Origin of the sequence: Bacteroides bouchesdurhonensis, from assembly GCF_900155865.1 — a bacterium.
GTDB classification, from domain to species: Bacteria; Bacteroidota; Bacteroidia; order Bacteroidales; family Bacteroidaceae; genus Bacteroides; species Bacteroides bouchesdurhonensis.
On record NZ_LT707006.1, the window covers coordinates 3,535,743 to 3,997,115 of the forward strand.

Here is a 461,373-nt window from a genome sequence, read left to right on the forward strand (position 1 = left end):
CCACTTTCTTCTTACAATACCCTCTTCTACAAGTGGATTTCTAATCTGTATACCAATTCTACTATTGTCCAAATCTCGTTACGATAATAGTGAAACTGATAGATTATAAATTATCTAGATTCGACGTGATTCTCTTCGTAAATTAGCACAAACCATCAGCATAAATTGTATTGTCAAAAACATGAAAAGTTCCCCAACAACGTTTTCCATATTTTGGACGAATTGAGAGTGGTGCAATATATTTCTTAATATTCTCCGATTGCTCTTTTAAATAAACAAAAACGTCATTTGGGCATCCAGCTACTACAACATCTATCATGCCGTCAATAAAGTTTTTATGCTGACTTTTGTTGATGATCTGAACATTTTCGCAATTTGGTCCAAGAAAATCGTTTTCGATAAAGTGCTGGTGAGGTTTATCGATGAATATATTTCGTGCACCGTAATCTTTCCTTTCCCTACGAAAAGAATGATTACAAAACCTTCCACATCTCCGTTATGTTATTATCGAAGTTGATTTTCGGAAATTCTATATATCCTACCTTGTACCCTCGAAGATGTCAGATTGCATATACTGTGAACAACAGTTATCATGTAGACAAAGGCAGAAAGCCAATACTCCACCATCTCGGAATTCTCCTTTTTTGAGTAGTTCTTCTACTACAAGAGCAGTAAGTTTCTTAGTGAAACGAGCTACTGGTTTATAGTTGAGAGTTGGGAGCTTAGAGTTGAAAGTTCCTTTCATTGGAACAACATAACCGTATTGATTCAAAGTAATTTCTATAAGTACAAAATCTATCGCATTATCTTTTTTTTGAGGGTAAGTGAACAAGTTGATATTATATCAATACTTTCTCCAAACCATCTTATTAACAACTCCACAGTACGACTGAATCAAACGTACTACCTTATCGCTGACATTTTCATCAACGTAGTCAGGGACAGGGATTCCGTAGCGACCTTCTTTGATGAGTTCGACTGCTGTATCAACAGCCTGAAGCAGAGACCTTTCATCAATACCTGCAAGAACAAAGCAACCCTTATCTAGAGCTTCAGGACGTTCGGTTGAAGTACGGATACAGACTGCTGGGAAAGGATAACCAACACTGATGAAGAAACTGCTTTCCTCAGGAAGTGTACCACTGTCTGATACTACGGTGAAAGCATTCATCTGTAGGCAATTGTAGTCGTAAAAGCCAAGAGGTTCGTGCTGAATAACTCTTTTATCAAGCTGGAAATTACTTACTGCAAGACGTTTACGGCTACGAGGATGGCAACTGTATAGAATTGGCATATCGTACTTCTCTGCCATCTTGTTGATAGCTGTGAAAAGTGAATTAAAGTTCTTTTCAGAGTCGATATTCTCTTCGCGATGAGCAGAAAGAAGAATGTACTTTCCTTTCTCCAAACCAAGGCGAGAATGGATATCACTTTCCTTAATCTCAGCAAGATTCCGGTGAAGGACTTCTGCCATCGGCGAACCTGTCACATAAATACGCTCTTTCGGTAGACCACACTCATGAAGATACTTCCGAGCATGCTCCGAGTATGCAAGGTTCACATCTGAAATAATATCTACAATTCGACGATTGGTTTCCTCGGGCAAGTTCTCATCTTTGCAACGGTTGCCTGCTTCCATGTGGAAGATAGGAATGTGCAGACGTTTTGCCCCAATAACAGAGAGACATGAATTGGTGTCACCAAGTACAAGAACAGCATCTGGTTTAATCTGAGCCATCAGTTTGTAAGAAGTATTAATGATGTTTCCGATAGTTTCACCGAGGTCCTCCCCCACCGAATCCATGTAAACATCTGGTTCAGATAGCTTTAAATCCCTAAAAAATACACCATTCAGATTGTAATCATAATTTTGCCCTGTGTGAGCAAGAATTGTGTCAAAATACTTGCGACAACGATTAATAACCGCAGCAAGACGGATAATTTCTGGTCTTGTGCCAACTATGATTAACAACTTAAGTTTGCCATTGTCAGCGAACTTAACTGTAGAGTAATCTGTTCTAATATTTGCCATGTTATGAGTTATTTTACAGGTTCGAAATATGTATCCGGGTGACTTGAGTCAAAACTTTCATTAGCCCACACCACTGTTACAAGGTCGTTTACATCACTAAGATTGATGATATTATGAGTATAACCAGGCAACATGTGAACTACCTCAATTTTTTCACCCCCTACCTTAAATTCAATCACTTCATCAGTTCCCACTTTACGTTCCTGAATAAGAGCACTGCCGCTGACCACGATGAAGAATTCCCACTTGGAGTGATGCCAATGCTGCCCTTTGATAACACCTGGCTTAGAGATATTCACACTGAACTGACCACCGCTGATAGTGTGGATAAGTTCTATGAAACTGCCACGATCGTCAGTATTCATCTTGACAGGGAATACAACCTTCTCCTTTGGAAGATAAGATAAATAAGTGGAGTACAGTTTTTTTGCAAAACTACCAGTTGGTATCTCTGGAATCATCAAGGTCTTTGGCTGCTCGTGGAATTGATTAAGAAGGTCAACTATTGCACCAAGAGTCACTTTGTGAGTCGTTGGTACAGCGCAATAACGACCACCTTCTGTAAGAACTGTATTCAAACCATCAAACTCACAACGATGTTCTTTACCATTAAGAGCAAGTATCATCTCTTGTATAAGATCATCAATATAAAGAAGTTCAAGTTCAACATTTGGGTCATTGACCTGAATCGGCAAATCGTTGGCCATATTGTTACAGAAGGTTGCAACTACACTGTTATAATTCGGTCTGCACCACTTACCGAAAAGATTTGGAAAGCGATAGACAAGGACTTTTGCTCCTGTCTCACGACTATAGTCAAAGAACAGCTCTTCACCTGCCAACTTAGACTTGCCATAATCACTCTGACCATATCGACCAATGAGCGTTGCTTGAATGCTAGAAGAGAACATTACAGGACAAGTATTACCATATTTCTTCAATGTATTGAGCAACGTAGATGCAAACCCGAAGTTGCCAGTCACAAACTCGCTCTGCTCCTTTGGACGGTTCACACCAGCGAAGTTGAAGACGAAGTCAGCCTTGGCACAATATTCATCAAGTAGTTCAGCAGAAGTGCCAATATCAAATTCCATCACTTCACTGACTTCCAAGTCACCATAACAGTGTGTCTTTCCGTAGCATATATTATTTAGCTCTGCACACAGATTCTTTCCTACAAATCCTTTAGAGCCTGTAATCAATATTTTCATTATTCTGAACGAATTTCTTTAGCTTTTGCACGGTCTTGTAATCCGAGGTCTTCACGAATAAAGTTAAGCTTCTGCAGCACCTGTTTCATGCCTTCAACATCAAGACGTACTGTATTATGGCTGTGGTAATCCTCTATCTTGCTGACTCTCTCGCTTCCCTCGATGAAAAATTTATCATAGTTCAGATCGCGGTTATCACAAGGAATACGATAATAACCACCCATGTCAATAGCCTTAGCCATTTCCTCACGAGTAACAAGAGTTTCGTAAAGCTTCTCTCCATGACGGGTTCCGATAACCTTTACCTCTGTTTCGCCATATTTCGGATTAATCTGCGCATAGATTTCTTTGAGAGCCTGCGCAAGTGTATCGAGTGTAGCAGCAGGGGCTTTTTGGACGAAGAGATCGCCGTTCTTACCATGAGTAAATGCGTAAATCACTAAATCCACAGCATCGTCAAGAGTCATCATGAACCGAGTCATGTTTGGATCTGTAACAGTAATGGGTTTGCCGTCCATCATTTGCTCCACCCAAAGAGGAATCACAGAACCGCGACTTGCCATAACGTTACCGTAACGCGTACAACAGATGGTTGTTCCAGCATTTGCACCAAGAGCACGTCCTTGGGCAATTGCGACTTTCTCCATCATTGCTTTTGAGATACCCATTGCATTAATAGGATAAGCTGCTTTATCTGTTGAAAGAACTACCACATTCTTTACTCCATGAGCAATTGCAGAAAGAAGTACATTATTTGTTCCTTCAACATTAGTTCTAACGGCTTCCATTGGAAAGAATTCACAACTCGGGACCTGCTTCAAAGCAGCTGCTGAAAAAACATAATCCACACCATTCATTGCGAAGTCCACAGCTTCCCGCTGACGAATATTACCGATGTAAAACTTCACTTTATTAGCCACCTCTGGACTCTGAGCCTGCAGGTGATGACGCATGTCATCCTGTTTCTTCTCATCACGAGATAAAATACGAATTTCTTTAATATCACAGTTCAAGAAACGACGCAAAACAGCGTTTCCGAAACTACCTGTACCACCTGTAATCAAGAGGACTTTATCTTTGAATACACTCATATTATTTGTCTTTTATTAATTTAAATAGAACTCTCTATACCATTCTGCGAATTTTCTCAATCCTTCCCTGAGTGATGTGCTTGGTTTGAAACCAAAGTCTCTTTCTAACATTGTGGTATCAGCAAATGTCACAGGAACATCGCCTGGTTGCATTGATACCAGTTCTTTGTGAGCTTTAAAATCATAATTAGACGGGAGAACTTTTGCACGGATAAGTTCCTCTTGAAGAATCTGAACGAAGTCTAGAAGATTCTCGGGTTGATTGTTTCCAATGTTATATACTTTATATGGTGGAATAGGCAATCCGTCTCCTCCGTCCTGACGTTCCGGAGCTTTTGCCATGACACGCATTACACCTTCTACGATATCGTCCACATAAGTAAAATCTCGCTTACAGTTACCATAATTAAATATCCTTATAGTCTCACCCTTCAACAGTTTATTGGTAAATCCGAAGTAAGCCATATCAGGACGACCGGCAGGACCATAAACAGTAAAGAAACGAAGTCCAGTTGAAGGAATGTTGTAGAGTTTAGAATAGGCATGCGCCATTAATTCGTTACTCTTCTTTGTCGCAGCGTAAAGACTTACAGGGTTATCGACCTTATCATCAGTGGAATATGGTACTTTTTTATTGGATCCATATACGCTTGATGAACTAGCATATATCAAATGCTTCACTCCTTTTTTGCCATTATCATATGTATGACGACATGCCTCAAGAATATTGTAGAAACCGACAAGGTTACTTTCAATGTAGGCATCAGGATTACTGATACTATAACGCACACCAGCCTGAGCCGCAAAATTGACTACAATTTCTGGCTTATATTCATCAAACACCTTATCAATAAGCGACTTGTCAGCAATGTTCCCTTTGACAAAAACAAATCGACTTCCATATTTTGTCAGCTGGTCAAGACGCCACTGTTTGATGTTAACATCATAGTAGTCATTCATATTATCAATACCTATAATTATATTTTCGGACTGCTCAGCTAATATGCGTAAACAAAGGTTACTACCGATAAAACCAGCAGCTCCTGTTACTAATATATTCATATTTAGTCTCTTTTAAAGATATCACGTGTATACACCTTCTCTCGTACATCATCAAGACACGAATCATAGCGATTTGCTACGATAGCCTGACTCTGTGATTTAAAATCTTTCAAGTCATTAACCACCCTCGATCCAAAGAAAGTACTGCCATCCTCGAGGGTGGGCTCATAAATAATGACTGATGCGCCTTTGGCTTTAATGCGCTTCATGACACCTTGAATTGACGATTGGCGGAAATTGTCACTATTTGATTTCATTGTCAAACGATAAACGCCAACAACAACGTCCCTCTCTTTTGTTACATCGTAGGCATCTTCGGCATAACTGTAAGCCCCAGCAATCTGCAACACACGATCGGCAATAAAATCCTTACGGGTTCGGTTACTCTCAACAATGGCGGTCATCATGTTCTGTGGCACATCGGCATAGTTTGCCAGAAGCTGCTTTGTATCCTTGGGCAAGCAATAACCGCCATAACCGAATGAAGGATTATTGTAGTGACTGCCAATTCGTGGGTCAAGACCTACTCCCTCAATAATAGCCTGTGAATCAAGTCCCTTCATCTCAGCATATGTATCTAACTCATTGAAGTATGATACACGAAGAGCGAGATAAGTATTTGCAAAAAGCTTTACTGCTTCAGCTTCTTTCAACCCCATGAAGAGGGTGGCAATATTCTGTTTGACCGCTCCTTTCTGAAGAAGTGCTGCGAATGTGCGTGCGTATTCTTCAGCCTCAGGGTTACCAATGGCATTGATTGCGGCATTCTCTTCCGTAAACTCCGATCCATCAATAATCTTAGGATAGCCTACAATGATGCGACTTGGATAGAGGTTGTCATACAGTGCTTGACTCTCACGCAAAAATTCCGGGGAGAAAAGAAGGTTAAACTTCTTGCCTTGGAGTTCCGGTTGGTTAAGAAATTGAGGTGCATATTTCACATAAAGTGAACGCGTATATCCTACCGGAATCGTAGACTTAATCACCATCACCGCATCAGGATTTACACTGAGTACAAGGTCAATCACGTCTTCAATGTGATGTGTATCAAAGAAATTCTTCTGCGGGTCGTAGTTGGTAGGTGCCGCAATGACGATAAAATCAGCGTTACGATAAGCGGCCTTACCATCAAGAGTAGCACGCAGATCCAAATCTTTCTCCGCAAGGTACTTCTCGATATATTCATCCTGAATAGGTGACTTTTTTTGGTTGATAAGATCCACCTTCTCAGGAATGACATCTACGGCAACAACCTCATTGTGTTGAGCCAAAAGTGTGGCTATTGACAACCCCACATAACCGGTGCCTGCTACTGCTATTTTCATAATATTTTCTGTTTACATTGTTCTGTTTCTCGTATAATTCTTTCACACGAATGGCTTGTTCCTTGGTTACACCCTTACGGGCTAATTCTGCGGCCATCTGTTTCTGTTCCTTGCCTTGTTTGATACCTTCTTTGACGTACTCGAGGACTTGCTGGTCGCTCATGCTTTGAGCCATCAGAGAAGAACTACTACAGAGCAACAAAGAAAATAGAAATAAGCGAAATAGTTTTTGTATTTTCATTTATTATTTAGAAATTTTCAATTGGTTCAAAAGATTCGGTCAATTCATGGTAGACGGTCAATAGCTGTTCTTTTAAAGAAGAAGCGGAAAGCGTTTGGAGGATATGCCGGGAACGGACAAGAGTATTATATTTTTTCGACTCTTCTTCCGGATTGGCATACATGGAAACACTGTATCCCAACAATAAAGCTAAACATAGAGAAGCATCCTGCTCCATTGTCGCACCCCGCAAGGAATACAATTCATCAAGCTGATTATGAATGCTTTGGTGCAGTTGAGAAAAATCATCGGAATATAAGTAACACACGTCACTCCCAGCAGGAAGCAACCGACGCACAGAACGTAACAGGTGATCTATTTTCTCCTGTAAAACGACAGCATCCATCTTTTTAAACGGCACGGGCTTTGGCTGATTCCACATAACCGATAGGCATATCGACACAGGCACAGCCGAGCATATCCAAACGAACGGCAATTTTACTTTTGCCATCCATGGTGACTAGTTCACCGACAAGGCCCGCCAAAGGACCTTTGATCACACGGACTTCTTCACCGCGGGCCAAAGGAGTGCTGTTCATATGAACGGCTTCCTCTGAATAGTCGAGCATGAAACGGAAACGGGTCATCTGGTCGTCGGGAATGACCGTAGGAGTGCTTTCACCGCGCATCACCATATAGCGGCTGACCGTAGAAAGAGTCAGAACTTCCATGCGTTCTTTGGGTGTGACATGGACAAAGACCATCATGGGAAGAAGAACCGCTTCCACTTTTTTACGACGGTCACTCCATTGATGGATTTCCTGTTGAACAGGTATAAAACTGTCAATCCCCATTTTGCCCAAACGCTCGGCTACTTTCTTCTCGTGGTGCATACGGACCAACGCTACGTACCAACGTTTAGGGTGTGCTACGCCTTCCCCTGTCCCATAAATAGGCCCAGCAATTACTGATTTTTTTTCTAATGAAATCATATTTTTTACCCCATATTCATCCGTTACTTCTTAGGTAACGGATGAATATGGGGTAGCTATAAAAGAGTATTAATCTTTAGTGATCGAGGGTATTCTTTTGAAAACAAGGCATATAACTGCTGAACATGAAGACTAGACTATTTCATGTTCAGATATTTATTTGCCGTATATTGAGAAGAAAAAGATATTTTTATTTGCTGTCTATATATAATTTTGTCTATCTTTGCAACGAATTCACATCCGTTACCTAAGAAGTAACAGACACATATCTTCACTATTAATCAACAACTTACATAAATTTACTTAGTCACAAAATAATTTTTCACGTAAAACAAATTCTTTCTATTAACTTCTGTACGATCTCTTAATTCAAAGCCTTTCAAATAAATCTGTGTTGTTTTAATGGACGTATGCCCCAAAGACTCACTTATCATTTCAATCGGGACTCCCCTATATTTCGCTGTAGTAGCCCAAGAATGGCGGAGTGTATAGGAAGTAACGGGAGAACGCAGCTGTAATGTATGAGCTAAACTTTTCAAGCAATTATTAAAATTCCGAAGAGCCGACTGATACTCACGATATCCTCTTCGATCTTTCCGTTTTTTGTCACCGCGAAGTATTTCAAAAAGATAATCCGGACACCCTGGGCAAGGAGGCATACGATTACGAAGCCAGCCAATCATATCCTTGGCTGTATCCAACACTTCCACACACATAGGAGTTTTGGTCTTAATACGATTGTAATGGAGAATATTCTGTTCCAATGCCGTTTTCTCAAGATGAGCAAAATCGGCAAAAGACATTCCACAAAACTGAAACATCAAACCAGCAATAGTCTGAGTACGACGTAAACGTTCTGAACCCGGATCTTTATAAAGCAATCGATGTAACTCAGAGACAGGCAAAGCCTTTTTCTGCCGGACATCAACCCCTGTATAAACATCATGAAACAAGCGGGGAACATAGGGAGCACTCCCCGACTCTACTCCCCGGTTATAAATACTACGGAGCATCCTCATGTAGGTAGAAATCGTATTAGGCTTCAACCCGCATTCATAAAGATATTGCCCGTAACAACGCAATTGTTCCCGGGTTATCTGACTAAAAGACACCCAAGATGTATCACAAAACTTACTGAAAGAATATAGAGCATGCTTATAAACATGCGCAGTCGAAAAACGACCTTCTTCCTGTAAGCGATCGATGTACTGCTGGGCACATCGGCTAAATCCATTTCTGTTCTTCATTTGCATCACTAGTTATTTTATATATATATACAATATTTGGCGAAAACAAAGAAGAATACTTTTTTACGTTCGACAAGCACTCGCTAAATAGAATTATTTTTAAATTTAATTAACTATATTAAAAATTAGTGAATTATGGCAAGTAAAAAATCGTCTTCAAAAGGGACAAAAAGACAAACAAAAAAGAATGAAAAAATGGCTAAAAAACGCGTTCAGGAACAGTGTAAGAACGAAATCATCAGTAGAGAAGAACTGGAAAACAGAGGAGGATTGGTAGGAAGCAAAACTGAATATTTGAACCTGCATTTGAAAAAGTTTCTCGAAAAACATCTCTACTATCATCATCTCAAAACTTTGAGTGATTTAGCTCAATACATCTACAACGAAAAAAAACTGTATTATCCAAAACACAACGGATTTAAACTAATGGAATACAGCAGTATACTAACAGAACTTTCTACCTTAAGTAAATCCGAACAAAAGTTATTGAAAGAACAAAAAGAAGAGAGCAAAATGAACGCCCAAAAGTACCCGAAAAGGAAACGTTAAAAAATAATTGCGTAGATGAATTGGGAATCATACTTTTGTCGCCGTTTTCAACCGGCTGAAGATCAGAAATGATATCCCTAAAAATAGTGACACTATCGCATCTTGATAGTGTCACTATAATAAAGAGATAGCTACACTATACCAATAAAATAGCGTCACTATCTTACAAGGATATTTTATCCAACAATTAACTCTAGTAAAGATTAACAAACAAGAAATTATGAACAAGAAATTAGACAAAAGTACAATTAGTTTTTTTAAGTCAGTATGGAAAAGACGTATTATGGCTGAAAAAGGAATTTCAGAAAAGGAAGCAGAAAAAATTGTCAAAAAGAACATAGAAGCAGCAGAACGAATGCTTTACGGACATGCAATGATAGCATTCAATAAACAAGACGGAACATTCTGCATGGAGCAAGGCACCCTTATCGGATATGAAAAATTCTTTCATCGAGAGTTTATTCTTACGGCAAAACAGGAATCAATTATTTATTGGAGTGAAGAACAACAGGCATGGAGAAGATTTATGATCGGCAACCTGCTGGATTGGAAACCTATTGTTTAACTTTTAATAAAATAAATGAACTATGAGCATGGATCATAAAGGAATCCCTTATTTCCCAATATACGCAACTTTCTTTGAAGAGGAAGTCATTGAATTGTTGGAAGCCCAATATGGAATCCGAGCTTCTTACATCGTCATGAGGTTGCTATGCAAAATTTATAAAGAAGGGTATTATATCTCTTGGGGACAGGAACAAAGCCTTATTTTTATCCGTAAAATTGGAGGAGAAATACAGGAAAAGACAATGGATAAGATTATCGAAATATTATTGGAAAAGGAATTTTTCGATAAAGAAAGCTACGAGAAGTATGGAATCCTAACTTCAGAACAAATACAACGGGTTTGGCTGGAAGCTACTGTTCGGCGAAAACGTGATTTCTCTAAATTGCCTTATTTATTGCCAAATGGTAATTCTAAAAGTTGTAAACAAAAAGAGGATATGAACAACGAAAATGCAAACAATTCTTCTGTTCAAGTTGAGTTGACTTCGGAAAATGCAGACAATTCCGGACAAACTAAACTAAACAAAACTAAAACACCTATAGAGGAAGAAGAATTAAAAAACATTCCGTTGGAAATTCCGGGATATGCATACAATCAAGCCACACACAATTTATCGGGACTGCTGGAAAGTATGGAACGGTATAAGATAACTGTCCGAAAAGAGAAAGAAACGATCTTAATGTTATCAGACTACGGGAAGAAGGGAACACAAGTTTGGAAAATATTCGCTAATACCAACTGGAGCAAGATAGGAGCACCTGGAAAGTATATCATTTCCATATTGGGAGGCAAACATTAACGGTCCGAATGATCTAACACTGAACAAAGAAAGAGGTATTCCCTTTAGTGGTGGAATACCTCTTCTTACTGTTATATAAAAATGTATACTATTTACTTACACGTATGTTTCCAACAGTTTCACGTTTCCCCCCTCGGGAGTTATTGTCACATCCTGAGTTGTAGCAGGAAGCAGAATAGATTCTCCGGCATTTACAGAAAGTTCATTGCCGTCATTATCCTTAATCCTACAAGCTCCTTCCATACAGATAAAGATTACAAAAGAATCAAGTTCCGAATAATCACAATTGATTTCTTCTGTCATATCATATACAGACGTGGTAAAATAAGGACAGGCAACCAATTCCACCGGTTCGTCTTTCACTGCATCGTATTTTGTACGGTAGTCATCCAACACATCGTAATCGATAGCTTCGCGTGCCAATTCGGTATGAAGCTCACGAGTCTTTCCGTTAGCATCCTTACGATTGAAGTCATAAATACGATATGTGATATCAGAAGTCTGCTGAATTTCAGCTATAAAAGAACCGGCACCAATACTGTGAACACGTCCTGCCGGAAGGAAAAACACATCCCCCGGATGAATTTCATATTCCTGCAACACATCAGTGATCGTATTGTTGAACACACGTTCTTTATATTCTTTAGGAGTGATCTGCTCAGAAAAACCTGAACGTAATTTAGCCCCCTTATCCGCATCTACCACATACCACATTTCTGTTTTACCCATTGAATTATGGCGTTTCTTTGCCAAATCGTCTGACGGGTGTACCTGAATAGACAGATCCTGCTTGGCATCAATAAACTTGATCAACAAAGGAAACTTGTTACCGAAACGGGCATAGTTCGCTTCTCCTACCAGCTCTTCGCGATACCTTTTCACCATATCGGCTAATGTTAAACCTTTGTCCGGACCATTGGCCACAACAGATTCATTATCTTCTACGCCGGAAATCTCCCAGCTTTCCCCTACTCCTTTCAAGTCTGAATTCAAATGCTTGAATGGAATAATCTTGTCGCCCCCCCAAAGCGTCTGCTTCAGAATAGGTTCGAATTTTAATGGATACATTTTAGTTTTTCTTGTTATAAACTTAGATTAAATTCGTTTAGATTGTAACAATCCGGGGGCAAACATACGAAAAATAGTTCAAATTTAAATAAAAGATGAAATTTAAATTCAATCAAAATCCAGATTATCAACAAGGGCCGAATGAAAATTTTCTTGTCTATTAAAGAAGAGAGGGATAATTACGCTAAACTTTCCTAAAAGCTTCTTTAGATTTAGACCGAATAATTTGTGAGTAACAAAGAATTTCCCTTTATTTGCAAGAAATTTTAATTAATACCAAACATGAATAACACATTCCCAACAGAGGGAAATCTATCTGGGCTCAGCCGCGAAGATTTCCAAAAGGATATAAACGAGAAGAAAACAGACTTATTTATCCTTAAAAATAAAAAGGGAATGGAAGTAGCCGTAACGAATTACGGATGCGCCATTCTTTCAATTATGGTACCGGATAAAAACGGAAAATATGCCAATGTAATCCTAGGACACGACAGTATCGACCACGTCATCAACAGCCCGGAACCATTCTTAAGCACTACTATCGGACGATACGGTAATCGTATAGCTAAAGGAAAATTCACCTTATTTGGCGAAGAACATGAACTGACTATCAACAACGGACCTAACTCTTTGCACGGCGGACCTACAGGTTTTCATGCACGTGTATGGGATGCCACTCAAATCAATGAGCGTACCGTACAATTCAATTATCTTTCTGCGGACGGTGAAGAAGGGTTCCCCGGTAATCTGGAAGTAGAAATGACCTATCGGTTGGAGGAAGAAGTAAATGCATTGACTATTGAATATCGTGCAACTACCGATAAAGCAACAATAGTAAACTTAACCAGTCACGGATTCTTCAACCTTGCCGGCATTTCCAATCCAACTCCTACTATTAATGACCACCTTGTCACTATTAATGCTGATTTCTATACGCCTATCGATGAAGTATCCATCCCGACAGGAGAAATTCTTAAAGTAGAAGGTACACCGATGGACTTCCGTACACCACACACTGTAGGCGAACGCATTGACGATAAATTCCAACAGCTTATTTTCGGTGCAGGATATGACCATTGTTATGTGTTGAACAAGAATGAAAACGGTTCGCTCGATCTGGCTGCTGTCTGCAAAGACCCCAAAAGCGGACGAATCATGGAAGTATACACAACGGAAAGTGGAGTACAACTTTATACGGGTAACTGGTTAAATGGATTCGAAGGTGCACATGGTGCAACATTCCCTGCCAGAAGTGCAATATGCTTTGAAGCACAATGTTTCCCGGATACTCCAAACATTGCCCATTTCCCGTCAGCGACATTACTACCGGGTGATGAATATCAACAAATAACTGTCTACAAGTTTGACGTAGAAGAATAATTTATAGAAGAATAACTAATCAAATTTATAAACTAATATTTATTTAAAACCATGACACAAGAAAAAAAGAGCTATCTATTGCCAATAGCAATGATGTTCGCCCTCTTCGCAATGATTTCATTCGTCACAGGATTTACTAATCCTCTCGGACTTATTGTAAAAGAACAGTTCAACGCTCCCAACTGGATGACCCAGTTAGGAAATGCAGCCAATTTCATAGCTTATGCATTTATGGGACTTCCGGCTGGTATTATGCTGAAAAGAATTGGTTATAAAAAGACAGCATTAATTGCAGTTGCAGTAGGTTTCATTGGTGTAGGTATCCAGTTCCTTTCAGGACAAATGCCATTCCAACCAGGTGAATTCGGACCATTCTGGGTATACCTGACAGGAGCTTTCGTTTCCGGTTTCTCTATGTGTATGTTAAACGCTGTAGTAAACCCGATGTTAAATACATTAGGTGGTGGCGGTAAGAAAGGTAACCAATTAATTCAGTTCGGTGGTTCTTTAAATTCTATTTCTGCAACAATCGTTCCAGTACTAGGAGGTTATTTGATCGGTACCATCAGCCAAGATACAAGAATTAGTGACGCTAATCCGGCTTTATTTATCGCTATGGGTATTTTCGCTGTAGTATTCGTTGTTTTAGCTTCAATGAGCATTCCTGAACCTCACATGGAACATACTGCCGACCACAAAGTGAAAGATGCTTACAGCCCGATGTCTTTCCGCCACTTCGTGCTCGGAACAGTAGCTATCTTTGTATATGTGGGAGTAGAAGTAGGTATTCCTAATTTTGTAAACTTGTTCCTGACTACTTCACCAAGTGCGGAAGGTGCTCAAGGATTAGGTATCGATACTGCAATCGCAGGATCTATCGTTGGTACATATTGGTTCCTGATGATGATCGGTCGTCTTTGCGGTGGTGCCCTTGGTGCTAAATTCTCCAGTAAAGCCCAAATCACAACTGTTTGTCTGTTCGCATTAGCTTTCTTACTCATCGGTATGTTTGCTCCTACTGAAGCAACAGTAAATATGCCTGTATTCAAATCAGACATTAGTTTTGGAATGGCTGTTGTACCCGTAGGTGTTATGTTCTTCATTCTTTGCGGACTTTGTACTTCTATCATGTGGGGTGGTATCTTCAATCTTGCAGTAGAAGGTCTTGGCAAGTATACTGCAATGGCATCCGGTATCTTTATGGTAATGGTTTGCGGTGGTGGTATCCTTCCATTGATCCAAGGGGGTGTAGCAGATGCTACAAGTAGTTATATGGCAAGTTTCTGGGTAATCTTCGCAGGTGTAGCCTATATACTGTATTATGCATTGATTGGTTGCAAGAATGTGAACAAAAATATTCCTGTTGAATAATAAATCGATTATTAACGAACTTATAAAATGATTTTATCATGGATATAGAACACGTAAGAAGTCGTTTCATCAAGCATTTTGACGGAACTACAGGGTTTGTATATGCCTCTCCAGGCCGCATTAACTTAATTGGCGAACACACTGATTACAATGGTGGGTTTGTATTCCCTGGAGCTATAGACAAAGGTATGATCGCTGAAATCAAACCAAATGGCACTGACAAAGTAAGAGCTTACTCTATTGACCTTAAAGATTACGTTGAATTTGGTCTGAATGAAGAAGATGCTCCTCGTGCCAGCTGGGCAAGATACATTTTCGGTGTATGCCGTGAAATGATCAAAAGAGGTGTAAACGTAAAAGGATTCAATACGGCTTTTGCCGGTGATGTACCTCTGGGTGCCGGTATGTCTTCATCTGCTGCTTTAGAAAGCACTTATGCCTTTGCATTGAACGAATTGTTTGGTGAAAACAAAATTGATAAATTTGAATTGGCAAAAGTAGGACAAGCTACAGAACATAACTACTGTGGTGTAAACTGCGGGATCATGGACCAATTTGCTTCCGTATTCGGTAAAGCCGGTAGCTTGATTCGTTTGGATTGCCGTTCTTTGGAATATCAATATTTCCCATTCCATCCGACTGGTTATCGTCTCGTTTTGCTGGATTCGGTTGTTAAACATGAATTGGCATCTTCTGCATACAACAAGCGTCGCCAGAGTTGTGAAGCTGCAGTTGCTGCTATCCAGAAAAAACATCCTCATGTAGAATTCTTACGCGACTGCACAATGGAAATGTTGCAGGAAGCAAAAGCTGAAATCAGTGAAGAAGACTATATGCGTGCAGAATATGTGATCGAAGAAATCCAACGTGTACTTGATGTATGTGATGCTTTGGAAAAAGATGATTACGAGACTGTAGGTCAGAAGATGTATGAAACTCACCACGGTATGAGTAAGTTATACGAAGTAAGCTGTGAAGAACTCGATTTCTTAAACGACTGTGCTAAAGAATATGGCGTAACAGGTTCTCGTGTTATGGGTGGTGGCTTCGGAGGTTGCACCATCAACTTGGTGAAAGAAGAATTATACGATAACTTCATCGAAAAAACCAAAGAAGCTTTCAAAGCTAAATTCGGCAGAAGCCCGAAAGTTTATGATGTAGTAATCGGTGACGGTTCTCGCAGACTGGATTAATAAATATCAATCTAGATATTGTAAGGGGCGGTTTTTTAATTAAAGCCGCCCCAACTATTTATATAATCAAACTTCTTCATCTTCTGGATTTTTTTCTTCAAGATCTTTTTCTTTAGAATCATTTTCCGAATATTCCTGTAAATCATCAGCGGCTATAGTAGGTGCATCCTTCTTCTTTATAGTTTGATACGTTTCAGTGGACATTCCATTCTCAACATCTTTCTGTGAGTCATAAAAAAGTAGCTGCTCGGAACAAATTGTATAAGTAACCTCTTTCAGGAGCTCCACTCTTTGTAGCATATATGTCAGTTCTTCTTTTGTAACTACATAATCTTTATTATATCGTGACTCAATATAAGCACGGCATAATAAGTCATAACAGTGTTTCTCAAAATCTGTATGATGAAGAAATACACTAGCTATAGCATGAGAATATTTCTTACACTTACTTTCGAGGTCCTTCAGTTTATGACTTTTAGGACGATAATTCACAAAAACAAGTTCTATCGAATAATAAAACCTCTCGCAAGCCTGATGAAGCTGGAAAGCTCCTAATTCATTCATCCCATCTTCTAAAGCAATATAAGCATACTTCATGAATCCAATAGCAAACGGATAACATTTATTGAATTCCTCAGTAGCAATCTCTTTGATCTCTTTATAAGAAAGTTCATGAGGTTTTGTTAGTTTAAACTTCTTATTGTCATAAAGTTTAATACCTTCCTTCACTATATCTGTATAAAAGTAACGCTTCTGATCAAGAGCCTTATTGAAACTATTGATATCTTCCACAATAAATTGAGGAGCGGCATGACGCCTGAAAGCAAATACTTTGTGATAACTTTCCACCACCTTTTCTTCCAATTGCCACTCAGTGACACGAGCATTAGCCCCAAAGGTTACGACCAGAATATCCAGATCACTTTGATAGGAAGTATGAACGCCAAATTCTATCTTCTCGTCCCACAACACATACTCCCCTCGGGCATAACTTCCATACAAAATGATCATGACGCACCTTGGGATATGGCGAGTGATAGATTCGACTAAGAAGTTAAGTTCTTCTTGTGTAGTTTCAGGCAAATACTTGATACTTCGTTTCATTCCATCTATTGGTATTTATTCTTTTCTATGCAATATTACTCCTTTTATATGAAACACACAACTATGCCATCTATTTTCATCATTAATTCCATTATTTTGATATTCAACTATTTTTTTTGACTTTATGCTGTACAACATACATAAGTGCATATAATAGACTAAACAAAAGTGTTACTTTCACACCCAAAACAAGATAAGTAACTTCAAATTGATGAAACCGGTTCTAAACATGGTGCTGCTTTGCATAGGTTCAATAGCAGAGCCTTCCATAAAGATCCTAAATTTAAACTTTAAGAAAATTATTATGAGAACAAAATTATTAGTCAGCACAGCTTTTCTAGCTGTATCTATATCTCTTTCCGCACAAAAGGAAGCAACCATCACTGTACATATTGATCAAGGTAAAGAAATTATCCCGAAAGAAATATATGGGCAGTTTGCCGAACATCTAGGTTCATGTATCTATGGTGGACTTTGGGTAGGCGAAAATTCAGAGATTCCCCATATCAAAGGATATCGTACAGACGTATTCAATGCGTTAAAAGATTTGGCTGTTCCTGTTCTCCGCTGGCCGGGCGGTTGCTTTGCCGATGAATATCATTGGATGGACGGCATCGGCCCAAAAGAAAATCGTCCCAAAATGGTAAATAACAATTGGGGAGGAACTATTGAAGACAATAGCTTCGGAACACATGAATTTCTAAATCTTTGTGAGATGTTGGGCTGTGAACCATATATCAGTGGGAATGTAGGTAGCGGAACAGTTGAAGAACTTGCCAAATGGATAGAATACATGACTTCAGAAGGAGATTCCCCAATGGCTAATCTTCGCCGTAAAAACGGTCGTGATAAAGCATGGAAAGTCAAATATCTCGGTATAGGAAATGAGAGCTGGGGATGCGGTGGTAATATGCGTCCGGAATATTATTCAGATCTATATCGTCGTTATTCTACTTATTGCCGTAATTATGACGGTAACTACTTATTTAAGATCGCCAGTGGTGCAAGCGATTATGATTACAACTGGACAGAAGTTCTAATGAATCGTATAGGCCACCGAATGCAAGGTCTTTCCCTACATTATTACACCGTAAGCGGGTGGAGTGGCAGTAAAGGAGCTGCAACGAAATTTAATAAAGACGACTATTACTGGACCATGGGTAAATGTCTTGAAATAGAAGACGTAATCAAAAAACACTGCGCTATCATGGATAAATATGATAAGGACAAGAGAATTGCACTTATGCTTGATGAATGGGGAACATGGTGGGATGAAGAACCGGGTACTATAAGAGGACATCTATACCAACAAAATACATTGCGTGATGCTTTTGTCGCTTCCTTGAGTCTTGATGTATTCCATAAATATACCGACCGTTTGAAGATGGCAAATATAGCGCAAATAGTGAATGTACTTCAATCTATGATATTGACTAAAGATAAAGAGATCGTATTAACTCCTACTTACTATGTTTTCAAAATGTACAAGGTTCATCAAGACGCCACTTATCTCCCACTTGAGCTGAATTGTGAAATAATGAATGTACGTGGAAATCGTGTAGTACCTTCCATTAGTGCCACTTCCTCAAAAGACAAAAACGGCATCATTCATCTTTCACTTTCCAATGTAGACGCTGACAATGCTCAAGAAGTAACCATTAACTTACCGGATGTAAAGGCTTCAAAGGCAACCGGAGAGATTTTAACTTCTACAAACCTAACTGATTATAATTCTTTTGAAAATCCTAATAATGTCAAATTAGCTACATTCAAAGAGGTAAAAATCAATAAAGGAGTATTGAAAGTAAAACTACCTGCCAAATCAATTGTTACATTGGAGTTGCACTAGTGTACTAGTAGTACCACGAGGGACTGCGACCATAATCGAAAGAAAAGTTATCAAAAACAGAAAGAAAAAGAAAGAAAAAGAAAGCATTTTCTCATTGTCAATTACAGAGAAAGAGTTATCTTTGCAAAAAATATAAACGGAATTTATTAAATATAAAGATATGAACGATAACAAACTTATGAATCGTGCAGCGGATAACATCCGTATTCTTGCTGCTTCAATGGTTGAAAAAGCCAATTCCGGTCACCCGGGTGGTGCCATGGGTGGTGCTGATTTTGTGAACGTACTCTTCTCTGAATTTTTAGTATACGATCCTGAAAATCCCCGTTGGGAAGGACGTGACCGCTTTTTCCTTGACCCCGGTCATATGTCTCCGATGCTCTATTCCACCCTTGCTTTGACCGGTAAATACACGCTGGACGAATTGAAAGAGTTTCGTCAGTGGGGAAGCCCTACTCCGGGACATCCTGAAGTAGATATCATGCGCGGTGTGGAAAACACTTCAGGTCCGCTAGGACAAGGACATACTTTTGCAGTAGGAGCTGCTATTGCTGCCAAATTCCTGAAAGCTCGTTTTAATGAGGTGATGGATCAAACAATCTACGCTTATATTTCTGATGGTGGCATACAGGAAGAAATATCGCAAGGTGCCGGACGTATCGCCGGTGCATTGGGATTGGATAATCTGATCATGTTCTATGATGCTAACGATATTCAGCTTTCTACCGAAACGAAGGATGTGACTGTTGAAGATACTGCTATGAAATACGAAGCATGGGGATGGAAAGTGATTAGCATCAATGGTAATGATGTAGATGAAATCCGCATGGCTCTAAAAGAAGCAAAAGCTGAAAAAGAACGCCCGACTCTGATTATTGGTAAAACAGTAATGGGTAAAGGTGCACGTAAAGCCGATGGTAGCAGTTACGAGGCTAATTGCGCTACTCATGGTGCTCCACTTGGCGGGGATGCTTACGTAAATACAATTAAGAACCTGGAGGGTGATCCTGCTAATCCATTTGTTATATTCCCGGAAGTTGCCGAGTTATACACAAAACGTGCTGCAGAATTAAAGAAAATCATAGCTGAAAAATATGCAATAAAAGCAGCTTGGGCAAAAGCAAATCCGGAACTGGCGGCTAAATTGGAAACTTTCTTTGCAGGAAAGGCTCCGAAAATAGACTGGACTGTTATAGAACAAAAAGCAGGTGGTGCTACACGTGTCGGTTCGGCAACTGTATTAGGAGCACTTGCCACACAAGTTGAAAATATGATTGTTGCCTCTGCCGACCTTTCCAATTCGGATAAAACAGATGGCTTCTTAAAGAAAACTCATGCCTTCAAAAAAGGTGATTTCAGCGGAGCATTCTTCCAGGCAGGTGTATCCGAATTGACAATGGCTTGTGTTTGTATCGGTATGTCATTACATGGTGGTGTCATTACTGCATGTGGAACATTCTTTGTGTTCTCTGATTATATGAAGCCGGCTATACGCATGGCAGCTTTGATGGAACAACCTGTAAAATTCATCTGGTCACATGACGCTTTCCGTGTAGGTGAAGATGGACCTACTCACGAACCGGTTGAACAAGAAGCTCAAATACGTTTGATGGAGAAACTAAAAAATCATAAAGGCCGTAACTCTATGTTGGTACTACGTCCGGCAGATGTAGAAGAAACAACTATTGCATGGAAACTTGCAATGGAGAATGTCTATACTCCGACAGGTTTGATTTTATCCCGTCAAAATATAGCAAACTTACCGGCTGGAACTGATTATGCAGAAGCTGAGAAAGGTGCTTATATTGTTGCAGGTTCAGACGAAAATCCGGATGTTATTCTGGTAGCTTCCGGCTCTGAAGTTTCGACCTTGGTAGCTGGTGCTGAACTTCTACGCAAAGACGGAGTAAAAGTTCGTATTGTTTCGGCTCCATCCGAAGGATTATTCCGTAGTCAGTCTAAAGAATATCAGGAATCAATCCTGCCAACAGGAGCTAAGATTTTTGGTCTGACAGCAGGGCTTCCTGTGACTCTCCAAGGTTTGGTAGGTTGCGACGGTAAGATTTGGGGATTAGATTCATTCGGTTTCTCAGCTCCTTACAAAGTATTGGATGAGAAGCTTGGATTTACTGCCGAGAATGTATATAATCAGGTAAAAACAATGCTCTAATGAAAACAATCGGATTAGCATGTGACCACGCCGGTTACGAATTAAAAGAATATGTTCGCGGATGGCTGGAAGCAAAAGGCTGGGCATATAAAGACTTTGGTACTAATTCAACTGCCAGTGTAGATTATCCGGATTATGCACATCCTTTGGCACTCGCCATAGAGGCAGGAGAATGTTATCCGGGAATTGCTATTTGTGGAAGTGGAAACGGAATCAATATGACTTTAAACAAGCATCAAGGTATCCGTGCCGCTCTCTGCTGGAATGCAGAAATCGCGCATTTAGCCCGTCTGCATAATGACGCCAATATACTTGTAATGCCAGGGCGTTTTATCAGTACAGAGGAAGCAGATATGATTTTGACCGAGTTCTTCTCTACAGATTTTGAAGGAGACCGTCATCAGAAACGTATCGATAAAATTCCGGTAAAATAAAGCCTACAATTTAAATAAAAAAGGTTGCAAGTGAATGGAAATAATCCATAACTTGCAACCTTTTCTATAGATATAGATACCTTATTAAACTACCTCTGATATACTAGAATTGTATACGAATTAGCAGGAAATTCGTATTTCAAGTATTTTGTATAATAAAGGACTTTCTCTTGCGGTACAATTCTTTCCGGTTGTTCCGGTGTATTTTTATCTTTGAGATCACCAGACAATGTGATCACTTTAATTTTTGAAGGCGAATCAAATCCTTTCAAACAAATATCAGCGGTAATAACATAGTCATGAATATTTGAGACATGAGCCACTACTTCTTCCTTCTTTTCATCAGTAGCAGCCGTTACATCCAGTTCTCCTTGTGTTGCGCTAAACACTCTGAAAGGTTTATGATGATTTGAAGCCATCTGCTTAGCATAAAAAGGAGGCATTCCCCAGACTTGTGAAGGGGTAAAGAAGATTTGTCCCTGATTCCAGCCATTATCATTTTGCAGATAAGGTTCCAACGCATTAGCAGCACAAGTCGTTAATAAAAAGTCTCCCATCCTACGGGCTGCATTCTGAATTGTCACATGCCCTAATGCACGCCGCATATCATGCGTTACTCCGTTTTCTTCAAATAGAGCACATTTCATCTTTGTATTCGGGTCCCATTTCTGAAAATAATCTTTCATCTGCTTCAACTCTCCTTCTACTTGGGATCCCAGAATGTTATCATCAGCCCATGGATGATAATCCCAATAAGCAGCCTTCCCATTAAGAGCATCGAATACCATTTTCATATTTTCCTGTGAATCCGGACGCCACCAGGCTGCAGATACAAATTCTACATTCGGATCTTTTGATTTAATAGCATCATAGATACGATTAAAATCCTGAATATATTTCTCATAATCTTTACGAATATCTCCCCATATCACTTCTTCATTGCCAATCTCTATATACTTCACATTGTAGGGTTCAGGATGTCCGGCATCTGCCCGCTTCTTTCCCCATTCGGAAGTTACCGGCCCGTTCAGGTATTCAATCATATCCGCCATATCTTGTGCCGATTCTCCTACATTCACTGCAAAACAAGGTTCAAAACCTGCCGCTTCACAAAGCTGGAGAAATTCTTCAATACCGAATCCGTTGGTGGAATAAGGATACCAATGGCCTCTGTATTGCGGACGCTTATCCCTGTCACCAATCATATTTTTGAACTTGTAATCAGGGGCATTGACCATAGTACCTCCATAACGTAAGAATGTCAAACCTTGATTAACCATTGTCTTAGCAATATCATTGCGTAATGGCAAATTATGAAATAGGTCATCCCCAGTACCCATCAGGACCACTTGGTCTATCCAGACTTTACCATTATTCTCTATATATACAGCCAGACGTGCATTGGTATCCGTAACATTTGAAATGAATTCGAAGGGGAACTTTTGCCATTTATCTGTCACTCCTTTCAACTCTTGAACCGCATATTCTTTATTTCCATCTGCGCTCTGTAGTGCAACTTTCACCGCTCCTTTATAAGAACCCTTCAAATAAAGACGTCCCTCAAACTTCTGTCCTTCTTTTACAGTAATTCCCCATCCATTAAGCCCCATATTAGCTACTCCTACTTTACCTGAGCCACCATTTTTACCGATCATCTGTGACCAAGTTGTGTTATAGGCATTTTTATGATCATGCATAAAAACAGCTTTAGCATTTCCGGTCTGAATGGGTGTCCAATGAAGGCTAACCTCCGGTTGAGGAGTGGTATTGAATTTCAATACCTGATCCATATTTTCAGTCTTCATTCTAAGATTACGAAATTTCACATCAGAATTCCATGAACGCAATCCAATCTTGCCAGTAGCAAGAATGGGATTATTTTCATTATGCACAAAAAGGCTTTTATCATTTAGAAAGATTTCCATTCTTCCATCATTCATAACAACCTTCAACCGATTCCATTCAGCAGGATTACAATCTACTTCTATATCACAGATATGACTAAAATTATTTTCATGTTTTCCAATCACCACTTTCTTCCCGTTGGCTGCAAGACTTATTTCATATCCATTGAAAGCATCAGCACCTTTCGCTTCTTTTGAAACTCGCGTAATTAATCCTGCATTATCCCCTAATGTGTCATCGAATTTAATTTCGGCTTCTACCACACCATTTTTTAATTCAGTAGGATTGTAGATAAATTTAGAACCTGCCGCTTTTGTTGCATGAAGTTCTCCATGAGAGGTAGTCCAATTACCATCATATATTGAAAAATCATCAAAAGTAATTCCGGGAGCAGGTTCTTCAAAACTTTCACCGAATATACGTTGGTTATAAATTCCCCCGTATATCTCATGGTTCACATCTTCTATACAAGCTCCATAAAGATAAGCAGGGATAGTATTCTCTATTTTTGACGCATCTATTTCAATGAGCTCATCTTTATTAATAGGAATCCAAACTTCATAAGCTCCTTGTTTACGATTTCCCATCGCATAATAAGGAATTGCAGTAAAATTAATCTGCTGTTTCTTATCATCAACGGCCACTCCTTTTATCACATTAACTCCTTCCAGAAGATCTTTTTCAGGCACTAATTCCATCGAACAATTAGTATCAATTTTCAAATGATCCAACCCCGCGTTATCTATTTCCTCCAGACAATATACCACAGGACCTGAAGCCAGAGCTATCTTTCCTTTAAGATCCTTAACCTGCTCGCAGGCAGTAATGATGCGGGGCTGCATAGGTAAATTCAATTCGATTCGGTCCGCTTTCCCCCAATTACGGTTGATCTCGACATAACCATCGACTACTTTCACCTTTTCCAATTTTCCATTGATAGCCAAAGTTATCTGCGAAATCAGATTTGATTGATAAAGTCCATAAGGATTCTCAACTCCCTGTGCCCATCCCGGAACTCTTATTTTCACAGAAAACTTGCCTTTCTTTTCCGGCTGAAGAGTTACGTTAATTTTTCCTGTCCAAGGATATCCGGTCTCTTGCTGAACATGGACTGTATTATGATCCAGTTCTATCGTAGTTTGGCTGCTAACAAACAGATTAACCATCAATTGATCAGCTTGTTTTGCATAGATGAATCCGGGCATTGCCGATACCATTTTCAAGAACATCGGAGGACAACATGGACAAGAATGCCATTCCCAACGAGCATGATTATGCGAATTCAACGGATTCTGATAAGTATATTTATCACCGGAAAGAGAAATCCCTGTTAATACATTATTATATAATACCCGTTCAAACTCATCCATATATTTACCTTCACCTGTCAGCTCATTCATCCGTTGGCTGAAGAAGCCTGCTCCTACCGCAGCACAAGTTTCCAAATAAGCATCCGTAGGAAGGAAATAATCTGCTCCGAATTTCTCATCAAAATGAATAGCCCCCACACCACCGGTTATAAACATACGCCGGCCTACCATATTGTCCCACCAATCAGTTGCTGTCTGAATATATTTCGGGGAATGATTTTCCAAAGCAGCAGCAACAACACCCGTAGCTAACAAAGTAGCACGCACCGCATGTCCTTCAATCGTTTTCTGTTCAAAAATAGTAATAGAATCTTGAGCATAATCTCCCCATGAAGGACGAGCATTGTCCCCAAACTGAGGATCTTTATATTTTTGTTCCCGAATCCATTGCTCCGATTTCTCATTTCCCCACTTAGCCCACAATGGATAGCCGCAATGTTTTCCTCTGTTCTCCATCCAAAAAGTAACCAATTTCCAGTAAGCAGCCTCATCCACCGGAAGGTTAATTTGCTTCTTAATATCAGGATTTCGTTTGAATAACCAATATAATTTAATGACGGCCTCTTCCGGTCCGGAATGTGAAGGAATGATGTTCTTTTTGGGAGCAGGTCCCATCAAATCACACATATAATTTGCCAGCCGTACTGCTACTTCCAGTAATTTCACTTTTCCTGTAGCCTCATAGTAATGAACACCTGCTTCGATCAGCATACCGGCATTATATACATTATGCTGCCAGCGCAAGAAACCTCCATTTTCCCCCCATCGATATTCCGGTTGCACGAGATCTGTATAAGTATCTATAAAACCATTGGAATCAACTTTTTGAGCTGCTTCTATCCGGGTTATATATTTATCAATCCTTTCCTCCAGCTTTTTATCAGGATGTTGTTTCAGCAAATCAGATACACCGCGAATCGTTTCATAAACCAGCCCGTTGAACCAAGGAAGACCGGCACTATGACCTGTGCCCTTTTTCCCGGCAGCAACTTCATCAAAATCCATAAAAATATTGTTATTATTTTGCTCTTCGGCAGTCTTTAAATGTTTTCCTTCAAACTTATCGAAAACATCAGGGACCGTAACACTATTCCATCGGTCAAATTTCGGAGTCCAAAACGCATCATTAATCTGCACATCCTCAACCGGAATAAACTGAATAGGAGTTTTACCATCATCTTTTGCATAAGATGTTGTAACACTTCCTACAGCAATTAATGCCATTGAAACAAAACACCATAGCTTATTTTCCATCCTATATTTTATTTAGTAGTTATATTATTGACCTAATGAATGATTGCTGCAAAGATATGGATAAAAAAACAAATACTGGTACGAACTGGTACGATTATATTTATGCTATAAAACATAGACCTGTCCATACCAGTCAATTAGTAAAAAAGCTACCTTTGTACCGGAAACCAATTATAGAATCAATGAAACTCAATGAATCTAAATATAAACAAGTAGTAAACTTTGTGATTGAAGGAATAAATGAAGGACATTTCCGAAAAGGAGATTGGATTCCTTCCATCAACGAGTTTAGAAAGAAATATAATTTATCACGAGATACCGTTTTTGCCGGAATCAGTGAATTAAAATCCAGAGGGATCATCGATTCTACTCCCGGAGTAGGATATTATATCGCAAGTACAAAACTTACTTTAAAACATCGAATTCTACTTTTATTCAATGAGTTCAATGAGTTTAAAGAAGAACTTTATAATTCCTTTATTACAAACATCGACAAAACAGCTACCGTAGAAATTTATTTCCATAATTATAATCGGAAAGTATTCGAAACCCTCGTTAATGATGCAAATGGCAAATATACTTCTTATATATTAATGCCAGGGAAATTCCAAGGATTAGATCCATTATTGCAATCTTTATCCGGAAAAGTATTTCTATTGGATCATTGCCATAACGAACTCAAAGGGAAATATTCGTCTGTAACACAAAATTTCGAGAAAGACACTTACGAAGCATTGAAGTTTGAATTAAAGCATATAGAGAAATACAAGCGGATCTTTATGGTGCAAAGTGAAGCTAAAGAACCTTATGAGCGGTATAACGGTTTACAAAGATTCAGCAAGGAGTATGGTTTCGAGCATAAATATCTGAATAATGTGACAGGCAAAAAAATTAAAAACGGAGATCTTTTCATACTTGTGAATGACAGAGATCTAGTAGACGTGCTGAAGCAGGCTAAAAAGCAGGATTTAACTCCCGGTCAGGAATTTGGCATTATATCTTATAATGATACTCCCTTAAAAGAAATTCTTGCAGGGGGAATAACAACCCTATCTACTGATTTCAAGCTAATGGGTAAAACAATGGCCTCACTTATCGGAAAAAAGAATATTGAGACATACGAAAATCCTTGGATACTTAACATTAGAAAATCCTTGTAAAGTCCAAGAAAAAACCTACATATGGAATACCCCAACAATAAACTGATAACAAAAATATCCGCATACAATTAGTTTCAAAACTGTTCCAAACAGGAAACCGATTAACGAGCCTATACCCGATCTTATTGCCTGGTGAAATTCTCGATCTCCTAACAGTTCCCCGATCACAGCTCCCAGAAACGGTCCAATAATGATTCCCCACGGAAGAAAAAGCAATCCAACAAGAGTTCCGATAATACAGCCCCAACTTCCCCACTTGCTACCTCCTCCATATTTACTACCCAGCATCGGAGTGAAATAATCCAAGACCGACAGAACGCCAACAATCAATAACCATACCAACAATTGGGTAGTAGTATATTGAACCTTGTCTGTTGCATGAAGCAACAACAAACCGACATAAGCGACCGGAAGTCCGGGAAGCATCGGAATGATGCAACCTATCAAGCCAGTAATCATACATACAGCACCTAATATAATAAGAATCACATCTACCATCTTTATTACCTATTTATTATATAAACAAAATAACATCAATAACGCCTTATCGGAGTATAATTAATCTGATAAATACGATCAAAAAAAGGAATCCACTCATTTTCAGCAACGCCAATCTGCAAACCATAAAAATGTGTATTAGCCTTCCGGTATTCTTGAATTTGCCGGGTCAGTTCGGGCGAAGAAAGGGGAATTTTAAAATCACTGATCCACAATACATCCGCATTCATATATACTTTATTTGATTGAAGCAATTGAAACATAGCTTTCAACATTCGTGTTGCATCTGTGTCTCCACAAGCTGTAGTAGAAAAGAATTCAAGCAGCTTCGCCCGTTCTTTTCGAATATCAATTGGGGTGATAGACACAGAAAAAGCAATTAGAAAACAATCACGTTTCTGCCTATCAGCTATCTCCAATAGTTTCACCATCAATGAGTATGCGATCTTTTCCGGTTTTCCGACCATACTTCCGGAAGTATCCAGACAAACGATCATCGGTCCTTTCAATACTGCCGGCTTGACTTCCAATCTTCTGGCAGGTTGCATAATCTCAGATTTATAACGGAAGTTTTGCAGTTTATGGGTAAGGTATTTATAAACAAATAAATCTTCCAGCTCAGCATCGGCGCAATGAACCAATTCTGTGGGCAACAATGAGTTTAAATCATTTCCGATTGTAATACCGAGTATGTCGCATTTAGAAGCATGTTCCATTTTATAAATATCCCCTTCTGCCACAGATAAGTGATCTTGACCGTCATCATCAGCAATACGCCCCATTTTATTTGCTACTTTCAGTATCTCCGGAAATTCTCTCTGAATACGTACAATCTTTCGTATCCGTTCAAAATCAATCGTATTCCAAATACCATTCATCAATCCCCATGATTGAAAAAATTCATCCTTCTCTACTTTATTCTTATCCAGATATTCCGGAATATTTTTAAAGTTAGAACGCATCCTCTGTTCCAGATTATCCTTACGCAGTTCGATTTCTTCCTCCTTTTGTTTCTGATTTTTCTGACGAAAAGCTTCTTTCCAATCATCCACCATTTTCTCCCATATCTTGTCGTCAGCATACTTTCCTTCCTGCCCGAACTGCCCTCTGTAGAAACGATGATCAAAGCCAAATTCCTGATACACATCACCTAACTGTTTAAGCAGTGCCTGCCAACCATGCCTGCGTCGCTCTATCGACCACTCCAACGCCAATTCCATCCCCTCCTGTTCCGACTGACTCTTCTGCAAATTATATCTCTCCTTCTCTAAATTCAACTTAATAAATTGAACCATAGTATCATAAAAAATACGAGCACAAATATCATTGTTCAAAACCTGTATTTTTATAATCGGATCATTCATAACAGACAATAAATAAGCATACAACGGTTCCGAGTCTGTTTCTGCACACTCTCCGGTTTTCATGTACTTATCCAATGCTTGGATATAAAAAGCTGAAGTATATCTACTCATCTCCGTACCGCAATTTACGTACATCCACACGCGCCCATGCAATTTCTTTACGTATAGTGGATACGTATCGATCGATTTCTTTTTTATCTTCTTCTGTCACAAACATATTCTCCCGCAAACCTTTCACTTGCTTATCTATTTTCTTATTAACGATCTCCAGTTCTGTCTCATAATCTCTATCTGTTACAGACAGATTTCCCAGCCACAACTGTTGTTGCTCCCCTCTATTAAGTCTTCTCATGGGAAAACGTACACCATTAATATACAGATGTCTACTATCTCTGAACAACGAAACCCGCTCAGCATTTTGTTCGTCAGGAACACTCGAAAAAGCACGAATAATTGTTCGTTTCGGATGTAAAGGATCGGTGTACATCACTCCTACCGTTGGCGTATCTTTTGTACTATACTCTTTCATATTTTTATAATCCACAATAAAAATATAGGTATTACCTGTACCATGATTTTCCACCTGATAATAGAAATGATCTATTATCAACAAATCGTCATCCCGACGATCTCCTTTTTGTCTGGCCTTCTCTAATGCTTCACGTACACGGCTTACCTTCAAATCTGATTTAAGAGATAAAGTAATAGACGAAAGTTCCTTCATATAAGAGACAAACAATGCACGAATCACAATTTGACGGATATTTGCATATTCGTCCGGCTCATTCCACAAACAATGATAAATAGGTAAAATGTCAGTCGTGCGAACTTCGGAACATCCATGTACAAAAGCGGAGGTCTTTAACAAACGAACAATATTTTTCCAGCGACGATCACTTATATACACATTGCGGTGAATTTCGGAAGCTTCTATTTCAACTTTACCTAAACATTTACGAATCTCAGTAATACATGACAAAACCTCAGCAGGAACAGTTATCCGGCGTATTTCTTGTTGCCACTCCGCATATTCTTCGTCTGAAATCTGCCATTGACATTTCCAATCTTCTAATTCGGCATTATCATCCAATAACATCTTATAAAATGTATCTTCCTGCTTTATACAGGTACAAATCACACGAAGCAAAAAACGATCCCACAAAGCCTCCAAACCTTCGCCCTTCGAAGGCAACTCATTGCTGGCGGCAACCAATAATTTTAAAGGCAACTTTAATTCTGAATCTCCATTCCTAAACAACTTTTCATTGATTACTGTCAATAAAGTATTTTGAATAGCCGGACCCGCTTTCCATATTTCGTCCAAGAATACCACATCAGCCACAGGCAAATATCCTTCGACAATCCGTTCATACTTATCCGACTCTTTCAACCGGCTAATACTTACCGGACCAAAGATTTCATCAGGAGTAGAAAAGCGAGACATCAAATACTCAAAAGCTTTCGCATTGACAAAAGCTCTTTTCAACCGTCGTGCTACCATTGATTTAGCGACTCCCGGAGGGCCTAACAGCAAAATACTTTCACCGGCTAAAGCAGCCAACAAGGACAAGTTTATTTCTGTTTCCTTTTCGTAGACTCCCCGGTTCATTTCAGCCAATAATAACTGTATACGTTCTCTTATTTCCATTTCCTCACGTACTAAAATCTAAATTTGCATCAAAGATAATAAAAAGCATATTTATAGCGAGCATTACATAAAATCTATTAGGTCAAAATAAAAATGTCTTCAAAAAAATCGATATTCCATTCACTTTTTCATTTATTTTATCTCAAACATTACACACTATTAGAAAAAAAAGAATATCTTTGCAAACTAGAAAAATAACCATATCTACCAGAAACGAAAGCACTAATACAATGGAAAAGAAAGGACCTTAAATTTTTAGCAGTTATTAGAAGGATATAGTGAACACTTTATTTTACTCCTTCACCGGTATTATGGATAACACATATTATCCTAATCTTATAATCATACCTATGTTAGCCAATATTAATATTAATACGATGAATAAACGATTTAACTTATTATTGTTAGCCATCTTAATTCCCCTTTGCGGAATAAAAGCAGAGAATAAAATCACTATAGGTGTTATTCAATATGATTGGAGTGATATTGATAAAAGTTTCAAAGAACTACATGATTCCGGATTTGGATCCTGCCAACTCCAATACAGCCAGAAAATGGATAAAAACTTCGCTGAGAAACTGAAAGCTGCCTCTAAAAAACATCAGATTAAAGTAACAACAGTAGTTTCGGTTCCCGGACATTGTGTATGGAATTTCAAGGAAGGTCCCTCAACAATCGGTTTAGTTCCTGAAAATGGGCGTGAAGAGAAACTAGCAGTTTATCGCAAAATGATTGATTTTTGCGTAATGGCAGACATACCGGCCATGCACTCTCATTTTGGATTTATCCCGGAAGATTTGGCTTCTGAGCAATACAAAAGTTTTATTGAAGTAATGAAAGGATTGGCAAATTACGCAAAAGAACGTAATGTCATGATCTATTTTGAAACAGGACAGGAAACCCCCATCACATTGATTCGTGCGATTAAAGACATAGGTACAGGAAATCTCTTTATCAATTGCGACCTGGCTAATTTATTAATGTACGGAAAAGCAAATTCACTTGACGCTGTAAAATTATTCGGTAGTTTGATTAAAGAATTTCATGCAAAGGACGGAAAATATCCTGATCCGAATAATCCTTATGTATTAGGCAAAGAAGTAAATATACCCGAAGGAGATGTCAATTTTCCAGCCGTCATTGAAGAATTGAAAAGACAAAACTTTCAAGGATCTTTAACCATTGAGTGTGAGTTAGGAGATAGCAATCGAGATTATGTAATCAAGACTCGTAAATATTTGCAGGAATTATTAGATAAATAATCATATAAATTTTATTACTATGGGAATGGACAGAAGAAACTTTTTAAAAACTGTCGGAGGACTAGCTCTTTTTACAATTGTGCCACGTCACGTATTGGGACATGGTTATATTGCTCCAAGTGATCAATTGACCAAAGGTATTATTGGCGTTGGAGGCATGGGTAGAGGCCATGTAAACTATGAAGGTACACGCTTGGTTGCCGTATGTGATGTTGACAAAAAGCATCTTGAACTAGGTAAAAAATTAGTAAAAGATCAGATTGCTGCTTATCATGATTTTCGTGATTTGATCTTAGACCCCAATGTGGATATTGTTCACATTGCAACTCCTCCTCATTGGCATGGTATCATGTCAGTAGAAGCTGCAAAAGCCGGAAAAGATATTTGGTGTGAGAAACCAATGACACGTACGATCGGTGAGGGTAAACGTGTAATGGAAGCAGTACAACAATATGGACGTATGTTCCGTCTGAACACTTGGTTCCGTTTCAAAGATCCTTTCTACGGATTGGGAACACCGGTGAAACCTTTAAAGAAATTAGTGCAGAGCGGCATGTTAGGATGGCCGTTGAAAGTGACAATCAGCAAGCATACAGGTTTTGACTGGAAATTCTACTGGGTAGGTAAAGAATATCTAGAACCCCAACAGATACCAGCTGAACTGGATTATGATATGTGGCTGGGCCCGGCTCCTTATAAGCCTTACAATGCTCACCGCGTTCATCAGAATTTCCGCGGATATTGGGATTACGATAGTGGTGGTTTGGGTGATATGGGACAACACTATATCGACCCTGTACAATATATATTAGGTAAAGATGACACCAGCCCGGTGAAAGTAGAAGTAGATGCTCCTCAACAACATCCGGATGCAGTCGGAGTTTGGCGTTCTATTACTTACACTTATGCCGATGGTTGTCAGATTGTACTATGGGGTGGAGACTATGGTGATCCGAATACTCCTTATATTGCAGGTCCTAAAGGTAATGTATATAAGAATTTCGTATGTGACATACCTGATTGGGAAAAGAAATTGGCTGATTATCCGGAACCCGAGCCACAGATTTCAACTTTCATCGAGAGTGTTAAATCCCGTCAGCCATTTGCATTGAACGAACAAAACGGATTCCGTTCGGCAACCATAGTCAATATGGGAGCTGCTGCTCTTCGCCTAAACAGAACGTTAAACTTTGATCCTGTAAAACTTGAGTTTGTGGATGACGAAGCAGCTAACCGTTTGTTGGATCAGCCGTCGAGAGCACCGTGGAATATTTAGTTCATTCAAAAAATCGAAAACACATGAAGAAAGTATATATATCAATAGCAACTTTGTTATTATGCGGAAGCATGCTAATGGCACAATCGCCCGCCAATCGTACGGCAAAAACAACCGTAGCTGATGTGTTGGTCCAAATGCCGGCAGCTAAACAAGCAGAGTACAATAAATTAATTAAAGAGCTGAGTTCTACAGGTGAAGAGGGCGTTTTGATGTTAATAGACAGAATCAATCCGCCGGGCAAAGGTAGCAACTCAAATGTAGATTATGCCTTAAGTGGTTTGAGCCATTATGTGATGGCGAAAGGGAACGAAAATGCACGTCTGACCATCGCTAATGCTTATCTGAAAGCTTTGGATAAAGTAAGTGAACGTGAGACAAAAGCTTTCATCATTCGCCAACTTCAAATTTTAGGAAAAGACGAATGTGTGGATGTTCTTGCCACTTATCTCAATGATGAATCTTTAAGTAGCCCTGCCGCTTGTGCACTGGCTTCTATCTGCACCCCTAAAGCAGGAGAAATTCTGACTGCTGCTTTAAAAAGCCGCAGCGGTTCACCAAAAACGCAAAAGAATATTATTCAGGCAATTGGAGATGTGCAGGTAACAGAGGCAGAAGATCTTCTACTTACATTGTTAGAAACTTCCAACCCGGAAATACAAACTGAATTATTGTATGCATTAAGCCAGATAGGAAGTCTGAAATCATTGGATGCATTGGCAAATGCCGCAGCAAAAGATGGATATACAATGACTAAAGAAGGAGCTAACGAGGCTTATATTATATTATTGAACCGTCTGATCGAGCAAGGACATCTGAAAGAGGTAACGAAAGCTGCCCAAAAGCTACAAAAAAATGCAGCTAAAGCAGGAAAGGAACAAACAAGCGAAGCAGCACTACAGGCTCTCCTACACGCCGAATTAGCCAAAGGACAGGGCGACAATGCAAGTGCTACCAAGTTAATTCTGACTGCAATGAAGAGTCCAAGCAGGAATTATAGGAATGCTGCTTTAAATTACGCTTCCCATTATGCAGATAAGGATTTATATATAGCCCTGGCAAAACTAATGGAAAAAGCGAAACCTGAATTGAAAGTAGATATTCTGAGCTGGATAGGACGTGAAGCAAAAAAAACATCCAAGCATGATATCATCCAGAATCTAGAAGTACGTTCCGGGCTTCCTCTCCAACAAGCATTATTGAAACAAGTAGATAATGCAGACTTTGATGTGAAACAAGCTGCTGTATGGACATTAGTTAAAATGGGTGATCCTTCAAGTATTCCGTCTATTGCAGCATTATTGAAGGATAACGACAAGCAAATCGTACTATTGGGACAAGATGCTTTAGTTGCTTTCCCTGGAAATATTAATGACGCAGTAGCAGAAGCTATCCCCTCTTCCACCGATGCCGGTAAAATTGCCGGAATTGAATTATTGTCTATGCGTAAAGCTGCCAATAACTTAAACACAGTATTAGAACAAATACAATCCGGCTCTCCCGAAGTTAAGAAAGTAGCTTATGCGACACTGAAAGATGTGGTAAGCAACAAAGACATTGACACCATGTGTAAAATGTTGGAAAGTGCCGATGCACAAACAGTTCCTGCTATGCAGCGTGCTGTGATTTCTGCAATTTCCTCATTGCCGGCAAAGGAACAAGTTAAAATTGTGAATAGCCGTATGTCACAAGCCGGCGATAAACAATATCTTTACTATCTGGTACTATCTTCTACCGGTCAGTCGGAAGTGTTGGCAACCATTGTGAAAGGTTTCCACTCTAATACCGGAGTTAAAAAAGATGCTGCTTTTGAAGCTCTTTTAAATTGGAAAGACAACCAAGTAGCTGATGAGTTATATAACATCTGTAAGCAGAGTCCATCTTCCAAATTCTTCGAACCGGGACTTAAAACTTACATAAAATTAGTATCTAATCCTGCATTCACAGGTGAAAGACGCTTGTTAAGCCTACGCAAGGCAATGGAAATTGCTCAGACAGATGCTCAGAAAAAATCAATCCTGCAACAGATTGAAAAGACTGATACATTCCTTGGAATGCTATATGCCGGCGAATTCCTTGATCAGAAACCTGTACAGCAAGCAGCAGCCAATGCTGTCATGAATATTGCGTTAGGTAATAAACAATATATAGGAACCAATGTCCGCGATTTACTAAATAAAGTATTGGAAGTATTGGACAATCCGGACGCACGTTATCAAAAAGAGGCTATCAAGAAGCATTTAGCTGAAATGCCTCAAGGCGAAGGTTTCGTATCCATCTTCAATGGCAAAGATCTGACCGGTTGGAAAGGGTTGGTAGAAAATCCAATTGTCCGGGCTAAAATGAAACCTGCACAGTTGGCACAAGCCCAGAAAAAAGCCGATGAAGCGATGCGCAGAGACTGGAAAGTAGAAAATGGGCTATTAGCATACGTAGGCAAAGGCTTTGATAATCTGTGTACAGAAAAACAATACGGTGACTTTGAAATGTACGTAGACTGGATGCTTGATCCGGCAGGTCCCGAAGCAGATGCCGGCATTTATTTGCGTGGTACTCCTCAAGTACAAATCTGGGATACTGCCCGTACGAATGTAGGTGCACAAGTAGGTTCCGGTGGCTTGTATAACAATCAGGTGAACATGAGCAAACCATCAAAAGTTGCAGATAATAAGCTGGGTGAATGGAACAGTTTCTATATTAAGATGGTGGGTGACCGTGTAACAGTAGTTCTAAATGGAGAAAAAGTAGTGGACGATGTAATCCTCGAAAACTACTGGGATCGTAAATCACCAATTTTCCCAATAGAGCAAATTGAATTACAAGCACATGGCAGCAAGGTATATTACCGCAACATATATGTAAAAGAGTTGGAACGTAAAGAACCATTCAAACTTTCTGCAGAGGAAGTAAAAGAAGGTTTCAAGATATTATTTGACGGTACCAATATGCATGAATGGACCGGTAATACGGTAGACTATACATTGGAGGATAATTGTATTTCTCTGAACCCAAGCAAAAGCTTCGGTGGTAACCTGTATACAAAGGATGAATATGACAACTTTGTCTTCCGCTTCGAATTCCAATTGACTCCAGGTGCAAACAATGGCGTCGGTATACGTACCCCAATGAAAGGAGACGCAGCTTATGTGGGAATGGAAATTCAGATACTGGATTGCGAACATCCTATCTATAAGGACATCACTCCTTTACAACATCATGGCTCTGTATATGGTATTATTCCGGCAAAGCCTGACCATCGTGATATATTCAAACCCGTCGGCGAATGGAATGTGGAAGAAATTGTAGCGAACGGCGACAATATCCGCGTAACAGTGAATGGTGTTGTTATCACAGAAGGTAATATTCGCGAAGCTACTAAGAACGGTACGGCCGATCATAAGAAACATCCGGGACTATTCAACAAAAAAGGACATATCGGTTTCTTAGGGCATGGTTCTCCGGTCAAATTCCGGAACATCCGTATTAAAGAGTTGAAATAAACATTCTTTTTATTCCAGTTCAGTTGTGCAGCATAAGCATCCGTTTGCTTATGCTGCATTTTATTTCCATAAAAAACAAAAGGGTGCAAATTTCCAAGTTTATTTGCCATCTTTATTCAAATAAAAGCTATCTTTGCAAGTCAGAATCCCGAAATAAGAAAAAATGGAGCAAATAGATATTTTAAAAGAGCTTATTAATCGGGGAGATGTGGATAAAGCAATCGAGCAATTGAATCAACTCCTCCAAGATATTCCTGTGGAACTCAAGAAAGACGCTCTTTACTATTTACTGGGAAATGCCTATCGAAAAAAGGGAGATTGGAAACAGGCTTTGGATAACTACCAACACGCCATCGATCTTAACCCCGACAGTCCTGCCGTACAAGCTCGAAAGATGGCAATAGATATCCTGAACTTCTATCACAAAGATATGTACAATCAATAATCGAAATAAAGGTAACGTAATAAAGTTAAAGAATATGGCAAAAATCAAAGGAGCAATCGTAGTCGATACAGAGCGTTGCAAAGGGTGCAACCTATGTGTAGTAGCGTGTCCGCTCGATGTAATCTCCCTCAATAAAGAGGTGAATATGAAAGGCTATAACTATGCCTTCCAAGTGAAAGAAGATACCTGTAACGGCTGTAGTTCTTGTGCGACAGTTTGTCCGGACGGATGTATCTCAGTGTATAAAGTTAAATGTGAATAAAAGAAACGAATATGGCAGAAGAAGTAGTATTAATGAAAGGTAACGAAGCCATTGCCCACGCAGCTATCCGTTGCGGTGCGGACGGGTACTTCGGTTATCCTATTACTCCCCAATCGGAAGTGTTGGAAACACTTGCCGAACTGAAACCTTGGGAAACAACTGGCATGGTAGTGCTCCAGGCAGAAAGTGAAGTAGCAGCTATCAATATGGTATATGGAGGTGCAGGAAGCGGAAAAATGGTTATGACCTCTTCATCCAGCCCGGGTGTAAGTTTGAAACAAGAAGGTATTTCTTATCTTGCGGGTGCGGAACTCCCCTGTTTGATTGTAAACGTAATGCGTGGAGGTCCCGGTTTGGGAACGATCCAACCGAGTCAGGCTGACTATTTCCAGACTGTAAAAGGCGGTGGCCATGGTGACTATAAATTAATCGCTTTTGCTCCGGCATCTGTACAAGAGATGGCAGATTTCGTTAGCTTGGGGTTTGAACTGGCATTCAAATACCGTAACCCGGCTATCATTCTTGCCGACGGAGTGATCGGACAAATGATGGAAAAAGTAGTTCTTCCTGCTCAAAAGCCACGCCGTACCGAAGCTGAGGTTATCGAACAATGTCCGTGGGCTTCTACCGGAAAGACAAAAGATCGGAAACCGAACATCATTACTTCTCTCGAACTGAAACCGGAAGCAATGGAGATCAACAATCTCCGTTTCCAGGCTAAATATCGCGAAATTGAAGAGAACGAAGTGCGTTTTGAAGAAATCAACTGCGAAGATGCAGAATATCTGATTATTGCTTTTGGCTCAATGGCACGTATTGGTCAGAAAGCAATGGAAATTGCACGTGAAAAAGGAATTAAAGTAGGTATTTTACGTCCTATTACTTTATGGCCTTTCCCAACTAAGGCAATTGCAGCTTATGCCGATAAAGTAAAAGGTATGCTCGTAACGGAACTGAATGCAGGACAGATGATTGAAGATGTCCGCTTGGCAGTAAACGGTAAGATCAACGTTGAACATTTCGGACGTCTCGGCGGTATTGTTCCCGATCCGGACGAAATAGTAGAAGCACTGGTAGATAAACTAATCAAATAACGAAACGATGAATCCCGATAAAATAAGAAACGTACTAAACATCGTCTTTATTATTCTGGCTATAGCATCTGTAATCATCTACTTTGTAGCGAGAGACGACTTTAAATTATTTATCTACGTATGCGGTACTGCTGTGTTCGTTAAGATAATGGAGTTTTTTATACGGTTCACCAACAGATAAGAAGAAGAAGTTATGACTAAAGAAGAAATAATCAAGCCCGAGAATCTGGTTTATAAGAAACCGACTCTGATGAACAATAATTCCATGCACTACTGCCCGGGTTGCAGTCATGGTGTGGTACATAAACTCATTGCCGAGGTAATTGAGGAAATGGGTATGGAAGATAAGACCATCGGTATCTCACCGGTAGGATGTGCAGTCTTCATCTATAACTATCTGGATATCGACTGGCAAGAAGCAGCTCATGGACGTGCTCCCGCAGTAGCCACAGCTATCAAACGGTTATGGCCCGATCGTCTCGTATTCACTTACCAGGGTGACGGTGACTTGGCTTGTATCGGTACTGCCGAAACAATTCATGCACTGAACAGAGGGGAAAATATTACTATTATCTTTATCAATAATGCCATCTACGGTATGACCGGTGGCCAGATGGCACCTACGACATTAGTTGGCATGAAAAGTTCAACTTGTCCTTACGGACGTGATGTAGCGTTACATGGATACCCACTAAAAATTACAGAAATTGCAGCGCAACTGGAAGGTACAGCCTACGTTACCCGTCAGTCCGTACACACAGTTCCTGCCATCCGTAAAGCGAAAAAAGCGATTCGTAAGGCTTTTGAAAATTCAATGAGTGGTAAAGGATCTAACCTTGTAGAAATTGTGTCTACTTGTAACTCCGGTTGGAAGATGACTCCGGAAAAGGCGAATAAATGGATGGAAGAAAACATGTTCCCATTCTATCCTCTAGGTGATTTAAAAGATAAAGAATAACGCTAAAAGTCAGCAGAACAATGAAAGAAGAAATTATTATAGCAGGATTCGGTGGACAAGGCGTATTGTCTATGGGTAAGATTTTGGCTTATTCCGGACTGATGGAAGGTAAGGAAGTAAGCTGGATGCCGGCATACGGTCCTGAGCAACGTGGTGGAACAGCCAACGTAACTGTAATTGTAAGTGATGATAAGATCTCATCACCTATTTTAAGTAAATACGATGCAGCTATCATCCTGAACCAACCTTCCCTCGAGAAATTTGAGAATAAAGTAAAACCGGGTGGTATCCTTATATACGATGGTTACGGAATCATTAACCCTCCTACACGCAAAGATATTAAGGTATACCGCATTGACGCGATGGATGCAGCCAACGAAATGAATAATGCCAAAGCATTTAACATGATCGTACTTGGCGGTTTGCTGAAGCTTCTTCCTATGGTCACATTAGACAATGTCATCAAAGGTCTGAGGAAAACACTTCCGGAGCGCCATCACCACTTGATTCCAATGAATGAAGAAGCTATCAAGAAAGGCATGGAACTCATCAAGGAAGCATGATTAAAGAATAACAGATTATGGATAATTGATAATTATTAGCTACGTAAACTGCGGATGCAACATAATTTTCAATTATCCATTATCATTAAATCAATTAAAGTAAGTATCTTTGCCTCCAATTATGAGACGAATTTTACTTATATATATATTACTTTTCGTTATAGGCTTGACTACTGTTCATGCACAGTTCAATCAAGGTAACCGACAATATGACGAAAATGGTCGTGACCAATATGGTAATCAGATTGACCCCGCCATGCTTCCCGATAAGCTGGACAGTACAAACGTAGAGGTACAAGGATTGCCACCTACGCTCTACATGTGGCGTATCAAAAATGAATTGGGTGACCGGATCATGATTCCGGCAGATACTGCTTTCCATCATTTCCAAAACTCCAATCTCACAGAAGGACTTACAGGTCATTATAATTATTTAGCCAATATGGGTTCCCCCCGTTTATCCCGTATCTTCTTTGACCGCCGTTATCCGGAGCCAACGATTTTCATGGAACCCTTCTCAAGCTTTTTTATTCGTCCCACAGAATTTAATTTCACGAACAGCAATGTACCCTATACTAATCTGACGTATCATAAAGCAGGTAATAAAGTTAATGGGGAAGAACGCTTTAACTCTTATTTCTCTGTAAATGTGAATAAGAAGCTAGCTTTCGGATTTAATATTGATTATTTGTATGGACGAGGATATTATAATAACCAGGGGACTTCATACTTCAACGCTGCTTTCTTTGGCAGTTATATCAGCGACCGTTATCAGATACAAGCTATATACAGCAATAACTACTTGAAAACGAATGAGAATGGAGGTATCACAGACGACCGTTATATTACTGCACCCGAAGATATAGCGAATGGAGTCAGGAAATATGAATCAATAAACATACCAACCGTACTGGATGCGAGTGCAAACCGTAATCATAATTTTTATGTCTTCATGACTCAGCGTTACAACTTGGGATTCCGACGCGATATCCCTAAGGCTGAAAACGATACGACACCTACCAAACAAGAGTTTGTACCGGTTACAAGCTTTATACATACCTTTCAGGTGGAGCGGTCAAGACATAATTTCCGTTCGAAAGACAACGTTAAAGACTATTATCAGAATACATATTTAGATCCTGAAGATCCAATCGTTAGAGATAGTACGATTTATGTAGGAGTAAAAAATACAATAGGTATTGCATTACTGGAAGGCTTTAATAAATATGCCAAGGCCGGACTGACTGCATTTGCTTCACATAAGTTAAGTAAATACTCATTGATGAACCTGGAAGGCTTAAAAGCCGACCATTACAACGAAAACGAGATCTTTGTCGGTGGTGAGCTATCCAAGCGAGAAGGCAACATTCTCCATTATCATGCAATTGGTGAAGTGGGACTTGCAGGAACAGCAATCGGTCAATTCAATGTAAAAGGAGATATCGATCTGAATTTTCCATTGTGGAAAGATACGGTAGGTCTGGTAGTTCGTGGAGAAGTCAGCAACCGAATGGCACCATTTTATATGCGTCATTATCATTCTAAGCATTTCTGGTGGGATGACGATATGGCAAAAGAGTTCCATACCCGGGTGGAAGGCGAATTAAACATTGCCCGTTGGAGAACTCGATTAAATGCCGGTGTTGAGAATATTAAAAACTTTACCTATTTCAACCAACAAGCATTGCCTGCCCAAAAGAGCGGAAGCCTGCAAGTAGTCTCAGCACGTTTCAATCAAGACTTTAAATTAGGTATCTTCCACTTGGACAATGAGGTTGTCTGGCAGAAATCCAGTGACCAGGATGTACTTCCTTTACCTGATTTCTCACTCTACCATAACTTCTATATGCAGTTCAAATTGGCAAAAAAGGTACTTAGTGTAGAATTGGGTGCTGATGTACGTTACTTTTCCAAATACTTTGCACCGGCATATATGCCCGCTACTGAACAGTTCTATCTGCAACCGGATAATGACCGTGTGAAGATTGGCGGTTATCCGATCGTGAATGTATATGCCAACTTACACTTGAAACGTACCCGTTTCTATGTAATGATGTACCATGTAAACCAAGGAATAAGTAAACCGAATTACTTCTTAGCCCCACACTATCCAATTAATCCACGTGTACTGAAATTCGGCCTTTCATGGAATTTCTATGATTAATACTTGCATAGCTTATGGAATCAAAAGTGAAATCGAAAGTTTATAAATATATATTGCCGGTTTTTACTATATCGGCAATCATTTTCGCATTCCGCTACTGTAGCAAACAAGAAATAGCTATCGAGCATCCCCGTGATTATGATGCCATTGTAAAAGAGGGAGTTTTGCGCGTAGCAACCGAATACAATTCCATCAGTTTTTATGTAGACGGAGATACCGTTTCCGGTTTCAATTACGAACTTATACAAGCCTTTGCACACGACAAAGGACTGAAAACAGAAATTACCCCCGAAATGAGTTTTGATGAACGCCTGAAAGGACTCAGTAAGGGACGTTATGATGTGATAGCTTACGGAATATTGGCTACCAGTGAGTTTAAAGATTCTCTGCTGCTCACTTCTCCTATCATTCTCAATAAACAAGTACTTGTACAACGGAAAGAAGTTGGAGAAAATGATTCACTCTACATCAAAAATCAACTGGACCTGGCAGGCCGCACCCTACATGTAGTAAAAGGTTCTCCTTCCATCCTCCGTATCCGTAACCTTGGAAATGAAATCGGAGATACCATTTATATTAAAGAAATAGAGAAATACGGACCGGAACAACTCATTTTTATGGTTGCCCATGGAGATATAGATTACGTGGTCTGTGACGAAAGTATTGCCGAAGCAGTGGTCGATTCATTACCGCAGATAGATATTAATACGGATATCAGTTTTACTCAGTTTTACTCATGGGCCGTTAGTAAACAATCTCCTGTGCTGTTGGATAGTCTGAACACTTGGCTGGATAAATTCCAGAAGGGAAAAGAGTATCAAGAAATCTATCGTAAATACTACAAACAATAATTCTATACAGATTAAAAGCAATCAATAAAGTTGTTCTTAATAAAAATTAGCCTTATCTTTGTCTTTTCTGATGTAAAAATAGAATAGGTATTTATGAGCGAAAAGATTATCAAATGGGGCTTTATTGGCTGCGGAGAGGTAACGAAGACTAAAAGTGGTCCGGCTTTTCAGAAAGTAGCCCATTCAGAGGTTGTAGCCGTAATGAGCCGTGACAATGCTAAAGCCAAAGCTTATGCAAAAGAAAGAGGTATCAAAAAATGGTATGACGATGCACAGGAACTGATTGATGATCCCGAAGTCAATGCGATATATATCGCAACTCCTCCTTCTTCACACGCTACTTACGCCATCATGGCCATGAAAGCCGGTAAACCGGCCTATATTGAAAAGCCGATGGCACAAACATACGAAGAATGTACCCGTATTAACCGCATTTCACAAGAGACAGGTGTACCTTGTTTTGTTGCTTATTATCGCCGATATCTCCCGTACTTCCAGAAAGTTAAAGAGCTGGTAGAAAACGGTTCTATCGGTAATGTCATCAATATACAAATTCGTTTTGCACAACCTCCACGTGATTTGGATTACAACCGTGATAATCTTCCTTGGCGTGTACAGGCGGATATTGCCGGAGGCGGATATTTTTACGATCTTGCTCCCCACCAGATAGATTTATTACAAGACATGTTCGGTTGTATTCTTGAAGCAAGCGGATACAAGAGCAACCGGGGAGGACTTTATCCGGCGGAAGATACCCTAAGTGCTTGCTTCCAGTTTGATAACGGATTGGTGGGTAGTGGCTCCTGGTGTTTCGTAGCACACGATTCAGCCCGTGAAGACCGCATCGAAATTATAGGAGACAAAGGAATGATTTGTTTCTCCGTATTTACATATGACCCAATAGCTCTGCATACCGAACGCGGACGTGAAGAATTCTGTATCGGTAATCCGGAACATGTGCAACAGCCGCTTATTCAGGCTGTAGTCGATCATCTGATTGGCAAGTCCACCTGCTCCTGCGACGGAAATAGTGCAACATTAACCAACTGGGTGATGGACAAAATTCTCGGGAAACTTTAAAAGTAGATTGGGAAAGTATCCTTCCTATAAAACTAACTGAAAATAGTATATCTTGTATGATGACTAAAGAAGAACTTATGCGGAAAGCTATTGAGCTTTCCAAAGAGAATGTTGCTAACGGAGGAGGTCCTTTCGGTGCCGTCATAGCAACAAAAGAAGGTGAAATTATCGCTACCGGTGTCAATCGTGTAACGGCATCCTGCGATCCTACTGCGCATGCAGAAGTTAGTGCTATCCGTGCAGCAGCTGCCGAACTCGGAACCTTTAACCTTAGCGGTTATGAAATATATACTTCCTGCGAACCTTGTCCGATGTGCCTGGGTGCTATTTACTGGGCACGGCTGGATAAAATGTATTATGCTAACAATAAAACGGATGCTAAAAATATCGGCTTTGATGATTCCTTTATATATGATGAACTAGAGCTGAAACCCGCAGACAGGAAACTTCCTTCAGAAGTGTTGCTACACAACGAGGCTATCAAGGCTTTTGAAGAATGGAGTGCAAAGGAAGATAAGGTGGAATATTGAAGATTTCCTCGTTTTTCGGTTATATTTGCACTTAATTTAGATTAGATAATAATTATGAAATACTTTGAGTTTACATTTACCACTCTCCCTTGCACTGATACAGTGAATGATATATTGGCTGCCTTCCTAGGGGAAGCAGGTTTTGAAAGTTTTGTAGAATGTGAAGGAGGATTAACTGCTTATATCCAACAAGCTTTATATGACGAATCAACTGTGAAGAGTGCAATTGCTGATTTTCCATTGCCGGATACAAAAATTACCTATACATATACAGAAGCAGAAGATAAAGATTGGAACGAAGAATGGGAAAAGAATTTTTTCCAGCCAATTGTTATTGGTGACCGTTGTGTGATTCATAGTACATTCCATCAGGATGTTCCCCAAGCAGAGTATGACATTGTCATCAATCCCCAAATGGCTTTCGGTACGGGACATCATGAAACAACAAGTCTTATCATCAGCGAATTATTGGAAAGTGACCTGAAAGGAAAATCATTACTTGATATGGGATGTGGAACATCGATTCTGGCAATACTCGCACGTATGCGGGGTGCACAGCCTTGCACTGCTATCGACATCGATGAATGGTGTGTTCGCAACTCTATCGAAAATATAGAACTGAACCAGGTAGATGATATTGCCGTTTCACAAGGAGATGCTTCTTCCTTGAACGGGCTAGGTCCTTTCGACGTTATTATCGCTAACATCAACAGAAATATTCTGTTGAACGATATGAAGCAATACGTTGCTCGTATGCAACCGGGATCGGAATTGTTAATGAGCGGATTTTACGTTGATGACATTCCGGTTATCCGAGCAGAAGCAGAAAAGAACGGATTGAAGTTCGTTAGCCAGAAAGAAAAGAATCGCTGGGCAGCAGTTAAGTTTATTTATCCTATCGGATAAATTCAGATACTGACTCTAGTGGCTCTTCAAAAAATAAAATTCCCTACCATTAATCGACCATTCTATATATGAATAGGATAATTAATAGTAGGGATAATTTATATAAAACGATACGTGATTTTACTTAAACTCTTCTTTGATTTGCACACACCACTCTTTTATCTTTTTTTCCGCTTGTTCAGATTGATTATCCAAGTCAATCACCAAGCCGCACCATTTACTATCGCGCAACGCACGAGAACGTTCGAAAGTATATCCTTCGGGAGAAGTGCAACCCACAAGAATAGCTCCGTCACCTTCAAAAACTTCAGCCAACAGACCGATACCATCAGCAAAGTTCTCCGGATAACGCACTTGGTCACCTAAGCCAAAAATAGCAACCTTCTTTCCTTTCAGGTCCATCGTGCGCAACTCCGGTATCAATTCATCCCAATAAGTCGGGAGTTCTCCGTCATACCAAGTAGATGCACCTACTATAAAATGATCGTAAGCAGCAAAGTCATTCTGCCAAGCTTGCTCAATGGGTACTACATCTATCTTGTCTTTCCCAAACTCTTTCTCAATCTTCTCCGCTACCCAAGATGTCTTTTCCGTTTTGGTAGCATAAAATAAACCTATCTTTTTCATAATTCACAGAGTTAATATTCTAATAACTTTTTAGCAGCTTCATATATTTTAGCCTCATCCGGCAAAATGGCTTTCTCCAGAAGTGGATTGAATCCTACAGGAGTAAAGGTAGAACCGACACGTTGAACCGGTCCATCTAAGTATTGAAACATCTCGGAGCTAATCATTGCAGCCAGCTCAGCACCAAAACCGGCAAAGACTTTGTCTTCATGAACAACCAATGCCTTACTTGTCTTTTTCACTGATTCGAAAATAGCTTCTTTATCCAATGGCATTAACGAACGGATGTCTATGACTTCTACTTTCCATCCACGTTCCTTTTCCAACTGTTCCGCAGCGTGTAAACAGAAATGTGTCGTATTACCATAAGTAATAATACTCAGATCAGTTCCTTCGCGGCGAATACGAGCTTTACCAAAAGGTACTTCAAAGTCTTCGGGAACAACAGTTGCAGCCTCTACCGAATTATATAAGGCTTTGGGTTCCAGGAACAAAGTAAATCCTTTGGAACGTATACTGGTTCGAAGTAACCCTGCAGCATCATCCGCATAACAGGGACAAACTATGCGTGCGCCCGGAAGGGTGGTTAACGCTCCTTCTATGTTCTGAGAATGGTATAATCCTCCACCAATATAACCTCCGGAAGCCAACCGCAAGGTAATATTCGGAGCAAACTTTCCATTACTGCGCCAATACTCGTGTGTACATTCCACGTATTGTTCCACAGCCGGCCAGAAATAGTCGGCAAACTCCGCTCCTTCTATAACGACATGAATCTTTGGATCAAACCGGCACATTCCGTTGGCTGTACCGACAATGTAATCTTCAGCAATCGGCGCACTGAATACACGTGCATCTCCAAATTCCTGTTGCATTCCCTTGGTTACATTAAATACACCGCCCTTATCCTTGTTAGCTACATCCTGCCCCCAGATAAATGTATTCGGATTCCTTCGGAATTCCGTTTTCAACGTTTCGTTAATGGCATTCACCATAAAGGTTTTCTCCCCTTCTTCGTTGTGAGTACCGTCTTTGTATTTTTCAGGCTGATAAGGTTCCGGGGTTACAAAGTCATAAATGCTTTTGGGGTCCGGATCGGGTGCAGCCAGTGCTTTCCGGTTAGCGGCAGAAAGTTCTTTCTTTGCTGCTGCCTCTATTTGTTGCAATTCCTCTTCTGTCAGACGTTTATAACGAAGTAACATTCTACGGAATTTTGCCAAAGGATCGGCGTCTTTGACATACTCCAACTCGTTCTCATCCCGGTAGAGAGTATGTTTATCCGAATTGGAGTGGGAACCGATACGAACACAGTTTGCTTGTACAATAACCGGATTACGGGTATTGATAGCGTGTTCACGTGCTTCGGTCATTGCATTCATAGAGTCGAAAACGTCTTTACCATTACAGTAGATGATTTTCAAGTTTTTAAAACCGGAAAAGTTTTCAGCGACTTTACGATTAGCTGTTTGCTCCGATTTCGGTACGGAAATACCATATCCGTTATCCTGAATAACAAAAATGACAGGAAGCTGTTCGAGACTGGCACCATTGATAGCTTCATAAACAAAACCTTCGGAAGTGGCAGATTCACCATGGGAAGTGATAGCAACTCCTTTATGTCCGTAATAGACCATGGCTCTAGCTACACCTGCTGCATGAAGATCATGTGTTCCGGTAGCCGATGAAATATTTTCGATATGCCATTCCGGTTTGGCAAAATGGTTCGACATATGTCGTCCCCCACTACCCGGATCGGTTGCTTTGGAGATTCCGTTCAGAATAATTTCTTCTGCAGTCATTCCAGCAGAAAGAACAGTCAGCATATCCCTGTAATAAGGGAACAGGAAATCTTCGCCGAGTGTGAACACCTGTCCGATAGCTAGCTGAATACCATCGTGGCCTGCATAAGGTGCATGGTAAGACCAGCCCAGAGATTGTAGCAAATAGGATGGAGCCTTTTCATCCAAGGCACGTCCTAATGTCATCAGATGATACCACTTTTTCAGGGTTTCCACATCTGTAGTCTTTATATCATACTTTTTCATAGTTAATGAATTCTTTATGAATGAAACAATCAGTTATCAGCCTTTCCAATTCTCCAGATAGTCTGCTATAAAATGCAGGAAGTTACCTCCCAACATACCGTCTACTACCCGATGATCATAAGACAACGACAAATACATCTTATGGCGAATAGCAATCGTGTCCCCTTCCGGTGTTTCAACAACAGCCGGTTTCTTTTCGATGTATCCTACTCCTAATATAGCAACCTGTGGTTGATTGATAATCGGAGTACCAAACAAGCTTCTGAACGTACCGAAGTTGGTAATGGTAAATGTACCTCCATCAATATCTTCCGGCATTAGTTTATTATCGCGTGCCTTGATGGCCAAGGAATCAATGGCAACAGCTAATCCATTTAAATTCAAATGATCTGCATCATGTACTACAGGAACAATCAGATTTCCATCATTTAAGGAAACAGCAATGCCAATATTGATATGTTTCTTGAAAAGGATATTATATCCATCAACTGATACGTTTACTTGAGGATAGGCTGCTAAAGCTTTAGCTACGGCTTCGGTAATTGCAGGCATATAAGTTAATTTCACTCCTTCACGACGGAAAAATGCATCTTTGTTCTTATCACGCCAACGTACCAATTTGGTAACATCTACTTCGACTACATTGGTTACATGAGGAGAAACTTTTTTAGACATAACCATATGATCGGCAATGATCCGGCGGACACGATCCATTTCTTTCACTTCTACCCCCGGTATATTAGATGTGGTTGATGTAGTTTGTTTCGGTGCAGCAACCGAAGTAGTTGTAGCTGAAGACACTGAAGCGGAAGAGGCTGACTTAACATTTGATACACCTCGTTTCTTCTTGTCTATATAATCTTTTATATCTTTTTTACTCAACCGACCTTCATAGCCTGTTCCTTGTATCGTATCTAATTCTTCTTTGGAAATATTAGCTTCTCTGGCTAATTGAATCACGACAGGAGAATACCAACGTTCTTCTGTCACCACAACAGGATTTAACTCCTGAGGCTGATCTTTTGGTTCAGTAGGTTGGCTTTCTGATTCTATTGACGTTTTTGTTCCATTCACAGCAGATATAGTGTTCATTGAAGGATTAGCTTCTTCTTTTCCAGTGTTTTCGCTCGCAGTAGTTTCTTCCGAGGATTCTTCTCCATCCGGATCGACAACAGCAACCACAGTTCCCACTGCTACCGTATCTCCCTCTTTGTATAAGATTTCCACAACTTTTCCAGCAACCGGAGAAGGAATCTCCGCACTTACTTTAGCGGTATTTACTTCAAACAAGATATCATCCTCCTGAATGGTATCCCCTACTTTTACAGACCAGGAAACAATCGTTCCTTCTGTTATACTCTCGCCTAACTTAGGCATTTTTATTTCGAATCTTGACATAAACAGTAATTTTATTATTCAACTATGATACTGTAGAACAAGCCGCTGAAAAAGAAAGTTTTAAGTTAAAGTATTTTTAACCGGATGTCAGCGACTGAATATCCATTCTTCTTGCATATATTTACTTTCGCAAAGCTGCCCAATCGCTTCTAATTCCTCTTTGCTGAAAATACTTTCCGCTTCTCCCCGACTGAAATATTGGAAAGCAGTCTCCTTGAAACTATCAACAGTTTCCGTAAAGTTACTATTACGTATATTGGTAACTTCACTTCTGACCGAAGGCACAGCATATTTAATTTGAGAAGTATTAGTTATATTTTCCTCCTGTGGATGCAGGACTCTATTTAAAATATCGAGGTCAGTGTCATAAAGTAACGTACAATGATACAGTACCCTATTTTTATAGACACATTGTGCACTTCCCGATATTTTTAGTTTATTCAAATAAATTCCCAGACGTTCATCTCCTTGAGCATTTAAACCCAATGAAGCTAGAAATTCTAAAGTCTGTTGCAGATATACGGTAAAATCAGGAATACGGGAAACGGTTTCTATAAAAGTCAGATTAACATTTCCCAAATCATGATATACTGTTCCTCCACCTGAAAAACGTCTTGCTATTTGAATCTGTTGTTGTTTTGCCCAATTACAATCAATCTCTGCACAGACTCGCTGATGTCTCCCCAATACCACAGAAGAAGTATCCTGCCAAAGCATAAACACGTCATCGGTACTTTGCTTCAACAGATATTCTTCCGCAGCCAAATGAAAGTAAATGTCTGCAAATGGACTATAAATATAACGGGACATACATACGATTATTATATTTGTATTATTGAAAGCAGAGACTAAACTTTATGAGAACAATACCTCATGATAAATCTCTCCTACTGTAGGATGTGGAAATACACTCTTCTGAAATTCCTCTACTGTATATCCTTTTTGGATAGCAATACCTGCAATTACAATTAATTCTGATGCCGGATTTCCCAACATATGACATCCGATAATGCGCCCAAACTCATCCTGAACCAGCTTACAGATTCCTGTTCCATGCTCATTCTCTGCTACAAAACGACCGGAATATACCATTGGAAGTTTCATTACACGATAAGGAATACCTTGTTTTATAAGTTCTTCTTCTGTTTTACCCACTCCTGCAACTTCAGGATTGGTATAGACAACTCCCGGAATGCAGTCATAATTCATCCGGTCATCTATTCCCAAAATATGATTAATAGCTACTTCAGCTTCACGAATGGCTGTATGTGCTAAAAGAGAATATCCTGTAATATCCCCACAAGCATATACGCTAGGATGAGAAGTTTGTAGATGTTCATCAACTTGTACTCCATTTCTGTGAAGTTCAACAGAAAGTTTATCTAATCCAACATTAGCTATGTTTGCCTTACGTCCCACACTAAGGAGAATCTTCTCAGCTTCTATGGTAGAGGTCTTCCCTCCTTTCTCAATAACAACGCCAGTAGGTTTTACCTCCACGACTTTAGTATTCAGATAAAAAGTAACTCCACGCTTTGCATATTCCGAGCGAAGCATAGCACTTGTCTCCTTATCCATAGCACCTAAGATCTCAGGCATCATTTCTACTACAGAGACCTTCACTCCCATACTATTAAAGAAAGAAGCGAATTCCATCCCTATAACTCCACCACCAATAATCACCAAACTCTCTGGAAGTTCTTTAATTTCTAACGCTTCTCTGGAAGTCCAATATTTAATATCAGATAATCCCGGAATTGGAGGTATGATTGTATCAGATCCGGTACATACCAGAAGATATTTCACCTGATAAATTTCTTCGTCACAAGAAATGCGAATCAACCCGTCTTTTTCTCCTTCTATATAAGCTTCTTTTTCCACTATCGTCACTCCATAAGAATTAACCGTCATCTTCACCCCACCCGTCAGCATTTTCACTGTCTTATCTTTACGGTTCATTATCTTAGTTAAATCAAAAGAAGGGGACTCGGAAGAAATTCCATATTTAGGAGCACTCTTAATACTATCCAGTATCTTTGCAGAATAGAGCAAAGTCTTAGTCGGAATACATCCTTCATTGAGACAGACTCCACCTATCGCTTTTTTCTCGAAAAGAACAGCCTTCAACCCATTTGCACCAGCCCGCTCAGCAGCCGTATAGCCAGCAGGACCACCACCAATAATAGCTATATCAAAATTCATAATCGTACTTATTTATTAATAATACGATTATAACAAATAAAAGAAGAAGTTAGTTTTGGAGAAAAGAAGTATAACTATTTAATCGTCATCTTTTTAAGTTCTTCCAACGTTCCGTTGAATACATTTAGATCTACATTCACCGGAATACCGGAGACACTTCCTACATCGGTATGTTGCCAGAAGTCCCATTTACCTTGATATTTCACAGAATCAACGTAATAATGGGCAATCCAATAAGGATAAGTATTAAAAATAGAATCGTCCAAGTATTTGGTTTTAAATTTATAAGAGGTATATAAAATAGGTTTCACTCCATAATGAGATTCCACACGGTCCAGCCAACGCTTAATACCTTTTTGCAATTCCTTTTTTTCCTTGCTTCCGCTTACTTCGACATCAAGTACCGGAGGAAGGTCACCTGACTCTAATTTTACCGTACGGATAAAAAAGTCAGCTTGTTTCAGTGCATCTGTATTGGGAATATAAAAATGATAAGCTCCACGTATAAATCCATGATCACGTGCATCAGCAAAATTGGCTTCAAAGGTATCATCACCATGATCTCCTCCTTCTGTCGCCTTCATGAAAACAAAATGCAAAGGAAAATCCGTATCTTTATTCTGCAACAACTTGCTCCAATCTATTTTTCCTTGATAATGGGAAATGTCAATACCATGAACATCATATCCGCAGGGAATACATACTCCATATTCTTTACGACCATGACAAGTCTGCCAACGATAAGCATAGGGACGGACAAAGAAATAATAGAAAATAGTAGAAAAACAAACAATAATAATTACTGCCAACACATTTCGAAGCCAATTTGACATTGGACGGTTATGCTTACTTTCTACCTTCCGGGAAGTACGAGAAGTTTTAGAAGAAACACTCTTTTTTTTAGTGGAAGAAACAGGCTTCTTCTTTTGAACAACAGAAATAGGATTATTATTACGTGAAGGCATTCTTTTTTTAACGGCAAATAATTTTAGAAATTAGATTAAAAGCCTTATGATATATTACTTAGACGCGGATTTACGCGGATAATACGGATTCTAAAAAATCTACATTTATCTGCGTTATCCGCGTCTAAGTAGTTCTTCATGGGAACTGTTTTTCACCACAGTCCCCCTGAAACAAATTTATTTTCCTTGTTCCAACTGTAAAGTCTTAGTTGGCTCGTCACAAACTTCTGTCGGACCAAAATACTGAATCGGTCCTGGATATACATAATCAGTTTCAGTAGCCCAACGATCACGTTGTGAAGCGAATGCTTTGAAAGGAGCACCATCCAGTTTCACTAAAGCTTTCTGAATAACCGGTTTCATTTCGCCATGACGACGTTCCATGTTCATCATCATTGTAATAGGCACACCACCTGCAATCCATTCAGCAGCAGGAGCAGTTGTGTTACGTACAGATGACATGTAACCGGTTTTACCATTAGCAATCAACATGGAAGCTGTGTAACCTAAAGAGTAGCAATAGTCAGCATCGAAGTTTGACGGAGCAGCGCAACGTCCTTCATAACCGAAGAAGTGATGTTGAGCAGCAAACTTACCAACATATTTACCTTCTTCTTTCCAAGTAGCTAATTTAGTAGCTACCATTTCAGACAACAGTTTTTCTGTTTCAATCAACGATACCTGAACGTTTCCATGTGGGTCACGATCTAAAGACAACTGGCGAGCTACACCTTCTGGCAGACTTGCATAAATTGCAGAGTTTTCCGGAGTCAGCTTACTGATAATATAATCACGTTGGTGAGATTTCTTAATGTGAGAGAATTCTTCAGCATTAGTTGCCAAGAAGTCATTCAGCTCAGAAATCAGACGTTTCATTGCCGGAATGAATTCAACCAATCCTTCAGGAATCAAAACAGTACCGAAGTTATGTCCCTGCGCAGCACGATCAGCTACAACTTTAGCAATGTATGTTACTACATCATCCAAAGACATATCTTTAGTTTCTACTTCTTCAGAAATGATACATACATTAGGTTGTACTTGCAAAGCACATTCCAATGCGATATGAGAAGCCGAACGACCCATCAATTTGATGAAATGCCAGTATTTACGTGCAGAGTTACAGTCACGTTGAATGTTACCAATTACTTCTGCATAAGTTTTACAAGCTGTATCAAAGCCGAAAGATGTTTCAATCATATCATTCTTCAAGTCACCGTCAATAGTCTTAGGACAGCCGATTACCTGTACGCCATATTTCTTAGCAGCATAATATTCAGCCAGCACACAAGCATTTGTGTTAGAGTCATCACCACCGATAATAACCAGTGCTTTGATACCCAACTTCTTGATGATTTCAAAACCTTTTTCAAACTGACTTTCTGACTCCAATTTAGTACGGCCGGAACCAATTATATCGAAACCACCTGTATTACGATATTCATCAATGATATCTGCAGTCAGTTCCATGTAATTATGATCAACCAAACCACCAGGGCCTAAAATGAAACCATACAATTTATTTTCCGGATTCAACTTCTTGATACCGTCAAACAAACCTGAAATTACATTGTGTCCACCAGGAGCCTGTCCACCTGAAAGGATAACACCTACATTCATTGCAGGAAGTTTCACAGCTTCTCCTGCTTCAAATGTAATCAACGGCATTCCATAAGTGTTAGGGAATAAAGCTTTAATAGCTTCCTGATCTGCTACAGACTGAGTAGCTGCGCCTTCTACAGCTTTTACAGCTCCAGATGCCAAGGCTTTCGGAAGTTTGGGCTGGTAAGCAGCCCTTGCGATTTGCAATGCACTTTTAGTCATTTTCTTTATTTTTATTAAAGGTGTTAGTAAGTTTCTTGCTAAACTTGAAAAGCGTTGCAAATTTCGCATTTTTTTCTGGAATACAAAAGAAGCAAAGAAACTTTTATATCTGTAAATTCGCGATTGACAAAACTCTGTTCTATAATTCGGGATATCCAACGAATGTTATTACACAACCTTTCATCAATTATTTACTCTCCATCCTCCACCAAGAGCCTTATAAAGTTGAACAATAGCAATCAATTCATCACGGATGGCATTGCTCAAACCAATTTGAGCGTCAAAATATCCACGTTGAGCATCTAGTACATCCAGATAATTAGTAAATCCATTGATATACTGTAACTGTGCCAAATCCATGTAACTCTTTGCCGAATGTTCCAGATTAGCCCGAAGAGCATATACCTCCTTTATCTTATTAAAGTTTACGATCGCATTACGGGTTTCTTTAAAAGCTGTCAGTACAGCCTTCTCATAATTATGTACCTCTGCTTCATAAGCAGCTTTCTTTGCTTTCAAAGCTGCACGATTCTTTCCCCATCCGAATATAGGCGTGAGTAAAGCTCCTTCCATGACTGTATAAGGAGATTTTAAAAGATCCGAAAGAGAAGTACTTTCCGTTCCAAAACCTCCAGTCAGTGCTAAACGTGGAAACATATTTGTATAAGCTACCCCGACTTTAGCATTCGCCGCAATCAGTTTTTGCTCTGCCTGACGAATATCCGGACGACGTTCCAATAAAGCAGAAGGTAATCCCACCGGAAGTGTTTCCGGAATATTAAATCCCTGAAGCAAATGTGAACGGACAATTCTGTTAGGATATTCACCGGCAAGAAAAGCAATATCGTTTTCTTTCAAAGAGATTTTACGTTCCAAATCCGGCACTAGAGTAGCAGTACGTGCCAACTCAACTTGTGCCTGACGATATGGAATTTCAGAAGTCAATCCACCATTATAACGGATACGAGCAAGACGTATTCCTTCTTCACGCGCTTTCAACGTTTGTTTTACGATGTCAAGTTCTGTATCTAAAGCAACCAATTCATAATACGCTTGAGCCACTTCAGCAACAATTGTCATTCGAAGAGCCTGTTGCGCCTCCACTGATTGTAAATATTCAGCTACACTCGCTGATCGTGCCCAACGTAAATTCCCCCAAAGATCAATTTCCCATGAAACCAGAAACTGAGCTTCAAATGTATCAGCTTTCTTGAAAGCATCTCCGCCATGATTTTCCAATTCACGTTCTGCAGTCACTTTTCCTTTTATATCAGGAAGCAATGCTGCCGTAGATATTCGCTTCTGAGCTGCCATCTCCTTCACACGAGCAGCAGCAATCAACATATCTTTATTATGTTCTAATGCACGATCTATCAGATTACAGAGAGTTGTATCCGTATAAATTTCTCTCCAATCCCGTTCACCAAAACTAACGGTGTCCTGATTCTGTTCCAGACTATCGGGTAAACAAAGATCTGGACGAACATAGTTTTTCCCAACTTTACAGGAAGTCATGATTACAGCAAATAATAGAAGGGCAATATATAGATCTTTTCGTTTCATTATTTCTTATGTTTTAAAAGTTTCGACTTTGTTTTATATACCATTACAAAGAAGAAAGGTACAAGAATAATACCAAATACAATGGCAAATATCATTCCGAAAAACACACCTGTACCAATCGCCTGTCGACTGGCAGCACCGGGTCCGCTTGCCAATACCATCGGAAGCATTCCAAGTACGAAAGCTAATGAAGTCATCAGAATCGGACGGAAACGTAAGCGAGCTGCATAGATGGCCGACTGTATCAAATCTTCTCCTTTATCTACCTGTACTTTGGCAAACTCCACAATTAAGATCGCATTTTTAGCCGCAAGTCCAATCAACATCACTAATCCTATCTGAAAATAGACATCGTTTTCCAAACCACAGACCCAAACTCCGAGATAAGCTCCTAACGCAGCTACCGGCAAAGATAGCAGTACTGCAATAGGTACCGTCCAACTTTCGTACTGTGCAGCGAGAAACAAGAAGACAAACAGAAAGACCAATGCCATAACCATACCAGTCTGACCTCCGGCTTTTTTTTCCTGATAAGACAATCCACTCCATTCCAAACCGACATTATCAGGAAGATGATCACGAACAATCTGCTCCATTATTTCCATCGCTTGTCCCGAACTATATCCTTGTGCAGCAGCACCTCTAATAACAGCTGTAGTAAACATATTGAAACGCTTAATACTACCAGGCCCTGTGGTATACGATGCATTTCCTAAAGAAGTCAGTGGTACCATTGCTCCATTAGATGCTTTCACAAAAAATAGATTGATATTATCTTTATGTTCACGATAAGGGGCTTCTGCCTGAATGTAGACTTTATATATACGGTTGAACATATTAAAGTCATTCACATATACCGAACCGGTATAAGCCTTCATCGTAGAAAATACATCAGCTAAAGGTACTCCCAACATTTTTACTTTATCCCGATCGACATCAAAGTAAAGTTGAGGAATTTCCGATTGTAAAGAAGAAGACAATCCCGTCAGTTCTTTACGTTTAGAGGCATAATACATCAGAGTATCGGCCGCATCCACCAAATTATCGAAAGTAGCTTCACCACGAGCCTCCAATTGCATTTCGAACCCTCCGGAACTACCTAATCCCGGAATAACAGGAGGCGTAGACAAATATACCTTGCATTCCGGATATTCTTTAAGATGTTTCTCTACCGTATCCATAATCTTTTCAATAGTAGTACTTTTTCTATCCTCCCAAGGTTTTAGAATCACAGTTAATTCGGCACGCCCCTGATTACTTCCCACACGTGGACTACTACCTGTTACATTCTGAATATATTCGATATATGGATTCTTTTCCAGATAGGCTATTGCACGATCAGTTACAGCACGAGTACGTTCCAATGTAGCTCCTTCGGGCAATTCTAATTCTATCTTAAAATAACCCTGATCTTCTACTGGCAAAAAACTAGTAGGAATAATCCTGTGAATAAGTAGAATAGCAATCAACACCATTCCAAAAGCACTTAATATCCGACGTGGATGTTTGATTGTACGTGTCACAGCAGACACATATTTATTACTGCCAATTCCCAACCATTCATTGATTTTTCTGAAAATGATATTTTTTTTCTTTCCATGATCCGGCTTCAAAATCAAAGAACACATAACGGGACTCAGAGTTAAAGCTACAACAGTAGAAATAAGTACGGATACCACAATCGTCACTGTAAATTGACGATATAATTGTCCGGTAATTCCACTCAGGAAACTAACTGGAACAAATACCGCTGCCAACACCAGTGAAGTAGCAATCAATGCACTTGATAATCCGGTCATCGCTTTTTTGGTTGCTTCATAGGGACTCAATTTTTCCGTTTCCATGATATGTTCCACCCCTTCTACCACAACAATCGCATCATCCACCACAATACCGATAGCAAGGATCAATCCTAGCAATGTCAAAATATTCAATGAAAAACCAAATATCAGCATAAAACCAAAGGTACCGATTAATGAAATAGGTACTGCTACAACCGGAATCAGAGTTGCACGCCAACTCTGTAAAGACAGATATACGACCAATACTACCAATACTAATGCTTCAAAAAGGGTCTTGTATACTTCATGAATTGATTCTGATATATATGTCGTCATATCAAACGGAATCTCGTAACTTAATCCTTCGGGGAAATTCTTACTGATTTCATCCATCGCTTCTTTCACATTCCGCGCAACTTCCATAGCATTCGCACCCGGTAACATATAAATTCCAAGTACTGCAGCATTCTCACCATTAATACCACTTTCCGTACTATACGAAGAAGCTTCTAATGAGACATGTGCTACGTCTTTTAATCGGATAATAGAACCATTAGCATTGGCACGTACCACAATATCTTCAAACTGTCCTACAGTAGAAAGACGTCCCTGAGTAGTAATAGGAATAGTTATATCCAAACCTTCTACAGGTTGTTGCCCCAATACACCGGCAGCAGATTCACGATTCTGGTCCTTCAAGGCGTTTTGTAAATCTTGTACAGTTAATCCAAAGTTTGCCAACTTATCAGGTTGAGCCCAGATTTGCATCGCATAATAACGACTACCAATATTTGAAACACGCCCTACTCCAGGAACTCGACGAATTACATCAAGCACATTAATAGTCGCAAAGTTACTCAAATAAATTTCGTCAAACTTAGGATCGGTAGAAGTCAAACACAAAGTCATTAACTGGCTAGGTGCCTGTTTCTCCACAGAAATACCATTTTGGATAACTTCTGCCGGAAGACGGGATTCTGCCAGTTTCACACGATTCTGTATTTCCACTGCAGCTAAATCCGGATCAGCGGAAACATCAAAAGTGACTGTTGCCGAAAACCCTCCGGAATTGGAACTGCTAGATTCCATATAAAGCATACCAGGAGTACCATTGATTTCCTGCTCAATCGGAGTTGCCACAGCCTGCGAAACAGTCAACGCACTAGCACCTGGGTAAGAAGCACTAATCTTTACCACCGGCGGCGTAATCTGTGGATACTGATCCACCGGAAGCATGGTCAAACCAATGATTCCGACAATCACAATAACGATGGAAATTACTGCTGAAAATACGGGTCTATCTATAAAAAATGTAACTTTCATAAATCATTCTTCTTTGGCATTAATCATTATTTCCTCTTCCGACTCACCGAATCTTACTTTCATTCCAGGAGTTAACTTATGGAAACCTTCTACTACAACTAATTCGCCTACGGCCAGTCCTCTTTCTACTACCACTCTATTTCCTACTTCAGGACCTAATTCTATAAAACGCTTCTCCACCGTATCATCTTTACGCACCGTATAAATATATGCTCCGCCTTTCTCAATCGTAATAGCTTTCATCGGTACTACAATTGCACCTTCACGTACATCTAACAAAAGTTTTACTTTGGTAAATTGTCCAGGTAATAATACTTGTTTAGGATTGGGCATTTCCGCACGTACAGAGAAGGTACCAGTCTGAGGATCTACCTGCGGTTCAGCAAAGTCTACAAATCCTTTATATGGATATACGGTATTATCAGCCAGAGTAATAGTAATATTTGGCTGCCAGGAACGAGTTGAATCCTTTTGTCCTAAATTAATATTACGTTCCTTACTTTTCAAATAGTCTAATGCTGTCATACTAAAGTCTACTAATACCGTGTCACTCTTAACAATGGTAGCGAGCAAAGATTTACCTCCCGGTCCTACTAATGTTCCCAAATCCACATTTCTTTCACTAATATGACCGGATAACGGAGAACGAACTACTGTATACCCTAATTCAAGTTCGGCCTGAGCCAAATCAGCCTCACTCATGGCTACCGTTGCAACAGCACTTTCATAGGCTGCTTCTGCATTGTCCAAGTCAAGCTGACTGGCTGCATTCTGTTCAACCAATGGACGAATACGTTTCAAATCACGTTCTGCTTTCAATGCCTGCGCTTCGTCTTTCTTCAACTGGGCCCTCGCTTTATCAGCTTTTGCACGATATTGATCTTGATTGATAACAAACAATACTTGGTTCTTATTCACGTAAGTACCTTCTGCAAAAAGCATATTCTCCAAATACCCCTCCACACGAGCACGTACTTCTACAAATTGTTGGGCACGAATACGTCCTACATACTCTCCAAAGATTTCTACATCATCTTTTACAGCTGGCTCCAATATAACGGTTGGAATCTCCGGTTCTACTTTCTGAGGGCGGGTCAGTATCCAATATGTTGCTAATACGCAAACCATACAAATAATAGCAGCAATGGTTCTACTTCTACTCAGTTTCAACTCTCGTTTCGAAAAAAACAATCTCATATCGAATCAATTATTTAAATTAACTTATGTTTGTCTACTCTGCATTTTACAAATATCATTCCATTTTCTTCGCAAAACATTTATTCTTTGATAATCAACACATTGCAAAAACGACATACTATACACTAAAATGTGGAATCGCTTTAAAAATGTAGAATTAATCCACAATTACGACTTTTGGAACATTTTTTCTGATTTACATTTCAACAACTAAACAAATTATCTCCTACATTTGTAATGTATATGATGGTCATTAATTTTAAACCGTGTTATAATGAAAAAACAACTATTTTCCATATTGGTTTTATCAATCGGTTTATTAATTCCTTTTTCTGTTCATGCTCAGCAACAACGAAAAAAGGTGGGTGTAGTGCTAAGTGGCGGCGGGGCTAAGGGAGTAGCCCACATAAAAGCACTAAAAGTCATCGAAGAAGCAGGAATTCCTATTGATTATATAGTAGGTACTAGTATGGGATCTATAGTAGGCGGACTTTATGCAATCGGTTATACTCCGGAACAGTTGGACAGTATGGTAAGAAAGCAGAATTGGACCTTTCTTTTAAGTGACCGTATCAAACGTAGTTCCATGTCGCTTACAGATCGCGAACGTTCTGAGAAATATATTGTCTCTATTCCATTTACAAAGAATCCAAAAGAAATTGCCGGTGGGCTTATAAAAGGCCAAAACCTTGCCAATCTATTCTCCGATTTAACGGTGGGTTATCATGATTCCATCAATTTCAATAAATTGCCTATTCCTTTTGCCTGTGTGTCGGCAAATGTTGTCAATGGAGACCAAGTCGTGTTCCATGAAGGAGTGCTTTCAACCGCTATGCGTGCAAGTATGGCTATTCCTGGAGTGTTTACTCCGGTACGAGTAGACAGTATGGTACTTGTAGATGGTGGCATCGTCAATAACTATCCCGCAGATGTTGCTAAGGCTATGGGTGCCGATATAATTATCGGAGTAGATGTGCAAAACGTTCTGAAAAGTGCTAACAAGCTCAATAGCGTTCCTGAAATTCTTGGACAAATTGTTGATCTGACATGTCAAACCAATCATGAAAAGAATGTAGACCTGACAGATACTTATATTCGTGTGAATGTAGACGGATATTCTTCAGCCAGTTTCACACCGGCAGCTATCGATTCTCTGATGCAACGCGGAGAAGAAGCAGCACGAGCACAATGGGATTCTCTGATTGCCCTAAAAAAGAAAATCGGGATTTCAGACGATTATGTACCTAAACAACACGGTCCCTATTCCTCTCTCTCCAACTCCCGCACAATCTTCGTGACAAAAATCTCTTTCACCGGTGTAGAAGCAAAGGATAAGAAATGGCTGATGAAAAAATGTAATCTAAAAGAAGACAGTGATATCACCACCCAACAAATAGAACAAGCCCTATTCCAATTACGGGGCAGCCAATCCTATTCCAGTGCCAGCTACAAACTAATGCATACCTCTGAAGGATATCACCTGACTTTCATGCTGGAAGAAAAATATGAAAAAAGAATCAACCTTGGAATCCGCTTCGATTCGGAAGAGATAGCTTCTCTGTTAGTCAATGGCATCGCAGATATCAAGACTCATATACCTTCCCGGATCTCCCTTACCGGACGATTGGGTAAACGGTATGCCGCTCGGATCGATTATACCCTCGAACCTATGCAACAACGTAACTTCAATTTTTCATATATGTTTCAGTATAATGATATCAACATATATGACAATGGCGACCGCGCCTATAACCTAACTTACAAATACCATCTGGCAGAATTTGGTTTTTCAGACGTTTGGTATAAGAATTTCCGGTTCGGACTCGGCTTCCGCTTCGAATATTATAAATACAAAGACTTTTTGTTTAAAAAGCCTGAGTTGACCGATCTAGATATTGAATCTGAACATCTCTTGAGCTACTTTGCTCAAGTCCATTACAATACATATGACAAGGGATATTTCCCTTCTAAAGGAAGTGATTTCAGTGCCTCCTATTCACTCTATACAGATAATATGGCACAGTATAATGAACATGCTCCATTCTCTGCATTAAAAGGCTCTTGGACTAGCGTTATCCCCGTTACGCACCGGTTTTCCATCATACCTTCCATCTATGGACGTATATTGATAGGGAAAGATTTTCCTTATCCGATACAAAATGCAATCGGCGGCGAAGTATATGGCCTGTATATTCCCCAGCAATTGCCTTTTGCAGGAATTACGAATATAGAGTTAATGGATAACTCTATTATGATTGCCTCAATAAAGTTCCGCCAACGGATGGGAAGTATTCATTATCTCACCCTGACTGGCAATTATGGATTGACTGAAAGTAATTTCTTCGATATACTAAGAGGCAAGCAACTATATGGAATCAGTGCGGGATATGGTATGGACAGCATCTTCGGTCCGTTGGAAATCACATTTGGATATTCCAATCGGACCGACAAAGGAAGCTGTTATGTAAACCTGGGATATTATTTTTAACTTAGGTTTTGGAAATACGTTGCATCGAAAAAACAATAGTATATCCTCATAAGTATCTAAGGATATTCCTAAAATAATAAAATTTAAGGCAACTAATTCATTGCGAGTTAGTTGCCTTTTTTGTATCTTTAAGCATTCCCCCCCAAAAACGGTTTGACGACCAAAATGGGGGTAATCTAAACTAAAAACACATGGTAAAGATACAAAAAATCTCCGAAATCGAACCTTGTTTAGGTTTTACTGAGTTCGATATGCTAAAAAAATATCGTCAAAGTTTTGCAACGAGTGAATTAGGTCGCCTCCATGCTCTGTTTCCTTTCTCGGACCTGGTCCGACAAATGCATTTGAAGTCCTCTGCTTTGGGTCGTGAATGGCTCTCTATATCTATCTCGTCATTCAATGCTGATAAAGGCAAAACACTAAAATAAATATCACCTGGAATCTTGTAAGAATATTGAACGTCTCCGAAACTGGTCAGAAAGAACTGTCCTCCAAGTACATTCGCAAACAAATGCATATCCCGAAAAATCCCTTTATAATATATAATCTCCATATTTTTATCAGACATCGGCAAGTAAGGCATAGAGTGCATCATTTTCATACAATATTCCCGCTTCATCTCGTCCGTCCATACCAACTCTCCCTGATAGTTGAAGAAACTTACTTTAAACTGACGTATTTCCCAATTATGTATATAATTGAACTTTTTATCTCTGAATCCCTTGTCTCTAACTACAAAATAGTTTCGGTGCACCACTTCCTCGTCTATATCGTTCGTTGCCAGCTTCACACGACGCACATCGCCTGTTCCATCCTTACTCAGGATAATAAGTTCATGCGTCTAATCGTGCACAAGATAAAAGCTATCCCCACGCAAGCGGAACAGGGCACACTTGGTATGTGTGTCAGATACTTTGCGACGCCATTGCAGAGTAGTTCCTTTAAAGCAAGAGACGCTGAGCGGGTTGCCTCCGGCAAAATAGAATGTACCTTTGCCGTTAGTATCAAAACCGGAAAGATACAATTTATTATTCCTAGGATTATAACGGCAATCTACTGAGTCAGGCACATTTCTAAACTTGAAGTCCCAGTAACTCAAGAAGGGGTAATTCTCGTTTACACGCTGCGCTGATAACGGTGCAAACGTAAGAAACGATAAAGACAATAGTAAAAAAGATTTCTTTTTCATAATGGCAGTTTTTGTTACTCTATCGGCAAGAAAGATTCAAACTCTTTGTTGTAAATATCGTTAATATAATATTCATCTTCCTGTTTCACAACATTAATAAGAATCGTATCACCTGTTACACCAACTTGAAATGCATCCGGTTTATCGGTAGGATGTACCCAAACATTATTACGATACGGAAATTCAAAATCGTGCCGTCCTATTAATGCATCATATTCAGGATAACCATCATTTCTGCTTAATTCCTCCATTTTGTTAAAACGAAACAAAGCATTGGGAGTTAAATACTCCGCACGGATAACAGCTAATTCCTGCAACAGATTCTCGGATAGCGTGCTATGTTTCAATGTATAAAAATCATAGAAGCTCTTCACAAAATCGAGCGGTTCATTACGGTCCACTTTAGGAAATGTATCGCCACTGTACCACAAGCTATCGCCAAACTGTTGCCCGAGCGACTCCGGTGTGATGTATCCCACACGATATTCCCCGTCCTCCTTTACCACTCTCACAGGGATTTCTTTTGTTCCCTCGTAAGGTGTTCCTCTACTATATGCATAATGCACCATATACCAACTATTCCCCAAAGGCTCAATTTTTAACGTTTCACACGAGTCTTCCGGAACATCCTGTGCGCGAATTACCATGCTTGCACCCGCATCCCAAGTCATTCTCCATATCTTACTTCTCATTGCCTTCGTAAAATACTTGGCATAATCTTTTTTAAGTTCTTTCTCCTTTCTTATAATAGGTTTAAGTTCAGTTGCATAAAATTCTTTCAACATATTCACGGCTTCTGAATCTATATTCTCAACCGTATCTTTCAATGATTGCTGAAACAAATCCTCTTGGTTTTCAACAACCACAGAAATATTTTTCTTTACACCTATATCAGCCTTATCTACTTTATTATGCTTACCACAAGATACACATATCAATAAAAGCTGAATACATATAAAAACTTCAAACTTATACATATTAATTTAAGAAACTGTTTTGATTTTCTACATTGTTTTTACTCTAGAACTGCTAGGATTTTCATTCCTATTTTGAGCGACTTTCCGGTGCTGTTTCCCGATTTTCTTCGTCAGATAGACCGTTATCTTCCTCATCAAACAAACCGCCTGTTGCTCACGGTTGGCATTGATAAAATGGGAATAAGAGGAAAGGCGGTGCTCCCAATCATACAGCGTTTCGTTAGGCAATTCCTTCCACTCAGCTATGCGGTCGCACAGATAATCCTGATACAACGCAATACATTGCTGGACAGTCATGTCCGGAAGTTCCTGCTTGATACCTCCCAGACGCTTGTTGTTCTGCGGAAAGAGTTCCACAATCCGACGGTAGTAATCAGGATAACGGTCGAGCAATGTCTTGCCAAGCAGTTCGCAGGCGCGCTGGTTGCGTTTGTGTCCGCCCAGCAGATGCAGGAACTTGACATCCTCGAAACGGTAGAAATCGCAAAAACGGTGATAATCGTAACCATTGTCCGGCACTACATATCCCAGCACACTTGCCACCTCTTTTCCACGCTCTTCGGCAAGGGCTGCAAACAGTGTCTGTTCGAAAAGCAGGTTGTTGTTCACACCCAGATTCCGACTATGATAATCGAGTAAACCGTTATCCTCGATAAACCGAAAAGCAATCCGGCAATACTCCTGTATAAATTCAAGGTCGTTTCCACCCAAGAAACCGGCATTGTACGAAGGAATGAGATCACGCTCCAACACCTTGTGCAGAAATTCCGGCATCCGGTAATTTCTTCGCAACAGGTCGTTCATCATGTTTTTGTAATATTGAGTTCCCATTTCCACATTTTGGGCTATCAATCCACCGGACTCGATAGAAGCATCCAAACGATGGGGAAGATACACGTCTCCGTCCACATGGATAAACGGTTCCGCCTGCAACGAATAAGTAAGCATTTTGGGATAAGCCCAATGGATGTCCGGACACCGCAAGTCGTCATATTGCACCACCACTTCCGTATAAGGAAGTTTCAGCAACTCGATAAAGACCTTATACCCATTGCTATCCGTATAAAGCACTACATTGTCATAGCTTTTACGAAGACTCAAGCAACTTAATGCCCATGACATCAGATGATACTGCAGATGAGGCCATCCGAATCCATTCTCCAACAGCGATTTGTTCGCTGTCCAGAACGTTTGTGTTATTTTCAGATTTGCTCTCATGAGTGTTTTTGTCTTTAGATTCGCTTACTACACAAATTTTTCCCTTTTCTGTAAATTCAGCAACCCAATCATCGCCCAGATTACACTAGCAGAAAAAAGGAATATACGATTTTTGATGAGGACACTTTCCCATATCATCGGATGAAAACCTTCAGGCATACTAAAAGGATTCAACATGACATTCCAGAAAGAACGATCCATGTCATTCATTCTACTAACAAAAATTAAAACAATACCTATGATAATCATTAGTACGGCTGTCCCATTTCCACTGCGTGTAATAGTAGAAAGCATAAAAGCCATATTTCCGAAGAAAAGCACCGGAAACATCAACTGTAAAGACATCTCAAGCGGATTGACCGGATACAATAAAATAATAGCCACATATGAAAAGACAATTAAAATGACAAAAATAGCTACATATATCATAAGTAACCGCACCCCCCATACTTTATATTTATAATCCGGAATACCAAAAAGGATTTCCAATATCCGACTATCTTCGTCATTTTGAATACCGAACACAGCCGGATAGAAAATAAGCAATATACATGGAAATAGAAGGATACCATAGATAAGTCCTTCATTAATTTCCTCTCGTTTCCATGCATTCTGGAACATAAAAAAGGCAAAAAAGCTAAATGCCGCCAAAAGAAACCAGATAAACTTCCCGGCAAATATAATCTTCAGGTTATATTTGACAACTTTGGGCAACAACTGTATAATTTGATTCAATGTCATATCCTTCTCTTCTTTTAATTCATATTCTTCAATAGACAAAGATAAGCGTCTTCCAAATTAGCTTCTACTTCCACAGCTCCCTCATAAGGTTGATCTATAGAAAGATAACGTACCAAAATAGAGTCATCTTGTTGAATATGATGTATTACCAATGATTTATCCAGCACCTTTTCAAATTCTGTCTTATCAATACTAAACTGCCATACTTTGCCATTAGCCATTTCCACCATGTCCGAAGGATTACCAAAGTACTTCAGTTCACCTTTATTGATCACCACCACCTGATTACAAGAACTGGATATATCTTCAATGATATGAGTAGAGAAAATAACCACACGGTCTTTACTCAACTCGACCAATAGATTACGGAAACGTATACGCTCACGCGGGTCCAACCCTGCCGTAGGCTCATCTACAACCAGAATACGTGGTAAATGGAGTAAGATAAGCGCAATACCGATACGTTGCTTCATACCGCCTGAGAATGAACCGATTTTTTCATCTTTCCGTTCATACATATGCACTGCTTTCAGAACATAATCCAAACGTTCCTTACGTAACTTTCCATCAACAATGCCTTTCAATATAGCCTGATAATCAAGAAATTCCCACGATGTCATATTTTCGTAAGTACCAAATTCCTGGGGCAGAAATCCTATCAAGCTCTGCAATTCTTCCCTATAGATACGAGTATCAAGACCATTGATCCATATGCTTCCATAACTTTGTTCAAATATTCCACAGATCACGCGCATCAGAGTTGACTTTCCGGCTCCATTAGGTCCCAACAAGCCGAACATACCTGTTTGAATCTCAAACGACACGCCACGCAATGCTTTGAAAGGTTTGCGCCGCTTTCCAATCAATGGAACACTTTTTACCATACGGAAATAGGAACGGCGAAGTCCTGCATAACGTCCGGACACGCGCTCAATATTTATATTATGATCATATAAATACTGAGAAGTAACATAAATGGCAATACCTACAAACCACAACAATCCGATCATGATCACCAGACCGTTATTTTCCATCTTCCTGAATAACTCAAACAATATTATAGGAGGAAGACTCCAGAATATCGCACGATTGAACATCTTCACCCATTTACTATTCTCGTAACGATAATACAAATAAGAACGCACTTTCCTCCACAAATACAGAACAGATGCATAAATTGCAAAGGAGAATAAGAATATCCAGAGTCTGTTTTGAATAAAGAAATAAGTGAAATAAATGCCGAATACCAGAATGCCAAATTGCCACAATACATTCACAAAATCTTTCAATGAATGATATTCATTACTCAATCCCAAATGCTTACGTATTTGCAATCCACTATGCCATTGACGGCTAAAACGCCCCGGCCAATCATATATTTTAACCAAATTCCTGACAGAGATATGTATCTCCTCACTCGGATCTATTACCTTCGATTTTGCTCGTCTAAGACTAGTCTGTGCAAAATAGGTCATGCCCGGTATACCTGCAATTAATGCTACCAGATAGATTGTTTGCCAGAGCATTCCATCGGCATACAACCAAATACTAATTATACCGACTACAAAAAGAATAAGATGAGTGATCCATATCTTAAGGGATAATGAACGATACCACTGAAGCACATTCTCCAACCCCATACAGACAGTAGGAATTAAAATCAACGTCAATAAAGCAGAGAAAAGAAGTCCGCCGATTACTGTAATCGCAAATGGAGCACCAATAGCTCCTGCATACTCTGTATCTCCCATAGCCAACGGAAGCATAGCAGCAATCGTTGTGATGGAGGTAATCAAAATCGGACGAATACGGGACATACCGGCAGTCATCAACGCTCTGTTACGGCGATATCCCCTTGAGCGCAAAATATTAGCGTAATCGATCAATATAATTCCGTTATTAACAACCACTCCCAACAATATCAAAAACCCTGTCAATGTATTCGCATTCATTAAGCTATTACCAGTAAGGAGCAGTGCCAATAAAGAACCGATAGCAGCCAATGGTATAGTAAAAAGCAATACAAAAGGCGTCACGACAGACTCAAAAACAGAAGCAAGAATCATAAAGATCAGGATAAATGCTGCCAATATGAGAAACTTGAAATCCCCGAACTCATCCTCTTCATGAAATACTTGCACAGCCACTCCGGCGGGAAGGTTATAGTTAGCAATCAACTGATCAATATCAGAACGGTATCCTTCCAGCAAATCCTTTGAAGACTGAACATCTCTTGGGAAATTATAATATACCTCAATCTGCTTATCCTGATTGACACGTATAATCCGAGAACGTCCACGACCATAGTTAATGGTTGATATATCTTCCAAGTTATGTATACCGCCATTGGCATTCTCTATTTGAACAGCCCGTAAATCATCTACTGTTTTTTCCTTTTGAGCTTTTTCTTTTGCCTCCTCTTCAGTTTCTTCTTCCGGTATTTCGTCACGAATGATAATATCATACGTATCATCTCCTACCTTAAAAGTAGCTTCTGAAGAAAACTCACGATTGAGCGATGTCAATCCCGAAGTTATATTGTTGCGGTTAATATCATAAGTAGTCAGTAAAATCGGATCAAAATTCAGATTTATTTCCGGTTGCCGGGGAGTAAAAGATACGTGAGTACCTTGCACAAAATCCTGTCCATCCAATAAATAACGTATCTCCTCAGCTACCATTTGCATCATCTCAAAATCAGCCCCTCGGATAACAACCCGTTCTCGATTATTTCCTATACCCAATAAACGCATAAAACCACCGAGACTACTCAGAGCAGAATTATCTCCCCCCCCTCCCATGGGATCAGAAACATATATCTCAGCTCCGTTTATGTTTGAGACTTTACCCTGTACATCCGATTTGATATCCGCTATTTTCCGTTTAGCTATTTTCTGATAATCTTCTTGCAAAACAAGGGTGAGAGTTGCCTCTTTTTCCCGAACACGACAAATCAAATCTTTCTTTTCGGGTACATCAGCCAAACGTTCTTCCAATAATCGAACGATCTTATCTGTATTTTCAAGAGTACTTCCGGTATTCATCATTACACTAATATCGAACCGGTCAGATTCTACTTCTTTCATCTGCTGCACATTCAATGTCAGCGATAGTATGAGAGTTGTAAAAAGCAAAACTACAGATCCGAAAATAGTGACCCCGGGATTGCGCATGCAAGTCTTTAATAAAACCAGATAAATCTGTATCGGACGTTGCACGATCGATACCTTTTCATAAATGATACTATTACCGTTTTTCTTTTTCAAGATCAGATAAGTAACCATGGGAATGAAAAGCAAAGCAACAAATAAAGAAACAGTCAAGGTAGAGATAATAGAAACTCCGATATGATGGCCGATTAGCTTGATCAAGAAATTATCGGAAAAGACAAACGGCAAAAATACAGTAATTGTGGTCAGCGTAGCTGCCACAATAGAACGCCATACCTCTTTGGTTCCTTGAGTAACCGAACGTTCGGGTGTACAACCACTCCCTGACAAACGATAAATATTTTCAAGCACCACAACACTGTTATCCAACAACATTCCGATCGCCAGTGCCATTCCTACCAATGTAAGACTATTGATAGTAATTCCTGAAGCATAAAAGAAGTTGAAAGCCGTATAAACAGAGATAGGAATAGAAAGTGCAATAAAAAATACCAACCGTATATTTTTCAAGAAAAGCCAAAGGATAAACACAGCTAACAAACCACCCACTAACGCCAAGTTAATGATTTGATTGATATTATCCTCCATAGTTTCCGCTTTATTCTCCTGCACTACTATTTCCAGATCAAGTGGAGTCAACTTCTCATTCAGCGTATCCACCACATCGGAAACACGATGTGAAAGTTCAATCAGGTTAGCTTGCGAATCATTAATCAAGGCAACCGAAACAGCTTCCTTCCCATTAACACGACTATAAGTAGTTTCTTCCTTCAAATCAAAAAATACCGTAGCCACATCTTTCAGTAAAATAGGTCCCGGTGCCACAACAATATTCTCCAAATCAGCCACTTCCGTATACATAGCATTGACATGGACGAAATTCTTACTATCCGGTTCATTAGCAAAACCTACAAATGTTTTTTCCTGTGTGTTTTGCGAAAGAAGACCGCTTATTTTGGATGGCGTGAGGTTCAAGGCCTTACATGTTTCCGGATTGAGACGCACCTCAATAGCCTTTTGCCGTCCTCCATATACATTGACAGAAGCTACCCCATCTATATTCTCCAGGTCAGGACGAATATGATCATCCACTAAATTTCTGACGCGGTCGGTTCCACCGGAACCGCGCACCTGAAGTACCATAAAGTTATTACTCATTTGAGCAATATCAACTTTCTGTACCTGCACGGTAAAGCCACTAGGAAACGAAGCGGCAATCTCGTTCACCTTCTCCTGTAGTTTAAGAGAAGTCATCTTAAAGTTGATATTCTTCTTAAAATCAATTTGTATGCTCGACTGTCTCCTGTCAATCCTAGATTGCAGCTTGTCTACTCCCCCTATCGCACTGACGGCCCCTTCGAGTGGAATGACGATTTCCGACTCTACATACGAAGGATCCATATCTTGCTGTGACGAAACTTGAATAAACAATACCGGAAGTTCCGCATTAGGCAGCAACTCCACCGGAAGCTGTTTATACGACACATAACCTAAAAGGCTAAGTGCAATAAACAGCATACAAATCGTAATTCTCCTATTTAGTAAAAAGTTCATCTTTAGCTGTTTTTAGTTCGGTGATTTATACGCCTTTTGAGTTTTTCCAAGACATAATATACACAAGGGATAACCATCAAGCTCATCAAAGTAGAAGTAACCAAACCTCCAATTACAGCAATAGCCATCGGCGAACGCAGAGAAGCACCTTCACCAAAATCAAATGTCATCGGAAGCATCGCCAAAACAGTAGTCAGCGTAGTCATAATAATAGGTCTGATACGTTGTTGTCCCGCTTCCACAATCGCATCGGTCAATTCCATTCCCGCCTGGCTAAGCTGATTGATACGGTCTACTAAAATGATAGAGTTATTGACAGCAATACCTCCCAACATCACAATACCGATGACCCCCATCATGTTAATGGTTGTTCCTGTAATGAAGAAAAGTAAAATAGCACCTACTACAGCTAATGGAATAGTCAACAGAATCGTGAAAGGATGCAATAATGATTCGAACTGAGAAGCCATCACCATATAGACAAGCACTACAGAGAGTATCAGAGCAAACAATAGGCTATTCATAGACTCCTGTCTCTTCTCCTCTTCTCCGGTTACCGTAATAGTATAATTTGCAGGCAGGTCAATTTCCTTAACCGTTTGACGTACCTCCTCTGCTACTTTATCCAGTGACTTACTGGCATCCATATTCGCCATTACTTTACCAATGCGGCTCTGATTGCGGCGCAATATCTCTTTAGGAGCCTGCCCATGAGTAATTGTGGCAACTTCCTGTAATAAAAACTCTTGTGTACCACTTTTGATTACGAGCGACCCAAGCGAACTCAAAGGTATGTCCGGAACTTTAATTACGATATCACGCATCTCCCCGCGATATTCCATTTTTCCAACCTCCTTGCCACTTAATTGCTGCTTTAACTGTTCAATAACTGTAGCCACACTTAAGTTGTTAATGCCAGCTATGGTACGGTTAATGGAAATGACAACTTCTGGTGCGCCATCTTCTATAGAAGTACTTACATCATATAGCCCGTTTACTCCCAACATTTTATCTTTTACCTCTTCAGTGATTTCTGCGATCTCATCCAGTTCCTCACCTTTAACCTCCACAATGATAGGAGCTCCTTCACTACCTAAAAGCGAGCTCAAAGAGTTCTCATCCTGCCGGATCGTTACTTCCAACCCATCAGGATTCTTCGCAGACTCAACGAATTGAGCAATTACCTTTTCTGATGAAAGAGCACATTCCGGCGAAAGAATCACTTTCATCATTGCCGTATTTTCTCCCTCAAAGATCGCATTTTCAGACCCGCTTCCTTCTCCGACGTGACTATATACCGTACACAATGAATCACCTCCGACAATAGTATATAACAAATCTTCTAAATTGCCTACCGCCGCAGAAGTACGTTCCATCTGTGTACCTTCCGGCATTTTAACGACAGCTGTAAAAGCTTTGCTCTCAGTTCGAGGCATAAATTCAGTTCCAATATACGGAGTCAGCAAACCTGTTACGATAAGTAATAATATTGCAGTGCCAATCACCCACCAACGATGATGAACCAAATTACGAAGTATTTTGCTATATCCCGTCATCCGGATTGATTTCACCTCCTCCATCTTCACTTTCTTACCGGAAAGCTGGATATAGAGCATCGGTATCACCAAAATAGCTACGAATAAAGAAGACAAAAGTGAAAAAGTAACCGTCCACGCTTGATCCTTGAACAATTCACCTGAAGCTCCGTGAAGATAAACGATCGGAAGAAATACGACAATAGTCGTCAAAGTAGAAGCTATTACCGCATTGGCAACCTCAGCAGTTCCCGTAATAGCAGCCTCCTTGGCACTCAGCCCTTTCTCCTGATTTCGGAAAATACTTTCTATCACTACAATGGCATTATCCACCAACATACCTGCACCAAGAGCAAGTCCTCCCAACGTCATAATATTCAATGTAAGTCCATTGAAGAACATCAGATTGAAAGTAGCCACAATCGAAATTGGAATAGCAAGACTGACAATTAATGTCGTCCCCATTCGACGAAGGAATATGAACAATACAACAATAGCAAGAACTACCCCCAATAAAGCACTACTTTTTACCTCCCCAATCGCACTTTTTATAAACGTACCTTGATTAGAGATCACTTGAAAATGATAACCGGGGAGTGCACTCTCTATTACAGCCAACTTACGGGTTACCTCATCCACCACTTTCACCGTATTAAAACGCATCTCTTTATAAATAGACAAACCGATGCTACGCTGACCATTGATACGAACGATATTCTCCGGACGAGCATTCATAAACTGCACAGTTGCTATTTCTTTCAAAAAGATAGGTGCTTTATTTGCATCAGCAGCTTCGGAAGAGTTGTTTCCAGAAGTGCTTTGTTGCTGCACCGGCTTGTAACCCACAATCAGATTCTCAAAATCAGCCTCCGTTGTGAACAAACTTGAACTCTTTACTAAATATTGCAGCCCTAGTTCACTAACCTGCCCCCCGGATATACTCTGGTTGTTTGATTCGATACGGGAAGCGACATCCTCTATCTTTAGCTGGAATGCGTTTAGTTTATAAGGATCTGTTTGAATAGTCAACGTACTCACTTCCTCTCCCGAAAGAGTAACTTCGGCAACCCCCTCCAAGCGGATCAATTCATTCCGGATATAACTTTCGGCTATTTTCCGCAGTTCCGCCATATCTGTAATACTCTGATGCGACATACCTACCAGCACTACGGGTGACAGATTGGCATCATGCTGAGTAATTTTCAACTCAGTGATATCCTTGTTTTGAGCGAATGGATTCATCGCTTTCTGTAAATCGAGGAAAGCTTCATCCATATCTTTTGTCCAAGTATACTCAACAGTGATTCGAGCAGTTCCCGCCTTGATCACGGAAGAAACCTGCGTAACATCACTCTGCCGGATAGCCATAGACTCCATATTCTTCACAAATTGTTTTTCGATTTCCTCAGGAGGACGTTCGCCAGCCTTCAGCTCGATAAACAAGCGTGGATTGTTCAGATCGGGCAATAAGTCTACACTCAATTGATCGTATGATACTTTTCCCAACAACAAAAGGGCAAATACAATCATACAAATCGTAACCGGATTGCCTACTGCAAATTTGATTATATTCTTCATACGTGTTTCCTATTTTTGAGAGGTGTGTTTGTTCATCAGACTAACAAATTACTTTTGGATTTTCACTTTTGCGTCTTCTTTCAATGTCTCAAAACCTCTCACTACCAGATTATCGTTCACATTAAGACCGGACAAAACTTCAATGTTATATTCATCCTCCAAACCGGTTTCCAGATTACGTATCTTTGCAGTATTCTTTTCAACTACATATACATATTTACGACGACGATTAGACAAAATGACGTCTTTGGAAATAATAATAGAACTATCAGCTCTATCCACCACAATGTCTGCTTTGGCAAACATCCCCGGTCGCAGTTTCAGCTGATCATTATCAATCAGGACTTTTCCCTTAAAAGTACGCGTCTCTGTACTGATTGCCGGGGATAATTCGCTGATTTTCCCTCTCAATGTGTCACCAGGTATAGTGTAATGAGTGATATACACCGGTTGTGATTCCTTGACATAACGAATACTGCTTTCCGGCAAATTAATATCCATGTACATCTTGTCATAAGCCATCAGACTTACCATTGGTTTACCTTGCTCGACTTTACTGTCGGATGTATAATGAGGTAAATCAACAATAACTCCATCAAATGGAGCTATTACTTTCATCTTTTCCAGATTAAGCTGAGCATTATCATAATCATAGCGAGCACTGGTCACTTTTACTTCTGAATTCCGCATTTCCCCCACAGTTACTCCCCCCTTTTCATAAAGAGCCTTCTGCTTGGTTTGCTCTTGCTCTGCAATCTCAAGACTTAACTTTTTAGCATCAATAGCAATTCCATTTTCATACTCTCTATCTTCCAATTTAATAATCAGTTGTCCTTTACTTACCCGGTCTCCCATTTTAAAGGGTTTTCCAGTTCTCGGATTGTTCTGAAGTTTATAACTCCCACTCATTTCTGAGTTCAAAGACACCCCATAAGTAGGCTGTACAGTCCCAGTTGTATTTATTAATTTACTGATCGATCCTTTTTTAAGTTCGATTACAGATACAGGAGTAGCAATGTCATTAGGTGCATTTTGCGGTCTTTGGCCACAGCTCATTAATGATATAGTTACTAATAAAGTAGATGCAATTAAAATGTGATACTGTTTCATGGCATGCTTATTTTTTATCGATCATATCTTTCATTGGAACAATAGGACTATTTGTATCAAAGTCATATAATGAAAGAATTTTGAGGTTAAGTAATTCTATTCTGTAATTAATCAATGATTGCGTATAAGCGATTTTTTGATTTGAAAGCTGAGTTTGGAATTGACTCATTTCCATACCGGTAATATCGCCCTCCCGATAACGAGTTTGATTCAAATCATATGTCAATTGAGCGTTCTTCACATTCTGCTCAGCAATCTTAATCTGTGTCCTTAGATTCTCAAGACTACGCCATACTTGACGGATATTCAGTTCAATATCCACTTTCTCTTCATGAAATTCAAGCTCATTTATCTGCTGTGCTATTTGTTGCGCTTTGATTCTAGCTCTTTTTTCCCCCCAATCAAAGATAGGAACAGAAAAACTGACTGAGATACGTGGATTTTGTGTCGGATTATCAAACATCTTATTCAAATTCTTATTATCACCGGTCAATCCGAAAGATAAAGACACATCTCCTTTAAATTCATTCATGGCCTTTGTCTTAATCATATCAAATTCCAGTTCCTTAGTTTTAATTTCACGCTGACGAAGTTCAAGACGTGACCCAAGTCCATGCGTAATAGCTTGCTCTAAATCCACTTGGATCGGTTTAATATCGACTTCAGCAAACACAAGGATATCTTCATCCAGATTCATTCCCAGTGTCTGTTTGAGCCTGTCTTTTGCATTCTCCAGATTAACCATTCTTTCGTCTACAGACGAACGTGCTGTGGCGAGATTCAATTCAGCTTGATAGAGTTCATCTTTGGCAGCTAAGTCAGCTTCTACTTTATTTTTCTTTATTTCATAACTCTGCTGGACATTGACCAATTCTTCACGACTAATTTCCAGATTACTTTGCGCCATATAAACAGCATAAAACTGATCAGTAATACTTTTCTCCGTATTCAGACGTTGCAAAGCATAACTGATATTGGCATTTTCATAATCATACTCTATTTGCTTCAATTCCATTTTTCGTTTGTTGTAAGTGAAAATAGGTTGGGTTAATTGAAGACGAAGATTATTATTGAATACTTGGCTGTTTCTCTCATCATCACCCGAGATTGAGTTATTTTTCTGCCACCCAAAGGTATTAATTAAAGAAACGGTACCGTCGGTCCATAAAATAGGTTGCTCCACCCGGAAGGTTCCACTTGTATTAAATGTTTCTCCGGTATACCAACTAGAATTAAAAGAGTCAAAGGATCTGTCCTTACTATAATCCATCGGATTCAAATCCAATGAAAACCGTGATTTTAAAGAAGCCTTCTGTGCCAACAAATTCTGTTTATATCTCTCCAAATTCATGTAAGAACTACGTAGAGAAGGACTATTCTCTTGCGCAATATCCATTGCCTTATCAATCGTTAATGGTATTTGTCCTTGCGAAGACAAGGTAAGTCCCATAAAGGCTACGACTGTCAATAGCATCCTTTTTAATAGTTGTAAGTCACTTTGCATATAGTTTGCTGTTTTTTAATGATTATCGTTTCACTATTTTAACCGCATCGGCTGTAACAGATCTCAATTTACATTCATCTGTCAGCACGACACGAATCGTATCGGAATTAAAGAAGTAAGTCCCGACTTGCTCCCATCCTTCATTAGCTTTTCTCATGTTAATATAAGCATCTTCCACATCATCGTCGTACATCACTTTAAAGTGATATTCCCCTCGTGCACGATTGTTCCATCGCAATTCATTATCTTTATATACATGGTAAAACAAATCATACTGGCCAGATTCCGGTACAGGAACTTTCCATGTAGCAGTCTGACTACCATCCCCACTCTTAATCACATATGCTGATCGAATATATTTTCCATAATATCCTGCATTGGTAGTAGCCGTCCATTGCAAAGGCGGACGCCACGGAGGCACACCGGCATATTTAAAGGAAGTATCCTCCACTTCATCTAACCATTTTGGTAAAAGTCCTACAACCGCAGGAGTGGAAAGAACGAAAAGTGTAGAATCCTCATTATCCACAATGACTTCTCCCGGCAAATCAAATGAAGATTCCGGTAATACATAGATACTATCTTTAACTAATTTATTTTTTTCCTGTTTGAAATTACCAATAGACTGTTCAATTACATTTGGAAGATTTCCAGAGACCATCGTATTGATTTCAACATTACGGATTTGTTCTTCCCAAACCGACACAAACTCTTTGCTCGTATGAGCAGGCATCCTTACTTTCGTACTAGCTCTGGGATCGTCTAAAGCCTGGTTCCACCAATTATTTTGACGAATCTCGATATGAATAATTCCGTCATAATCAGAGTTATTACTAATCATCATTCTTAATACAAATTTATCCTCTCCACCCCTATCCACAACTTTAGTCAATTCCGGAGTTCCAATAGAGTAAAAAGGAAGAGGGGTAGTTTCTTCCCATTCTTTCAAAGATGAACGAATATCCGTTTTGCTTATACTTCCCAATGTATCAAGCATATTTTCAAATTTTATATTCAGAAAAGTATTACGTTTCAACAACGAATACAGTGAATCTCTGAAAGCCTCTACACCTATATTTATTTCAGGCACGGCAAAAAGACGACTTGCCTCAAGACCAACAATATTATTTTGCAAATCGCGTAGCTCCACATCAGCTAACAGCTCTTTGAATGTATGCTTCTCCAACAATAAAATGGCCTTTTCATTATTACTAATGCCATTAATCTCGCGTTCCCATCCTCTATTCTCCGATTTTTTTTGCAAATATAATTCGATCACGCGATTAGCCACCGGCCACTCCGATGAGAATATATTATAACGAAAATTGTAAATCTGCGGAAAAAGGAAATAAGGATTTGCCTCAGCTGAAAAATTGGTTCGTCCTCTACTACCTAATGAAAAGTTGTAATTGCCTTCTGTTCGCATAAAAGTCCAGGCAAAATTATTAAATGTACGCATCTGTGCCTCTACCACAGTAATTTCACGGTCTCCATGTTTTGACCAACGAATTTGATCTTTTACTTCCCTCTTAACATCCAAATTTAATAAGGATCCTTTTTCAGGAAATAATATCATTTCCGGTTGCACAGTTTCCTGCGCTTGCGACCACGCACGTTCATAACTGTCAAATTGTACTGGTACTTCTATAATAGAGAATCGTTTGAAAGGATATTCCAATTTATAATCTCGTTCTAACTGTTCTTTTACATTACGTATAAGCCAAGGAATAGTATCTTGGATGGAATCAAAAACTGCTGTGAAATAATCATGATCTTCTAAATGCCAAATGCTACATAAGATACTATCCGAATAGACACTTTTCTGCTGGTAGTTTCCTATAATCAATGAAATCGTTTGAGAAGGAAAGTCTCCCTTAAATGTATAAACTCCCTGTTCATCACTCTTTCCTTCACCCTGAGATAGAGGGACCAATCCTGGAAGTGGTTTAACTTTTAAATTATAATTGCTAAAATAAGTTTGTTGCCAATCGGGAGTTTTATCACTATAACTCGTTCCTGCACGAGGATACCAATATGTTTCAGGTGTCAGTAACAAATAATTATTTGTCTGAAAACAGTATTGCTTATCTATATTAAACAAAAACCTCTTTCTAGGGGCCTGCAACATTTCTGGTGGAATATCCAAATAGCAAAACGATTTGTCTATTTGTCCGTCATATTCGAATGTCACAGAAACTGTATCTCCTTTTGCTACATTGGTTCCGAAATCCACTAATACAATTTGCTTGTCACGTTTGAATTTAAGCGGGTGTTCTCCGGAATGAACCGAATGAATGTTTAAACCGGGATTCAAACAAAACGTAAATACGTTTGAAGATTCCAAGGCAGTTCCTATCATTGTAACCTCCGAAGAGAAGTTATCTGGGTGTTGTTCTACCGAAAGATCGTATTGATATATAGCCATTTTTGGAGTAGCCACATACTGATTATTGATATTGGTATACACCGCCCGTATATCACTTTGATATAAAATGGAATGTATATGCCAATAACCCGATGTAAAACTTAACAAAATTACACCGAAAGCAAGAAACATCCATGAAATATTACTCCGGGAAGAGTTTGGCAAACGGCGGAATAGACATATTGTAAAAAAGACAAATGCCAATCCGGCAAATAAATAGATAGCCCGATGATTCAAAATTACTCCCAAATTGGAAAATCCTACAATAGTAGATTTCACCAAAGGAAGACTATAAGCCATATAATCAAAAAGGTAATAGAACTTATCTTCAATATAGAAAACAGTCAATCCGATATACCCTAATAATATTACGAACGTTAGTGCCTGGTTTTTCAAAACCAACATTAGAAAAATAGACAATCCAATAATAAAAATAAGAGTAGGAACACTGATTAGCAGAAAATAAATGATGTAAGACATCCAATCCACCTCTCCTGATGTCAGATTAAATGCTGCCGTAATACCAATAACAATCAAGTTCAGGATCAGAAACACACGTAGGTTTCCCCAAATCTTACCAATAACATACTCAGCATTACTTAACGGACGGACATAAAAAACTTCCGATGTATCCAACTTTTTGTCCCTTTTCAAAAAATCAGAAGCCAAAAAGATAGCTATGACAGCCTGTCCTGTATTTAATAACAATAAGATTAAATATGGAATATTTGACGGAATAGACGTAGCAATCCATACCCTTCCCATATCTTCCGACACGAATAACCCGAAATTTAAAAAAGCAACGATACTTACAGCAAGCACTGTAAACACCCTAAAGAACCAACTTCTTATTAATAATTTGCTTTCATATTTTGCTACTGATTGTATATTAGAGATAAAAGTCATAACAGCATATCATGTTTAGTCGTTTGTCCAAAGGTTTAATTTATTCTCCATATAATACACATAAGCATGTTCCAAATTTGGAGGAAACGGCTCCACTTCATATCCTTCTACTTTATCAGCAACTACCTGTACCTCCCATCCCGTGCCCGATGGAATAGTAGAAATTACCGGATATTTTTTATCAATCTCATGCAACTGGTCCCCCTTAGCTTTAATCCTCCATACCTTACCCTCTGCTATCTTCAGCATTTCTTGCGGAGAACCATTAAAAGAAACTTGTCCACGATTCATCAACGCCATATTATTACAAGTACTTGAAATATCCCCTACAATATGGGTTGATAAGATAATAGTCACATCATTCTCACTGACTTCAGAAAGAAGGTTACGGAAACGGATACGTTCTTCCGGGTCAAGTCCGGTCGTAGGCTCATCAACGATGATAACTTTAGGATGATGTATCAATGCTTGTGCAATTCCCAGGCGTCGTTTCATACCTCCCGATAGTTTATTGGCATATCGTTCGCGGACATCGAACAATCCTACATTCTCAAGCATTTCATCCACAGCCTGTTTTCTCTGTCTGCTATGGGTCATTCCGGACAGGCGTGCCGCATAATCCAGAAATTCATACGTCTTATATTTAGCAAAAAAACGAAAATCCTGAGGAAGATACCCTAAAATACCACGGATCTCTTTCCTGTCTTTCATTAAATCATATCCACAAATTTCAACTTGTCCGGAAGTAGGTTCCATGAGAGCTACAAGGATACGCATTAAAGTCGATTTGCCGGCACCGTTAGGTCCTAATAATCCGAACATCCCTGAAGGGATTTCCAAATTCACATCTTTCAATGCATGGTTTCCGTTAGGATATATTTTATTGAGGTTTTTAATAGTAATACTCATGACGTGTTTTTTGTCCTATGTTGTAATGACCGCTAAAGATAGACTTTATTTACATAATACAGGCAACAAACACGATGATTAACATACATTAATAATACAATAACCTTTCAAGTTCTTTGGTTTTGCACTCAATTTCATATTCACAAACACTAATGTCCGAAATAGAATTCCGAAACGTTTTTGATTTTTTTTAATCTTTGTGCAAAGATTCGGTTTACCAATCACCCGTTCGTAATTAGAAGGCGACGGACACAACCACTGATAGAATGGCGAACAAATTGCCCACCAGCGAGATTTCCGAAAGATACAGCGACTGCCGGGCATTCCGGGCAAACTGCACGACCCGCATCCAGTCTGCAACAGTTTCAGTTGTCGACGAATATATTAATTGCTTATGCAGCCATTCGTCTCCGGACGCGCTCCCATTCAGATAGAACACCATGTTGTGTAAGTTCTGTATCACACTCCCATCAGCACCTTGCCGGTGTAACCATTCGTAAAACAACTGCATAATAGCCGTTGTCGCGTGTGGACTTGCCGTTGGAAATGACGATCAATGCCCGCTTGCCCGGCATGGGTTGCACATGAAGGTTGTTCAACTGTCCTGTCCCGAAAAGAATGCGGGTAGGAATCGTGCCGCAACCGGCCTACCACCGGATGACGCTGGGATTTTATGCGCTGTTTCTCAAGAAGATGAAGCAATACTCGTTTTTCTCCTACGCATCCAACGAGGCATTGCATCTTTCGACGGAGGAACGAATCATCCTCCAAGATTACATGGAGAAGATTGTCCGTGAGTTACAGCATCCCATCGACAAATTTTCCAAGTCGCTGATTGTTTCCAACATCGAGGTGCTGCTCAACTATTGCATGCGTTTCTACGAGAGGCAGTTCATCACGCGTGAGGACATGAATCACGATGCGTTGGCACGTTTCGAGCGGCTGTTGGATGATTATCTCTATTCAGGGACGGCAACAAGGGAAGGAATCCCGACCGTAAAGTATTTTGCTGACAAGATTTGTCTTTCGCCCAATTATTTCGGAGATTTGGTGAAGCAGGAAACGGGGAAGACAGCACAAGAATATATACAACTTAAAATGATAGAGATAGCCAAAGATGCTATTCTTGACCCGAACCTGAATACAAAACAAATTTCTGATATGTTAGGCTTTCAATATCCGCAGCATTTTCTGCGTTTCTTCAAGAAGCAAGTAGGATACACCTAAAGAGTATCGGGCACAAAATATTGGAATTTCGTAATAAAAGTATCTCTAAAAACACAAAGGAGGCAGGGTAAACGCATTATATTTATGTATATTATAGTATAATATTATAAACTAATTACATATATTAGTTATTTCATTATTAGTCATATATTATTTTTATCATTCATTATTTATTTGTATATTTACATATAAATAAACCCTAAAATGAATTTCATTAGCCTTTGTAAACAAATGGAAGATCCCCGTATTGACCGAAATAAAGAACACTCATTGGAGGTAATCGTTTATATAGCTTTATGCGCTGTTATTTGTGGCAGTGAAGGCTGGAATGAAACACACATCTGTTCCGCATAAAATTCATAGAAATTCTTACTCTCCACAGAAAACTATCGTATAACGTCAGATTATTTCTCGGAATAGATTTAATCATATGGATATTCCTACGGATGAAGAAGGTATGAATCCAATCGTTAAAGCACCCACCCACAGCATAGATTATCTACTTTTGTAACGAAAGCCGATTCGTTCCACCTAGGTAGAACGAAAGGAATACCCAGGTAGAACGAAACGGACACCCAGGTGGAACGAAACGATAACCTAGGTAGAACGAACCAATATTAACAATCAAATCCCTTAATATTAGAATATGAGTGCTTTATATGATTTATTCGAGAATCCCCCTATTGAAAATGGAGAAAAACAATCGCTACACGCCCGCATTGTCTCCAAAGGAACCGTAGACAAAGAAGAGTTTCTGGACCGTGTACACAAATTCACCGGTATCAGCCGCAGTCTATTAACAGGTGCTATGGAAGCCTTTTCCAACGAAGCACGCGACTTACTAGCCGAAGGCTGGACAGTAGAGATGGGTAACTTCGGTTTTCTAACCACCTCATTGCAATGTCCTCCCGTCAATGACAAGAAAGAAGTCCGGTCCACTTCCGTCAAGATGAAAAACATTCATCTTCGTGCAAGTCACTCATTCAAGAAAGAAGTGAGCGATAAAATGAGACTGCAACGCGGAGAATCCCCTATCCGACCGAAAAAAAACAGCATCCCATGCAGACAATTCATCTAAATATAGTTTAGGATGACACAAATTACGGCATACCGGCATATCAAAAGACTGATTGCAGAAAAGAAGCTCCAAAATTTAGGTACTACCCCCCCATTTACACACCGGTACCAAGTAATTACAGAGTGTCCGCAGCCATAAAATACAGATGAAGGGATAACCCTTCACCCGCTCTCTACCTATATATAAAGGATACAGGAAGAAGGTGAAGAGTTGAATGGCATTTTGAACATTTTGCTTTATTTATTCGTCAGAATCAAAGAAAGTCTCTATCTTTACACAAATTATTTTCTATTATTCACTACTAAATGTAAATATTATGGCAAGTAGAAGAGAGCTCAAGAAAAACGTAAATTATATCGCTGGAGAATTATTCACTGAGTGTCTGGTCAACAGTATGTTTATCCCTGGTACTGATAAAGCTAAGGCCGACGAGGTGATGGCAGATATTCTGAAAATGCAGGATGAATTTATCAGCCGCATCAGTCATACCGAACCGGGAAATGTGAAAGGTTTTTACAAGAAATTCAGAGCAGACTTTAATGCAAAAATAGACGAGATTATTGACGCTATCGGAAAATTGAACTAAAAGACAGAATGAAGAAAGCCATTTATAGCTTTATCTATTACCGCCTTTTAGGCTGGAAGACAAACGTTACGGTACCTAATTATGATAAATGTGTAATCTGCGCCGCCCCACACACAACGAACTTGGATTTATTTATTGGAAAACTGTTTTATGGAGCTCTTGGCCGTAAAACTAGTTTTATGATGAAAAAAGAATGGTTCTTTTTCCCGTTAGGGCTTCTTTTTAAGGCAGTAGGCGGGATTCCTGTAGACCGGGGACGAAAGACTTCATTGGTAGACCAAATGGCAAAACGTTTTGCCGAAAGCAAAAAGTTTCATTTGGCTATTACCCCCGAAGGGACTCGTAAGGCAAATCCGAATTGGAAAAAAGGATTTTATTATATCGCTCTCAAAGCACAAGTTCCTATCGTACTGATTGGCATTGATTATGAGACGAAGACGATTTCAGCAACAAAAGCAATTATGCCTTCAGGTGATATTAATAAAGATATGCGGGAAATTAAACTCTATTTCAAAGATTTCAAAGGGAAACATCCTGAGAATTTTGCACTTGGAGAGATATAATTTCGCCATGGAAGATTTTGAAGGGAAATTACTAATAAACCAATGGCATGGATTCCATTCGAATTTCTATCATACAAACCACTATCGTTTGGGAAAATAAAGAGGAAAATCTCCGTTTGCTCCACGAGAAACTGCAAAGTCTCTGTGGAACAACGGAGATTGTTGTTTTACCGGAGATGTTTTCCACAGGATTCAGCATGCAAAGCGAGCTTCTGGCTGAGCCTATTACCGGTACTACTATAATTAGCCTCAAACAATGGGCCTCTCTATATCAGGTAGCTATCTGCGGCAGTTATATAGCAGAAGACAAAGGACACTTTTACAACCGGGCTTTTTTTCTTACTCCCGAAGGAGAAGAATATTATTATGATAAGCACCATTTATTCCGTATGGGACAAGAGAGTGAGCATTTTTCCGCCGGAAATAAACGACTTATAATTCCTTATTTAGGATGGAATATCTGTCTGCTTGTATGTTATGACTTACGTTTCCCGGTATGGAGCCGGAATGTGAACAACGAATACGATTTACTGATATATGTAGCAAACTGGCCGATCCCCCGTCGTCTGGCTTGGGATGTATTGCTGCGTGCGCGGGCATTGGAAAATCAATGTTATGTATGCGGTGTCAATAGAATAGGTACAGACGGATATCATCTTCATTATAATGGAGGCAGTGTCGTTTATTCAGCTCTTGGTGAAGAAATTACTTCGCTTCCTGACGGACAGGACGACAGCACTACCGTTACCATCAATCTAACAACTCTTCAGAGATTCAGAGAAAAATTTCCAGTCTGGAAAGATGCAGACTTGTTCCAACTATGAATCTTAATAAAACAAATGTTAAAAACGAATTATTACAGCAACAATACCTAAAAGTTGGTAGTTAATTATATAGACTTCTTTTGTATCTTTGTCGTTAGAAAAATACACTCGTAAGGACTTTAATCTTACATAACTTAATTAACAACTTTATGAAAACAAATCTTAGTTCTCAAATCACTCTCCATCGGGTCTCCCCCAGATACTACAGACCGGAGAATGCATTTGAAAAATCAGTATTGACAAGACTCGAGAAAATCCCCACAGATATTTATGAATCTGTAGAGGAAGGTGCCAACTACATTGCTTGTGAAATTGCACAAACTATCCGCGAAAAACAAAAAGCCGGACGCTTCTGCGTTTTGGCACTCCCCGGAGGTAATTCCCCCAGCCACGTTTATTCGGAACTTATCCGTATGCACAAAGAAGAAGGTCTTAGCTTCCGCAATGTTATTGTGTTTAATATGTACGAATATTATCCATTAACTACTGATGCGATCAATAGCAACCTTAACGCTTTGAAGGAAATGCTGCTGGATCATGTGGATATCGATAAACAGAATATATTCTCCCCAGACGGCACTATTGCCAAAGACACTATCTTTGAATATTGCCGCTTGTACGAACAACGAATCGAAAGTTTCGGAGGCATTGATATTGCATTATTAGGTATCGGTCGTGTTGGTAACATCGCATTCAACGAACCGGGTTCACGTCTGAACTCCAATACTCGTTTGATCTTGTTGGATAATGCGTCACGCAACGAAGCATCCAAAATTTTCGGAACGATGGAAAATACCCCAATCAGTTCCATCACGATGGGTGTATCAACCATTCTCGGTGCAAAGAAAATATTCCTGTTGGCATGGGGTGAAGATAAAGCCGCAATGATAAAAGAATGCGTGGAAGGCACTATCACCGATACCATTCCGGCATCTTATCTTCAGACTCACAACAATGCACATGTAGCTATCGACCTTTCGGCCGCCATGAACCTGACACGTATCCAACGTCCATGGTTAGTGACTTCTTGCGAATGGAATGATAAACTTATTCGTAGTGCGATTGTATGGTTATGCCAACTGACAGGAAAGCCGATTCTAAAACTGACTAACAAAGATTACAATGAAAACGGTCTGAGTGAACTTCTGGCTCTCTTCGGTTCTGCCTACAATGTAAATATCAAGATATTCAACGATCTGCAACATACTATCACTGGGTGGCCGGGTGGTAAGCCGAATGCTGACGACACCTATCGTCCGGAACGTGCAAAACCATTTCCAAAGCGCGTTGTTGTTTTCTCTCCGCACCCTGATGACGACGTTATCTCCATGGGAGGAACCATACGCCGTTTGGTTGAACAAAAACATGAGGTACATATTGCTTATGAAACTTCGGGTAACATTGCAGTAGGCGACGAAGAAGTTGTTCGTTTCCTTCACTTCATCAATGGATTCAACCAGATTTTCAATAATAGCGAAGATCAGGTTATTAATGAAAAATATATAGAAATCCGCAAATTCTTGAAAGAGAAAAAAGACGGGGATATAGACAGCCGGGATATCTTGACTATCAAAGGGCTGATTCGTCGTGGCGAAGCACGTACCGCTTGTTCTTACAATAATATCCCGTTGGATCGTTGCCACTTCCTGGATTTGCCATTTTACGAAACCGGTAAGATTCAAAAGAATCCGATTAGTGAGGCAGACGTAGAAATTGTACGCAATCTGTTGCGTGAGGTAAAGCCTCATCAGATCTTCGTAGCAGGCGACTTAGCCGATCCGCATGGAACTCATCGTGTGTGTACGGACGCTGTACTTGCAGCTATCGATCTTGAAAAAGAAGAGAATGCCAAATGGTTGAAAGACTGTCGTATCTGGATGTATCGTGGTGCTTGGGCTGAATGGGAAATTGAAAACATTGAAATGGCTGTGCCTATCAGTCCGGAAGAACTTCGCGCAAAACGTAATTCTATCCTGAAACACCAGTCGCAAATGGAAAGTGCTCCATTCCTTGGTAATGACGAACGTCTGTTCTGGCAACGTAGTGAAGACCGTAACCGTGGTACAGCTACTTTGTATGACCGTTTAGGATTGGCTTCCTACGAAGCTATGGAAGCATTTGTTGAATACATTCCACTATAATAAGATGTATTAAAAAAATAGAAGAGTGAGGAGTTCCATACTTCTCACTCTTTTTTTGTTTATTTTTGCAGAGAAGTTCACTATGGATTAGCACTGATTAAACTATTCAGTGTAAATCCAAGAAATGGATTCAGAGTCTAATGAAGATAGCTATAGTGAGAACCTAAAAATTGAATGATGAAAAAAATAATAGTACTTGTCTTATGCCTGACAATGGGTGTAAATTTCCTTTTTGCGCAGGACATTGAAAGAAATGTAAAAGAGCGGCTTACAAATTATTTCAATACATACACCACTACAACGAAAATCAGTACTCCCCAACTGAATAGTTTTGATATCGACTACGATCACAAGACAATGAATATCTATGTTTCAGAAAGTTTTGCCTATCAACCATTTACACCTGAAGCCGTAGAATTAATATATAATCAGGTGATAGCACTTCTGCCCGGTCCCGTACATTATTATAAAATCACAATTTATGCCGATGGTAAGCCGATTGAAGAGTTAGTTCCTAATCTTTACCGTAAGAAGAAAGATAAAGGGCGGATGTCTCTGGACATTGAATACAAAGGCGCTCCCTGGGTGAAAAACGACTCACGTCCTTACGAGATCTCCCGCGGACTGCAAGACCGGCATATTGGATTATGGCAAAGTCATGGAAGTTATTTCAAAAACGACAAAGGTGAATGGGGGTGGCAACGCCCCCGATTGTTCTGCACGACGGAGGACCAATTCACACAGTCTTTCATTCTTCCTTATGTCATCCCGATGTTAGAAAATGCCGGAGCCATTGTTTATACTCCCCGCGAACGGGATACACAAAAGAATGAGATCATTGTAGATAATGATACCCCCAACGCTTCTCTCTATCTGGAAGTTGGAAGTAAAAAAGCTCGCTGGACACCTGCACCTGTTAATGGCTTTGCACAAAAGAAAGCTATTTATCAAGATGGGGAGAACCCTTTTGTCACAGGGACATGCCGAATGATCGAAACAGAAAAGAAGAAAAAGAAAAATAAAGACCAAGCATTTGCCGAATGGGTTCCTACCCTACCGGAAACAGGGAAATATGCAGTGTATGTCTCATACCAGACATTACCCAACAGTGTGAGTGATGCCAAATATCTTGTATTTCATAATGGAGGAGTCACAGAATTTAAAGTGAATCAAAAGATAGGTGGTGGTACTTGGGTATATCTTGGTACTTTCGATTTTGATAAAGGCAACAACGACTATGGTATGGTCATACTCAGCAATGAGAGTAACGAACATGGCGTAGTTTGTGCCGATGCAGTCCGTTTCGGAGGGGGAATGGGGAATATCTCTCGTGGAGGAAGTATTAGCGGTCTTCCCCGTTATCTGGAAGGAGCACGATATTCAGCGCAGTGGGCAGGAATGCCTTATGATGTTTATGCCGGATACAAAGGAAAGAATGATTATTCGGATGACATCAACGTACGTTCTAATACAATCAACTATCTTTCAGGAGGTTCTGTCTACAATCCAAGTCAGCAGGGGCTGGGTGTTCCTTTGGAAATGACAATGGCACTACATAGCGATGCCGGATGCAGTAAAACAGATGAAATTATTGGCTCTCTCGGTATTTATACAACTGATTTTAATAATGGGAAGCTAAATAATGGTGTGGATAGATATGCTTCACGTGACTTAGCAGATATCTTGCTGACTCAGATTCAAAAAGATATTCATGCCAATTACAATCTTCCATGGACACGCCGTAGTATGTGGAACCGTAACTACAGTGAAACACGACTTCCTGCCAATCCGTCTACTATTATCGAACTGCTCTCCCATCAAAACTTTGCAGATCTACAATTAGGACATGATCCGAATTTCAAGTTCACAGTGGGACGTGCCATTTATAAAGGTGTACTACAATTCCTGAGCAGCCAACATGGCAACGAATACGTAGTGCAACCCCTACCTGTAAGTAACTTTGCAGTCCGTTTTGGAAAAAAGAAAAACACATTGGAACTCTCTTGGAAAGGAGAATACGATCCTCAGGAACCAACAGCTCGTCCTAAAGATTATATCGTTTACACACGTATCGGATACGGAGGTTTTGACAACGGAACGTTAGTCAGCAAGCCGTCCTACACAATGAAAATAGAACCGGGACTCGTATATTCGTTCAAGGTAACAGCTGTAAATAAAGGCGGCGAGAGTTTTCCTTCTGAGATCTTATCAGCTTACAAAGCTAAACGTGAACGTGAAAGAATATTGATTGTCAATGGATTCGACAGAATCAGCGGTCCGGCTATTGTCAATACTCCCGATGAAGCGGGCTTTGATTTAAACCAAGATCCGGGTGTTCCTTACCTCTATAATATCTCTTTCTGTGGAGCACAGATCGGATTCGATCGCAAACAAGCAGGCAAAGAAGGTCCCGGTAGTCTGGGGCACAGCGGCAATGAGTTGGAAGGGATGAAAATAGCTGGAAATACGTTTGATTATCCTTTTATTCATGGAAAGGCTATTCAAGCAGCAGGAAAGTATAGCTTTGTTTCCTGCAGTGATGAAGCAGTTGAGAATGGTATCATATCTTTAGAAGATTATCCGATTGTAGATTATATTCTGGGACTTGAAAAAGAGTCTCCGACAGATAAAGCCTATTATAAAACATTCTCTTCTCCGATGCAACGAGCTATTACAAGCTACTGTCAATCAGGAGGTAATCTGTTTGTCAGTGGTGCTTATGTAGGAAGTGATATGAGCGGAACACAGGGGAATCGGGAATTTACAGAGAAAATACTAAAATATGGCTTTCAAGGGAGTCTGACAGACCAAACATCCGGGCAAATTAATGGGCTGAGCCGCACCATCACCATTCCCCGACAACCTAATGAGAAGAGTTATGCCGTATCTTCGCCCGATTGTATAGTACCGTTGTCTCCTGCATTTCCGGTTTTTGTATATGCTCCCGGAAATCAGAGCGCAGGTATTGCTTACAAAGGAGATTACCGGACTTTCGTGTTAGGTTTTCCATTTGAAAGTATCCAATCGGAGACTGACCGTGCGAGTATTATGATGGGAATATTAAACTTTTTCACTCAGAAATAAAAGCATACATCGAGACCACTTTTACAAATCACTTCTTTATTTCTATTTCATACAATGCCACTCCATGTATAGGAATAGAGAAAGTGAGTAATCCCTTTCCGTTCTCTACAGGAAGGATAAAGGAAGGAGATTGTTTCAGTGTAGCACATTGAGTATAGAAAGTCTCTCGACTTTTGAAATAATCTATATATTTTCGGCTTTTTAGCGTTGGAATAGTAGTTACATAACTACTTTTTGACCATCCAAAATCATTATCCGTCATCCCCTGTTCTTTTTGATCACGTTCCCATTCGTCGAAAAAGTTAGAGTCATCATTGATCAGCGTACAAGTTACTTCTACTTGGCGAATATTTTGAGGAAGGTCGTTTATCCGGCAACTGATAGTACGGTCACCTTGTTCAAACACGGAATTGGAGTAAGCATAGAAGAGCAGAAAGAGTTTACATCCCCGTTTGTCAATGGCAGCAACACATCCGGTATTAGAAGCCTCTGTCTGTTGCGGCATTAGCTGAGAAGTTATATTTTCTGTACGAAGACGCTTGTTCCCACTGATAGTGTAGAATAAATTGGCCGTATGAAGCGACACGGAAGGTACACCACCCCATATACCTTCGGAGGTGAACTTCCATTGACTGAAATAATCTATGTCGTAATCGATCATGGTTTCAAACATCCGGGCGTCATAAGCTGCCTGCCACGTGTTGCCAATAGCACGGGGGTCTAGATCTTTCCTATCCGTACCTTGCAAGATACGTCCTTCATCTATTCCATAAATCAGGTTTTTCAGTCCTTCTTTTTCGGCGTGCTTCCTCAAATGATCGATACATTCGGGCAGTGTTTTCTCTGCCGTTTTACCAGGAATGGGATCATAATAAGAAGAGGCGAGATAACAAAGACGTGTTCCCTTCTTTCCGGTACAGTAGTTTTTTCCCCGAGCACAATGCGTGATAAAGTCACGTTCATCCCACAAACCATCCGATACAGTCATGCTATGTCCACCTACACATATATTTTTGCCAACGGACTTTTGCAACGCATCCACTGTATAGTCATACAGTTTAAAATATGCCGTCCGAGTGGCTAGCGGATCATCTCCTACAGAAAACCAGTCTTTGTTTTCGTATTCAGTGAGAACGCCGAAACGCCAGTTCTGTACCTTACTCTTCCCGAATTCACGGACTAAAGCATTTCCTAATTCATACACATATCTATGCCACGTTGCATAGGAATCCGGGGGAAGGAGATTTACACCGAATGATTGACTGATTTTGGGTTCAGTGCAATATTTAAGCGGAACATTTCCTATTTTCAGATGAGGAATCAATCCCTGGGCAACTACATTTCTACACGCTTCGATTAACGGAGTGAAATCGTAATCGTCTGTCACACTTCTGTCTAGTGGTTTCTTAAACAGATCCCGTTCCTCATTCCCTCCTGCTGCCATCATGAACTGGACATACTTTACGAAAGGCAGTTTTTCCCGAAAATAACCTGCATATTCTTTGTCTCTCGGTCCCATCCATTCTTGACGATAGTTCCAGACATTGATGTTATCAGCCATATTGGGAATCATTTTCCCTTTATCAGCCGCATAAACAGTAAACTCCACAGTTTGTGCACCCAGACGAGATGGCTGTGCCTTTAGAGAAATAGTTACGATTAACAGAAATAAAATGAGTTGAATCAATGATTTGATTTTCGGCAACATAGCAATGTGTTTTTAAATCGTTTATACAAAGATAATGAATTCAAAAGGTCCGGATCAAAAAAATACATGCTTTTTTAATCCCTTTTTCATTTTAAATTCTATCTTTGCTCCTAGTAATAACCTTTAAAACTAGAAAACAATGTATACTATACAAGCAAACCCCAGTGGAACACGCAGCATAGAAGTATCTAATGAAAATCTGAGAACTATCGAAAAGTATGCTTTGTTCCGCCATCTTATCGACAGTAATGGCATTGTAGATGAAGACGTATTGGATAAACTAAAACTTAATATCCGTTCCCTGATAGCCAGTCAAGAAGAAGACAGTAGAGATCTGCTAGACCTTTGTATCGATGTGATTTATCATAATAACATGAAAGCATTCGGCCTGCAACAGTTGATTAAGCTCTACCTCACTTGGCTTACTTCTCAGGATACGGAAGAAGAGGAGGAATAATGATTACAGTAGACACTTGCGGAACAACGGCGTATAGTCCATTGATTCCGGCAATCAAAGCGATTTGTGACGCTTCTCCCGGAGATAGCTTAGAAGTTGTTATGAATAATGCCGAAGCTTTCGGAGACTTAAAGGAGTATTTATCCGAACTAGGCATCGGTTTTCGTGAAATCTATGATGGAGAATATATGACTATTCAGTTTGTCATCACATAATTTCCTTCATAAACACGTTTCAGCAAGAACTAATGACTAATTAAAAATAGCCGGATATATTATCACCAATATTTTCGGTTATTTTTCTTCTTTCTTAATCCATTGACAGCATTAATTAATCCTACAATTCGAAGTTCAATCTAGTTTATACCTGTAATTTTTATAATTAACAAATATCAAATCGAGTTAATCTTATAATTATGATGAACAGAAAACACTTATATCTATATGTACTGCTACTCTTTTATACATTTTCATTAATGGCACAAGAGCAACACCAATGGCACCCAATCCAGATAGAAAAATTAGGTCTAAAGGCATCCTTTTATAAAGCTCCTACAGCTACCACTGAACAAAAAGGAAAAGAAACTAATTATCGGTTCGAAAGCATTATCAAAGAAGAAAAACATCCGAATAAATCATATCTAATCAGTATATGGGAAACCTCGGATTCTACTGATATAGATTATGCAAAAAATAAAGAAGAGGAATTAACAACTCAAAAACTCCATAATAGTTCATTACAATTATTTTCCAAAAGCACCATCATAAGAGGAGGACATATCTTAAATTACTACCAACTAAAAAACAACAAAGGAGAGTTTGTACATTACTGCATAGGTCATGTTAGAGGGAAGGTATACTCAGCCAAAGTAGAATGTAAAAAAGATGAATCATTCAATACTGTATTATTAGAGTTCATGCAAAACTTCACCATATATAATCCTAGTCCAATTAACAAACCTTATGCAATAAATATAAAGGAACTGAGTTATACCATTCACTTTCCTTACACTCCTAATATATATCGAATCAATACACCGGAACCACATATTTCATATCAAACGGTAGCTATAGTTAAAGCCCCGGAAAAAGAAATAGAGACAACCTTATGGATTGACAATAAAGAAGAAAAAGTAAAAATGGTTCAATGTGTGGATTCAATAAGGCATTACCAAATATCAGAAACTGTTTTTACTGATGAAATTCCATTAGAAAAGTTACAAGAAAACTCTGACGCTCTTTTTCAGGAAACGATTCATTTACTCATCACACTATCAAACGGTAAACTCATTGAAAGTCATAAGATCAAAAAAGAAAGCTTAAATGGAATAGCTGTAACGATTGAAACAATTGAAGATCGTGTACAACATTATCAAATATTTCTTATCAATCGAACTTTATACACAATAGAAATAGAATTAACATATAGAGTCGGGAATCTTTGTGAATCCGCCATCCAATTCTTTGATTCCTTCCAGCATAAATAAAGGTTCGTCACAAATTAAAGTCCGCTTTTTTATTTCAGCCTGCAAAGGTAGTCCCGTGCCCGCCTGGATTGAGCAAGGCCAAGCCCTTACGGGTTTCCGCAAAAATCTTCCGCGCTCCGCTTGCGGTATTTTTCCGGAAAGCCTTGCACAATCCGGCACGGGACAGTGATGCAGGCAAGAAATAAAATATCGGCTCACGAGCCGGTGAATGTTTAACTGAATAAAAGAAATATGGCTATGGGCAGAACAAGAGTGGTCAATATCCGCAAGGAAACCTGTGACGTGTACATTGGCAGGGCTGGATATGGCAAGGACGGTTATTTCGGGAATCCGTTCAGACTGGAAGCAACGATGGCAAAAGGCAGTACGCTTGGCCGATACAGGAAATACTTTTATCATCGCCTGAGTACGGATAAAGAGTTCCGCAAGCGGATCGGGAATTTGCAGGGCAAGACATTGGGATGTTTCTGCAAACCGGATCCTTGTCATGGGGACATCATTAAAGAATACCTGGACTGGATGGCTGAAAATGCGAATGAAGCAATCGTCATCGGGCAAATCCATTGGAAAGGATGTGTCTATCCCGTCAGGGAAATAGATGCCGGCAACCATATATTCAGGGTGTCAGTGGAGAGCCTGCGGAATGAACTGGCAAACGATATGCGTAACGGTATATATGAGGCAATGGAAGCCAGCGAAGAGATTGACGGTTACTGTACGGATGAAGAGTTGTGTACGCTGTCAGATACCGATTTGTATAAAATGTATTGTTGAACGAATTATAATGACAAATGAATTATGGGGAAAAGAAGCAATTTCACACCGATGAATAGATTCCATGAGATTATCGACCATTACGGTCTGAAACTGATGGAAGTAGGTGTCAATCACCTGAGAATATTCTCCGAAGGACGGAAACTTTTTGATTATTATCCGCTCCGGATGAAACTCTTCGACTACCGGCAATGGCAACAATTGACTTACCCGTCTCTCCTTGACGGTACGGACAAATGGGAAACGGAACTTGACGGCATCATCCAAAGACTGCTGGTATCACCGCAATAAACTTGAAAGTATGAAGGAAAACAATAATACGCCGCTCGTTTGGAACAACATTCCCGAATGGGCGATTTTTGCATTGGAGTACGGCATTGAAGAAGAATTGTTCCTTACCGATGAAGACAAGGATCTGATAACCCGATTCATCGGTGAAAATTTTCCGAACGGATATACCATGTCGGTGGATTGGGAAGCATACAGAGAGTTTGATGCTTACCCGGCCTTTGGGAAACCATGTAAAACGTATGAAGTGACTTTTATAACAGCATAAACCGATTTGAAATGAAAAAGATAATATTGAGTGAATACAATGCCATCCCGGAAAATTACCGTGGAATCTGGATTGTAGAACGTTGGGACTTGCCGGATTGGGCGGAAATACGAGAAAAACATATCGGCAAGCGCACCATGATGGTCAATGACAATGGCACGTGCCTGTTGGTTGAAGGAATAGGCTTTGAAATCGTGGATGACAGTACATGGAAAAAGCCCGATGAAGTCAGACTGGAAATAGGAGGTCTTTATCTGAAGTTCTACAGTGAGCAAGGATGTGAACCTCATTATGCGGACTGTGTCATCAGATGGTGTGACACACTGGAAACAGTAGAAGTAAGGATCGCTTTGGCTATGGATTCCGACACGGAAAAGGATGATGAGATATTCTTCTACTGCAATAGTCTGGAAGACTTGAAATCATTGACGGACAAAGGTGGGGAGGATTTTACTGTTGCCGGATGCCTCGATTTCGGAATATACGAAGAATTGCTACAAACAACTTAAAATTACCGGATATGAAAATCAAATGTCAGGAACACTACGACAAGGTGGCGGAATACGCCAAAAGTATTGGTGACACAACCTTTCAGAATTGCATTGAACGCCTCAAACAATGGGAGAAGAACTCTGGCGGCAGGTATGAAATTGAACTGTATTACGATTTCGCTCCGTATTCATTCGGATTTGCGGAAAGGACACCGGATGGAAGAAACGGCATTGTGGGTGGATTGCTCTATCACGGCAGACCGGATGAGTCTTTTGCCGTAATGATGGAACCATTTCACGGCTGGAGCATACATACATAAAATTTTTATACCACAAGTTAATCTGCAATTGCGTGAAAAACGGTGCAGGTAAAGTCAAAACTCCCTTTCTGATAAAACCACCCCTGTTACAGCTATTTGTAGCAGGGGTGGATTTATATTTTGGGTGCATTATGCACATTGCCCTTACTATTTTTACACACTATTATGCTACATATTATGGTGGATTCATAATAGATTTCCTTCTGTATCTTTAAGGAAATCTATTATATTAATGATTGATATGCCATCTGTATTCACATGAGAAGGGGTCAAACCTCCCACAATGACTATTTTAGGGAATCCATCTTTGATATGACGAAGGGAATTGGTTTCCTGGTCAATTTTTTCTTGAGTGGGCATATCAAGTGCTGATTGTATGTACACACGTTTATCCCCACTATTGCAAATGAAATCAACTTCCAGTAGTTTTCGCATTTTCTTTCCATCATCATTTGTTATTCTCACTTCCACTTGCCCTACATCAATCGAATACCCTCTGATACGCAGTTCGTTATATATGATATTTTCCATAAGATGACCCCCATCAATTTGACGGTAATTCAGACGGGCATTACGTAGTCCGACATCTTCAAAATAATATTTTGAAGGCGTGTTGATGTAATGCTTTCCTTTGATGTCATATCGAATGGCTTTTTCCAACATAAAGGCATCTTGTAACATTCCAAGATAACTCTGTATGGTTGTATCTGAAATACTATGACCTTTTACGGACTTGAATGTATTTTCAAGGTTTGTCGGATTGGTCAGGCAGCCTATGTTGGAAGCAATAATATCTATAAGTTCACTCAAATCATCATCGTTTCTAATATTGTAACGCTCTTTTATATCGCGTATATAAGTTCCTTGAAACAAGGATTTTAGATAATTTTCTTTTTCTGTTTTCTTTGAAAAAGATACGACTTGTGGCATTCCTCCATAAATCATATAATCCTGTAGGGCAGAAAGTTCATTTGTGTACTGTCCTGCCTTGAGAAATTCCGAAAAACTCAGTGGATGGACTCTGATTTCATACCCTCGACCACGAAATTCTGTTTTTACATCACTGGACAACATTCGGCTATTGCTTCCTGTCACATATACGTCTGTATTTTTAATTTTCAGATAGCTGTTGAGTACATCTTCAAACTCAGGAACAAGTTGTATTTCATCCAATAGTATGTAATACATATCGTTATCTGTGATATGTCCATCGATGTGATCCAATAATCTGTCCGGCTCTCTGAGGTGTTTATTACGTCGGTCTTCCAAATCAACTTGAATAATGTGCTCTTCATTCACACCGTTTTCAAGTAATGATTGTTTGAATAATTCAAATAGAAGATAAGATTTTCCACAACGGCGTACACCGGTAATAATCTTAATCATTCCGTTGTGCATTACACTTCTTAGCTCTTGCAAATATTTATCCCTTGGTATAATCATGTTGCAAAAGTAGTGAAAATTATCAGTATTACGGTTATTCTATTGGAGAAAAATGGGTAAAAGACCAATTTTCTCCAATAGAAGGCGGATATAAGCGAATCCATGTTCATTATTTGCTCGCATTCATTAAAAATGAACATCCATAGATGAGTGAACAAAAACATTTTTTCATGTATTATCGTTCTGCAAGAGTAATCATTTTCTGATTACTTCTGCGAAATGATTGCAATTTTCTTGGGCTAAAGGTACATTTTTCCATATTCCTCTATAAAAATCCATCATAAGCCACGCTTCACTTGTCAAGTCCCTTTAAGAAGATAACTCGGAGGGACGATACCTTCTACGTTCAGGCCTGCGGTTTTCGGGCAAAAAATTCCCTTCGGTAATTTTTCACCCGAAAAAACGTTCCGGTATCGCCGTCCGAGTTGGAGAAACGTTCCGGGACTTAGCAAGCGAAGCGACCTACGACGCATAGGACAAAACCAAGATACAATCCGGCGGCGGTATTTTGCCGACCCCTGATGTCCTAATGGATTATGCTGTCAACATCAACCGCACGTAAATTCTCATCCAGTCCTATGGAGTAACAGAAGGAAGCGGGGACTAAAGACAGCTCGCTCTCCACTCTGCATAATACAGTTTCTCTTTATCGGCTTCGTGTCGTTTGCGGCTTTTCCACCCTTTCCCATTTTCCCGTTCCGCCTTTTTTGTTTTTGGCTTTCCCTTCGCGTATTTCTCTCTCTTCTTTTATCGGACCCGGTACGTTTCTCACACTTTTATCCTTGATTCTTCCGTTTTTCCGCCTTGCGTTTTCTCCCTCTGCGGTGAAACGTGATGACATCCGATGAAACAGATAGTACAACGCATTGAGACATAGTGATTTATCAAATTTGTGACTATATATTTGCGGTGACAACAACAGTTATAAACCCTAAAAATTACAGTTATGGCAAAGAAAAATGTAAGGGACGAACCCCCAAAAACGCAAGTCACCGAGAACGCCCAGCTGAGCGACATCGTGTTTATCCTCGACAAGATGGAACTGCTTCTACAGGCAATATCCGACATCGACAAGAACGGCAGGTACAAGACGGTTCCGGCAGACAAAAAACACCGGAACTCTTTCCTGAAAATTGACCGATATGCCAGCATGTTCGAGAATTTTCTGAAGAACTTTTGGAGCCAGTTGAAAGACCCGACTCGTTTCGGCATCCTTTCCGTCAAGGAGAATGCGCTGGACAACCCGGAAGTCAGACAGGCAATTGAGGATCTTGCCGCAGGCAGAAAATCAGACGCGGTGGAGGAATTTCTAAAGAAATACGAGATTGTTCCCCGCTCCAAAGAAAACCAAAGTATAAACCATCAAAATCAAGAAGAAATGGCAAAAAAAACTGAGACACAGCAACAGGCCGCTCCGGAAACCGCGCAGCAGCCGAAATACCGCTACAATGAATCCATGATCAACTGGGAGGAACTGAAGAAATACGGGCTGTCCCGCGAGTATCTTCAGGAACGCGGACTCCTTGACCAGATGCTCAGGGGCTACAAGACCAACCAGGTCGTGCCCATCAGTATGAATTTCGGTTCTGCCGTATTGCGTACCGACGCACGGCTGTCACTCCAGCAGTCCGTGGGAGGTCCCATCGTGCTGGGCATCCACGGTATCCGGCAGAAACCCGAACTCGACCGCCCGTACTTCGGGCATATCTTCTCCGAGGAGGACAAGAAGAACCTGCTTGAAACAGGCAATATGGGACGTGTCGTGGAACTGAAAGGACGGGGCGGTGAATACATCCCCTCTTTTGTCAGCATTGACAAGCTCACCAATGAGGTGGTCGCCATGCGTGCGGAAAATGTCTTCATCCCGAAGGAGATTAAAGGCGTAAAGCTTACCGAGCAGGAGCAGAACGACCTGCGCGAAGGCAAGAAGGTGTTCATCGAGGGTATGATTTCCAACAACGGAAAGGAGTTCGACGCCCACATCCAGATCAACGCCGAGCGCAGGGGCATCGAATATATCTTCGATAACGACAAGCTCTTCAACCGCCAGTCATTGGGTGGCGTGGAACTGACCAAACAGCAGGTTGAAGACCTGAATGCCGGAAAGGCCATTTTCGTGGAGGGAATGGAGCGTAAGGACGGGGAGAGATTCTCCTCCTATGTCAAGCTGGACGAGGTGACGGGCAGGCCCGCCTATACCCGCTACAATCCCGACTCCCCGGAGGGCGCACGGGAAATCTATATCCCTAACGAGATCAATGGCGTGAAAATCACCGCCGAGGAGCAGCAACAACTACGGGAGGGCAGGACCATCTTCCTCAATGACATGGTGAACCGCAAGGGCGAGGAGTTCTCCTCGTTCATCAAGGCGGACCTGGAAACCGGACGGCTCAGTTATTCACGCACTCCGGACGGTTTCGAGCAGCGTGCGGAATTCAAGATTCCGGATAAGGTGTGGGATGTGGAGCTTACCCGCAAGCAGCGTTCCGACCTGCAGAGTGGCAAGGCTGTTTTGGTGGAGGGTATCAAGGGATATGACGGCAAGACCATCTCCCAGTATGTCAAGGCGAACTTCAACCAGGGCAGGCTGGACTTCTACAACGAGAACCCCGACCGCAAGCGTGACGCCTCGCAACGAAATGTCGTGGCTGAAACACAGAGGCAGGAACAGGGCAGCCGGAAATCCAAAGGCGCAAGTATAGCATGATGCATGAATCAAATGAATGTGGAATCCTAAAAGAAAAGAAATATGGAAATGAACAAGGAAAACAACACGCCTTTCAAGGTAGAGGACGTAAACTGGGAGGAACTGGCAGGTATCGGCATATTGAAAGACGAGCTGGAAATGTCGGGAGAACTCGACACGTTGCTCAAGGGGGAGAAAACGAATGTGATACGGCTCAGCCTGGTGCTGCTTGGTGTGGACGTGGTGATGGACGCCACGCTACAGCTGGTGCGCAAGGACGGCGGACCGCTGCTCGAAATCCTCGGCATCAAACCCATCGGACAACAGTAGCCCCTCCTTATATATAATATGTAAACTGAATGTATAACCGCCGTTTTCCGTTCCACCACACACCGGCAAGCGGGAAACGGCTTGACTTTATCCGAATCATGATAGCAATCATAGCAGAAAAACCGAGTGTCGGTCAGGACATAGCCCGTGTGGTCGGGGCTACAGAAAAAAAGGACGGCTACATAGTGGGAAACGGTTACATGGTGACATGGGCACTGGGACATCTGGTGTCACTGGCCTTACCGGATGCATACGGCTACACGAGAACCGCCGCCGAAGACCTTCCGATGATTCCCGATCCGTTCCGTCTTGTCGTGCGGCAGGTACGCACTGACAGGGGGATGGTGACGGACATCGCAGCCGGCAGGCAGCTCAAGGTCATCAGCGAAGTGCTCACCGGATGCGAGAGCATCATCGTGGCGACCGATGCCGGACGTGAGGGGGAACTCATCTTCCGGTGGATATATTCTTATTTGGGCTGTACCAAGCCGTTCAAACGGTTGTGGATCTCCTCGCTTACCGACGAGGCCATCCGTGAGGGAATGGCAAGCCTCAAGGAAGGAACCGGATATGACAGCCTGTATGCAGCCGCGGACAGCAGGGCGAAGGCGGATTGGCTGGTGGGCGTGAATGCCAGCCGCGCATTGGCGGCAGCCTCCGGTTCGGTGAACAACTCCATCGGACGGGTACAGACACCGACCCTTGCCATGATATGCGCACGCTTCAAGGAGAACCGTAACTTCGTCTCCACACCATACTGGCAGTTGCATATAGTGCTGAAAAGGGACAACGGGCACCGGCAGTTCATCCACACGAAGGAGTTCAAGGACAAGAATATGGCGGAAGCGGCATACAAGAGTATTACCCCCGGATCGGTGGTAACAATCACTAAAGTGAAGCGAGGGAAGGCATTCCAGCAGGCTCCGCTCCTGTACGATTTGACAGCCCTCCAGAAGGACTGTAATATTCATTACGATCTTCCGGTGGACAAGACCCTTGCCATCACACAGTCCCTGTACGAGAAAAAACTGGTTTCATATCCGAGGACAGGCAGCAGGTATATTCCGCAGGATGTCATGGCGCACATTCCGGTATTGTTGGAAAAGATAACAGCCATGCCGGAGTTCCGTGAGTACAGAAGGAGCTTAGACCTTTCCGCCCTGAATACACGAAGCGTGGATGCCGCAAAAGTGACCGACCACCATGCGCTGATTATCACCGGTATCGTCCCTGAGGGATTGTCCGAGGCGGAATCCACGGTTTATACTCTGATAGCCGGCAGAATGCTGGAAGCCTTCTCTCCCCCTTGCGAGAAAGAACTGCTGCTCATGGAGTGCGTATGCGGGGGACTGGACTTCCGCTCCCGTTCCACTGTCATCGCCAATCCGGGCTGGCGGGCGGTGTTCTCCCGAAAGGAGGACCGGGAAAAAGACGAGCCGGAAAGAGACGAAGGCACAGCATCTTTTACAGAGGGTGAGGAAATACCGGTCATGGGACATGGACTGTCACAGAAAAAAACATTGCCCAAACCTCTCTATACGGAAGCCACCCTGCTCACGGCCATGGAGAACTGCGGCAAGGAAATCACTAACGGACAGGCACGCGAAGCGGTGAAGGATACGGGTATCGGTACGCCTGCCACCCGTGCCGCCATCATCACGACCCTGCTCAAACGTGACTACATCGAGCGTTCCGGCAAGAACATCCGTCCGACGGAAAAGGGGCTTTACCTCTATGAATCGGTAAAGGACATGATGGTGGCTGACGCGGAGCTGACCGGCATATGGGAAAAGGCGCTGGAACAGATAGAGTGGCGTACCCTCGATCCGGAAAGCTTCATGCTCTCCATCAGGGAATACACGGGAAAAGTTACCGGCGAGATACTGCGTCTCAAATTTCCGGAGCCGTCATCATGCGTCCTTGCCTGCCCCAAGTGCAAGACCGGCAACGTGGTGGTGAAGTCCAAAGTCGCAAAATGCGACCGTGAAGGATGCGGACTGCTGGTGTTCCGCCGTTTTCTGAACAAGGAACTGACGGACCTGCATCTCGAACAGCTTTTCTCTTCCGGCTCCACCCGGCTGATCAAGGGCTTCAAGGGCAAGAAAGGGGTACCTTTCGACGCGACGGTCATCTTTGACGAAAGTTTTAACCTGAAACTTTCTTTCCCAAAATCCAAGGGCGGGAAAGGTAAATGATACCGTCATCCCAATTCCGGGGCAAAGGTAGCGGAACCGCCCGTTGCCACCTGCAAGGTCGGGCCTTGCAGGTTTCGGGGAAAATCATCCTCGCCCTACTCCGGTATTTTCCCCGAAAACCTTGCCTGTGGAGGCGGTCCGCATACTGGCCCCTGAAATTGGAAATGGCATGTTTCACCTTTTAATAGCAAATGATCATGAAAGCAAAGGAATGTATCGAAAAACCGAGAACCGGCAAATGGATAAAAAGAATGGCACTGGCCGCCGCAGCCTTCATAGTGTTCAGTTATCTCTATTCAAGAGGAATTTCGCCGGTATGGACGGCAGTCGCCATCGTCTGTTTCAGGGGATTCTTCAGGTTCCTCTATAAAATCGCCTGCCTTCTGGTAGCGGCGGCGATACTTTTCTGCATCCTCAGCTGCCTGGTATTCTGATTCCACCGGCATACAATATCGGGAAATGAAACAAATGCTGCATATAAACCACTGTAATACCTTGCAGAACAGGGCTGTCCCCACGAACGGCCCTGTTTTGTATTCCACACTTTATGAGGACAAGGGTAACGGGAACAGGGACGGAAAGAAAAGAGGGCATATACAGCTATTGGCAGACCGGGAACTACAGGGCAAAGTTGGCAAACGCTTCTTTTCGGACGGCAAGGCCGGGACCCTTCGGGTTTCGCGGAAAAATCATCCTCGCCCGGAGGGCTTGCGGTATTTTTCCGGAAAGCCTTGCCTTTCCGGAAGCGTCTGCCGTAAAGCCCTTGTAGTTCAACGGGCTGCCAAAGCCCGAGTATCCACAATTAAAATGATAAAGCCATGAATCAAGCAATCATCTCAAGACCGCCGACGGCACCGGTACAGATACCAATGCCGATACCGGCAAGAAGAAAGTACCATACCCCGGAACCGACCGTCAAATTCCCTCCACGGGAAAAGGGCGGACCCGTACACATCTCCACACTGCTGGACCCGATACTGGAGATAAGCAGTCATCCCGACCGGAACAGGCTGCTGGTGGAGTTCTTCAACAGATAGAAAGAATACGGTTATTCACACTTTAATCCATATAATTATGTTTTTTACAGCAATCAACCAGATGATGACAGAAGGAGTCGACCTGACACTCGTCATCCGTAAAGCGAACGGACAAATGGCGGTATCCGTACTGCCGAAGTCAAACGGGCTGAAAGACGAAGCCCAGAACCACATTATCCCGTTGACCCTCAAGGGAGTTCCGCAGGAACTGGATACCGGATTCCTGCAAGCCGTCGCCCGGCCGGTGCAGAAAGCCACGGGACTGATCACCAACATGGCGCAGTTCGAGGCACAGACGGAAAAGGCCGCTTCCGAGAGCAAGGTGGCGAAGGATGCAAAGGCCAAGGAGACGAAAGAGGAGAAAGAGAAACGGGAGAAGTACGAGAAGCATCTCAAGAAAGCTGAGGAACTGATTGCCGCGGGAAACCATAAGGATGCAGTGACGGCTCTCGGACAGGCCCGACTTTATGCCAAGCCGCAGGACCAGAAGAAGATTGACGAGATGCTGGAGCAGCAGAAAAAGGCCATGAACCGGGGAAGCCTGTTCGAGCTGATGGAAGAACCGCCTGCACCGCAACAGCTCCGGTCACAACCACCGGCAGCAACGGCACAACAGCCGCAGCCTGCACCGCACTGTCCGCCGCAATCCCAGGCATCAGGACCAGCGGGCGGACAAATTCCTGACAAGCAGCAGATAATGTGGCCGCCACAGCAGCCTGCGCAAAGGCCTGCACCGCATCAGGCTCCCCCACAGCCGCAATATGCCGGGCAACGGCCGATGAGCCACCAGCTCCCTCCACAGCATGCATACGCGGAACAACAGATTTCATACCGGCAGGAACGGGAGCAAAATCCCGAAGACCTCTATCCGTACTATCAGAGGGGACAGGAAGTCCCTACCTACCGCCCGGAGGATTATGAGGAATATCCCGATTTTCCGCAATCTATGTTAGAACCCAATGTCTCACATTATCAAAGCATTTAATATTATGGCATTAGAAATCAAGGGAATGACACGTTCATTCACATTCAAGAAAGGCAACGGGATGGTCACACTCGATGACCCAAACACGTCGGACAGCCCCGAAATGGTCATGAACTACTACTCGAACTTCTATCCGGAACTGACCACGGCGACGGTGCACGGGCCGGTCATCAAGGAAGACAAGGCGGTGTATGAATTCAAAACTACCATCGGGACAAAAGGATAAAAGCAATGGGAAAGGACAATAAAAAACAGAAGAAATCATGTGTACCATTGGACGAACAGCAGGTGGAACGGCTTGCAAGGCTCATCATCGGACAGACCGTACGCAATATCCGTTACGGTACGGACAGGAAAGAAAGGATTACGGCACCGAGGGGTGCCGTTCCTCTTTTCTGAACGCCACGTTTCAGCCAAAACCTTTGCCGAGTCTTGTCGTGGAAGATTCCGACGGGAAAAGGCACAATCTCATCACGCGGGACAACTACGGGTTCCTGCGTGACTCCTTCTTCAGATATGCCTATCTGATGGAGAAGGAGGCGGTACATACCCCGGGCCGGACGTTCGGGGAAGGGATCGCAAGGCTGCACGAGGAGATGGATGCCCTTGTCGGTGAGGGGCTGAACGTCAATATCGAAGAGCAAGACGGACGGTTGCTGTTCAAGCTCTGGAAAGCCCATCATTGGGGAAAACTGACACTGTATTATTTCCCGATGAAGTTCGTGGAGGCTCTCGGATCGGAATTGAGACGTATCTCCATCACGTTCATCCATGAATTGATGAAGGCAAACGGAATACAGACCGTTCTGGATGAGGACGACACGGAATATGTCCTGACCTGGATTTCAGAGGAAGTACCGGAAGAGACTCCGGAGGAAAGGAAAAAACGGCTGAGACTCCTGCGCTCCTACGAGAACGGCAGAATAAAGAGGCTGCTCCAAAGGGTGGAATGCAAGTGTTACTACAAGAACCTGCCGAAGGCACTTGACAGGTATAAAGCCCGGAACGACTACGAACGGTCACTGGTCTCCGCCATGAAGGAGGGGCTGCAATTCCTGTCACCGGAACGTGGCATCATGGAATACAGCTACGATCCCTTTTATGAGAAAGAACCGGAGTTCCACCCCATGTACCTCTACCAACAGATACGTGTGATCTATGACAGTTACGATATGGTGACGGATTACCTCGTGGATTGTTACAATTCCCACAGTAGGGAGACCTACGACATCATACCGGTTACGACACTCGACCTGTCTCCCGAAACGGAAAAGCTGTTCCGCATGGATGACTATCCGGAACGCTTCTTCAAATGGGCGGACAAATTCATCAACATAATAATTTGAACACTATGATGGAAACAAACGAACTTACAAGGACTTTGAAGAACCTGCTTATCCCCAAGGCGGCACTGATTGCCTACGCCTCGGAGGATAACAAGAACTTTTTTTTGGAGATACGGGACATAGATGATCGGGGGAATATGGCGGAAGGCAGGCCTGTGACCCTGGAATTCATGAACGGGCTTGTAAAGGGATATTCGGAAAGGCATAGCAGCACGCCTTACGGAAAAGTACCGTCCAGCCTGATCTATTGCGATTCACGCAAGGGCCGCGAGCGGTATGTATGGTACAATCCCCCGCATAAGCGGATGATGTTCTTCAGCTCCGACCTCAAAATAGAAAATGCGGAATACAACCTGCCGGGAGTGATTTACGAGGCGGGGGAACATGGGATGAGGATATATGCTTACAAGGATGACATGCCCGGCAAGGATACGATGCTATATGTCGCGCCGTTCTTCAACGTGACCGGCTCCAGCGTATGCCTGGGCTCTGCCAATATAGACTTGCCAAAGGACCTGACATACGAAAGCCTGCTGCAATACTGGGAAAAGAAATTCTGGCTGACGGAGTTTTCGCACTTGGGAGGCAACGGAAATCCGACCCGGTCGAACCTTGTGCTAGTAACGAAAGCGGCCAGGAACAAACCATTCGACCTCAAAGAGTTGAAACCGTTGAACAATATGAAACTTAAAGACATACTGACATGAAAAGAGTACATTATACCGACAGTTACCTGATGAGTCCGCAGCATCCGGTAACGGTAAACCTGATCGGAGCGGGAGGAACCGGGTCGCAGGTACTCACCTGCCTGGCACGTCTTGACACAGCCCTGAGGGGACTCGGACACCCGGGACTGTTCGTTACACTGTATGACCCCGACACCGTGACGGAAGCCAACATCGGTCGCCAGCTTTTCGGACCGTCCGACCTGGGACAGAACAAGGCACAATGCCTCGTCACCCGGATAAACAACTTTTTCGGGAATGACTGGAAGGCGCAAGCGGACATCTATCCGGCAGTATTGAAGGATACCAGACGGGACAACCTGGCCAATATCACGATTACCTGTACCGATAACATCAAGTCACGGATCGACTTGTGGAATCTGTTGAGGGCTTTGCCGCAACCGACATACTGCACTTACGAGACCCCCTTGTACTGGATGGATTTCGGAAACACGCAGACCACGGGGCAAGTCGTGCTGGGTACCGTACCGAAGAAAATCAAACAGCCGGCGTCCAAACTTTATGAAACCGTCAATTCGCTAAAAGTCATCACCCGCATGGTGAAATACGCGAGAGTGAAGGAAACCGATTCCGGCCCGAGTTGTTCGCTGGCTGAAGCGTTGGAAAGACAGGACCTGTTTATTAACTCCACACTGGCACAACTCGGATGCGGCATCCTATGGAAGATGTTCCGAAACGGAGTGATCGAGCATAACGGATTGTACCTGAACCTGGACACGATGAAAGTGAACCCGATAATCATATAGACAGGTCAGCAGTTATAAATTCTTTCGCTTGAATGGAAAGAGTTCAGGAAACAGCCTCTCCATTTTGAGTTTTCCATTTTCTATATGGCAAGATATTCTTTGCATTGGCTCTGACACTCCGTTTCAAGTCTTCACGCAATATACAGAACGCGGTCTTTTACTTTATCATATTATGTCATATTACTCAATACAATGCTTTAGATAAAAATAATTAAAGCGTCTTTTATCAATCAAGAATAGTTTAGCTGGAGATATACATAACAGCTTGAAGTTTTTTGAATTACTTCCTGTTTTTATTCCATATGTTAAACTAATAATTGATTGTTTATGACTAGTGTAAAAGTAAAATTCAGTCCTTCATCCGTTATCCTTAAAGAGGGAACGGTTCATTATCAAATAATTCATCATTGTAAAGTACGGCATATCCGCACCGGTTACAAACTGTTTCCAAGTGAGTGGATTTCTGCTTCCGGTGAAATCAATGTCTCGGCAGGAAGTGGAGAAGGCCGAAAAAGCTATCTTGCTGCATTAAAAAATCAAATTGATAAAGACCTTTTCCGAATAAAGAAATGCATCAACCGATTGAATCAGGAAGACACCCCTTTCACTGTGGACCGTATAATAGAACTTTACACTGCTCCTGAAGGGAATTGCACTTTCCTTTTATATGGAAAAGAACTGCTGGTAGAATTGAGGCAGATAGGTAAGGTACGCACAGCCGGCACCTATCAGAATGCCTTGAACAGTTTTGAGCGGTTTCGGGGACACCGGGGCGATATCCCATTGGATGAACTGGATTCCAATCAGATGATAACCTATGAAAGCTGGCTCAAAGGAACCGGTGTCTGTCCGAATACCAGTTCGTATTATATGCGTAACCTCAGGGCCATTTATAACCGGGCCGTGAGTGAAGGGCTTGTTGTTCAACGAAATCCCTTCAAGCATGTCTATACCGGCATAGACAAAACGAAGAAACGGGCGGTTTCCCTCAGCGTGATTCGAAGAATACGGGATTTGGATCTTAATAAAAAGTCTCTCATTTTTGCCAGGGACATCTTTATGTTCAGTTTTTATACACGTGGAATGTCCTTTGTGGATATGGCATTCCTGAAAAAGAAAGACCTCCAGAATGGAATCTTGACCTATCGGAGAAAAAAAACCGGTCAGCAATTGTTTATCAAATGGGAAAAGCCCATGCAGGAACTTATTGATAAATACAATACCTCTGAAACTTCCTACCTGCTACCAATTATTCAGAACAATGGTGTGGACGAATGGCATCAATACCAAAATGAAGCGCACCGTATCAACAGAAATCTGAAACACATTGGCAAACAAATAGGTTTAGGTATTCCACTTACCACCTATGTTGCGCGCCATGCTTGGGCCAGCATCGCTCAAAGTAAAAATGTTTCTTTGCCTGTCATCAGTGAGGCACTGGGACATGATTCGGAGCAAACCACCCGAATTTATCTTGCCTCTTTAGATGCATCTATTGTAGACACGGCAAATAGTCTCATTTTGATGTCTATATAAATAAATACCGAAAAAGGTACATATCTTCTTAAGAGAAGTACATCTATATAATGAACTTGAAAGAGTAGCGATAGTCACTTTATCTTCTTAAGAGAAGTATATTTCGTTTGCAAAAGTACGAAAAAATCTAAAAATCAAGGCATAAAGCGAACTTTTTTTACTACTTATTTTTAAGAATCTTCAACATAATGCGTAAAATGAAAAACAATCATCCCCATATATCCTCTAACATGACTTTGTTTATCAAGTTATTATCGCTTTATAACTAAAAGATGTACTTCTCTTAAGAAGAGTAGTATGTTTTAGTATAAGTGAACACTTGCCTTTTAGAATAGCGATGCAAGGGATGATTAAAGGAATAAAAGATTCCTACTTTTGGAAAGTGTTTTGTAACTGCTTGATTATTAATAAATAGAATAATCGTGCAGGATTGGTGATATTTGCCTGAACTAAAGTATATCAATGGGAAATACTGAATACGCACAATGGTATGTCATGCGTGATTTAAAACGGTGTAATGCTAAAAAGCCGGCATACAAACAACTGCAAGAAGCAGGAGTAAAGGTATTTGTCCCCTTGAAGTGGCAAATCATTTTGCAAAAGGGTAAAAAGGTGCGTGAGAAAGTTCCGGTCATTCAAGATTTGCTCTTTGTTTATGATTCCCGTCAGCATTTGGACTCCATTGTGGAAAGAACCAAAACGCTTCAATACCGTTGGTTGCGGAATACGTTTCGGGAACCTATGACTGTGTCTGATTTGGAAATGGACAGATTCATGCAAGCCGTCAGCAGTTCCGATTCACCCAAATATTATTTGCCGGAAGAGATAACCCCTCAGATGTGCGGACGTAAAATTCGGATTATAGGAGGCTCTCTCAACGGATATGAGGGCTGTTTGCTTAAAATACGAGGCAGCAAGATAAAACGCTTGCTTGTCGAATTAAAGGGTTATCTCGCTGTTGGTGTGGAGGTTCTTCCTGAATATATTCAATTTGCCTGATACGATATTTATGACTGTTATTTCAAATGTAATGGACAATCCTAGAGCCTTTTGGGTTGTCAACTCCTTGTTTGTATTCGCCTTGAGCGTATTTTGTGCCGGCGTCTTGATTCCACAAATCTTGTTGATATCATTTCGTAAGCGTCTGTTTGATGTGCCTGATGAACGGAAGATCCATCAGGGAGTAGTACCCCGTTTAGGAGGGATAGCCTTCAAACCGGTTGTCTTTTTCTCGGTGGCACTTGCTTTGGGACTCAGTATGTTGTTGGGATACGGTCAGCTTCTTGGTAATATCGGCAGTGAAAGCCGCCCGTTGGCATTCGGCTTCTGTACCATTATGATGCTTTATTTGGTTGGTATGGCTGATGACCTGATTGGTATCCGTTACCGTGCCAAGTTCGCCATACAGATTATTTGCGGATTACTGGTCATTGCAGGCGGGCTGTGGATCAATAACCTGCACGGTTTGCTGTTTATTCACGCTCTTCCTGAATGGATTGGATACCCCATTACCTTATTCGCCGTGGTATTTATTATCAATGCCATCAATCTGATAGATGGGATAGACGGATTGGCTTCCGGGTTGTGTGGAGTGGCTATGCTTTTTTATGGATTGGTATTTTTTATAATAGGCGAATACATTTATGCCCTGCTCGCTTTTGCGACACTTGGAGTGCTCGTTCCCTTTTTCTATTATAACGTATTTGGAGATCCTGCCAAAAAGAACAAAATATTCATGGGGGATACCGGCAGCTTGACGATTGGCATGATGACTTGCATTTTAAGTCTGAAACTGCTTGACGGGTTTCCGGTAAATCCCTCTATGCAACAGCCTAATGCTTTCTTTTTAGCCTATTCACCGTTTATCATTCCCTGTTTTGATGTGGTACGGGTTTATTTGCATCGTGTGCGAAACGGAAAGAATCCCTTTTTGCCAGATAAGAACCATATCCATCACAAAATGCTTGCTGTTGGCATGAGACAGCGTACAGTTATGATTGCCATTGTACTGGTATCTGTCTGTTTTACACTGTGCAATATTCTGCTTTCACGTTATATAAATGTAACCTTGCTTTTAATACTGGACATCTTTATATGGACCTTGGGTAATCTATGGTTAACCCGGAGAATCCATATAGTTCATTCGAAACTATAGTTTTATATCAATATGAATTTTTGCAAAAATTTAATTGGGGCAATATTACTCCTGTTTTTAGGAGCTTGCTCAACTTCAAAAGAAGTCACTTATTTTCAAGATTTACGTCCGGGCGAAAGCGAATTGGCGCTTACTGCTCTGGTAGAGATTAAGATTCAACCGAAAGACAAATTGTCTATTTTAGTCAACAGCCAGGATTTGCGCCTGACCAACCTGTTTAACTTGCCGATTGTTTCTCAACAGATTGGCATGGAGGGTTCTTCCGGTTCTAATCGTGGTGTGTCCGGTTATACGGTAGATTCCAAAGGGAACATTGACTTTCCCGTGTTGGGAGAAATTCACATAGCCGGTATGACCCGTGAAGAGGTGGCTGCCTATATTAAGAAAGAGCTACAGTCGCATGATTTGATTAAAGACCCTGTCGTTACGGTGGAATATATGAATCTCAGCGTAGCCGTAATGGGTGAAGTGAACAATCCCGGCCGTTTTAGTATCGACAAGGATAACCTTACAATCCTGGATGCCTTAAGCCAGGCGGGAGACCTCACTATCTACGGAAAGCGGGAAAAGGTATTGGTGTTGCGTCAAGAAGAAGGAAAACAACGGGTTTATGGAGTCAATCTTTGCTCTGCCGAGCATCTTTACACTTCGCCTGCTTATTATCTGCAACAGAATGATGTGGTATATGTGGAGCCTAATGCTACCAAAGCCCGTCAGTCTACCGTAAACGGGAACAATGTGCGCAGCACCTCTTTCTGGATTTCCCTGGCTTCTTTATTGACCTCCATCGCTGTACTTATCGCTAAATAAAAAAGAGAAATGGCTACTATTCAGAATAAATCAACAGTACAAAATACGCAGGATTTCATTACCATACAGGATTTATTTTACCTCTGTCTCAACAAATGGCACTGGTTTGCCATTTCATTGGCCTTATGTTTGGGGGTTGCGACCTTTTATCTGTTGAGAACCCCATCGGTATATGTCAGGACTGCCTCTATTTTGATTAAAGACGATTCCAAAGGGAAATCTTCTTCTACGGATATGGAGTCTTTTTCCGATTTGGGACTGTTTACGACCAACACCAATGTCTATAACGAGATGGGAACTTTGAAGTCTCCCGACATCATGCGTGAAGTGGTGTCTCGATTGCATTTGGAAATGAATTATCAGACAGACGGACGTTTTCATAAACAGACTGTGTATGGAAACCAACTTCCTGTCCAGGTGGTGATTCCTAATCTTTCCGAGAATGAATCCGCAACTTTCGAACTGCATCTGGCAAAGGATGGTGCAGTGGAATTATCCTCTTTTACACGGAATGGAACAGAAATAGAAAATGATGGTTTTGTGAAAGGCAATTTGAATGACAGTATTCAAAGCCCCCTAGGCCCTATTGTCGTTATTCCATCGGCTGCCTATTCAGATAAAACGGTAAGCACAATTTATGTAACCCGCCAGTCTTTGTCTGCGGCATCAGCTGGCTGTTCTGCTCGCTTGAATATATCCCAGAACGATGAGAAGTCCAATATCATCACGTTGTCTTTCCAGGATGTGTCCACCCAACGGGCGGAAGATGTGCTCAATACCCTTATATCCGTTTACAATGAGAACTGGGTAAGGGACAAGAATCAGATAGCGGTTAGTACATCCATGTTCATCAATGAGCGTTTGGGTGTGATTGAGGGTGAGCTTGGCAATGTGGATGATGATATATCTTCTTTCAAAAGTGAGCATTTGCTGCCGGATGTACAGGCGGCGGCAAATATGTATATGACTCAAGCCAATGAAGCCAATGCTGCAATTCGTGAATTGAACAACCAGGCATATATGGCCCGATACATAAAGAACTATTTGACCAATGAAAACAATAAACATCAGTTACTCCCTGCCAATTCCGGCATTGAAAATGCAAGCCTTGCCACACAACTGAATGAATATAATACCAAGTTATTGGAGCGCAATAGCTTGGTGTCTCACAGTAGTGTCAAGAACCCCTTAGTCAGGGAAATGGACAAGTCGTTGGATGATATGCGAAGCGCTTTGATCACTTCCATTGACAACCAAATGGTAGCTTTGCGTGCACAAATCAGAAGTTTGGAGGCCATTGGGGGACAGGCAACCTCGCAGATTGCCTCCAACCCGAAGCAGTCCAAATACCTGCTTAGCGTGGAACGCCAACAAAAGGTGAAGGAGTCACTTTACCTATATCTGTTACAAAAACGTGAGGAGAACGAGCTTTCTCAGGCATTTACGGCCTACAATACCCGTATTATAACAAAGCCTGGAGGAAGCATGATTCCTACCGCTCCCGTAAAGAAGAACATTTTCCTGGTGGCTTTTGCCTTGGGTATATTGATACCGGTAGTCATTGTGTTCATGCGTGAAAACATGAATACCCGTGTTCGTGGAAGAAAAGACCTAGAAGGCTTGAGCGTTCCTTTTATCGGAGAGATTCCTTTGTCTATACGTGGTAAGAAAAGAGTAAAATCACATGAGGCACATACCATTGTGGTTAAAGAAGGAAACCGTGACATCATGAATGAGGCTTTTCGTGTCTTGCGTACCAATCTGGAGTTCATGATTGGCAAAGACCAATCCTCTAATGTGATTGTAGTCACCTCGTTCAATCAGGGAAGTGGAAAATCGTTTTTGACCATGAACATAGCCATGAGTCTTGCCATCAAAAATAAAAAAGTATTGGTTATCGACGGCGACCTTCGCCACGCCTCTGCCTCAGCCTATATCCATTCGCCGGAGGTTGGTCTGAGCAATTATTTAGGAGGACAGGTCGACAAACTTTCGGATATAATTGTTACGGACAAGCAACACCCTTCATTCAGTTTTATCCCCGTCGGCACCATTCCCCCCAACCCGACCGAACTGTTGTTCGACGACCGTCTACAGGACGCAATCCATACTTTAAAGCAGCAATATGATGTTGTATTGATAGACTGCCCACCGGTTGAATTGGTGGCCGATACTCAAATCATAGAGAAACTGGCCGACCGTACCGTTTTTGTGGTACGTGCAGGCTTGCTGGAGCGTAGCATGCTTCCGGAGTTGGAAAACATCTATCGAGAGAAGAAATACAAGAATATGTCTGTAATCCTCAATGGGACAGAAGGAGCCGGCGGAAGATACGGTTATCGGTATGGCTACCGATACGGTTATGGAAGCGGTTCTTATTATGGAAACAATGACAGGTCCAAGTAATCATGTGGTTGTTTCATAAAACAACAGTCCTTTCTCGAAGTGGCTTACTCAAAGGTATGGTGGATTGCCATAGTCACCTGCTTCCCGGAGTAGACGACGGTGTACAATCTATGGAAGAGTCTCTGCAAATTTTGCGGGAAATGGAGCAACAAGGGATTCGTAGAGTATGGCTCACACCCCACATCATGGAAGACATCCCCAACGAGACCCTTGCGCTGCAGCGTAAGTTCTGGGAACTGTTGCAGCAGTACCGTGGTGCGGTGGAGCTGAAGCTTGCTGCGGAATATATGCTCGATAATCTTTTTGAAGAGCGATTGGAGAAAGAGGATTTGCTTCTTTTGGAAGAAGGAAAACGTTTTTTGTTGGTGGAGACCTCCTACTTCAACCCTCCGATGGATCTTTTGTCCGTTCTGCAACGCATTCAAAAGAAAGGTTATTATCCTTTGCTGGCACATCCGGAACGGTATGAATATATGCAGAAGGAAGACTATAATACTTTGAAAGAGGAACATATTTCGTTTCAGTTGAATCTGCCGTCACTGGCAGGTATGTATGGAAAGCATGTACAGAAAAAGGCGGAAGATTTGTTGAAAGCCGGAATGTATGATAGGATGGGGGGAGATACACATTCTTGTCATCGTTATCAGCAAATGCTTTTCTCTTCAATAAAACATAACCAGACAAAGCTCTTGGACGGGGTGAATGCTAATACATTATAATTCATGAAAAGAATTCCTAATTATATCGATTCCCATGATTTACCCAGTTTCAAGAAGATTCTCGGCGATGGTTCGGACTATGGCACTGTGGGAAGATAATTTTTTATGTAGAAGATTATGATAAATCAAGAAACTAAAACACGCATACAAAAATACTTTGACGAAGCGTGTAAGGAACTTCATATTGACAGTTCTTTGTACACCTTACGTTTTTGCATAGATGACGGCAGATTCCCTTCTGCATTTAACTCTGCAGAATGGGGTGGAAACACCTTGTATATTAATGAAGAATGGGTAGAACTATGCTTGCGAAGTGATTGCGAGTTTGATTTGAGATACATCCTCAGCCATGAAGCTCGTCATCTTTACCAACATCAAGTGATAGCAGATTTCAAGCAAAGAGGAAAATCAAGCGAACTTCCTGCTGTCATCAATCAATGGGAATATGAATTTCTGCACTATATCAGAAACGAGGGCGATGAAGATAGTATGGACAAGAATACAAACCAACAGGTTGAAATAGACGCTAATGCCTTTGCCAATTGTATGCTTATCAAAAATGGTTTGGGGGCAAGAATCAAATCTGGTCAAGAAAAAATCATGGAAAAGGCTATCAAGGCATTGGCGAAAAAGATGTGGAATATTAAAATTGCTTGATGCATACGTATGCTTCAAAATTAGTAGATAATATCACTAGTGTCTCTTAAAAAAATGCAAAACATCTCAATATGGCTCATTATGATGTAAAATCCAATTCCAACTGACCGTCATTTTTATAAAGAATGTCGTATTCAGCATAGCTAAATAAATCCTTGATATTGTCTTTCACAAGTATAGAACTACCAAGGTCCTCATTACTTCATAAATGTCCCTATTGAGTTTTAATACACTCTCAATAATGGCTACCAAACAATAAATAATGATAGCCACATATATTTGTATTCTGACTGTATTCTCAGAGTTTCCCCAAAAGGATTTTACTCGAAGATGCTGCTATCCAACTGGGTATGGACTTTGATACCAGACTTTGTGCTCCTGAATCGGGTTCAATCATACAATGACAGGCACAAGTCTATTGCTGTTGAATCAAAAGCATAAAAAGTTCCGTTCAAATCGAACTCCTTGTCAATTCGCTTTTGTTGAGCCATGTTTACCATGTGATAGGCAAAAGCTTCAAAAAGAAGATAATCTCTTAGCATATCGCTCAAAATAGCGTTTTAGAAGGAATGAAGTCATTTGATTGAAAACATATTTCTTAATATTCATAGCTATTGCAATTTGGCTCAGTCCCTAAGATAGCTGATTCAAATGTGCGACAAGCATTTTTTGAAAATAAATATTGTAATTCAAATAATTAACGTATCTCTTTACAATTATTAAGAGACACTAGTGATTCTCATGAATATTTTTGAAATAGAAAGAAGTAAAAGAGACGCCGACTTTATAAAGCAGAATGGGGAACTGGAGTTGGAAGTTGCAGCCGACATTATCGAGACATACAAAGATGTCCCGTATGTTGGTTCTCTCCTTAAATTTGGGAAGGTTTTTATCAACGTCAAAGACTGGTGTTTTACGAAGAAACTGGCCAAATTTCTCATAGTGTCAGAAGACATTGACGATAAAATCAAGAATCAGTTCTATTCTAGCCTGAGTCAAGAAAATTATAAACACATCTCTGCATATTTGATTCACCTGCTTAGCACAGAAGAAAACAAGGCGATGATTATGGGCAGCATCTACAAGGCAAGATTAATGAATAGAATCAATAATAACGAGATGCTCAGGCTCTGTTCTGTCGTAGCCAGAGCATTCTTGCCTGACCTCAAAAGTCTTCCTGACTACTTGGAGGAGAATACAAACATTTCTATAGAAGCCCAATCAATCATTAATCTTGGGCTTATAGATAATTTTCTCGGCGGTGAATGGACTAATCATAAAAGTTGCTGCTTGAATGGTACTGGAAAACTTTTCCATGACATATTGAGCGAGTCTGGTTGGCTGTAAAATAACTAATGTAAAAAAATAAGTAGATTAATTTTAACTTCCATATTGGTTATGATTGAAAAAATTCTGTCAATTCTTTTAGATGAAGACAAGGCTAAAGGAATCCATTATCTTTTTAGATACAGAAAGCATGTTGATTTCCTGAAAACAATATATACTAATTTTAAGTATTTCCCTATTTCTGATGCTTTAAAATTTCCTATTGTGATTGGCAAGAACACGGATATTAAACTGGGGTCAATAAAGTTTAACTGCCCTATAAAACCTTCTCTTGTCCGATTGGGAACACAGCCTATCCCTGTAATTGAGGATGGATTTTCAAGATTAGTTGTCAAAAATAGCGGAACAATCGAAATAGGTGGTCTTTTTATATGCCAAACGGGGGTAAAAATATTAATTAGAGAAGGTGCTGTTTTTTCGGTAGCTGATAAAGTGAAATTTGGCCATCTAAGTAAAGTCGTATGTCACAAGAAAATATCCATAGGAAATGATTTTAGAATGTCTTGGGAGTGCCAGATATTTGACACCGATTTTCATTTTGTCTATAATACAGAAAAAAACAAGTATTATCCCCGGTTAAAACCTGTTATTATCGGAAACGATGTATTTGTGGGTAATCGTTCTACAATCGGTAAAGGAACGATCTTACCAAATGGTTCGATTGTGTCATGTAACTCAAATGTTTCAGGTGACTTTTCTATAAATGGTGATAACATTCTCATTAAAGGGAATCCTGCTGTGTTCGTGAAAAACAATTTAATAATGGGTAGTAATAGCTTTTATCCGGAAAAGGAAGAAATAGTCGCTCAAATGTTAAACGAATAATGATTCAAATAATCCATTCACAATGAGCAGCATCAAGAAAGATCTAGCCAAAAATACTATTTGGAATAGTGTAGAGCGCTTCTCTAATATGGGTATTCAACTATTGTGTACCTTTATTTTGGCAAGATATCTCACACCTTCTGACTATGGTATAATTGGTATGCTTGCAGTATTTAATGCCGTTGCAAATAGCTTTATAGATTCAGGCTTTGGTCTTTCTCTAATCAGAGAAAAAATGGTATCTCGAGAGGATTATTCTACAATACTTTATTTTAATGTTGTATTGTCTATGTTTTTTTACATAGCACTATACTTATGTTCGGGGTTAATCGCGGATTTTTATAATCAACCAATCCTTGTTGATCTGAGTAAGGTAGTGTTCCTAATGTTACCGTTTCAGGCTGTAGGACTTGTTCAGAATACTATATTGCAAAAAGAGCTAAAATTCAAAAAACTATGTATTATCTCTATATCATCATCTATAATTTCTGCAATTGTTGCTATTATTTTTGCATATATTTATGAGAATGTGTGGGCTTTAGCAATCCAAATGGTATTGAGTCAGTTCCTGCGATCGTTGTTTCTGTGGATATCAACAGATTTTGTACCTATATTAAAATTCTCAAAGGTCAGTTTTGCTAAATATTTTGCTTTTTCTAAGGATATTCTTATCTCTGGACTTATAGGAAATATTATTGGTAATATACAGTCCATTTTAATAGGGAAATATTATTCTGCTTCAGATTTAGGGTTTTACTCTCAAGCTGACAGAATAAAAACCATAGCCTCTACATCAACTACAGGGGTTATACAAAATGTAACATATCCAACATTAGCAAAAGTCTACAATGATGGAGGAGATTTAAAAGGAGCATATAAAAAAGTAATAATGATAACAATCCTTTTTGTCGGTTCTGTAATGTCGCTATTAATGGGTATATCCTCAGATTTGTTTGGAATATTGATGGGTTCTCAATGGCGTGAGGCCGGCGTGTATTTTTTGTTGTTAGGTATAAGTGGATTGCTCTTTCCACTGCATAGTGTTAATCAAAATATTTTACTTGTAAAAGGAGAGTCAAAAAAAATACTTTATCTGGAAATCAGCAGGAGATGCATTATGTTGATTATCGTATTCATTACAATACATTTCAACGTCTATCTATTTGCCGCAGGTTTATCTATATATTCTTTTCTACTTCTTTTCCTCAACCTTTCGGTATGTGGAAAGCCCATCGGTTATGGTATATGGAGTCAGTTAAGGGATGTTTCTCCTACTTTATTGAAACAGATTTTTGTAACTCTGCTTTGCCTTGTCGTTTCAAATTTTATGGAGGATATAAATATCTATTTTAGAGTAGTCGTTACATTGCTTTTGGGCTGTTCACTTCTATTATTACTTTTTGTGAGAGACCCTTATTTTAAAATGGGTATAAAGCTGCTTCCAATAAAACGTAAGTAATTATGCTGGGATTGGTTGTATTATTAATTGCGCTCCTTCTGCATTTTACCGGTTATAGAAGATATAGCCTATTGCTGTTTGTATTCATGGCTTTGCGTTACATGAAAATTGTACCAATGGCAGTTATGGCCGTAAATGGTATTGATTTAGCTATTGTCTATATGATAATAGTAACTGTAAGTCAACGTATCCAAACGCTTGCTTTTACAGAAGATTCTAAATTGTTATTCTGTATCAGCCGACTCTCCCTTTTCCTAATTATATCTTTTGCAGTGGGAATGATATATTATGGTCTTACTCCTTTTCAATCCTTTATGGGATGCCGCCAATTGTGGCTGTTTCCGGCATATTTTTTTCTAAGAGACGTACCAAAAGATGATATCATTTGGCTTTTTAAGGCATTATATTATATTACTCTTATTCATGCATTGTTATACATAATACAGTGTTCAACAGGTTTGCCTGTATTAGGAGTGGCAACACCGGAGTATGATCGAATCACTCATACGCTTAGATATAACAATCATCCTGTTTACATGACCTTGTTTTTCTATCTGTCTTTATTATTTCCCAACTACATAGGAAAACAAATCTCCAAGTTTTCAGCAATAGTATTTGCTGCCGCAGTCTTTATTACAATGACAAGAACCATTATGGTGTTTGTTGTCTTATTTACATTTCTTGGAATATTTTTAAGTGGTAAAAAATCTACAATACTAAAGTTTTCAATAATTGGTGCTATTCTTTTTATCCCATTGTCAGATGCATTGCTATCAAGATTTGGTGAAAAAGCTGGTACAAAAGGTGATATTTTTGCATTTATTCATGGGCGGTTTATAGATTATGCACACACGGGTAAAGCGCATGATGATGTTGGGACATTAACATATCGTTTTGCTTGGGTTTATGAGAGGGCAGAATATATGTTGACAAACGGTATTGTTGAATCGGTTTTTGGATTGGGTTTCCTGCCTCCATCAGAACCGGAAGTCGCAAAACGGCTATATAATTTCAAAATAGGTCTTGTTGACCAGAACAAGATTATTAGTCCAACATTTACACCGGACATAGGATATGGTAATATCATTGCGCAATATGGTTTTCTGGGTGCATTCTTTTTTATCTCTCTTTGGGTTAGGCTCGTAAAAATTCATTTTGAAAATAGAGAATATCACCCAATCACATTTTGCATGTATTTATATCTATTGACTCTATTCGCATTGAGTATCTCTGGACCAGGAATATCATATCAAGATATGCTTATACTACCATTTTTATCCTCTAATTTGGCACTAATGCCATCGACAAATGAAAAATCTATCAAAAATTATTAGTAGCAGCTATGATAATAATCCACATAGAATCTGGTCTGGGCAACCAGATGCTTTCCTATTGTGAATATCTTTCACTGAAATATGCCAATCCGAATCAGGAGTTTTTTGCAGAAACGATAGTTTTTGAAATTCCTGAGTGTAACGAGGTCATTTGCCAATGGAACGGTTATGAACTTGAGAAGATTTTTGGTATCAAAGAACCAAAGAACATCAAGTCTCTCTTTTCGGACGACGAGTGGACTCAGATAATATCAGAAATTCGTGCAACAAAATTCTGGATTCACAACTGGAATTATCCCGTTGTATTCACGGAGGTTCTGAATCGTCATGGTCTTCAACTTGAAAATGTTCGTGGCGACTTTGATCCTAACCATAATATTATTACAGGTACGGAAGACCAGCATAAAACGTGGAAGGACAGACTCAGAGAGTCATATATTGGAAATACAGTAAAGCGCGTACTTCAGTCTCTCAACGAAGAGAAATACGCTTATGCAAACGATTCTCGTGACAAACTGTTCTGTCATACAGATAGCGATATTTTCACTGGCCAGTGGTTAAAATTTAGCAATCGTGGAAATGATATCCATTTGATTGAGGCTCAGATACGAGAGTCATTCAGGTTTCCCGAGATAGTAGATGAACAGAACCTACAGATGGTTGAATACCTCAAAACCGTCAATTCTGTAGCTATTCATGCTCGTAGAGGTGATGCACTTGGCGGGCTTGCATGGTGTTATAAGTATGGTTATTTCAAGCGTGCTGTAAAATACATCCGAAAGCATGTAGATAATCCGGAATTTGTATTCTTCACCAATCCAGGTAGCGTGGAATGGTGCAGAGATAACGCTAAGTTATTCGGCCTTGACATACGTAAGGACACCATCAAGTTTGTTGACTGGAATAAGGGCGAAGACAGTTTCCGTGATATGCAGCTTATGGCCATGTGCAAGCATAATATTATAGTTCCAAGTTCTTTTGGGTGGTGGGGTACTTTCTTCAACACCAATCCAAATAAGATCACTATTTCTCCTTCTATTACAATTAACACCACAAATCATTGTTAAGATATGGCTGATTCTCGCTTCGTGAAATTGTTATCCATCCCTAAATCAATTTACGTTTCTGTCAAACTATTGGGCTGGGGGGGGGTAAAATATGCTCTCAAACTTCCTATATTCGTAAGATATAACTGTGTACTTAATTGTCTTGATGGAAAGGTGATAGTTAAGAAAACTCCAATCACACCCAAAATGTTGAGCATAGGCTTTTCATCAACTGGTATATTTGACAAGAAGTATTCTCGAACAATATTAGAGATAGCTGGTTTAATAGAACTCGAAGGACCTGTATGTTTTGGACAAGGCACAAGACTTAGTGTAGGCAAAACAGGAACATTATCGCTTGGAGCAGGTTTTTCAAGTACTGCGGAAAGCACATTTGTATGTGTCAACAAAATGCACATGGGTGTTGGTACGGCTATTGGCTGGAGTGCAATGGTAATGGATACAGACTGGCATTCCGTTATGAATACAGAAACAGGAGAATTATATCAAGCCGCTGGCGAGGTCTATATTGGTGACTATTGTTGGATAGGAACTCGTAGTTTAGTTCTCAAGAATACATTGATACCAAATGGTTGTATTCTTGCTGCTAATTCAACTGCAAATAAAAAGTATAACACCCCCAATACGTTGTTAGCAGGTACTCCTGCTATTGAAAAGAAACATAATGTAATAAAGTCAACTAATGGAGACATCCAATTTATTGAAAAATGAAACGTTACGAGCATATTGACATTTCTAAGGGTATAGGTATCCTACTAGTCGTATTCTTTCACCTACCAGGTGTTAACAGATTAATATATTTTAACAATTGGGGGGGGGGGGGATTACAACCTTTTATATGCCACTATTCTTTACCCTGAGTGGATTGTTCTTTAAAGCCGATAAACCACTGAAGCGTATAAAGAGGTTAATGGTTCCATACATCTCATTCTACATAATCGGGTATGCTTTTGAGGCAGCCAAGACCATTACCAAACACGGACAGCTTGATTTAATGGATTTCTTTGACCCCCTTTTAGGAGCAACACATGGGTATGCAAATACACCTGTATGGTTCTTGCTTTCATTAGCAGAAATCTCATTAATAGGCTATGTGCTGTTGCGGTATCTTCCTAACCTATTTGCATTTGTCGTAAGTATGGTATTAGGAATAGTAGGATACTATTGTGGAAAGTATAATGTGTTACAGCCATATTACGTGAATGTATCATTAATGTGTATACCCTTTTTCCTTGGAGGATCCTTTTTTAAGGACTTTCTCTTGAAAAAGCAAAAATATCCTTTTGTGGGTATTGGGTTACTGCTGATATCGTGGTTTCTTTATTTACCCAATACACCGTCATGTAATGTCAGTCAATGCTATATTTCATGCTCAATGTTTCAGTTTGCTTTGGTTTCCTCTTTAGCCACTATCGGTATTGTGCTTCTTTCCGGTGACATTGCCAAATATACGAAGTTTACATCTAATGCATTCTGCCATTATGGAGCAAACTCATTAATCGTTCTCTGTACTCACATGTTGTTTGTTAATATACCTGTGTTTGTTAATAAGGTCTTGCATATAAATTCATTATCCATCATCATTGGATTTTTCATTTTACTTTTTGTTGAGATACCTGTAATCAAAGTTATCAATCAAAGATTCAAAATACTCATTTCAAAATAATGTCTGAAAAAGTAAGATACGATAACATTGACGTTGCTCGTGGATTAGCAATGCTTGTCATCATTCAGTGGCATGTTGTGGGCATGCATACAACATGGACAGATGGTTGGGTAATGCCCATCTTCTTTATCATTATGGGCGTATTCTACAAGCAGGAGTCTTCTTTCAAGGTGATGGCTATAAAGAAACTCAACACCATTGTGATCCCAATGGCTTTTTTCTCAGTTCCGATGTTTATCATAAGCATATTTGAGAAAGGCTTTATGACCACATTGTTGAAAGTTGCAAATCCATATAGTATGATTCATGGCGTTTCGTGGTTCTTTATATGCACATTGTGGTGTTATGTCATCAACTATATTCTACATAAATACATACATAATAGCAAACTGTTGTTCCTTGCAATGATAGTTTTGTCCGCTGTGAGCTATTATATCACCAGTACGTATTCTTTTCATGGCCACAAACTTGTACTTCCTCTATTTTGTAGTACAGCATTAACAGCCATGGGTTATCTAGCAATAGGTGAGTTTGTTAGGAAGTATTTCCTATATAGGGGGGGGGGGGATTCTATCTTGCTGATAATTACCGGTTTATGTATTGTCGTAATAATTCCGTCTGGTATTCAAGATAACTACTGGAATCATTATGAAGATAATTGGTTGAAACTGTTATTAGTTGGTGCAATAGAAAGTTTGGCTTTGATCCAGTTTTGTTCTTATCTTCCTAAACAGTTGGCAATCATCGGAAAATTTTCGCTTTTGATATTACTAATACACCCTTATATTGTTTTGGCAATTTCGCCATTGCATTTAAATATATGGTTATCATACGGAATCGTCACACTAACAACCATCCTTGTTTCGTTTCTTTTATTTAAATATTTGCCACAGATATGTGGCTTCAAACCATTGATAAAACTATCATAGTATGATTCATATTATTATTTTCTCGTTCAATCGCGCTTTGCAGCTTGAGGCATTACTATCAAGTATCCAATGCCATTGGCAGAAGACGAACTATAAGCTCTCCGTGCTTTACAATACCAGTGGTGATGATTTCCAGAAGGGTTATGATATCCTTCAAAAGGAATATCCAGCATATGAGTTTATTAAGGAAACACGTAAGACTTCTGGCTATCACGTCTCGGATTACATGACCCCATACAATCTGAAAAAACTATTGAAGTATCACCACATACGTAAGCAAAAATCCAACTTTCGCGATTTGCTTAATAACATGTTGGCTACTTCCAGTTGTGAATACACCATGTACCTGACCGATGATTCTGCATTCATCCGTGACGTTGAACTGTCAAAGAATGACCTTGCATTCATTGAACAGAATCCGGATATAAATCAGATTTCACTTCGTTTAGGCAAGAACATTACAGAACGTCCAGCAAGTATCCCTGTTAATAACGGTAAGCTTGAATGGGATTTTCATAATCACCGCGATGCTCGCAGTTGGGGTTATAACTTCTCTGTTGACGCACATATCTATAGCACCAAGCTGTGCTTGAAGTTGCAGTCAAAAATCATCTATGCCAACCCCACTACACTTGAAGCAAATATAGTTCATTATGTCATGCCTCGAAACCTGATGGATCATGGCTTGACATACGAGTATCCTTTCATTCTAAGTTTCCCAATCAATATGGTACAGGAGATTGCCGACAATGAATCCATGGGCATATCTATAGAGGACTTAAACAATTATTATCTCGAAGGCAAACGATTGGAATATATCGTGCCTGATGAGATCCTCGAATTCCAACAATATCCCGAGACTGTTTATCTATGCAAGAATGGTCAGAAGGAACTGCTAAAATTGAAATAGTATGAAATATTCAATAATAACCCCTGTCTATAATCGAGCTGATTGTGTCGCGAGATGCTTAGATAGCGTGATTCGCAACCTCCAATGGGGTGTGGAACTGGAGCATATTGTTGTGGATGATGGTTCTCATGATGAGACTCCGAAGATTGTGCAAAACTATGCTGATAAACACCCACATATTAAGTTCATCCCATTTTCACAGAATCGAGGTACCAATGCGGCCCGTAATGCAGCTATTGCAGCGGCTACTGGTGAGTATTGTATCATCTTGGATAGTGATGACTATTTTGTGGATGAGGCAATCAATTTTATAAATTCTATTGCTAGCAATCAAAAGTATATGCACTATTGCTTTGCCGCAGATGATATGGTTGAATACTACCAGAGTTGTTCGTTGCTGATGGGTAAGCAAAAGGCTGAGCTAACTTTCGAGAACTTTCTATTTGAGGAGGTTACTGGAGACTTTGTTCATTGCATCAAGACGGAAACTTTACAGAAATACCCTTTTGATGAAGATTTGAGAATATACGAAGGAGTGTTCTTCAAGCGTTTCTATCGTGAGGCTCAGAAGATTCTTTATACAAATAGAATTGTTACAATTCGCGAAAGAAATCGTACTGATAGCGTAACCAGAAACGTTCTTCGAAATGATAGAAAACAGATTGCAAAGGGGCTTCTTTCTAAACAACTGCTTGTTGAGTGGTATGGTGAGGAACTCTCGCAAAAGCCCAAAGGAGTATCGATTCTTAGAAATGCTTATAAAGTTATGCTGGATTGCAATCTTCTGATTGGTAATTATAAAGATGCAATGGTATGTAAACAAAAACTAGTATCTATTGGAGGTAAGGTTCCTACACATTTGAGATTCGTATATACATTCAATTTGGGTGGTTTGTATTTTTATGCCGGTTGTATTTATGTGTATGTCAGATATTATTTATTAAGATCAAATATAAAATAATGAAAATCGTACATGTTACTTGGATGTTTACATTCGGAGGTATTGAGACCATGTTGGTAAACATCTGTAATGAACAGATAAAGTTGGGGCATGATGTGCATCTGATTGTTATGGAGGACTCTACGGTTGAGAGCACGCTCTATGACAGTCTTGACAAGCGAATAAAGCTCCATTATGGCCATCGCAAGAATGGTGCTAACCTTTTATTGCCGATGTTGCGACTGAATTATCTCCTGTACGAGTTGCATCCCAATGTAATTCATATTCATAGTTCGTCTATGTATAAGTTAATACTTGCACCCTGGCATAAGAAGATTACTAATGCTACATTACATGCACTCCCCAAACCGAAGAATACCCAAAGTATAGATCTTGTACCTCGTGTGTTTGCTATCTCTGATTCCGTTCGACGAGCCCTTCTTGCATATAATGGAACGGAGAGTATCTGTAATCCCAATGGTATTCGTCCGGAACTTATCAAACAACGGCAATCGGGTGATTGGAAAGATATGTTGCAGATAGTACAGGTTGGACGTCTTGACCATGATGACAAAGGACAACATATCTTGATACAGGCTGGTGCAGAACTTTTGAAACGTGGTTACCATAACTTTATGATCAATTTTATAGGCGATGGATCTTCACGCCCATATCTTGAAGGTATGGTGCAAAAGTCTGGCTTAGGACAGAATGTAACCTTCCATGGCATGAAATCCCAATCGTATATCTTTGAGCATGTATGTGATTATGATGTATTCGTTCAGCCAAGCATACGTGAGGGGTTCGGAAATACTGTAGCCGAAGCAATGGCTGCAAAAGTGGCTGTGGTGGTATCTTCCGGCCAAGGCCCTGAAGAGGTTATTGATTATGGTAAGTACGGCTATGTGTTCAAGAATGGCAATCCTATTGATTGTGCAGATAAACTGGAGGTATTTCTGAAACATGAAAACGATCAGCAGCAGGTAGAAGCTGCTTACAAGCGAGTGCTGGACCTGTATGATATCAAAGTTACCGTAAAAACTTATCTTGATAAATACAAGAGAAGATAAGCCATGGAGTATATGACTTTTGAGCATGCCATTCAAACAGGCATTCCTTCCCCTGTTTTGGTTACCCCCCATCACAGTCAAGCTAAGGGTAAAGACTTGTCACTTGAACTGTTAAAGTTCGTGGCTATGATATTGATTATAAATGTGCATAGTTACATGATGTATCCACCCAAATACGAAATGTTTGCTACTGGCGGTACGATTGGTGATGCACTATTCATGTTTTGTTCTGGATACACATTGTTTCTTGGCAGAATAGACCGATTCGACAATTGGTATAAGAGGCGTATTAATAGAATATACCCCAGTGTATTTGCTTGGGCGATATTCTCGTTCTATTGTTTTGCAGATGACATGAACATTGGACAAATTGTTGGAGGTGCCAGTAGATGGTTTATCCCTTGCATTATGATGTATTATGTACTGCTGTACTTTGTTCGTAAATATCTGATGCGTTTTAAGTGGTGGGTATTTGTTGTGGCTTGCATAATACCGATAGTGAGGTTTGTAATGTATGAAGACATAGGCAGTTATCACATGTATAGAAACCATACCTTTAGATTCTTTTATTGGTTTCCATTTATGCTGATGGGAGCATACATAGGTTCGAAGAATGTAATTCTGAAACAGAAGGTTTGGCGCGATGCTATTATGACTTTAGTGTGTACCGGGTTACACTTGGGCCTTGTTGGCGTGTACTAAAAAAGAAAATCTCTGCCCTTACCAGATGTTATCGTTAGTGCCCTTAATGGGCACATGTATCTATTTGTACAATCTGTTTCAGGCGGATATATTTAAACTACTGATGAAGTCTAATGTTGGGTATGGTATTCAGGCTATTGCTGCATTGTGTTTGGAATCATACATTGTTCAGTATGTATTGTTTACAGATAAAATAAATTACCTGTTCCCGTTGAATATTATCATCTTGGTTGTTGAGGTTATTCTATTGGCATACGCCGTGAGGACATTAGGTAGAACATTTAAGCAACTATTTGAAAAAGAAGATTTCAGATGGAAGGAAATCTTTAGACTGGTTTAATGAAATAATTCAAGATATGCGTAGTTATTCAATTAATTGGGGCAAATTTCTGTTTTTCAGATGGTTCCCCGTTAGCTGGACATTGCAGGCGGTACATGTCCTGGACAGGAAAGAAAGAGCTTTTCGTATAGGATTGGAGCTGATACCCGTTGCAGTAATAGTGACATTGGCTTCAGTTTGTATTTATTCGTGGTGGGTGGCCTTGGCTCTATTTGTAGTGCTACATACGTTATTCTGGCTGTTTGATTCTACATGGCTGGTAGGGTTCCGTGAAGTCTATACCGGTTTCAAAGGTAAGGGCATACAGTCAGTAATAGATTATGTAGATTGGGCTGTTGAGGAACTGAAAGATTGTGATAACATCGGTGCTGTTACTATATACGGAAGTATCTGCCGACACATGTACCATGACCGTAGTGATTTTGACCTGCGCATTGTACAGGATTATTCAAGCTTGAAAACGTATTTAATAGGTATCAAATTGAGGGCTGTCGGTATCTGGAAGTACAAAATTCCAATGGATTTGAAGATTGTTGACAGCCAGGATTATCTGCGTAAGGAGATGCGCGAGGATGAGCATCCAATAATAGCATATAATAAGTATGACAGTTTTTATGATATGAAAGGTGATTCATACGAAGCCTTGAAAGCAAATCCTTTAACATATAGAAAAGATTATAAAGGATGAAAGTTTTAAACGTCATTTGGGCATTTGGTACGGGTGGTATAGGCAAGTTGTTTCTGACCTATGCTGCACTGGGAGAATATGACCTCGAATTGCAGATTTCTTCTGTGTGCATTGACCTACAGAATTGTGAGTATGACCGAAAACCTCTGACTGAGGCCGGAATACGGGTAATCGCCATAAAAAACAGAAAAGATATGAGTTGGGTGAAACGTTTGGGCGGCATTGCCCGCGAAGTAAAGCCTGATGTTGTGTTCTGTCATGGTTTTAACGGGCCTGTGATCATCAAGCTGGTAGCATGTTTGGAGCGGTCTCTTCGGGTGCCGATGGTATGTACTTACCATGGTCTGTACAATCCTCCGACTGAGGGCAGGCGGTATATTGCAGACGCCATTAATAAATTGCAAGCCTGGATGTATAAAAAATTTGCACGAACGGTGGTTCTGGTGGCGGAATATAGCGGACTGTACCTGTTGGAGCGCAAAGTGCCCAAAAGCAAACTGGAAGTGGTGTATAATGGTATTGTGGAAAACGAGCCTGCCCTAGAACCTGTTGTGCTAAAATCCGATGGGGTCAGCATCGGAATGGCCGGACGACTGGACGCTATCAAGGGATTGAATTTCTTAATAAAAGCTATTCCGGAAGTCAGGAAGCGTGTGGATGAAAAATTCCACATCTATATCATTGGTGACGGTCCAGAGGAGGAGGCTTTGCGCAATTTGGCAAGAGAACTTGGAGTTGAGGAGTTAATCTGTTTCGAGGGGTATCAGGATAATGTACCTGCTTGGTTAAAAGCATGGGACATATTCTGTCTGCCTTCTCTTCAAGAAAATCATTCCATTGCATTACTGGAAGCAATGCGGGCAGGAAAGGCTATTGTATGTACCTCTGTAGGTGGCAACCCTGAAACGGTCGAGGATGGGAAGGAAGCTCTTGTTGTGCCGGCGAGGAATTCGGAAGCTATTGCTGATGCTCTTGTGAAACTTATCGAATCGGAATCCCTACGAAAGAAGATGGGACATGATGCACGTGAAAGATTCCTCAGAAACTTTACGGAGGATATAATGAAAAAGAAGTTGTGTGAGGTATTAAAGAATGCAACAATAAATCAAAACAAAATATGATGAGAAAGTTTTGGCTGGTCTTGTTTTATGGTTTCGCAAACCATTTGCCAGATTCGTACACTCCTGTATTGGGGGGGTAAGTAATCGAATCCGTATTTTCCTGTGCAAGCGCATATTTAAGGAGTGCGGGAAAGTATCAACAATAAACAGAAATATTTATTTTGGGAACGGAAAGGATATCGTGATAGGTGATTATAGTGGTATTGGTGCCAATTGTAGCATTCCCAATGACATCCATATAGGTAAATATGTAATGATGGGGCCGTTCCTGTATTGCATTACTTTTGGACATGAGGTGTCTGATACATCAACCCCGATGTGCTTCCAAGGTCACGTGGAAAAAACCAAGGACTCGAACATCGTCATAGGAGACGATGTGTGGATTGGAGCAAATGTCATCATTTCGAAACGTAGGCACATTGGTACTGGATCTATTTTGGCTGCCGGTGCCGTTGTAACGCATGATGTTCCCGATTACGCCATTGTAGGAGGTAATCCTGCAAATGTAATCAGAATGAGAAAATGAAAATTATATTCTTTACGATTGACTGTTTTAAGGGAAGGGAACATCTCATGCCTTGGCGAACAATATTGGAGGTTGCCAAGGTGATGGTGGAATACGGCTATGAGGCAAGCATTTTGAATGCTTGCAGCAACAGTGAGGATGTCATTGATTATGATTGGGCAGGAAGCGATTCGTCGAAACCTGTCCATGTGTGTTCCGTGATAAAGAATAATGAGGCAATCTTTGTCCAATGCACGGAACTAAAACCGGAGATACTTTTCATCCCTTTTACTTTTCGTGATGGGCTGACACCAGCCAAGTGGATTGCTCAAATCAACTGCAAGAAGATTGGTTACATGACAGGAGGGGTGTATGACCTGAAGAGTGGAATGCTGCTGAAGAAGAACGGTGGTTTAGCCGCTGCAAAGCCTTACCTGATGGAGGCTATAACGTCCAAGTGCATTTTTGCTCATACATTGAAAAATATTGGTGTGAGCCATGTGATTGGTTTGACCGATGTGAGTGCCAAAGCAGTGAAGAGAGGCGGCTTTAAAAATGTGACAACCATATACCCTGGCAAGGATTCGTTTGATGAAATTGTACCAGACAACAGTGTCTTGGATAAATATGATTTGAAGGGAAGAAAATGGCTACTATTTAGTGGCGCTCCTGCACCTACTCGTGGGGCAGAGGTGTTGCTGGAGGCTTTAGACAGCGTGAAGGATGATGGTGTCCGGCTTGTCATGTTGATGCGTACGGATGTGGGTTCCCAATATAAGCGGTTTGAAAAGACATTGTCCGGACTGAAACATCCGGAACGAGTAAAGATTATCAAGGATAGACTGACGAGAGAACAGCTTAGGGCTTTTTTTGGCTCTGCTTGGTATGCAATTCTGCCTTTCATCGTGATTCCAAGTGAGGTGCCTTTGACATATTTTGAGTTGCTGAGTTGCGGTACACCTGTAATCACCTTTGTCAATGGAGGTACTACGGAATATCTTAAGTATGGACTGCTGACTGCTGATAAGTCAATCAAAGGATTGGCCATTACAATCGAAAAGGCTTGGAGCGATGTTGCTTTGAGAAATTCAAGGTCTGATAAGGGTAAAATAATAATGAATGCGCATCCTACATGGAGTCAAGTGGGGATGGAATGGATTAACTTATTGAAACAAAATGACTAAATACATCATCATATCAGGCGTGGATGGCAGTGGAAAAACTACAGTCATCGAAGGTGTGCGTGCCCAATTGGAAGCAGAAGGTAAGACTGTTGGATATATTTGGATGCGTTATCATCATAAATTGATAAAAATAATGCATGCCATAGCTAAACTTACAGGATTAAGTAAAAAGGAGAATACCGCAATGGGAGAAATGTGGTTGCACTATTTCTATAAAAGCCCTTTGTTTTGCTGGTTCTACTTATATAGTTCTTATATAGATAGTTGGTTAGCTCGCAAAAAACCAACTAAGTTAAGAACTGATTATGTAATCTGTGACAGATGGGTAAATGACATAATCATTGATATGGGAAGTGAAACTCATAACCTCGACATACTTGACGGCAAATGGTATAAATTATACCAACGGCTTTTGCCTAATGATAGCTTTCAGTTTGTGATAAGCCGTAATCGAGAAGATGTTTTGAATTGCAGAATTGAAAACACCTTTAATGAGGCTTTTGATTATCGGTTTAGGTTATATCAAAAGATAGCTCAAAAGCCAGAAGTCATAAAAATAGATAATACAGGAAGTATCGAAAAAAGCGTTTCCCTGGTTATAGAATCCATAAGAACAAAAGAAAAATTGTAACATGTAAATGTAGTTATGTTGAATAAGACATTGGATATTACGGTAATTATCCTCACCTATAATGAGGAAATACATATCCGTAGGTGCTTGGAGAATGTAACACCTTTTGCCAAGAAGGTATTTGTGGTTGACTCGCCTTCAACTGACAGGACAGTAGAGATTTGCCGGGAGTTTGAGAATGTGGAGGTAGTGGTACATAAGTATCCGGGTAATCAAGCCGAACAGTTCAACTGGGCGTTGGATACATTGCAGATAGAGACCGAATGGATTCTTCGTCTGGATGCGGATGAGTATTTGTTACCCGAATTGGTTGAAGAATTAAAAGAGAGATTACCTGTAATGCCGGAGGGCGTTTCAGCCCTCTCTCTCTCTCTCGCGCGCGCTTATTGTGGTAAGATCTTACATCATGGCATTGTAAATAATGTCAAGATCGTGCGTGTTTTCCGGAAAGGAATGGCTCGTTATGAGCAGCGGTTGATGGATGAGCATTTGGAGATATTGGACGGCGAGACGGCAGAATTGAAACATCAATTTGTGGATGACAACCGAATGACTTTCGGGCAGTTTACAGATAAGCATAATAATTATGCTTCGCGGGAAGCGGCTTTGTTGCTGGATGCAGAGTTTCATTTGACGGGTTCTCAAATCGTATCACAAGATCATGGGAAAGAGGTTGAACGAAAGCGGGCACAGAAAAACCGATATGCGAAGATGCCTTTATTTTGGAGGGCTTTCGGCTACTTTGTTTATCGTTATATCATAAAGTTGGGGTTCTTAGATGGCAAGGAAGGATTCCTCTGGGACTTCTTGCAAGGTTGGTGGTACCGTACTTTGGTGGATGCTAAGATCTTTGAAATAAAAAGAGCTTGTGGAAATGACAAGAAAAAGATATGCCAATATTTGAAAGATCATTATGGCATATCTTTGGAGTAATATAGATTTATAACTCCTGCCGTTGCAGGAAATCGAGCAAATGAATGTGGTGGATTCCTTCGTAATTGCTGCCTATCGTCCATTCATCAAGGCTGACGACATATTTGGGGCAGTTTCATGTATTCTATTATTAAGTATGATTTATAAATTATGGCAAATATACCGACATTGTTAGTTATACTTAACAATATAGAAGAGAGAACGCATAGAAGCCCAAAACATAACATTACATTATAACTTACATGAAAGTATCAGTTATTACCGCTACATGGAACAGCGGTAAAACACTTTGCACGACCTTGGATAGTGTACTCAGCCAAAGTTATCCCGACATAGAGCATATCATTGTGGACGGGGGAAGTACAGACAATACGATGGAAATAGTCCGGGAGTATGAACCTCGTTATAATGGACGATTGCGGTTTATAAGTGAACCGGACAAAGGTCTTTATGATGCTATGAACAAGGGGATTCGGATGTCCACGGGGGAGGTGGTTGGTATCTTGAATTCGGATGATTTTTATACTTCTTCGGATGTAGTGGAAAAATTAGAGAAAGAGCTTGCTACCAACCGAGTGGATGCAGTATATGGAGATATTCATTTCGTGGATGGCAATGACTTGGGTAAATGTGTCCGTTATTATTCGTCAAGACTTTTCCACCGTAGCTGGATGCGACTTGGCTTTATGCCTGCACACCCAAGTTTCTACTGCCGCAAAATTATATATGATAAGTATGGTGGCTTTGATTTGTCTTATAAGATTGCTTCCGACTTTGAATGTCTTTTACGGTTTATTTTCGTACATAAAATACAGACAACATATATCCCAATGGATTTTGTAACCATGCGCACAGGAGGGACTTCCACCAGTGGCTTTGCCAGCCATAAACAAATTATATCCGATCATCAAAAAGCATTCAAACGTAATGGCATATACAGTAATGCCTTTTTGGAATCATTGAGGTATATTTATAAAATTCATGAAGTATTACTAACAAAAATAACAAGATGAAAACAGCTTTAATCACCGGCATTACCGGGCAAGACGGTTCGTTTCTTGCAGAATTTCTATTGGACAAAGGATATGATGTTCATGGTATCATCCGTCGTTCATCAGTTGATTATCGGGAGCGTATTGCTCATTTAGAGGGGAAACCTCATTTTCACTTGCACTATGCGGATATGGGGGACTCTATGTCTTTAGTGAAATTAGTAGGTAAAGTACAGCCTACTGAGATTTACAATTTGGCTGCTCAAAGCCATGTACAGGTGTCGTTTGATGCACCTGAATTTACAGCTGATGTGGACGCTGTAGGAGTACTCCGCATATTGGAGGCGGTTCGTACCAATCATCTGGAGAAAACCTGTAAGATTTATCAGGCTTCAACTTCCGAACTTTATGGCAAGGTAGAAGAAGTTCCTCAAAATGAAAATACACCGTTTCATCCTTACAGCCCTTATGCCGTAGCCAAACTCTACGGCTATTGGATTGTGAAAGAGTACCGCGAGGCTTATAATATGTTCTGTTGTTCGGGTATCCTGTTCAACCACGAATCGGAACGCAGAGGCGAAACCTTTGTAACGCGCAAGATTACATTGGCTGCTGCCCGTATTGCTCAAGGGAAGCAGGATTGTCTGTATCTGGGTAATTTGGATTCCTTACGTGATTGGGGATATGCTAAAGATTATGTGGAATGTATGTGGTTGATTCTTCAACAGGACAAACCGCAGGATTTCGTCATTGCAACAGGTGTACAGCACACTGTTCGCGAATTTGCTACATTGGCATTCCACTATGCCGGCATTGAACTGCGTTGGGAAGGTGAAGGTATAGATGAGAAAGGTATTGATGCAAAGACCGGAAAGGTACTGGTAGCTGTCAGTGAGGATTTCTATCGTCCTACGGATGTTGTCAACCTATGGGGTGATCCTACGAAAGCTAAGAATGAATTGGGATGGAATCCGCAATCCACCTCCTTTGAAGAGTTGGTGAAAATTATGGTGTCTCATGATATGCAAAAAGTGGCTGCGGAACATGTGGCCAACGTAATGCGTACCAACTTGGCCGAATATCTGGAGAAAGGAATTGTAAAATGATGGATAAGAACGCAAAAATATATGTAGCAGGACACCGTGGGATGGTGGGTTCTGCCATTGTCCGTGAGTTACATCGGCAAGGGTATATGAATATTACCACTCGTACTCATGCAGAATTGGATTTGACACGGCAAGAAGCTGTGGAAAAGTTTTTTGCGGAAGAAAAACCGGAATATGTCTTTTTGGCTGCTGCCAAAGTAGGTGGTATCATTGCCAACCAATCTGCATTGGCTGATTTCATGTATGACAACATGATACTGGAGATGAACGTGATTCACGCAGCTTGGAAGAACGGCTGTAAAAAATTGGAGTTCTTAGGTTCTTCATGTATTTACCCACGTTTGGCCCCTCAGCCTATGCCTGAATCTTGTTTGCTAACATCAGAATTGGAGAAAACGAATGAAGCGTATGCCTTGGCCAAAATATCGGGTTTGAAATATTGTGAATTTTTGAATCGGCAGTATGGTACGGATTTCATTAGTGTGATGCCAACAAATCTGTATGGACCCAATGATAATTATCATCTTGAACATAGTCATGTACTTCCTGCTTTGATCCGCCGTTTCCATGAGGCGAAAGAGGCGGGTCTGGATGAAGTGACTTGCTGGGGTGACGGCAGCCCGCTCCGGGAGTTTCTATATGTAGATGATTTGGCTAATCTGTGCGTGTTCTTGATGAACAACTATTCGGGGAATGAAACTGTGAATGCAGGAACCGGTAAAGAATTGACCATTAAAGATCTTACAGAATTGGTGGCTAAGGTTGTAGGATTTACAGGCGAAATCAAATGGGATACCTCACGTCCGAATGGCACACCCCGAAAGCTTTTGGATGTATCGAAAGCAACGGCTTTGGGGTGGTCTTACCAAACTGAATTGGAAGATGGTATCCGATTGGCTTATGATGATTTCCTGCATAATCCCATGCGTGCAGAAAGGTAACGATTTAAAACATTATTTATGCAAATTCTTTTATTATCCGGAGGCTCTGGGAAACGTCTTTGGCCTCTGTCAAATAACAGTCGTTCCAAACAGTTTATAAAATTACTCAATTCTCCCGATGGTCAAAAAGAGTCGATGGTACAACGGGTTATTCGTCAATTGGGAGAATCCGATTTAAAAGGTCATGTAACCGTGGCTACCAGCTTGTCTCAGGCTGATGTTATTTACAATCAGCTGGGTGAATACATCGATGTAGTGGTGGAGCCAGAAAGACGTGATACATTTCCAGCCATTGCTTTGGCAGCTTCATATCTGAAATATGAGAAATCATGTGCCGATGAAGAAGTAGTTGTTGTTATGCCTTGTGACCCTTTTACGGAAGCAGGATATTTCAAAGTTATTGAGCAGATGGTGCATGCGGTGGATGACAATGTAGCTGAGCTGGTTCTTATGGGGATTACTCCAACCTATCCATCTGTTAAATATGGATATGTAGTGCCTGATGAATCGAAACTGAAAGGTGGAATCTTTTCGGTCAAACGGTTTACGGAAAAACCAAATGTAGCTACAGCGGAATATCTTATAAAAGAAAATGCATTTTGGAACGGTGGCGTATTTGCTTTTAAGTTGGGATATATGATGAATATTGTGGAGCAATATATCCGGACTGTTTCTTTTTCGGAAATCCGTAACAGATATAGTGAATTCCCCAAAATCAGTTTCGATTATGAGGTGGCAGAAAAGGCCAAATTGGTAGCAGTAGTTCCTTTCTCTGGCAAATGGAAAGATTTAGGGACTTGGAATACACTTACAGATGAGTTGGAAGACCATGTAATAGGTAATGTTATCACAGATGGAGAGGCGGAAAATACACATATCATTAATGAATTGGATCTTCCGATTATGTGTATAGGAACCAAAGATTTGGTGATTGCAGCATCGAATGACGGTATTTTAATTTCCGAAAAGAACAAGAGCGAGAACATAAAAAAATATGCAGACCGGCTACAGTGTTGTCCAATGTATGAGGAAAGACATTGGGGAGAATACAAGATTATTCATAATGTTCAATATTCAGATGGCTTTCAGTCGTTGACGAAGCAATTGATTATAAAGGCAGGAAAAAGTCTCACATATCAAGCTCATCATCTACGGAAAGAGGTATGGACGGTTGTTGATGGAGAGGGACTGTTGGCTATAGAAGGAAAAATTACCCCAGTTAAACGGGGAGATACTGTTTGTATCCTTGAAGATATGCGCCACGGTCTAAAAGCCATAAATGACTTGACCCTGATAGAAACGCAAACCGGAAGCGATCTTCTTGAAGATGATGTGGAATTGTTTGATTGGAATTGGCAAAAGTAGATACAAAGTTTGGCGAGAACTTCCAGATAATCAAATCCGATTAAATATCTTACACAAAATTCAGAATTATAAAAGGTAAGGGCTTTTGTGATTCTTCCATTGATTATGAAAATCGAGTTTATGGGAGAATCAAAATTTATATTGCATTCCAAAAATGCAAATGTTCAGTGGATAGTATCAAAATATTCCGGTGTTAATCCATTAAGAATTTATCTTATGCTATTTCGTATGGGAATGAAGAAAGAACAAGAAGTGTTGGAACAAACTGCGTCTTGTACATCACTTTTTGTTCTTTTGATATCTTGAAAACATTGATTGTATAACATGGTTTCTTCGTTATCGGTTTATTATCGAAAACTTGCTTATCACGTAATAGAATCGGACGGCTTCCTATGGGTCGGATTCAAGCCGGGAATGGTACATTTTATTGCTAAAGAGGTTTGGAATATTCGCCCCTTGACCCGAACGGACGTTGAGAGATATTATGAGGAGTTTACAGTATTAACCCAAGGTAAAGGGAGTCTTTATTTTCGGATTGTAGCTCATGGTGGATTTCTGAAAGAGGCGTTGGCTTATGAGTTGCATGGTTTGACTGTTTCTGACGACAACTACCTCAGAAGCCTTAATTCCGGCAGACATGTAGAACTTTACCCACATAACGAGAAAGCTTATCGTGCTATTATAAAAGGCTTTGAACAGCATCGTATCGGTACCGTTGTGCAAGCGACCGGGACGGGAAAGTCATATCTGCTGGCTCGTTATATATCAGACCATGCCACAGAACGAATTTGCGTATTTGCTCCAAATGTCACAATCCTGGAGGAGATCAAAAAAGCGGTAGGCTTTACCTCTCCTTATATCTGCTATCGAACGTTTCAGTCATTGATATATTATCGAAAAAATGATAAACAACTCAAAGCAGATCATATTTTGATTGATGAGTTTCATCATTTCGGTGCAGAAATATGGGGGGCTGCTTTGCAGGAGGTAATTGAATCCAATCCGCAGGCCTATATATTAGGAACATCGGCGACTCCTATTCGCCCGGAGGGAATGATTGATACGGTGGATCTTTATTTCGAGGGAAATCTGTTTTATGAACTTACCTTACCTCAGGCTTGGTATTACCGTATTTTACCAGTCCCAATCCTGGTACAAAGTGCCTATGGATTAGACGGTGAACTGAATCGTTTACAAAAGCGATTGGATCGAAGCGGATGTTCAATTCGACGAAAAGAACAAGTCCAAAAGAAACTGGATGTGGCTCGCGTTGATTTTAAAGGGGCGTTAGGAGCTCCTGAGGTAATCCGAAAGTTCTTGCCCAAAGATGTATGTAAACTGCTGGTTTTTTGCCGTGATCTTACCGACCTGAAACAGATGGTTCCTGAGGTGTGTGGCTGGCTGACACAAGCCGGACGGGTAATCATACCATTTGAGATCCATCACACTCAAAGCGAACGGACTAATAATCAAATACTAAAGGCTTTCCAAAAAGAATCTGGGAAATTGCATGTATTGTTCTCTGTCAATATGCTGATAGAAGGACTGCATGTGGAGGGCATAGATGCCGTCTTGTTTCTACGGCGGACAGAATCCTATATTGTTACCCTGCAACAGCTGGGCCGTTGCTTGGATGCCGGAAGCGGGAAACAGCCTGTCGTATTGGATTTTGTGAACAACCTATCGGGCAAATCTGTATATGACATGATGGCCTTGCACATGGAACGCCTTGCCTGTCAGCCTTCACCCAAGGGATTTGAAGGGGTGACCTCTTTTCTGACCACAGGTTTCCTATCAGACATACGGCTTCGTATTGAGGAGATATTGACAGAGTTGGAACCTTGGCAGATCATGTATGAGAGGCTTATTGAGTTCCGTAAGAAAGAAAATGACTGGCCTTCGGTTACAGAGGGGAAGCTGGGCTTGTGGTGCAATACGCAGCGCATGGCTTACAAACGGGGAAGACTCTCGGAGGAGCGTTACAAACTGCTGGAGTCTGTCGGCTTTGAATGGAACTTGCTGGATTCAAACTGGATGAAGGAATTCCAATCATTGAAAGTCTTCTTTGCGACTCAAGGCCGCTGGCCCAAACGGGAGGATGGAGCTTTGGCTACCTGGTGTTATACTCAACGGGAAAGACGCAAGAAAGGACGTTTGAGCAAAGAACGTATTCGTGTGTTGGATGAGATCGGATTTGTGTGGAGTCAGGACTTGAACGGTGAATGGATGAAAAATTATGAAGCGTTGAAAATCTTTCTTGACAAACAGCAGCGCTTTCCCAAATCAGCCGAAGGTTATTTGGGCGAGTGGTGCAGTAGACAGCGGAAAATGCGCAAGCAAGGGAAACTTTCCCCTAATCGTCAAACACTATTAGATCGAATAGGATTTGTCTGGTCGGTGGAGCAGGTCTGGCGAAGCTACTTGGAACAGTTGCACCAGTTTCATGTCCAAAATGGACGGTGGCCTGGATGTCGTGAAGGGGCGTTGGGGCGTTGGTGTACGGTTCAAAGACGGAATTATCGAAGAGGAAGCTTGTCGGATCAAAAAATCGCCCAATTGGAACAAATAGGATTTATACCCTTGAAAGGAGACAAGTAATACAGAAGAAATGGAAATACTCTCATTTCATACGAAACAATAGAGTTTCCGCAGCCTTATTATCGCAGTTCAAAGTACACTATGATTTTAGAATACAATATACCCAATCGCTTTTCGTACTAATAGGCATATTACCGTTTATACAAGCCACCCTTAAATTTCGGATAGAAGGACTGGTTGCTTTCCACATACATATAGTGTCTAAATAAACAGCAAATATTGATAAATGAGTATTCAATATAAAATCATCTTTGGATATATGGTGTTGATTGTGGCTATAATCGGTATGATTATAATCATGGTACGTGAGCGGAATAGGGTTTTGGTGATTGAAACTGAGGCACAAACAATTCATCGGGTTCAACACAATGGAAATATAGTCCAGCATCACATCACGATTCTCTCAACTTATGGTGAAACAGCCCTTTCTTGGGAAGAGGAGGATTTTGCGAACTATCATTCTCTTCGTCTGCATATCGATTCCATGTTGCAGGCCATGCACAAGGGGTATGAGGAATTTGTCAGCCAAAGTCAAATAGACTCGCTGCGCTATCTATTATCCAGTAAAGAAGAGCATTTATACCAAATTATGCAACTTTTCCATAGTCAGAACAGTCAGGAAGGTATGCAATTCTCTCATTTACCAGCGGAAGCTCAACCGCGTACTGTTATTCGTAAAAAGAAAGGTTTTACAGGATTTTTAGGGGCAAAAGAAACTCTGGAGATAGTTCCTTCCGCATCTACAATTCTCAAGACATTGAACAAGGAATTGCTATCCATGCAGGAAGAACGGCAGAAAAGTATCAATGCTTATACCGATAGCCTCCGCAACCACAACAAGGAACTCAACCGAAAGCTTCGCCATCTGATAACCACGATGAACAACCAGACAGAACGTGTACTTGAAGCGAAGGAATGTCATCTTAGAGAATCTTACAACCGTTCCATATGTGTCATCTCCTGGCTGATTATCTCCGCCATTATTCTGCTTGTCATATCCTATCTGATTATTCAAAAAGATTTACGGGAAAAGGCAAGAACAAGGAAGCGTTTGGAAGATACGATACAACAAAACACTGCGCTGTTGGAAATGCGCAAGAATATTATCCTGACCATATCGCATGACATACGTGCCCCTTTGAATGTCATTGACGGCAGTGCCGATCTGGCAATGGATACACGTGAAAAGAAACGGAGGAATATCCATCTGAATAACATAAGGAGGGTGTGCAAGCATGTGGTACATCTGCTTAACAACCTGTTGGATGTGTACCGGTTAAACGAGGCGAAAGAAATACGGAACGATGTCCCATTCGACCTGCATGAATTATTGGAACGTACCGCTGCCGGTTTTTCTCATATAATCAATAATAAGGGTATCCTGTTCAATTGTGATTTTAAGGATACGGAAGTCAAGTTATATGGTGATGCAGACCGCATAGAACAGATTATAGACAATCTGCTTACCAATGCAGTTAAGTTCACGGAGACCGGCACAATCAATTTCAATGTGCACTATCTCAATGGACTGCTGGTCATGGAAATAGTGGATACCGGTGTTGGTATGAGTGAGGAGACACTTTCCCGTATCTTTCGTCCTTTTGAACGCCATACCTCTGCAACCAATGCGGACGGATTCGGATTGGGGCTTCCGATCACGCAAGGACTTGTCAATCTTCTTGATGGGACAATAGAAGTAACAAGTTTGATTAATTGTGGAAGCACATTTCGTGTGACCCTTCCCATGCCGGAAACGGATGAACCGTTGGAAAGCGAAAAACATGTCCCGACGCATTCCACACACCTGCATCACAATGTACTTGTTATTGATGACGACAGTATGTTGCAAGCTGTCATTAAAGAAATGTTAGAGCGTAATGGCATGGCCTGTACAACTTGTACCACAGTCAAAGAGGTAGTAAAAGCCATGCGGGAAAAAGATTATAACCTGTTGCTTACAGATATCCTGATGCCTTACACCAACGGGTTTGAATTGTTGACTTTGTTACGTAACTCAAGTATTGGCAATTCAAAGACTATACCCATTGTCGCTATGACTGCACGTGGAGAGAAGGAGAAAGATGCTTTTTTGAATGCCGGATTTACAGCCTGTATTTATAAGCCGTTCTCATCTACAGAGTTGATCGGTCTGTTGTCAACTATAGAAAGGGGTTGCCCTGACAAAAAGCATGATGTAGATTTCAGCATGATGTTGTGTGAGGTGAGCGATAAGATAAAATTATTATGTTCCTTTATTGACCAGTCGAAAAAAGATGTTGAAGAACTCAATTCGGCCATAGAAAATTGTAATAGGAAGAAATTGCGTGAAACGGTTCACCGTATGCTGCCGATGTGGGAATTATTACATAATGAAGAAATGTTGTTCGCTTATCGTTCCCTTTTAAAAGATGAAAGGGCCAGTGACACTGCTTTAAAAGAATATACTCAACGGATAATAAATCATACCGATATGTTGATGGCAGCAGCAAAAAATGAAATAAAAAGACAGACAAATGAAACGGAAAATACTGATAGTTGAAGACAATATCAGCCTGTCTCAGATGCAGAAGGACTGGTTTGCACAAGCTGGTTATGATGTCGTGACAGCTATGAACGAACCGATAGCCCGTTCACTGATACGCAAAATACAATTTGATCTGATTCTATCGGACGTACGTCTACCCGAAGGGGACGGAATATCTCTACTGGAATGGCTGCGCAAGGAAAGAAAGGATATTCCTTTCATCATCACGACCGAGTATGTGTCGGTTCCCGATGTGGTGCGCACTATTAAGTTGGGAGCGATAGACTACCTTCCCAAGCCGGTACGCAAGGAACATCTGCTGGAACTGGCAGAAGATGTGTTCCGCCCCATGGTTACGGTACGGAAACAGGAAAAGGTACTGTTTCACCGTACAAGTCCGAAGATCCTACAAGTGGAGAAACTTGCCAGACTGGTAGCTCCATCGGAAATGTCGGTGATGGTACTTGGTGCCAACGGTACAGGGAAGGAGTCGGTGGCACAGAGCATCCATCTGGGCAGCGAACGCCGGGAGATGCCTTTCGTGGCGGTGAACTGCGGGGCACTGCCACGTGAACTGGCCGCCTCGTTGTTCTTCGGTCACGAGAAAGGGGCATTTACCGGTGCCGACACCGCCAAGACCGGATATTTCGACATGGCGAAAGGCGGAACTCTGTTTCTGGACGAGATAGGTACAATGTCCTATGAGATTCAGTCCATGCTGCTGCGCGTGTTACAGGAGAATACCTATACTCCGATAGGCAGTGACAAGGAACGGGTAGCGGACGTGCGTATCGTTACCGCCACAAATGAGAATTTGCAACTGGCCATCAAGGAAGGGCGGTTCAGGGAAGACCTTTACCACCGCCTTTGCGAATTCGAGATACGTCAGCCTTCATTGGCGGAATGTCCGGAAGACATCATCCCTTTGGCTGAGTTTTTCCGTGAACGCCATTCGAAAGAACTGAAAAGGGAAACACAAGGCTTTACGGAAGATGCCAAGCGCAGGATGCTTACCTATTCATGGCCGGGCAATGTCCGGGACTTACAGAACCGGATCAAACGTGCTGTATTGATTGCGGAGACTCCGATGCTGGATATGGAAGGATTGGATATTGAGATCCGCCAAAGTGGAGATACGCACTCCCCGGCAATTCAGCCGTTGAAGGATGAGTCATTGGAGAAAATAAATATTATCAATGCTCTTAAAACTTGCAACGGACACCGGGAACAGGCTGCCGCACTGCTGAACATCAACCCAGCAACACTGTACCGGAAGATGAAGAAATACGGGGTGAAATAAAAATGAGCCTGCCGTTAGTGCAAATCTCACTGAATATGTGTACATTTGCAAACAAATAGAGAAAAATCGACATATTGTCTCTAAGACAATTGCTGACTGTATATGACATAAGACCGCAAGGTGTTTCTAATGGGAATCTGGAAAATTAACATTGAAAGGAACTATTGCGTGATTGCTTATGCTATGCCTACGCATAGCGTGCATTCACCTATTCCTTTCAAAGGCATTCCAGAGCCTCCATTAGAAGTAGCGTGTTTGCACGCTTCTTTTTTTGACGGCTTACGGTCCGGTATCAAAACAGAATTTATGCCAAAAGTCCAAGCTGTAACGGCGATGACACTGGACGGCTTCCTGCCGGAAACCGACAACGTGCTGATGCGATGGGTAATGAACCACAGGAAAGGTTTTGCCCGTTGGCGGGAGCGTTGTGATGCCCGGATTTTACCCCATTACATACTAGACCTTCTTTGTGAAAAAGACACTAAAGGCGATTCCTTTATCTACCTGGCAGAAGTTTCTGATGCAGAAACATTGGATCTCCTGCGTGGCCTCTTCCATTACAATCTTGTGGAAGAACTTATTATCTACCTTTTTCCTTATTCCGCCGGCAAAGGGAATTCCATACAGGCCATCTTTCCCGTCCGGCAATGGCAGTTACACAAGGCCGTTGTCCTGCCTGGTGGCATCTGCCGTCTGATTTATCGTAATCCTTGCAGGATGTAACTTGCAGATTGCGAGAATCCTTGCATCCTGCAAGGTTAATTTCCCATCAAATATTTCTCCTTTATTTTTTATTATACTGTATTTCAACGGAATAGCTATGTCATTTCGTGAAATACAGAGCCATTGGCACGCCGTTAGCCCTATATCATAATATAACCTGTTGCGCGACAAGGTGTAACCAGTCAATTATTTACACTTTAAAGACAGACCGTATTATGATACAGACAGACCGTGAGACCTTCCAGATGATGCTTCATCAGATTATGGAAAGGTTCGACAGGATTGAAGACAGGCTGAGCCGTATGAACCGCCAGACCTCCGCGCTTGACGGAGACAAGCTGCTGGACAACCAGGACATGTGCGAGCTGCTCGGCATTACCAAACGCACTCTCGCGCGGTACCGCCAGAAGAAACTCGTGACCTATTACATGATAGACGGGCGTACCTATTACAAGTCCTCCGAGGTCGAGGCGTTCCTCAACCAAAAGGGCAGGCGTTTGCCGGCGAGACTGAAAAAACAGATGGAAAATTAATATAAATGAAAGAATATGGAACTTGTATGTATTGACAAACAGACTTTTGAAGAACTGCGTGTCCGTTTTTGCGAATTTGAGGACCGGGTGACACGCCTGTGCCGTCCGGTCGAGGATCTCGGCCTGAAAAACTGGCTGGACAACCAGGAGGTGTGCGACGTACTCCGCATCAACAAAAAGACCCTTCAGGCGTATCGTGCCAAAGGTCTCCTTCCTTTCAGTCGCATCAAGAACAAGCTTTTCTACAAACCGGAAGATATACGGAGATTATTGGAATTGAGTTACCACCCTTTAATAAAGAGCAAATTATGAGCTATCATTTTATAGACAAGAAAGACCCACGCATTGACGTGATGTTCCAGGGACTGGAGAAAATGGAGAGGATGCTTTCAGTAATGGAGGATGTACCGAGATCACTCTTCAACGGTGAACGTTTCCTTACGGACGAGGAACTTTCCAAAGTCCTGCGGGTAAGCAGGCGTACATTGCAGGAATACCGTACATTCGGTGTAATCCCTTACTATCTGGTGCAAGGGAAGGCACTCTATAAAGAGTCCGATATCATGAAAATACTGGACGATGCCTACAAACGGTGCCGGGAGGAACAGCGCTGGGTATAGTACTGCTTCTTTAATCAAGCACGGAGAAACTGCCTGCTGTCAGCCGGGCAGTTTCTCCGTTTTCCATTTCATACAGCCGGTGATTTTATTTTCCGCTTTTTCCTGACGGTGAAATCCTCCTCGCAAAGGTCTATCCTGTTTCCGAAACCTGTGGACCTCAACCGTTTCATGTCCTCGTCCACTTTCGTGTCCGTAACCTGCGCGTAAATCTGCGTGGTGGAAATAGAGGTATGTCCCATCATCCGGCTTACCGTCTCTATCGGAACGCCGAGCGAAAGGGTGATGTGGGTACCGAAATTATGCCGGGCCTGGTGAAAGGTCAAATCAAAACCATATACCTGCCCCAATTCCCTAGTCAACAGGATAAAATACCCGCGGGCATAAATATTGAACACCTTGTCTCCGCTTCTTTGGCCGCGGTATTTCTCTATGATTTGAAGAGGAATATCCAGCAGACGGACAGAAGAGAGCGTATCGCTCTTTTTCCGGTGGATATGAATCCACCATGTGCCGTCGCCGGCCTGCGTGATGTCCTTGTCCGAAAGCCGTTTCAGATCCGCATACGCCAGTCCGGTAAAGGTTGAAAAGATGAACATATCCCGCACGAATTGCAGTTGCGGTTTCTCCACCGGAGTGGTCATGAGTGTTTTAAGGTCTTCCAGTTTCATGTGGCGGCTCTTCCTTTTGGGCAGTTCGGGATGCAGGCGGCAATAAGGGTCGCGTCGCAACGTGCCCTGGCTCACAGCCCGCATCGTGAGCTTTTTCAAACGGTACAGGTGTTCATGCACGCTTTTGGGTTTCAGGTTGCGGTCAGTCCGCAGGAATACCTCGAAATCGTCATAAAACGTCCGGTCAAGGCTTCGCAGCGTCACATCTTCCACGCCTTTCTTTTCCCGGACAAAAGCGGAAAGATGCTTGTAGGAACGCTGATAGGAGTCGTATGTTTCCTGTATGCGGTCTATCCCGACCCGTTTCCTGAACTCCTCGTTATGCTCCCTGAAAAGAGCCAGCAGGGTAAGCGGTTTCTGTCCGATACCCTTGACTGCGTTTTTGACCAGTTCAGCCGTGATGAACCCCAGGCTGTTTCTTATCCGCTCATAATGTCCGGCAATCTCACGTGTCAGGTCATCTATGGCACGGTTCACGGTAACGGCATTCTCGCTCCTTCCGTTGGCACGGCCTTTCTCCGGATTCCAGATGCCCGGATTGACAGAGACTTTGGTCCCTATCTGTGCCCATTCGGCATCAATGCTCACCTTGCACAATAGCTGGCACATTCCGTCCTTTCGCACTTTCGTGCGGTTAATATAAAACAGCACGGCAAAAGTGCTGCGTCGTTTGACATTCTGTTTTTCAGTATTCTTTTCCATATTCTTTCCATTTAAAAGGTTATTAAATGACGACAGAAAAACGCTCCGAGATTTTTCGGTTCAATGCCTTGGTGTCGGCGTCTATCTTCTCATCGGTCACTTTCGCGTAGATTTGTGTGGTCTCTATCTGACTATGGCCGAGCATCCTGCTGACCGTTTCAAGGGGGACCCCATGAGAGAGTGTGATTTCCGTTGCGTATGTATGCCGTCCTGCATGGAAGACCAACGGACGGTCAATGTGGCAGATTCGGGCAATCTCTTTCAAGTAGAGGTTCAGCGTGGAATTGCAATACATCGGCAGCAGCTTGTCACCGGGAGCTGTACCGCTATATTTCTTCAGAATCTGCAACGGTAAATCCAAAAGAGGAATCTCAAATTCTATCTTGGTTTTCTGCCTGGCACTCTTGATCCACCATATTCCATCTTCCGCAAGGCATAGGTTGTCCTTTGTCAGCAGGCGCATATCTCCGTATGGAATGCCGGTAAAACAGGAAAAAAGGAACATGTCACGGACATGATAGAGGGTCTGCCTGTGAAGCGGGGTGGTCATAATCCTGTGCAACTCTTCTGCCGTGAGATATTTCTGCACGTGCTTCGGGCGCACCGGCTCGTAGCCCATGAACGGGCTGGCGGTAATAATACCGTCAGCAATGGCCTCTCCGACAATGGTTTTCAGTTGGACGGTCAGGTTGATGATTGTTCCGGGAGCGAGGTTACGTTCCGTCCGGAGATACAAATCATACTTGTCAATGAAAGAACGGTCCAACGCAGAAAACGGAATATCGGAGAGCTTGTATTGCGCCTGCAAGAATCTTTCGATATGGCTATAGGCATTGCTATAGGCTCTCAGGCTTCCTACCGTACGGTTTATCCCCACACGCTTTTCAAAGTTGCGGATGAACCGCCTGAAATATCCCAGAAGCGTTTCCTGCCCGCTTGCCATTCCAAGCAGTATGCCTTTCACCTCTTCGGCCGTCACACCGTCACGGACAGCCGACTGTTCCATATAGATATTCAATGCCATCGCACGTATCTCATCCAGCCGGTTGTTGATTTCCTTTGCCGCCACGCTTTTTCCGGAAGCGCGTCCCGAAGACCAGCGGGATTGCGGGACTTTTATCTTCACACTGAATGCCGCTTCGGAATATTTTCCGACATTCAACTTTGCCATTACGGGGCAATTCCCGTCGGCATCCGCCTCGCTCTTTTTCAGGTAGAACGACACCTTTACATTTGCCTGGTTCATAACCAATTCCTTTGTTTGCAAAATTATTATATGCAGAGTAAATGAACGGCATGAAAAATGTAGCGGAACGTAGAATAAGACCCCTCGGCCTGCAAACAAAGCCTGTATTTTTTTCTGATACGGAAAAATATGACTAAGTTTGCGTCAGCAGACATGGAAAAAACAGCGTTCTTTGCGGTGGTAAACGGGGTTATCAATGAAAGACGAAAGCTTGTTTTTCAAGCCTCTTTTTTTATCCCGAAAAGGCAACGGATAAGTAGTGATTTGTCCTCCTAACTCCACCTAAAACTTGCTAAAAGCCTCCTGCGGAAGAATGTGGTACAAAACGACATATCCCTTTTGCTATCAAACACTTTACATTATTTTCTCCAAAGTTATCCATATGTGAGCGAGTTTTTCTATCTTTGCAGCATGAAAGAATATCGATTGACTGATTGGTTACCGACTACCAAAAAAGAAGTGGAACTTCGCGGATGGAATGAGTTAGATGTCATTCTTTTCAGCGGTGATGCATATGTGGATCATCCTTCTTTCGGAGCTGCCGTTATCGGACGTATCCTTGAAGCAGAAGGTTTGAAAGTTGCTATCATCCCCCAACCTAACTGGCGGGATGACCTACGTGACTTCAAGAAACTGGGACGTCCGCGTTTATTTTTCGGTATCTCCGGTGGTTGCATGGATTCCATGGTCAATAAATATACTGCTAACAAGCGACTGCGCAGTGAAGACGCTTACACTCCCGACGGACGACCAGACATGCGTCCGGAGTATCCTTCCATTGTTTATAGTCAGATTTTAAAAAGACTTTATCCGGATGCCCCTGTCATTTTAGGAGGCATTGAAGCCAGTATGAGACGACTGAGTCATTATGACTATTGGCAGGACAAAATACAAAAAAGTATTTTGTGTGATAGTAATGCTGACTTACTGGTATATGGAATGGGAGAAAAGCCTTTGGTAGATTTAGTAAGACAGATGAAATGTCTACTTTCCGAAGATGAAACTCTTTTGACTAGTAAGGACCTTAAAAAGATAGTAGAAAACATTCCTCAGGTAGCCTATCTCTGTCGCGCTACGGAATGGACACCTGCATCAGATGATATTCAACTCTATTCACATGAAGAATGTCTGGCTGATAAAAAGAAGCAAGCCGGCAATTTCCGACATATCGAAGAGGAGTCTAACAAATATGCAGCTTCCCGTATCACACAGGCTGTAGACAATAAAATCGTAGTTGTCAATCCACCCTATCCTCCGATGAGCCAGGAAGAACTTGACCATTCGTTTGATCTTCCTTATACCCGTTTGCCTCATCCTAAATATAAAGGAAAGCGGATTCCAGCTTACGATATGATCAAGTTTTCAATAAACATTCACCGGGGGTGTTTTGGTGGCTGTGCTTTCTGCACTATTTCCGCACATCAAGGAAAGTTTATAGTCAGTCGTAGTAAAGAGTCCATTCTGAAAGAAGTAAAAGAGGTAATGCAATTACCGGATTTTAAAGGATATCTGAGTGATTTGGGTGGTCCGTCTGCTAATATGTATCAGATGAAAGGTAAAGATGAAGCAGTCTGCAAGAAGTGTAAACGTCCTTCATGTATTCATCCCAAAGTATGTCCGAATCTAAATTCAGATCATCGACCTTTATTAGATATATACAAAGCAGTAGACACTTTGCCCGGTATCAAGAAGTCATTTATCGGTAGCGGAGTACGTTATGACCTACTTCTCCATCAGAGTAAAGACGCTGAGACTAATAAGAGTACTGCCGAATATACTCGTGAGCTGATCATTAACCACGTTAGCGGGCGATTAAAGGTTGCCCCCGAACATACCAGTGACCGGGTATTGTCGATTATGCGGAAACCGTCTTTCAATCAATTTGAAACATTCAAAAAGATATTCGACCGTATCAACAGAGAAGAAAATTTGCGCCAACAGCTCATTCCTTATTTCATATCCTCCCATCCGGGGTGCAAAGAAGAAGATATGGCGGAACTCGCTGTAATCACCAAGCAACTGGATTTTCATTTGGAGCAGGTACAGGACTTTACTCCGACTCCAATGACAGTCGCTACCGAAGCATGGTATACAGGATTTCACCCATACACTTTAGAACCAGTATTCAGTGCCAAAACTCAACGGGAGAAGTTAGCGCAACGTCAATTCTTCTTCTGGTATAAACCGGAAGAACGGAAAAATATAATCAATGAGCTCCGGCGTATCGGACGACAAGATTTGATAGATAAATTATACGGAAAGAAGCCTGGAAATAAACGCTGAAATTACTTTCAGACATATTCCATTTCCAGGCTATGGTATTATATCTTATGACGGATTGGATGTAGAAGAACTTGGCAACGCCACAATCTCCTTCAACACACTAACCGCAGTTTCCACATTACACACATCTTTAATCAACATACTCCGTCTTCCATTTTGTTCTCTCAAATCACAACGGCGAGTATATTTCATCATATAATCAATAGCCTTGCCGAAAGCCTGACTTTGATAGAACGGACTGTCAGGGTTGGACACAAAGAAAAGCGTCATACGCCCACCCTTCAAGAATATTTTCTCTGCTCCCAATCGTGCCGCCAACCGACGAAGAGGAACAATTCGAAGCAACTCTTCTGTTTCCGGAGGAACAGGACCGAAACGGTCTTCCAAACGGGAGCGGAAAGCTTCCACTTCTGTATCCAGCGTTAATCCGTCCAGTTCACGATAGAGCAACATACGCTCGCTGCTTCCCGTAACATAATTTGCCGGCAACAACAATTCAAGATCACTTTCTATCTGACATTCATCCACAAACTGCTCACCACTGATTTGTCCTTCTCCCTTGATTTCATCTGCATACAGATCGGCAAACTCATCGTTCTTTAGTTCATGAACCGCTTCGGACAGGATTTTTTGGTAAGTCTCATATCCCAAGTCAGCGATAAAGCCACTTTGTTCGGCCCCAAGCAGATTTCCGGCTCCACGTATATCCAAGTCTTGCATAGCAATATGAATTCCACTACCCAAGTCACTGAAGTTTTCAATTGCCTGCAAACGCCGTTTGCCCTCCGTTGTCAAGCTGCCTAACGGCGGAGCCAACAGATAACAGAAAGCTTTCTTATTGCTTCGTCCTACACGCCCTCGCATCTGGTGAAGATCACTCAATCCAAAATTCTGGGCCTGATTGATGATAATAGTATTGGCATTCGGAATATCAATTCCACTTTCGATAATAGTCGTCGCTAACAATACATCATAATCGTAATTGACAAAATCAAATATAATCTGTTCCAACTGAGCAGGTTCCATCTGCCCGTGACCGATAGCTACACGACAATCAGGGATATGGCGTTCGATCATTGCTTTTAATTCCGGCAAATTCGCAATTCGATTATTGACGAAGAATACTTGTCCGTTACGGCTCATTTCAAAATTAATTGCGTCCGTAATGACCTCTTCATTAAACGTATGTACTTCCGTTTGAATCGGATAACGGTTGGGCGGCGGAGTAGAAATCACACTCAAGTCACGCGCTCCCATCAAAGAAAATTGGAGTGTACGGGGAATAGGAGTAGCCGTCATGGTCAGTGTATCCACATTCACTTTCAGTTGGCGCAGTTTTTCTTTCACGGAAACTCCAAACTTCTGTTCCTCGTCGATAATCAGCAATCCCAGATCTTTAAAATGGACATCTTTTCCTAAAATGCGATGAGTTCCGATCAGGATATTCACTTCTCCTTCCTTCAAGCCCTTCAGCACAGCTTTTACTTGAGTTGCCGTACGGGCACGACTCAAATAATCCACGCGGCAAGGCAAATCTTTCAAACGCTCACGAAATGTTTGAAAATGCTGATAAGCAAGAACAGTAGTCGGGACCAAAACAGCCACTTGTTTATTGTCGGTTACAGCTTTAAAAGCAGCACGAATTGCCACCTCTGTCTTTCCAAAACCTACGTCTCCACAAATCAAACGATCCATTGGGCGGTCTCCTTCCATATCCGCTTTCACATCGGCAGTCGCTTTACTCTGATCAGGGGTATCTTCATAAATAAACGAAGCTTCCAGTTCCCGTTGCAAAAAACTGTCAGGACTATAAGAGAACCCCTTTTCTTGACGACGTTGGGAATAGAGCTTGATCAGGTCACGGGCAATATCTTTAATTTTACTCTTGGTACGCTCCTTTAGCTTTTCCCATGCACCGGTTCCCAACTTATTCAGTCGGGGAGCTTCTCCATCTTTTCCTTTATATTTGGAGACTTTATGCAAGGAATGAATAGAAACAAAGACCACATCTTCATTTTGGAAAACCAACTTCAAGACCTCCTGTGTGGTATCTCCATTCGGAATACGCACCAACCCGGAAAAGCGTCCGATACCATGATCGGTATGTACAACATAATCACCCGGAGTAAATTGATTCAATTCTTTCAGCGAAAGAGCCACTTTTCCGGAACGGGCTTTATCGCTTTTCAGGTTATATTTATGGAAACGGTCGAACAACTGGTGATCAGTGAAAATACAAAGACGCAATGTACGATCAACAAATCCTTCGTGGAGCGTACGTACTACCGGTGTAAATTGTATTTTATCTCCCCTATCCTCAAATATCGCTTTGATGCGGTCAGTTTGCTTCACACTGTCACTACAGATATAGAGTGAATATCCCTTCTCCAAATAATCTTTGAAAGAAGAAGCTACCAGATCAAAATTCTTATGGAAGATTGGTTGTGCTGAAGTCTCAAACATCACACTGGCATTCGGTGTTCCTGTCGGCTTATTACCAAACTCCATCCGGCGGAAATCAAGAGCACGCAATGTAAATTCACTACCGTCTATCAATTTACCTTCTAAAGTGATTCCTCCATTTTCTTCCGCTTCCTGTACAGCAATTGCTTGTGGAGTAAGTGCTTCGTCATGTACTGCCTGAATACGTTCACGCAACCAAAGGAAGTCACGCATAGCCAGAACAGTATCTTTCGTAAGAAAGTCAAGGAAGGAAGTAGTTACATCACCTGTCACTGCCAAATCCGGTACAATTACTATCCCTTCTTTTTTTTCGCGTGAAAGTTGTGATTCGACTTCAAACGTACGGATACTCTCGACCTCATCTCCGAAAAAGTCGATACGATAGGGATATTCGGAAGCAAAAGAAAATACGTCGATAATGCTACCACGGACAGCATACTGTCCGGGTTCATAAACGTAGTCTACATATTCAAAACCATAACTATGCAGAATGTCAGTTACAAAGGTCAGATCTACTTTCTCTCCGACATTTAGTTTAAGGGTTTTGTCACTTAATTCCTTTCGCGATACTACTTTCTCAGCCAACGCATCGGGGTAAGTAACAATACACAAGCCCTTTTCTCCTTTTTGCAAACGACTCAGGACTTCGGTGCGCAAAATCTCGTTAGCAGCATCTTTTTGTCCGTACTTGATAGAACGTCGAAATGAAGAAGGGAAAAACAATACACTTTCTGCTCCCAATACCTGTGTCAGGTCATGATAGAAATATCCAGCTTCTTCCAGATCACTCAGAATAAAGACAAAAGGACAAATATCTTGCTTGACCAAAACAGATGAGAACAAGGATGCAGCGGAAGCATGCAATCCACCACAATATAGGGTCTGAATCGAAGTATCCTTTAATAATCGCCTAAGAACGGCCGTATTAGGATGAACGGCATATTGATGTTGTAACTCGGTTATTGTCATATCTAAAAAATTACTCTGCAAAAGTACGAATTTTACATGAATCTATCTCACACAGAATGTGCAGATTATGCACGCCATATCAAACCAAGACGGTGAAAACTGAACAAATAAAGTCTGTTTTCACCGTCATTTATCCTTTTCAGAATTATATTTATAAACAGTCTCTAAGAAGATAATGTTTATCTATTGCATTTATGTTTGAGTGTTATTCCTTTCACACTATTGTTTCGAATAATGTGTTTATTTAAATAAGATAGACTACCTTTGTAGTTTAAAAGAAAATATATATCATTTTATTATAATGATTTGTTTCTTATTTGTGTTTCATTTGATTAACCTTAAAATCTGAAATTATTATGAAATTAATAACGATTGTTAGTTTAAGTAATTTATTAGTTAAAAGAGAAAAGCTATCCATACTTTTAATTGTATTGTTTGTTGGGGGGATATTCTTCTTCTTTCTTGGGCAGATGTATTATGATACAAGGAAGGATATGTTTAATCATAAGGCAGAGGACGCTTTCAGAAACGCTTTGCAGGATAAATTACAGAATGAGTCTTTTGAAGGCTATCTTTTTGCCAGTAAACGTACATCACAACCGAATGAGTTGCCAGATACAATTTATGTATATAATGATGAGGGTATGCATGCATACCCTTTAGATAAAGAAAAAAATAGCAAAAATGTAACGTCTGATCCCAATGCACGCATTATACATTCGGAATTTTTATCTGCCCATCCTATCGATGTAGATTCTTTATATAAAGGATGGCAGAAGTATCTGAAGAAAGAGAATATAGCTGGCACTTTTGTGTTAAAGCTCCTTGTTTCGGATGAAAAAGACAGTATTGCTACTTCTGTTTTTCCGAATGTTTCTTTAGGCGAAAATTTAGCACAATGTTTCAGACTGACAATTGGTTATCGATGTGAAGTTGATATATTGGGGTTTTGTTCTCCTTCTTTTGGGCAGTTAGTAGGGATAAAAGGAATTGCTTATAGTTTACTTTATTGGCTATCTATTATTGGCATTTATGGGATTATAATCTATCTAAAAAGAAAAGAGAAAAGTATATCAATTTTGGATCAAAAGGGAGAAGATAATTGGATGGAACAAAAAATTAAATATGTGAGAAGTGAAACTGCTCAAATTTACCAACTATCTGAAAGTGTAATTTTTGATGCAGACCGGAGAAAACTAATAGTAGATGATAAAGAGATCTCTGTGTACCCACAATGTGCCATTTTATTACAGCATTTTTTAGATACTCCAGATCATATTTTGAAAGATGAAGAAATTGTTTCATTATTTTGGACGGAAAAGACTGATAATACAAACAACATTTATATTCTTATAGGACGTTTGCGTAAGCTTTTAGCAAAAGTGGCACCTATTGTGATTGATCGATATGAAATGTCAGGTTATCAATTAAAAATTCTTATATAGGAAAATATTCGATGAAATCGGCACTTTTGACTTGAATTGCATTTTATTAATGGGTTTGGGTAATTGTCAGATCCTGATTGTTAGAAATTGTTAGGAATTATATTTTGATATTATCTATCTATTGCATACTTTTGTAACATGTATCAACCGATAATTGATAAACCTTATACATGTGCAGGTTCTAGTAAATCAGGTGCAACTTATTATGATTGTGGTTCTTGTACAAAGCAGTTCAATTCAAAAGGAACAGGTACAGCCTCTACTTGTAAGACATCGGAATAACTTTAAAGAAAACTGTTTATTGATAGTCTTTTTAAATTATAAGGCTAGCAATAAACAGTTTTCAAGTAAATTAAACGAGACCCAAATGTAATATAAGTTGATTATGAGACGATATTTTATTTTTTTATTATTATCAGTTATAGTTGTTTCTTGCAGAAATAATGAAAGTCTGTTTTGTGGCAAATTAGTCCCTGTAGAAACTTTCGAGAAAGAATATCATTTGGTTGGTAGTATGGAACAGATAGATACTATTGGTGCCTTCCAAATAGATTTTTCGGCTCCATATTTGATTATTACACAATACAAATTACCTTATTTTATTAAAGTATATGATAGTAAAACGAGAAATATTCGAGCAAATTTAGCTCATAGAGGCGAGGGACCAAATGAATTTCTTAGCTTTAGTATTTTAAACCAACAACATGACTCTATACTTTGGGCTCAAGACTACCATAAAAAGAAATTATTAGGTATTGATTTGCAAAAAAGTATAGAACAAAAAACTAATGTTGTTCGAAAAAGCTTAGATTATAAAAAAATAAATGATCCTCTGCAAGTGTTTTATTGTAACGACTCATTGCTGCTAATTAAAAATATAGAGCATGGATTAGGAGTGCAATATGTAAAATTTAACCCTTTTCGTCCAGATGAAAATATGACTAGGTTTTTTATGTACAATCCTATATTGTTGCAGCAAGATTTGAATTTAATGATGAGTCTAGCTGATTGTTTGAAGCCAAATGGTAAGATGATAGCCAGTCTAACAGGAGTACTCAATCAGATAGATATCTTGAACCTTGAAGATAGTACCCAAAATTTTTCTGTAAAAATGGGGGATGGACCTACTTCTATAGAAGATATTAGGCAAAATAGAGAAACATTATATGATTATTACATTTCCATACCCCGGTGCAATGATTCTCTGATATTTGCATTGTATTGTAATAAAGAAGAGAATGGAAAAAAGGAATTTCACGTGATTAATTGGGAAGGTAAGGCACTCTTTAAACTTTTTATTAATGAAGACTTGCGCGACTTTAATATAGATTGGCAAAATGGAAAACTTTATGGAATAACAAATAATGATATTGTATATGTTTATGATGTGAATAACATAGTAAAAACATAGTTATTATTGTAATTTCTGGTATCGCCGGACGTTAGATCCAGTTGTTGCTGTTCTCAATTTTAAATTGAACACCAATAAAACTCAAAAAACTATTTTTAATAAAAACTTAATAAAACGCAGAAATGAAAGAAATAAGAATTGTATTAATATTTTCGTTAGTTGTTCTCTTAAGTAATTGCGTGAATAATAAGAATATGCTAAATGATAAGGATTCTTTAGTCATTGAACTGAATTTTAATAATTCAGTTGATATTCATGATACTGGTCTTATTGATAGCATAGATATCTTGAGATTAAGTAATGATGCAATATTGGGGCAGGTTGATAAAATTGTAAAACATAATAATTATGTATTCTTGTTGGATGCATTTATTACTAAGTCTGTCTTTGTGTATGATTTATCAGGGAATTTTATAAAACAATTAGTGACTATTGGGAAAGGACCAAAGGAATGCTTACAGCCTATGGATATCTTTATTGATAAGAAAGAAAATATATTAGCGGTTGTTAGTAGAACAGACAAAAAGTTACTAAAATATAACTTGGATAATCTGAATTTAATGTCTGTTGAAAAATTACCAAAGCCATTTTTCTTCTTAAGCAATATAGAAAACGGATATATAGGATGTATGAATAATCTTATTGATGATAACAAACCATTCAATTTGTGGACTATGTCTAATAGCTTAGAATTAAAAAATAGTTTTTTTGAAATTCCATCTTCTTGGAATAGCATAGCGTCCGGTAACATTCAACCATTTTCTAGATACAATGATGAAGTATATTATATTCAACCTTATGATTTTAATATTTACTGTGTTGATGAAAAAGAGAATAAAGTTTCTTATCAATATGATTTAGGGAGTAATACTTGGCCTTCAGATATAAAAGAATATGAAGACATAAAAAGAATTAATGAAAATTCTCCAAATAGATACATCGGCGGCTTCTATACATTTCAGGAAACACAGAATTATTTGATTACAAGGACAGTTTTTAAAAATGAAGAGTTGTTGGGGGTCTATAATAAAAAAACTAGAGAAACTTATGTGGTAAAACCGAGTTCTTATTCTGATAAATATCTTATCTCATTTGGAAAAATAATAGGTATGGATGAGAATGCTATTTACTCTTTGGTAGCCGCTGAATCTGTAAATAAAATTATTGTAGGTAAAGATAAATATAATGATTTTGAAAGTATGTATCCAGTTCAGGTTAAAAACTTAAGAGAGAAATTTAAAGGTGTATCTATCAGTGAAGAAGATAATCCTTTTTTACTAATACATTATTTTAATGTGGAGTAGTATTATTGTAGTTCTTGGTACATATCTTGATCATTCCAAAATTGTTAAAGAAATAAATGTTTTATCCTGTTTTAGCAAAACAAATGAGAACAAGGATGTAGCGGAATCACAATATATGGTCTGAATCGAAGTATCCTTTAATAATCGCTTAAGAACTGCCGTTATTGGGATGAACGGCATATTGTTGTTGTAACTCGGTTATTGTCATATCTAAAAAATTACTTTGCAAAAGTACGAATTTTACGTGAATCTATCTCATACGGAACGTACAGATTATACATTGCTTATAAAACTAAGATGGTGAAAACAGAACAAATAAAGTCTGTTTTCACCATCATTTATCCTTTTCAAAGAGTTATATTCTCAACAATAACTCAGGATTCTTATGAATCAAAGTATTCTTATTCTATTCAGAGTAAGTTCTCCTTATTCCGGAAGCAGAGATTATCGGACGCTCCACCGCTTTACGACAAATTACACGAATATTTTCATCAACAGCACGCGTATTGTTGGAGATGTAAGGCATATCAATGGAAGGAATACCACTAAAAACATAGTCCATAGATGTCATGGGGTAAACTACATATTCAGCTTTACCCGCTTCTATAAAGGGACGATCCCGTTCATACTCCTCTGCACTCCAACATAACTTCAAAGTCTTCACGACTCATTCGTTCCCTCTAAAGAATAGAGTTAATGTAAATTAGAATTGTATATATCGCGTATGCGTGTATCTACAATAGTTCGTTAAATATTTAATTAACATTTACGCAGCAATTGCTGCAAATTTCACTCCCTCTTCCCATAGTCTTCGATTTATTTCCTCGTTAGGATTAATCCCTAACACGGAAATAAATCGTTGCATAAGAAAAAGATTGTGGCACAGCACCTTTACAGATGCCATTGATAGAACAGTTCCCTTCTCCAAGGCTTTCACTTTTGCCAGATTTACACTGGTCAATGAAGCGTTAAAGTGGAAATGCAGTTTGTCCAAGTCGCGACTTTGGCAGTCGGTCAGCCCTGTGAATTGCTTGCTATCCCGGTAGCAAAATTCAATTTGAAAACGAGTCCTGTAATAATCCAGTATATCCATCGCTTTCATCTGCGTGTCCGTAGAGAAATATAACTTACGCACCTTCTTGTCATCACTTTCCCAAATACACAATCGAATATTTCTCCCTAAGGAACGGGAGTGGACGATTGCTGAAAGTATTCGTCCCTCTCCCTTTTCCAACTGAATAATTTCAAAACGTTCCTCTTCCAAGTGTTTCATATCAATTTTACCATCATACAATTTAGGTCGGCCCTTTTTACCCGTAGGTTGTTCCATCGTCAGATACCGGAAATAAGCGTCATCCCGAAAACGACTGATGACATGGAATCCTATATCCAGGGCACCATCCACAAAAGTGGATTTAGAGAAATAAGCATCGGCAACTACATACTTGGTCAGCTGCTGAAGAGTTCCCTTACGGGTACGAAGTACATGCAAATACCAATCTATCAATGTCCATTTAGCTTGTTCCAAGGTTTTCACAGGCGGCGTTTGAACGGCCTCCAAATGGAAGCAGGTATGAAGATCCATATCAATAATACCTATACCGGAGATTTCAAGACCATGCTTAGCCATTTTTGCACAACCGGACCAAAAACGGCCCAGATAGGGAGTGCATTTCCCTGACTTGCTGATATAACTCGGATCGAAAGCGATAGCAACACGGCTACTTATCTGAGATTCAGCCAAAGTCGCATTGAAGCAGAGCCAGTCAAACTTGCGACCAAACTGCTGACGATAGCGTTGTTCGCAAAAGCGACCATAACGACCCAGTTGAAGGAAATTAATCCTACCGGGGATAATCAGATATAAAAGTAGTACTTCAAGCATAAATTTCTCACGCCATTTGTTTATCTTTGCAGCTGACTGACTCAGCAAATTATTTATTATCTCAAGATATTGGTCAAGTTCGTTCAGATTCATTTTTTTCAGGATGTAGGAACCCTTAATATAATGAATTGGTAGGACTTGACCTACTTTTTAGTTGTTAATTCAAAACTTAACGAACTATTGTATCTAAGGAAACTTCTATAAAGCCGGTACAATAGAGGAACTAAAGAAAATTGTGGCTGAGATTGAAGAAAAAGCCGAATAAAGTTGTATTACTGTATAACTTTCCATATCTTTGTATTAATAAAAAACGAAGCAATATGCCAGAAATATGTAGATTCTTTGGAATTATAATAAGTCTTTATTGGAAAGACCATAATCCACCTCATATTCATTTTGAATATGGAGACTATCAATGCTCAATCAGTGTGTTGGACAGAATCGTAAACGGTCAAGCTCCAGCTAAAGTGATTGCCAAGGTAAACGAATGGATTGATTTGCATGAAGCTGAAATTCTTACCCTATGGGAGAAAGCCCAAAGAGGTGAGAAGATTGATAAAATAGAACCTCTAAAATAAACGCTTATGTTACGAGTTGTAGATGTGGATTATATTAAAGATTACGAGCTTCTTATAACATTTAGTGATGGAAGCAAAAAAAGAGTAGACCTAAAACCCTATCTAACGGGAGAGGTCTTTGGAGAACTGTTGGATAAAGACAAGTTTATCCAATACGGACTGACACGCACCACTATCGAATGGGCAAACGGTGCAGATTTAGCCCCTGAATTTTTACACGAAATTGGAACGGCTGCATAATTATTGTGTATAGGCATGGAACTAAAAGAAATCAGTAAAGACATCTATGATGTAGATGCATGGCTGGACGAAGATCTTGGCAAAGAAGGAACTCCCGAACGTGAAAAGAACCGTGAAAAGGCATGGGAAGAGTATAACGCTCAAATCTTATTGGATGCCCGTAAAAACGCAAGACTTACGCAGGCAGAACTTGCCAAGCGCATAGGAGCCGACAAGGGTTATATCTCAAGAATAGAGCGAGGTCTTACTGTTCCAACAGTTTCTACTTTGTATCGCATTGCAGCAGCTATGGGGCTAACTGTAGAATTAAGACCTATGTAAATAAGCCGGAGCACTAAACTCCGGCTTTCAATTGATTAGCCCTTACAGAAACACGACACCTCGCAATTATCAGAAATTGTACTCTCAGACTGAATCCCAAGCACCCTTGACATTTCCTCACCTAATCCGGTAGTCATTTTCCCACCAGCAAGCGAGCTTGGAGAAAACAGGTACAGGATAATGAAGATAAATTTCTTCCGTTGGGTTACACTGTCAGTATTAGGGGGGGACATCCTCTCTCGTCTAATACCTCAACGAATATTCTATAGATTTCATGGATAAGGTTTTTATCCTCAAATTATGCAAAGCAACGCATGTGGTAAGAATCCGTTCGACGAAAGAGTTCGCTCTGAGTCTACATTCATCTTGACAATTCTCATGGCTTTGGCACTGCCAGTAATGTTATATTCTTAACAATAACTCAGGATTCTTATGAATCAAAGTATTCTTATTCTATTCAGAGTAAGTTCTCCTTATTCCGGAGGCAGAGATTATCGGACGCTCCACCGCTTTACGACAAGTTACACGAATATTTTCATTAACAGCACGTGTTTTGTTGGAGATGTAAGGCATATCAATGGAAGGAATACCACTAGAACAATAGTCCTGAGATGTCATGGGGTGAACCATATATTTAGCTTTACCTGCTTCTATAAAGGGACGATCTCTTTCATACTCTTTCGCACTAACTTCCAACATATATTCAAAATACGAACGGCTCATTTCTATTTGTTCTTCAAGAGGCAAAGTCTTGTCTATATTCCAAATCCCTGTACAATCCATAGGATACAAAGGATTCCCTTCCTGATCAAGGACTAAAAGATACATATGCCCAGGAACTACTACTAATTGAATACTTAATCCAATACTAAGACAAAGGCTTGCCATTGCACAAGTAAGTGTAGCACAATCTCCCTGACCATTATTAAACACTTCAGCAAAAGTAGATCGATGCGTTCCCTCTGAAGAATATGCCACACCATATTTATTCATCAACCAATAAAATGCAGCCAATTGCTCCTTTACATAATCATTACCCCATTGATAACCAACAAAATCATTTTTTATTTCTGACATATCTACATCATTTATCGCTTCCTGTTTAAGTTTACTTACCATGGGATTATTGGGTGAAACATAGCCAAAGAAAAAAGGATTAAAAGAACAATAAAATGCTTCATCATCTTCTCTAATAGGGTATTCACCCCAATCTAAAGTTCTCAAAAACGCAATATAATCCTTATTATCTGGAATATCCTTCTTCCAATAAATAGTATATATAGCTTCTTGAAAAGGAGAGACCCTAAATTGTTTGGAATATCGACAAATCACATTTCCTTTCAAACCGATTTCCCATTCCATTGTAATGGGCATCGCTGATTTTATAGAAGAGAACACTTCATATTTCCACTTAATAGGAAAAAACATCTCAATACGGTCGTCCCCGGTTGTCAGCATAGTTACCGTTCTCTCTTCATTGAGGGCAGAAGTTTTCATAGTCACATTGATTTCCTGACCGGCAGCCGGATTATCAAAGATTAGCTTCATATCTTCAAACGGATCTCCCATTTTATAATATTTACTGATACTTGGAGCCAGATAAGCAAAAAGTGGTGAAACATAATCATCTCCCCTAGGCTCTAACCAACTCTGCGACAATGCTTTTACATTCAAATCCCGCATTGGAGTTTCTTCGTTATCGGTCTCCTCCACCACAGTGGTATAATAAGTATTCTTCTCACAAGCAACCAAACAGACCGCGAAACACATCCCGACAAATATCCGGGAAAATAAATTTATTTTCATATATATATTATTAAAAGCTATGCAAAGATACGTTTATAAATCGATATTGCTCAAACTTCACTAAACAATATCCATTAGAATAAAAAAAGTACCATTTTGCAGCTATCTCCCACTATCATCGCGTTAAATTATCCTTAGTTCATTCATAACTAAAGGAAAAGAACTATTTTTGTTTTAAAATTTATAGTATTTATATGCAAACATCGGATAGCATCGTAATTATCCCTACTTACAATGAGCGGGAAAACATAGAGAATATCATTCGTGCCGTTTTCGGACTTTCCAAGATATTTCACATTTTAGTCATAGAAGACGGTTCGCCGGACGGAACGGCAACCATCGTAAAAACTCTGCAACAAGAATTTCCCGAACGCCTTTTTATGATCGAGCGCAAAGGAAAATTAGGATTGGGGACCGCTTATATTACCGGCTTTAAGTGGGCTTTGGAACACGCTTACGAATATATCTTTGAAATGGATGCCGACTTCAGTCACAATCCCAACGATCTTCCCCGTTTATACAAAGCTTGTTCGGAAGAAGGAGGAGATGTATCCATCGGTTCACGCTACGTAAGCGGGGTAAATGTGGTAAACTGGCCAATGGGACGAGTGTTGATGTCCTATTTCGCTTCCAAATATGTACGTTTTATTACAGGAATTCCTGTGCATGATACTACAGCCGGATTTGTTTGTTACCGTCGGCAAGTGCTCGAAACGATTGATCTGGACAATATCCGTTTCAAAGGATATGCTTTCCAGATAGAGATGAAGTTTACCGCTTATAAGTGTGGATTCAAAATCATTGAAGTACCTGTTATTTTCATCAATAGAGAGTTAGGAACTTCAAAGATGAATAGTAGTATTTTTGGTGAAGCCATATTTGGTGTGATTAAGTTAAAAGTTAATAGTTGGTTCCATAAATTCCCACAAAAGAGATGAAACGTATTCTGATTGAAAATGCTGTTATAATCAACGAAGGAAGAAAAGTATTAGGTTCCGTCGTTATTGAAGACGAAAAGATTGCTGAAATATTAGTAGGCGACCAAAAAACAGTTGTACCTTGTGATGAAATTATTGATGCAACGGGATGCTATCTTCTACCGGGAGTCATTGACGAGCACGTCCATTTCCGCGATCCGGGACTGACACATAAGGCAGATATTACCACTGAAAGTCGTGCAGCAGCAGCAGGAGGCGTTACTTCCATCATGGACATGCCGAATACGAATCCGCAAACTACTACTTTAGAAGCTTTGAATGAGAAATTCATACTGCTGGCGGAAAAGTCTGCAATCAATTATTCCTGTTATTTCGGGGCTACCAACAATAACTACACTCAATTCGATCAATTGGACAAACACAGGGTTTGTGGTGTAAAGTTGTTCATGGGGTCCAGTACAGGCAATATGTTGGTAGACCGGTTGGCTAGTTTGCGTAATATCTTTGGAGGTACTGATTTGTTGATTGCCGCCCATTGTGAAGACCAGGGAATTATCAAAGAAAATACAGATAAATATAAGAAAGAGTACGGAGACGATGCTCCTTTAGAACTGCATCCTGTCATCCGCTCGGAAGAAGCTTGTTACCATTCTTCTGAGTTGGCAGTACAATTGGCAAAGGAAGCAAATGCACGTTTACATATCATGCATATTTCTACTGCCAAAGAACTAAGCCTCTTCGAGAAACTGCCTTTAGCACAAAAAAGAATTACTGCGGAGGCCTGTGTATCTCATTTGCTCTTTACGGAAGAGGACTACCAGACTTTGGGCGCACGTATCAAATGTAATCCGGCCATCAAAACAGCTGAAGATAGGAAAGCATTGCAAGAAGCCGTTAATAGTGGTTTGATTGATGCTATTGCTACCGACCACGCTCCGCATTTATTGAGTGAGAAAGAAGGAGGAGCTCTCAAAGCCATGTCCGGTATGCCGATGATACAGTTCTCACTGGTGAGTATGTTGGAGTTTGTGGATAAAGGAATCTTTACTATCGAAAAGGTAGTTGAGAAAATGTGTCACGCTCCTGCACAAATGTATGAGATACAAAAACGTGGATTTATCCGGAAAGGTTATTTCGCCGATTTTGTTCTGGTACGTCCCGGAAGTGAATGGACCGTTACTACCGACTGCATCCTGAGCAAATGTAAATGGAGCCCACTGGAAGGACATACTTTCAATTGGAAAGTAGAGAAAACATTTGTAAACGGACATCTGTTATACAACAATGGAATTATTGATGAAGAATATCGCGGACAAGAGCTATTTTTTGAAAGATAAATAGTTTCAAAGTGTTTCATATAGAAGAACACTCTGTTCCATATAGAAGAACACTCTGTTCCATATAGCGAAACAAAGTGTTTCATGCCTTGGAACAACTAGTTTCACCCTATTGAAACTAAGTGTTTCACGCCTTGAAACTAAAAGTTTCAACCATTGAAACCAATAGTTCCAAACCTTGAAACCATCAGTTCGAAACGTTGAAACTAACACTCCGATCCGTTCATTTCAATAATATCATTATAGATCTCCCAAATTCCGGTGATAGGTGATAGATCGGGTGATAGGTTATTTATCAACCTATCACCTCTTGAAACACCGATGAACAAATAGATTCAGCACATTGGTGATAGGTTGATAGAGAAAATGCAGTTTTTTCCTATGTAGAAGAAGAATTGGAATGAAACGAATAAATCAGTCTTAACTCGTTTAATACAGTAGTTTATGATATTATCTTATAAAATACATGATGTTGCCCCCTACATTAATTGGATTTACTTTTTCCATGCCTGGGGATTCCAACCACGTTATGCAGCCATTGCCAACATTCACGGTTGTGACGTATGCCGCGCCTCTTGGCTGACAACTTTTCCAGAGGAAGAGCGAAGCAAAGCTTCAGAAGCCATGCAACTGTTCAAAGAAGCAAACCGGATGCTCGACATGCTCGATGCGGACTATGAAGTAAAAACAATCTTCAAACTCTGCAAAACTAATTCAGACGGAGATAATCTGGTGATCGAGAAAGAAGAAAATCAAACGGTTATTTTCCCACTACTCCGCCAACAAACTCCCAAACGGGACGGTAGCCCTTTCATCTGCCTGAGCGATTTCATCCGTCCCCTATCTTCCGGCATTCCGGACACAATGGGTGTTTTTGCTTCCTGTATCGACGCGGACATGGAAGGGTTATACGAACAAGATCCTTATAAACATCTACTCGTTCAAACTCTTTCAGACCGTCTGGCAGAAGCTGCCACAGAAAAAATGCACGAATATGTACGCAAAGAATTCTGGGGATATGCCAAAGATGAGAATCTGGCAATACCTGACTTATTGGTAGAGAAGTATCAAGGAATCCGCCCTGCCGTAGGTTATCCCTCCCTTCCCGACCAATCAGTCAATTTCTTGTTGGACGAAATTCTGGATATGAAACAAATAGGAATCAGTCTCACTGAGAATGGGGCTATGTATCCTCATTCTTCTGTTTGCGGCCTTATGTTTGCACATCCCGCCTCCGAATATTTCTCTGTAGGGAAAATTGGTGAAGACCAACTCGAAGACTATGCACGAAGGCGAAAGAAAAGTATGGAGGAAATGCGCAAATTCCTGGCTGCCAATTTGCAATGAGAGAATAAATGATTTTCAAATACACGGAATATGCTACAACGTTTATTTATCTTTTTATTAATCTTTCTGATCCTGCCTGACATCTATCTGTATTTCAGATTTATAGTCAAGCTGACGACTAAATGCCGGTTACGCATTCTTTATTGGTTTCCATGTATCTTGCTGACTGCGGGAATTACTTACCTGGGATATTTTGCCAAAAATGTACAAGCTGAGCAACAGTTCCAGTTAGCAATCGGCTGGTTCTCCATTTTCTTTTTTCTATTTACGGCTCCTAAATTGATACTAGCCCTATGTACATTGGTTGGAGTACCTTTTCATAAATGGCTACGCTGGCCCCGAACTCCATTTATATGTACCGGACTGACATTAGGACTTATCTCTATCATCATTATTATTTATGGTTCTTTTATCGGACGTACACAATTTGATGTCAAAGAAGTCACTTACACTTCTTCCCGTTTGCCACAGGCATTTGACGGATATCGCATTGTTCAATTATCCGACATTCATATCGGTAGTTGGTATGGAAATGCTTCTGCTATTCAAAAGCTAGTCGATCTGGTAAATGAACAAAATCCTGATCTTATTGTCTTCACTGGAGATCTGGTCAATCACCGCGCAATTGAGTTGGACGGCTTTCAGGAAATACTAGCCGGATTAAAAGCGAAAGATGGGGTTTACTCCGTATTGGGAAATCACGATTATGGTCCTTATTATCATTGGAAAGATAAGCATGCTGAAGCAGAAAACCTGTCTGACCTCCAACAAAGGCAAGCAGCCATGGGATGGAAATTATTAAATAATGAGCATGATATCCTGAAACAAGGTAACGACAGCATTGCACTTATAGGAGTTGAGAACGAAGGCGAACCTCCTTTTTCCCAACATGGTGATTTAACCAAAGCAATGCGGGGCACGGAAGGCATGTTCCAGATTTTGCTGAGCCATAACCCGACACATTGGAGAAGAGAAGTACTTCCCCAATCGAATGTAGACTTAATGTTAGCCGGACATACGCATGGCATGCAAATGAAACTGGGGAATTACTCTCTTGCTTCCTATATCTATCCGGAATGGTGCGGAATGTATCTGGAAGAAGCACGAGGATTGTATGTAAATTTAGGAATCGGATACGTCGGATTGCCTTTCCGTTTCGGTGCCTGGCCGGAAATAACGGTGCTTACCCTACGACGGTAAGCACACTTTTTCCATTGACTTTCTTGTGCACCTGTACTTGAACAGAAATACGTTCACTCATTTCTTGTACGTGAGAAATGACTCCGATCTTTCGCCCTTGCATCTGCAATTGTTCCAATGCTTCCATTGCTGTCCGTAGGCTATCTGCATCGAGCGAACCGAATCCTTCGTCAATAAAGAGTGATTCTACTTTCAGGTTATTGCTCGATAAGGAAGACAATCCTAAAGCCAACGCAAGAGAAATCAAAAACGACTCTCCTCCGGAAAGTGAATAAACTGTCCGGACTTCATCACACATATCGCAATCAATTACCTGAAGTGCTAAAGTATTCGGTACTTGCTGTAATTTATATCGTTTAGATAAATAAGATAAATGCCGGTTAGCATGAAACAGCAATAAATTTAAGGTATAGCTTTGTGCAATTACTTTAAACTTCGCACCGTCAGCACTGCCTATCAGTTTATTCAGTTTTGCCCAGCGTTCAGCTTTCAGTTGTTTTTCCGCCAGTTCTTTTGCAATCTGCTCAGCAGTTACTTTGTTTTTTGCTTGTTGCAGTAACCTTGCTGTAACAGAAGCCAAGTTACTCTCAGTATTCGAATTTTCATTCTGTTGCTTTGCAATAGTTTCCGGCAACTGATCGGGAAATTCGATCTGTTTTTGTTGCTCCTGCAATTCCTTTATTACGATAGAAAGTTGCTTCTTCTCTCCTTGTAAGCCGGCAAGACGATTCTGTGCCGTCTCCACCTCTTTCCGGCTTTTTTCCAAAGCTGCATTCAGTTCCTTCTCTCTTCTGATAACGGCAGCTTCCGCCTCGTCCACACTCTTTCCCTTTAATAACTGTGATCTTTCCAACCGAAGTTCTTCCAATGCTTTTGCAATTATATCGAACCTGCCCTGTTCGGTTGCAACAGCAGTTTCCAAGATAGCCAACTGCTCTTTGGCAGAAGCAGCTTTCTGGTTCGCCAAACGGTAACGAGAGACATTCTCATGTAAAGCTGTACAATGAGCGCGCATCTGTTTGATCTCTTCATCATTCCGTTGCCATTCTGCGTAAAGATTACCATATTCAAGAATTCGTTCAGCCAGCTCCTTCAACTGATTCTTTATCTGCTCCTCATTCCCGCCTTCCGGATTTTCTTGTTGCAAAGCTGCTAATTGTGTTTTTAATTGCTCTTCCACACGTTGCAAATGAGCTAAATCCCGTTGCAAAGCAATGTTCCGGTTATTGATTTGTTGATAAGTGGCAACCGTCGCATTGTATTCCTGTTCCATACTTCGGAAAAGAGTATCTACCACTTCTTGCTCCTGATGATATGGATGCGTTGTACTGCCACAAACCGGACATGCCTCTCCTTCCTGTAACTGTTGCCGCAAAGCTTTTACATCCTTCCCTACTGCCATACGAGCATTTTCATAAAGGCGTTGAATTGTTTTCAAAGCAACCTCCTGCTCAGCCAATTGCTGTGCACTGACAATAGTCTCTTTGTCTAACTTCCCTATATCCTGTTTGGTTTTCATCTCAGTTTCAGTCAGTTGCCGCATATTCTGTAGCCGTACTAATTCATTTTTCAGCTTACCCTGAGTATCTACCAACGACGGATAGCCGAAAGCATTTAATCGGTTCTGGCATTCCTCATGCACTTTCAGACGGTTCTCCAATAAATCTTTTTCCTTTTGGAGAATCTCTTCTACTTGCTCCAATTCCAAAGTCTCTCCTTTCGCACGGTCCAGTAAAAGATTCATCGAATGATATGACATTTGTAACTGACTTGTAGCAGATCGAACTACCTTTCCATATTCTGTTACCCGTAGGCGTGCATCCTGCAATATCTTTTGCGACTGGGCATAGCCGGTTTGTTGCGATTGGATCTGTATATCCAATTGACGAGCTTTCTTCAAATCCGGTTGTATCGCCTCCCAGTGTGCTTTAAAAAGTATCAATTCCTCTTCCTGCAATTGCAACGATCTTTGCAAAGCCACCATTTTCTCTTGTCCGGACTGTTCTTCTTCCTCTTTTTTCTTCCATAGCTCCTCTTGTGTTTTCAGTGAACGAACTATATTTAATTGAGTATTCAAGTCTCTTAACAAGTTAATTCCTGCATCACGTCTTTCTGTCAATTGCTCCTTCTCTTTTTGTAAAGCGAGGAGTTCTTCTTCAGGCATTAATTCAATCACACTCATCCTACTATGAATGAGAGCCACTTCCTCCTGTGCAGCCTTATTCTTTGCAAAAACTTCCTGCGAGATTCTGGAATAAATACTTGTACCTGTAAGCTTTTCAAGCAATTCGGCTTTTGCCGTACCTCTGGATTTCAAGAAAGTTGCAAAATCATTCTGAGCCAATAATACCGTCCGGGTAAATTGCTCATAAGTCAATCCTACCAACTCTACCAACTGGGCCAACAGTTCTTTTTTAGTGCCCTGATATTTTTGATCCGTATCCAAGTCCTTCACCTCCAACACCTGCGGCTGCAAAGAACCATTCGATTTAGACCTCGTCCGCCTAACCGACCAACGAGAGCGATACCGATGTCCGTCTACTCCTTGAAAATCAACTTCCGCATATCCTTCTCCCGTTCCCCGGCGAAGCAAGTTCCTTACATCAGACTGGTTGATCTGATTATCTCCCACATCCGAAAGAGAAATACTCTCCACCGAATTTGCAAAACGGGGAGCCTTATCATAGAGGGCAAGACACAAAGCGTCCAGTAAAGTAGACTTTCCAGCACCTGTCGGTCCGGAAATAGCAAATATTCCCGCAGAGCGAAGAGGCTCTTCCGTAAAATCTATTTCTACACTTCCTTCTATCGAAGTAAGATTCTTCAATCGAATCGCTATTATTTTCATCCTTCTTCCTCCTCTTCTTTACGAGTTGCCGACACATATGCTTCCTGAAATAATTCAGTCAATTCATCCGACATTTCTGTCTGATAGCTCTTCTCAAACACAGATTGTACTATTTGTAAAGGAGACATCTCCTGTAAACCTTTTATCCAAACATCATTTCCTTTTTCTACCTTACCTTCCTCTTGACGATAAGTAGAAACAATACGAGCCAAACGGTAATTCTTATCTGCCAGTGCCTCTTCAACTTGCTGGCGGAGCATAGGCTCAGGTTCATCCAACAAGACTTTTACTTCCAAATATGGAGCTTCACCATTTATTTCAGGCAACTCTCGTAAAGCTTTCAACACTGATTCCGGCTGCTCCGCTGCTCCATTCGGTACACTCAGCAAAGTGATTAACTTCGGACATTCAAGTCTTTCTATCTCTACTGCACAACCTTCATCAAAGGTTACCATCACAACCCCATGATGATAATATTTCTCCGCAAATGACATCGGAATCGGACTTCCCGAATAACGTACATTCTCTCTGCCGGATACCCGTTGCGCTTTATGAATATGCCCCAAGGCAGTATAAGCTATCTGCTCAGAAAAAACCTCCGGCGACACACATTCCAAACCACCGATAACCGTCCGTTCACTATAATCTTTTTCCGCAATCTCCGAACCTGTAGCCTGTAGATGCCCTATTGCCATAATAGACTGTCCCCCTTTCCTACGCTCCCATGTTCTCTGCAAAAGTTGTGTATAAAGTTTGCGAACTCCCTCTGCATAAGGATTGCCATCTGTCTGTACAACCGGATAATCTCCCTGCCGCAAGAAAGGAACTGCCATACAAAGCAATTCCACTTCTCCCCGACGATTCTTTAATTCTATTATTAAATGGTCATGATCAATCTCTCCTCCATCCTGTTTCCGCACCACTCCTCTTACCTCTGTCCGCATCGCCTGTAACAATGGCAAAGGAGCCTCTAATCGTGCCGCAGAATCATGATTTCCAGCTACGATAACAATTTGCAGGTTTGGATTTTCAGCCGTCACCCGATAGATAAATTGGTAATACATTCGTTGCGAAGCTGCAGAAGGATTGGAAACATCAAACACGTCTCCGGCAATAATCAATGCATCGATTTCCTTATCACAGATCTCTTTTGCCAACCAATCCAGAAATATAGTATGTTCTTCCGTGCGGTCATACCCAAAGAAGGTTTGTCCCAAATGCCAATCGGCTGTATGCAATATACGTATCATATCATTCGACTCCTCATATAATAATAGACAAAAATAACACAAACAAAAAGATTATATAGCATTTACCTATGGTTTTTACCAATTTATCAAGTATCTTTGTTACAAATAATAATATTATACAGATAATGAACCCACAAAAAATGATCAGAACATTCTTATTTTTGTCAGTAATCTGCTTACCTTTTATATTAAAGGCGCAAGATTCAAAACCACTTCGTTTAGGAGTAGCAGGTGTATCACACGGACACCTTCATGAGGTAATTATCCGTATGGATAGGGGTGATTTTGAAATTGTAGGGGTTGCAGAACCGGATGAACAATTAAGAGCGAATAATCCACTTCGAAAAAAACTGGACTCTTCCCTTTTTTATGCAGATCTGGGAGAAATGCTTGATAAGACAAGACCTGAAGTTGTTGTTGCTTACGGCTCTATTTACGATCATCTTGCCGTAGTAGAAGCTTGTGCTCCACGCGGCATCCATGTGATGGTAGAAAAACCTTTGGCAGTCAATATGAAACACGCCAACCGAATGGCAGAACTAGCACGTAAAAACAATACATTGTTACTCACCAATTATGAAACGACTTGGTATAATACAAACCATGAAGTTTACCGTTTAATAAAGAAAGATAATGCGATAGGCAAAATAAATCGTATAGAAGTATACGATGGCCATGAAGGTCCCATTGAGATTGGTTGTGGAAAAGAATTTACCGACTGGCTGACTGATCCCAAGCTGAACGGTGGAGGTGCTGTGATTGATTTCGGTTGTTATGGTGCCAATCTGGTTACTTGGCTAATGGATGGAGAAAAGCCTGTTAGCGTTTATGCCGTTCTGAAACAGTTAAAGCCGGATAAATATCCAAAAGTAGATGACGATGCAACGATCCTAATTGAATATCCTTCGGCAACCGTACAAATTATGGGATCATGGAATTGGCCCAAAGGACGAAAAGATATGCATATTTATGGTAGTAAAGGATATATTTATCAGGATACACCTACATCCATGCGTATATTTACCAACCGGAAAGAGAGAGCGACACAACCTCCCAAACTGAAAGCTCCATACAATGATTCTTTCTATTATCTGAAAGCCGCCGTCCGTAAAGAAATCCAAGTGCTTCCTACTGATTTGTCTTCGCTGGAAAATAATTTAGTAGTGGTTAAAATACTTGAGTCTTCTATCAAAAGTGCTAAAAGCGGTAAGCCAGTCCGTTTTTAATATATCCAAACGCTGACAATCATACGGTAGAGAACGTATATTCTACGATACCTATCAATGATTTATCCTATAAAAAATTATGTCCCCAATTCCCGTTTCAGCCATACTACCATTACGGGGTCGGGAATGACAACTTGACGCTTCTCGATCTCGATAAGTTCTTTTTTGACCAGAGCCCGCTTTACGATGCTGACATTGGCCGATGAGCCGAGTTGGTATTTTTGCAAAACCTCTTGCGTGGTAAATTCGCTGTGAACCCCGTCTATGATGGCTCGCAAGAAATTCATTTGATAGGTCGTAAGGCTTTCAGTCTGCTTCTCGAACAGTGGGGTGTTCTGGTCGATAATATCCTGATAAGCCGCCTCAAAATCTCGTTCTGTGGCAATCGTATCCGTATGAATCCATACCAGCCATGCCAACTGTTGCACATACGAAGAATGGTTATCGACCCTTTGGCATATCTTTTCTGCCAACTCTTTCGAGATATGTTTGCCCGTAGCTTCGAAACGGCCGCAGATATAGTCGATCCAATCCAGCGTACCTATCTTCTGTAGATAAATGGCATCACCGAACTTGTAAAACGGTAGGCTTCTTTTCTCGAACAGTTCATTCATCAAATGCTTCTTACTGCCGAACAAACAGTAAGACACTGATTTTTGCAACTGCCATACGGAACGCAGCCGCTTCTGGAATGTCTTAGAATCTTTGAACTCGGCAATTTGCTGAAACTCATCGATGCAAACGACAATATTATAACCTTTCTTCTGCGCTATCTTTTCGGGGAGTTGTAAGATTTCGTCGATGTCGCTGCTCTTAGGATTCATCTCGAGTGATATGGAGAAATCCGTCATCGGATCTGCGCCCATCGAAATTTTGGGACTGATACGAGAAAGGAACAATTTGATATTCTCCAACCATTCGTCCACTTTAGAGGAGGTTTGTTTGAGAATAGCAGAGGCAAAGGCATCATAGAAATCCCTGTCGCTACGACATGAAAAAATATCAAGGTAAACGATTTTCAGTTTGTCTGACTGTGCTAAATGACGCGCTTTCTGCACCAGAGATGTTTTGCCCCAACGACGAGGCGAGATCAGCACCGTGTTTATACCATGACGGAAATTCAATAACAGACGTTCCGTTTCTTTCTTCCGGTCGGTAAAGTTATCGCCCGATGTCGCAACGCCAAATATAAAAGGCTTTTTCTCCATAATATTCAACTATTATTTCATCACAAAGATAAGTAACATATTTATTACTAACAACATTATTACTAATAAAATTATTAGGAGTGTCGAGCTTTGGATCGAAACTCGTTTTAAGCTGCTGTCGCAATACGCAAGTTCGTAGTTTAGTCGTTTAGCGTCATTTCTCCCATTTTTTTCGGTTATTCCAGAGATTTTACGTAAGTTTGCAGTATATAAAAAATACAACCCATGAAAATACTATATTATATTTATCAGATTTGTATAGCTTTACCGATCTTATTAGTATTAACGATTCTTACTGCAATTGTTACCATTGTAGGCTCTTTAGTGGGAGGAGCTCATTTCTGGGGATATCACCCGGGGAAAATATGGTCACAGTTAATTTGTCTTTTTCTTCTTATCCCCGTAAAAGTTCATGGTCGTGAGAAATTACATGATAAAACTTCTTATATCTTTGTCCCCAACCACCAAGGTTCCTTTGACATTTTTCTAATTTATGGTTTTATCGGAAGAAACTTCAAGTGGATGATGAAAAAAAGTCTCCGCAAACTACCTTTCGTGGGCAAAGCTTGCGAAAGTGCAGGACATATTTTTGTGGATCGTTCCGGTCCCAAAAAAGTATTGGAAACCATTCGGCAGGCAAAGGACTCTTTGAAAGATGGAGTATCTCTGGTAGTATTCCCCGAAGGGGCACGTACCTTTACCGGACACATGGGATATTTCAAAAAAGGGGCTTTCCAACTGGCGGATGACTTGCAACTGGCAGTAGTTCCCGTCACCATAGATGGTTCATTCGAAATACTTCCGCGTACAGGCAAATGGATACATCGTCATCGGATGATTTTGACTATCCACGATCCAATTCCTCCTAAAGGGAAAGGGATAGAAAACATCAAAGCGACAATGGCAGAAGCTTATACAGCCGTAGAAAGTGCGTTACCGGAGAAACATAAAGGAATGATTAAAAATGAAGATCAAGACTAGTAGAAACCAAAATCCATGTATTGAAAGCATAAATTCAATACATGGATTTTTTTCAAACATATTCTAAATCTTTCCGATTTCCTTATTTCTTCATCAAACTATTCTGTTCCATCCGTTGATGTTCCTCTATCAACTTCATGTTTTCTCTCGCTTTCTTCAGATATTCCTTCACCATTTTATTATCTTTGAAAGAATAAGGAGCATCTTTAATAATATCGTCAATCTGTGGAGTCATGACAGGATAAGGCAATGAGTTACAAAGCATAATAAACACATTCGGTCCCAGTACATTCTCATAATTATCAGAAATGAATTTCTTCACGTACTTATTCATCTCATTTACCAGTGAATCTCCTTCTGAAACCAATTGTCGGTGTATTTCTTCATAATCAGCACCGTCCATTACCATACGGGTCTCTTTCTGTTCCAACTCTTCGATACTTACTTCCAATTCGTTCTTCTTACGAATAAACTCATATAAAGCAGTATTCAAAGGTGTACCTTCCGCTTTTATCTCCATATTACTGATCGTAACGGTAACTTTACCTCTCTCCAACACGATAGGCATAATGCTTTCATCATCCATATAAAGAGTTACCATCTGTACGGAATCCATTTTACCCTTCATCGAAAACAAACCATGAATTACTTCCGCCGAATCGATTTTAAGCAATTCCCCATCTTGGACGGTCTTCAAATATAATTTTTTTCCATCCAAGCTGTTCACCGATGAAGTTCCTTCTATCTTATACGTATGTGTACATGATGCAATAAAAGGAAGTAAAAGCAATATAGGCAAAATTTTATTCACGTTCATCTATGTGTTATTATATCCGGGTACAAAGGTACAACTGATTCAGAATCAAAAGAAACATTTTATCAATATTTAAAATTTGTAATACTCTTTTCTTTAATAATCCTTATAAACTAAGGTAGTAAACCTTCTATTTCATTTAGTTTATCTAAATTTGCAGGTATGAACACAACAACTTATGCCCCCTTTGCCAAACCGCTTTACGTCATGGTAAAGCCTGTAGGAGCTGTATGCAATCTTGCATGCAAGTACTGCTACTATCTGGAAAAGGCAAATCTCTATAAAGAAAATCCAAAACACGTAATGAGTGATGAGCTTCTGGAGAAGTTTATTGATGAGTATATCCATTCACAAACCATGCCTCAGGTACTTTTCACTTGGCACGGTGGAGAAACATTGATGCGTCCGCTCTCTTTCTACAAAAAGGTCGTGGAACTTCAAAAGAAATATGCACGTGGACGCTCCATCGACAATTGTATCCAGACCAATGGAACTATGCTCACCGACGAATGGTGCGATTTTTTTCGTGAAAACAATTGGTTGGTAGGCGTATCTATTGACGGTCCGCAGGAGTTTCACGACGAATATCGCAAAAACAAAATGGGGAAACCTTCCTTCGTGAAAGTTATGCAAGGTATCAACCTTCTGAAAAAACATGGAGTGGAATGGAACGCTATGGCAGTAGTCAATGATTTCAATGCGGACTATCCGCTTGATTTTTATAACTTCTTTAAAGAAATTGGTTGTCATTACATTCAGTTTGCTCCTATTGTAGAACGTATCATACCGCATGAGGACGGACGTCACTTAGCTTCTCTCGCAGAAAACAAAGAAGGTGAACTCGCCGATTTTTCAGTCAGCCCGGAGCAATGGGGAAATTTCCTTTGCACACTTTTTGATGAATGGGTGAAAGAAGACGTCGGCAATTACTACATACAGATATTCGATTCCACACTTGCCAATTGGATGGGTCAACAGCCCGGTGTATGTACCATGGCAAAGAGTTGTGGTCATGCAGGTGTGATGGAATTCAACGGAGACGTTTATTCATGCGACCATTTTGTTTTTCCGGAATATAAACTCGGCAATATTTACAGCCAAACGCTTGTTGAAATGATGCACAGCGAACGACAGCATAATTTTGGAGCGATGAAACACCAGTCGTTGCCTACTCAATGCAAAGAATGTAATTTCTTGTTTGCCTGTAACGGTGAATGTCCTAAAAACAGGTTCAGCCGGACTTCTGAAGGGGAACCGGGGCTGAACTATTTATGCAAGGGATATTACCAGTTTTTCCAACATGTGGCTCCCTACATGGACTTCATGAAGAATGAATTAATGAATCAACGTCCGCCTGCCAATATTATGGAGGCTTTGAAGAGTGGTAAACTAAATATCGAGAGTTAATTATCAAACATCAAATATATTTTCTAATTTCTTAGTATAAATGAACAGATTAAAATTCTACTTATTAGCACTGACCGCGCTGATTGCGTGTTCCGCAAAAGCGGATGAAGGTATGTGGTTATTGCAACTGATGCAACAACAACATTCCATCGATATGATGAAAAAACAAGGACTAAACTTGGAAGCACAGGATATATACAATCCTAACGGTGTTTCTCTGAAAGATGCCGTCGGTATCTTTGGAGGAGGCTGTACGGGAGAAATCATCTCACCGGAAGGTTTGATCCTGACCAATCATCACTGTGGCTACGCTTCTATTCAACAACATAGCAGTGTAGAGCATGACTATCTGACTGACGGTTTTTGGGCTACCTCCAGAGACAAAGAACTCCCGACTCCGGGATTAGTTTTTACTTTTGTAGAACGTATCGAAGATGTAACGGATCTTGTCAATGCCAAAATTGCCGCTAAAGAAATCTCCGAAATAGAGTCTTTCAGTGGAGAGTTCCTTAATAAACTGGCAATGGAACTTTATTACAAGAGTGATCTTAAAGGTCAAAAGGGAATTATGCCGAAAGCTCTTCCTTTCTATGCCGGAAATAAATTCTATTTGTTTTATCTGAAAGTATATGAGGATGTACGTATGGTAGCTGCTCCTCCTTCGTCTATTGGTAAATTCGGTGGCGAAACAGATAACTGGATGTGGCCTCGTCATACCGGTGACTTCTCCATGTTCCGCATCTACGCCGATGCTAACGGAGAACCTGCGAAATATAATCCTGCTAATGTTCCTCTGAAAACTAAAAAACACCTGACCATCTCTATCAAGGGGTCGGAAGCGGGGGATTATGCCATGATTATGGGATTCCCGGGAAGTACTAGTCGCTACCTGACCGTATCGGAAGTGAAAGAACGTATGGAATCACTCAATGAGCCACGTATCCGCATTCGTGGTGCACGTCAGGATGTATTAAAAGAAGCGATGAATGCCAGCGATAAAATTCGCATTCAATATGCCAACAAATATGCCGGATCCAGCAACTATTGGAAAAACTCGATTGGTATGAATAAGGCAATTATCGACAATAACGTGTTGGAAACAAAAGCGGAACAGGAAGCTAAATTTGCAGAATTTGCCAAAGCACAGAACAATGCAGAATATGCTACGGTAGTCAATAAAATCGATGATGTTGTAGCTAAAACATCGCCTCTCAATTATCAAATGACTTGCTTACGCGAAGTGTTCTTCGGAGGGATTGAATTTGGCAATATCCAATTGGACAAAATACGCAAAGCACTTGAAGAAAAGAATGAGTCTCTGATCAAATCTCGATTGAAAGGTCTGGAACAGAGTTACCAAAGAGTCCACAATAAAGATTATGATCATGAAGTAGACCGTAAAGTGGCCAAAGCTTTATTGCCTCTTTATGCTGAAATGATTCCGGCCGAACAACGTCCGTCTATCTATCAAGTGATCGAACAAAAATACAAAGGCGATTATAACAAGTTTGTGGATGATATGTATGACAATTCCATCTTTGCCAACCGGACGAATTTTGAAAAATTCCTCAAAAAACCAACAGTTAAAGCCATCGATCAGGATTTGTCAATGCAATATACCAAGTCCAAATATGAAGCTTTTGAGAAATTAGCTTCACAGATAAGTTCGCTTCAAACAGAATTGGCTTTATTGCACAAAACATATATCCGCGGACTGGGTGAAATGAAACTGCCTGTTCCTTCTTACCCGGATGCAAACTTTACACTCCGTCTCACTTATGGTAATGTGAAACCATACGACCCGAAAGATGGTGTACATTATAACTATTACACAACAACCAAAGGTATTCTTGAGAAAGAAAATCCGGAAGATCGTGAATTCGTTGTACCTGCCAAACTGAAAGAGCTGATTGAAAAACAAGATTATGGTCGATATGCATTACCAAATGGCGATATGCCCGTTTGCTTCTTGTCTACCAACGATATCACCGGTGGTAACTCCGGTAGCCCGGTTTTGAACAAGAACGGTGAATTGATCGGCTGTGCTTTCGATGGCAACTGGGAATCACTAAGTGGTGACATCAACTTCGACAATAACCTTCAACGTTGTATCAACCTGGATATCCGCTACGTCCTGTTTATTCTTGAAAAATTAGGAAACTGCGGTCATCTGATTAATGAAATGACTATCGTAGAATAAATGAAAAAACAATTCATATTTGCCTTTTTTTCATTGGCAACTCTTAGCATCCACGCTGACGAAGGCATGTGGATGCTAACTGATCTAAAAGAGCAAAATGCTGTTGCCATGCGGGAACTCGGTCTTGAGATCCCCATAGAAGAAGTGTACAATGCCAACGGACTTTCGCTGAAGGATGCTGTGGTGCATTTCGGTGGAGGATGTACAGGAGAAGTTATCTCTTCACAAGGACTAGTTCTTACTAACCATCACTGTGGCTATGGAGCTATCCAACAGCACAGTAATGTGGAACATGATTATCTGACTGACGGTTTCTGGGCTATGAACCGCGATGCCGAACTTCCTACTCCGGGGTTAACTGTCACGTTCATTGACCGTATCCTTGATGTGACGAGTTATGTCCAGGAACAATTAAAGAAGGATAAAGACCCTGAAGGAACAAACTATTTGTCTCCTAGCTACCTGACTTCCGTAGCAGGACGTTTTGCCAAAGATGAGAATATCGAAATGACTCCTGCAACCAGACTGGAGCTTAAGGCTTTCTACGGCGGCAATAAATATTACCTGTTTATTAAAACAGTGTATAGTGATATCCGTATGGTAGGTGCCCCACCCTCTTCCATTGGTAAATTCGGAGCAGATACTGATAATTGGATGTGGCCACGCCATACCGGCGACTTCTCACTCTTCCGTATATATGCCGATAGAAACGGAAAACCGGCAGCATACTCTAAAGATAATGTACCCCTACAAGTGAAAAAGCATCTGACTATCAGTCTTGCCGGAGTACAAGAAGGTGATTTCACTTTTGCTATGGGATTTCCGGGACGTAACTGGCGGTACATGATCTCCGACGAAGTGGAAGAACGTATGCAGACAACGAACTTCATGCGTCAGCATGTACGCGGAGCACGTCAGAAAGTTCTCATGGAACAAATGCTGAAAGATCCTGCTGTACGTATTCATTATGCTAGTAAATATGCTTCTTCCGCTAACTATTGGAAAAATGCGATTGGGATGAACGAAGGTCTAGTCCGTTTGAAAGTATTGGATACGAAACGTGCACAACAAGAGGAACTTCTTGCTCGTGGACGTGAAAAAGGAGATGATTCTTACCAGAAAGCATTCGAGGAAATACGCTCGATAGTAGCTCACCGACATGACGCTACCTATCACCAACAAGCTATTAATGAAGCACTAGGCATAGCACTCGACTTTATGAGATTTCCTTCCACCACTGAAATAGTATCCGCTCTCAAATCCAAAGATAAAAAAAGAATCAACGAAGCTACTTTAAGACTGAAACTGGAAGGCGAGAAATATTTTGCATCGGTCCCTTTCCCTGAAGTAGAGCGGATGGTTGCAAAAGAAATGTTGAAAACGTATGCAGGATATATCCCGGAAGATCAGCGTATCAACATATTCGAAATCATCAAATCCCGCTTCAAAGGAGATACGGATGCTTTTGTGGATGCCTGTTTTGAATACTCGATCTTTGGCAATCCGAAAAAATTTGCTAAGTTCATTGCAAAGCCGAGTTTATACAAGATCGAACATGACTGGATGATCTTATTCAAATATTCCATTACTGATGGAATCCTGAAGACAGTCATCGCCATGAAAGAAGCAAATCAAAATTATGATGCCGCCCATAAAGTATGGGTAAAAGGCATGATGGACATGAAACAGGAAAAAGGTATTCCCATCTATCCGGATGCAAACTCAACCCTGCGACTAACTTACGGTCAGGTACTCCCTTATGAACCTGCCGACGGTGTGGTCTATAATACCTATACCACTCTCAAAGGTGTGATGGAAAAGGAAGATCCCGAAAATTGGGAGTTTGTAGTTCCTCAGAAATTAAAGGATTTATACAACGCCAAAGATTACGGACGTTATGGTAAAGATGGTGAGATGCCTGTATGTTTTATAGTAAATACAGATAATACCGGCGGAAATTCAGGTAGTCCTGTATTCAACAGCAAAGGTCAATTAATCGGAACTGCTTTCGACCGTAATTACGAAGGTCTGACCGGTGATATTGCTTTCCGGCCTTCTTCACAGCGTGCTGCTTGTGTAGATATCCGTTATACGCTATTTATCATTGATAAATTTGCGGGTGCTTCACATATCATTGACGAGCTGACGATAGAAGAATAACAAATTCTTCTATATACATTGCATCTATTATTTCATTTATTACTTATATCATTCACTATTTCGTGAACAAAAACAGGATTTTACCGTTATATAAGAAAAAAGAATCTATAATTGCAGTCTTCAGAGGCTGAGTATTATAATTAAGAAAGGAAAAGATTATGGAAAAGTTTGCAGATTTAATACAATCCCCTACCCCCGTCTTGGTTGATTTCTTTGCAGAATGGTGCGGACCCTGTAAGGCTATGAAACCTGTTCTGGAAGAATTAAAATTAATCGTTGGTGATAAAGCCCGAATAGTAAAAATTGACGTGGACCAATATCAAGATTTAGCCACTCAGTATCGCATACAGGCAGTGCCGACTTTTATTCTATTTAAGAACGGAGAAGCGGTATGGAGACATTCCGGAGTAATCCACAGTAGTGAATTGAAAGGAGTAATTGAAAAGCATTACTCATAAAACAAGAAAAAAGAACGAATGAAAAAGGTATTATTAATGGTAGCTCTCGTTATGGTAAGCGTAATCGTTTATGCTTTCAATGACAGAGAAGAAAACAATCAAGGTAAAAAAGAAGTAACAGGTAACGGTGAAGTCATCGTCATGGACAAAGCAATGTTCATAAAAGATGTCTTCGATTTTGAAAAATCAAAAGAATGGAAGTACAAAGGCACTAAACCTGCCATCATCGATTTATATGCCGATTGGTGTGGTCCTTGCCGTCAAACTGCTCCTATCATGAAAGAATTGGCTAAGGAATATGCCGGAAAAATTGTTATTTATAAAGTAAATGTAGATAAACAAAAAGAATTGGCTGCCCTTTTCAATGCAACGAGCATTCCATTGTTCGTATTCATCCCCATGAAAGGAGAGCCGCAACTATTTCGTGGAGCGGCAGATAAGGCGACTTATAAGAAGGCTATCGATGAATTTCTTTTGAAGTAAAAAGAGTGTAGCTATCCTCTAAGGATACTTACACTATCGTAAAGATACAGTGACGCTATATGCATGGTATAGCGTCACTCTTTTTTATATGCCTATATAATACTTATTTATAATAGCCTACCGGATGATTCATCATCGGAATCTGACTATCTTTCAGCTGTAATACAGTTCTCAATTTATCAATATCCATTGAAGCTCGTGGAACTGTGGCTAAATGAGCTGTAGTACAAAACAAAGAGATGTTTTGGGAAACAGCTCCAACATCGACAGCTCCCATCAATTGATTCCGCGTATTCTTTGCATCACCGAAACGGGAAACATCACTAATCAACACCAAAGATACCGGAGCTCCTTTCACAAACGCTTGACTTCCTGCCACGGCGTCACGATGATCTCCCTCGCTTATTAAATTTAGTTGATGAGCCTTTGCATCATACAAATAACTGCCTTCAGGAAGGATCACATAAATATCCACATCTTGCTTGTTCAATGCAGAAGGAGCCGTTCGTTTGCCGTCAGGACGATTGATTCCATTTGCCGCCCACAATAAATCCGACAAATCGGACAAGCTCAATGCTTTCGAAGCATATTCACGAGTAGAATGTCGTTCGGACAAAGCTTTCATCACTGTACCGCCCTTCCGGTTCAAATCTGGTTTCGGTAACTTAATTACCTTGTCAGCAGCAGAAGCTGCAACCGTAAACAATAAACACATCAAAATTAGTTGTACTTTTTTCATATCTGTGACATTTAAAAGTTGATGAACAAATAAACGAAAAAAGGCCTGCATTCGCAACGGGATGCAGACCTTTTTAGAGTTATTTATAAGGTTTGATTACTTATCGCCGAAATAACGGTTGTACAATCCTTCAAAACCTTTACCATGACGAGCTTCGTCTTTACACATTTCGTGTACAGTATCGTGGATAGCATCCAAGTTTAATGCTTTAGCACGAGTTGCAATACGTTTCTTGTCTTCGCACGCACCTTGTTCAGCATCTTTACGTTTTTGCAGGTTAGTCTTGGTATCCCATACGCAGTCACCCAGCAATTCAGCAAATTTAGCTGCATGTTCTGCTTCTTCCCAAGCGTAACGTTTGAAAGCTTCAGCTACTTCAGGATAACCTTCGCGGTCTGCCTGACGGCTCATTGCCAAATACATACCTACTTCAGTACATTCACCCATGAAGTGATTGTTCAGGTCTTTGATCATTTCTTCGTCACAACCTTTAGCTACGCCAATAACATGTTCGTCAGCAAAAGCCAAAGCAGCACCTTCAGTTTCAACAACTTCAACGAATTTGCTAGCAGGAGCTTTACACAAAGGACATTTCTCAGGAGCTGCGTCACCTTCATAAACGTAACCGCAAACAGTACATCTAAATTTTTTCATTTCTTCTCAATTTTAAATTAATTAGTCAAATACGTATATTATTGTTCGTTTAAACAGTTCTTACAGATTCCTTTATAATAATAATGCATTTCTGATACATGATGACCATCGATTTCCTGATCCTCTACCGATTTAATTGCTTCCGGACATTTCAAATCATAAATATGTCCGCAAGATTTACAGAGAAAATGGGCATGTGCAGAAGTATCTCCATCAAAGTTGGCATTCTTTTCATCAATGGTAAGCATCAACGCTGCCCCCTGTTCTGCAAAAAGTTTCAGGGTATTATAGACGGTAGTCTTTGATAATGTAGGCATAGAAGGGGACAAAGCCGTATATATTTCATCAGCCGACGGATGCGTACGATGTTTCATCAAATACTCCATAACGGCAATACGCTGCATGGAAGGTTTTATGTTGTACTCTAATAATTGTTCGTATGCACCCATTATCTTCTTCTTTCCAAATTTGTATTCATTACAATTATAAATTTGATGCAAAGATAAAAAGCTTTTATTTTATTTGCAAATAAAATCGAGCTTTTCTCAATAAGTTTTATCTCGCTTTATCGCCACATCTTGAGGATTCGCAGTCGAAAAGACAGAAATTCAAAACTATTTTCTAATTTTGCAACCACTATATATAAATAAGGTATAAGATGAACTACGGATTCGTAAAAGTAGCAGCAGCTGTGCCGCACGTTAAAGTGGCCGACTGTAAATTCAACGCAGAGAAGATAGAAGGTCTGATCGCAATAGCGGAAGGCAAAGGGGTACAAATTATCGCATTCCCCGAAATGAGTATCACTGGATATACATGCGGTGACTTGTTTGGACAGCAACTTTTGCTTGAACAAGCTGAAATGGGGCTCATGCAGATTCTGAATAATACCCGCCAATTGGATATTATTTCTATTGTAGGCATGCCCGTTGTTATTAATTCGACAGTAATCAATGCTGCTGTAGTGATTCAAAAAGGGAAGGTGTTGGGCGTCGCAGCTAAAACCTATTTACCTAATTACAAGGAGTTTTACGAACAACGTTGGTTTACATCTGCTCTCCAATTGACAACCAACAATGTACGTTTATGCGGGCAAATGGTTCCCATAGGTGCCAATCTGCTTTTTGAGACTTCGGATACGACATTTGGAATTGAGATATGTGAAGACCTATGGTCCACAATTCCTCCCAGTTCTTCACTAGCTCTGCAAGGAGCAGAGATCTTGTTCAATATATCTGCTGATAATGAAGGTATCGGAAAAAACAATTATCTATGTTCTTTGATCAGCCAGCAATCTGCCCGATGTATTGCCGGATATGTATTTTCATCCTGTGGCTTCGGAGAATCTACTACAGATGTAGTTTTTGCCGGAAATGGACTGATTTATGAAAATGGTTCACTGCTGGCACGTAGTAAACGTTTCAGCATGGAAGAACAGTTGATTATCAGTGAAATCGATGTAGAGCGTATACGTGCAGAACGAAGGATTAACACCACTTTTGCCGCCAACCAAGCCAATTTAGGAGACAAGAAAGCAATATGTATCACTACAGAATTTGTCAATAGCAAAGAACTGACGCTCACACGTAGTTTTAATCCTCATCCTTTTGTCCCGCAAGGAGCTGAACTGGATGAACGTTGTGAAGAGATATTTTCTATTCAAGTAGCCGGATTAGCACAACGGCTGTTACATACAGGAGCTAAAACGGCAGTAGTAGGCATTTCCGGAGGATTGGATTCTACGTTGGCTCTATTAGTGTGTGTAAAGACATTCGATAAACTCAAATTATCACGAAAAGGAATTCTGGGAATTACAATGCCTGGTTTCGGAACCACTGACCGCACCTACAACAATGCCATCGATCTTATGAAATCGTTAGGAATATCAGTTCGTGAAGTCAGTATAAAGGAAGCTTGTATCCAACATTTCAAGGACATCGATCATGATATCAATGTGCATGACGTTACCTATGAAAACTCACAGGCACGCGAACGGACACAGATACTGATGGATATCGCCAACCAAACTTGTGGTATGGTTATAGGCACAGGAGATTTATCTGAACTTGCGTTAGGATGGGCAACCTATAACGGAGACCATATGTCTATGTACGGTGTCAATGCAAGTATTCCAAAGACTTTAGTAAAATACTTGGTACAATGGGTAGCCGAAAATGGAATGGATGAAGAATCAAAAACAACTTTATTAGATATTGTAGATACCCCTATCAGCCCGGAGCTTATTCCTGCTGATGAGAATGGAGAAATAAAACAAAAAACAGAAGACTTGGTAGGGCCTTATGAACTACATGATTTCTTCCTCTATTATTTTTTGCGTTACGGATTCCGTCCTTCTAAAATTTACTTTTTGGCTAATCTTGTATTCAAAGAAATTTATGACGAAGAGACAATTAAAAAGTGGCTGTCTACCTTCTTCCGCCGTTTCTTCAATCAACAGTTCAAGCGTTCTTGCTTGCCTGATGGACCTAAAGTAGGAAGTATTTCCATCAGTCCACGTGGTGACTGGCGAATGCCAAGTGATGCCAGTTCAGCAATGTGGTTGAAGGAAATAGAGGACTTATAGTATTCTATTATAGAGGAAGCTTGTGCCACTACGATGGCACAACTGTGTCTTTATATTGGCACAACTGTTCCACTGGGATGGCACGGTTGTGCCAACCAATAGGCACAACCGTGGCACTCTTTTATTTTTATTTCGATATTACAGCCTTTTTAATCCGTTCGATATCAGCTTCTTGGATGATCCGTATAAGGTTCTTATAAATTCTATGAAAGCCATACTTTTCTCCAGTCATTTCATCGATTGCATCCTCCTTAGAAACTTCCTGAAAAATGATACGATAAAACGCACAAACAACACCTGTACGATCGGAACCATGGTGACAGTGAATCAATATTGGTCCTTTACGATTATAAATAATACGTAATGTTTCTATCAATTGCTTTTCATTAACAGAACCAGCTCTCATCTTTAAACGATGTAGTTGTAATGTGGTGCCTCTCGCTTCATCATTATCACTATGCCATCTGCGGAGATTCAAAACTTCATGAATCCCATATTCTTGCAAAGCTTTAAAATCAATTTCTGTAGGTTGTTCCGAACGATATATATCTGTATCGATCTTATACATATTGATCAGATTACTACCGGGAACAATAATTTTTTCAGCTTTGACATTCTGACCATAAATAGCCAATGATAATATAAGTCCCCAAAAGCATAATAAAAGATGTTTCTGCATAAATCAACGCACCAGATTCGAATTAAAGTACTCCCTTACTGGAAGGCAGTTCAAAATGATAAATATCTCGTTTCAACGCCATTTTCAAAGCTCGGGCAAGGGCTTTAAAAATCCCTTCTATTTTATGATGTTCATTTTGTCCTTCCGCTTTGATATTCAAATTCATTTTCGCAGCATCACTCAATGATTTGAAAAAATGAAGAAACATTTCAGTGGGCATATCCCCTATTTTCTCACGATTGAATTCTGCCTCCCAAACTAACCAAGAACGTCCTCCAAAATCTAAGCAAACCTGACAAAGACAATCATCCATGGGAAGAGCGTAACCATATCGCTCAATACCTCGCTTATTTCCTAATGCCTGATAAATACATTCACCTAAAGCAATAGCCGTATCTTCGATGGTATGGTGCTCATCCACTTCCAAATCACCTTTCACCTGTATAGTTAAATCCATACCGGAATGTTTTCCTATCTGCTCAAGCATATGATCAAAGAATCCCAAACCGGTAGAAATCTGACAAATACCGTTTCCGTCCAAATCCAAAGCTACATAAATATCTGTTTCTTTTGTCGTACGGCGCACTTCAGCTTTTCGCTCTCCTGCAAATAAAAATTCTGCAATCTTATCCCAATCCTTTGTTGCCAATACACAGACTTCTTCCAGTCCTTTTTCTTTCAATAATTCAACAGAATCTTGTAAATAAATAGCTTTACAACCCAAGTTCCTTGCCAGTTCCACATCAGTAGGACGATCACCTATTACAAAGCTTCCTGCCAAATCGTACTCCGGATTGTCAATGTACTTTTTCAACATTCCGGTGCGCGGTTTACGTGTTGGAGCATTATCCTCAGGAAAGCTACGATCAATCAGAATTTCATCAAAAGTGATTCCTTCTCCTTCCAGAGTTTTCATCATTAAATTGTGAGCAGGCCAAAAAGTCTCTTCCGGAAAAGAAGAAGTACCTAAGCCATCTTGATTAGTTACCATCACAAACTCAAAGTCAAGTTTGCTACGGATAAATCCCAAGTTTCGGAATACTTTAGGATAAAATTCCAATTTCTCTAAAGAGTCGAGTTGATAATCAACAGGCGGTTCGATTACCAACGTTCCGTCTCTATCTATAAATAGTACTTTCTTTTTCATAAATTATCCTTGATATTTCTTGAGAGCATCCAACAATATATTATTTTCTACTCGTGTACCGACTGTTACTCGTAAACAATTGCCACATAATGCAATGGAATTTCGATTACGCACAATGATTCCCTCGCCAACTAAATAATTATAGATTTTCACAGCATCAGTAACTTTAGCCAGAAAGAAGTTTGCATCGGAAGGGTACATTTTAACCGTACAAGAAAGTTGTTCAAACTCCTTTTCCAGATAATCCCTTTCTTCTTTTAAGGTTCTTACCCAACGTTCTATTTCATAATATTTATGTAACATAGAAATAGCCTGTTGCTGAGTGAGCTGATTAACATTATACGGATATTTGATTTTACTCAAAATACCAATAATTTCTACGGAAGCAAAAGCCATTCCCAAACGAATAGCAGCACATCCCCATGCCTTAGAGAATGTCTGGAAAACGATCAAGTTAGGATATTGATCTAATTCCTCCAGAAAAGAAGGAACCTCCGAGAAATCGTTATAAGCTTCGTCCAAAATAATCAAACCTTCAAATTCACGAATCAGTTTTTCTATTTCAGTACGGAGTAGATCATTCCCTGTCGGATTGTTGGGTGAACAAAGGAAAATCAGTTTGGTATGTTCGTCAGTAGCCGCCAACAATTTATCTGCTGAAAACTGGAAATTATCATCCAACAGAACTTTGCGGTATTCTACATCATTCACATCTGCGCAGACCTGATACATACCATAAGTAGGATCAATGGCTACTACATTATCTTTGCCGGGTTCACAGAAAGCGCGAAATACCAAATCAATAGCTTCGTCACTACCATTTCCCAAGAAAATATGTTCGGGAGATACTTTCTTTATCTTCGACAATTGAGTTTTCAGTTCCCACTGCATCGGGTCCGGATAGCGGTTATGAGGCAAATTGTACGGATTCTCATTCGCATCCAAAAAGACGGAAGCCGTAACTCCTTTATATTCATCGCGTGCCGAAGAATAAGGTTTCAACTTCCATATATTCGGCCGGGTGAGCTCTTGTAACGTTTTCACTTTATTATTCTTTTAATTACTGAATCTACTTTACCAATCACTAAATCTTTATTTCAAGGAATCCAAACGAACTGTTACTGCATTTTTATGTGCATCCAGATGTTCGTTGGCTGCCATCTCCTCAATAGCAGGACCGATTGCTTGTATCCCATCTGAGACAATCTCCTGAAAGGTTATTTTACGAATAAAACTATCGAGACTTACTCCGCTGTATGCTTTTGCATAACCATTAGTTGGCAATGTATGATTGGTACCGGAAGCATAATCACCGGCACTCTCAGGAGTCAATGATCCCAAGAAAACTGAACCTGCATTTGTTATACGCTCAGCTACTTCCAGGTAGTTTTCAGTTTCTATAATCAAATGTTCCGGTGCATAAGCATTTGTTAATTCCAATGCTTCTTCCAGATCACGGACAAGAATCAATTTACTATTTTCTAATGATTTCTCAGCTATTTCTTTACGAGGAAGTCTCGCTAATTGGCGCTCAACCTCAAGAACAACCTCCGCCTGAAGTTTTTCAGAAGTAGTTATCAGCATTGCTTGGCTATCTACTCCATGTTCAGCTTGCGAAAGAAGATCTGCTGCAACAAAAACAGGATTGGCAGAAGCATCTGCCAATACCTCTACTTCGGAAGGGCCGGCAGGCATATCAATCGCTACATCACGTAAGCTCACCAACTGCTTGGCAGCTGTTACATACTGATTACCCGGACCGAAAATCTTATAGACTTTAGGGATACTCTCAGTTCCATAAGCCATAGCAGCAATAGCCTGAACTCCACCAGCCTTGAATATTTTACTTACCCCCGCTAATTGAGCTGCAAAAAGTATGGCCGGATGGATATTTCCATTCTTATCAGGAGGAGTACAAAGCACGATCTCTTTACATCCCGCAATTTTAGCAGGAACAGCCAACATCAACACAGTAGAAAAAAGTGGTGCTGTTCCGCCGGGAATATAAAGTCCGACTTTCTCAATGCCTACTGATTTTTGCCAACAAGTTACTCCATTCATTGTCTCTATCTTCTTTCCAACAAAACGCTGGGAAGCATGGAACGTTTCGATGTTTTGCTTCGCTAAAGAGATAGCTGCCTTTAGTTCATTACTAATCTTGCCTTCTGCCTCTTTTATCTCTTGTGAAGTTACAGGTAATGTAGATAAAACAGCTTTATCAAATGTAGCTTCATATTCCAGAACTGCCTTATCACCTTCAGCTCTTACCTTATTAATAATGGAACGAACTGTATCAAACAAATTCTCCGTATTCAATGCCGGACGTTTCAGCAGTTCCGACCATTGTTCCTTTGAGGGATATTTTATTAATTTCATTCTTATACTATCATTTTCTCAATTGGCAATACCAAAATACCTTCTGCTCCCAGTCCTTTCAGCTTCCCGATAATTTCCCAGAAACGTTTTTCATCCAATACTGTATGGACAGAACACCAGCCTTCTTGTGCCAAAGGCATAATAGTAGGACTTTTCATACCAGGCAGAACAGCTATAATTTCTTCCAGTTTATCTTTCGGTGCATTCATCAATACATACTTCTTGTCCTCAGCAGTCTTCACTGCATTCATACGAAATAGTAATTCTTCCAACACTTCTTTCTTTTCGTCGCTCATGTTTTTATTGCCAATTAGCAATGCTTCGGACTTCATCACAACTTCAACTTCTTTCAAACGGTTGCTAACCAATGTTGATCCGGAGCTTACAATATCAAAGATTGCATCTGCTAATCCAATACCCGGAGATACTTCTACTGAACCGGTAATTACGTGTATTTCTGCATTTACTCCATTCTTCTTCAAAAAATTCTTCAAAATGACCGGATAAGAGGTTGCTATTTTCTTACCATTGAACCATGATAAACCTGGATATTCAATATCTTTCGGCATAGCTAGTGATAAACGACATTTGCTGAATCCCAATCGTTTTACAATCTCAGCATCTTCTTCTTTTTCCATAAACTCATTTTCACCTACAATGCCCAAATCAGCTACTCCTGTAGCTACTGTCTGAGGAATATCATCATCACGAAGAAACAAAACTTCGATAGGAAAATTGGAAGATTGTACCAATAAGGTACGCTTGGTTGTACTCAATTTAATATCCGACTCTTCTAAAAGTGCCATAGTCTCTTCGAAGAGACGTCCTTTGGCTTGTACTGCGATTCTTAACATGACTTTATTTTATTATGAATTTATAAATTGCATTTGATAAATAAAAAAGGCTTACCGTATTCGGCAAGCCTTCGTTATCGTTATAAAGTATACACAATATCATCCACGCCCACCGAGTTATTCGTTAGGAAAATGATGATGATGATGTGTAGCTGTATATTTCATATTCTTTAGTTACTGCGACAAAAGTATAGCATTTGTTTGATACCTCCAAACAATTATCACAAAAAGTTAGAGCCTATTTAAATTTTATTCAATATCATCCTAATAGCTGCTAGTTTTACCATTTCCTCTACCGAATCAAATGTCAATTCATCGTTTCGGCAGAGTCTTCTATAGTTGTCAAACCATGCAAATGTCCTTTCCACCATCCATCTTTTTCCAATTGGTTTAAAGCCATTAACCTTATCGCCGCTTACCACAACTTCAAGGATATATCCGAAAACTGTTTTTGTTTTGCCTGCTATTTCTCCACGATAACCAGCATCAGCTAATATGATTTTGACTCCTTTTATTTTCTTATTCACATCAATGCCGCTGAGAGAACGATTATTATTACCCCAACGTACACTTTGACTATCCATAATACCCAGGCTAGCTTCTGCTTTTTGTCCCATTTGGACACGCACCTTTTCTCGTAAGTTATTCAATAACAAATCAGATTCACCCAAAGGGCACCATTTGCACCCTGTTTTCACTAGCTAGAAGATTGCATTCCATATCTCACGTAAATCATATTTTCGCTTCCTTCCTTGCAAGCTCAAGATACTTGCCACTGTGTTTCTTCTAAATCCGTACAATACATAATTATTTCAAATGTGGTAACTAAAAATAATCATTTTAGAGAAAAGAAGAAACACTCTTTTTATTTAAAACTACAAAATTTAAACAGGCTCTTAGTTTTTTATTTCAAATTAAAGGAAGTATCTCTTCCGGCTCTACATCACATTGCAAAAAGTGCATTTCATTTTTAGCCTTTTCCTGGGAAAAAGTAAAGTAAGTACAAACAGCTTCTGTACAAAGTTCTCCATCCTTATTATATAGTCTCGCTTCAATTATTACAATATTCCGCTTTACTTCTTTTATGGATGCACGCAATACTATATGAGAATCCTGTGTATCAATAGGTTTCCGATAACGCGTTTCCATTTTCGAAGTAACACCTGTTGTCTGTAATTTACGAAGCACCGTCCAAGCGCAGATTTCATCTAATAAGACGGCTTGAATGCCACCATGCAATGTATTAATCCAGCCTTGATAATCAGGACGCGGCTTCCAGATGCTTACTATCTCATCACCATCTTCATAAAATTCCATCTTCACTCCGGACTCATTATTTGGAGCGCACCCAAAACAATTGTATCCCTCCAAACCTTTCCAAGGATTTATTATTTTCTTCATACTCTTACTTCATTTAGGTTTTATCTCCCAAATATAAGCAAAATATAAAAATGAAAACAATTTTTTATCAATTTACTTTCGGAGGGCACGTAAAACACATGCTTTATCAGTACCAGTATTTCCAGAGGATATTTCATCACTGTTACTCTTAAGGATAAAGAACTTCTCTGGAATGGCTCCTGAATCTTCTAATGTCCAGTAGCCCAAATATCTTCCTACATAATTAGCTATTTCACCTCCAGCATACCAAATACCTACAGGTAGCGCATTGAAGCCCGATCGATTATTTACTTCTGTTACAATAGGATCTTTAGATGTTAAAGCTCTCCACTCACCTGATTTTAATAAAGAAGCATTTTTCAAATAATCTTTTAATAAATTCCAATCTTCCCAAGTTGGTACTTTCCAATCTATAGGTAATAAATTACCGGTTAAAACGGCATTAGGGGTATAGAAATAATTCCCATCATTCAATAAATATCCGGTAGCCTCTTCAACCATTTCCGATAATACCAGAATATCATCTCCATTAATATATTTAGTTGCCTCCAGATTACTTCTCATCCAATATTGTGTTCCTATTTTTACAATGGGATAATAATGAATCGACTCTCCGCGTACATCACAAAACATATCCGGAGAAATAGATAAGAGACTTTCAGTAGGCACTGTGGATAAATAGATTTGTTCACCTGACAACACAAAAAGATAGTTTTTAAGTTTCAATGTACCTGGATTATAGATCAGTGAATGATTCTCCATATCCCACGAAACTGTTCCCCCATGTACATCTTCCGAATGTCCCAACAACTGTAAAACAAGTCCCTTTGTCAAATCAGCCGTATAATCTGATTTCATAGGATAAGCAACAATAGCCGAAGAAGAAAAGTCTGGAGTAGAAATGTATTCTTTACAAATTTCCGCAACTTGTTGCCTACCTTTCATTACTTTATAAACATTAGATTCTGTAAAATTCAGTTTCGATATATCCACACAACCATATATTACTCCAGTTTCCGTACAATCAGTACCTGTATCATCCCAATTACTTATTTCCCCATCCACACTACCGATTAAAACATCCTGTACAGGAACAAAAGTAACTTCCAATTCTCTTTGTTTACCACTCACCAATTCTAAAGTAGAAGGTAATACACAACGATACTCTTTTCCTCCCACCTTCAATGTTACATACTGATAATCAACCTTTGTTTCTTGTGGTATTAGAATAACCTCCTTACCAATCAAACGATCTTCCTTTACAACCCATTCACCTGCAGGAATTATACTTTCCTCTTCTGAGTATCCTGTATAAGAATCATCCTGAAAATCATAGACAGCCTTTGTAGAAAAACCTTCTACAGTAAGCTGGAGGTCAGCATCTCGCAATTCTTCGACAGTAATTCCTTTGCCCGGAACAATAACTATATTTAATCGAAAAAATTTATGATTATAAAATAAGGCAACAGGTTCGGAGCTGGCTTTCAAATCACCAGAAGTCGCAACTAGAAAATCTGAATAAGAATAATTTTCTGGAAGCTCCTGTTCTGTCGCCACAGATACTGGCATAGTCGTTTTTCCCATAGTTATCCCCTCTTCATTATATGGATAATAACTTATTAAATTTACTGCAACTCCATCGTCAGGATAATACACAGTCTCTTCTGTTTCAAAAATATCATTTTCCGATCGTTTAAAAAGTAGATTATCTGCATAGCGTTCTTCCGTTAAAGTCGTTGAACCTGCCAGAGCGAACAATCCAACCGCATCATCCTGATCAAAAGTATTATCTGAAATACGCGTTTTCACTACTTTATAAATATCAGCCGTAAATCTCAATGGAATGTTATTGTTATCAGTTGTACTTTCTCCATCTTCTGAAAAATGATTCACACAAGCTGTTATGAAAAAAGGAAGAATTAAAATTAAGCCGATTCCCCATTTCCGGCTGCACAAAGTTCTCATACTATTTTCTTTTAAAATTAATTTTAAATTCCTGATTTAGCAGAAGGTAGAACATAAAAGGAAGTATTCGCTTCGGTCATGAGGTATCATACAACACGTCTGTTGTATCTGTTGAATCACAAAATATAAGCACATCAGTTTGAAATGCTATAACAAAAGTACGTATTATTATATTAATGGAATGTGTTTTCCTTAAAAAAGTTATTATTTATATGTAACTAACAAAAAATCAATTTATTAATAATTTATATAAAAAGATAGATGAATGAGAACTACACATTATTATAAAAGCAGTCTTAATATTTTAAAAGGAATAACCTACTTCGACTCCAAAAATATGTTTGCCTTTCGGAGATTCATATTGATAACAATAAAAAGTATCCAACACCCAACGTTTAGCCAAATCAATCTCAAATCCAGGACGATAACGAGTACGAGCTGCTCGCCAAAAAGGAGCATCATTTAAACTTTGGTAGACTTCAATAGAGAAATAAGGAGAAACAATCCCTATTGAAGGAGCATATGCAAGTTTTAAACGGGAACGTAAGCGGGATTCTGTATTACCACGGTCAAATGTCTGTTGGAATCTTTCTCTTAAAGAGACAGCTAACCATTGATAACGATAACTGAATGTAGCACCGATATAATAACGATGCCTGAATTTCCATTCCGAATCACCTAAATTTCGATGATGAAGTTCATATCCCAGATCCGTTTTCAATAAAGAAGAAACTTTATATTCCCCTCCCGCAGCAATTCCCCAACGATCAATCATCCCCATATCATCTTTCGTACGAAGTTCAAGAGCACCTAAAACTGAAAATCGAGAATCTATTTTATGATTTAACTTCAACTTTGTCCATGTAGTAAAATCATCTTTCTGAGCCCATGCCGTAGAAATCATTCCGACAAGGCACATAATTATCAATAATCTAAGTGTTAATACTTTACCCATCATTTATCAGATTAAAAAGTGCAAAGATAATACTTTTATAGTTGGCAAAGAAAAAACATAATTCTGAAATAAGTCTGAAAAAGAATTTACTATAAAATCAGATATAATACAAGCTCAATTGTAAAAAAGAAAAACATGAAAGATGTTATAAACAAAGCTTTATAAAGAGGCTATTTTAATCATGATTGGTTTATAACATATCATACATTCAGCTTTGCCAACGAAATGAAAAGTAGGGCAAAAGTCTGATAAGCCTATCATTCAGCAATCTAAGGCAAAATGATAACGGGTTTTACTTTTTGTACACCTTGTACATTAAAAAACGAGACCCTAAGAAGTCTCGTTTTTAATGAATATATCAAGGATATTATTTCTTTTCTTTTTTATAGTTATCCAGACCTGTTTTCAAGAAATTGATATACTGGGAAATATCTTCATCATACGCATATGATTTATTCAACGGCTTACCTTCATTATCCAGCAAAACATAGAAAGGTTGAGCATTCGCGCCAAACTTCACACGTTGCAGATAACTCCATTTATCTCCAACAGTACGCAATGTACGCTCTTTACCATTTTCAACAACTTTAATTGGTTCCGGCAATGCTTCTTTTTCATCCACATACAATGAGATCAATACATAATCATTATTAATGATGTCGCTCACTTTAGAATCTGTCCATACAGCAGCCTCCATCTTACGACAATTAACACAACCGTTTCCAGTAAAATCGATCATAACCGGCTTACCATGTTGAAGGGCATATTCCATACCTTTCTCGTAATCTTTGAACTTAGGATGTACCTCATTTCCATATAAATTAAAGTCTTGCGTATACATAGGAGGTGCGAAGGCACTTACTGCTTTTAAAGGTGCTCCCCACAATCCTGGTACCATATACATAGCAAAGGCCAAAGAAACAAGAGCCATGAAGAATCGGCTTACACCAACCTTATTGTCATCATCGTCATGTGGGAATTTGATTTTGCCGAGTAAATAAAAACCGAGCAATGCAAAAATCACAATCCACAAAGCTAGGAAGGTTTCACGGTCAAGTATTCTCCAACCGTATGCCAGATCGGCAACAGACAAGAACTTTAAAGCAAAAGCTAATTCTAAAAAGCCTAAAGTTACTTTAATAACATTCATCCATCCACCCGACTTAGGCATTGACTTCAACCAAGACGGGAAAAGAGCAAATAATGTAAACGGTAAAGCCAATGCAATGGCAAACCCCAACATTCCAATAGCAGGAGCTACAACACTACCCGTTGTAGAAACCTCTACCAACAAAAAGCCAATAATCGGACCGGTACAAGAGAAAGATACCAATGACAAAGTAAAAGCCATCAGGAAGATACTCAACAGTCCGGTTGTTGATTCCGCTTTACTATCTACCGCAGTACTCCACTTCGATGGCAAGGTAATTTCAAAGGCTCCAAAAAATGAAGCAGCAAAAACCACCAACATCAGGAAGAAGAATATATTAAATACCGCATTTGTGGATAAAGCATTCAAAGCACTGGCACCAAAGATCAGCGTTATAGCTAGACCTAATGCTACATAAATCACTACGATTGATGCACCGTACGTCCACGCATCACGAATACCCTTCTTCTTATCCTTGTTACGTTTCAGGAAAAAACTAACAGTCATTGGAATGATTGGCCACACACAAGGAGTAAGCAAAGCCAATAATCCACCCAAGAAACCAGTTATGAAAATATAAATCCATGAAGAGTCTTTCTGGCTATGCTTCTCACCTAAAGCTTGCAATTCACTGATTACCGGTTCCCACCAGTCAGAAGCAGCAACCGCAGGGGATACAGTAGCCGTTGAATCAACAGTTGCCGGTACCAATTCCATCATTGCAACAGTATCTTTAACTTCTTCTTTGGCTGGTACATCATTTTTCTTTTCCTGTTTTGCAGGTTCTACAGCAGGAGTTTCAGAGGCAGTACCCTTAACTTTTGATTCACCAGAAAACTTAAACGGGACATCAGTAGGAGGCAAACAGTTTTCATCATTACAAGCTCCATATTGCATATATCCCTCAATAGAATAAGCTCCACCAGTTAATTTTATTTTCTGAACAAATTGTGCAGTATTCTCAAAATAACGCACATTCATTTCAAAAAGTTTATCAAAAACTGCAACTTCTTTACCTACTGGTTTCAGTTTACCTACCACTTCAACACCCGATTTACTATCAACATTAAATGTTGCAGAAATAGGACCGCCGTCGCCTAAATCCGTAGAATAAACATGCCATCCTTTATCAATTACCGCTGTAAAGACAATCTCCGCATCTGTACCGGACAAAGTTTTCAACTCTGTCTTAAACTTTACAGGTTCCTGTATCTGAGCCTGTACCATTCCCATTACCAAACAGAGGAACAGTAAAGAAAATAGCTTTTTCATTTTTATTTTTATAAAAAGGTTAGAATTCATAATCCACGCATGCACGGCTTTCCTTTGTTTCTGCCAATATTTTTCCGGCAGCAACATGATCAGGATGCGTTGCATAGAACTTAACGTCTTCCAGTGTATCAAATTCACTGTTGAGAGCTATGTTCCAAGTTTCATCCGGATTGATATTCAATCCAACTTCAATTTTACGAATCACAGAGATTTTAGCAGGGAGAGCTTCAATAGCCGCCTTAAATTTATTCATTACGACTAGTTTCTCTGCCTCAGAAACATTATCTTTTAACTTAAATAATACAATGTGCTTTACCATTACGTTGTTATTTTAATGAATTGTTTCTATATTTGTCCTATTAATGAATCGCATTAACAATGCAAAATTACTTTTTTTAGTTCAAATAATACTATAAAGAGATGTTAATTATCGGAATAGCAGGCGGAACTGGCTCTGGAAAGACTACCGTTGTAAAGAAAATTATTGAAAGCCTTCCCGTAGGAGAGGTAGTATTGTTACCGCAAGACTCATACTACAAGGACAGTAGCCATGTGCCCGTCGAAGAGCGTCAAAATATCAACTTCGATCATCCGGATGCTTTCGAATGGAGTTTGCTTTCCAAACATATCATGATGTTGAAGGAGGGTAAAAGCATAGAACAGCCCACTTACTCCTATCTGACATGTACCCGTCAATCTGAAACGATTCATATTGAACCAAGGGAAGTCGTAATTGTTGAAGGTATACTTGCGCTCTGTGATAAGAGACTACGCAATATGATGGACCTCAAGATATTTGTAGATGCTGATCCTGATGAGCGACTGATTCGTGTGATCCAAAGAGATGTCATCGAACGGGGTCGCACAGCAGAAGCTGTAATGGAACGTTATACAAGAGTTTTAAAACCAATGCATTTGCAATTTATCGAGCCTTGCAAACGTTATGCAGATTTGATTGTTCCGGAAGGGGGCAGTAATCAAGTCGCCATTGATATATTGACCATGTATATCCAGAAACATTTGAAAAACGAATAATGAAAGTAAAGGAACTCAAACTAAGTGCCAAGTCGCTCTTCTTACCACTGTTTCTCATCTTTGTTTGTTGCATCTCCGGTTGCAGGAAGAATCATCATAGCAAAGAAGAAGGGAACGATCGTGATCTTACACAAATAAAAGATAGTGGGGAGTTGGTAGTATTGACACTTTATAGTTCTACTTCCTATTTCATTTATCGTGGTCAAGAGATGGGATTTCAATATGAACTTAGCGAACAGTTTGCCAAAAATCTGGGAGTAAAGCTCAGAATCGAAGTTGCTAATAATGTCCACGAATTAATACAAAAGCTATTGGCAGGCGAAGGTGATATGATCGCTTATAATTTACCAATAACCAAAGAATGGAAGGATAGTCTAATCTATTGTGGTGAAGATGTGATTACTCATCAAGTCATTGTACAACAAGGGAATGGAAAGGAAAGACCTCTAAAAGACGTAACAGAGCTTATAGGAAAAAACATCTATGTCAAGCCCGGAAAATATTACGACCGATTGGTTAATCTAAATAATGAACTAGGCGGTGGAATCTTGATTCATAAAGTAACCAATGACAGTATTACTACGGAAGACTTGATCACCCAAGTTGCCCAAGGAAAAATTCCATACACTGTTTCAGATAATGATTTGGCAAGATTAAACAAGACCTATTATCCCAACCTCAATATCAACCTTTCTATCAGTTTCGACCAACGTTCCTCATGGGCGGTAAGAAAGGATAGTCCCGAACTGGCAGCAGCAGCCAACAAATGGCATAAAGAAAACATGACTTCTCCTGCCTATACGGCAAGTATGAAACGTTATTTCGAAAATAGTAAAATGATGCCTCACTCTCCTATCCTTTCATTAAAAGAAGGAAAGATTTCTCATTTTGATCCATTATTTAAAAAATACTCCAAAGAAATCGGATGGGATTGGCGTATGCTTGCATCACTTGCTTATACAGAATCCAATTTTGATACGACTGTAGTATCCTGGGCTGGCGCAAAAGGATTGATGCAATTGATGCCTGCTACCGCACGGGCTATGGGAGTACCTCCCGGAAAAGAACAAAATCCGGAAGAAAGTATTAAAGCCGCTATTAAGTATATCATGGCTACTGACCGCAGTTTCAGTATGATTCCTGATAAACAGGAACGATTGAATTTCATTTTAGCTTCTTACAATGCCGGTTTGGGACATATCTATGACGCAATGGCATTAGCTGAGAAATACGGTAAGAACAAATTAGTCTGGAAAGATAATGTTGAGAACTTCATCCTTCTTAAAAGTAATGAGGAATACTTCACCGATCCTGTCTGTAAAAACGGATATTTCCGCGGTAGCGAGACTTACAACTTTGTGCGTGAGATAATGTCACGATTTGAATCTTACAAGAAAAAAATTAAGTTGTAAGACCAGTTTAGGTATCAAGAATAAAGTTTTCAAAATTATTGGTACATCATTTATTTTTTAGAAGTCAGCAAACTAACCAGAATAATTGCTATTACAGATAACGGCAACGCAAATAATATTGGGTCGATTACAGGAAACGGATAAGTTTCAATCAATACATCGCGACCAAATATAGCTTTACAGATACCTAATACAGCAGATTCTTTTTGATGCAGGAATACAAGAGCTAAAAGACTCCCAATAGTTCCGACCCATAAACTTGCCATCACTCCTTGTTTTGTTGCACGCTTCCAATAGAGTGCACAAAAGTAGGCAGGAAGGAAAGCAGCAGCACAGATTCCCATAAAGATAGAAGTACCGCGAGCTATGATATCATTCGGCAACATATAGCAAATGATATAACTTACCAAAATAGAAAAAAGCACTCCTAAACGAATGACATTCGTCAGTTTACCACGTGAGCGTGGTTTGTAAGTACCATAAATATCGGACCCTACCGAGGCTCCCATTGTATGAAACTGGGAACTAAGAGTAGACATACTGGCCGAAAGAATGCACAACATAAAAAGTGCTGCAAACCAATCCGGCATTGCTTTATTAATGAAATAAGGAATAATTTTATCTATATCTTTTACTACTTCAGTTGCCACTGCACCCTCAGTCTTCAGAAAGAAAAGATTACTCAATGCTCCCGCATGATAAATAGCACCTACTGTAATAATCAAAAAGAAACAGCCTATAAAAACTCCACGATTTAACTGTTTGCTACTCTCCACAGTCATAAAACGGACTACTAATTGCGGCTGGGCCAAACAACCGATTCCAACTCCCAAAATTAAAGAAGTAACCAACGAATACCATTGGGGAGATCCCATCACCGGCATAGCTGTCCATCCCTGATGTCCCAACGCTTTAAACTTTTCTGGTACCAAATGTGATATATTACCCAATTCTTTGTTGGCCTGAACAAAATTCATGTCAAGTATCTGATATAAAGAAAACAACAGGAACAACATACAAGCAAACATAATAACCCCTTGCAATGCGTCGGTATACATTACCCCTTTCATACCTCCTGCTATCACATAGGCAGCAATGACTAATGTAAATATCAATAATGATACGTTAAAATCTATCTGAAAAATTTGTTCTATGAATACAGCCCCTCCTTTCATGACCACAGCAGCATAAAGCGGCATTCCCAGAAAAATAACGGCAGCAATAAATACCTGTATATTACGCGAACGGAAATGACGTCCTAACAATTGAGGGAAAGTACTTACATTTAGTTTAGCTCCCATACGCCGGGTTCGTAAACCAAAAAAGATAAAAGCAATAATCACCCCAACAAACATATTCAGAAAACAAAGCCACTGAATCCCCATTCCAAATGCAGCAGCAACACCACCAAAGCCAACAATAGCGGAAGCAGAAATAAATGTCGCTCCATACGAAAGTGCCATCACAATCGGATTCATCTGTCTTCCTCCTACCAGATAGTCACTGGCATTCGTAGTTTTCTTATACCCCAAAAAACCGAGATAAGCTAGTGACAGCAGATAGGCTATCACAATCAAGCCAAGTGTAAATGTATTCATCGTGTTTTGTCTTTTTCGTCGTCTTTATTCCAATATTTCAGCCCGAACCAGGCAGCAAAAATCACACATACTACCGAAAGGAGGTAAGGTAAAATAATCAAGGGGTCGTCTATTCCAAACATTTGCGTATCAGATATTAATTAATTAGAACGCAAATGTAAGGAATTTATTGAAAAAACAAAACTTTTGTTTACTAATACAGATTATAATGTATCTTTTTCTCATCATACTTCTGTTTCGGATACTCTTTTGTAGCAGGATAGCCAAAAGGTATGACACAAAGAGGAAGAATATTTTCGGGTAAAGCTGTGTATTTCCGAACCACCTGCATCCGATCCTCATAAGGATAGGCAGCAGTCCAAACAGCACCCAATCCCATACTTTCAGCTGCCAACAATATATTTTGGGCAGCAGCCGAACAATCAAGATACCAATAGAACGAACATGTAGAATCTCCACAAACAATAATCGCATTACGTGCCTGTGTCAGCATCTTGGCATACGGAAGGGCAGCAGCCATCGAATCGAGTATAGCACGATCGGACACTACAATAAATTCCCAGGGACGAGTGTCTTTTCCTGAAGGTCCGGCCATACCGGCACGAAGCATTAAATCTATTTTTTCTTTCTCTACTCCCTTATCCAAATAAGTGCGCACACTTTTTCGAGCAAAGATATTATCTAAGGCAGGATTTCCTGTCACTGCCCCCTCTTTACGTTCTTTGGATGAAGAGCAAGAGATCATAGCAGCTAATACCATCATAATATATAGGAAAGAGAAAATCTTTTTCATTACTGCTTATACACTAAAACAAATTCAACTTATTTCTCTGTGCTTCTTCTAATGAAACGGTTTCACGACGTAACATACCGCTCTTTTCACGAAGGTGCTGATATTCTTTCTCTAATTCATCAACCAATTCAACTTTTGACTGCTGATTCAATAATCGGGCAGCTATACCAGCATTCTGAGAAGCATCTTTCAGATGAACTACCGGAGCGTGATAAACCGGCGCAATCTTCAATGCAGTGTGCATCTTAGAAGTAGTGGCTCCTCCAATAAGAAGAGGAATATCCAAACCGGCTTTCTCTAATTCAGCAGCTACATGTACCATCTCTTCCAAAGAAGGAGTAATCAAACCACTCAGTCCAATCATATCCACTTTTTCTTCGATTGCACGTTGAATGATTGTTTCAGCGGGAACCATTACCCCTAAATCCACAATCTCATAACCATTACAAGCCATGACTACTCCCACAATATTTTTTCCAATATCATGTACGTCACCTTTTACGGTTGCAAGCAGCACCTTTCCGGCAGAACTGTTACCTTCCACTTTCTCCATTTCAATAACTGGTTGTAAGATTGCAACAGCTTTCTTCATTGTACGAGCAGTCTTTACAACCTGAGGCAGAAACATTTTACCAGCACCAAAAAGTTCACCAACGTAATTCATTCCATCCATCAACGGACCTTCAATTACATCAACCGCCTTATCGTAAAGAGACAATGCCTCTGCTAAATCTTGTTCCAAGTAATCGCCAATTCCTTTCATCAAAGCATATTTCAAACGTTCTTGCACAGTTTCTTCCCTCCATGCATCCTGTTTAGCAACTGCTTGTCCCAAAGTTCCTGACATACTTTCCTTCAAAGATTCAGCCAACTCAATAAGATGTTCGGCTGCATCGGGACGACGATTCAATACAACATCTTCTATCTTTTCTAGAACATCAGCCGGAATATCACTATAAAGAACAGATGTTCCAGGATTTACAATTCCCATATCCATACCTTTCTGAATAGCATGATAAAGGAATACGGCATGCATTGCCTCACGAATATAATTATTACCCCGGAACGAGAAAGAAAGATTACTTACTCCACCACTAATATGCGCCCCCGGAAGGTTTTTCTTTATCCATTCAGTTGCCTCAATAAAGTCTACAGCATAATTGTTATGCTCCTCAATCCCCGTAGCAACAGCAAGGACATTTGGATCGAATATAATATCGTGGGGATTAAAATTTATTTTATCTACTAAAAGGCGATAAGCCCGTCCACAAACTTCTATCTTACGCGCTGCTGTATCAGCCTGTCCTTTTTCGTCAAAAGCCATCACTACAGCCGCAGCACCATATTGTTTGATGATACGCGCATGTTCCAGAAATTTTTCCTCCCCTTCTTTTAAAGAAATCGAATTAACGATTGATTTACCTTGCAGACATTTTAATCCGGCTTCAATAACTTCCCATTTAGAAGAATCGATCATTACAGGGACACGCGCTATTTCGGGCTCAGACATAATTAGATTTAGAAAAGTGGTCATTTCCGTCTTAGCATCCAATAAGCCATCATCCATATTAACGTCAATTACCAAAGCTCCATCTTCTACTTGCTGACGAGCAATGGCAAGAGATTCTTCATATTTTTTTTCATTAATGAGACGAAGGAACTTACGTGAACCGGCAACATTGCAGCGTTCACCTACATTCACAAAGTTTATTTCAGGTTTTACCTCCAACAGTTCTAGTCCGGAAAGCCACATACAATCAGGTGCAGCAGCAGGTACATGAGGTTTGGCGTCTTTTATTAAAGCTGAATATTCAGCAATATAAGCATCTGTCGTACCACAACATCCACCTATGATATTAACCAGTCCTTCCTGAATATATTCTCTCACTTCATGAGCCATTTCCTCAGGAGTCTGATCATATTTCCCCAGACTATTTGGAAGTCCGGCATTTGGATATGCACTAATATAATAAGGTGCACGCGCAGCAAGCTGTTTCAAAAAAGGTTTTAGCTGACGAGCCCCAAAAGAACAGTTCAAACCAATGGAGAAAATATTGGCATGCTGTATCGAAGCCAGAAAGGCTTCTAAGGTTTGTCCGGACAATGTTCGCCCACCAATATCGGATACAGTAACAGAAAGCATGACAGGAACTTCTATTCCCATCGTTTTCATAGCCTGTTCGGCAGCAAATATAGCAGCTTTAGCATTTAACGTATCAAAGATCGTTTCAATCAGGATTGCATCAACACCCCCTTCGAGCATTGCTTCCATTTGCTGTTGATAGGATGCAGCCAAGTCATCGTAAGTCAAAGCGCGGAAAGCCGGATTGTTCACATCCGGACTCATGGAACAAGTTTTATTAGTAGGTCCCACAGAACCTGCCACAAAACGAGGCTTATCCGGAGTCTTTGCCGTATATTCATCAGCCAAATCACGAGCTAACTTCACGGCTGCCAAGTTCATCTCACGCACATATTCTTCTACGTGATAATCAGCCATAGAAACTGTAGTAGAACTAAATGTATTGGTTTCAATAATATCCGCACCGGCTTCCAAATATTTACGATGAATATCTTGAATAACATCAGGACGGGTCAGGCACAACAAATCATTATTCCCTTTCAACAAGCCGGGAATATGCGCAAAACGTTCACTACGGAAATCTTCTTCTTTAAGATTATATTGTTGAATCATTGTACCCATCGCTCCATCCAAAATCAGGATTCGCTCAGGTACAATCTGAGAAATTGTCTTTTTCATTGTTACCTTTTCACTTAATACCTATTAGCACTCTGCCATTTATTGCTCACAGTCCAAGAATAGCCTATCCTAGACTACAATCTCATATATCTTACCGTTTAAACATTCTTGCCATGTCCCGGCGGTCATCTTTTTCTTTTATTGATTCGCGTTTATCATATTCTTTCTTACCTTTTGCCAAGGCTACAACCAGTTTCGCCAAACCTTTTTCATTGATAAACAAGCGTACAGGGACAATAGTGAATCCGGGATCTTTCGTTCCCCTCTGAAGTTTCTCTATTTCTTTTTTATTCAATAACAGCTTCCTTTCTCTACGTGCTGTGTGATTATTGTACGATCCATAGAAATATTCAGCAACGTGCATATTTTTCACCCACAGTTCGCCTTTCACAAAATAACAAAATGTATCTACTAGGCTAGCTTTACCCAAACGAATAGATTTGATTTCTGTACCTGTCAGTACAATACCTGCTGTATAGGTATCTACCAATTCATAATCAAACGTAGCACGTTTATTCTTTATATTTACAGGAGGCTGTTTCATCTTTGCATATTAATTAAGTATAGCCGTCAGTTTGTTGAACACAAATTGAATCACTGTCGGACATAGTATTAACAATAGAGACGACAAAAGGGTATACTTCAATCGTTGTTTTTCTTCCACTCTCATCATTATGGGTGCACCTTCCCACACCACATAAACGATGTAGAATTGCAACAACCAGGCAATAATTCTAAAATCAGGTAAAAGTCCGGTGACGATTTGTAACAAGAAAGGTACAACAAGCGCATATCCGGCAAACTGCTGTGCCAATGAGATATTTGCCGACATACCAAACATCCTGATCCCCATCTCATTAATAGCATAAGCCGCCAGAAAGTAACCACCGAATAAGGCCACAGCTACGGCACAACAGTTGGTCATAGCTATCTGGAAACTTTGAGGTCCTCCCCATCCATTGGTCAGCAAAGAGCCAATGAAAACAGACAGACCACATAAACCTATCATAGGATAGACAAAGGCAATGAATACCTTTCGCCTATCCTTTTCCATAGAAATTTCCTCCCAAGCTTTGACCGGAGAGGAAATCAATTTCATTGCGATGTTAAATAATTCTTTGTAATTCAAAGTTTGTCGTTATATTTATATTCAAATGAAACTGGAGTTGTTTTTGTCGGAACTTCTCCATTTGAAAGAGAATTTTTCTCTATTTGAATAATGATATTTGCCGGAAAACTTCCATATTTTTCTTTATATGCATACAGAACCTCTTTTAAATCAAAAGTTCTATAAGAAAAATATCTAAGACTTTCTCCTGTTTCTTCCGATTGATGACGCAAATATAAAGTCAAGCCAGAGCCCTCTTCCTTACCCTTCAATTTATCTGTATAATATACCAAACTAAATTTATGTTTATCAATATTTTCTTTCGCATAATACTGAATAGGAATAACCAAATTATAATTATCAAACATTAGCGGCTTAGAATATTCATTCGAAATCTCTATAACAGGTCTATTAGATACATAGGTATCATCCGCATCCATTTCCTCTGTAATACCGTAAACGCCATTCCCTGAAATCTTTTGTGCTGCATTGACTGTTATATTGATAGTCTGAGAATTCGGATCCACATCAGTTTTCGTATCATAAGTATACAACATATATATAAAATCATCTGAATTTACATTGGATAGTTCTGTCACAATATTTTTTGAAACCATTTTATATCCACTGATATCCAGAAAAGATACATAGGCAAACATATTATCCGTTACTTTAGCTACGGTATAAGCCTGTACCTCAGTATTATCATCACCCTTCAAACAAGAAGTAACAGATACCCCCATTAAAACAACCATCAAGGTCACCAAGAAAAATTTCATTTGTTTCATAAACAACATATTTTTAGATTTTGCAAAGATATAAATTCTAATTCACAATTAATAAATGCTATCACTTAAAAAATACTGCATCCACTAATTTATTATTTTTGCAAAAAGTTCCAAATGATCATCTACATAACTAGCAATCGTTGCAGTTACCCGTTCTTCCATGTCCAGATATTCTTCCTCCAGATCATCAAAAGCCTCAAATTGCTCATACATTGCCATAAATTCATCATCGGTGCGTTCCTTCTCTAAGTCTTTACGATTGGCATCATATATCTTCTTGGCCTTATATATTAATTTAGAAAAATCATCCGCACCCCATAAACGCATCACCTTTGCAAATGGATTATCAAAAATATATCCTCCATAACCATTTTGAATCAACTGGCAGAATCCGCCAACCATTATTTCCTCACGTAAAATCTGATAAGCCAACAACGAATGTTGCTCTCCTGTCAGCAAAGACATTGTTTCAGCAGTCAATTCACCGCCAACCACTTCTTTATATTTATCTGTGAATACTTGGATAAATTCATCCATGCCTTCACCTGCGGCAGCCTGTAAAGCCGCATCTGTTATCTCTATCATAGCTCTGTCCTATAAGTTTTGCAACAAAGCTACGAATTTTTATTCTATTTCCTATAACGATACTTCTATTATCTTACTAAAACAGTTTTCCCGGGATGTACGTCCGGGGAAACTTGTTTATTCATGCAAATGCATTCCCAAATACACTCCTATTAAATAAGGTATAAGCCAAATACACCACACAACAATACTAAAGCGATTGAAATGCTGTTTAGCTATAGCAGACCCTTTCACATAAGTCCATATCGCCCACGAAGCATGCACAAACATCAAAAGGATGGCAATCGTCCCCGTCACCGTATGAATTTCATCATGCAAGTGAGTCAGTTCTGCTATGTGCTCCATCAGACTAGTCCCCACCGTATCAGCCACCAATCCCAATAGAAAAAAAACAATATGCCAAAATTTTAGTTTCTTTTGAAGACGTTCTCCCCAGACACCAATCGTATAAAAAATCAACGCAAATGAAATTACGCAAATCGCAGCTATTAAATAATGTATGTCTACCTGATTTAGTTCCATAAGATTTAGTTTTCAGATAACAACAACCTCGTAAACAGATAGTTCAATAAGTTTCAATCTTTCAGAAATGCAATCCCGACTTTGCAAACGAAAGAGAAACGTAAACCTAATTCTTGCTTTTCACAAAAAAGTAATAAATGGCAATTTGCAGAAACAAATAAATCAACTAACTTTGTGGGCGATTTAGAGAATCACGACTACGTATTTTTAATTATATCATTTAAAAAAGAGCTAATTATGACTTATTCACACGAAGTGGAACACATGTGTGTTGTAAAGAAGGGCCCTAATCACGGACCGGCTCCCATACCCGAAGAAGGCAAATGGGTAAAATCAAAAGAAATTGTTGATATTTCAGGTTTGACACACGGTATTGGTTGGTGCGCTCCTCAACAGGGTGCTTGCAAACTGACACTGAACGTTAAAGAAGGTGTTATCCAGGAAGCTTTAGTGGAGACTATCGGATGTTCTGGTATGACTCACTCGGCTGCTATGGCTGCTGAAATCCTTCCGGGTAAAACTATCCTTGAAGCATTGAACACAGACTTAGTTTGCGACGCTATCAATACTGCTATGCGTGAACTATTCTTGCAGATCGTATACGGACGTACTCAATCAGCTTTCTCTGAAGGTGGTTTGATCATCGGTGCCGGTCTGGAAGACTTGGGAAAAGGTCTACGTAGCCAAGTAGGTACTCTTTACGGTACTTTGGCTAAAGGTCCCCGTTACCTTGAAATGGCTGAAGGTTACATCAAAAATATCTTCTTGGATAAGAATGATGAAATCTGTGGATATGAATTCGTGCACATGGGTAAATTCATGGATGAAATCAAGAAAGGAACCGATGCTAACGAAGCATTGAAGAAAGTTACCGGCACTTACGGACGTGTAACAGCAGAACAGGGAGCAGTTAAACATATTGATCCACGTCACGAATAATATAAGGAGGAAAAAACTATGATTAGAGAAGTAAAATTCGAAAGCCAAGACCGTCGTATCAAAGGTATTATCGCTGCCTTGAACGCTAACGGCATCAAAGACATCGAAGAAGCTAACGCAATCTGCGAAGCTGCCGGACTTGATCCTTATAAAACTTGTGAAGAAACTCAGCCTATCTGTTTTGAAAATGCAAAATGGGCATATGTGGTAGGAACTGCAATCGCACTGAAAAAGCATTGCACAAACGCTGCAGAAGCAGCAGAAGCTATCGGTATCGGTTTGCAAGCATTCTGTATTCCGGGTTCTGTAGCCGACGACCGTAAGGTTGGTATCGGTCATGGTAACTTGGCTGCTATGTTGCTGCGTGAAGAAACTAAATGTTTCGCATTCTTGGCAGGTCACGAGTCATTCGCTGCTGCTGAAGGTGCTATCAAAATTGCTGCAAAAGCAGACAAAGTACGTAAAGAACCATTACGTTGTATCTTGAACGGTCTTGGAAAAGACGCTGCTCAGATTATCTCTCGTATCAACGGCTTTACTTATGTTCAGACTCAGTTTGATTATTTCACAGGTGAACTGAAAGTTGTCCGCGAAATCGCTTATTCTGACGGTCCTCGTGCAAAAGTAAAATGTTACGGTGCTGATGATGTTCGCGAAGGTGTAGCCATCATGTGGAAAGAAGGTGTAGATGTATCTATCACTGGTAACTCTACTAACCCGACTCGTTTCCAACATCCGGTTGCTGGTACTTACAAGAAAGAACGCGTTCTTGCAGGTAAACCATATTTCTCAGTTGCTTCAGGTGGTGGTACAGGTCGTACTCTTCACCCAGATAATACGGCTGCTGGTCCTGCTTCTTATGGTATGACAGACACGATGGGTCGTATGCACTCAGACGCTCAGTTCGCTGGTTCTTCATCAGTTCCTGCTCACGTGGAAATGATGGGATTCTTAGGAATTGGTAACAACCCGATGGTAGGTTGTACTGTAGCTTGTGCTGTAGACGTAGCTCAGGCTTTGTCTAAGTAATTTAAGTTACTTTTATATAAGGAGAATAGTATTAAACAGCTATTCTCCTATTTTTATTTAAAATAGAAAACAAATGGAATAGAGTTTCCATTCAGCTACTTATTAAAAAATGAGCTTTTAGCTCTTATTCTCTGATCTGAAAACCGCCAAAATGAAGTCCTGGGAATAAGTTACTGAAAGTTCGCGCTCTATGGGCGTGAACTATTCATACTTATGAATGGACACGGTGCTTGGCGGTACCTCAGATCAAATGTAAGTATTGAATGGTTCCGCCTTTTTTATCATGATACACATAGGAAAACTTATCGAAAAAGAAGTATACAAGCAAAATATTTCAATATCTTGGTTTGCTCAAAAACTATATTGCGACCGAACAAATATTTATAAAATATTTAATCGGCAAAGCATTGATACAGAGTTACTATTACGCATCTCTAAAATTCTTAAATATGACTTTTTTCTCTACTATCAAAAAGAGTTATCCGGCCGATATTAAATATAAATTCATCAAACTCCAATCATAACTCCCGAAGGACGATCTCAAACACCTAAAGAGACGATTAAAGTAGTCGAAAGAACACGTGAATTATATTCTACAAATATGTCTAAAATTTCACTACGCTAATTTTATATTTCTCTTCTCATACAGACTACCTTTGTGACATAAATAAGAACAAGCAAGCTAAGTATTAACATGAACAAAATCGGTTATCTACATTCAAATGACTATTCTGTAATATACAATACTCCCCTTCTTGAATAAAGATTTTTATTAACTACTAAAATAAAAGAAATGAAAATGGAAACAATCAAACATTATTTTTCAAAAGTGTGTGTCATTGCTTTACTTACAGTTATTATAACAAGCTGTGGAAGTGATGATGACAACAAACTACCTGAACAGTTTACTGTTACATTTGACTCACAAGGAGGAAGTAATGTAAGTCCACAAACTGTAAACGATGGGACAAAAATAAAAGAGCCCACTGCTCCTACTAAAGACAAATCAATCTTTGTTGGTTGGTATAAGGAACCAAATTATACTAATATTTGGAAATTCGAAAGTGATATAGTAGTGAAAGATATCACTCTTTATGCTAAATGGCAACAAGTCGATTACACAGTTACTTTCAACGTTAATGGAGGTAATGCTATAGACCCTCAAGGTGTAGCAGAAGGCGGATGTGCAATTAAGCCACTCACCCCAACAAAGGAAGGAGCCGCTTTTGAAGGATGGTATACCGACGCTGCTTTGACAAATGTATATGATTTCAGTACTCCAATCACAAAAGATCTTATTCTCTATGCCAAATGGACAGAAATAACTCTTACATCATTAAATGAGTTAATTATAGAAGCTACTCAGTTGAATGATAATAATTACGAAGATGAATCTTACGAAGTTATGTACAGCAAACTGCAAGCTGCTAAAGTAGTTGCTGCTTCTCAGAATCCAACTCCCACAGAAATTTATAATGCATACCAAGCGTTAATTGATGCCATCAATCAATTAATAGCTAAACCTTATCGCGCAACCTCTAAATTAGGATTTGATCCTATGCCAGTCGATGGATTAATTTATGTTACTACAAATTCTGAGTATCCATTTTACTTATATGCTTTTGGATTAGACGCCAGTGGTGAAGAAGCTACAAATAGTGATGTAAACTTTACATATGATAATCTGGAAACTTGGGCACAAGGTGAAATTACTAAAGATAAACATAACATAACATTCATGGTCAATCCTGCACTCACAGCAGGCAGCACAATCAATATTACCATTTCATCTGCAGAATTCCCTTCAATCTCTCAGGTTATAACATTAAAAGTCATCAGTATTGATGAATTGAAAGCAAAATTCATACAAAAAACCAATACGTTACCTAACCCAAATCAAATTAGCCTAGAAAATTACGATGAAGTGATTAAAACAGTGGATGAAGCATATAGATTATACAATAGTTTACCGTATGAAGTAATGCAAGAATCCGAAGTTATAGCCGCATTTGATAAATTAGAATCATGTTCTAGAGTTACAGAAAACATTGCAAAATTTACTTATTCGTTCACCGGAAACCGTTGTGAGTTTAAAGTTTATGACGAGGCTTTTTATTGTGATTATGAATCGAAAGGGGAATTTCCAGTAGGAGCCTATGTGATGTCTGATTGGGAAAAAGACGGCAATAAATATTATAACTATAAAATTGAACTCAAAGCAGACAAAACATTTCAATTGTATTATAGAACTTCTGCAAGTGCAGACGGTAAGAATCCATCTACATGGGATGAAGAGGAAGAAAGAGGCACATATTCTTACACAGGAAACAAAGCCAACGGAGGTACTATCTATATGATTTACGAATACAATGAAGATTATGATTATCGTTCTGTAAAAACAATAAGAAAAGATAGTAAATTTAAAACAATACAACATCCTTCGAACAGATAAGACTGAATGAAGAATTGATACTACAAAAAAAGAAGAAATTGTATCAAAATAAAGTGTATCTCAAAAGCTATATAATTTTTTGAGATGCACTTTTTATTTCCAATTATACTTCAACATAATAGTTATTGCGTCAAATTTCAGTTTTTGATTAATTCATCCTTATGGTAAAAACAACAATTTATAAATTATTGATATGCCATTCAGACTAACAAAAATATAAATTCACTATCTTTGCCATGAATTTAAGATTCTGAATATTTCTTAACGGTACGGCTTATTCAGAAACATTATAAAAAATAGAGATAAATTCTTTAACTTATTTGGTATAAATCCGTAGAGGAAAGTACTTTCTTTCATAAAAGTACTCTCCTATTTTTTATTTATGGGAACAACATATTTATCTATTGAACTTACATTCGACCTAATTGCTCTTACAATGGGAGCAATACTCATTTTTCAAGCAAAAGACAATTATCAAAGACTTTATTGGGGAATAATAGCATTTGCCATTGGCGCAGTGATGTCGTGGGAAAATATTGGATGGCTAATGATAGTCACTGATACTCCCACATATGAATTCACAGATCTCCTCAATATCGAGAAAATGCTTAAATGGTATTCATTAGCCAGTATTGTATGTCTTTTTCCGATCATATCATTATCCCCCGGATATTTTAACCATTTAAGAATATTTACCTTCTTACTTCCACCCATCATTATTATAACTATAGGATTATGCTATCTCTTTTTTAATGGAAAAATCACTCCTATTAATTCTTTAAATGAAATTATTCCAAACATTGGAGAACTGGATATAAAATTAAGACTAACCATATTCCTGCTCTCAATTTTCATTCCACTGACTTTTCTAGTCTATCCAATAATCAGCAATAAAACCTACCGCAAGATTAACAATAACATGTATGCATTCATTGCATTCCTATTTCTTTTTCTGGGTATATACATACTGTTTACCTTGAATATCAATGAATTTATATTCAATCTATTCGGAATTATTTCCATTATATTCACTATCTTATTTTCTATACAATATTTACGTTACGAGAACCCATTTTCTGACCATATAGATATGATTTGTGAAATAAACAAAGAAGAATCATGTACTAAGTTACCCCAAACATTACCACTTTTCACAACAATCGAAACATACTTTAAAGAAGAACACCCATATACAGATCAGAATTATAATATAGAATGTTTGGCTAAATCTTTGGGTGAAAAACAACATTCCATTTCAGAAGCAATCAAAAGTGGAGGTTTTACAGGTTTTAGAGAATATATCAATTATAGACGATTAGAATATTTTAAGCAACTGGCAGCAGAAAACTCCCATAAAAACGTAAAGGAATTAATGTATTTATGTGGCTTCACTTCACGTGCCACCTTCTATCGTAACTTTACGGACAAATATGGTATATCACCATCAAAATACATTGAAAACCAATCAATTAAGCAGTAAATCATTTCATATCTCTCTTTATACAAGTATATAGAAAAGTGTCTCATTTTTGAAATGAGACACTTTTTATTTTTATGCTCTAAACTAATACATTACTTTTGGTGAAGAAATCAAAAAGGGGAGCCTAAAAGAGTAGATAAAGTCTAAAATTGGGGATAAATTTATATGGAACACAATACTACGCAAATGATACACATTGGTAAAATAATTGAAACAGAGCTTCATCGTCAAGATCGCCCTGTCACATGGTTTGCAAACAAACTCTATTGTGATAGGACAAATGTATATTCTATATTTAAAAGAAAAAGTATAGATACGGAACTTTTATTACGAATAAGTCAAATACTAAATCATGACTTTTTCAGCTATTATATTTCAGAACTAGATTCTACTGACTCATAAGATTTTATTGGGTAGAAGAAAAGTATAAAAGAAAATAAGAACTATTGTAGTCCATCATTTGTTGATATATTATAACTAAACATCATGAACGATGCTACTCACTTTCTTAAATACGCTAGCTACGATTATCAGTGTTATCAGTTTACTGATCGTCACCTATGGAGTATTTGTCGGCTTCATTGCTTTTTTATGCAATGAAATAAAACGATTCAACGGTACATACTCCCTTAATAACATCCGAAAATTACGTACTGACTTTGGCAGTTATCTTCTACTTGGATTAGAATTTCTTATTGCTTCAGATATTTTAAAAACTGTAGTAGATCCAACCTTAGACGAATTAGCCATCTTAGGAGGAGTGGTTATTGTAAGAACAATACTTTCTGTTTTTCTAAATAAAGAAATTAAGGAACTAGATCCAAACGAACGTTCAAAAAAAACAAAGGCTTAGTCTATTGCCAATAAAAAATCCCTATAGTCTTTCAACTACAGGGATTGTTCGTTTTTATATCATTAATATTACTTACGATACGAAGCCTTTACAAAAGGAGCATCCAACAGATAGTCAATACTTTCTTTAACGCTTTCTTCCACTGGGCAGCTATATCTTTCAATTTCAGCTACAATATTCTGAACACCAGCAGTTGCTGCATTCTTAAAGATAGCATCAAATCCTACCATACCACTTTGACCCAGTTCACGATCATCTTTGATGTGCAATATTTTAAAACGTCCCGGATATTTTTTGAAATAATCTACCGGACTATTCTGACCTCTTACTACCCAATATACATCCATTTGGAAAAAGACATAATCTGGATTAGTATTTTCGAGCATGTAGTTATACATTACCTCTTTACCTTCTACTTTCTCAAATTCATGAGCATGATTGTGGTATCCATATAACATGCCATTCTCCTTGCATCTCTTTCCTATTTCATTGAAATAATTACAATAAGTCTGTAAGTCTTTGACTGTTTTAGGAACTCCTAACCAAGGAGTTACAATATATTTCATTCCAGCAGCCTTATGAGCAGCAATACATTGATCCCACCATTTCAGTGATTCAGAAAAATCACCGGAAGCCAATTCTTGATCTGACAAACCTCTTGAACAATGTGAAGACAAAACAGTCATACCTGCATCTTCAACGGCTTTCTTAAAGTCTTCCGGAGTCAAACCGTAAAACTTACCATCGTTATAGTTGGCAGCTTCTACGCTTGAATATCCCATCTGAGCCAATTTCTTTAATAAAGCATTAAAATCAGATCCTTCTTTTATCAAGTCTCTAACTGAATAAAGTTGGATAGTAACATCTTTTTTCTTCTTTGCATCTACTGCTTGTGGCAAAGCGATCAAAAAAGCAAATAATATAAGCAAATATCTAAATTTCATGGTTTAAAATGTTTAATTATAAAACGATATAACCTTATTGAATAACTATCTATATATGATATTCAACGAAGTTGTTAATTAATTATCTTTGTTAATCAAGAATTTTTATACGGATACTACGAAACCAAACATCATTACCATGATCTTGGAATCCAATAAATCCTTCTTTATTGTCACCACCGCAATTATTCAGCATTTGAAATGCCAAAGGCCATCTTTTTTCACTGAACTTACTTTCCTGAAGCATTTCAGTCCATTGTGGTGTCCATAAATGATACTCAAGAACTTTTTGATCATTCTGACCATGAACTACAGTTCCATTATGTACCATAATTTTAGCTTTATTCCATTCACCAAATGGTTTTTGGTTCTGAGGAACAGCAGGAATCATATCATACAGAGAAGCAGATTGTCTGTTGTTGTCTTTACCAAGTTTTGCATCCGGATGATTCGCATTATCCAACACCTGATACTCAGGAGCAGAAATGTAAATTGGATTCAGAACCTCATTACCATTCTTATCAGTAGTAGTTACTTCCTGAGCCAAATAGAAAATACCAGAGTTGCCTCCTTTTGAAATTTTCCATTCTACTTCCAATTCAAAGTTCTTAAATTTGTGGGCAAAGATAAGATCACCCCCATCACCGTCACCAGAGGTGTTGAACTTAATACAACCATCCTCGATAATCCATTTAGCTGGAACTCGGTCCTTACCATAGCCACGCCAACCATTAAAAGTTTTACCATCAAAAATAGTAATATAACCATCCTTGTCTATCGGCAATTGCAGCTTTTCAGTATCGGCAGCTTTCAATGACTTTGAATAAGTAAGAGTAACCTCCTTTTTTTTCTTTGCATCCAATGCTTGAGGCCATGCAATCAAAAAAGCCACTAATATAAGTAAATATCTAAATTTCATTAGTGAAATATTTAATCATTACTCCATATTAATAACTTCATTGAAGAAATATCAAAATATATCCTTCAATGAAGTTATCCTAACAGATTAATTATTCTTATTAATCGAGAACTTTAACGCGAATATTACGGAACCAAACATCATCACCATGATCTTGGAATCCAATAAATCCTTCTCTATTATCACCGCCGCAATTATTCAGCAATTGAAATGCCAAAGGCCATTTTTCTTCACTAAACTTACTTGCTTGGAGCATTTCAGTCCATTTCGGTGTCCATAAATGATATTCAAGAACGTTTTGATCATTCTGACCGTGAACTACAGTTCCTTTGAATACCATAATTTTAGCCTTGTTCCATTCACCAAATGGATTTTGGTTTTGAGGAACAGCAGGAATCATATCATACAAAGAAGCCGATTGTCTGTTGTTGTCTTTACCAAGTTTTGCATCCGGATGATTTGCATTATCCAACACCTGATATTCAGGAGCTGAAATGTAAATAGGCTCCAAATTCTCATTACCATCCTTATCCGTAGAAGTTACTTCCTGAGCCAGATAGAAGATACCAGAGTTACCACCTTTAGAAACCTTCCATTCTACTTCCAATTCAAAGTTTTTAAATTTGTGAGCGAAGATAAGATCTCCACCGTCACCATCCTGAGCTTCTCCACCACCAGAACCGTTAAACTTAATACAGCCATCTTCGATAACCCATTTAGATGGAACTCTATCTTTACCATAGCCACGCCAGCCATTAAAAGTTTTTCCATCAAAAATAGTGATATAACCATCTTTGTCTATCGGCAACTGGAGACTGTCAGTATCGGCAGCTTTCAATGATTTTGAATACCCAAGAGTAACCATATCAGATGATTGTTCTTCTTGAGTACTAGCATTTTTCTTGCCACCGCCACAAGATGTCAACGCACCGGCTATTACGCAGCAAGCTAAAGGATAAAACAGATTTTTCATGAATTCAATTTATTAAATTAATATTTGAGTTAGTTTCTTATTATTTAGGCATATCAGGTAATTTCCATCCTTCACGATATGTATGCTTGATCAGTTCCTGAGCAAAAGCCTGCGCATTAACTGGCTCTGTCCAAGTTTTCTTAAAGCTTGGATGACCATTCTTAATAGTAAAACCATCTTTAATGACAGAACGAACAGTAGCATTCGGATCAATATTGGTAAACGTCATATTCGGTCCGTCCCACAGCAACTCTTGGTTGAGCGACTGTAATCTGATAGCAAGTACACCCATTACTACCATTTCATTGAAAGGACCAGCTTCGCTAAACGAAGAGGCAGTTTGTATACGACTAGACGGTTTTTCCTTACATGCGCGTACAAAATCCATTTCGTGAGATTCCTGAATTTCACGTAACACCTTTGGAGAATCTGGATTTCTTCCTGACAATAACCATGGATTAATACCGTAGCTACCACAGATAAGAGTATCTTTTGTTCCATGGAAAATGACACCACCACCATGATCATTCAGATCTTTGTGTGGAGGCAATCCTTCAGGACGCATTGGTTTTAAACCTCCATCATACCAAATAACTTCAACCTCCGGCATTGCTACCTTCGGCATATTATCACGAGCAGGGAAAGTATATTTCACCATCTGAGCAGTTGGTGCACAATCAGATAACAATAATGTAGAACTACCTTGTACTTTAGTAGGATAAGTTAATTTTAATCCTTTGAATACTGGATGAAGGATATGGCAAGCCATATCACCTAATGCACCTGTTCCAAAATCCCACCAACCACGCCAGTTCCATGGAGTATAACATGAATTATAATCCCGATATTGAGCCGGGCCAAGGAATAAATCCCAATCCAATGTTTCAGGAACTGCTTCACCTATTTCCGGACGATTGAGTCCCTGTGGCCAGATAGGACGATCTGTAAACGCTTCCACTTTAGTGACTTCTCCAATTTCACCATTCCATATCCATTCACAGACTTTACGAACACCCGGAGCAGAAGAGCCCTGATTACCCATCTGTGTAGCTACATTATATTTTTCAGCCAATTTTGTCAATAAGCGTGATTCATATACCGTATGGGTTAGTGGTTTCTCGCAATAAACGTTCTTCCCCATCATAATAGCTTCCGACGCAATGATAGCATGAGTATGATCAGGCGTTGCTATCATTACAGCATCCGCAGATTTTCCTAATTTATCGAACATAATACGATAGTCACGAAATCGCTTTGCTTTCGGGTATTTCTTGAATACATGATCGCTATAGTTCCAATCTACATCACAAAGCCCAATAATGTTTTGGCTTGACAAACCATTCAGCACACTAGCACCACGGCCTCCGATCCCGACACCTAAAATATTTATTTTATCACTTGGCGACACATGACCATGACTCTTACCTAAAATAATGTTAGGAGCAATAGATATACCTGCTAACGCCGCAGCTCCCGTTTTGATAAATTGTCTCCTCGAAATGTTTGACATAAGTTATAGTATTAAGGCTTAATTAAAGATTCTAGATTATTATTCTGCAATAATCCATATCCATTTTTCATATTCTTTCTACGTTCGCGAATTTTTTCCAGTGTCCTCAGATTACCAATAGAAGGCAAGTCATGTGTTTGAGCATCTTCCAAGAAAGTCCAGGCATATTCCGAAGCAATGGCAGAATCACGCATAGACGGCAATCGAGGATTACGTATTCCTGTTTCTATAGAATCTGCAAATAAATCACATAAAGCATCGATATTTTTCCCACCAAAGGGTTTCTCCAAATGAATAGTCTCATGAACCCCATGAAGATCAACTTTTGCCATTTGAAAATCATGAGTCATATGAGCAATACCTTTTGTTCCGATGATATCCACATATGAATTATGGGTTTGATCTTTAGACAACTGCCCATATACAAATCCTTGTGTGATATCAAAAACTACTCCATTCTGAAAAGTACCATGACACTGTACCCACCAAGGATCTTTATAATTCCACATATTGATACCTTGAGCATGCCATGTTTTATAATCACAACCAGCATACCAGCGAGCGATGTCTACATAATGCATACCACAATCGTGGAAAGCGGGACCTTCATACTCATGTCCCTCACCCGGTGCTAATCCGGGAGTCATGTGGCAAATACGCAAAATTGCTAATTCACCGATTTCACCTCTATCTATAAATTGTTTGATTTCCCGATGATACCAGGAATTTCGAAGATATAAATTAACGGTAGAAAGGCGGTCAGTATTTTCTGTAAGTTCTACCACTTCCCATTCTCTATCAACCGTGTCTGCAACTGGTTTCTCTGAAATAATGTGTTTTCCGCTACGAATAGCACGTTCAATCTGTTTCTTACGAGAATCTGCTAATGCAAAAAGTCCAACTACTTGCACACTTTCATCATCAAATATAACTTGTTCATCAGCTACAACTTTAGATTCCGGTGAGAGTACTTTAGCTAGTTCACGGGAGTCAGCACTTACATCACAAATGTACGCAATTTCCCATCGGCCACTCTTTTGCATCTCTTCTAAATAAAATCGTCCCATGCGACCGAAACCGATCAGTCCAACTTTAATTTTCATATTATTTCTGTTTAGTTATTCAAAGTATTATATATAATAAGGTATAAAGTTCAATATTAAATTTCCAGACATTCCTGAAAACATGTGGTCATTTTTAAATATCTTAGCAAGTTCGTGTTTCATATTTCCATGCCTATTAGTAGCTACGCAACAAATGTACGGCAATTGGCAAGAAAATGGAAGCATACTTATATAAATAAATATAAAAATAACACAAAAAAGCATTAGTGCCTTATTATTATTACTGAAATGAAACCATTTGCTTAATATTTAATAAAAAGCAGACTATTTCTTTATATTACCAACTCCTGATTTTAATCAATCAACAACCTAAGTTCAGCCCAAAGTACAATTTACAATTAAAAGACTCCAAGACTTAAAAGTATTTAATGCCCATCAAGCAATTCCCAACAATTCAACCTCAAATATCAATGTTGAAAAAGCGGGAATCGGACCTGAAGCACGCGAACCATATCCCATCGTATACGGAATATAAATAACCCATTTATCCCCTATGTGCATTTGCTGAAGAGCTAATTGCCAGCCTTCTATCACATCACTAAGACGAAAAGCCTCCGGACAACCACGTTCATAAGAATTATCAAATTCTCTACCATTTATCAAACTGCCTTTATAATGTACTGTTACAATATTACGTACATTAGGTGAAATATTTGCCGTACTACTCTCCAATACTTTATAATATATATTACACGACAATGAACAAATACCTTCTTGCCGGGAAAGTTCACTAATAAACTGTAGATTCTTTTCTTTATACTCTTCTTTTCTTCCCATTACAAAATTTATTTTTATACAAAAATAAGAAGAAACTTCCATAAAATCTGTATATTTGCTTATTGAATCTTAAAAACACCTTCGTTATGGAACTAACCAGAACTAGATGCAGCAAAGCTGCCGGACTATTCTTTCTTATTTCGATAATTTTAGTCCTATCTTCATGCTCAAGCAGCAGTCAGAAGGACATTATACCTTCCGCTGAGTATGCTCCATATGTGAATGCATATATAGGAGGAGTAATTTCACAAAATTCTACCATACGAATTGAACTAGCCCAAGACCAGCCAATGGTAGATCTTAACAACGAGTTAAAAGATGATCCTTTTCATTTTTCTCCTTCCATAAAAGGAAAAGCATATTGGATTAATAATAATACCATTGAATTCGTTCCCGAAGAAGGGGGCTTAAAACCCGGAGAATTTTACGAAGGAATATTTGAATTAGGAAACTTTGTAGAAGTGGATAAACGCTTGAAAAAATTCAATTTTTCATTCCGGGTACAAGAACGCAACTTTACTTTACATACAGAACCAATAACGATCACCGCTACTCAACCGGATGTAGTCACCGTAAATGGAACGATCCGTTTCAGTGACGCTATAAAAAAAGAAGAAGTTAATAAAATGCTGACTATCGGCAATGGTGGAAATACTCCTATTGAAATAACTGCAACAGATAATCCTACCCGCTACGAATTTGTCATTAGCCAGATTCCAAGAAAACAAGAAGAGTATCAGTTAAAAATAACAGCCAATGGAAAAGTAGCCGACATAGACCGGATACAAGAAGAAGAGATATTAATTCCCGCCAAAGGTAACTTCCGTTTTCTTTCTGCTAAGCGTATTGACCAACCGGAAAATGGAATTGAAGTTATTTTCTCCGATCCCGTTTCTAATACACAAGACTTAAAAGGGTTAATTGAAGTACCGGAGGTCTCATCTTCCATTTCGCAGATTAAAGACAATAAAGTCTTTATATATTTCGACACCAATCAACTAAATCAACTAACTTTAAAAATTCATGAAGGAGTAAAAAGCAGTCAGGGAAAGACATTAAATACATCTCAATCGATCTCATTCAGCGAACAGAATCTAAAACCACAGGTAGAAATGAGTACTTCTGCTGCTATCCTACCCGATTCCAAAAGTCTAATTATTCCATTCCGTGCTGTAAATCTATACGCAGTAGACATTAACATTATTCGCATTTTTGAAAATAATGTATTAATGTTCATGCAGACGAATTCGCTTTCGTCAGCTAATGAATTACGCCGTTCAGGAAGATTGGTCTACAAAAAAACACTATGGCTCGCTAAAGACTCTTCAAAAGACGTTCATCGTTGGGAAGACTATTCCATTGATCTTGCCGGACTAATTCGACAAGAACCGGGAGCTATTTACCGAGTTATTCTTTCTTTCCGTCAAGAGTATTCAGCTTATCCTTGTGGAGGAGAAAACAAAGAATTACAGTTTACAAACAATGATGCAGCAAACGATTTGACTAGAATCAGTAGCGAAACATTGTCCGACGAAGAAGAAGCCGTTTGGGATACTCCGGAGGCATATTACTATTATAATGGCAGTGTACCTATGGATTGGAGTCAATATAAATGGAATGAGCGTGATAATCCCTGTCATCCTTCTTATTATATGTCATCTGACCGGGCAGCTAGTTGTAACGTTTTCGCTTCCAACTTAGGAATGATTGTGAAAAAGAATTCACTCAATAAATTATGGATTACTGTAAACAACATATTAGACACCAACCCCATCGAGAAAGCGCAAGTAACCATATACAACTTCCAATTACAGCCAATAGGAAAAGGAGAAACAAACGGGGAAGGATTCGTAGAAATCTCTCCGAAAGGAGTACCTTTTATTGCTGTTGCAGAATTTGATAAGCAAAAGGCATACGTCCGCGTTGTAGATGGAGAAGAACAATCCGTCAGTCGTTTTGACGTAGGAGGCAAAGATATTCAAAAAGGATTAAAAGGATTTATATATGGCGAAAGAGGAGTATGGCGACCAGGGGATACGCTTCACATCTCCTTTATTCTGGAAGATCGTGAAAAAAGAATCCCTGACAGACATCCTGTAGCATTGGAAATCTACAATCCCAAAGGACAGTTTTACACTAAAATGGTTTCAACTAAAGGTATGAATGGTTTTTATACATTTGATGTACCGACACAAACAAGTGATCCGACAGGAAGATGGAATGCGTATGTCAAAGTGGGAGGAACTGCCTTTCACAAGAGCCTGTTGATTGAAACCGTAAAGCCCAACCGATTAAAGATCGACCTGTCTATGCCTACCATTTTGCAAGCTACCTATAAGGAAGTTTATGCAATTCTTACCTCTGCATGGCTAACTGGTGCTAAGGCGTCCCAGCTAAAAACCAAAGTTGAAATGACCTTATCTAAGGTTAATACTCAATTCAAGAATTACAACCAGTATATTTTTAATAATCCAGCAACAGATTTTACGACAATGAAATCTGATGTATTCAGCGGTGTACTGGACGAGAAAGGAATGGTAGGATTCACTATAAATCTTCCGGCAGCAACTCAAGCACCAGGTATGTTGAATGCCACCTTCATCGCTCGTGTTTTCGAACCAGGAGGAGACGCAAGTATTTACACACATAGCGTTCCATTTTCCCCATTTGACTCATATGTAGGAATTAATCTTAACCAGCCTAAAGGGAAATATATCGAAACAGATAAAGACCATATATTCGATATTGTAACTGTTGATGAACAAGGACAGTTAGTAGATCGTTCCAATCTGGAATATAAAATATATCGAATCGATTGGAGTTGGTGGTGGGATAATAGTGAAGCATCAATTGGGACCTACATCAATAGTAGTTCCTTTACTCCTGTAGCCAGTGGCAATCTACAAACGACAAGAGGAAAAGCAACCTTTAAATTTCGTGTCAATTATCCGGATTGGGGACGTTATTTGGTATATGTAAAAGATAAAGAAAGCGGACATGCAACAGGAGGTACTATCTATGTAGACTGGCCTGACTGGCGTGGACGTTCCAATAGAAGTAATCCAAGTGGAGTCAAAATGCTGGCATTCTCATTGGACAAAGATTCTTATGAAATAGGAGAAACAGTTACAGCAATTATTCCGGCTTCTGCAGGAGGACGCGCATTGGTTTCCATAGAAAATGGTTCTACAGTTTTACAACAGAAATGGACAGAAGTATCTAACGAAGGAGATACCAAAATCACTTTCAAAACAACTCCGGAAATGGCTCCGAATGTATATCTACATATTAGTTTGCTGCAACCACATGCACAAACAGTCAATGACCTACCTATTCGGATGTATGGAATTGTGCCGGTATTCGTTACCAATAGTCAGACCATACTGCAACCACAGATCAAAATGCCGGATGTATTACGTCCGGAAACTGATTTCAATGTAACAATTAGTGAGAAAACAGGTAAACCGATGACATACACTTTAGCCATCGTAGATGACGGATTACTGGATCTAACCAACTTCAAGACTCCCGATCCTTGGAATGACTTTTATGCACGTGAAGCACTCGGTATCCGTACTTGGGATATGTATGATAATGTATTGGGAGCCTCAGCCGGTCAGTACAATTCATTATTCAGTACAGGTGGTGATGCAACACTGAAACCAGCAGATACCAAAGCAAATCGTTTCAAACCAGTAGTCAAGTTTATCGGCCCATTCTATTTAGGAAAAAGCAAGCAACAAACACATACGTTGAAACTTCCAATGTATGTAGGTTCCGTACGTACAATGGTGATTGCCGGACAAGACGGTGCATATGGCAATGCGGAAAAGACATCATCTGTCCGAACTCCTCTGATGTTGCTATCCAGTTTGCCACGAGTACTCAGTACGCAGGAGGAAATTACCGTTCCGGTAAATATCTTTGCAATGGAGAATCAGGTAAAGAATGTAACCGTATCATTAAAAGTTTCTGGTGGAGGTGTACAGATTAGCGGTCCACAACAACAAACACTTACATTCAATCAACCCGGAGATCAATTAACCTTCTTCACACTGAAAACGGGTAATCAAACAGGAAAAGCAACCATTCATCTGACTGCAAGTGGCGGAGGACAACAGACTCAGGAAACTATTGAAATAGAAGTGCGAAATCCGAATCCGGTAGTTACATTACGTAATAGCCAATGGATTGAAACAGGACAAGAAGCTGAACTATCTTATAACTTAGAAGGCTCTTCATCCGCCAACAATCATGTACAACTGGAAGTATCACGTATACCGTCAGTAGACATCAGCCGTCGATTCGATTTTCTGTATAATTATCAACACCAATGTACGGAGCAATTAACATCTAAAGCATTGCCTCTCTTATTTGTTTCCCAATTCAAAACAGTGGATGAGAAAGAGACTGAAAAGATAAAAACAAATATTCAGGAAGCTATCCGCCAGATTTACGCACGCCAACTTCCTAACGGAGGATTTGTGTATTGGCCAGGAAATGCTGTCGCCGACGAATGGATTACTTCTTACACTGGAATGTTCTTGACGCTTGCACAAGAAAAAGGATATGCTGTTCATCCAAATGTATTTAACAAATGGAAACGATTCCAACGAGCAGCCGCACAAAATTGGCGAATGCCTCAGGATGCAAGTGAATGGCAATTATGGCAATCTGAGTTGCAACAAGCATTCCGTCTATACACCCTTGCGCTAGCCGATGCACCGGAGTATGGAGCTATGAACCGAATGAAGGAACAAAAAGGGTTATCTCTTCAGGCAAAATGGAGACTGGCAGCAGCTTATGCATTAACCGGAAAGATGAAACCGGCAGAAGAACTGGTATACAATGCAGAAACTACAGTAATCCCCTATTCTTCTGCAAATCAGATTTATGGTTCGTATGATAGAGACGAAGCTATGATTCTAGAAACATTGCTTCTGATGAATCGTGAACGAGAAGCTTTACAACAAGCAAAAAAAGTATCTCAAAATCTGGCAGAAGAAAATTGGTTCAGCACCCAATCAACAGCTTTTGCTCTCATGGCAATGGGACGTCTCGCCGAAAAGTTATCCGGAACTCTGGACTTTGCATGGAAATGGAATGGCCAACAACAACCTGCTGTAAAATCGGCTAAAGCTGTATTTGAGAAAGAGCTTGCTACTTCTCCGAAGTCCGGAACTGTTTCTATCAAAAATCTGGGCAAAGGAGCTCTGAATGCAGATATTATCACACGTATCCAACTCGTAAACGATACTTTACCTGCTATGTCAGACAACATTCGTCTGGATGTGAGATACGTCAGTACAGAAGGACTACCTATTTCCATTGAAGACATCAAACAGGGAACAGACTTTATGGCTATCACTTCCGTATCTAATATTAGTGGCACTTCCGACTATAATAATCTAGCCCTGACACATATTATACCATCCGGATGGGAAATATATAATGAGCGTATATTTATTCCTGAAGAGCCGGCAACTACGGAATCAACTGGTACTACAGAAAATAAGAATCGTCCATTTACTTATCAGGATATTCGTGACGACCGAGTACTCACTTATTTCAATTTGCGTCGTGGCGAACAGAAAACATTTACTGTCAGGTTACAAGCCACCTATGCAGGTAACTTTATCCTTCCTGCGATTCAATGCGAAGCGATGTACGACGCAGCTGTGCAAGCACGTACCAAAGCGGGAAGAACGACTGTCAGCCGCTAACATTTAGTTTATGGGAGGTAAGCTAATAAAATTCTTAAAACATTTATCCATCACTCGGAAAGTAATGCTTAGTTGCATTACTCTTCTGGTGATCGGATATATCTTCTGCCTACCCAGACAATTATTCCATGTCCCCTATTCCACAGTCGTTACAGATCGAAACGGAGAACTGTTGGGAGCCCGTATTGCATCTGACGGTCAATGGCGTTTTCCTCCACGTGCAACAACACCGGAGAAAATAAAGCAATGTCTTATCACTTTTGAAGATAAACATTTTTATCATCATTGGGGAGTGAATCCGTTATCTATCGGAAGAGCGTTCTATCAAAATACAAAAAACAAACGCGTAGTAAGTGGAGGAAGTACTCTTACCATGCAAACAATCCGGTTAGCCAGAAACAAATCACGCACCGTCAGCGAAAAGCTTATTGAAATGGTTTTAGCTACCCGGTTGGAATTCCGTGCTACTAAAGAGGAAATTCTATCCATGTATATATCACATGCACCATTCGGAGGTAATGTAGTAGGTCTGGATGCAGCTTCCTGGCGTTACTTCGGACATTCTGCCGAAGATTTATCATGGGCAGAATCGGCTATGTTGGCCGTTTTACCCAATGCACCTGCCATGATCCACTTATCAAAAGGAAGAACCACTCTGTTAGCCAAACGTAACCGATTATTAAAACAACTGCTTGAGAAAAAAATAATCGATTCATCAACCTACGAATTGGCTATCAGTGAACCGCTTCCGGACGAACCACACCCATTACCTCAAATAGCACCTCACCTGGTTAGTCGCTTCTATCAAGAACGAAATGGAGCATATTCCCGTTCAACCATCGACCGAGGTATCCAGACTCAAATAGAGGACATGGCAGAACGATGGAGTAATGAATTCAGTCGAAGTGATATCCGGAATCTTGCAATTCTGATTATTGACATTCCCACCAATCAGGTTATCGCTTATTGTGGCAATGTACACTTTGAGCAACAGAAAGGAGGATATCAGGTCGATATCATTCAAGCCCCCAGAAGTACGGGCAGCATACTAAAACCTTTCCTCTACTATGCAATGTTAAAAGAAGGTAGTCTGTTACCACACACACTTTTACCGGATATCCCTATCAATATCAATGGATTTACTCCTCAAAATTTCAGCTTGCAATTTGAAGGTGCTGTACCAGCTTCAGAAGCTCTTGCGCGTTCATTAAACATACCGGCAGTTACTATGTTACAAAGATATGGAGTACCTAAATTTCACCACTTTCTGCAACAAATAGGATTTAAAACTATTAATAAACCTTCCTCCCATTACGGTTTATCACTTATTCTGGGAGGTGCAGAAGCTACTTTATGGGATGTGACGAATGCGTATGCCGAAATGGGACGGATATTACTTGTACAAAAAGACGACGCATACAATAAACTTTCCCAGAATGAAAAAGCACATATTCTACTTGCAATGAATGGTGAAGAAGAAACAAACACTTACGAACTATTCAATCACCAAACTAAAAATAAGCAAAGCCCATTCATCATACAAAAGGAAAAATTAAAAGAAGCTTCCGGTGCTGCCTGGCAAACACTATCCGCATTAACAGAAGTAAATCGCCCGGAAGAAATAGATTGGAAATCCATACCCTCTATGCAGACAATCGCCTGGAAAACTGGCACTAGTTATGGATTCCGGGATGCATGGGCTGTTGGTGTTACTCCTCGTTATGCAGTCGGCGTATGGGTTGGGAATGCTACCGGAGAAGGAAAACCCGGTTTGGTCGGTGCACAAACTGCCGGTCCCGTTTTATTCGATATATTTAACCTTCTTCCTTCTTCATCCTGGTTTGAACGTCCCACTGGAATCTTTGTTGAAGCAGAAGTGTGTAAGCAATCCGGCCATTTGAAAGGAAGATTCTGTGAAGAAACAGATACTCTCCTGATTCTCCCCGTCGGATTACGAACAGAAGCTTGTCCGTATCATCATCAGATCACCTTATCTGCGGATGAAAGTCACCGTGTTTACGAGAACTGTGCTAATACAGAGCCAACTATTCAGAAATCATGGTTTACTCTTCCACCTGTATGGGAATGGTATTACAAACAACACCATCCTGAATACAAACCGTTGCCTCCTTTCAAAGCTGGTTGTGGTGAAGACGCTATTCAAACAATGCAGTTCATTTATCCATCAATGAATGCGCATATCAAGCTTCCGAAACAAATGGATGGTAGTAAAGGATTCATGACTGTAGAGTTAGCACATGCCAATGCTAATGAAACTATCTTTTGGCATCTTGACAACAGTTATATAGCTCAGACACAAAACTTCCACAATATCTCGTTACAACCATCACCCGGCAAACATTTACTGACAGCTGTAGATAGCAAAGGAAATACAGTTTCCACAACATTCTTTATTGAGTGACCTACAGATTTACTATCTTTGCAAAATGAAACAGCCATTAAAAGAAAACGGAGGATTGCCGGCTTCTATCCTGTGGACCCTAGCTATTGTTGCAGGCATATCGGTAGCCAATCTCTATTATAACCAACCTTTACTTAATATGATACGCCAGGAATTAGGTGTATCGGGAGGCTGTTCAGTAAATGACCCAACAAAACAGATAATAAAACCGTTTAATAAGAAAATAAAGGCAAGCTATGAAATACGGAGTAAATAGACAGTTTTTACTTATCACCGCAGGTATCGTGTGGATTATAGCCGGCACTAATATATTGCGAATAGGAATTGTCACCTGGATGAATAGTACGCAAGATTGGATGTTTAAAATAGGCGAAGCAACAGTCGTTTTTTTATTATTCTTTGTATTTATCTTCAGAAAGCTTTATTATAAACATACCCGTCGAATTGAAGAAAAGAAAGAAGATAAAAACTGCCCTTTTTCTTTTCTCGATGTAAAAAGCTGGATTATGATGGTATTCATGATTGCATTAGGCATAACTATCCGCAGTTTGCATTTATTACCTGACAGTTTCATATCTGTCTTTTATACCGGGCTATCCATAGCACTGATTCTGACCGGAATACTTTTTATATGCTACTGGTGGCAAAAGCGTAAGTTATTACACAACTAAATCATAATAAGATGAACGTATCCAAACAAGACATTGAAAAGTTTATCCGCTTTCAACGAAATGAGATAACAGAAAGTATCGTATACGAACGACTCGCTTCTATCGAAAAGGATGAAAACAATCGTAAAGTTCTCCATCAAATTGCGGTCGAAGAAAAATCACATTATGAAATCTTAAAAAAATATACAGGAAAAGATGTGATACCTGACCGCAAGCGTGTTGCCCGCTTTTATTTTCTAGCACAAATATTGGGCATTACATTTACGATTAAATTAATGGAGTCAAGCGAAAAAAATGCGCATCACAACTACGATAAATATACCAATATTCCCGACCTACAACGTCTCGCTCGTGACGAAGAAGTACATGAACAGAAGTTAATCTCCCTAATTAATGAAGAACGCCTGGAATATATGGGCTCTGTTGTCTTAGGTCTGAATGATGCACTAGTAGAATTTACAGGTGCATTAGCCGGGTTCACATTAGCACTCAGTGATCACCGGTTAATAGCACTGACAGGTAGCATAACAGGTATTGCTGCGGCTCTATCCATGGCCTCATCCGAATATCTTTCTACGAAGTCTGAAGGAGATGTAAAAAAACGTCCGGTAAAAGCTGCTGTATATACCGGTATTGCATACCTGATAACTGTAGCAGCTTTAGTTGCTCCTTTCATGCTTATCAGCAATGTAATTCTAGCCTTAGGAGTTATGCTTACAATGGCACTTATTATCATTGCATTATTCAATTACTATTATTCAGTAGCTCGTGGTGAAAGCTTCCGAAAGCGTTTTACCGAAATGGCCGTACTTAGCTTTAGTGTAGCTGGTATCAGTTTCCTGATCGGTTATGCCTTGAAAACTTTCACCGGTATAGATGCTTAATAACAAGTGATTTCATATATATCAAATAATTCAAAGATAATTTCAATTAATAAAGCGATATAAAAATAGAATGAAGAAGATTCCTTCCCCTCTCGTTTCTCTATTACCCATCATCGTTCTGGTAATATTACTTTTTGGTACTATCCACACATTTGGCAGTGATGCCTTAAATGGTGGAAGCCAAATATCGCTACTCACCACCACAGCTGTCTGCATCCTCATAGGTATGGCGATCTATAAAATACCTTGGAAAGATTATGAACTAGCCATAACGAATAACATTGCCGGAGTTGCAACAGCTATTATTATCTTGCTAATTATTGGTGCATTAAGTGGAACCTGGATGATCAGTGGAGTTGTACCGACCCTGATCTATTATGGTATGCAAATTATCCATCCCAGTTTCTTCCTTGCTTCTACCTGTATCATTTGCATTCTAATATCTGTTATGACGGGAAGTTCATGGACTACCATTGCCACTATAGGTATTGCATTGATGGGAATTGGAAAAGCACAAGGATTCGAAGAAGGATGGATTGCGGGTGCTATTATCTCCGGTGCATACTTCGGTGATAAAGTTTCTCCTTTATCAGAAACAACCATATTAGCCTCATCCGTCACAGACACACCCCTCTTTCGGCATATCCGCTATATGATGATCACAACAGTTCCTTCGATTGTCATTACTTTAATTATATTTATAGTAGCTGGTTTCTCACATGACGCAGGCAACTCTCAACATATCCCGGAAGTAGCAGCCGCCTTGAAAGAAAAGTTCCTGATCACTCCCTGGTTACTGATTGTTCCTGTAGCAACAGGAATCTTGATCGCCCGGAAAGTTCCCTCCATCATCACCTTATTCTTATCAACCTTACTAGCCGGTATTTTTGCATTGATTCTCCAGCCCGATTTACTACACGAAATTGCAGGAGCTACAACATCTAATTTTGAATCCTTATATAAAGGACTTATGATGACCATCTACGGAAAAACAAATTTGCAAACAGATAATGTCATTTTGTCTGATTTAATCTCTACACGAGGTATGTCCGGAATGATGAATACTGTTTGGCTGATTTTATGTGCAATGTGTTTTGGTGGAGCTATGACAGCAAGTGGAATGTTGGGAAGTATCACTTCACTCTTTATTAGGTTTATGAAAAATACTTTCGGTGTAGTAACTTCAACCGTATGTTCCGGCCTTTTCCTGAATATGGCAACTGCCGATCAATACATTAGTATTATTCTAACTGGAAACATATTCCGCAATATATATTATAAAAAAGGATACGAAAGTTGTTTGTTAAGTCGGACTACCGAAGATTCAGTAACTGTTACATCTGTATTGATTCCCTGGAACAGTTGTGGAATGACGCAAGCAACCATTTTGAGTGTCCCCACAATTGTGTATCTTCCATATTGTTTTTTCAACATTATCAGCCCGTTAATGAGTATCGTTGTCGCTGCTATCGGATATAAAATAGCAAGACGTTCGTGAACAATCTGGCATACACTTTGTTTTTGCAATAAACGGACAACGTATTAAACCTAAACAAAAAAAAGTTATGAAAAAGTTTATTGCATTATTAGCATTAGTATTAATGAGTGCAAGCACAATGATGTATGCACAAAGTGACGCAGCCGCACGCCGCGCAGAAAGAAAAGCTCAAAGAGACGCAGAAAGAGCAAAACTCCGTGCTGAAGAACAAGTTCAGGATATGGCTTCCTATCAAGAGGCTATACAGGCTTTAAAAAACAAACAATTTGTTCTGGAAGCCAACCAGGTCGTTTTCAGAAATGGTATGACCGCATTTGTTACCCCCAATACCAACTTTGTCTTGATGAATGGTAACAGAGCTACTGTACAAACGGCTTTCAACACCTCATATCCAGGTCCTAACGGTATCGGTGGTGTGACAGTAGATGGTAACTCAGCAGATGTGAAAATGAATATTGATAAAAAAGGAAATGTATTCTGCTCATTCAATGTTCAGGGTATAGGTATCTCGGCTCAAGTATTTATAAACATGAGCAGTGGCAGCAACAATGCTTCAGTTACCGTCAGTCCAAATTTTAATAATAACAATCTGACATTGAACGGAAACATTATTCCCCTGAACCAATCTAATATCTTCAAAGGACGTTCTTGGTAATACAAGTATAAGAATCTTATAATTACTCCGCTACAAATCGCGCAAAATGCGTACATTTGTGGCGGAGTTTTTAATTGATCCGATTCCTATATGAGAGAATATATCATTGCAGACAACCAAGATATCAGTAAGGCAGGAATGATGTTCCTATTAAGCAAACAGAAGGATGTAAGCACCCTTGTGGAAGCTGACAATAAAGTTGAACTGATTCAACTGTTACGATTGTATCCACAAGCAGTGATTATTCTGGACTATACCCTATTCGATTTTGCTGGGGCGGATGAGTTAATTGTTTTACAAGAACGGTTCAAAGAAGCAGACTGGATTTTATTTTCTGATGAGTTAAGTATAAACTTCCTTCGACAAATATTATTCAGTAGTATGGCTTTCGGAGTAGTAATGAAAGACAACTCCAAAGAGGAAATCATGACTGCCATCCAATGCGCCACGCGTAAACAGAGGTATATCTGTAATCATGTCAGTAATTTACTACTTTCAGGCAATCACACTCCCGCTGCAACAGCTGTCGAAGATCATCTATTAACCCAAACGGAAAAGAACATTTTAAAAGAAATTGCATTAGGTAAAACAACCAAAGAAATTGCTGCTGACAAGAATCTTAGTTTCCACACCATCAACAGTCACAGAAAAAATATCTTCCGCAAATTAGGAGTAAACAATGTACATGAAGCTACTAAATATGCAATGCGGGCAGGGATTGTAGATCTAGCGGAATATTATATCTGACAAAAGAGAATTTTAGCAGATGAAATCATCTAAAAAGTCCGGACCACTGCTAAGATTAATAGTTAGTCGTGATTTTCTAAATTCTGGCGATTTAACGATTTCTTTTGATATTGCATGTATCAATATCTACAATATCATCGACAAGTATTATTAGTTCCCTCTCAATCTATTAATAGAAAACTTCTTCTTGCCCTTTAAGAAACTTCTTCTGCTTTAATAGAGAAATTATTATCGCTTAAGACAAATCTATAATTGCAAGTTTCAATTATATAATTAAAACTTCCGATTGTACAATTGAAAGTTCCAATTATACAATCAAAAGTTTCATTTATAATTCATACTAAATAGAGAGAAACTTTACTATTAAAAGAGAGAAAGTTTAGTCTTAATGTAATGGAATTTATCTATTAATACTTTATTTCTCCACTACCAATACATATCTCCGACTTCGTATCATAGATAGTTCCGAACTGTCCCGGAGCAATACCTTGTATCTTTTCAGAAGACAAAACTCTGAAAAGGCCATCATCCTCTTGTATTAATTTTCCCTGTGTGAATTCAGGAGTATGGCGAATCTTAAAAGTTATTTCTGTTTCCTTCTCTGCCGGATTCCAGGGATTGTCCGTAATAAAGTGAAAGTCACCCATTCGGAATTCATTACCATACTGTGTCTCAACTCCATATCCATGGGATACGTAAATCACATTTTCCTGAACATTTTTTTTTATCACAAACCAAGGACCGCCACTCAGCCCCAAACCTTTACGTTGTCCGATGGTATGAAACCAGTAGCCATGATGTGTACCTAACTTTTTCCCTGTTTCCAACTCAATAATCGCTCCTTCCTTTTCTCCCATGAAACGACGGACGAAATCATTATAATTAATTTTGCCTAGAAAGCATATCCCCTGACTGTCTTTTCTTTTAGCACTAGGTAATCCTGCCTTTTGAGCAATTTCACGTACCTCTTTCTTCATTAATCCTCCAAGGGGAAACATAAGTTTGGAAACCTGTAAATAATCGATTTGTGCTAGGAAATCAGTCTGATCTTTTACAATATCCTTTGCTGTTCCCAACCAAACTTTACCATCACGCTGTACTGTAGTGGCATAATGTCCGGTAGCTGTGAAATCGAAATCCTTCCCTACCCGTTGTTCGAAACACCCAAACTTAATGAGTTTATTACACATAACGTCCGGATTAGGAGTCAATCCTTTCCGGATCTTATCAATTGCATAAGTAGCGACACTCTCCCAATATTCACGATGTAAATCAACGATTTGTAAAGACAAGCCATACTTGCGGGCAGTCGTAGTCGCCAATTCAATATCTTCCTCTGCCGAGCAATCCATATACTCCGCACCATCCATACCAATCTTAATATAGAATAGTTCGGGCTTAAATCCTTGTTCACAAAGAAGGTGTACGACAACCGAACTGTCTACACCTCCTGATAATAATACAGCTATACTTTTATTATGTTCCATTTTAGTTCCAATATCATCTTGCTTCTATAACGTTCATCAACAGGTTTTTGATTAGGAACCTCCTGGATATAATTCAATCCAACATTTCATCCTATCAAATCTTCGACAAAGCCTGATCTAAATCCGCAATAATATCATCAATATGCTCTGTACCGATAGATAGACGGATGGTACTTTGTTTGATTCCTTGTTCGGCAAGTTCTGCTTCATTCAACTGAGAGTGGGTAGTCGTTGCCGGATGAATTACAAGTGATTTTACATCGGCTACATTAGCCAGCAAAGAGAAGATCTCGAGACTGTCGATCACTTTATGAGCTTCTTCTTTTCCTCCTTTTATTTCGAAAGTGAAGATAGAACCTGCCCCATTAGGAAAATACTTCTGATATAAAGCATGGTCGGGATGTTCTGGTAGAGATGGGTGATTTACAACTGCTACTTTCGGATGATTCTTCAAATAGTTTACCACTTTCAAGGCATTGGACACATGACGTTCTAAACGCAAAGACAAAGTCTCCAAACCTTGCAGAAGAATGAAAGCGTTGAAAGGGCTAATGGTTGCACCCGTATCACGAAGCAAGACAGCACGAATTCTGATAGCATAAGCTGCAGGACCTGCCGCATCCACAAAACGTACTCCATGATAACTCGGATCCGGTTCCGTCAATTGTGGAAATTTTCCGGATGCTACCCAATCAAATTTTCCGGAATCGACAATTACACCTCCTAATGAAGTTCCATGGCCACCGATAAACTTAGTTGCAGAATGTACTACAATATCAGCACCGTACTCAATCGGACGAATCAAAAAAGGAGTACCGAAAGTATTATCGATAATCAAAGGAATATGATGGCGATGAGCGACTTCAGCTACTGCTTTAATATCAATCAGATTACAGTTCGGATTACCGAACGTTTCTATAAAAACAGCTTTTGTATTCTCTTGAATTGCTTTCTCAAAGTTCCCAAGATCAGAAGGATCGACGAAAGTAGTAGTTACTCCGTAAGTAGGCAATGTATGTGCCAACAGATTGTATGTACCACCATAAATTGTTTTAGCAGCCACAATGTGATCGCCGGCACGAGTAATGTTTTCAAAGGCATAAGTGATAGCTGCCGCACCGGAAGCCACAGCCAACGCAGCTACTCCACCCTCAAGAGCGGCTACCCGCTTTTCGAATACATCCTGGGTAGAGTTAGTCAGACGCCCATAAATATTTCCCGGATCCTGCAAGCCAAAGCGTGCAGCTGCATGCGCCGAATCACGAAATACATAAGACGTTGTTTGATAAATGGGGACAGCACGCGCATCTGTTGCGGGATCGGGTGTTTCTTGTCCTACATGAATTTGCAGTGTTTCAAAATGTAATTTCTTAGGTTCCATCTGTTTTCTATATTTAGAGTTAATATCTATTGTTAACTTTGATGTTGCAAAGGTAAAGGAAGATTCGCTAACAGCCTATCACATATTGAAGGCATTTTTATACCATAAATGTGGTAGATAAGCAAAGTATTTCCTACATTTGCGCACTGAAAAGCTTTTTATAATGATGAATTTAAGAAAGATAATCCTCATACCTGCACTGATTATCGCATTTATCAGTGGTTTTATCTCTTGTGGTGTAGACCGCTGGCCGGAATATGCCCACCAAACTGCTCTGGACTCCTGGATGTACGATATTATGCAACAGAACTATCTGTGGTATGGGAGCATGCCTTCTTACGATGATGTAAACCTGTTTTTAGACCCGGCCGGCTTTTTAGCTAAAGTAAAAGCAAGTAATGACAGTTACTCTTTTGTAGATTCTGTTATGGAAACTCCGCTGCCTACTTATGGGTTCGACTATTCACTGGTTCGTAGTCAGGACATTGACACTGCTTACAACGCACTGGTCACTTATGTGATCCCCGGCTCACCGGCAGAAAAAGCCGGATTACAACGAGGTAACTGGATTATGAAAGTGGATACATCCTATATCAGCAAGAAATATGAAACAGCATTACTGCAAGGTACTCAGGCTAGAGACTTGGTTATGGGAGTTTGGAAAGAAGTAATTCCTGAAGTAGAAGAAGGGGAAGAAGAACCGGAACCAGTATATAAGGTAGTGCCCAATGATATCACTTTAAAAATGGGTGCAGCCCAAATAGTAGAAGATAATCCTTTCCATAAATCTGAAATACTTGATTTAAGTACAGGAAAGGTGGGGTATCTTATGTACAACAGTTTTACAGCCGGCACGAAAGATGATCCGGAAAAATATAACAACGAATTACGTGAATGGTCGGCTGAACTTGCTCAGGAGAATATTCATAAAGTAATTCTTGACCTTCGCTACAATGCAGGAGGAACCCTAGACTGTGTACAGTTATTAAGCACTATTCTTGCTCCTTCTTATTACTTGGATCAGAATATGACTTTCTTAGAATATAATGACAAGAATATAGATAAGGATGCAACTTTAACTTTCGATCAACAACTGCTTAAGAATGGAAAGAATCTTGATCTGAACACTCTGATTGTATTAATCAGCGGAGAAACAACAGGGGCACCGGAAATGTTAATGAATAACTTAAATAACAAGGTACAAAAGCTAATTGGAATCGGCAGTTCTACGAAAGGTCAGAATGTAGCTACAGAAAAATTTATTAATGAAGAGTTTTCGTGGGCAGTTAATCCCGTAGTATGTACCGTATATAACTCGGAACATGATACCTTTAGCGGAGGATTCCAACCTCATTATTCCGTTAGTTCTTCAACAGATTATTCTACATTCTTACCTTTTGGCGATCCCAAAGAAGCATTGTTGAGTGTAGCTATCGGAGTATTAGAAGGTACCTATCCACCAACAGATCCGGACGAGCCAGAGACGGAAACGACCTCCAGCAAAAGCATTAAAATAGAAAAGAGTGTAAGCAGTCCTGCCAGCAGGAAATTTATCAGAGGATTACAACTTAAATGAAAAAGGTCATTATTTTATTAGGTGTCCTATTAGGAGTAGTCAGTTGCTCGGACGACAATGATGAGAATTCTACAAATAACCAACGAGTCATCACTTTAAATGAAGTTATGACAAGTGATTCATATCCGGTGACCAAGACTGAAAAGTTTCTATATGATCAAGGTCGATTGATGCAACACACTGTCCGTCAAACCGTACTCGAAAGCGAGATTAATTATGAAGTTAATCTTATTTATTCTGACAAGAAGGTAACCGTCGCTAGTGAAATGACCACTTTAACCTATACTTTAAATGCTGAAGGATATGCTAGTCAATGTATATACAACGAATCGGATATCCAACAACGTGAATATAAGTTTGCCTATTCTGCAGATGGATATCTGACGGAAGTCATTGAAAATATAAATGGCAAGCTCTATTCTACAATAACATTAACCTACAACGCAGATAACTTGGAATCAGTCACTTCTCACATAAATGATATCAGTAATAAAGTCCTTTATAAACCCGGTGAACAAAGTTCGCAATATTACATTCCTTGTTTAAGTTTACTAGAAACTCATCCATTTACATTGCATACTGAGGCTCTTTATGCCGGATTATTAGGAAAAGCACCTCACCACTTTACAGTTCGTACTACTCCGGAAGGAAATGACAGCGAATATACAACTTATACCTACCAAGTTAATAAAGAAGGGAATTTAACTCAAATACATAGTCAAACCACTTATTTGGGTGGAGATTCCTATAACTATTATCCCAATCGTCGCACTGTATCAATCAGCTATAGTCTCAATTAGTTCCTATAATTATTTGAAAAGTTCTCTATTTTAACTATCCACTTTCCATCTTTCCTAACACAAGATTTAATTGTAAAAGTACTAAATAAAAAAGGTAAGAACAGACTCAACTATTCTTACCTTTTTTATTTTATCTCAATCTTTAATTAACTGGAGTTACTTCTTAAAAAACTTTTCAAAAAAGAGAATCTGGTAATCGATAGAATTATTCCAATATTCACTAGTATGCCCTCCCGGACGAGTGATAAAGTCATGATCTATCTTATGCTCTAACAAACGATTATGCAAGTCCTTATTTACATTGATAAAGAAATCGGCTTCTCCGCAGTCGAAAATAATAGCTAAGTCACCATTCTGCAACTTATCAATCTGATTGATTACAGTATGAGTATCCCAAATCTCCTTATTAGAGTCGTAGTCACCTAATTGAACTGCCATATCCCAATTCTTTGGAAATGGACGAATATCAACTCCCCCACTGGTACTACCACAGGCACCAAATGTATCTTTATGGCGAATACCGTTCCACATACCTCCATGTCCACCCATGCTAAGTCCGGTGATTGCACGTCCTTTCCGGTCAGCAATCGTTTTATAATGCTCATCGATATACTTTACTAATTCTGACGAAATAAATGTTTCGTAACGAAATGACGGATTCTTCGGACAATCCCAATACCAGCTTGTCTTACCATCCGGACAAACAAATATAATACCCTTCTCGTCTGCTATCTGAGGAAGATCCGGTTTAATGCTGACCCATGTTTTAGCATTGCCCCCAAAACCATGAAGTAAATAAATAACCGGACAAGCCACAGCCTTATTCCCCATTGCAACATCCGGAGTTACAACTACCACCTGAACATCTTTATTCATGGATGGGCTTTTAACTAATAAAGTATCTACCTTGGCAGCAAAAGAAGGAGCTACCAAAGCTAATAATAAGGAAATTAATAGAAATCTTTTCATCTTTACATATATAATTTTAGATTATTCTTTCATAGTTTTCTTCCATAACGAATATAGATTCTACACCTTCATTTTCTAATGCTCCCTGAAGAATATGAGCTGTCATCGCATCTTTGCAAGTAATTAATCTTACTGTTTTCATAGCGAACAAGTTTTATTGTTCGCACAAAAATAAGATATAAAAATGAGATGATAAAACAAAATTCAACTAACTTTGCATTTACTAAACTACAATAGCATTATGAAAAGACTTTCGGCACTCTTGTTACTTTTCTGCACAGCAATCAGTCTACTTTCTGCACAACCTATCCATCAGGTGAAAGGAACTGTGATTGACAAAAACAGTCGTGAGCCGTTGGAATTCATTAATGTAATGATCACTGGTTTGAATCTAGGTGCTGTCACCGATGCAGAAGGACATTTCACCATTGAGAAAGTTCCACCGGGTATCTATCGTTTACAAGCTACCGCAATCGGATACAAAAGTGTAACGACTCCTGAATATATCTTATCAACCAAAAATCTGAATATCTCTATAGAGATGGAAGAGAATCTGACCGAACTCGATGGGGTAACAATCACTACATCACCTTTCCGACGTGATGTGGAAAGCCCTGTCAGCCTACGAATCATTGGTTTACAGGAAATAGAAAAAAGTCCGGGAGCCAATCGGGATATTTCCCGAATCGTTCAATCTTATCCGGGAGTTTCTTTCTCGCCGATAGGTTATCGCAATGACCTGATTGTACGTGGCGGATCTCCGTCCGAGAACCGTTTTTATCTTGATGAAGTAGAAATTCCCAATATCAATCATTTCAGTACGCAAGGAGCTTCCGGTGGTCCGGTAGGTATTTTAAATGCAGACTTGATTCGTGAAGTAAATTTCTATACCGGTGCCTTCCCTGCCGATAAAGGAAATGCCCTCAGCTCGGTGCTCGATTTTAAATTACGGGATGGCGACATGGAACGTAATTCTTTGAAAGCCACTCTCGGGGCTTCCGAAGTCTCTTTAGCCTCCAACGGTCATCTTGGCAAAAAGACATCGTATCTGGTATCAGTACGACAATCTTACCTGCAATTTCTGTTTGATATGTTAGGACTCCCTTTCCTACCAACTTTTACTGATGCACAATTCAAGATAAAAACCCGGTTTAATGCTCAAAATGAACTAATTGTGTTAGGATTAGGTGGAATTGATAAGATGAAGTTAAATACCAAGGCAGATAATGAGGATAACGAATACATTTTGAGTTATCTTCCCAAAATAGAACAAAGTACTTTCACTTTAGGAACTGTTTACCGTCATTATGCGGGTGCACATATACAATCGGTCGTAGTGAGTCATAGTTACATGAATAACCGTAATACCAAATATCTTCAAAATGATGAAAGTAATCCGGATAATTTAATGCTCCGACTGCGTTCTACTGAGCAAGAAACTAAATTACGTTTCGAAAACAGTTCATCCTTCGGCAACTGGAGAATTAAACTAGGTGTTAATCTGGATTATAGCCAATATACTAACACTACTTTCCAACACGTATATATCGATCGTGCACAAACGTTCGATTATCATACATATCTGGGAATAATGCGTTGGGGAATTTTCGGAACCTTTAATTACACTTCAACAGATGATCATTTCACAGCTTCTTTAGGATTAAGAACAGACGCTAATAATTATTCGTCAGCAATGAAAGATCTCTCCAATCAGTTATCGCCCCGTTTGTCTCTCTCCTATCAATTGACCGATCATTGGGCTTTAAGTGGAAATGCCGGACTCTATTACCAGCTTCCTCCTTACACCGCTCTTGGTTTTAAGAACAGCAATGGACAATTTGCCAATAAATATACACTTCAATACATGAAAGTCAGCCAGGAAAGTCTGGGAATCACCTGGCGAAAGGGAGACACTTTTGAAGCTTCCCTAGAAGGATTCTATAAAGATTATGATAAAATCCCACTTTCGATAGTAGATAATATTCCCTTGGCCTGTAAAGGTAACGATTATGGTGTAATTGGTAACGAACTTCTGACTTCTACTGCCCAAGGGCGTTCATACGGAGCAGAACTATTAATAAAATGGTTAATCGCACAAAAATTGAATTTAGCCTCATCCCTCACTCTCTTTAAAAGTGAATATCGTAACAGTAAAGAAAGTGAATACATTGCATCTGCATGGGACAATCGCTTCATCTTTAACCTGCGAGGTACTTACTATTTTCCTCACCAATGGAGTTTCGGTATGAAAGTAAGTTGCATTGGCGGAACTCCCTATACTCCATACGATGCTGACAAATCATCACTGGTAACTGCCTGGAATGCCCAAGGTAAACCTTATTATGACTATAACCAATATAATAAGGAACGATTACCCGCCTTCACTCAAGTAGATATTCGTATAGACAAAACATTCTATCTGAAACGTTGTATGCTGGGTTTCTATATTGATCTGCAAAATATCACAGCCAGCAAATTGAAACAAGCAGATGTGCTGATGAGTACTGGAAAGATAGCAAATCCCGAGGCTCCCGTAAATGAGCAACGTTACATTATGAAAGCCATCAAACAAGAAAGTGGCACATTATTACCTACTTTGGGTATTACTTTTGAATATTAATGCGACTATACATATATTACAAATCAAAAAATCACTGAAAATGAAAAAACAAATTGCACTACTGACCCTGTTACTCCTGAGCTTGAATAGTTTTGAAGCAGCCGCCCAATTTAAGAAACTCGGGAAAGCACTCCAAGCTGGAAAAGACGCTATACAAGCAGTAACTTTATCAGATGCGGATATTATCAAAATAAGCAAAGAATATATGGTATGGATGGATTCTATAAATAGGCTGACAAAACCGGATAGTGAATATGGTCAGCGATTGGAGAGACTGACCGGAAATATCAAAGAGGTAGACGGCCTACAAGTGAACTTCGGAGTATACGAAGTAGCAGATGTAAATGCCTTTGCTTGCGGAGACGGTAGTGTTCGTATTTGCGCCGGACTCATGGATGCCATGACAGACGAAGAAGTCATGGCAGTAGTAGGTCATGAAATCGGTCACGTAATTCACTCTGACTCCAAAGATGCTATGAAGAATGCGTATATTCGTTCTGCCGTAAAAAATGCAGCAGGCATAATTAGTGAAAAACTAGCCCAATTAACCGAATCTCAGCTAGGAACAATAGCTGATAATTTATCCAGTGCTCAGTTTTCTCAGAAGCAAGAAAATGAGGCTGACGACTACGGCGTTGAATTTTGTGTAAAGAACAATATCGACCCTTATGCCATGTCCAAGGCATTAGCCAAATTGGAGGAACTGTCTGCCGGTGCTCCCAAAGCGTCCTATCTGCAAAAGATGTTTTCTTCTCATCCAGACACCATGGAACGGATAGAACGAGCAAAGGCAAAAGCTGCCACCTACGCTAAGTGATATATCAAAATAGTTATCAATAGAATTTCTGTCATGCGGAGAGTAATGTAGCATCTCTGCTTCGCTTTAATATCAAGAAGTATTTGTCAAAAGGTTCAACAGCCGTATTATTAAAAATTCATTAATATAACGGTACATATTTGTATCTTGTCATGATTTCATGTAATTTCGGCGCATTAACCATTTAACTCCATTTATGGAATTTTTAATCATTATTCTTTTACTCGTGCTTAATGGTATCTTTGCCATGTACGAAATAGCCTTAGTATCTTCAAGTAAAGCTCGTCTTGAAACCCTCGCTAATAGAGGGAACAAATCTGCCCGCGGTGTTTTAAAACAATTGGAAGAACCCGAAAAGTTCTTATCTACGATTCAGATTGGTATTACTCTTATCGGTATTGTATCTGGTGCCTATGGTGGCGTAGCCATTGCAGACGATCTTGTGCCCCTCTTTTCAATCATTCCCGGAGCAGAGGCATATGCCCGCAACCTGGCAATGGTCACTACAGTAGCTATCATTACTTACCTGTCACTCATCATTGGCGAACTTGTCCCCAAATCAATTGCCCTCAGCAATCCGGAACGCTATGCAACATTATTCAGCCCGGTCATGATACTGCTAACAAAAGTATCTTACCCGTTTGTCTGGTTACTCAGCGTATCGACCCGTTTGCTGAACAAAATCATCGGTGTTAAGAACGAAGAACGCCCTATGACACAGGAAGAAATCAAAATGATCCTCCACCAAAGTTCCGAACAAGGAGTAATTGACAAAGAAGAGACAGAAATGTTACGTGATGTATTTCGTTTCTCAGACAAACGTGCCAATGAATTAATGACTCACCGAAGAGATTTAGTCATACTTCATCCCGATGATTCTCAGGAGAAAGTGATGAAAACCATCGAAGAAGAACATTACAGTAAATATCTGTTAGTGGACGAACGAAAAGATGAAATTATCGGTGTGGTATCCGTTAAAGACATTATTTTGATGGTAGGCAATAAAAAAGTCTTCAACTTGTGTGAAATAGCTCGTCCTCCGTTGTTTATTCCAGAAAGTTTATATGCAAACAAAATTTTAGAGCTATTCAAGAAGAACAAAAATAAGTTCGGAGTTGTTGTAAACGAGTATGGTAGTACGGAAGGTATTATTACCTTGCACGATCTGACCGAAAGTATCTTCGGAGACATTCTTGAAGAAGACGATACGGAAGAAGAAGATATCGTCAGAAGACAAGATGGTTCGATGTTGGTGGAAGCCTCTATGAACATTAAGGACTTCATGGAAGAGATGGGAATTTTATCTTATGAGGACTTGGAAGACGAAGACTTTACCACTCTTGGTGGATTGGCAATGTTTTTGATAGGACGTATCCCGAAAGCCGGAGATATCTTTACCTACCAGAATCTGCAATTTGAAGTAGTGGATATGGACCGTGGACGAGTAGACAAACTGCTGGTCATCAAACGGGAGGATGAAAAGGATATTTAAAAACAATAAACCGAGCAATAGCTCACTATATTTATATTAACTTAAAGCACTTAACGATGAAAAAAGTAATTATGTTAGCAGCTGTTGTAGCTGCTTTGGCATCTTGCCAGTCAAAAGCAAACAAAGCCGCAGAGGCAGAAGCAGACAGTCTTGCACTTGTAATGCCTCCGATCACAGAAGTGACGGAAGTTTTTGAAGGCACACTCCCTGCTGCTGACGGTCCGGGTATCGATTATGTACTGACTTTAAACGCTGCTACTGACGGGGTGGACACTGTTTACTCCCTGGATATGACTTACCTTGACGCAGAAGGACAAGGAAAAGATAAAACCTTCACTTCGAAAGGTAAGCAACAAACCGTTCATAAGATTGTGAACAAACAGCCAAAGACTGCTATTAAATTGACTCCGCAGAACGGTGATGCTCCTATGTATTTTGTTATTGTCAATGACACAACTTTGCGTTTGGTAAACGATAGCCTGCAAGAAGCTGTGAGCGATCTGAATTATGACATTATCAAAGTGAAACAATAAACCTACCCTTATACCAATCGTAAAAATGCTCTGCGAAGATTAATTTTTGCAGAGCATTTTATTTATAAAAACAATTAATAGAATAGTCCGACATTTGTATCAGTTTGCCACCTGTACTCCATTTGTCGAATTTAATTTATGAGAGAAATGCTTGGCAAGCGAATAGCCAAACTTGCATATAAAGTATCAAGAACCATGCCAAACAGATAATCAAATCATTACCAACACATTACCTCATTAAAAAAGAAAGGCAGTATGTGCGTTTCCTCACATTTTAAGTGCTAAAACGCACAATAATAGATTCCTTTCCCATCTTTTCATCTATCTTTTTCAGATTTTCCTTCTATACGTTTTAAATGCCCATTTTATTATCATTTGTCACTTTTTCAACGTAAAGTTCTAATTATCAATGGTCAATTAGTGACAATAAGAAGTGACAATAAGGTGACAATAGTCTTTTTTCGCTTTTCTATTATCACTTTAAGTTCCACGATTAGTTAGCTAATAATCTGATTACCAATCATAAGTCATATAAATGATACTATTTTTCACAAACCTCAAGAAAGAGTATTTTTACTGAGTATTCATGTTTTTAGCCTATTTTTCTTCTAATAAAACCGCTTTTCAAGGTTCTTTCCGCACAATATTAAGTAGATAAGCTAACAGCATTAATATGAAAACGAAGCAGTATTAATCTATTATATACGATGCATACTCTCATTTCACGTACGTGAAGCATTCGGATTCCGTACATGAGCCCAATAGTTCACGTACGTGAACCGATGGGACTATGTACGAAAAACGATCTGATACAACCTCAATTATATATTAATCTTATAAGTAAAACAACTTAATAGACCGTTGTTTTATTATTAACTCCGGTATTTTCCGAATAACAGGACGCCTATATTATATATTGGTCATTTGGGAATTGACGATATTTCAAAAAGAATATTTATATTTGTTTATCATTATCATTAGAGGTAGCAAAAAAACTTTTAAGAAGTATTGTCTGAGGATATGATAACGACTGCTTTTGGAGATGTATCACATATATAGAAAGTATGGTAGTTCATACTCTCTGAATCTGATCTAATAGCTATGCTGAGGCTTATTTAGGTTCTGGCGTAAATCTGAATAAAAGAAAAGATGGTGCAGGATTGGATACCAAAGAGATGAGTGAATATATTACGAATAATAACATTGTATAAAATATAAACAATTTCCAAATATGAATAATATAAAAATATTATTTTCAATGATATGCATCATCGCATATTTAATTCCTGCTTATGGACAAAATGACACACTCACAACAGATGGATTATATCTTAAATACAATATTCCGTCTTATCAAGAAAGCGACATGAATGTTTCAAAACTAACTAAGGAAAAGATTAAAAATAAAGATCTTCACGTCAGTATTCCCAAAGATTCTGATATCGAAAGAGGGGAATTAGATAGACAAACAAAGTGCATAGGTTTAACTTATAAAGCTCTTCCTCAATATATTATTTCCGAAATGTTTTATCTTCTCCTTCCTCCAGTAAATCCAATAGAACTGTGTAAAACAGCAAATGATGCTATAACATCCCAGTGGATACATAAAGATGGAGAATGCATCTTATTTATTAAATGTAGTGGAGGTGAAAAAAAACTAATAACAAACAAATCGATTAATAAAGATGGAAAATACACCCTAGTAACCCAATGGGTTAAAAAGGAGCCAGGGGTAGATAAATCTATTGATAAAATGCCAGAAACTATATTTAATAAAATAAATTATTCTCTAGGTATGGAACAATACCTCACTAGACCGATGACAGAGGAACAAATACAAAGAGTGAAAAAGAGAATAACCATTTGGTCACCAGAAAAGTCTAAAGAGACCTTTAATGCACAATATGTGATTACATATCCTATTGAAAACAAGAAATCCATATACATGGATAAATATACACATAAGCAAGATTTGATAATGGTAAAATGGGGTGAACATCTGACAGTTTCATTCTTGGTAACTAAAAAGGGGAATAAAAATATTGATAAATATATTAAAGAGGTAGAAGAAGCTTTTTGGTTTGAAGATTGATTAAAAATCTCATCCCTTCCATTATTAAATTAAATGCAAAAGATGAGATTTATTACTCAAAGCTTGATTTCTTTCCAGACTTTATTTAGTTTACAATGGCTGTTATTACATAAAAATCTCCTTTTTTTGTTTCAAAACTACTAATGTAGTAATTGCCTTCCTTTACTTGAGTGGATACAACTCCTTCAATACTCACTGGAACTTGAGTCCTCAAAACACACTTATTCCCCATATTTGACTTAATCTTGGCCTGCTTCAATTGATGATCTTCCCAAACGATATCTACTTCAAAGTTTCCCCTGGCTTTCAAACCTGATACACTTCCTGAGGGCCAGGCACTTGGTAAAGCCGGCAACAGATGAAGTTCTTTCAAATGACTTTGAAGAAGCATTTCTATAAATCCCGCTGTTGCTCCAAAGTTTCCATCAATCTGGAAAGGTGGATGAGCGTCGAAGAAATTCGGATAAGTTCCCCCTACTCCACCGGCAGAAGGATCACAATAATGCATGATCTCACGAATCATTTTATAAGCATGGTCACCGTCCAACAATCTGGCTGCAAAGTTAATCTTCCATCCCTTACTCCAACCTGTACCTTCATCACCACGCAGTTCAAAAGTCTTATCAGCAGCTTTTGCCAGTTCAGGAGTTATCAATGGAGAAATCTGACGTCCCGGATGCAAACCAAACAGGTGAGAAAGATGTCTATGACGAGGATCTGTCTCTTTATATTCTTTGCTCCATTCAAGTAATTGTCCCTGTGAACCAATCCGGTAAGGAAATAATTTATCTTTTTTTTCTTTCAACTGTTTACGGAATTTCTTATCCATATTCAAAATCTCCGAGGCTTCAATCAAGTTCGTAAACAAATCACGGATAATCGCCATATCCATCGTTGTTGCCTCTGATACTGCATAGTATTTACCATCCATCCAGAATGAGTTTTCTGGTGAAGTAGATGGAGAAGTTATCAAATAACCGTCTTTCTCTACCAACCAATCAAAACAGAATAGAGCAGCTTCTTTCATTACCGGATAAGCTTCGTTTCTCAAGTAATTCTTGTCACCGGTAAAACAATAATGTTCCCATAAATGCTGGCAAAGCCAATTACCTCCCATATACCAGTTCGCCCAAACCGGATCGCCTTCACCACAATTACCTACCGGATTACTCAATCCCCAAATATCTGAATTATGGTGGGCCACCCATCCCCTCGCACGATAAAACTCATTTGCTGTTACTTTGCCTGTTTTCGACAGATTCTTGATCCAATCTATAAGTGGCTTGTGCATTTCGGACAGATTACCTGTTTCAGCCGGCCAATAGTTCATTTCCGTATTTATATTAATTGTATAATTCGAACTCCAGGGCGGACGAAATTCTTTATTCCACAAACCTTGCAAATTGGCTGCCGATCCACCCGGACGCGAGGCGGAAATCAACAGATATCTTCCGTATTGAAAAAAGAGTTCCTCCAAGGCTGGGTCATAATTTCCATAAGAATAAAGTTTCAAGCGAAAATCCGAAGGGAGTTTCTCATTCACTTTATTAGTTAATGTATCAGTCAGATGTAATGCAACGCGATTAAAAAAGCTGCTGAAGTCTGAGATATGTTTTCTTTTCAGTTCATCATAATTTAGAGATACTGCATCATCCATTCTCCGTTGCGAAATCATCTTCTCATCTTTACCTTCTTTATCAGGATGTTTATCAAAACCATTGAAACTGGTTGCTGCTGATAGTAACAAAGTCAATCGGTCGGCATTCTTCACATGGATACCACTTTCGTCTGCTTGAAGAGTTCCTCCGACCGGCAAAGCCTTTAAAATAGTTTGAAAACGCATTCCTCCAAGCCCGTCGGTATCCACTTGTTCAATTGCCGGTTTCCCCGGCCTGTTGTGATAAACCGGATCAACGTGGGCAGGCACTTGCCCATTCATGTAAAGTTTATCATTATCTTTGACCGTAATTGTGTTTTTGATAAGGCTACTCATAGCAATGTCGAATGTCAATTTGCCGGGCTTATTAGCAGTGAAACTTATCACCATGACACTATCCGGAGCCGAAGTGAATATTTCACGTGTATATTTCACTCCCCCCACAACAAATTCGGTAGTAGCAATGGCCTCATCCAAACATAATTTTCTCACATAGCCGGACGGGTTGACTCTACCGCCAAAACTTTGTTTAATGCGGATATCTCCTAAAGGGAGAAAACTTTGGGTGAAATATCCCTGCATTTTCTTACAAAGATTAGTGGCTTCCCGGTAATCTTCTTTTGCCAAAGCTTCCCGTATAGGTTTTAAATACTTGTATGCATCGGGGTTTACATTCTTTTTCTGTGGTCCACCCGACCACAAAGTCACCTCATTCAGTTGTATCAATTCATTTTCTATACCTCCAAACACCATCGCGCCAATTTGTCCATTGCCTAAAGGCAGAGCTTCCACCCATTCTTTGGCGGGCTGTTCATACCATAATTTCAGATTTTCCTGAGCACTCAATGACAAATTCATCAGTGTTAATGCTACGACAATTAATCTCTTCATTATTTGTTTTTCATTTATAAGAGTAATATCATACCAAACCGTCTATTTCTCTATTTTAAAAGAATAGTCGCCGGATGAAAGATCCAATATTACTTTACCATCTTCCACACCTACATACTCTACTCCTTTACTTTTCCTCAAAGATTTATTCCCCTCGGAAATTTTTTCTACACAAACGGCAGGAAGATATAAACGTGCAGTCGTATTGGCAGGAACTGTACATTGATAAATCAATGCACCTTCTTCTTTTTTCCAACTGCTACTAATGCGTCCATACATGGAATCATAGTAACCGTTCGCATAAGTCATAGCCCCTGTCACATCTACTTCCGGTTTCAATATGAAATGCTTAAATCCGGGATATGCCTCATCACGTTGTATACCTAACGAGTAATTGCACATCCATGCACCCACAGCACCAAAAGAATAATGGTTAAAAGAATTCATGCTATTGTTGCCACCAAAACCATCAAGGCGCGTATATGAATTCAACCGTTCCCAAATAGTAGTAGCTCCTTGTTCAATAGGATAAAGCCAAGAGGGATAACTAGTTTGCTGTAATAACTTATATGCAACATCCGAATATCCGTTTTCAGACAAAGCCATATTAATCCATGCTGTGCCTATAAAACCTGTCATCAAAGAATAAGAAGGACATTCTTTTCCCTGATCAGTTTTATTGTCTCTGGTCACTGTTTGTACAAGATGTTCCGCCAGTTTATCTTTCATTGTAGAATCAACCAGATTGAAAGCTAAAGGTAATACATACGATGTTTGGATATCTACCAACTCACCTTTCTTCGGTCCATTGGTCCCTGAAGCAATTGTTTTTCCCGTCTCCGGTTGAATATAGGTATGAGCAAAGAATTCCCTTCGTTCGGCAGCCAGTTTCTTGTACCATTCCGCATCATCTTTCCTATTCAATACTACAGCAATTTTCTGCATCAAATCAAGATCATAAATAAAATAGGATTCCCATAGTAAAGTTTTATCATTCTTTCCATCTTCTAATCCTAACCAATCGCCTAAATTCCCCCACCATGCTTGTCCCTGAGTCAGTACTCCGGTAGTAGGATCTATATATTTTTCAAGGATATATTTTATGTAATGCTTCATTGCATTATAATGCTCGGACAACAATACACGATCATTATATTGCTGATAGGATTCCCATGCTACGGTAATACCGGCACTTCCCCAAAGTAGTCCGCCAAACCCTCCTCCAAGAGGTGCTATATCCGGGAAACGCCCGTCTGCATGTTGAGTTTGACGCATAGCAAACATGTGACGACGTAAAAATTGAGGGAAAGAAGCCAAATAAGTAGCTGTACGCGAAAAGACAGAAATATCACCACTCCATCCAAGCCGTTCATTGCGTTGAGGGCAATCGGTAGGAACAGACATAAAATTAGCATAAGCTGACCACAAAATATTTTGCCATAATCGGTTTACTTTTGTATTCGAAGTTTCATAATTGGCTGTCAAACCATCGATAGAACTCAGTACCACTCCCTTTACGGATTCCAACGGGAGTGGCTTCTCAATACCTGTAATCTCCAGATAACGGTAGCCATGATAAGTAAAACGTGGAGAAATAGTTTCGTTTCCTCCCTTCGTAACGTAAATATCTTGTGCCATAGCTCCACGAATATTTTCCAGCATTATCATGCCAATATTTCCTTTATATTCCGGAAGATCCGGATAGGTCACTTCTGCAAAACGTAAATATACTTTCGTTCCCGGTTGCATACCCGACAAATTGATCCGAGGAACCCCTGCCATATTTTGTCCCATATCATAAACAAAAACGCCTGGGCGGACCTCCTTCACAGAAACGGCAGTCAGTTCTTTGATGGCTTTTATCGTCTGTCCGAATTGCCCGGTGAGCCAAAAGTTTGAATAATCGTTGGCAGGTTCCCAACCATTGCTTCCACCAGTACTTACAGTTCCGCCAAGTATAATCTCTTGAGCCGGTTTCCATGCTGTTGCCTTGTATTCGGGAGTACTCCATCCCAATATTTGTTTTTCTTTTCGAGCGTCATATATCTCACCTTGAAAGAAACTTCCATAACGTATTGGACCTTCACTGAAATATTGCCATTGGGAAGGATTAGTAACTACTACTTTCTCTGCTCCATCCGCATACGTAACTACGAGTTTAGCCAATAATGACTGACGATCACCAAAATAATTCCAAAGTTCTCCCATGTAAGTGCATCCTCCACTCCACCAGCCTTCGCCCAGTAAAGCACCGATCACATTATCTCCTTCCTGAATACAATCAGTCACATCATAAGTCTGGTATAAATGCATCTTATTATATTGTGTCAGTCCCGGATTAAAATAATCATTTCCAATCCGAGATCCATTCATATATATTTCATAAATGCCGCGTGAAGTAACATAGAGACGCGCTTTCTTCACCTTCTGTTTCTCCGAAACAAACCGGGTACGAAGCATAGGCATGGAATTCCGGCTTGGATCCAATGTCAGGAAAGGACCGGAACTTGTATCGAAGTTCAACACCCGAATAACATTGGAAGGACGTTGGAAATGCCTGATCTTGATATTGGAAAAAGTTGCACTCTGTCCTTCCGGAAGGGAATAACCGATATCAGCAACCACCGGAAAAGTAATAAAATCACTGCTTCGGCCTATAGGATTAAGATTAACTTCTCCAATTTCATTTTGATCGTCATCAATAAATAGACGAGTGATCCCATAATTAGAGATTAATATGACGGTATGTTTCTCATATTTATTGTTTTCATTAATGAGAGAAGTAGGAATAATCAGACTTTTCAATGGTGCTTCTTTACGATCGTCGGGATGGTAGCCCACACGATAAACATTGATTTGTGCCTCTTTGCCCGAAATCAACGGAGTTATATCCAGCTCCATCATTACATATGATTCATCTTTGGCATTCTGTAAATGATATATATTTTTAAACTTATTCATCAAACGATGATCGTTAGCCCCATAAATAAAACCCGCACGTGTAGAAGCTGATTGCCTGTCAAGTTGTAGGGTAAAGTCGAGACGGTATATAGGAAGATATTGCGAATGTAATATTTGATCTTCGTCACCACCTCCAATCCATTTGGCACCTCCCCATATCTTATCCGTATCATTTCTACTCATCAATCCGGTTTCAAACCAAGAAGAAGCTGATGCGTTCCTACCTTTATTATCCCACACGCGAATTGTCCATATATAGCGAGTAACCGGTTTCAAAGATTGTCCTTCGTATTCAATGTTCAGTGAGATATCACTTATCACTTTTCCGGAATTCCAGACTTGAGTTCCATGCTCATCTGTCACAGTAAGCTGATAGGCGGTTTGCATACCTCCTCTACGATCGGAAGGAACTGCCATTTGCCAACTAAAACGTGGTTTCTCTACATCTATGCCTAATGGAGTTTCTGCATATTCTACACACAAATTCTTCAAATGGAAAGAAGATTTGGCTGCACAAAGCCAAACTGAGCATGTAACAAATAAACTAAAGACAAACAGTCTACTAACACTTGAATATTTCATAAAAGATATATTATTAGGTATTTATAAAATAATAGCCATACTTTTTCAGATGCAATGAACTACTCCAAAGTCATCTTTTACCTTCCAATATTCTGTTAGTGATTCAGCTTTTGTCATTATCAAAGACGTGAAATGATACCTGATAACAAACATAATATTAGATTTAAGTATTACAATTGCAATGTCAAAATGGAATTTATCGATCCATTCAGGCTTAATAACAGGCCCACTTTTCAAGTTCTGCAAATGCCCTATCAGAAACCGGGAGCATAGTAGAATAGAAAATATATCGTGTAATAATCATAGTGACAAATAACTTTGCAAGTTATAATTATCTACGCAGAATAATGACAAATATAGCTTTCAGGCTTTGTTTTTTTAACTTTATTTATGTATGCTATCATGTAAACTAACACTATTCTATCTTTTAAAATAAAGGATTCCCCCCCCGATACACTTTTGGCGTATACACGATTTTCACACGTGCCACTTCAACCACTCAAACATCTGATGCGAATTATTACGCTTCAATAATTTTAGCGGTTTCATAGTAACGCATTAAATTTCATTAAAGGAATAAAATGCAAAAGAAATAAACAAAATTATCAAAGGAAATTGCATGAAAATTTAAATTAGCTTATCTTTGCAAATTGATTACTTAATAACTCTATTACTCATTTTTAAATCTAGAATATGCAAACCACCCGTCGAGTTCTTTTCACTCTTATCACTATCTTATGTATCAGTTCAGGTATTGAAGCTGCAATAAATCCACAACCTTTTGTCATCCCTGAAATTAAAGAATGGAAAGGAGCTACCGGTAACTTTACACTTACTGAAAAAAGTAGAATTGTATGTACTGATAAGAATCCTGAATTAATGCGCATAGCAAACATGTTTGCTGAAGACTATGAAACCATGTTTGGTATCAAACCGGAAATAACACAAGGAAAGGGAGTGAGCGGGGACTTTATTCTTTCTATCCATGCAGATAAAAAGCTGGGCAAAGAAGGGTATGCCATCAAAATCACAGATCGGATACAGCTCTCAGCTCCCGAAAATATAGGTATTTATTGGGGGACACGTACTTTATTGCAAATAGCCGAACAAACAGATAACCATAGTTTTCCTAAAGGTGAAATTCGTGATTTCCCTGACTATTCCATTCGCGGTTTCATGATCGATTGTGGACGTAAGTTCATTCCTCTTCCTTTCCTTCAAGATTATATAAAGATCATGGCTTATTATAAAATGAACACGCTACAGATACATCTCAACGACAATGGTTTTAAACAATATTTTGAGCATGATTGGAACAAGACATATGCGGCATTCCGATTGGAATCAGATACTTACCCGGGATTAACTGCACGAGATGGCTTTTATACCAAACGTGAATTTATTGATCTGCAGAAACAGGCAGAAAACTGTTTCGTAGAAATCATACCAGAAATAGACGCCCCGGCACATACCTTGGCTTTTACTCACTATAAACCGGAGATAGGAAGTAAGGAATACGGTATGGATCATCTGGATTTGTTCAAACCTGAAACTTATGAATTCATGGATGGATTATTCACAGAATATCTGGCAGGAAAAGATCCCGTATTCCGAGGCAAACGAGTACATATCGGCACAGATGAGTATTCTAACAAAGACAAGGATGTCGTAGAAAAATTCCGTGAATTTACAGATCATTATATTCGATACGTAGAAAGTTATGGAAAACAAGCCTGCGTATGGGGTGCATTAACGCACGCCAAAGGAAATACTCCGGTAAAATCTGAAAATGTAATTATGAGTGCTTGGTATAATGGTTATGCTGATCCCGTGGAAATGATTAAGCAGGGATACAAATTAATTAGTATTCCTGATGGCCTGGTTTACATGGTACCGGCCGCCGGTTATTATCATGATTATTTAAATACCAAATCTCTTTATCAAAGTTGGACCCCTGCCCATATTGGTAACGTTGAATTTAATGAAAAAGATCCCGCTATATTGGGAGGAATGTTTGCTATATGGAATGACCATGTCGGCAATGGCATATCAACCAAAGATATTCATCATCGCGTTTATCCGGCACTGCAAACACTAGCCGTTAAAATGTGGACAGGCAAAAATCCAACCTTATCGTATGAAGATTTTGATAACCAACGTAATCTTATTAGTGAAGCACCGGGAGTAAACCAACTGGGACGTATCATCCGACAACCGGGAATAGCTTATGAACAGGCTTCTGTTACACCGGGTAGTCGAACACCTTATCGAGAAATAGGTTACAATTATATGGTATCTTTTGACATCACCGGAGCAGATGAAACACAAGGTACAGAATTATTCCGTTCACCAGATGCTGTCTTCTACCTTTCTGATCCAATAAAAGGTATGTTAGGATTTGCACGAGACGGTTATTTAAATACTTTCAATTATCGCATTTTGCCGGGAGAACATACCACCGTCGGTATTGAAGGGGATAATCATTCAACGCGGTTATATATCAAAGGAAAGTTAGTGGAAGAGATGAATACTCAGAAAAGATTTTTTAATGGAGGCAAAGATTCTATGAGTTATGTTCGTACATTAGTATTTCCACTGGAACAGGCAGGTAATTTCAAGAGTAAAATAACTAATCTAAAAGTTGTTAGCAAATAAAAAGGTGTTTTTACCTGGCGTAATTTGCAATACGCATTCATTCTTCTCATATCTTAAGATTAGGATATGAGAAAGTCCCATTATTCTACGCCAGCCATAGATTACTGATAATCATAAATTTATTTCCATCTACAATATAAGTTTCTTTGATAAAAATATATCAGATCACTTACTTTCAATATCCGGTTCTTTTAATAACTTTTTGAGAAGCATTTCTTTATTTTTTGTTGTAAAACCCTCCAAAACGAAAATTGATTAGGCTGATATTGAAACAAAATTGATTTATTGGATGGAGATTTAATTAATATTTTATAATTTTGCAAATGTATTTTTGAATCTTTTGCGACAAATATGAAAGCATTTTTGAATATCAAGAGAATTTTTCTTTTTACTATCTTTTTCATTAGTAGTACCATAAGCAAGTGTCAAATTTATAAGTACATAGGACTAGAAGATGGTCTGAACAACCAGAAAATATATCAGATCCAAAAAGACCAGCGGGGTTATATGTGGTTTCTGACTCAGGAAGGAGTAGACCGTTATGATGGGAAATATATCAAGCATTACTATTTTTCAGACGATAGCATGAAGCTGGATTCACGGATTGCTTTGAACTGGCTCTATATGGATAACGAGAATGTATTATGGGTAATCGGTCAGAAAGGCCGTATTTTCAGGTATAACTCACAGCATGATAAATTCGAACTGGCTTATGTACATCCGGAATTAATCAGAAATAAGTCGCAGGCTTTTCTGAATTATGGCTATTTGGACAAGAATGATCGGATCTGGTTATGCTGTAAAGATAGTATTACATGGTATGATATTCGTACCAGAACTGCATTGCACATGCCGACGCCTTTCAATAGTGAAATAACCGCAATTGAACAAACGGATGGCAATCATTTCTTTATCGGTACGGGAAGTGGTCTGTTTCGTGCCGGAATCGAAAGTGGAGAGCTGAAGTTGGTACCCGATAAAGTGGTGGAAAGTATCGTAACACCAGTGTATGAGCTCTATTACCATGATGTTTCAAAACAACTGTTTGTGGGAAACTATAAAAAGGGAATACTTATATATGACATGGAGAAAACAGGAAAAATCATCTCCTGTCAATCCCCCAACAATGTAGCGGTTAACCAGATCGTTGCTTTGAACGCTCATGAACTTCTAGTAGCTACAGGAGGAAAAGGTGTATATAAACTAAATGTGAAAACATATGAGAGTGAGCCCTATATAACGGCTGATTATAGTAGTTACAACGGGATGAATGGAAATAATATAAATGATATTTATGTGGATGAAGAAGATCGGATCTGGCTTGCTAATTATCCTACCGGCATTACCATCCGTAACAACCGTTATGGGAGTTAAAATCGATAACTCGCTCTAAATTGGACTTTGATTGAAAATCAAGAAGTTGGGCGTTTGCCTATATTATATAGGTAACAATATGGAAACGAGCAGACTTCTGCTCGTTTCTGTATTTTGCAATATGCAAAGAACGCCTCAATTCGGGGACAAAGATACGATATTTTTCTAAATATCCAATGATTTACAAGAGGAATTTTATGGAAATTAGAACTTTTGCGTAAAATCTGATGCTTACCAACACAATATGCATCCAAAAAAACAAACAGCAGGTATTCGGATATAGTTTATCCGAATACCTGTTGCCATAACGTTTTATTGCTGACGATGATTCTGACATCGGCTTTCATGTACTGTTGCAATATTGGGGTATTTTGTCCCTGTGTGCTCACAGTGGCTGTAGCCATAAAATAGTTGCCATCTTCCCTATGTATGAGTTTGGCATTATGGCTTATGATGTTGCAGTTATAAGATGCATTGTCGTTGCCCTCGAAAGAAACATGAGCTGTCCTTGGCTCATCGAAAAGATGCAAATACTCAAAAAAATCTTAAAACATTCTTTATCCCCGATTAAATATCGTACCTTTGCAACCGAAAGAGTTCTTTGAATGGTTATGCAAATCACAGCAGGATGCTACATTCTGTATATTTCTAATTCGTAACCTCTTCTTTTTATGAGATAAAAACTTATCTCATTCTCAATTACTTATAAAAAATAAGTACTTTCGATGAAAAAACTCTTCAATATTTAGACTTACTGACATAGGGCTGTCATAGAAGACGCTATCTTTGTATCAAAAAGTGTTAAACTTAATATTATAGAATATGAAAAGATTATTTTTATGCTCATCATTTGCTGATGTTGCTAATCTATTTGTCGATTGTGCCAAAGAAGATTTGCAAGGGAAAATTATAGCTTTTATACCAACTGCAAGCCTTACAGAACCAATACGATTCTATGTAAAAAAGGGGAAAAAGGCTTTAGAAGAAGCAGGAATGATTGTTGAAGAAGTCGAGATTACCCAACTGCCCAAAGAGGAAATATCTTCTATATTACATAAATGCGATTATATCTACATAACAGGTGGAAATACATTTTTCCTTTTGCAAGAGTTAAAAAGAAAAGGTGTTGATAAAATTATATCTAAACAAGTGAAATTGGGTAAACTGTATATTGGGGAATCTGCCGGAGCAATAATAGCCTCTCCCGATGCAGAATATATGAGAAGTGTGAATTTTGATCCAATAGAAAAGGCTCCTGAATTGAAAGACTGTACTTCTTTAGATTTGGTCGATTTTTATACGATTCCCCATTATGGAAATTTTCCATTCAAGAAAAAAGGTGAAAAGATAGTTCAACTATATAATGAGAAGTTGCAGCTTATTCCTATAAGTAATAAACAAGCTGTTATTATTGAAGATTCAAATATTCAAATTAAAGATGCAAAATGAATAGAATAGACAGTATTTCTGCTATATTGATTCAGTTACAATCGCACTCGTTAGTGAAAGCACAGCAAATTTCAGAACGTTTTGTAGCATAGACGAGATGCCAAGAAAGCATATCAAAGCAGAATGCAGCAACAAGAACGGTTGGCAATTCGTTACCTCAAAATCGTACAATCCTCCCAATGTCCTTATTATAAAGGGATAAAGATTATATTCCAAAATTACACTAAATAAATGAGAGGGGAATGTATTAAGTTTATTTCCCTCTCATTTAGTTTAGTTAGTTTCCAGAAACTTTATTTTGAGCTTTTCATAGCACGTTTTATGCGATTTGATTCTTGCAAAAGCTTATTGGCTATACTATCTTTATAAGTAGCCATTTCAACCATTTCATGATGATGGCGAATAGAATCCTCGTAGGCAGCAACACAATTTCTTACATCATCTATAACTTTCTCATCTCGGCAAACAGAAAAATGCTTTTCGATGTATCGAACATTTGGGCCGTCAGATGGAAGAACCATCTTCAATGCCCGATATTTCAAGTCTGCTACCTCCCAAGCTTGATACTCTCGCCATTGGGCTAGGTTGCCCTAAATGGAGATGACAAGAGATAGAGCCAAGCCTCCAATGAAAAGAAGAACATACTTTGAAGTTGGCTCGAAGCGATGAGTCACTACTTTCTTCAGAGGTGTGTTATCCATTGAGTGAAGTTTGTCCTGTACATTTTTTGATGTGACATTCAGCTCTTGTTTCACCTGATTAATGGTATCAAACAAGAGTTTGCTTCGCTGTTCATCTTTGCTTGCTTCTTTCTTGGTAAGGTCGGTAAAGATACAGATAGCCTCTCTTAATCTTACCAATTTGTCAATAGCTTCCCCTTCTTTTACAGCCATAGCAAGAATAGCTTTTTCAAGTTTGCTTGTATCAACACTTACAGAGACCGGAGTGCTTTCCGCCTCTGTATTCTTTGGTGAGGCAGAAAGTTCATCGACTTTTTGCTCCAATCTCTCAACTGTGCCGTAGATGGCTTCTAACATTTCTTCTTTCATGTTCGATTCTAATTTTAAGTTTATGACTTGCATCAGAGGCTAAAGCCTCTTCTGCGTTTCTTCTTTTTCTTCTTGGATGATTCATCCTCTGGGAATTGCTCAAAGGTCTGTGCATTGGCAGAAGCAAAAAGTCCTATGGAAGAAATACCGTCCCAAGGGTCCTGGCTGCTCTCCGATATGGATGGCACCTGCTCATTCTTGCAACAGCCCTGCTCATATTGCTGAGCAGAGCTGGCTCTTGCTGATAAAAGGTTCTCCGTTCCCTCAAATCTCGCATTCAGCTTGCCAAAGCTATAGCCTCGGCTAATCTGCGTACCTTTGAAGCTATATCCATCCTTGCAGAATCGGATGCCTTGAACCTTGCTCCGTTCCTTGTCCTTATAGACAAGCTCCAAGCGAACACCTCGTTTTGCAAGTTCATTCTTGAACTTCTGCCAACTATCTGCGACTTCCAATGCATCCTTGACGGCATTGTGAATCTCATATTTCGCTCGCTCGGCATTGCGTAATTTGCGAGTGTTAGTTTTGCTCTTGTCCGTTCCATAAGTCAGTCCATACTTGGATTTTAGAGCCTTGGTCACCTGCTCATTACGCCTGTAATCATTCCTGTCTGATATGAGTTTGCCCTCATTATTGATGCGGTTATATACGATATGACAATGTGGATTGTCCGTGTTGTGATGCCTTACAATGATGAATTGGGTATCGGTGATGCCTATCATCCGCATGTATTCAAGGGCTATCTTTGCCATGAACTCATCCGTCAAACGTGGCTTGTCCTCTGGTTTGAAGCTCAATGCAATGTGTCCCACAGGCTTCTTAATCCTTGGATTTAGCTGCCTCTGTAGCTCGAAACTTTGCGTTATCTCGGCATTCGTGCCGAGTAACACACCATCCGAGACGATGATTTTCGCCTCGTCCTTGCCTGTCACATAGCGGACGCAACCACCAAAGGATGCACCTTTCTTTAGCTTGCCTATCATGTGGTATCCTCCTTTCTGCCCATACTGCTTGGCTTCGGTTTATAACTTGCTTGGCGATACTCGCCAAGGATTTCTTTCAATCTTCTCAACAAGTCCACCACATATACATGGGTTTCATGGAAACCTCTCTGATGCGACAGCTTGGTTAGTTGGTTGAGGTTGTTCGCCATGCCAATGAGAATCTTGGCGATGGCTACCGTCTCTGCGTTGTGTCCGCTGACCACCTCGCCGTTCAAGGCGGACTCACGGATGTACTCCGTCAACTTGCGGTTGGCTTTTCTCGCCCTCAGCCTCAGAGCCTCGTAGCTTGGCTTCGAGAACTTTACCGTGACAGACTTCGACAGCTTGCGAACCCTGCCCGTGGGCGGTCTTCCGCCCTTTTTCTTGTCTTGTTCCTGTACGTTTGTCATTCGATACACTGTTTATAGTTGGTACACTCACTTTCTGCGACCGTTGGGAGCAAAAAAACTCCGCCCTCATAGTGGAGCGAGGCGTTTTGGGGTTCCCAAAACATAACCTCGCTCCCTCTCAGAACACGTTAGTTGGAATTACAGCCTTTCAGCTATCCACGTCCAAGGTCGCAGACCTTAATTCTCACAATTTGCGCCAAGCCTCGAAGTCTTCTTCATAAAGGCTTAGGTGGTGGCGCACGATGTTCTCGATGATGCCCGATACGCTCATGCGCCTCCCTCCGAGGATGCGGACGACTCGATCAAGACGGTCTCGTACATCGGAACTGACGAAGACTGGCTTGCGGTCGTCAATCCTTGGAACTTGGAGGAAGGTCTGCTGATACTCCTCTAATGTCGCCTTGCGCTGCTTGCCGCTGATGCGCTTCTGCGAATTCGGTGGCGATTGAGCCTCGTTCGTTGATGTTTCCTCTCTATAGGGAGTTGTTGCAGCAACTTTCTCTACAATTGCTCTCAACTCTGGGTTCTCTACATCATCATAGAGAGAATTACAACTACTTGGATTGGCTTTGTTGCCATACGTAGATGGTTTAACAAAATCCAAATACTCTTTTTCCATCAGCTCCTTTTGCCCAGGAGCCAAGACTACATCTTTTGTTCTTGCCATAGCTTATGCTGTTTTATTTGTTAGTATAGTGGTCACGGTTTGCACCATTGACCGATTGTCGGGTGCAAAGTAAGTGTACTGAGTGCAGCCATGCAACTGATTGGGTGTAACGTGGCAATTTAGTTGTGGCTTGCTTATTTGCATACCGAGATAGTTGTGAGAACTTCAACGTATTTCTCAACTCATCATTGTTCATGTATTCGTTGCAGTCGTGCAAGTTTTTCTTGTTGTTTTTGGCGTTGAAGTCGGCAAACCCCGGCAACATACTGCCACAGAAATTGAAAACGCTTGTTTTTAGATTGCCGTGCCTTATCTTTGCACTCACAAACGTGGAGCACAGCATATGCGTGGAGCTTTGCGACATATAACATAGTATTAACTTAGAAAAAAGAAAAGTATGGGATTCATCGTATTCGAGGAAGAGGCATTCAACTATCTTGATGCCCAGTTGGAGAACTTCGTGAAGCGCATGGACAGAATCCGTGAGCGCAGTGAGGACAAGACCATGAACAAGTGGCTCGACACGCAGGACGTGTGTCAGACGCTCAACATCTGCCCACGGACAGTGCAGACGCTTCGGGACAACGGAACTTTGGCTTATACGCAAATCAGCCACAAGACCTACTACAAGCCGGAGGACGTGATGGCTATCGTAGCAGTAGTGGAGGACAGGAAAAAGGACATGCGCTTTCGCAAGCGCACAGGTTAGGCTGTCAATATACAACAGCCACTTAATCCAAAGCAGCAAGTAAACTGAGTAACGTAAGTATCAACAATAAAACGAGACAACTATGAGCAATGAAGTAATGACAAGAAACAGCGAGTGGATGAACCACATCGTGAACCACCTCAACCGAATGGTTGACAATTTTGAACGTGCCGTGATGAACTACCGCCCCATGCTTGACGGTGAGCGCTTCATGACGGACAAGGAGCTTTGTGCCAGGCTGCAACTGAGCCGAAGAACCCTGCAGGACTACCGAAACAACGGTGTCATCCCGTATATCCAGCTTGGCGGAAAGATACTCTACCGCGAGTCCGACATTCAGAAGATTCTGATGGCTAACTATCGTGAGGCGTACAGAATGAAGGGCTTGTAGGAGAAATACATGTCCTTGAGGGTGGGGTGAAATGAACAAGGCGACAACGTATAACTTACCGAGCGTGGTTGTTATAGGTTGTCGCCTCGTTTTATTGGCTATACCAAGTTGGTCGTGTTTGCCGGGTGTTCTCCGTATGGTCTGTATAAAATCTAATACCATGCTAAAACACACTGCGGAGGTTCGCCCAAGTGGCTGGAGGCGCAAAGCCTCCAAGGAACGTTGCTTTATGGCAGGTCTATGCCATTGCGTTCTCTGTAAAGATACAGACCAGTTTAGTGCGGCTTGTCTGCTTGCCTATGACGGACTGCATGATGAACTCCCGAAAGGCTCTGCTCTCAATGCTGTCAATACGGAAGGCTACCGCAATGACGAGTTCAAGGCTATACACATCATAGCTGATGCGGTCGTTCTTCCTGACATGACGGCGTACACCCTGCTCTTTCAGAATGCCGTCCTTGAATACCGCCTTGACAGCCTTGCGCACATAGCAGCCGAATACATTATACATGTCGGCAATCTCCTGCATGGTCATCCATACAGTATCGGTCGGCATGGATACCGTTCCGCTCTCGCTGATAGTTATAACTCCTCTGTTCATTTTCCAATAGTTTTTTCGTTCGATAATCTGTTCCTTTCTCGCTTGGCAATAAGCTTATCCATGTCATTTGAAATCTTCTGCTCCGTCACCTGCGCATAGACCTGTGTGCTTGTGATGTCTGCGTGTCCCATCATCTTGGCTATGCTGCCGATGGGAATGTCCTCGTTGAGCATCAAGACTCCGAATGTATGGCGGCTGGCTGTAATCGGTAACTTTGTATCGTCAAAAATCGGAAAAGTAAAATCGACATGATTAGAAAAAATAGCATTGTAATTTTGTGGTGCTAACTACTAATTACAATGCTATGACCGAGACTTCCCAATTAAAGAAGTATCTGATGTGGTACAAAGTTAAAGAATTATTTTCAACTGGCCTAAACAAGACCCAAATAGGTCAATCCTTAGGTCTCCACCGTCAAACGGTGGCCAAGTATCTGTCCATGACAGAAGAAGAGTTCATTTCCAGCCAGAGCTATGACCGTCATTACGGTCATAAACTTGACGGCTATGAATCTTATGTAGTCAATGAGTTGCGCAAGTGGCCTTTTTTGTCCGCTCCGCAGCTCCATGACCGCTTGAAGGAGCATTTTTCGGATCTTCCGTGCGTGACTCCCAAAACGGTCTTCAACTTCGTCAACCGGTTGCGTTTAACGCACGATCTTCCCAAGGAGGTTGAGAAAGGTTACCGCCCCTATGAGAAACAGCCCGAGACGGCCTATGGCGAATACGCCCAATGCGACTTCGGTGAACGGTGGATGAAGACACCTCCGGGACAGTCTTTAAAAGTGTATTTCTTTGCGATGTGCCTGAGCCGCAGCAGGTATAAGTTCGTCTTCTTTAGCCGTACACCGTTTACCACCGCTCTTGCGGTTTATGCCCATGAACTGGCTTTCGAGTTCTTCGGGGGAGTACCCCGAAAAATAGTTTATGACCAGGACAAGGTGTTTCTTGTCAATGAAAACCTTGGTGACCTGGTGCTTACCCGCGGTTTCCGCACTCTTGTCCGTGAACATGGCTTTGAGCCCGTGTTCTGTCGCAAATCCGATCCCCAGAGCAAAGGCAAGATAGAGAACGTCGTCAAATATGTGAAGTACAACTTCCTTCGCGGCCGCGAGTTGGTTGACATAGGCCTGCTCAACAAGGAGGCCCTTGGCTGGTTGGAACGCACGGCCAACGGCACGGAACACCACGGCATACGTCGTGTCCCGTCTGAGGAGTTCGAGACGGAGAAAGCACACCTCACGCCTTATAAGGGAGTTCCGACAGTCCCTTGCGAAACCCTCTTGCCGCATCACGTGCGCAAGGACAACGTGATAACCTACAGGGGCAACTATTACAGCGTTCCCACAGGCACCTACCGCGGCCATCAGACACTGGTCTATATCGAAGAAAAGGAAGGCCGGCTATATATCTACAGCCATGAGACAGGCAAAACCCTTGCCGTTCACAAAATAAGCGGAGATAAGGGACGTCTGGTAAGCAACACCTCCCACCGGCGTGACCGCGAAGCCCCGCTGGACGATTATGAGGCTTTTGTACGCAAAGAACTTCCCGTAAGCACGGTGATTGATACATATTTGTCACAACTACGTGTGCATAAGGCCCGTAATTACCGCGACAACCTCCAGTTTATAGTGCGGCGCCACGCGGCATACTCGGACATCACGCTTACCGAAGCTTTTGCCGAGTGCCTCAAGGCAGGTGTCTTCAACGGATGCAGCCTGATGGAGGTAGCCGAGACCCTCAGGATCCGTAAGGGAGAAGCCCCCATCGAGGTCCGGACGGAAACCGGGCCGGTTCCCGGAGCCGACACATCCGCCATGATCCCCGAGAAAACAGACATATCCACCTTTAACACCCTTTTCGTATGATAACGAACGAACAAATCAAGAACCTGTGCTCGCGTCTGCGCCTGTACGCCCTGCCACGCCTGCTGGAATCTGAAGCTCATCTGGCGCAGGAGCAGGGAAAAACCCATGTCGAGTTCCTGCATGACCTGCTCTCCCGCGAGGTTCAGGAAAGAGACAGCAAGGACTTCCAACGGCGGCTGAAAGCGGCGGCTCTGCCGGCAAGACACGACCTCGACCTTTTCGACCACAACTACTCGCAAGGTATAACCGCACCAAGACTGCGTGAACTGCGCCGGCTGGGGTGGCTCGAACAGAACTACAACCTGATACTCATGGGACCTTCCGGAACAGGCAAGACCTTTATCGCCGCAGGACTCGTGTACGAGGCTGTGGGGCAAGGATACAAGGCTTACATGGTCACGATGGAGGATGTCATAAACACCATCAAGATGAAAACGCTGATGCCTTCGGCCATGAGTGCATACAACCGTCTGCTCAAAGCTGATCTGGTGGCCATCGATGATATAATGCTCTTCCCGGTGAAAAAAGAGGATGCCGCAGGATTCTTCAATCTGATCAACACGCTTCATGAGAAAGCCTCACTGATAATTACCACGAACAAGGCACCCACCGAATGGGCCAAAACGCTGGATGACGAAGTGCTGGCTTCAGCAATTCTGGACAGGCTGTTATATCACTGCGAGGTCATAAAACTCGCCGGGCAAAGCTACCGCATGGGAAACCGAAAATCCATTTTTGAAGAGGAAAAAGACGCATCTTTGGCTGGGGGTACCCCCAGCCAAAGATGACCAACATTAAAATGTAATCAATAGTATAAACTGGTAGTCTCAATTATTAAATGGTGATTTAACTTTACCGAAAAATGACGATTTAAAATTTGCTTATTACATATGCGAATATACAAAAATCATTATCTGAATTAGAAAAAGAATTAGAACATGAAAGATTTGTTAAGTTAGCCGAAGAGCAAAAACGCAAAGAGGAAGAAGAACGTAAGAAAAGAGAAAGAGAAGAAAAGGAAAAGGTAGAGAATGAAAAAAGAATAGCAGAAGAACGAATACGGCGACAGCAGGAAGCAAATAGACTTGCGGAAGAAGCCCAAAAAAAAGAACAAGCCGAACAAGCGGAAAGGCAAAGATTGGAATCGTTGTCTGCTGAACGCAAAGAAAATTGGCTTGCATTCAAGCAAGTATTGGAAAACAATGGTATCCGCTATTTGTATCATTTTACAGATAGAAGGAATATTCCATCCATTAAACGGCATGGAGGGTTGTTGTCTTGGAGTTATTGTGAAAAGCATAAAATCGACATACCGAATCCCGGAGGCGGAAATTTAAGCCGTAATTTGGATGAGATGCGGAATTTACAAGACTATGTTCGTTTGAGCTTCACAACAGAACATCCTATGATGTATGTTGCCATGAAAGATGGGAGAATTAGTAATCCTGTCATTCTAAGAATAGATCCAAGTGTGGTATATTTGCAGCATACAATGTATGCAGACATGAATGCTACAACTACGAAACGAACACCTAATATAGGCAAATCCTTGGAAGATTTTAAGAAAATACATTTTTCCACCGTTAAGGCACATAAACATTTTGATTTAGACGAAAATGAACGACCGTATTTCCAAGCGGAAGTAATGGTCATGACATTCATTCCCAAGAAATATATTATAAACCTTGATACTTTTTGATTATGATATACATAGAAAGTAGGAAACGAAAATTGGAGAAGATAAAAGAAGAATATCCAGACGCTGTAATCTTGGATATCACTTCTAACTCAGAGACTCGGTATGCAAAGATTCTGAGTCCATTTTATCCTCATGGGAACATTCCTATTCCTTTTACTGACGGATTAAAGGCAACTTGTGTTGAAGCTGTGTGGCAAGGGTTAAAGGTCTTTGAAGGTGTAGGCGTTGATTTTGCAACATTTAAGAATGACACCATGCGTGATTTGAAAAGAACGGTACGGAAATATGGTGTACCCAAAGGGCACAGTAAGGGTGCATACAGCAAAGAGCTGTTGGGGTATTTTGAAGCAAGAATGCTCATTTATCTTCCTACCTATAAATGGGTGTTAGATAATGTGCCAGAAGTCCACCATGTTGTAGAGAGAATAAAGGAACAAAGCAAAATTCAAGATATAGTCTTACTTGACTATAATACAAATATAGATTTTCGTGATATTTCAAAACCTATGTCTCATGCTGGCTTGGTAAAATTATATATAGAGGGTAAATATCCTGATAATATGGATAATTATAAGCCTATGAACAAGGAGGAAATAGAAGAGAAAAAAATCAGAGAAAAAGAATTTAAGAAAGAGTTAAAGAAAAAAGCGAAAGAAAAGAGAAAGGAACAAACCAACAATTTGTTCGACGAAATCAAATAATCAAAAAATATAATGACAATGAATAATTTACATGAATATATCGGCTTGATTATTGCTATAATAGTTGTCTTGATTGTTATTGCAGCCCAAATCTATAGCTTTCTTAAAACAAAGAAAAAAATTTCAGAATTGGAAGGTCTATTTGAAGATGTTGATAATTTGTCTCTCAAAGAAACATCGATAACATCTGGTATCTTGCAAAATAAGTCCTCATTACAGAAGTTCTTGCAGAACATACCTTCCCGTTATAGCGATGAAGATGATAGCGGTGATGAATATACAGATTTGTCGTTGATAGTTCCTCAAAACAAAAATATCTATGGGAAATTAGGATTGATTATTTATCGCACTAATGAATATTTGTGCAAAAACACTGGAACAAGCGCAGATTTGGGAATACTTGAAGATATTTGTGATAGTCAAAAAGGAGCATTAGAAGATGAAATACATAATAGCCTTAACGTTCCTCTTTATTTAGGTTTAGCAGGAACATTCGTTGGTATAATTACGGGGCTGATAGGGGTTGATTTCAATCAGATTTTTGGCGAAACTGATAATTTAAGTGGATTGCAGCATCTTTTGTATGGTATTATAGCAGCCATGTGCGCAAGTTTACTGGGATTGGGCTTTACTGTATATAATAGCGCTATATCATATAAATCTGCTGTAGCCAAATCCAATGAGGGCAAAGAAGAATACATGAACTTTTTAAGAAGAGAGTTGATGCCGTTATTATCAAATAGTATGGCTTCAAGTCTAAATTCATTAAAAGGTGTGCTTGGACATTTTGTGGACAAGTTCGGACGTAATCTTGATGCGTATGCTAATTCGGCAGAATTATTGAATGACAATCTTGAAAAACAGCATCTTGTCTTAGCCGAAATAAATAAACTGAGCCTTACGCAAACGGCTAATAAAATAGCTGCAACATTTATGCAGTTAAAAGATTCTGCCGATTCTTTAAATGTTTTCAAATCTTATCAAGAACAACTTAATTCTACCATAGCAAATGTATCAGGTATTGTTAATCAAACTCAAACAATCATTGATAAGTTCAAGGACTTTTCTACAGGATTGTCTGTGGTGGTCAGTAATCAAAACAAGACAACAGAACTTCAACGCGAATTTCAAGAAGCCATAACGACTCATTTTCCAACAGGAGCAGAAGCAAGGGATATTTGGAGAAAGGAATTTGACTTGTTTATATCTGAAGGGAAGCAAGTATCTGAAAGCTTATCTACCCAACTTACGGCTTCAACAGAACATATACAAAATTTTGTGGCTAATAATAAAGAGTTCTTTGATACATTTGATAAATTGAAAGAAGTGCTTGATACAATGGTACAATATACGCAAGTTCAAGCGGAATGTTATAAGGATATGAAAGGCGAAATCTTAAACCTTAGAACAGATTATCATAACGCTCAACTTGATAGCATAGAATTGAACAAATCTATTCTTAAGGCAATAGAAACAATGACAAAATCTATTAAGGACTTAAAAGAAGAAAAGTAATTATGCCAAGAAACAGAAGTAACACTTTCTGGTTAAGTTATTCTGACCTCATGACAAGCTTATTTTTTATTATGCTTGTTTTATTTATAGTGTGCGTTGTTAAAATGAAAGGCATTAATGACCAATTAGATAAAGAGGTAAATGCTAAAGAAGAACAGCTCAGAAAAATCGAAGAACTAAATAACTCTATTAAAGAGATAGATAATAAGTATTTCGCATACGATGAGCAATTTAAGAGGCATACATTAAAAGACATTGAAGTATCTTTTAATACCTATAGTTCTAATATTTATGATATAGAGCAAGAGCAACTTGATAAATTACTAAAAGCAGGTCTGGCAATCGCCCATTTTATGAATAGTGCCAAAAGCAAAATTCCAGAAGCTCAATATATGCTTATCATAGAAGGACAATCATCAAAAGATTATTATACAAGAAATTATGAGCTTAGCTATGAAAGAGCATTAGCTTTAATTAAATTCTGGTCAAGTAATGGTATTGAGTTCGATTCACTTGGCAATTGTGAGGTTCTAATTTCAGGAAGTGGACAATCAAGTAAATTTAGAGTTCAACCTGATATTAGAGGGAATAAAGATAACCAACGATTCGTTATGCACATAATCCCTAAACCCGGCATCATAGAATAAATCAAAAAAGGTAGTCAAATGATAGTATACTAAACTCCATTTGATTACGGATCAACGTAAAAATCTGAGGGGTTAAAATTCTAAATTGTTATCTTTGCCTCCAAATTAATTGATTATGGAATTAAACGGTTATCGCCTTCTTCTTCCTGAAGGCACTTTGGATTACTTTGACCTTGTTGATGTGAAGGAAAGCGTGAATGAAGTTGTTATTTACCTTGAAGAGAAGAATATTGTTCCCCAGAAGTATTCCGATCAGGATACAGAAAGCAAAGGTTTCTATGATCCTGTTGTCGTTCAAGACTTCCCCCTTCGTGGCAAGAAGGTCTTCCTTAACATTCGTCGCCGTCGCTGGATATTAAAAAAGAGTAATGAGTATATCTGCCGTAACTGGCGTATGGTAGCCGAAGGCACTCGTTTGACGCAAGATTTTGCGTCTTTTTTAAAAGAACTATATTGATAACTATCCGATCAGTTGCAAGCTATTAGGGATTTTATATGGAGTTGACGGAGAATTATTGGAGCGTCAATACCGTAACCATCTAAGCGATTACCTTAATTGGGATCAACTAGTCCATGCAGAGGATTGGTTGTTGTTCGAAAAGAATATCGGTGCTTATATCTGCATTGACGAGGTGGCTCTCTCGCGTGGAGAACTCTATACTGTACTGATCAATAAAGAAGCTCACGGTGGTAAAGGTAGTATTATCGCTATCATTAAGGGTACGGATGTCTGTACAGTCACCTCTGTTTTGCTTAAGTTATCCCGTCGTCGCCGTTACCAGGTGCGTGAGATAACCTTGGATATGGCTCCTAATATGGAACAGATTGCCCGGACTTGCTTTCCTGCGGCCAAGCGTGTTACCGATCGTTTTCATGTACAGAAATTAGCTTATGAAGCCGTTCAGGAGATGCGTGTGAAAGCTCGCTGGGAGGCTTTGGATGAAGAATCCACTCAGATTGCTTATGCAAAGGCCTGCGGAAAGATGTATCATGCCCCTGTTTTCGCTAATGGAGATACAAGGAAGCAATTGCTGGCAAGAAGTATTTATCTGCTTTACAAGAAGGAGTCATTATGGACCCAGTCTCAAAGAATACGAGCTGAAATTCTCTTCAAGGAATATCCCGATATAAAGAAAGGATATTATCTGGCTATGCGGTTAGGTTTAATCTATCATCAGTGTAAGTTTAAGGATATTGCTTTGACAAGGCTTGCAAGGTGGTATGATGAAGTGGATAAGTCAGGTTTCCTCACATTTGGAAGGGTGGCACGTTCTATACAAACACACTATCTGAATATTATCAACTTCTTTGAAAGGAGAGCAACCAATGCTGCAGCAGAGTCGTTCAATGCTAAGATCAAAGCATTCAGAGCACAGTTTAGAGGAGTTAGGGATAAGGCTTTCTTTTTATACAGACTAACTAGGTTATATGCATAAAATGAAAATCCCTCAGGTTTTTACGTTGATCCTTGATTACGGGTCAGTCCGAAAATCCTGTGGGTATGTTATGTTAATACGCGAAAGTAATCTATCTTTGCGGTTAGATTTTAACAACAACAATCCAATGAATTCTAGTCGCACCCTACATAAGTTACTACGAGTCATCTTCCCCGAAGTTTTAATGGAGTATTTTGAGATTTCCGGTTGGCATGACGACTCTGCCAAAATCGAAGTTTGGCTTGATGAAAAGAACTACCTGGAACGTTCCGATTACAAGAGTGGAACTGTGATTTCACATGGTTTTACAGATGAGAAAGTTATCCAGGACTTTCCTCTTCGTGGCAAACCGGTTTATCTCCACGTAAGACGTCGCCGCTGGTATGACAAGGCTAGCGGGGAAACGTTTTCCTATACCTACGATGATCTTACTGCCGAAGGGACGAAACTCACTCCTGAGTTCGTTGCTTTTTTAAAAGAAGAAGATTGAAACTACGGCGGCCAGTATAAGCTCCATAGCAGATGCTTATGGGGTAAACGGTAAACAGCTAGCTTCACAGTACAAGGAGTTTATCAGCGCATACAGAGAGTGGGACCAGTTGGACCATGCCACAGACTATGTCCTGTTCAAGCAGAACCTGGGTCCCAGCCTTTGTATTGACGAGACTTCCTTGAGCTGCGGAGAATTATATACTGTTGTCACTAACCGTGCGGGGCGTGGTGGCAGAGGCACCCTTGTGGCCATGATACGTGGCACGAAGTCTGAAGACGTCATCAAGGTGCTTGAAATGATTCATGTCTCCAAGCGCAAGACGGTCAAAGAGGTCACTTTGGATCTTTCGCCGACCATGATGCGGATTGTCCGAACGGCTTTTCCCAACGCCACTATGACCAATGACCGGTTTCATGTACAGAAGCTCTTTTATGAGGCAATTGATGAACTCAGGATTACTTATCGCTGGATGGCACGGGATTTAGAGAACGATGAAATTCAGCGGTGCAGGGAGCAGGGTATAGAGTATGTTCCGTTTCGATATGCCAATGGCGATACCCGTAAGCAGTTGCTGGCCAGGGCTAAACATCTACTTGTCAAGCATTTTAGCAAATGGACTGAATCCCAAAGAATACGTGCGGAAATCATATTCGAACAGTATCCGGAATTGAAATCAGTTTACGACTTGGCTATAGAGTTGACCAATATATATAATAAGCACTATGACAAGAATGTGGCACGTGGAAAGCTTGCCTTGTGGTACAATAAGATAGAAAAGCTTGGATACGGATGTTTCAGAACCGTAACGAATACCATGCAGAACTATTATGAAACAATACTAAACTATTTCGTTAACAGGGAAACGAATGCATTTGCAGAATCATTCAATGCAAAAATCAAAGCCTTCAGAGCACAGTTTAGGGGAGTCGGAGATATACCTTTCTTTATTTTTAGATTATGCAAACTAACTGTGTAGATTTAACATACCCACAGGATTTTCGGACTGACCCTTGATTACCTTTATATAACTGCAATAAAGCTAATCTTAAATAATGCAAAAACACCCAATTTTACATTCTTGGGTGTAAAATTGGGTGTTTATTTCACAATTTGCTGATTTTCAGCATTTATTGCGGAGAGACAGGTTTCTGAACTTGTCAGCCTATTCTCTCTGTATATCAGCGTTATAACATCAAGGTAAAGAACAAATGTAGCAAAATTGTAGCACATTTCTGAAGGCTTTTTGAAACCCTTTTGAATGCCTATGCCATCATTTTATCACGGTTCAAAGATACTAAAAAACGAACACATTGCCAAATGCTTTATAATAAATATTTTCAGCCACTCCACTGCTACACTTTTTAGTGCAAGGTGCGAGCCTATTTATATATATAGGCTTGCACCTTGCACTAACGGAGACTGTGTGTGGCATTGCACCAATGACTACATTCACAAACAACATCTTACTACCAAAAACTTATATCAGTCATTTCCCGGTTATGGCGAATCATTTGAAACCATACAATATCTGTATTATTCGGAAGGCTTTGCCGAAGAAATCATGTAGATGTTTGTGAAAAGGCTTTCTTGAGACATTTATGCTTTTCAAAATATAGTTTATACAGGCCTTACCTATTGACTATCTCCTATTCGGAAATAGTTGAAGGTAAATTAGTGCCATTAGCTCCTATAGTGATGCTAATGGCACTTTTTGACGCCAATTCACTACTGTTCCTGTTGATTTTATGTCTCTTATATTATTTCCCTGAATTTTTTGTTGAACTTGCTTCTACGGAAATATTTTGTGCCCAAGAGACAAGAATTTGCTTGTTTGGGAAAGATAATTGCCGCTTAGAAGCTACTAACTTTATATTTATGGAAAATATAGGAACAATGCTAAGAAAGCAACGTGAATTGAAAGGTTTTTCACAAGAGTATGTAGCTGGTTTAGTGGGCATTAGTGCCTCTGTAATTTCAAAGATTGAGACCGGTAAAACCAAGGCAAGATTTGATGTAATCAACAACATTTGCAAGGCTTTGGACATGAATTGGTACGATTTACTTTCCCCAGAGGAAAGACGCAGTAAAGAAGACTGCCGGATCAACCTCAATATCAACGTTTCCAGCCCGCAACAGCTGAAAGAATACCTTGACATATTGGGAAAAGACAATCTGCAAATCAAGAACCTAAAGAACAAATAGTATGGAAGTGATAACGATAGACAGCATTGCTTTTCAGAAACTGGTTGAACAGCTCAACCGGATTGAAAGCTACGTGGAGCGTACAACAGAGTTGTATCGTGATATAGACGATGCCTTGGAAATAAGCACCAAGGATCTGATGACCATCTTCTGTATCTCAGAATCTACGCTGTACAGATGGCGGAAAGGAGGTTCCATCAGTTTCAGATATACCGAAACCGGTGGCGTACGTTTTTCATACAGTTCCCTGTTCATGGCAATAAAGTGTTTCCGCATAAAGATTCCGGGTATGGCGAAGGAGGAAGCACTCAAACGACTGTCTGATTATAAAGACGGGATTCTTCTGAACAAATGCACAACTGAAACCAAATGATAGACAAGGAAGATATACTGGAACGTACAGGCCGCGGGCTTGCCGTGTTCAAACATTACATCAACTTTCCGGTGAGACCCGGAAAAAATTTCAGGAATCCGCTCTACGAAGACCGGATTGCTTCATGCAATATCTATTATGACCGGCATGCCCAAGTGTTCAAGATGAAGGATTTCGGAAATAACGAATATTCGGGAGACTGCTTCTGGTTCGTCGGCATGCTTTACGGATTGGACGTGAAAAGAGACTTTGTCGCTATCATCAACCGTATTGTATCGGACCTGAACATCACCATAGTCCACACAGGAAGCAACGATATGCCTGCTCGTAAAAAGGCAGTAGAAAAACGTATCATTATGAATGACAATGACAATCCAATAAGGAAGGATTACCATACAGAGGTTAAACCCTTTTCAGTTGCTGAACTTGCATACTGGCAGCAATATGGAATCAAGCCGGATACTTTGGAAAGATACAATGTACATTCCTTAAAGTCATTTGAAGGCTACAACCGTTCCGATAAAATTTATAAAATCAGTTCATCTGCAACAGAACCCATGTTTGCTTACATGGGCATGGGATTTACCAAGGTATACCGGCCTCGAAATCAGAATATGCGGTTCTTTTATGGAGGAGAGATGCCTGAGGTGTACTGTTTCGGTCTGGAACAGCTACCCAACAAGGGGGACATGGTTTTTATCACCGGAGGAGAAAAGGATGTAATGTCACTTGCCTCCAAAGGATTCAATGCCGTTTGTTTCAACAGTGAAACGGCCGCCATACCCACTTCACTGATTGAGATGTTTGACCGTAAGTTCCGTCATATTGTCTTTCTGTACGATATGGACGATACAGGCCGGAAAGAATCTGCTAGACGCATGGATGAATTGTCCTCGTTTCATGTACTCAGAATGGAACTGCCTATATCCGGAGCAAAGGGAGACAAGGATATTTCCGATTACTTTGCTTCCGGAAAAAGTGCAGCGGACTTTCAGGTACTGATTACCTCCATGCTGGAGAAGCTTTACTCACAAACTATGATGCTTTTAAAATCTTGCGAAATGGACTACAACAATCCTCCCGAATCTTCCAAAACAGTGGTTTCCGTCAACGGGGTACCGCTTGGTACCTACGACAACCTTCTATGTATAACAGGTGGTGAAGGTACCGGAAAAAGCAATTTCGTATCAGCCCTGATTGCAGGTACACTTGCTGACGACACACAAAACATCGATACGCTTGGCTTTGAAGTTTCACCAAACTACTCTGATAAGGCCGTGTTGCACTATGATACCGAGCAGTCTGAGTTTCAGTTATTCAAGAATCTGAGCAAGACAATCAAACGTATCGGATTACCTGCACCACCGGATTTTTACCATACGTTCTATCTGGCCCCTATGTCAAGAAAAGAGCGTATCAGCATGATCCGTGACAGCATGGATTTGTATTACCACCGGCACGGAGGAATCCACCTCGTTGTACTGGATGGCATTGCAGACCTTATCCGTTCGGCCAATGATGAAGCGGAAAGCATTGCCATTGTGGATGAAGTGTACCGCCTGGCCGGAATCTACAAAACCTGCATCATCTGTGTGCTGCATTTTGTGCCCAACGGAATAAAACTGCGCGGGCACATCGGCTCGGAGCTGCAGAGAAAAGCGGCAGCCATCCTCTCTATTGAGAAGGATGAGAATCCTGCCTATTCCGTAGTCAAGGCAATCAAAGTCCGTGACGGCAGTCCGTTGGATGTACCCATGCTGCTTTTCACATGGGACAAACAGAAGGACATGCACGTATCTGCCGGTGAAAAGCCGGCCGAAGACAAGGAGAAACGGAAAAAAGAAGAGTTGCAGGGCATCATAAAAGAAATCTTCCGAAGCCGGAAGAAAATCACGTACACTGAACTCGTAACCGAACTGATGCAGGCGATGGACATCAAGGAAAGGACAGCCAAAAGCTACATCAGCTACATGAAAACGAACGGTATGCTGAATCAGGACAGTTCGAACAACTACCAGCCTTGATGCTTCCGCTATTGGGAATAGTCAATCTAACAATTTAATGCTTATGAGAGAAATGAAACCTACATGCGACCCGAACGGGGTCTATTCCGTCAAACGTGTATGCGCCGAGCTGGGCATAAGCTACAAGACACTCCGGAAATACAGGGAAAGCGGCTATATCAAACCGCTGAATCCGGGCAATGTCTATCGGCCTAAGTATTCCGGACAATCCATCATTGATTGCTGGCATGTCCTATGCACCCTCTGAAACAACCGGCAGACTTGGACTCCCACCACACCAGTCCAAGTCTGTTTTCAGAAAAAAGACACAAAGCGAAATTCTATCTTTGGTTTTCAGATAAGGATTCCGCTTTGTGTCATCTATAAATAACCCGTGAGCAGACTCATGGGTCTTCATCTAAAACAATCCCGTCATGTATGCAGGCAAACAGAAAATATCCTTGTCTTTTCTTACATCTTTTGTGTAGAGAAGATACCTTTGCAGGATTCTTGAAGAAAATTTCTCCTGGAAAACATCAAGCGACTTATGGGACTTGTATCCGGAGGACTTCACTTCAATAGGACATATCTTATCTTTGCGGGAAAGCAGGAAATCCACCTCATAGTTACGGACAGTCTTGTTTCCGTCTTCGTCCTTGACTATTTCTTCCTGGAAAGTATAGTAGAATAATTCATTGCCGGCACTCTTGAGCATCTGGGCTATCGCATTTTCATATACATACCCCAGATCCACAGCAAGCTTATCCGAAAGAAGTTTCTGGTATATCACATTTCCTGTATAATCGCGATCCATAAAAGCGAGTGTAACGAACAGTCCTGTATCGGCAAGGAACAACTTGAAACAATCATAATCGGCATGAAGGGAAAAACCTACACTGGGGTCATTTGCATGATAGGAAAAGTTTACTGTCATCGAATCCGCCATATCCATCAGCAACTCACCCAGTCTGGAGGCAGTTGCATTCTCAATCACGCTTCCCACCTGATAACGCTTCGAATTTCGGGAGAGTTCTGCAGGTATTGAAGTAAACAAGCGTGAAGCACGTCCTGTCGGGTCTATTTTACGGAAATCATCAATATAGAGTTCGAGAATATTACGCTTTACCGCATCTATGGCTGAAAAATCATTCGATTCCAAATAAGCATTTACGGCCTGCGGCATACCACCTATAAGCATGTAAAGACGAAAATTACGCATAAGGTCACGATTGACAGCATCACCCAATGATTTTAAGTTTTGGTATGAGTATCTAATCAAATCGTAGGTTTGGGATTTATTGACAGCCCATAAAAACTCTTCGAAATCCAACGGGTACATAGAGATACGTGTTTCTTCACTCGGAATCACGATTCCTTTCACATTCTTTTTAATGGAAAGAAGTGACCCTGTTTCAATATAGTCATACCTCCGGTCCTTAACCAAGTGCTTGATGGCTTGTCGGGCCGGTGGATACAGTTGCACTTCATCGAAAATGATAACCGATTTTCGTTCATGCAATGAAACATTGAATAGTGACTGAATCCGCAGAAAAAAGTAATCCAAATCTGAAATATGGGAGAACAATTCTTTGACTGCTGCATCAGCTATTGAAAAATCGATGTTGATATAGGAGTCATACTCTCTACGGGCGAACTCCTCAGCAATGGTTGATTTTCCGATTCGACGTGCACCTTTTATCAAAAGTGCAGTCTGTCCATCACTTTCCTGCTTCCATTGGAGCATTCTTTCATAAATTTTGCGTTTGAATATTTTTTCGGACATATACTGAGAGTTTATTTGATTACAAAAATACACAATATATCGAAATCAGCAAAATGTTTTCGGCGGTTTTTGTCGAAATCAGCAAAATGTTTTTAGCAGTTTTTGTCGGAATCAGCAAAATGTTTGGCATTAAAAGAGATTGACGACAGTCATCCCCCTCTTCCGAGCCTCACGGCAAGTATAATAAGTCCCTCCTTTCTGTTTTCCGTCATAATAGGCAATCACATAGTTTGAATGCTGCAGCATGAAGTCATTTCGTCTGAGCAGACATCCTTTATAATAGGTATCACTCAACACAATCACCTTGTCTGCCTTGACAAGTATATGGTCATATCGTTGCTGTTCTGCCAAGTCCCAACGGCTGCTTTGTCCTCTGAACGGCACAACAGCTATCAGTTGCAGATAAGGAAGGCGAGCTTTGAGGGAAAGAACTTCCTCCGCTGCGAGCATGTCGAAACCCAAAGCCATCCCACAGATACATTGGTACTTTCCTTCCTTGTAAGCAAGAGAAACGGCCTTTCTGAGCCGTTCTCTCACCTTATCTTTCTGTTCGGGTGCAATATTCCGATGCCCTGTAAAGGCTATGGAAGCCTCCTTTATCGTAAATCTTTGTTTCATTGTCTGTTTACTTTATAGTGAGTTTTAGCCAGGAAGATGCCCCCGATAACATGTGCGCCCAAATTCTCCAACTGGTCAGCATAGGTAGCCCATGTGATGCCGCGAGTGATAACATCATCAAATGTCACTACGGATTTTCCACTGAACCAATCTTCATCAAAATCGATGATATGCACTTTGCGGATTTCCTTTTCTATCTTTCGGTTTTCATGAATGGCAAGCCGTACGCCGATTACCCTTACATGCTCATAGCCGTTGATAGCTCCGGTCAGTTCACAAACCCTTTCACAAAAAGCCTTGTAACGAAGTTCGTTCTTTGGACTTGTGGATGCCGGAACTTGAACGAAAACAATATTCCTGCAGGATTCACCGTATTGTTCCTGCATGTTTGCTGCGGTCATTTGCGCTACCGCTTCAAAGCTTCTTCCGTCTTTGAAATCGTACACCATCTGTCTGTCGGCAATTTCCTTTTCACCGACGTTGCGAATACGCTTGGGAAAATACTTGCAGAACCATGTCTGAGGTTTTGCCAACTGCTTCTTGAGGTTATTGTCAATCTGTGCCATACGCTCTGATTTTTTCCCTTCTGTTTTGCTGTTTTTCAGCTTGTCCGAAGGGATATTTTTTGCTTTTATCAGAGTGCTGGCAGCCCAATAAGGCAAATTCAGGGCAGAAAATACGCTCAACTTGTTTGAGGAAGATTTTCTGCAAGGGATTTGACGTTTGGTGATGACAGCAATACCTTTGCAAAAAAATATCCTCGCAGGCAGAGATGATAAAATAGAACTGTCACCGTCTATACCAATCCTGTTTCTGAACTTATACATCCCATAAACAGAAATCGCAAGTCATTCCCATATAAATCATTCAGGAAAGACCGAACTCACCTTGGCAACAAGTAATGAGTAATACAAAGTCTTTCAAAACATCACAATATCCCTCATTATCAAAGATTTTACCTATTGCAAGAATGGACCTGCATGAGTAACTTTACACCCAAAAGAATACTTATGAACTATATACAGCAAATACAAACGATTGTGATACTCCCGGAAAAAAGATATTCTGTGAAGGAAGCCTGTATCTTCCTCGGCATCCACCGGTGTACCATCTATGACTACATCAGACATGAGGAACGTCCGCTTCCTTTTATCCGGATCCATACCGATAAAAGAGGCATCGTATTTCAGGGAAGCGACTTGCTTGCCTATAAAGCGGCAGGTCTCCCCAAGAAAGGGCGCAAATTCAAAGACAGTACATCTCGGTAGAAGGCTGTCTTTGAATAGTAGCAGGATGTGGGGGTCAGTTCCATTGGTTCCAGGGCAAGCCTATCAGCAATGACTTTCCGTCAGCTTCCCTCAGTTCGCAAGCCAGCAGCCACGCATCAGTCCGGATGGCATCCATGTCGTTTACCGCCTGCTGATACCGGGAAGGAGCCATAGCACCTGACTGAATCATCCATTCCCCGGCACAAGTCTCAGGATCAATGGCATCCACAAAGGATTCAATCTCCTTGATAAGGTTCTCCAACTTTCTATCTTTCATTTCAGCGGTGAAGGAAAACGGAACACCGCTCAAGGTTTTCCGATGGAAGTCAAAGAAAAGACTGCCATCTACATACTTTACAGAAACAGTCCAGCCAAGCAAGGCTGCAATGCTGAATACATTTTTATTTCTCATAAGACATAAAGCTACATACAGACCTGCCAAGTCCGTGATGGATATGGCAGGTCACTTTCTTGTTACAAATCATACGTTCAATAACCCATTCTTGCAAGGAACTCCTGCAAACGGCTGTCACGCAACTTTTTCAGTGGCACCGGATGGAAGTTTTCCTGCTGCCTTACTTGCAGCTTGCCGAAGCCTTGTTTGGTCAAATCCAACTCAATGTCCGAAAGTTCATTCAAGGAAATGTAGCCGTACTCGTCCTCCATCAGTCCGATGACGATACCGAAGAGGATAGTGTCGTTTCCTTCTTTTTCACCTTCAAGAATGAACCACCGCACACCACCGAGCGCAAAGATGGCACGGCAAATAGCGTCCTTTCCCTTGCCGTCCTGAGAATAGAGAGGAAAGCCTTTCAAGGCTTCCTCCAACTGCGTTGTCATAAGTCTGCACATATCAATCCAAAATTATTTCGTCTTTATAAACATCTATTTCTGCACCACTGCTGAACTGAACCACAAAACCATGTTCAGAGAGGGCTACGATAGTTCCTCGGTGGTAGCCTCGCCAAGGGGTTATCAACTCGCATTGTCTGCCATATTCGGGAAAATCATATTCATCCATAGTCCTGTCATTTAGAGGTTGGAAATTCGGGGTCAAAAATCAAGTCACACTCAATGAGCCGTTGATAGGCTTCTGCAGAAAGCCGTGATGCCCACTCATTGCGGTCATCGTATCTTCCCTGCTGATAGTTGTGTGCCAGCTGCTTCATGAAGCCGAGGAACACCTTGAACATCTGCTGTTGCAGGTAGCGGTGAGCTTTGGTCAGTTCCCTGCCAGTCTGGTCAGGTGAACACATACTGCCATTTACAAAGTTGGCGAACTCTTGTGCAAAAGCCTTGTCACGTTCGGAGATGGTAGCTCCGGATAATTCGGGATAATCCATAGTTAAAACAATTTAGATGGTTGCGATTCCGATTCTTCTCCCTCTTGTGAAGCCCTTTAGAGCTTCTTGGTCGGGAAAACCGTTTTTTCGTGCAGTTCCTCACTGCGGACAACAGGGAGAAAAAGGCAAGTGTGAGGTCCGAGGACTTTACGGAATACCCAATTTGGCACAAATTGCGGAAGGCTGCCGGAAAGTCCTCAGTCCGAAAGCGTCAGCGGCACTTGACGTTTCTCCCGTCCGCAGTACCTTTGCACGTATAAAACGAGTTGGACCAAGAAGCTCCAACGGTTTTCAAGACTTTCCCGACTAGGATTCCAAGGGAAAGAATTAGTTCTAACAGGTCATCTCAAATATATTCCTCAGAAAGTCCGCGTAACCCAGTATTCTGACCATCTTGAAGATGAGCTACCCGAAAACCGTTGCCGTTGTGAGAACCTACAAAGTGAAGCGAAGTGGAGCCTTGCAGGTTCTCTCTATGGCAACGGATTGGAGTTCCATTCGCAGCCAAAGCCACTCAGCCGAGCTTTGCTTGGTGTTGAAGACACGGAGCAAACCAGATGGCACATTCATTCCCAAAAAGGTCGTCACTTCCGGCATCGCATGAAATACGAATAGTCGGAAGTGGTGACCAACATCTGTGAGCTAACTGCATAAACCATTCGATGGCTCTACTTCCGCAAGCGTCAGCCTGCGTTCGGTAGAGCCATCGAGCAAGTCATCATTGGTAGATATGTTTTCCAACCTCATTGACACTGTGAGAAACAGCAGAGTGGAGCGAAGTGAAACCCTGCTGCTTCTCTCTGTGGCAATGGACTGAAACTTCCATTTGTAGCAAAAGCCTATCAGCCGGGCTTTGCTTGATGTCGAAGACACGGAGCAAACCGGATGGCACATCTCCCAAAAGGTCGTCACTTCCGGCATCGCATGAAATACGAAAAGTCGAAGTGGTGACCAACATCTGTGAGCTAACTGTATAAACCATTCGATGGCTCTACTTCTGCAAGCGTCAGCCTGCGTTCGGTAGAACCATCGAGCAAGTTATCATTTATAGATATGTTTTCCAACCTCATTGACACTGTGAGAAACAACTGAGTGGAGCGAAGTGAAACCCTGTTGCTTCTCTCTGTGGCAATGGAATGAAACATGCAAAAAAACGACAAACCTACCATGCTATGCTCCAGCCTGCATCAGGTAAGATTTCCGTTTAATAATCAATAGATTTCTGTAATTTCAAAAATATGTTTTTACAGCAAACAGGAACTGATCAATGAAAATCTGTTTGAATGCTGCAATATTGTTCTGTTCATAGAACATCAGCATTGCTTTTTTATAGTCAATTGAATCTACACTGCGGAATGAGATAGGACAATAGCCGTAGGCAATCAAAATTCCATTGCTTATGATGCGTGCCGTGCGTTTGTTGCCGTCAGAAAATGCCTGTATATAGGAAAGGAGCACAAGAGCCAACAAAGCCTTTTCAAACACTTCATTCTTGCCGTTAATAAGCTGACAACTGTCTTCAAGGGCTTCCCTGATTTGAAATTCATTATCAAGCGGTTGATAATTTGTTCCGGTTATACCGACACGCCTAAGACGGATATGGCGTTCGACACCCAGCTCCTTAACAAGCAGCGCATGGATTTCCTCTATACGAGTTAACGATATTTCTTTCAGATAATCCGGTACATCAAGGATAAAGTCAAGAGCATCCTTATGGTTAAGCAGCATCACAGCTTCCTCTTTGGTCTTTCCGTTAGCGGTCTGTTTCTCTTTCAACAGACGTTCCGTTTCAAGTAATGAATAAGTATTACCTTCGATTTGTGAGGATTTCCATGACAGGTCTATACCCAACCTTTCCATCTCCTTACGATATTCAATATCCGTCATTTCCGAAAGGTGCAAACGAAATTTTGACTGTGCTTCATGCAACAACGCCAGCTCATCGTCTGTAAACAAACGTACATTCGGCAATATGTCACGTATCAGGTCAAAGTTAAAACTTTCCTGGACCGTGCGTTCATCAATATCCTTGTCAAAATAAGTATCAAGACTGAGTGGCATGGTCACATGAGCTTGAGGAGTGAGTTTGTATTTGGTAGCCGGTCCTTTACCGACCACCTCGATATACCCTTTTTCCACACAGTCTGCAATGACACGCTTTAAGGTACGTTCGCTTATCTCTGTAGTGACAGCATGTCCTATCTCCATACGTTTTGAAAGCGGATGATAGTGCAAATATTGTAATATTTCAGTTTCTGTTGTCATATCTAAAATTCTTAATCGGGACAAATATACTGCTTTCTCGTAGAAAATCGGGTCAAATTGGCCTGTTTTATGTCTTTAAAATCATAGTTTTGTCCCGATTCAAATTTAAATTAAAATCATCAGCACAAGAATGCAAATGAACAAACGATAGAAAAATATCAGCTTGAATGAGATGCTGCAGATGGAATATTTATAGACCTCAATTCCCAAATAACGTAGCAGTCCTGTTATTGCTGTCTGGCGCTTGCAATGACAGAACTACAGCAGAAGTTTCTACTTCCTCTTTGGCAGGCGGATTTTTCGGTTGTCTGTTTCCCATTTATCCACATAGTTGTTCAGAGCTTCAGAAATAACGTCCTTCAATAAGGCACCTTCCACAAGAGAAATGTACTTCACCTTTTGAAGTAAATCCGGATCTACGATAAAGGTGGCTCGAATTTCATGGGGCTTCTTGCCACTTTTGGCTGTTTCGCCTTTCTTGGGGCGACCCACATTCTCCCTGCGTTTGGCTTCCAGTTTGGACTTCATTTTATCGGTAGCTTCCATTTCGGTTGCTTCTTTCTTCGAAGATGCTTTTGCAGGTGCTGCCTTCGGACTATCCATCTTATCCGTTTGAGCAGCCGGCTGTTTCGCTTGTTCTGCTGCTTGCTCAACAGCCTGTTCCTTAGGCTGTTCCTGTACCGGGTCAGATGGAATGGCTTCACCCATGAAGCCATCCATCAATAAGGATAAATTCTTCTTACTCATATTGTTTACTTTATTACTTGTTTACTTGCTGATTAACTTACTATGTTACCAATAACCTTTGTGATTAGTAATATAGTTTACCTATTTTCTTCCCGACTGATTATTTCATCGGCCAGTGTTCGATAGTCTGCTGCACCGTTGCTTTTCGGTTCGTACTCAAAGATGGTCTGACCAGACAGCGGCATTTCGGCTATGGAAATATTCTCCCGGATTTTCGTCTGAAAAACCTTCTCTCCGTACCGCTTTTCCACCATGGAAATCACTTCCCTGTTCAACTTCCGGTTATTGAACCTGGTGAAGAAAACACCGCCTAATTCAAGCATTGGGTTTACCCTGCGTTTCACTTCCCGAACTATATCATCCAGCATGGTCAAGCCTTTCAAGGGCAAGGCTTCGGCAGTGAGCGGTATGTAGAGTTTGTCCGCTGCCACCAGCGCATTGGTCGTCACGATACCGAGTGAGGGAGAGCAATCCATCAGGATGTAGTCATACTTCTCCTTATGTTCATCAAGACAGGATTTAAGGATGCCTTCCCTTGCCATCATGGTAGCCATGTCTATTTCGGCTCTTGCCAAGTCCAGTGATGCTGGAACAAGGTCCAGGTTTTCACGGATGGGTACGATAGGTAGCGGTTGGTCTTTGACCAGCGTATCATAGATACTTGTTTCCGGGTCTTCGTTCTGCGTCAGCGTGAACGTGAGGTTCTGCTGTGCATCCAGGTCAACGAGCAGCACCCGTTTTCCTCTCAGGGCAAGTGCTGCACCTATACATGCGGTAGAAGTAGTTTTGCCGACTCCACCTTTCTGATTGCCGATGGCTATTGTTATATTTTTTGCTACCATTTTTATAGGTTTACTATATTACTTTACTACTATATTATTATACTACAAATATACTATATTATTTTATTATTACATAATTAGTTTACCTATATTTTATTAAAAACAATACGCTATTTTATATGTTGTATATCACATATTTACATCGTTTTTTTTCAAAGGGAATAAAATATAGATTTACACACTTAACTTCAATGCGTAATTAAACATGTTATCATGTAAACTCTATTATATAACAAATAGATATTTGCATTAGATTTCATTTTAACATCGTCAACTATTTCTACTATCCAAATATAAAAACTCCGACCCATACCTTACGGCGGAAGTCGGAGCGGAACATATATAAGGAATCTACGCTGTCTGTTTGGCTGCAAGTATCTGATGGGCATGCGCATTGACCAGCCGGACAATCCGGTCATGGTGCGGAGTGTTCGTATTGCACAGCCCACGGCTCTGTATCACTTTCCCCTCGGTCAGTGAAAACTCAATTGTTTCAATGCGGTTTCCCTCCTTGTCATGAGCCGATAATATCAAGCTGTCCGCCTTGGCATAGTATTCGCATTGGAAGACACAATGATGCAGGGCATTTCCCTCGGCTTGGAAGGCTTCCAGACTATCGAGTACCGAAATCACCAAGTCTTTGTCGGTGATGGTGATGCCGAAGTAGTGTGACTTCTCCTTGTAGAACTCGGCTTCCTTCCGTTTGGCTCGCTGCATCTGCTCTTGGCTTTTACGTTTCTGCTCCATTTGGTTGTGTCGGTTCATCCAATAGTCATGCTCGGCTCTGAGGTTCTGCGGACAGATATACTTGGGGTTACAGATGTCCTTGCCACACTGCTCCAGCAAGCGGATGGTATCTGCCCACAATCCCATGTCCGAAGGGCGGTAATGATGCCGGGTGGCTACCTTATACGGCTGCCAGCATCGGTCAAGTTCCAAAGGTCGGTTTACAAAATAAGACACGGCATGTAAATCTTTTGACTTGAGGATGGTTTCCATCCGGCTGTCCGTCAGCACGGCTTTCATCAGCTTCATCGGGTGGCAGTCGGGCAACTTGCCTTTCATGCCGTTGCGTTTCAGTTCGGGCAGCAGCCGATGGTCCGGATAAACATAGGTGTCTGCAATGAGCCAGTGAACTTCGTTCGGTCGCTTCAAAGTGATTTCGGATGCCCAATCAAAGCAGTCCACATAATAGCTCAATGTCCTTGCTCTTGCCGTGACAGCCAACCTGCCTTCGGCATTGAGCCACAGACGGCATGCTTCCCAGTAGACTACCTCCATAGGCATTCCTTTTCGAAAGGTCGTTTCCAAGCGGAAGACCCGTTGCACCTGCAAATGGTCTATTACTTCGAGGGAAGAAAAATAATAGGCTTCCTTGATGGTGCGTTTGAGGGTGTCCTTTATCTGTAAGCGAGTACCGCAATAAGGGCAGCATACCGACTTCCCTTTTCCCTCATAGTCGAAGTGCCTGCCACAATCGCCACATGTACACTTGTGTGCGGAAGTCCGGAAGCAGACATGTCCTGCCACTTTCCGCACTGCCCATGTGAGCACTTTGGGGCTTATGGCGGTCAGCTTCTCATTGGAAACTGCCACCTGTTTTTCTATTTTCGTTCTTGCTTTCATAGTTCCATGCCTTGAAAGAGTGAGAGTTCTTGAATGGGTTTGGGTTGCGGTTTGGCTGCCTTGGGTCGGCTGTTGCGTTGCTGCAATTTCCGCATTTCCTCCTCCTGGTATCGTTTGAGTGCAATGGCTCGTTGTTCTGCCTTCTCCTCCTCGGTCAGCTCAATGTGATGATTCACTACAACATTGCAGTCCATCGGCTTGCCGATTTCCAAATCGGGCTCATCTATCGCATGGACTGCCATGGCATAAACCTCCATGTCGCTGAGACCGCAGCAGCCGGATTGCTGTACGGCATGGAAGATATAGTTGACCACATCGTCAATGGTGCGTGTGGTGGTTTCATACTTGGCACGGAAGAGTTCATCTTCCTTGGCTCGGTTATCAAGATAGTTCTTGATGAGTTCCTTGAAATGGTCAGTTCCTTTCATATGTTCCTAATGTTTAAGCGTAAATAATCATCAGCAGTCACCGGCTGTATTCAGCCTACCATAACGTGGCAGTCCACCACTTCGGCAGGAAGTCCGAAAGCCGGACAATGTGAGAAGTAAGGGAAACATTCTCCCTCTTGTTCCGTTGCGGTAGTGATACCCATGACTTTATTCTCCGTGTACCACTGGTCAATCAGAGCGATTTCTTCATCCGTCAGTCCGGTTGCATCCGAGTTGAACAGATAGCAGAGTGCCCATGTGGGAATGGCTTCAATGGGAGTGTCCATAGCGTTTTCTTTTAAGTTCGTTATTCCGTGAATCAGATGGGAAGCAGTTCCAGCAGTTTCTGCAGTGGAATGGTATTGATGTCCGACTTGAGGAAGTGAACTATCCATTCCGGCTCTTCAAAAAGCGAGTGCATGGGTTCCACACTGAAATCGTCCCCGGTGGAATAGCAGTCAATGAGCGCGAAGTTGTTGCCGTCCTTGCGGATGTGTGCATAGAAAGGAGGCATACCACAAAAGCACTTGCGGAGACTCTCTCTGTCCCACTGCAGGGTGAGTTCGTAAACACTGCCCTTGTAGAGCATCTTTTCTTTTCGGTCTTTAAGTTTGTATGCCATAGCTGAACTAATTTTTTCCCTTTGGTTTGAAGCCTTTCGGCTTCTCACTCCCGGGTGATTTTTACGATACCTCTTCTTACGAAGGGTGTAAGGGACAGAAGGCAAATGTGGCAAGGGGAAAGCAGACGGAATACCCAATTTGGCACAAATTGTGGAAGGCTGCCGGCTGCTTTCCTTGCAGCCAAGCAAAGCGCCATTTGCTGCCGTACCGACCCTTCGTTTCTTTGTATCGGAAAATTCATCGGGAGTGGAAATGCCTGACTAAGGAAAGAATCTGCCGGCTGTTAAAGAGGGATGTTTAACTTTTAATCTTTCCGAAATCTCACTATCTTTGCAGGCCCTGAAAACAAAGGTTCAGGAAGGCATGGTATAAAACAGACTTTATCACCTTACACAAATGAAAGATCAGATACGCTTATTGAGAGATTGCTTCCACAACGAGATTCCGGCTGTTGTGTTCCAAGGGAATGACAGCTGTGCCGGAGAGATACTGGAAGCCGCCAAAGAAATTTATCAGAAGCACGGTTGCAGTCAGGAGTTCCTTTACGACTGGCAAATGCTCATCAACGAAGTGAAGGCTTACCAGCAAGAGAGTCTGGAACAAGTACAGCTTCCCCAGCTGACCCATACCGAAGCAGAACTGATTCGGGAAGAAATGAGACAGAAAGACATGGTTTACTGATGCAACAAAAGGTCCTAATGCGCATGGATGAATGGCATCAGGACCTCTTGTTTTTTCATTGCCTATGAATGGCAACCACGTAAAGTTTTTGATTTTATCTTTTCGAAGCCGCCAACGAAAGTTTCCTGAACTGCTTCAGCAGCGGTTCCATTTCAAGTGATACACAGCGGGCACGTTGGCCGGCTGCCTTGTTTCCTTTTTCGGCTTGAAGGGCTGCATCCTTTTGGAATGCCTCCATCTTCATCTGGAGTTGTACGAGTAATTCATTCATAATCTTTGCATTTAGAGATTACACTATCTAATAGATACTTATCACGGGTCTGAACTTATGCGCCTGGTCCTTCGGAGTCTCTTGAATGGTACCCGACTGCATCGAGAAGAGCCAGGCCTTGCTATCCCTTTGTCCCTCCACTTCGGTGGAAGTCCACAGCCAGCAGTCACCGGGCTGCAGACTGATGGGCAATCCACCGACCGCTTCTATCCGTTGGTTGACCAACCCAATTTGCTGATAGAGGTAAGTAAGCTGCTTCACCGAAGGGATGTAGGCGGACTGACCATAGCGCCACATATCGAAGACATAAACGGCTAAGGGAGATTTCACTTCCTCGTTGCGGTACATGGCATGGGTGTTCTCGTTACCGTCTTCCTTCTCCAATGAAGCCGAGGTTTCCTGTTCGACACCCAGACTGTCTGCAAAGGCTGTCGATGCGACATCCCGGATGGAAACGGCATAGCCCAAAGCTTTGATCTCCGGATTCCGGTTCACATGATAGACAATGGCCACCGGCTCCTTTTGGGAGGAACTGAACTTTTCTTTGGACAGCACACTGCCATCCGAACAAACTACGTCACCAACCTGGAGGGAAGAAGCAATAGATCTGTCTCCTTCATGCTCACATTCTTCGCAGGAGGTGAACAACGTGGCAACTCCTGTGATTATAGCACATACTAATTGTCTGATTTTCATAGCAGCGGTATTTCAAATGATTTGACTACAATTTCTGCTTCCTTATCGAGGATGAACCAGTATTCCGAGTGGTAAGGCTTTCCTTTTAAGGTCTTGGCTTCAAAATCTATCTTGACCTTCCATCCGTTGAACGGCTTCGCAACCTTTTCTTTCCCAACTTTCGCTTCTTCCATTTCTCCATAAGCTATCAAAGCCCGGAGCGTGGTCATGGCATCCAGCTGACGGGTGACCTGATCACTCATCGCGGCATCGTCCTTGTCGAGGTTCTGGAAGTAGTCTGTTTCTTCCATCAACTTGTGGCCGTACTGCATCAGGTGCATGGATAATGCAGCCTTCTCGTGTGGATTGACATATTCCTTGCCAAATACAGAATCTGCCTTGCTGATGCCCTTGATTTGGATGGACTCCGGATTATCGACGGTTGCCTTCAGGGCTCTCTCTGCGATTTCCACCGCCCGTTGTTCGGGATGGTCGGAACAGCTGGCGAAGTAAAACAGGCCGCTCCAGAAGCAGACGGCGGTCACCAGCAGGATAGTGAGTTTCATTCCCGGTTTCATATCTTCACAATTTGGAGTTTATCCGGAGAAAGGCCGAGACGCTTGCGGTAGATGGTGCCGTCATCACGGTACATCTCCAGTTCGTTGGAGGTGATTTCTTTTTCACAGATTTCCTTGGCTTCTGTCAGACTCAACTGGTGACCACCGATGTTGCGCCAGATGGCAAAGTTGCACGGCGCCTGCTGGTTGCTGTAGTTGGAGCAGTTGAAGGCTCTCGTACCCACCCGAATATCGCCGCCACAATGCGGACACTTGCCGATGACAGACTGCATGTTGATGGCGCCGTTGTCTGCCAGTTCCAGCACGGAAGGGAATGCCTTTCCATCCTTGGAAGCAAAGCCGTCCAACAGGATGAAGCGGTGCTCCAACAATTCTGCGATTTCCTCGTCACTCATCTTGCGGTTGCCGATAATGCCGTTGATATTCAGCACACAGGTTGGCTGTTCGGCGATGTTGTTCTCACAGCGGTAGCCCTTGCAGGTCTTTACCACGTTGCCGCCACACAAAGGACAGCGACCGATTATTTTCTTTTCCATACGCTTTTGTTTTTGGATGATTTGTTTACTATATGATTCTGTTACTTGTTGCTTTGATTACTTTCTTATTTCCTTACTTGATTACTTTGTGATTAGTAAGTTTGTTTACTTGTTTACCTATTTACTATTTCAGGCTATAGCCCTGGTTCCAGTCGGAGATGATACCGCCGATGATGTTCTTGCCGGACATCACGTTGGCCCATCCTTCGGGATCGAGCGAGAACCAGAGGTCATTCCATGAGAGCGTGCGTACCTGCCAGGCCAGGATAAACAGGTTGGTGTTGATGGCTTCCAGCCGGCTTACCACCTCGTTGGCGATGTAGTAGCGTTCCGAAGCGTTCAGCAGGTTCACCTTGTACTTCTCGTTCTTTCCGTCATCTCCTGTCACGTCATACTTGCCCGAAGTCACCAGCTGTTTCATGAAGGGAAAGAGTGCCGTCATCTGTGTGGCAGCATCCGTCAGTTCATCCGATACCATGGCCGCAATAACGGTTCCCTTCAGATTGCCGCCCACTGATTTGAGGAGCAGGCTGCAGTTCTGCGGGATTTCCTTGGCCACCAGTTCCCCGGCACGCTTAATCTGGTAAAGGTTCTGCATGGCACCCTGCGCATTCGAGAGGTAGTCCAGCATCTTGTCTTCCACATGGTGAATCCGCTCCAGCGAAGCGGTAACAGCCACTTCCGCCGCAATGATTTTCTCCTGCGTCTTTTTGCGGTCCTTGTGGATCTTCTTCAAGGCTGCGGTCTGACCCAGTACGGCAGAAGTCAGCGCCGGGTCAGTCTGTTGGGCAAAGAGCGGAGTTTTACCTATCAATAAGCCAACAGCAGCGATTAACAAGGAGCGTTTCCATCGTCTTGCATTCATACGTTTATAATTTAGGGCCTGCATTTCTGCGTTCGGCCAGGTTATTGATTTGGTCCTGTTTAGTCGGATGCAGCCGCACCTCCATCGGTTTGTTGAGCAGACAGTCGTTCCAGTCCTTGAAAGCCTTGGGAGGAAGCCATTGTCCCATATCGTATCTGACCGACAGGTGTTCCTTGACCTGCACCTGAAAGGGACGCTCCGGATCAAGCCGGAAGGAACGTCCGTTCGCTTCCACTTCCAGACTGTCACGGGTTCGGTTGATTTTCATGGGGATGTTCTCTACCAGCGCCATCATGCGCAAGCCGTAGATACGACCGGGCAGGTCATTGTCGAAACAGTCAAACGGGCGGGCTTCGGGAAAGCGGTTCAGCACCTGCCGGATTTGTCCGTCAGAGAACGTGCCGCCCAGTGATACCAGGGCAATTTCATTGGTCAGCTGCTTCCGGTTCCATTGGTAAAACGCCAAGGCATCGAAAGCCGACTCACAGAAGAAGACACTCTTCACCACATTCGGATAGCCACCTGACAAGTCAGCCACCCATGCGGAAGAGGAAGAATCACTTCCGGCCGCCTTGGATTTGTAACCGCCGTACCCCCGCAGTTCGTAGCCCCGGACCTGATTGTTCTCTCCGTTGATATAAGGGAAGCCGATATTGTAGCCGTCAAAGTTCTCGTTCTTCCTGTCGCGGATGAGTCGGATGAACGGAGCAAAGGTGCGTACCGTTTCATCAGACAATCCCCTTTGTTGGAAGATGGCCGGAATCTTATCGGGATTTATCGGCTTCACCTCATACCTGGAGCTGTCGAAGGTGGCGTGATACCTGACTGACTGCACATACTCCCGGTCATCGCGGTATTCAGGCTCAGGCATATTGGCAAAGCGGGACAGCACCTTGGCTATCTTCTGCCATTCATCCTTGCCCGACACGTTGAAGGCATTCAGGTTCTCCCGGATGAGTGTGACCACATCCCCCTTGGAACCGTCACGGCGGAAGAACCGCTGGGAAGCCTTGTCCTGGGGATGGCAGATCACAAGCACATCCCGCTTTTCCTTGCCGTCCCCCAACACCAGCTCCATGTAGCGGCCCACACCGGCCCTTCGGTCCAGGCGGTACCCGAGCGCATAGGCTACATCGTCGATGCCTACCTTGGCTTTGAGGTCCTGGAAGTTTACCTTGTAATCAGTCATGGTTCATGGAATTGAAGGTTCTACATAAAATCAGATGCTTAACTTGGCACCCACGGCCTGCGTGCGTTTGAGATTGGCTATCTCCGGCTCGAAGGTCTTGTGCGCCGTCATGTTCAGGAAGGCTGCCTTGTCCTTGTAGTCCGTCAGTTGGAAGTAGGTCTTCGCCGTATCTTTCGATACCTTCTTCAACCCCAGTTCCACACCATCGTAGGAAGCACGGATGGCATAATCCCCATTGCGCGTCTTCACGATGGCCGCATTCTTGAACGGCACTTCTTCGCCTTCACCCAACGGGGCAAACGGGTCGTTCTTCGTCAGGTAGGGCTGCTCGTTCAGTGCCAGCCGCTGCTTGTCCACCTGGTCCAGAATGAGGTCCGAAGCCTTGTTCACGTCCGCCATGACGGAAACGATGAACTTCGGTTCCTGCTTCAGCACCCCAATCCAGGAATCCAGATAGGCTGCAGAGTTGTCCGTTATCTTGGAATCGAAGCCCATGGAGTGGCTGATCATGGCGGCGGTCAGTTCGGCTACCAGTTCCTCCTTGGCGTATTTCGGGTCTCCAAAGCGTCCGCCCATCTCGCGGTTGAGCCGTTCAGGTGTCATGGTGGAGTGTGACATCTCATGCAGCATGGTGGAATAGAACTCCATGCCGCCCCTGTAGACTTCCTCGGGGGTATCGCCGATGTTGAACTGCTCCTTCATGGGTAGCACCACGATGTCCTGGGCCGGTGAATAGAAGGCTCCGTCCACCCGTTTGTCTGCCTGTATGGGACAGAGCCAGCCTTGCGTCTCAATCATCCGGTCGAGGGCGGCATGGACATACATGCCTTCCTTATCCCGAAGCTCGGGCACCTTGAACTTCTCCATGAGTTTCTGCACCCGTTCGGGCTGTACCTCTGCCAGATTGGTCTGGTCGATGTTGTACACGGGGAAAGCCTTGAAGAAGGGAATGACGTCCATGCCTTTCTTCTCCTCCTTGCTCATGGTCTTATACTCATCCGAACTGACCTTATGGCCGTTCTTGTCCTTGACCAGCACGTCCCAATAGACCACAGGAAAGGCTTTCTCGCCTTTCAGTACATGGGCTTTCAGGTTGTGCGCCTGCTTGAAGGTGAGGTACACCGGCAGCCGGTAGCCTTGGGCAGCGGTCTGCAGCTGGAGGAAGAAGGAATTGGAACCCGAATAGTTGCGGCCACCCACGTTCTGCGGGAGACCTGCAAATCCGGATGCGCCCCCAATCCAGCCTTTCTTCCAGTCGGAGGCCTTCATCTGCTCCATACGGGCAATCATCATTTCGGCAAAGCGGTCGATGGCTACCTGCCCGGCATTGCCGGATGTGTTAGTTCCATACGCCATAGCTTTCGTCATCCATTACCTGACGGTCCATCTGGTCGATGTCCGTCTGTTCAACATAAAACTCTGCGGATTCATCCGAAGGATCTGTGCCGTGGGTCTGGCACCACTCCAGATAATCCTCTGCACTGTCCCCGTCCATCACAAAGCGGAGGAAACCGATTTTACCTGCCTGAAGGAGTTCCACCAACTCCTCGTGTGTCTTTTTAGCTGTCATATCTTTTCGTCTTTTATTGTTTCTTGAATATTCGTTTGTTCCTTTTGATTGCGTTACATTTTCATGGAAGCCGACTTCTCCAGCTTGTTGGTCACAGCTGAAAGCATCCCGGAAATTTCCGTATTGAGGTACTTGGCCGCAATCTGTTCCCGGGTGGCAGTCTTTGCCTTGAAAAGCGAGTAGCCGTCATCAAAGGAGAGTTCATGCTTGCTGGTCTTGCCCTTGTCGCCCAGGTCCATCGACACCTTCCATTTGTTGTCGGAGTGGTCCTTGGCCACACGGACTCCTTTGGGGTCCACTCCTTCGGGAAGCTGGTACTTCTCGTAGGCTGACTGCAGGTGCAGTCGTTCCCCGAAGTTCTTCTCCACAAGTTGTGTAGGACTGACCACCCGGTCGAAGTAGGCATTCAAGTCCTCACGGGAAGCCACTGCCGACATCTTGGTGTCGCCCATCTGCACATAGAACTTATACTTGCCGTAGTCCGGTCGCTGTTCGTCCTTTTCCTTATAGACATTGAACTTGTCGATGGTGATGGCTCCATCCGGACCGGACAACTGCTTCGGCATTTGGAACGCTTCTTCCGATACCTTCGGCATCAGCTTGGTGGGATAATAGCGTTCCATCAGCTGGGGCACCGTCATTTCCTTCTTCTGGTAAGCGGCCAAATCCGCTGCGTCCATCTTCTGCGGTTTCAGCTGTACGCCGTCCATCTTGGCGGTGAAGTACCAGTCTGCCGGATTGGTAGTGCTCTGGAAGGCATGGCCATGGCTGACTTTCTCGCCGTTGGCGGTAATCATCTGCGGTTCACGTGGCTTGCGTTCCTGCTTGGCTTCCGCTTTCTGCTCGGTTGCTTGTTCACTCTTCATTTCCTTGGCAGGTTTCTCCTCTGCAGCCGTCTTGACTGTCTTGGTAGGCTCTTCCTGCACAGCCTGTTCTTTCTTCTTTTTCGCCATAGTTTCCTGATTGAGGTTGTTTTCTTTTTTCACTTTATCCTGGCTTTTCAAATCTTCCCCGGTCTTTTCCCTGGGCTTCTTCATCAGTTTCGGCTGGTCTATCGCCTCGCAAATGGCGACCCGCTGACCGGAGCGAATCAGCTTGGGCAGATGCTTGTCCAGTTCATGACGGGGAAAAGTCAGGAGTTTGATGGGGTCATTCTCCAGCGGCAGAATCTTGTCTGATACCTTCAGCGCCAGTATCACCGATGCCTTGAGTGCATCTTCCTTATACATTTCGTAGAAGTTCCCGTTACGGAAGAGGAGCAGCGCATCGGGATGCTTCTTCTTCATGTCGTTGAACATCCGTACCAGACCTACATCCTGTTCGGCATTTTTCTTCTTGACCATAAGGGTAATGATTTAGAGTTTGAGTCCTTGGGAATGTTTTTCCTTCTGATTACCGAATTTCAAAGCTCTTTCCTGTGACTGCTTGTCTACCACTTTTTGGTATTCCCAGCGGTTCTTGTCCGTCATCACCAGTCCCAGGTACTCGGGATGCTGTTCGTCGTAGCGAAGTTTCTGCTGTCGCTCCCACTCCTTCAAGTCCCCTTGGATGAGCTTGAAACCCTGAGGCTCTTTCAGATCGACACCGACCGACACTTTCTCACCACCCACATTCAGCTCAATGGGTTTTCCCTCGCGTACCTGCTGCTTTTGCTGCATGCCCAGTTCGATGTCGTTGACCTTCTCCATGTCCTTGAGCTTCTGTTCCAACTGAACATCCGTGACACGGCGATGGAAGATTGATTTGGTTTCGGGGTCGAGTTGCAGATACTGCTGGGTCTTTTCACCGTTGACTTCCACGGCTTTCTGGATGACTTCACCTTTACCCAACCGCTCCGCTTCTTGGTCGGACAATCGCAACACTTGGTTGCGTTCCTTTTCCAGTACGGCACGGACAGGATAAGCCATAAGCGCCGGATTACCTTGCTGGTCGGTGGTCAGCTGAAGTTTGAGGGGAAGCGTGATGATGTCTCCGTTACGGGCACTGATGGACACCTGCATGAGCGGGGTGACCTCTCCGGATGCCAGCTTCTCCTTCACTTCCTGAGGGAGACTGTCGGCCTTTTCCCGGTCAATGCCCAATGCCGCCAACTTCTCGTAGGGCAGCCTTTCAGAATGATTGATGTTGTGCATTTTCGTATTGTTTAAGTAAAACGATATATTTGCGGTCGGAACCGCCTTGAACACCCGCAAAAGTATTGGCAACCCTATCATTGAAAAGAAATGCACAACATCATTCTGACCGCCGTGCTGTTGATTCTTGGTTCCGCTTCAGCATCGGCACAGTTCTATACAATTACAAAAGAGACGGAAATCCTACCTGAAAAGCAACAAAAAGTGGTTCCTGATACCCTACAGAGGAGTTTGGGCGCTTATGAGTCTTGCAAAAAGGCAGAAAAGGACTCCCTTGCCCCAGAGGTGCCTGTAAAACTGCTTTCGGAGCTATATGCCCGAAAAGTTTACGCAAGGGTGTCCCACGAAAAAGCGTCTGATAAGGGAACTGAAAAAACTGAGGTTTCTGAACGAAAAGAACTTCCTGCGCTCACTATTCCCAATCTCTACCAAGAAATCATTCGCAATGGCATCCGGCATCCAAAGATTGTATTGGCACAGGCCATACTAGAAACGAGCTGGTTCCGTTCACCGCTCTGCCGGAACCGGCACAACCTGTTCGGACTAACGAATCCCAAAACCGGGAAGTACTATGAGTTCAACCACTGGACGGAAAGTGTCAGGGCTTATTACACCAAGGTGCAGTACAAGTATAAAGGAGGAAACTACCTGCTGTGGCTACACAAGATTGGCTATGCGGAAGACCCAAGGTATGTGCGTGAAGTGATGAAAGTAGTAAGTCAATTATGAGCAATCCTGAACTGACTATGGAGAAGCGATAAAAATCGTAATACGGGCCGTTAAAAATGCAAATGGACGATGTAATCTCATGAATACTCTATACCTTTGAGTTCTAATATGTTTATGCGATATGGCATCAGAATTTATACAGTCAAAGGGGATTGAGATATACAATGCCTCTATTTATAAAAGTAGGCTGGAAGAAAGTTTACAGGCCGGAACCTGGGTCGTGGACAACTTTCTGTCTTCAATGGCTTGTGCAAATGAAGAGACTCAAAAAAAAATGATATGGGGGACATTGCTTCATCTTAGAAAGGTGGCTTTCAGCGATGATTACACTATCAGTTTTTTAGGAGCCAGCTATAACCACATCTTCTCCCATCCTCTCATCCGTTCACACCTGAACTATATGTTCAGACCGGCGGATGTCACAGACTTACTGGATTATGCCGCGAGGAACTTTCAGGAAGGTGACAGCCTGCAAAAGTCGTTTTGCTGCATTGTTCTGCAGCTGCTACTCTCGGAACATGTGGTTATTTCCGATTTGATTCAACCGGTGTGTAAGCAATTACAGGAACTACATGGATGTATCAGACAGAATCCAATTCCCCTATACAAGAATGCCTATGTACGTTATTCGTTTCTGCTATGTTGTTATCGGATTCAGCTATGTGACATGAGTCCGATGGAGAAAGAAGAGCTGTATGTCTTGTTGTACAAGGAATGGAGAATCATTACCCGGATTATTTCCATATTCTCCGGCATTGTGGTAGGTTGTGAGTTTACCAACTTTGCAAGCCTCACGACCAACATGAAAGGCCATATTGAGTTTGCCCATTTGTATTTGAAAGCTGCCCGGACAGACAAAGGGAAACGAAACAAGTATAGCGGTAAATCTGGAACAGATCACTTAGTGAAACTCCAGGAAGAAATGCAGAGACAGTCCGATAAAAAGAATTCGTCATTAGATGAACTATACAGAATTTTATTCAAATAAGAAAAGGTTCATTGTATCTGTACAATGGAAGTTATTTGTTTGATTTATTTAGAGAAAATATATGTTACAACGTTAATCAAACTTTGATTACTTTTGTAAAATACATCCAACTTATCCTATGGGTAAAAAGAGAAATAAGAAGAGAAACCTAAAGACTTGTTATGTAGAAGTCGAAAAAGACTTAGGAATGTGGCAGGACTATATGCAATATGGTCCGCAATACGACACGAACAATGATTGTCCGATAAATCCAGGTGAATCTGATATGGTGGAACAACTTTCTTTCAAGAAACTGTCTGTAGATACCAGAAAACAACTTCGCGCAACCATGGTTAATTGGGTTCTTGATTACTGGCAAACAGAAAGACTCATCCCAGAGGGTGCTATCATTAAAGAATTTAGAAACGCAGCTATAAAGGTAAGCGTCTGAACAAATCCATCTTTTTCTAAGCCTTTAGGCTTCCTACTTTTGTATCCTAATAAATCAGTTCATAATTATGATACAAAAGAAGAAGTACATGACGCGTGAGGAATTTATCAGGATTCTTCGCCGTCAGAAGGCCAGCAATTTGAGTATAACAGATTTTTGTCACAATGAGGGTTTCCATCGCTCCAAGTTTTACGAATGGAAGTTGCGTTTCAAAATCACAGATGAAGAGCTTGCCTGTTCCCCCATGGAGGATATGGTAGGTTTCAGTCCCATTATCATAGAGGACCGACAGGCTTTACCGGCTTCCCATTCCGCCCCTATGTCTCCTCCCGCTACGGAACCTTACCGGCCGATGAGACAACCGTGCAAGGTTGTAGATAACTCAGAGATCTCCCTTGAACTTCCCAACGGGATGAAATTGAAATTTAAAGGTCAGTCCGGTTGCAAGGCTGCCCTGAGTTTTATCTCTAAAATATACAATGCCAATGTTCTGCCTAAATGATAACATGCGCTACTTCCTGTGCGGCGGCTATACAGACATGCGCAAAAGGATTTTCAGTCTCAGCGGTCTTGTCCATGACAAGATGGGTGGTGATGTAAGAAGCGGCGATGTCTATCTGTTCGTGAATCGTGCGAAAAACCGTCTCAAATTGCTTCACGCGGAAACCGGCGGCTTGGTTCTGTATGAGAAGCTTCTTGAAGAGGGTACTTTTAAACTGCCTGATTATGATCCCGACACAAAATCCTATCCCATGACGTGGAGCGATCTGGTGATGATGGTCGAAGGAATAAGTGAGGACAAGAAAAAACGTCAGAGGCGTCTGCGGGATCTGAGAAAGAGGTGGTGATGCCTTAAAAGACACTGAAAATAAACCTTTTGCAAACTTGCCTATCCCGATTTTTTTCCTTATCTTTATATCACAAATAAATCAGGAAATGACAAGGGAAGACACATTAGTGCAAATGATACAGTCCTTGAAGGAGCAACTTTCTGTGATGGCGGCGACCAACCGCAAGCAGAATGAGACGATTGTCTCGCAAGCCCAAACAATCGAGGAACTCCGGAGTACGATAGTTGATCTGAACGCTTCACTGGCATGGCTGAAAAGGAAAGTGTTCGGAAAGATGAGTGAGAAATGTAAACCCATTAAGGGGGACCCCATGCTCCCTTTTGAATACGGCGATCTGGAACAGGTCGAGGCGGAAATCGAAGAAGCCCGCAACAGGGCGGCGGCGCAGATTACCGTCCCGAAAGTCCAGATCGCCGGAAAAACATCCCGCCGTAACCGGGTGGTGATGGATGACCTGCCTGTGGTTACCGTCGTCATCGAACCCGAAGGCCTTGATCCCGATAAATACGTCAAGATAGACGAGGAACACACCAGAACTCTTGAGATGAAGCCGGGATATCTCTATGTGAAAGACACGGTACGTCCCACGTATGCCCTCAAGGATGACACGGAAGCCATTGAGAACGGCAGGAAAACTGTTATAACCGCTCCCATGCCACTGATGCCCATATATAAAGGCATGCCCGGGGCTTCCATGCTCGCTGAGGTCCTCTTACAGAAATACGAATACCATGTCCCGTTCTACCGACAAGTGAAACAGCTGGAACATCTGGGGGTGAAGCTGTCACGAAAGACATTGGGAGGTTGGTTCAAACCCGTCTGCGAACTTCTGGAACCGCTTTATCTGGAACTCAAGAAGGTAGTACTCTCCTCCGATTATATACAGGTTGACGAGACCACGCTTCCGGTTATAGACCATGACAGGCACAAGGCGGCGAAGGAGTACATCTGGATGGTCCGAGCGGCTATGCCGCGCCTGCTCTTCTTCCATTATGACGACGGTTCACGTGCGCAGAAAGTGGCGGTCGAACTCCTGAAGCCGTTCAAGGGATACCTTCAATGTGACGGTTACTCCGCTTATGACATTTTTGAAGAGAAGGAGGATGTGCATCTGTGTGCTTGTCTCGCACACATACGCAGGCATCTGGAGTCAGGAAAGGAAGAAAACCGGGAATATGCCATGCAGGGACTTAAATTTATACAAGACCTGTATAATGTGGAGCATATGGCTGATGAGCGGCAACTCTCCTATGAGGAACGTGCGGCACTGCGGCAGCGTCTGGCCGGACCACTGCTTGACGCCTTTGAGCTCTGGCTTCAGAACACATACCCCAAAGTACTTAAACGCAGTCTTATGGGAAAGGCCATAGCCTATACTTATCCTCTCATGCCAAGAATGAGACACTATCTGTATGATGGAAGAATCTTTATTGACAACAACGGGGCGGAAAACGCACTGAGACCTATCGTTCTGACCAGAAAAAACATGCTGTTCTGTGGGAATCAGGAGGCGGCTAAAAATACAGCTGTCATCTGTTCGTTGCTCAGCTCCTGCAAGGAGTGTGGAGTCAATCCGCGCGAATGGTTGAACCATGTCATCACAAAACTGCCATATTACCTCGAACCCAAATCGAGCAGGAATCTCCGGGAGTTGCTTCCGGACAAGTGGACATTAGCATGAGACAAATCCATAGACAGTCCATGGAAAGTCCACGGAAAATCCATGGACAATCCACGACAATCTCACTTCTGAGATACGACAACCAAACATGAGCAGTAATAATCATATCTGACCACCATTAAGGTAGTGCGTAAACAAACTACACTAAAATCAAATACGCAAGATGGAGTTGTTCAACCGCTTACCTATAAAGGAAGTCTACTATATTTGCGGACAATATGTCAAGGACAGCAAAGAACTTAAATACATGTTGAACGAATGTATTGTTTCTACCATCAATAAAGAACTGAAAAAAGAGAAACAAATGATATTAAAGTTTTGATCTTATCAGTAAGAAGGCGTGTTCTTTCTGCTTTTCTTGTAATTTATTCAATCAAAAACGCATTACAAAGAGAATTCCTGATGTGAGATGGTTAATAAAAATTTTGTAGATGCTATCATGTAGTTAATAAAGATGCATACATCGCATAATGTTGCAGATTTATGATTTATTATACAGTCTCGCAGTTAAAAGTGAATTTTATTTTTCTTTTTGTTTACAACAACAAAAGAAAATCTTATATTTGCCATTGGAGCTATACCTCCCATTGTCGGCATCGGAATGATGTCTTCAACCGGATAACATATTCCGGACCAAATTCTCTCTTTTATAGCTCCGTCCGCACCTACCTTACTTCTTCAGCGGACACAATCCATTGGAAAGGCCGGTAACCTTTCCCATCATTAACCTTAATCACACAAGCGATGAAGCAACTAATGCTACTTCTATTCGGTGCAGGAGTTGTGACAGCGGGTGCACAGTCCCCCGGCGGTGTCAAAGGAACAGAGTTGTGGTTCCAGACATTGCCCGTGACGGCAGACCTTCAAGGCGCCTACCGCTGGATGGATCTCGCAGGGGATTCCGTAAAATTGCGTTTGTACGCCCACCTATCATCGTGGCATATAGACCCTTGTCGTTTCCCGATTAAGAAAAGAGCACACAATGCAAACCAGTATAGGTAATTTCTAATAAAAGCAACCAAATTCTACATAATAGAATGTGGACTAGTACTAAAAACTACGAACTTATTTTTTAAAGCTCACGGAATTGAATTTATATTCGAGAAACGATGTGCTGCCATACTCAACGCTCCCTTTATAATATTCTTTTGTCGGAGTCCAAAAATATTCATTTCCTTGCCTGTTTTTTGTCATAACTTTTTGGTTCTCTGACAAAACTAAATTTATACGTTCAGTGTTTACCCCAGGGTCAAGGATTCCGTCATAGTCATGAGATAGCCCTTTCACTTCAGTTAGCTCTCCAAAAGTAATTTTTTGTAAGTTTGTACATCCCCCAAAAGCATTCTCGTGTATTGAAGTTACATTTGGAGTATTTATTTCTTCCAAAAATACACAATAGGCTAAACCTTCTACTCCAATTCTTGTAATATCTGGTAAATAAATGGATTTTAAAGCATCTAACTTGCCGTCCCAATTACTCAATCCTGTTGTCGGAATCTCCTTGCATCCTATTAAAGAAAGGTTTATGCTACCTGCTGTTCCACCATATAAAGCATCTTTAATTATGGCAAATACATTCTCTCCTGCATCAGAAGCAAGTATGAGTTTAATATTCGTTTTTCCTGCATCCAATTGCTCCTTAATAGTTTTCCCAAGATCTTCAGCCTCCATGTTGTCTGCAAAGACAACATTTGCATCCAAAGCATAACTTTTGCCATCAATCGTACTTTCTCTAAATGTATAATTAAGTAAAGAATACTCTTTCAATTTTATACCAATAGAGGTTTGAACAGAAAAATGACCATACAAATAGACATTACCGTTATTGTCTGGAGTCAAGGTATAGGTGTTGTCTGTTAGGGCAACAGTATTGCCTGGACTAAAATTACTAACTGTAACAGTAATGTCCTCACTATAATTTGTCGCAATGCGCAATCGTGAATAGTTGCGTGTTGCCTTGGAAAATTCTACGGTTATAGCCTGACCATTAGGGGTGATATTGGCTTTTCCCTCGATATATTCATCCGTTCCAGCAACCTTACCTTCTTTCAAAGTTAATTTGCCTGATTCCCATTTGTAATTAGGGGCATAATATACATGAGGAAAGGTTGGCACTTCGTCTTCTTTATAAGACAGCTCTCCACTTGCCAATTCCCAGCTACTGCCATTATATTTAAAAGCAGCATACTTAGTCCCGAAAGTCTTACTTGTCATCGCCAGAAGCAACTCATCTCCTTCTGCCCATGAAGTCTTGCCCGGATCAGGTGTACCTATAGTACGAGTCTGTGAATCTCCGAATGCCGGAAATTCACCTACAACTAACTGTACGTTGCTCTTGCCTGTTGCTGCGGTTGTTTCTTCTATATCACTTGTGCATGACGCCATTACTATGGTAACGACTGCCAGCATGATGTATTGAAATATCTTGCACATAGTTATATCCTCCATTGTTTATTTGAGTTCTTCTTCATTTGTCCAACCAGTCATATTATCTATGCTGATTCTGGTCAGTTCCACTTTGTCTTTTCCTACATCGAGTTTGTAGATGTAGCGTTTACCCTCTTCAAACTCCGTTTGTGATTTTAGCTTTGACACAAAGTTTTTCTCACCTATTGAGAATTTTAAGAATTCCTTGTCTGTTCCCACCGTTCCAGGCACTATGATGGCAGAGAAAGTTTTCACTTCACCATCTTCTGTCTTACAGGCATCCACCAACTTAGCCTCTTGATAATTGGAAGTGTCCATTTTCCATTCATTTTTATCGTCTGGCAATTTAAAAGACGCCCCACTGCAAGGTGAGCAAATTTTTAGGCTACTTATGTCCAAATTAGGATAATCAGCAGTACCAACATGATACATGATTGTAACCAAAGACATACGATGCTTCATTGGAATCGTTACATAACCATAAGGAGAACCGTACCAATGACCATTTATTAAATCGGCAGACTTCAAATCTTTTGGTGAGCTTTGATTTGTTGGCAATTCATATACCAAATGAAATGGATCATAATCATCCGATGATGGATATACAGCTAATATAAAATGTTTGTCGACTTCATCTAACCAACGAAAACTTCCACTGCGAGACCATTCGTTTGTTGCACTATTAAAAGAAAGAATAGCCGTACTACCAGCAACGAAATCAGTAAATATCCCTACTTTCAGTTTATCTTTATTCTCCCAAAATTTACCGTCTCCCAATGTATTGACACGAGTCTGCATACCTCCAACCGAGAAAGTGGCATTGATTTCCTGCCCTTTCAGCGTAGGAGCCATATCTTCATTTTGCGTACATGCTGTAAAGCCCATAGCCATAAGGCTCATTACCGCATAGGAAATTCTTTGTTTTATCGTCTTCATAATCTTCAGTTTTTTATTGTTAGTGAGTTAGTGAGCGGCCAAGCTCACTAACCCTGTATTTCCTATTTGTACCTTCTTTACCATTACAAAGCTATATCTGCATCTAAATCACTTGAATCACCATTTTCCCAAGGAACTATATTAGCATTTTCTATAGTAATCCCAGTATTTTTAACAGTTATGTTGTATGTATATTTTTTGCCACCTTCAAATTGTCCATTGGTGGATGGTGTTATAGGGGTTGTGTATTTTACTTCGCTATCATTCAACAACAAGTAAATCTCTATATCCATTTTATTGCTTTCAAGGCTTTGCGGCAACATGATATAAGCAAAACTTTCTTCGCTTTCAAAAGGTACATCATTAAAAACACGAGTAAGAGTAGCTCTGTCACCAGCAGTTTCAACCGAACCTGTTCTTGTGTCAAATTTACCGCTTGTAAATATTCCTTTCATATTCAAGCTATTGAATTTATAATTGTTATATTTGACACCCTGCCCTGGCTTAATTTTGAATTCAACCAAACTCATACAATGCTTAAAGCGATGTTCTGCATCTGTAAAATTCACAGTTGGAGATGCTTTACTTGCAGTAGCCCCTGAGGCAAAAAGTACATCAGCCTTACAAGGTTGGTTTGCTTCTACCTCAGCTATATTCCAATTCATTTTACCATCAGTTAAGAATTTGTTATAAGGATAGTATGCACTAAATGTTGTCTCTTTGTTGTCCTTGAAATAGATGATGTTGTTATTGTCAGCAGCTTCAAAAGTACCATCCCCATTTGTTGTTACATACTTTTTATTGTCTCCTGTTGTATAGCCAGATGATGTGGCATATACGCCAATGGCATCGCCTGCTGTCCAGCTGTTGTTGTCTGCAGTTCCACGGGTTTTGATATTGTTGGAAATATCCGCCTTTACTGTGGCTGCAACAGGACCATTGTTGCCGATACCGTCTTCTTCGTTAGCGCAGGCTGCAAACAGCAATGCTGCGGCTGCGATGTATAAGATTTTAAACTTCTTCATAAACGTTATATTTTAAGTGTTGTTATTGTGCTATATGTTCATTATTGTCTCCTGCCTCTGTCCAAGGCTTAATGGTTCCAGAAATATCAACGGCAGAACGACTCAATTTTACTACTGTATAGTGGTATCTTTTTCCACCCTCAAGTTTTACAGGCATTGTCCATACGAAAGGAGCGTCGTAACCATTCTTGAGGTCAAACTCTATCACTCGGCTTGCTTCTTCTGTAGGGAGCAGGATTGCCTCATACAGCTTGCCAACTTCGGTAGTTTTCATCGTGATGTCCGCAGGAGTTTCTTCACCAGAGATAGTTCCATCCACAAGATTGAAAGTGGCTTTGGTATTCTGACCTTTCACTGTCACAGTCATTTTCTTAAGGTCTTCTTGCGTGAGACCGTTACCTGGTTGAACATCCAAAATAAGATTGCTTAACTTATGGAAGAACTTCAAGTCAACCTGTGGCGTAGCTTTGTTGCAGCCTTCTGTCTTGGCATACATGAAGTCGATAGTTTCTTGTTTCGTTTGGTCTGTTACATCAAGTGCTACCTTGTAGTCATTGACAGTGGTCTGTGGATAGTAAGAATAGAAGTCCACATTTCCATCTATCGGGAAGAAAATAGTCTTACCTCCAGAAACAGGTGAAAAGGCTATACTTCCATTTGACTGATAGCAAACATTGTCAACACCCTCTTTGATTACATCCGCAGAGAGTGTCTTGCCAGCTTCTGTCATGAAGATACCAATCTTGTCACCATCAGCCCAAGCTACACCAGCAGCACGGGTGTTTACGCTAATACCACCAGTAAACTGCACGGCTACCTTATCGTTCTGGGTAGAAGGTGCGGTGTCTTCTGTACTGCATGAAACCATTGCACCTGCCAAGAGTGCAAGGGCGAAAAACTTCGTCATCTTTTTCATTTTATCAATATTTTAAAAGTTATTATTATTATTTGATTTCTACTTCATTGTTGAGGTTCGTCCAACCGTTAATGGTAGCTTCCAGATTCATCTTTGGCTGCATCTGGTTGTAGTTGAGTCGCAACTCATACTTTTCTCCAACCTTCATCGCCGGAGTGGTGATGTCATACTCTTGCAAGGTCCCGTTAGGCAGCAAGAGACGGAGATAAATATGAGAGGCGGAACTTCCCTGTATGGTCGGCATCAGCCGGATGACTTCTGATTGCAAAGTTGACTCAGTAGCCAAGATAGTAGGCATTTCCACTTCCGTTGGCTTTATGCTCGGCAATCCATATTCTCCATCACTATTCTTCTGTGTAGGGAACAGACACCAGGCTGCATCTAATGCCTTGCCACTCATCTCTGTACCTTTAGGTACATTCTCTATGATGATGGTCAGTTCGGCAAGCACGCTTTTAACAGGATTCTGTACCACATAGTTGCCTTCCTTGTTGTCAATCCTCACGTCGGTCACTCCGAAATAAGCATTATGGTTCACATCCTTAGGATTGGTCAAGCCTATCTGGATATTGTTCCAATTAGTCAAAGCCCTGGTCTGGTCAGTGGTGAAGAATGGCTCTATGAGATTGGTAATAGCCAATATCTGATAATGCCCTTCAGGAAGAGCGAAGCGTTGGCTTGCCACCTCCTGCGCACTGCCATAATGTTTTTCCTCTACTAATGAACCGTCATCGGCATTGAATATCCAGAGTTTCACGTCCTTCACTTCCGTACCTTGGTCGGCTTCATCCGCCCAAGTGAGCGATACTGACAAACCACCCTCATCCTCACCATCATGAACATTATGGTCGCAACTTGCCAACAGGCATGGGACGCATAACAGCACCCATAACCAAATATTAAATCTTCTTTTTGCTTTCATTTTCTATCTTGTTTTATGGGTTACTTATGATTGTCTTTAGTCTCTACTCGGCGAGCCTTATCCGCATCTTGGGTGTCATCGCTACCATTTCCTATTGCAGTAATGCGATTAGCCTCTATGCCATTCTTCACAAGCCAAGTCTTTACGGCTTCTGCACGCTGGCGAGATATACGTTTATTGACAGTCACGCTGCCTTTTGTGTCACACCAACCTGTTACCGTCACCTTCATGTTCGGATTCTCTTTCAATGTTTTGAGAATATCATTCAATTTAGTCTCTTCATTTTGTTGGATGTCGATACTATTGAAGGTGAAATATATGACAGGGAAAGTTACCTTTGCAGATTCTTTTATGTCTTGTTCAACAACTCTTGTTTCTGCCTTATCCACTGTTTCTTTCTGATTGACATTCTCCGAAGAAGTTGGTTCTTGTTGTAGAACCTCCTGTTGTAGAACTGATGGAGTTTCAACTATCTTGTTCTTCTTTTTAGAGAGGTTTATCCCTAACCTTACTCCACTTTCCCAAACAAAGTTGTTCTTATGCAGATGTTCTGGCATTCCGTCCATACGTTCTCCAGTAAGACGAGTCAAACCGGAATAGATGCCCAATTTCAGACATGAAGTCAGTTGGTAGCCCACCTGCAAGTCTGCACCATAACCCAAATGCCAGTTGGTAGAACCTTTCATCACCTTAGCATCATCGGCTATAGTACGGATGTCAGCCTTGGTAGTTACTGCATATATATGAGGTGAAACTGCCAAATCCCATCGGCTGTCAGCTGTTTGAGGGAACAACCCAAGGAGGTTGATATTTACTCTTGCCCCATATTGTCCCATCCTGACATGGCTTTTCAGATTGGCATATTCCCAACTGTCCATGCCTAAGACACCTGCCTTGTAAAGCACACCGTCGCTACCCAACCAATAGTTACGTTCTACGCAGCAGTCTTGTGCAGACAAGTTCATCTCTCCATACTTGGCAGATAACTCTGCCGAGAATATGGAGTTGAAACGATAGCCACCATATAAACCAGCAGCCCAACCGAGATGCGTCTTGTCGTGTCCGAAACTTGAGAAAGTAGAGAAACCGAAAGGCATTCCACCCTCAATACCGACGTACCAGCCATGCGAAGTTGCCTTTCCATCTTCTTTTACTTCTGCTTTCGCAAAAGAAAATGGAAGAATAAATGCAAGCATTGCGACCAGCAACCGATTTTTTGTTGTCAAATAATTTATCATATCACTCATTTATTTTTTATCGTAAAAGTAAGGAACTATTTCCAATTACAGGACAAGTATCCACCACAAAGCCAAATCATCCATTCTAACCGAAACTCACTCCAGAAAATACAAGAGGTTTGTCAGCAAGATAAATATGGATGCAAACAGCAAAAAGATATAAAAACGTTCTCTCTTGATGAAGTCACGAAAGCTATAGCGAGCCTTCCAATGATTCTCAAGATACATTCTGTACTCATGTATCATGGCATATCCGAAGATAATACATGATATGAGTACAAACACCCCGATGATGATCAGGGCTAATTCAATCCTTGGCATTGTTTCTATTACTTCTTTCATGTTGTAAATATAGAGTTTTTCTACGAAAGAAGGTGCATTTTTTCCCTGTTCATGTGTCGCATTCCTACCAAAAAGGTGTCGCATTCGTAGGAATGCGACACCTTTTTGGCTGTTTTTCGATAAAAGTTTTGCTTTTTCTTTGGAATTTTACAAAATGATGGTTATGCTCAATTTGAGTCATTTTGTGCTGCATTTGTAGAGTGGAAGTCTCTCCATTCTGTAGGAGAACAGTCTTCTTTTGTCTTGAAGATCCGGTAAAGATGAGTGCGACAAGAGAATCCACACTCGGCTGAAATGATGTCGTTGCTATAATCCGGATATTCCAACATCATCTTTTTTGCAGCGTTGAGACGTATCTCGCTGAGCCATATTCGGAAGTTAGAGTGCAGGCATTGATCGAAAAACAGGCTCAATTCGTTCTTTGATATACAAAGTGTACGAGAAAGCGTCAACATGTTTACATTACAATCCTTATAGCCCAAATCCATACACCATTGGTCAAGACTGTTTTGAATAAAGTTTCTGCGATCCTCAGGCAATTGCTGTAAAGGTTTTTCTTCTTTCGCCCCCCCACATCGTTGAATGTTCTCTTCTTTATCCAATAGCTCTTCTGTTGGAATATAACTGCTGCCAAGAGCAATAAACGTAAGATTGAAGAACAACAAGGCAAGCAATTCGGCAGGACCTACTATATATAATAAGGTGGTAGAAAAGATGGCAACTGGCATAGCGAGAACTGCGAGCCATAGAATGATTACACTTGCACGCGAATATCTTACGTAAGGCAACAAGTCCGTTGCCGCCATTGTCTCCAACATATTTTTACGCCTAATCATCTCCTGAATAATCATGTATATGCAATAGAAAACACTTACGCAAAACAGAGTCAGCATCAAATAAAGCCCTTCTCTGATATACAGGCTATGATGAAGACTGATACCCACGCAAAAGACCACAATGATGGCAGCATAAATGCCACTACACATCAATATCATCTTTCTGAGTTTGGAACTTGTGGTCTCTATGTTGTAGATTCCCATGGAGATAAGCGAAAAACAGGGAGTATAAATTAGAATATTGACGATTGCCCCAAGACTGTCGTCGGCAGCACGGAATCCGAAAAGCATCTGCACGGCATATTGTATCGCCAATCCTATTAAGGCGACAACAATCATCCATCGTGAACGCTCATACCGCTTGTTCTCCCATTTTACATGCAGATGAGAGAGTGCCACGAAGAAGGCATTGATGAGCATGAAGATGAAACATGCAAACTGAAGTAGAAATAATGAATCCATAGTTTTCTTATCTTATGTTTACTTTCTTGTATTTCTGGTTGCTTGCCGTAGGATTATCCGGATTAGTCATCTGCAAATATCCTGCTGCGACAAGGGAGGTGATGTATTTGGCTATATTTTTTGTATGATAGACAACACCGGCTCTTTCCAAAATTTCCCTACTTGTTCTTGGCACGCTACAGAAGTTTACTATATCCTTCTGTTTATTCGTCAATGACACTATTTTAGTGTCATGGTTAGTGTTATGGTAACTATGTATAGTGTCATGGTCTTCGACAAAAGTGTCATGGTCGGTGGCTAAGTCAGTGTCAGAGTGTCTAAATCCAGTGTCATGGTCTTCGACTTGGGTACTTTTTTCATGGACTTCGTTACCGACTTGGTTACTTTCTCCTCTCCAAACCGTGATGACAAATTCCTGTGCCTTGTTATTATTCATAAATGTGACATTGATGTCTTCGTCCAGAGCACGAGTGATGCCGCTACCTACACCAGTGTATGGCAGCAAGTATATAGCATTGTTAAAAAGGAACATATTGCGAGGCATGGAAGTTCCTGCCTTGATGTCATCAATAGTGAGTCCGTTAGGCAATGCACCTGGACTGTGAATCTCAACACGATTGTCGAAAATGAAAATGCGAACAGGAGCTTTCATGTTCAACGAGCGATGCACAAGGCTGTTTACCGTGAACTCAACCAAGCTTGTGTAAGGTATTTCCAACTTACCCATGCTGTTGAATTCATCTCCCACCTGCACATTATGCAGATTACGAGTGAAGAAATCCATGATAGTTTCATACTGATGAAGCAGGTTTCCCTCCATATCTGCATCATTCACCTTGTCACGAAAAACCTTGCTGCCGACACTGTTGCCTGCAAAACAGATACACTTGGCTGTCATCATTGGCATCCAGCGTTGGGTGTATTTGCCAAACAGAAGCATGGCAGCAACGGTCAGGGTACCATCAGGACGGATAAATCGCAGATTGCGAAGTATCTTCTCACAGTCATGTCCCTTAGCTATGGCAGAGCAAATCATATCAAGTGATGCTTCATTAAAAGCGTCACCTGTCAAGCCTTTCTTCTCCAACACTCTCTCAAAACGGTTGCCAAGAAACAGCTTAATGGTCGTTGCATCAAGGTCGTTGAGAGTAGCACCTTTGATGCTTGCCTCGTCAGGGGCAAAACTGCCACAATCGGTCATCATCTCGGCAAGTTCTGCATTATCGAACACTTTACGCTTGTCGGCACCATTCTTCACCCATACGATTCCCTTATTGTCATGATAAGGCTTGTTGACTCCTTCCTTGATTGTTGCTACTACCAAACAGCCGTCTTCCACGGCAACAGTTTCGACGTTTATCAGAATGGATGGCACTACGTTTTCTGAAGCAATGTCACTCAACAAGTTGGTTGTTTCTTGTACCTCAGAATACGACAAGGCATTGGTTTCTCCAGTCTTATCCTTTATACCAACTACCAACTTGCCGCCATGTGAATTACTGAACGCCACTAACTCACAGGCAATATCATATTTGTCGAGAATGCGCTCCTTGAACTGCACCCCCGACACCTCGCCAGCCTTTATCTGTTTCAATATATCGTCCATCATTCTTTGATACATTCTTTGTTCAACAAATCGTTTACATCCACTTTCAGCAAATCAGAAATCCGTATTAGGGTTTCCAAGTCTGGTTGACAAGTGTTGGTGCACCATTTAGAAATGGTTGCTTGGTCTTTACCCAACATTTCTGCCAACCACTTGTTTGAGCGCTTGGTTACTGCCAACATTATCTTCAATCTGTTTACATCTTTCTTTGCCATACTTTTATAGATATATGATTCGTATGCAAAAATACAATAATTATTCTAAATATTGCTGTGATATTTCCAAAAAGTTTATTTTAAAGGCTATTTATTGAATATTTCGCCATTTTTAGATAAAAACAGGGGTATCTTACGATAAAAACATCAAGATACCCCTATATCGACTTTACAGAAGATGAACTACCCCAAAAGTGCGGTCGTAAAAAGACCTTTTCTCCATTCGGTACATTGGATTCAAAGGGAAACACGTTGCATGGAAAAATAGACATCGCCCTGATACAGTCCTGTCTGGAGGGGAACGGGGTGAAGCCCTTTGTCCGAAACTACGGAATGGTGATTGTGGATGAATGCCATCATGTTTCGGCTGTGAATTTTGAACGGGTATTGAAGTATGTCAATGCCCGCTACGTCTATGGGTTGACGGCCACCTCCATCCGTAAGGACGGCCACCAGCCCATTATCTTCATGCAATGCGGGCCGGTCCGTTTTTCGGCTGATGCCAAAGTCCAGATGGCATCCCAAACCTTCGCACGCCTGCTTGTACCCCGTTTTACCTCCTACAGGGAACTGGCAGATGAAAAAATCCACTTATGCACGGATGGTGCAGAAAATGTCCGAAGACGTGAACAGAAACAGGCTCATCACGGATGATGTATGTGAAGCCTTGAAGGAGGGACAAACACCTATAGTACTGACCGGCCTTACCGCTCATGTAGAAACATTGACAAAAGCTTTGGCTCCTCATTGCAAACATGTAGTTACCCTTGTCGGTTCGGAACCGGCAAAGGAAAAACATCGTAGAATGGAATATCTGCAAAATGTACAGCCCTCAGAACCACTTGTCATCGTGGCAACCGGAAAGTATGTTGGCGAAGGATTCGACTATCCACGTTTAGACACCCTGTTTCTGGCATTGCCCGTTTCCTGGAAAGGGATTGTCGCTCAATATGCCGGGCGATTGCACCGGGAATATACAGGTAAGAAGGAAGTCCGCATCTATGACTATATTGACATCCGCATGCCGATGTGCGATGTGATGTACAGACGCAGACTGAAAGGATATGCATCTGTAGGTTATCGGATCAAGCAGGAGAAACCGGTGTATGTATCTGCTGAAAGCCTACAAGGCATTATTTTTAACGGACACACCTATCAAAAGTTGTTTCTCAATGATTTGTCCCAAGCCAAACATTCGGTCGTCATTTCTGCAACGAGGCTATGGCTGAGCAAACATTCCCCCATACTTGACATGCTGAAGGAATTATCGGCACGAGGCGTGGAGGTTTTCGTCTTGGTCAAAAACAAAACAGAGAAGGAAGAAAAACTGAAAGAGACAGGAATCCGGACCAGGGTCATTGATTCATTGTCGATGGACGCTGTTGTCATTGACAAGTCTTTGCTATGGTATGGAAGCGTCAATTATCTTGGTTACAATACGGATGAAAACAATGCCATACGCATTAGTGATTCAAAAGTGGCTGATCAAATTTTGGAAGTTCTATATACATAACATCTGTCGGTCTTTTATCCAACTTGTACAGAAGAAGTATATATAGATGGAATATCGTTTTTTCATTAAACAGCTATTGGTGTTATGTTCCCTGCGCAGCGTACCGTCAAACTCGTAGTACACGTCCTTTCCGTTTTTCATTCCTTCTTTGTAGAAGCGTTCCTTTTCCAGTTTCTCCTTTGTGTAAAACGTGCGGTGAGCACCGTCCAGTTTGCCGGATTTCTAGGATTTCTCTTCCGTTACCCTACCTTCATCGTCATACTTCCTGCAGGTTCCGTCCTTCCACCCTCCTTATAGGAACTTTTGGCTTTCAACTTGTTGTAGATGTACTCTTCATAATCGCCATTGAAAAGACCGCCCTTGAAACGTTCAAGGATATAGGAGGAATGGTAGCCGTCGATAATGCGGTGCTCTCCGTCAAGAGGCTTGTCGCCCGAAATTTCCCGGTGGAGAATACGGCCGTCTTCCAGGTTTATGCCTGTGATACCATCTATCGGCTACTCTTTCTGTGCATGAAACAGTAAAACACATAGTGCGGCTACCAACAGCAGAAAATAACAGTTCATTCGTTTCATACTTTTGTTGTTTTTAGATTTGTTTCTATTCTTTGATTCTCACTCTTTCTTTAAGGTACATACCCTTCGAACAGGATGCTGTACAATCGCAAATTTACACAAAGGAACAAAAAAACAACAGAGTGGGCTGTTTTTATGCTATAATAGTTTTCGAAAGGGAATTGTCACAGCCTTTATGGAAGAAAGGAATTAGATAATAGCACTATCAGGAAAGCAAGGAATGGTACTACATCAACAAGGAGGGGAAAAAAATAAAACCTGAATAAGGACTCAACCTTACCCACATTAAGATAGATTACTTTCCTATCAGAACCAAAAGAATCAGATGCACTGGATAAAACGCATAGAACCCATACTTCGCCACCTTGCCATGAATGAAGCCACGTGTTCCATCATAACAGGCAATCACCAGGCAAGCCAGCAAAGCGCCAACTATTCCATAGTGCATCATGAGTGGAAAGGCACAAAATAGCTGCGCCTTTCTACCCGAGGGAAAAGAAGGATTGCTGACGTTCCCAAACAGGTAGAATACCACCATCATCAGAATCCCCCGCCACTCGTAGTCCACTCCGGACCAAGTGGCGAAGCCGGCTATAGAAAGGATGACAGCCCCACAGAGGATGCCATCCTTTTTTAATGCTTTTATCGCAGCCAGCGCCATCACGCCCAATGTCAGGGTAAAGAGTACATTGTGCGTCCCGTCTGCGCCATTCAGCAAGTACCACGGCACCTCACTGACTACAGCAAATCCCAGCAGCTGCAGGAAGTACTTCATCCGGTTTCGGGTATGCCGGAAGCCCTCTGCAATGAGAAAAGCAAACACCGGAAAAGCGATGCGACCGAAGCAGCGCATGACCTCGTAAAGAAGTGTGCCGTGCTCCATCAAGTAGTAGGCACTGTGGTCTGTCACCATCGAAAGGACGGCAATGACCTTCAGTGTACTACCACTCAATCGAATTGAAGTATTGGTGGAATGAAGTATCTTCATTTCGCTGTATTACAATATTCTACGTTTATCTGTAAAGATACTGCTTTAAGGTGGTTATGCCATACCCAGCAGTTCCTTGACCATCTTGTCCACCTCCTCGTTCACCCGTTTGAAGTTACGGTTCAGCATGATTTCCTTCTCGCGGTCGTTCTTGAACTCATAGATTTTCGGCAGCGGTACATAGTGGTCCTCTTCGTCCTTAATCTTCTTCATGTCGAAGTGCGTCTTGCAGAAGTACTTCGTGGTCTTGAACTCCTCCGACTGCTCGATGTCGAAGTGGTTCAGCATGCTGTCGTCCGTAGCCGTGAAGTCACGGGCAGCCTGACCCGCCAGCCAACCGGTTGCCATGTCCGCAATCTTGGCGGCAGGCACCAGGTAATCCATCTTCTCGGAAATGGTGGTCGATACCTTGTTGTCGTTGATGGAGATGGATCGGGAAGTCTGCTTCGCCTTACCGAACACATCATTCTGCGCCCATTCCAGCGTTTCCTTGTTACGGGCAGCACCCATGAAGATGTTACCGCAGGTCGTAATAATTTTCTGCATGCCCACCTTGCCGTAGTCCGCTTCCAGCTGTGGCAACTCCTGAAAGCCCAAGGTCACCGCTACCTTGTTGGAGCGAGCCGTACCAATCAAGCGGTCTATCTTATGGAAGTAGAGTGTAGGCAGCTCATCCACGATGATGCTCACCGGGATGTTGCCCTTGGAATTGACTCGGGTAATCAATCGGTTCAGCACCAGTGCATTCAATGAACCGATGACCTGTTCCTTCTCCGGGTCGTTGGCAATCACGAGATAACTTGGATTTGCCTTGTCCGAAATCTTCAAGTCGAAATCATCTCCCGTAAACACCCAGTAGGCTTCGGGAGATACCAATCGGGCGGCATTGACACGAAGGGTACCCACCATACCTTCCAACTGGTCGTTCGCCTTGTTTTCGTAGGCACTCTTGAAGGGCGCCATGAGGGAAGCAATCTTGTCGTCCTGCATGAGGATGTTGAACACCTGGTCGTAAGACCTGCCAAGGAAGGAAAGCACATGCGGCATGTCCGAATACTCCCCTGTGATAGTGTCCGGCTCCACTTCCTTGCCTTTATCATCCTCGTACCAACAGCGTTCGATGTGAACTTGTTTACCCGTCCGGTCCAAATACGAGAAGCCGTTTAAATCTACAAACATCCGGTCTTCATCCGTTGACACGTCGTTGCCGTCTTTGTCCACAAAGTCCAGGATGGTGTTGCCTTTTTCATCGAGGGCATGGTAATCGTCCCAATTCCGTATCACCAATTCCAGTTTATTTCCCTCGGGTATGACCACTTCGGAGTCTGGTGCCAGGGAAACATAGCGTTTCAGCTTCTTGCCATTCTTGAAGCCTACCGGATGGAAGTTCACAAAGAAATAGATGATGGCTGCCAAAAAGTTCTCTGCCGAATTGGTAAAAAACGCCTCCGAACCGCCTTTCTTTTCACCGCCTCCCTTGTTCAGGGAAGCCAGCAAAGTAGCAGCGGTTTCCGATGCTGCCGCCAGGTCCGGAATATACTTGCGCTGAATCGGATTGATGCGGTCGGAATACTCCACATCCGTGAAGTTGATGATGCGAAAGCCGCAGTTTTGCGGCAGTTTACCTGCCTTGCGGTTCTTACAATACTGATAGAAAAGTGTCTTGGCCAACGTCGGGAACTTGAAATCGTAGCACATGATAGCAAATCCCTTGGCAGCGTGCTGACGGATAAAAGGATCGATGATACCGAACGACTTACCCGAACCCGGTGTACCCAGCACAATCGTCCCACGGAAAGGATTGATGATGTTGATCCAGCCCTTGTGCATCTTCTGCTTCCAGTAGTAAATCATCGGGATGTTCACCGAATAGTCATTGTCTACCAGAGTTTCTGATTGCTGGAACGATTCGTTCTCGAAATTGAAACGGTCTTCACCCACCTTGTAGTTGTAGTACTTGGCAATGCCATCTAGTCCCTGATGCACCAGCATGGTACCTACCACCGAACAGAGCGCATACAGGATGCGGTTGGCTGGGAAGCCAAACCAGCTCATGCCGATATTCATGCCGTGAAAGATAAAACACATGCCGACCAATGTCAATCCGGCCAGCACCGGATAGATGACCATCGTCTTCACGTTGAACTTCAATGCCTTCTTTGCCTTGGTGCCGATGCAGACTACACAGATGCAAATCAGCTCAGCCACCTTGCAGCCTGATACGGAGTTGAACACCTTGAAGCGTGCCAGAAGGTCCAGAATAAACTGCGTGCCACGGTTATCCGCCGTAATAGGAAGATTCATCACAATCTCGATGATGAGAAAGATGTAGATGCAACTGCGGAAGTAGTTGTACATCTGTTGCTGTTCCCGGGTTTCTTCGAATGCCATTGTTATTGCATTTAAAATACACGTTAAACGATAATCAGAACGGAATCTTCACACCCAGTAAGAGTCCGTTGCGGAAGGTATCTCCATGCAGGAAGTTGACGTTGTTCTTCTGGATCAGCGAAAACTCCCAGCCGTTCTGAAAGACATAGCTGTATTCAAAGCCGGCTTCCACACCGAGGAAGAACTTCTTCTGGGTGGCACCGAACTGAGGCCCCAAACGGAAGCGGAGCATGCCGTTCTTGTAACGTACCAGTCGCTGCTTATAGACCAATCCGCCATCCCAATAGTAGCCCTTCCAGAATCGGCAACATGTGGGTTTTTGCCAATGATTCCCCACTTCACCATAGATTTCCACGGCATTGCCATAGCTCAACGGATGCTCGTAACCAATCATCGCATTCAAGGTATTCGGGAACAGGAAACCGGCATTCAGCGTGAGTTTCTTGTCCTGTGCGGATGCCGAAAGCACGGCAAACGCACAACAGATAATCATTAAAATCTTCTTCATATCGGATAGGTTTTAACGGTAAATGTAATAGTATGGATAGCACGAAGAGTTCTTCAAAATGTCCGAATCAAAGCCATCGGCATTGAGGATGTCTTCGTATTCAATGGTGAGCGTAATCACACGGCCACTGATTTGGTTCTCTGAGATTTCCAGACGGAGTACCTTCTCATCCGGGAAGGTCAGCTTCTCAATCACCAGCACATTGCGGTAATTCTTCTTGAATTTCTTGACCGGGTTCAACGAGTAAATCGGTGTCAGTTCGATGGTCTGCGAGTTGGTGGCTTTGGTCTCTTTTTTATCCGTCAACTTCACGCGGAGTTCCTCAATGTCGTAGGCTATCTTCGTCTTGTTTTGTAACGAATAATCAATAAAGAAATAGTCACCGATGGTATAGATGTTGTTGACGATGGCCTTCATGCCATGGGCGTTAGACACCACCTGGTTGTACTTGCGTTTGCTGCCATACACCGCCCACGCATAGCGCACCATTTCGGCCTTGGGCATCGACACCTCGGGGTTGATATAGGACTGGGTATCGCTATAGGCCACTTCAAAAATGGAGGCTGCCATGCTGGGATAATGGGTATAAACCACGTCATACTGAGCGATATGGCGCTCTCCAATCAGGGTGATGGTGCCTAAGAGCTCATTCTCGCTGAACGCTGATTTCACTGAATCCTGCTCTAGATAAGGCTTGATGCGTACCATGTTGTCGGCACACTGGTTGCCCATAATCTTGGTCGTGGAGATGTCCACCAACTTGATGTTTTCTGGCATGACGATGTGGGTAGTGACCTCACTGTTCACGTAGATCTTCTCCTTGGCTGCAGCCTGTACGACAAAACCTAGAAGACCGAAGAAAAGTAAAAATAATTTCGCTTTCATATTAGGTAATTTTTATGATTTACTGATTTGATTATTTGTTGATTCCGTTACTTGTAAACTTACTTACTCTATTACTTGTAACCTTACTTACTCTGTGATTAGTAAGATAGTTTACCTATTTTCATTCTTGACCTTTACCTTGCTTCCTCCGAATTTATCAGATACACAATCGTGTTGTACTTGATTTTCGCTTTATTCTTGCGTATGTTGGACGAGATGGCCGAAGAAGCTGAGTTATAGACGTTTTGCAAGGCTTGCAGCGCCAAGGCTTCACCTGAGATACCGGAACCATAGCCATCTTCCGACTGGAAGTTGATGTTCTGCTGCACGGCACTGGAGCTGGCATCCTTTACAAACTCACGGAAAGAACTTTCCGGTACATAGAACCCTTCCATGCCGTCATTGTCAAATACTGAAAGCTTCACGTTGATGAACTTATCACCGACCAGAATGCTGGTAATCGTGGCCTTCACACGCTGCTGTCCGAAGCCTGTTACTGTACCATAGAGATAGGTGCCTTTCTTCAACTTGGTGTTGCTGACGGTAATATCATCCAGCAACTTGAAACGAAGTCTGGTTCCTTCTTTTGCCTTGGTGGTCTGGTCAATCATAGCGCGAATCAACTTGGCTTCAGCTACATCATCGGGGGATGTTACCGTGTGGAACTTCTCCGCATTGGTATCACCGGATTTGATAACAAGCTTGGGGCGGTTGCGTTCCTTTTCAGCCTGACGGACTTTGGCGATGGAATCAGTACTTTGTTTCTCAGCCAACTCATCCCGGTCAAAGCGACCGATACCCAATCCGCTTTCAATGGCCTTCTGGCGCTCGTAACTTCTGCGTTGGATTTCCTCCAGGTCACGGGCGAAGTCATCCTGTGAGGTATAGCCTTCGGATGTTCCGGAAGGATTGCCTCTCTGACCTGTACGGGAGTTTCCTGTACTGCCAGGAGCATTGTCCCCGTATGCAAAGGAGTTGATGTGTCTTCTGGACTCGGCCAACGACCTCTCCAGTTCCTCCATTTCCCGTTGCTGACGAAGCCGTTCCGCTTCTGCTGCATCCAGTTTGTTGAGTTCGTCTTCGCTGTAGCCATGCTCCAGTTCCTCGTTCTCTTTCTGTTCTTCACCGATGGCACCAATCGCAGTGAAGGCATCTTCGTCCCCGAAGCGGCGCGACATCTCATACATTTTATCTCCGGCTTCCTCCGCATTGGCTTGCGGCAGTTCCGTATTGATGCGGTCGGTGGCAACCGTCTGTTGGGCGTCCTCGCTGCCTCCGAAGGTCTGCATCACGAAGTACACCAGGGCACACAGGGGAATGAACACCACCAACGGGAAGATGTACTTGGGCTGTTTGAAATTGATTTTTCTGATCATGGATGGTCATTGTTTTGAAGTGATTTGACGATGGATTCCAGCCGGTTGTAACTTTGTACGATGTGGATGGAGTCCTGATGGCTTTTACGCGGTATTGCAATGAGCGAGTCCAGTTCCTCCCTAAGCAACTGCCCTTCATGGGTCAACTTTGTTAGCGTGGAACGGTGTACGCTCTTGTTTGTCTGAATGGTACGGAATCCGGAAAAGATGGGTTCCAACTGGGCAATGCTGCTGACATCCGGCTCACGTTTGTCTGACAAGGTCATGCTGTCAATAGCCACGGTACTTGCCAGCAGGAAAAAGAGCGAACCGGTGACATAGGCAAAGGTGCGTTTGGGATGCTTCCTTGCCCAGATGTTGGCCAGACGGATGCGTCCTGCCAGGCGATATCTGGTGCCGACGGCTCTCAACTTGGGTTGCAGCCAGGAGCGTATCAAGTGATGCGTCTTGAGCCTGCTTTCCTGAAGTGTCTTTCTAAATGATTTCATGGGGTACTTATTCTCTAAATGTTAGTAATCGAGGTCCTTGTTCTCCAGTGTCCTCCAGTTCGTGATCATCAAACCGTGCGGATTGTTTCGGGTACGGGGGACTGATTCGATGTAGCCTGTAGTAACCATGGAGCGTTTCAAGTCCCGGGTACGGCGCTTGATGAGCTGCGTTCCGTAGTAGGTGAACTTCCGTTCGTGTTCGTCGAACTGAATGGAGTCACACATGATGGTACACACCGCTGAAGAGGAGATGATGTCGGAATAGAATCCGTTCTCATCCAATGCCTGCTTCTGCTTGAGGGCAGTACCATCTGCCATGTACATTGCCTTGCCGACCGTCCACTTGATGTAGTCGTTGTCGGGAGGCAGGTTAAAGAAATACTGATGGAAGAGCTGGATATGCGCCTTGGCTTCCATCGTGAAGTTCGCTTCCAACTGGGCACGCTGTGCCAGGAAGGGAATGTCACCGTCCAGTATGTAAATCTGCTCCCGTTCTTTTGTCACGAGCGAGATGCAGCACCAGACGGTGAACCCGCAGATGAGGGTGCAGCCACCTATCGTGGCCAGCACCGTCATCAGGGCGAGTTTCGTTTTCTGTGCTAAGGATTCTATAAGCATAGGGAATGGTTTGAGTGATTACTTCTTGTTGTTGCTGTTCTTGGATTTGCCCGGTCTGACCAGAGAAGCGGCACCGCTGGCTACAGAGCCGACCACACTTCCTGCCATACCTCCTGCCATTGCTGTCATGCCCATCACGGTACTGCCGGCTGCTGAACCTGCACCGGAGCTGACACCGCCCGGAATTAGCCAGGAAGCCACTTCGGGCACAAAGCGGATGATATAGGCACCCACCAGCATCCCCATGGCATACATACAGTTGGAACCGATACCCTGCAGTCCCAGTGCGCCGATCTGTTCCCAGGAGTTTACCGAACCATGAAGCAGGTGGTTGTAAGCTATGAGGTCCTGCTGCAGGTTATAGAGCAGGATGAAGTCAATGTAGTAGATGCACATATAGGTGACAAAGCCCCACAGCGAGAGGGAAAGGAACTTCGACATCCACTGGCTCCAGGCCGAGTTCCAGGGCGGAGCCAGAGACAGGGCGAACATGATGGGACAGAAAATCATCATGATGGCCATGAAGATGCGCTGCGCCACCAGAATGCCGTAGTAGGACATCTGGAATATCAGTTCCCCCACAAAGCGTATGACATCGTTGATCCATTCGCTCATCTTGGTTTCAGCCGCCACCGCTGCCCGCTGCGCATAGTTGTTGATGGTGTTGCCCAGATTCTCCACGTTGTAGATGAGTTTGTCCCACCAGGCAGCATCCTGTCCGATGGCGGCTACCTGCTGGGCGGTGGAAATGGAGTCCTGTACCTGCCGCAGGCGGTCGAGGTATTCACTCTGTTTCTGTGCCACCTTCAGCTCGAAAGCGGCCACTTCCTTGTTCTTGGCTTTTGCCATGGCCTTGGTAGCGGTTTCCAGTCCTTTGCCGGGAACCTGCAGGGCCTGACAGATCCACGAGGAAGAAGAGATACAGATGGAAATGCCGATGATGCGCAGGAGTTTCATCACGTCCATGCCGCGCCGTCCGAGCATCATCATCCAGCATTCGTAGGAGCCTACACAGAGCGCCAGCAGCAAGCCGATGATGCGTGCCAGTCCGACGGCATCACCCAGCACCGCCACATTGGGAAAGGTTTCCATGGCGACCAGCAGCTTGTCCAGACTCTCGTCAATGGCAGGCAATCCGATGGTTAATGGTACTAACAGTAGATTCATATTTCATTCTATTTTTATTACATAATCCTTTTAATAGTGTGTGGAAGCCACTGCACAGAGGTTGGCGGTCCGTTTGACCAGTTCCTCCATCTTTTGCCGGGCTTCCTCGTAAGCCTTCTGCCGTTTGGCATTCTCCAGTCCGTAACCGACTCCCATCTTGTGGATGTAGGCGATGTCGGCACAGAGGATTTCATTCTGACGGCTCAGTTCGTCCACCTGGTACTGGAGCTTGCCCTTGCTTTTCTGCATGCAGTAGAGCAGTCCGTCGGTGATACAGTCCTGCATCCGGTTGAACTCGTCCTTGTAGGAAGGAAACATCAGATCCACGTTGCGGTCTGCCTCGCGGAGCAGTTCCTCCTGATAGAGTTCCTCCATCTTCTGCCGCTCTTCCTCCACTTTCTTGATTTTCTGCCGCTGGGTCTCTTCCGCCATCACCCGGGTGGGCATGATGCGTTTCACGTTGGACTTGTGCTCCTTGAAGCGCACCCGGAAGCCGGATTGAAATCCTGCCCACTTCCAGTACATTTCCGCTCCCGAGTATTTCTTATGAAGGAAGAAATAGTACCAGTCCGGTGCGAAATTCCAGGGGCCGTTCTCCATGGAGCGCCACTGCCGCTGTTTCTCCTTATCATTGGCCTTTCGCTGGGCATGCAGACCGGAAGCCATCGTCATGCCCAGCAAGCAGAGTAATAAAATTCTATACCGCATATCCTTTGTTCCATTGATTGATGACACGATTTGCTATCTCGTCCTTCACGTTGGAGTTGAGTATTTCCCAGATGTAGTCGGGCTTCCAGCCGCAGTCGGTGATGAGAAAGCAGTAGAGGTTCGCATTGTCCACGATGTAGCGGGCCTTGTCGATGGTGGCTTTGAGCGTCATCACCAGATTCAGCTTCTCGTCCATGGAAGCCTTCATCAGGTTGATGCCCGAGGCGGCCACGGAAGCATAGAGTTTGTAGCAGTGCTGCACTTCCCGGGCTATCGCCACGTTGGCATCGGCATAGTACCAGCCTACAAAGGGCTTCTTCTTGACATGCTTGAAAGTGTTGGAGGTAAAGTCCTTGTACTCCTTCACCAGCATGTAGAGCGAGTTGGCGGTAGAGGAAATGGCTCCGGCCAGTACCAGATAGGAATGGGCATTGCTCATCTTGGTGTTCAGCGTGGTCCGTACCTCGTTGAACTTGTTGGCACCTTTCGTCACCAGCGACTGTTCCCCGAAGCTGGTGACCACTCTGCCCAGTGCCTGGTCCTCGTCCTTCTTGATGCACTTGTGCAGGGCTATCAGCGCTTCAATGGTCGGCAGATCCTTGGGGATGACCACAGCAGTGGCCGTACCCGGCACCAGAAGGGACAATACCAGACAGACTGCGCCCAATTTCTTTTTCCAGTGTTCCATAGCTTTTTCATCTTTTAGTTAGCAGCCACTAGTCCGTTCCAGTCCGATACCAGTCCGTCCACATGGTTTTTCATGGTGACCATGTTGGCCCATCCCTCGGGGTCGATAGCAAAGCAGAGGTCATTCAGCGTGGCATACTGTGCCATGAGCATCATGCCGTCCACCTTGTAGCGGATCTCATTCATGTGGGTGTAGATGGAGTTGGCCAGCGACATCCGTTCGTAGCGGTCGAGCATGTTGTAGCCGTCGCTCTTCTTCTCGGCAGTGCCTTCTCCCTTGAGCGGATTGGAAATCCTCGCATTGTTCACGATGTTTACGAAGTTGCCCACCAGCTGCTGTGTTTCCATCACCAGCCCTCCCAATTCCGTCAGGCAGTAGAGCTGGTTGGTGAACTTCGCCTTGCTGACCGTCTTTATCAGTTCCGGCACATTCCGGATGATGTCGAAGGCGCAGCTGCCGATTTCCTTGTAGTACAGGCTCTTCGTACCGAAGCCGGAGATGTTCTGCATCGACAGTTTGTAGAGTTCCTTCATCGTGGCCATGCTGACCGAATAGAGTTCCACCTTCTGCTGCTTGGCGGCGATGGTGTCCAGCCGGGCATTGTGCTGTTCCTCGATGAGTTTCTGGGCGGCAAGGTTGGACGATACGATTTTGATGCAGTTCTTGTCCACAACTACACGCCAACCTGCAAATGATTGAATAGATGCTGTAAGAAACAACATGACTAAAAAAGCAAATTTTAACTTGACCATAATGACATGACTTTTTGATGTTGATTGACTTTTCTGGCAAATTCCAGATACTTATGGCCACCGTCCCGTTTGCGGTCCGCCTCGATATGCGTGATGGCTTCCTGCATGGTTCCGTAGTGGGCCAGATAGAGTTTGAGGGCTTCCTTTTCCGTGCGTTCGGTAGTGTAAGCCCAGTAGCATTCCGGTGCTTCTTCCACACCGTACACATCCGAGTTTTGTCCCCGGCATATCCACACCTCCTTGAAGTAGCTGCGTCCTTCCCGGTTGTTCAGGGCATTGATGGTAAATATCTGCTGCCGCTGAATGGGGGTCAGTCCCAGGATGGCGGCAATGTCCTCGTAGCGGTCCTTGAACTTGGTCTGGTCGAGCAGTATCTTCACATCGGAGTTGTTGATGATGGCTTCCTTCACAATGGGCGAATCTATCACATCGTTCAACTCCTGGGTAACGACACCTGCAATGCCGTGGAACTTTCTGACCGTTTTGTACAAATATTTTATATATTCTGCCATGGTGGGTGAAGCAATCGCCTTCCACGCTTCCTCGATGATGAGTGCCTTGCGTCCTTTCTTGATGCGCATCTTCTGCAGGAACACATCCATGATAATCAAGACAACTATCGGGAAAAGCACGGGGTCATCCTTAATCTTGTCGATTTCGAAGACGATGAATTGCTCATCGAAGAGGTTCACGTCCAGGTCGGAGTTCAGGGTCATCTCCAGTTCGCCTCCCCGGTAGAACTGCTTCAGGATAGCTGCGAAGTCGCGGATGTTGAACTGAATCTTCTCCTGTGCCACGATTTGCGGAATGCGTTCCAGGGCAAACTCATAGAAGGAATTGAAGGACAGTTCACGGACTTTCAGTCTGCGTTTCTGTTCCTCGATGTGGTCTATCTGCTTGTCTATCTTGATAAGCATGGAGTTGTTGTAGAGTTCCTTCTTGTAGTTCTCGATAATCTGCAGGGCACGTTCCTTTTCCCCTTTGCTGGCAGCTTCATCTTGGGCAAGGGCATAGAGCGAACGGCACTGACGGAGCAGTTTGAGTCGCCGGGCTTCTGCAGGAAGCATGAGTGCCTTGCTTTCCGCCTGCTTGTCCATTTCAGCATCCTGAATCTGGGCATCAATGTCCTCCATACTGTGGGAAAACTTGTCGTAGTCTTCTTCCATCTTGGAGGCAACCAACAGCTTTTGTCTCAACCCTTCACGTTCCTTTTTGGTGAACTTGGTGAAGGGATGGAAGTAGGCTTCGTAGTATTCCACGATGGTCTGGTTAATGAGCATGTCCTCAATCTTACTTGGAAAGTCGTTTCCTTTGAATATCAAGAATATCAAAGACTTCAAGAAATTCTTCTTTTCCCCGAAGTTCAAGTCATACTCTTCCTTTGTTACCTTGAAAGGATTCATGGAGATGGGCTTCTCCTTGGAATAGGATATGTAAGTGCCCTTGTAGTAACCGCAGATACCTTCATAGGAGTCGCCCGTATCAACCATAACCACATCCGTCTCTTGCTCCAGCAGCTGTCTGACCACGCTGTTCATGTGGAAGCTCTTACCACTGCCACTCGGTCCGATACAGAAGAAGTTGGCATTGTCCGTCATCTTCACCTTGCCCTCTTTCCCCGTGATGTCAATACATACCGGCAGCCCCTGGCGATCGGTATAATAGGTAGTCAGCGGGGTATCTTCCGAACCTTTCAAGTGTTCCTTGAAGAAGAAGCACAAAGCTGCATCAGATAAAGTAAGGAACAGGTCATAGTCCGGATTGAAGGCATAGCCGTTTCCCGGGAAACTATCTGTAAACAATTCCAACTGGTTGTAGGCGGTACGGGACGGCATGATGCCGCACTCATACAGTTTGGTTTCCAGATAGGAAGTGACCGGAGTGACCTTGTCTGCCGGGCAGCTCACCAGGATGTTGAAATTGCAATAGACCAGCTGCGTGCTGTCCACCGCCAGGCGGTCCAGCACTTCCTCGATGTCCTCCTTGGCAATCTTGTTGCTCGGGTCGGGCATGGAGCCGTGACGCTTGGCTTTGGCCTGGAGTTTTCTCAGCAGTTTCCGTTGGTTCGGTATCTGTACCACCTGGTTGAACACCACACAATCGGCATGGGGCACACTCGTCAGAAAAGAGAACAAATCCGTGGCGATGCCGTAGCCGTTGATGTTCATCTGTGTGTAGGGCTTCACCAGCGAAGGCAGGTTAATCTCGTCTATATCCACCAGCGGATAAGAACGGACTACCCGGTCGCCAATTTTCAGATATTCGTCTGATGCCTTGAAGTTGGTCATGGAGAACGGGCCATGCCGGAACTGGAAGGCCATGAAGCGGTGGCAATACTCATCGACTTCCGTCTTACTGAGTTTCCGGTGCTTGATGTTCTTCTCCTTGAGGATGTCGCTCACCTTGGAAACCTTGGAATGGAAGTCCAGCCATTTCTTCGGGTCGTACTGCACGAACTGGCTGCGCTGCACCTCCTGCGTGAGGATAAGGTAGGTACGTATCTCCGTAAATTCTCTTCCCTCAAAGTAACGGAAGTAGCTTTTGGTCAGGAACTCCGCATCCTCCGGCACCTCATGGTGGTAGGACTGCTTGCAGAGCACGTCCTGTTTCTGCAGGGCATAACCCTCGCCGAGCGTCTGTACCACATTGGAGAGCACATCCTGAAAGAGCATGTACTGCTCCGCATCGGTACAGAGCTGCTGCACGGGATTGGTTATCTCGAAAATAACCGACGGTTCCCCCTTGGCTGAAAAAAGGACGACATTGCCGTCCGTTTCCTCCAGCTGCGCATAAAGGCCGTCAAATATTCTTTTCTTGGTACGTGCCATAATCATTCATTTTATTTTACGAGTTGCGTCTCAGATTCTTGTAAACATAGATACCTTTTGCCCGCCGTTTGTTATGGAGACCGCCACGCTGCTTGACGTAAATGGTGACCAATCCGACCACTGCCATCACCAGCATGGCGATGAACCCTGCAAGCTTTCCCAAGGCGATGGAGAAACCGATAAAACCCACGAACGACACACCGATGGCCGCTGCTGCCAAAGTCAGAAAACGACCGCGTATGCCCATGAACTCCAGCGGTTTCTGCAAGCCTTTGAAAACGGGATAACCCTCTTGATTCATCGTCATAATTCCGGATAGTATATTGACAGATTGGATTACTTAAAGAAGAGCGGAAGAGCCTCAGAAAGAGCGATAAATGCGATACAGCCACCAATCGTCAGCATGATAGTTTTCTTGACATCCTGGTCACCGTTCTGCATCTTGAAGTAGACGTTAAACGCCCCTACAAGCACAATAACGGCCGCAATCGCTTTCATCAAATTTGACACCGGAGTCTGGTAGGAACTCACTTCCTGCGTGGCTTTGGTAAAACCTGCGGCCCCCTTGCTGCCTGCCATCGCTTCACCGACCGATATCGTAAGGGCAAAGATGAACATGAGGCATTTCTGTGCCGCACTGCAGACCATGAGGCGGTTGACTGCTTTTTCAGAAAAACGCTGGATAGAGCGGAAGATGTTTGGGTTTCCGCATACAAGTTGATTGAATTGTTTCATTGTATATTTCTTTGATAATGGATTTCATCGCCAAAGGAACAGAGGTCGCCAAAGAAACAGAGGTCATTCAAGTATCAGAGGTCGCTAAAGGAACGGTGGACTTTCGTCCAAGTAGTATCTGGTGTATTACCCGGCATATCGCATGCTTTCGCAGTGATAGATAATGGTACCCAGGTCACATTCACCGGTTTCGGCCAGCTGGTCGATGGCTTTGAAGATGTCATCTACCAGAATACCGTCTGTCAGGATGGGTTCCCGGTAGGTCGGTGAGAAGTTAGATCCGGCCGAAGTTCCAGCTTCCGATGGGGCTGTTTCGGCATCTGCATTGGAAGTATCTTCAATTTCATCTTCATCAGTAGCTTCTGAAGAAGATATTTCTTCTTTATTATCAGGCTCAGCAAATTGAGTCTGTGATCCTGTTTCGGATGAAGGATTCTCAGTTGAAGATGTTTCTTCCGAAACGAGAACATCTTCACCACTTTTAGAAGCATTCTCATTCGGTTGTTCATCAGATGTTGTCTGCTGTTTATCCGTGTTGGAATCATTTTCATTCCCTGCTTCTTCCTGCTTCTTTTCCTCTTCCTTCTTCTTATCGTCCCGGGTCACCTGCTGGGGCTGGAAGGAACGGGCTTCATCCGTGATGTCTATTTCCTCTTCGGATTGATTCTCCTGCGCTGCCGCCTCGGCTGCTTTCAGGTGCTGGATGTCCATGAATATCAGAAAGCCGTAGTAGCCTATCAAGACCACAAAGAGGATTAAGATTACTTGTCCGTAGGTCATAGCTGTAGTTATAGGAGGTTTGACAATACAAGGGTTTCCTCTGACGGATAAGGCAGAAAACGGAAGCCCAGTTTGGCTCCTCTCAGTTCTGATTCCTGAATCCGGTGAAGGTCATCCGTATAATAAAGGATGCCGTATTCCTCTCCGGCAATGTAGCCTTTGGACTTGAGCCATGAACGGAGTCTTACCCGTGCCCGGTTGGACACAACCTTAATGCGGGTGATCGGACTCAGCCCGAATATAACCCTGCGTCTTTCCCTCCGCATCATGTCGGAATGGATTCGTGAAAGCACCTTAAAATCCTCCAACGCAGTACGCTTCAATCCCATTCTAACAGCAATGCGCCGGGCATATTCCCGTGAAATTCCCAATTCCTTGCCTATCTCAGCATAAGACCGGTGAGCAAAATGATTGCGTACATATTCTGCATGCTCCATCCAACGGCTTTTGACCGCTTTCTTCAGCCCCAAGCTACGGGCCTTTTCCTTTACAGCACGTTCGCACATGCCCAAAATCTCTGCGGTTCTCGGGGTTGTTTCTATGGGATAGAGCTGGATAAGAACCGCAATCTTCTGCTCTGTCCAATTAGTTCTTTTCTTTCTCATAATCTTTCTGATTGAAATTTGTAAACAATGATTTCTTTTCTCTGCGAAACGGCACAAGCTGTAGAAGGTAAATATCAAAGAATGTACGGACAATGGCATTGACCATATCCGAACGGCTGCGGTTATGGATGTTGCAGTCATCCAGCGAGTCTGCCAGATCCCGGTCTAGCCTGCATACCAGTCGTTCGCTTTTGACATTACTTTCATCGGAAATTTCCAAATTTTTCAGAAATCCTGTCCAATAATCTTCCACCTCCTTTGAGGGAGAAAGAAGGATAGGTTCTCCGTCAGTTTCCGTTTTCTTCTCACTTGTATCATTCGTCCGATCCTGGAGGCCGGATGATTTTTCCAACATTTCGGGCAACTCGTGCGTCAGGATAATGTCAGAATCATTGATGCCTTGTGTCAAGTCACCAATTTCCGGAATGTCTTTTTTCATGCGCTATGTTATTTGATGGTTACTGATAAATTTAATCTCGTCATTCATATTCCGATTCTTCCTTATCGGTTGTATCAGCAGACAGACCTCCTGCTTCGCGTTCTTCTTCATTTCCATCTTCATCCATGGCAATATGTGTAACACCTTCTTCCCGATTTTTTTTCTTGCCTATTTTCTGATTAAGATTATCCGTCAGTTGTATTCCGGTAAGCTTTACCTCCCTCACTGGAGTTACCTTGCCGAAAATGCTGAAATAGATCTTGTCGAAAACATTGCCAACATAACGAATCTGCATATCCAGTGCAGCCACTGTACTGAACCGCTCCATATCAGCACGCTTCGGTATTTTCCCGGTTACATAACCGTAATTAGAAAACGTTTCCCGTGTATTGTCCCAAAGTATCAGTTCTGAGCGCTTTCCTACGCGGTTGTCATTGAGGTTGGGAATGATGAAGAGCTGTGCATTCATACGGTCTCCAACTACCTGACGAAGTCTGTCAAGAAAAAGCAGAAAACTGGCTGTGGAAGGAACGGTCACCAGATCATAGTGGAAAGGAACAACGATGATATCTGAATTGACAAACATGGGGACCAGACCTTCCGCTTTCAGACTTCCCGGTGAATCCATAAGCACCACATCAATCTCCGGATCATTATGCAACTTTTCAATCAGGGAGGTCATGGCCGTCTTGTCATCCGGTTCATAAGCCCATACTTCGTAAGGCACCTGTTCCTCTCCATATTTTTTAAGGTCTGTCTTACGGCACTTCATAATCGAGTGCTGAAAATCACAGTCGATTATTACCAGACGGACACCTTTCGTCACCAAGTAATTGGCAAAGGTCACACAAAGAGTAGTCTTTCCGACTCCTCCTTTCTGGTTGGCAAAGGTTACTATGACAGGGGACTGTATCATGTCGTTTTTACTTGAATTAAATTTGCAAGCAAAAATATGTGCAGAGATATTGAAAACCTAAATGCACAACATCAATGTGCTTGAGATTGCAGAAACATGGGTAAATAAGTCGGATGAACCTGAGTTTTTCAATCTATATGCCCGAATTGGTTGCAGTAGGCAGTCCCATGAAAGTCTTTCAAAAAAATAGTGGTCCCCATTGGTTGTCCGGTTACGGATTATAGCCATAGCCTGTTTAATAAATATTCGTTTATCTGCATGATTAAAACAATGTTACTTTCCCGTAAGCAAGTGTTTCCTTCTTCCGCAAAGAACCAAAAGCTCCTTACATCTTTAATGAACGTCCATCATCTACATCATTGTAGTCGGTCTTATTTCCAACCTCCCATTCGCGGTTGGCGCTGTGACTGCCTTCTCCTTCTTTCCGGAGTTTGCCCAGTCCTTGATGAGACTTCCGTTGCAGACTCTTGACCGGATTGAGCGTCTTCTTCTTGGACTTCTTGAACGGCACCCCCTGGCGCTTCTGCTTTTTGGATTTCTTCTTCACCCGTTCCACATCGAAGCCTTCTTCATTCAGGTTGATCAGGATATGCTCCTTGAAGTTGATGGCATAGTAGGTATCATCTACCTGACGGATGATGAAGCCTTCCTGGTACATGGCACTGCGGGGGGACTTCATTTCGGGATCATTGAAGATTTCATGCATTCGGCCGACGGAATCGGCATACTTGGGAGGACGTTCTGTTGAGATGTCCACCAGATCCGGACGGTCCACCTTGAAAACCTTACAGAGCAAGTCCACTTCCGCGTCATTGGTAGGGCGGAACTTCTCGATGAAGCTGATGCGGTTGTTGCGGTCAATGGCCTTGGCCATGAAAGGGGGCAAGGGTCTGCTCTTGCCATCGTAGTAGATGACACCTTTCTTTATATAGGCACGCTGTTTCTTGAGTTTCTGGAAGATTTCTCCCTGAGTGGTCTTGGGATTGAGGGTCAGCAGCTGGTCTATGAATGCTTCTATCCGGTCAAAGCGTTGTTCGGGAGTAGCAAAGTCCAGCAGTTCTTCTACGGCAAGGACTCTGGCCCCATGAATGACCGTCTTGTTGGCATGGTCTATCAGCATATAGCCATAGGGTTTGTCTTTCTTTCCGAAGAAGACCACATCCACTCCGAAGTTCTTCTTCATTTCCTTCTGTAGTTCCTCTTTGTTAGCGCATACGTCCCGGTATTTTTTCAGATAGGCTCTCAGCTGTCGGTTGCGTGACTTGTCCTGATAACCTTTCTTGAACAGGGCTTCAATCTCTGTCAGGGGGAGTTTCTTTTGGATTCGGCCGCCTTGCTTGACGAAGACGTTCCCGTCTTTCTGGAAGACTTCATAGCCCATGGTTCCCATCACGGCCTTGAACTGGGCAAAGGAGGAGAAGCTGTACTGCTTGGCAGCCTCGATGTCCTTGTCTGTTTTCTGCTGCCGGTCCATACCGAGTATCTTGTCAATGACCGCCTGCGAGCGTCTGCGTTCATGGTCATGCTGTATCTTACGACCGTCGGGCGCCACTCTCGAAGTCACAATGTGCAAGTGAGTGTTGTCTGTATCGTGGTGTGCATAGATGAGCCAGGGTTGTCCGGGCTCGGCATACCCCATTTCCTGCAGATATTGGTGCGCGAAATCAAGTAACTGCTGTTCCGACATTTCATGCCCTTTGCAGGAAATGGCTACATGGAACTGCGGTTTCTGAATCCGGCTGTTCTGGGAACTGTAGAACTGGAGAAATTGCACCAGCTGTTTGGCGGTCGGATGTTCCGAGGTATCCAGTCCACCGAAGTTCTGCATCTCCAGCAGGGTGGCCACTCCTTTATAGACCTTGTGTTCGTTATAACCGACTGCATGGAAGTCTGCACTTCCGGGAAGTATGGTTGCTATCATAATTTATATATTTGTTTGCTGACTCATGAAACTTGGGGTTGCGGACCAGACAGACTAAAAATCCCGGTCGCTTGTAAAACTGGATACAGGTTAGTCTATTCATCACACCCAAATACAAAATATCCGTTTACCTTTACTTAATCAGCCGTGTTCTGTTGTTCAAAGTTTCCAAGTCATCCTTTATCCTTTTCAAGATGTTCTGTACATCCTGAATCGAAGGGAGCAAGACTTCATTCACATAACCGGGTGACAGCAGTCCAGCAACCGCCAGTTCGTTGACCCGTCTGACCGACTGATTCAGGTTGCTGCCAGCCCAGGACAGTTCGTTCTGGAACTTTCGGTAAAATGCACACAAGTCCTGCATCATCTCAATCTGTTGTTTGACATCCACATGGGTAAATTCTTCAACAGCTTTGCGGATATAATTGCTCACGGACTGGTAGGGAACTGCTTTTTCCTTCAGGTTCAACAGTTCGTCCGCTGTAAGCCGCAACTGAAATACTTTGGTACGCTGGTTCTTCATATTCCATAACTTTAGTTGTTCGGATTCCCGGACACCTATTTCGCGAAGCGAAACAGCGATGCACATCGCTCCGCTGCACGGCAGTCGGCAAGTTACCCTTGTGAGGACAAAACTTGTTTTGTAATGACAAGGGTACAACTTGCTTGGCTCCATATGCAACGCAGTTCGATTTCTTCCGGGATGATTTCAGACCCAAATTACCGCAAAATTTTGCGAAGCGCAAAAATGCACAACATCTTTCTGAGAGAAAATCTTCTGTTAAATTCACCTGTGTATCAAGCATTCTTGTGACTTGCATTCAAAGGTTTCCCAAGTTCCTGTTCATTGACTCCTTGTTCATCCATATCATGGTGAAATGTTCACAAAGCATGAAGTAAAAACCGACGGTTGTTCATGTGGCTATAGAAACAAGGCTTGAAGTTTAGCTGTCGGAGGCATGCCAGTTACATGGCTGCATCATCCTGCGTTTGTTTGCTTGGTGTTGCACAGTTTTCATAATGAGTGAAACAAGAGATAGAGGAACAACAAATCTGTAAACAGAAGAATGTGCAATCATATTGCCATGTGAGCATTAGCTGAAAGACAATAGGATATATAACTATGGCATCAGTCTTTATTCAACCTATGTTTATTTGCTTATCATCCAAATAGCCATGACAGCACAAGGAAAAGAGCATTCAGCAATGAAAATCTGTAAACATGCGTTCTGTGATAGAAGGAGAAAAAGAACAATGATACCGGCTATTATGGAACTGAACCCAAAGGGAAAAGAAGAATAAGGTGTAATCGTATTGTAGAACCTACACATTCTGGACATTCAAAACTTCGGGCATATCAGCATGGTATTCAAAGTTGCAGGATGACAATGCTTGACAAGCACAGAGTTCATGGTCATCAAATACAGAAAAAGAGGTTGAAAAAGCATGTATAGGTACGAATAAAACGAAGATAAATCCTTGCGTATTTCATTGATTTTTAGTATATTTGGTAATAACAATCTACCTCGTAGAGATTATTTATAACTAAAAAACAGATGACCATGTTTGAACTGTTGCTCCTTATATATATGTTGCCGGTCTGCATTCTTATTGGTTTGCTGATACGGTTTGCACTTTGGCTTATTCGCGTAATGCTGCGGTTGGCATTATGGCTGGTAAAGAAAACTTTCGTCTTGATATGGAAGCTGGTGACGCTTGCGTTTGTGCTGGTTATTTCTGGCAGTCTGTTCCGGCAGCATTCGGACGGATAAAAGTGGCATGAGGAAAGGTATAATATGGGAAAAGCCGTATCTTCCTGTTGGAATGATACGGCTTGGTAAAGGTGTAACGGGTCTTTTCCCTCGAAGTAAGGATTGAACAGAAGCAAGTCGGTTAATTGATGAAACAGTTTTTGAAGCCATCAAACTTGTCGGCGACTTGCATCATATCCTGCTCAATTTTCTTGTTGGTGATACGCGCATAGATTTGTGTTGTTTTAATGTTGGTATGTCCCAGCATCTTCGAAACGGACTCAATGGGAACACCCTTGCTGAGCAACATCGTTGCAAACGTATGACGTGAACAGTAAGTAATATTTAGAAATGCAATAAAAAACAGAATGACGATAATTAAACGTAAAACGTTTATAATTAAGCATTTTGCAAGATTTGCAGAACAGACAGACCTGCAAAAGAAAACAAAATATTGCGACGTTTCAGTTACCAGACTGTTAGCCGCCTGTTTCGAAAACAACGGCAGGTAACCGAATTTTTACCGATAGGAACAAAGCAGATTTGTATTCACTGTTTATCAATGTTTTGCATGCCAAAGGACGCTTTTCAAAGGAGTATTTTTACAACCTAAAAAAGAGCGTTATGAAAGTGGAAAAATTCAAGGTGCTGCTCTACCTGAAAAAGAGCGAGCCGGACAAGACCGGCAAGGCCCCGATCATGGGACGGATCACCCTCAACCGCACGATGGCGCAGTTCAGCTGCAAGCTCTCCTGTACCCCCGGGCTATGGAACGCGCGTGAGAGCCGATTGAATGGCAAGAGCCGGGAAGCGGTGGAGACCAATGAAAAAATAGAGAGGCTGCTGCTTGCCGTACACTCGGCCTTCAATTCCCTCATGGAAAGGAAAAAGGATTTCGATGCCGCCGCGGTCAGGGACATGTTCCAGGGTAACGCGGGCATGCAGATGACCCTGCTCAAACTTCTCGACCGGCACAATGAGGAGATGAAGGCCCGTGTCGGCGTGGACCGTGCACCGACGACAATGTCGACCTACGTGTACACCCGGCGCACCCTTGCCGAATTCATCAAAACGGAATTCAAGGTCTCGGACCTCGCCTTCGGACAGCTCAACGAGCAGTTCATCCGTGACTATCAGGACTTCTGCCTGGAAAAGAAGAAACTGGCAATGGAGACGGTGCGCCATTACCTGTCCATCCTGAAAAAGATCTGCCGCATCGCCTACAAGGAGGGGCACTCGGAGAAATACCATTTCTGCCACTTCAAGCTGCCCAAGCAGAAGGAGACAACACCGAAAGCACTCAGCCGGGAGAATTTCGAGAAGCTACGCGATCTGGAGATACCGGAAAAACGCAGGTCACATGTCATCACCCGGGACCTCTTCCTCTTCGCCTGTTACACCGGCACCGCCTATGCCGATGCGGTAAGCATCACCCGGGAGAACCTCTTCCAGGATGACGAGGGCAGCCTCTGGCTGAAATACCGGCGGAAGAAGACCGACTACCTCGGACGCGTCAAGTTGCTGCCGGAAGCACTCGCGTTGATCGGGAAGTATCGTGACGATACCCGCATCACCCTCTTCCCGCCGCAGGACTACCATACGCTCAGGGCCAACATGAAATCCCTGCGCCTGATGGCGGGGCTGAGCCAGGACCTTGTCTACCACATGGGAAGGCATTCTTTCGCCTCATTGGTCACGCTCGAGGAGGGAGTGCCGATCGAGACCATCAGCAAAATGCTGGGACACTCCAACATAAAGACCACCCAGATATATGCCCGTGTAACTCCGAAGCGACTGTTCGAGGACATGGACAGGTTCGTCGAGGCAACCTGCGATTTGAAACTTATTCTTTAATCCTTAAACAATTAAACAATCATTATCATGCGCAGTACATTCAAGCTTTTATTCTACATCAACCGTAACAAGGTAAAATCGGACGGCACGACCGCCGTCCTCTGCCGGATCAGCATCGACGGAAAGAAATCGGCAGTCACGACAGGCATCTATTGCAAACCCGGAGACTGGGACAGCAAGAAGTGTGAAATCAAAACAGCCAGGGAGAACAACCGCCTTGCCGCCTTCCGAAGCCGGCTGGAAGAGGCGTATGGGAACCTGCTGAGGAACCAGGGAGTGGTCACGGCCGAGCAGCTCAAGACCACCGTATCCGGTGCCAATTCCGTGCCGGAATACCTCCTGCAGGCCGGAGAGGTGGAACGCGAACGGCTCAGGGTCCGCTCCAAGGAGATCAATTCCACCTCCACCTACCGCCAGTCGAAGACCACGCAGCTTAACCTCAGGCAGTTCATCGAATCCCGCGGGATGAAGGACATCGCCTTTTCGGACATCACCGAAGAGTTCGCCGAATCGTTCAAGGTCTTTCTCAAGAAGGAGCTGGGACACAGGAACGGACACGTGAACCACTGCCTGTGCTGGCTCAACCGGCTCATCTACATCGCCGTGGACCGGGAAGTATTGCGTGCCAACCCGATAGAGGACGTGGCATACGAGAGGAAAGAAGCACCTAAACTAAGGCATATCAGCCGCAGTGAACTGAAGCGGATGATGGAAACCCCGCTGCCCGACCCGATGATGGAGCTGGCGCGCAGGACGTTCATCTTCTCCTCGCTGACCGGTCTGGCCTACGCGGATACGAGGGCTCTCCATCCCCGTCACATCGGAACGACCTCGGAAGGAAGAAGGTATATCCGCATCCGCCGCGCCAAAACGGACGTGGAGGCGTTCATCCCGCTGCATCCCATAGCCGGACAGATACTGGATCTTTACAACACCACGGATGACGACAGGCCGGTATTCCCGCTGCCGGTCCGCGATGTCCTCTGGTACGAGGTACATGGAATGGGCGTGGCATTAGGCATGAAAGAGAACCTGTCCTACCACATGGCCCGGCATTCGTTCGGAACCCTGACACTGACCGCGGGCATTCCGATAGAGAGCATCGCCAGGATAATGGGCCATACGAATATCGACAGCACGCAGGTCTACGCTCAGGTCACCGACCGGAAGATATCCTCGGACATGGACCGGCTGATGGAAAGAAGAAAACCTGCGGCCGGCAAGGAAGCCGCAGGCTAAATAAAAAAATTGCCGCCGGAATTGTATTTACGATTCCGGCGGCAATCCTTAAACTTGAATACGATATTATACCAATGCTGCGTGATAGTTCTCCTCCAACAGCTTCTCGATGTCCGACTGCCTGTACAGGATCTTCCCGCCAAGCTGGATATAGGGAATCCGCCCTTGGTCCCTGTAATCCTGCAGGCACCTGCGGCTGATCCTCAACGTTCCGGAAAACTCCCTGTCAGTCAGGAACCGTTCCCCGTTGAAGGGAGGACGGTTGTCACGGGCAAGACGCTCCACTTTTTTCTCCATGTTGTCCAGCAGGGCAAAGAACCTGCGGACACGTTCGTTCTCCTTGTCGATAATGCCTTCCATCTCTTCCGCTCTTTAAAGGTTTCCGTTCTTCCTTCCTTCTCTCATTGCCTTCTCCTTGCGTCTGATGCCGACGTAGGCCATCAGCTTCTCCACATCCTCTGGCTTATAATAGAACTTGCTCTGGAGGCGGGTGAACGCCAGCCGTCCGGTATCGCGGAGTGTCTGCAGGGTACGTGGCGAGATGTCAAGGCGCAGGCAGACATCCTGGCCGTCCAGTCACTCTCCGAGTTCCTTACAGCGGTTTCTCTCATACAATCTGTCCACATGTGCGGACAGGTTCTCGGCGCGTGCCAGCATCCTCTCAAGGACACCGGCCTCGATGTAGCATATTTCCATATTTTTCAACTTGTTTAAATGTCAGTGCGAATATAAGGGAAGAAACCATGAGAGGCAAGCGCGACCGGCACACTGGCAGGAATAGTCATGGATAGTCGGTTTTTGTCATATGGGAAGGAAAAATACTCCGTAGCCGGTCGGTTTTCACGACCCCCTTTGGAAAACCTGAAGGACGGGTGCGTCACGACGATGAAAAAAGAAAAATCCCCACCGGAAGTGAAGCGACCCCAAACCGGCAGGGAGTGTAATAATAAAGGAACGGACTGTTCAGCCCTTGATGTAACCGTACTTTTTCAGGTCGTCCATGAAATGCTCCGGCGTGTCGGTCCTCACCGTCACCCCGTGCAGTTCCCTGTACCGCCCGGAGAAATTCACCATGTACTCCCCGTCGGTGCACCCGCTGTCAAACCAGCTGCCCTCACGCAGGACGCGTACAAACTCGGAAGGGCCGGAGGCGGCAATCCTGCCGCCATCCGCCAAAATACCTGATCTCGTTTTTTTTATTATCGGTATTTCAAATGTCTTAAAAGCCTCTTTGACAGGTTACCATCCGGGATGATCGCCTGAATTCGCATGTACCGGATTTTCTATTTACCAGATTCCATAATGGTTCCTGCCATCCGTTTTTTCTCTGCGGCTGTCGCTTTTTTCCTCGTGGCATCATGGTCTGTTACCGGATAGGAAAAGCCATCTCCATCACAACCATGAATTATAGTGTAGCCATATTTGTATATAGCCGTATGATACGCTATCCGGATAATGCTATCACAGAATTGCGATATAGCCGGATATCAAAATAGGGATAGCCGGGAGCGAAGGGAGCACGCATCCTTCCGGATATAGATATCTCAAAATCTCCATTTGCAGAAGTGTATAAATATCAATCCATTAATGGAGACGATGAAGAAAAACAATAAGGCGTATACGGCTACCTGTTATTCTCCATTTACAGATGTGTAGAAGTTTCAATCCATTAATGGAGACGATGAAAAAACAATAAGGCGTATACGGCTACCTGTTATTCTCCATTTGCAGAAGTGTAGAAGTAGCAATCCGTTAATGGAGACGATGAAGAAAAACAATAAGGCGTATACGGCTACCTGTTATTCTCCATTTGCAGAAGTGTAGAAGTAGCAATCCGTTAATGGAGACGATGAAAAAACAATAAGGCGTATACGGCTACATGTCATTCTCCATTTGCAGAAGTGTAGAAGTAGCAATCCGTTAATGGAGACAATGAAGAAAAAACATAAGTCGTACACGGCTACATGCCCATTCTCCATTTGCAGAAGTGTAGAAGTAGCAATCCATTAATGGACAATAGGGCATGTAAAGGGCAGATTTTCCGTATATTCGCCTCCTTATCCCCGAATTATGGGCGTAAGTCACATGGTCATGGAGATATATCTATCCTTTAATGGGGAGAACAGCCGGCAAATATCTGATGGAAAAGCCCCACAAACCACAGGAAAATAGCCACACAATGGTCTGATACACAATAATTATTGGAGAAACATGGTCCGCTCCTGCGGACAGCAAGTTGTGTTTTCGTTTAACGAAAACAGGACGGTTTAACGGAGAATACACCGATAAACCGTTACTTATTTCAAGCTCCAGCGTCGCTTTTTACATATCTAACTATAATTCATTTGAAATCACAAAACAGATTGAACCGAATGTGGTTAGTTTGTCTGTTTATTTCATGTCCGAATCATTAGTATGCTATGTTGCAAAGTTCGTATTCATTATGAAAAAATCCGCTTACGAGAACAAGATATTCAGGTAATTTGCCATCCTTTCCCCAAAGAAGTTCGATGTTAAAAAGTTCAGAAAGCGTTTTGGCTATGTCAAATCCGAAGGCTTCGAGTGACGGACGCACTTTTTCCGGGTGTCGGCATGGTGTGCCGCAGTTACGCGTACACTCGTTATCTGAGCAGTGAAGACATTTACCTATATAGGCAAATGAACGCCCTCCATATTTCCGTTCCATATCCAATAATTCGCTCTCGATTCGTATCCGTTCCGGTAAAATGAGTTTTTGTGTATATTCAATCGGAATATCTTTGTCTTCAGGGATTATCTTCGTTGCCATAAGATGTGCATACTTGTATTGTCGGAGAAACGATTCCGTATCAAAATCAAATGGAGGACACCCCCAACTTTTACCGTAATTGGTACATTGTTTGCAAAGTTCAAGAAAATGTGGTTCGTCACGGAATTCGGCGATATATCCTTCAACAGTGATGTCTGAAGTAAAATTTTCTACAGTGTATATACTCATTGTTTCAAAATCATTGTACCGCATAAGGAGTCGAAACGGATGTTTTCATTTTGGAAAAGTCTGTCAATGTATCCGCTTTTCTGCATTTCAGACGCGGTCAAGCAACTTAAATTCGGGGTATCTAACAATGCTATCGAATCGCACATGGACAACGCGATGTCAAGTTCATGTGTCGAGAACATGATACATTTTTTCTCGTCGTGGACAAGCCTACGAAGCAACGCCACAAGTTCGTAGCGATTAGGCATGTCAAGAAAGGAAGTCGGTTCATCAAGGAGAATGATAGGAGTATCCTGTGCCAATGCACGAGCAATCATCACACGCTGGCATTCGCCATCCGACATTTTATCCATCGTGCGGTTTGCATAAGCCTCCATTCCCACCGAAATGAGCGATTGCATGACTATCTCCTTATCTGTTTCTTGCATCCTACCTATCCAGTTGGTATAAGGAGCACGGCCTATGGCTACGACATCCTTGCACCGCAGGTTGGCGATGCGCGTGCGCTCGGTCGTGACGACAGCCAGCGTTTTTGCCATATCTTCGGTTTTCATGCAGGCGATGTCGTGCCCGTCGAGAATGATTTTTCCGGAATAACACCGGTTCAGACCGGCTATGGCGCGGAGCAACGTCGATTTTCCTGTCCCGTTTCTTCCGATAAGGGCTGTCAGTTGACCTTTTTTTATCGTGGCATTTACCTCGTGGAGCAACGAGTTTTCTTTGTAACCTATGGAAAAATGCTGTAATTCTATCATGCGGTGATGGATTTGTTGCGTAAAACCACCCATACGACGATTGGGATTCCCAATAGAGCTGTAATGGCGTTGATCGGCAAGGTGAATATTTTAGAAATGATGTCGCAAAGAAGCAATATCGATGCTCCCGAAAGAATTGTTCCGGGCAGAAGGACATGATGATCGCTATTTTGGAAAAGCATTCTTGTGACATGAGGCATAGCGAGACCTATGAAACCTATCGGACCGCAAAAAGCGGTTATCGTTCCGGCGAGCAGCGTTGTCGAGAGAAACAACAGGCTGCGTGAACGCCGAATATTCAGTCCCATTGTTACGGCATATTCCTCTCCGAACAGCAGGAGGTTAAGCGGTTTGATGGTCAGTACCGCCAACAGCAGTCCGGCAAACACCGATGGAACAAGAATCAGAAGTTGTCCGGAGGTGACGTCACCCAAAGCCCCCATCGTCCAAATGACAAAGGCTTTCAGCGATTCCTCTTTGCTGAGGTACTGCAATATCTGCACGACAGCACCTACGCCCGATGAGAACATCATGCCCAGAATCAGGATTACCATGATGTCTTTTATTCGCTGTCCGACGGCAGTTATCACGAGCAACACGACAGCCGCACCCACCCACGCTGCTCCGGCAATGCCTATTGATGAACCGATCCCGGCAAGTACCACAAGTGCCACACCGAGACTTGCACCGGAACTGATGCCAAGGACATAGGGACCGGCAAGAGGATTACGGAAGAGGGTCTGCATCTGAAGACCGCTGACCGATAAGGCAGCCCCGGCCAACAGTGCCACTATAGCTTTTATGAGGCGTATGTTGAGTACGATTTTTTCCGTGGCACGGGAACAATTTCCCCCGGTCAGTGCTGCCCATACATCGCGGATCGGAATGTTGACAGCTCCCACGGCCAAGTCCAGTAAAAAAAGACCGACCGTGAGCGTAATCAATATGGAGAATAATATAGTCGAACGGGAACGCATCTATTTCAGTTGCTTGTAATACACACACTCTTCCTGCACCAGTTCAGGATGGAATATCTTCACGAGGTCGCGGAGCACGATGTCAGGATTCACGACGGCAGACTCGTAATAGTCGTTACCCCCGGCTGTGTTGGTACGGGCGTTGTTGTTATACACCTCTCCATTTTTGAAACATCGGGTATCGGTGAATTTCGGACATGATGCCTTCAAGTCGTCAAGGGAGTTCGCCATTCCCACGTTCAGCCACATGTCCGCATCCGACGCGAGCAGATATGCTTCTTCTAAGTCAATGGGGATAGAAGCGTTTCCCGTGTTCTTCTGGTAGATATAGCGGCCTCCCGCATCAGTAATCAAGCGGGCTACATAACTTTGGGTTGAAGGCATGAACCACGAGTCGCCATAGGGAACATTAAGCATAACCGAAGGAGTGCCGAGGGTACTGTCGGCCACTTTCTTTTTCAAGGCGTTGTATCTGACCGGGATTGCGGCAAAGGCTTTTTCACCCTTCTCACGTTTTCCTGTGACTTCTGAAAGCACTACCATCCATTCGGCCTTGCCGAGAGGCGACTCTTCAAGATAATCGCCGACATACATGAACGGTATGTCGAGTTCTTCGAGTTTGCTTTCCATTGCGCTTGCGCCGTTCACCCCATAGAGCAGAACGAGGTCGGGATCGAGCGAGAGCAGCAACTCGTAGTTGATGTTCCCTTCATAGCCGACATCGCCAATACTGTCGCGGCGGGCTTGGATGTCTGGGTTGGAAATGTAGTCGATTCCCGAAACGCCGGTTATACACCGGACTTCACCGATTGCGTCAAGCATGGCGATATGAGTGGAAGACATCGCCACGATGCGTTTGGCGTCTCCTTTGAGTACCTGTCCTGCAAACCCTTCGGGAACCTCTTCACCGTTGCGGACGATAAACAGCCATGTGGTTACACTGTCCGCTCCCTGCCAGGGATTCCTGACGGTTATCAGTACGCTTTCCTTCCCGCCCGCCCCTTTGATGTCGAAGCCGGAGGCATATTCGGGAGCATAAAGCAGCAGGTTGAAATCATTGATTTTTGAGCTTTTGTTGTGGCAGCCTGTAAATGCCAGAGAAAGCAACAAAATCAGGCTTAAATTCTTTAATGCGTTCATATTGATGCAGATTATCGTTTACTATTTTTGTTTTTTCCGAACTTGGGTGTTATGCCGATGAATATCTCGAAATTGATGCCCGGCATGGGACGGGACAATACGGAAAGGTATTCTTCATCGAACAGGTTGTTGATGCTGCCCTTTAGCGACAGATCGGCCCATCGGAAAGAGAGCTGTTTTTCCAGTGTCACGTTATTCATGAAGTAAGGGGGCAGATAGCCCGTCAGGGTATAGTCATTACTCGACATGGTATAACGCTGGCTGTAATAACACCATTTGTAAAGCAGGCTCCATGTCCGCCATGACAGACGTCCGGTCACCGTTGCGGAAAACTCCGGCACGTATGGCAACTGTTTGCCGACGGATTGGTCTGCCGGACTCATCGGTTCGCTCTCGTTGATCGAGGGAGTCCACGAGAAAGTTCCGTTCATATCCAGTTTCCAGTCCTTTCCGAGCATTATATCAAGGTGGGCGTTGGTCTCTGCCCCGTAAGCATGTACCTTTTTGAGGTTTCTGGGGGAGAAGAATCCCTTGGTTGTGGGTAGCCAGATGATCCAGTCGTCGATGTGCGAATCGAACCAGTTGATACCACCGCTCAAAGCATATACATTTTCTTTCCCCACCGAGAACGACAACCCCACGTCGTATGTGAAGCCGTGCTCGCTTTTCAGGTCGGGATTACCGCCCGGCAGAAAATAGAGGTCGTTCAGCGTGGGAAAACGGTAGTTCCGGGAGATGGATGCTTTCGCCACGATATTGCCTTTTTTCGACAGTACCCCGTCGATGAAGAAAGCCGGGATAACCGGGGCCCATTCCGTACCGAACATATCCTCGCGAAGGACAAGCGAGGCGGCAAAACGATCGACAGGCCGCCATTTCGCAGAAACGGAACCGGAAAACTCGACACGTCCCTTGTCATACCCGACAACAGCCTTGTTACCTTCCTGCGAGATGATATTTTTGTCCGCGCTTTCCACCAAATGCTGGTGTACGGAAACACCGGCCGTGAACAGCCATTTCTCTGAAGGAGCATAATCCCCGTCCGCACTTCCGTAGAACGTGTTAATCTTACTGCGTGAGCGGGTCATCGAAGCCATTTCGCCGTTTCCCTTGTCCCGCTTGTAATCATAGGCCATCCATGTGTGTATATAGCCGCCTTTTACACCGACCTTCCATTTCTCCCGCACGCGATCCCACGAGAGGACGCCGCGAAACGTCTGCTCCCTTTGGCGGTTCTCGAAGTCCATGTCGTTCCCGTAATCCGTGCTGAGCATCGCCAGTTCCCGGTTGGAATTGATATACCAGGCGTTTAGCCCGAACTTGTCGCCTTCGCCCGTGTTATAATAAATTTCCTGCAAGACGTGCAGATCCTTATAAGCCCCGCTGCGGTTGCGTTCCGTCGGGTAATAGGAACCGATGATGTTCTTGTCCTCGTCATAGATGTTTTCCTTCTTGTCCCGGTTTCGGTATTTGTAGTCGTTGGGGGAAGAGGAATACACCACACGGGTGGAGGACTGCCAGTGTTTGTCACCGTAGGTCAGGCGGAGAAACTCGTCGAACGTGCTGAACGACCCCACTCCCTGCACGTACTGCAACCCGAACCCTTCATGGTTGGCCGGAGAAGTGGAGAGCCTGACCAGACCACCCAAGCCGCCGCCCGTTTCGTTTACCGATGACGTTCCGTGCAGCAGCGAGGCATCATCGATAAAGTAAGAAGGGATGGTGGAAAAATCCGTCATGCCCAGCATCGGGTTGTTAATGCGCATACCATTCCACGTCACTTGGGTATGCGAGGGAGAGGTACCCCGGAAAGCCACGGTGGATAACGTGGCGCGTCCGTAGTTCTTGACAAAAACGGATGAGTTGAATGTCAGCACATCGGCCATAGACAAGGCGATGTTCTCTTTCATGGCGATGGAATCGAAACGGGTTCGTTGCACGCCTATATCCTTCATAGGTCGTTTGCCCACCACCGTAACCTCCGGAATACGTAGTACCCTTTTGGTAATGCTGACGGAATTTTTCTGCTGGGCGGCAAGCAGAAAGGGCAGGCTTACCCCCACGAACAATAGAATAAGATGTCTTTTCATTTTTGTCCTCCTTCCTCGTTATTTCCAGCAGAAAGCTCCCGGAATGATTCCCACGTAAAATTCATCGATCAGCTTGCCTTGCGGCGAATAGCGATACACGATACCTTGTTGCTGGTAATCAATAGCGTCGGCCACATATACCTCCCCGTTGTTGGGATTGACCGTAAGGCCGTAGTATTTGGTGTCCCGAAACTCCAGAAAAGGCCGGACGGGAACACGGTCGGCTTCCACCGGCATTCGCCAAATATCGTTGTTGATCCAGTAAAGTGTATCCCGTGTACCGTTGAGCTGGACTTCCGAAGGCCAGTCGCCCAGCTTAAACTTGAACTGTTTCTCTACGGTGAAAGTCTCGGCGTCTATACGATAGAGAGACGGTGCCTCGTAACCGTATGGGCTGCCCTCGTAACCGCCATCCGTGATGGTCCACATCTTGTTGTATTTGTCCATGACCAGCGAAGTAGGTTGTATGCCGATGGTCAGTTCGTCCACGACCTTGTCCGTCTCCGTGTCGATTTTCAGGATGCGGTTCTGGTACGACCAGCAGTTCACATAGACGTACTTGCCGTATTGTACCATTTGTTCGGTGGAACCCGATTCCATGTCCATGTCTGGACATTCGATATAGCCGGTAATCTCGTATGTCTTGGGGTTGATGATGAAGATACGGTAGTCCCATATCTGCGTCACATAGGCTTTCTCATCCGACAGAAAATGGATATACCGGGGTGAGGTGAAACCTGTGATACGGCCCACTTCCTTGAAAGTATTGATGTCGATGGCGAAAATCACATGCGAGTTGTTCACCACGATCCAGCCTATACCGTCCCGGATAACCATAGACTGGGCCACATCGCCCAACTTGAACCCGTTGGCACGGTAAAACACTTCATTCTCCACTTCGCACGTGGCGGGATCGTAGTAGGAAAGCGTGGCATTGCTGTACTGGAAATTCCCCTCGTTGGTAATGAAAAGACCAGAGGCCGATACAGAGAAATCTTCCATCTCTCCGTAATCCCATTTCATGCAACTGCCGAAAACTGGCAGGCAGAAAAGAAAAAGGCAAATCCGTTGTATTGTTCTGCTCATTGTCATTCGGATAAAAAAGAGTACCCGAATCATTACGGGTACTCTGGTTAAGGTATAAGGTTTAATCCTGCTGCGTATATTGTTTGTCCTTCATATTTTGGAAGGTTGGGGTATACCCACATTTCGTCACGCTCCAACTTTCCCCCGTAATCATTCCGTTTTCTATAAACTTGCCGAAGAAAGTGTAGTCGGTAAATTTCGTCAAACCGTCAAAAACAACCCCATGCAAGGTCTCCAACTTCTCCATGGAAAGTGTTTCCTGAGAAAGAGAAGTCGCACTTTTTATCTGTAGCGTACCATCTATAGTCTGTAATTTATCACAAGTAATGCCTGTTGCTTTATTAACGAACAACCCTTCACCTCCTACGTGAAGCAATTCCGGAATATCCAGCGATTTACTTTGTAAAGATATTGCTAACGAACCCTCTCCCTCTTTATAATATACAGGAGAAGCTGAACAACAAACTTTGGATAGTAAGGGCAAGTTACAACTGGTAAAATTTCCAGATAAATAGAACTGTCCTCCCACTTCTTTCAAGACTGGCATTGTGATTGAAGCAAACATGGGTATTTGGATATATCCATATCCATCTATGATTTCCAAGTCGGGAAATTTGGCATTGCTTCGCATTTGGCCTGTCACATTTAGATTTCCATATACATGTTGAATTGTCGATATGGTATAATCGATATTGTTGGTGGTTGGCTTACAAGTGAAGTCTTTGATATTCTTGAACGTGATTTCAGGGAACTTATTATTCGTGAGACTGGTGATGACAAAATTTACATTTGACAAATCTTCGGCTGTTTCAATTTTGGAGAGCTGCACCTTGTTTATAATTTCAATCTGGGGCGCTGTTTCTCCGAAGGTTTCAAATCGGGCGTTCGGCAACAGCAGTGTTCCGCTCACATCTTCAAGATAATCCAGCGTGATGCTTCCAAGTGTGGTGATCTTGCTCCAGTCGGGAAGTTGTTTGAGTGCCGTGAAATTCTTTATCTTTATCTGTCCCTTTATCGTTGTCAGTTTGTCCATTCCACCGAAAGCCTGAAGCACGTCATTTCGTTGGGGAACAAAACTACCGGTAGGAGGAGCTTCCATATTGGCTTCCATAATAATACTTCCGTTTACTGTTTCGATTTCCGGAAGGTTGATGGTTTCCAACATCACGGGGACGGTATGGAAATCAAGGCCACCGGTCTCTTTCAGCTTAAGGAAGTTCATGGAAGTCAGCTTGGCAAGATTGTTTACGGACAAGACCCCTCCGACACTTGTCAGTTCCGGTATTTCCAAAGACGCAATCGAACCGGCTGCTGTGTTCTCTTCATTGAGTCCTTGAAGATTCAGATCCTGACCTACAGTAGTCAGAACCGGAAACTCAAAACTCTGTAACGACGACGCATTGAACATCACGCTTCCTTCAATAGTTGCCAGTTTCTCGAATAGGACATACGTCACTTGGTCGTTATATACCGATATGTCTCCGGAGAGCGTTTCCAATGCTTTCATGGAAATCATGTGAAGTTCCGTAGCTTTCGAGGCGACATCGGTCGAACCTACCTGTAAACCTCCGGCAGAAACGATATTATCCAACCCTGTCAAGTCTGCACCGTTGTAACTGTTACGAATGACAATGTTGCCAGTAACCTCTTTCAAAGATGCCAATGCAGATATGTCAGTGATTTTTTCTGCCTCTTCCGCATCAGAGCCGATAATCAGGTTCCCTTTGACAACGGTTGTTTTGGTTGCGGCAAAAGAAGCTACCTCCTCGGTGGTCTTCAACTCCACATCTCCGTCAGATTCTATCTCGCTTTTCACGACCTTATAGGTATATTCGCGGGCATCTCCGTTATAGGATGTCACCCGGAAGGTTCGTTCGTTATCCCAGTCCGTTACCGTTTCAGGATCAGGTATGATTGTTGCAGAAGTTGTGTACTTGAATTCCACTTCGGCGTTGTTCAGCGATACCGTATAGGGAACGGTTATTGTTACTGTATTGTCCGTAATGTCGGCCGTGTACGATTTCCCGTCCACGGTCATCACGACCGATGTGATGAAATTTTCATCTGCATCTTCAGGTATAATTTCATCGTTTTTGTCACACGCTCCCAAAAAGAACAAGGATAGGAGCATGGGAAGAAAATAAATTTTCATACTTGTAATTTTTATTATTTGGTTAGATCCTCAAAAGAAAATACCTCCGTAGAAACTTCGCCCAGCCAGCCGCTTTTGGCCAGAACACCGCATTGTATTTTGATAAAGTCAATATATTGCAGATTGGCTTCCGTTCCATCGGCATGGATGGCATTGGAAATTTTGAAACCGTTCCTTTGTCCGCTTCCATCCACCGTACTGCCGCCTTCTATCTGGTCGTTTCCGAAATTATCCACGTACCCCCAGTCATAACTCTGATTATCCCAATAACCGGTTTGAGAATCTTGGGTGTTGCGGGCGGCCAGACAAGTGCCTGTCAGGGTATAACTGTTTTCCGAAATCCAAGCCGGATAATAATAGTCTTGTGTATGATAAGCGGACAGATAGTCTACCCAGCCATTTCTACCGTCGGAACTGATCCATTGGACATCCATTTTTTTGCCTTCCGGACGGTAATAGGTCACTTCAAAATTCTGTATTGTTTCTTCCTTGCCTGCTTCAGATCCTTTCAGTTCGTACCACTCGTCATCCGGCAATCCGTTTCCGTTTATATCTTGCATGACCCATACGATACCCGGTTCGGAACTGCCGTCAAAGGCGTTCCCCTGAACACAGAAATCATATTGGTTACCCGAATTGGGAATACTGTGGTCGAAGCCGACGATGATATAACCCCCGAAAGAACCTAAAGAGACGTGCAGTTTGTCTTTCAAACGCTGTGTTGCCCATGCGACAGCCGCTTCAGGGGATGTTTCGTTGCCGGTCATACCGCCTATCGTGCTCGTCTCGTTGATAAATTGGCCGGGAGCTGGGGTATATTCATAGACTTTATTCCAGAGCTTGGAACTTCCCGAAGCCCGGAAGCCGTCTTGTTCCTTTTTGTCCACACAAACGACTTTTACGGTGGCAGTGACAGCCGTTTTCCCTTTGTCGATATTCCTGTTTATTTTTTCCGTCGGTGTGTCTTCCGACACAGTACAGGAGACGGTGTATTCTCCGGGTGCGGACGGCGTGAACTTGAACATGCGTTCCACTTCTCCTTCCATGACCTGACCGTCCACACTCCACTCAAAACGGGGATTGTCGAAATACTCCAACAACGGACGCAGGAAAACAGGACGGTCGGCAAAAGTGTACCTGTCCGTGGATGTTTGCAGGTAAGACGGGGTCGGGAATTTGACAACGTAGGGCATCGTTTCCACGACCTCTACGCTTACGTCTTTCGTTGTTGTCCCATCTATATTGGAAGCGTTGATTGTCACCGTATAAACACCGAGTTCTTTTTCATTGAAAGTATAAGTATTCTCGGTGGAAACGATTTTTCCTTCCCGTACCCATTCGATTTTGAACCCTTCGACATCCGAATGCTGAATATCGGGAGTAAATGTGTAATCGGTATTCCGGACGACTTTTAGCCCCTGCGAAGGTAGTGCCAGTGAGATGACCGGAGGGGTGAGTTCTTTCACTTCTACTTTCAGTTCCTCTTCGGCATAGCCTTCCGCATTGTCTACTCTTAGTTTGACATAAAAATCCCCGCATTCATTCCATGTACGTTGAAGAGACGGACCCGAAGAAACCAGCGTACCGTCTATCGTCCAAGCAAAAAGAGCATCTTCAACATTCTGGTATGTCGGGGCGATAGTCAATTCGTGATCGACCTTGACCGTGTAAATACCGGTCTCGCTGTCAAGTTCTATTATAGGTTGTCCTCCTACTTCTTCGGTAATGACTTCATCCTTGTTGCAGGAGGTGAACAGCATACAGGCAGAAATAATAAAATAGTGAAAACGATGCATGATGTGTGGATTTTAGAAAAATAACAGGGATACCCCCGACAGAAGGGATATCCTTGTATTCTTTTTATTGTATGGTGATATCATCAATACAGATATAAGCTGGAGTATTCAAACCGTATGCTCCCGAATCCGAACCCTCGAAGTTGAATTTCACACTTTGCACCCCTTCGGCATTGATTTCCCAATAATCCCATGTCGTGATAGGATCAACCTGTTGTTGGCCGTTACGATAATCGGCTAAAAGACGTTTGTAAGTGCGGATCAGACCGCCATTCGCATCATAACATTCCAGATTCACTTGGAAATACCCTTTCATCTCTTTCAGAGGAGTCGCTACCCCCGTAGAACCGAACTGATTACCATAAGTAATGACACCATAAGTGTATGAGGTGTTGCAGATCCACAGGCCGACCAATTTCCGGGGAACATTGAAATAAAATTCTGGTTTAGCCATCCATGCCTGATTGTAAGCATCCACATATCCGTAAACGACACCGAAATTGGAACCGCTGTGCCCGGCTTCCTTATTCTGTCCTTCCGCTTCCACCGCAGTGTTATAGACAGAACATTGGTTTAGATAAGAATACCACCAGTCTCCGGTATTTCCCGACTGATTGGAGCGGATGTTCCAGTTGGAAAGTGCGATGCCGCCGCTGGAATACTCTGTGCTTCCACCTACAGTATTAAACATTGAAAGGAAGAGATATTCTTCCGGAGTATTGTCGTAAATGGTGGTTACTTGAGGATACCCTTGGTACGAATAAAGATTTTCTCCGGCCGAGGTAGGTCCTGCTAACATGCCGGGATCGAAATCATCGAAAGTGATAGTTAAAGTACCGTCCGGATTTGTCACAGCACGGGTTTGCGAAGTTCCGGAATCAACCGGGTCCATCAAAAAGTCATCGTCCGAACTACAGCCAGAGAACAAGGCGGTTGCGGTAAATAGACAGGCACCTGCCAGAAAGCGTAATTTTCTTTTCATAGGTCACTCATTTTAATGTAAAACATATTATTAACAAACACAAAAAATTCCCGTTCGTGCGGACTTACACGAACGGGAATATGTCTGTCTTCAAATATTGAATGGCCGATGAGCTATTCCTTATTTGATTACGACCCGTATATCCCGCAGGTGTAAATCTCATTCCGGTCATGGCAGGTCTTCTGACTCGTCCCGGTCATCGTGCCTTCCCGGTATTACACCAGTGGCAAAAGTTCGATGTCCGTTTTTGTGGACTCACAGCAGCGGGTACTGTCCCGGATTTTCACCGGGTTCCCTTTTCATTCGGAAGGCGTAAACCTCCCGAAACCATTTCCCGACTGCAAAATTATCTATATTACATATCAATTCCAAATAATTCATAATATTTATAATAAAACACACAAAGCATGACAACCGTACTGTTTTAATTAGAGCATTCAAGTTTACGACAAACGAAGACGGTAATTATCATACACAATATCCATAAACCAACAAAACAGCTTGCCATTTTCCATAACAATGCGTTCTGGAATAGATAACTGTTAGCTGCAATTATGCAAGCAAAAAAAGCAGACAGAATAATGACTATTAATATCATGCACCAGAAATTAATCCTATAAATTTATGGAAAACAAGTAAGGGAATGGAAGTTCCGTTGCCGCATGGATGCAGGTGAAGGACCTTCTCTTTTAACGTTGGATACGCCAATGCACGCCAACGGAAGACTCTGATATTATCTGTTTGGAAAGGATATAGGATGTGCGTTACTTTGTCGCATATTCAGAATCTTAAAAAGAATTTTAGTATGGAACTGACAATTATTGAAACAAGCGCGTATTAGGAGTTGAGAAAGCTGGTCAGCACGCTGGTCGTACAGATGGGCGACTTCCAGAAAAAGATTGCCCCGCCTGCGCCGGACAAGTGAATGGATGCGCAGGACGTATGTGATGGACTTATGCCCAAACACTTTCTGAAGAGTTTCCAGCAGCATCCCCTTGAGTATGGCCAGAACGGCAAATGCGTGGCGTCCGATGTGCGGGGTGACCTCGCCCCGGAGTTGCATTTCCTGCCTATGATTCCAAGACTGAGCCGCATGGCATTGTATTCACCTACCGGAAAGACACATTCGGGGAGTCTTTCTTTTCATCCGTACCCCTATATTTTTCAATCAGTTCGATAGCAATGGGCAATAATTTTACGACATACGCCACTCCCGTTTTTATACGGTTGCCCATCAGCCATGTACCGCCGTCGGAGTCGGTATGGATATTATCGTATGTTATGGCTTTCAAGTCCACATAGGAAAGACCGGTGAAGCACATGAACAGGAACATGTCGCGCATGGCACGCTGGCGTTTGTATCTCGGTTCTATATGGATTATCCTTTGCAGTTCCTCTTCGGAAAGGAAAGAACGCCTCTTGTATTCGGGCATACACTCGAATGATGCGAACGGATGAACCCGTATACAGCCTTTTTCCTGCGCGATATACATCAGCCACTTCAAGGTATTGACACGCCCGAAGACAGTGGAGTTTGCCAAAGCGCATGTACCGAGCATCCAGTTGTAGTAATCCTCGATGAATGATTTCTCAAGTTCTTCGATGACAATATCCTCTGCATTCTTCTTGCTTTTCATGAAAAGCAGGAGACTCTTGTAATCGGCAACCAGACCGCAGTAGGTGCTTTCGGCTTTCTCTATGCCGATTTTCTTTTTATACGGTTCCAGCTGTTCCCTGAAAAGGTTCATAAGGGTGTGGCATTCCTCTGAGAAGCCGACATAGCGGTTATAGACTTTCTTGGCTGTAACAAAACTGTCGTGGTCGCAGATGTACTGGTAGTGCCTGGTGATTTGCGCCTTGATATTGTCAAGCTCCTGATTGAGTGTACGGGCCTCCTCGGACTTGCCTTTGGCCCGGTTGGTTTTGACGTCCCACAAAGCGAGGGACACTTCTTTCTTACAACTGAAACCGGCTTGGGTTCCATTGATGGTGATACGGCCCATAATCGGTGTCTTTCCGTTTTTTACAGACTGTTTATTCTCAAAACACTTAGCTATACATGGTCTGCGATAAGCTAAGAGAGATTCCCCTTACACAAAAGCATGGCATCTCCTTGTCGTATCTCGCCTTTATACTTTTATGTATAGTAGTCTACCGGATCGAATGAACAAGACCTATCCCATACATAAACCAATTTAGACTGCTATGTTATTTTTGAGGAAGAAGATGGAATGAGACCAGATACCCTCTTTAAGGCTGACTGTAAGTCGATTAAATGTAGAAAAAGATTGCTTTTGTCACAAGTAAAGTGTATATTTGCATTGAAAGAATCGTTCTTTGACAGAGGCAAAAGAAAACAGAATATTGTAATTCGCTCGTTTCTAAATCGTTACCTGATATTAATTAAACAGAAATAACTGTTTAATTTTCAATTAGATAGAGATTGTATGATGTTTCGCAAGGTGGTAGCTGAGACGTTTCTTGATTCCACAAAGGTCAGCAATCTCTTTGAGATAAGCATTGATCTTTTGATTTGACAGGACTGGAAGCAGCCTGTTGTCTTTAGTCTTTCCTTTATACTTGTCAAGAATCATTTGAGGTATCTCCAACAAAGGGATATTACTCTGCACATTGGTCTTCTGACGGTTGATGATAATCCACGGACGGTTATCAAGGGTGATGATATTTTCCTGCGTCAGGTGAGCCACGTCGATGTAGGCAAGCCCACAGAAACAGGAAAAGATAAAAACGTCCCTCACCATTTCAAGCCGAGGTATCTCAAAATCTTTCTGCATGATGCGCTGTATTTCTTCATCCGTAAGAAAACCCCGATCCACCGGTTCCAGGTGAAAGTGGTGGTTCAAGAAAGGGTCGTGCGTCATCACACCGCACTTCTGGGCAAAGATAACTACGGTCTTGAAGAATTTGAGCGTCTTGGTAGCCGAATTTGACTTCAGGGAAACCACTGTCTTCAGGTATATTTCAAAATCATGGATAATCAGATGCGTCAGTTCACCCGGCATGAGATCCTTTCTGCCGTATTTGGCATGGAGGAAATTCACAAAATGGCTTCGGGCTGCCGAATATTTGTGATACAAGGCTATGCTTTTACCTGCACCAACCTGTGCTTTGATGTCCTCCAGATACTTGTCATAGAACTCCACAAACGTAGTCTTGACCTTATTCTTGCCCAAAAAGATACTTTTGATTTTGTCAAGGGTCAGGTCTTCGTCAAATTCATGCTTCTTGAAAATCATCTGCAGCGAATTTGAGATGTTGTCCAGCTGAGCATTCAGATTCAAGGATTCGCTTCCACGCCCCTTTACCCGGTTGGTGGAATTGTTCCATAGCTTCTTGTCAATGTAGATACCGGAAGAACCGACATTCAGCATTTCACCATTCAGGAAAATCCGGATCATCAAGGGAGACTTTCCCTGCTTGTTTTCGTAGTTTGAACGTACATAGTACGACACTTTAAAAATCATTCTCATAACGACTCAAATTTAATGTAGCACCATGGCTACAAAGTTCTACATAATCAGTTATGAATCAATGATTTTATAGGCTTCAAAATGGGCTTCATTTTTCGGTCACTGCTACATTTTTTTGAGGGGTCTTCAAAGTGTAGCAGTAAATGTAGCAAATAATGACCGAACTTTGAAGGCTAAACCCTACATTCAGGCCTTCACCTTGTTGGGGCGCAAAAATAAAAAAGCACCGTAATCAGCTGATATACGATGCTTTGAATGACTTTTTGAAGGCTTTTGTGAAGTCCTTCGTTTTTGTTTCAGCGGAGAGACAGGCTCTCGAACCTATGCTTTCAAGAAATATCATAAAATTGCAAATCACTGATAATCATATACTATCTAAAGCGCAGAGTAAATCTAAATCTTTCTGAATATCTTTTGCTATTCCAAATATTGGGTGTATATTTGGGTGTAGAATTTCAAACGCACCCAATTATGAATATCAAACGTAACATCATTTTTGCATTGGAAAGCCGGAAAAAGAACGGTGTGCCAATCGTAGAGAACGTACCCATCCGTATGCGTGTCATATACGCAAGCCAACGCATCGAGTTTACAACAGGCTACCGGATTGACGTAGCCAAATGGGATGCCGACAAACAACGGGTAAAGAACGGATGCACCAACAAACTAAAACAAAGCGCATCCGAAATCAATGCGGACTTGCTGAAATATTATGCCGAGATTCAAAACGTGTTCAAGGAGTTTGAGGTACAGGAAACCATACCGACCACCCAACAGCTAAAGGATGCGTTCAACCTGCGGATGAAAGACACCAGCGAAGAGCAGCAGGAAGAAACACAAATAAGTTTTTGGGAAGTATTCGATGAGTTTGTAAAGGAGTGTGGCAATCAGAATAACTGGACGGCATCCACCTACGAGAAATTCTCAGCAGTGAAAAACCACCTCAAAGAGTTCAAGGAAGATGTAACCTTTGAATACTTCAACGAGTTCGGCTTGAACGAGTATGTAAATTTCCTGCGTGACAAAAAGGATATGAGGAACAGCACCATCGGCAAACAGATGGGATTCCTCAAATGGTTTCTGCGCTGGAGCTTCAAGAAAGGGCATCATCAGAATATTGCATACGACACTTTCAAGCCCAAATTGAAAACCACCTCTAAAAAGGTGATATTCCTGACTTGGGACGAATTGAACAGGCTGAAAGATTATCGGATACCGAAAGACAAACAATATCTGGAACGTGTCAGGGATGTTTTTCTGTTCTGTTGCTTCACAAGCCTGCGATATTCAGATGTTCGTAATCTGAAAAGAAGCGATGTGAAACCCGACCACATCGAAGTTACCACAGTCAAAACGGCAGACAGCCTGATAATTGAACTGAACGACCACAGTAAAACCATACTCGAAAAATACAAGGAAGTCCATTTTGAAAACCACATGGCACTGCCTGTTATCAGCAATCAGAAGATGAATGATTATCTGAAAGAACTGGGGGAACTGGCTGAAATCAACGAGCCTGTACGGGAAACATATTATAAAGGAAATGAACGTATAGATGAAGTCACCCCGAAATACGCATTATTAACCACCCATGCAGGAAGAAGAACATTCATCTGTAATGCGCTGGCTCTCGGTATTCCGGCACAAGTCGTGATGAAATGGACGGGGCACAGTGACTATAAAGCCATGAAACCCTATATTGACATAGCGGATGATATTAAGGCAAATGCCATGAACAAGTTTAACCAACTATAAAAGTATCAATCAGTTTCATAGATTATCAGCTATTTGAATTATATTTGCGACAACAATAAACATTAGAATGGAAAATAACAGAGAATATCATATAGGAAGAACGGACTTTGACGCATTTGTTCATGCCGTCGGTTCGGAAATAGAACAGGCGCAAGTCCGGCTGATTGCCGCAGCCAATGCGCAAATGCTGTTCCATTACTGGAAAATGGGCAACTATATCCTGTATCATCAGAACTTGCAAGGCTGGGGAAGCAAAATCATCAAGCAACTGGCAAAGGCTATCCGGTTCAATTACCCCGAAAAGAAAGGTTATTCGGAGCGTAACCTTACTTATATGTGCCAATTTGCACGGTCATATCCGTTGAACGTGCTACGAAGTTTCATTGATACAGACACAAGGCTGTCTGTTCCAAGCATACAGAATGTTACAGATGAAGTATTGAAACTGAACAACGGACAATTTACGCAGGAACTTACTGCGCAAATACAATCCGCTGATTGTCAATCTTTAGAAATTACGCAGGAAGTTCCTGCGCAAATTCAGGATGTGGAGAAAACAGTTTCTGCCATTTACAGGATGGAGATTAGGGAAATAGAAAAAGTTTTCCTGAAATCCCCTGTTGCCAAAATAAACTGGGCAAGCCAAATGGTCATACTTAACGGTTCGTTACCGTTAGGCATAGGATATTGGTATATGAAACAGGCTGTAGAAATGGGCTGGAGTAGCAATGTGCTGAAAATGCAAATTGAAAACAACCTATATAACAGACAAATCAACAACAACAAGGTAAACAATTTCACAGCCACACTTCCAGCACCACAAAGCGACCTTGCCAATTACCTATTGAAAGACCCGTACATCTTCGATTTGGCTGGAGCGAAAGAAAAGGCAGACGAAAGGGACATAGAAGAGCAGCTGGTAAAGCACGTTACCCGTTATTTGTTGGAAATGGGCAATGGTTTTGCCTTTGTCGCCCGGCAGAAGCATTTTCAAATAGGTAACAGTGATTTCTTTGCCGACTTGATTCTATATTCTATTCCGCTACACGCATACATTGTTGTAGAACTGAAAGCTACTCCATTCAAACCGGAGTATGCAGGGCAACTGAATTTCTACATCAATGTGGTGGATGACAAACTGAGGGGAAAAAATGACAACAAGACTATCGGGCTGTTGCTGTGCAAAGGAAAAGATGAGGTGGTAGCACAATACGCATTGACAGGCTACGACCAACCGATAGGCATCAGCGATTATCAACTGAGCAAGGCTATACCCGAAAACTTGAAATCAGCTTTGCCAAGTGTGGAAGAGGTGGAAGAAGAACTGGCATCTTTCCTTGACAAGGACAATAATCCCCAAAATTGAAGTCTATGGCAGGAGAAATAAACAAACTGATTCCCCAATATGGAGAACTCAATAGAATATATAATGATTGGGTAACCAATTATGCTTTTTCTTTTGACAAGCAGAAATTCATCACCGACTTTTACAGGCAGCACAATGATACAAAGGCTTTTGAAGCCGCTATCCTTGAACTGGTACTTGACAAGCAGAAAGAACAATACACATTGATTCTCAATAGTCTGAAAATCGAAATAGAAAAAAATATACGGGCTTATGAAACAAAACCGCTGAATGATGACGTCATAAAGCGTGTGTGTTTTCACTACGCAGACAGGCATAATTCTGCAATTAAAGACCAGTTGGAGATTACCACCAAGTTGCACGAGCCTTTGAATGACGCATACCACAGATATGATTTCATTGGTTTTCGGGAGCATACGGACGAAGAAGAAATACAGGCAGAAAAGGAATATGAACGCTGCAAGGCTGAATACGACAAGGAAAAGAAAGAATTGGATAAACTTTATGAACTGCAAAAGCAAGACAGGAAAGAGGCTTTTCAATATATAGAAAACCTTTCCGGCAATGTTTACCGCCTAAGTCTTCTTTTTATGGAAGTCCTAAAAAAGTACCTTCCTAATGATAGGGAAGAAAAACAGCAGGATGAACCAGTCAAGCAAAACGAACAAGAAGAAGTACAGAATAGCCCGGAGGGACAACATGAATATTTTGACATGAAGCAGCTTTCGCCCATTCATGAAACCTGTGTCGGGGAACAGTTCGAAGCCATTACCATAGCGGATTTCTATGCCAATATAAACCTGTACCCCTGCAAGAATAAACTAAAAATCAAGGCAAGGGAAAAGATACGGGTGTGTTACCTGATATTCCTGATGAGCGAGAAACTATCCAAGCAATACAGGGATGAATGGAGAAGCCAAATATTAAAATTGTTGGATATTGACGAGAGCTATTACAGGTCGAAATACAAAGAACCTGTTTCCGATTTTCCGAGTGACAGCAACCAGAAATTCGCAAAGGAAATGGAAAGCATATTCGGATAATTCGTGATATAACCTGACATTCTACGAAATTACCACTTTTACCACTCAAATTAATTTTTGAGTGGTATTTTTATTGTCTGATATTTAATGAGATAGCGCAGTATCCCATTTGTATTATCCACATCCTTACCACTTACAGCCATACCTAATTTTGCATCGTTCGAGAACAGAAATAACAGCCAGTGCGCAGGGCTGATTGTTTAACGACTAAATAGATTGGACGATGACAAATCTTCAAGAGTTATTATTAAAACCCGTCTGGCAGATGACAGGCGAAGAGTTCATATTTCTAAGCAAGTACGCTTCCAACCAAACGGAAGCGCAGCCACAGCCCGTTACGGACACAGAAAGAAAGTATGTGTACGGAATACTTGGCATTGCCAAATTGTTCGGGTGCAGTCTGCCTACCGCCAACCGTATAAAGAAAAGCGGAAAGATAGACAAAGCCATTACGCAAATAGGGCGCAAGATTATCGTGGATGCGGAACTTGCCCTTGAACTGGCTGGAAAGAAAACCGGAGGACGAAAATAACGGGAGGTGTACTTATGGATTATATGAAAGATATAAAAGAAATATCGGCGGAAGAAGCCGTAATCCTTTGGCAAGCCTCACGCCTGAGCCTGTCGAAAATCTATGAGAAAGCACCTGAGATTCTAAAAGTGCAAGGTTCGGTCATTGGTACACTGGGTAATTTCAGTGCATCAATCGGCAAAGCCAAAAGCAAAAAGACTTTCAATGTGTCGGCTATCGTGGCGGCAGCATTGAAGAATGGTACAGTGCTAAGATATGTGGCGGAACTACCCGAAGAGAAACGGAAAATCCTGTATGTGGACACGGAACAAAGTCCTTATCATTGTCTGAAAGTCATGAAACGTATTTTACGGATGGCTGGGCTTCCAGATGACAGGGACAATGAGCATCTGGAATTTCTTGCTTTGAGGAAATACACGCCCGAACAGCGTATCAGGATTGTAGAGCAGGCTATTTACAATACGCCTGACATAGGGCTTGTAATCATAGACGGCATCCGTGACATGGTATATGACATCAACAGCCCCGGTGAATCGACACGCATCATATCAAAGCTGATGCAGTGGACGGACGACAGGCAGATACATATCCACACGATACTCCACCAAAACAAGGGCGATGAGAACGCAAGGGGGCATATCGGTACGGAACTGAACAACAAGGCTGAAACTGTCCTTCTTGTGGAAAAGGACAAGAGCAATGGAGATATAAGCAATGTTTCAGCCATGCACATACGGGCAATGGACTTCGAGCCTTTTTCATTTCGCATCAATGACAATGCCATACCTGAACTGTTGGAGGGTTACAAGCCCGAAACCAAGAAACCGGGAAGACCGGAAGAGGAAAAGTTCGACCCTTACAGGCATATCACCGAACAGCAGCACCGCATCGCATTGGAAGCAGTTTTCGGGCTGAAAGAGGAATATGGCTACAAGGAACTGGAGGACACCTTAATTAAGACTTATGTGTCTGTGGGGGTAAAGTTGAACCACAAAAAGGCGGTATCGCTCATCACCATGCTTCGGAACAAACGAATGATAGTGCAGGAGAACGGCAGAAAGTACACGTTCATGCCCGACTTCCACTATTAGCCCACACCTTGCAATCGCTTCACTTTATTCCGGGGGTCTATATATTAGGGATAAAGCGAAGTGGTTGCGAAATGTGGCAAAACCGCTTCACTTTATTACCGTACTCTATATATACGAAAATAAAGTGAAGTGATTATACAGACCGTACTTCATAAAGAGGTACGGGCGAAAAGAGAAAATAAACCAATTCAACTATCATTAAACCTATCGTCTTATGGATATACAGACAGCGAAACAAATCAAAATAGCGGATTATCTGCACAGTTTAGGATTTTCACCCGTCAAACAACAGGGCATAAACCTGTGGTATAAGTCACCACTAAGGGAAGAAACGGAAGCATCGTTCAAGGTAAATACAGAACGTAACCAATGGTATGATTTTGCACTCGGCAAAGGTGGGAATATCATCGCACTGGCACAGGAACTTTATTGTTCCGACCATGTGCCTTACCTCTTGCAAAAAATCGAAGAACAGACACCCCGTATTCGCCCCGTGTCTTTTTCTTTTGGCAAGCAATCATCTTCCGAGCCAAGTTTTCAACAACTGGAGATTGTACCGCTTTCTTCTCCTGCCCTGCTTGCTTATTTGCAGGAAAGGGGAATAAACATTGCAATGGCGAAAAGAGAATGCAGTGAAGCGCACTTCACCCATAATGGCAAACGGTATTTCGCCATCGCCTTTCCCAATGTGTCGGGTGGGTATGAAATCCGCAACCAGTATTTCAAGGGATGCATCGCACCGAAAGAGATTTCTCATATCAAACAGCCGGGAACAGCGAGGGAAACATGTTATGTGTTTGAGGGATTTATGGACTATCTTTCATTTCTTACTTTGAGATTGGAGAATTGCCCGAAATATCCCGAACTGGACAGGCAAGATTATATGGTGTTGAACTCAGTAGCCAATGTTTCCAAAGCAATCTATCCGTTGGGAAGCTATGAGCGCATCCACTGTTTCTTTGACAATGACCGTGCAGGAATGGAAGCCATGCAGCAAATCTATAAGGAATACGGCAGGGACTTATACATCCGTGACGCTTCGCAGACATACAGCGGATGCAAGGACTTGAACGAATACTTACAGAAACAGACTGAAAGAAACAGGCAAGTTCAATCTGCAAAAGGGGTGCGCAGCCAACCACCGAAAAAGAAAAACGGCTTTCGGTTATAGCCCACTATAACTACACGCTTCGCTTTCGTAGTTGTGGGCTCTCCCGAGGGGATTAGGGCTTTGCCCTAATGACCCACTCAGGGCGTTTCTCCCCTAAGAACCCCGAGCAAAGAGTGCCCCTCTCTTTGCAATCTCCGCTTATGGGTTGCACCCCTAAGAACCCTGTGCGGTTATGAGCGGACAACAGAAGATTTCATCAACAATCCAAATCAAATTTTAAGAATATGGCAACAAAATCAAGCATACATATCAAACCCTGCAGAGTGACATCAAGCGGGGCTCATAACCGGAGAACTGCCGAGTACATGCGCAATATCGGCGAGTCCAGAATCTACATTGTACCCGAACTGACTTCCAATAACGAGCAGTGGATAAACCCGGGCTTCGGCAGTCCTGACCTGCAGGCGCACTATGACAGCATCAAACGGATGGTCAAGGAAAAGACCGGACGAGCGATGCAGGAAAAGGAGCGTGAGCGCAAGGGAAAGAATGGAAAGATTATAAAAGTGGCTGGATGTTCTCCAATCCGTGAGGGAGTATTGCTCATCAGACCAGATACAACACTGGCAGATGTACGAAAGTTTGGTGAGGAGTGCCAGAGACGCTGGGGTATTACACCGCTCCAAATCTTCCTGCATAAGGACGAGGGACACTGGCTTAGTGGACAACCCAAAACCGGGGATAGGGAGAGTTTCCAAGTCGGTGAAAAGTGGTTTAAGCCGAATTATCATGCCCATATCGTATTCGACTGGATGAACCACGACACGGGCAAGAGCCAAAAGCTCAATGATGACGATATGATGGAAATGCAGACTTTGGCATCTGACATCCTCTCCATGCAACGTGGGCAATCTAAATCCGAGACCGGAAAGGAACATTTGGAACGAAATGATTTCATCATTGAAAAGCAGAGAGCCGAACTGCAACGCATGGATGCTGCAAAACGGCACAAAGAAGAACAGATAGGTCTTGCTGAACAGGAACTGAAACAGGTGAAATCAGAAATACGCACTGACAAGCTAAAGAAAACAGCCACCAATGCAGCCACCGCCATAGCAAGCGGAGTTGGTTCTCTTTTCGGAAGTGGAAAGATGAAAGAGCTGGAGCGAACTAATGAAGATTTGCACCAAGAGATTGCCAAACGAGACAAAGGTATTGACACCCTCAAAATCCAAATGCAGGAAATGCAAGAGCGACATGGCAAACAGATACGCAATCTTCAGAGCATACACAACCAAGAACTTGAAGCCAAAGACAGGGAAATATCACGATTGAACACTCTGCTTGAAAAGGCATTCAAGTGGTTTCCGATGCTTAGAGAAATGTTGAGAATGGAAAAACTCTGCGCTGTCATTGGATTTACCAAAGATATGATAGATTGTCTTTTGACAAGGAAAGAAGCTATCCAATGTAATGGCAAGATTTATTCCGAGGAACATAGAAGAAAGTTTGAAATCAAAAACAACATCTTCAAGGTGGAGAAGAATCCGACCGATGATAGCAAACTTGTACTGACCATAAACAGGCAACCGATAAGCGAATGGTTCAAAGAGCAATGGGAGAAACTTCGGCAAGGTTTGCGACAACCAACGGAAGAACCAAGAAAAAGTAGAGGATTCAAGTTATAATAGAAAAAAAAGACAATATAAAAGCACTCTGATAGTTACGAAGTGCTTTTATATTGTATAAATTATCTGATTATCCGTTTATGCACCTGTTATATTCGCAATTACTAGTCTGTCAAAGAGTTTGTCTCCAAAATACCGTCTGTTTAATTTGTAAATAAACTCGTTGAGATACAACTGTAAGTATTTCCTTTTGATTTTATGGTAGTTGCCCAGCAATGTCCGTTTTGCATTACTGATTGCGATATGCACCCATTTGAGTGTTTCCTTGGTGGTTTTGGCGTCTGATTTCTCGGTGACGTGCAATTCCACCAGATCGGAGATGTCAACGTAAGAAGTGCTTTTGTCCGAAAATACGATGGCATCATCCTCCATGCAGTCCCTGACCACGCCGTTGATTCCTTCACTTTGATGGCTATCCAGTACCCTGGCCTTGAAATAACGCACATGCTTCTCCTTTTTGCCCGTTTCGATATCTTCCAACGGGGTGCTTTCGGCCATCACCGCAACGTTCTGCTTTCCCTCGGCTCCCCGGCCACGTGTACCCTTGCCTCGCTCGATTTCCTTACTGGCCACCGAAAAGTTAACGAATTCTTGCGGTTTCTTTCAGCGCCGCCAATACCGCCAGCCCGTCGCGCAAGGGGCGCGGCTCGTGTGTGCGGATGAAGTCAGCTCCACCTGCGGCGGCGGCAAGCTCTGCAGCGAGTGTCGCGGCCCCGACATCCCCCGGACCACGGCCTGTGAGCGCGCGCAGAAAGGATTTGCGCGAAACAGACAGAAGCACCGGCAAATCGAAGCGCAGCCGCAATTCATCGAACCGCGCCAGCACCGAGAGCGAGGTTTCGGGAGCAGCCCCCAGAAAAAACCCCATGCCGGGATCAAGGACAAGGCGGTTGCGTTTGATACCGGCACCCGTCAGCGCCGCGATGCGCGCGTCAAAGAACGCCGCAATGTGATCCATGATGTCGCCAGCGGGTGCCTCGCGCCGATCTGCCTGCCCGTCTTGCACCGAATGCATAACGACGAGTTTGGCAGATGATTTCGCCAATTGCGGATAGAACGCAGCGTCTGGAAAACCGCGAATATCATTGAGATAGGCCACACCACGCGACAAGGCATAGGCTTGCGTCGCGGGTTGATAACTGTCGAGCGAGACGGGAATGCCATCTGCCTTGAGCGCGTCCAGCACCGGCGCGATACGCGCGATTTCTGTGTCGGACGAAACAGGCGCGGCGTCGGGATTGCTGGATGCCGGACCGAGGTCGATCACATCTGCCCCCTCGGCCATCAGCTTACGCGCCTGCGCAATGGCTGCGTCTGGCGCCAGATACCGGCCTCCATCGGAGAAACTGTCCGAGGTTATGTTGACGATGCCGAAAATAATGAGCGATTTATTCATGGGGGCTTCTATAATAATACCTAAAATCCGCAGGTAGTTAATTAGGATGTTTAAAGATTCTGATTATCCGTTTATGCACCTGTTATATTCGCAATTACTAGTCTGTCAAAGAGTTTGTCTCCAAAATACCGTCTGTTTAATTTGTAAATAAACTCGTTGAGATACAACTGTAAGTATTTCCTTTTGATTTTATGGTAGTTGCCCAGCAATGTCCGTTTTGCATTACTGATTGCGATATGCACCCATTTGAGTGTTTCCTTGGTGGTTTTGGCGTCTGATTTCTCGGTGACGTGCAATTCCACCAGATCGGAGATGTCAACGTAAGAAGTGCTTTTGTCCGAAAATACGATGGCATCATCCTCCATGCAGTCCCTGACCACGCCGTTGATTCCTTCACTTTGATGGCTATCCAGTACCCTGGCCTTGAAATAACGCACATGCTTCTCCTTTTTGCCCGTTTCGATATCTTCCAACGGGGTGCTTTCGGCCATCACCGCAACGTTCTGCTTTCCCTCGGCTCCCCGGCCACGTGTACCCTTGCCTCGCTCGATTTCCTTACTGGCCACCGAAAAGTAACCCTCATCCAGTTCTATCATCCCTTCCAGTGTATACCTTGCATCCCGGTTGCCCATCGCCCTGCGGAGTTTGTGTACCATCGCCCATACCGGTTCGTAACGCTTCAATCCTAATTGCTTCTGGAGTTCGTTGGTGGAGAATCCCTTTTTTGTGCAACTCATCAGGAACATCGTTTTGTACCACACCAGAAACGGCAGCTTGGAGCTCTCCATGATCGTACCGCTGCGCAACGAGGTGCGGAAACGGCAACCTTTGCATTCATAACTCCATTTACCCTGTAACCAATAATGGGAAGTGCCCCCGCATCGCTTGCAGACAACCCCTTCCTTATCACGCTGCTCCTTGAAATGCAAACGACAATCTTCCTCCGAACCGAAATGAGCCGTAAAACTGAATATGTTCATAATCCCTGCTTTTTGAGCGCTAATATACTAAAAATATTAGGTGTGTTTGCGGAGAATCAGAATAAATTATATAATGTTTACCATTGAAGCTTCAAAGTAAACGCAACTTAAGGAATTGCCGAATTTTGTATTAATAAAGAATATACGACCTCTGATATATGCGCAACATATTGTGATGCTTGTGATTCATTACCCTTGAAATCCTTAACAAATATCGCTAAAGTATAGCAGACATTATTAGGCAGGCATATATAGGCAACATCATTGTGAGCTGCAAGAATACCATTTTCATTGACATAACCAGAACCCGTCTTATGTGCAATAGAAACCCTTTCTTTATCAAGAAGCGGAGCGACTATTCTATCTGTACCTGTCACACATTCTTTTAATGTATTCTTAATGAAACTTTGCTTCTCACCACTGACAATACTTTCGGTAAACAAACGGTTCATCAACATTGCGGCACCAAGAGGAGATGTATAATTAAAGTAAGCCCTATCGTGGTCAGCCGACATTTCCTCTTCTGTATAAGCTATCTGAAAACTTGAACGAGGAATAAGTGTGGCTATAAAACTGTCAGTTTGAGCAACATTGACCATATCTTTAAACATCAGATTGCTTGCATTATTATCACTTTGAGCAATAGTATAACGAAGTAAATCTCTCACGGTTAATGATATAACCAACTCGGAATAATCTTTCATCATAGGACTCCAAGTCTTTGAATCAAGTCTATTCCTATCTATCTTTACTAAGGTATCAAGTGAAATCCCTTTGTTATCAAAATCATTGCAAAGAGCTAATGCCTGATGAACCTTAAATACACTCATCATAGGATATACACTCTTATCATTAACTTTAACTGTATCTGTGTTATTAATAATAATTGCCACTCCAATTTCACCAGGACAAGCTGATACTATCCGAGAAATGCTATCAGTCAAAACATCTGTCAAAGGTGGATTTGTACTATTATTAGAAGTTGATTTAGAGAACAATAAAAAAACTAAAACTATGATACAAACTAAAGCTATACACAAAATTACAAGGCGTTTTCTTCTACTTTTTTTCATACTACGATTTTTAAACATTATATATTATCATGACAGACCCTGATTTATTATTTACTGCAAAGATACGAAATCTTACGGAAAATGAATTGGTTGTTTTTTTCGTTTGTTCTGTTTTTTATCAAATTATTTTCCGAGCGAATATGATTCGTCTTAAATAAAATAAAAACACCCAACTTTTCTCTAAAGAAAGTCGTTTCCTTATCTCGCGGGCATGTGGTTGGGAATACTCATCATAATTTACATTCTTGGGTGTAAAATTGGGTGTTTGTTTTATAATTTGCTGATTTTCAGCGTTTATTGCGGAGAGACAGGGATTCGAACCCCGGGTACCTCGCAGTACAACGGTTTTCAAGACCGCCGCAATCGACCACTCTGCCACCTCTCCAAAACTCCTTTATCTGAAGTGCTTTTTATGAAAAGCGGTGCAAAGGTACAAATCATTTTTTAATTTACAAGAGTCTCCGAATATTTTTTTGAAAAACTATTTTCTAAACAATCCCTATTTATAGGTATTTTGTGTTGAAAAGCATAAAATGAGGTATAATTATGCCGAATATATGAAAAATCATTGTAACTTTGTGCGCTCTAAAGAAAGGATAACTAAAACTTCTAATTTTTATCATTTTATGGAATTAAACAAGATCTTTAAAGACGGTCTTTGGAGCAGCGAAATCAACGTAAGAGATTTCGTAAGTCATAACATTACTCCGTACCATGGAGACTCCTCCTTCTTGGTAGGTCCTACCGAACGTACTAAAGCTGTATGGAACCATTGCGTAAAAGCATTGGCAGAAGAAATTGCTAATAATGGAATCCGTTCTCTGGACAATGTTACCGTATCCACGATCACTTCTCATAAAGCCGGATATATTGATAAAGAAAATGAGCTTATTGTCGGCTTGCAAACAGATGAACTTCTAAAACGTGCTATCAAGCCGTTCGGAGGAATCAATGTTGTCAGTAAAGCTTGTCATGAGAATGGTGTAGAAGTAGATGATCGCGTTAAAGAAATCTTCACTCATTACCGCAAAACACATAATGACGGAGTATTCGATGTATATACTGAAGAAATCCGTTCTTTCCGTTCTCTGGGTTTTCTTACCGGACTTCCCGATAACTATGCTCGCGGACGTATAATTGGTGATTATCGCCGATTGGCTCTTTATGGTATTGACCGACTTATTAAAGCTAAACAAGATGATTTACGCCATCTGACCGGTCCAATGACTGAGGCGCGTATTCGTCTGCGTGAAGAAGTGGCCGAACAAATCAAGGCATTGAAGGACATGAAGGTGATGGGAGAATATTACGGACTTGACCTAGGTCGACCGGCATACACAGCGCAAGAAGCTGTTCAATGGGTATATATGGCATACTTGGCTGCTGTAAAAGAGCAAGATGGTGCTGCGATGTCACTTGGTAACGTTTCTTCTTTCTTGGATATTTATATTGAATATGAATTGAATAAAGGAACCATTACAGAATCTTTTGCACAAGAACTGATTGACCAGTTTGTGATCAAACTACGTATGGTACGTCACCTACGTATGCAATCATACAACGATATCTTTGCCGGTGACCCGACTTGGGTAACCGAATCTTTAGGTGGACGTTTCAATGATGGACGTACTAAGGTAACTAAAACTTCTTTCCGTTTCTTACAAACACTGTACAACCTCGGTCCTTCACCAGAACCGAACCTGACAGTTCTCTGGAGCCCGGAACTTCCTGAAGGGTTCAAGAATTTCTGTGCCAAAGTTTCTATCGACACCTCCTCTATCCAATATGAAAACGATGACTTAATGCGTGAAGTACGTCAATCTGACGATTACGGAATCGCCTGTTGCGTTTCTTATCAGGAAATCGGTAAACAAATTCAATTCTTTGGAGCCCGTTGCAATTTAGCAAAAGCGTTATTACTTGCTATCAACGGTGGCCGTTGCGAAAATACAGGTACAGTGATGGTAAAGGATATTCCAGTACTGACTAATGATGTATTGAACTTCGAAGAAGTAATGAGCAACTACAAAAAAGTACTAAAAGAAATCGCGCGCGTTTACAACGAAGCAATGAATATCATACATTATATGCATGATAAGTACTATTATGAAAAAGCTCAGATGGCATTTATCGATACTAACCCACATATCAATTTGGCGTATGGTGTAGCAGGACTTTCCATAGCACTCGATTCTTTATCGGCTATCAAGTATGCAAAAGTAACTGCTCGCCGCAATGATATCGGTCTGACTGAAGGTTTCGATATTAATGGAGAGTTCCCCTGTTTTGGTAACGATAATGATAAGGTAGACCACTTGGGAGTTGATTTGATATACTTCTTCAGCGAAGAATTGAAAAAATTACCGGTCTATAAGAACGCCCGCCCTACCCTTTCATTATTAACGATTACTTCTAATGTGATGTATGGCAAAAAAACCGGTGCTACTCCCGACGGACGCGCTAAAGGTGTCGCCTTTGCTCCAGGTGCTAATCCAATGCACGGACGTGATAAGAATGGAGCAATCGCTTCCTTAAGCTCTGTAGCAAAACTTCGTTATCGTGACTCTCAGGATGGTATCAGCAACACTTTCTCTATCATCCCGAAATCATTAGGTGCAACTTCAGATGATCAGATCGAAAACTTGGTAACGATGATGGATGGTTATTTCACCAAAGGTGCTCATCACCTGAACGTGAACGTACTGAATCGTGAAATGTTATATGATGCCATGGAACATCCGGAAAAATATCCGCAACTGACAATTCGTGTTTCCGGTTATGCCGTAAACTTCGTAAAATTAAGTCGCGAGCACCAATTGGAAGTTATTAGCCGTAGCTTCCATGAACGTATGTAATTCAGTATTTTATGATGATAAACGTACATTCATACGAAAGTATGGGAACATTCGACGGGCCGGGTCTACGGCTCGTCGTTTTTCTTCAAGGATGTAACTTCCGCTGTCTGTATTGTGCCAACCCTGATACAATAGCAGGAAAAGGAGGCACTCCCACTCCGCCGGAAGAGATTATACGTATGACCATGAGCCAAAAACCTTTTTTCGGAAAGCGCGGTGGAATAACTTTCTCAGGAGGTGAACCAACCTTCCAAGCCAAAGCGTTAGTACCTCTGGTCCATGACTTGAAAGAGAAAGGTATCCATGTCTGCCTTGACAGTAATGGAGGTATCTGGAATGAGGATGTCGAGATGTTATTAAAGCTTGTAGATCTGGTATTATTAGATATAAAAGAATTCAATCCATCTCACCATCAATCACTTACCGGAAGAAGTAATGAGCAGACACTTCGCACCGCTAACTGGTTGGAAGCTAACGAAAAGCCTTTCTGGCTACGATATGTATTAGTACCGGGGTACAGTGATTTTGAAGCAGATATCCGACAACTCGGACAGAACCTTGGAAAATACAAAATGATTCAGAGGGTTGAGATTCTCCCTTATCATACATTGGGCGTACATAAATACGAAGCTATGGGACAGAAATATTTGCTGAAAGACGTAAAAGAAAATACTCCTGAGCAACTCGATAAGGCTACAGAAATATTTAAAGAGTATTTCTCCAACGTTGTAGTGAACTAGAGGAAATAAAGAGTGAAGAGTTTTTTATGATTTATAAATCAAGTAAAAAAAAAGAGATCGTTACCTAATTACTAAGCAAAACGATCTCTCACACAAATTAACTGGTTGGGGGAGTCCACTATTATGTTGTTTCAATATAGTAGTTCTGAAAAACTTTATCTCTTCAATACTTTGCAAAGATGAGAATTAAATTCGACATAAACAATATTATTTGCAAAATTTATTTCAAAAATCATCAACTTCTGATATTTAAAGATGATTGATAAACGAAAATAAGTAAAATTACAACAGATAATTTTAAATATTACTTATAAAGAAATCAAGCAAAGACCTATGTTTCTCTTTTACTTATTACCCGAACGCTTCTTACGAGCTTGCAAATACTCCAGCAAATATGCAGTCCGATCTGTCTGAATAATAGTTGCACCTAATTCATCAATTAAATATCCATACCCTTCATCCGGATCTTCAAGCGACATATCATCATCATGTCCTCCGGCCATAGTATCCCAAAGTGTATTATACCAGATTTTACTTTTACCTTCCAATAAACTTTTCACTTGTTTAGGAACTTGGTTGGTATCAGATTTAAATAATAGTTCGAAAGCTACCGGACGGATTTCTTTCATAAAATCTTCTATTTGTTGTAGTGCTCCCGGACTGTCTAAATTGACGATTGGCATGTACAAAATACGATCAAGGTATTTACCTAAATCCTTTTTCACCTGTGCAACAGGCTTAGAGCCTTTCATTATTATCTGATCAACAGTTCCGGTCTTTTCAAGTATAGGAAAAATTTCATCAAAAATAGGATATGCTTTATCCAGATTTACCATTACATGTCCTTTAGCTGTCAGTAATGCTTCCTCCAAGGTGGGAACACGATGTTTCGTTCTCAATGAAGCCCCATTTTTTAAATAAAGAGTACGAATAGAATCCAATGTCCATTCTGAAACCTTCCCTTTTCCTGTAGTCGTTCTATCTAATGTATTATCATGCATTAGAATCAACTTCCCATCTTTTGTTTTCTGAATATCCAATTCCACTACATCCGCTCCTAAACGAATGGAACTTTTAATGGCAGCAATTGAATTTTCAGGAGCATACCGCCAATCTGCCCGATGGGCTACTACAGTAACTTCTTTATTGGCAGGATTCACAATTTTCCTATGAATAGCCTTCACAGGCTCATCTGCAAATAAATAAACGGAAAGCAACAATGCAATTCCCACTAGTAAGTTTCTTTTCATAATTGTAGTTCTATCTTAGATTTTATAACAAAGGTACACGATACTATTGCACAAACGAATGGCAATATTATGAATATTTTCCCAAATATCCAATTTTCAAATAAGTTATTTCTAATCTCCAGCCAACTTAATAAGTCAAACGAATACCAGCTTGCATATTAAAATTAAATGGATTCTCTTTGCGTATAGTTTGTATACTTGAACCATCATCAAAGAAATATGAAACCCCAGGTTCAAAATATACTCCTACACGCTTCGTTGCATTCACTTGAATTCCGGCTCCTCCAGACACAGAAAATTGTAATGGTTTTACTGTTTCTTTCTCAGAACCCAATTTACCATATACACACTTTTCGACCATACCTCCACCTGTAACGTAGAGCGTAAAGTACTTCTTTTCAAGAAAATTCCAATTGGCACGCAAAGGAATACCAAGATAATGCAACTTTTGTTCTACATTGTGTTCACTATCCCTCAATTTTACATCAGAAGATAATAAAGTATAAGTCAATCCAGTTTCTAGAGAGAAACCTCTGCCTAAACTCTTACGAACAGATAAACCAAAAGAAATAGGTTGGTGATGTTTAATATCAACAATATCATTCGCTTTACGCAAATATGGAACACCACCTTCAAACACAAGAGTTTGATCATTAGGAATTGCCATTAGACCATTCGAAACAGTCAACATACTCACACGCGAGATATAAGAAGGCATCCCTGCACCGATCTCGGTAGAAGCTCCTCCCGCATTACCAACTGATAATCCCATTGACCATCTCCCTTTTTTTGCCGAAGTATTCGTATTCCCTACAGGAATATGTAATTTATCCTTTGCTGAAGGACGATAAGGCCTATTCTTATTTATTTGTTTTTCCTGAGTAGAATGCGTCTGTTTTTCCTGAGCAACGCTTACTTCTTCCGGCTGTTCTATCAATTCATCATCTTTCTTATTTTCCACATCTACAGTGGATGCCCCGTCATTATCTATTTTTGTCAATCGTTCCTCTTTTATTCCTTGTTGCATGATTTCGGTCCTTCCTTCACTTCTATTTACTTCAGCTTTTGCTAAACGGCCTTCAGCTACCGGACTTACTAAAGGAGCAATGATCGTTCCCCGCATATCTGGTTGATCTATTCCAGGCAGCACATCCGGTGATGAAGCCAACACTGGAGTTTTGATATGCCGTATTTCATCAGCTGTAGGAGTCCCTAAAAAATATAGGCTCAGTGATGATACAATAGCCAATAATATAACAGCCGCAGCAGCCATTGTCCATCTACGATAAGGATATATCTTCTTCTCCACAGGAGGCATAAGTTCCTTCTCCAGTTGTTCCCAGCCGGAATCAGGTGTGGGCTCGGAATAATCTGCGAGCTTCTCCTTCAACTTACTCATCCACAATTCTTTCTCTTCCATCTCTATCTATCCGTTATTCATTAACCATTCTTTTACCTTTTTAGCCAACACGTTTTTGGCCCTAAATAGCTGAGAAGCTGATGATTTCTCATTGATACCCAATAACTGTGCAATTTCTTTATGAGATTTATCTTCAAAAGTATAAAGGTTAAACACGGTACGATACCCAACGGGCAAATCTTTTACGAATTGCATTAATACACCCTGCGGAATCAATTCAACAGTAGAAGCTTCCGGTTCTTCGTAAACTTCCGGAACTTCTTCCAAAGTTGCCGATTGATTGATTACATCATTCTTACGAAGATATTGCAAAGCGGTATTAACCATCACTCTCTCCATCCACGCCCTTAAGGAACCTTCACCTCGCCAAGTAAATTTATCGAAAGAACCGAATATCTTCAAAAAGCCATCGTGAAGCAAATCCTGAGCTGTATCCCGATCGCCTGCATAACGAAGACAGACACCAAGCATACGCCCCGCATACTGCTCATACAGTTCCTTGCGGGCTCGGTTATTGCCTTGCCTACATTGTTCCGACAACTCAAATTCTTCCATTATCTTAAACACGTGTTTATTCTAAAAATGCGGTAAAGATAGAAATACTGCATAGAGAGAACAACTTTTTCGCAACTTTTGTTTCTTTAACAGATCCAAATGCAATATTTACTATTCTCCTGCATTTCTTAGATACTAAATAAAAAGCAGTAATACAAAATCTAAAACTTACAAAGTATATGAAGAATTTAAAGTTCATAGTATTTATCTTTGCTGTAGTAACCGCTATTCCCTTCTTGCAGTCATGTCAAGATGATGATGATACTCCCACCAATTTATTGGCCATCGGTACTATTAACACCATTCAGGACAACAAAGATTTATACTTTACTCTAGATGATGGAAAGACCATGTTTCCAAGCAATCCTCAGGAAATGGGAGCCAAAGAATACGAGGATGGACAGCGTGCTTTTATTATTTTCAATAAACTGGACGAGCCCGTCAATGGCTATGACTATAATATACAGGTAAAACGTATCCAGGAAATTCTGACAAAAGAGATTATTACTATAGACGAAGATGGAAATACAGAAGAGAAGATAGGAGATAATAACATTAATGCCACGTACATGTGGATTACGCAGGATAACAAATACCTGACCATTGAGTTCCAGTATTATGGGACACATACCGAAGACAAAAAACATTTCCTGAATCTGGTTATCAACCCATCAGATGAACGCCCCACAGCAGATAGTGAGAACGATTATATTAATCTGGAGTTCCGTCACAACAACGAAGATGATTATCCCGAACATTTAGGTGAAGGATACGTATCATTCAAACTGGACAAAATAAAAGATCAAATAGAAGGAAAGAAAGGACTGAGAATCCGTGTCAATACTATATACAACGGAATAAGGTACTATGAAGTGAAATTTCCTTCGGAAAAATAAATCAAAGTGCACGAAAACATCCTTATTTATAATTTGTTATATATTTGTGAGAGGGCGGTTGTTGCGATAATAATCGTCCTCTATTTGTATTTTACCTCTCAAAATATGAGATCAATGACACTCTTTCATTCAAGCTTTTTAAAGCAAATATTGAACAGATTGTAGAGACAACATGTTTTTAGGGATTGCAGCCTGTATCTCTTCTTTTAACACATTGAGCAAACTATACCGTATAAAGTCTTTGCTCGTCACCAACACTATCTGTCGAGTAGGACGAGGAATGGCAAATGGACGTACAAGTTCACGCTGCTCTTCAGATAGTTGTGCAACAGCCAATTCCGGAATAAAAGTAATTCCTTTCCCGCTTTCAACCATTCGCATAAATGTCTCCATACTTCCCAGATGATACGCCATTTGACTGACTTTTACAGCCTCTATCTGACAAAAGCGGATGAGTTGGTCACGAAAACAATGACCTTCATCCAACAGCCAAAGCCGCTCACCTGTGATATCAGAGGTACGAATCACCTCATGCTTGAATAATGGTTCTTTCTTTGACACATACCCATAGAACTGCTCATAAAATAGTGTTTCTTCCATCAAAAAAGAATCTTCCAACTTATTAGCAATGATTCCTGCATCAATATCTCCCGAATGTAGTGCTTGTTGAACATCCTGTGTCTTCATCTCAGTAACACGAATATCCAATTCCGGATACTTCTCCATCAGTTGGGGAAAGAAACGAGGCAACAAATAAGGAGCAATAGTAGGCAATACCCCTAAACGAAACACTCCAGTTAGTGTCTGCTTCTCTTCACTAATAATTTCCTTTACTTGCGCTGCCTGTGCCAGAATAATCCTCGCTTGGCTAATAACCTTCTCTCCGATAGCTGTCGGGCAAACCGGTTGCATTGTCCTATCAAACAACTTCACCCCCAATTCATCTTCCAACTTCTGAATCATAGCACTCAGAGTGGGTTGTGTCACCCTACAATACTCTGCAGCCCGAGCAAAATGGCGAAACTGGTCCACCGCTAAGATATACTCCAATTGTTGTATCGTCATATCTTCTGTCTTATTGAATTATCTATTATGATTTATAGTTTCATAGAATTCATCTATGCAAAGATAGATATTTTCAGTTTGACACGAAGCATTTTCCGCCCTATCTTTGTCGTACAGAAAAAAAATAAAAACGAGTATAAATCATTAAAAACGAAAAGAACATGAAAACTTTAGCATTAATCAAATTGAATGAATCTGGAGCCAATAACGTAGTAGCATCTTTGCAACAACTATTAGCAGACTTCCAAGTGTATTACACCAATCTCCGCGGTTTCCACTGGAACATCAAAGGGCATGATTTCTTTGTACTTCACAGTCAGTTCGAAAAAATGTATGATGACACTGCAGAAAAAGTAGATGAAATCGCAGAACGCATCTTAATGTTGGGTGGAACTCCTGCAAATAAATTCAGTGACTATCTGAAAATTGCCAATATCAACGAGGTTGATAAAATAAGTAATGGTGAACAAGCATTAGAAAATATTCTGGAATCTATCAGTTACTTGATTGGTGAAGAACGTAAAATCCTATCAATAGCTTCCCAAGCCGGAGATGAGGTAACTGTTTCAATGATGAGTGATTACTTGAAGGAACAGGAAAAACTAGTCTGGATGCTGGTTGCTTATAATAATAAGTAAGAGAGAGTATCTTTACTTCATCGAAACAAACAGATCATCAAACGCAGGTTCTCAAAAAGGATCTGCGTTCCTATTTTTTTATAAGCCCTTTCTATAGTTACTATTCAATCGATCCAATTTCCTATATTAGCCAGTGAATAACTTTCATGTTATCAGTCAGCCCTACTAACATTTTTCCATATCCTGTGATAATAGAATCTTTTTCGCTAAATCACGACAAGCTTTACGATCTATTTTTCCATTTTCAGTTTGTGGGATTTGCTCTACAATATAAATGTATTTAGGACAGTAATAGAGAGGTAACACAGACTTTATTCTATTTTCCAATTCCTCTACATTTGACAGCTGCATGGTTAATAATGTCACAGCTTGCCCCAAACGGCTATCAGGTACTGAAGTTATAACAAATGGTTCGGAGATCAATGAATGAAGTTTCTTTTCTACTTCTTCCGCTTGTATTTTAATCCCGCCACTATTGATAACATTATCTTTCCTACCCAAAATTGTAAAACTCCCGTCCGAATAAATACACGCTATATCATTCGTATACACTGTGTCATTACACACTAAAGGGGCTTCGATCACTAATGTATTTTCCTGAGACAAAGAGAGTTTTACTGAATCAAAAGGATAATAACGTTCCGAAGCTAATTTTCCATTGAGCCGTCGAAGAGCGATATGAGATAAAGTCTCTGTCATACCATAGGTAGAATAGACTGCCCCCGGAAGATTTTTAATTTCGGCTGCCAAGGAGTTATCTATTGCACCTCCACCTATTATTAAAATATCGATTTGTTCTAATCGTTTGCGTTCTTCTTCTTTTTGAAGAGTATTATATACCTGCAAAGGAACCATTGCCGCAAACCTTAAAGGTCCCTTCACATCCGCCAACGGATGACCGGAAGCCGGACGAACTATTAAATTCAAACCTGCAACCAAAGAACGTACAACTACCATCATTGCTCCAATATAGCGGAGATTCATACAAAGCAATGCCGTATCACCTGACTGTAAGTTCAAATGCTCACAAGTCAGCCGAGCACTTTGCATCATCCGGTCTTTACTAACTAATAATTCTTTGGGTACCCCCGTAGAACCAGAGGTATGAACCACTAAAGTAGGAGAATCATCAAACCATTCCTTCAAGAATAATAGTAATTCCCAAATGGCGTGAGGAAATTCTTTTTCACCTCTTTCTATCAGACTGCTCACATCTTTGGAAGTATATTTTCTCCCGTCCAGCAGTAAACTCTGTTTCTGTCGATCAAATATCATCATTTACAATACCACAGACAATCTTTTCTTATCTCAAGCGGCATCTCTACATTATCCGTAAAAAGCAAACCGGTCCCTAACCCTTGTGGCAATGGATTATGGAAAATTGAACACCATTGTGCGATAGCATTCAAACCTATATTCGATTCCAAAGCAGAAGTAATCCACCAACCTACTTGTTGTTTTTCCGCTTCAGCAATCCACTCTCCTCCTCCAATCATTCCTCCATGAAGTGAAGGCTTGAGAATGATATATTGCGGATGAATAACAGATAGAAGTTTTTGCTTCTTCTCGATGGTATTGAGACCTATCAATTCCTCATCCAAGGCTATTGGCAACGGAGACTCAGAAGCTAGACGAGCCATTTCTTCCCACTGTCCGGCACGAATAGGCTGTTCGATAGAATGCAAATCAAGTTCAGACAGGCGTTTTAGTTTTTCCATAGCATCAGCTGGAGAAAATGCCCCATTTGCATCTACACGCAATTCGATTTCTTTGGATGAGAAGTGAGCACGAATATGGCGAAGTAATGCCAATTCTTCGTCAAAATTGATAGCACCTATTTTCAGTTTGATACATCGGAACCCTATTTCCATTTTTTGTTCTATCTGCTCAAGCATGCTTTTAGAATCCCCCATCCAGATAAGTCCATTGATAGGAATCCCAACTTTTCCACGCGAGAAATCAGTATCCCATAAAGCCCAATCACCGATAAAGAAATGTCTGGTAGCTGTCTCCAAACCAAAAAAAATGGAAGGATAATCCCGTAATGCTTCTATATCCAACCTTCCTCCTTGCTGTTCCACCTTTCGACACATATCTACCAAAATCTGTTCATAACCCGGAACATCATCACAACTTAAGTTAGGTAATGGTGCACATTCACCTATCCCTATCCGATCCGGGAATTCAGAAGAAGTGAAACGAAGATACCAAACCTTCCGGGTCGTATATACTCCTCGAGAGGTACCAGCCGGTTGCTTAAAATGAAGCAACCGGGGAACAATGTCAATTTTGCAATCCATTCTACTAAATGCGCAAATTTGAATGTTATTTTATGGGAATTTGGGATATTGTTTAAAGTTAGGTTTACGTTTCTCCAAAAAAGCATTTTTGCCTTCTTGTGCCTCGTCAGTCAAATAGTAAAGTAAAGTTGCATCACCCGCTAATTCCTGAATACCGGACTGCCCGTCCAATTCAGCATTTAAACCTGCCTTAATCATTCGCAATGCTAATGGACTAAGCATCATCATTTCCTCCGCCCATTGAACATATTCATCTTCTAACTTTTCTAAAGGAACAACCTTATTTACCAATCCCATATCTAAAGCTTCCTGTGCATTATATTTGCGGCAAAGGAACCAAATCTCACGCGCTTTTTTCTGGCCAACCACACGTGCTAGATAGGAAGCTCCGAATCCTGCATCAAAACTACCCACACGAGGACCTGTCTGTCCGAAAATAGCATTCTCCGAAGCAATGGACAAATCACACACCACATGAAGCACATGGCCGCCGCCAATAGCAAATCCATTTACAGCAGCAATCACCGGTTTCGGAATACTACGGATTTGCTTCTGCACATCCAATACACTTAAACGAGGTATTCCATCCTTCCCAATATAACCACCACGTCCTTTTACATTCTGATCACCACCGGAACAAAAAGCTTTATCACCTGCACCTGTAATCACAACAACATCAATATCCGCCTCTTCGCGGCAGATGCGTAGCGCATCACTCATCTCGGCTGTAGTAGTGGGAGTAAATGCATTCCGATAACGTTCCCGATTAATCGTTATACGAGCGATTCCATTATAATAATCAAAAAGAATATCTTCATATTCTCTGATAGTGGTCCATTCTCTTTGTTCTGACATAATCTATTTTTGTTTTAATTGATGATAATAATCTTTCAAAATACGGGCATCTTTGTTCTTGTTCGTAAAAACTTCCATCAAGACAGGCTGCTCCATTGCTTCCGGTAAAGTAAACACTTTCATTGCTTCCGTTAATTGTTCGTCATTTTCCACACACAAATATAAGAAGCCACGTTCCTCTGCCCACCCTTTAGCAGATGTTTTATGAGTAGCAGTGATAAACTTATGAGAGGTCCCTGACATATCTAGTCCAGGCAAGGTATGAAATATTTCCCCACCTCCGTTGTTCAGCAAAAGAATACGTAAATTGGGACGTATATTGTTAGTCCATAAAGCATTCATATCATAAAAGAAACTTAAATCGCCAATGGCTACAAAGTTCAGTTTATCCGAACAGGCTGCATAACCTACAGCAGTGGAAAGAGAGCCTTCAATGCCACTTGTTCCCCGATTACAACAGACCTCAATGGTTGAAGGTACAGAGTATAACTGTGCATAACGTACAACCGAACTATTTGCCAAATGTAAAGCACACGATTCCGGTAAGGATTTAATCAATGCTCCTATGGCAGACATTTCCGAATAAGGAAAATTGGGTTCGGGAATGATCTTACAATAATTCTCCCACACAAGTGGATATCCGGGGGTACGGTTATCCAAAAATCCGGCTATTTTTTCCAAAAACTCAAAAGGATCCATCTCAATGATAGTAGTCAGTGAGCCATATAAATCTACGACTTCCCCATCCGGAGAGACATGCCAATGTTCCTTAGGCGGATGCTGGCGCAAGAATTTCTTCAATCGTTTCGAAACAACATGTCCACCATAAGTAATCAGAAGTTCAGGAGTCATCTGAGTTATCTTCTCTTCAGGTATGGCATAAAGAGCAGCATCAAAGTTCTTCACTGGAATGCCAGGAGTCGTCCGATTACCGATATGTTCTGTTAACCATGCGAAGTGTCTGTACAATAGCTTTGTATGTTTTTTCTCAAATAGATAAATCAGATTCATCTGACCTACAATTACCATCCGCTTATTGTATTTATTCAGACGATCAATCAAATCATTATAGTCTCTATCGTAAACATTTAATCCCTGATAACGAGTGATAACCCTTACTTGCGGAAGTGAATCTTCAGTAAACTGAAACAAAGGTTCAGAAATAGGAATATTAATGTGTACCGGACCTTTTCCATGATGATTAGTCTCCAAAAGAGCCTCATTGATAAGACGATTACAATACCATTCATCTTCTTCCGAATTAATTTCCGGAAGATTCACAGACTTCTTTACCAATGACTGAAAAACACCAGGTTGTGGCAATGTCTGACCATCCATCTGTCCAATCCAGGAAGCAGGACGATCGGCAGAAATAACGACTAAAGGAATATTCTGGTAATACGCTTCCGCCACAGCCGGATGTAGATTCAGCAATGCTGTACCCGACGTGCAACAAATAGCGGCGGGACGACCACCATTAAGACTCAGTCCAATGGCAAAGTAACCTGCACTTCGTTCATCTGTCATTGAATAACAAGTGAAATTCGGATGAGTGGATAGAGTATGCACAATAGGTGCGTTACGACTACCCGGACATAAAACGACCTTTGTAATCCCATACGCTTCCAGTAGCGCAACCAATTGAAGTATATTTTTCTTATCTGTATACATAGGAATATCAATTATTACTTAACTTATTTTACCATCACCCATGAAAAGAGCTCACCTGTTTTTATGAAAGAGCTGGAGTAAGTCTCCGCATGGTTTGCAGTTTTTTTTCCGTTTCCTGCCATTCATCATTCAGTTCAGAGGAAGCCAAAAGTCCTCCCCCGGCATAAAACGTCAAAGTCTCTTTACCAACCTGCATACAACGCAGATTCACATACAAATCTGTTCGTCCATCGGGATCAAGCCATCCTATAAATCCGGAATAATAACTGCGGTCATACCCTTCATTATCTACTATAAAACGGTAGGCTTCTTCTTTGGGAAGTCCACAAACAGCAGGAGTCGGATGTAACACATTCAAGAGTTCTCCCAAAGTCTCGCTATTCTTTAAAGAAAACTGGAAATCCGTCTTCAAATGTGACAAAGCACCTGCATAAGCAGGATAAGGTCCGTTTTCAGTGGCCCGAATTCCTAACGAAAGCAGTTGATGACGAATATACGACGTCACATACTCCTGTTCCTTCCGATTCTTATCATCCCATATTTGCGGAAGTTTTCCGCCTTGCAATGGCTGAGTTCCTGCTAAAGCCACTGTATTCCATTCTTTTTTTTCTCCGGACAATAGAATCTCAGGGGTACTTCCCAGCCAAATACCAGTTTGAGGAGTATAACATAAATATATATACGAATGCACATAACGTCGGCAAGCAATCCGAAAAGCAGCTAATGGAGAAAATTCGGATACTTTCTGAATGGTCAAACAACGTGAAAGCACGAGCTTATCGAAAGTATGATTGCTCAATGCTTCTATAAAAGTATGAAAGCATGCTGCATACTCTTCAGAACAAGAAGCTATAAATGATTCCTCCTCTGAAGAAAACACTGAAAAATCATCCGGAATTATTCCTTCCTCAATAGGCAAAGGCTGTCCCGGCTGCTCTGATTGTATCAATACAATAGGGCATGCCTCACTTACATGAAAAGGTGCGATTACAAATCCTCTTTGTCCATCCAAATCCTTCACATCATAAATCAAGCAAACTTCACCGGTCGTTTGTGTCAAAAAACGAGGATGCTCCTCCCCCGGAATACGGTAAATAGCAAACGGCTGTTTCCGCTGAATAAATGCATCAATAGTTGTCAAGTTCCTTATTTCTTCGTCGGTCATCTCTTTTTCATAACACTGTTTACTACCCGTACGGAAGATACTAATTTATTAGTTGAAGTAAATACATCGACATTCCATACATGGGAAGAACGGCCTTTATGTACAATAGTCCCTACTGCACGAACAGTATCCCCTTCGTGTGCGGAAGATATATGATTTCCACTGACTTGCATACCAACAACAATTTCATCCGGCTGGCAAAGAATCATCGATCCAAGTCCGGCAACAGTTTCTGCCAATGCAAGAGTAGCTCCGCCATGTAAGATACCAAAAGGTTGGCGGGTACGGTGATCGACCGGCATTGTGGCTTCCACCCGATCTTCGGCAGCATAAGTATATTGAATACCCAGGTTTCCCATCAACGCATGGCGGGCCTGTGCATTCAATTCATCAAGAGGAATTTCCGCCGCACGAATTTCTTCCAGAATAACTTTCTCCACAGCAATAGCTACTCCGTCTTCTTCATTCGAAGCTGTCACATAATCTGCACAAGCTTTTACCGAATCTTGCGAATGTCCCATGGCAATGCCCAATCCGGCTAGCTGGATCATAGTCACATCACATACTCCGTCACCTATTGCAATCACTTCTTCACGTTTCATCTTCAACTGTTCCAATAAAGCACCCAGTGTATTAGCTTTGTCAATGGAACAAGGAACAACCTCAAGAAAATACGGTTCAGAACGGAAAACATCCAATGCTCCATTCAACCGTCTTTTCCAATGATCTTCCAAGCTTACCAATGATTCTTCGTCATCACTTACCAACATACATTTGCAAGGAGCGAAATCAATAGCCGTTGAAAACTCTTCTTCCTTAATTACCCGCAGATTATTGAGCCGGGCTTCACTTTGAATATGTTCATTCTCTGGTGCATTCGTGATAAGAGTATCATCATGATAAGTAAATAAAGCAAATCCATTTTTATGTGCTTTCTTCTCCAGATATGGCAGCATCTCAGGATTGATCCGTCTTTCAAACAGTATTTTCCCGTCTTGTGCATCGATTATCTGACAACCATTGTATGACAGGATATAACCTCCGTAATTTCCCAGTTCAAGAGACTTAGCCAACGGCATTACCCCATATGTAGGTCTGCCGGATGCCAATACAATGCGCACTCCCATTTGTTGCACTTTCAGTAAAGCGGCAAGTGTACGCTTACTAACTTCTTTTGTCTCATTGAGAAGAGTTCCGTCTACATCAAGAACCAATAATTTATATTTCATGGCTTCACGATTTTGATTTAGATTACAAAGGTAGGAAATTGAGCGAACGACAGAAAGCGGAAACTGATAAAAATTACTATTATTTCATTCTTTCAGATGTGTTTCCAGATAATCCCGAAGGATTCGGGCATGATTATAGATTAGTTCTTTAGAAGCGTAAATCAATGTTACTACAGGATATGGTTTGATAAGAGACAGAAAATCAGCCATGGCCGGAGAAGTTTCCAGCTCTTTTTGATACAATACCACAAAGTCATTCCAATGCCCCGGAATATCCTCATGAAACCACTGCCGCAACATTGCGGAAGGAGTTATATCTTTCGCCCAATAATCATATCTTAAACACTCTTTTTTGATGCCGCGTGGCCATAATTTATCCACTAAAACCCGATATCCATCTGTCTCCGAATATTCTTCGTATACTCGTTTTATCCTAACTTGAACCATTGTCGTTTATACTAAGTTTATATAGAATAAACCAAGAAAACAGTAAATTGTTTAAATAAGCTGTTCAATTAGTACTTTCTAAACCTGACATATAACCAAATGGAAAATAACTATACTTTATACGGTTTTATAGTAACATGATTCTCAACTCTAACGGATACAAACCTGTGTCAATACAGGGAAACGCAAGATAATATAAACTTTTTTCAAAACAAGACATGAGCAAACTAACGTTCAACAATGAGAGTAGAAAAAAACAAAGTGAGAGTAATCCTCTACAAGTCACAATTTACATATATCACTGTTTATCAATATATTAAATCATTGCTAATTCTCCAAAAAGAAAGTAATTCGCTACTCTCACTTTCACTCTCACCTTTATGCTCCTTTTCCTCAAAACACTCTCAGGTCAAGAGCAGTATTTGTCAACAAATTACAAATACTGCTTACAGTACATCCGACTAATAATGTTTGAACTAAATAGTCACACTGCTTTTGATACTGGAAAGTAGGAAGAGCCAATTGAGCACCATGACTTTCTGTTCGTACCTTAAAAATAACAGGGGCTTTCTCATGTGATTAAGATCTAACTACCGTCCTTCTTGTTCAGGATATCAATATCGTGTGTATATAGAAAAGGAGTAATCGTTTATTCGGTATCCCCGGGAGTATTAGGTAAAATTTTAAACAATATTATAAATCTTTTTTTCTTAGCACTATCATAAACAAAGTACTCTCACTTTAAAAAAACAGCTATCACTTCGAACATATAAGCACCAATAATAAAATCACATAATAAACTAATAATCAATAATATACTTACCACAACACGAAAAAAGGAAGCAGGAAAGAAGCGTAAAGTGAGAGTGAGAGTGAGAGTAGCCTGAATCAGGCTTCCACAAAGGTCGATTTAGGCTAGAAAAGCGAATTAAAAGCATTCATAATATCACACAACAATTATATAATTTAGACAACTTTTCATCCATCAAATCCTCAGTATCCAATGAATAAGACAGAAAAACCAAGATCACAAAAGATAAATAAAAGTAAGAGCGAATAAATCAAGTATAAGAGTACCCCAAATCATGTACAAGAGTGACATCAATCAAGTACAAGAGTGACACCAATCAAGTACTAGAACTGACAGACTGAAGTACAACAATTCACCAAATGAAGTACAAGAAACGATCAGGTGAAGTACAAGAGTAGCACATGTGAAGTATTCAATTATTCAGGGTTTCCGTTTTTTTAGAATCTTATCCAAACACCTGCCATTTCATTTAACTTCTTTGCCCATATTTCCACATAAAGGTTCTATTTTGTCATATCTGCAATATAATGGATGTAATCAGCTCTTCGATGAATACTTACCTATTCATTTCCCTTTATAGGCCTATCCGTATGTATTTCTATAATTTTAGTTGAAACAGCATATTCATCAGGAACTATTTTTCCACCCATTTCATTTGCCCATGCTTTAGTAAATTCGGCTCCCAAATATATGATAATGGAAGAATAATAAATCCATGTAATAAAAACAATCATAAATGCAGCAGCCCCGTAAACGCTACCCACATTAGTCATCTCTATATAAAAAGAGATTCCCCATTGCCCTATCAATAACAATATAGTGGTCACCATTGCTCCAATACAAACATCCCTGCTTTTTATTTTTGCATCGGGTAATATCTTAAATATTAATGTAAATATGATAGTCGTTATAATGATATTTATAATGATTCCTATTATCCTGACCAATGAACTAGCCACTTCCGGATAATTAACCATAAAGTTTTTGCTCAACTCTCCGATTATATTGGTAATAGTAAATGTAATCAAAAGTATAAAAGCAAATACAAGAATGACTGAAAAAGAAAGTATCCTATTTTTAATATATTTAAGCCAACCTTTTTTAGGAACTGCCTTTATTCCCCAGATTGTATTTAATGAATTTTGTATCTCCGCAAAAATTGTAGTAGCACCAAAAATAGAAATGATTAAACTAACAATGGCAGCAAAAGTAGAAGTGTCAGCCTTCTCAGCATTAGCTATAATATAACTCAGTGCTTCAGCAACTTCAGGTCCTACAATTGATTTTAATTCAACATATAGCTGATTGGCAAGGTCCATTTGGAAATAGACCCCAATAGTAATTAATAGAGAAAGAAAAGGAATAATTGAAAACAACGTTGCATAAGCCAATGAAGCACTCAACCTAGTAACATTGTCATCAATAAATCCCACAATTGTATCCTTTAATACCTTTAATAATAAAGATAAACTAAATTTCTTCTTTTTCATTGCTAAAACTTCCATTTTAATCTTTCTTTATCCATACAGCTACATGATGAGCAGCATCATCAATCTCACTACTCCCTTTTTATACCAATTGAGTGCTAGGAAAAGATATCCAATAACTCTTCTCTTTTTAAAAGAATTGCTTTTGCCATCTCAATTCTCTCATTAAGATATGTACAAACTGTTTCCCACTGATAATAAGGGAAACAAGAAGTAAAGACAGGAAGTACTGCTTCTTTTTCATTCAAAAGAATTTTCACCCATATCTTACGATCTTTATCATGATAAAAAACCCATTGTACATTAGCAGCCATTGGAGAAATCTCATAATCTTTCCAATATCGGGAAACAGAATCGGAAATGGAAACTTGGACATCCGTTTTTTCTATTCCCATCAATGCCACAAAAGGAATAACCGTTTCCGCATGAGCAAAACGAAAGTTCGCCCGAATATCAGACTTACCACTTATGACCTCCTCTGCAGTATGAATGAATTCTGCTAATAAAGGTCATGAAATTGCAACAGGCAACATTTTTCCGACAGGTGCAGCACTCTTGCTCATATACTGTCGCAAATTTTGTGTCTGCCAATAATCGCTCCATTCGTCTATTGTGAAAAGGCTATCCAAATTGGTCAAATCACCTGTATCGGGAAGTATGGCAGCAATGGAAAATAATGCCATGACAAATTCCTCTGCTTCATGATCTGTTTCTTGTCCCGATCTAAAAAAGAGATTTTTCATAATAGGAGCAGGAGATATCTTTTTTCTCACAAAATCTTTATATATAGGAAGCCAATCACCTTTTTCCTTATAATCAACATAAGGCTTGTTTAAGAAAAAAAAACGAAGTATATCATTATATTGCCTTCCCTCATTACGTTGTATGCGCAACGAAGAATTATATTGTGCCATGCAGGCAAGAAATACATCCATACTATGTATACAACGGGGTACATAAGTCGCTATTGCCTCTATTTTAGCTGAATCGCTGAATAGTGGGGAATAGTGTTTCATCATACGTCTGGCTATCCCTTGTTGCTCCATTTCTCCTACGACTGATAAATTTCCCCATTGCCCCTCAAAAGCCTCTGATAAATGCTGTAATGTAGAAAGCAACCTTACTCCCGCCGTTGTTAATCTGTTTTCCTGTTGAGCGGCAATTAACATCCCCTTCACCTTATTCAAAGCCTTGCCTGAAGTTGGAAAACGAGCTCCATGTCTTCCCAGATGATTCATATAGAATGGAACCATACTGTCCTGAAAAAGCACAGTCGAGTCTTTCACAACAGGATATGGCATAGCTGTTCCCGCATATTGTCGTATTCCAACCTGCCCCCATATTATTGAGGCAGGACAAAGCATAAAAATTCCGATTAACAATAATTCTTTCATATTATCCATCCATTTTATTTATAGACTATAACGATGGAAGAAGAGTAATGTTCATCTGGAATCCGATAGAACATTACATGGTTACAATAACCAACATTAACATGTCATCTCCTCCCTATTATGTATATAAGAATTGTTGTTAAAACCTTCTTTTAGCACAAACTATTTTCTTACGCACTGCGTTTTCCTTTCAAACGGAACTGGGGGACTGCCACCTGTTATGATTCCACAAAATATTAGTTCTTATACATTAATATAACTATAAATTGGTATTATGTATTTTATAATTAACCTAAACCAACTTAATTATGGAAACTAGTAAATCTAACTTTCTGATCGGTCTGACAATAGGTTCAGCTATCGGAGCACTTGCTTATCGTTATTCACGTACGGCAAAAGCCAAAATACTAAAAAAGAAAATTCATCATGCCATAACAAAAATTACCGACCAGGCGGAAGATATTACAGATACCTTGAAAGACAAGGTTCACACAGCTCTTCCAAAAGTCAAAAGATAGGCTATGCAGCAGGCAATTTGACTATGAATATGGAATGGAACAATAAATGCAAATATCTCTCTACATCCTTACAAACAAAGGATTATGAAGAATTACACATGCTATGTCTGTCAGCTTATGCAGAAGGCCGTAAAGATGAGAGGAACAATGCGCTGGAAGCATATCGGCTCAGGTGTAGCTCCCTTTTAGGAAACAAATGCATGGATTCTTCTGCAGAAGTACGAAAAAAGACCTGCGATGGGAACTGTTATTATATAAGAAAATATTTATCTGAATTGGATAAACTGGATGGATCTTAATCATATAAAATACAGATGTACATCTAATTAACCTAAATTATTAATTAAAAAATGAATCTATTATGTTTTACCATGTAAAAGAACTTCAGTTCAATGCTCGTGTATCACAGCCTGATCCTCGTTTCGCACGTGTGATGCTTGAAGCATTCGGTGGGGCCAACGGTGAGTTGAAATCTGCTCTACAGTATTTTGTACAGGCATTTAGTTGCCATAATCCCTACCCTGACAAATATGACATGCTTATGGATATTGCCACTGAGGAATTCGGTCATCTTGAGATCGTTGGTGCAACCATTCAAATGCTTCTCGGACCTGTAAATGGAGAAATGAAAGATGTGATGGAAGATTCTCCTTTGCGTACCATGATGGAAGGAAAAGCAAGCAAAGAAGATCTCATTCACCAAGCCTTCACTAATCCAGCTTTTTTGGTTACAGCTCCTGGAAGCCCTGTACTGACAGACAGTAATGGGAATCCATGGTGTGCTACCTATGTGTCAGCCAATGCTGATTTAACGGTAGACCTGCGGTCCAATATGGCTGGTGAAGCTCGTGCTAAAATAGGTTACGAAAATCTCATTCCGCTTACAGATGACCCGCTTGTGAAGGAAACGCTTGTATTTCTTATGACCCGTGAAGTAACTCATTTCCAACAATTCGAAGCTGCATTAGAAACAATTCAGCCCAACTTTCCACCAGGAGTATTTCAAACATCCCCTCGATATAGTAATCTTTATTTCAATCTTTCTAATGGAAAAGAAGTCCGTGGACCATGGAATGAAGGTGAAAGTTCCAGGCTCAAGGAAGAATGGCAATATATCGCTGATCCGATAAATGAGGTCAGAGATACTGACGGACTGCTTCACCGTGAACCGGAAGGCACTGAACGGACAGAAGAGGAAGTGCTCCAGACTGATAAAAAATTAGCTGAAGAACGCAGTAATGAAATACTTTCCAGTATTCCTAAGGGGGAAATGTGTTGGTGCAATTATGAAAATCAAAAGAATAAAAGGAAATAATATTTCCAAATTCTCCCATTGTTTAACTTAAATACTTAACTTTATGACAACAAAAACTGAGAAAAAACAAATGGAAGCAAAAAGTGACAAGAAAGGTACACAAAGTAAGGCTAATGAAAATAAGCCTACCGCTTCAAAAAAGAAATCGGACAAGAAATAGTCTGATATTCTAACAGAATGAATTTTAAGCCTTTATCCCGATGGAGAACTGTTCTTCTCCATCGGGAACTCTAGAAGACCTATTATTTAACCCCCTAAACTAAATGCCATATGAAAAAGAAAATTTTTATCATCTCAGCATGTTTAATAGCCATATACGTATCATCTCGTTGGAACCAAAAGGAACAAGGAGCTAAAAATGTAAAAAAAGTCACGAATAATACATTGGACCATATTTCCGACCCAAAAGAAAGGTAACACCAACAGTCAATGATCCCGACAAAACACAAAAGTGTGTCGGGCAAGACACAGGTGGTAAAAAACAACTCTAGGAAGATTACAACAGCGTAAAAAACAAGTTAATTGAAACATACGCTTGTATTCTTCCACAGTTCAATTATCAATCAAAATTTATATAGGTATGAATATCCTTGCTGTCTGGTTTGCCGGTCTGGTACTAACAATCAAATGCGCTTGGGAAATTAGTTTCCTCAAAATTCAAGCAGGAAAAAAAATTATAGCTATCCTAACAGTAGTCCTTACAAGCTGGATAGGTGCATTCCTCTATACTTTCTTCTTCAAAGAAAAAATAGTGGCATGGTTAAACAGAGAACGATGATAAGCGATCTCAAGAAATATTCAAGACACATGGCCTAGCCCCCCCCAAGAAATAACACAACCACTAGAAAGATCAAGCGTAGATTATACACACACTTGGCTTTCGTCTTTTACCGACTTTCAAGACTACTGGATGCATAGATAAAGATACTCTCTAAGAAATCGACTGTTTAGTAATAAAAAAAAGACATATCCCTCCCTTTATATTATCATAAATTTGCGTATTTTTGCGAAAAAATTAAAAAACATTCAATACAAAAAGATGAAAAGAACAGTTATCAAATGCCTTGTCACATTGTGTTGCATGGCCTTTACTATGCCCGCTATGGCACAGTTTAATTTAAAAAAAGCTATTAATAGTGCTGCTAAGGCTACCAAAGCCGTTACTCTTACAGATGAAGAAATGAAAGAGTATGTAAAGGAGTATATAGATTGGATGGATGAGCACAACCAAGTGTGTGCAGATGACAACGAATATGCCATCCGTCTTAAAAAACTGACAGAAGGTTTGACTGATGTAGAGGGTACTCCTTTGAACTTCAAAGTTTATTATGTAATTGACGTAAATGCCTTTGCATGTGCAGACGGAAGTATACGTGTATTTTCCTCACTGATGGATATCATGAGCGATGAAGAGCTATTGGGTGTCATTGGTCATGAAGTAGGACACATCGCACACAAAGATTCCAAAAAAGGATTCCGTACAGCTCTACTCACCTCTGCACTGAAAGATGGCATTTCTTCACAGGGCGGTACTGCTGCTAAGCTAACCGACTCACAATTGGGCGACCTAGGCGAAGCTTTGGTAAACTCCACTTATTCACAAAAGCAAGAACGTGATGCCGATGATTACGGATACGAGTTTCTACAAAAATCCGGTAAAAATCCATGGGCAATGGCCCTCTCTTTCCGCAAGCTAAAGCAGCTGCAAGATGAGGCTGGAGCCAAAAAGGACAACAAGCTAAACCAGTTGTTCTCTACCCATCCCGACCTAGAAATGCGTATCAAACGTATGGAAGAACGCGCCACTGCCGAAGGCATACAGTCCCCTACCGCGAATAAATAACCTAACATATAAATAATCACTTCAACAAAGTAATATATCGTACATTCGTATTCTTTATGTAAGTCATATTACTTACCTGATGTTGCCCAGTTCGTTTTCCTAGTTATAAAATGGAAAGCAGAATTGGGCTACTTATATATTTGGGGATATAGCTTTACCTATTTTACTGTCCCAAATAGAGGGCAGCACGTCCAGCATGTTGTTAAAAACGGCTCGCCACACCGTCCACTGTAATACGAGCGAAAAGGGGGTACGCACCATTAGCTTTCTGCTTATCTTTCTATGCGTAAAAGCAAATGTTGAATGTCGATTTCACAACTCACTTTTTAAATTACAAAACCATTGTAATACTCTAAAAATGAGTTCTATGCAGGCAAGCCAAATAACGACAGGACTTCGCCAATTTCGGACATTCTGTACCCCCTTTCCGTTTTTGTTTGTCGGGGGTACGAGTTAGGTTACGAACTTTGTCTTTTAGGGGCGAAAAGGTGTACTTTAAGGCAGACACAAGGGGATAAAAAAAGTCCCACAAATCATTGAATTTGTGGGACTTGTCTGCTTACTGCCCGGTATTGTCCGGTTAGTTCAGCGGAGAGACAGGGTTTTGAACCTACAACTCTAACCGCTTATATTTCAGCTACTTCGCTTTCAAAATTTCAAATAGGTAACGAAACAGTAACGATTTTCAGATGTTGGGCTTGTCCAACTTTGACCGCTGTTTGTCTGCCTAACTTTCGGGTTCAAAGATACGGCTTTCTTTTGAAACTCGCAAATATCTGATAATAAATATTTTTGGGTTAGTGCAAGGTGCAAGCTATATATATAAATATATACTTGCACCTTGCACTAAAAAAAGCACTGGGGTACAAATGGTTAAAACAAAATCCGTATCTTCGTAACCGATTAAAAACAAACGTGTATGATAATAACTAACCGTGAAGAAGTAATAGATAAAGCGTTCGGCGTATTTGTCAGGATGAACTACGAGAAAGCAAGCATCATCACGCTTGCCAAAGCCTGCGGGGTGACAAAAACGGGTATCGTTTATTATTTTCCGCACAAGTTGGATTTATTCATGGCTGTGGCGGACAAATACGTGTTGCAAATGCACGAACCGGAAAACAAGTTTGCCGCTCCTGCCGATACGTTGACGGAGTTCATCGGGCAATACGTGGCGGGAGTAGCCGCTTCCATGAAAAGGATTGTTGAACTGATTGGCGATAATAGCAGCCCGCATGATTGTAGTCCTAACTTCTACTACTTTCATTTCCTGTCACAAGTGCGCATGTACTATCCGGGTATCAGGCAGAAAATTGAGAAAATCTACCGACAAGACTATGACCTATGGGAGAAAGTCATACAGAAGGCAAAAGAAAGCGGGGAAATCAGGAGCAACACGGACGTGAAGAAAACGGCTATCTTGTTCCGGCAAATGTTTTTAGGACTGTCATACGAACAAGCATTTCTGAACGGTCTGAACGTGGACGAACTGGCAGAAAATTTTCGCCATATCTATTCGCTGCTTAAAGCCTGATACTCTTTTGTTTTTTTAACCTCTATTATTTTTGAACAGATGTTCAAAAAGTGATATTTTTATCTTATCTTTGGAGCGAAGCAAAATTCAGCGACATGGATAAGGTTCAGAAACAGAGAGGAAGCATCGTTCTGTACAAGGAAGAAAGAAACGGTGCGGACTACATACGGATAGAGTATGTAAACAGTCAGGCTGTCGCCCTGCTGCTCGCCCAAGATACGGACGTGGAAAAGACAGGCAATAGTTCTGCCTACATACCTGCCACCGCTTTTAAACTGCCGGATTTCTATGACCGCTATTCGCCCCACGCCTATATTGATTACAGCCGGGTTTACGTGCGGCATCCCAAACCTAAAAGGGAATACATACTGCCGAGAGGCTACCTCGAACTGCTGGAACAGAAGCGGTACAGCCTTTCCACCATAAAAGCCTATAAAATCTATTTCAGCGACTTCATGGAATACCACAAGGGGCAAGACCTTGACCTGCTGACGGTCGAGGACATAAACAGCTATATGCTCCACATGGTAAAGGAAAAGCACATATCCGCCACCCAGCAGAACATGCGCATCAACGCTATCAAGTTCTATTACGAGAAAGTCCGGAAAGGCAAGCGGCAATATTATGGCGGGATAGCCCGTGCAAAAGAGTACAAGGCATTGCCCGAAGTACTAAGCCGGGAAGAAATGAAAAGCATCTTTGCACAGTTATCCAATCGGAAACACAGGTGCATGATTTCTCTTATTTACTCTGCCGGACTACGCCGAAGCGAACTTCTGAACCTGACACCCCAAGACATCATCAGCGAACGGATGCTAATCAGGATTGCCGGAAAAGGCAAGAAGTGCAGGTATTCCCTACTGTCGGAAAAGCTGCTCAACGAACTAAGGGCTTACTACCGGGAATACAGACCGCAAAAATGGCTTTTTGAGGGCGAACAGGCAGGCGAACAATACTCGCCCAGCGCATTGGTTAAGATATTGAAAGAAGCGGCAAGGAAAGCCGGAATAAAGCATCGGGTACACCTGCACATGCTCCGGCACACGTTCGCCACCCACCTGCTGGAACAAGGGACAGACCTAAGAACCATACAGGAACTTATGGGACATACCGATATAAAAACAACGGCAATTTATCTGCACGTATCGAACGCCTATAAAGCAAAAATCCCCAATCCGCTGGATTGTTTGGATGATGATTAGACAATGATTTAATAGTGAATAGGAACTACACCATAAGGTGCGTTTATCGAAAAATTAGCAATAAAATTTGAAATATGGATAAAGACGAGATAATATCAAAATTAGGATGGTTTACTCAAATGAAGTCTATACCACCCTTAACTGATAAATTCAAAACAGAGCAAATTATCTTTTTTGAAAATATCATCCATTTCTTACAAGATAATGGATTGACAACTAAAGAAATACTAAAAAAAGGAGAAAAGCCTACAGATAATACTGAAATAAAAATTGGAGATTTAACGGAAGAGGGATTAAAGTTTTATCTGTATGGCATTAGAAAATGGCGACAAAAATACGATAGAGCAAAAGACGGGATTAAAGCAATCAATGACTTTGCTTTTATTGAAAAGAAATTAAAAGAATTTAGAAGTAAAAATATTGCTAACAAAGCGTGATAACGCCTAACAGCGTTCCCCGCTTAGCCATTAATGGTAATAAGGTATATGATAGACTATTTATATTATAGGTTTTATAGATTATGGCTTCATTCTTCTGTATCGGAAGGAGCCACATTTTTGGCAATGCTTTTGTTTTCGGTCATGTTAAGTACAAATGTATTAACCGCATGGGGTATATTAACCCAATACGGAATCATTGATTATCCGTCCGATACTCAATACTATATCATTGAAGGCAGTTTAATAGCATTGCTGTGTGGCAGATTTTTCTTCAAGAAAAGGTACAGAAGAATTATAACCAAGTATGAGGATGAAAACTCTGTGCAACGTAAAGTTGGAGTGTGGGCACTTACTGTATATATAGTGGCAACCTTTACTTGCTTTTTCATAGAGGCATTGCACAGACAGGGAAAAATATAATTTACCATTAACGAAGCAGGATAACGGACAAGCCGTTCCCTGCTGAACCATTAATAACAACTTAAAGATGAACATAAAAAACAAGATATACCATACAGCCTATTTTCTCCTATTCGGAATAATAGTAGGTATTTTAAGGTGGTCTATATGTATAGTAGATACAAATGGAACAATGGATTTCACTCCATTTTTACAAGCGTTCTTGTTGATAGTCGCATTGTTATTGTTTGTAATTTTGGATATTATTTTGCATAAAATAGCCTTGAGAGCGATTTCGATAACCATTCTATTGTGTTTCAATATATGGTCTTATACCTACTATTTCAAAATAGAAAAAATGCAAGAATATTGGAGTGGACTTAAATATTCACCTTATGACGCATATCTTCCACCCAATATTGATGATTTCATTTTTGTATGGTTGGCGAGCCAAATTCTTGTTTCTTATTTGTTCTTGGCAATAGGTATTTCATATCTATTGAAAAGAAAAGAGTTATTAACGAAGCAGGATAACGGACAAGCCGTTCCCTGCTGAACCATTACCAACAAATAGCGTACATATATGAATGATGTAACAAAAGTAAGAATAGTATATGAATGTAGCATAATAGGTATTGTTTTGCTGACATTCTTAAAAGGTATGTTCCCATACATGGGAGCATGGTGGCGAGTAGCCCTTATTGCTTCACTTGTAGGATTGTGGTTTTCACTATCTTATCTGAAACAGCATAATTATAAATGGGGGTTCAATTACATAGGAAATCATTTATACATTAACCTCTTATTGAAAGTACAGAAGTGGTTTCAGAACGCTACAATCATAGCCTTATTGATACCTGTATTCTTAAAAGACCTCTTGTATAATCAATATTGCTTAGTAGCATATATATTGCTTGTAGGTATGTTCTTGGGCGTGAAGCTGGCTACTTACACAGTAGAGTACGCTATATATAAAAGTAAATTCATTGGTAACAAGGAAAGATAACCCCTGAATGGTGTTCCTTTCCAAACCATTATCAACCATAAAGCGCATAAATATGTACGAAGAATTTTTAGAAAAGAGCCTCAATAATAAGAGGCAGGCAGTAGATGATACTTTTATTGCCAAATACGCCGATTTGTCCTACCCCGAACTGAATACTTTATGGCAGGAAGTCGGGCTGGGCAGTTATTGTAATGGGCTGTTTAAGCTTATCAATCCGTCCGATTACCAAGATGTGATAAACTCCTGTTATGAGAAGGAAGATGACAAATCGTTTCTGCCATTCATGTGTACGGCTTTCGGCGATGTCTTTGCCTATGTAAAGAACCCAAGACTGAATAATTACGTTGTTTATCTGAATGTCAGATACGGAACATATTTAATACTTCCTGCCAATCTTCGTGCAATTTTTAATAAGGTAATGGTAAATCAAAGTTTCTTGAAAGGTTGGTTTGACTTAGAAAATTATCCTGTAATACAAGAGAAACTCGGAACTCCCGACAATGACGAATGTTTCGGGTATTCCCTACTGTTGGCTATGGGAGGAAGTGAGGACATTGAAAACATCAAGATAGTCAAGACTATTCCGTACATTGACATCTGCACACAAACAATCGGTGAATTTGAAGTTGCAGATAAATATTGAGTATAGAACTGGTTGATAACAACGCAGGATAACGGACGAGCCGTTCCCTGCTAACCATTATTGCTAACTTAATTAAGGAAGTATGGAATTTACATTAAATATAGTATATGGTGGAGAACTTAATGCATCTAAAGCCTTAAGTCCCTTTGTGCGCAATATGAGGAAAATTATAAAAGATACATTTACTTCATTTGAAAATGAAGCTGTTACCATGTTTAAGGTAACATTGTTTTTTGATGGTGATATTTCATCCTATTATAACGGAACAGGAATATATCAACCAAGATATTACAATGTTAAAAAAGAATATGTGGTTAGTTTTTGCATTGACAGGACACAATGGACTGGGAATAAGGAAAAAGATTTAAACTATTTCATTTTTACAATAACAAGTTTGATGATTAAAAATGGAGATTTGATTTTGAATAAATTGGCTAAATATAAGTACGCATTTGATATTAATTCATACAAGCATTGTGTTGATATTTGCAGCAAAAAGATGAATGATATAGTGAATGAAATATAGCAATAACAAGCACCTGTTCCGCCTAACGGCGGCAAGCTGCAACCCATTAACATCAAAAAGCAGTGTACCATAATGGAAACAAGAGATAAACTTTTTACAGAAGAACAGTATTTGAAGCAACTGAAAATGTATGATGAAGATATTAGTTATTATGAACAAATGCATCTTTCAGGAAAACATATAGGTTACGATTCTTTGTTCAATTATAGGCTTCGTTATTTATTAGTACAGTATTCTATGGGACAGGATATTGATAAGCTGAAAAACAATTATGTGAAAGCCCTCAAAACAATGCCGAGATTTTGGACGGACAACGGATTTTATATTGAAATGTTGTGGCTTCTGTCAATAGGCATTATGTTGGATTACGAAGACGACCTTATACATGGTCTGGTGCAACTGATAAAAGACAGAGAAGCTAAAGACTATATTTATGATACATTGATTAGATACAGATTTCCTGATTGGGAAAGGACAACAAACCAAGTATTATATCCGTCACCCTATCGAATTGCTATCACTGTTACAGAGTTGGCTGAACAAGACAAAGCAGAAGCGGTGAAACGATTGGAAAAATACCTCAAAAAAGAATGGTATCGAGGACATTCTGATTTATCTTGGCATGACGACCATAAATATGGTATCAACCATGACGGTTATTGGTGTTTTGAAAGCGGTGCATTGGTCAAGGTCTTGGGGCTGGATGATAGCAGCCTGAAAGGGTTGCCCTACTATCCATACGACATGGTACACTGGAATGACAATATTAAATGAAGAAAAGGTATGAGTTACTCTGTTTGTGCATATTTGACAGAAGCCGATAAGGTAAAGTCTGTTTATGGAACTTGTGATAATCAGCTTATAAACCAATTAAAGGTTGCGTTGAAGCAGGAACTTGACACTCTGAACGATTATTTCAGCGATAGCCTGAACACGGATAAAGATGCTTATGCAGCGTTGGCAGATATAGTGAACGGAGAAATCCGTTATCCCGAAATTGCTTTCATGTACGGGTATGTATATGAAAAGATTTGCAACCATTATGGAACGCAAATCTACTGTGCGGAAAACCTTTGGCAATTGGATAGCCAAAGTACATTCATCCCTATTCCATTGAGCAGTGATTTTCCCTATATCATCAGCATACCCGTTTCAGATTTGGAGAGCAAGCGGACGGAATACACCTCACTACAAGAGGGTAACGGTATCGGAGATTATGATTACGAGCAGGAAATGGACGACTTGAATTTCATTTTCGATGAAGCCGTTGAAGCGCAAAAAGACCTTGTTATTATGGTGTATTGATATGGTACACTGGAATGAGAATAAAATATGATGTTAACGAAGCAGGATAACGGACAAGCCGTTCCCTGCTAAACCATTACCAACTAAAATATATAAATCATGAATAGAGAAACATTATTTGAAAGCTTTTATACAAAAGCAGAAAAAGCGATTAAGAAAATGGGGAAACAAAACATCAAAGATATCTATGCTATTTCCTTTTGGAAAGATAATCTTGAAGACGACCCCCGATGTCCTGTTATTACAATAGGCTATAACACTTTAACTCAAGTGGAAGTAGCAAAAAGGAATGCCAGTAGTTTAATGGAAGCCAAATGGAATTATGCTTTTTGGCTACAAAACGAAGTGGGTACTATTGGCGGCAATGATAAGAATCTCCGTCTGTATTTTAAAGAAGCCAATTTATTCTATACTCAACAAGAGTATTCGAGAGCCGAAAAAAATGGAGAAGAAAATAAGTTGGATGAACAAGACGACCAAATGCAGTCGGTCTTTATGGATATTATCATTTCTGTTATTCAAGAACTTCATAAAAAAGGTGTCATAAAAGAGCAATTAGGTAAAGAAGTTCCTGTCATTGTTCACGAATTGGAATATTACGACTTACCTATTATGTGGACTACAAGAAGTAATCCGAAATCATTGATTGATGAGTTCTTGAAATCTTATAATGATGGATGTTTATAAAAAGTTGGTAACAAGCGAATGAGCTGCCCTAACGGTCTGCTATTCACAACCCATTATCAATAATTGAACAGAAACGCAATGACAAAGGAAGAAGCATATACTTTATTAAGTTTCCATTCTTGTAGAAACAATGATATAGAAAATGAGAAATGGGAAAATGGATTTCTTGGTTCACTTCGTCCATTTCAAGGGAAACTATATGAGTGTAATTTTATCGAGATAATGGAATGTCTTAAAGTTCTTGCGGATGATTTTATGAAGCCGACAATCAAACAAACCCTATTAAGTGATGTGTATAGCATTATACATTTGGGTAAGAGGTGGATTGACGGGGCTGATTTTGTTACACAAGAGCAGCAAAAGCAAATCATAAAATGGGTTGATATGATACAAGATTGTTTCTACTACCTATTAGAAAGAGATGTTGATACTGCGTTTCTTGAATATGAAGAATATAGAATTAGTACACGATATGAGAAATGAAATTTTACAGTTGAAAGATTTGGGTCGTATGCCTAATGAAAGCATCAATGATACAGAGAGTATTGATGAATTAGTAAATACTTATGATGCCTTATTAGAACAAATACAACTTCCCATATCATTTGATGAAGCTATGGTGTTGGTACAAATCTTTCCTGAAAATGCTTTTTATGATTTGCAGTGGAGTTTATTAAAACTTGTAGAGTCTGTTTGCGTTGATGATGAGAATAAGTATATTCAGTTAATAAACTCTTGCCCAAGCCAAGAATGGCGGGACACTCTAAATGCTCGCTATGCAAATTATAAAAGGCACAAGGGGTAAAGTAAGTTCATAACAAGCCGGGATAACGGACTAACGCCGTTCCCCGCCAAGCCATTACTAACAATACGAATAACTCTTTATGATAAAATTCATTTTAGATGCGATGTATTATCAGATATTCATATTTAATAGGGATAAATTTATATTGGAAAATCCACATGAGCGGACGATACAGATAATATGTGGAATATTATTTCTTCCTGTTATAGTATTGGCATATCTACTGATAGAGGAGAATTTCAATTATAAAACCCCTTTTGTGTTTTTCATCATAATCTATGTTTTATTATACAAGACATTCTGTTCGTATTATATCAAAAGGAAAAAAGGTATGGAAATTATAAGGAGTAAACCTCTGATATTTAATAGCCAAAAGGTTTCTTCCTTCATATCATGGATGATTTATCCCATTTTGGTTGTATTACTTTATTTTATAATAACACATCGTCATTGGCTAAAAATTATACAATAAAGATTTAATAAGTTAGTAACAACGAAAGATAGCATCTGACGATGCTCCTTTCTAATCATTAATAACAACTTAAAGATGAACATAAAAAACAAGATATACCATACAGCCTATTTTCTCCTATTCGGAATAATAGTAGGTATTTTAAGGTGGTCTATATGTATAGTAGATACAAATGGAACAATGGATTTCACTCCATTTTTACAAGCGTTCTTGTTGATAGTCGCATTGTTATTGTTTGTAATTTTGGATATTATTTTGCATAAAATAGCCTTGAGAGCGATTTCGATAACCATTCTATTGTGTTTCAATATATGGTCTTATACCTACTATTTCAAAATAGAAAAAATGCAAGAATATTGGAGTGGACTTAAATATTCACCTTATGACGCATATCTTCCACCCAATATTGATGATTTCATTTTTGTATGGTTGGCGAGCCAAATTCTTGTTTCTTATTTGTTCTTGGCAATAGGTATTTCATATCTATTGAAAAGAAAAGAGTTATTAACGAAGCAGGATAACGGACAAGCCGTTCCCTGCTGAACCATTAGATATAAAGACATGAGAATATTTGTATTGTATTGTTTGTTCCTTTTCCCACTTAGCTATGTTATAGCGAAAAACGGCTATGTGGAACAAAATTCAGTAAAGTATCATTTTTTGACTGAACAAGATACCCTTTATATAGAAACAGAAAAAACAGAATTTGAAACTCTATATAGGCTGTGTTTTAATCAGCACGATGAAAAGAAGGTCATTTTTGAGTTGAAAGCGGTAGATGATAGCAATATTGACTTCGTGCAAAGCTATACAATCAATGGAGTGAGAAAGTTTGATTGCTTTGCTGTGTATGATAATGTGGCAGACGGAAACCGTTTCCTGTTCTTTGATTATGAAAATCAAGCAGCTTACATAACGCCTACTTGTTTTTCCGGTTTCTATCCGATATGCAGTTCTGTGGACTTTTCAAAAACGGAAGTTTTATTACAAAATGAGCACTCCCATTTGAAACAGCTAAACGACACATTAAGTATTGATAGTAAAGTGGCTTATGTACCATTTAACTGTAATAATCGAATTATAAAGGCAACTTTAGTTCCATATCCTCAAGCGAGAAAGGGCAATAGATATCTAATAACGAAAGATAGCATCTAACGATGCTCCTTTCTAAGCATTAGCTGTAATTATATGACATGAAAATCTATGAGAATAAAATATTGAGAATACTTGGATTTATTTTTATTTGGATTTATGTATTCGGTGTGGGCATTTGTTTTGCCGGAAGGTGGTATGCCATTGGAATACCGGGAGTGGTTTTATTGCTTGTATGGTTAAATCACAATCTTATAGGTGCTGCTATTCGTAGATATAGAGCAAGGCAGGCAATCAAACAGATAAAAAAGCATGGAACACGATTATCGGTTGATTTAAGCCAATGTAAAGTCAGTGCGCAGAAATGGAGTAGCAAGAAGTCAAGGATGCAAGAGCCAGTCTTTAAGGTATTCAATTCATGGGAAACCCAGTTTTGGAATGGTGTTAGCGGCTCTTTGTTTCCTGACATTTATCATAGTGAACAAGTAGTGTCCACTGCAATATGCACCGTGACGTACACCACCCCATACAAAGGAAAGACAAAAACATTTCGCAGTGATGCAATTTTGAAGGAAAAAGTTTCATTGGAAATGCTATTGCAATATTATGGAGTGGCAACGATTTACATAAATCCGAAGAATGACAATCAATATTATTTTGATTTGGATTTTCTAAAATAGATACAGCTAACAACGCAGGATAACGGACAAGCCGTTCCCTGCTAACCATTAACAATAGTGCGATGAATAAAACTGTTCAATCCATAATAGCATTGACAGCTTTCAGTGCTTTGCTGATAGCCATAACATTATTTTGTGGTGGCTTAGGCTTTGGTCGTCTGTTCGGAATATATGGCATTATGGAATATTGTCTTTTGGGTATGCTTGTAATAATAGATATACTGGTAATCTACAAGGTCTATAAACTATATGCAATGCAGCCTAAAACCATAATGTTATTGTTGGGTTTGGAATGTTGCTCTATCCTTTTGTGGCTTGCCTTTATCTGTATAGACCAAAGTTTATTGGATTGGCAAATTACAAACTTCATATTGCAAGCTGTTTGTTTAGACGGCTTCACGGGAGATGAACGAGGATTGAATATGCTTGCAGTCTTATGTGGCATTGTTTATCCCCTTATTGGGATTGGGTGTTTATTCACCGGATTGGGATTTGTAAATAAGTTAGTAACAACGAAAGATAGCATCTGACGGCGTTCCTTTCCAAGCCATTATGAATAAAGGAATAAAAAATACAGATAACTATTTTGAACGAGTGAAGCAACGTGCAAACCGGACGAATTACAGATACTATTTTTTTGACTACCTATATTTCAAGGGAGAGGTTTGGGGCAAGAAGATAGGGCGGATGTCAGGTTTTATACTGCTGTTTTGGTATTGGTGGTGGGTAGTAGTTCTGCCCGGCAACTTTCTCCTGATTAACAGTGTACCGGAATGGTCGTCCTTACATCTTGGCTATTTAGGTGCAATGTTTTTGCTTATTTGTGTATTTATTCTTGCACGATACAGGAAAGCCCGTGTACAGGCATTGTTGAACCGCTACCGCCGCTCTAAGCATATCAGCGCAGTACAGGCATATTTTCTGTTCCTGCTGCCCTTTGTACTTTTCTTCTTAGAAACATGGCTGTTCGATGAATGGGGTTGGACGGATTGCGTGAGGTGGAACAAATGATATGTCATTCATATATAAAACATCAGATATGGAACAACGGATTACATCATTATTGCTTCCCGCTCCCGAAGCGGAGTTGGAAGCGTCCTGCAAGGAACTGGACGAAAAGGTAACATGGCTGCTGCACAACAGCCGGAAAATGGACAACTACTTGGAACTTGAACCGTTCAGCAAGGACGGGCGGCTGTGCGCCCACGTGTGCGACACGCTCAAAAGCCTGCCGGAAACGCCGACACTGGCGGCATACAAGGACTACAAGGCAATCATTATCCTGCTGGGTATGTCCACCACCCATTACGCCATACTTGACGAACTGGCGGAACAGCACCGCAAGCGGGACGAGATACCCGAACTGACCGCCTACTGCGATGCGCTCCACTGGATGCGACCGGGACGGCAGTACCTCTGCAACGTGTACAACACGGTATGCCACGCTTTCCACCTGCTGCGGAGAAACCCGGTAAGGGGCAACCGACTGCTGGTGACGGAAAAGGAACTGCGCCACGCCGAACGGATGCTGCCGGAACTGGGCAGGCAGACGTTCACCGAAATGGTACGTCTGAAAGGCTACATGGTCTATGATGCCGAGAAACTGGCGGACAAATGCGGCATGGAATACGGCTCGTTCCGGCGAAAGGTAAAGAAAATGACCGGGTACACGGCTAAGGAATGGGTGATAAAGGAACGGGTAAAGGACGTGGAACACTACCTGTTGAACACAAACCTCACGCTTACCGAAGTGGCGTTCACCACCGGGTTCGCATCGACATCGAACCTGAACGACTTCTGCAAGGCGTATCTTTTAGATACCCCCGGAGAAATACGCAGAAAAGCGCAGGAAACAAGAAAATGCACAGTTACAAGAACGTAATGTGAAAAATCAAGAATAAAACTGATTTTTTATGCCCGTAACTTTGTGCTTCATAAAAGATAAGCACAAGGTTATGGAACATAAGATACCGTTGGAAACATACTTCGCCGGACTGCTTCAAAAAGTGGAATGGCAGATACAGGAATACGAGGACACCGCAGCGGACACGCTGACGCTCTGCCGCCTATGCGTGGACTACCTGCAAGAGATACTGGGCGAACTCAAAACCTTTATAATCTCCTACCCGTTCGCCAGCACGGAAGAAGAAATACACTTCTTCAAGGAACTGAAACCGCTTTTAGCGAGCAAAATCATCTATTACAATACCGTTTACAAGATAGAGGTGCGCTTCCCCAGCGGCAGCGAGGACGTGCAGCGGGACTACCTGCTGTCGGAAACCGACCGGATTTCAAGGTCGTTCCAGCGGAACTTGGCGTTCTACCAGTACCACCGAACGAAAGCCACCTACTTGGACAGGCAGTATTTCATACGTGGGAAGCCTGACATACAAATCATCGTGGACAGTTTCTATTACGAAACAGACCCACAGTTCAGCACCAGTCACGATTTCAAGGTAGCCAAGATTTTAGCCAACGAACTGCTGGAAATATACCTCACCAACCGTCTGCACGAGCTGGAACGCCGGGAACAGCGCAAGCGGGTGAAGAACGGCTTCATGGGCAGGCTGTTGCGCTGGACGGGGACGAAAAGGGCGTTGGTGGAACTTATCTACGCACTGGACGCCTGCGGCTGTCTGAACAAGGGAACGGTTGATATTAAGGAGATTGTAGCCTACTTTGAATACGTGTTCGACATAGACCTCGGCGACTTCTACCACACCTACATGGAACTAAAAGCCAAGACCAAAGACCGAACGGGCTTCCTCTCCACCCTGAAAGACAGGTTGCTGATGCGCATGAGGGAGCAGGATTAGGCAACCGTGCTTTAACAAAATTTATTTCGCCACAGGTGGGTACATCTGTGGCGTTTTATTTTTCAGGACACCCGAACTTTGCGGCAAATCAATCAGTTACCGTTATGGAAATAATAACATTCGAGTCCAAAGCCTACAAGGAACTGGACAACAAGATTACCGCCATTGCCGACTACATCTTCAACCACATGGAAACGGCAAGGCAAAGCGAGGAAGACATGTGGGTGGACAGCTACGAGGTCTGCACGTTCCTGAAAATAAGCGAAAAGACCCTGCAACGCCTGCGGGTGTCGGGGACTATCGCCTATTCCAACATCAGGGGACGCTACTTCTACAAGGTCAGCGAGATACGCCGGATGCTGGAAGAACGCCTGATAAGGAGCAACAAGGAGAACATCGACAACCTGATAACCAACCACCAGTTGTATGCTAAGGAAAGAGGAAATCTTAGAAAGGACAAGTAACGGGCTGGCGGTGTTCAAACACTACCTGCCCGGAAACTGGCGCATAGGTCGCAACTTCCTTAACCCGCTGTACGAGGACAGCAAGGCTTCCTGCAACATCTACTTCGACCGCCGGGGCGGTATCTACAAGATGAAAGACTTCGGCAACGACAGTTATAGCGGCGACTGTTTCTTCCTCGTGGGGCAGTTAAAGGGGCTGGACTGCAACCGGGCGGCTGACTTCGTGGAGATACTGGAAATCATCGACCGGGACTTGGGTTTGGGGCTGGCTTCCGGCACTCCGGTTTCCGTTCCCCCGGCAACCGTCCGCCGGGCAGTGCCGGACAAACCCGAAGAAACGTCCGAAAAGCCCGTCAAGCCCTACCAGTTCCGGGAACAGAAGTTCCCGCTTGCCGAACTGGTGTACTGGCAACAGTACGGCATCACGCCCGAACTGCTGGAACGTTACAAGGTCTGCTCGCTCCGGGAGTATCACAGCGAAACGGCAGAGGGCAAACCGTACACCTACACTTCATCGGTGGCAGAACCCATGTACGGCTACAAGGGCAAACAGCACATCAAGCTGTACCGCCCGTTCTCCACGCCCCGCTTCCTCTACGGCGGCAGCTTCGGCGAGAACTACAGTTTCGGGCTGGAACAACTGCCAGCCAAAGGCGACACGCTATTCATCACGGGCGGCGAGAAAGACGTGCTTTCGCTGGCGGCGCACGGTTTTCACGCTATCTGCTTCAACAGCGAAACGGTGACTATCCCTCCCACGCTGGTCTATCGGCTGACGTTCCGCTTCAAGCACATCGTCCTGCTCTTTGACATGGACAAGACGGGCAGGGAAAGTTCATGCAAGCAGGAAAAACTATTGGAAGAATTTGGCGTGAAACGCCTGCTGCTCCCGCTTCCGGGAACGAAAGAGGAAAAGGACATATCCGACTACTTCAAAGCCGGGAACACCCGTGAAGATTTCCTGAAGCTGTTTATCGAATTTTTAGACAACCTGTATAGCGCGACACATTGATTATGCTAAAATCATGCGAGATAGATTTCAACAACCCGCCCGCCAAAGCACAAGAGATTATTTCGGCGGGTGACGTTCCGCTGGGGACACAAGGCAACCTGTTCGGCATCACCGGGGGCGAGGGAACGGGAAAGAGCAATTATGTAGCCGCAATCGTGGCGGGCTGCATCTGCCCGGCTGGTGCGGAAGTAGATACGCTGGGCATACAGATAACCGCCAACGGCAGGCACAAGGCGGTCTTGCTTTACGATACCGAGCAATCGGAAGTGCAACTGTTCAAGAATGTAAGCAACCTGCTGGCACGTGCCAAACAGCCGGACAAACCCGATGAACTCAAAGCGTTCTGCCTGACGGGTATGTCACGCAAAGAACGCTTGAACGCCATTGTGCAGAGCATGGATAAGTTCTACTACCAGTACGGCGGCATCCAGTTGGTCGTCATTGACGGCATCGCCGACCTTGTTAAGAGTGCCAACGATGAAGCGGAAAGCGTGGCGGTGATAGATGAACTTTATCGGCTGGCTGGCATCTACAACACGTGTATTCTGTGCGTGCTGCATTTCGTCCCCAACGGTTTGAAGCTGCGGGGACATTTGGGCAGCGAGTTGCAGCGCAAGGCGGCTACTATCCTGTCCATTGAGAAAGACGATGAACCCGCCCAGTCGGTGGTGAAAGCCCTGAAAGTAAGGGACGGAAGCCCGCTGGACGTGCCGCTGATGCTCTTTGCATGGGACAAGGAAGCCGGGATGCACGTGTACAAGGGCGAGAAGCCCCGTGAGGAAAAGGAGAAACGCAAGGAAAGGGAACTGGTGAATGTCGCACATGACATCTTCGGGCGGCAGACACGCATCACCTACATAGACCTTTGCGAGCAGTTGCAGCAGGTATTGGACATCAAGGAGCGCACCGCAAAGAGCTATATCCGCTTCATGCGGGAAAGGGACATCATCACCAAAGACACGGCGAACCAAAGCTGTTTTGTCATCGGTTCATATCATCTTCAAAGGAACGCAAGCTGCCCGTAGGCGTATGGGCTGAACTTGTGTATTTTTAGGTGCTTGTGTCCTGCCCTGTTGTGATAACACGGCAGGATTTTTTCTGTTTGCACGTGATTTTTCAGGGTATTTGCTTAACTTTGCAGAAGTTACACGGAAAAGTAACGGCAGTTGGACGGCGGTTGCCGGAATATTGCCTTTATATATAACATATACGTTCGCCGAACGTCCCAAAGTAGAAAACTGGCACTTTTCAAAATGTGGGGATATTCAGCGCAGGATATGCTATGCGTTTGTCATAGCGTGGCTGCACTGTTTCCACATTTGGGTATGCCAGTACCTCTACTTTGAAACAGCGTCATGCCACGCTTTCTTTTTTGGGGTTGCGGCTAACGTGCCAAGACAGTAGGGATTTATATCACTTTAATACCTGACAATATGGAACAAATCAAAGCGCACATCGCCGTATCGCTGGACGGGCATACCGCCACGCCGGACTATGAACTGGACTGGATGCCCCGTGAGGTCAAGGAACTGGCGGCAAGGGAACACGCCGCCGCAAGCTGCCTGCTTATGGGGGCGAACACCTACAACTACATCTTTGAACACTGGGGCGGGTGGCCGCACAAAAGCAAACGGTCTTTTGTGGTGTCACACTACGACACCAACGTTACACCGGACTGCGGGGTGGAGTTCCTGACCGAAGAACCGCTGCAAAGGGTCTATGAACTGAAACAGGAAACCGACATGCTGGTGGTGGGTGGCGGCAAGCTGCTTACTTCATTGATTAAAGCCGGACTGCTGGACAGCCTGACAATCTACACCGTCCCGGTCATGGCGGGCAAAGGCATCGGTTTTGTCGGGGAAACATCCGGCTCGCTGTGGAAGCTCTCGGAAAGCAGGGTGCTGGATAACGGGGTGGTCTGTTCGACCTACCTGTTTGGCGGGAACATATAAAAAATGCGCCCGGTTTCCCTCCGGGCGCAACCACTAAAATTTCAATTATTATAAGCTGTAAAACCTATCACAATGAAATTTCAGCGGCAAAGATAGGCTATTTCTTCGGTTTCGCTTTCTTTTCGGGGAATGAAAAACCGACATTGAACTGCTCGTCCAGTACCAGCGAAGCATCGAAAGCCTTGCCGTTCTTGCCCTTGAAGCCCTTGATTAGCCCGGTCTTGCGTTTAGTCACCAGCTCGACAATCTGCTTGTCGGAAAGCTGCTTGTCGCACTTGTTGCGGAATATGGTAAGCGTGCAGTCCACGTTGGAACACTTCGCCACTTTCGGGTAGAACAGGATGCGCCCGCTGCCGCATTTCGGGCAGGGGCAGGTTTCACCAGTAGCGACAGATAGCTGCACCGATAGCAGTTCTGCGGTGATTTGCGTTGCGTACACCTCGATGCCCTTTCGGAACGTGTCGGCATCCATGCTGCCCGCTTCTATCTTGGCAAGGGCGGTTTCCCACATGCCCGTCATTTCGACATCGGCAATCTTCTTGTCCTTGACAATCCCATAAACGGCAAGCCCCTTGTCGGTAGGCACAAGGTTCTTCTTCTCACGCACGATGTACTGGCGGGCGAACAGCGTTTCGATAATCGCCGCACGGGTGGCGGGCGTGCCTATCCCGACATCTTTCAGGCTGGCTTTCAGTTCGGCATCTTCCAGTTCCCTGCCTGCGTTCTCCATTGCCGCCAACAGGCTGCTTTCCGTGTGCAGCGGTTTCGGCTTGGTCTGCTTTTCGAGCAGATCCACGCCGGAGAGTGGCAAATATTCTCCCTCTTGGAGTGGCGGCAGGCTGGCGGCTTCTTCATCCCCGCCCGTTTCCGGCTCGCCGAACACGGCACGCCACCCGGCTTCTTTCATCACAGACCCTTTCACCGTAAAGTCGGTATCTCCCCCTGACAGCAAGGCGGTGGTAACGTCTTTCACGCACTTGCCCGAAAAGGCTTCCAGCATACGCCCGGCTACCAGCTCGTAAACCGCCCGCTCGTCTTTGGAAAGTTCGCCGGGCAGGTTCTCGGTAATGATTAAGGCGTGGTGGTCGGTCACTTTGCCGTCATTCACGCTGCGGCGGTTCAGGGGTGTGCCGTCCAGCCCGGCGGCATACCCGGCAAAGCGGGAGTATTGCCCCAGCAGGGCGACACGTTCCGGCATTTCATCGAAAACGTCCTCCGGGATATAGCGGCTTCCGGTTCGGGGATAGGACATCACTTTCTTTTCATACAGGCTTTGCGCTATGGAAAGCGTCTTGTCAGCCGAGAAGTTCAGCTTCGTGTTCGCTTCCTTTTGCAGCGTGGTAAGGTCGTACAAAAGCGGCGGTTCTTGGCAGGCTTCTTTCCTCTCAACGGATTTAACCACAAGTTGCCCGGCATCCTTTACCCGTTGCAGGGCGGCTATGGCTTCGGGCTGCTGTTCCCACTTGGCGGTCGATTGGGCGGTAAAATTTATTCCCCCGCTGGCGGTCACCGCTTTGAGTTGCCAAAACTTGGCGGGTACGAAATTCCTGTTCTCCAAATAGCGGCCGCATATCATCACGAGCGTGGGTGTCTGTACCCTGCCCAGCGAGAACACCCCCTGCCCGGCAGCTACGCTCAACGCTTGGGTGGCGTTTATCCCTATCAGCCAGTCCGCTTCGCTGCGGGACTTGGCAGAGAGGTAAAGGTTATCGTAACGCTCTCCCGGCTGCAAGTTATCCAGCCCCTCACGGATTGCCTTGTCGGTAAGGCTGCTTATCCACAGGCGCACAAATGGTTTCCGGCAGTTCAGGTAATGGAAGATATAGCGGAAGATTAACTCACCCTCACGCCCGGCATCGGTGGCGACAATAATCCGGTCGCACTGGTCGAACACTTCCTTTATCACTTTCAACTGTTTCAGCACGCCGGGGTCTGCCTTGTACCCTTTCTCCGCTTTCACCTGACGGGGGATTAGCTGGAAATCGGGCGGCAGTATGGGCAGGCTCTCCCTGCGGAAGTTCGCCACGCCGTAGGCTTCCGGCATGGCAAGCTGGATTAAGTGGCCGAACGCCCATGTCACCATATACCCGTTGCCGGAAAGATAACCGTCATTACGCCCGGTCGCACCGATGATGCGGGCGATGTCCTTTGCCACGCTGGGCTTTTCTGCTATCAATGCAATCATAATTCTTTACTTTTTAATGGTGGATATTACATTTTCATTCCTCTGGACTTCTTGGGCTTGTCAGCTTTCAGGCTCTTGTCCTGCGCTTTCTCCTGCTTCTCTTTCTGCTTGGGGGTGGGCTTGTCCTGACCCTGTTTCAACGGCTCTTTGCCCTGCTTGGTGGCTTCGTTGGTCTTGCCCCCGGAATTGACCGCTACCTGCGTCCGGTTCTCGGCGGCGGGGGTAACGTCTTTCGGCTGCACCTTGTCGTGGGATTTGCCCTGTGCGCCGGGCTGTACATGACCGTTGAACTCAACGCCCTTGCCGTCCTTTAGCCCGGCTACCTGCTGTTCTGCGGGCTGCTGCCCCTGCTGCAAGAACTGGACGGCGGCACGGGGCAGGAACTCCAAGCCACGCTCCACCGCACTGACCTGCAAATAGGCACTGCGCTTCGTGCCGTCCCTGAATTGCAGGTTTTCCATTTTCACCGCTTGCCCGGCTTCAAAGGCGGCTTTCTGTTCCGGGCTGACTTGCACGTTACAGATTGTATCGGGGCATTTCCATTTGTCAGCCCGCATGTATTCCAGTTCGTGCGTGTACCTGTCCCGGCTGACAAACACGGGGATTTGCTCGCCGCTTTTCGGGTCTTTGATTTCAGCGATGCCGCCCAAGTTGCCAGTGCCTTGCAAGTTGCCCTGTTCCTGCTTGGTGAACCCGTGTTCATGGAACGGGCGTTGCAACAGCTTTTCGTCCTGCTGCACGCCGTGCAGCTTGGGTACTACCGTGCCGTCCTTTGCCTGATAGAAAGAGAGCTTGACATCGGTAGGTTTGAGGTAGAAGCCGCCCACCGTCCCCGAAACGGTGTAGGTATTTCGGGACTTGTAGCCACGCATCACCCGGTCGAAGTCCTTCGTGTTTTTCAGGGTGTCGGCGGTGATGCCGACTTTTTTCAGGTTCTCCCAGTCGATTTTTGCCGGGTCGAAGCGGTAACCCTGCTTGAACTCGTGGAAGTCGGGCTTCGGAACTCGAAGCATTTCAGCCCGCTTGTCGCCCTCCGGTGTAGGGTTGCGGTGGTTTTCCTCGATTGCCTTTGCGTCCCGCTCCGCTTCGGAAGCCTTGACGCTGAACAGTTCCAGCCCGGAAGTGTCCTGATACTTGCGGTAGAAGTTGGAAATGAAGTTGCTGAACACATCGCTGTTCTTGTCCACCTGCATGAACTCGCCACCGTGTGTTGGCGGTACGGTCTGCAAATTGCCCTCCTTGTCAATACCCTTAACGGCACTCACCTTTCCCTGCTGTTTATCCAAGACCAGCAGCACGTCTTTTTCCTGCCCCTCTGCGGGCGGGGTCATTCTGTTTGCCATAAATAATTGAAATTTTAGCGGTTACGGGAATAGTCCCGCCCAAAGGTAGCGACTAAATATGCTATATTTGGACGGGCGGCAAGGGCTGTCCGAATTTGTCCTGCGGTGTCCCGATTTGTCCGGGTGGGATGAAATTCCGCAACCATTGGTTGCAGAATTGAAAAGGGCATAAAAAAAGAGAGTGAATGATTTCACTCTCTTTCGATGAACCCTTTGTGAACCCTTTGGTCGTTTTTTGAAATAGCTAAAACTCAAGTAATTTGCATATTTTGCAAAAGAAAATCATTCGAGTATGAACCATATGTGAACCCTTTAATGGATTAGCGGGGAACACTGTTTAAGCGTCATCGCGCTTCGTTAGTAATCTGTTATTGCACTCGTTTCAAATCCCCGATAGATTGGAGTGACATTTCTATGTAGGGAATAGTTTTTAGAATATGGATGTTATCTATTGCTTCTTTACCACCCAATGCCAATGCCGATACAAGACATGGAGATTATAGAATAAAAATAATTCATCTTTCTTATTATCAGTCATTTGAATATTTTCTGTTTTTCTCTATTTTTGCCATTTTCTGTTATTCAGTACACTTTGAAATATCATTTTCTTTTGTACCTTTGCATCCGCAAAAAACAAAAGAAAATCAACTATTTAGTGTAATTACCCGGTTACGGCACCTAAATCGAGATAAAACCTCTAAACAATGGCAATGTTAGAAAATAAAACGAAAGAAAACCCCAAGCTGGAGCAAAATAAGCTCTCGGACGGTAGAATAAGCCTTTACTTAGAGTATTATTTCCTCCTCAAATTATTAAAAGTAATACTGTCAAAAAGAAATACCTTTTATTCTTACTCTTTTCGCCAGTACTTATATCTTGCAGTCAACAGAAAAAAGTTTAGTACGGTTTGGATATATAGACAAAAAACAGACTAAACTCCAAACATGGAAATTCAGATATTTTTTATACATTTCTTTTATATACAAATGATAGCCGAATTCAATTCATATATGAGTAACATAGACATAGACTTCTTCAAGGAGTTGTGTCTGAAACATGGAGAGTTACGACATTATAAAAAGAATGAGTTTATTCTCCATGAAGGTGATGCCTGTTCTTTCTTCGGGTTTATCTTATCAGGCGTAGTCAAATACAGTTGCACCAACCGGACAGAAAACAAGCCGTATAATGTCGGTTTTTCCTTTCCAAATGAATTTATAGCCGATTATCCCACTTGCTTATATGGCATGAAATCAGAATTGAATATACAGGCGATAATCCCGTGCGAGATTTACATCTGTTCTTCTACATTCTTACAGCAAAAATTCAAGGAAAATAATGAAAACCAACGGATAGCCCGTATCGCAGCCGAACAGATGTTTTTCCAATCATATTCACGTTATTTGGATTTATTCAGATTCACACCGGAAGAGCGTTACCTCCAACTTTTAAAAAAATGCCCTGCAATCCTTCAAATGGTATCACTAAAAGAAATAGCATCCTACCTTAAAATTACACCCATACACATGAGCCGAATCAGACGCAAGCAAAGTTTTGACAACAAAAAATAAACATAGGTTTAGAAATTTACATTCATAACAATATTCCAAGAGTATCTTAATCTGCCAAAGAATTCTTCTTTTTATCTTTGTCTTATCTTTGGTTGGTTCAACGAAGAGACAAAATAAAGATTGAATGAGTTAAACAAGGGATTAAAAAAAAGAATATGAAAACAAAAGAAATTCTTGGAATACTTATGCTATTCCTCTGTACATTCAGCTTTATAAGCTGCGACGATGATAATGAACAGACAAATGAATTAACCCCCGAAGCACTTTATCAGACTTCATGGCGTGGAACAGGGCATTGTGAGGCTTGGACAGTACAAAATATGGGGGTCGGTATGCAATTTGTAGATACTCGGAAAGGGAAAGTAAATTGGGAAGGTTACGATGAAATTGATATTACTTATACAATAGAAGGGAAATATATCACATTTAATAGCAATGCTTTATATTTGGGTGGAGCCCCTTGGATTATCAAAAGCTATACCCAAAAACATATAACCATTATACAGAATGAAATTAGTCCAGATAAAGAGAAAGTAGCTACAATTGAATTAGAGAAAATAGATTAAACTGAATCATGGGAACATTAAGTTGCATAAATGTATGCTACAACAGAACAATGAGAACCGTGAGATTTGCAAATTGAGCAAAGAAAGTCATAAATACCTTGTAAATAAAGGAAAAAATGCAGATTCATCTAATATTCCTTTATGTGCTATTATCGGGCTGGTCTATGGGCTGAAACACAAGGAAAAGAGATTCACCTTGTTCTTTTGTATAGGATTGGTTATTGGGTTAGGATGAGCAATTTATATGCTACTGCTAATAAGGTCAATGTAAATCAAAGGAATATGAAACTGAAATATATATTGAATGCTATACTATTTGTTTTGGCATTATCTTTTTTGTCTATGTGTATATTTAAGACTACAGAGTTAAGTTTAAAATGTATACAATTTGCTGTATCTATCTCTTGTATAGGAGCAATGTTTTCTACAAAAAGATATAGATACATATTTGCATCTATTGCTTTAATCATTATAGGAATATCTTTTTCACTTTAAATGTCCATAATAACGATAATGATTTGATTATTGAATGGTATAATAATAGTCCAGTCTACAGATAGCGACTAAAAACGGGGGCAAGGGATGCCCGAATTTGTCCTGCGGAGCTTGAAATTATCCGGGTGCGGTAAATCTCCAACTGTTGGTTGGAGATTTAAAACGGGTACAGACCGAAGTTAATCGCTTGCTTTAGACGAGCCATTTGTGAGCCATTTGTATAGTATTGTTTTCGGCTTATAATCAGCATTTTACAAAAATCGCATTATACTTGTGAGCCATTTGTGAAGCGTTTGGCAAGCCTTTGATTGAGTTTCCGTTATTCTCCTATTATCAGGTGACACGACAAAAAGAAAACATCTTCGGCAAAATCTTTGTTATGTTTTTGCAGGTGATTACATAATATACTATCTTTGCAGATAGAAACAAAGGACATAAATATGGCTTCATTCAGGAAAGAGATACTTGGGCAGATTGAACGGATAGATACCGGGCGTATATTCACGTTCCGGGATTTGTCGTTTGAAACGGAAAAGACCGCCAATGTTGCGGTGCTACTTTCCGAACAGAGCCGCAAAGGGGTACTGGTACGGGTTGAAAAGGGGGCGTACTACCGTCCCAAGAAATCAGTGCTGGGGCTGGGAAAGCTGCCTGTCTATCAGGATGAACAGTTCCGCTACCTGACTGAAAAACTGAACGGCTATATCACGGGGGCTTACATCTATAACAAAATGGGGCTGACCGAACAGGTAGCCACAACCATAACGATAGCCACTCCTAACCCGGTTCGCCGTTTCCGTTTCAAGAACTTGGATATAGAGTGCGTGAAAGCCTACTGCATGGTCTATCCGGATGAAAGCCTTGTCCCGTACTTGCGGCTGCTCGATGCGATAAAGGACATGAAGCGCATACCCGGAACAACCGGGCAGGACATCTACAACCGGGTCAAAAGCCAATATTTCAACGGGTACAGCCTGCCGGAACTGGAAAAAATCGTATCTTTGGCGAAAAGTTACCCGCCACGTGTCAGAAAGGTGGTGGCGGATATACTGGGCGACATCAGACAAACCGTATTGCAAACGGAAATGGCAAAGACCATTCTTCCCACGACACGGTTCAACTTGGATTATAAAACAGCATAGGACAGAAATATGAATTTACATTCGGACAAGGAAGCGTTCAAGGAAATTATCGCACTGGCGGCTGACCATTTCGGCTACGAGCAGTCGCACGTGGAAAAGGATTACTGGGTATCGAAGATACTGCGGGATATTTCCATGTCCGAATATGCGGATAAGACCTACTTCAAAGGCGGAACTTCACTTTCCAAAGCCTACGGGCTGATAGAACGTTTCTCGGAAGATTTGGACTTGTTCGTGTTCACGGGTGATAAAGGTGCGTCCAAGCAGGCAGAAAAGACATTGAACAAGAAACTTTCCAAATACATAGCCGAACTCAATAGTGACATATACAAGGAAGATTTGTCGGAAACGGGCGGTAATTACCGTAAACTGTATTTCTCGTATGACAATGTATTTCAAGGCGTGGGACTGAAAGAACATTTGGAAGTAGAGATAAAATCCTGTGACCTGCCGGACAAAAAACTGATGTTCTACCCGGCGGACAAGCGGGTTATCAAACCGATTGTGACCGCCTTTCTTGAAAGCATCGGGCAAGAGGAACTGATAAGCACCTACGGGCTGGAAAGTTTTGAAACGCAGTGTATCAACCCCCGAAAGACTATCTGCGACAAGGTTTCAAGGCTGGTAAAGCTGTCTTACAATGAGGATGCAGCCGCACTGTTGGCAAAGCATATCCGTGACGTTTACGACTTGTCGGCACTCTACCACAATCAGGAATATAACGATTACCTACATTCGGAAGATTTCTTGGATGCCATGTACCGGGTGACGATAGAGGACGGACTAAATAAAAACTCCCGTTCGCACTTGTCGCTGGCTGATGCACCGATATTCAAGGATGCCGAAGCGGTCATGGCGTTACCCGAAGTGGCTACGGCGTACACTACCGATTTGAAGAAACTGACTTTCGACAAAAGCAAGATGCCGCCGATAGGCAAGGCTGTGGAAGCATTGAAGAACCTGCACGAAATATTAGTGCGTTTTGAAGCCTACCGCACCAAAAAGCAAAATGAAGAACAACCGTAAAGCTACATCGGCTGTTCTTCACTCCATACATTATTATATATAGCTATTCTTCCTCCTTAATCAAGTGGCATAACTCCGGGTCGTTCTTAATCCGGGTTATCTCGTCCTCGACTATCTGCCTGACTTCCTGACGGATGCGGTCATAGTTGGCTTGTATCTCCTCCTGCATCCGGTCGTTGCCGTCCTTGTCGGTGAAGTCGATAATCTGCGGCAACTTCACGTAACGGGCGGTTTCCCGCTTCACCTTTTCATTGTCCACCACGATTTCACAGTGGAAAATCTTCTGCTCTATCCGTTCATCGAAATTGTCCGCTATTGCCCCCACGAACATACCTTGCGTGAGGTTGGATATTTTGCTGGCGGGTATCAGGCTGTCCATTTGGGTGCTTATCGAGGTGGATTTTTCCCGTTGGTTGATTGTCATGCTCTGCCGTTTCTGCAACACCTTTCCGAAACGCTCGGAAAGGATTTTCGCCGTTTCACCGACTACCTGACCGCTGAACACGTTGCCCACAGTATTTTGGATTACCCGGCTTTCCTTGTCCCCGTAGTCACGGGTAAGCTGGCTGTAATCCTGAAAGCCCAGCAGAACCGCTACCTTGTTGCTTCGTGCCGTAGCAATCAAATTGTCAAGTCCACGAAAATAAATCGTTGGCAACTCGTCTATAATCACCGAACTTTTAAGCTGACCTTTCTTGTTTATCAGCTTCACGATACGGGAATTATACAGTCCCAATGCTGCCGAGTAGATATTTTGGCGGTCAGGATTGTTGCCGACAACCAAGATTTTAGGCTCTTTCGGGTTGTTGATGTCCAGTGAAAAATCATCACCTGTCATAACCCAGTAAAGGGCGGGTGAAATCATCCTTGAAAGCGGGATTTTCGCACTGGCAATCTGCCCCTGCAACTGTTCTTGGGCGTCCGATTCCCAAGCATCTACGAACGGGGAAAGGTAATTTTCCAGTTCGGGGTAGCTGCGCAAAATGGTGAATACATCGGCGTATTTCTTGTTCAACAGTTCTATGGCATGGGGGAACGTGCAATACTTACCGCCTTGATAGATACGGAGATACCAAATTATAGCCGCCAAAAGGATAATCGGACTTTCCACGAAGAAATCGCCCTGCTTGCTTATCCAACTTCGATTGAGGTTAAGCATTATCGTGTAGCTTGCTTCGTAGGCATCCGCAATGTCCGACATGAAGCTGGCATTTATCGGGTTGCATCGGTGGCTCTTGCGTGGGTCGTCAAAATTGATAACGTAAAATTTCGGCTTAACCTTGTAGCCGTCCAAGTGGTTAAGTAAATGATTGTAAGCGATTTCCGAAAGGTCAGGAAACTTATAATCATACAGGTAGAGCGCAAAACCTTTCTCGATTTGCTGTTTTATGTAATTATTTACTACTGCGTATGACTTCCCGCTGCCCGGCGTTCCTAACACGATGCTCGCACGAAAAACGTTTACAACGTTAATATAGCCATTGTTCCACTTCTTCTTATAGTAGAACCGGGTAGGCAGATTTACCGAATACTCGTTCTCGATAAGCCTTGTTTCCTGCTGGAAACTTTCGTTCTCGGTATTAAAGACATCATCCATGAGGTTGTTTTTCAACAACCGGGACATCCACGTACCCGCCATGAGCATACAGATATAGCCCACCGAAAGCGTGGCGATATAAAACACGGCATCCGCCGTATGTGGCAGCGGAAGTTCCAGCAGCCACCAGTTCAGGAAAAACAACACGACACCCGCCGCAAGGCTGCAATGTATCTTCGTCCACGTTATCTTTTCCTCTTTCACGCCCTTAGTGCCGATGCACGACAGGGCGAGGAACACCACCGCAAAAAGTTTTGTCCAAAGAACGGACGAGAACAGCCCGGTGGTGCGCTGGAAGTTCCACAGTATCTTGTCTATCACTTCAAAGGTCACTCCCCATTCTTTCAGGGTGGAGTAACAGAACCAGTACACGTTTATTCCCACGAATAGAATACTGACAGCCCGCATAAAGTCCATGACCCTTGCAAGCCCTCTCAAATCATCCTCTTGCTGCATAATTGTATGTTTTTAAGTTAGTCGATGTGCCTTGTGCGCTTCTTTTTCTTCTTTCTCTTTTGGCGGGCGGTGTCCTGCGGCTCGTCACCGCCTGATGCACCGCCGCCCAGCAAACCGCCGAAAGCACCCAGCACGGAAGCCACGCCCGAAACGATGTCGGCTTTCGGCGTGAAGCCCTGCTGTTCCTGATGCGTGGGCTGGTCTTGCTGCGGTGCTGCCACTTCGGGCTGGTGTATCTTTCCGGTTTCGCCCGAAAAACGTTCGTTGAACACGTTCGCCGAATACTCCTTGCCCAAGCGTGAACCGTTCAGCACCACCCGGCTGTCATGGTCGATGAACGTAACGCCATAGATGCGCCCGCTGTCGTTCTGACGGAATACCACGTCAATGCCCCGCTTCCTTAGCTGCTGTTCCAGTTCCTTGCGGCTGTGGGCGGTCTGCATGGCATTGGCTACAATCTTCCGGGTGCGTTCTTTCAATTTCCCGTTCTTGATTGCTTCGCCCGATTTCTCCATTCTGCGCTGCACCGCTTCATAACCTACCGACTTGCCGATGCGGGAAGCCTTTACCGGGTTGCCTGTCTTTTCGCCCTTGTCGTTCATGGCGGAATAGACAATGCCCTGATAGGGCTTGCCGTTTATCTCGCCTTTGACTTCCTCGGCGCACACGTTGTAAGCGGCAAGCAAAGCCTTATATTCCCCGAACGACTGGAAGCGGTAGCCGTAACAAGCCGCTTTCACGGTGTTGCCGATTTGGTGCTTCACGTCCCCGGCGGCATAGTCCACCTTTTTAAGTTCCGGACGTTCGGCACGTTCCTTTCGCTCTGCCGGGTGCAGCCCGTATTTCTTTTCCAGTTCACGGGTGATTTGCTTGCTGCGCCGATGCTCGAACCTGTCATTCAGCGGTCTGCCGTTCTCGTCCACCCGCAACCCCACGATGTGGATATGGTGGCGGTCGATGTCGGTATGCTTGTACACCAAATAAGGCTGGTCGCCATAGCCCAACTTCCGCATATACTCCCGTGCGATGTCGGAAAGCTGCTGGTCGGTCAGCACGTCTTCCGGGTGCGGGTTTATGGAAATATGAAGTATCGGCTTCTTGGTGGAAAGCTGGACGGGCATCTGCATTTCAAAGCTGCGCATACACTCGCCGATAGAGAAATTCCCGTCCTCGCTCAACAGCATTTTGTTGGAAAAAAGCACCTTTGCTTCCTCGCTGTCCACCTTGTTTTGGTTGTACGCCAGTGCGCCGAACATATTGCCGCCAGTGCTTATTTTGGCAACCATAGTTCCTTGCACTCGTTTGTCAGGTCGATAACCTGACGGTTTAACATAGATAATTCAGTGGTCGCCTTTTCCAGTTTATAGAGAAAAGCCAGTGCCTTTTTCTCCGAAAAATTGCTATGCAACGCCTTTACAACTTGGTTATAATTGACCGCCACGGCTCTGAACTGGGCGTAAAATTCGGTCAGCCGGGCGCAATACTCGACCGCCGACTTATCCACTTTCACCACCCGGAACGGCTCGCCGAATAGTCGGGCAGCGATGAACCGGGACTTGCTCGTGACGCCCGACTGCTCCCACTGCGAGAGGAAACGGGCGTTCTCCCGGTCGTTCAGGTAAAGGACATGGCGATGCTTCGCCGGGTCTGCGAGGGCGGGGCGACCGCCCTTGTTGGTTCTTCTTGTTTCCATGCTTCTTTGGATTAAAAAATTACGACTTCGGAGTGATTTTTACCCCCGCAAGGGGCAAGGCGTTTTCAGGCACGGAAAACGGTTTTGTATGCTACAAAACACACCTTGCTATTTTCTGACGAAAATCGAAATCCGTCACGGACGGATTGGGGTTAGCGTGGAACGGTAAGCCCAGCCATTCACCAGCCCTGTTTTACACCTGCGCCCCCTGCGGTTCGTTACTCCGCTGCAAAGTAACGGTGATTTATAATGCTGTAAAATAGGTGGTTGGTGGACAAAACGGGACAGCGCAGGACAAATCGGGACAAGGTTTTCAGGGGACGTTTTTTCTCCCTTTTTTTGCATCGGATTTCAATATTGAAAGCAAGATTGAAAGAAATATTCCAATCAGGAAAGAATGATTGAAAGCAGGATTTCAATAAAACATGATTGCAGGATTTCAATATTTCAAGAAAGAATGAAAGCAGGAAAACAAGATTGAAATAAAACAGTCTTTCAATATTTCAAGATTGCAATATGGAAAGAATGATTGAAAGCAATAAACAAATCTATCAACCAATAATGAACGGAAGCAATATGGAAAACGAGAAAACACCCCTTTATGTCGCCTTTTCCACACAAAAGGGCGGGGTCGGCAAAACCACCTTTACCGTGCTGGCGGCGAGTTACCTATACTACCTCAAAGGCTACAATGTGGCGGTGGTCGATTGCGACTACCCCCAGCACTCCATTGCCGGGATGCGCAAGCGGGATGCCGAGCAGGTCGGGGCGGATGAAGATTACAAGCGCATGGCGTATGAACAGTTCACCCGGCTGGGGAAGAAAGCCTACCCGGTACTGTGCAGTTCGCCCGAAAAGGCGATTGCAACGGCTGACGGATATATAGCCGCCGGACACGTGCCGGATATAGTGTTTTTCGACCTGCCCGGCACGGTGAACAGCGAGGGCGTGATAAACTCCCTTGCGGGCATGGACTACATTTTCACCCCCATTTCAGCCGACAAGGTGGTGCTGGAAAGCAGCCTGTCGTTCGCAATGGCTATCCAAAAGCTATTAGTGAAGAATGAAGCCTGCCGACTTGCAGGGCTGTACCTCTTTTGGAACATGGTGGACGGTAGGGAGAAAACAGACCTTTACACCGCCTACGACAAGACCATTAAGGAACTGGAACTGCCGCTGATGAAAACCTTTATCCCCGATACCAAACGCTACAAAAAGGAACTGGTGGCGGATAAAAAGGCGGTGTTCCGCTCCACGCTCTTTCCCGCCAGCCGCCCGTTGGTAAGGGGAAGCAACTTGGAAGAACTGATAACCGAAATAGTGTACTACATCAAATTAAAATGATATGGCAAAGCAAAGCGGCGGGATGCCGAAGATAGACGAGGATTTTATGCGGGAACTTATCTCGCAGGGTGTACCCGCCAAGCGGGAGAGCCAGCCGGATGATGAACCGCAGCCCGGCAGCGAAACGGAAACCGCCCACGAGGGACGGCAGGCTGAAACAGTGCAAGTAGAGAAACCGACACCCCGCAAGCGCAAGGGCGGTTCGGGCGACTACCGGGAAACCTACTTTCAGAAAGTGGAACTGGCAGACCGACAGCCCTTGTACGTGAGCCGAACCACGCATGAGAAGCTGATGCGTATCGTGACGGTGATAGGCGGGCGAAAGGTGACGGTAAGCAGCTACGTGGAAAACATTCTGCTGCGCCACTTCGAGCAGTACCAAGACGAGATAAACACCCTGTACGAAAGCCACTTCCAAAAGCCTGTCTGACTATGGTAATCTATTGCATACTTACCGGGCTTTTGGTGTACTACATCGCCCTGTGGCTGTGGTATCGCTACACGGACAGCCGGACATCACCGGGCAAAACGGATGATGCGCCGCTTCCACGAAACGGGGTTTCAGGCTACACGCTGATAGGTGAAAGCCGATACAAGAGCGGACAATTTCAGACAGCGCAGGACAAATCGGGACACCTCCCGCAAGCGGCTGAAAATGATACTATTTTTGCGCCGCAGGCTGACGGACTGCCGGAAGAAACGCCCGGTTACGAGAATGACGAACCCGACTACGAGGACGAGGAAATAGCCGGGTACATGGACGGTGACGATGATACCGGGCGGGCTACGGGCGTGAGCTTTGACGAACTGGGCGAAGCGGTACGCACGGCGAACGCCGACAACCCCACCGAAACGGAACAGCGGCAAGCCGCCGGGACACTGGCAAGGATTGAGGGGACGAACCTCTACGATGCGGTGGTGGAGAACATCAACGGCGGGCTGGCAAAGGTGGCGGAACTGCTGGGACGCAACGAAGCGGAACTGGCTGCGGCTGCTGTCCCTGCCGAAGCTGGCAATAAAAGCAAGGAACACGAAGCGTTCGACATGAACGATTTCCTATAATATAATAATGTATAAGCCTGACAGCATGAAACAGCGTGATTACGGTTGATTGGCAACCTGAAAACCAAACAGACAAACGGGACTATCCCCGACCACTAAAATTTCAAATTATTCACCAGCCGGGAAAGGCGGACTATCCACCCGCCGCCCGGCATTAAAAACAAATCACAATGAGAAAGAAAATCTTCTTGTCGGCGGCTATACTTGCCGCCGTGGTAAGTGCCTACGCACAAGGAAACGGGCAGGCGGGCATCACCGAAGCCACGAACCTAATCACCGGGTATTTCGACCCCGGAACAAAACTGGTGTACGCAATCGGGGCGGTCTGCGGCTTGATTGGCGGGGTAAAAGTATATAACAAGTTTTCAAGCGGCGACCCCGACACCTCAAAGACCGCCGCCAGTTGGTTCGGGGCGTGCATCTTCCTGATTGTAGCCGCCACTATCCTGCGCTCGTTCTTCCTCTAAACCTGCGGCTATGTCTGACGAGTTGTTGAGGGCTAAGCCCGAAAAATATCAGGTAAACAGGGGTATCGGGAAGCCCGTGGAGTTCAAGGGGCTGAAAAGCCAGTACCTCTTTATCTTTTGCGGCGGCTTGCTCGCCGTCTTCGTGGTGTTCATCGTCCTGTTCATGGCGGGCGTGAACCAGTGGCTATGTATCGGTTTCATCGTGTCGGCTTCGCTGCTGCTCGTGTGGCAGACGTTCCGGCTCAACGCCAAGTACGGCACGCACGGGCTGATGAAAGCCGCCGCACGCAAACGGCATCCACGCTTCATTATCAGCCGAAAGGCGATACCCCGATTATTCACCTACAAAAAAAGAAAGGAAGAAAGACCATGAGAAATATGTTAAAGGCTACCACGCTGGAAAGGAAATTCCCCCTTTTGGCGGTGGAGAACGGCTGCATCATTTCAAAGGATGCGGACATAACGGTGGCTTTCAGGGTGGAACTGCCCGAACTGTTCACCGTCACCAGTGCCGAGTACGAAGCCATACATTCGGCATGGTACAAGGCAATCAAGGTGCTGCCCGACTACTCCATAGTACACAAGCAGGACTTCTTCATCAAGGAGAACTACCAGCCCGACACGGAAAGGGACGAGCTTAGTTTTTTAAGCCGCTCCTTTGAACGGCACTTCAATGAACGCCCGTTCCTGAACCATTACTGCTACCTGTTCCTGACAAAGACGACAAGGGAGAGAAGCCGCCGACAGAGCGACTTCTCCACCCTATGCCGGGGCAGGATTGTACCGCAGGAGATAGCCGACAAGGAAGCGGCGGCAAAGTTCATCGAAGCGGTCGGGCAGTTTGAAAGGATTATGAACGACAGCGGGTTTGTCACCCTTACCCGGCTGGCGGCATCGGAAATCACCGGGCAGGACGGAAAGGCGGGCATCATTGAGAAATACTTCTCGCTATCGCAGACAGATACCACCTGCCTGAAAGACATCGGGCTGTACCCGGAAGAAATGCGTGTCGGGGACGACATACTGTGCCTGCACACGCTTTCGGACGTGGAAGATTTGCCCGGAAAGGTCGGGACGGACACACGGTTTGAGAAGCTGTCCACTGACCGGAGCGACTGCCGACTGTCATTCGCCGCCCCGGTGGGCGTGCTGTTGTCGTGCAACCACGTCTATAACCAGTTCATCTTCATAGACGACCACGCCGAAAACCTGAAGAACTTCGAGCAGACCGCCCGGAACATGCAATCGCTCTCCCGTTATTCCCGTGCCAACCAAGTGAACAAGGAATGGATAGACGAGTACCTGAACGAAGCGCACAGCAAGGGGCTTGTATCGGTGCGCTGCCACTGCAACGTCATGGCATGGAGTGACGACCGGGAAGAACTCAAACGCATACGCAACGATGTGGGAAGCCAGCTTGCGCTAATGGAGTGCAAGCCACGCCACAACACGGTCGATACGCCCACGCTCTTTTGGGCGGGCATACCCGGAAACGAAGCGGACTTCCCCGCAGAGGAAAGTTTCTACACGTTCTTGGGGCAGGCTCTCTGCCTGTTCGTGGAAGAAACGAACTACAAGAGTTCGCTTTCGCCGTTCGGCATCAAAATGGTGGACAGGGTGAGCGGTCGCCCGCTGCATATCGACATATCGGATTTGCCCATGAAGAAAGGCATCACGACCAACCGCAACAAGTTCATACTTGGGCCGAGCGGGTCGGGTAAGTCTTTCTTTACCAACCACATGGTGCGTCAGTATTACGAGCAGGGGGCGCACGTGCTGCTGGTAGATACGGGTAACAGTTACTTGGGGCTGTCCCAGCTTATCCACAACCGCACGCACGGCGAGGACGGGATTTATTTCACCTACACCAACGAGAACCCGATAGCGTTCAACCCGTTCTATGTCGAGGACGGGGTATTCGACATAGAGAAGAAAGAGAGCATCAAGACCCTTATACTCACCCTGTGGAAGCGGGATGATGAAGCCCCGAAGCGGTCGGAAGAAGTGGCGTTGTCAAACGCCGTGAGTGCCTATATCGAACTGACAGGCAAAGACCGTTCGGTAACGCCCTGCTTCAACACGTTCTACGAGTTTGTCCGGGATGATTACCGCCGACAGCTTGAACAGAAGAACGTCAGGGAAAAGGATTTTGACATAAACAATTTCCTGAACGTGCTTGAACCGTACTATCGTGGCGGTGAGTACGACTACCTGCTGAACTCCGACAAGGAACTGGATTTGTTGCACAAACGCTTCATTGTCTTTGAGTTGGACAACATCAAAGACCACAAGATTTTATTCCCGGTAACGACTATCATCATCATGGAAGCCTTTATAAACAAGATGCGCAAGTTAAAGGGAATAAGGAAGTTAATACTAATCGAGGAAGCGTGGAAAGCGATTGCATCGGCGAACATGGCGGACTATATCCGCTACCTCTACAAAACCGTCCGAAAATATTTCGGGGAAGCGATTGTAGTCACGCAAGAGATTGAGGATATTATTTCTTCCCCTATCGTGAAAGAGAGTATCATCAATAACTCGGACTGCAAAATCCTGTTAGACCAAAGAAAATATCTCAACAAGTTTGACAGCATACAGAACCTCTTGGGACTGACCGACAAGGAGCGTTCGCAGATATTGTCTATCAACATGGCGAACCACCCCGGACGGAAGTACAAGGAAGTTTTCTTCTCGCTGGGCGGCACGCAGTCGGCGGTGTACGCCACAGAAGTTTCATTGGAAGAATATTACACCTTCACGACAGAGGAAAGCGAGAAAATGGAACTGTTCGCACTTGCCGACAAGCTGGGCGGCAACCTTGAACTGGCTATCAAGAGGCTTGCAGAAAGCAAACGTAATCCCCAATCATCAACAACTTAAAAATCAGGAACATGAAAAGAACAATTCTCCTTATGGCGGTATGCCTTTGCTTCATCGGCAACGCATCCGCACAGTGGGTGGTGTCAGACCCCGGCAATTTGGCACAGGGCATCATCAACACCACCAAGCAGATAGTGCAGACTTCCACCACAGCCAAAAACACGCTGGACGGCTTCATGGAAGCGCAGAAGATTTTCCAGCAGGGAAAAGTCTATTACGATGCGCTCAAAGCGGTACACGATGTTGTCAAGGGCGGCATCAAGGTGAAGAAGTCCATTGAACTGGTGGCGGAAATATCCGAAATCTACGTGCGAAACTACCAGAACATGCTGGCTGACCCGAACTACACGCCGGATGAACTCACCGCCATTTCAGCCGGGTATGCCAAGCTGCTCTCCGAAAGTGCGGACGTGTTGCAGGACTTGAAGAATGTAGTGAACGTGACGGGTATGTCGCTGACGGATGCCGAAAGGCTGGCGGTAATCAACAACGCCTACAAAAGCCTGCTCAACTACCGCAACCTCGTGAACTACTACACCCGAAAGAACATATCCGTGTCCTACCTGCGGGCAAAGAAGAAGAACGACACAGACCGGGTGCTGGCTCTTTACGGCTCGGCGGATGAACGCTACTGGTAACATATAAATCGGTATGCCTATGTTATTAGCAGCGGTGGATTTTGACAACCTGCACCAAGTGTTGCGGGTGCTGTACGATGAAATGATGCCCTTGTGCAGCAACATGACGGGGGTAGCCAAAGGAATAGCCGGGCTGGGTGCGCTGTTCTATGTAGCCGCCAAAGTGTGGCAGTCGCTCGCACGTGCCGAACCCATAGACGTGTACCCGCTCCTGCGTCCCTTTGCGCTGGGGCTGTGCATCATGTTCTTTCCCACGTTCGTGCTGGGGACTATCAACACGGTATTGTCGCCAGTGGTGAAAGGGTGCAACCAACTTATGGAAACGCAGACTTTCGACATGAACGAATACCGGGCACAGAAAGACCGACTGGAATATGAAGCCCTGATGCGTAGCCCCGAAACGGCTTACCTCGCTTCGGACGAGGAATTTGACAGGCAACTGGAAGAACTGGGCTGGTCGCCCTCCGATATGGTAACTATGACGGGTATGTATATGGACAGGGCGGCGTACAATATAAAGAAGTCCGTCCGGGACTGGTTCAGGGAACTGCTGGAAATGCTCTTTCAGGCGGCGGGGCTGATTATAGACACGCTGCGCACGTTCTTCCTAATCGTGTTAAGCATACTGGGTCCGCTGGCGTTTGCGATTTCCGTCTATGACGGTTTCCAAAGCACGCTGACCCAGTGGATTTCACGCTATATATCCATTTACCTGTGGCTACCCGTGTCGGACTTGTTCAGCAGCGTGCTGGCACGCATACAAACCCTGATGCTACAAAAAGACATCGAGCAGCTTTCAGACCCGAATTTCATTCCTGACGGGAGCAGCACCGTGTATGTAATCTTTATGATTATCGGCATCGTGGGCTACTTCACCATTCCAACGGTGGCAAGCTGGATAGTGTCGGCTGGCGGTACGTCTGCCTATAACCGCAACGTGGCACGGGCTGGGTCAATCGCCGGGGCGGCGGTCGGTGCGGCAAGCGGGAAAGTAACCGGGAAACTACTCAAATAACCAACATCAATATTTAGTATATGGAATTTAAGTCATTAACGAACATCGAAACGAGTTTCCGGCAAATCAGGCTCTTTGCGCTGGTATTCATCTGCCTGTGCGCACTGGTGACGGGCTTTGCCGTGTGGAACTCGTACAGCTTCGCCGAAAAGCAGCGGCAGAAGATATACGTCCTCGACAACGGCAAAAGCCTGATGCTGGCACTCTCGCAGGACATGGCGCAGAACAGACCCGTGGAAGCCAAGTCGCACGTGCGGCGTTTCCACGAACTTTTCTTCACGCTCTCACCCGACAAGGGGGCTATCGAAAGCAACATCAAACGCTCGCTGTTCCTCGCCGACAAGACCGCTTTCAACTATTACAAGGACTTGGCGGAAAAGGGCTACTACAACCGGGTGATTTCCGGAAACGTCACGCAGACGGTGGAGATTGACAGCGTGAAGTGCGACTTCGACCAGTACCCCTACAAGGTGAACACGTATGCCCGCCAGTTGATTGTCCGGGAAAGCAGCCTGACGGTGCGAAGCCTTGTGACCTCGTGCCGCCTGCTCAACGCCACACGGAGCGACAACAACCCGCACGGCTTCATCATCGAAGCGTTCACCATTACCGAGAACAAGGATTTGCAGACCATTAAGAGATAGCCTTATGGAAAGAAAACGAAACTACATCGGAAAGGTGCGGGACTGGGCGGACGACCGCCTGCGCCGAATGTGCGGACGGATTACGCCGGGCAAAAGGCTGGCGGTTATCCTCGTGATGTTCTTCTTCCTTGGCGGCTTGTCTATCTACATTACCGTTTCATCAATCTACAACATCGGGAAGCGGGACGGCAGGCGGCTGCAAATAGAACACATCAGGCAACTGCCGTTGCACGGCAACGACACAACCAAAAGTATCAACCCCTTAAACAGACCGCAATATGGAAGAAGTACAGAAGAATGAGAACGGCACGACCGTACCGCAGGCGGACGGGAAGCCGAAAAAGGAAGATAAACCCAAACGGGAACTTACCCCGCAGCAGGTGCAGCAGCGCAGGAAAATGATAGTCTTCCCGCTGATGTTCCTTGCCTTTGCCGGGTGCATGTACCTGATATTCGCACCCTCCGGCAAAGAGGACGTGAACGTGGAAAGCGTGGGCGGCTTCAACGCCGACATACCCCTGCCCGCAGAGGACGGGATTATAGCCGACAAGCAAAAGGCTTACGAACAGGCGATGATAAGCCGCAGGCAGCAGGAGAAGATACAGTCCTTGCAGGACTTCGGTTTCACCGGGAACGATGAAGCGGAAGAACCGCAAGCGGAAATCGACCTGATGCCGGAAGAGGATGCGAAGCCCCAAAGGGGCGGCGGTGCTTCTTCGGCATACGCTTACCGGGACATCAACCGCCAGTTAAGCACGTTCTATGAAACTCCGGCGGTGGACGAGGAAAAAGAGGACTTGAAGCGGCAGGTAGCGGAACTGACCGATAGGCTGCAACAACAGAACGCCACACCCACCGCTGACGACCAAATGGCACTCTTGGAAAAGTCCTACGAGCTGGCGGCAAAGTACATGAACGGCGGGCAGGGACAAGTCGCACAAGTCCCGGTAACGGGCGACATTGACCGCAAGCCGGATGCGGTGGCGGTGCAGGCTGTCAGGGAAACGACCGTTTCGGGATTGCGGCAGCCCATGAGCGATGCCGACTTCATCCGGGCTTACAGCCAGCCACGAAACTACGGCTTCAACACGGCAGTAGGCACGGGGTACGCTATGGGAAAGAACACGGTAGCCGCCTGCATCCACCAAGACCAAACCTTGACGGACGGGCAGGCGGTGAAACTACGGCTGCTCGAACCCATGCAGGCGGGGAACATAGTCGTGCCGAAGAATACCCTCGTGGCGGGGACGGCAAAGGTGCAGGGCGAGCGGCTCGACATACTGGTGTCCTCGATTGAGTACGCTGGCAACATCATCCCGGTGGAACTCGCCGTGTTCGACACGGACGGGCAAAAGGGGCTGTCCGTCCCGTCCTCTATGGAGCAGGAAGCGTTCAACGAAGCTATGGCGAATATCGGAAGCGGGCTGGGTACAAGCATTTCCTTTGCCCAAAGTGCCGGGCAGCAGGTGGCTATGGACGTGACAAGGGGATTGCTGCAAGGAACGTCCGGCTACCTCGCCAAGAAGTTCCGAACCGTGAAAGTGAAGCTGAAAGCCGGGTACAGGGTGATGCTTTACGCCAAACAACAATAACCATTTTATCAACCGTTAAAATTTCAATTAGCAATGAAACAGATTTTTGTAATGTTCGCCCTCTTGCTGGGCGTGTGTGCGGCAAACGCACAAACCACTGACACCGTGAAGTATGCGGCTGGCAACGACTTGTACCGGGGGATTACCCGGAAACTCCCGTACCGCCAAATGGTTACGCCCTACGGCGTGGAAGTGACCTTTGCCAAGACGGTGCATATCATCTTCCCCGCCGCCGTCCGCTATGTCGATTTGGGAAGCAACCATATCATAGCGGGCAAGGCGGACGGTGCGGAGAACGTAATCAGGGTGAAAGCCACGACAGAGGGCTTTCCGGGAGAAACGAACTTCTCCGTTATCTGCGAGGACGGCAGTTTCTTTTCGTTCAACGCCAAGTACGCCCGTGAACCGGAAATGCTCAACATCGAAATGAAAGACTTCTTGGAGAATGAAGATACGTCCGACTTCTCACATACCCGGATGAACATCTATTTCCGGGAACTGGGGAATGAAAGCCCGCTATTGGTGAAACTGATAATGCAGAGCATCTACAAGAACAATGACCGGAAAGTGCGCCACTTGGGTAGCAAGCGTTTCGGCATACAGTTCTTAATCAAGGGGATTTACACCTATAACGGGATGCTCTATGTACACACGCAGACAAAGAACAGTTCCAACGTGCCTTTCGATACCGACTTCATCAAGTTTAAGATAACCGATAAGAAAGTACCCAAGCGCACGGCTATTCAGGAAACGGTGCTGGATGCGGTACGTAGCTACAACGAGGTGATAGAGATTGCAGGAAAAAGTACCGTGCGCACGGTGTACGCCCTGCCGAAGTTCACCATTCCTGACGACAAGCTGCTGGTCGTGGAACTCTACGAGAAGAACGGCGGGCGGCATCAGACCATACGGGTGGAGAACGCCGACATCGTGAACGCAGAAGTGATTGACGAACTAAAAATCAAATAGGGAATGAAAAGACACATCTTTATAATGATGCTCTTTGCGCTGTGCCTGACCTCGTTTCAGGCACATGCGCAAAGATACCTGCCGGGCATGAAAGGCTTGCAAGTCACGGCGGGCATGGCGGACGGGGTGCATTGGAACTCCGACACGGATTTTGCCTACCACATCGGGGCGGCGTACAGCGTTTACACCAAGAACGCCAACCGCTGGGTGATTGGCGGCGAATACCTGCACAAGAAGTATGACTACAAGGATATGCAGATACCCGTAGAACAGTTCACCGCAGAGGGCGGCTATTACCTGAAATTCCTATCGGACAGGCGAAAGACTTTTTTCCTTTCATTGGGATTGTCGGCTCTCGCCGGGTACGAAACAAGCAACCGAAGCGAAAAGCTGCTGCCGGACGGCTCTACCTTGCTGGATAAGGATTGCTTCATCTACGGCGGTGCGCTGACGCTGGAACTGGAAGCCTACCTGACCGACCGGATAGCCTTGCTTGTCAGTGCAAGGGAACGGGCGTTGTTCGGCTCGGACATAGGCAAGTTCCACACGCAGGTATCTTTGGGACTGAAATTCATTATCAACTGACCGCTATATAATAATGTATATGAAGAATGTAATGTATAAAATCATCATGGGCTGCTACATCGTGGCCGCCCTCGTGCTTGTCACCGCCTGTAATGACAACTTGGATATTCAGCAGGCGTACCCGTTCAGCATCGAAACACTGCCAGTACCCAAAAGGCTGAAAGTCGGGGAAACCGCCGAAATACGCTGCCGACTGGTGCGTGGCGGCTATTACCAGCCGACTACCTATCAGATAAGGTATTTCCAGCCGGACGGCAAAGGGAAGCTGGAAATGGATAACGGCACGGTGTTCCTGCCCAATGACCTCTACCCGCTGGAGAAAGAAACGTTCTGGCTCTACTACACCTCGGCATCGACCGACCAGCAGACGATTGACATTTATATCATCGACAGCTTCGGGCAGATGCAGCAACTTACACTATCATTTAATAATGACAACAGCGAAGAAGAAACGGAAACAATAACCCCCTAATAATAAAACGACATGGTAAAAATAGAATTGGATATAGAAGGCATCTCGTGGTACATAGAAACCACGTTGGAAACAGATACAGTTCCGGCAGTAGGTGACATCATCATTATGGACAAGGACTGTATTTCCGAACGTGACAGTGCTGAATTATGGAAAACGCCGTCCAATCAGGTTTTCAAATGGGCGGACGAAGAAGATGATGCGCCTGTAATGGAATGGTTCGATTGCGACACGGAAATGCTTGTCAATAAACGGACATGGAAATATGACATCGAGGAAGAAGAAACCGTGTGCATACTTGGTGTAAAATTTATTCACTATGAGGATTTATAGTTGCGACATTCGTTTTTATCATCCTCTTGGGAAACCGGGTATGGAATGATACGCAAAGCGTAAATATCGGGCAGACATCCCGCCGGGAAGCATCGGCGGGATGTTTCCATGATAGGGAAAACGAAAGGCTTCTTTGTTACTTTCTTCACCCGCTGGCAGGCTCACGGAAGAAAGTAACGGCGGCAAGCAGCCGCCGTTTTCTATCAACTGGTTTTAAGGCTCTTTATGGACGTGTATTTCTCTAACCACACCTTTACCTGCTCCATGTTATATTCGCCCGTGATGATTGCCGTATGGTCGTCTATAGCTACAAACCGGACACTTTCATAGCTGTTTACCCAGCCTTGCAGGGAACAGACACCCCACGTTGCAACATCTTCAAAAACACTGCGGTCTATCCGGCTGATTGGTTCGCCGAAAACTACCGTCATTATCTGAAAGTCCGGTTTATCCTCCAACAGTTGCAAATGGTGCAGCGTGCCGAACTCGTCTATTTTGCGCCCCCACGCCCACACATCATTATACAAATCATCGCCCCACTGGTGCGGGTGGTCGAAACGGACTTTTACCTCTATGGTGTGTTCGTTTTCTTCTGTGTCCTCGATAACGCCCGTTACCATTAAGCCCGTAAAAATGCACTCGCAACGCCTGCCGATAAGCTCCTTGTTTACTTCTGTTGTTTTCATGTCCCTAAAATTTACTTGTTTATTACTCCGTTCTTCTTCGCTATCCATTCGTCACGCCTGCGGCGGCACTCGTCCAGCGTTTTGGCTACCGTGCTGAAAAGTTCGCCGTCCGTGTGGCGGTAGTCATATTGATAATAAATTTGTCCCCTGAAAGCCCCTAAACAGCATTTCACGAACTTTTCTTCTCCCGGTGTTTGGGTAATGCTTACCCCGTTTTTGTTAAGTGACTGCATGATGTTCTATTTTTTTTAATGGTTATAATATCAGTAAAGAAAGCAACAGCAGGAAAAGCAGAGCCACGCCCAGCGCATAAAGGGCTGAAAGGCAGACCCGGAGCAGGAAACGGGCGGCACAAAACACGATATACGCCGTTATCGCCGTGCCTGCTCCGGCTACGCTGGTAAACCGCCATGCAAGGCAGAGCAGCAACACCCGCCAAAGGATTTTATAAATGCTTTTCCGTTTCATCGCTTGGTCGTTTTTAACGGGCAGGGCTTTGACACCCCGCCCGGATTGGTTGTTATGCCGCACGGAACACAAAACCGTCATCAAACCAGTAATCGCACATAAAAAGGTCACGGGCGAACTTTTCATAATCGAAATAGGTCTTTGCGAACTCCGGCAGGTCGTAGCATTCCTCGATAATTTCATAGGCGAAATCTTCTTCATCGTCATATTGACCCAGATACTCGTCCCGGAAATCACGTACAAGGTCGTCCGCATCTTCCTCGCCCAAATCATGGCTTTTATAGTTGCACCACACGAAAAAGGCTTCCTGCTCGGTGTCGCTCAAATCCTCCACCGCATCACGCAGGGCGAAGAAGTTTTCAGAAATCCAGCTTTCGCCGATTAAGCCCTCCGGCACGTTCTCCCAGTCCTGAAACATGTATTCCGCATCTTCCTCGTCCTTGTGAAGTTCCCGGCAGGCTTCATAAAATTCTTCCTTGTCCGAATAGTCCGAAAGGTCGAGCCATGCGCCGGACAATGAACCGTTGTTGTACTTGGCATAAGTGCCTACATAAACTTTTGCTTCCGATAATACCTTTGCTTCCATATTGCTGTAATTTTTTAAGTTTTTAATTTTATGCGGATTTGAGAGGTGAGGGAGTTGAAGTTTCACTGAATTTTTTTCCTGTTTCCCGTAAATCCGACTTTTTTTTTATGCGTCTTCCGGTCGGGTCGGTCGTTTTCGTTTCACATAGGCGTAAAAGGGTAGTGTTTAGAGTTTGCAAGGTTTTGGGCAAAAAATACCTCGCAAGGCAGGGAAGATTTTTTCGCCAAACCGGAACGGCTCGACCTTGCAAAATCGTGAAGAACACGTAACTACCTTTGCCTATTGAAATGATTAAAACGACTGTCCCGGCTGGGGGACTGCGTAAGAGGAAGATTTACAAATAGGGAAACTGGGGAAAAGTGCCTGTTCTCTTTCATCTTTTAGGGAACACTCCATGCGGGCGGGAAAGGCAAGGGTGTTGTGAGCTTGCTTGCAATACGCTTGTGCGGGTTTCCAACGGCTCTTTTCACGAAATACAGTCAGCCATGCCACGCACGGCTGGCGTTTCGGGAAATGTGCCAGTTGGAAAAGGATATAAAAAATGCGGGTAGTCGGTAGACTGCCCGCAAGGTGGAAGAATGTACAATGCTGGGATATAGGTTATTAAGTGGAATTTCGTTACCGAAATCGTTACCTATTCGTTCTTGCCACGGTTATAGGTAACGAAACCTACCGGACGGCGTTCTTTCTGTTGTTTCGACTGGCTCAAAAGCTGGGTAAGGGCTTGGTACAGTTCGTTGAACTGCGCATCGGTGCTTACCTCCAGTTCCTCGATGCGCCTTGACAGTTCCTCGTAACCGATTGCCATTTGGCGCATGAGGACAAAAGCCCGCATGATTGAAATGTTTACTTCTATGGCTACTTTGGAGCGGAGAACCGAAGAAAGCATGGCTACGCCCTGCTCGGTGAAAGCCATAGGCATAGCAACGCCGAAGTTGTAAGCAGGGGGTATCACATTTTGTGATACCCCTATGGATAACAGCAAGTTAGCTTCCTCTTGGGTGAGTACAAACATAAAATCACCCGGAAAACGCTCGATATTGCGCTTGACCGCCTGCTTCAAGGCTCGTGTTTCCACTTGGTAGAGTTCTGCCAAATGATAATCGAGCATCACCCGGCAACTTCTGACCTCAAAAATCTTGTTTTGGATAATCTGCAAATCCATAATCGTATATTTTAGGAGATTTAGCAATGTTGGAATAATAGTAAGGACTGGTCACAAATTGTGACCAGTTCCATATAATCAAGATTACATGGCAACTTCCTTGTAAATCTTCTCAATGCCGACAAACTTCTTGTCAAGCCCCTGCATATCGCTGCCTATCTTGCTGTTGGTGATGCGGGCGTAGATTTGCGTAGTTTCTATGTTTGTGTGTCCCAGCATCTTGGACACCGTTTCAATGGGTACGCCCTTTGACAGCGTGGTGGTCGTGGCGAACGTGTGCCGGGCAAGGTGGAATGTCAGGTTCTTTTTAATACCGCATATATCGGCAATCTCTTTCAAGTAGGCGTTTAGCTTCTGATTGCTGATTACGGGAAGTATCTTGCCGTCCGGCAACTTGCCCTTGTACTTCTTCAAAATCATCTTGGGAATATCCAGCAGGGGGACATTCACGTCCGTGTTGGTCTTTACCCGCTTGGTGATTATCCAAAGGTTGCCGTCAAAAGACTTTTGGATATTCTCCTGCCGCAAATTGGCGACATCGCTGTATGCCAGACCGCAGAAACAGGAAAAGACGAACAAGTCCCTGACGTGTTCCAGCCGTTCGGAAACCATTTTCTTTTTAAGGATAATTTTAATCTCGTCCTCTGTCAGATAACCCCTGTCCACTTTTTCCAGCCGGATTTTGTAGCTGGCGAAAGGGTCGCCCACCAGTATGCCGTTGTTACGGGCGATGATGATGATACGCTTGAAGAACTGCATGAACTTGGCGGTGGTGTTGTAGCCGCACTTGCAGGCGGTACGCAAATACAACTCAAAATCGGTAATGAACATCGGGCTTATCTCCTTTATGGATATGTCCGATACGTTGTACTTGCTTTGGATAAATTCAGCGAGGTGGCGGCGGGTCACTTCATACTTGCGGTAGGTCGCTATCGTCTTGGATATGCCTACAAGCTGCTTCACATCGTCATTGTGCTTTTGGAACAATGAAAGGATTGTTTCGTGGCTCTCGCTGTGTCCCAAGAACTCGTTTTTCACTTTCTCGGCGGTCACGTAATTGTCACGCCGCTGCATTTCGTGGTAAATGGTATTCAGGGAAGAACGTATGTCGTCCAAAAGGGCGTTTATCCTCCCGGCATCCCTGCCTTTGGCTTTGCCCGCAGTAATGCTCCAGTTGTCGGGCTGGATGCTCTGTTTCGTACTGAACTGGCAAAGTTTGCCGTCTATGGTGATGCGTGCCATAATCATAACCTCGCCGTTTTTCTTTTCAGAACCTTTCTTCAAATAAAAAAGAACCTTGAATGTCGATTTCATAACTCACTTTTTTTAGTTGCAAAATTAATTTTTACCTCTCGTTTTCGAGTTATGCAGACTATGGACTAATCAAGTCATTATCAGGTCATTTATGGACAAATCGTTACCGTTTTTGTCCGGCGGGGAATAGGTAACGATTTAGTAACGAAACTTTGTCTTTTACCGTACTTTTGAAGTCTTGGAAGCAGGACTTTCGGGCAATAAAAAAAGCCACAAATCATTGATTTGTAGCTTTTTGTCCGTTTGCTGACCATTTCTGTCCAGCACGTTCAGCGGAGAGACAGGGATTCGAACCCCGGGTACCTCGCAGTACAACGGTTTTCAAGACCGCCGCAATCGACCACTCTGCCACCTCTCCAAAACTCCTTTATCTGAAGTACTTTCCGTTGAAAGCGGTGCAAAGGTACGAATCATTTTTAAATCTGCAAACATTCTGATATTTTTTTCGCGAATTAATCGTATTTTTGCAGCTTATTACAAGTAAGAAAGATATGATATATCCTCAGAATTTTGAGCAAAAGATAGGGTTCGACCAAATAAGACAGTTATTGAAAGAAAAGTGTCTCAGCACTTTAGGCGAAGAGCGCGTATCAGGAATGACTTTTTCTGATCAATACGATGAAGTAGAAGAGAAGTTAAATCAGGTAACTGAATTTGTGCGCATCATTCAGGAAGAAGACGGATTTCCGGATCAGTTTTTTTTCGATGTCCGACCTTCACTAAAACGGGTACGGATAGAAGGTATGTATTTAGACGAACAAGAATTGTTTGATCTTCGCCGTTCATTAGAAACAATCAGGGATATTGTGCGCTTTTTACAACGAAATGAAGAAGAAGAAAATGATTGCCCCTATCCTAGCCTGAAAAAGCTAGCAGGAGATATCGCCGTATTCCCACAACTTATCGGAAAGATAGACGGTATTCTTAATAAATACGGTAAAATTAAAGATAATGCTTCCACTGAGCTGGCACGTATTCGTAGAGAACTTGCCAGTACAATGGGAAGTATTTCACGTTCACTGAACAGTATCCTCCGCAGTGCACAATCCGAAGGCTATGTAGATAAAGACGTGACTCCTACAATGCGTGACGGACGTCTGGTAATCCCCGTTGCACCCGGACTCAAGCGAAAAATCAAGGGAATCGTACATGACGAGTCCGCCAGTGGAAAAACTGTATTTATTGAACCGGCAGAAGTAGTGGAAGCCAACAATCGTATTCGTGAGCTCGAAGGAGATGAACGGCGTGAAATCATTCGTATCTTGATTGAGTTCTCCAACATATTACGTCCTTCTATTCCAGAAATCCTTCAATCGTATGAATTTCTGGCAGAAATTGATTTCATTCGTGCAAAAAGCCATTTCGCAATACAGACTAATAGTCTAAAACCTGCAATAGAGAATGAACAATTACTGGATTGGACAATGGCTGTACATCCATTACTACAGATTTCATTAGCTAAACATGGCAAAAAGGTAGTTCCTCTGGATATAGAACTCAATCAGAAACAGCGTATCCTTATTATTTCCGGTCCGAATGCCGGAGGTAAATCCGTATGTTTGAAAACGGTTGGATTATTACAGTATATGCTCCAATGCGGAATGTTGGTTCCAATGCACGAACGCAGCCATACAGGAATGTTCAGCAGTATTTTTATTGATATTGGTGACGAACAGTCCATCGAAGATGACCTGAGTACTTATTCCTCACATCTGACCAATATGAAAATCATGATGAAAAGCTGCAATGGACATAGCCTGATTCTCATCGATGAATTCGGAGGAGGCACTGAGCCGCAAATCGGAGGGGCTATTGCAGAAGCTGTACTTAAACGTTTTAATCAGAAGGGAACATTCGGGGTAATTACTACTCATTATCAGAATCTGAAACATTTCGCTGAAGACCATGAAGGAGTAGTAAACGGGGCAATGTTGTATGACCGCCATTTAATGCAAGCTTTATTCCAACTGCAAATCGGAAATCCGGGAAGTTCATTCGCTGTTGAAATTGCCCGAAAAATCGGTTTGCCGGAAGATGTCATTGCAGATGCTTCAGAGATTGTGGGAAGCGAGTATATTAATGCGGATAAATATCTTCAGGATATCGTACGTGATAAACGTTATTGGGAAGGCAAACGCCAGACAATACGCCAACGGGAGAAGCACATGGAAGAAACGATTGCTCGTTATCAGACGGAAATGGAAGAATTGCAGAAATCACGTAAAGAGATTATTCGTCAAGCAAAAGAAGAAGCTGAACGGCTGTTGCAGGAATCAAATGCCCGTATTGAAAATACGATCCGTACAATAAAAGAAGCACAGGCCGAAAAAGAAAAGACTCGTCTGGTACGTCAGGAACTGGCAGATTTCCGTACTTCTCTAGACTCGTTCTCTTCTAAAGAGCAGGAAGAAAAGATTGCACAGAAGATGAAAAAACTAAAAGAGAAACAGGAGCGAAAGAAAAATAAAAAAAATGATCCTAAAACAGCTTCTTCTCCTTCTGCAACTCCTAAAATAATTCCTATCACAGTCGGCGAGAATGTAAAAATCAAAGGTCAAACCAGTATCGGACAGGTAATGGAGATCAACGGCAAAAATGCAGTGGTCGCTTTTGGAAGTATAAAGACCACTGTAAAATTAGACCGTTTGGAACGCTCCAAAGCTGCCCCGAAAACAGAAGGAATTGCAAAAAGTACGTTTGTCAGTACACAAACACATGATCAAATGTATGAAAAGAAACTCAGTTTCAAACAAGATATCGATGTTCGTGGAATGAGAGGGGATGAAGCTTTACAAGCTGTTACCTATTTTATTGATGATGCTATATTAGTAGGCATGAACCGTGTTCGCATTCTTCATGGAACAGGAACAGGAATCCTTCGTACACTCATCCGCCAATATTTATCTACCGTACCAGGAGTACGTCATTATGCAGACGAACACGTCCAATTCGGAGGAGCAGGAATTACTGTTGTCGATTTTGAATAATTATTTGTAAACAAATTCAATAATTACTTGTTCTCATTTAGAAAACCACTACTTTTGTTTGTGGTTTTCTAAAACGAGAATAAAGCATGAAGAATAACCTGTTAAGCGAAAAGCTTATTTACACCGGAGATAGTGTTACCCCTACCCATATTCATCTCTGCACGTATAATGCCACTGAAATGCAAGAAGTTTCCGGTGACACTTTTCAATCCGTCAAGCATACATTAGATAATGAGAAAATAAACTGGCTACAAGTACATGGGATGAAAAACACTGAAACAATCCGTGAAATTTGCAGTCATTTCGAAATAGACTTCCTTGTCCTGCAAGATATATTGAATGCAGATCATCCGACCAAAATAGAAGAATATGAAAAGCATATTGTTCTAATTGCTAAGTTGTTCTACCCGAATGAACATAAAGATGAAAACGAATTGGACGGACTACTTCAACAACAAGTTTGCCTCGTCTTAGGAAATAACTACGTGCTCACTTTTCTTGAGAAAGAAACAGATTTTTTTGATGATGTCAGTTCTGCTTTACGCAATGATGTATTAAAAATACGTAGCCGCCAAAGTGACTATCTGCTTAGTGTCCTATTAAACAGCGTTATGGGTAACTATATTTCCACCATTTCCTCTATCGACGATTCGTTAGAAGATTTAGAAGAAGAACTGCTAACCATCACAAATGGAGACGACATCGGTATTCAAATACAATCCCTCCGCAGACAATATATGTTAATGAAAAAAGCAATTCTTCCGCTAAAGGCACAATATATAAAACTCTTACGAGCAGAAAATTTACTCATTCATAAAATAAACCGTGCTTTTTATAATGATGTAAACGACCACTTACAATTCGTACTGCAAACTATTGAAATCTGTCGGGAAACATTGTCTTCATTAGTCGATCTATACATCTCTAACAACGACCTACGCATGAACGATATCATGAAACGTCTGACTGTGGTATCCACCATTTTCATTCCTCTCACCTTTTTAGCGGGCGTTTGGGGAATGAACTACAAATGGATGCCTGAACTCGATTGGCGATATGGATATTTATTTGCTTGGGTTCTTATGTTTATTATTGGTATTGTTGTATATTTGTACTTTCGCAAAAAGAAATGGTATTAATCATATTTCCTAATGTATGAAATCAATCAAAGAACTATATAGAATAGGAACAGGTCCTTCCAGCAGCCATACTATGGGACCTCGTAAAGCGGCAGAAATGTTTTTGGAACGTCATCCGGACGCTACGTCTTTTAAAGTAACACTCTATGGCAGTCTAGCTGCCACAGGAAAAGGTCACATGACAGATGTAGCTATTATTGATACACTACAGCCCACTGCTCCCGTAGAAATTGTTTGGCAGCCAAAAGTCTTTTTGCCATTCCATCCCAATGGAATGACCTTTTCTGCAATAGATTCCCAAAACAAAACTTTGGAGAATTGGACAGTTTATAGTATCGGAGGAGGTGCACTGGCTGAGAATAATGACAGTCCGACTATCGAAAGCCCCGAAGTTTACGGAATGAACAATATGACTGAAATATTGGATTGGTGTGAACGCACCGGAAAAAGTTATTGGGAATACGTAAAGGAATGTGAGGATGAAGATATCTGGGATTATCTGGCGGAAGTGTGGAACACGATGAAAGATGCCATTCACCGTGGCCTAGAAGCAGAAGGTGTATTGCCCGGACCACTGAACTTACGGAGAAAAGCCTCAACCTATTATATACGTGCTACCGGATTTAAACAATCCCTTCAATCACGGGGTCTTGTATTTGCCTATGCCTTAGCAGTCAGCGAGGAGAACGCTTCCGGAGGTAAAATAGTGACAGCTCCTACTTGTGGTTCTTGCGGTGTAATGCCGGCCGTACTTTATCATTTACAGAAAAGCCGTGAATTCAGTGATATGCGTATTCTACGTGCACTTGCTACCGCAGGACTGGTTGGGAATATCGTCAAATTCAATGCTTCTATCTCCGGTGCCGAAGTCGGTTGTCAGGGAGAAGTCGGTGTTGCCTGTGCAATGGCTTCAGCAGCCGCCAATCAGTTATTTGGAGGAAGTCCGGCACAAATCGAGTATGCAGCAGAAATGGGGCTGGAACATCATTTAGGAATGACCTGCGATCCCGTATGCGGCTTAGTACAAATTCCTTGTATCGAACGAAATGCTTATGCTGCCGCCCGAGCATTAGACGCAAATCTTTACTCAGCTTTTACTGACGGAATGCACCGCGTATCGTTCGACAAAGTAGTGCAAGTCATGAAACAGACCGGTCATGATTTGCCTTCGCTTTACAAAGAAACGAGTGAAGGAGGTTTAGCTAAGGACTATCAGCAAATGTAATTTATTTAACCTCATTTTAACTGCCGGATACGCACTTCAAATTCTGGTTAATCTTACAAAGCCTCCTTCAACTGAATGACATCCGTATTACTATAATGATACGGATACAAAATGTGTAGCTTAACCATTTTTGCATCATAAGCAACCTGAGAAATAGTAATTTCTTCAGGAGAAGGTGCAACCATATCTGAATTTATTTGATTAATGGAAGCGACTGGGAATGAAATTATGTACTCTGAATCCATCTCCTACCCAATGTACTTCACCCGGTGTCATCACAAATTCTACATTTTTTCGTGCCATAATAAACGTCCTTTCTTACTATTAGTAACTATTTGAGGAAACTATTAACACACAGACAATTAGTTTTGTTTTGATACAACGCTTACAATACTCTTACACAAGTTAAATACAATCAAAGATTCTGTATTATTGCATATATTCTATGTTCAAATGAATATATAGGTTCTAAAAATTAAGAATATCCTTTTTCTATTTCTCATTAATAGGAATAGAAAAAAGGATATTCTACTAAATTGATATTACTTTATAAACTCTCTATCTCAGTTTCTGATAATTGGGTACTTTGTATGATAATATCAGTGGAAAGTCCCAACTTTTTCATGTTACGAGCAACCTCCAGGACTCCTTCTGCACGTCCTTCTGCACGTCCTTCTGCACGTCCTTCTGCACGTCCTTCCAGTTTCGCTCCGTCCAACACATCATTTTGTATCATGATAGCACTCAAGTGTTCATCATAAGCTTGGCGTTCCACCTTTGACATATTATAATATATAAGTTTCTCACGAGCTTCTTTTAGCCCCGGAGCTTTGGTATCAGGACGGATACAACCTGTTTTCAGATATTCTACCCATTCTTCCAGAGGGGTAACAGCTACTTTATTGAACTCATTCACCCGGATGAGGAAATACTCGGGAAAGACTTCGGCAGGGAGTTTATGCACCAGTGCATCTTTCTCTTTGGTAGTCACTTCAAGGCGGTCGCTCGTGTGTACTCCGATGAAGTTGTTCTGACCGTGATATAAATAGTCATCCCCTTTGCCAATATCAAAGTATAAGATGCTGATTGAATAAATCTTTTTCACTTCATAATAGCGTGCACCAAGTGAGATATGTTCGGTGATAGCTTTTGCCACTCCATAGAGAATACGCTCAAGATAATAAAGTTCGCGTGTGTTCTGAACCTCAATGATAATGATTTCATCCTTATCGTTTTTGGCTTTAATATCTACACGGTTGAATTTATCATCAGCCATTTGCTGGTTACTTTCACTTTCCAGTATTTCGATGATTTTCACCGCTTCGCCTAAAAGCACGGTGAGGAAACCTTCTAATACATCGAAATTAGCTTTCTGACGAAGCAATCTTTTGATAGCCCAGTCGAAACGAATATATTTGTCCGTTTGTTCCATATCGCTTTCTTTTTTTTAATTATGGCAAAGTTACAATTTCTTTCGCAGATAAGGAAGGTTAAATGCCTAATATTCATTATAGCAGTCGGAACAATTGATAGCAGAGCAGGACAGACTAGTTCATTTTTGCACCAGTTTGAGCAAATTTTGATTCTTGATTGTTATTCATCAATAAGGATAAACTATACATTAAAAAATCAATCACATGGAGAAAAACATTTTTATGTTGGATAATGATCAGCTCAAAACGATAGCTCATTCATTCCGGGAAAAAGTTGAAGAGGGGTTAAATGCTGATAATATGGAAATACAATGTATTCCTACATTTATCACCCCTAAGGCCAAAGGTATCGATGGAAAAGCACTGGTTCTTGACTTGGGAGGAACTAACTACAGAGTAGCAATTGTCGATTTCGATAAAGGAGCACCAACTATACATCCCGACAATGGCTGGAAAAAAGATATGTCGATCATGAAATCACCGGGATTTACACGCGAGGAACTGTTCAGAGAATTAAGCGATATGATTGTAGGAATAAAGCGCGAAGAAGAAATGCCTATTGGTTATTGTTTTTCATACCCTGCCGAATCTGTACCTGGAGGAGATGCAAAATTATTACGTTGGACAAAAGGAGTAGACATTAAAGAGATGGTCGGACAATTTATAGGTAAATCCCTTCTCGATTATCTGAATAAAAAGAATAAAATCAAATTTACAGGCATTAAAGTATTGAATGATACCATAGCCAGTTTATTTGCCGGTCTTACCGATAGCAGCTATGACGCTTATATCGGCTTGATAGTCGGTACAGGCACAAATATGGCGACTTTTATTCCGGCTGAAAAGATTAAGAAACTAAAACCGGCATACAATGTACAAGGGCTGATTCCAGTAAACTTAGAATCAGGTAATTTTCACCCTCCATTCCTGACTACGGTAGATGATACAGTCGATGCCATTTTCGGCGACTTAGGAAAACAACGTTTTGAAAAAGCGGTGTCCGGCATGTATCTGGGAGATATTCTGAAAGCAACGTTTCCTTTAGATGAGTTCGAAGAGAAATTCGATGCCCAAAAGCTGACTGCTATCATGAATTATCCGGATATGCACAAAGAAGTATATGTGCAAGTAGCACATTGGATTTATAACAGATCGGCACAATTAGTTGCTGCCTCACTCGCAGGCCTTATCCTATTGTTGAAATCATACGATGAAGATACACGAAAGATTTGTCTGGTTGCTGAAGGTAGTCTCTTTTGGAGTGAAAACAGAAAAGATAAAAATTATAATATTCTTGTGATGGAAAAGCTACAGGAACTTCTCGATGAATTTGGATTGAAGGACATAGAAGTACATGTCAACAATATGAATAACGCAAATCTAATAGGAACCGGCATCGCGGCTCTTGCTTGATTAATGTGACATTTTGATTGAGGCCTCTTCAAAGACTATTCCGTTACGTTTATATTAAAGTCCGAACCTGAAAAAGCTCGGACTTTTTATTTGCTTCATAATTTATATCTTAAAGCAATCTAATACAAACAATACAATACACTTCCATTATTGTCTAAGAAGAGCCGGAGGCCAATTGGTATCATCCCCATTACTGATATCCTTATCATGAATCAGTCCACCATCTTGTGTAAAGTACAATGCATGGCGTTGCTCTCCTTGTTTTACCTGAACAACAGATTCCATCGGACGTTGAGGGAACGTCAATACATACACCTCTGTCACTACCCAGGAATTATAGCTAGAATTCATAAAAGCCGTATAGACTGCGGGTACTAATTGGTTAATGTTATCTAATTCAACTTCCGTCATGAGCCAATTAGCATTTGCATCAAACCAGACATCCAATTCGTCACCACTCAACCAACAGTCGGCTACATAATAAACGCCTTTCATTTCCCATTCTATATTCTGGGCACTCGGATATAATTGCTTTAAAGCTTCCACAATATTGGAAGGTGGCACAAACGTATCATCATTATCATCATCGTCGCTACACGCACTGAATGAAAAAGCAACCAGCATACATACCATCGCCCATGCACTAAATTTAAATCTCAACATAATTAAATCCTCGGTTTAGGTTATCGTATTTGCTTAATCGTCCGCTTTCACGAACTTTCCTTTTTTATCAAACTTAAAAGAAACACCCGTAGACAATTCTATTTCATATCCTTTACGGTCACGCTCTACTTTCTGCACACCTTCATTAGTAAAATTGTGTGCTTTCAAATAATTAGCAGCGAATGCAGGTATAACGCTTGCAGGAAGCTTTCCTTTCTTCACACTAACTTCTTCCCAATTGCCCTTACTATCGAAATCAATTTCAGTACCATCCATCAACAATACTTCATATTTGGTAGCCTCCAACATATCCTTATCAATCTTAATATGTGCTACCTGAGGCTTAGTAAAATGTTGATTAATAAAATTTCGTGCCGGAAGCGGCAACTGGTTCATGTCTTTTGTTATCACATCGCCGGCAAATGAAAACTGTACGGCTACAATAGCCAATACAAGCAAAGATAAAATTTTCTTCATAATCGTTATTTTTTAGTGTTAATACTATACCTGAATGGTTTATATTGCAAATAACGATACAGATTCTAGAAAGATTTGGGAATAATAAGGGGAAATATTCTTTTTGGATTTCTTTAACTTTCGTCATTAAAGACCTAAATATAAGAATCCGGATGCCTAACTACATAGCAATTGGCAGATTACATCAGCAACCAGTTCTTAATTTTAAGTTATTAAAAAGGCTAATTCTTGGGTACTTCTTCACTATAATCTTCTTCTAGTATATCCACCTTTTCAATGGTCATTTTACCATCAGCAGTTATCGTAATAGAAAGTGGAATATAGTAATCAGTTTGCGGATAACATACACTTGCCGCATAAACAAAACCTTGCGGAGTGGTCTTATCATATACAATCCCCTCAAGTATTGATTTTGATAAGAAGTCTGCATCTACTACAGAAGAAAAATCGTTTTTTGTAAATGTCTTATCAAATACAGCCGTACCTCCGCGTGTCAAACGTACCACAATTTTATTATCAACGTACGTATCCCCCATTTCATTCTTTACATGAGGCAAACTTTCATCAGGAGTACGATAAACATAAGAACGATAGTCTTTATCCTTATACTTGATATCGACTTCTGTTTTAGAAGCCTGCATACGTTGTATTCCATGAGCATCCACACTATCCTGCAACGCCATATTTGAACTTTTATCCGCATTTCCACTCTTACCACCGCAAGCAACCAACGCTACAAGCATTGGTAGCATAAGCAGATAAATAAACTTTTTCATCTTCAAATTATCTATTTATAATTTATAAGGCAAAGGAACAAAAAGAAGGGGAGATTTACAAGTATAACTTACTTTTTCCTTCTTTTGTAATCAAGAAAACAGAATGATTATGAAATACACAAAACATTATATAAGTATCATTCATCAGATAGCCTTCCAGAAAGCCTGAAAATCGCGGTATTTACCGTAACAGACTAATTCATCGCCTTCATGTACCTTCTCATTTGCCGGAAGTTCATTTTTCACATGAAGCTCCGTCAAAGTAACACCTAAACAATTGGTTACTTTATCCGCACGTTTCAACCCGATCAGTTTCAGATGAAACTCTTCGTCCAGGTTCAATTCATTCACAAAATATCCCACAAACTTCTCCGGAACTGTAAATTTTACAACATAATATTCCGGATCTATACGAAAAGCTTCCATATTGGTTCCAAAATCGAGTACTTGCACCAAGCTACGTGCAGCATCCTCTTCCGGAGTAAGGATTTTCTCCAGACTAAAAGCCTCAAGCACTGACCGATGTACCGTATCTATGGCACGAGCATATATATGAGGTACTTTTTTCTGTTTCAGTAATGCTACTACACGTATGGAAGCTCCAAAATTTTCTCCAATTGCAACGATAACAATATCCACACTATTCAAAGGAAGTACAGACAATGCCTGTTCATCCGTAGCATCAATGATAAAAGCTGTAGCAATCTTATCCTTTATTGAATCTACCCGACTCTCACTAATATCTGCACCAATAACTTCATGTCCCAATGCCGACAATTCTTCAGCTAACACATGGCCATAGTTTCCTAAACCAATAATAATGTATTTCATACCTTTAGTTTATTATAATGTTATCACTCGGATAACGATATTTTGTATTTTTTTTCTGTTTGATAATTCCCAACATTAATGTTATCAGCCCCACACGACCGATAAACATTAACAAAGCTACCAATAGCTTACTCGCATCACACAAAGTAGGAGTCAGGTTCAAACTGGATCCCACGGTACTAAGAGCGGATACACATTCAAAAGTTAATGCCATCACCGAAGTTCCCGGCTCGAGCATACTTAACATAAATACAAAGAGGAACAAGACCCCTAACGACATCACTACTGTCGCATTGGAACGACGGATAGAATCATAAGAGAGTTCCCGACCAAATACTTCTACCCGTTCCGACCCCTTTATAACAGCAACCAGATTTAATACGACCACAGCAAAAGCATTCACTTTCACACCACCGGCAGTAGATTGAGCTCCACCTCCGACCCACATCAAAGCCAGATAAACCAACAAAGACTGTACGCTCAACGTCGCTAAATCGACACTGTTAAATCCCGCCGTTCGCGGACAAGACGCATTAAAAAAGGCTTGTGTCCATTTATCCGCAACAGACATCCCCGCAAAAGAACCGTTCCATTCAAAAAATGCAATAGCCAACGTACCGAACACCAGTAACAAAAACGTCATAATCAAAACAATCTTTGTATTAAGATTATAAAGATGATGCATCTTATATCTTGCTAACTTACGCGTTTTCAAGGAATACCAAATACGGCCTAAATGATAAATAATGATATCTTTAAAATTAACTAGAATCGGGAAACCGATTCCTCCCAAAATAATCAAAAATGAAACGGAAATATATAGCCAATTATGGTTCGTCATCAACATCGGATTACCCAGATTACCCGGTAAAGTAGAAAAGCCTGCATTACAGAAAGCAGAAATCGAGTGAAAAGCAGAGAAAGCCAGTTCTTCCTGAAAATCCATTCCCAATGTACCATGAATACTAAACCAGATGGACAGCATCCCTACTCCTTCAATGACCAACGTAAATCCTAAGATATATAATAAAGTAGATAGCAAAGAACCTATTGAGTTAGAACTAACCATATCACGTACCACAAGTTGATTATACAAAGAAGTGTTCCCCATAAAGAACATGGCAAAAAAACTGGTCAATGTCATCACTCCCAGCCCTCCAACCTGAATTAGAAGGATGATGACTACAAAACCTGTCGGAGTAAACGTAGATGATACGTCTACCGGAACAAGCCCTGTTACACACACTGCACTGGTAGCCGTAAATAAAGAATCTACCCACGTAATACCATTTACTGTACAGCGAGGAAGCATTAGCAGCCCTGTGCCCACCAAAATGATAGCCAAAAAGCTGACAGCCAGAATCAAAGAAGGATTTGTACGCCGTCCTAGTAAGCGCACCAGACCATTGGACAGATTCAAAAAAGAGAAAATCAACAATAACACCAGATGATAAAACTTTCCATCCAAGAATTGCCAGAATTGCAGAATTGCCCCTTCTTCTTCGGGACGATGAAAGATGACCGGAATCAAAGTCAGATATAGCAACCAACTCATAACCCACGCCAACCTTCGGTACTTCTTCCTCGTGTCTCTATACTCTAATAAAATATGTAAAGTTACATCTACCAAGAATACAACCCAGACAATCTTATAGAGAACTTGAATCTGCTGTACTTCTCCGATTGAAAGCGGAAAACCGTGTTCATAGACAACTCCGGCTATCAACAAAAGTGACGCCAAATATGTCAATGCTTCTATCAACCCTAGCAGAATACGTATATAAGGTTTCAGCAATTTGTTCTGATATAACAAAAACTTATGATAAATCTTCATATCATTTTATTTTCTATGTCGTGCAAACTTAACTAAAATAACAATCAAAACCGATTCTTTGTTGACAGAATTATCTACATCTTAAAAATTTTATCTACATTTGGCAACGGAAAACTAAAAAAACACAATATTATGAGTGATAAAAAAAAGAGGTACTTCCTGCCGGAAGAGGAAATTCCACATTATTGGTATAACATTCAGGCTGATATGGTAAACAAACCCATGCCACCATTGCATCCTGCAACTAAACAACCGCTAAAAGCTGAAGACATGTATCCTATCTTCGCAGAGGAGTTGTGTCGTCAAGAGTTGAACCAGACTGATGCATGGATTGAAATACCAGAAGAAGTACGTGAAATGTATAAATATTATCGTAGCACTCCACTTGTACGTGCTTACGGTCTGGAAAAAGCATTGGGAACTCCTGCGCATATTTATTTTAAAAATGAGAGTGTTAGCCCGATTGGTTCTCATAAATTGAATTCAGCATTAGCACAAGCTTATTATTGCAAAAAAGAAGGTGTAACCAATATTACCACAGAGACGGGTGCCGGACAATGGGGAGCAGCCCTTTCATATGCTGCAAAAGTGTTTGGCTTGGAAGCTGCCGTTTACCAGGTTAAAATCAGTTATGAACAAAAACCATATCGCCGTAGTATCATGCAGACATTTGGAGCCCAAGTTACTCCTTCCCCATCGATGTCTACACGTGCCGGAAAAAATATTCTGACTGCCCATCCTAACTACCAAGGGTCATTAGGAACCGCTATCTCAGAAGCTATTGAATTGGCTCAACAAACTCCAAACTGTAAATATACACTTGGATCCGTACTCAGCCACGTCACACTGCATCAAACCATTATTGGTCTGGAAGCTGAGAAACAGATGGAAATGACCGGCGAATATCCGGATGTAGTAATCGGATGTTTCGGAGGTGGATCCAATTTCGGAGGAATCTCCTTCCCATTCATGCGTCATAATATACTGGATGGTAAGAAAACCCGTTTCGTTGCTGCCGAACCCGCTTCCTGCCCTAAGCTGACAAGAGGTAAATTCCAATACGATTTTGGTGATGAAGCCGGATATACCCCGCTACTTCCTATGTTCACTTTAGGACATAATTTTGCTCCGGCACATATTCATGCCGGTGGTCTTCGTTATCATGGCGCAGGCGTCATTGTTTCCCAATTATTAAAAGACAAATTGATGGAAGCAGTTGATATCCAACAATTGGAATCATTCGAAGCCGGTTGCCTGTTTGCACAAGTGGAAGGCATTATTCCTGCTCCGGAATCTTGCCATGCTATTGCTGCTGCTATCCGTGAAGCAAATGCCTGCAAAGAAAAAGATGAAGAAAAAGTAATCCTCTTCAACTTATCCGGCCATGGACTGATTGACATGGCATCATACGACAAATATCTTGCCGGAGACCTGATAAACTATTCTCTTACGGATGAAGATATTCAGCAGAATCTTGATGAGATAGGTGATCTAGCCAAATAAAAGGCTCTTTCCCAGAGCTTTAAAGAATGACCTCTGTTACAAATTGTAGTAGAGGTCATTTTATATTCAAGAATCCTGAAGTTAATTCCCATTTATTTTCCTTTATTCTATCCCCTCCTAACAAAAAACATCATTTTCTCTATCATCCTATCACCATTCTTCCGAACCAGCCTGTTTATCGGCAATTCAGAGGTGATAGGTTGTTTTATCAACCTATCACCCGATCTATCACCTATCACCATTACTCAAAAGAGAGATTGTCCATAATCTATTAGCTATATTACTTGACTGCTAAAGTATTAATAGATAAATTCCTCTCTATTAAGACCAAACTTCCTCCTCCTCGATAGAAAAGTTATTTTCTATTTGATATAAACTATAAACGTAAGTTTTGGTTGTATAAATGCAAGTTCCGTTTATACAATCAAAAGTTCCGTTTATATAAACGAAACTTGCGTTTATAGATTATTCTTTGATAAGAAAAAGTTTACTATTAAAGAAAAGGAAGTTTGGTCTTAATAGAGAGGAACTTATTTATTAATAGCCTGTGGAAGAAGAAGTAATCAATCACGAAACAATCAATTCGGCACGAAATTTGTTACTATTATAACTCCAACTTAATTGATAAAAGAAATGATGGGAAATAAAAAAATAGGAGCGCATGTAAGCGCGTCCGGCGGTGTGGAATTCGCCCCGATCAATGCACATGAGATAGGAGCAAATGCTTTTGCCTTATTCACAAAAAACCAGCGTCAATGGGTGAGTAAGCCTTTAACAGAGGAAAGTATCCGACTTTTCAAAGAAAATTGTGAGAAATTCGGTTTCCAACCGGAGTATATCCTCCCACATGACAGTTACCTCATCAATCTGGGACATCCCGAAGAAGAAGGGCTGGAGAAAAGTCGTGCAGCATTTCTGGATGAGATGCAACGTTGCGAACAACTTGGTTTGAAATTACTCAACTTCCATCCCGGGAGTGACCTTAAAAAGATCTCCGTAGAAGACTGCCTGTCACGCATCGCCGAAAGTATCAATTTGGCTTTGGCAAAAACCAAGGGGGTAACTGCCGTAATTGAAAACACAGCCGGTCAAGGTAGTAATCTAGGAAATGAATTCTGGCAATTAAAGTATATCATTGACCGGGTGGAGGATAAAAGTCGTGTCGGAATCTGTCTGGATACTTGCCACACTTTTACCGCAGGATATGACTTTTTGACCGATTATGATAAAGTTTTCGATGAGTTTGATAAAGAAGTAGGTTTCAATTATCTTCGTGGTATGCACCTGAACGATTCAAAAAAAGGATTAGGTACGCACGTAGACCGCCATGACAGCATTGGCGACGGTCTGATTGGTAAACCATTCTTTGAGAAATTGATGAAAGATCCGAGATTCGACAATATGCCGCTTATACTCGAAACACCGGACGAGACAAAATGGAAGGAAGAAATAGCATGGTTGAGAAGCGTTGAATAAACGCTTCTCTGTATTATCTTTGCCATCAGGCATATTCACCAACATAAGGTAAGCACTCATATTACCTTGCGTTGTTTCATATTCATTATGAAATCCCTTTTAATTTTAAATAACAAAGCCTCACTTTACATTAATAATTACTACTCTCTCCCGTCACATATATAAGCTTGTGGTAAAGCAGATACTCTACAGCCCTATCCACCGCCCAGTCAGTAGGTTTATCATTGGCATTATCGATATAAAGGTCCAGTTTATCAAGCAATGAGTTGAATGTGAGCTCGGTTTCAAGCATTACCAATATATTGTAAGACAAATCATCAATCAACACCTCCTTATAACCTTTATTCAGAAGAGTGGGAATACAGGCAATATCAAAACGGTCTGATTTAAATTCAGAATTGATTTTACTCCGGATTAACTCTTTTGTTTCCTTTGGCCATGCTTTGGAATCTTCATAAATCTCCAGATAAGGGTGGCTTTTGAGTTTATAACGTAACTTCTTTCTCTCTTTCTCCTGAATGAATTTGAAATAATGAGTAGACATTTTCTCCAGATTCAATAACTCTTCATTATCAATCTTTTCCCATTGAAAAGAAAGATCTTCTAAAAAAGTATGATAATCATGGTAACTGTTATCCGAAACATATTTTTTCCCTATCCGCTTGTGGCTATCTTTGAAAAGGTCTATAATCTTACTGTAATATTCAGGATACTTATTCAACAGAATACGTTCCAACAGTTCGCAAACGCGATGATTCTTTTTGTGACCGCCGATGATATGCATCAAATCAGTATTCTCAAACCGGTAAAAATCACAAAACTCAGCATAGGAGTATTTATTGTCTTCGATCGAGTGGTCCAAGACTGTTGTTACTCTTTTCCCTCTTTCTTTCACTAATGCAGCAAAGAGAACCTGTTCAAAAAGTATGTTATGATTTACACCGGTCTCTTTGGGATTGGGATTTCTCAAGCTGTTTCTCTCGATAAATTGAAAAGCTTGGTTACAATATTCTTTTATAAATTCTAAATCGTTTCCTCCTATTACACCTGCATTGTAAGAAGGGATGGAATTCATTGTAATAGCATTATTCAAAAAATGCGGAAGAACAGTACTGGTTCTTTCCTTAATGTTTTTCATCATATCCCCATAGCATTCGGCAGTTCCGATTTCCCAGTTCTGGGCTATCAGTTCGGCTGATTCTATGGCAGGTTTTAATCTTTTGGGCAAGTATACATCACCGTCGACGTGAACGAAAGGTTGATCTTGCAACGAATAGGTTAAGAGCTTTGAATATGCCCAATGTGTGGGATGACAATCCAAATTATCATATTGAATGATAATTTCCGAATAGGGAAGCGATAACTGCTCCGCAAAAATAGCATATCCTACTGAATCTGTGTAAAGAAACACTTCATCATAATTCTGCCTAAGTGTCAGACAGCTCAATGCCCACGACATAAAGTGATGTTGTGGAGATAACCATCCGAACGAATCTATCAAGGGATCTTTACCTCCGCTCCAAAATGTTTGTACTACTCTCATTATCTTATATTTTTAGGTGTTAATTTACATTTTGATTATTGTAAGGAAATTATTTAAAGTGACAGGAAGATATCTTATTGTATATTAAACTTCAGATTATCAAACAGTCTTTCAATTAGCCTGCGGTCTTTAACGATAATATCAGCCTGACCGCCGATTTCATATTTGAAATCCAGTTTATCACCATAGTTGGTTATCAGACCGTCAGGCATATCAACCAACACAAGATAGGTATTGATACTGCTTTGCGACGTCTTATATTCATTGGTGATGAGGGATATCGATTTCACAGTACCTTGGATGGAGCCGAATTCGGCATAAGGGTAGTCATCCAGTTTGATGGAAACACGACTGCCTTCTTTGACCTTGCCGGCTCCCATCGCAGGGAGCAACACCTGCCCTAGTATCTTATTCTCTTTTGGTACGATTCCGAATACATTCTCTCCGGCCTGCACAAACTGGCCGTTCGTCCAGAATTTCAGAAACTCCACCTGACCGTCGAAGGGGGCTTTGAACACATAAGTTTGCTCCCACTGTTTCATTTGATCATTCAGTTCATGGTAAGAAGACAATAGCTCCAGATGCATCCGCCTTTCTTCCACATGCTTCTCAACTGCCAGTTGGGAGAGCCTGTTCCTGCTTTCTGCTATTTGCATCCGGATAGAGGCGATTTCTTTGACCAGGTTCTGGTTGCTTTGCTTGGCGGACAGATACTCCGCTTTGCTACGGTCCACTTCCAGATCGTAGGTGGTTACTATTTCTTTGTTGAGCGAACTGTATTTTTTAAACCATTTCTCCGTTATATCCAGGTTGTCATTCGAGATGGAAAGGGCTTTTTCTGTTTCTTTCAAGATTTCGGTTTTCCATGCGATGCCGTCTTGAAGGCTTATACGTTGTTGTTCGTAAACATTGTCGTTGTGGTAATCCGAGATATTTTTCAATGAGGATAGAAAGGTGTAGTACTGCATATTCAACTCGCCTAAAGAGACTTTCTCGGGGAAGGCTTGGATGGCTTGGGGAAAGAAAGCGGGATTATTAGGATCGAAGTCGTGAATAAGGGAGGACACTGACTGAACATCTTCTGTTTTTGCCGAGTTCTGAATAACGGCGATGTAGGTCCCTTCTTTCACTGAGTCTTGGGCTTCAAAGCCTAATATGTCTATTTTACCCGACGTATGGGCGGGCAGTTTGACTGGGGCGGTATTGGAATTGATGGTTATTTGCCCGGTTACGACATCGGGATATTTGATGATCCAACCAAAGACAAAAAGCAGGATAGTGAAAACAATAATGGCGGCAGCGACCCACCTCCCGAAGGCTGTCGGCATACGGTCTATAATGTCACCGACTTCTTCACTGCGTTTTGTGTTATCTTTCCGTTTAGGCCGTAATTTCAACAGGTTCCAGATCATATTGACTTTGTATTAATTCGTAATATTGTCCTCTTCTCTCCATCAGCCCATTATGGTTGCCCAGTTCTACAATCATGCCGCCTTTCATGACGACAATCTGATCAGCCTTCTTGATAGTACTCAAGCGATGGGCAATAACAATCACCGTGCGGTTCTTAAATACATTATTCAGAGCCGCGACTATCTTCTGTTCATTGATGGTATCCAGCGCATTGGTTGCCTCATCCAGGAATAGATAATCGGGATTTTTATAGAGTGCCCGCGCGATTAACAAACGTTGTTTCTGGCCGCCACTCAGGCCGCGTCCCATTTCGCCGATCATGGTCTGGTAGCCTTGTGGCATGGATTCGATTTCTTTGGAGATGTTGGCGATGTCCGTAGCTCGTTTCAAGGCATCGTAATCTACCTTCTCTTCATTCAGTACGATGTTATTCTGGATGGTGTCGTTAAACACTTTTCCTTCCTGCATGACGCAGCCGCACTTGGTTCGCCATTGGCGCAGACTGACATTGTTGATGTTCATGTCGCCGATACAGATCTCGCCATAGGAAGGAAGATAAAGACGCAAAAGGAGTTTTAACAAAGTTGATTTGCCACAGCCGCTGTCCCCGACGATGGCGGTGACTTTGCCTTCAGGAATGGTCAGATAAATGCCTTTCAACACAATCGGGGCGTTGGGAGAATAAGCGAAAGAAAGATTTTTCACGTTCAGGCTTTTGTCTTTGGGCAGATCCATGCTATTGGCGGATATGGAAACCATATCGTCTTCGTCTTCAAGCTTGTGGATCTCATTGATGCGCATGAAGCTTATTTTGGCATATTGGGCGGATTGTACAAAACCGACAAATTGGGCGACGGGACCATTCAACATGCCGATGATAAATTGGGTCGAGATCATGATGCCGAAGGTGATATCTCCATTGATTACGGCTATGGCGCAGAAGAAGGTGACGGCCATGTTTTGCATGCTATTGATAAACTGTGAGCCTAGCATTTGGGCGTTGTTGATGTTCAAGATCTTCACATTCAGTTTGTACAGGCGGGCTTGTATGCCTTCCCATTTCCAACGTTTGGTGTCTTCGTAGTTATTGATCTTGATTTCTTGAATGTTGCCGATGGTTTCTACCCAGTAGCTACGGTCTTTGGACAGGATGTCAAAGTATTCCCAATCCAGCTTTCGTCTGACTTTCAGGAAAACAAAGACCCAGAGGACATAGAGGATGCTACCGCCCAGAAAGATGAAGAAGATGGTTTTATTGAAGATCAGCAGGATGGCACTGAATATGACAAAGGTGACGGAGGAGAAGATCATGCCTAATGAGTTGTTCATGATGAAGTGGCGGATGCGTTCGTGGTCGTAGGCGCGTTGCAGGATATCTCCCACCAGCTTGTTTTCGAAGAAGGAGACGGGAAGTTTCATCAGTTTGATCAGATAGTCGGAGATTAGGGAGATATTGACCCGGGTTGTGACATGAAGCAAGACCCAGTCCCGAAGGACATTGGAAAGGGTGATGCTCAAAAGTAATACGATATTGGCGGCTAATACCATGTAGACGAAGTTCACGTCTTGGGTGCGTATTCCGGTGTCGATGACGGCTTTGGATATAAAAGGTAGAAAGGCTTGCAGGATGGTGGCGATGAACATGATAAGAAAAAGTATTCCGAAAGCTTTTTTGTAAGGAGTAAAGTAACCTAGAAGGTTTTCAAAACTTTTGAATCTTTCGATCTTTTCATGGGCTTCTATCTGATGAAAATTGGCCATCGGACTCAAAGCCATCAGTATGCCAACTGTTTTATCTTTTTTATACCATTTGGCTTTAAATTCATCGTGGGTATATGAAACCAGACCTTTGGCAGGGTCGGAAACATATATTTTAGTCTTTGAAGTTTTATAAACAACAATAAAATGGTCATCATTCCAATGGGCAATGCAAGGAAGGGGTAACTTAAAAAGGAGTTCATCAATAGAAGCGGTGACGGATATCGACCGCAGCCCGATTTTATCGGCTGCATAGCTAATGTCGTGAAATGAAACACCTTCACGAGTAATGCCGCATAAATCACGAAGATATTGTAAGGAGTAGTATTTGCCGTAATGCTTTGCGATAATCTTTAAACAAGCCGGTCCGCAATCCTTGGCATCCATCTGATATTCGTGAGGAAAAGCTGTCAGTTTCATTGTGTGATCTTTTTTATTGCAAAAATATTCCTTTTAAACTAGAAAAGAAATTTTCAGACCATGTTTTTAAACATATAAATGGATTGACGATATCTCAAAAAGAATGTTTATATTTGTCCATCGTTATCATTAGAGGCAACAAAAAAGATAAAGTTCGTTCTTCGAAATGCTTTGTT

421 protein-coding genes, 2 tRNA genes, 17 pseudogenes and 1 riboswitch are annotated in these 461,373 nt (G+C 41.7%); of the genes and pseudogenes, 231 read left to right on the forward strand and 209 right to left on the reverse strand.

Annotation, left to right across the window (positions count from 1 at the left end; translation table 11 throughout):
- Positions 1-142: 142 nt before the first annotated feature.
- From CZ225_RS23710 to CZ225_RS15230, 11 genes and pseudogenes are all read right to left on the reverse strand, one after another.
- On the reverse strand, positions 143-319 hold the full coding sequence (locus tag CZ225_RS23710; RefSeq protein WP_159441776.1) for a hypothetical protein: 177 nt from the start codon (positions 317-319) through the stop codon (positions 143-145).
- Positions 320-538: 219 nt separating this feature from the next.
- Complete coding sequence (locus tag CZ225_RS15190; protein ID WP_129585812.1) at positions 539-772, reverse strand: hypothetical protein; 234 nt, start codon at positions 770-772, stop codon at positions 539-541.
- 72 nt (positions 773-844) lie between these two features.
- Positions 845-2,032, reverse strand: a complete 1,188-nt coding sequence (wecB, locus tag CZ225_RS15195; RefSeq protein WP_077154601.1) for a non-hydrolyzing UDP-N-acetylglucosamine 2-epimerase — start codon at positions 2,030-2,032, stop codon at positions 845-847.
- 8 nt (positions 2,033-2,040) lie between these two features.
- Complete coding sequence (locus CZ225_RS15200; RefSeq protein WP_077154602.1) at positions 2,041-3,243, reverse strand: capsular polysaccharide biosynthesis protein CapF; 1,203 nt, start codon at positions 3,241-3,243, stop codon at positions 2,041-2,043.
- Entirely contained in the window at positions 3,243-4,334 is a 1,092-nt protein-coding gene (locus CZ225_RS15205; protein ID WP_077154603.1) for a polysaccharide biosynthesis protein, read from the reverse strand. Before CZ225_RS15205 ends, CZ225_RS15200 begins: the two co-directional genes overlap by 1 nt.
- 15 nt (positions 4,335-4,349) lie before the next feature.
- Entirely contained in the window at positions 4,350-5,396 is a 1,047-nt protein-coding gene (locus CZ225_RS15210) for an NAD-dependent epimerase/dehydratase family protein (RefSeq protein ID WP_077154604.1), read from the reverse strand.
- 2 nt (positions 5,397-5,398) lie between these two features.
- Entirely contained in the window at positions 5,399-6,721 is a 1,323-nt protein-coding gene (locus CZ225_RS15215; protein WP_077154605.1) for a nucleotide sugar dehydrogenase, read from the reverse strand.
- Between the two features lie 10 nt (positions 6,722-6,731).
- Positions 6,732-6,962 (reverse strand): annotated as a pseudogene (locus CZ225_RS23405) (hypothetical protein); the annotation flags it as partial.
- Positions 6,963-6,969: 7 nt separating this feature from the next.
- Positions 6,970-7,383, reverse strand: a complete 414-nt coding sequence (locus CZ225_RS15220) for a UpxZ family transcription anti-terminator antagonist (RefSeq protein ID WP_234983059.1) — start codon at positions 7,381-7,383, stop codon at positions 6,970-6,972.
- Positions 7,352-7,933, reverse strand: coding sequence for a UpxY family transcription antiterminator (locus CZ225_RS15225; protein ID WP_077154607.1), 582 nt, complete (start codon positions 7,931-7,933; stop codon positions 7,352-7,354). The genes CZ225_RS15220 and CZ225_RS15225 overlap by 32 nt, the downstream gene beginning before the upstream one ends.
- A gap of 299 nt (positions 7,934-8,232) precedes the next feature.
- Positions 8,233-9,186, reverse strand: coding sequence for a tyrosine-type DNA invertase cluster 3b (locus CZ225_RS15230; protein WP_234983060.1), 954 nt, complete (start codon positions 9,184-9,186; stop codon positions 8,233-8,235).
- A 129-nt stretch (positions 9,187-9,315) separates the two neighbouring features.
- Here CZ225_RS15230 and CZ225_RS15235 point away from each other — a divergent pair, with 129 nt between their 5' ends.
- The 3 genes from CZ225_RS15235 (at position 9,316) to CZ225_RS15245 (ending at position 11,096) form a co-directional block, all read left to right on the forward strand.
- Positions 9,316-9,729 carry a DUF4119 family protein gene (locus CZ225_RS15235; RefSeq protein ID WP_077154608.1) on the forward strand — a complete coding sequence of 138 codons (414 nt, stop codon included), beginning with the start codon at positions 9,316-9,318 and terminating at the stop codon, positions 9,727-9,729.
- Positions 9,730-9,949: 220 nt separating this feature from the next.
- Positions 9,950-10,294 (forward strand): SH3 beta-barrel fold-containing protein, encoded by a 345-nt coding sequence (locus tag CZ225_RS15240; RefSeq protein ID WP_077154609.1) that lies wholly within the window; start codon positions 9,950-9,952, stop codon positions 10,292-10,294.
- A gap of 22 nt (positions 10,295-10,316) precedes the next feature.
- Positions 10,317-11,096, forward strand: coding sequence for a DUF4373 domain-containing protein (locus CZ225_RS15245; RefSeq protein ID WP_077154610.1), 780 nt, complete (start codon positions 10,317-10,319; stop codon positions 11,094-11,096).
- A gap of 96 nt (positions 11,097-11,192) precedes the next feature.
- On the opposite strand, the gene CZ225_RS15250 is transcribed toward CZ225_RS15245, so the two are convergent.
- Complete coding sequence (locus CZ225_RS15250) at positions 11,193-12,164, reverse strand: type I phosphomannose isomerase catalytic subunit (RefSeq protein WP_077154611.1); 972 nt, start codon at positions 12,162-12,164, stop codon at positions 11,193-11,195.
- A gap of 282 nt (positions 12,165-12,446) precedes the next feature.
- Here CZ225_RS15250 and CZ225_RS15255 point away from each other — a divergent pair, with 282 nt between their 5' ends.
- The 3 genes from CZ225_RS15255 to galK are packed head-to-tail and all read left to right on the forward strand — an operon-like array spanning position 12,447 to position 16,108.
- Positions 12,447-13,544, forward strand: a complete 1,098-nt coding sequence (locus CZ225_RS15255; RefSeq protein ID WP_077154612.1) for an aldose epimerase family protein — start codon at positions 12,447-12,449, stop codon at positions 13,542-13,544.
- Between the two features lie 51 nt (positions 13,545-13,595).
- The gene (locus tag CZ225_RS15260; protein WP_077154613.1) at positions 13,596-14,915 is read left to right on the forward strand and encodes an MFS transporter; all 1,320 of its coding nucleotides are present in this window, start codon (positions 13,596-13,598) and stop codon (positions 14,913-14,915) included.
- A gap of 38 nt (positions 14,916-14,953) precedes the next feature.
- Positions 14,954-16,108, forward strand: coding sequence for a galactokinase (gene galK / locus CZ225_RS15265; protein ID WP_077154614.1), 1,155 nt, complete (start codon positions 14,954-14,956; stop codon positions 16,106-16,108).
- A 66-nt stretch (positions 16,109-16,174) separates the two neighbouring features.
- On the opposite strand, the gene CZ225_RS15270 is transcribed toward galK, so the two are convergent.
- Positions 16,175-17,212: a HEPN domain-containing protein gene (locus CZ225_RS15270; RefSeq protein WP_077154615.1), complete on the reverse strand. Its 1,038-nt coding sequence runs from the start codon at positions 17,210-17,212 to the stop codon at positions 16,175-16,177.
- A gap of 304 nt (positions 17,213-17,516) precedes the next feature.
- On the opposite strand from CZ225_RS15270, the gene CZ225_RS15275 reads away from it, so the two are divergent.
- The 3 genes from CZ225_RS15275 to rpiB all read left to right on the forward strand — a co-directional run bounded on the left by CZ225_RS15275 (position 17,517) and on the right by rpiB (position 21,665).
- Positions 17,517-19,061, forward strand: coding sequence for an alpha-N-arabinofuranosidase (locus CZ225_RS15275; RefSeq protein WP_077155845.1), 1,545 nt, complete (start codon positions 17,517-17,519; stop codon positions 19,059-19,061).
- A gap of 160 nt (positions 19,062-19,221) precedes the next feature.
- Entirely contained in the window at positions 19,222-21,231 is a 2,010-nt protein-coding gene (locus CZ225_RS15280) for a transketolase family protein (protein ID WP_077154616.1), read from the forward strand.
- On the forward strand, positions 21,231-21,665 hold the full coding sequence (rpiB, locus tag CZ225_RS15285; RefSeq protein WP_077154617.1) for a ribose 5-phosphate isomerase B: 435 nt from the start codon (positions 21,231-21,233) through the stop codon (positions 21,663-21,665). The genes CZ225_RS15280 and rpiB overlap by 1 nt, the downstream gene beginning before the upstream one ends.
- Before the next feature lie 89 nt (positions 21,666-21,754).
- Here rpiB and CZ225_RS23015 read toward each other — a convergent pair whose 3' ends face one another.
- Positions 21,755-26,194, reverse strand: a complete 4,440-nt coding sequence (locus CZ225_RS23015) for a beta-L-arabinofuranosidase domain-containing protein (protein ID WP_083714654.1) — start codon at positions 26,192-26,194, stop codon at positions 21,755-21,757.
- 182 nt (positions 26,195-26,376) lie between these two features.
- Between CZ225_RS23015 and CZ225_RS15300 the strand changes: the two genes are divergently transcribed.
- A complete protein-coding gene (locus CZ225_RS15300) occupies positions 26,377-27,354 on the forward strand; it encodes a GntR family transcriptional regulator (protein WP_077155847.1) in 978 nt (325 codons plus the stop codon).
- 15 nt (positions 27,355-27,369) lie between these two features.
- Here the strand turns inward: CZ225_RS15300 and CZ225_RS15305 are convergent, their stop codons facing one another.
- Genes CZ225_RS15305 through CZ225_RS15315 form a run of 3 tightly spaced genes read right to left on the reverse strand, consistent with a single transcriptional unit; the run spans position 27,370 to position 30,864 of the window.
- A complete protein-coding gene (locus CZ225_RS15305; protein WP_077154618.1) occupies positions 27,370-27,852 on the reverse strand; it encodes a DUF456 domain-containing protein in 483 nt (160 codons plus the stop codon).
- Positions 27,853-27,887: 35 nt separating this feature from the next.
- Positions 27,888-29,327, reverse strand: coding sequence for a vWA domain-containing protein (locus CZ225_RS15310; RefSeq protein WP_077155848.1), 1,440 nt, complete (start codon positions 29,325-29,327; stop codon positions 27,888-27,890).
- On the reverse strand, positions 29,320-30,864 hold the full coding sequence (locus tag CZ225_RS15315; RefSeq protein ID WP_077154619.1) for an AAA family ATPase: 1,545 nt from the start codon (positions 30,862-30,864) through the stop codon (positions 29,320-29,322). Before CZ225_RS15315 ends, CZ225_RS15310 begins: the two co-directional genes overlap by 8 nt.
- A gap of 377 nt (positions 30,865-31,241) precedes the next feature.
- Here CZ225_RS15315 and CZ225_RS15320 point away from each other — a divergent pair, with 377 nt between their 5' ends.
- The 13 genes from CZ225_RS15320 to prmA all read left to right on the forward strand — a co-directional run bounded on the left by CZ225_RS15320 (position 31,242) and on the right by prmA (position 45,755).
- The gene (locus CZ225_RS15320) at positions 31,242-32,126 is read left to right on the forward strand and encodes a sugar phosphate isomerase/epimerase family protein (protein WP_077155849.1); all 885 of its coding nucleotides are present in this window, start codon (positions 31,242-31,244) and stop codon (positions 32,124-32,126) included.
- A gap of 19 nt (positions 32,127-32,145) precedes the next feature.
- Positions 32,146-33,402, forward strand: a complete 1,257-nt coding sequence (locus tag CZ225_RS15325) for a Gfo/Idh/MocA family oxidoreductase (RefSeq protein WP_077154620.1) — start codon at positions 32,146-32,148, stop codon at positions 33,400-33,402.
- Between the two features lie 23 nt (positions 33,403-33,425).
- Positions 33,426-36,902, forward strand: a complete 3,477-nt coding sequence (locus CZ225_RS15330; RefSeq protein WP_077154621.1) for a DUF1080 domain-containing protein — start codon at positions 33,426-33,428, stop codon at positions 36,900-36,902.
- 163 nt (positions 36,903-37,065) lie between these two features.
- The gene (locus CZ225_RS15335; protein ID WP_077154622.1) at positions 37,066-37,347 is read left to right on the forward strand and encodes a tetratricopeptide repeat protein; all 282 of its coding nucleotides are present in this window, start codon (positions 37,066-37,068) and stop codon (positions 37,345-37,347) included.
- 34 nt (positions 37,348-37,381) lie between these two features.
- A complete protein-coding gene (locus CZ225_RS15340) occupies positions 37,382-37,609 on the forward strand; it encodes a 4Fe-4S dicluster domain-containing protein (protein ID WP_077154623.1) in 228 nt (75 codons plus the stop codon).
- 11 nt (positions 37,610-37,620) lie between these two features.
- A complete protein-coding gene (locus CZ225_RS15345; protein WP_077154624.1) occupies positions 37,621-38,703 on the forward strand; it encodes a 3-methyl-2-oxobutanoate dehydrogenase subunit VorB in 1,083 nt (360 codons plus the stop codon).
- A 193-nt stretch (positions 38,704-38,896) separates the two neighbouring features.
- Entirely contained in the window at positions 38,897-39,661 is a 765-nt protein-coding gene (locus CZ225_RS15350; protein WP_077154625.1) for a thiamine pyrophosphate-dependent enzyme, read from the forward strand.
- Positions 39,662-39,681: 20 nt separating this feature from the next.
- Positions 39,682-40,224 (forward strand): 2-oxoacid:acceptor oxidoreductase family protein, encoded by a 543-nt coding sequence (locus CZ225_RS15355; protein WP_077154626.1) that lies wholly within the window; start codon positions 39,682-39,684, stop codon positions 40,222-40,224.
- A gap of 121 nt (positions 40,225-40,345) precedes the next feature.
- Positions 40,346-42,388, forward strand: a complete 2,043-nt coding sequence (locus CZ225_RS15360; RefSeq protein ID WP_077154627.1) for a putative porin — start codon at positions 40,346-40,348, stop codon at positions 42,386-42,388.
- A gap of 14 nt (positions 42,389-42,402) precedes the next feature.
- Positions 42,403-43,239: a transporter substrate-binding domain-containing protein gene (locus CZ225_RS15365; protein ID WP_077154628.1), complete on the forward strand. Its 837-nt coding sequence runs from the start codon at positions 42,403-42,405 to the stop codon at positions 43,237-43,239.
- Between the two features lie 93 nt (positions 43,240-43,332).
- Positions 43,333-44,319: a Gfo/Idh/MocA family protein gene (locus CZ225_RS15370; protein ID WP_077154629.1), complete on the forward strand. Its 987-nt coding sequence runs from the start codon at positions 43,333-43,335 to the stop codon at positions 44,317-44,319.
- Positions 44,320-44,378: 59 nt separating this feature from the next.
- The gene (locus CZ225_RS15375; protein WP_077155850.1) at positions 44,379-44,849 is read left to right on the forward strand and encodes a nucleoside deaminase; all 471 of its coding nucleotides are present in this window, start codon (positions 44,379-44,381) and stop codon (positions 44,847-44,849) included.
- A gap of 54 nt (positions 44,850-44,903) precedes the next feature.
- Complete coding sequence (gene prmA / locus CZ225_RS15380) at positions 44,904-45,755, forward strand: 50S ribosomal protein L11 methyltransferase (RefSeq protein WP_077154630.1); 852 nt, start codon at positions 44,904-44,906, stop codon at positions 45,753-45,755.
- Between the two features lie 120 nt (positions 45,756-45,875).
- On the opposite strand, the gene CZ225_RS15385 is transcribed toward prmA, so the two are convergent.
- From CZ225_RS15385 to CZ225_RS15430, 10 genes are all read right to left on the reverse strand, one after another.
- Positions 45,876-46,382, reverse strand: a complete 507-nt coding sequence (locus tag CZ225_RS15385; protein WP_077154631.1) for a flavodoxin — start codon at positions 46,380-46,382, stop codon at positions 45,876-45,878.
- A gap of 11 nt (positions 46,383-46,393) precedes the next feature.
- Positions 46,394-48,427 carry an alpha-ketoacid dehydrogenase subunit alpha/beta gene (locus CZ225_RS15390; RefSeq protein ID WP_077154632.1) on the reverse strand — a complete coding sequence of 678 codons (2,034 nt, stop codon included), beginning with the start codon at positions 48,425-48,427 and terminating at the stop codon, positions 46,394-46,396.
- 36 nt (positions 48,428-48,463) lie between these two features.
- Positions 48,464-49,825: a dihydrolipoamide acetyltransferase family protein gene (locus tag CZ225_RS15395; protein ID WP_077154633.1), complete on the reverse strand. Its 1,362-nt coding sequence runs from the start codon at positions 49,823-49,825 to the stop codon at positions 48,464-48,466.
- An 87-nt stretch (positions 49,826-49,912) separates the two neighbouring features.
- Positions 49,913-50,635: a lipoate--protein ligase family protein gene (locus CZ225_RS15400; protein ID WP_077154634.1), complete on the reverse strand. Its 723-nt coding sequence runs from the start codon at positions 50,633-50,635 to the stop codon at positions 49,913-49,915.
- Positions 50,636-50,680: 45 nt separating this feature from the next.
- Positions 50,681-52,027, reverse strand: coding sequence for a dihydrolipoyl dehydrogenase (gene lpdA / locus CZ225_RS15405; protein ID WP_077154635.1), 1,347 nt, complete (start codon positions 52,025-52,027; stop codon positions 50,681-50,683).
- Between the two features lie 74 nt (positions 52,028-52,101).
- Positions 52,102-52,992: a glycoside hydrolase family 25 protein gene (locus CZ225_RS15410; RefSeq protein WP_077154636.1), complete on the reverse strand. Its 891-nt coding sequence runs from the start codon at positions 52,990-52,992 to the stop codon at positions 52,102-52,104.
- A gap of 177 nt (positions 52,993-53,169) precedes the next feature.
- The gene (locus CZ225_RS15415) at positions 53,170-54,816 is read right to left on the reverse strand and encodes a diphosphate--fructose-6-phosphate 1-phosphotransferase (protein WP_077154637.1); all 1,647 of its coding nucleotides are present in this window, start codon (positions 54,814-54,816) and stop codon (positions 53,170-53,172) included.
- 183 nt (positions 54,817-54,999) lie between these two features.
- Positions 55,000-56,379, reverse strand: a complete 1,380-nt coding sequence (locus CZ225_RS15420; RefSeq protein ID WP_025074603.1) for an efflux transporter outer membrane subunit — start codon at positions 56,377-56,379, stop codon at positions 55,000-55,002.
- Positions 56,379-59,483, reverse strand: coding sequence for an efflux RND transporter permease subunit (locus CZ225_RS15425; RefSeq protein WP_077154638.1), 3,105 nt, complete (start codon positions 59,481-59,483; stop codon positions 56,379-56,381). Before CZ225_RS15425 ends, CZ225_RS15420 begins: the two co-directional genes overlap by 1 nt.
- Before the next feature lie 3 nt (positions 59,484-59,486).
- A complete protein-coding gene (locus tag CZ225_RS15430; protein ID WP_077154639.1) occupies positions 59,487-60,680 on the reverse strand; it encodes an efflux RND transporter periplasmic adaptor subunit in 1,194 nt (397 codons plus the stop codon).
- A gap of 274 nt (positions 60,681-60,954) precedes the next feature.
- Between CZ225_RS15430 and CZ225_RS15435 the strand changes: the two genes are divergently transcribed.
- Both CZ225_RS15435 and CZ225_RS24715 read left to right on the forward strand, forming a co-directional pair.
- On the forward strand, positions 60,955-63,168 hold the full coding sequence (locus tag CZ225_RS15435) for a patatin-like phospholipase family protein (RefSeq protein WP_077154640.1): 2,214 nt from the start codon (positions 60,955-60,957) through the stop codon (positions 63,166-63,168).
- Positions 63,169-63,359: 191 nt separating this feature from the next.
- Positions 63,360-63,539, forward strand: a pseudogene (locus CZ225_RS24715) (DDE transposase); the annotation flags it as partial.
- A 470-nt stretch (positions 63,540-64,009) separates the two neighbouring features.
- Here CZ225_RS24715 and CZ225_RS15445 read toward each other — a convergent pair.
- The 11 genes and pseudogenes from CZ225_RS15445 to CZ225_RS24410 all read right to left on the reverse strand — a co-directional run.
- On the reverse strand, positions 64,010-64,357 hold the full coding sequence (locus tag CZ225_RS15445) for a hypothetical protein (RefSeq protein ID WP_077154642.1): 348 nt from the start codon (positions 64,355-64,357) through the stop codon (positions 64,010-64,012).
- Positions 64,358-64,371: 14 nt separating this feature from the next.
- Complete coding sequence (locus CZ225_RS15450) at positions 64,372-65,334, reverse strand: hypothetical protein (RefSeq protein ID WP_077154643.1); 963 nt, start codon at positions 65,332-65,334, stop codon at positions 64,372-64,374.
- Positions 65,335-65,361: 27 nt separating this feature from the next.
- Positions 65,362-66,552 (reverse strand): DUF6734 family protein, encoded by a 1,191-nt coding sequence (locus CZ225_RS15455; protein ID WP_077154644.1) that lies wholly within the window; start codon positions 66,550-66,552, stop codon positions 65,362-65,364.
- 27 nt (positions 66,553-66,579) lie between these two features.
- Entirely contained in the window at positions 66,580-67,293 is a 714-nt protein-coding gene (locus CZ225_RS15460) for a hypothetical protein (RefSeq protein ID WP_077155851.1), read from the reverse strand.
- A gap of 14 nt (positions 67,294-67,307) precedes the next feature.
- On the reverse strand, positions 67,308-72,017 hold the full coding sequence (locus tag CZ225_RS15465; RefSeq protein ID WP_077154645.1) for an efflux RND transporter permease subunit: 4,710 nt from the start codon (positions 72,015-72,017) through the stop codon (positions 67,308-67,310).
- A 2-nt stretch (positions 72,018-72,019) separates the two neighbouring features.
- Positions 72,020-75,130, reverse strand: a complete 3,111-nt coding sequence (locus CZ225_RS15470; protein WP_077154646.1) for an efflux RND transporter permease subunit — start codon at positions 75,128-75,130, stop codon at positions 72,020-72,022.
- Between the two features lie 48 nt (positions 75,131-75,178).
- Entirely contained in the window at positions 75,179-76,240 is a 1,062-nt protein-coding gene (locus CZ225_RS15475; RefSeq protein WP_077154647.1) for an efflux RND transporter periplasmic adaptor subunit, read from the reverse strand.
- A 7-nt stretch (positions 76,241-76,247) separates the two neighbouring features.
- On the reverse strand, positions 76,248-77,744 hold the full coding sequence (locus tag CZ225_RS15480) for a TolC family protein (protein ID WP_077154648.1): 1,497 nt from the start codon (positions 77,742-77,744) through the stop codon (positions 76,248-76,250).
- 22 nt (positions 77,745-77,766) lie between these two features.
- Entirely contained in the window at positions 77,767-81,075 is a 3,309-nt protein-coding gene (locus CZ225_RS15485) for a golvesin C-terminal-like domain-containing protein (protein WP_077154649.1), read from the reverse strand.
- A gap of 15 nt (positions 81,076-81,090) precedes the next feature.
- Positions 81,091-81,984 carry an ABC transporter ATP-binding protein gene (locus tag CZ225_RS15490; protein WP_077154650.1) on the reverse strand — a complete coding sequence of 298 codons (894 nt, stop codon included), beginning with the start codon at positions 81,982-81,984 and terminating at the stop codon, positions 81,091-81,093.
- Positions 81,985-82,490: 506 nt separating this feature from the next.
- Positions 82,491-82,616: pseudogene (locus CZ225_RS24410) on the reverse strand (iron-containing alcohol dehydrogenase); the annotation flags it as partial.
- Here CZ225_RS24410 and CZ225_RS15500 point away from each other — a divergent pair.
- The 8 genes and pseudogenes from CZ225_RS15500 to CZ225_RS15535 form a co-directional block, all read left to right on the forward strand.
- Positions 82,594-83,245, forward strand: a pseudogene (locus CZ225_RS15500) (helix-turn-helix domain-containing protein); the annotation flags it as partial. The pseudogenes CZ225_RS24410 and CZ225_RS15500 sit on opposite strands and share 23 nt — an antisense overlap.
- Before the next feature lie 170 nt (positions 83,246-83,415).
- Positions 83,416-83,565, forward strand: a complete 150-nt coding sequence (locus tag CZ225_RS15505; protein ID WP_083714655.1) for a transposase family protein — start codon at positions 83,416-83,418, stop codon at positions 83,563-83,565.
- A 292-nt stretch (positions 83,566-83,857) separates the two neighbouring features.
- Positions 83,858-84,268, forward strand: a pseudogene (locus tag CZ225_RS15510) (HU family DNA-binding protein); the annotation flags it as partial.
- Positions 84,269-84,605: 337 nt separating this feature from the next.
- The gene (locus CZ225_RS15515; RefSeq protein ID WP_077154653.1) at positions 84,606-84,875 is read left to right on the forward strand and encodes a hypothetical protein; all 270 of its coding nucleotides are present in this window, start codon (positions 84,606-84,608) and stop codon (positions 84,873-84,875) included.
- Positions 84,876-84,883: 8 nt separating this feature from the next.
- Positions 84,884-85,438 carry a 1-acyl-sn-glycerol-3-phosphate acyltransferase gene (locus tag CZ225_RS15520; RefSeq protein WP_077154654.1) on the forward strand — a complete coding sequence of 185 codons (555 nt, stop codon included), beginning with the start codon at positions 84,884-84,886 and terminating at the stop codon, positions 85,436-85,438.
- Between the two features lie 47 nt (positions 85,439-85,485).
- Positions 85,486-86,262, forward strand: a complete 777-nt coding sequence (locus CZ225_RS15525; RefSeq protein WP_077154655.1) for an amidohydrolase — start codon at positions 85,486-85,488, stop codon at positions 86,260-86,262.
- 149 nt (positions 86,263-86,411) lie between these two features.
- Positions 86,412-88,403 carry a glucosamine-6-phosphate deaminase gene (locus tag CZ225_RS15530; RefSeq protein ID WP_073349684.1) on the forward strand — a complete coding sequence of 664 codons (1,992 nt, stop codon included), beginning with the start codon at positions 86,412-86,414 and terminating at the stop codon, positions 88,401-88,403.
- A gap of 177 nt (positions 88,404-88,580) precedes the next feature.
- Entirely contained in the window at positions 88,581-91,487 is a 2,907-nt protein-coding gene (locus CZ225_RS15535) for a golvesin C-terminal-like domain-containing protein (RefSeq protein WP_077155852.1), read from the forward strand.
- Positions 91,488-91,515: 28 nt separating this feature from the next.
- On the opposite strand, the gene CZ225_RS15540 is transcribed toward CZ225_RS15535, so the two are convergent.
- Positions 91,516-93,195 carry a GH39 family glycosyl hydrolase gene (locus CZ225_RS15540; protein ID WP_077154656.1) on the reverse strand — a complete coding sequence of 560 codons (1,680 nt, stop codon included), beginning with the start codon at positions 93,193-93,195 and terminating at the stop codon, positions 91,516-91,518.
- A gap of 139 nt (positions 93,196-93,334) precedes the next feature.
- On the opposite strand from CZ225_RS15540, the gene CZ225_RS15545 reads away from it, so the two are divergent.
- The 8 genes from CZ225_RS15545 to CZ225_RS15580 all read left to right on the forward strand — a co-directional run bounded on the left by CZ225_RS15545 (position 93,335) and on the right by CZ225_RS15580 (position 97,279).
- Positions 93,335-93,652, forward strand: a complete 318-nt coding sequence (locus CZ225_RS15545) for a hypothetical protein (RefSeq protein ID WP_077154657.1) — start codon at positions 93,335-93,337, stop codon at positions 93,650-93,652.
- Positions 93,652-93,867, forward strand: a complete 216-nt coding sequence (locus tag CZ225_RS15550; RefSeq protein ID WP_077154658.1) for a sulfurtransferase TusA family protein — start codon at positions 93,652-93,654, stop codon at positions 93,865-93,867. Before CZ225_RS15545 ends, CZ225_RS15550 begins: the two co-directional genes overlap by 1 nt.
- 260 nt (positions 93,868-94,127) lie before the next feature.
- Entirely contained in the window at positions 94,128-95,138 is a 1,011-nt protein-coding gene (locus CZ225_RS15555; protein WP_129585815.1) for a hypothetical protein, read from the forward strand.
- Positions 95,139-95,375: 237 nt separating this feature from the next.
- Positions 95,376-95,912, forward strand: coding sequence for a DUF4326 domain-containing protein (locus tag CZ225_RS15560; protein ID WP_009276706.1), 537 nt, complete (start codon positions 95,376-95,378; stop codon positions 95,910-95,912).
- A gap of 24 nt (positions 95,913-95,936) precedes the next feature.
- Positions 95,937-96,203 (forward strand): hypothetical protein, encoded by a 267-nt coding sequence (locus CZ225_RS15565; protein ID WP_005644283.1) that lies wholly within the window; start codon positions 95,937-95,939, stop codon positions 96,201-96,203.
- 10 nt (positions 96,204-96,213) lie between these two features.
- The gene (locus CZ225_RS15570; protein ID WP_005644282.1) at positions 96,214-96,468 is read left to right on the forward strand and encodes a DUF6926 domain-containing protein; all 255 of its coding nucleotides are present in this window, start codon (positions 96,214-96,216) and stop codon (positions 96,466-96,468) included.
- Between the two features lie 11 nt (positions 96,469-96,479).
- Entirely contained in the window at positions 96,480-96,977 is a 498-nt protein-coding gene (locus tag CZ225_RS15575) for a hypothetical protein (RefSeq protein ID WP_077154660.1), read from the forward strand.
- A gap of 11 nt (positions 96,978-96,988) precedes the next feature.
- Entirely contained in the window at positions 96,989-97,279 is a 291-nt protein-coding gene (locus tag CZ225_RS15580) for a DUF4120 family protein (protein WP_005644280.1), read from the forward strand.
- A gap of 186 nt (positions 97,280-97,465) precedes the next feature.
- Here CZ225_RS15580 and CZ225_RS15585 read toward each other — a convergent pair whose 3' ends face one another.
- A complete protein-coding gene (locus CZ225_RS15585) occupies positions 97,466-98,722 on the reverse strand; it encodes an ATP-binding protein (protein ID WP_005644277.1) in 1,257 nt (418 codons plus the stop codon).
- Between the two features lie 646 nt (positions 98,723-99,368).
- On the reverse strand, positions 99,369-99,494 hold the full coding sequence (locus CZ225_RS24600; protein WP_256317531.1) for a hypothetical protein: 126 nt from the start codon (positions 99,492-99,494) through the stop codon (positions 99,369-99,371).
- 174 nt (positions 99,495-99,668) lie between these two features.
- On the opposite strand from CZ225_RS24600, the gene CZ225_RS15595 reads away from it, so the two are divergent.
- The 19 genes from CZ225_RS15595 to CZ225_RS15680 all read left to right on the forward strand — a co-directional run bounded on the left by CZ225_RS15595 (position 99,669) and on the right by CZ225_RS15680 (position 117,076).
- Positions 99,669-101,429 carry a DUF3945 domain-containing protein gene (locus tag CZ225_RS15595; RefSeq protein ID WP_008777808.1) on the forward strand — a complete coding sequence of 587 codons (1,761 nt, stop codon included), beginning with the start codon at positions 99,669-99,671 and terminating at the stop codon, positions 101,427-101,429.
- A 42-nt stretch (positions 101,430-101,471) separates the two neighbouring features.
- Positions 101,472-101,738 carry a DUF4099 domain-containing protein gene (locus CZ225_RS15600; RefSeq protein WP_008777807.1) on the forward strand — a complete coding sequence of 89 codons (267 nt, stop codon included), beginning with the start codon at positions 101,472-101,474 and terminating at the stop codon, positions 101,736-101,738.
- 98 nt (positions 101,739-101,836) lie between these two features.
- A complete protein-coding gene (locus CZ225_RS15605) occupies positions 101,837-103,933 on the forward strand; it encodes a type IA DNA topoisomerase (protein ID WP_200800549.1) in 2,097 nt (698 codons plus the stop codon).
- Positions 103,934-104,130: 197 nt separating this feature from the next.
- Positions 104,131-104,367 (forward strand): hypothetical protein, encoded by a 237-nt coding sequence (locus tag CZ225_RS24415; protein WP_172718843.1) that lies wholly within the window; start codon positions 104,131-104,133, stop codon positions 104,365-104,367.
- Between the two features lie 25 nt (positions 104,368-104,392).
- A complete protein-coding gene (locus CZ225_RS23715) occupies positions 104,393-104,755 on the forward strand; it encodes a hypothetical protein (protein ID WP_159441778.1) in 363 nt (120 codons plus the stop codon).
- Positions 104,752-104,970 carry a hypothetical protein gene (locus CZ225_RS15620; protein WP_034530139.1) on the forward strand — a complete coding sequence of 73 codons (219 nt, stop codon included), beginning with the start codon at positions 104,752-104,754 and terminating at the stop codon, positions 104,968-104,970. Before CZ225_RS23715 ends, CZ225_RS15620 begins: the two co-directional genes overlap by 4 nt.
- 37 nt (positions 104,971-105,007) lie before the next feature.
- Entirely contained in the window at positions 105,008-105,955 is a 948-nt protein-coding gene (locus CZ225_RS15625) for a PRTRC system protein E (protein WP_077154662.1), read from the forward strand.
- A 4-nt stretch (positions 105,956-105,959) separates the two neighbouring features.
- Positions 105,960-106,181 carry a PRTRC system protein C gene (locus CZ225_RS15630; RefSeq protein WP_005644262.1) on the forward strand — a complete coding sequence of 74 codons (222 nt, stop codon included), beginning with the start codon at positions 105,960-105,962 and terminating at the stop codon, positions 106,179-106,181.
- A 5-nt stretch (positions 106,182-106,186) separates the two neighbouring features.
- Positions 106,187-106,354, forward strand: a complete 168-nt coding sequence (locus CZ225_RS24420) for a hypothetical protein (protein ID WP_227201774.1) — start codon at positions 106,187-106,189, stop codon at positions 106,352-106,354.
- Positions 106,355-106,392: 38 nt separating this feature from the next.
- Positions 106,393-107,301 (forward strand): hypothetical protein, encoded by a 909-nt coding sequence (locus CZ225_RS15635; protein WP_234983063.1) that lies wholly within the window; start codon positions 106,393-106,395, stop codon positions 107,299-107,301.
- A gap of 5 nt (positions 107,302-107,306) precedes the next feature.
- Positions 107,307-108,008, forward strand: coding sequence for a prokaryotic E2 ligase family D protein (locus CZ225_RS15640; RefSeq protein WP_034530108.1), 702 nt, complete (start codon positions 107,307-107,309; stop codon positions 108,006-108,008).
- The gene (locus CZ225_RS15645) at positions 108,005-108,793 is read left to right on the forward strand and encodes a PRTRC system ThiF family protein (protein ID WP_005644258.1); all 789 of its coding nucleotides are present in this window, start codon (positions 108,005-108,007) and stop codon (positions 108,791-108,793) included. Before CZ225_RS15640 ends, CZ225_RS15645 begins: the two co-directional genes overlap by 4 nt.
- A gap of 327 nt (positions 108,794-109,120) precedes the next feature.
- Positions 109,121-110,329: a tyrosine-type recombinase/integrase gene (locus tag CZ225_RS15650; protein ID WP_077154664.1), complete on the forward strand. Its 1,209-nt coding sequence runs from the start codon at positions 109,121-109,123 to the stop codon at positions 110,327-110,329.
- Between the two features lie 462 nt (positions 110,330-110,791).
- Positions 110,792-111,328 (forward strand): UpxY family transcription antiterminator, encoded by a 537-nt coding sequence (locus CZ225_RS15655; protein WP_005644256.1) that lies wholly within the window; start codon positions 110,792-110,794, stop codon positions 111,326-111,328.
- 10 nt (positions 111,329-111,338) lie between these two features.
- A complete protein-coding gene (locus tag CZ225_RS15660) occupies positions 111,339-112,484 on the forward strand; it encodes an MraY family glycosyltransferase (protein ID WP_077154665.1) in 1,146 nt (381 codons plus the stop codon).
- A gap of 12 nt (positions 112,485-112,496) precedes the next feature.
- Positions 112,497-113,294, forward strand: coding sequence for a polysaccharide biosynthesis/export family protein (locus CZ225_RS15665; RefSeq protein WP_005644254.1), 798 nt, complete (start codon positions 112,497-112,499; stop codon positions 113,292-113,294).
- Positions 113,295-113,303: 9 nt separating this feature from the next.
- Entirely contained in the window at positions 113,304-115,700 is a 2,397-nt protein-coding gene (locus CZ225_RS15670) for a GumC family protein (RefSeq protein WP_077154666.1), read from the forward strand.
- Positions 115,701-115,702: 2 nt separating this feature from the next.
- Complete coding sequence (locus CZ225_RS15675) at positions 115,703-116,419, forward strand: tyrosine-protein phosphatase (protein ID WP_077154667.1); 717 nt, start codon at positions 115,703-115,705, stop codon at positions 116,417-116,419.
- Between the two features lie 117 nt (positions 116,420-116,536).
- Complete coding sequence (locus CZ225_RS15680) at positions 116,537-117,076, forward strand: hypothetical protein (protein WP_008777786.1); 540 nt, start codon at positions 116,537-116,539, stop codon at positions 117,074-117,076.
- 389 nt (positions 117,077-117,465) lie between these two features.
- Here the strand turns inward: CZ225_RS15680 and CZ225_RS23935 are convergent, their stop codons facing one another.
- The gene (locus CZ225_RS23935) at positions 117,466-117,618 is read right to left on the reverse strand and encodes a hypothetical protein (RefSeq protein WP_200800551.1); all 153 of its coding nucleotides are present in this window, start codon (positions 117,616-117,618) and stop codon (positions 117,466-117,468) included.
- A 190-nt stretch (positions 117,619-117,808) separates the two neighbouring features.
- Here CZ225_RS23935 and CZ225_RS15685 point away from each other — a divergent pair, with 190 nt between their 5' ends.
- From CZ225_RS15685 to CZ225_RS15830, 30 genes are all read left to right on the forward strand, one after another.
- Positions 117,809-118,423: a hypothetical protein gene (locus tag CZ225_RS15685; protein WP_008777785.1), complete on the forward strand. Its 615-nt coding sequence runs from the start codon at positions 117,809-117,811 to the stop codon at positions 118,421-118,423.
- Between the two features lie 51 nt (positions 118,424-118,474).
- Positions 118,475-119,248: an LbetaH domain-containing protein gene (locus CZ225_RS15690; protein WP_008777784.1), complete on the forward strand. Its 774-nt coding sequence runs from the start codon at positions 118,475-118,477 to the stop codon at positions 119,246-119,248.
- Positions 119,249-119,270: 22 nt separating this feature from the next.
- Positions 119,271-120,707, forward strand: a complete 1,437-nt coding sequence (locus tag CZ225_RS15695; RefSeq protein ID WP_008777783.1) for a lipopolysaccharide biosynthesis protein — start codon at positions 119,271-119,273, stop codon at positions 120,705-120,707.
- A 2-nt stretch (positions 120,708-120,709) separates the two neighbouring features.
- The gene (locus tag CZ225_RS15700; RefSeq protein ID WP_008777782.1) at positions 120,710-122,041 is read left to right on the forward strand and encodes a hypothetical protein; all 1,332 of its coding nucleotides are present in this window, start codon (positions 120,710-120,712) and stop codon (positions 122,039-122,041) included.
- An 8-nt stretch (positions 122,042-122,049) separates the two neighbouring features.
- Positions 122,050-123,108, forward strand: a complete 1,059-nt coding sequence (locus CZ225_RS15705; protein WP_227201772.1) for an alpha-1,2-fucosyltransferase — start codon at positions 122,050-122,052, stop codon at positions 123,106-123,108.
- A gap of 3 nt (positions 123,109-123,111) precedes the next feature.
- A complete protein-coding gene (locus CZ225_RS15710; protein ID WP_008777780.1) occupies positions 123,112-123,819 on the forward strand; it encodes an acyltransferase in 708 nt (235 codons plus the stop codon).
- 97 nt (positions 123,820-123,916) lie between these two features.
- Entirely contained in the window at positions 123,917-124,774 is an 858-nt protein-coding gene (locus CZ225_RS15715) for an acyltransferase family protein (protein ID WP_394334023.1), read from the forward strand.
- Positions 124,774-125,703, forward strand: coding sequence for an acyltransferase family protein (locus CZ225_RS15720; RefSeq protein ID WP_077154669.1), 930 nt, complete (start codon positions 124,774-124,776; stop codon positions 125,701-125,703). Before CZ225_RS15715 ends, CZ225_RS15720 begins: the two co-directional genes overlap by 1 nt.
- A 1-nt stretch (position 125,704) precedes the next feature.
- A complete protein-coding gene (locus CZ225_RS15725) occupies positions 125,705-126,613 on the forward strand; it encodes a hypothetical protein (protein ID WP_008777777.1) in 909 nt (302 codons plus the stop codon).
- Between the two features lies 1 nt (position 126,614).
- The gene (locus CZ225_RS15730) at positions 126,615-127,574 is read left to right on the forward strand and encodes a glycosyltransferase family 2 protein (protein ID WP_008777776.1); all 960 of its coding nucleotides are present in this window, start codon (positions 126,615-126,617) and stop codon (positions 127,572-127,574) included.
- On the forward strand, positions 127,574-128,623 hold the full coding sequence (locus CZ225_RS15735) for a glycosyltransferase family 4 protein (RefSeq protein WP_008777775.1): 1,050 nt from the start codon (positions 127,574-127,576) through the stop codon (positions 128,621-128,623). Before CZ225_RS15730 ends, CZ225_RS15735 begins: the two co-directional genes overlap by 1 nt.
- A 3-nt stretch (positions 128,624-128,626) precedes the next feature.
- Positions 128,627-129,325: an acyltransferase family protein gene (locus tag CZ225_RS15740; RefSeq protein ID WP_083714656.1), complete on the forward strand. Its 699-nt coding sequence runs from the start codon at positions 128,627-128,629 to the stop codon at positions 129,323-129,325.
- A 103-nt stretch (positions 129,326-129,428) separates the two neighbouring features.
- Complete coding sequence (locus tag CZ225_RS23025; protein ID WP_129585816.1) at positions 129,429-129,665, forward strand: hypothetical protein; 237 nt, start codon at positions 129,429-129,431, stop codon at positions 129,663-129,665.
- Between the two features lie 16 nt (positions 129,666-129,681).
- Positions 129,682-130,353, forward strand: coding sequence for a hypothetical protein (locus CZ225_RS15745; protein WP_034530101.1), 672 nt, complete (start codon positions 129,682-129,684; stop codon positions 130,351-130,353).
- Positions 130,350-131,474, forward strand: coding sequence for a glycosyltransferase (locus tag CZ225_RS15750; protein WP_077154670.1), 1,125 nt, complete (start codon positions 130,350-130,352; stop codon positions 131,472-131,474). The genes CZ225_RS15745 and CZ225_RS15750 overlap by 4 nt, the downstream gene beginning before the upstream one ends.
- 10 nt (positions 131,475-131,484) lie before the next feature.
- On the forward strand, positions 131,485-132,000 hold the full coding sequence (locus CZ225_RS15755) for an acyltransferase (protein ID WP_229035878.1): 516 nt from the start codon (positions 131,485-131,487) through the stop codon (positions 131,998-132,000).
- Entirely contained in the window at positions 131,997-133,163 is a 1,167-nt protein-coding gene (locus CZ225_RS15760) for a glycosyltransferase family 4 protein (protein WP_008777771.1), read from the forward strand. The genes CZ225_RS15755 and CZ225_RS15760 overlap by 4 nt, the downstream gene beginning before the upstream one ends.
- Positions 133,156-133,794, forward strand: a complete 639-nt coding sequence (locus CZ225_RS15765) for an immunoglobulin domain-containing protein (protein ID WP_008777770.1) — start codon at positions 133,156-133,158, stop codon at positions 133,792-133,794. The genes CZ225_RS15760 and CZ225_RS15765 overlap by 8 nt, the downstream gene beginning before the upstream one ends.
- A 15-nt stretch (positions 133,795-133,809) precedes the next feature.
- Entirely contained in the window at positions 133,810-134,727 is a 918-nt protein-coding gene (locus CZ225_RS15770; RefSeq protein ID WP_034530098.1) for a glycosyltransferase family 2 protein, read from the forward strand.
- A gap of 242 nt (positions 134,728-134,969) precedes the next feature.
- Positions 134,970-135,740 carry a glycosyltransferase family 2 protein gene (locus tag CZ225_RS15775; protein WP_008777768.1) on the forward strand — a complete coding sequence of 257 codons (771 nt, stop codon included), beginning with the start codon at positions 134,970-134,972 and terminating at the stop codon, positions 135,738-135,740.
- On the forward strand, positions 135,737-136,825 hold the full coding sequence (gene gmd / locus CZ225_RS15780) for a GDP-mannose 4,6-dehydratase (RefSeq protein WP_008777767.1): 1,089 nt from the start codon (positions 135,737-135,739) through the stop codon (positions 136,823-136,825). The genes CZ225_RS15775 and gmd overlap by 4 nt, the downstream gene beginning before the upstream one ends.
- Complete coding sequence (locus CZ225_RS15785) at positions 136,822-137,766, forward strand: GDP-L-fucose synthase family protein (RefSeq protein ID WP_008777766.1); 945 nt, start codon at positions 136,822-136,824, stop codon at positions 137,764-137,766. The genes gmd and CZ225_RS15785 overlap by 4 nt, the downstream gene beginning before the upstream one ends.
- 18 nt (positions 137,767-137,784) lie before the next feature.
- Positions 137,785-139,131, forward strand: a complete 1,347-nt coding sequence (locus CZ225_RS15790; protein ID WP_008777765.1) for a sugar phosphate nucleotidyltransferase — start codon at positions 137,785-137,787, stop codon at positions 139,129-139,131.
- A gap of 324 nt (positions 139,132-139,455) precedes the next feature.
- Positions 139,456-141,729, forward strand: a complete 2,274-nt coding sequence (locus tag CZ225_RS15800; RefSeq protein WP_077154671.1) for a Helicase associated domain protein — start codon at positions 139,456-139,458, stop codon at positions 141,727-141,729.
- Between the two features lie 226 nt (positions 141,730-141,955).
- Positions 141,956-144,268 (forward strand): ATP-binding response regulator, encoded by a 2,313-nt coding sequence (locus CZ225_RS15805; protein ID WP_077154672.1) that lies wholly within the window; start codon positions 141,956-141,958, stop codon positions 144,266-144,268.
- Complete coding sequence (locus tag CZ225_RS15810) at positions 144,243-145,553, forward strand: sigma-54-dependent transcriptional regulator (RefSeq protein WP_008777762.1); 1,311 nt, start codon at positions 144,243-144,245, stop codon at positions 145,551-145,553. Before CZ225_RS15805 ends, CZ225_RS15810 begins: the two co-directional genes overlap by 26 nt.
- Before the next feature lie 183 nt (positions 145,554-145,736).
- On the forward strand, positions 145,737-146,276 hold the full coding sequence (locus CZ225_RS15815; RefSeq protein ID WP_234983064.1) for a hypothetical protein: 540 nt from the start codon (positions 145,737-145,739) through the stop codon (positions 146,274-146,276).
- A gap of 215 nt (positions 146,277-146,491) precedes the next feature.
- Positions 146,492-146,809: a helix-turn-helix domain-containing protein gene (locus CZ225_RS15820; protein ID WP_008777760.1), complete on the forward strand. Its 318-nt coding sequence runs from the start codon at positions 146,492-146,494 to the stop codon at positions 146,807-146,809.
- A gap of 15 nt (positions 146,810-146,824) precedes the next feature.
- Entirely contained in the window at positions 146,825-147,121 is a 297-nt protein-coding gene (locus CZ225_RS15825; RefSeq protein WP_008777759.1) for a helix-turn-helix domain-containing protein, read from the forward strand.
- A complete protein-coding gene (locus tag CZ225_RS15830) occupies positions 147,118-147,429 on the forward strand; it encodes a helix-turn-helix domain-containing protein (RefSeq protein ID WP_005644200.1) in 312 nt (103 codons plus the stop codon). Before CZ225_RS15825 ends, CZ225_RS15830 begins: the two co-directional genes overlap by 4 nt.
- A gap of 68 nt (positions 147,430-147,497) precedes the next feature.
- On the opposite strand, the gene CZ225_RS15835 is transcribed toward CZ225_RS15830, so the two are convergent.
- Both CZ225_RS15835 and CZ225_RS15840 read right to left on the reverse strand, forming a co-directional pair.
- Positions 147,498-148,799, reverse strand: coding sequence for a site-specific integrase (locus CZ225_RS15835; protein ID WP_008777758.1), 1,302 nt, complete (start codon positions 148,797-148,799; stop codon positions 147,498-147,500).
- Between the two features lie 22 nt (positions 148,800-148,821).
- On the reverse strand, positions 148,822-150,045 hold the full coding sequence (locus CZ225_RS15840) for a site-specific integrase (RefSeq protein WP_077154673.1): 1,224 nt from the start codon (positions 150,043-150,045) through the stop codon (positions 148,822-148,824).
- Positions 150,046-150,456: 411 nt separating this feature from the next.
- Here CZ225_RS15840 and CZ225_RS15845 point away from each other — a divergent pair, with 411 nt between their 5' ends.
- Entirely contained in the window at positions 150,457-152,328 is a 1,872-nt protein-coding gene (locus tag CZ225_RS15845) for a YgiQ family radical SAM protein (protein ID WP_077155853.1), read from the forward strand.
- 45 nt (positions 152,329-152,373) lie between these two features.
- Here the strand turns inward: CZ225_RS15845 and mfd are convergent, their stop codons facing one another.
- Positions 152,374-155,760, reverse strand: a complete 3,387-nt coding sequence (mfd, locus tag CZ225_RS15850; protein ID WP_077154674.1) for a transcription-repair coupling factor — start codon at positions 155,758-155,760, stop codon at positions 152,374-152,376.
- 356 nt (positions 155,761-156,116) lie between these two features.
- On the opposite strand from mfd, the gene CZ225_RS15855 reads away from it, so the two are divergent.
- From CZ225_RS15855 to CZ225_RS15865, 3 genes are all read left to right on the forward strand, one after another.
- Positions 156,117-157,205 carry a winged helix-turn-helix domain-containing protein gene (locus CZ225_RS15855; protein WP_077154675.1) on the forward strand — a complete coding sequence of 363 codons (1,089 nt, stop codon included), beginning with the start codon at positions 156,117-156,119 and terminating at the stop codon, positions 157,203-157,205.
- A 385-nt stretch (positions 157,206-157,590) separates the two neighbouring features.
- Positions 157,591-158,616, forward strand: coding sequence for a hypothetical protein (locus CZ225_RS15860; protein WP_077154676.1), 1,026 nt, complete (start codon positions 157,591-157,593; stop codon positions 158,614-158,616).
- Between the two features lie 122 nt (positions 158,617-158,738).
- The gene (locus tag CZ225_RS15865) at positions 158,739-159,920 is read left to right on the forward strand and encodes a 6-bladed beta-propeller (protein WP_083714657.1); all 1,182 of its coding nucleotides are present in this window, start codon (positions 158,739-158,741) and stop codon (positions 159,918-159,920) included.
- Between the two features lie 406 nt (positions 159,921-160,326).
- On the opposite strand, the gene CZ225_RS15870 is transcribed toward CZ225_RS15865, so the two are convergent.
- Positions 160,327-160,584, reverse strand: coding sequence for a hypothetical protein (locus CZ225_RS15870; protein ID WP_129585817.1), 258 nt, complete (start codon positions 160,582-160,584; stop codon positions 160,327-160,329).
- A gap of 102 nt (positions 160,585-160,686) precedes the next feature.
- Positions 160,687-161,898: a transposase gene (locus CZ225_RS15875; RefSeq protein ID WP_077152843.1), complete on the reverse strand. Its 1,212-nt coding sequence runs from the start codon at positions 161,896-161,898 to the stop codon at positions 160,687-160,689.
- A 227-nt stretch (positions 161,899-162,125) separates the two neighbouring features.
- On the opposite strand from CZ225_RS15875, the gene CZ225_RS15880 reads away from it, so the two are divergent.
- From CZ225_RS15880 to CZ225_RS15890, 3 genes are read left to right on the forward strand one after another with little or no spacing between them, the layout of a single operon-like run.
- Positions 162,126-162,383, forward strand: a complete 258-nt coding sequence (locus CZ225_RS15880) for a DUF4160 domain-containing protein (RefSeq protein ID WP_077154678.1) — start codon at positions 162,126-162,128, stop codon at positions 162,381-162,383.
- Positions 162,384-162,389: 6 nt separating this feature from the next.
- The gene (locus tag CZ225_RS15885; RefSeq protein ID WP_077154679.1) at positions 162,390-162,623 is read left to right on the forward strand and encodes a DUF2442 domain-containing protein; all 234 of its coding nucleotides are present in this window, start codon (positions 162,390-162,392) and stop codon (positions 162,621-162,623) included.
- Between the two features lie 15 nt (positions 162,624-162,638).
- Positions 162,639-162,944 (forward strand): helix-turn-helix domain-containing protein, encoded by a 306-nt coding sequence (locus tag CZ225_RS15890; RefSeq protein ID WP_077154680.1) that lies wholly within the window; start codon positions 162,639-162,641, stop codon positions 162,942-162,944.
- Between the two features lie 62 nt (positions 162,945-163,006).
- Here CZ225_RS15890 and CZ225_RS24720 read toward each other — a convergent pair.
- Together CZ225_RS24720 and CZ225_RS15900 are read right to left on the reverse strand one after the other, a co-directional pair.
- Positions 163,007-163,236, reverse strand: a pseudogene (locus CZ225_RS24720) (hypothetical protein); the annotation flags it as partial.
- Positions 163,237-163,397: 161 nt separating this feature from the next.
- Positions 163,398-164,750, reverse strand: coding sequence for a hypothetical protein (locus tag CZ225_RS15900; RefSeq protein ID WP_129585818.1), 1,353 nt, complete (start codon positions 164,748-164,750; stop codon positions 163,398-163,400).
- A 194-nt stretch (positions 164,751-164,944) separates the two neighbouring features.
- Between CZ225_RS15900 and CZ225_RS15905 the strand changes: the two genes are divergently transcribed.
- From CZ225_RS15905 to CZ225_RS15920, 4 genes are all read left to right on the forward strand, one after another.
- A complete protein-coding gene (locus tag CZ225_RS15905; RefSeq protein WP_077154682.1) occupies positions 164,945-165,688 on the forward strand; it encodes a polyprenol monophosphomannose synthase in 744 nt (247 codons plus the stop codon).
- Positions 165,685-167,025, forward strand: a complete 1,341-nt coding sequence (locus CZ225_RS15910; protein WP_077154683.1) for a dihydroorotase — start codon at positions 165,685-165,687, stop codon at positions 167,023-167,025. Before CZ225_RS15905 ends, CZ225_RS15910 begins: the two co-directional genes overlap by 4 nt.
- A gap of 444 nt (positions 167,026-167,469) precedes the next feature.
- The gene (locus CZ225_RS15915; RefSeq protein WP_077154684.1) at positions 167,470-168,372 is read left to right on the forward strand and encodes a vitamin B12 dependent-methionine synthase activation domain-containing protein; all 903 of its coding nucleotides are present in this window, start codon (positions 167,470-167,472) and stop codon (positions 168,370-168,372) included.
- A gap of 30 nt (positions 168,373-168,402) precedes the next feature.
- Positions 168,403-169,572, forward strand: coding sequence for a metallophosphoesterase (locus CZ225_RS15920; protein ID WP_077154685.1), 1,170 nt, complete (start codon positions 168,403-168,405; stop codon positions 169,570-169,572).
- On the opposite strand, the gene CZ225_RS15925 is transcribed toward CZ225_RS15920, so the two are convergent.
- Together CZ225_RS15925 and CZ225_RS15930 are read right to left on the reverse strand one after the other, a co-directional pair.
- Positions 169,556-172,420, reverse strand: a complete 2,865-nt coding sequence (locus tag CZ225_RS15925) for an AAA family ATPase (RefSeq protein WP_077154686.1) — start codon at positions 172,418-172,420, stop codon at positions 169,556-169,558. The two genes, CZ225_RS15920 and CZ225_RS15925, sit on opposite strands and share 17 nt — an antisense overlap.
- Entirely contained in the window at positions 172,417-173,670 is a 1,254-nt protein-coding gene (locus CZ225_RS15930) for an exonuclease SbcCD subunit D (RefSeq protein ID WP_077154687.1), read from the reverse strand. The genes CZ225_RS15925 and CZ225_RS15930 overlap by 4 nt, the downstream gene beginning before the upstream one ends.
- A gap of 125 nt (positions 173,671-173,795) precedes the next feature.
- Between CZ225_RS15930 and CZ225_RS15935 the strand changes: the two genes are divergently transcribed.
- Positions 173,796-174,896, forward strand: coding sequence for a Gfo/Idh/MocA family protein (locus CZ225_RS15935; RefSeq protein ID WP_077154688.1), 1,101 nt, complete (start codon positions 173,796-173,798; stop codon positions 174,894-174,896).
- 77 nt (positions 174,897-174,973) lie between these two features.
- On the opposite strand, the gene CZ225_RS15940 is transcribed toward CZ225_RS15935, so the two are convergent.
- On the reverse strand, positions 174,974-176,104 hold the full coding sequence (locus CZ225_RS15940; protein ID WP_077154689.1) for an AAA family ATPase: 1,131 nt from the start codon (positions 176,102-176,104) through the stop codon (positions 174,974-174,976).
- A 225-nt stretch (positions 176,105-176,329) separates the two neighbouring features.
- Here CZ225_RS15940 and CZ225_RS15945 point away from each other — a divergent pair, with 225 nt between their 5' ends.
- The gene (locus tag CZ225_RS15945; protein ID WP_077154690.1) at positions 176,330-177,085 is read left to right on the forward strand and encodes a lysophospholipid acyltransferase family protein; all 756 of its coding nucleotides are present in this window, start codon (positions 176,330-176,332) and stop codon (positions 177,083-177,085) included.
- A gap of 82 nt (positions 177,086-177,167) precedes the next feature.
- Here the strand turns inward: CZ225_RS15945 and CZ225_RS15950 are convergent, their stop codons facing one another.
- Positions 177,168-177,902: a DUF4369 domain-containing protein gene (locus CZ225_RS15950; RefSeq protein WP_077154691.1), complete on the reverse strand. Its 735-nt coding sequence runs from the start codon at positions 177,900-177,902 to the stop codon at positions 177,168-177,170.
- A gap of 159 nt (positions 177,903-178,061) precedes the next feature.
- Between CZ225_RS15950 and CZ225_RS15955 the strand changes: the two genes are divergently transcribed.
- The 5 genes from CZ225_RS15955 to CZ225_RS15975 all read left to right on the forward strand — a co-directional run bounded on the left by CZ225_RS15955 (position 178,062) and on the right by CZ225_RS15975 (position 184,607).
- The gene (locus CZ225_RS15955) at positions 178,062-179,306 is read left to right on the forward strand and encodes an anaerobic sulfatase-maturation protein (protein WP_077154692.1); all 1,245 of its coding nucleotides are present in this window, start codon (positions 178,062-178,064) and stop codon (positions 179,304-179,306) included.
- Between the two features lie 40 nt (positions 179,307-179,346).
- Positions 179,347-181,506, forward strand: coding sequence for a S46 family peptidase (locus tag CZ225_RS15960; protein WP_077154693.1), 2,160 nt, complete (start codon positions 179,347-179,349; stop codon positions 181,504-181,506).
- The gene (locus CZ225_RS15965; protein ID WP_077154694.1) at positions 181,507-183,666 is read left to right on the forward strand and encodes a S46 family peptidase; all 2,160 of its coding nucleotides are present in this window, start codon (positions 181,507-181,509) and stop codon (positions 183,664-183,666) included.
- A gap of 158 nt (positions 183,667-183,824) precedes the next feature.
- Complete coding sequence (gene trxA, locus CZ225_RS15970) at positions 183,825-184,124, forward strand: thioredoxin (RefSeq protein ID WP_077154695.1); 300 nt, start codon at positions 183,825-183,827, stop codon at positions 184,122-184,124.
- An 18-nt stretch (positions 184,125-184,142) separates the two neighbouring features.
- Positions 184,143-184,607: a thioredoxin family protein gene (locus CZ225_RS15975; protein ID WP_077154696.1), complete on the forward strand. Its 465-nt coding sequence runs from the start codon at positions 184,143-184,145 to the stop codon at positions 184,605-184,607.
- A 103-nt stretch (positions 184,608-184,710) separates the two neighbouring features.
- On the opposite strand, the gene CZ225_RS15980 is transcribed toward CZ225_RS15975, so the two are convergent.
- The 3 genes from CZ225_RS15980 to CZ225_RS15990 form a co-directional block, all read right to left on the reverse strand.
- The gene (locus tag CZ225_RS15980; protein ID WP_077155855.1) at positions 184,711-185,346 is read right to left on the reverse strand and encodes a SagB/ThcOx family dehydrogenase; all 636 of its coding nucleotides are present in this window, start codon (positions 185,344-185,346) and stop codon (positions 184,711-184,713) included.
- A gap of 96 nt (positions 185,347-185,442) precedes the next feature.
- A complete protein-coding gene (locus CZ225_RS15985; RefSeq protein WP_025074650.1) occupies positions 185,443-186,000 on the reverse strand; it encodes an NADH peroxidase in 558 nt (185 codons plus the stop codon).
- Between the two features lie 38 nt (positions 186,001-186,038).
- On the reverse strand, positions 186,039-186,449 hold the full coding sequence (locus CZ225_RS15990; RefSeq protein WP_129585916.1) for a Fur family transcriptional regulator: 411 nt from the start codon (positions 186,447-186,449) through the stop codon (positions 186,039-186,041).
- A gap of 209 nt (positions 186,450-186,658) precedes the next feature.
- On the opposite strand from CZ225_RS15990, the gene CZ225_RS15995 reads away from it, so the two are divergent.
- Positions 186,659-188,584, forward strand: coding sequence for an NAD(+) synthase (locus tag CZ225_RS15995; protein WP_077154697.1), 1,926 nt, complete (start codon positions 186,659-186,661; stop codon positions 188,582-188,584).
- 127 nt (positions 188,585-188,711) lie between these two features.
- On the opposite strand, the gene CZ225_RS16000 is transcribed toward CZ225_RS15995, so the two are convergent.
- From CZ225_RS16000 to CZ225_RS16040, 9 genes are all read right to left on the reverse strand, one after another.
- On the reverse strand, positions 188,712-189,263 hold the full coding sequence (locus CZ225_RS16000; protein ID WP_077154698.1) for a tyrosine-protein phosphatase: 552 nt from the start codon (positions 189,261-189,263) through the stop codon (positions 188,712-188,714).
- 22 nt (positions 189,264-189,285) lie between these two features.
- A complete protein-coding gene (gene hisB, locus CZ225_RS16005) occupies positions 189,286-190,410 on the reverse strand; it encodes a bifunctional histidinol-phosphatase/imidazoleglycerol-phosphate dehydratase HisB (protein ID WP_077154699.1) in 1,125 nt (374 codons plus the stop codon).
- 3 nt (positions 190,411-190,413) lie between these two features.
- Entirely contained in the window at positions 190,414-191,454 is a 1,041-nt protein-coding gene (hisC, locus tag CZ225_RS16010) for a histidinol-phosphate transaminase (RefSeq protein ID WP_077154700.1), read from the reverse strand.
- 48 nt (positions 191,455-191,502) lie between these two features.
- The gene (gene hisD / locus CZ225_RS16015) at positions 191,503-192,786 is read right to left on the reverse strand and encodes a histidinol dehydrogenase (protein WP_077154701.1); all 1,284 of its coding nucleotides are present in this window, start codon (positions 192,784-192,786) and stop codon (positions 191,503-191,505) included.
- 2 nt (positions 192,787-192,788) lie between these two features.
- Positions 192,789-193,640, reverse strand: a complete 852-nt coding sequence (gene hisG / locus CZ225_RS16020) for an ATP phosphoribosyltransferase (protein ID WP_025074656.1) — start codon at positions 193,638-193,640, stop codon at positions 192,789-192,791.
- Between the two features lie 242 nt (positions 193,641-193,882).
- The gene (locus tag CZ225_RS23425; RefSeq protein ID WP_234983065.1) at positions 193,883-194,338 is read right to left on the reverse strand and encodes a transposase; all 456 of its coding nucleotides are present in this window, start codon (positions 194,336-194,338) and stop codon (positions 193,883-193,885) included.
- Positions 194,339-194,549: 211 nt separating this feature from the next.
- A complete protein-coding gene (locus CZ225_RS16030; RefSeq protein ID WP_077154702.1) occupies positions 194,550-195,041 on the reverse strand; it encodes a PaaI family thioesterase in 492 nt (163 codons plus the stop codon).
- A gap of 72 nt (positions 195,042-195,113) precedes the next feature.
- Entirely contained in the window at positions 195,114-197,006 is a 1,893-nt protein-coding gene (locus CZ225_RS16035) for a fimbrillin family protein (protein WP_077154703.1), read from the reverse strand.
- A 304-nt stretch (positions 197,007-197,310) separates the two neighbouring features.
- Entirely contained in the window at positions 197,311-197,964 is a 654-nt protein-coding gene (locus CZ225_RS16040) for a DUF2490 domain-containing protein (protein WP_077154704.1), read from the reverse strand.
- Positions 197,965-198,096: 132 nt separating this feature from the next.
- Here CZ225_RS16040 and CZ225_RS24425 point away from each other — a divergent pair.
- Positions 198,097-198,183: pseudogene (locus CZ225_RS24425) on the forward strand (pirin family protein); the annotation flags it as partial.
- 145 nt (positions 198,184-198,328) lie between these two features.
- On the opposite strand, the pseudogene CZ225_RS16045 reads toward CZ225_RS24425, so the two are convergent.
- The 3 genes and pseudogenes from CZ225_RS16045 to CZ225_RS16050 form a co-directional block, all read right to left on the reverse strand.
- Positions 198,329-199,846: pseudogene (locus CZ225_RS16045) on the reverse strand (protein-disulfide reductase DsbD family protein); the annotation flags it as partial.
- Between the two features lie 83 nt (positions 199,847-199,929).
- Positions 199,930-200,383 (reverse strand): annotated as a pseudogene (locus CZ225_RS24890) (protein-disulfide reductase DsbD domain-containing protein); the annotation flags it as partial.
- A gap of 19 nt (positions 200,384-200,402) precedes the next feature.
- Positions 200,403-200,702 (reverse strand): Dabb family protein, encoded by a 300-nt coding sequence (locus tag CZ225_RS16050; RefSeq protein WP_077154705.1) that lies wholly within the window; start codon positions 200,700-200,702, stop codon positions 200,403-200,405.
- 101 nt (positions 200,703-200,803) lie between these two features.
- On the opposite strand from CZ225_RS16050, the gene udk reads away from it, so the two are divergent.
- Together udk and CZ225_RS16060 are read left to right on the forward strand one after the other, a co-directional pair.
- On the forward strand, positions 200,804-201,418 hold the full coding sequence (gene udk / locus CZ225_RS16055; protein WP_077154706.1) for a uridine kinase: 615 nt from the start codon (positions 200,804-200,806) through the stop codon (positions 201,416-201,418).
- Entirely contained in the window at positions 201,418-202,830 is a 1,413-nt protein-coding gene (locus tag CZ225_RS16060; RefSeq protein ID WP_077154707.1) for an MltF family protein, read from the forward strand. The genes udk and CZ225_RS16060 overlap by 1 nt, the downstream gene beginning before the upstream one ends.
- Positions 202,831-202,880: 50 nt before the next feature.
- Here CZ225_RS16060 and CZ225_RS16065 read toward each other — a convergent pair whose 3' ends face one another.
- From CZ225_RS16065 to CZ225_RS16100, 9 genes are all read right to left on the reverse strand, one after another.
- Entirely contained in the window at positions 202,881-204,428 is a 1,548-nt protein-coding gene (locus tag CZ225_RS16065; protein ID WP_077154708.1) for a sodium:solute symporter family protein, read from the reverse strand.
- The gene (locus CZ225_RS24430; RefSeq protein ID WP_234983066.1) at positions 204,425-204,550 is read right to left on the reverse strand and encodes a symporter small accessory protein; all 126 of its coding nucleotides are present in this window, start codon (positions 204,548-204,550) and stop codon (positions 204,425-204,427) included. Before CZ225_RS24430 ends, CZ225_RS16065 begins: the two co-directional genes overlap by 4 nt.
- 71 nt (positions 204,551-204,621) lie before the next feature.
- A complete protein-coding gene (locus tag CZ225_RS16070) occupies positions 204,622-205,221 on the reverse strand; it encodes a nitroreductase family protein (RefSeq protein ID WP_077154709.1) in 600 nt (199 codons plus the stop codon).
- Positions 205,222-205,234: 13 nt separating this feature from the next.
- Positions 205,235-207,982, reverse strand: coding sequence for a methionine synthase (gene metH / locus CZ225_RS16075; RefSeq protein WP_077154710.1), 2,748 nt, complete (start codon positions 207,980-207,982; stop codon positions 205,235-205,237).
- A gap of 91 nt (positions 207,983-208,073) precedes the next feature.
- Entirely contained in the window at positions 208,074-208,526 is a 453-nt protein-coding gene (gene smpB, locus CZ225_RS16080; protein WP_073350254.1) for an SsrA-binding protein, read from the reverse strand.
- A gap of 9 nt (positions 208,527-208,535) precedes the next feature.
- Entirely contained in the window at positions 208,536-209,081 is a 546-nt protein-coding gene (locus CZ225_RS16085; protein WP_077155858.1) for a Yip1 family protein, read from the reverse strand.
- Positions 209,082-209,107: 26 nt separating this feature from the next.
- A complete protein-coding gene (locus CZ225_RS16090) occupies positions 209,108-209,878 on the reverse strand; it encodes a hypothetical protein (protein ID WP_077155859.1) in 771 nt (256 codons plus the stop codon).
- 84 nt (positions 209,879-209,962) lie between these two features.
- Complete coding sequence (locus CZ225_RS16095) at positions 209,963-210,463, reverse strand: DMP19 family protein (protein ID WP_077154711.1); 501 nt, start codon at positions 210,461-210,463, stop codon at positions 209,963-209,965.
- A gap of 117 nt (positions 210,464-210,580) precedes the next feature.
- Positions 210,581-210,985 (reverse strand): HsmA family protein, encoded by a 405-nt coding sequence (locus CZ225_RS16100; RefSeq protein WP_077154712.1) that lies wholly within the window; start codon positions 210,983-210,985, stop codon positions 210,581-210,583.
- A gap of 237 nt (positions 210,986-211,222) precedes the next feature.
- Between CZ225_RS16100 and CZ225_RS16105 the strand changes: the two genes are divergently transcribed.
- From CZ225_RS16105 to CZ225_RS16135, 6 genes are all read left to right on the forward strand, one after another.
- Entirely contained in the window at positions 211,223-211,924 is a 702-nt protein-coding gene (locus CZ225_RS16105; RefSeq protein ID WP_005677723.1) for an iron-sulfur cluster assembly scaffold protein, read from the forward strand.
- Positions 211,925-211,942: 18 nt separating this feature from the next.
- Positions 211,943-212,953 (forward strand): GGGtGRT protein, encoded by a 1,011-nt coding sequence (locus CZ225_RS16110; protein ID WP_077154713.1) that lies wholly within the window; start codon positions 211,943-211,945, stop codon positions 212,951-212,953.
- A 799-nt stretch (positions 212,954-213,752) separates the two neighbouring features.
- Positions 213,753-215,405: an InlB B-repeat-containing protein gene (locus CZ225_RS16120; protein WP_159441779.1), complete on the forward strand. Its 1,653-nt coding sequence runs from the start codon at positions 213,753-213,755 to the stop codon at positions 215,403-215,405.
- Between the two features lie 382 nt (positions 215,406-215,787).
- Positions 215,788-216,885 carry a helix-turn-helix domain-containing protein gene (locus tag CZ225_RS16125; protein ID WP_077154716.1) on the forward strand — a complete coding sequence of 366 codons (1,098 nt, stop codon included), beginning with the start codon at positions 215,788-215,790 and terminating at the stop codon, positions 216,883-216,885.
- Between the two features lie 186 nt (positions 216,886-217,071).
- On the forward strand, positions 217,072-217,287 hold the full coding sequence (locus CZ225_RS24440) for a hypothetical protein (protein ID WP_077155860.1): 216 nt from the start codon (positions 217,072-217,074) through the stop codon (positions 217,285-217,287).
- A 91-nt stretch (positions 217,288-217,378) separates the two neighbouring features.
- Positions 217,379-217,738, forward strand: a complete 360-nt coding sequence (locus CZ225_RS16135) for a DUF1622 domain-containing protein (RefSeq protein ID WP_077154717.1) — start codon at positions 217,379-217,381, stop codon at positions 217,736-217,738.
- A gap of 68 nt (positions 217,739-217,806) precedes the next feature.
- Here the strand turns inward: CZ225_RS16135 and CZ225_RS16140 are convergent, their stop codons facing one another.
- The 6 genes from CZ225_RS16140 to CZ225_RS16165 all read right to left on the reverse strand — a co-directional run bounded on the left by CZ225_RS16140 (position 217,807) and on the right by CZ225_RS16165 (position 223,985).
- A complete protein-coding gene (locus tag CZ225_RS16140) occupies positions 217,807-218,682 on the reverse strand; it encodes a sugar phosphate isomerase/epimerase family protein (RefSeq protein WP_077154718.1) in 876 nt (291 codons plus the stop codon).
- A 91-nt stretch (positions 218,683-218,773) separates the two neighbouring features.
- On the reverse strand, positions 218,774-219,601 hold the full coding sequence (locus CZ225_RS16145) for a 3-keto-disaccharide hydrolase (protein WP_083714658.1): 828 nt from the start codon (positions 219,599-219,601) through the stop codon (positions 218,774-218,776).
- Positions 219,602-219,701: 100 nt separating this feature from the next.
- A complete protein-coding gene (locus CZ225_RS16150) occupies positions 219,702-220,574 on the reverse strand; it encodes a 3-keto-disaccharide hydrolase (RefSeq protein WP_077154719.1) in 873 nt (290 codons plus the stop codon).
- Between the two features lie 40 nt (positions 220,575-220,614).
- Positions 220,615-222,084: a Gfo/Idh/MocA family oxidoreductase gene (locus tag CZ225_RS16155; protein WP_187367550.1), complete on the reverse strand. Its 1,470-nt coding sequence runs from the start codon at positions 222,082-222,084 to the stop codon at positions 220,615-220,617.
- Positions 222,085-222,095: 11 nt separating this feature from the next.
- Positions 222,096-223,187 (reverse strand): Gfo/Idh/MocA family protein, encoded by a 1,092-nt coding sequence (locus tag CZ225_RS16160; protein WP_077154720.1) that lies wholly within the window; start codon positions 223,185-223,187, stop codon positions 222,096-222,098.
- 396 nt (positions 223,188-223,583) lie between these two features.
- Positions 223,584-223,985: a BamJ family beta-barrel-assembly machinery protein gene (locus tag CZ225_RS16165; RefSeq protein ID WP_077154721.1), complete on the reverse strand. Its 402-nt coding sequence runs from the start codon at positions 223,983-223,985 to the stop codon at positions 223,584-223,586.
- Between the two features lie 86 nt (positions 223,986-224,071).
- Between CZ225_RS16165 and CZ225_RS16170 the strand changes: the two genes are divergently transcribed.
- The 8 genes and pseudogenes from CZ225_RS16170 to CZ225_RS16205 all read left to right on the forward strand — a co-directional run bounded on the left by CZ225_RS16170 (position 224,072) and on the right by CZ225_RS16205 (position 236,585).
- On the forward strand, positions 224,072-229,708 hold the full coding sequence (locus CZ225_RS16170; protein WP_077154722.1) for an alpha-2-macroglobulin family protein: 5,637 nt from the start codon (positions 224,072-224,074) through the stop codon (positions 229,706-229,708).
- Positions 229,709-229,772: 64 nt separating this feature from the next.
- The gene (pbpC, locus tag CZ225_RS16175; protein ID WP_394334033.1) at positions 229,773-232,130 is read left to right on the forward strand and encodes a penicillin-binding protein 1C; all 2,358 of its coding nucleotides are present in this window, start codon (positions 229,773-229,775) and stop codon (positions 232,128-232,130) included.
- A 25-nt stretch (positions 232,131-232,155) separates the two neighbouring features.
- Positions 232,156-232,296: pseudogene (locus CZ225_RS23435) on the forward strand (MFS transporter); the annotation flags it as partial.
- 70 nt (positions 232,297-232,366) lie between these two features.
- Positions 232,367-232,801: a hypothetical protein gene (locus tag CZ225_RS16185; RefSeq protein ID WP_077154725.1), complete on the forward strand. Its 435-nt coding sequence runs from the start codon at positions 232,367-232,369 to the stop codon at positions 232,799-232,801.
- An 11-nt stretch (positions 232,802-232,812) separates the two neighbouring features.
- The gene (locus CZ225_RS16190; protein WP_077154726.1) at positions 232,813-233,685 is read left to right on the forward strand and encodes a VIT1/CCC1 transporter family protein; all 873 of its coding nucleotides are present in this window, start codon (positions 232,813-232,815) and stop codon (positions 233,683-233,685) included.
- Positions 233,686-233,755: 70 nt separating this feature from the next.
- Positions 233,756-235,183 carry a Na+/H+ antiporter NhaC family protein gene (locus CZ225_RS16195; protein ID WP_077154727.1) on the forward strand — a complete coding sequence of 476 codons (1,428 nt, stop codon included), beginning with the start codon at positions 233,756-233,758 and terminating at the stop codon, positions 235,181-235,183.
- Positions 235,184-235,250: 67 nt separating this feature from the next.
- The gene (locus tag CZ225_RS16200) at positions 235,251-235,838 is read left to right on the forward strand and encodes a DUF4251 domain-containing protein (RefSeq protein WP_077154728.1); all 588 of its coding nucleotides are present in this window, start codon (positions 235,251-235,253) and stop codon (positions 235,836-235,838) included.
- A gap of 90 nt (positions 235,839-235,928) precedes the next feature.
- Complete coding sequence (locus CZ225_RS16205; protein ID WP_077154729.1) at positions 235,929-236,585, forward strand: response regulator transcription factor; 657 nt, start codon at positions 235,929-235,931, stop codon at positions 236,583-236,585.
- Between the two features lie 407 nt (positions 236,586-236,992).
- Here CZ225_RS16205 and mnmA read toward each other — a convergent pair whose 3' ends face one another.
- Together mnmA and CZ225_RS16215 are read right to left on the reverse strand one after the other, a co-directional pair.
- Positions 236,993-238,072: a tRNA 2-thiouridine(34) synthase MnmA gene (gene mnmA / locus CZ225_RS16210; RefSeq protein WP_077154730.1), complete on the reverse strand. Its 1,080-nt coding sequence runs from the start codon at positions 238,070-238,072 to the stop codon at positions 236,993-236,995.
- A 94-nt stretch (positions 238,073-238,166) separates the two neighbouring features.
- Complete coding sequence (locus CZ225_RS16215; RefSeq protein ID WP_077154731.1) at positions 238,167-239,453, reverse strand: O-acetylhomoserine aminocarboxypropyltransferase/cysteine synthase family protein; 1,287 nt, start codon at positions 239,451-239,453, stop codon at positions 238,167-238,169.
- A 163-nt stretch (positions 239,454-239,616) separates the two neighbouring features.
- Between CZ225_RS16215 and CZ225_RS16220 the strand changes: the two genes are divergently transcribed.
- Positions 239,617-241,029: a S41 family peptidase gene (locus CZ225_RS16220; RefSeq protein WP_077154732.1), complete on the forward strand. Its 1,413-nt coding sequence runs from the start codon at positions 239,617-239,619 to the stop codon at positions 241,027-241,029.
- Positions 241,026-241,829, forward strand: a complete 804-nt coding sequence (locus tag CZ225_RS16225) for a DUF4595 domain-containing protein (protein ID WP_077154733.1) — start codon at positions 241,026-241,028, stop codon at positions 241,827-241,829. Before CZ225_RS16220 ends, CZ225_RS16225 begins: the two co-directional genes overlap by 4 nt.
- A 156-nt stretch (positions 241,830-241,985) precedes the next feature.
- Here the strand turns inward: CZ225_RS16225 and CZ225_RS16230 are convergent, their stop codons facing one another.
- Together CZ225_RS16230 and CZ225_RS23440 are read right to left on the reverse strand one after the other, a co-directional pair.
- Positions 241,986-242,798, reverse strand: a complete 813-nt coding sequence (locus CZ225_RS16230; protein ID WP_077154734.1) for an alpha/beta hydrolase — start codon at positions 242,796-242,798, stop codon at positions 241,986-241,988.
- A 22-nt stretch (positions 242,799-242,820) separates the two neighbouring features.
- Positions 242,821-242,940 (reverse strand): annotated as a pseudogene (locus CZ225_RS23440) (DUF2007 domain-containing protein); the annotation flags it as partial.
- Between the two features lie 99 nt (positions 242,941-243,039).
- Between CZ225_RS23440 and CZ225_RS16235 the strand changes: the two are divergent.
- From CZ225_RS16235 to CZ225_RS16255, 5 genes are all read left to right on the forward strand, one after another.
- Positions 243,040-245,418 (forward strand): TonB-dependent receptor, encoded by a 2,379-nt coding sequence (locus CZ225_RS16235; RefSeq protein ID WP_077154735.1) that lies wholly within the window; start codon positions 243,040-243,042, stop codon positions 245,416-245,418.
- A gap of 40 nt (positions 245,419-245,458) precedes the next feature.
- Entirely contained in the window at positions 245,459-246,235 is a 777-nt protein-coding gene (locus CZ225_RS16240; RefSeq protein ID WP_077154736.1) for a M48 family metallopeptidase, read from the forward strand.
- Positions 246,236-246,431: 196 nt separating this feature from the next.
- A complete protein-coding gene (locus CZ225_RS16245; RefSeq protein ID WP_077154737.1) occupies positions 246,432-247,727 on the forward strand; it encodes a hemolysin family protein in 1,296 nt (431 codons plus the stop codon).
- A 56-nt stretch (positions 247,728-247,783) separates the two neighbouring features.
- Positions 247,784-248,260 (forward strand): copper resistance protein NlpE N-terminal domain-containing protein, encoded by a 477-nt coding sequence (locus CZ225_RS16250; protein WP_077154738.1) that lies wholly within the window; start codon positions 247,784-247,786, stop codon positions 248,258-248,260.
- Positions 248,261-249,491: 1,231 nt separating this feature from the next.
- Positions 249,492-250,352, forward strand: a complete 861-nt coding sequence (locus CZ225_RS16255; RefSeq protein ID WP_129585819.1) for a hypothetical protein — start codon at positions 249,492-249,494, stop codon at positions 250,350-250,352.
- 85 nt (positions 250,353-250,437) lie between these two features.
- Here CZ225_RS16255 and CZ225_RS16260 read toward each other — a convergent pair whose 3' ends face one another.
- Positions 250,438-252,900, reverse strand: coding sequence for a glycoside hydrolase family 95 protein (locus CZ225_RS16260; protein WP_077154740.1), 2,463 nt, complete (start codon positions 252,898-252,900; stop codon positions 250,438-250,440).
- A gap of 42 nt (positions 252,901-252,942) precedes the next feature.
- A complete protein-coding gene (locus CZ225_RS16265) occupies positions 252,943-256,443 on the reverse strand; it encodes an alpha-L-rhamnosidase (protein WP_077154741.1) in 3,501 nt (1,166 codons plus the stop codon).
- Positions 256,444-257,136: 693 nt separating this feature from the next.
- Here CZ225_RS16265 and CZ225_RS16275 point away from each other — a divergent pair.
- From CZ225_RS16275 to CZ225_RS16290, 3 genes and pseudogenes are all read left to right on the forward strand, one after another.
- The gene (locus CZ225_RS16275) at positions 257,137-259,098 is read left to right on the forward strand and encodes a family 20 glycosylhydrolase (protein WP_077154743.1); all 1,962 of its coding nucleotides are present in this window, start codon (positions 257,137-257,139) and stop codon (positions 259,096-259,098) included.
- A 351-nt stretch (positions 259,099-259,449) separates the two neighbouring features.
- Positions 259,450-260,469, forward strand: a pseudogene (locus CZ225_RS16280) (ligand-binding sensor domain-containing protein); the annotation flags it as partial.
- Positions 260,470-261,294: 825 nt separating this feature from the next.
- Positions 261,295-261,921, forward strand: coding sequence for a Type 1 glutamine amidotransferase-like domain-containing protein (locus CZ225_RS16290; protein WP_004315354.1), 627 nt, complete (start codon positions 261,295-261,297; stop codon positions 261,919-261,921).
- A gap of 293 nt (positions 261,922-262,214) precedes the next feature.
- Here the strand turns inward: CZ225_RS16290 and CZ225_RS16295 are convergent.
- The 5 genes and pseudogenes from CZ225_RS16295 to CZ225_RS16315 form a co-directional block, all read right to left on the reverse strand.
- Positions 262,215-263,003: pseudogene (locus CZ225_RS16295) on the reverse strand (hypothetical protein).
- Positions 263,003-263,953, reverse strand: a complete 951-nt coding sequence (locus CZ225_RS16300) for a relaxase/mobilization nuclease domain-containing protein (protein WP_077154744.1) — start codon at positions 263,951-263,953, stop codon at positions 263,003-263,005. Before CZ225_RS16300 ends, CZ225_RS16295 begins: the two are co-directional and overlap by 1 nt.
- Positions 263,950-264,363: a plasmid mobilization protein gene (locus CZ225_RS16305; RefSeq protein ID WP_077154745.1), complete on the reverse strand. Its 414-nt coding sequence runs from the start codon at positions 264,361-264,363 to the stop codon at positions 263,950-263,952. Before CZ225_RS16305 ends, CZ225_RS16300 begins: the two co-directional genes overlap by 4 nt.
- A gap of 184 nt (positions 264,364-264,547) precedes the next feature.
- The gene (locus CZ225_RS16310) at positions 264,548-265,030 is read right to left on the reverse strand and encodes a DUF3408 domain-containing protein (protein WP_077154746.1); all 483 of its coding nucleotides are present in this window, start codon (positions 265,028-265,030) and stop codon (positions 264,548-264,550) included.
- Between the two features lie 13 nt (positions 265,031-265,043).
- Positions 265,044-265,373, reverse strand: coding sequence for a hypothetical protein (locus CZ225_RS16315; protein WP_234983067.1), 330 nt, complete (start codon positions 265,371-265,373; stop codon positions 265,044-265,046).
- Positions 265,374-265,427: 54 nt separating this feature from the next.
- Here CZ225_RS16315 and CZ225_RS16320 point away from each other — a divergent pair, with 54 nt between their 5' ends.
- Both CZ225_RS16320 and CZ225_RS16325 read left to right on the forward strand, forming a co-directional pair.
- Positions 265,428-265,739 (forward strand): helix-turn-helix domain-containing protein, encoded by a 312-nt coding sequence (locus CZ225_RS16320; RefSeq protein WP_008628599.1) that lies wholly within the window; start codon positions 265,428-265,430, stop codon positions 265,737-265,739.
- Between the two features lie 82 nt (positions 265,740-265,821).
- A complete protein-coding gene (locus CZ225_RS16325) occupies positions 265,822-266,130 on the forward strand; it encodes a helix-turn-helix domain-containing protein (RefSeq protein ID WP_025066990.1) in 309 nt (102 codons plus the stop codon).
- Between the two features lie 238 nt (positions 266,131-266,368).
- On the opposite strand, the gene CZ225_RS16330 is transcribed toward CZ225_RS16325, so the two are convergent.
- Together CZ225_RS16330 and CZ225_RS16335 are read right to left on the reverse strand one after the other, a co-directional pair.
- Positions 266,369-266,731 (reverse strand): virulence RhuM family protein, encoded by a 363-nt coding sequence (locus CZ225_RS16330; RefSeq protein ID WP_077154748.1) that lies wholly within the window; start codon positions 266,729-266,731, stop codon positions 266,369-266,371.
- Positions 266,728-266,994, reverse strand: coding sequence for a tyrosine-type recombinase/integrase (locus CZ225_RS16335; RefSeq protein WP_394334034.1), 267 nt, complete (start codon positions 266,992-266,994; stop codon positions 266,728-266,730). The genes CZ225_RS16330 and CZ225_RS16335 overlap by 4 nt, the downstream gene beginning before the upstream one ends.
- Positions 266,995-267,035: 41 nt before the next feature.
- On the opposite strand from CZ225_RS16335, the gene istA reads away from it, so the two are divergent.
- The 14 genes from istA (at position 267,036) to CZ225_RS16405 (ending at position 279,938) form a co-directional block, all read left to right on the forward strand.
- Positions 267,036-268,601 (forward strand): IS21 family transposase, encoded by a 1,566-nt coding sequence (gene istA / locus CZ225_RS16340; RefSeq protein WP_077155672.1) that lies wholly within the window; start codon positions 267,036-267,038, stop codon positions 268,599-268,601.
- A complete protein-coding gene (istB, locus tag CZ225_RS16345) occupies positions 268,598-269,389 on the forward strand; it encodes an IS21-like element helper ATPase IstB (RefSeq protein WP_077152941.1) in 792 nt (263 codons plus the stop codon). The genes istA and istB overlap by 4 nt, the downstream gene beginning before the upstream one ends.
- Before the next feature lie 89 nt (positions 269,390-269,478).
- Positions 269,479-270,300 (forward strand): DUF4433 domain-containing protein, encoded by an 822-nt coding sequence (locus tag CZ225_RS16350; RefSeq protein WP_234983068.1) that lies wholly within the window; start codon positions 269,479-269,481, stop codon positions 270,298-270,300.
- Positions 270,301-270,302: 2 nt separating this feature from the next.
- Positions 270,303-271,001 carry a DUF6939 family protein gene (locus CZ225_RS16355; RefSeq protein ID WP_015532738.1) on the forward strand — a complete coding sequence of 233 codons (699 nt, stop codon included), beginning with the start codon at positions 270,303-270,305 and terminating at the stop codon, positions 270,999-271,001.
- An 18-nt stretch (positions 271,002-271,019) separates the two neighbouring features.
- Complete coding sequence (locus tag CZ225_RS16360; RefSeq protein ID WP_225982657.1) at positions 271,020-272,516, forward strand: hypothetical protein; 1,497 nt, start codon at positions 271,020-271,022, stop codon at positions 272,514-272,516.
- A 2-nt stretch (positions 272,517-272,518) separates the two neighbouring features.
- The gene (locus CZ225_RS16365; protein ID WP_007758894.1) at positions 272,519-273,163 is read left to right on the forward strand and encodes a hypothetical protein; all 645 of its coding nucleotides are present in this window, start codon (positions 272,519-272,521) and stop codon (positions 273,161-273,163) included.
- 115 nt (positions 273,164-273,278) lie between these two features.
- Positions 273,279-273,620, forward strand: coding sequence for an ISAon1 family transposase N-terminal region protein (locus tag CZ225_RS16370; RefSeq protein WP_077153136.1), 342 nt, complete (start codon positions 273,279-273,281; stop codon positions 273,618-273,620).
- A 10-nt stretch (positions 273,621-273,630) separates the two neighbouring features.
- Positions 273,631-274,599 (forward strand): ISAon1 family transposase, encoded by a 969-nt coding sequence (locus CZ225_RS16375; RefSeq protein ID WP_449374844.1) that lies wholly within the window; start codon positions 273,631-273,633, stop codon positions 274,597-274,599.
- A gap of 127 nt (positions 274,600-274,726) precedes the next feature.
- Complete coding sequence (locus CZ225_RS16380) at positions 274,727-275,089, forward strand: ISAon1 family transposase N-terminal region protein (protein WP_077153107.1); 363 nt, start codon at positions 274,727-274,729, stop codon at positions 275,087-275,089.
- Between the two features lie 25 nt (positions 275,090-275,114).
- Positions 275,115-276,068, forward strand: a complete 954-nt coding sequence (locus CZ225_RS16385; RefSeq protein WP_449374843.1) for an ISAon1 family transposase — start codon at positions 275,115-275,117, stop codon at positions 276,066-276,068.
- 899 nt (positions 276,069-276,967) lie between these two features.
- Entirely contained in the window at positions 276,968-277,294 is a 327-nt protein-coding gene (locus tag CZ225_RS23720; RefSeq protein ID WP_234983069.1) for a helix-turn-helix domain-containing protein, read from the forward strand.
- Between the two features lies 1 nt (position 277,295).
- Positions 277,296-277,667: a DNA-binding protein gene (locus tag CZ225_RS16395; protein ID WP_070613087.1), complete on the forward strand. Its 372-nt coding sequence runs from the start codon at positions 277,296-277,298 to the stop codon at positions 277,665-277,667.
- Complete coding sequence (locus CZ225_RS16400; RefSeq protein WP_071122430.1) at positions 277,664-279,691, forward strand: bifunctional DNA primase/helicase; 2,028 nt, start codon at positions 277,664-277,666, stop codon at positions 279,689-279,691. The genes CZ225_RS16395 and CZ225_RS16400 overlap by 4 nt, the downstream gene beginning before the upstream one ends.
- Positions 279,692-279,734: 43 nt before the next feature.
- On the forward strand, positions 279,735-279,938 hold the full coding sequence (locus tag CZ225_RS16405) for a helix-turn-helix domain-containing protein (RefSeq protein WP_070613127.1): 204 nt from the start codon (positions 279,735-279,737) through the stop codon (positions 279,936-279,938).
- Between the two features lie 150 nt (positions 279,939-280,088).
- Here the strand turns inward: CZ225_RS16405 and CZ225_RS16410 are convergent, their stop codons facing one another.
- The 3 genes from CZ225_RS16410 to CZ225_RS16420 all read right to left on the reverse strand — a co-directional run bounded on the left by CZ225_RS16410 (position 280,089) and on the right by CZ225_RS16420 (position 282,637).
- Positions 280,089-281,453 carry an ATP-binding protein gene (locus tag CZ225_RS16410; protein ID WP_071122431.1) on the reverse strand — a complete coding sequence of 455 codons (1,365 nt, stop codon included), beginning with the start codon at positions 281,451-281,453 and terminating at the stop codon, positions 280,089-280,091.
- 129 nt (positions 281,454-281,582) lie between these two features.
- Positions 281,583-282,071 (reverse strand): SLOG family protein, encoded by a 489-nt coding sequence (locus CZ225_RS16415; RefSeq protein ID WP_071122432.1) that lies wholly within the window; start codon positions 282,069-282,071, stop codon positions 281,583-281,585.
- Positions 282,068-282,637, reverse strand: a complete 570-nt coding sequence (locus CZ225_RS16420) for a phosphoribosyltransferase (protein ID WP_077155863.1) — start codon at positions 282,635-282,637, stop codon at positions 282,068-282,070. Before CZ225_RS16420 ends, CZ225_RS16415 begins: the two co-directional genes overlap by 4 nt.
- A gap of 444 nt (positions 282,638-283,081) precedes the next feature.
- Here CZ225_RS16420 and CZ225_RS16425 point away from each other — a divergent pair, with 444 nt between their 5' ends.
- On the forward strand, positions 283,082-283,339 hold the full coding sequence (locus tag CZ225_RS16425) for a helix-turn-helix domain-containing protein (protein ID WP_032839925.1): 258 nt from the start codon (positions 283,082-283,084) through the stop codon (positions 283,337-283,339).
- 34 nt (positions 283,340-283,373) lie between these two features.
- On the opposite strand, the gene CZ225_RS16430 is transcribed toward CZ225_RS16425, so the two are convergent.
- From CZ225_RS16430 to CZ225_RS16445, 4 genes are all read right to left on the reverse strand, one after another.
- Complete coding sequence (locus tag CZ225_RS16430; RefSeq protein WP_071122433.1) at positions 283,374-283,751, reverse strand: hypothetical protein; 378 nt, start codon at positions 283,749-283,751, stop codon at positions 283,374-283,376.
- Between the two features lie 77 nt (positions 283,752-283,828).
- Entirely contained in the window at positions 283,829-284,191 is a 363-nt protein-coding gene (locus tag CZ225_RS16435; RefSeq protein WP_032839926.1) for a hypothetical protein, read from the reverse strand.
- A 1-nt stretch (position 284,192) separates the two neighbouring features.
- Positions 284,193-284,360 carry a glyoxalase gene (locus CZ225_RS16440; protein WP_070613098.1) on the reverse strand — a complete coding sequence of 56 codons (168 nt, stop codon included), beginning with the start codon at positions 284,358-284,360 and terminating at the stop codon, positions 284,193-284,195.
- A gap of 7 nt (positions 284,361-284,367) precedes the next feature.
- Positions 284,368-284,682 (reverse strand): sulfide:quinone reductase, encoded by a 315-nt coding sequence (locus CZ225_RS16445; RefSeq protein ID WP_070613100.1) that lies wholly within the window; start codon positions 284,680-284,682, stop codon positions 284,368-284,370.
- Between the two features lie 16 nt (positions 284,683-284,698).
- Here CZ225_RS16445 and CZ225_RS16450 point away from each other — a divergent pair, with 16 nt between their 5' ends.
- Complete coding sequence (locus CZ225_RS16450) at positions 284,699-284,992, forward strand: hypothetical protein (RefSeq protein WP_129585820.1); 294 nt, start codon at positions 284,699-284,701, stop codon at positions 284,990-284,992.
- 408 nt (positions 284,993-285,400) lie between these two features.
- On the opposite strand, the gene CZ225_RS16455 is transcribed toward CZ225_RS16450, so the two are convergent.
- The 8 genes from CZ225_RS16455 to CZ225_RS24445 form a co-directional block, all read right to left on the reverse strand.
- On the reverse strand, positions 285,401-285,664 hold the full coding sequence (locus CZ225_RS16455) for a hypothetical protein (protein ID WP_071122434.1): 264 nt from the start codon (positions 285,662-285,664) through the stop codon (positions 285,401-285,403).
- 248 nt (positions 285,665-285,912) lie between these two features.
- Positions 285,913-286,947, reverse strand: coding sequence for a Fic family protein (locus tag CZ225_RS16460; protein ID WP_071122435.1), 1,035 nt, complete (start codon positions 286,945-286,947; stop codon positions 285,913-285,915).
- 273 nt (positions 286,948-287,220) lie between these two features.
- Positions 287,221-287,694, reverse strand: coding sequence for a hypothetical protein (locus tag CZ225_RS16465; RefSeq protein WP_071122436.1), 474 nt, complete (start codon positions 287,692-287,694; stop codon positions 287,221-287,223).
- Positions 287,695-287,771: 77 nt separating this feature from the next.
- Positions 287,772-288,536, reverse strand: a complete 765-nt coding sequence (locus CZ225_RS16470; RefSeq protein WP_071122437.1) for a ParA family protein — start codon at positions 288,534-288,536, stop codon at positions 287,772-287,774.
- A gap of 351 nt (positions 288,537-288,887) precedes the next feature.
- Positions 288,888-290,162: a PcfJ domain-containing protein gene (locus CZ225_RS16475; RefSeq protein WP_071122438.1), complete on the reverse strand. Its 1,275-nt coding sequence runs from the start codon at positions 290,160-290,162 to the stop codon at positions 288,888-288,890.
- Positions 290,159-290,590, reverse strand: a complete 432-nt coding sequence (locus CZ225_RS16480; RefSeq protein WP_071122439.1) for a PcfK-like family protein — start codon at positions 290,588-290,590, stop codon at positions 290,159-290,161. Before CZ225_RS16480 ends, CZ225_RS16475 begins: the two co-directional genes overlap by 4 nt.
- A gap of 50 nt (positions 290,591-290,640) precedes the next feature.
- The gene (locus CZ225_RS16485) at positions 290,641-290,877 is read right to left on the reverse strand and encodes a DUF6926 domain-containing protein (RefSeq protein ID WP_071122440.1); all 237 of its coding nucleotides are present in this window, start codon (positions 290,875-290,877) and stop codon (positions 290,641-290,643) included.
- Positions 290,878-290,909: 32 nt separating this feature from the next.
- Positions 290,910-291,401 carry a hypothetical protein gene (locus tag CZ225_RS24445; RefSeq protein ID WP_234983070.1) on the reverse strand — a complete coding sequence of 164 codons (492 nt, stop codon included), beginning with the start codon at positions 291,399-291,401 and terminating at the stop codon, positions 290,910-290,912.
- A gap of 208 nt (positions 291,402-291,609) precedes the next feature.
- Between CZ225_RS24445 and CZ225_RS16500 the strand changes: the two genes are divergently transcribed.
- Positions 291,610-291,894: a hypothetical protein gene (locus CZ225_RS16500; protein ID WP_071122442.1), complete on the forward strand. Its 285-nt coding sequence runs from the start codon at positions 291,610-291,612 to the stop codon at positions 291,892-291,894.
- 94 nt (positions 291,895-291,988) lie between these two features.
- Here CZ225_RS16500 and CZ225_RS16505 read toward each other — a convergent pair whose 3' ends face one another.
- From CZ225_RS16505 to CZ225_RS16550, 10 genes are all read right to left on the reverse strand, one after another.
- Entirely contained in the window at positions 291,989-292,165 is a 177-nt protein-coding gene (locus CZ225_RS16505) for a histone H1 (protein WP_071122443.1), read from the reverse strand.
- A gap of 27 nt (positions 292,166-292,192) precedes the next feature.
- Positions 292,193-292,861: an Lcl C-terminal domain-containing protein gene (locus CZ225_RS16510; RefSeq protein ID WP_071122444.1), complete on the reverse strand. Its 669-nt coding sequence runs from the start codon at positions 292,859-292,861 to the stop codon at positions 292,193-292,195.
- A complete protein-coding gene (locus tag CZ225_RS16515; protein WP_071122445.1) occupies positions 292,858-293,418 on the reverse strand; it encodes a hypothetical protein in 561 nt (186 codons plus the stop codon). Before CZ225_RS16515 ends, CZ225_RS16510 begins: the two co-directional genes overlap by 4 nt.
- Positions 293,415-293,954 (reverse strand): topoisomerase C-terminal repeat-containing protein, encoded by a 540-nt coding sequence (locus tag CZ225_RS16520; RefSeq protein WP_071122446.1) that lies wholly within the window; start codon positions 293,952-293,954, stop codon positions 293,415-293,417. Before CZ225_RS16520 ends, CZ225_RS16515 begins: the two co-directional genes overlap by 4 nt.
- Positions 293,955-294,078: 124 nt before the next feature.
- Positions 294,079-294,819, reverse strand: coding sequence for a hypothetical protein (locus CZ225_RS16525; protein ID WP_071122447.1), 741 nt, complete (start codon positions 294,817-294,819; stop codon positions 294,079-294,081).
- A 4-nt stretch (positions 294,820-294,823) separates the two neighbouring features.
- Complete coding sequence (locus CZ225_RS16530; RefSeq protein ID WP_071122448.1) at positions 294,824-296,008, reverse strand: DUF3991 and TOPRIM domain-containing protein; 1,185 nt, start codon at positions 296,006-296,008, stop codon at positions 294,824-294,826.
- A gap of 30 nt (positions 296,009-296,038) precedes the next feature.
- The gene (locus tag CZ225_RS16535; RefSeq protein WP_071122449.1) at positions 296,039-297,364 is read right to left on the reverse strand and encodes an ArdC family protein; all 1,326 of its coding nucleotides are present in this window, start codon (positions 297,362-297,364) and stop codon (positions 296,039-296,041) included.
- On the reverse strand, positions 297,348-297,578 hold the full coding sequence (locus tag CZ225_RS16540) for a hypothetical protein (protein WP_005938397.1): 231 nt from the start codon (positions 297,576-297,578) through the stop codon (positions 297,348-297,350). The genes CZ225_RS16535 and CZ225_RS16540 overlap by 17 nt, the downstream gene beginning before the upstream one ends.
- Before the next feature lie 53 nt (positions 297,579-297,631).
- Complete coding sequence (locus tag CZ225_RS16545) at positions 297,632-298,921, reverse strand: MutS N-terminal domain-containing protein (RefSeq protein WP_071122450.1); 1,290 nt, start codon at positions 298,919-298,921, stop codon at positions 297,632-297,634.
- Between the two features lie 12 nt (positions 298,922-298,933).
- Positions 298,934-299,710 (reverse strand): DUF4099 domain-containing protein, encoded by a 777-nt coding sequence (locus CZ225_RS16550; protein ID WP_071122451.1) that lies wholly within the window; start codon positions 299,708-299,710, stop codon positions 298,934-298,936.
- A gap of 90 nt (positions 299,711-299,800) precedes the next feature.
- Between CZ225_RS16550 and CZ225_RS16555 the strand changes: the two genes are divergently transcribed.
- The 6 genes from CZ225_RS16555 to tnpC all read left to right on the forward strand — a co-directional run bounded on the left by CZ225_RS16555 (position 299,801) and on the right by tnpC (position 304,389).
- A complete protein-coding gene (locus tag CZ225_RS16555; RefSeq protein ID WP_071122452.1) occupies positions 299,801-300,439 on the forward strand; it encodes a glucosaminidase domain-containing protein in 639 nt (212 codons plus the stop codon).
- A gap of 121 nt (positions 300,440-300,560) precedes the next feature.
- Positions 300,561-301,427, forward strand: coding sequence for a hypothetical protein (locus CZ225_RS16560; RefSeq protein WP_071122453.1), 867 nt, complete (start codon positions 300,561-300,563; stop codon positions 301,425-301,427).
- Between the two features lie 118 nt (positions 301,428-301,545).
- Complete coding sequence (locus tag CZ225_RS16565) at positions 301,546-301,857, forward strand: hypothetical protein (RefSeq protein WP_077154749.1); 312 nt, start codon at positions 301,546-301,548, stop codon at positions 301,855-301,857.
- Between the two features lie 67 nt (positions 301,858-301,924).
- Positions 301,925-302,359, forward strand: a complete 435-nt coding sequence (tnpA, locus tag CZ225_RS16570) for an IS66 family insertion sequence element accessory protein TnpA (protein WP_077153015.1) — start codon at positions 301,925-301,927, stop codon at positions 302,357-302,359.
- 4 nt (positions 302,360-302,363) lie between these two features.
- The gene (gene tnpB / locus CZ225_RS16575; protein ID WP_234982990.1) at positions 302,364-302,705 is read left to right on the forward strand and encodes an IS66 family insertion sequence element accessory protein TnpB; all 342 of its coding nucleotides are present in this window, start codon (positions 302,364-302,366) and stop codon (positions 302,703-302,705) included.
- A gap of 88 nt (positions 302,706-302,793) precedes the next feature.
- A complete protein-coding gene (gene tnpC / locus CZ225_RS16580) occupies positions 302,794-304,389 on the forward strand; it encodes an IS66 family transposase (RefSeq protein WP_077153017.1) in 1,596 nt (531 codons plus the stop codon).
- 1,065 nt (positions 304,390-305,454) lie between these two features.
- On the opposite strand, the gene CZ225_RS16590 is transcribed toward tnpC, so the two are convergent.
- From CZ225_RS16590 to CZ225_RS16635, 10 genes are all read right to left on the reverse strand, one after another.
- On the reverse strand, positions 305,455-306,837 hold the full coding sequence (locus tag CZ225_RS16590; RefSeq protein ID WP_077154750.1) for a leucine-rich repeat domain-containing protein: 1,383 nt from the start codon (positions 306,835-306,837) through the stop codon (positions 305,455-305,457).
- Between the two features lie 3 nt (positions 306,838-306,840).
- Positions 306,841-307,752, reverse strand: a complete 912-nt coding sequence (locus CZ225_RS16595; RefSeq protein WP_071122457.1) for a fimbrillin family protein — start codon at positions 307,750-307,752, stop codon at positions 306,841-306,843.
- A gap of 83 nt (positions 307,753-307,835) precedes the next feature.
- On the reverse strand, positions 307,836-308,777 hold the full coding sequence (locus CZ225_RS16600; RefSeq protein ID WP_077154751.1) for a fimbrillin family protein: 942 nt from the start codon (positions 308,775-308,777) through the stop codon (positions 307,836-307,838).
- A 22-nt stretch (positions 308,778-308,799) separates the two neighbouring features.
- Positions 308,800-309,693 (reverse strand): fimbrillin family protein, encoded by an 894-nt coding sequence (locus tag CZ225_RS16605; RefSeq protein ID WP_083714659.1) that lies wholly within the window; start codon positions 309,691-309,693, stop codon positions 308,800-308,802.
- 28 nt (positions 309,694-309,721) lie between these two features.
- Positions 309,722-310,615 (reverse strand): FimB/Mfa2 family fimbrial subunit, encoded by an 894-nt coding sequence (locus CZ225_RS16610; protein WP_077154753.1) that lies wholly within the window; start codon positions 310,613-310,615, stop codon positions 309,722-309,724.
- Between the two features lie 20 nt (positions 310,616-310,635).
- A complete protein-coding gene (locus tag CZ225_RS16615; RefSeq protein ID WP_159441782.1) occupies positions 310,636-311,853 on the reverse strand; it encodes an OmpA family protein in 1,218 nt (405 codons plus the stop codon).
- 96 nt (positions 311,854-311,949) lie between these two features.
- Entirely contained in the window at positions 311,950-312,195 is a 246-nt protein-coding gene (locus CZ225_RS16620; protein WP_077155865.1) for a hypothetical protein, read from the reverse strand.
- Between the two features lie 167 nt (positions 312,196-312,362).
- Positions 312,363-313,493 carry an AraC family transcriptional regulator gene (locus CZ225_RS24450; RefSeq protein ID WP_077154754.1) on the reverse strand — a complete coding sequence of 377 codons (1,131 nt, stop codon included), beginning with the start codon at positions 313,491-313,493 and terminating at the stop codon, positions 312,363-312,365.
- Positions 313,494-313,500: 7 nt separating this feature from the next.
- Positions 313,501-315,102: an RNA-binding domain-containing protein gene (locus CZ225_RS16630; RefSeq protein WP_071122464.1), complete on the reverse strand. Its 1,602-nt coding sequence runs from the start codon at positions 315,100-315,102 to the stop codon at positions 313,501-313,503.
- Positions 315,099-315,314 (reverse strand): helix-turn-helix transcriptional regulator, encoded by a 216-nt coding sequence (locus CZ225_RS16635; protein ID WP_022251786.1) that lies wholly within the window; start codon positions 315,312-315,314, stop codon positions 315,099-315,101. The genes CZ225_RS16630 and CZ225_RS16635 overlap by 4 nt, the downstream gene beginning before the upstream one ends.
- A 306-nt stretch (positions 315,315-315,620) precedes the next feature.
- Here CZ225_RS16635 and CZ225_RS24455 point away from each other — a divergent pair, with 306 nt between their 5' ends.
- The 3 genes from CZ225_RS24455 to CZ225_RS23940 all read left to right on the forward strand — a co-directional run bounded on the left by CZ225_RS24455 (position 315,621) and on the right by CZ225_RS23940 (position 317,351).
- A complete protein-coding gene (locus tag CZ225_RS24455) occupies positions 315,621-315,968 on the forward strand; it encodes a DEAD/DEAH box helicase family protein (protein WP_338142727.1) in 348 nt (115 codons plus the stop codon).
- Positions 315,892-316,827 carry a phospholipase D-like domain-containing protein gene (locus CZ225_RS16645; protein ID WP_234983071.1) on the forward strand — a complete coding sequence of 312 codons (936 nt, stop codon included), beginning with the start codon at positions 315,892-315,894 and terminating at the stop codon, positions 316,825-316,827. The genes CZ225_RS24455 and CZ225_RS16645 overlap by 77 nt, the downstream gene beginning before the upstream one ends.
- 179 nt (positions 316,828-317,006) lie before the next feature.
- Positions 317,007-317,351 (forward strand): hypothetical protein, encoded by a 345-nt coding sequence (locus CZ225_RS23940; protein WP_071122467.1) that lies wholly within the window; start codon positions 317,007-317,009, stop codon positions 317,349-317,351.
- Between the two features lie 346 nt (positions 317,352-317,697).
- Here the strand turns inward: CZ225_RS23940 and CZ225_RS16655 are convergent, their stop codons facing one another.
- From CZ225_RS16655 to CZ225_RS16750, 20 genes are all read right to left on the reverse strand, one after another.
- Entirely contained in the window at positions 317,698-318,390 is a 693-nt protein-coding gene (locus CZ225_RS16655; protein ID WP_071122468.1) for a TraX family protein, read from the reverse strand.
- Between the two features lie 54 nt (positions 318,391-318,444).
- Complete coding sequence (locus CZ225_RS16660) at positions 318,445-320,781, reverse strand: type IV secretory system conjugative DNA transfer family protein (RefSeq protein WP_071122469.1); 2,337 nt, start codon at positions 320,779-320,781, stop codon at positions 318,445-318,447.
- 34 nt (positions 320,782-320,815) lie between these two features.
- Positions 320,816-321,289, reverse strand: coding sequence for a hypothetical protein (locus tag CZ225_RS16665; protein WP_071122470.1), 474 nt, complete (start codon positions 321,287-321,289; stop codon positions 320,816-320,818).
- A 12-nt stretch (positions 321,290-321,301) separates the two neighbouring features.
- Positions 321,302-322,174: a conjugative transposon protein TraN gene (gene traN / locus CZ225_RS16670; RefSeq protein ID WP_071122471.1), complete on the reverse strand. Its 873-nt coding sequence runs from the start codon at positions 322,172-322,174 to the stop codon at positions 321,302-321,304.
- 134 nt (positions 322,175-322,308) lie between these two features.
- Positions 322,309-323,547 carry a conjugative transposon protein TraM gene (locus CZ225_RS16675; RefSeq protein ID WP_071122895.1) on the reverse strand — a complete coding sequence of 413 codons (1,239 nt, stop codon included), beginning with the start codon at positions 323,545-323,547 and terminating at the stop codon, positions 322,309-322,311.
- Positions 323,547-324,038 (reverse strand): hypothetical protein, encoded by a 492-nt coding sequence (locus tag CZ225_RS16680; RefSeq protein ID WP_071122472.1) that lies wholly within the window; start codon positions 324,036-324,038, stop codon positions 323,547-323,549. Before CZ225_RS16680 ends, CZ225_RS16675 begins: the two co-directional genes overlap by 1 nt.
- Before the next feature lie 21 nt (positions 324,039-324,059).
- A complete protein-coding gene (gene traK / locus CZ225_RS16685) occupies positions 324,060-324,656 on the reverse strand; it encodes a conjugative transposon protein TraK (RefSeq protein WP_005938437.1) in 597 nt (198 codons plus the stop codon).
- Between the two features lie 18 nt (positions 324,657-324,674).
- Positions 324,675-325,823, reverse strand: coding sequence for a TraJ family protein (locus CZ225_RS16690; protein ID WP_071122473.1), 1,149 nt, complete (start codon positions 325,821-325,823; stop codon positions 324,675-324,677).
- 30 nt (positions 325,824-325,853) lie between these two features.
- Positions 325,854-326,495 carry a DUF5045 domain-containing protein gene (locus CZ225_RS16695; RefSeq protein ID WP_200800565.1) on the reverse strand — a complete coding sequence of 214 codons (642 nt, stop codon included), beginning with the start codon at positions 326,493-326,495 and terminating at the stop codon, positions 325,854-325,856.
- Positions 326,496-326,520: 25 nt separating this feature from the next.
- The gene (locus CZ225_RS16700; protein ID WP_071122475.1) at positions 326,521-327,219 is read right to left on the reverse strand and encodes a hypothetical protein; all 699 of its coding nucleotides are present in this window, start codon (positions 327,217-327,219) and stop codon (positions 326,521-326,523) included.
- Positions 327,220-327,233: 14 nt separating this feature from the next.
- Positions 327,234-327,971, reverse strand: coding sequence for a hypothetical protein (locus CZ225_RS16705; protein ID WP_071122476.1), 738 nt, complete (start codon positions 327,969-327,971; stop codon positions 327,234-327,236).
- A complete protein-coding gene (locus CZ225_RS16710; protein WP_071122896.1) occupies positions 327,959-330,799 on the reverse strand; it encodes a TraG family conjugative transposon ATPase in 2,841 nt (946 codons plus the stop codon). Before CZ225_RS16710 ends, CZ225_RS16705 begins: the two co-directional genes overlap by 13 nt.
- Positions 330,800-330,815: 16 nt before the next feature.
- Positions 330,816-331,106: a DUF4133 domain-containing protein gene (locus CZ225_RS16715; RefSeq protein WP_071122477.1), complete on the reverse strand. Its 291-nt coding sequence runs from the start codon at positions 331,104-331,106 to the stop codon at positions 330,816-330,818.
- A gap of 29 nt (positions 331,107-331,135) precedes the next feature.
- On the reverse strand, positions 331,136-331,447 hold the full coding sequence (locus tag CZ225_RS16720) for a DUF4134 domain-containing protein (RefSeq protein ID WP_071122897.1): 312 nt from the start codon (positions 331,445-331,447) through the stop codon (positions 331,136-331,138).
- A gap of 213 nt (positions 331,448-331,660) precedes the next feature.
- Positions 331,661-332,314 carry a hypothetical protein gene (locus tag CZ225_RS16725; RefSeq protein ID WP_071122478.1) on the reverse strand — a complete coding sequence of 218 codons (654 nt, stop codon included), beginning with the start codon at positions 332,312-332,314 and terminating at the stop codon, positions 331,661-331,663.
- Between the two features lie 8 nt (positions 332,315-332,322).
- Positions 332,323-332,919 (reverse strand): MarR family transcriptional regulator, encoded by a 597-nt coding sequence (locus tag CZ225_RS16730; RefSeq protein WP_071122479.1) that lies wholly within the window; start codon positions 332,917-332,919, stop codon positions 332,323-332,325.
- Positions 332,900-333,358, reverse strand: coding sequence for a hypothetical protein (locus CZ225_RS16735; RefSeq protein ID WP_071122480.1), 459 nt, complete (start codon positions 333,356-333,358; stop codon positions 332,900-332,902). The genes CZ225_RS16730 and CZ225_RS16735 overlap by 20 nt, the downstream gene beginning before the upstream one ends.
- 40 nt (positions 333,359-333,398) lie before the next feature.
- Positions 333,399-334,274 (reverse strand): ParA family protein, encoded by an 876-nt coding sequence (locus tag CZ225_RS16740; protein ID WP_071122481.1) that lies wholly within the window; start codon positions 334,272-334,274, stop codon positions 333,399-333,401.
- Between the two features lie 325 nt (positions 334,275-334,599).
- A complete protein-coding gene (locus tag CZ225_RS16745; protein ID WP_071122482.1) occupies positions 334,600-336,195 on the reverse strand; it encodes a relaxase/mobilization nuclease domain-containing protein in 1,596 nt (531 codons plus the stop codon).
- A gap of 133 nt (positions 336,196-336,328) precedes the next feature.
- A complete protein-coding gene (locus CZ225_RS16750; protein ID WP_071122898.1) occupies positions 336,329-336,718 on the reverse strand; it encodes a hypothetical protein in 390 nt (129 codons plus the stop codon).
- A gap of 1,113 nt (positions 336,719-337,831) precedes the next feature.
- Here CZ225_RS16750 and CZ225_RS23725 point away from each other — a divergent pair.
- Positions 337,832-337,978 (forward strand): hypothetical protein, encoded by a 147-nt coding sequence (locus tag CZ225_RS23725; RefSeq protein ID WP_159441783.1) that lies wholly within the window; start codon positions 337,832-337,834, stop codon positions 337,976-337,978.
- Positions 337,979-338,088: 110 nt separating this feature from the next.
- On the opposite strand, the gene CZ225_RS16760 is transcribed toward CZ225_RS23725, so the two are convergent.
- Positions 338,089-338,454, reverse strand: coding sequence for a tyrosine-type recombinase/integrase (locus CZ225_RS16760; RefSeq protein ID WP_077154755.1), 366 nt, complete (start codon positions 338,452-338,454; stop codon positions 338,089-338,091).
- A gap of 116 nt (positions 338,455-338,570) precedes the next feature.
- On the opposite strand from CZ225_RS16760, the gene CZ225_RS16765 reads away from it, so the two are divergent.
- A complete protein-coding gene (locus CZ225_RS16765; protein WP_077154756.1) occupies positions 338,571-339,800 on the forward strand; it encodes a site-specific integrase in 1,230 nt (409 codons plus the stop codon).
- Between the two features lie 27 nt (positions 339,801-339,827).
- Entirely contained in the window at positions 339,828-341,039 is a 1,212-nt protein-coding gene (locus CZ225_RS16770) for a site-specific integrase (protein ID WP_077153719.1), read from the forward strand.
- A 66-nt stretch (positions 341,040-341,105) separates the two neighbouring features.
- On the opposite strand, the gene CZ225_RS16775 is transcribed toward CZ225_RS16770, so the two are convergent.
- The 15 genes from CZ225_RS16775 to CZ225_RS16860 form a co-directional block, all read right to left on the reverse strand.
- Positions 341,106-341,399: a helix-turn-helix domain-containing protein gene (locus CZ225_RS16775; protein ID WP_077153718.1), complete on the reverse strand. Its 294-nt coding sequence runs from the start codon at positions 341,397-341,399 to the stop codon at positions 341,106-341,108.
- Positions 341,400-341,411: 12 nt separating this feature from the next.
- A complete protein-coding gene (locus CZ225_RS16780) occupies positions 341,412-341,615 on the reverse strand; it encodes a helix-turn-helix domain-containing protein (RefSeq protein WP_077153717.1) in 204 nt (67 codons plus the stop codon).
- Between the two features lie 387 nt (positions 341,616-342,002).
- A complete protein-coding gene (locus CZ225_RS23945; protein ID WP_005825814.1) occupies positions 342,003-342,215 on the reverse strand; it encodes a hypothetical protein in 213 nt (70 codons plus the stop codon).
- A gap of 1,234 nt (positions 342,216-343,449) precedes the next feature.
- The gene (locus CZ225_RS16800) at positions 343,450-344,016 is read right to left on the reverse strand and encodes a DUF2284 domain-containing protein (protein ID WP_004289236.1); all 567 of its coding nucleotides are present in this window, start codon (positions 344,014-344,016) and stop codon (positions 343,450-343,452) included.
- Positions 344,013-344,771, reverse strand: coding sequence for an ABC transporter ATP-binding protein (locus tag CZ225_RS16805; protein ID WP_004289235.1), 759 nt, complete (start codon positions 344,769-344,771; stop codon positions 344,013-344,015). Before CZ225_RS16805 ends, CZ225_RS16800 begins: the two co-directional genes overlap by 4 nt.
- Positions 344,768-345,748: a FecCD family ABC transporter permease gene (locus CZ225_RS16810; RefSeq protein WP_004311292.1), complete on the reverse strand. Its 981-nt coding sequence runs from the start codon at positions 345,746-345,748 to the stop codon at positions 344,768-344,770. The genes CZ225_RS16805 and CZ225_RS16810 overlap by 4 nt, the downstream gene beginning before the upstream one ends.
- Positions 345,749-346,888, reverse strand: coding sequence for an ABC transporter substrate-binding protein (locus CZ225_RS16815; RefSeq protein ID WP_004289233.1), 1,140 nt, complete (start codon positions 346,886-346,888; stop codon positions 345,749-345,751).
- An 11-nt stretch (positions 346,889-346,899) separates the two neighbouring features.
- Positions 346,900-348,978: a TonB-dependent receptor plug domain-containing protein gene (locus CZ225_RS16820; protein ID WP_004311295.1), complete on the reverse strand. Its 2,079-nt coding sequence runs from the start codon at positions 348,976-348,978 to the stop codon at positions 346,900-346,902.
- Between the two features lie 18 nt (positions 348,979-348,996).
- The gene (locus tag CZ225_RS16825) at positions 348,997-350,097 is read right to left on the reverse strand and encodes a YncE family protein (protein WP_004293828.1); all 1,101 of its coding nucleotides are present in this window, start codon (positions 350,095-350,097) and stop codon (positions 348,997-348,999) included.
- A 28-nt stretch (positions 350,098-350,125) separates the two neighbouring features.
- Entirely contained in the window at positions 350,126-352,216 is a 2,091-nt protein-coding gene (locus CZ225_RS16830; protein WP_077154758.1) for a receptor L domain-containing protein, read from the reverse strand.
- A 14-nt stretch (positions 352,217-352,230) separates the two neighbouring features.
- On the reverse strand, positions 352,231-354,012 hold the full coding sequence (locus CZ225_RS16835) for a PKD-like domain-containing protein (protein WP_077154759.1): 1,782 nt from the start codon (positions 354,010-354,012) through the stop codon (positions 352,231-352,233).
- A 64-nt stretch (positions 354,013-354,076) separates the two neighbouring features.
- Positions 354,077-354,994 carry a DUF4465 domain-containing protein gene (locus tag CZ225_RS16840; protein ID WP_007567599.1) on the reverse strand — a complete coding sequence of 306 codons (918 nt, stop codon included), beginning with the start codon at positions 354,992-354,994 and terminating at the stop codon, positions 354,077-354,079.
- Between the two features lie 155 nt (positions 354,995-355,149).
- A riboswitch (cobalamin riboswitch) is annotated at positions 355,150-355,341 on the reverse strand.
- Between the two features lie 386 nt (positions 355,342-355,727).
- The gene (locus CZ225_RS24725; protein ID WP_004289226.1) at positions 355,728-356,057 is read right to left on the reverse strand and encodes a site-specific integrase; all 330 of its coding nucleotides are present in this window, start codon (positions 356,055-356,057) and stop codon (positions 355,728-355,730) included.
- A 46-nt stretch (positions 356,058-356,103) separates the two neighbouring features.
- Positions 356,104-356,997 (reverse strand): phage integrase SAM-like domain-containing protein, encoded by an 894-nt coding sequence (locus CZ225_RS16850; RefSeq protein WP_077154760.1) that lies wholly within the window; start codon positions 356,995-356,997, stop codon positions 356,104-356,106.
- 429 nt (positions 356,998-357,426) lie between these two features.
- Positions 357,427-358,485: a site-specific integrase gene (locus CZ225_RS16860; protein WP_077154761.1), complete on the reverse strand. Its 1,059-nt coding sequence runs from the start codon at positions 358,483-358,485 to the stop codon at positions 357,427-357,429.
- A gap of 471 nt (positions 358,486-358,956) precedes the next feature.
- Here CZ225_RS16860 and CZ225_RS16865 point away from each other — a divergent pair, with 471 nt between their 5' ends.
- The 7 genes from CZ225_RS16865 to CZ225_RS16895 all read left to right on the forward strand — a co-directional run bounded on the left by CZ225_RS16865 (position 358,957) and on the right by CZ225_RS16895 (position 367,071).
- On the forward strand, positions 358,957-360,240 hold the full coding sequence (locus tag CZ225_RS16865; RefSeq protein WP_004292952.1) for a site-specific integrase: 1,284 nt from the start codon (positions 358,957-358,959) through the stop codon (positions 360,238-360,240).
- A 67-nt stretch (positions 360,241-360,307) separates the two neighbouring features.
- Positions 360,308-361,606 carry a PDDEXK nuclease domain-containing protein gene (locus CZ225_RS16870; protein ID WP_004292951.1) on the forward strand — a complete coding sequence of 433 codons (1,299 nt, stop codon included), beginning with the start codon at positions 360,308-360,310 and terminating at the stop codon, positions 361,604-361,606.
- A 5-nt stretch (positions 361,607-361,611) separates the two neighbouring features.
- The gene (locus tag CZ225_RS16875; protein WP_004292950.1) at positions 361,612-362,649 is read left to right on the forward strand and encodes a hypothetical protein; all 1,038 of its coding nucleotides are present in this window, start codon (positions 361,612-361,614) and stop codon (positions 362,647-362,649) included.
- 223 nt (positions 362,650-362,872) lie between these two features.
- Positions 362,873-363,181, forward strand: coding sequence for a DUF3853 family protein (locus CZ225_RS16880; RefSeq protein ID WP_004292949.1), 309 nt, complete (start codon positions 362,873-362,875; stop codon positions 363,179-363,181).
- A 14-nt stretch (positions 363,182-363,195) separates the two neighbouring features.
- The gene (locus tag CZ225_RS16885; RefSeq protein ID WP_004292948.1) at positions 363,196-364,272 is read left to right on the forward strand and encodes an AAA family ATPase; all 1,077 of its coding nucleotides are present in this window, start codon (positions 363,196-363,198) and stop codon (positions 364,270-364,272) included.
- Between the two features lie 214 nt (positions 364,273-364,486).
- Entirely contained in the window at positions 364,487-365,443 is a 957-nt protein-coding gene (locus CZ225_RS16890) for a toprim domain-containing protein (RefSeq protein ID WP_004319668.1), read from the forward strand.
- A gap of 224 nt (positions 365,444-365,667) precedes the next feature.
- Positions 365,668-367,071, forward strand: a complete 1,404-nt coding sequence (locus tag CZ225_RS16895; RefSeq protein ID WP_004292946.1) for a hypothetical protein — start codon at positions 365,668-365,670, stop codon at positions 367,069-367,071.
- A gap of 78 nt (positions 367,072-367,149) precedes the next feature.
- On the opposite strand, the pseudogene CZ225_RS16900 reads toward CZ225_RS16895, so the two are convergent.
- The 5 genes and pseudogenes from CZ225_RS16900 to CZ225_RS16920 all read right to left on the reverse strand — a co-directional run.
- Positions 367,150-367,650, reverse strand: a pseudogene (locus tag CZ225_RS16900) (IS1595-like element ISBbi1 family transposase); the annotation flags it as partial.
- A gap of 1 nt (position 367,651) precedes the next feature.
- Positions 367,652-368,467 carry a sulfonamide-resistant dihydropteroate synthase Sul2 gene (sul2, locus tag CZ225_RS16905; RefSeq protein ID WP_001043260.1) on the reverse strand — a complete coding sequence of 272 codons (816 nt, stop codon included), beginning with the start codon at positions 368,465-368,467 and terminating at the stop codon, positions 367,652-367,654.
- 71 nt (positions 368,468-368,538) lie between these two features.
- The gene (locus CZ225_RS16910) at positions 368,539-369,447 is read right to left on the reverse strand and encodes an IS1595-like element ISBbi1 family transposase (protein ID WP_005807145.1); all 909 of its coding nucleotides are present in this window, start codon (positions 369,445-369,447) and stop codon (positions 368,539-368,541) included.
- Positions 369,448-369,554: 107 nt separating this feature from the next.
- The gene (locus CZ225_RS16915; RefSeq protein WP_004319679.1) at positions 369,555-370,520 is read right to left on the reverse strand and encodes a CfxA family broad-spectrum class A beta-lactamase; all 966 of its coding nucleotides are present in this window, start codon (positions 370,518-370,520) and stop codon (positions 369,555-369,557) included.
- A 300-nt stretch (positions 370,521-370,820) separates the two neighbouring features.
- Positions 370,821-370,905: transfer RNA gene (locus CZ225_RS16920), tRNA-Ser, on the reverse strand.
- A 241-nt stretch (positions 370,906-371,146) separates the two neighbouring features.
- On the opposite strand from CZ225_RS16920, the gene pflB reads away from it, so the two are divergent.
- Complete coding sequence (gene pflB, locus CZ225_RS16925; protein ID WP_077155866.1) at positions 371,147-373,375, forward strand: formate C-acetyltransferase; 2,229 nt, start codon at positions 371,147-371,149, stop codon at positions 373,373-373,375.
- A gap of 14 nt (positions 373,376-373,389) precedes the next feature.
- Positions 373,390-374,115, forward strand: coding sequence for a pyruvate formate-lyase-activating protein (pflA, locus tag CZ225_RS16930; protein ID WP_077155867.1), 726 nt, complete (start codon positions 373,390-373,392; stop codon positions 374,113-374,115).
- A 344-nt stretch (positions 374,116-374,459) separates the two neighbouring features.
- Here the strand turns inward: pflA and CZ225_RS16935 are convergent, their stop codons facing one another.
- The 3 genes from CZ225_RS16935 to CZ225_RS16945 all read right to left on the reverse strand — a co-directional run bounded on the left by CZ225_RS16935 (position 374,460) and on the right by CZ225_RS16945 (position 377,340).
- Positions 374,460-375,365: a glycerophosphodiester phosphodiesterase family protein gene (locus CZ225_RS16935; protein ID WP_077154762.1), complete on the reverse strand. Its 906-nt coding sequence runs from the start codon at positions 375,363-375,365 to the stop codon at positions 374,460-374,462.
- A gap of 127 nt (positions 375,366-375,492) precedes the next feature.
- Positions 375,493-376,785, reverse strand: coding sequence for an outer membrane beta-barrel protein (locus CZ225_RS16940; protein WP_077154763.1), 1,293 nt, complete (start codon positions 376,783-376,785; stop codon positions 375,493-375,495).
- A gap of 6 nt (positions 376,786-376,791) precedes the next feature.
- Positions 376,792-377,340 (reverse strand): RNA polymerase sigma factor, encoded by a 549-nt coding sequence (locus CZ225_RS16945; protein WP_077154764.1) that lies wholly within the window; start codon positions 377,338-377,340, stop codon positions 376,792-376,794.
- A gap of 179 nt (positions 377,341-377,519) precedes the next feature.
- On the opposite strand from CZ225_RS16945, the gene CZ225_RS16950 reads away from it, so the two are divergent.
- On the forward strand, positions 377,520-378,236 hold the full coding sequence (locus tag CZ225_RS16950; RefSeq protein ID WP_077154765.1) for a NigD1/NigD2 family lipoprotein: 717 nt from the start codon (positions 377,520-377,522) through the stop codon (positions 378,234-378,236).
- Between the two features lie 138 nt (positions 378,237-378,374).
- Here CZ225_RS16950 and CZ225_RS16955 read toward each other — a convergent pair whose 3' ends face one another.
- Positions 378,375-379,301: a hydrogen peroxide-inducible genes activator gene (locus CZ225_RS16955; protein WP_077154766.1), complete on the reverse strand. Its 927-nt coding sequence runs from the start codon at positions 379,299-379,301 to the stop codon at positions 378,375-378,377.
- A gap of 161 nt (positions 379,302-379,462) precedes the next feature.
- On the opposite strand from CZ225_RS16955, the gene CZ225_RS16960 reads away from it, so the two are divergent.
- Positions 379,463-379,939, forward strand: a complete 477-nt coding sequence (locus CZ225_RS16960; RefSeq protein WP_077154767.1) for a Dps family protein — start codon at positions 379,463-379,465, stop codon at positions 379,937-379,939.
- Positions 379,940-380,104: 165 nt separating this feature from the next.
- On the opposite strand, the gene CZ225_RS16965 is transcribed toward CZ225_RS16960, so the two are convergent.
- The 9 genes and pseudogenes from CZ225_RS16965 to CZ225_RS17005 form a co-directional block, all read right to left on the reverse strand.
- Entirely contained in the window at positions 380,105-381,214 is a 1,110-nt protein-coding gene (locus CZ225_RS16965) for an AMP-binding protein (RefSeq protein WP_077155868.1), read from the reverse strand.
- Positions 381,214-382,239, reverse strand: a complete 1,026-nt coding sequence (locus CZ225_RS16970; RefSeq protein ID WP_077154768.1) for an o-succinylbenzoate synthase — start codon at positions 382,237-382,239, stop codon at positions 381,214-381,216. The genes CZ225_RS16965 and CZ225_RS16970 overlap by 1 nt, the downstream gene beginning before the upstream one ends.
- A 30-nt stretch (positions 382,240-382,269) precedes the next feature.
- Positions 382,270-383,094 carry a 1,4-dihydroxy-2-naphthoyl-CoA synthase gene (gene menB / locus CZ225_RS16975; RefSeq protein ID WP_025075023.1) on the reverse strand — a complete coding sequence of 275 codons (825 nt, stop codon included), beginning with the start codon at positions 383,092-383,094 and terminating at the stop codon, positions 382,270-382,272.
- A 3-nt stretch (positions 383,095-383,097) separates the two neighbouring features.
- Positions 383,098-384,765 (reverse strand): 2-succinyl-5-enolpyruvyl-6-hydroxy-3-cyclohexene-1-carboxylic-acid synthase, encoded by a 1,668-nt coding sequence (gene menD / locus CZ225_RS16980; RefSeq protein ID WP_077154769.1) that lies wholly within the window; start codon positions 384,763-384,765, stop codon positions 383,098-383,100.
- Positions 384,766-384,826: 61 nt separating this feature from the next.
- Positions 384,827-385,930 carry an isochorismate synthase gene (locus tag CZ225_RS16985; RefSeq protein ID WP_077154770.1) on the reverse strand — a complete coding sequence of 368 codons (1,104 nt, stop codon included), beginning with the start codon at positions 385,928-385,930 and terminating at the stop codon, positions 384,827-384,829.
- Positions 385,927-387,159, reverse strand: coding sequence for a Cof-type HAD-IIB family hydrolase (locus CZ225_RS16990; RefSeq protein WP_077154771.1), 1,233 nt, complete (start codon positions 387,157-387,159; stop codon positions 385,927-385,929). The genes CZ225_RS16985 and CZ225_RS16990 overlap by 4 nt, the downstream gene beginning before the upstream one ends.
- Before the next feature lie 84 nt (positions 387,160-387,243).
- Positions 387,244-387,606, reverse strand: coding sequence for a DUF488 domain-containing protein (locus CZ225_RS16995; RefSeq protein ID WP_025075027.1), 363 nt, complete (start codon positions 387,604-387,606; stop codon positions 387,244-387,246).
- Between the two features lie 1,371 nt (positions 387,607-388,977).
- Positions 388,978-389,922 carry a YihY/virulence factor BrkB family protein gene (locus CZ225_RS17000; protein WP_077154772.1) on the reverse strand — a complete coding sequence of 315 codons (945 nt, stop codon included), beginning with the start codon at positions 389,920-389,922 and terminating at the stop codon, positions 388,978-388,980.
- Between the two features lie 80 nt (positions 389,923-390,002).
- Positions 390,003-391,298: pseudogene (locus CZ225_RS17005) on the reverse strand (histidine-type phosphatase).
- A 308-nt stretch (positions 391,299-391,606) separates the two neighbouring features.
- On the opposite strand from CZ225_RS17005, the gene CZ225_RS17010 reads away from it, so the two are divergent.
- The 4 genes from CZ225_RS17010 to CZ225_RS17030 all read left to right on the forward strand — a co-directional run bounded on the left by CZ225_RS17010 (position 391,607) and on the right by CZ225_RS17030 (position 394,974).
- Positions 391,607-391,816, forward strand: coding sequence for a hypothetical protein (locus CZ225_RS17010; protein WP_077154773.1), 210 nt, complete (start codon positions 391,607-391,609; stop codon positions 391,814-391,816).
- Between the two features lie 361 nt (positions 391,817-392,177).
- Positions 392,178-393,131 carry a manganese catalase family protein gene (locus CZ225_RS17020; RefSeq protein ID WP_077154774.1) on the forward strand — a complete coding sequence of 318 codons (954 nt, stop codon included), beginning with the start codon at positions 392,178-392,180 and terminating at the stop codon, positions 393,129-393,131.
- A gap of 580 nt (positions 393,132-393,711) precedes the next feature.
- Entirely contained in the window at positions 393,712-393,909 is a 198-nt protein-coding gene (locus CZ225_RS17025) for a hypothetical protein (protein ID WP_077154775.1), read from the forward strand.
- 261 nt (positions 393,910-394,170) lie between these two features.
- Positions 394,171-394,974 carry a M48 family metallopeptidase gene (locus tag CZ225_RS17030; RefSeq protein WP_077154776.1) on the forward strand — a complete coding sequence of 268 codons (804 nt, stop codon included), beginning with the start codon at positions 394,171-394,173 and terminating at the stop codon, positions 394,972-394,974.
- Between the two features lie 150 nt (positions 394,975-395,124).
- Here CZ225_RS17030 and CZ225_RS24895 read toward each other — a convergent pair.
- Positions 395,125-395,290 (reverse strand): annotated as a pseudogene (locus CZ225_RS24895) (Arm DNA-binding domain-containing protein); the annotation flags it as partial.
- Between the two features lie 603 nt (positions 395,291-395,893).
- Between CZ225_RS24895 and CZ225_RS17035 the strand changes: the two are divergent.
- From CZ225_RS17035 to CZ225_RS17155, 23 genes and pseudogenes are all read left to right on the forward strand, one after another.
- Positions 395,894-396,508, forward strand: coding sequence for a TetR/AcrR family transcriptional regulator (locus CZ225_RS17035; RefSeq protein WP_007480251.1), 615 nt, complete (start codon positions 395,894-395,896; stop codon positions 396,506-396,508).
- A 95-nt stretch (positions 396,509-396,603) separates the two neighbouring features.
- Positions 396,604-397,710: a tyrosine-type recombinase/integrase gene (locus tag CZ225_RS17040; RefSeq protein ID WP_007480249.1), complete on the forward strand. Its 1,107-nt coding sequence runs from the start codon at positions 396,604-396,606 to the stop codon at positions 397,708-397,710.
- Positions 397,711-397,784: 74 nt separating this feature from the next.
- Positions 397,785-398,147 carry a hypothetical protein gene (locus tag CZ225_RS17045; RefSeq protein WP_004328536.1) on the forward strand — a complete coding sequence of 121 codons (363 nt, stop codon included), beginning with the start codon at positions 397,785-397,787 and terminating at the stop codon, positions 398,145-398,147.
- Positions 398,148-398,637: 490 nt separating this feature from the next.
- Positions 398,638-399,105, forward strand: a complete 468-nt coding sequence (locus tag CZ225_RS17055; RefSeq protein WP_175414012.1) for a hypothetical protein — start codon at positions 398,638-398,640, stop codon at positions 399,103-399,105.
- 27 nt (positions 399,106-399,132) lie between these two features.
- On the forward strand, positions 399,133-399,555 hold the full coding sequence (locus tag CZ225_RS17060; RefSeq protein ID WP_004329681.1) for a hypothetical protein: 423 nt from the start codon (positions 399,133-399,135) through the stop codon (positions 399,553-399,555).
- A gap of 52 nt (positions 399,556-399,607) precedes the next feature.
- Complete coding sequence (locus tag CZ225_RS17065) at positions 399,608-400,198, forward strand: T6SS immunity protein Tdi1 domain-containing protein (protein ID WP_032535959.1); 591 nt, start codon at positions 399,608-399,610, stop codon at positions 400,196-400,198.
- Between the two features lie 82 nt (positions 400,199-400,280).
- The gene (locus CZ225_RS17070; RefSeq protein WP_005787127.1) at positions 400,281-400,724 is read left to right on the forward strand and encodes an Imm12 family immunity protein; all 444 of its coding nucleotides are present in this window, start codon (positions 400,281-400,283) and stop codon (positions 400,722-400,724) included.
- Between the two features lie 72 nt (positions 400,725-400,796).
- Entirely contained in the window at positions 400,797-401,498 is a 702-nt protein-coding gene (locus tag CZ225_RS17075; RefSeq protein WP_007480240.1) for a PoNe immunity protein domain-containing protein, read from the forward strand.
- A 9-nt stretch (positions 401,499-401,507) separates the two neighbouring features.
- Positions 401,508-402,029, forward strand: coding sequence for a DUF7691 family protein (locus CZ225_RS17080; protein ID WP_007480238.1), 522 nt, complete (start codon positions 401,508-401,510; stop codon positions 402,027-402,029).
- Positions 402,030-402,128: 99 nt separating this feature from the next.
- Positions 402,129-402,716 carry a hypothetical protein gene (locus CZ225_RS17085; protein ID WP_032535957.1) on the forward strand — a complete coding sequence of 196 codons (588 nt, stop codon included), beginning with the start codon at positions 402,129-402,131 and terminating at the stop codon, positions 402,714-402,716.
- Positions 402,717-402,794: 78 nt separating this feature from the next.
- On the forward strand, positions 402,795-403,199 hold the full coding sequence (locus CZ225_RS17090; RefSeq protein ID WP_032535956.1) for a hypothetical protein: 405 nt from the start codon (positions 402,795-402,797) through the stop codon (positions 403,197-403,199).
- Positions 403,189-403,521 (forward strand): hypothetical protein, encoded by a 333-nt coding sequence (locus CZ225_RS17095; protein ID WP_032535954.1) that lies wholly within the window; start codon positions 403,189-403,191, stop codon positions 403,519-403,521. Before CZ225_RS17090 ends, CZ225_RS17095 begins: the two co-directional genes overlap by 11 nt.
- Before the next feature lie 79 nt (positions 403,522-403,600).
- Positions 403,601-403,993 carry a hypothetical protein gene (locus CZ225_RS24900; RefSeq protein WP_007482662.1) on the forward strand — a complete coding sequence of 131 codons (393 nt, stop codon included), beginning with the start codon at positions 403,601-403,603 and terminating at the stop codon, positions 403,991-403,993.
- A gap of 75 nt (positions 403,994-404,068) precedes the next feature.
- Complete coding sequence (locus tag CZ225_RS17105) at positions 404,069-404,536, forward strand: hypothetical protein (RefSeq protein WP_175414012.1); 468 nt, start codon at positions 404,069-404,071, stop codon at positions 404,534-404,536.
- Positions 404,537-404,554: 18 nt separating this feature from the next.
- Positions 404,555-405,148: a hypothetical protein gene (locus tag CZ225_RS17110; RefSeq protein WP_007482659.1), complete on the forward strand. Its 594-nt coding sequence runs from the start codon at positions 404,555-404,557 to the stop codon at positions 405,146-405,148.
- A gap of 38 nt (positions 405,149-405,186) precedes the next feature.
- Entirely contained in the window at positions 405,187-405,765 is a 579-nt protein-coding gene (locus CZ225_RS17115) for a hypothetical protein (protein ID WP_007482658.1), read from the forward strand.
- Positions 405,766-405,827: 62 nt separating this feature from the next.
- Positions 405,828-406,295, forward strand: coding sequence for a hypothetical protein (locus CZ225_RS17120; protein ID WP_007482656.1), 468 nt, complete (start codon positions 405,828-405,830; stop codon positions 406,293-406,295).
- 22 nt (positions 406,296-406,317) lie between these two features.
- Entirely contained in the window at positions 406,318-406,776 is a 459-nt protein-coding gene (locus CZ225_RS17125) for a hypothetical protein (RefSeq protein ID WP_032535952.1), read from the forward strand.
- Between the two features lie 28 nt (positions 406,777-406,804).
- On the forward strand, positions 406,805-407,647 hold the full coding sequence (locus CZ225_RS17130; RefSeq protein WP_032535963.1) for a helix-turn-helix domain-containing protein: 843 nt from the start codon (positions 406,805-406,807) through the stop codon (positions 407,645-407,647).
- Positions 407,648-407,678: 31 nt separating this feature from the next.
- On the forward strand, positions 407,679-408,581 hold the full coding sequence (locus CZ225_RS17135) for an RteC domain-containing protein (protein WP_007482647.1): 903 nt from the start codon (positions 407,679-407,681) through the stop codon (positions 408,579-408,581).
- A gap of 35 nt (positions 408,582-408,616) precedes the next feature.
- Positions 408,617-409,045, forward strand: a complete 429-nt coding sequence (locus tag CZ225_RS17140; protein ID WP_007482646.1) for a helix-turn-helix domain-containing protein — start codon at positions 408,617-408,619, stop codon at positions 409,043-409,045.
- Positions 409,008-411,082 (forward strand): annotated as a pseudogene (locus tag CZ225_RS17145) (AAA family ATPase). The gene CZ225_RS17140 and the pseudogene CZ225_RS17145 overlap by 38 nt, the downstream one beginning before the upstream one ends.
- A gap of 408 nt (positions 411,083-411,490) precedes the next feature.
- Entirely contained in the window at positions 411,491-412,009 is a 519-nt protein-coding gene (locus CZ225_RS17155; protein ID WP_004326099.1) for a dihydrofolate reductase family protein, read from the forward strand.
- Between the two features lie 97 nt (positions 412,010-412,106).
- Here CZ225_RS17155 and topB read toward each other — a convergent pair whose 3' ends face one another.
- Together topB and CZ225_RS17165 are read right to left on the reverse strand one after the other, a co-directional pair.
- On the reverse strand, positions 412,107-414,194 hold the full coding sequence (topB, locus tag CZ225_RS17160; protein WP_032588335.1) for a type IA DNA topoisomerase: 2,088 nt from the start codon (positions 414,192-414,194) through the stop codon (positions 412,107-412,109).
- Positions 414,195-414,220: 26 nt separating this feature from the next.
- On the reverse strand, positions 414,221-415,537 hold the full coding sequence (locus tag CZ225_RS17165; RefSeq protein ID WP_007482643.1) for a DUF3945 domain-containing protein: 1,317 nt from the start codon (positions 415,535-415,537) through the stop codon (positions 414,221-414,223).
- A gap of 944 nt (positions 415,538-416,481) precedes the next feature.
- Between CZ225_RS17165 and CZ225_RS17185 the strand changes: the two genes are divergently transcribed.
- From CZ225_RS17185 to CZ225_RS17210, 5 genes are all read left to right on the forward strand, one after another.
- The gene (locus tag CZ225_RS17185; protein WP_077154777.1) at positions 416,482-417,108 is read left to right on the forward strand and encodes a Crp/Fnr family transcriptional regulator; all 627 of its coding nucleotides are present in this window, start codon (positions 416,482-416,484) and stop codon (positions 417,106-417,108) included.
- A 155-nt stretch (positions 417,109-417,263) separates the two neighbouring features.
- Positions 417,264-417,674 carry a hypothetical protein gene (locus tag CZ225_RS17190; protein ID WP_004309979.1) on the forward strand — a complete coding sequence of 137 codons (411 nt, stop codon included), beginning with the start codon at positions 417,264-417,266 and terminating at the stop codon, positions 417,672-417,674.
- 34 nt (positions 417,675-417,708) lie between these two features.
- On the forward strand, positions 417,709-417,909 hold the full coding sequence (locus tag CZ225_RS17195; protein ID WP_007478170.1) for a hypothetical protein: 201 nt from the start codon (positions 417,709-417,711) through the stop codon (positions 417,907-417,909).
- 700 nt (positions 417,910-418,609) lie between these two features.
- Complete coding sequence (locus CZ225_RS17205) at positions 418,610-419,311, forward strand: DUF6088 family protein (RefSeq protein WP_004309978.1); 702 nt, start codon at positions 418,610-418,612, stop codon at positions 419,309-419,311.
- Between the two features lie 9 nt (positions 419,312-419,320).
- Positions 419,321-420,337, forward strand: a complete 1,017-nt coding sequence (locus tag CZ225_RS17210) for a nucleotidyl transferase AbiEii/AbiGii toxin family protein (protein ID WP_004309977.1) — start codon at positions 419,321-419,323, stop codon at positions 420,335-420,337.
- 43 nt (positions 420,338-420,380) lie between these two features.
- On the opposite strand, the gene mobC is transcribed toward CZ225_RS17210, so the two are convergent.
- Genes mobC through mobA form a run of 3 tightly spaced genes read right to left on the reverse strand, consistent with a single transcriptional unit; the run spans position 420,381 to position 424,083 of the window.
- Positions 420,381-422,390, reverse strand: a complete 2,010-nt coding sequence (gene mobC / locus CZ225_RS17215; protein ID WP_032535948.1) for a conjugal transfer protein MobC — start codon at positions 422,388-422,390, stop codon at positions 420,381-420,383.
- A 17-nt stretch (positions 422,391-422,407) separates the two neighbouring features.
- Complete coding sequence (mobB, locus tag CZ225_RS17220; protein WP_080714515.1) at positions 422,408-423,676, reverse strand: conjugal transfer protein MobB; 1,269 nt, start codon at positions 423,674-423,676, stop codon at positions 422,408-422,410.
- Positions 423,661-424,083: a conjugal transfer protein MobA gene (mobA, locus tag CZ225_RS17225; RefSeq protein ID WP_032535946.1), complete on the reverse strand. Its 423-nt coding sequence runs from the start codon at positions 424,081-424,083 to the stop codon at positions 423,661-423,663. The genes mobB and mobA overlap by 16 nt, the downstream gene beginning before the upstream one ends.
- 561 nt (positions 424,084-424,644) lie before the next feature.
- Between mobA and CZ225_RS17230 the strand changes: the two genes are divergently transcribed.
- From CZ225_RS17230 to CZ225_RS17300, 15 genes are all read left to right on the forward strand, one after another.
- Positions 424,645-425,427, forward strand: a complete 783-nt coding sequence (locus tag CZ225_RS17230) for a ParA family protein (protein WP_028728951.1) — start codon at positions 424,645-424,647, stop codon at positions 425,425-425,427.
- A gap of 1 nt (position 425,428) precedes the next feature.
- Positions 425,429-425,857: a DUF3408 domain-containing protein gene (locus CZ225_RS17235; RefSeq protein WP_007478184.1), complete on the forward strand. Its 429-nt coding sequence runs from the start codon at positions 425,429-425,431 to the stop codon at positions 425,855-425,857.
- 2 nt (positions 425,858-425,859) lie between these two features.
- On the forward strand, positions 425,860-426,489 hold the full coding sequence (locus tag CZ225_RS17240) for a hypothetical protein (protein ID WP_007478186.1): 630 nt from the start codon (positions 425,860-425,862) through the stop codon (positions 426,487-426,489).
- Between the two features lie 170 nt (positions 426,490-426,659).
- Positions 426,660-426,956 (forward strand): DUF4134 domain-containing protein, encoded by a 297-nt coding sequence (locus CZ225_RS17245; protein WP_004308755.1) that lies wholly within the window; start codon positions 426,660-426,662, stop codon positions 426,954-426,956.
- 10 nt (positions 426,957-426,966) lie between these two features.
- On the forward strand, positions 426,967-427,329 hold the full coding sequence (locus CZ225_RS17250) for a DUF4133 domain-containing protein (RefSeq protein ID WP_007566699.1): 363 nt from the start codon (positions 426,967-426,969) through the stop codon (positions 427,327-427,329).
- Entirely contained in the window at positions 427,326-429,839 is a 2,514-nt protein-coding gene (locus tag CZ225_RS17255) for a TraG family conjugative transposon ATPase (protein ID WP_007566701.1), read from the forward strand. Before CZ225_RS17250 ends, CZ225_RS17255 begins: the two co-directional genes overlap by 4 nt.
- Positions 429,840-429,850: 11 nt before the next feature.
- A complete protein-coding gene (locus CZ225_RS17260) occupies positions 429,851-430,477 on the forward strand; it encodes a DUF4141 domain-containing protein (protein ID WP_007566703.1) in 627 nt (208 codons plus the stop codon).
- A gap of 19 nt (positions 430,478-430,496) precedes the next feature.
- Positions 430,497-431,492: a conjugative transposon protein TraJ gene (gene traJ, locus CZ225_RS17265; protein ID WP_028728967.1), complete on the forward strand. Its 996-nt coding sequence runs from the start codon at positions 430,497-430,499 to the stop codon at positions 431,490-431,492.
- 20 nt (positions 431,493-431,512) lie between these two features.
- A complete protein-coding gene (traK, locus tag CZ225_RS17270; protein ID WP_004325451.1) occupies positions 431,513-432,136 on the forward strand; it encodes a conjugative transposon protein TraK in 624 nt (207 codons plus the stop codon).
- Positions 432,137-432,140: 4 nt separating this feature from the next.
- Positions 432,141-432,437, forward strand: a complete 297-nt coding sequence (locus CZ225_RS17275) for a TraL conjugative transposon family protein (protein WP_007754134.1) — start codon at positions 432,141-432,143, stop codon at positions 432,435-432,437.
- The gene (gene traM / locus CZ225_RS17280; protein ID WP_007754131.1) at positions 432,415-433,728 is read left to right on the forward strand and encodes a conjugative transposon protein TraM; all 1,314 of its coding nucleotides are present in this window, start codon (positions 432,415-432,417) and stop codon (positions 433,726-433,728) included. Before CZ225_RS17275 ends, traM begins: the two co-directional genes overlap by 23 nt.
- A 33-nt stretch (positions 433,729-433,761) precedes the next feature.
- A complete protein-coding gene (gene traN / locus CZ225_RS17285) occupies positions 433,762-434,697 on the forward strand; it encodes a conjugative transposon protein TraN (RefSeq protein ID WP_007754128.1) in 936 nt (311 codons plus the stop codon).
- A gap of 3 nt (positions 434,698-434,700) precedes the next feature.
- Complete coding sequence (locus tag CZ225_RS17290; RefSeq protein WP_007754126.1) at positions 434,701-435,282, forward strand: conjugal transfer protein TraO; 582 nt, start codon at positions 434,701-434,703, stop codon at positions 435,280-435,282.
- Between the two features lie 13 nt (positions 435,283-435,295).
- Complete coding sequence (locus CZ225_RS17295; RefSeq protein WP_007754124.1) at positions 435,296-435,754, forward strand: DUF3872 domain-containing protein; 459 nt, start codon at positions 435,296-435,298, stop codon at positions 435,752-435,754.
- Positions 435,755-435,766: 12 nt separating this feature from the next.
- Positions 435,767-436,087: a hypothetical protein gene (locus CZ225_RS17300; protein ID WP_007754121.1), complete on the forward strand. Its 321-nt coding sequence runs from the start codon at positions 435,767-435,769 to the stop codon at positions 436,085-436,087.
- Between the two features lie 203 nt (positions 436,088-436,290).
- Here the strand turns inward: CZ225_RS17300 and CZ225_RS17305 are convergent, their stop codons facing one another.
- The 8 genes from CZ225_RS17305 to CZ225_RS17345 all read right to left on the reverse strand — a co-directional run bounded on the left by CZ225_RS17305 (position 436,291) and on the right by CZ225_RS17345 (position 440,664).
- Positions 436,291-436,773, reverse strand: a complete 483-nt coding sequence (locus CZ225_RS17305) for a DUF7258 domain-containing protein (protein ID WP_028728958.1) — start codon at positions 436,771-436,773, stop codon at positions 436,291-436,293.
- Between the two features lie 11 nt (positions 436,774-436,784).
- Positions 436,785-437,006 carry a DUF3873 domain-containing protein gene (locus CZ225_RS17310; protein WP_007754116.1) on the reverse strand — a complete coding sequence of 74 codons (222 nt, stop codon included), beginning with the start codon at positions 437,004-437,006 and terminating at the stop codon, positions 436,785-436,787.
- 22 nt (positions 437,007-437,028) lie between these two features.
- Positions 437,029-437,241, reverse strand: coding sequence for a hypothetical protein (locus CZ225_RS17315; RefSeq protein ID WP_007754115.1), 213 nt, complete (start codon positions 437,239-437,241; stop codon positions 437,029-437,031).
- 52 nt (positions 437,242-437,293) lie between these two features.
- A complete protein-coding gene (locus tag CZ225_RS17320) occupies positions 437,294-437,827 on the reverse strand; it encodes an antirestriction protein ArdA (protein WP_007754113.1) in 534 nt (177 codons plus the stop codon).
- A gap of 291 nt (positions 437,828-438,118) precedes the next feature.
- Positions 438,119-438,319, reverse strand: coding sequence for a hypothetical protein (locus CZ225_RS24465; protein WP_007754109.1), 201 nt, complete (start codon positions 438,317-438,319; stop codon positions 438,119-438,121).
- A 142-nt stretch (positions 438,320-438,461) separates the two neighbouring features.
- Positions 438,462-438,992, reverse strand: coding sequence for an ORF6N domain-containing protein (locus CZ225_RS17335; protein WP_032536632.1), 531 nt, complete (start codon positions 438,990-438,992; stop codon positions 438,462-438,464).
- Between the two features lie 84 nt (positions 438,993-439,076).
- On the reverse strand, positions 439,077-440,306 hold the full coding sequence (locus tag CZ225_RS17340; protein WP_007478215.1) for a site-specific integrase: 1,230 nt from the start codon (positions 440,304-440,306) through the stop codon (positions 439,077-439,079).
- Positions 440,307-440,579: 273 nt separating this feature from the next.
- Positions 440,580-440,664, reverse strand: a tRNA-Ser gene (locus CZ225_RS17345).
- A 133-nt stretch (positions 440,665-440,797) separates the two neighbouring features.
- Between CZ225_RS17345 and CZ225_RS17350 the strand changes: the two genes are divergently transcribed.
- The 3 genes from CZ225_RS17350 to CZ225_RS17360 all read left to right on the forward strand — a co-directional run bounded on the left by CZ225_RS17350 (position 440,798) and on the right by CZ225_RS17360 (position 445,657).
- Positions 440,798-443,293: an endonuclease MutS2 gene (locus CZ225_RS17350; protein WP_077155870.1), complete on the forward strand. Its 2,496-nt coding sequence runs from the start codon at positions 440,798-440,800 to the stop codon at positions 443,291-443,293.
- Between the two features lie 86 nt (positions 443,294-443,379).
- Complete coding sequence (corA, locus tag CZ225_RS17355) at positions 443,380-444,432, forward strand: magnesium/cobalt transporter CorA (RefSeq protein WP_077154778.1); 1,053 nt, start codon at positions 443,380-443,382, stop codon at positions 444,430-444,432.
- A gap of 16 nt (positions 444,433-444,448) precedes the next feature.
- The gene (locus tag CZ225_RS17360; protein ID WP_077154779.1) at positions 444,449-445,657 is read left to right on the forward strand and encodes an L-serine ammonia-lyase; all 1,209 of its coding nucleotides are present in this window, start codon (positions 444,449-444,451) and stop codon (positions 445,655-445,657) included.
- 53 nt (positions 445,658-445,710) lie between these two features.
- Here CZ225_RS17360 and CZ225_RS24605 read toward each other — a convergent pair whose 3' ends face one another.
- Together CZ225_RS24605 and CZ225_RS17365 are read right to left on the reverse strand one after the other, a co-directional pair.
- On the reverse strand, positions 445,711-445,842 hold the full coding sequence (locus CZ225_RS24605; protein WP_262351952.1) for a hypothetical protein: 132 nt from the start codon (positions 445,840-445,842) through the stop codon (positions 445,711-445,713).
- A gap of 362 nt (positions 445,843-446,204) precedes the next feature.
- On the reverse strand, positions 446,205-447,089 hold the full coding sequence (locus CZ225_RS17365; RefSeq protein WP_077154780.1) for an Rpn family recombination-promoting nuclease/putative transposase: 885 nt from the start codon (positions 447,087-447,089) through the stop codon (positions 446,205-446,207).
- 205 nt (positions 447,090-447,294) lie between these two features.
- On the opposite strand from CZ225_RS17365, the gene CZ225_RS17370 reads away from it, so the two are divergent.
- The gene (locus tag CZ225_RS17370; protein ID WP_077154781.1) at positions 447,295-448,503 is read left to right on the forward strand and encodes a hexokinase family protein; all 1,209 of its coding nucleotides are present in this window, start codon (positions 447,295-447,297) and stop codon (positions 448,501-448,503) included.
- A gap of 147 nt (positions 448,504-448,650) precedes the next feature.
- On the opposite strand, the gene CZ225_RS17375 is transcribed toward CZ225_RS17370, so the two are convergent.
- The 5 genes from CZ225_RS17375 to CZ225_RS17395 form a co-directional block, all read right to left on the reverse strand.
- Positions 448,651-449,166 carry a PepSY-like domain-containing protein gene (locus CZ225_RS17375; RefSeq protein WP_077154782.1) on the reverse strand — a complete coding sequence of 172 codons (516 nt, stop codon included), beginning with the start codon at positions 449,164-449,166 and terminating at the stop codon, positions 448,651-448,653.
- Between the two features lie 33 nt (positions 449,167-449,199).
- A complete protein-coding gene (locus CZ225_RS17380) occupies positions 449,200-449,643 on the reverse strand; it encodes a PepSY-like domain-containing protein (RefSeq protein WP_077154783.1) in 444 nt (147 codons plus the stop codon).
- Between the two features lie 221 nt (positions 449,644-449,864).
- Entirely contained in the window at positions 449,865-450,419 is a 555-nt protein-coding gene (locus CZ225_RS17385; RefSeq protein ID WP_077154784.1) for a DUF4738 domain-containing protein, read from the reverse strand.
- 144 nt (positions 450,420-450,563) lie between these two features.
- A complete protein-coding gene (locus CZ225_RS17390; RefSeq protein ID WP_077154785.1) occupies positions 450,564-451,250 on the reverse strand; it encodes a potassium channel family protein in 687 nt (228 codons plus the stop codon).
- Positions 451,251-451,254: 4 nt separating this feature from the next.
- The gene (locus CZ225_RS17395; RefSeq protein WP_077154786.1) at positions 451,255-453,084 is read right to left on the reverse strand and encodes a TrkH family potassium uptake protein; all 1,830 of its coding nucleotides are present in this window, start codon (positions 453,082-453,084) and stop codon (positions 451,255-451,257) included.
- A 132-nt stretch (positions 453,085-453,216) separates the two neighbouring features.
- Between CZ225_RS17395 and CZ225_RS17400 the strand changes: the two genes are divergently transcribed.
- Together CZ225_RS17400 and nfo are read left to right on the forward strand one after the other, a co-directional pair.
- Entirely contained in the window at positions 453,217-454,587 is a 1,371-nt protein-coding gene (locus CZ225_RS17400; protein WP_077154787.1) for a TrpB-like pyridoxal phosphate-dependent enzyme, read from the forward strand.
- A gap of 636 nt (positions 454,588-455,223) precedes the next feature.
- Positions 455,224-456,063 (forward strand): deoxyribonuclease IV, encoded by an 840-nt coding sequence (nfo, locus tag CZ225_RS17405; RefSeq protein ID WP_077154788.1) that lies wholly within the window; start codon positions 455,224-455,226, stop codon positions 456,061-456,063.
- Between the two features lie 130 nt (positions 456,064-456,193).
- Here nfo and CZ225_RS17410 read toward each other — a convergent pair whose 3' ends face one another.
- The 3 genes from CZ225_RS17410 to CZ225_RS17420 form a co-directional block, all read right to left on the reverse strand.
- Positions 456,194-457,606, reverse strand: coding sequence for a DUF6734 family protein (locus CZ225_RS17410; RefSeq protein WP_077154789.1), 1,413 nt, complete (start codon positions 457,604-457,606; stop codon positions 456,194-456,196).
- A 74-nt stretch (positions 457,607-457,680) separates the two neighbouring features.
- The gene (locus CZ225_RS17415; protein ID WP_077154790.1) at positions 457,681-459,018 is read right to left on the reverse strand and encodes an HlyD family secretion protein; all 1,338 of its coding nucleotides are present in this window, start codon (positions 459,016-459,018) and stop codon (positions 457,681-457,683) included.
- A complete protein-coding gene (locus tag CZ225_RS17420) occupies positions 458,987-461,197 on the reverse strand; it encodes a peptidase domain-containing ABC transporter (RefSeq protein WP_077154791.1) in 2,211 nt (736 codons plus the stop codon). The genes CZ225_RS17415 and CZ225_RS17420 overlap by 32 nt, the downstream gene beginning before the upstream one ends.
- Between the last annotated feature and the right edge of the window lie 176 nt (positions 461,198-461,373).

Excerpts from the sequence above, each read along its gene's own strand:
- CZ225_RS15930 (WP_077154687.1), bottom strand. The coding sequence starts at position 173,670 with ATGATACGTATATTGCATACAGCCGATTGGCATTTGGGACAAACCTTC.
- CZ225_RS16865 (WP_004292952.1), top strand. The coding sequence starts at position 358,957 with ATGAATATCAAACGTAACATCATTTTTGCATTGGAAAGCCGGAAAAAG.
- CZ225_RS16820 (WP_004311295.1), bottom strand. The coding sequence starts at position 348,978 with ATGAAAAGACATCTTATTCTATTGTTCGTGGGGGTAAGCCTGCCCTTT.
- CZ225_RS17065 (WP_032535959.1), top strand. The coding sequence starts at position 399,608 with ATGTACGAAGAATTTTTAGAAAAGAGCCTCAATAATAAGAGGCAGGCA.
- CZ225_RS16500 (WP_071122442.1), top strand. The coding sequence starts at position 291,610 with ATGAAAGATCAGATACGCTTATTGAGAGATTGCTTCCACAACGAGATT.
- CZ225_RS16095 (WP_077154711.1), bottom strand. The coding sequence starts at position 210,463 with ATGATAGAGATAACAGATGCGGCTTTACAGGCTGCCGCAGGTGAAGGC.
- CZ225_RS16745 (WP_071122482.1), bottom strand. The coding sequence starts at position 336,195 with ATGATAGCAACCATACTTCCCGGAAGTGCAGACTTCCATGCAGTCGGT.
- CZ225_RS15620 (WP_034530139.1), top strand. The coding sequence starts at position 104,752 with ATGAATCAAGCAATCATCTCAAGACCGCCGACGGCACCGGTACAGATA.
- CZ225_RS15210 (WP_077154604.1), bottom strand. The coding sequence starts at position 5,396 with ATGAATATATTAGTAACAGGAGCTGCTGGTTTTATCGGTAGTAACCTT.
- CZ225_RS16255 (WP_129585819.1), top strand. The coding sequence starts at position 249,492 with ATGAATAATATAAAAATATTATTTTCAATGATATGCATCATCGCATAT.
- CZ225_RS15370 (WP_077154629.1), top strand. The coding sequence starts at position 43,333 with ATGAGCGAAAAGATTATCAAATGGGGCTTTATTGGCTGCGGAGAGGTA.
- CZ225_RS17370 (WP_077154781.1), top strand. The coding sequence starts at position 447,295 with ATGGAGAAAAACATTTTTATGTTGGATAATGATCAGCTCAAAACGATA.
- pbpC (WP_394334033.1), top strand. The coding sequence starts at position 229,773 with ATGCTTAGTTGCATTACTCTTCTGGTGATCGGATATATCTTCTGCCTA.
- CZ225_RS17235 (WP_007478184.1), top strand. The coding sequence starts at position 425,429 with ATGGCAAAGCAAAGCGGCGGGATGCCGAAGATAGACGAGGATTTTATG.
- CZ225_RS16665 (WP_071122470.1), bottom strand. The coding sequence starts at position 321,289 with ATGAAGAAGATTTTAATGATTATCTGTTGTGCGTTTGCCGTGCTTTCG.
- CZ225_RS15530 (WP_073349684.1), top strand. The coding sequence starts at position 86,412 with ATGAAAACAAATCTTAGTTCTCAAATCACTCTCCATCGGGTCTCCCCC.
- CZ225_RS15905 (WP_077154682.1), top strand. The coding sequence starts at position 164,945 with ATGCAAACATCGGATAGCATCGTAATTATCCCTACTTACAATGAGCGG.
- CZ225_RS15315 (WP_077154619.1), bottom strand. The coding sequence starts at position 30,864 with ATGGAAATAAGAGAACGTATACAGTTATTATTGGCTGAAATGAACCGG.
- CZ225_RS16940 (WP_077154763.1), bottom strand. The coding sequence starts at position 376,785 with ATGGAAGAGAAAGAATTGTGGATGAGTAAGTTGAAGGAGAAGCTCGCA.
- smpB (WP_073350254.1), bottom strand. The coding sequence starts at position 208,526 with ATGAAACAGCCTCCTGTAAATATAAAGAATAAACGTGCTACGTTTGAT.
- CZ225_RS17085 (WP_032535957.1), top strand. The coding sequence starts at position 402,129 with ATGAATAGAGAAACATTATTTGAAAGCTTTTATACAAAAGCAGAAAAA.
- CZ225_RS16715 (WP_071122477.1), bottom strand. The coding sequence starts at position 331,106 with ATGACGATGAATCAAGAGGGTTATCCCGTTTTCAAAGGCTTGCAGAAA.
- CZ225_RS15320 (WP_077155849.1), top strand. The coding sequence starts at position 31,242 with ATGAATAAACGATTTAACTTATTATTGTTAGCCATCTTAATTCCCCTT.
- istB (WP_077152941.1), top strand. The coding sequence starts at position 268,598 with ATGATAACGAACGAACAAATCAAGAACCTGTGCTCGCGTCTGCGCCTG.
- CZ225_RS15800 (WP_077154671.1), top strand. The coding sequence starts at position 139,456 with ATGGTTTCTTCGTTATCGGTTTATTATCGAAAACTTGCTTATCACGTA.
- CZ225_RS15415 (WP_077154637.1), bottom strand. The coding sequence starts at position 54,816 with ATGACTAAAAGTGCATTGCAAATCGCAAGGGCTGCTTACCAGCCCAAA.
- CZ225_RS17350 (WP_077155870.1), top strand. The coding sequence starts at position 440,798 with ATGATATATCCTCAGAATTTTGAGCAAAAGATAGGGTTCGACCAAATA.
- CZ225_RS24430 (WP_234983066.1), bottom strand. The coding sequence starts at position 204,550 with ATGTTTGGAATAGACGACCCCTTGATTATTTTACCTTACCTCCTTTCG.
- CZ225_RS15450 (WP_077154643.1), bottom strand. The coding sequence starts at position 65,334 with ATGTATAAGTTTGAAGTTTTTATATGTATTCAGCTTTTATTGATATGT.
- CZ225_RS16250 (WP_077154738.1), top strand. The coding sequence starts at position 247,784 with ATGAAAAAAGTAATTATGTTAGCAGCTGTTGTAGCTGCTTTGGCATCT.
- CZ225_RS15730 (WP_008777776.1), top strand. The coding sequence starts at position 126,615 with ATGAAATATTCAATAATAACCCCTGTCTATAATCGAGCTGATTGTGTC.
- CZ225_RS24415 (WP_172718843.1), top strand. The coding sequence starts at position 104,131 with ATGAAAGCAAAGGAATGTATCGAAAAACCGAGAACCGGCAAATGGATA.
- CZ225_RS15410 (WP_077154636.1), bottom strand. The coding sequence starts at position 52,992 with ATGCCTTCACGTAATAATAATCCTATTTCTGTTGTTCAAAAGAAGAAG.
- CZ225_RS15245 (WP_077154610.1), top strand. The coding sequence starts at position 10,317 with ATGAGCATGGATCATAAAGGAATCCCTTATTTCCCAATATACGCAACT.
- CZ225_RS17255 (WP_007566701.1), top strand. The coding sequence starts at position 427,326 with ATGAGAAATATGTTAAAGGCTACCACGCTGGAAAGGAAATTCCCCCTT.
- CZ225_RS16445 (WP_070613100.1), bottom strand. The coding sequence starts at position 284,682 with ATGGATTATCCCGAATTATCCGGAGCTACCATCTCCGAACGTGACAAG.
- CZ225_RS15215 (WP_077154605.1), bottom strand. The coding sequence starts at position 6,721 with ATGAAAATAGCAGTAGCAGGCACCGGTTATGTGGGGTTGTCAATAGCC.
- tnpA (WP_077153015.1), top strand. The coding sequence starts at position 301,925 with ATGATACAAAAGAAGAAGTACATGACGCGTGAGGAATTTATCAGGATT.
- CZ225_RS15675 (WP_077154667.1), top strand. The coding sequence starts at position 115,703 with ATGTGGTTGTTTCATAAAACAACAGTCCTTTCTCGAAGTGGCTTACTC.
- CZ225_RS16275 (WP_077154743.1), top strand. The coding sequence starts at position 257,137 with ATGCAAACCACCCGTCGAGTTCTTTTCACTCTTATCACTATCTTATGT.
- traK (WP_005938437.1), bottom strand. The coding sequence starts at position 324,656 with ATGCTTATAGAATCCTTAGCACAGAAAACGAAACTCGCCCTGATGACG.
- CZ225_RS17275 (WP_007754134.1), top strand. The coding sequence starts at position 432,141 with ATGGAAAGAAAACGAAACTACATCGGAAAGGTGCGGGACTGGGCGGAC.
- CZ225_RS16680 (WP_071122472.1), bottom strand. The coding sequence starts at position 324,038 with ATGAAATCATTTAGAAAGACACTTCAGGAAAGCAGGCTCAAGACGCAT.
- CZ225_RS17210 (WP_004309977.1), top strand. The coding sequence starts at position 419,321 with ATGAATTTACATTCGGACAAGGAAGCGTTCAAGGAAATTATCGCACTG.
- CZ225_RS23710 (WP_159441776.1), bottom strand. The coding sequence starts at position 319 with ATGATAGATGTTGTAGTAGCTGGATGCCCAAATGACGTTTTTGTTTAT.
- CZ225_RS16105 (WP_005677723.1), top strand. The coding sequence starts at position 211,223 with ATGACTTATTCACACGAAGTGGAACACATGTGTGTTGTAAAGAAGGGC.
- CZ225_RS15915 (WP_077154684.1), top strand. The coding sequence starts at position 167,470 with ATGATATTATCTTATAAAATACATGATGTTGCCCCCTACATTAATTGG.
- CZ225_RS15325 (WP_077154620.1), top strand. The coding sequence starts at position 32,146 with ATGGGAATGGACAGAAGAAACTTTTTAAAAACTGTCGGAGGACTAGCT.
- CZ225_RS15875 (WP_077152843.1), bottom strand. The coding sequence starts at position 161,898 with ATGAATCTGAACGAACTTGACCAATATCTTGAGATAATAAATAATTTG.
- CZ225_RS15945 (WP_077154690.1), top strand. The coding sequence starts at position 176,330 with ATGAAAATACTATATTATATTTATCAGATTTGTATAGCTTTACCGATC.
- CZ225_RS15830 (WP_005644200.1), top strand. The coding sequence starts at position 147,118 with ATGAGCTATCATTTTATAGACAAGAAAGACCCACGCATTGACGTGATG.
- CZ225_RS17385 (WP_077154784.1), bottom strand. The coding sequence starts at position 450,419 with ATGAAAAAGTTTATTTATCTGCTTATGCTACCAATGCTTGTAGCGTTG.
- CZ225_RS15805 (WP_077154672.1), top strand. The coding sequence starts at position 141,956 with ATGAGTATTCAATATAAAATCATCTTTGGATATATGGTGTTGATTGTG.
- nfo (WP_077154788.1), top strand. The coding sequence starts at position 455,224 with ATGGGAAATAAAAAAATAGGAGCGCATGTAAGCGCGTCCGGCGGTGTG.
- CZ225_RS17340 (WP_007478215.1), bottom strand. The coding sequence starts at position 440,306 with ATGAAATCGACATTCAAGGTTCTTTTTTATTTGAAGAAAGGTTCTGAA.
- CZ225_RS15740 (WP_083714656.1), top strand. The coding sequence starts at position 128,627 with ATGGAGTATATGACTTTTGAGCATGCCATTCAAACAGGCATTCCTTCC.
- CZ225_RS16140 (WP_077154718.1), bottom strand. The coding sequence starts at position 218,682 with ATGAAATTTAGATATTTGCTTATATTATTTGCTTTTTTGATCGCTTTG.
- CZ225_RS16000 (WP_077154698.1), bottom strand. The coding sequence starts at position 189,263 with ATGCAGAAACATCTTTTATTATGCTTTTGGGGACTTATATTATCATTG.
- CZ225_RS17390 (WP_077154785.1), bottom strand. The coding sequence starts at position 451,250 with ATGAAATACATTATTATTGGTTTAGGAAACTATGGCCATGTGTTAGCT.
- CZ225_RS15580 (WP_005644280.1), top strand. The coding sequence starts at position 96,989 with ATGAAAATCAAATGTCAGGAACACTACGACAAGGTGGCGGAATACGCC.
- CZ225_RS17360 (WP_077154779.1), top strand. The coding sequence starts at position 444,449 with ATGAAATCAATCAAAGAACTATATAGAATAGGAACAGGTCCTTCCAGC.
- CZ225_RS15255 (WP_077154612.1), top strand. The coding sequence starts at position 12,447 with ATGAATAACACATTCCCAACAGAGGGAAATCTATCTGGGCTCAGCCGC.
- CZ225_RS15985 (WP_025074650.1), bottom strand. The coding sequence starts at position 186,000 with ATGAAAAAATTTAGATGTACTGTTTGCGGTTACGTTTATGAAGGTGAC.
- CZ225_RS15700 (WP_008777782.1), top strand. The coding sequence starts at position 120,710 with ATGCTGGGATTGGTTGTATTATTAATTGCGCTCCTTCTGCATTTTACC.
- CZ225_RS16135 (WP_077154717.1), top strand. The coding sequence starts at position 217,379 with ATGCTACTCACTTTCTTAAATACGCTAGCTACGATTATCAGTGTTATC.
- CZ225_RS15420 (WP_025074603.1), bottom strand. The coding sequence starts at position 56,379 with ATGAAACGAAAAGATCTATATATTGCCCTTCTATTATTTGCTGTAATC.
- CZ225_RS15995 (WP_077154697.1), top strand. The coding sequence starts at position 186,659 with ATGAACTACGGATTCGTAAAAGTAGCAGCAGCTGTGCCGCACGTTAAA.
- CZ225_RS16300 (WP_077154744.1), bottom strand. The coding sequence starts at position 263,953 with ATGATAGGCAAGCTAAAGAAAGGTGCATCCTTTGGTGGTTGCGTCCGC.
- CZ225_RS16950 (WP_077154765.1), top strand. The coding sequence starts at position 377,520 with ATGAAGAATTTAAAGTTCATAGTATTTATCTTTGCTGTAGTAACCGCT.
- CZ225_RS17130 (WP_032535963.1), top strand. The coding sequence starts at position 406,805 with ATGGAACAACGGATTACATCATTATTGCTTCCCGCTCCCGAAGCGGAG.
- CZ225_RS16200 (WP_077154728.1), top strand. The coding sequence starts at position 235,251 with ATGAAAAAGTTTATTGCATTATTAGCATTAGTATTAATGAGTGCAAGC.
- CZ225_RS16615 (WP_159441782.1), bottom strand. The coding sequence starts at position 311,853 with ATGATAAATTATTTGACAACAAAAAATCGGTTGCTGGTCGCAATGCTT.
- CZ225_RS16970 (WP_077154768.1), bottom strand. The coding sequence starts at position 382,239 with ATGGATTGCAAAATTGACATTGTTCCCCGGTTGCTTCATTTTAAGCAA.
- CZ225_RS17375 (WP_077154782.1), bottom strand. The coding sequence starts at position 449,166 with ATGTTGAGATTTAAATTTAGTGCATGGGCGATGGTATGTATGCTGGTT.
- CZ225_RS15390 (WP_077154632.1), bottom strand. The coding sequence starts at position 48,427 with ATGAAAAAGTATGATATAAAGACTACAGATGTGGAAACCCTGAAAAAG.
- CZ225_RS16775 (WP_077153718.1), bottom strand. The coding sequence starts at position 341,399 with ATGGAAGGCATTATCGACAAGGAGAACGAACGTGTCCGCAGGTTCTTT.
- CZ225_RS23720 (WP_234983069.1), top strand. The coding sequence starts at position 276,968 with ATGGAAAATATAGGAACAATGCTAAGAAAGCAACGTGAATTGAAAGGT.
- CZ225_RS16355 (WP_015532738.1), top strand. The coding sequence starts at position 270,303 with ATGATATACATAGAAAGTAGGAAACGAAAATTGGAGAAGATAAAAGAA.
- CZ225_RS16405 (WP_070613127.1), top strand. The coding sequence starts at position 279,735 with ATGAGAGAAATGAAACCTACATGCGACCCGAACGGGGTCTATTCCGTC.
- CZ225_RS15720 (WP_077154669.1), top strand. The coding sequence starts at position 124,774 with ATGTCTGAAAAAGTAAGATACGATAACATTGACGTTGCTCGTGGATTA.
- CZ225_RS15480 (WP_077154648.1), bottom strand. The coding sequence starts at position 77,744 with ATGCAAAGTGACTTACAACTATTAAAAAGGATGCTATTGACAGTCGTA.
- topB (WP_032588335.1), bottom strand. The coding sequence starts at position 414,194 with ATGATTGCATTGATAGCAGAAAAGCCCAGCGTGGCAAAGGACATCGCC.
- CZ225_RS15840 (WP_077154673.1), bottom strand. The coding sequence starts at position 150,045 with ATGAACCAGGCAAATGTAAAGGTGTCGTTCTACCTGAAAAAGAGCGAG.
- CZ225_RS16880 (WP_004292949.1), top strand. The coding sequence starts at position 362,873 with ATGACAAATCTTCAAGAGTTATTATTAAAACCCGTCTGGCAGATGACA.
- mnmA (WP_077154730.1), bottom strand. The coding sequence starts at position 238,072 with ATGGAACATAATAAAAGTATAGCTGTATTATTATCAGGAGGTGTAGAC.
- CZ225_RS15230 (WP_234983060.1), bottom strand. The coding sequence starts at position 9,186 with ATGCAAATGAAGAACAGAAATGGATTTAGCCGATGTGCCCAGCAGTAC.
- CZ225_RS16515 (WP_071122445.1), bottom strand. The coding sequence starts at position 293,418 with ATGAAACCGGGAATGAAACTCACTATCCTGCTGGTGACCGCCGTCTGC.
- CZ225_RS16365 (WP_007758894.1), top strand. The coding sequence starts at position 272,519 with ATGCCAAGAAACAGAAGTAACACTTTCTGGTTAAGTTATTCTGACCTC.
- CZ225_RS16530 (WP_071122448.1), bottom strand. The coding sequence starts at position 296,008 with ATGACTGATTACAAGGTAAACTTCCAGGACCTCAAAGCCAAGGTAGGC.
- CZ225_RS16470 (WP_071122437.1), bottom strand. The coding sequence starts at position 288,536 with ATGGTAGCAAAAAATATAACAATAGCCATCGGCAATCAGAAAGGTGGA.
- CZ225_RS16185 (WP_077154725.1), top strand. The coding sequence starts at position 232,367 with ATGAAATACGGAGTAAATAGACAGTTTTTACTTATCACCGCAGGTATC.
- CZ225_RS15550 (WP_077154658.1), top strand. The coding sequence starts at position 93,652 with ATGATTACAGTAGACACTTGCGGAACAACGGCGTATAGTCCATTGATT.
- CZ225_RS16645 (WP_234983071.1), top strand. The coding sequence starts at position 315,892 with ATGAAAAAATCCACTTATGCACGGATGGTGCAGAAAATGTCCGAAGAC.
- CZ225_RS16600 (WP_077154751.1), bottom strand. The coding sequence starts at position 308,777 with ATGAAGAAGTTTAAAATCTTATACATCGCAGCCGCAGCATTGCTGTTT.
- CZ225_RS17185 (WP_077154777.1), top strand. The coding sequence starts at position 416,482 with ATGGAAATTCAGATATTTTTTATACATTTCTTTTATATACAAATGATA.
- CZ225_RS15860 (WP_077154676.1), top strand. The coding sequence starts at position 157,591 with ATGAGACGATATTTTATTTTTTTATTATTATCAGTTATAGTTGTTTCT.
- CZ225_RS15925 (WP_077154686.1), bottom strand. The coding sequence starts at position 172,420 with ATGAAAATAATAGCGATTCGATTGAAGAATCTTACTTCGATAGAAGGA.
- CZ225_RS15250 (WP_077154611.1), bottom strand. The coding sequence starts at position 12,164 with ATGTATCCATTAAAATTCGAACCTATTCTGAAGCAGACGCTTTGGGGG.
- galK (WP_077154614.1), top strand. The coding sequence starts at position 14,954 with ATGGATATAGAACACGTAAGAAGTCGTTTCATCAAGCATTTTGACGGA.
- CZ225_RS24420 (WP_227201774.1), top strand. The coding sequence starts at position 106,187 with ATGGGAAAGGACAATAAAAAACAGAAGAAATCATGTGTACCATTGGAC.
- CZ225_RS17070 (WP_005787127.1), top strand. The coding sequence starts at position 400,281 with ATGGAATTTACATTAAATATAGTATATGGTGGAGAACTTAATGCATCT.
- CZ225_RS23935 (WP_200800551.1), bottom strand. The coding sequence starts at position 117,618 with ATGCTAAGAGATTATCTTCTTTTTGAAGCTTTTGCCTATCACATGGTA.
- CZ225_RS16660 (WP_071122469.1), bottom strand. The coding sequence starts at position 320,781 with ATGGCATTCGAAGAAACCCGGGAACAGCAACAGATGTACAACTACTTC.
- CZ225_RS16945 (WP_077154764.1), bottom strand. The coding sequence starts at position 377,340 with ATGGAAGAATTTGAGTTGTCGGAACAATGTAGGCAAGGCAATAACCGA.
- traN (WP_071122471.1), bottom strand. The coding sequence starts at position 322,174 with ATGAAAGCGAAATTATTTTTACTTTTCTTCGGTCTTCTAGGTTTTGTC.
- CZ225_RS15820 (WP_008777760.1), top strand. The coding sequence starts at position 146,492 with ATGATACAGACAGACCGTGAGACCTTCCAGATGATGCTTCATCAGATT.
- CZ225_RS17415 (WP_077154790.1), bottom strand. The coding sequence starts at position 459,018 with ATGATCTGGAACCTGTTGAAATTACGGCCTAAACGGAAAGATAACACA.
- CZ225_RS15200 (WP_077154602.1), bottom strand. The coding sequence starts at position 3,243 with ATGAAAATATTGATTACAGGCTCTAAAGGATTTGTAGGAAAGAATCTG.
- CZ225_RS15770 (WP_034530098.1), top strand. The coding sequence starts at position 133,810 with ATGTTGAATAAGACATTGGATATTACGGTAATTATCCTCACCTATAAT.
- CZ225_RS17165 (WP_007482643.1), bottom strand. The coding sequence starts at position 415,537 with ATGGCAAACAGAATGACCCCGCCCGCAGAGGGGCAGGAAAAAGACGTG.
- CZ225_RS16935 (WP_077154762.1), bottom strand. The coding sequence starts at position 375,365 with ATGAAAAGAAACTTACTAGTGGGAATTGCATTGTTGCTTTCCGTTTAT.
- CZ225_RS16850 (WP_077154760.1), bottom strand. The coding sequence starts at position 356,997 with ATGGGCCGTATCACCATCAATGGAACCCAAGCCGGTTTCAGTTGTAAG.
- CZ225_RS16550 (WP_071122451.1), bottom strand. The coding sequence starts at position 299,710 with ATGCACAACATCAATCATTCTGAAAGGCTGCCCTACGAGAAGTTGGCG.
- CZ225_RS16225 (WP_077154733.1), top strand. The coding sequence starts at position 241,026 with ATGAAAAAGGTCATTATTTTATTAGGTGTCCTATTAGGAGTAGTCAGT.
- pflB (WP_077155866.1), top strand. The coding sequence starts at position 371,147 with ATGGAATTAAACAAGATCTTTAAAGACGGTCTTTGGAGCAGCGAAATC.
- CZ225_RS15880 (WP_077154678.1), top strand. The coding sequence starts at position 162,126 with ATGCCAGAAATATGTAGATTCTTTGGAATTATAATAAGTCTTTATTGG.
- CZ225_RS17025 (WP_077154775.1), top strand. The coding sequence starts at position 393,712 with ATGAATATCCTTGCTGTCTGGTTTGCCGGTCTGGTACTAACAATCAAA.
- CZ225_RS16220 (WP_077154732.1), top strand. The coding sequence starts at position 239,617 with ATGATGAATTTAAGAAAGATAATCCTCATACCTGCACTGATTATCGCA.
- CZ225_RS15810 (WP_008777762.1), top strand. The coding sequence starts at position 144,243 with ATGAAACGGAAAATACTGATAGTTGAAGACAATATCAGCCTGTCTCAG.
- CZ225_RS15585 (WP_005644277.1), bottom strand. The coding sequence starts at position 98,722 with ATGATTATACCAAGGGATAAATATTTGCAAGAGCTAAGAAGTGTAATG.
- CZ225_RS16520 (WP_071122446.1), bottom strand. The coding sequence starts at position 293,954 with ATGGAAAAGAAAATAATCGGTCGCTGTCCTTTGTGTGGCGGCAACGTG.
- CZ225_RS16155 (WP_187367550.1), bottom strand. The coding sequence starts at position 222,084 with ATGTCAAACATTTCGAGGAGACAATTTATCAAAACGGGAGCTGCGGCG.
- CZ225_RS16430 (WP_071122433.1), bottom strand. The coding sequence starts at position 283,751 with ATGAGAAATAAAAATGTATTCAGCATTGCAGCCTTGCTTGGCTGGACT.
- CZ225_RS15565 (WP_005644283.1), top strand. The coding sequence starts at position 95,937 with ATGGGGAAAAGAAGCAATTTCACACCGATGAATAGATTCCATGAGATT.
- CZ225_RS16240 (WP_077154736.1), top strand. The coding sequence starts at position 245,459 with ATGAAAAAACAAATTGCACTACTGACCCTGTTACTCCTGAGCTTGAAT.
- CZ225_RS16245 (WP_077154737.1), top strand. The coding sequence starts at position 246,432 with ATGGAATTTTTAATCATTATTCTTTTACTCGTGCTTAATGGTATCTTT.
- CZ225_RS15220 (WP_234983059.1), bottom strand. The coding sequence starts at position 7,383 with ATGTGGAATCAGCCAAAGCCCGTGCCGTTTAAAAAGATGGATGCTGTC.
- CZ225_RS16165 (WP_077154721.1), bottom strand. The coding sequence starts at position 223,985 with ATGGGAAGAAAAGAAGAGTATAAAGAAAAGAATCTACAGTTTATTAGT.
- CZ225_RS16100 (WP_077154712.1), bottom strand. The coding sequence starts at position 210,985 with ATGGAACTAAATCAGGTAGACATACATTATTTAATAGCTGCGATTTGC.
- CZ225_RS16875 (WP_004292950.1), top strand. The coding sequence starts at position 361,612 with ATGGCAGGAGAAATAAACAAACTGATTCCCCAATATGGAGAACTCAAT.
- CZ225_RS15690 (WP_008777784.1), top strand. The coding sequence starts at position 118,475 with ATGATTGAAAAAATTCTGTCAATTCTTTTAGATGAAGACAAGGCTAAA.
- CZ225_RS17090 (WP_032535956.1), top strand. The coding sequence starts at position 402,795 with ATGACAAAGGAAGAAGCATATACTTTATTAAGTTTCCATTCTTGTAGA.
- CZ225_RS16800 (WP_004289236.1), bottom strand. The coding sequence starts at position 344,016 with ATGAGTATATACACTGTAGAAAATTTTACTTCAGACATCACTGTTGAA.
- CZ225_RS15765 (WP_008777770.1), top strand. The coding sequence starts at position 133,156 with ATGACTAAATACATCATCATATCAGGCGTGGATGGCAGTGGAAAAACT.
- CZ225_RS15535 (WP_077155852.1), top strand. The coding sequence starts at position 88,581 with ATGAAAAAAATAATAGTACTTGTCTTATGCCTGACAATGGGTGTAAAT.
- CZ225_RS15625 (WP_077154662.1), top strand. The coding sequence starts at position 105,008 with ATGTTTTTTACAGCAATCAACCAGATGATGACAGAAGGAGTCGACCTG.
- CZ225_RS15940 (WP_077154689.1), bottom strand. The coding sequence starts at position 176,104 with ATGGAGAAAAAGCCTTTTATATTTGGCGTTGCGACATCGGGCGATAAC.
- CZ225_RS16265 (WP_077154741.1), bottom strand. The coding sequence starts at position 256,443 with ATGAAATATTCAAGTGTTAGTAGACTGTTTGTCTTTAGTTTATTTGTT.
- tnpC (WP_077153017.1), top strand. The coding sequence starts at position 302,794 with ATGACAAGGGAAGACACATTAGTGCAAATGATACAGTCCTTGAAGGAG.
- CZ225_RS15225 (WP_077154607.1), bottom strand. The coding sequence starts at position 7,933 with ATGATTTCATTAGAAAAAAAATCAGTAATTGCTGGGCCTATTTATGGG.
- CZ225_RS16145 (WP_083714658.1), bottom strand. The coding sequence starts at position 219,601 with ATGAAATTTAGATATTTACTTATATTAGTGGCTTTTTTGATTGCATGG.
- CZ225_RS15540 (WP_077154656.1), bottom strand. The coding sequence starts at position 93,195 with ATGTTGCCGAAAATCAAATCATTGATTCAACTCATTTTATTTCTGTTA.
- CZ225_RS16710 (WP_071122896.1), bottom strand. The coding sequence starts at position 330,799 with ATGGCACGTACCAAGAAAAGAATATTTGACGGCCTTTATGCGCAGCTG.
- CZ225_RS16315 (WP_234983067.1), bottom strand. The coding sequence starts at position 265,373 with ATGCTGTGCTCCACGTTTGTGAGTGCAAAGATAAGGCACGGCAATCTA.
- CZ225_RS17020 (WP_077154774.1), top strand. The coding sequence starts at position 392,178 with ATGTTTTACCATGTAAAAGAACTTCAGTTCAATGCTCGTGTATCACAG.
- CZ225_RS15275 (WP_077155845.1), top strand. The coding sequence starts at position 17,517 with ATGAGAACAAAATTATTAGTCAGCACAGCTTTTCTAGCTGTATCTATA.
- CZ225_RS15395 (WP_077154633.1), bottom strand. The coding sequence starts at position 49,825 with ATGTCAAGATTCGAAATAAAAATGCCTAAGTTAGGCGAGAGTATAACA.
- CZ225_RS15330 (WP_077154621.1), top strand. The coding sequence starts at position 33,426 with ATGAAGAAAGTATATATATCAATAGCAACTTTGTTATTATGCGGAAGC.
- CZ225_RS16425 (WP_032839925.1), top strand. The coding sequence starts at position 283,082 with ATGAACTATATACAGCAAATACAAACGATTGTGATACTCCCGGAAAAA.
- CZ225_RS16885 (WP_004292948.1), top strand. The coding sequence starts at position 363,196 with ATGGATTATATGAAAGATATAAAAGAAATATCGGCGGAAGAAGCCGTA.
- CZ225_RS17125 (WP_032535952.1), top strand. The coding sequence starts at position 406,318 with ATGAATAAAGGAATAAAAAATACAGATAACTATTTTGAACGAGTGAAG.
- udk (WP_077154706.1), top strand. The coding sequence starts at position 200,804 with ATGTTAATTATCGGAATAGCAGGCGGAACTGGCTCTGGAAAGACTACC.
- trxA (WP_077154695.1), top strand. The coding sequence starts at position 183,825 with ATGGAAAAGTTTGCAGATTTAATACAATCCCCTACCCCCGTCTTGGTT.
- CZ225_RS16995 (WP_025075027.1), bottom strand. The coding sequence starts at position 387,606 with ATGGTTCAAGTTAGGATAAAACGAGTATACGAAGAATATTCGGAGACA.
- CZ225_RS17075 (WP_007480240.1), top strand. The coding sequence starts at position 400,797 with ATGGAAACAAGAGATAAACTTTTTACAGAAGAACAGTATTTGAAGCAA.
- CZ225_RS24900 (WP_007482662.1), top strand. The coding sequence starts at position 403,601 with ATGATAAAATTCATTTTAGATGCGATGTATTATCAGATATTCATATTT.
- CZ225_RS16750 (WP_071122898.1), bottom strand. The coding sequence starts at position 336,718 with ATGAAGAACCAGCGTACCAAAGTATTTCAGTTGCGGCTTACAGCGGAC.
- CZ225_RS17080 (WP_007480238.1), top strand. The coding sequence starts at position 401,508 with ATGAGTTACTCTGTTTGTGCATATTTGACAGAAGCCGATAAGGTAAAG.
- CZ225_RS17395 (WP_077154786.1), bottom strand. The coding sequence starts at position 453,084 with ATGAAGATTTATCATAAGTTTTTGTTATATCAGAACAAATTGCTGAAA.
- CZ225_RS15645 (WP_005644258.1), top strand. The coding sequence starts at position 108,005 with ATGAAAAGAGTACATTATACCGACAGTTACCTGATGAGTCCGCAGCAT.
- CZ225_RS16860 (WP_077154761.1), bottom strand. The coding sequence starts at position 358,485 with ATGAGAATGATTTTTAAAGTGTCGTACTATGTACGTTCAAACTACGAA.
- CZ225_RS16440 (WP_070613098.1), bottom strand. The coding sequence starts at position 284,360 with ATGGATGAATATGATTTTCCCGAATATGGCAGACAATGCGAGTTGATA.
- CZ225_RS16060 (WP_077154707.1), top strand. The coding sequence starts at position 201,418 with ATGAAAGTAAAGGAACTCAAACTAAGTGCCAAGTCGCTCTTCTTACCA.
- CZ225_RS15435 (WP_077154640.1), top strand. The coding sequence starts at position 60,955 with ATGAAAAAACAACTATTTTCCATATTGGTTTTATCAATCGGTTTATTA.
- traM (WP_007754131.1), top strand. The coding sequence starts at position 432,415 with ATGGAAGAAGTACAGAAGAATGAGAACGGCACGACCGTACCGCAGGCG.
- CZ225_RS16415 (WP_071122432.1), bottom strand. The coding sequence starts at position 282,071 with ATGAAACAAAGATTTACGATAAAGGAGGCTTCCATAGCCTTTACAGGG.
- CZ225_RS15710 (WP_008777780.1), top strand. The coding sequence starts at position 123,112 with ATGGCTGATTCTCGCTTCGTGAAATTGTTATCCATCCCTAAATCAATT.
- CZ225_RS17055 (WP_175414012.1), top strand. The coding sequence starts at position 398,638 with ATGAACATAAAAAACAAGATATACCATACAGCCTATTTTCTCCTATTC.
- corA (WP_077154778.1), top strand. The coding sequence starts at position 443,380 with ATGAAGAATAACCTGTTAAGCGAAAAGCTTATTTACACCGGAGATAGT.
- CZ225_RS15280 (WP_077154616.1), top strand. The coding sequence starts at position 19,222 with ATGAACGATAACAAACTTATGAATCGTGCAGCGGATAACATCCGTATT.
- CZ225_RS17250 (WP_007566699.1), top strand. The coding sequence starts at position 426,967 with ATGTCTGACGAGTTGTTGAGGGCTAAGCCCGAAAAATATCAGGTAAAC.
- CZ225_RS16110 (WP_077154713.1), top strand. The coding sequence starts at position 211,943 with ATGATTAGAGAAGTAAAATTCGAAAGCCAAGACCGTCGTATCAAAGGT.
- CZ225_RS16395 (WP_070613087.1), top strand. The coding sequence starts at position 277,296 with ATGGAAGTGATAACGATAGACAGCATTGCTTTTCAGAAACTGGTTGAA.
- CZ225_RS16535 (WP_071122449.1), bottom strand. The coding sequence starts at position 297,364 with ATGGCGTATGGAACTAACACATCCGGCAATGCCGGGCAGGTAGCCATC.
- CZ225_RS16595 (WP_071122457.1), bottom strand. The coding sequence starts at position 307,752 with ATGAAGACGATAAAACAAAGAATTTCCTATGCGGTAATGAGCCTTATG.
- CZ225_RS16290 (WP_004315354.1), top strand. The coding sequence starts at position 261,295 with ATGAAAAGATTATTTTTATGCTCATCATTTGCTGATGTTGCTAATCTA.
- CZ225_RS17045 (WP_004328536.1), top strand. The coding sequence starts at position 397,785 with ATGGATAAAGACGAGATAATATCAAAATTAGGATGGTTTACTCAAATG.
- CZ225_RS16125 (WP_077154716.1), top strand. The coding sequence starts at position 215,788 with ATGGGAACAACATATTTATCTATTGAACTTACATTCGACCTAATTGCT.
- CZ225_RS16090 (WP_077155859.1), bottom strand. The coding sequence starts at position 209,878 with ATGAAACAAATGAAATTTTTCTTGGTGACCTTGATGGTTGTTTTAATG.
- CZ225_RS16320 (WP_008628599.1), top strand. The coding sequence starts at position 265,428 with ATGGGATTCATCGTATTCGAGGAAGAGGCATTCAACTATCTTGATGCC.
- CZ225_RS17120 (WP_007482656.1), top strand. The coding sequence starts at position 405,828 with ATGAATAAAACTGTTCAATCCATAATAGCATTGACAGCTTTCAGTGCT.
- CZ225_RS16260 (WP_077154740.1), bottom strand. The coding sequence starts at position 252,900 with ATGAAGAGATTAATTGTCGTAGCATTAACACTGATGAATTTGTCATTG.
- tnpB (WP_234982990.1), top strand. The coding sequence starts at position 302,364 with ATGCGCTACTTCCTGTGCGGCGGCTATACAGACATGCGCAAAAGGATT.
- CZ225_RS15665 (WP_005644254.1), top strand. The coding sequence starts at position 112,497 with ATGAATTTTTGCAAAAATTTAATTGGGGCAATATTACTCCTGTTTTTA.
- CZ225_RS15460 (WP_077155851.1), bottom strand. The coding sequence starts at position 67,293 with ATGACATTGAATCAAATTATACAGTTGTTGCCCAAAGTTGTCAAATAT.
- CZ225_RS16085 (WP_077155858.1), bottom strand. The coding sequence starts at position 209,081 with ATGAAATTGATTTCCTCTCCGGTCAAAGCTTGGGAGGAAATTTCTATG.
- CZ225_RS17305 (WP_028728958.1), bottom strand. The coding sequence starts at position 436,773 with ATGAAAACAACAGAAGTAAACAAGGAGCTTATCGGCAGGCGTTGCGAG.
- CZ225_RS16605 (WP_083714659.1), bottom strand. The coding sequence starts at position 309,693 with ATGAAAAAGATGACGAAGTTTTTCGCCCTTGCACTCTTGGCAGGTGCA.
- CZ225_RS16030 (WP_077154702.1), bottom strand. The coding sequence starts at position 195,041 with ATGAAGAAAATAATAAATCCTTGGAAAGGTTTGGAGGGATACAATTGT.
- CZ225_RS15340 (WP_077154623.1), top strand. The coding sequence starts at position 37,382 with ATGGCAAAAATCAAAGGAGCAATCGTAGTCGATACAGAGCGTTGCAAA.
- CZ225_RS17300 (WP_007754121.1), top strand. The coding sequence starts at position 435,767 with ATGGTAAAAATAGAATTGGATATAGAAGGCATCTCGTGGTACATAGAA.
- CZ225_RS16505 (WP_071122443.1), bottom strand. The coding sequence starts at position 292,165 with ATGAATGAATTACTCGTACAACTCCAGATGAAGATGGAGGCATTCCAA.
- CZ225_RS17115 (WP_007482658.1), top strand. The coding sequence starts at position 405,187 with ATGAAAATCTATGAGAATAAAATATTGAGAATACTTGGATTTATTTTT.
- CZ225_RS15760 (WP_008777771.1), top strand. The coding sequence starts at position 131,997 with ATGAAAATTATATTCTTTACGATTGACTGTTTTAAGGGAAGGGAACAT.
- CZ225_RS16895 (WP_004292946.1), top strand. The coding sequence starts at position 365,668 with ATGGCAACAAAATCAAGCATACATATCAAACCCTGCAGAGTGACATCA.
- lpdA (WP_077154635.1), bottom strand. The coding sequence starts at position 52,027 with ATGAATTTTGATATAGCTATTATTGGTGGTGGTCCTGCTGGCTATACG.
- mobA (WP_032535946.1), bottom strand. The coding sequence starts at position 424,083 with ATGGAAACAAGAAGAACCAACAAGGGCGGTCGCCCCGCCCTCGCAGAC.
- CZ225_RS15525 (WP_077154655.1), top strand. The coding sequence starts at position 85,486 with ATGGATTCCATTCGAATTTCTATCATACAAACCACTATCGTTTGGGAA.
- CZ225_RS15845 (WP_077155853.1), top strand. The coding sequence starts at position 150,457 with ATGAAAGAATATCGATTGACTGATTGGTTACCGACTACCAAAAAAGAA.
- CZ225_RS15935 (WP_077154688.1), top strand. The coding sequence starts at position 173,796 with ATGAACCCACAAAAAATGATCAGAACATTCTTATTTTTGTCAGTAATC.
- CZ225_RS16610 (WP_077154753.1), bottom strand. The coding sequence starts at position 310,615 with ATGAAAGCAAAAAGAAGATTTAATATTTGGTTATGGGTGCTGTTATGC.
- CZ225_RS24440 (WP_077155860.1), top strand. The coding sequence starts at position 217,072 with ATGATACACATTGGTAAAATAATTGAAACAGAGCTTCATCGTCAAGAT.
- CZ225_RS15515 (WP_077154653.1), top strand. The coding sequence starts at position 84,606 with ATGGCAAGTAGAAGAGAGCTCAAGAAAAACGTAAATTATATCGCTGGA.
- CZ225_RS16770 (WP_077153719.1), top strand. The coding sequence starts at position 339,828 with ATGCGCAGTACATTCAAGCTTTTATTCTACATCAACCGTAACAAGGTA.
- CZ225_RS17410 (WP_077154789.1), bottom strand. The coding sequence starts at position 457,606 with ATGAGAGTAGTACAAACATTTTGGAGCGGAGGTAAAGATCCCTTGATA.
- CZ225_RS16985 (WP_077154770.1), bottom strand. The coding sequence starts at position 385,930 with ATGACCGACGAAGAAATAAGGAACTTGACAACTATTGATGCATTTATT.
- CZ225_RS16910 (WP_005807145.1), bottom strand. The coding sequence starts at position 369,447 with ATGAACATATTCAGTTTTACGGCTCATTTCGGTTCGGAGGAAGATTGT.
- CZ225_RS17060 (WP_004329681.1), top strand. The coding sequence starts at position 399,133 with ATGAATGATGTAACAAAAGTAAGAATAGTATATGAATGTAGCATAATA.
- CZ225_RS16720 (WP_071122897.1), bottom strand. The coding sequence starts at position 331,447 with ATGGTCTGCAGTGCGGCACAGAAATGCCTCATGTTCATCTTTGCCCTT.
- CZ225_RS16965 (WP_077155868.1), bottom strand. The coding sequence starts at position 381,214 with ATGATATTTGATCGACAGAAACAGAGTTTACTGCTGGACGGGAGAAAA.
- CZ225_RS16330 (WP_077154748.1), bottom strand. The coding sequence starts at position 266,731 with ATGAACAGAGGAGTTATAACTATCAGCGAGAGCGGAACGGTATCCATG.
- CZ225_RS17260 (WP_007566703.1), top strand. The coding sequence starts at position 429,851 with ATGAAAAGAACAATTCTCCTTATGGCGGTATGCCTTTGCTTCATCGGC.
- CZ225_RS16525 (WP_071122447.1), bottom strand. The coding sequence starts at position 294,819 with ATGAATGCAAGACGATGGAAACGCTCCTTGTTAATCGCTGCTGTTGGC.
- CZ225_RS16815 (WP_004289233.1), bottom strand. The coding sequence starts at position 346,888 with ATGAACGCATTAAAGAATTTAAGCCTGATTTTGTTGCTTTCTCTGGCA.
- CZ225_RS15385 (WP_077154631.1), bottom strand. The coding sequence starts at position 46,382 with ATGAAAAAGATAGGTTTATTTTATGCTACCAAAACGGAAAAGACATCT.
- mfd (WP_077154674.1), bottom strand. The coding sequence starts at position 155,760 with ATGACAATAACCGAGTTACAACATCAATATGCCGTTCATCCTAATACG.
- CZ225_RS16070 (WP_077154709.1), bottom strand. The coding sequence starts at position 205,221 with ATGAAAAAGATTTTCTCTTTCCTATATATTATGATGGTATTAGCTGCT.
- CZ225_RS15640 (WP_034530108.1), top strand. The coding sequence starts at position 107,307 with ATGATGGAAACAAACGAACTTACAAGGACTTTGAAGAACCTGCTTATC.
- CZ225_RS15655 (WP_005644256.1), top strand. The coding sequence starts at position 110,792 with ATGGGAAATACTGAATACGCACAATGGTATGTCATGCGTGATTTAAAA.
- CZ225_RS16310 (WP_077154746.1), bottom strand. The coding sequence starts at position 265,030 with ATGGCAAGAACAAAAGATGTAGTCTTGGCTCCTGGGCAAAAGGAGCTG.
- prmA (WP_077154630.1), top strand. The coding sequence starts at position 44,904 with ATGAAATACTTTGAGTTTACATTTACCACTCTCCCTTGCACTGATACA.
- hisG (WP_025074656.1), bottom strand. The coding sequence starts at position 193,640 with ATGTTAAGAATCGCAGTACAAGCCAAAGGACGTCTCTTCGAAGAGACT.
- CZ225_RS16400 (WP_071122430.1), top strand. The coding sequence starts at position 277,664 with ATGATAGACAAGGAAGATATACTGGAACGTACAGGCCGCGGGCTTGCC.
- CZ225_RS15980 (WP_077155855.1), bottom strand. The coding sequence starts at position 185,346 with ATGAAAAAAGTACAACTAATTTTGATGTGTTTATTGTTTACGGTTGCA.
- CZ225_RS16555 (WP_071122452.1), top strand. The coding sequence starts at position 299,801 with ATGCACAACATCATTCTGACCGCCGTGCTGTTGATTCTTGGTTCCGCT.
- menB (WP_025075023.1), bottom strand. The coding sequence starts at position 383,094 with ATGTCAGAACAAAGAGAATGGACCACTATCAGAGAATATGAAGATATT.
- CZ225_RS15475 (WP_077154647.1), bottom strand. The coding sequence starts at position 76,240 with ATGAAACAGTATCACATTTTAATTGCATCTACTTTATTAGTAACTATA.
- CZ225_RS15865 (WP_083714657.1), top strand. The coding sequence starts at position 158,739 with ATGAAAGAAATAAGAATTGTATTAATATTTTCGTTAGTTGTTCTCTTA.
- istA (WP_077155672.1), top strand. The coding sequence starts at position 267,036 with ATGACCGAGACTTCCCAATTAAAGAAGTATCTGATGTGGTACAAAGTT.
- CZ225_RS15235 (WP_077154608.1), top strand. The coding sequence starts at position 9,316 with ATGGCAAGTAAAAAATCGTCTTCAAAAGGGACAAAAAGACAAACAAAA.
- CZ225_RS16215 (WP_077154731.1), bottom strand. The coding sequence starts at position 239,453 with ATGGAACCTAAGAAATTACATTTTGAAACACTGCAAATTCATGTAGGA.
- CZ225_RS17240 (WP_007478186.1), top strand. The coding sequence starts at position 425,860 with ATGGTAATCTATTGCATACTTACCGGGCTTTTGGTGTACTACATCGCC.
- CZ225_RS16630 (WP_071122464.1), bottom strand. The coding sequence starts at position 315,102 with ATGATGGACGATATATTGAAACAGATAAAGGCTGGCGAGGTGTCGGGG.
- CZ225_RS15790 (WP_008777765.1), top strand. The coding sequence starts at position 137,785 with ATGCAAATTCTTTTATTATCCGGAGGCTCTGGGAAACGTCTTTGGCCT.
- CZ225_RS16380 (WP_077153107.1), top strand. The coding sequence starts at position 274,727 with ATGAATTCTAGTCGCACCCTACATAAGTTACTACGAGTCATCTTCCCC.
- CZ225_RS15705 (WP_227201772.1), top strand. The coding sequence starts at position 122,050 with ATGATAATAATCCACATAGAATCTGGTCTGGGCAACCAGATGCTTTCC.
- CZ225_RS15465 (WP_077154645.1), bottom strand. The coding sequence starts at position 72,017 with ATGAACTTTTTACTAAATAGGAGAATTACGATTTGTATGCTGTTTATT.
- CZ225_RS16065 (WP_077154708.1), bottom strand. The coding sequence starts at position 204,428 with ATGAATACATTTACACTTGGCTTGATTGTGATAGCCTATCTGCTGTCA.
- traK (WP_004325451.1), top strand. The coding sequence starts at position 431,513 with ATGGAATTTAAGTCATTAACGAACATCGAAACGAGTTTCCGGCAAATC.
- CZ225_RS17320 (WP_007754113.1), bottom strand. The coding sequence starts at position 437,827 with ATGGAAGCAAAGGTATTATCGGAAGCAAAAGTTTATGTAGGCACTTAT.
- menD (WP_077154769.1), bottom strand. The coding sequence starts at position 384,765 with ATGTATACAGATAAGAAAAATATACTTCAATTGGTTGCGCTACTGGAA.
- CZ225_RS16465 (WP_071122436.1), bottom strand. The coding sequence starts at position 287,694 with ATGAGTAAGAAGAATTTATCCTTATTGATGGATGGCTTCATGGGTGAA.
- CZ225_RS16510 (WP_071122444.1), bottom strand. The coding sequence starts at position 292,861 with ATGAAAATCAGACAATTAGTATGTGCTATAATCACAGGAGTTGCCACG.
- CZ225_RS16840 (WP_007567599.1), bottom strand. The coding sequence starts at position 354,994 with ATGAAAAGAAAATTACGCTTTCTGGCAGGTGCCTGTCTATTTACCGCA.
- CZ225_RS15975 (WP_077154696.1), top strand. The coding sequence starts at position 184,143 with ATGAAAAAGGTATTATTAATGGTAGCTCTCGTTATGGTAAGCGTAATC.
- CZ225_RS16160 (WP_077154720.1), bottom strand. The coding sequence starts at position 223,187 with ATGAAAATTAAAGTTGGACTGATCGGTTTCGGTCGCATGGGACGATTT.
- CZ225_RS15595 (WP_008777808.1), top strand. The coding sequence starts at position 99,669 with ATGGCAAAGAAAAATGTAAGGGACGAACCCCCAAAAACGCAAGTCACC.
- CZ225_RS17230 (WP_028728951.1), top strand. The coding sequence starts at position 424,645 with ATGAACGGAAGCAATATGGAAAACGAGAAAACACCCCTTTATGTCGCC.
- CZ225_RS16360 (WP_225982657.1), top strand. The coding sequence starts at position 271,020 with ATGAATAATTTACATGAATATATCGGCTTGATTATTGCTATAATAGTT.
- CZ225_RS16700 (WP_071122475.1), bottom strand. The coding sequence starts at position 327,219 with ATGGAACACTGGAAAAAGAAATTGGGCGCAGTCTGTCTGGTATTGTCC.
- CZ225_RS15750 (WP_077154670.1), top strand. The coding sequence starts at position 130,350 with ATGAAAGTTTTAAACGTCATTTGGGCATTTGGTACGGGTGGTATAGGC.
- CZ225_RS17105 (WP_175414012.1), top strand. The coding sequence starts at position 404,069 with ATGAACATAAAAAACAAGATATACCATACAGCCTATTTTCTCCTATTC.
- CZ225_RS16830 (WP_077154758.1), bottom strand. The coding sequence starts at position 352,216 with ATGAAAATTTATTTTCTTCCCATGCTCCTATCCTTGTTCTTTTTGGGA.
- CZ225_RS16205 (WP_077154729.1), top strand. The coding sequence starts at position 235,929 with ATGAGAGAATATATCATTGCAGACAACCAAGATATCAGTAAGGCAGGA.
- CZ225_RS15260 (WP_077154613.1), top strand. The coding sequence starts at position 13,596 with ATGACACAAGAAAAAAAGAGCTATCTATTGCCAATAGCAATGATGTTC.
- CZ225_RS15570 (WP_005644282.1), top strand. The coding sequence starts at position 96,214 with ATGAAGGAAAACAATAATACGCCGCTCGTTTGGAACAACATTCCCGAA.
- CZ225_RS17000 (WP_077154772.1), bottom strand. The coding sequence starts at position 389,922 with ATGGAAGTTTTAGCAATGAAAAAGAAGAAATTTAGTTTATCTTTATTA.
- CZ225_RS15855 (WP_077154675.1), top strand. The coding sequence starts at position 156,117 with ATGAAATTAATAACGATTGTTAGTTTAAGTAATTTATTAGTTAAAAGA.
- CZ225_RS16870 (WP_004292951.1), top strand. The coding sequence starts at position 360,308 with ATGGAAAATAACAGAGAATATCATATAGGAAGAACGGACTTTGACGCA.
- CZ225_RS17315 (WP_007754115.1), bottom strand. The coding sequence starts at position 437,241 with ATGAAACGGAAAAGCATTTATAAAATCCTTTGGCGGGTGTTGCTGCTC.
- CZ225_RS15205 (WP_077154603.1), bottom strand. The coding sequence starts at position 4,334 with ATGAGTGTATTCAAAGATAAAGTCCTCTTGATTACAGGTGGTACAGGT.
- CZ225_RS15365 (WP_077154628.1), top strand. The coding sequence starts at position 42,403 with ATGGAATCAAAAGTGAAATCGAAAGTTTATAAATATATATTGCCGGTT.
- CZ225_RS17365 (WP_077154780.1), bottom strand. The coding sequence starts at position 447,089 with ATGGAACAAACGGACAAATATATTCGTTTCGACTGGGCTATCAAAAGA.
- mobC (WP_032535948.1), bottom strand. The coding sequence starts at position 422,390 with ATGCAGCAAGAGGATGATTTGAGAGGGCTTGCAAGGGTCATGGACTTT.
- CZ225_RS15725 (WP_008777777.1), top strand. The coding sequence starts at position 125,705 with ATGATTCATATTATTATTTTCTCGTTCAATCGCGCTTTGCAGCTTGAG.
- CZ225_RS15960 (WP_077154693.1), top strand. The coding sequence starts at position 179,347 with ATGAACAGATTAAAATTCTACTTATTAGCACTGACCGCGCTGATTGCG.
- CZ225_RS16460 (WP_071122435.1), bottom strand. The coding sequence starts at position 286,947 with ATGACAACAGAAACTGAAATATTACAATATTTGCACTATCATCCGCTT.
- CZ225_RS17195 (WP_007478170.1), top strand. The coding sequence starts at position 417,709 with ATGCTACAACAGAACAATGAGAACCGTGAGATTTGCAAATTGAGCAAA.
- CZ225_RS16150 (WP_077154719.1), bottom strand. The coding sequence starts at position 220,574 with ATGAAAAATCTGTTTTATCCTTTAGCTTGCTGCGTAATAGCCGGTGCG.
- CZ225_RS15825 (WP_008777759.1), top strand. The coding sequence starts at position 146,825 with ATGGAACTTGTATGTATTGACAAACAGACTTTTGAAGAACTGCGTGTC.
- CZ225_RS16735 (WP_071122480.1), bottom strand. The coding sequence starts at position 333,358 with ATGAAAAAAGACATTCCGGAAATTGGTGACTTGACACAAGGCATCAAT.
- CZ225_RS15470 (WP_077154646.1), bottom strand. The coding sequence starts at position 75,130 with ATGAAGAATATAATCAAATTTGCAGTAGGCAATCCGGTTACGATTTGT.
- CZ225_RS15670 (WP_077154666.1), top strand. The coding sequence starts at position 113,304 with ATGGCTACTATTCAGAATAAATCAACAGTACAAAATACGCAGGATTTC.
- CZ225_RS16725 (WP_071122478.1), bottom strand. The coding sequence starts at position 332,314 with ATGACCTACGGACAAGTAATCTTAATCCTCTTTGTGGTCTTGATAGGC.
- CZ225_RS17295 (WP_007754124.1), top strand. The coding sequence starts at position 435,296 with ATGTATATGAAGAATGTAATGTATAAAATCATCATGGGCTGCTACATC.
- CZ225_RS17010 (WP_077154773.1), top strand. The coding sequence starts at position 391,607 with ATGGAAACTAGTAAATCTAACTTTCTGATCGGTCTGACAATAGGTTCA.
- CZ225_RS16560 (WP_071122453.1), top strand. The coding sequence starts at position 300,561 with ATGGCATCAGAATTTATACAGTCAAAGGGGATTGAGATATACAATGCC.
- CZ225_RS16325 (WP_025066990.1), top strand. The coding sequence starts at position 265,822 with ATGAGCAATGAAGTAATGACAAGAAACAGCGAGTGGATGAACCACATC.
- CZ225_RS16455 (WP_071122434.1), bottom strand. The coding sequence starts at position 285,664 with ATGGTTTATACAGTTAGCTCACAGATGTTGGTCACCACTTCGACTTTT.
- CZ225_RS16690 (WP_071122473.1), bottom strand. The coding sequence starts at position 325,823 with ATGAATCTACTGTTAGTACCATTAACCATCGGATTGCCTGCCATTGAC.
- CZ225_RS15400 (WP_077154634.1), bottom strand. The coding sequence starts at position 50,635 with ATGTCCCGTTATATTTATAGTCCATTTGCAGACATTTACTTTCATTTG.
- CZ225_RS16960 (WP_077154767.1), top strand. The coding sequence starts at position 379,463 with ATGAAAACTTTAGCATTAATCAAATTGAATGAATCTGGAGCCAATAAC.
- CZ225_RS17205 (WP_004309978.1), top strand. The coding sequence starts at position 418,610 with ATGGCTTCATTCAGGAAAGAGATACTTGGGCAGATTGAACGGATAGAT.
- CZ225_RS16620 (WP_077155865.1), bottom strand. The coding sequence starts at position 312,195 with ATGAAAGAAGTAATAGAAACAATGCCAAGGATTGAATTAGCCCTGATC.
- CZ225_RS16835 (WP_077154759.1), bottom strand. The coding sequence starts at position 354,012 with ATGCATCGTTTTCACTATTTTATTATTTCTGCCTGTATGCTGTTCACC.
- CZ225_RS15735 (WP_008777775.1), top strand. The coding sequence starts at position 127,574 with ATGAAAATCGTACATGTTACTTGGATGTTTACATTCGGAGGTATTGAG.
- gmd (WP_008777767.1), top strand. The coding sequence starts at position 135,737 with ATGAAAACAGCTTTAATCACCGGCATTACCGGGCAAGACGGTTCGTTT.
- CZ225_RS15425 (WP_077154638.1), bottom strand. The coding sequence starts at position 59,483 with ATGAAAGTTACATTTTTTATAGATAGACCCGTATTTTCAGCAGTAATT.
- CZ225_RS16635 (WP_022251786.1), bottom strand. The coding sequence starts at position 315,314 with ATGGCAAAGAAAGATGTAAACAGATTGAAGATAATGTTGGCAGTAACC.
- CZ225_RS15965 (WP_077154694.1), top strand. The coding sequence starts at position 181,507 with ATGAAAAAACAATTCATATTTGCCTTTTTTTCATTGGCAACTCTTAGC.
- CZ225_RS16540 (WP_005938397.1), bottom strand. The coding sequence starts at position 297,578 with ATGACAGCTAAAAAGACACACGAGGAGTTGGTGGAACTCCTTCAGGCA.
- CZ225_RS16955 (WP_077154766.1), bottom strand. The coding sequence starts at position 379,301 with ATGACGATACAACAATTGGAGTATATCTTAGCGGTGGACCAGTTTCGC.
- CZ225_RS15375 (WP_077155850.1), top strand. The coding sequence starts at position 44,379 with ATGACTAAAGAAGAACTTATGCGGAAAGCTATTGAGCTTTCCAAAGAG.
- hisB (WP_077154699.1), bottom strand. The coding sequence starts at position 190,410 with ATGAAAAAGAAAGTACTATTTATAGATAGAGACGGAACGTTGGTAATC.
- CZ225_RS15990 (WP_129585916.1), bottom strand. The coding sequence starts at position 186,449 with ATGGGTGCATACGAACAATTATTAGAGTACAACATAAAACCTTCCATG.
- CZ225_RS15630 (WP_005644262.1), top strand. The coding sequence starts at position 105,960 with ATGGCATTAGAAATCAAGGGAATGACACGTTCATTCACATTCAAGAAA.
- CZ225_RS16810 (WP_004311292.1), bottom strand. The coding sequence starts at position 345,748 with ATGCGTTCCCGTTCGACTATATTATTCTCCATATTGATTACGCTCACG.
- sul2 (WP_001043260.1), bottom strand. The coding sequence starts at position 368,467 with ATGAATAAATCGCTCATTATTTTCGGCATCGTCAACATAACCTCGGAC.
- traN (WP_007754128.1), top strand. The coding sequence starts at position 433,762 with ATGAAACAGATTTTTGTAATGTTCGCCCTCTTGCTGGGCGTGTGTGCG.
- CZ225_RS23015 (WP_083714654.1), bottom strand. The coding sequence starts at position 26,194 with ATGGAAAATAAGCTATGGTGTTTTGTTTCAATGGCATTAATTGCTGTA.
- CZ225_RS15345 (WP_077154624.1), top strand. The coding sequence starts at position 37,621 with ATGGCAGAAGAAGTAGTATTAATGAAAGGTAACGAAGCCATTGCCCAC.
- CZ225_RS16990 (WP_077154771.1), bottom strand. The coding sequence starts at position 387,159 with ATGAAATATAAATTATTGGTTCTTGATGTAGACGGAACTCTTCTCAAT.
- CZ225_RS16485 (WP_071122440.1), bottom strand. The coding sequence starts at position 290,877 with ATGGACACTCCCATTGAAGCCATTCCCACATGGGCACTCTGCTATCTG.
- CZ225_RS16765 (WP_077154756.1), top strand. The coding sequence starts at position 338,571 with ATGAAAGTGGAAAAATTCAAGGTGCTGCTCTACCTGAAAAAGAGCGAG.
- CZ225_RS15445 (WP_077154642.1), bottom strand. The coding sequence starts at position 64,357 with ATGAAAAAGAAATCTTTTTTACTATTGTCTTTATCGTTTCTTACGTTT.
- CZ225_RS16705 (WP_071122476.1), bottom strand. The coding sequence starts at position 327,971 with ATGGTCAAGTTAAAATTTGCTTTTTTAGTCATGTTGTTTCTTACAGCA.
- CZ225_RS15310 (WP_077155848.1), bottom strand. The coding sequence starts at position 29,327 with ATGAGTAGATATACTTCAGCTTTTTATATCCAAGCATTGGATAAGTAC.
- CZ225_RS15485 (WP_077154649.1), bottom strand. The coding sequence starts at position 81,075 with ATGACTTTTATCTCTAATATACAATCAGTAGCAAAATATGAAAGCAAA.
- CZ225_RS15605 (WP_200800549.1), top strand. The coding sequence starts at position 101,837 with ATGATAGCAATCATAGCAGAAAAACCGAGTGTCGGTCAGGACATAGCC.
- CZ225_RS17155 (WP_004326099.1), top strand. The coding sequence starts at position 411,491 with ATGGAACAAATCAAAGCGCACATCGCCGTATCGCTGGACGGGCATACC.
- CZ225_RS15360 (WP_077154627.1), top strand. The coding sequence starts at position 40,346 with ATGAGACGAATTTTACTTATATATATATTACTTTTCGTTATAGGCTTG.
- CZ225_RS24450 (WP_077154754.1), bottom strand. The coding sequence starts at position 313,493 with ATGGATTCATTATTTCTACTTCAGTTTGCATGTTTCATCTTCATGCTC.
- hisD (WP_077154701.1), bottom strand. The coding sequence starts at position 192,786 with ATGAAATTAATAAAATATCCCTCAAAGGAACAATGGTCGGAACTGCTG.
- metH (WP_077154710.1), bottom strand. The coding sequence starts at position 207,982 with ATGAAAAAGACAATTTCTCAGATTGTACCTGAGCGAATCCTGATTTTG.
- CZ225_RS15240 (WP_077154609.1), top strand. The coding sequence starts at position 9,950 with ATGAACAAGAAATTAGACAAAAGTACAATTAGTTTTTTTAAGTCAGTA.
- CZ225_RS16050 (WP_077154705.1), bottom strand. The coding sequence starts at position 200,702 with ATGGTAAAGCACATTGTATTATTTAAGTTAAAAGATAATGTTTCTGAG.
- CZ225_RS15305 (WP_077154618.1), bottom strand. The coding sequence starts at position 27,852 with ATGGTAGATGTGATTCTTATTATATTAGGTGCTGTATGTATGATTACT.
- CZ225_RS15505 (WP_083714655.1), top strand. The coding sequence starts at position 83,416 with ATGAATTTCATTAGCCTTTGTAAACAAATGGAAGATCCCCGTATTGAC.
- CZ225_RS17380 (WP_077154783.1), bottom strand. The coding sequence starts at position 449,643 with ATGAAGAAAATTTTATCTTTGCTTGTATTGGCTATTGTAGCCGTACAG.
- CZ225_RS15745 (WP_034530101.1), top strand. The coding sequence starts at position 129,682 with ATGCGTAGTTATTCAATTAATTGGGGCAAATTTCTGTTTTTCAGATGG.
- CZ225_RS15775 (WP_008777768.1), top strand. The coding sequence starts at position 134,970 with ATGAAAGTATCAGTTATTACCGCTACATGGAACAGCGGTAAAACACTT.
- CZ225_RS15560 (WP_009276706.1), top strand. The coding sequence starts at position 95,376 with ATGGGCAGAACAAGAGTGGTCAATATCCGCAAGGAAACCTGTGACGTG.
- CZ225_RS24605 (WP_262351952.1), bottom strand. The coding sequence starts at position 445,842 with ATGGTTGCACCTTCTCCTGAAGAAATTACTATTTCTCAGGTTGCTTAT.
- CZ225_RS17290 (WP_007754126.1), top strand. The coding sequence starts at position 434,701 with ATGAAAAGACACATCTTTATAATGATGCTCTTTGCGCTGTGCCTGACC.
- CZ225_RS16590 (WP_077154750.1), bottom strand. The coding sequence starts at position 306,837 with ATGGAGGATATAACTATGTGCAAGATATTTCAATACATCATGCTGGCA.
- CZ225_RS15955 (WP_077154692.1), top strand. The coding sequence starts at position 178,062 with ATGAACACAACAACTTATGCCCCCTTTGCCAAACCGCTTTACGTCATG.
- CZ225_RS15695 (WP_008777783.1), top strand. The coding sequence starts at position 119,271 with ATGAGCAGCATCAAGAAAGATCTAGCCAAAAATACTATTTGGAATAGT.
- CZ225_RS16565 (WP_077154749.1), top strand. The coding sequence starts at position 301,546 with ATGGGTAAAAAGAGAAATAAGAAGAGAAACCTAAAGACTTGTTATGTA.
- CZ225_RS15890 (WP_077154680.1), top strand. The coding sequence starts at position 162,639 with ATGGAACTAAAAGAAATCAGTAAAGACATCTATGATGTAGATGCATGG.
- mobB (WP_080714515.1), bottom strand. The coding sequence starts at position 423,676 with ATGGTTGCCAAAATAAGCACTGGCGGCAATATGTTCGGCGCACTGGCG.
- CZ225_RS16120 (WP_159441779.1), top strand. The coding sequence starts at position 213,753 with ATGGAAACAATCAAACATTATTTTTCAAAAGTGTGTGTCATTGCTTTA.
- CZ225_RS15785 (WP_008777766.1), top strand. The coding sequence starts at position 136,822 with ATGATGGATAAGAACGCAAAAATATATGTAGCAGGACACCGTGGGATG.
- CZ225_RS16730 (WP_071122479.1), bottom strand. The coding sequence starts at position 332,919 with ATGAGAAAGAAAAGAACTAATTGGACAGAGCAGAAGATTGCGGTTCTT.
- CZ225_RS15350 (WP_077154625.1), top strand. The coding sequence starts at position 38,897 with ATGACTAAAGAAGAAATAATCAAGCCCGAGAATCTGGTTTATAAGAAA.
- traJ (WP_028728967.1), top strand. The coding sequence starts at position 430,497 with ATGTTATTAGCAGCGGTGGATTTTGACAACCTGCACCAAGTGTTGCGG.
- CZ225_RS17310 (WP_007754116.1), bottom strand. The coding sequence starts at position 437,006 with ATGCAGTCACTTAACAAAAACGGGGTAAGCATTACCCAAACACCGGGA.
- CZ225_RS15575 (WP_077154660.1), top strand. The coding sequence starts at position 96,480 with ATGAAAAAGATAATATTGAGTGAATACAATGCCATCCCGGAAAATTAC.
- rpiB (WP_077154617.1), top strand. The coding sequence starts at position 21,231 with ATGAAAACAATCGGATTAGCATGTGACCACGCCGGTTACGAATTAAAA.
- CZ225_RS17190 (WP_004309979.1), top strand. The coding sequence starts at position 417,264 with ATGAAAACAAAAGAAATTCTTGGAATACTTATGCTATTCCTCTGTACA.
- CZ225_RS16695 (WP_200800565.1), bottom strand. The coding sequence starts at position 326,495 with ATGACGATGGCTTCCGGTCTGCATGCCCAGCGAAAGGCCAATGATAAG.
- CZ225_RS15600 (WP_008777807.1), top strand. The coding sequence starts at position 101,472 with ATGGAAATGAACAAGGAAAACAACACGCCTTTCAAGGTAGAGGACGTA.
- CZ225_RS15335 (WP_077154622.1), top strand. The coding sequence starts at position 37,066 with ATGGAGCAAATAGATATTTTAAAAGAGCTTATTAATCGGGGAGATGTG.
- CZ225_RS16040 (WP_077154704.1), bottom strand. The coding sequence starts at position 197,964 with ATGATGGGTAAAGTATTAACACTTAGATTATTGATAATTATGTGCCTT.
- CZ225_RS16435 (WP_032839926.1), bottom strand. The coding sequence starts at position 284,191 with ATGTGCAGACTTATGACAACGCAGTTGGAGGAAGCCTTGAAAGGCTTT.
- CZ225_RS17400 (WP_077154787.1), top strand. The coding sequence starts at position 453,217 with ATGAGTGATAAAAAAAAGAGGTACTTCCTGCCGGAAGAGGAAATTCCA.
- CZ225_RS15555 (WP_129585815.1), top strand. The coding sequence starts at position 94,128 with ATGGCACAAGAGCAACACCAATGGCACCCAATCCAGATAGAAAAATTA.
- CZ225_RS16825 (WP_004293828.1), bottom strand. The coding sequence starts at position 350,097 with ATGATTCGGGTACTCTTTTTTATCCGAATGACAATGAGCAGAACAATA.
- CZ225_RS15430 (WP_077154639.1), bottom strand. The coding sequence starts at position 60,680 with ATGAGATTGTTTTTTTCGAAACGAGAGTTGAAACTGAGTAGAAGTAGA.
- CZ225_RS16230 (WP_077154734.1), bottom strand. The coding sequence starts at position 242,798 with ATGAAAAGATTTCTATTAATTTCCTTATTATTAGCTTTGGTAGCTCCT.
- CZ225_RS24725 (WP_004289226.1), bottom strand. The coding sequence starts at position 356,057 with ATGCAACTCCGGGGCGAGGTCACCCCGCACATCGGACGCCACGCATTT.
- CZ225_RS15355 (WP_077154626.1), top strand. The coding sequence starts at position 39,682 with ATGAAAGAAGAAATTATTATAGCAGGATTCGGTGGACAAGGCGTATTG.
- CZ225_RS15270 (WP_077154615.1), bottom strand. The coding sequence starts at position 17,212 with ATGAAACGAAGTATCAAGTATTTGCCTGAAACTACACAAGAAGAACTT.
- CZ225_RS17335 (WP_032536632.1), bottom strand. The coding sequence starts at position 438,992 with ATGGATTTGCAGATTATCCAAAACAAGATTTTTGAGGTCAGAAGTTGC.
- CZ225_RS16035 (WP_077154703.1), bottom strand. The coding sequence starts at position 197,006 with ATGAGAACTTTGTGCAGCCGGAAATGGGGAATCGGCTTAATTTTAATT.
- CZ225_RS15545 (WP_077154657.1), top strand. The coding sequence starts at position 93,335 with ATGTATACTATACAAGCAAACCCCAGTGGAACACGCAGCATAGAAGTA.
- CZ225_RS16195 (WP_077154727.1), top strand. The coding sequence starts at position 233,756 with ATGAAGAAGATTCCTTCCCCTCTCGTTTCTCTATTACCCATCATCGTT.
- CZ225_RS16805 (WP_004289235.1), bottom strand. The coding sequence starts at position 344,771 with ATGATAGAATTACAGCATTTTTCCATAGGTTACAAAGAAAACTCGTTG.
- CZ225_RS16475 (WP_071122438.1), bottom strand. The coding sequence starts at position 290,162 with ATGAAAGCAAGAACGAAAATAGAAAAACAGGTGGCAGTTTCCAATGAG.
- CZ225_RS16480 (WP_071122439.1), bottom strand. The coding sequence starts at position 290,590 with ATGAAAGGAACTGACCATTTCAAGGAACTCATCAAGAACTATCTTGAT.
- CZ225_RS15680 (WP_008777786.1), top strand. The coding sequence starts at position 116,537 with ATGATAAATCAAGAAACTAAAACACGCATACAAAAATACTTTGACGAA.
- CZ225_RS15455 (WP_077154644.1), bottom strand. The coding sequence starts at position 66,552 with ATGAGAGCAAATCTGAAAATAACACAAACGTTCTGGACAGCGAACAAA.
- CZ225_RS15900 (WP_129585818.1), bottom strand. The coding sequence starts at position 164,750 with ATGAAAATAAATTTATTTTCCCGGATATTTGTCGGGATGTGTTTCGCG.
- CZ225_RS16305 (WP_077154745.1), bottom strand. The coding sequence starts at position 264,363 with ATGACAAACGTACAGGAACAAGACAAGAAAAAGGGCGGAAGACCGCCC.
- CZ225_RS15490 (WP_077154650.1), bottom strand. The coding sequence starts at position 81,984 with ATGAGTATTACTATTAAAAACCTCAATAAAATATATCCTAACGGAAAC.
- pflA (WP_077155867.1), top strand. The coding sequence starts at position 373,390 with ATGATAAACGTACATTCATACGAAAGTATGGGAACATTCGACGGGCCG.
- CZ225_RS15300 (WP_077155847.1), top strand. The coding sequence starts at position 26,377 with ATGAAACTCAATGAATCTAAATATAAACAAGTAGTAAACTTTGTGATT.
- CZ225_RS16890 (WP_004319668.1), top strand. The coding sequence starts at position 364,487 with ATGGATATACAGACAGCGAAACAAATCAAAATAGCGGATTATCTGCAC.
- CZ225_RS17135 (WP_007482647.1), top strand. The coding sequence starts at position 407,679 with ATGCCCGTAACTTTGTGCTTCATAAAAGATAAGCACAAGGTTATGGAA.
- CZ225_RS15920 (WP_077154685.1), top strand. The coding sequence starts at position 168,403 with ATGCTACAACGTTTATTTATCTTTTTATTAATCTTTCTGATCCTGCCT.
- CZ225_RS17245 (WP_004308755.1), top strand. The coding sequence starts at position 426,660 with ATGAGAAAGAAAATCTTCTTGTCGGCGGCTATACTTGCCGCCGTGGTA.
- CZ225_RS23025 (WP_129585816.1), top strand. The coding sequence starts at position 129,429 with ATGAAGTCTAATGTTGGGTATGGTATTCAGGCTATTGCTGCATTGTGT.
- CZ225_RS16370 (WP_077153136.1), top strand. The coding sequence starts at position 273,279 with ATGGAATTAAACGGTTATCGCCTTCTTCTTCCTGAAGGCACTTTGGAT.
- CZ225_RS16235 (WP_077154735.1), top strand. The coding sequence starts at position 243,040 with ATGAAAAGACTTTCGGCACTCTTGTTACTTTTCTGCACAGCAATCAGT.
- CZ225_RS16655 (WP_071122468.1), bottom strand. The coding sequence starts at position 318,390 with ATGAAGATACTTCATTCCACCAATACTTCAATTCGATTGAGTGGTAGT.
- CZ225_RS23715 (WP_159441778.1), top strand. The coding sequence starts at position 104,393 with ATGAAACAAATGCTGCATATAAACCACTGTAATACCTTGCAGAACAGG.
- CZ225_RS16915 (WP_004319679.1), bottom strand. The coding sequence starts at position 370,520 with ATGAAAAAAAGTAGAAGAAAACGCCTTGTAATTTTGTGTATAGCTTTA.
- CZ225_RS15660 (WP_077154665.1), top strand. The coding sequence starts at position 111,339 with ATGACTGTTATTTCAAATGTAATGGACAATCCTAGAGCCTTTTGGGTT.
- CZ225_RS15910 (WP_077154683.1), top strand. The coding sequence starts at position 165,685 with ATGAAACGTATTCTGATTGAAAATGCTGTTATAATCAACGAAGGAAGA.
- CZ225_RS15950 (WP_077154691.1), bottom strand. The coding sequence starts at position 177,902 with ATGAACGTGAATAAAATTTTGCCTATATTGCTTTTACTTCCTTTTATT.
- CZ225_RS17110 (WP_007482659.1), top strand. The coding sequence starts at position 404,555 with ATGAGAATATTTGTATTGTATTGTTTGTTCCTTTTCCCACTTAGCTAT.
- wecB (WP_077154601.1), bottom strand. The coding sequence starts at position 2,032 with ATGGCAAATATTAGAACAGATTACTCTACAGTTAAGTTCGCTGACAAT.
- CZ225_RS15520 (WP_077154654.1), top strand. The coding sequence starts at position 84,884 with ATGAAGAAAGCCATTTATAGCTTTATCTATTACCGCCTTTTAGGCTGG.
- CZ225_RS15815 (WP_234983064.1), top strand. The coding sequence starts at position 145,737 with ATGCCTACGCATAGCGTGCATTCACCTATTCCTTTCAAAGGCATTCCA.
- CZ225_RS17420 (WP_077154791.1), bottom strand. The coding sequence starts at position 461,197 with ATGAAACTGACAGCTTTTCCTCACGAATATCAGATGGATGCCAAGGAT.
- CZ225_RS16740 (WP_071122481.1), bottom strand. The coding sequence starts at position 334,274 with ATGATACAGTCCCCTGTCATAGTAACCTTTGCCAACCAGAAAGGAGGA.
- CZ225_RS17030 (WP_077154776.1), top strand. The coding sequence starts at position 394,171 with ATGAAAAGAACAGTTATCAAATGCCTTGTCACATTGTGTTGCATGGCC.
- CZ225_RS16170 (WP_077154722.1), top strand. The coding sequence starts at position 224,072 with ATGGAACTAACCAGAACTAGATGCAGCAAAGCTGCCGGACTATTCTTT.
- CZ225_RS15885 (WP_077154679.1), top strand. The coding sequence starts at position 162,390 with ATGTTACGAGTTGTAGATGTGGATTATATTAAAGATTACGAGCTTCTT.
- CZ225_RS15835 (WP_008777758.1), bottom strand. The coding sequence starts at position 148,799 with ATGGAAAAGAATACTGAAAAACAGAATGTCAAACGACGCAGCACTTTT.
- CZ225_RS16545 (WP_071122450.1), bottom strand. The coding sequence starts at position 298,921 with ATGGTCAAGAAGAAAAATGCCGAACAGGATGTAGGTCTGGTACGGATG.
- CZ225_RS16420 (WP_077155863.1), bottom strand. The coding sequence starts at position 282,637 with ATGGCACAGATTGACAATAACCTCAAGAAGCAGTTGGCAAAACCTCAG.
- CZ225_RS16190 (WP_077154726.1), top strand. The coding sequence starts at position 232,813 with ATGAACGTATCCAAACAAGACATTGAAAAGTTTATCCGCTTTCAACGA.
- CZ225_RS16410 (WP_071122431.1), bottom strand. The coding sequence starts at position 281,453 with ATGTCCGAAAAAATATTCAAACGCAAAATTTATGAAAGAATGCTCCAA.
- CZ225_RS17035 (WP_007480251.1), top strand. The coding sequence starts at position 395,894 with ATGATAATAACTAACCGTGAAGAAGTAATAGATAAAGCGTTCGGCGTA.
- CZ225_RS17095 (WP_032535954.1), top strand. The coding sequence starts at position 403,189 with ATGAGAAATGAAATTTTACAGTTGAAAGATTTGGGTCGTATGCCTAAT.
- CZ225_RS17040 (WP_007480249.1), top strand. The coding sequence starts at position 396,604 with ATGGATAAGGTTCAGAAACAGAGAGGAAGCATCGTTCTGTACAAGGAA.
- CZ225_RS16450 (WP_129585820.1), top strand. The coding sequence starts at position 284,699 with ATGGTTGCGATTCCGATTCTTCTCCCTCTTGTGAAGCCCTTTAGAGCT.
- CZ225_RS15650 (WP_077154664.1), top strand. The coding sequence starts at position 109,121 with ATGACTAGTGTAAAAGTAAAATTCAGTCCTTCATCCGTTATCCTTAAA.